Here is a 449,233-nt window from a genome sequence, read left to right as displayed (position 1 = left end):
TATCTCGACCGCGCCTATATGGGCGGCGGCACCTTCGGCGCGGCGGCGGCGGCGCAGTTCTACTTCGGCAAGAACGTCACGGAGGTGAACCTTGCCGAATCCGCCATGCTCGCCGGCCTCTTCAAGGCCCCCGCGCGCTATGCGCCGCACGTCAACCTGCCGGCCGCCCGCGCACGCGCCAACGAGGTGCTGACCAATCTCGTGCAGGGCGGACTGATGACCGAGGGGCAGGTGATCGCCGCGCGGCGCAACCCCGCCTCCGTCATCGACCGCAACGAGAAGACCGCACCCGACTTCTTCCTCGACTGGGCCTTCGACGAGGTGCAGCGCATCGCAAAGCCCTTCTCGCAGCATTCGCTCGTCGTGCGCACCACCATCGACATGGGCCTGCAGGCCGCCGCCGAGGAGGCGGTGGAGAGCGGTCTTCGCCAGTATGGCGAGAGCTACCGCGTCAAGCAGGGTGCGCTGGTGATGATGGAGAACGGCGGGGCCGTGCGCGCCATGGTCGGCGGGCGCGACTACGGCGAAAGCCAGTTCAACCGCGCCACGCGCGCGCTGCGCCAGCCGGGCTCTTCCTTCAAGGCCTATACCTATGCGGCCGCCATGGAAGCCGGCATGACGCCGGAGACGACCATCGTCGACGCGCCGATCAGCTGGGGCGGCTGGTCGCCGCAGAACTACGGCCGCAGCTATTCCGGCCGCATCACGCTGATGACGGCGATGGCGAAATCCATCAACACCGTGCCGGTGCGCCTTGCCAAGGACAAGCTCGGCACCAAGCGCATCGCCGAGCTTGCAAAGCTGATGGGCGTGGAAACGCCGCTGCGCACCGACAAGACCATGCCGCTCGGCACCTCCGAGCTGACCGTGCTCGACCAGGCGACGGGCTACGGCGTCTTCCCGGCCGGCGGCATGCAGTCGCGCCGCCACGGCATCAGCCAGATCATCAACTACGACGGTGATATCCTCTACGATTTCGGCCGCGACGAGCCGCCGGCGCGGCGCATCCTCTCGGAAGGGGCGAACGCCTCGATGAACCGGATCTTCGTCACCATTCCCGTCAGCGGCACCGCCCGGCGCGGCGCGCTCGACCGCGGCATTGTCTCGGGTGGCAAGACGGGCACGACGCAGGCCTATCGCGACGCCTGGTATGTCGGCTTCACCGGCAATTACACCGCCGCCGTCTGGTTCGGCAACGACGACTATACGTCGACCAACAACATGACCGGCGGCTCGCTGCCCGCCATGACCTTCAAGCGCCTGATGGACTATGCCCACCAGGGCATCGAGCTGCGCGCCATCCCCGGCATCGAAAACCCGCTGCCGGACGGCACGAAGGCGACGGAAGTCGCCGCCGCCGCACCGAGCGACGAGAACCCGCTGCCGGCGCTCGTGCGCCCGCGTTCGCTCTCCTCCGACGTCACGAAGCTCCTCAAGGATGTCGCCCGCCAGCTTCACGAGGCAACGCCGCTGAAGCCCGACGGCTGGGTGGCCACCCTCCACGGGACGCTTGACCTTGCTCCGGCGAAGCGGACAGAGTGACGCGAAGCTGATTCCAACGGTCGATCGTCTTGTTCCGCACACCCCTCCTCATCGCCACAGCGCTCGCCGTCGCCTTCGGCCTCGGCATCCTGAGTTCGGTCTATGCGCTGCGCGCGACGGTCGGCTTCGGCGCCATCGCGCTTGGGCCGTGGACGGCCTTTCCCGCCGCACAGACGGTCGACGCCGACCCGTATGCGAAAGCCCACCGGGCGCGCGACGGCCGGCTGCTGCTCGGCGGCGCGGAGGGCCTCACCTTCACCGCCGCCACCGACAGCGACAACCGCAGGCTGACCGCAAACTGCCGCTACGAGATCGCCGGCATAACGCCCCCTGCCCGCCTGTGGACGCTGCATGCGGCCGACCGCAACGGCAACCCGCTGCCGGGCGCGAACCCGGACGTGCCGACGGGCCTCAACGCCTGGTCGGCCCTGCGCGGCGCCGACGGCGATTTCTCCATCCGCATCGCCTCCTCCGCCATGCCGGGCAACTGGCTGGCGATCCCGGAAGGCCGGGCGCCCTTCCTCCTGGTCATGACGCTGCTCGACACGCCGACCGCCGGCAGCTCGGGCGTCATCGACCTTGCCATGCCCGGCATCACCCGGCTGGACTGCGCCGATGCGTAGCCTCTTCTATGCCATCGCCATCGGCCTCGTCGGCGCGGCGCTGCTGCACATCGTCATCATCCTCTCCCTGCCGAGTTTCACCGGCCGCGACGCCTATACGCGCGTGCAGGCCTTCGGCGAGGCGAACCGCTTCTTCCCGCTCGCCAGCGAGGGCAACACGCTTGCGCCGGTCAACGACGATCCGGCCATGAAGACGGCGGTCTGCACCTTCTCGGTGGAAAACGGCCCCATCCGGCTCTTTGCGGATGGCGAGGTGCCCTTCTGGTCGCTGGCGGTCTATGACGAGGCCTCCAACGAGGTCTTCAGCATGAACGACCGCACTTCGGTCTCCGGCGCGCTCGACACGCTGATCGCCACGCCCATCCAGCTCATCGCCATCCGCAAGGCGGTGCCGGCGGAACTGGAGCAGTCTATCCTCGTGGAGATGCGGGGCGAGGAAGGCTATGCGGTGCTGCGCACCTTCGTGCCCACGCAGAGCCGGCAGGAAGCCGCCAGCGCTTTCCTCGCGGATGCAAGCTGCGAGCCTTTGACGGCGGACCAGTAATCGACAGGGAAACATCCGGCGGCAGGCGCGAAGCGCGGCCACGCGGCATTGTGAAGGCACGCATCCATCGCCGGATCGCGCCCGACCGCCGCCACACGGCGGTCGCAAGGCTCTATTTGTGCCGGGCGCTATCCGAAACGCCGCGCTTGCCCGACTTGCCGCGCGGGGCAAGGGTCGCGGGCGTCAGGCGCTCGTAGCGCACGCCGGTAAAGAGCAATATCCGGGCCGAAGCCTCGGGGCGAACGGTCTCACGCTTCGGCATGCGAGCGCGCCATTCCGTCAATCGTACCACGTCTGCCATTCTCGCCTCCAAAAGAAGAATCGAGACGGATGAAGTACTCCTACAAATCTCACCCTGCCCGCTGAAACGGGCCGGTGCATCCGGTTCCGTCACCCGGACACGACATGAGAATGATGTCATCCCAGTCGCATACAGGTGGAAAACGGCGATGCGGTCCAGACGTTCCCCAATCACGAAACATTGTCTGGCGGCCGCCCGGTATCCGGAACATCGCACCTTTCCCTTTCGAAACGGCTGCGCCTGAAGGCAACCTCCGCTCCCATGGTCGAATCATAGCACGTTGAGTGCAATAGACGAGCCGATCCATGTCCCCAAAACTAGCGACTGTCTGGTTAACATGCTGTTAATCATGCACCGGGACGCCCCTTCCCGCTGTTCCGCACGGAACACGGCCTTGCCCGGCCCTCCGGCTCAGGCCATTCTGCGCCAACAATACAAGCAATATCTAATTTAGATATACACGCTTCACAAGTGACGGGATGGCACTTCCCGGCGTCGCGATTGCGGCGCTCCATCCGATTTCGATGCGCACATATATTATGTATTTCTAATTTAATATATCCAGTCTGAATACATGGAACAACGCGCGCGCTTCCCAAAAATAGACATAAATTCAAGACCTCTAATACTTAAATATAAAACGGCAATCTTCAAAATATTACACAGGTATTTCCAAATAAAAATCCATTTTCCTTTTTCCAAGCCATTGATTATGAAATTGAATTATCAATTAAGAATGGCTAATGTATCGTTAACGCCACACGGAAAAGAAGGTGACGTTCTATATTCTAGATCAACACTGAGAGGATCAATCATGTTTTCGCGTAGAATCCTGTTATCCGCAACTACAGTTGCGGCCTGCGTTGGCTTGTATACTACTCATGCCGACGCCCAGACGACGAGGCAAGGTCGCGCCGAAGCGGCCTGCGAAGCAGCGCTCGCATCCGGCGACATGGCAGCGCTTCGGGACGTACAACGGCGGTTCAGGAATGAAATGACGGCTTGCAGCGCTCTTGCCTCGAGTGCCGTTGTCCTCTCACCTGGCACCAACACCACCGCCGGCTTCACGCGCGTCGCGCAGACCGGCAACACGGGCAACACCAACGACGACAACGACCCTCCCGGCCGTGGTGACTACGACGGCTGGCACGGTCATGGTCATGGCCATGGGCACGGCCATGGCGGCCACGGCCACGGTGGCGGAGGCCACAATGATGGCGGCCATGACGGCGGTGGACACGGTGATCATCATGGCGGCGGCCGTGGCGACCACGATGGCGGCGGACGCGGTGATCATCATGGCGGCGGCCGTGGCGACCACGACGGCGGCGGACGCGGTGATCATCATGGCGGCGGCCGTGGCGACCACGACGGCGGCGGACGCGGTGATCATCATGGCGGCGGTCGTGGCGACCACGACGGCGGCGGACGCGGTGATCATCATGGCGGCGGTCGTGGCGACCACGATGGCGGCGGACGCGGTGATCATCATGGCGGCGGTCGTGGCGACCACGATGGCGGCAAGGGCGGCGGCCGTGGCGACCACGATGGCGGCAAGGGCGGCGGCCGTGGCGACCACGATGGCGGCAAGGGCGGCGGCCGTGGCGACCACGATGGCGGCAAGGGCGGCGGTCAGTTCGGCCAGGGTGGCCAGGGTGGCCAAGGCGGTCAGGGCTTTGGCAACGACTAGTCGCGATGCCGGCTACACCAGAAATCCTGGACAAAAAAGGCCAAGGGACGTTCGTCCCTTGGCCTCAGGTGTTCCCTGTTTCCGCGTTTGCACGCCGCGTGCGCCGGTGGTTCAAACCTCCGCAGATATTGCTATTTACCCTTACAGATCCGTGACCTGCGTGTCGCAGGGCCGGATATGCTGGCTGACATACTCGTAGGGCATGACCTTGAGATTGCGGTTCAGCCCGCCATTGTCCCTCAGCCAGCCGATAACCCAGCGGGGATACTTCTTCAGCAGATAGGTCGTGGCAAAGCGATTGCCCTGTGAGGAGCTGCCGAACGGCAGGTGGAAGCCGAAGCGCGCCGAGGGGGTCACGCAGAGCTGGTCCTCGCTGATGCCGAGATAGAGCGTGCAGGCCGAATCGCACCGGCCGGCGAACTTGACCGTTTGTCCTGTCTGTTCGAGTTGCGCCGCCTTGATGGCGTAATCGACGATAACGCCGCCGTGGTCGTTGCGGACCGTATAGAAGCTCGGCGCCTCCGATACGGCGCCGGCCGTGACGGCCGTGGTTGCGAGAGCCGCGAGGGCGATGGAAACAGTGCGAGCAATGCCGGCAGTCCGCTTCATGAGAGTGTCTCCGTTTACGAGACATCTATCAGTCATGTCTAAAATTCCCGTTAATGTATGGGGCACGATGCCCGCCCGTTGACATGGATCGGCAAAATCTTGCCGGTCTTCTCGCGTCGCTCCACAACCGCATGGCAAACAGCCGAGCGGCAGAACACAATACAAGGGCAGGTGCACGCGGGAATGGCAAAGAGTGGTCAAAGTTGGCATTAGTATGACCTAAATTATAAAGGCAAAATGAAACCGGTGCTTTTCCGCATAATCCACAGCCGGTGCCGCCCGCCCCTCCCAAACCCTTGCAAACATGCGCTGGTGCTGCGATGCCGCATGGTGGATTTCATTGTATTCATTGCCATTTCCGCGCGAGCAGGGTTAACGGCTCGCTAAGGTTTTTCCTCTAGTTTTCATGAATGACAGCAGGGGTCGGCAGGGGGCTGCCGGTCCGGGGATGACAGGTGTTTTGTGGCGGACAGGTTTCGCGAACTGGAGAGACCGCAGGCAGGGCGGCCGAAGGACATCGTTCTGATGGCCACGGTGTCCAGCTTCGAGAGCCTGCGCTTCCCCACGAAATCGGACCTCGCCCAGTTCGGTGAACTCTTCGAACAGCTCTATGCGGCCTCCACCGACGAGGCGCGCCGGCAGGCCGTCGCCGCGCTCTCGCGCTGCCCGCAGGTGCCGGAGGAAACCGCCCTCTTCATCGCCCGCCAGCCGATCAATACCGCCGCCATCTTCCTCATGGGGTCGAAGGCCCTCGGCGACGTCACGCTGATGCGCATCCTGCGCGCGACCGGCCCCGAGCACGCCCACGCCATCGGCCGGCGCGACGACCTGTCGCCCGTCGTCGTGGAGGCGCTGGTCGGCACCCATCAGGACCAGGCCAGCCGCCGCACCGGCGAGGATCGCACCGCCGCCCTGGCAGAAGCCGCCCGCCTGGAACGGGAAGAGCGCATCCGCGAGGAGCTGCGCGCCCTCGTGCGCGCCGCCACGCCGACGGTCGAGACGCCCGTCCGGCTGGAGCCGGCGAGCGCCATGCATCAGGTGCTGTTCGTGCGCTTCGCGCGCGAGGGGGAAGCCGGCATGATCGCCGTCACGCTCGCCGATGCACTTGCCTCAAGCCAATGGCTGTCTGAGCGCATCCTGCTCGACGTGTCGGGACGGCAGCTCGCCGAAACGCTGCTGGCGCTCGAGGTGCCGCAGGCCGACACGCTCTTCGTGCTGAAGGCGGTCTACCCGCATCTGGCCGAGGGAGGAGCCGAAACGCTGCTTGCCGCGCTGGACCCCGCCGAAGCGGCCCGCCGGGTGGAAAGCTGGCAGAGGGCGGACAGCTACACGACCGGCGACGGCCTGCCGAAGGCCGCCAATGCCGACGACGCACCGCGGGGCCGCCCTGGCGCCGACCACAAACGCGCCGCCGGCTGATTTTTCAGAAGACAGGCCGTCTTGCCGGCGTACGAACCGCCGCGTCGTCCTGACGCCCGGCCGAGAGCGCGGCCAGCGTCGTCGCCACGAACATTCCCGAAATCAACAGCGCAAGGGCAGGCAGCACGATAAACATGGGGTTCTCCCGGGTTTGCCGCACAGGTCGCCGCCTGTGCCGAAACCCTTTTCCCATGGCCGGCCCCATGCCGCTGTTCCCGGGGGAACCGGGGCCTGCGCGTCACCGCCTGAAAAAGCCGTCATCCTTCGGCTCCGCGCCGGCGAAGTCGAGAACATCCCCGAGATCGTCCGCCTCGATGGAAACCACCCAGAGGTCCCCGTCGAAGCGCCGCTCCCGGCCGATCGCCTCGGCCACCGCATCGCTCCCCACACGCTCCAGACGCGCTTCGAACAGCCGCCGTCCATCGTCACCCTCGTCGAAGAAACTCTGCGGTGCGGGCGCGAAAAGGCTTTCCGTGCCGTCGCGGAAGACCTGCCGCACGAACACGGCCCCCGCCTCCTCCGCGCCCTTGGCCTCCACGGCGGCGAAATCGCCGCGCGCGAAGACGCGGCGCATCAGGGCGGAAACGAAGATGTCGGTGCGAAGGCGCATGACGGCGGCATACACGGCGGGAAAGCGCGGGGCAATGGCCGGACCGGCCTTACAGCGCGCCGATATCCTTGAGCTTGGCGAGCACCTGCTCGTTCGGCTCGCCGGTCACCGGCAGGCGGTAATGCTTCTCGAAATGGCGGATGGCGGTGCGCGTCTTCTCGCCGATCAGCCCGTCGACCGCGATATCCGCATAGGCGATGTTGCTGAGACCCTTCTGGATCTTCATCACCATGTCGCTCGGCACAGGCCGCGCGACGGCGGAAGTGACACCCGGATCGGCTTCGGCCGCCATGATCGCGGCGGCGACCGGATCGGCCTCGCTCTCGGGCGTCGCCGCCGGTTGCTTTTCGATCACCCGGGCCACCTCGTCGAAGGGCCGCTCGCCCGGCGTCACATCTGTGACTTCCGGCATCGGCTCGCCCTCATCGAGGCGCTCGATGACGAAGGTCGTCTGGTCGTGCGGCTCGGGCTTGGTCGCGGTGAAGCCGAGGGAATTGTCCGCCGAGCGCATCTTCAGGAAGGGCGCGGGATGGCCGCCCGGCTGATACCAGAGCGCATTGGCCGCGACGAAGGAGAAGACGACGAGGAAGGCGCAGGTGCCGCCCACGACGCTTGGATGGCGCGCGGCAAGCCCGCCGAGCGCGACAAGCCCGGTTATCACGACGTTCGGCCGCCGCTGCGGCTGGCTGCGCGCGCCGGACCGCCCCTTGCGGGCCTGGCCCTGGGGCCGCCGCTCAGGCTGTCTTCTGACGTGCGCGTTCATCTTGCGTGTCCTTGCCATCGAGCGAGGGCTGGTAAACGGTCTTCATGTCCGCTGCAAGGCGCGGCGGGAATTCGACGGTGGATGGAGCCGCGACCCTGTGGTCGCCGTCATGCACCACGCCCGAGCCATCCGCCGGCACGCGCACGGCAATGACCGTGCCTTCGCCCGGCCGGCTCGTGATCGTGAAGCTGCCGCCGTGCAGCGCGACGAGGCCCTTGACCAGCGACAGGCCAAGGCCGGTGCCCTCGTATTTGCGGGTATACTCGTTCTGCACCTGCATGAAGGGCTGGCCGATCAGTTCCAGCTTGTCGGCCGGGATGCCGATGCCGGTGTCGCTGACGGTCAGGATCAGGTCCCTGCCCTCGCGCGCCGCATCGATGGTGACGATACCGCCGCGATCGGTGAACTTGATGGCGTTGCCGACGAGGTTGATGAGCACCTGCTGGATCGCCCGCTGGTCGGCCACCGCCTCGCCGAGGGCGCGCGGCACGCGGCTCGTCAGCTTGATACCCTTGTCCCGCGCCTGCAGGCCCAGCATCTGCTCGCAGGCCCGCACGCTGTCGGCGACGACGAACGGCTCCGGCAGAAGCTCGTAGCGGCCCGCCTCGATCTTCGACACGTCCAGCATGGTGTTGACCACCGACAGGAGGTGCGAGCCGGACTGGTGGATCAGCGCCACATATTCGCGCTGGCGGTCGTTCTCCAGCCGGCCGAAATATTCGCCGGCGAGGATATCGGAGAAGCCGAGGATGGCGTTCAGCGGCGTGCGCAGCTCATGGCTGACGGCGGCGAGGAACCGGGTCTTGGCGTCGTTGGCGGTTTCCGCCTCGGCGGCCTTCCGCGCGTTCTCGCCCTTCAGCCTCGCCTCCTCGGACATATCGCGCGACTGGGCGACGACGGCGGCAAGCGCGCCCTCCGCGTCGGCCATCGCCGTCATCTCCACGCGCATGTGCACGAACTGCTCGGCATCGCTCTCGAGGCGCGGGCGGTCGATGCGGATATCGACGGTCTCGCGAGCCGCGCCCTGGCGTAGCCGGTCGATGGCGGCGACGAAGCCGAGCCGGTCGGAAACGTGGATCTGGTCGAGATAGCCGCGGCCCATCGGGTCGCGCATCCAGGACAGCATGTCGGCGCGGTCGCGGCCGTGCACCGCCGTCACGAGGCCGCGCGCATCGTGCAGCGTCACGAGGCCGGCGAAGAGATCGTAGGGCGAGACCGGGCTGGGCGCGGCTTCCGCCAGCGCCTCGGCGAAGGTTTTCTGCGGGGCCGGCCTGTGCGGGCGGGCGGCGGTCACGGCGGCGGCGAGCAGCGCGCCCGCCCCGGCAAGCGCGACACCGGCCGGCAGGGCGGCGGAAGCGGGCATGACGGTGGAGAAGGCGAGCGGCAGGCCGGGAACGGCCGCCAGCAGCGCCAGCGTCGTCGCACGCAGCGGCGCGGACGGGCGTTCCTGCGCCGCGCCCATGCCAGCAACGCCAGCAACGGCGCCCAGGCGGGCCGCCATTCTGTCAGCGATGATGGTCAATTGGCGCAACGCAAAACCCTGCCGTTCATGTTCTTTTATGTGAGCCCAAAATCGCATCGGCGACTTAAGGAAAGAATAAACGGCAGGGGTTGGAAGGGGCCGAAAAAGGCCCAAAGGTCCCATTTCGGGGCAATCCAACGGCCATTCGCACGGCGTGGTTAACGGGGCGTAAGCGCCTCATTTTGCGGCATTTTTCTGTTCATATTAACTTGTGGGGCAGAAGCGCCGGAACGCGCCTGCCGGCATTCCGGGGCCTGCCGGCCCGCCGGCGCGCCATCATCCTTAACGGGGTTCGCTAAAATCTGCCTCAAATGCCGGTTAGCGGAAAATTAGATCGCATTTTAATCAAAACTGGGCAAAACCCGAGCGATTCCAGCAAAGGGGAATTTCCTTCCGGTCCCTATTCTCGCATCAACGGTTCGCCAAGGACCAAACAAGCCGAAGGCCGGAAAGAGCCGAGGCCCCATAACGAGGATGGCAAGCGATGTGGTTTCTGATCAAGGGAACGTTCTGGTTCTCACTGGTTCTCGTCCTGCTCCCCTTCCTGAACGCGGAATCCTCCGCGACGCTGGAAAAGGGGCCGACGGTCCAGCTCGGCGACACGTTCAGCGCCGCCAGCGAGGCGATCGGCTACGTGACCGCCCTCTGCCTCGAAAAGCCCGACGTCTGCGAGAAGGGGTCGGAAACCTTCGTGGCGCTCGGCCACCGCGCCCGTGAAGGCGCCAAAATCGCCTACCAGTTCCTCGATACCCAGTTCGCCGAAGACGGCGCGGATGTCGCCAAGGCCGAGCCTGCGAAGAAGGACGCGCTGAACCAGCCGCTCCCGGCCGTCGCAGAAGTGGATGCCGACGCCGAGGTCATCACCGGCACCATCGCCATCCCGACCCGCCGCCCCGCCCACAAGGGCTGAGCCGACCATCCATCCCGCAATCCCGCCTGCGGTATTGCTTTGAAGTTTACTGCCTGCCTGACTCGTTGCATTGCAACCGCCGTATGGATCCGCTCCATGCGGCGTTTCTTTTTGCGCATGGCGGTTTCCGGTTCAAATAACCGGCCGGCTCGCCTATATGATGGGCAAACCCCGAGACGGACAGACCATGACCACGCTGCAACAGATCATCGACGACTTCGCCTTCCTCGACGAGTGGGAGGACCGCTACCGCTATGTCATCGAACTCGGCAAGGCGCTGCCCGATCTTGCGGAGGACAAGCGCACGGCCGAAAACAAGGTACAGGGCTGCGCCAGCCAGGTCTGGCTCGTGAGCCATGCCGGAAGCGAGGCCGATCCGGTCATGACCTTCGAGGGCGACTCGGACGCCCATATCGTGCGCGGCCTCGTCGCCATCGTGCTCGCCATCTATTCCGGCAAGCACGCCTCCGAGGTCGCCGCCCTCGACGCCATCGACACCTTCAACGCCATCGGCCTTGTCGAGCACCTCTCCTCCCAGCGCGCCAACGGCCTGCGCTCGATGGTGCGGCGTATTCGCGAGGAAGCGGCGGGGAAGGTCGCGGCCTGACATTTAACGGGCATTCGCCCCTCATCCGGCCTGCCGGCCACCTTCTCCCCGCAAGCGGGGCGAAGGAACGCTGGGCGCACCGTAGCGGCCCCTTCACCGGCCACCGACATCGCGGGCTTCAAGTGGCGGGAAACCGGCGCGACATGCCCCTTCTCCCCGCTTGCGGGGAGAAGGTCGCGGCAGCGGGATGAGGGGCCGGCCCCACCTCACCCGCCCATCTCCGGCCGATACCCCTCCGCCCCCCAGGCATGCGACCGCCGCGCCGCTGCAGCCGGAGGCGCATAGTGCCGGGCGAGCGCCATCAGCGCCGCGCGCAGCATCAGCTTTGCCGAGCGTACCGGCCATTGCCGCTCGCGCTCCACCGTCTCCAGCCCCTTCATGAAGCAGCAGACGTCGAGCGCCACGCCCGACAGTTCCGGCCCGATCGCCTCGATGGCACGCGCGACGCGCAGGCGTGCGGCGAGCGCCGTGTCGGTCAGTTCGCGCGCCGCCCCCGCCTCGCCCTTCTGGCGGCTGGCGATGCGCGGCTCCCAGGACATGGTCATGCGCGGCTGGAGACCGCCACGGGTGAAATCGGCATGCAGCCGCTCGCCGGCCGCAAGCGCGCTTTCCGGCAGGAACGCCTCGCCCGTCTTCTCCTTCAGCCGGGCAAGGCCGGCGAGCGGCGATTCCAGCCGGTTGGCAAGCGCCCGCTCACGCGCGCCGTCGCGCACGACGACCACCTCTTCCAGCTCGCGGTGCTGGCCGGCAAAGGATGTCTCGGCATCGCAGAGCCGGCGCTTGAGAAAGGCCCGCGCCTCCGCCGTCGCCGCCAGCCGATCGCCATAGTATCGGACGAGGCCGAGCTGCACCGCTTCCGTCAGGGCCCCGCCGCAAACCGCCTGCCTACGGCCGCCGGCGACGAGGTTGCCGTCATCCAGGCTCGCCGCGCCGGCCGCCAGCAGGAAGCGCAGCAGCCGCGCCAGTTCCACATCCCTCTTCTTCGCCGCCCCCTCACTCATGGCTGCCGATCCCCGCCGGACCGAAGACGGAGAGGACGGCCCGCTCGATGGCCGAGACGAAGGCATCGAAGGAGGCGTCGTCGCGGCGGTCCTCCACCACGTTGCAGGCATGGCTGACCGTGGTGCGGTCGCGCCCGAAGGCCGCGCCGATATCCGACAGCGACAGCCGCAGGACGACATGACAGACATACATGGCGATCTGGCGCACATGGCAGGTGGAGCGGCGGCCGTCGCGCCGCCAGAGTGGCCGGTCGCTCGCCAGCGCCGTCATTTCCAGCGCGAGCTGGCGCACGATGCGGCAGGCGACGGGCGCCGGCACCGCGGGCGTCTGCGGCATGCCCATTACCCGGTAGCCAGGTCCCGGCCCCTCGCCTGACACTGCGCCCTTGATTTCCGGGGCTGCGGCCTCGGGCAAGGCCTGTCGCGGGGAAAGCGTGAGCTGCTGCATGACTGGTCACTCCGTTAATAGGAATTTATTCATACACCCTAGAGGAGGACCGAGGATGAATGAAGCGACCAGCCGCAACCCTTCCTTGAATTTCCAGCTTAATTTATAATTCTTATCCCCGAAATAGGGATTTATTCCTTATCATTGCGCAAGAAAAAGGCCGGAGCGCATGGCTCCGGCCTTTTTTCGCGTTCCCGGCGTGCGGGCTTACTTGCCCTTGCGACGCTGGCCGAGGCCCATTTCCTTGGCGAGGCGCGAACGCGCTTCGGCATAGGCGGGGGCGACCATCGGGTAATCGGCCGGCAGGTCCCACTTCTCGCGGTACTCTTCCGGGGTCATGCCGTAATGGGTCATGAGGTGGCGCTTCAGCGACTTGAACTTCTGGCCGTCCTCCAGGCAGATGATGTAGTCGCTCTGTACCGACTTCTTCACCGGCACCGGCGGCTTCGGCTTCTCGGCGACGACGGGCGCCTCGACGGCGGCGGCCGGCTGCGTGGTGTTGTTGAGCGCGGCGTGCACATCGGCGATCAGGCTCGGCAGCTCGGAAACCGGCACGACATGGTTGCCGACATAGGCGGCAACAATATCGGCCGTGAGCTCCACGAGCAGATTCGAGCTGGCGCCGAGGGTTGATTCAGACATTTCTTTCTCCTGTCGAGCAACGCGAAAGCCGATGGTGCTTTCCATCGGCCCTGTCCTTCAATTCCGGATAAAGCCTCCTCCCCCGGCATGCCTGCAGCAGAACGATGCTCGCCGGCAGCACGACTTCGGAAGTTCCGGTTCTTGTCGTCAATATAATTTTTCAGCGTAACGGAAGCCGCCCGGCCGAATCTCTTGCCGACATATTTACCGCCTTGAAGGCAGCGACGGCACGAATTCAACCTAGACAGGAAAACCGCACACAGGACAAATCAACCCGGATGCTTTACTTCATCTGAAATATCATTCCCCAATTCATTGTCCAGTATTATTTTGAACAATGCATGGAGATACCTTCGAGGAAAGTTATCCGCCCTTTTGAAAGCCGAAGGATATTATAAAGTTTAGGGGTTCTTAATTCAACGGTTTCTCAACGCTTCTTGGCGTCACGCCGCTCCGCTTCACGCATATCGTCGATGACGGTCAGCCGCGTCAGACGATAGCCGGCCCCGTGCGCGGCCTTGGCGACCAGATGCGCGGCGACCGGCGCCGTGAGCACGAAGAAGACGAAGCCGGCGAGCGCACGCGTGAAAATCGCCACATCCAGCGCGTGGATGCCCGCCGCGAAGAGCATGAGGCCCGAGCCGACCGTGCCCGCCTTGGAGGCCGCGTGCATGCGGGTATAGACATCCGGCAGGCGCACGAGGCCCAGCGCCGCAAGGAAGGTGAAGACGCCGCCGGCCACCAGCATGGCGCCCACCGCGAGGGCGAGAACGAGGTCCATCATCGGCGCACCCTCCGCTTGCCGCCGGTCCGGCCCTGCCGCGCCGCGGCCGGCGCAGGCTCCTCCTCGCCCGGCTCCATGCCCTGGCGCATGACGAAGCGCGCAAAGGCGACGGTCGCCAGGAACCCGACGAGGCCGAGCGCGATGGCGATATCGATATAGAGGTTGAAGCCCGTCTTGATGGCGAGGACGGCGATGAAGCCGATGGCGATGGCGACCAGCATGTCGAGCGCCACGATGCGGTCCGGTAGCGTCGGCCCCCGGATGACGCGGAAGGCTGTGAGGAAGAAGGCCGCGCACATCAGCAAGAGCGCGATGGCGGAAGCGGCGGAGATGATCGTTTCAGCGCCCATCAGCGGAAGGCCTCCAGTATCTTCTTCTCGAAGCCGTTCGCGATGTCGCGCCGGGTGCTGACGGGATCAGGGCAGTCGAGGGCGTGCACGTAGAGCACCTTGCGGTCCGGCGAGACGTCGACGGAGAGCGTGCCCGGCGTCAGCGTGATGAGGTTGGCGAGCAGCGTGATCTCGAAGTCACGGTCGACCGTCAGCGGGAAGGCGAAGATGCCCGGCTTCAGCGGCATTTTCGGGCTGGCCACCAGCACGGCGACCTTCCAGGCGGACAGGGCCAGCTCCTTGATGAACAGCACGACGAGCGACAGCAGCTTCAGCGGCCGCACGCGCCGGCCGTCGGGCTGGATATGGCCGCGGATGAGCGCAAGCGACAGCGCCCCGGCGACGAGGCCGAGCAGGAGGTTCGGCACGGTGAAGCTGCCGGAAACGGCGAGCCACACGAGAGCGAAGAGTGTGACGACGACGGCGGGCCGCATGGTCAGTTCCCCCCCGGGAAGACGGAGCCGACATAGGTCCGCGGATCGGAAAGCCCCTGCGCCGCCTGCTGGACGGCCGCAAGCAGCGTCTCGGGGAAGAGGCCGAAGAGGACGGTGAGCGCCGTCAGCGCGGCGAGCGGCAGCAGCGCGCTCGGTGGAATGGCGACGACGGGCAGCGCCTCGCCCACCGGACGCCAATAGGCGAGGAGGAAGACGCGGCCGACCGCGATCGTCGTCAGGAAGCCGGTGAGGAAGACCGCCGCCGTCAGCCACCATGCGCCGATATCCATGGCCGCCTTGGCCACCATGACCTTGGGCCAGAAGCCGGAGAACGGCGGCAGGCCGGAGACGGCGAAGAACAGCACCAGCGAGAGCGCCGAAAAGAGCGCCGAGCGGGCATAAAGGCCGCCCAGCCGGTTGAGATCGAACGAACCGGCGAGCCTTCCGGCAAGGCCGGCGGCCATGTAGAGCGCCGTCATGACCACCATGGAATGCAGCGCATAGAAGATCGCCCCGCCGATGCCGCCGGGGCTGCCGAGCGCAAGGCCCGCCAGCATGACGCCGATGCCGGAAATGACGAGATAGCCGAGCAGCCGGCGGATATCGCTCTGGCCGAGCGCGCCGAGCGCGCCGAGGAGCATGGTGGCCGCGCCGGCAAGCGCGATGACGAAGCTCAACTCCTCCCGCTCGACGGGAAAGAGCATGACCAGCGTACGCAGCAGCGCATAGATGCCGACCTTGGTGAGCAGGCCCGAAAACAGCGCCGAGACCACCACGCGCGGCGTGTGGTAGGAGGCCGGTAGCCAGAAGTTCACCGGGAAGGCCGCCGCCTTCATGCCGAAGGCGAGAAGGTAGAGCGTGGCGAGCGTCATCAGCGGCAGGTCCTCGCGCCCGGCCGCCGCCTTGGTGGCGATGTCGGCCATGTTGAGCGTGCCGAAGATGCCGTAGAGATAGCCGGTCGTGATGAGGAAGAGCGTCGTCGCGATGAGGTTGAGGAAGGCGTATTTGATCGCGCCGTCGATCTGGCGCGGCTCGGAGCCGAGCGTGATCAGGCCGAAGGACGAGATCAGCAGCACCTCGAACCAGACATAGAGGTTGAAGATGTCGCCGGTGAGGAAGGCGCCCGAGACGCCGGCCATCAGCAGCAGCAGGAACGGGTAGAAGCCGTAGCGCCGGCCGGTGCCGTCGACGTCGCCCAGGGCATGCACCGCCCCCGCCAGCGCCACGACCGCGCCGGCAAGCGCGAAGAGCACGCCCGTCAGGTCCGCCGTGAACGCGATGCCGAAGGGCGGAAGCCAGCGGCCCATGACCATGGTGACCGGGCCGTTGGCGAAGACATGCATCAGCAGCAGCGCATCCATGAGCACGAGCACGGCGAGCGCCGGCACGGCGAGGAGACCCTGCAGGCGCAGCGACTTGCGCAGCATCAGCAACACCGCGCCCGACAGCAGGCACCAGACGGGCGGCAGCACCACGAGCCAGTCGGCGGCCAGGACCGGCGTCATGACGAGGGCTGCGGAAAGATCGATGGGCGTTGCGGCCATTGGCGGGGCGGTTCCTGTCAGTAGCCGGTCGGCGGAAGGGAATCGTTCTCCGGCTCGGCCAGACGCATCTCGTTGCCGTTGTCGGTGCCGAGATCCTGGTAGGCGCGATAGACGAGGACGAGAAGGAAGGCGAAGAAGGAGAAGGAGATGACGATGGCCGTCAGGATCAGCGCCTGCGGCAGCGGATTGGCGGTGAGCGCCGCCGGCACGTCATGGCCCGCCGGGATGATCGGCGGCACCTCGCGCAGGATGCGGCCATTGGCAAAGAGCAGCAGGTTCACCGCATTGCCGAGCAGCACGACGCCGAGCAGTACGCGCACCAGGAACTTCGACAGCATCAGGTAGACGGCGGCGGCGAAGAACAGGCCGATGAGCAGGACGAAGGGCACTTCCATCAGATATCGTCCCCCGCCTCGAGCGCCAACGCGATAGAGGTGATCGACCCCACCACGACGAGATAGACGCCGGTATCGAACAGCATGACGCTGGAGAGCGGAATCTCGACGCCGAGCACCGACGGATAGATCCACAGCCCCGTCATGAAGGGTACGGCGGAAAAGACCGACAGAAGGCCCGCGACGGCGGCCATGGCCAGGCCGAAGGCGGAAATCGCCATCGGATGGAACCACAGCGCCCGGCGCACGGCCTCAACACCGTTGGCGATGCCGAAGATCGCGAGCGCCGATACGGCGATCAGCCCGCCGATGAAGCCCCCGCCCGGCTCGTTATGGCCACGCAGCAGGACGAAAAGGGAGAAGAGCACCATCAGCGCGGTGAGGAAGGGGGCGACGGTACGGAAGATCAGCGTGTTCATGGCTGCCCCCTCTCGCCGCCCTTGCGGATGCGGACGATCGACAGGATCGCCAGCCCCGTCACCATGACGACGGCGATCTCGCCCAGCGTATCCGTGCCGCGGAAATCGACGATGATGACATTCACCACATTGGCGCCGTGGGCGATCGTCTTCGAATAGAGGTTGAAGAAATCCGTGAGCGCCGTGTCGAAGCGGCCCTGCGTGACCTTCAGCAGATAGAGCGAGAAGCCGAGGCCGCAGGCGATGGCGATGGTGACATCCGGTATCTTTTCCCGCAGGGGGCGATGATCGCGCGGCGTCAGCTTCAGACGCGTCATGACGAGCGCCAGGATGACGACCGACAGCGTCTCGATCATGAACTGGGTGAAGGCGAGGTCCGGCGCGCCGAAAAGCAGGAAGAGCAGCGCAACGCAGAACCCCTGGATGCCGAGCGCGACGATGGCCGTCAGACGCGTGTTCGCCGTCAGCACCGCGCCGATGCCGATGACGGCGAGCACCATAACCGCCGTCTCATGGAAAGGCATACCGGCCGGCCAGACCGGCAGGCGCGGCCACTCGCCGTAGACGGCGGGCGGCGTCAGCAGCGCCAGCGCGATCACCGCAAAGGTCGCCGTCATGTAGAATTCCATGTGGCCCGGCTGCGTCAGGCGGCTGATGGACGTTGCGCCGCGCACCAGCCCGGCCATTGCCTGGTCGAAACCCCTGTCCGGTCCCCAGCCGATATCCTCGACCAGCCGGCCCGCCGCCGCGCGGATTTTGTCGAGGAAGACATAAGCGAGAATACCGAAGGCGACGGTGACGGCCGAAAGGACGAGCGCCGGGCCGGCATGGGGCACGGCGGAAATGGTGACGGTCTCGGGCTTGCCGGCAATGGCGGAAGCGAGCGGCGAGGTCAGCAGCGCATGCGCGGTCGCAGAGAACAGGCCGATGACCAGCCCCTTTGCCGCCAGCAGCATCGGCCCGATCCACAGCAGCACCGGCCCCTCATGCGCGTGCCTCGGGGTCTCGACCTTCGCCCCGAGGAAGGGTTTCAGCGCGACGGCGAAGGCGACGGCGAACATCAGGCCGTTGCCGATAATGGCGGCGAGCGTGAAGGCGATGGCGCGCAGGCTGCCGCCGGCGAGCGCCGCATAGACCTCCTCCTTGGCGAGGAAGCCGAAGAAGGGCGGCAGGCCCGCCATGGAGAGCGCCGCGAGCAGGGCGGCGAGGAAGGTAACGGGCATGGCGCGGCGAAGACCGCCGAGCCTTGTGATGTCGCGCGTTCCCGCCTCGTGGTCGATGAGGCCGGCGACCATGAAGAGCGCGCCCTTGAAGAGCGAATGAGCGACGAGATAGAGCGCCGCCGCCGCGACCGCATGCTGCGAGCCGAAGCCGGTCAGCATCACCAGAAGCCCGAGCGAGGCGACGGTCGTATAGGCGAGCATCAGCTTAAGATCGGTCTGGCGGACGGCGAGCACCGCGCCGAACAGCAGCGTCAGGCCGCCGAATGCAGGCAGGATCGTTTCCCAGGCCGGCGTGCCGCCCATCACCGGGTTGAGCCGCATCAGGAGATAGACGCCGGCCTTCACCATGGTCGCCGAATGGAGATAGGCGGATACCGGCGTCGGCGCTTCCATGGCGTTCGGCAGCCAGAAATGGAACGGGAACTGCGCCGACTTGGTGAAGGCGCCGCCGAGGACGAGGAAGAGCAGCGGCAGGTAGAAGGGGCTTGCCCGCACCTCCTCGCCCAGGGACATCAGGAGCGAGAGCTGCGTAACGTCGGTGACGTCCCACAGCAAGAGCAGCCCGGCGAGCAGGAACAACCCGCCCCCGCCCGTCACCACCAGCGCCTGCAGCGCCGCCCGGCGCGAGGCTTCGCGCGCATGGTCGAAGCCGATCAGCAGGAAGGAGGTGATCGAGGTCAGCTCCCAGAAGACGAAGAGCATCAGAAAACTGTCGGAGGCGACGAGACCGAGCATCGAGCCCATGAACATCAGGATGAAGGAGAAGAACCGCCCCTGATGCGGATGCCCCTTCAGGTAGCCGCCGGCATAGAGCACGATCAACGTGCCGATGCCGGAGATCAGGAGCAGGAAGGCGAGCGACAGGCCGTCGATCAGCCAGGAGAAGCTGACATTGTAGGACGGCACCCAGGCATAGCCGCCGGTGACGACGCCGCCCTGTGCGATCTGCGCATTAAAGCCGAGGAAATGGAGGAAGACGGCGAAGGGCACGAGCGCCAGCGGCCAGGCGGCGCGATGGCCGAGGAGCCGCGTGAGGACGGGCGCGACGAGCGCGCCGAGAAACGGCAGACAGAAGGCGAGAAAGGTCAGGCCCATCGTGTCCGGTGTCATCCCCTCTCCCCGTCTGCGGGCTTCGCCCGTCGTTGGCTTCGAAATGTCAGAGCGCTGTTTCTATGTCGGTTCGTGCGAAATCGCCACCCTTGAACAGCAAAGGCGCGGCGTTTTCACGCGCTAATGCATAGGAAAAACAGTCGCCATAGTTCAGGTGCGCTGCATGGCCGGTGCCGCGGCCGAAGTGCCGGAAGGCATCGAAGGCGATCTCGGCCTGTGCTGCCGTGACCGGCTCTATGCGGATATCGGCGCGCAGCAGAAAGGCATCGAGCGCATTGACACCCGAACCGCCATAGCGGGCAAATAGCACCATCTTCGTCTCGAGCAGGCTCGCGGCACTCATGACACGTCCGGCCGCCCGCGCGATGGCCTCATTGAAGACACGCCGCTCCGGCTCGTCCGTCAGGATGGCGACAAGCGCCGACGTATCAAGAACGATCATCGCGGCAGGCCGCTCTCGTCATAGCCCAGGATTTCATCGGCGCTACGGGGATCGTGCACCGGCAGGCTCGCGCAGTCGAGGGCGATGCGGTCGAGCTGGTCGGCGAGCCTCGGCACATGCGCCTGCCGCACCCGGACAAGGCGCTCCTCGATGGATATTTTTACGGCCCGAGTGAGGCTTTCGCCGGTCGTTTCAGCCAGCTCGCGCGCAAGGGCATATGCCTTCTCGTCCTTGATGTTCAAAGGCATGTTTTCCTCCATTACATCCTCCATGGAGGATAGAAGGAAGCGCCGCCTTTTACAAGAAGCGGTGCCGATTGTCTTGCCGCAATCCCCGTCCTATCTATAGCGCAACGGAAGAACGCGATGGGTGAGACGACGATGCTGAAGGTCAACAAAACGAAGGAAGAATGGCGGCAGGTTCTGACGCCGGAGCAGTTCCGCATCACGCGCGAACACGGCACGGAGCGGGCCTTTTCCAGCCCCGATTTCGACCTGTCCAAGAAGGGCACCTATCGCTGCATCTGCTGCGACAGGCCGCTCTACCGTTCCGAGGCGAAATACAATTCCGGCACCGGCTGGCCGAGCTTCTACCAGCCGATCGAGCCGGGCGCGGTGACGGACCATTCCGACCATTCCTACGGCATGACGCGCACGGAAATCCGCTGCGCGGATTGCGACGCCCATCTCGGCCATGTCTTCCCCGACGGCCCGCCGCCGACGGGCCTGCGCTATTGCATGAACGGCGTGGCGCTCAGCTTCGACGAGGACTGATCACCGCTTCGGGACCTTCAGCTCCATGCAGGTCAGGTCCAGCCAGCGGCCGAACTTGATGCCGACCTCGCTGAACCGGCCGACGACGCGGAAGCCGAGCGTTTCGTGCAGCCGGATCGACGCGGTGTTTTCCGCCTCGATGCCGGCGATCATGACATGGACGCCGTTGAAGCCCGCCCGGTCGATCAGCGCCTTCAGAAGACGCTTGCCCGTGCCGGTGCCGCGCGCGTCCTTGTGCACATAGACGGAATGCTCGACCGTGTGGCGGTAGCCGTCGAAGGCGCGCCAGTCGCCATAGGAGGCATAGCCGATCACCTGCCTGCCGCGCACCGCCACGAGGACGGGAAAACCGCGCTCACGGCGGGCAGCGAACCATGCCTTGCGGTTGTCGAGATCGACCACCGCCTCGTTCCAGATCGCGGTGGTATGGGCGACGGCATCGTTGTAGATGTCCATGACGCCGGGCAGGTCGGCCTCCGTGGCGTCGCGTATCGTGATGTCCATGGTTCCCCCCGGTTCTGCCCCATGGCATACAGGAGGAGCGGGAAAGCTGTCCAGCCCGCGATGAAACGCCCGGCACCGCCCGTTATCCGCAAAACGCCATCGAAGAGAATTTTCCGTGCACCGCTTTCTGCTGATCCTCCTGCTGCTCCTGCCCGCCGCCGCTTTCGCCCAATCTCCCGAGACCTATGTCAACGCCCGCATGGGCTTTGCGGTGGAGATTCCGCCGGGCTTCACGCTGATGCAGGAAGCCGACAGTGGCGACGGGCGGACCTATGCGAAGGGCGAGGCGCGGCTCCTAGTCTGGGGGAACCTCCTTGACGGCGGCCTCTTCGAGGACGAGGTGGCCACCCGGCGCATGGCCTATCTCCGGGAGGGCTGGGATATCGGCTACAACCGGGAGGAGGCAGGCTGGGCGAGCCTTTCCGGCACGCTGGCCGGCTCCATCCTCTATCACCGGATCATCGCGCTCTGCGACGATGCCGCCGCCTCCTTCGTGCTGGAATATCCGAAGTCGATGAAGAAGGAGATGGCGCCCTTCATCGGCAGGCTGGTGAAGTCGCTGCGGCCGGCGAGCGGCTGCACGCGCGCGCAGGACGCCGCGCCCGCGGCGCAATAATCGTCTAGACGCCCGAGACGACGCTTGAGACGACGGCCGAGTAGTGCACGGCCGCCGCCGCCACCACGAAGCCGTGCCAGATGGCGTTCTGGAAGCGCAGCGCCTCCCAGACATGGAAGATGACGCCGACCGAGTAGAGCACGCCGCCGACCACGATCAGCGTGAGCGTGGTGACCGAAAGATGCGCCAGCAGCGGCCCGGCGGCGAAGACGCCGACCCAGCCCATGGCGAGATAGATGAGGATCGCCAGCCTGTCGTAGCGGCCGGGGAAAAGGAACTTCAGCGCGATGCCGCCGGCCGCCATCGTCCAGATGAAGACCAGCATGCCGGCGAGGAACGGGTCCTCGATGCCGCGCTGCAGGAAGGGCGTGTAGGTGGCGGCGATCAGCACGAAGATCGCCGAATGGTCGAAGCGGCGCAGGTGCCACTTCACCATCGAGACGGGCCAGATATTGTAGGCGAAGGAAATCGCCAGCGCGAGCACGAGACCCGTGCCGTAGACCCAGGCCGCCGCCAGTTGCCCGCTCGTCGCGAAGACCGTGGCGTAGAAGATGAGCGCGGTGACGCCGACCAGCGCGAAGACCACGCCGACACCATGCACGATGCCGTCGGCGATGACCTCATACCGGTCGTAGTTCCACTTGACGCCCTTGATTTCCACGCTCGTCCACCCGCGATGACTGCAGCATCATCGTCGCGCGTTTGCGCTGTGGAGGCAAGGGGTTGCGCGATGCGCGGCCATCACGAATCTTTGCCGCGTGAGACACTATTGCCGCGCGATGCACTCTTCGCAAAGGGCCGCGTGCGGCACGGCGGCAAGGCGGGCGGGCGAGATCGGCTCGCCGCACTTGGCGCAGGTCCCGAAGGTGCCGGCGGCGATGCGGTCGAGCGCCGCGTCGATGGCTTCCAGCTCCTTGAGGCCCGTCACGCCGAATTCCTCCAGCACCTCGTCGTTCTCGCGCTCCACGGCGCGCTCGCCGCTATCGCCGCTCTTCAGCGTGTCGAGATCCTTCTCGATCTTGTGAAGCCGGCCGTAAAGCTCGCGCTTGCGGGTGAGAAGAATGTCCTTGTAATGCGCCACGTCCGTCACGATACGGGTCTCCTTCGTTTCGACATGCAGCGAAATTCGCACTCCCGGCCTGTAACGGCATTGATCGGAATCAAGTTCCCGCCGCCGGATCGTCAATGCTGCATTGACAGTCAATCACCGAAACGCCGCCTTTCTTGAACGATCCGGTTGCATCATATTCCCTGCGACAGAACGGTTCCCCGAAGGGAACCGGAACAGGGATCATACCATGACGGACCTCGACAGACGGACATTCCTCGGCGCAGCCGCCGCGGGCATCGCCGCCGGCAAGGCCGGCCCCATTCGCGCGGAGACCGCCCCCATGACCAGCACCGCCACCCATGCCGTCGACATGCCGGCCTTCGTCGACCACTCGCATCTGACCGTGATCGACCTGCCGATGGTGTCGGCCTTCTACCAGCAGGCGATGGGCCTCTCGGTGCTGGAAAAGGCGGCCTCCGGCGAGACGCTCGGCGTTGCCGGCCGGCCGCTCCTGACCCTGACGACCGGCGGCAATGCCGCCCGCGCGCCGCGCAACGCGCCCGGCCTCTTCCACACTGCGTTCCTCGTGCCGAACCGCAGGGAACTCGGCCGGTGGCTCGCCCACGCCGCGCACAACAACGTACCCCTTACCGGCGCCTCGGACCATCTCGTCAGCGAGGCGATCTACCTCGACGACCCGGAAGGCAACGGCATCGAGATCTACCGGGACCGCGACCGCGCCGAATGGACCTATGTGCCCGATGGCACGGTGAAGATGGCGACGCACCGGCTCGACCTGCAGGCACTCTACGACGAAGCGCCGAAGGACGGCTGGAACGGCCAGGAAAACGGCACGGCCATCGGCCATATCCATCTGCAGGTTTCCGACATCCCCGAGGCCGACGCCTTCTTCCACGACGTGCTCGGCCTCGACATCATGGCGCGCTATCCGGGCGCGAGCTTCTTCGCCACCGGCAAGTACCATCACCATGTCGCGGCCAATGTCTGGAACTCGCGCGGACAGCCGAAACGGCAGGGCGGCATGAGCGGCCTTGCGGACTACACGATCCGCTTCAACGACAGGGCAAAGCTGGATGCGGCCGTGAAGAAGCTCGACGAACTGTCGATCGCCACGACGCGCGCGGGCGACACGGTCTCGCTGGTTGATCCGTGGGGCATCGGGCTGAAGCTTACGGCCTGAGCCCGGTTGCGGCCCCTCTCCCGTCGCTCGCGACCTCAGTCGTAGAGATAATGCGCCGCCCACTCCTCATGCGGCACCTGCTCGCCGATCCTGTACTTGAAGCCGTTGACCTCCAGCCGGTCTTCGCTCGCCTCGCATTTATAGGACAGGCGATACCACTCGCCCTTGCTGCGGAAGACGGCGCCCTTCGTCTTGAAGGTCGTGCCGTCCAGCTTGGGATCACCGAACGCATAGGCGATCACCTTGTCCGGGCGGAAGCCGCCCTTGCCGCCGCCGATGCGGTCCATGGCCTCCATGTCGCAACGCTGCTCCAGCCGCTCTTCCGGCGTCAGCTTTTCCAGTTGTCCGCGAATGCGCGCGTCGAGCGCCAGGGCGGGCGATGCGCAAAACGGCGCAAGTGCCAGCGCGAACAGCGCGATACGGCGCGCGGTCCCTTGCCGATCCATCGTTCTGCCTCCTCTTCCTGCCATCGATTCCGACCCTGTTAATACCGGGTTAACGCGCACTATGTCGATTTGACGACAAGTCGCAAGCGACTCAAGGTTTCATGCCTGCTTTCGGGAACTTACCGCCACCCGGCGCGTTTCCGGCGCGAAATCTGGGGAAGCACCATGCACGATGTATCCGGAAAGCCCGCCGAACGCCGCCTCCTGCAGGCCGGTCCCGCCCCGACGGACGACCCTTCGCGGGAGATGCCGCGCCGCTCCGGACTGGACATCGCCGCCGCCTGGGCGGCCATCGGCATCTTCTCGATCATGGCCATGGGCGTCGTCTACCTGATGGCGCCGATCCTCATTCCGCTTTCCCTCGCCGTCGTCACCGGCCTCATCCTCGGCGTGGCGGCGGAGAAGCTGAATGCGCTCGGCATTCCTCCCCTGCCGACGGCCCTGCTGCTGGCCGGCCTCTTCGGCACCGGCCTGTTCTTCATCGCCGGCCTGCTGGCCGACCCGATCGCCCAACTCGCCGCAAACGCGCCGGACCTCGTGCGCGGCGCCTATGACCGGATAACCCCGCTCTTCTCCCGCTTCGGCTGGCTGAACCTCCATGCGCAGACCTTTGAGACGGGGCAGATGTCGGTGGAGAAGGTGCTGGAGAACACCGGCAGCATCCTCGGCATCCTTTCGGCAAGCCTCACCCCGGCGCTGCTGCAGGCCATGATCTTCTTCGCCGCGCTCGTGCTCTTCCTGTCCGCGCGGCTGAAGCTGCGCCAGATGCTCATCATGGCCTTTCCCCGCCGCGGCCAACGGCTGGCGGCCATCCGCATCATGAACGCCATCGACAGCGCGCTCGGCTACTATTTCGCCACCGCCGCGCTGGTCTATGGCGGACTGGGCCTTGCCGCCACCCTCATCGCCTGGGGCGGAGGGCTGGCCATGCCCGCGCTCTGGGGGCTTTTCGCCTTCCTGTCCAGCTTCGTGCCGTTCCTCGGCGTGACGCTGATGACCATAGCGCTCGCCGCCGCCGGTCTCCTGACGCACGAGACGCTGGCGATGGGTCTTCTGCCCGCGCTCGCCTTCTTCCTCGTGCATCTCGCGATGGAAAACCTCGTCATGCCGGCGGTGATGGGCAAGCGGCTGGAGGTCAACGCCTTCCTCATCTTCACCGCCATCATCTTCTGGACCTGGATGTGGGGCGCAGCCGGCGCGATGCTCGCCCTTCCCCTCTCCATCATCGGCATGACGATCGCCGATGAACTGCGCCCGGCAAAACGAAAGGCCCGGCGCAACCTGCCCGGCTGACCACTGGAAGATCGTTAAAAATCGCGTATAATATAAAATAGACTGCTAATGTATGGAGTATCCCGTGGTCATCATCCCATTCCGTGAGGCTATGCCGGCCTCCCGGGCTAGGGCCATTCGGGCGGCCAGGATTTCCGGTCTCCTGAAAACATTGGCCCACCCGGCGCGGCTTTTGCTTGTCTGTAAGCTCGCCGAAGGCGAGACTTCGGTCGGAGAGCTTGAAAACAAGCTTGCCGTCCACCAGCCGACCCTGTCCCAGCAGCTTAACGTGCTGCGTGAAGCCGGCATCGTCAGCGCGCGCCGTGAAGGCAAGCAGATCTTCTACAGGCTGACCGACGAGCGGGCATGCCAGCTCGTCGGCGCGCTCGGTGCGATCTTCTGCGGCGATACGCAGATCCTGTAGCGGCCGCCCCATCGGTCCTTCAACGGCGCTCCCGACGGGTCCGCCGCAATCTTCCGTCCCCTTCGACACCGCCTTCCCCACCGGCCGCTCAAACCTTCGGCCACGGCCTTGATGCGAAGGGCGGGTCTCTCTATCTCTTTGATCCCGCCTACCGATTTGCCGGAGTGAAATCTTGTCCGTCTTCAAAAACCTGCCCGCCGCCCCCCTCGCCGCGAAGAAGCCCGTCTCCGACACCCGCCACGGCATCACCCGCACCGACGACTATGCCTGGTTCCGCGACGAGAACTGGCAGGCGATGTTCAAGGATCCCTCCATCCTGCAACCGGAAATCCGCGCGCATCTGGAGGCGGAGAACGCCTATATGAACGCCGCCATGGCGGATACCGCGGCGCTGCAGAAAACGCTGTTTTCCGAGATGCGCGGCCGCATCAAGGAGGACGACAGCTCCGTGCCGGTCAAGGACGGCCCCTTCGCCTACGGCACCGCCTTTGTCACCGGCGGCGAGCAGCCGCGCTATTTCCGCGAGCCGCGCGACGGCGGCGAGCGCACCGTCCTGCTGGACGGCGACAGCGAGGCGGAAGGCAAGGACTATTTCCGTCTTTCCGGCATAGACCACTCCACCGATCATTCCGTCGGCATCTGGGGCTATGACGACAAGGGTTCGGAATATTTCACGCTGAAGGTGCGCGACCTTGCAACCGGCAAGGACCATGCCGACGAAATCGTCAATTCCGGCGGCGGCGGCGTGTGGGCGCCGGATGCGAAGAGCTTCTTCTACACCGCGCTCGACGAGAACCACCGCCCCTCGAAGATCTTCCACCATATCCTCGGCGAGCGGCAGGAAAACGACCGCCTCGTCTATGAGGAGAAGGACGCAGGCTTCTTCATGTCGGTCGGCGGCTCGCTGCTCGACGATTTCATCTATATCGACATCCACGACCACGAGACGAGCGAATACCGCCTGCTCTCCACCAAGGACCTGTTCGCCGCCCCGGCCCTCGTCGCGCCACGCCAGACGGGCCTCGAATATTCGATGACGGAGGGCGGCGACGTCTTCTACATCCTCACCAATGCCGACGGCGCGAAGGACTTCAAGATCTGCCAGACGCCGGTGATCGCCCCCGGCCGCGAGAACTGGACCGAGGTCGTGCCGCATCGCCCCGGCACGCTGATCCTCAACCACATGGCGTTTGCCCGCCACCTCGTCTGGCTGGAGCGTCACGAGGGCCTTCCCCGCATCGTGGTGCGCGACCGGATGAGCGGCGAGGAACACGCCATCGCCTTCGCCGAGGAAGCCTATTCGCTCGGCCTGTCGGGCGCGGCGGAGTACGACACCGACGTCATCCGCTTCTCCTACTCCTCGATGACCACGCCCTCGCAGCTCTTCGACTACAATATGGCGACGCGCGAGCGCCGGCTTCTCAAGACGCAGGAAGTGCCCTCCGGCCACAACCCGGACGACTACGTCACCCGCCGCGTCTTCGCCCCCGCATGGGACGGCGAAAAGGTGCCGGTCACCCTGCTCTACCGCAAGGACACGCCGCTCGACGGCTCGGCCCCGTGCCTGCTCTACGGCTACGGCGCCTACGGCATCACCATCCCGGCCTCCTTCAACACCAATTGCCTGTCGCTCGCCGACCGCGGCTTCGTCTATGCCATCGCCCATATCCGCGGCGGCAAGGACAAGGGCTTCGCCTGGTACGAAAACGGCAAGATGGACAAGAAGACCAATACCTTCAAGGACTTCATCGCGGCGGCCGACTATCTGAATCAAGAGAGGTTCACGTCCTACGCGAACATCGTCGCCGAAGGCGGCTCGGCCGGCGGCATGCTGATGGGCGCGGTCGCCAACATGGCGCCGGAGAAATTCGGCGGCATCATCGCGGCCGTTCCCTTCGTCGACGTGCTCAACACCATGCTGGACGACACCCTGCCGCTGACCCCGCCGGAATGGCCGGAATGGGGCAATCCCATCGAGAGCAAGGATTTCTACCAGCTCATGGCGAGCTACTCGCCCTATGACAATGTCGGGGCAAAGCCCTACCCTGCCATCCTCGCCCTTTCCGGTCTCACCGACCCGCGCGTGACCTACTGGGAGCCGACGAAGTGGGTGGCGCGGCTGCGCGAGAAGACCACCGGCAGCGAGCCGATCCTGCTCAAGACGAACATGGGCGCGGGCCATGGCGGCGCATCGGGCCGCTTCCAGCGGCTGGAGGAGATCGCCTTCGAATATGCCTTCGCGATCAAGGTGGCGGGGAAGATGTAGGACGGAGGGGCGGCGCCGAGAACCTTTCGCTCCGCCCTCCGACGCCCTATCTGATAGGCAAGGCGCAACGGACGGACGATCATGAGCGATACAACGACGGCAGCGGTGGACAAGACCCGCCCCATTCCCTTCGACAACAGCTATGCGCGCCTGCCGGACGCCTTCTTCTCGCCCGTCGATCCAACGCCGGTGGAAGCGCCCCGGCTGATCGCCTTCAACCGGCCGCTGGCTGCCGAGCTCGGCCTCGACGCCGATGCGCTGGAGCGGCACGGCGCGGCCTATTTTTCCGGCAACGCGCCGCTGCCCGGCGCGCTGCCGCTCGCCATGGCCTATGCCGGCCACCAGTTCGGCCAGTTCGTGCCGCAGCTCGGCGACGGGCGGGCGATCCTTCTGGGCGAGGTGATCGACCGCAGCGGCCGGCGCCGCGACATCCAGCTCAAGGGCGCGGGCCAGACGCCCTATTCGCGCCGCGGCGACGGGCGCGCCGCGCTCGGGCCGGTGCTGCGCGAATATATCGTCAGTGAGGCGATGCATGCGCTCGGCATTCCGACGACGCGAGCGCTCGCGGCGGTCGCCAGCGGCCAGCCGGTCTATCGCGACCGGGTGCTGCCCGGCGCGATCCTCACCCGCGTGGCGGCAAGCCATATCCGTGTCGGCACCTTCCAGTTCTTTGCCGCACGCGGCGATACGCAGAACGTGCGCGTGCTGGCGGACCATGTCATCGACCGGCACTATCCCGAACTGAAGGGCGCGGAAAAACCCTATCTCGCGCTGCTGGACGCCGTTGCCGGGCGGCAGGCCTCGCTGATCGCCAGATGGCTCGGCGTCGGCTTCATCCATGGGGTGATGAACACCGACAACATGACGATCTCCGGCGAGACGATCGATTTCGGCCCCTGCGCCTTCATGGACCACTACGACCCGCGCACCGTCTTCTCCTCCATCGACCATGGCGGGCGCTATGCCTTCGGCAACCAGCCGATGGTCGGCCAATGGAACATTGCCCGGTTGGCCGAGGCGCTGCTCGCCATTCTCGACGATGACCAGGACCGGGCGGTGGAAGCCGCGAACGCGGCCGTCACGCGCTTCATGGACAGGTTCCAGGCGCATTGGAAGACGACGATCCGCGCCAAGATCGGCCTTGGCGACGACGAGGAGGATGGCGACCAGACGCTCATCCGCGACCTGCTCGTCACGTTTTACGAAGAGAAGGCCGACTATACGCTGGCCTTCCGCCGGCTCGCCGACGCGGCGGAAAACGAGACGGCCGACAGCGCCCTCGCAAGCCTTCTGGCAGACCCCGCCGCGCTCGGACCATGGCTCGCCCTCTGGCGCGAGCGGCTGTCGCGGGAGACCGCACCGCCGCAGACCCGCGCCGCCGCGATGCGCCGGGTCAACCCCGCCTTCATCCCGCGCAACCACAAGGTAGAAGAAGCCCTGACGGAGGCGGTCGACCACGGCGATTTCTCGCTGTTCGAGGCGCTGAACGCCGTGCTGGCAAGGCCCTACGAGGACCAGCCCGCCTTTTCCGCCTTCGCCGGGCCGCCGAAGCCGGGCGAAGAGGTCACCGCCACGTTCTGCGGCACCTGACGGCAGCGCGGGAAAGCCGCCGGCGGGATCATGGCCCGGCGCAACCGCGATGCCCGGCATTGAAGCCTCACGCTTGCGCCCTAGTTTCTCCAGCGTCCCCCCTTGAGCCGGACGTCATGCCGACCGCCTCCCCGGGCCGGCATCGCAAACGGAGATACCCATGTTGCTCACGCTGACCGCCACCTTCATCGCCATCATCGGATTGGTGCTGACGGGTGGAGGCGGATGGCTGCTGTCGCTCGGCGGTAGCCCCTACTATCTCGTCACCGGCCTTGCCTTCCTCGCCACGGCCATCCTCCTCTTCCGCCGCTCGGCGGCGGCGCTCTGGCTCTATGCCCTCATCGTGCTCGGCTCGCTCGGCTGGGCGATCTGGGAAGTCGGCTTCGACTGGTGGCAGCTCGGTCCGCGCGGCGGCGTCATCGTGCTCATCGGCCTCTGGCTGATGCTGCCGGCGATCCGCCGTCCGCTCGGTTTTTCCAGCCCCACCGGCACAGCCTACCCCGCCTCGGCCCTGCCGCTCACCGTCGCCAGCCTCGTCGCCATCGCCGTTGCCGGCTATTCGATGACGCAAGATCCGCACGATCTGGCAGGCGACCTGCCGACCGACGTCGTGAACGCCACGCCCGCACTCGGCGGCAACGTGCCGGCCGGCGAATGGCACCAGTACGGCCGCACGCCCTACGGCCAGCGCTATTCGCCGCTCGACCAGATCAACACGGACAATGTCGGCACGCTCAAGGTCGCCTGGCAGTACCGGACGGGCGACGTGAAACTGCCCGACGACGTGGGCGAAACGACCTATCAGGTCACGCCGCTGAAGATCGGCGACACGCTCTACATGTGCACGCCGCACAACTGGGCGATCGCCCTTGACGCCGCCACCGGCAAGGAGAAATGGAAATACGATTCCAACTCCGGCATGAACCCGGACCGCCAGCACCAGACCTGCCGTGGCGTCACCTTCTATGCCGACCCGGCCGCAACCGCCGGCACGGCCTGCGCCACACGCGTCTATCTGCCGACCTCCGACGCCCGCCTGATCGCGCTCGACGCGGAGACCGGCGACGTCTGCACGAATTTCGCGGAAAACGGCGTGCTGCACCTCGAAAAGGGCATGCCCTACAATCCGGCCGGCTACTACTATTCCACCTCGCCGCCCGTCATCACCGACGGCAAGATCATCATCGGCGGGGCCGTCAACGACAACTATTCGACGCAGGAACAGTCCGGCGTCATCCGCGCCTTCGACGTCAATTCCGGCGCGCTCATCTGGAACTGGGATTCGGGCAATCCGGACGTCACGACGCCGCTGCCGGAAGGCCAAGTCTATACCGTCAACTCGCCGAATTCCTGGTCGGTGTTCAGCTATGACGACGCGCTCGGCCTCGTCTATATCCCGCTTGGCAACCAGGTGCCGGACCAGCTCGGCATGGGCCGCAGCGAGCATGTGGAGAAATATTCCTCTTCCATCGTCGCGCTCGACATCAAGACCGGCGCGGTGCGCTGGGTGCGCCAGACGGTGCATCACGACCTCTGGGACATGGACGTGCCGGCCCAGCCAGCGCTGATCGACATCACCCGCGACGGCGCGACCATCCCCGCCCTCGTCGGCCCGACCAAGCAGGGCGATATCTACGTGCTCGACCGGCGCACCGGCGAGCCGATCATCCCGGTCAAGGAGGTGCCCGCCCCGACCGGCACGATCCCGGAGGATTTCTCCGCGCCGACCCAGCCGCTCTCCGACCTCACCTTCTCGCCGCCGCCGCTGACGGAAAAGAACATGTGGGGCGTCACCATGTTCGACCAGCTCGCCTGCCGCATCGATTTCCTGTCGATGAAATACGAGGGCCGCTACACGCCGCCCTCGCTGGAGGGCACCATCGTCTATCCCGGCAATTTCGGCACGTTCAACTGGGGTTCGGTCGCAGTCGATCCGGAGCGGCAGGTCATGTTCGGCATGCCGACCTATCTCGCCTTCACCTCCCGCCTCGTGCCGCGTGACCAGGTGCCGCCGAAGGGGCAGGACGAGAAGGGTTCCGAACAGGGCCTCAACCGCAATGACGGCGCGCCCTACGGCGTCTTCATGGGGCCGTTCCTCGGCCCGCTCGGCATTCCCTGCCAGGCGCCGCCATGGGGCTATGTCGCGGGCGCCGACCTTGCCACCGGCAAGATCGCCTGGAAGCACAAGAACGGCACCGTCATGGACATGACGCCGCTGCCGCTGCCCTTCAAGGTGGGCGTGCCCGGCATCGGCGGCCCGATGATGACCAAGGGCGGCGTCGCCTTTCTCGGTGCGGCGGTGGACGACTATCTGCGCGCCTACGACGTGACCGACGGCCGCCAGCTCTGGGAAGCCCGCCTTCCCGCAGGCGGACAGGCGACGCCGATGACCTATACGGTCGGCGACAAGCAATATGTGCTGATCGTCGCCGGTGGGCACGGCTCGGTCGGAACGAAGCCGGGGGATTATGTGATCGCCTATACGCTGCCGTAAGAGGTGCAGGCCGCCCCGGCGGACGCACCCAGGCGAAAGCCTCGCGACAGCCGCAACCGCTAATGGTTCCCCGACATTCGAGGAGCCATTTTCATGAAGATCGACGGCAGCGCGCTTTCCGCCTATGCGTTCAATCGGCAGCGGCCGGCCAGCACCGACAACAGCCTTTCCGACGGCTCGGGCGGCGGGCTGTCCTCGGCGCGCAATATCCCGACCGTGGAAGCCGGCCCCGCCGCAATGCCGTCCCGCCTTGCCAATGCGCTCTGGGCCAACAAGGCGGAAAAGGCCGAGCGGGAAAGCGAGAGCCTGCTGTCCGAATTCATGGAGCTTTCGAAGATGAGCCCCATCGAGCGCCTGCGCAAGGAACTGCTCGAGGCGATGGGCCTCACCGAGGAGAGCCTCGCGCAACTGCCGCCGGACCAGCGCGAGGCCATCGAGGAAGAGCTTCGCCGCACCATCAAGGAACGGCTGGGCGTGGACGAAACCGGACAGGCGGATGGTCAAACCACCGCCGGCGCGCCGGAGGAAACCTGGACCTGACCCGCCGTCCCTCTTTCGCGCCGCCAAGAAAGTCGATTGACAAACGGCGCGAAAGGGAGAATATCGCGCCCATGATCAAGAGCACGCACATCGCCGCAACGTATTTTTGGCTGTTCCGATAGGGAGCGGCTGTTCGATCATGTCAACAAGCCGCCATCAGGCGGCTTTGTTGTTTTAGGGCACCTGATGGCAGAAAATCCAAGGAGCCCGAAATGCACAACACCGTCATCAAGCTCGATCCCCACGCCGTCGAACGCCCGCCGATGCTGACCATCCGCGCCGCGCGCCCGGGCGATCTCCAGCAAATGCTCGACATGATCGCGCTGCATGCCGAATGCCACGGCGACACAGCGAAGATATCCGCCGCCGATCTCGACCGCGACCTCTTCGGCGCCAGCCCCTGGGTCACCGCGCTCGTTGCGGAAGCCGGCGGTCGACTGATCGGCTACGCGCTGCTCGTTCCCCTCTACCGCGCGATGGAAGGCCTGCGCGGCATGGAGCTGCACCAGATCTTCGTGCGTGACGGCCATCGCGGCCACGGCATCGGCCGCCATCTCGTCTCCCGCGCCCGCGAGCATGCACGCATCGCCGGCTGCGGCTACCTCTCCGTCAGCGCGGCGACCGGCAATTTCGGCGCGCACCGTTTCTACGAGCAGATGAATTTCCGCGCCGGACCGGTGACGGGCATGCGCTATGTGCAGGCGCTCGGCTGAACCGCGCTGTTTCAGGCAAGGGAGATGACCATGACGAAGCGGCTGGCAATCGTTCTGACCGAAGGATATGCCGATTGGGAATGCGGCCTGCTGATGGCGACCGCGCGCCACGCGTGCCAGGCCACGACCGTGGTGCTGACGCCCGGCGGTGCGGATGTCACCTCGCTCGGCGGCATATCCGTCACCTCGGCCGGCAAGGCGGAAGATGCCCGGCCGGAGGACTTCGACGTGCTGGTGCTGTGCGGCGGCACGATCTGGCAGTCGGCCGCCCCGCCGGACCTTTCGGCTCCGGTCGAACGTTTCCTTGCGGCCGGAAAGCCGGTCGCCGGCATCTGCGACGCCACGCTGGCGCTCGGCCGCATGGGCGTGCTCGACACGCGGGCGCATACCGGCAACCATGCCGGCCAGTTGCCGGAAACAGTGCCCGCCTATCGCGGCCAGGCGCTATACCGCGATCAGCCCCAGGCCGTCACCGACCGCGGCGTCATCACCGCCTCGGGCGCGGCTCCCGTCACCTTCGCCCGCGAAGTCCTCACAGCCATCGGCCTCGGCTCCCCCGAGCTGCTGGACTATCTCGCCATGTACAGCAATGAGCACCGGCCGGCGCGGGACTGAGTCCCCTACCGCGCCGGGATGGCCTTCAGGTAGGCGGCAATCGCCTCGCGATCCTCCTTGGGTAGCCTCGCCATGTTCTTCTGCACGGAGACCATCGAGCCGCCGACGCTGTCGAAATCCGGGGTAAAGCCGGTTTCGAGATAGCTGACGATATCGCCCGCGCTCCAGCTCCCGAAGCCGCCCTCGGCCGGTGTGATATTGGGGATGCGCCCCTGGCCTTCCGGATTCGGCCCGCCGGCGAGCCATTCACCGGTCCGCAGCCCGCCCAGCATGTCGCGGGGCGTGTGGCACTCCCCGCAATGGCCCGGCCCCTCGACGAGATACTGGCCGTGCCGGACGACCGGGTCGGCATCGGCAAGCTCCACGCGAGGCGCTTCGTTGAGATAGAGGAACTTCCAGCCGCCGAGCGCGAGGCGGATGTTGAAGGGGAACGGCAGGTCATGGCCGGGCGCGACATTGGCGCTCTTCGGCAAGGTCTTGAGATAACCGTAGAGATCGGCGACGTCCTTGACCGTCATGCGCGCATAGGAGGCGTAGGGGAAGGACGGGTAGAGATGTTCGCCGTCGCGCCCGGTGCCGCGCCGCATCGCATCGCCGAATTCCGCCAGCGTCCACGCCCCGATGCCGGCCGTCTCGTCCGGCGAGATATTGGGCGCGTGGAAGGTGCCGAACGGACTTTTCAGCGCCAGCCCGCCTGCCAGCACGAGCCGCTGGTCATCCGGCGCGCCGGGTGCGGCATGACAGCTCACGCAGCCGCCGGCGTTGAAAATGCGCTCGCCATTGGCAAGGTCCGGCTCGCCCGCGGCGGCCCATTCGGCTGCCGGCAGCCGCTCCGGCGCGGTGATCAAGACGAAGGCGCCCACGCCGATCGCCCCGAGCACGACGACACCGCCGAGAATTTTCCTGAGTGCCATGAAGCATCCCTCTTGCCGGCCCCGCGCCGGCAGACCACGAAAGCGCTGCCCCGGTCCGCCCGGAACCGTCAGGGCGGCTGCTTGCCGCGTTCCTTCCCTTCGGCGGGAAGGATGCGGCAAGGCCAACCCTCACGGATCCATCAGCCGACGGACCGGGGTAACGCCATCTCTTTTCCGGTAAACGGCCTACCGCATCTATTTCTTGATGCGGTAGACCTCATGACAGGCCGCGCAATTGGGACCGATCGCGCCGAGCGCCGCTCCGACCGCCGCCTGATCGGCCGGCGGGCTGGCTAGCGCCGCATCGGCGGCCTCGACGAGCTTGGCGGATTTCGCCTTGAAGTCGTCCATCGCTTCCCAGATCTTGGGGCTGGCCTCTGTCTCGTGGCCCGTCTCGGAGCCGGCCGGGAACTGCTCGGGGAAGGCCTTCGCCACCTCGCTCATCGTCGCCAGCGATGCCTTGACGACCTCCGCATCGTAGGGCTTCTCGCCCTTGGCGATGCCGGAAAGCGCACCCATGGCGCCGCCCACCTTCTTCATCATTTCCTGACGGACGACCTGCGGCTCGTCCGCCGCCACGACAGCGCCTGCGCCAAGGGCCGCAAGCACGGCCGCAACCGCCAAAGTCCTGACCTTCATCGAGTTCTCCATTTTCTGGCGGCCGGTACGACGCGCCGCCGGTTCGCGATGCGCGGCCATGATTGCATTTTAGGAAGTCGAGGAAAGTAAAATCTTTTTGAAACCGGACCGATGGCTTCAAACCGTTCCCCAGCCCCGCCATACCGTGACCACGGCGATGGCGACGAGCAGGACGCCGGCCGCGCGACCGACGAAGCGGGTGGCGGCGGGGCTGCCGACGAGGGCGTCGCGGCTGTGGGCGGCGGCGAGCGCCAGCCCGCCGTAGACGGCAAGCTGCGTCGCCCAGATCATCAGCAGCATGACGAGCGCCTGACGCCAGAGCGGGCCGAATTCCGGACGCAGGAACTGCGGGAAGACCGCCAGCATGAAGAGATAGGCCTTGGGATTCATGAGGCTCGTCAGCGCGCCCTGGCGGAAGCGCGTGGCGAGGCCGCGCCGGTCGAGGCTTTCCACGTCGTCGATGACGATGGAGCTGCGGAAGAGCTGCCAGCCGATCCAGGCGACATAGGCCGCGCCGAGAACCAGCAGCGCATTGAACAGCTTCGGCGCGAAATGCAGCAGCATGCCGACGCCGAGGGCGGCATAGAGCGTATGCACCAGCCCGCCCGCCATGATGCCGAAAGTGGCCGACAGCCCCGCCCTGCGGCCGCCGGAAAGCGAGCTGGCCAGCACGAAGACCATGTCCATGCCCGGCACGACGATGATGCCGGAGACGAGCAGGAAGAAGAGCCAGAGGTTTTCGCTATAAGTCATGTCAGTTGGCCGTTGTCCCGTTTCGCGCCGCAGCCCCATGCTGCCCTTTTATTTCAAGCGCTTGATCCTATGCTATAATGGAAGTCAACTGACAGGGACGTGTCAGTTGTGACGAGGCAAACCATTGCGCAAGGCATCGCGGCTCTTCGAGATCATCCAGATTCTGCGCCTCGCCCGCCAGCCGGTGACGGCGGCCGAGATCGCCGGGCGGCTGGAGGTGACGGTGCGCTCGATCTACCGCGACATCGCCGCGCTGCAGGCGATGCGCGTGCCGGTCGAGGGCGAGCGCGGCATCGGCTATATCCTGCGCCCCGGCTTCGACCTGCCGCCGCTGATGTTCTCCATCGAGGAGACGGAGGCCGTGGTGCTGGCGCTGGCGCTGCTGGAGCGCACGGGCGATGCTGAATTGCAGGCGGCCGCGAAACGGGTGGGCGACAAGATCGCCGGCGCGGTGCCCCCGCCGCTGCGCCAGACGCTTTCCGCCCGCGCCCTGCACGCCTGGGGCACTGTCCCGCGCCAGCCCGAGGGCATCGACCTTGCCACCGTGCGCCGGGCGATCCGCGACGAGGAGACGCTGCTGATCGACTACCGCGACGAATATGCCCGCGCCACCGAGCGCACCATCCGCCCCATCGCCCTCATCTACTATTCGGAGACAGCGAACATCGTCGCCTGGTGCGAGCTGCGTCAGGCCATCCGCAACTTCCGCGCCGACCGCGTGGAAGCCTGCGCGGCGACGGGGAGATATTTTAGAGGCGAAGGCGATGGGCTGCGGCAGCTCTGGATCTCCGGCTGGGCGGAGAACCGGGCGGCGGGGTAGCGTTCCGTCAGGCGACAGCCCGCAAATCAAAATCGGCATGAATGACGTCGAACGGCACCTCGACCTTGCCACTATCGGTGCGGTCGACAATACCCCAGTCGAGAAGCGTAACGATATCCTCGTGAACGCGCTTCACATCACGGCCGAGGGAGCGTGCGAGCGCACGGATGCTGCTCGGGCCGACCTGCTGCAAATGCTCGATCAATTCCCAGCGCTTCGGGCTGATGACCGAGAACAATTGCGCGGGCGAACTGAAGGTGAAGGTCGCGACCGGATCGGAGGGGATGCCCGTGCGAGCCGCTTCCGCCGCACGCGCAAAAATGTCGGCGAGGAGGACCTCGGAATCGCTGCGGATCTGGATGTGGGCGCGTTTCATTCAGGGCCTCCTTTTCGCGACTTCGGCCTGAAAATCCTTAAGCAACACTGCAACGCTCGAGAATGCATAAGGATGCTCCCTATCGTCGAGATGGCAGTGGTCTCCCTTGCCGCGCTCATTGTCGAAACCGACGATACGCCGGCCATCCCGCCCGTAGAACAGACGGTATTTATAGCAGTGCGCGCTTCCGGCAATGGGGTGAGGAACCTGCCAGAGCACGATCTCGACAATCGCGCCGTCCGGCAGGATCGTCTTCGAGCGCAGGAGAAGCACCGCATCCATGTTGGCATTTATGCCATCAATCGGACCATTTGTCGACTAAACAAAAACCCCGGCCGTTTCCGGCCGGGGTTTCCAAAATCCGAGAAGCCGAGGCTTACTTCGTTGCGGCTTCGTAGCGCTCCAGGACGTAGTCCCAGTTGATCAGGCTGTCGACGAAGGCTTCGAGGTACTTCGGGCGGGCGTTGCGGTAGTCGATGTAGTAGGAGTGTTCCCATACGTCGACGCCGAGGATCGGTTCCGCGCCGTGGACCAGCGGGTTCTCGCCGTTCGGGGTCTTGGAGATGGCGAGCTTGCCGTCCTTGACGAAGAGCCAGGCCCAGCCGGAGCCGAACTGCGTGGTGCCGGCGGCAACGAAATCGGCCTTGAACTTGTCATAGCCGCCCAGATCGCTGTCGATGGCCTTCTGGAGCGCGCCCGGCAGGCTCTTGCCGCCGCCGCCCTTCTTCATCCACTTCCAGAAATGGACGTGGTTGTAGTGCTGGCCGGCATTGTTGAAGAGGCCCTGGTTGGTGCCGTAGGACTTCTTGACGATCTCCTCGAGGGAGAGGCCCGCGAGGCCCGCTTCCTCCGCCAGCTTGTTGCCGTTGTCGACATAGGCCTTGTGGTGCTTGTCGTGGTGATATTCGAGCGTCTCACGCGACATGAAGGGGGCGAGTGCGTCGTAATCGTAGGGAAGCGGCGGAAGTTCGAAAGCCATCGTGGTGTCTCCTCTTTGTTTGCCGCAATTCCGGAGGCCGAATGCTCTCGGCCGGTGCTGGAATTGCTCTGGCGACGGAATTTTGTGAAGGAAATCCGTGAGCGGAACATAGGAGCGGCAACCGGAAGAGGCAACCGCCCGCCTTCCAAATTTTCCTGCCATACGGCAAAATCCTTTCGATTTGCCGTGTCCGTTCAAGGGTGGACGAAACGCCGTTCCGGCGAGCGGCGTTTCGTCTTCCTCTTCACGCGTCGCCGTTCGAATGCGCCCAGTCGAAATAGAGATCGCGCGCCTTGGCCGTGACGGGACCATGCGCGAGTTCGCGATCCTCCAGGCGCGTGACCGGTACGACCTTGGAATAGTTGCCCGAAGTGAATATCTCGTCGGCGGCCGCGAAGTCGGCGGGGGTGAGCGTGGTCTCGATCACATCGAAGCCGGCTTCCCGCAGCAGGCCGATGACGCGCGAGCGCGTGATGCCGGCCAGGAAGGTGCGGTTGGCGGCGGGCGTGAAGACGACGCCGTCGCGCACCATGAAGATATTGGACGAGGCGGTCTCGGCGACGTTGCCCAGCATGTCGCGCACCAGCGCGTTGTCGAAGCCGCGCTTCCTGGCTTCCACCAGCATGCGGGCGTTGTTCGGATAGAGGCAGCCGGCCTTGGCGTCCGTCGGCATGCATTCCACCGTCGGGCGGCGGAAGGGCGAGACGGTCAGCGAGGAGGCGGCATTGGGATCGCCCATCGAGGCTTCGAAGAGGCAGAGCGCGAAGCGGGTGGAGCCGGCATCCGGCGCGACGACGCTGATCGGCGAGCCGTGTTCGGCCCAGTACATCGGCTTGATGTAGATCGCCGTCTTGCCGTCGAATTTCTTGACGCCTTCCCAGGCGAGCGCCTCGATCTCCTCAGCACCGACGGTCGCGGAAAGGCCGAGCGCTTCGGCCGAGCGGTTGATGCGCTGGCAATGCAGATCGAGGTCCGGCGCGATGCCGTCGAACCAGCGCGCACCGTCGAAGACGGTCGAGCCGAGCCACATGGCGTGCGAGGTGGGGCCGATGAGCGGCGGGTTGCCCGAAATCCATTCGCCATCCACGAAGGTCCAGGTGGCGGAGCGCGGTGAGGTATCGACTGGCATCTTTCTTCTCCTTTAGCCCATCAAGGCCCGACCGGGGTCAGCGGTCAAGTCCCGCCTGCCTTCCGCCAGCGCGCGCCGCTTGTCCATTCAAGATGTTGAATGGGTGCATCAGGCCTTGTCATGAATGGTGCGGTTGAGGGCTTTCCGGGCGCATGCGATACAGCAGGGAAAGGGAGAAACACGATGCGCGCGATGTATTACGAAGCCTTTCAGGCGACACCGGATATCCGGGTGCTGCCGGATCCGACGCCGACAGCCGGCGGGGTCGTCATAAAGGTGGAGGCGACGGGGCTTTGCCGCAGCGACTGGCATGGCTGGATGGGACACGATCCCGATATCAGGCTGCCGCATGTGCCGGGGCATGAGCTGGCGGGCAAGGTGGTGGCGGTGGGCAAGGCCGTGCGGCGTTTTCGCGAGGGCGAGCGGGTGACGGTGCCCTTCGTTTCCGGCTGCGGCCATTGCGGCGAGTGCCGCTCAGGCAACAGCCAAGTCTGCGAGGAGCAGTTCCAGCCCGGTTTCACCCATTGGGGGTCCTTCGCCGAATATGTCGCCATCGACCATGCCGACCACAATCTCGTGCACCTGCCCGACGCCATCGACTATGCCACGGCCGCCAGCCTCGGCTGCCGCTTCGCCACCTCCTTCCGCGCGGTGGTGGATCAGGCGCGGGTGACGGGCGGGGAATGGGTGGCGGTGCATGGCTGCGGGGGCGTCGGCCTTTCCGCCATCATGATCGCCGCCGCGCTCGGCGCGAACCCCATCGCCATCGACATCTCCCCCGAGAAACTGGACTTCGCGAAGAAGATGGGTGCGGTCGCGGCGATCAATGCCCGCGCGGTTTCCGATGTCGCCGAGGCGGTGCGGGAGATCACCGGCGGCGGGGCGCATGCCTCCGTGGATGCGCTGGGCTCGCCCGTCACCTGCTTCAATTCCATCAAGAATTTGCGCCGGCGCGGGCGGCATGTGCAGGTCGGGCTGATGCTGGCCGATCATGCGACGCCGCAGATCCCCATGGCGCAGGTCATCGGCCACGAGCTGGAGATCTACGGCAGCCACGGCATGCAGGCCTGGCGCTACGACGCCATGCTTTCGATGATCGAAAGCGGCAAGCTTGCGCCGCAGAAGCTGATCGGCCGGCATATCGGGCTGGAGGAAGCCGTGCCTGCTCTGACGGCGATGGACCGGGCGACGGAATTGGGTATCAGCGTGATCACGCGGTTCTGAGGGGTTGCGCGCAAGGCAATCGCCCCTCATCCCGCTGCCGCGACCTTCTCCCCGCAAACGGGGAGAAGGGGCAAGAGGCGGGGCTTTCCCATCGCGAAATGCCGGCGAAGGGAAAGAGGCCTTGCATCCTTCCCTTCGCCCCGCTTGCGGGGAGAAGGTGCCGGCAGGCGGATGAGGGGCACGACAGAGAATTGACATTCGCCGCCCGATACCCGCCAATCGCCATGAAAGCGCAGGAGAATCGCCGCCATGTCCCATGCCGCCTATGTGTTCGACGCCTATGGAACGCTGTTCGACGTGCACGCGGCGGTGCGGCGCCATGCGGGGGATGTGGGGCCGAACTACCAGATATTCTCCGAGATCTGGCGCGCCAAGCAGCTCGAATATTCCTGGACGCGGGCGCTGATGGGCGCTTACGCGGATTTCTGGCAGCTTACCGAACAGGCGCTCGACTACACCTTCCAGCGCATCGGCGGCGTCGATCCGGCGCTGCGGCAAAAGCTGCTCGACGCCTACTGGAAGCTCGACTGCTACCCGGAAGTGCCGGCCGTGCTGAAGGCGCTGAAGCAGCGCGGCGCGCATATCGCGATCCTCTCCAACGGCTCGCCCGCCATGCTGGCCTCGGCGGTGAAGAACGCCGCGCTCGATACCGTGATCGACGACATCTTCTCGGTGGACGCGCTGAAGACCTACAAGACCGCCCCCGCCGTCTACGATCTGGTGACGACGAACTACCGGCTCTACCCGAACGCCGTCTCCTTCCAGTCCTCCAACCGCTGGGACATCGCCGGGGCGACCAAATTCGGCTTCCGCACCGTCTGGATCAACCGCTCCGACATGCCGGACGAATATTTCGACCTCGGCCCCGCCCTCATCCTGCCGTCGCTGGAAAGCCTCTAGAATGGCCTGGTCCGCCGCGCAGTACCTGAAATTCGAGGACGAGCGCACGCGCCCGGCCGCCGACCTTCTCGCGCAGGTGCCGGCGGACCTTCGGGCCGGCACGGTCTACGACCTCGGCTGCGGCCCCGGAAACTCGACGGAACTGCTCGCAAGGCGCTTTCCCGGCCGGGGCGTGCGCGGCGTCGACAATGCGGCCGACATGCTGAAGGCAGCGCGCCAGCGCCTGCCGGGCGTGGATTTCGTCGAATGCGACCTTGCGACATGGCGCCCGCCCGATCCGGCCGCCCTGCTCTTCGCCAATGCCGTCTTCCAATGGCTGCCCGATCATCTGGCGCTGATGACGCGGCTGATGGACGGGCTTCGCCCCGGCGGCATGCTGGCCGTGCAGATGCCGGACAACCTGATGGAACCCTCCCATCTCCTGATGGAGGAAAGCGCGCTCGCCGGCCCATGGAAAAGCGCCTTCGCCGAAGGCACGCCGCGCCGCAAGCCCCTTCCCGCCCCCACCGCCTATTTCGACGCCCTCGGCCCCAAGGCGGCGCGCGTCGACGTCTGGCACACCGTCTACAATCACCCGATGGCGGATGCGGCCACCATCGTCGAATGGGTCAGGGGCACCGGCCTTCGCCCCTATCTCGACCGCATCCCGGCGGAAGAGCGCGACGGCTTCCTGGCGGACTACGAAGCGCGCATCGCTACGGCCTATGCCCCGATGGCGGACGGGCGGCGGCTGTTGCGCTTTCCCCGGCTGTTCGTCGTGGCGGTGAAGGCGTAGGCGGTTTCCTGCGGGCTTCGGCGTTGCCGCTCCTGCCTTCTCCCTTCGGGGAGAAGGTGGCCCGAAGGGTCGGATGAGGGGGTATCCTCATGAAACTCCTGCTTTTTCTGCCTCCGGCATCCCCCTCATCCGCCTGCCGGCACCTTCTCCCCGAGGGGAGAAGGGAATTTGCCGCGCCGCTTCGGCCGATCCCGATAGCGGGAAAGCCCGCCTTCCCAAAAACCGGCGGGCGGAGTATGGGAGGGGCTTGGCCGCGCCTGCGGCAGGGAGCCTCTCATGCAGTCCTCGTCTTCAACCGTCCTCTCGCCGGACTGGCCGGCCATTGCCGCCGTCGTTCTCGGCGCGACCGCCTTTTCGGTGGCGCAGGGGCTGACCTATCCGCTCGTCTCGCTGACGCTGGAATCGCGCGGCTTCTCGCCCTCGATGATCGGCGTCAACGCCATCGCCTATGCGGGCGGCATGGGGGCTTCCACGCTCTTGATCGGCAGCCTCACCTCGCGCTGGCGGGCGGACCGGCTGATCATCGCGAGCCTCGTCGTCTGCTCGATGTGCCTTGCCACCTTCGCCGCCTCCGCATCCTTCACGGTCTGGCTCGTCGCCCGCTTCCTGCTCGGCTTCTTCGCCAGCGTCATCTTCATGCTGGGTGAAGCCTGGCTCAACGCCGCCTGCCCGGACCGGCTGCGCGGGCGGGTTTCCGGCCTTTACGGCGCAGGCATCTGCGCGGGGTTCGCGGCCGGGCCGCTCGCCATTCCGCTGCTCGGCAGCGAAGGTGGCCTCGGCTTCGCGCTGACGGCCGTCTATCTCGCCATCGTGGCGTTCGCCACCGGCATGCTGATGTTCTCGACGAAGACGGTGCCGGAGCCGTCGTCCAAAGGCGATCTCCTGCGCTTCTTCAAGGCCGCGCCGCTTCTCGTCGGCATGGTCTTCGCCTTTGGTTTTGCAGATATCGCGGCGATCTCGGCCATGCCGGTCTATTTCGTGAAGATGGGCTACAGCCAGTCCTTCGCCGCCGTCAGCGTGACCGTGCTTGCCTTGCCGACGGCCATCGCCCAGCCCTTCATCGGCATGCTGCTCGACAAATTGCCGCGCGAACGCGTGGCGCTTACCGCGGTCAGCGTCGCGGCCGCGAGCTACTTCGTCCTGCCGGTGGTGAAATCCGAGATCGCGATCCTCACGGTCTTCGCCATCATGGGCGCGGCCGCCTTCTCGCTCTATACCTGCGCGCTCACCATGCTCGGCGAACGGCACAGCGGCTCCATGCTGGTGGCCGGCAGCGCGGCCTTCGCGCTCGCCTACTCGGTCGGCAGCGGCGCGGGATCGGGCCTGACGGGCGCGATCATGGATGCGGGCGGGCCGCAGGCCGGGCCGATCTCGGTCGGCCTCGGCCTCACCGCCTTCACCGCCGCGCTGTTTTTCGCGCGGCGGCGGTAAGCGAAGGTATCAGACGAACTGGCTGAGGCCCGGGACGGAGGCGACGACTTCGTCGACCACGTCGGCGCCGGCATGCTCGCGGGCGACCGCGATGGTTTCCTTGGCAAGGCCGGTGATCTCGCCCATGCCGAGGCCCTGGCTCATCAGCTGCTGGCCGAGGCCCATGACGCCGCCGCCGCCGATGGCGCTCATCAGGCTGCCGAGCAGGCCCTTGCCTTCGCCTTCGCCGTTGTACTTGGCCACGAGATCGGAGGCGCCCGGAATGGCTTCGATCATCTTGGCGACCGGGCCATCGGCCGCTTCGCGCTGCAGGAAGCCCAGCATCATGCCGATCGCCTTTTCGGCAAGGGCAGCATCGATGCCGACGGCATCGGCAACGCGGGTGACGAGATCGCTCATGGAAAATCCTCCAATGGAATTGACGTTGACGTCAAGGTAAATGAATTCCGCGACAAACTCAAGCGGCTCCGAAGCGCTTTCGTGTGGGTCGGCGCGCCCTCAAATCGTGTTGTTTGCCTGCCGGACTATCCTTATAAGCTGTGGAAGACGATTCAATGAAAACATGGCCGAAGCGATGCGCGGCCGGACGAATCGCAGGACCGGCAGCCAGGGAGTTTCAACGTGGCGGATTCCATTCTTCAGGACGGAAAACTCTATATCGGCACCAGCCGCAAGCCCGACGACACCAACAACAAGCCCGAATATCTGGAGCTGAAGTTCGGCAACCGTCACGGCCTCGTGACCGGCGCGACCGGCACCGGCAAGACGGTGACGCTGCAGATCCTCGCGGAAGGCTTTTCCAATGCGGGCGTGCCCGTTTTCTGCGCCGACGTGAAGGGCGACCTTTCGGGCATCGGCGCCATGGGCGAGCCGAAGGATTTTCTCCAGAAGCGCGCCGACCAGATCGGCTTGACGCCCTACGACTTCCAGGAATTCCCGGTCATCTTCTGGGATCTCTACGGCGAGAAGGGCCACCGCGTCCGCACCACCATCTCCGAAATGGGGCCGCTGCTGCTCTCGCGCCTGATGAACGCGACGGACGCGCAGGAAGGCGTCATCAACATCGCCTTCAAGATCGCCGACCAGGGCGGCCTGCCACTGCTCGACCTCAAGGACCTGCAGGCGCTGCTGAACTATATGGGCGAGAACGCCTCGGCGCTCTCCAACCAGTACGGCTTCATCTCCAAGGCCTCCGTCGGCTCGATCCAGCGCGAATTGCTGATCCTCGAACAGCAGGGCGCCGAGCAGTTCTTCGGCGAGCCGGCGCTGAAGATTTCCGACATCATGCGCACCACCAATGACGGACGCGGCGCGATCTCGGTGCTGGCCGCCGACAAGCTGATGATGAACCCGCGCCTCTACGGCACCTTCCTCCTGTGGATGCTCTCGGAACTCTTCGAAGTGCTGCCGGAAGTGGGCGACCCGGAAAAGCCCAAGCTCGTCTTCTTCTTCGACGAGGCGCACCTGCTCTTCAACGACGCGCCCAAGGTGCTGATCGAGCGTGTCGAACAGGTCGTGCGCCTCATCCGCTCCAAGGGCGTCGGCGTCTATTTCGTCACGCAGAACCCGCTCGACGTGCCGGAAACCGTGCTCGCCCAGCTCGGCAACCGCGTGCAGCACGCGCTGCGCGCCTATACGCCGCGCGAGCAGAAGGCCGTGAAGACCGCCGCCGACACCTTCCGCCCCAACCCGGACTTCAACTGCGCCGAGGTGATCACCCAGCTCGGCACCGGCGAGGCGCTGGTCTCGACGCTCGAAGGCAAGGGCGCCCCCTCCATGGTGGAACGCACCCTCGTGCGCCCGCCGGCCTCGCGCCTCGGCCCTGTCACCGATGCCGAGCGGCAGGCCATCATGAAGGTCAGCCCCGTCGCCGGCCTCTACGACGAGGACTTCGACCGCGAGTCGGCCTACGAGATCCTGATGGCCCGCGCCAAGAAGGCCGCCGATTCCGCCGCCGCGCAGGAACAGGCGCAGGCCGAGGAGGCCAGCCAGCCCTCCTCCGGCGGCAGCCGCTGGACCCTGCCCGGCTTCGGCGACGAAGAGCCGGCCGCACCCTCCGCACCCAAGCAGGCCAAGCCCCGCGCAGGCTATCAGCGCGAGACGGTGGCGGAAGCAGCGATGAAGTCGGTGGCCCGGACGGTGGCGTCATCGCTCGGGCGGGCGCTGGTGCGCGGGATTCTCGGGAGTTTGCGGCGGTAAGGGCTGCGACGGCCCCTCATCCGCCTGCCGGCACCTTCTCCCCGCAGGCGGGGAGAAGGGATATGTGGCAATGCCACATGCTTCCCTCGGCGATCCAGTTTGTAGAAAGCAGCCCGGCATTCCCCTTCTCCCGCCTGCGGGGAGAAGGTCGCGGCAGCGGGATGAGGGGCAGCCTCGATTGCCAACGCTCCTTTCCGATGCTACCCATATCCCCGTTCGCAACACGTAAGAGGGACTGTGCCGTGAAGTTCGGCTTCCTGCCACATCGCACACATGGCCCTGATCTTGCCCTGCAGATGCGTTTGCAGGGCTGATCGGAACGGACACATCTTCTCTTCTGGTCTGCCCTTTCAGGCGATGCGGCCTTGTGCCTGCATCAAACTCCCCGGCCCTTCGCGTGACTGACGGCTGACGCCGCGCCGCAGGGTTTTGAAGACCAGAGAATTTCCATGTCGCTCATCAATATCCGTGCGCTCGGCGTCACGCTGTCCACCGACCTCTTTTCCAATCTCAACCTCTCCATCGCCGCCGGCGACCGCATCGGTCTCGTCGCCGCCAACGGGCGCGGCAAGTCCACGCTGCTGAAATGCATTACCGGCGACGTCGAGCCGACGACGGGCGAGATCACCCGCGCGCGCGGCCTCACCGTGGGGCATATGGAGCAGAACCTTCCCGCGGGCCTCGAAAAGCTCACCTTCCGCGAGGCGGTGCTGAGCGCGCTTTCGCCCGAGCAGCAGGAGAGCGAAAGCTGGCGCGCCGATGTGACGCTGGAGGAGCTGGAAGTGCCGGAGGCGCTGCGCGAACGGCCGCTTTCGGCGCTCAGCGGCGGCTGGCAGCGCATCGCGCTCGTCGCCCGCGTGCGCGTCGGCGAACCGGACGTGCTGCTGCTGGACGAGCCAACCAACCATCTCGACCTTGAAAAGATCGCCCGGATGGAGAACTGGCTCGGCACGCTGCCGCGCGACATGCCGGTCGTCCTTTCCAGCCACGACCGCGCCTTCCTCGATGCCGTGACGAACCGCACGCTCTTCCTGCGGCCCGAGCGCTCGCAGATCTTCGCCTTGCCCTATTCCCGCGCCCGCGCGGCGCTGGACGAGGCGGATGCGGCGGAAGAACGGCGCTTCGAGAAGGAGATGAAGACCGCCCAGCAGCTTCGCCAGCAAGCGGCCAAGCTCAACAATATCGGCATCAACTCCGGCAGCGACCTTCTGGTGGTGAAGACCAAGCAGCTCAAGGCCCGGGCCGAGCGCATCGAGGAGGCGGCCAAGCCCGCGCATCTGGAGCGTTCGGCCGGTGCGATCCGACTCGCCAATCGCGGCACCCATGCCAAGGTGCTGATGACGCTGGAAGACACCGCGGTGGAGACGCCTGACGGCACGCCGCTCTTCCGCACCGGGCAGAAATTCATCTGCCAGGGCGACCGCATCGTGCTGCTCGGCCTCAACGGCACCGGCAAGACGCGGCTCGCGCGGCGGCTGCGGCAGGCGATCGAGAGGGCGAGCGAGCCGGGCATCAAGCCGACGCCCTCGCTGGTGCTCGGCTATGGCGACCAGGTGCTGTCCGACCTTTCGGACGCGGAGACGCCGCATGGCACGATCATCCACCGCTTCGATGTGGGCGACCAGCGCGCGCGCAGCCTGCTTGCCGGCGCGGGCTTTTCCGTGGAAATGCAGGGGCGGCCTGTCGGGCAGCTCTCCGGCGGGCAGAAGGCGCGGCTCGGCATGCTGGTGCTGCGCCTCACCAATCCGAACTTCTACCTGCTCGACGAGCCGACCAACCATCTCGACATCGAGGGGCAGGAGGCGCTGGAACGGGAACTGACGGCGCAGGAGGCAAGCTGCCTCTTCGTCTCCCACGACCGCGCCTTCGTGCGGGCGGTGGCGAACCGGTTCTGGCTGATCGAGAAGCGCAAGCTGATCGAGGTGGACGGACCGGAGGCGTTTTTCGAGGAGACGGCGCTGCTGGCGTGAGCGCAGCCGGTTTCGCGAAATTCACCCTTTCTTTCGTCATGCTCGGGCCTGTCCCGAGCATCTGCAACCGTCGCGGTTTCGATGCGTCGGCAGATCCTCGGCACAAGGCCGAGGATGACGCCGGTGGGCGGGGCAAGGGTTGTCGGCAGCCCGGGTGTGGCTTGGGCAGAGGGCGGAAAGGCCCCGCCTCACCCGATGCGCGGATCCCCTCGAAAATCCTCGCGGGAAAAGCCGATGCGCCTTGGCGGGTGGTCGCAGAGCGCCTGCACGCCGAGGGCAGAGAGCCGGATGCGCCAGGTCTGGCGCTCCACCGGTTTTGGCGCGGCAAAGCCGGTTGCCGTCAGCAGCGCCATGTTGGTGCCGGCAGCGGGATCGCGCACCGAGCGGTAGAGGATGGCGGCGATGCCGCCTTCCCGTGCGCCGTCGGCCAGCGACTGGCAGGCGGCGTAGTCGGTCGGGTGCGTCCAGTGCGGGGCGTCACGGTCGAGCGGCGGGCGCGTGAGGTCGATCGATTTTTCCGTCGCAACGGCGGCGGAGAAGGCGGTGTAGTCGGCGGCGTTGCCGGGCAGTGGCGTTGCCGGCGATTCGGAAAAGAACAGCAGGCGGTAGAAGCCCATTTCGGCCAGCGCCGTCTCCACCGTCAGCGCCGCGTAGTAGACGCCGAGCGTGCGCCCTGCCCTGCGGAAGCGCGAGCCATGCGGGTAGACCGCGCCATAGCGGAAGGGTGTGGCGAGCAGATAATCGAGGCCGGCGCATTCGGGCGGAAGGACCGGCTTGCTCTCCTCCAGGAGGTCTTCCAGCAAGGCCTGCTCGTCCAGCGTATCGACGAGCTTCAGGGTCGAGACGCGGTGCTGCGCCTCGACGAACCGCCAGACGGGACCCGCGAAGGGCCGCGCCTCAGACGAGAGCGCGGCGGGCGTCCAGATAGGCAAGGACATCGACAAGGCCGGTAACGGAGGTGATGCGGTCGACGGGGCGTGCGCCAAGCACCGTGTTCTCCGCCGTCATCCAGGCGCGCGAGACGCCCTCGTCGCCACCGGCGATGGCGTCGAGCGAGCGGAAGAGGCGCACAAGCAGGACGGCAAGCTCGAAGGGCTTGGTGCCGCGCTCCAGCAGTACATCCTGCCGTTTCAGCCGCGAGACCGTCGCCTCCGAAACGCCGATGACCGCCGAGAGAATGCGCGCCGTCAGGCCCAGCCTGTCCGCCGCGCGGACAGCCGCCTTGGTGAGCACGACGCCCTCGGCATTGGCCTGCTGTACGGGTTTGCGCTGCATGATGCCGGCTCCTTCATGAGAAACAATATAATCCTTATTTTTCTCATGACAAGGTTCTCATACATACGAAAAACCCGGATGCAGGGAACATCCGGGCTTTCGGGAGGCCAGTCGGCGGACTGATCAGTTGCAGACCGTGATCTTGCGGAAGACCACATTGCCATAATCGTCGTAGGTCTTCACCTTCTTGACGAAGCAATGGGGCGCTTCGTCGTAGCTGCTGTAGCAGCGGGCCTGCGAGGGGGCGGCGAAGGAGACGACCGCAACGACGGCGATGGCGGCGGAAACGATGATCTTGCGCATGGGTCTCTCCTGATCGGGGGGATGAGCCTGTCTCATCCAGTGACCGGAAGATCGCACACCGCCCCCTGCTCGGCTGTTCCCGGAGGAACACATGAAAAAGGCCGCCCGGAAAACCGGACGGCCTTTTCGCTGTGCGGCTGGAGGCCGATCAGGCGACGGTGGTCTTGACGTCGAGATTGCCGCGCGTGGCGTGGCTGTACGGGCAGACGACGTGAGCCTTCTTCACGAGATCCTCGACCACGGCCTTGTCGAGACCAGGAACGGAGACTTCCAGCGCCGCCTCGATGCCGAAGCCGCCGCCGTCTTCACGCGGGCCGACGCCGACGGTCGCCGTGACCTTGGCATCATCCGGAATCTTCACCTTTTCCTGGCCGGCGACGAACTTCAGCGCGCCGAGGAAGCAGGCGGAATAACCGATGGCGAAGAGCTTTTCCGGGTTGGCGCCGGGCGCGCCGTCGCCGCCGAGTTCCTTCGGCAGGGTCAGCGTGACATCGACGGTGCCGTCTTCCGTTGCGCCATGGCCTGCGCGGCCGCCGGTCGAGGAAGCCTTGGTCCTGTAGAGAATGGGCATGGGTGTCTCCTTCCTGGTTTCGTTGGTGATGGATAATTGGTAGCGTAAAATTAGATTGCGCGCAATATGATTTTGCAAATTGCAATTTTGGCCGTTTGTGCGACAATGGCAGCATGATCGACAAACGTGACGAAGCTGAGACAGGCGATATTCCGGCCGGCATGCTGGCGCTCGACGCGCAGCTCTGTTTCGCCGTCTATTCCGCCGCCCACGCGCTCAACCGCACCTACAAGCCCCTGCTCGATCCCTACGGCCTCACCTATCCGCAATATATCGCGCTGATGACGCTTTGGGAGGAGGACAGGCGCACGGTGAAGGCGCTGGGCGAGACGCTCGGCCTCGATTCCGGCACGCTCTCCCCTCTCCTCAAGCGGCTGGAGGCGGCCGGCTATATCCGTCGCGCGCGGGACAAAAGCGACGAGCGGCAGGTGCTGGTGACACTCACCGACAAAGGCCGCGCCATGCAGCGCGACGCCCTCGCCATCCGCATGGAGATCGGCAAGGCGACCGGCTGCTCGCTGGAGACCCTGCAGGCGCTGACCGCCGAGCTTCAGGCCCTGGCCGGCCGGCTCGAGGGCGAAGGCAAGCAGGGCGACGCCGCCTGACGGGCGTGACGCCCACGCCTATCCCCTTGGATTTACGCGTTTCACGACGCAAAACAGCTACGCACTCCGGTCGGAAATGCTCTAAGCTGCCCCGCGCGGCGGAACGGAACCGCCAGGGGGGCATGGGTGGATCGAGAACAGTCCTGGCGCAAGGCCAACGTCGCGGCGGGCCTCTGGTGCATCGCCGTGGGCATTGCGGTGATCGCGCTCTGGCTGAGCGAGCCGGCGCGCCTTGCCGCGCACTATCCCTTCCTGTTCGGCATGAAGTTCAATTCGGCGCTGGCCGTCATCGTCATCGGCGCGGCGCTGCTGGCGATGACGCGCGGCTTCCGGCACCTGCCCGCGCTGATGATGGTGCCGGTCTTCGCCTATGGCGCCGTCGCTCTGGCGCAGCATCTCTTCGGCATCGACGCCGGCATAGACACCGCGCTCCACACGCCCTTCACCGATATACGCACCAGCCTGCCGGGGCGGATCGCGCCCAATACCGCCGCCTGCTACATGATGGTGAGCGTCGCGCTGTTCCTGCGCGCCTACCGGCAGAAGAGCGATGCGGTGCAGATCGTGCTCGGCCTTGCGACCTTCATCATCGCGGCCGCCGCCTTCATCGGCTATGCCATCGCGCTCGATTTCGCGCATGACTGGGTGCGCCTCTCGCGCATGTCGTTCCAGAGCACCACCTGCTTCGTCGCGCTCGGCATCGTCATCGTCTTCACGGATACGGAAGCGAGCGGCTTCCACCGGGCGACGCTCGCCGGCATCCTGGGCCTTGCCACCTACCTGCTGCTGCTCGCCATGACCTACTATGAGCTGGGGCGCTACGAAACCTCCTTCGGCATCACCTTCACCAGCAGCGGCAACAACGCCCGCTCGACGCTCTCCTCCCTCGTGCTGATCTCCGGCGCGCTGTCCGGCGGCCTCCTCGTCCATCTCTACCTTTCCTCCCGCCGTGCGCGGCGCATGGCGGCCGACCTTGCCGAAAGCCAGGCGCGCCTCGCCGCCATCATCGACAACGCCGTGGACGGCATCGTCACCATCGACGAGCGCGGCATCATCCTCACCGTCAACGCGGCCTGCACGCGCATCTTCGGCTATGCGCCGCGCGAGATGATCGGCAACAACGTCAAGATGCTGATGCCGGAGCCGTATCACGGCGAGCACGACCGCTATCTTTCCAACTACCAGCGCGGCGGCGCGGCGAAGGTCATCGGCATCGGCCGCGAGGTAGAGGGCCGGCGCAAGGACGGCGTATCCTTCCCGCTCGACCTTGCCGTCGCCAAGGTGGAGGTGAACGGCGCCACCATCTATAGCGGCCTCGTGCGCGACATCTCCGAACGCAAGGCGAACGAGCAGGCGCTGATCGAGGCGAATGCGGAGCTGGAGGAATTCGCCTACCGCACCTCGCACGACCTTCGCTCGCCCATAGCCTCCTCCATGGGCCTGCTCGGCATTTCGCGCGAGATGCTGGCGGAAGGCGAGCACGCCGCGCTCGACCAGATGCTCCAGCGCATGGAGCAGAACTTCCGCCGTCTCGACCACCTGATCCAGAACATCATCACGCTGACGCGCAACCGGCTGATGGAGGAAGAGGAGCGGCCGGTCGCGCTGCGCGCGCTGGTGTCGGAGGCCATCGACGCCCTCTCCCATCTCGACGACGTCAAGCGGATCCGCATCGAAAATCATGTGCCGGCGGAATTGACAATCATCAGCAAGCCATCGAAATTCCAGGTCATCGTCGGCAACCTGCTGTCCAATGCGGTCAAGTATCACGACCCGAAGGAGGCAGAACCGGCGATCGATATCCGCGCCTTCCGCTATGGCGGCAAGCTGCGGCTGTCGGTGGAGGACAACGGCCTGGGCGTTCCGCCCGCGAGCCGCCATTTGTTGTTCAGAATGTTCAAACGGCTGCACCCGAATCGGTCCTTCGGCAGCGGGTTAGGCCTCTACATATTGAAAAAGAGCGCGGAATCCCTCGGGGGCGATGCGCTCTATGAAGCAAGAGATAAGGGCAGCCGGTTCATCATCGAACTGCCCGACAGGGACAAACATGAAGATCACCTCGATCCTGGTCGTCGATGACGACGAGAACGACCAGTTCATCTGCGACTACACGATCCGCAAATTCGATCCGTCGATCCGCGTGCTGAAGGCCCTCGACGGCGCCGAGGCGCTCGACATACTCCACCGCGAGACCCCCGACGCCATCATCCTCGACATCAACATGCCCGTGATGAACGGCTTCGAATTCCTCGACCGCTATGCGACGGAATTCGAAGTGCATGCGCCGATCGTCGCCCTGCTGACCAGCTCGCGCCTCGGCAAGGACCGGGAGCGGGCCATGCAGTACAGCTTCGTGAAGAGCTATTTCGAAAAGCCCTTGCAGGCCGATCATCTGCGGGTGATGGCGGAGCTTCTGAAGATGTAAGGGGCGGCATTCGCCTTGCCCCTCACCCTACCCCTCTCCCCGCAGGCGGGGAGAGGGAACATGCCTCACGCAGCGTCGGAGATTTGGGAAAACGGCTCGGCATCTCTCCTTCTCCCCGCCTGCGGAGACTAGGTGTCCGGCAGGCCGGATGAGGGCGGCCACACCCGCCGCCGCACACAATTTCACCGCCGCGCCGCCTCCCCCCTCCCTTTCCGCAAATCCTTCGCCATAGTGCCCGCATGTCCACGATTCGCCCCCTGATTCCCCTTCTCGTCACCGCCGGCATCCTGATCGGAGGGAACGGGCTGCAGGGCACCTTCATCGCGCTGCGCGCCTCGCAGGAAGGGTTCTCCACCTCGCTGATCGGCTTCGTGGGCGCGGGCTACAGCATCGGTTTCGCCATCGGCTGCATCTATGTGACGCGCGTGCTGCGCGCCATCGGCCATATCCGCACCTTCTCCGCCATGGCGGCCATCGCCTCGGCCTCGGCCATCGCCATGGTGCTGCTCATCGATCCCGTCTTCTGGTTCGCGATGCGCCTTGTCGCCGGCATCTGTTTCGCCAGCCTCTTCGCCACCGTCGAAAGCTGGCTGAACGCCTCCGTCACCAATGCCAACCGGGCGCGCACGCTCTCCATCTACCGCCTCGTCGACCTCGGCTCGGTGACGGCGGCGCAATATGTCATTCCCGGCGTCGGTATCGGCGGCTTCGAGATCTTCGCCTTCATCGCCATGGCGCTGTCGCTGTCGCTCGTGCCGATCTCGCTGGCCGACCGCTCCAGCCCCACCGTGCCGGAAGCGATCCGCTTCGATGTGAAGAAGCTCTGGAACATCTCGCCGCTCGCCACCGTCGGCTGCATCGTCGTCGGCCTCACCAATGCGGCCTTCCGCAATCTCGGGCCGATCTACGCGCACGATATCGGCCTGTCGGTGACGGCCATCGCCAGCTTCATGAGCGCGGGCATCGTCGGCGGGGTCGTGCTGCAATATCCGCTCGGCATCTATTCCGACCGGCTCGACCGCCGTCTCGTCATCCTCGTCGCCACGCTCGGCTCCACGCTCGCCGCGCTTTACCTCGCCTTCTTCGCGGGCGGCGACGAATGGCGCAACCTCGTCGGCATCTTCGTCTTCGGCGCCTTCGCCATGCCACTCTATTCGCTCTGCTCGGCCCATGCCAACGACCACGCCGGCGAGGGCGAACATGCGCTGGTCTCGGCGGGCATGCTGTTCTTCTGGTCCTGCGGGGCGATCATCGGGCCGCTCTTCGCCTCGGTGCTGCTGCAGTTCTTCGGGCCGCAGGCGCTGTTCATCTATACCGCCGTCGTCCTCGTCGCCTTCATGGCCTATACGGTGCTGCGCATGAGCGCCCGCCCCGCCGTGCCGGCGGGCGCGCGTCACAGCCGCTTCCGCAACCTGCTGCGCACCTCCTTCTTCTTCAACAAGCTCGCCGCCTCCGACAAGGACCGCGACGGCGGGCATTGAGGCTGCGGCAATCTGGTCTGTAGCGGCTTATTGATGAGCGTCCTTCTCAGGTTTAGAAAACGAGGAACGCCACCGGAGAAACCGCCATGCCGACACGCCGCACGCTGATGAAGGGGGCGCTTGCCGCCGGAGCCTATGCGGGAGGTCTCGGGCTTGCGGGCCGCTTCGGCGGCGTGGCGAGCGCCGGGGCCGCCATGCCCCTCGTCGCGCGCCGCACGGAGGCGCTCATCACCGACAAGGGACCGACAAAGGGCGCGATGACCTATGGCGAAGCGGAAATCCCGCCGGTGCTGCGCATGCGCCGGGGCACGCCCTTCGCGCTTCGCCTCGACAACCGGCTGGACGAGCCGACCACCATCCACTGGCACGGCCTGCGCATCGACAACAGGATGGACGGCGTTCCCTTCCTGACGCAGCCCTATGTCTATGGCGGCGACGGCTTCGACTATGCCTTCACCCCGCCGGATGCCGGCACCTTCTGGTATCATCCCCATTGCAACACGCTGGAGCAGATCGGCCGCGGCCTTGCCGGCCTCGTCGTGGTGGAGGATCCGGCTGATCCCGCCTTCGACGCGGAGATCGTGCTGAACCTGCGCGACTGGCGGCTCGGCGGCGACGGGCAGTTCATCGCCCAGTTCAAGCCCCGCGACGCCGCCCGCGCCGGCACCTTCGGCACCGTGCGCACCGCCAACTGGCGGCAGTCCCCGCAATATGACGCGCCGGTCGGCGGCCTCGTGCGCCTGCGCCTTGCCGCGACGGACGTCACCCGCATTCTCGCGCTCTCCGTGGAGGGCGCCGAGGCGCTGGTCATCGCCGCCGACGGCAACCCGGTGGCAGAGCGCTTTTCGCCGGACCACCTGATGATCGGTCCCGGCCAGCGGCTCGACCTCGTGCTGCGCATGCCCGACACGGAAGGCGCGGTCGCCGCCCTGAAGGACCTGCGCGGCACCAAGCCCGCCACGCTCGCCACGTTCCGCGCGACCGGCGCCTCCCTGAAGCGCAACGTCGCCGACCTGCCGGCGCTCGCCGCCAATCCCCTGCCCGAGCCGGATCTTTCCGCCGCCACCGAATTGCCCTTCATCCTCAGCGCCTCGGCGGAAGAGCGCCCGAAGGACGGCATCTGCGGCTCGCTCGGCTACAATTTCTGGGCCATCAACAAGGTGCCGTGGGCGGACGATACGGGCGACCCGACCGCGCCGCTCGCCGAGATGAAGGCCGGCAAGACCTATATCTTCAACGTCGAGAACCCGACGCCACAGGTGCACCCCCTTCACCTGCACGGCCTCGTCTTCCGTCCGATGAACTCCAACAAGCAGGCGATCCGCCCGCACTTCTCCGACACCTACCTCATCCTGCCCGACGAGAAGGTCCAGCTCGCCCTCGTCGCCGACAATCCCGGCGACTGGGTGTTCCATTGCCATATCATCGAGCACCAGAAGACCGGCATGACCAGCTATGTGCGGGTGACGTGAGGAGCGGGCGGCGCAAGTTTTCGATTGTGGCAAAACCGTGGACCGTCTAAAGCTGCCCGATCAAAAATCTCAAAGAAAAGCCCGCCCGAGCCATCATGCAGATCATCGAAACCACCGCAGCCCTTCGCGACGCCTGTGAGACGCTCGCCCGTTCCGAGTATCTGACGATCGACACGGAGTTCCTGCGGGAGACGACCTTCTGGCCGGAACTGTGCCTGATCCAGCTTGCCGGCCCGGAGATCGAGGTGATCGTCGATCCGCTCGCCAAGGGCCTCGACCTTGCCCCCTTCTTCGAGCTGATGGGCAATCCGGCGGTGCTGAAGGTGTTCCACGCCGCACGGCAGGACATCGAAATCATCGTCCACCGCGGCAATCTCATTCCGCATCCGATCTTCGACACGCAGGTCGCCGCCATGGTCTGCGGCTTCGGCGACAGCGTGTCCTACGACCAGCTCGTCCAGAAGATCAAGGGCGTGCATATCGACAAGTCCTCGCGCTTCACCGACTGGAGCCGCCGCCCGCTCACCGAAAAGCAGCTCGAATATGCGCTCGCCGACGTGACACACCTGCGCGACGTCTACCTGGCGCTGAAGGCCAAGCTCGACGAGGCCGGCCGCTCGCTGTGGCTGACCGAGGAAATGGCGGTCCTCGAATCCCGCGACACCTACGACCTGCATCCGGACGACGCCTGGAAGCGCCTGAAGATGCGCGTCAAGAAGCCGATGGAACTGGCCGTCCTGCAGAAGGTCGCCGCCTGGCGCGAACGCGAGGCGCGCGGCCGCAACGTGCCGCGCTCGCGCATCCTCAAGGACGACACGATCTACGAGATCGCCCAGCAGCAGCCCGTCGATGCCGAGGCGCTGGCGCGCCTGCGCACCATTCCCAAGGGCTGGGAGCGCTCGCAGTCCGGCACCGCGCTTCTCGAAGCGGTCAATGAGGCGCTGGCGATCCCGAAGAACGACCTGCCGCGCCTGCCGCGCCAGAACCATGTGCCGGAAGGCGCCGCCGCCGCCAGCGAGATGCTGAAGGTGCTCCTGAAGATCGTCGCGGAAAAGCAGGGCGTTGCCGCCAAAATCATCGCCAATTCCGACGATCTCGAAAAGATCGCCATCGAAGGTGAAGCCGCCAAAGTCCCCGCCCTCACCGGCTGGCGCCGCGACCTCTTCGGCGACACCGCCCTCAACCTCATCGGCGGCAAGGTGGCGCTGCGCTTCATCGACCGGAAGATCGAGGCGGTGGAGCTTTAAGCCGCTCCCTTGCCCTTATCGCGGATCGACCAGGTGCAGGATGAGCTGGTGGACGTTGCCGCCCTCGCTCATTTCGATCTGGTCGAAATCGCGGCTGCGGGCGCGCTGGGCGTCGGAAAGTTCGCCGAGGCGGGCCTGTAGCACGGGGCGGATCTTCCGGCAGTCCGGGTCGTTGTCGACCGTCAGGCCGACGCTCATCGCCTCGATTTCCTTCACCATGTCCTTGATGAAGTCGCCATGCACCTTCTCATGCCTGGTGACACCCGCAATGAAGGTTTCCCAGCGGCTCTTCAGCGGCTCGGAGAGCTTGGATTTCAGCTTCGGCAACGTGTAGGTGATGATGAGCTTCGGCTTGTTGACCGTAATGACGCAGGCATTGCCCCGGCGCTCGTATTTGCGCGTCCAGGTCAGCTTGAAACCGGTATGGGCGATGACGCGGGCCACGCCGAGCTTGGGGCCGCGCTCGCCGATCGACTGGTAGATTTCCATGCCCGTCGCGCCCTGCACGGCGTAAGGCTCCACGCGCTCGACCGCCTGCCAGTCCTGCGCAAAAGCGCTTGCGGCAAGTAGGAAACCGGTAAGGAAGGAAGCGATCCGCATGGCTGGCCTCACAGGAACCTGAAAGCGAGCTTCCGGCCCGTCAGCTTGGCGAGTTGCTGCAGGCGGCCGTCGAGCCGTTCGCCGGCAAGTTCGGCATAGTCCGCCGGCACGGCGAGTTCGAGGTCCGTATCGGGCTGCGACGACTTGCGGAAGGCGATGTGCGGCACGACGCCCGGCATGGAGGCCGAGAAGAGGTAGGCGACACGCAGCAGGCCACCGAGAAGCTTTGCCAGTTCGCGCATGCGCGGCGGGGCGATGCCGGCGAGTGAACTGCTGACGGCGTCGTCGCTAAGGCCCTCGAAACGGTAGTAATTGGCAAGCGCGATGAAGGCGCGGCCGGGATGGGTGATGCCGATGAAGGTCCCGTGGGCGATGAGATTCAGCGCCTGCAGGCCGCGGTAATCCGGGTGGGCACGCCAGCTTATGTCGGCCAGAAGGCAGGCGGTCTCGCGATAGCGCGCCTCTTCCGGCGTTTCGGTTACGCCGAAGAGCGGCATCATCCGGCCGGTCCATTCGGCAAGCTCGCGGGCGTGCTCGGGTGAGCGGGCGCGCAGGATGGCGAGTTCGCCGGCGGCCGAAAGCAGCGGATCTCGTGCCTTCTCCCGCTCGGGCAGCAGCGAATAGAGATAGCCTTCGCGCACGCCCTGCGCGGAGAAGAAGACCCGCGAGGGCCTCATGATGGCGATGGTCTCCTGCAGGGCGACCGCGCCGAAGGGCAGCAGGTTGCGCCGGCTCTTGGAGATCGCCGCATAGGCCGGATCCTTCTGGTCCTTGGCGGTGACCACGTCCGTCAGGAAGTCCATGGCGTCGGAAAAGCCGAGCTCGTAGCCCTGGATCATGTGCAGCGGATAGTTCTGCGCTTCCATGTGCAGCGCGCCGAGGGCGCGCCAGGTGCCGCCGACGGCGTAGAAGGCGCGGCCCTCCCCCTTCTTGAGGAGATTGGCGGTGCGCAGGTATTTGCGCGCGACGATGCGGGCCTGCGCGGGCGAGCCGCCCGAGGCTTCCGACAGGCGGATGCCGCCGAGCGGCAGCGTGATGCCCTTGCCGACATCGAGACGGGTCACGTCGATCAGTTCCAGCGAGCCGCCGCCGAGGTCGCCGACGATGCCGTCCGTATCGGCAAAGCCGCTGACGATGCCGAGCGCGGAGAAATAGGCTTCCTCCTCGCCGGTCAGCACGCGCACCTTCTGGCCGAGGATCATTTCCGCCTGGTGGATGAAATCGGGACCGTTCTCCGCCTCGCGCGCGGCGGCGGTCGCCAGCGCGAACATGGTGGAGGCGCGGGCCTGTTTCGACAGGGCCTTGAAGCGATGAAGCGCAGCCAGCGCGCGCTCGACGCTCGCCGGGTCCATGCGGCCGGTCTTCGCAAGCCCCTTGCCGAGGCCGCACATGACCTTCTCGTTGAAGAGCATGGCCGGCGAACGGCTCATGCCCTCATAGATCACGAGGCGAATCGAGTTGGACCCGATATCCACGACCGAGACCGGGGCAATTCCAGGCAAACGCCCCTGGGCTTCAGATTCGACCATGCATATCCAGTTATGTCTTCCGGCGGCCTTGCCAGCCCGCGATCGCCTTCGGTGTCGAGGACTTCAGAGCCTCGCCCCGGCCCGAGAGGCTGGGGTTGGTCATGAAGTAGTGCTGAGCGTTGAACGGCTCGGCCCCGGACTGCACTTCCATGCGCCGGGACGTTCCGTCCGCAAGAATCTCGTAGCTCTGCTGGTTATCGATGAGATTGCCCAGCATGATCTGCGAAAGTACCTGCTCATGCACCGTCCGGTTGATCAGAGGCACGAGTGTCTCGACCCGCCGGTCCAGGTTGCGCGGCATCATATCCGCGGAGCCTATATAGACCAGCGCCTTGTCCGATGGAAGCCCGTGGCCATTGCCGAAGCAGAAGATGCGGGAATGTTCGAGGAAGCGGCCGACGATGGATTTGACGCGGATATTGTCGGAAAGCCCCGGAACCTGCGGGCGCAGGCAGCAGATGCCGCGCACGACGAGATCGACGATCACGCCCGCCTGGCTGGCGCGGTAGAGGGCGTCGATGATGTCGGGATCGACCAGCGAATTCATCTTCATCCAGATCGCCGCCGGCGCGCCGTTCTTCGCATGCGCGATCTCCTCGTCGATGTGACGCAGGATGCGCGGGCGCAGCGTATAGGGCGAGAAGGCGAGCTTCATGCCGGCCTCCGGCTCGCCATAGCCGGTGATGAAATTGAAGATGTTCGCCATGTCGCTGGCAATCGTCGGGTTGCAGGTGAAGAAGGACAGGTCCGTGTAGATCTTCGCCGTGATCGGGTGATAGTTGCCCGTGCCGAGGTGGCAATAGGTGCGAAGCTTGCCCTCCTCGCGGCGCACGACCATCGACATCTTGGCGTGGGTTTTCAGTTCGATGAAGCCGAAGACGACCTGCACGCCGGCGCGCTCGAGGTCGCGCGCCCAGCGGATGTTGGCCTCTTCATCGAAGCGGGCTTTCAGTTCCACCAGCGCCGTCACCGACTTGCCGGCCTCGGCCGCGTCGATCAGCGCGCGCACGATGGGGCTGTCGTTGGAGGTGCGGTAGAGCGTCTGCTTTATCGCCAGGACGTCAGGATCGCGCGCAGCCTGGAGAAGGAACTGGACCACCACGTCGAAGCTTTCGTAGGGGTGGTGGACGACCATGTCCTTTTCCCGGATGGCGGCGAGGCAGTCTCCGGCGTGCTCGCGGACGCGTTCGGGAAATCGGGCATTGTAGGGCTCGAACCGCAGGTCGTCGCGCGGGGCCTTGGCGATTTCCGACAGCGTGTTGAGGGCGAGCAGGCCCGGCAGCACGGCGACGCGGTTATCCGGCACGCCGAGTTCGCCGACCACGAAGCGGCGCAGCGATTCGGGCATTTCCGAATCCGTCTCGATGCGGATCACCGAGCCGCGGCGGCGGCGCTTCAGCGCCGTCTCGAAGAAGCGCACCAGATCCTCTGCCTCTTCCTCCACCTCGATATCGCTGTCGCGGATGATGCGGAACGTGCCCGAGCCGCGCACGATATAGCCGGGGAAGAGTCTTCCGATGAAGAGGCCGACGGCATCCTCAAGCGTGATGTAGCGGATCGCGCCCTTGGCGTCCGGCAGGCGGATGAAGCGGTCGAGCGCGACGGGCAGGCGGAGCAGCGCCGTCATCGGCTCCTTGCCGGTCGTGCTTTCAAGCTGGAGGCCGATGGAGAAGCCGAGGTTCGGGATGAACGGGAACGGATGGGCCGGATCGATGGAGAGCGGCGTCAGCACCGGGAAGATCGACTGCATGAATTCCTGCTGGAGCCAGACCTTGTCGTCGCTGGAAAGCGCCGTGGGGCGGACGATCAGGATGTCTTCCTTGGCGAGATACTGCTGGAGCACGGCGAGCGAGGCCTGCTGCTCCATCTGGAGATTGTCGATCTCCTTCAGGATATCGTCGAGCTGCTCGGCAGAGGTCTTGCCGTCCGGGCTGCGGATGCCGACGCCCTGGCGCACCTGCCCTTCCAGGCCGGCGACGCGCACCATGAAGAACTCGTCGAGATTGGCCGCCGAGATCGACAGGAAGCGAATGCGCTCCAGCAGAGGATGGGCGGTGTTCAGCGTCTCCTCGAGGACGCGGCGATTGAACTGGAGCCAGGAGAACTCGCGGTTGATGAAGCGCTCGGGACTGGCCATCAGCGCCGCGACGTCGATGGGCGCATCGGCGGGCTTTTCCTGAGAGAGATCGGAAGTCGCTGTATCCATTGGAAGTTCCGCCCGGTTTGCCGTCAGCCTTGAACGCGAAAACTATTTCCGCTTTTCCGCGAAGCGTTTAGCGCAGTTTGACGACAGAACTGTGACAGTCAATCGGGGGCGGTGGGATTCAGGAGACAATCGTAGCCGGGGCTGCCCCTCACCCTAACCCTCTCCCCGCAAGCGGGGAGAGGGGACTTGCCCCGTGCAGCGTTGGAGATTTGGGAAACGGTGCGGCATATCCCCTTCTCCCCGCCTGCGGGGAGAAGGTGGCCGGCAGGCCGGATGAGGGGCGCAGCGTCCTCCCCTCAATCCTCTCCGCCCACCATCTCCCCCAGCACCTCCTGCGCCAGCGTGCGCGTGATACGGCTGCCGCGGGCGAGCGCCAGGCGGTCGAGGCGTTCCACCAGGGTTTGCGCCGCCTCCAGCGAGCGCTCCATGCGCGCCACGATATAGGCGACGAGCTTGTCGTCGACGAAGAGCTGGCGGTCGGCGAAGAGTTTTACGATGACCTGCGAGAGCAGTTCGTCATCCGGCTCGCCGATCTCCACCACCGTCGCCGCCTTGAGGCGCGAGCGCAGGTCCGGCAGCTCCACCGGCCAGGACATCGGCCAGAGCCGGCTGGTGATGAGCAGGGTATGGCCGTGCTGGCGCACGTTGTTGATAATGTGGAAGAGCGTGCGGTCTTCGAAGCCCGCGCGGTCGGCATCCTCGATGAGGACGGGGCCATGTTCGGCGGCCTCCTCCGCGCCCTGCCCCGCCTTCGCCTCGATGAGGCGTGCGCCGGCCTTCTCGCGCCAGATGGCGGCGAGGTGCGACTTTCCCGAGCCGACGGGTCCGGCGATGACGACAACGGGCGCCGGCCAGTGCGGCCAGGCGTCGATCATCGCCACGGCCGCGTCCACGGGTTCGGCGATCAGGAGGTCGTCGCGGCCCGTCGCGGGGTCGTGCCCGAAGGCCAGCGGCAACTGTTCGGCGGTCTTGCGCGACGTCATGGTGTTACTCGGCTACTCTCTGCCACCGTTAGTCTTTCGGTGTGCTCTCTTCGAGGAGAACGGACTTGCTCCTGCCGTAGTAGAGGTCGCTGTCAAGGTAGCGGTTGAGGCCGAAGCGGACAAGCACACCCACGGCGGCGGCGGCCGGCACGGCGATCATCAGCCCGACGAAGCCGAACAGCGCGCCGAAGGCGACCAGCGCGAACATCAGCCAGACCGGGTGCAGGCCGACGCGCGAGCCGACGAGCTTCGGCTGGAGGATGTTGCCCTCGATGAACTGGCCGGTGAAGAAGATGACGGCGATGAGCGCCACCATCCAGTAATCCGGCCAGAACTGCACCACGGCGACGCCGACGGCGAGCACGAGGCCAACCAGCGAGCCGACATAGGGAATGAAGCTGATGAGGCCGGCGAAAAGGCCGATCAGCAGGCCGAAATTGAGGCCGGCGAAAGAAAGGCCGACGCCGTAGAACAGGCCGAGGATGATGCAGATGGAGCCTTGCCCGCGCACGAAGCCGGCAATGGCCGCATCCATCTCGGAGGCGATCTGGCGCACATTGGCGACATGATCGCGCGGCACCCAGCTATCCACCTTGTCTATCATGCGGTCCCAGTCGAGCAGGAGATAGAAGGCGACGACGGGCGTGATGACCAGCAGCGAGAGGACGTTGACCAGCGCCATGCCGGAATTCCAGAGCTGCTTGAACACCGTGCCGAGGAAGCCGGCGGCCTCGGCGAGGATGGTGGAGAAGCTCTGCTTGATCGTGCCCATCTGGCTGCCGATCCAGCTCGGCAGGAGATCCGGATTGAAGCTCGCCACCAACTCCTGAAGCTGGGTGACGTAGCCCGGCAGCTTCTCCAGGAAATCGGCGGCCTGGGTTGCGAGCAGCGGGATGACGATCATCAGCGACAGCGCGAAGAGCACGACGAAGGTGACGAGGATCACCACCGTCGCCATGGTGCGGGAAAGGCCGATACGCTCCAGCCGGTCGGCGACCGGATCGAGGAAATAGGCGAGCGCCATGCCGGCGATGAACGGTAGAAGGATACCGGAGAAGACGAGCAGGAAGAGCGCGAAGCAGACGAAGGCGATGAGCCAGAAGATCACCTGCCGCTTCAATCCCGCGCCGCTGATATGGGCTGCCATCGTGCTTTTCCCGTGTTTCGTTCGCACTGGAGATAGGATGCGGGGGTGAGAAAGGTCAAGGCTCGGCGGGAAGAAGCCGTGACGCTCGTTTCGAGGCCCCGGCCCCTCATCCGGCTGCCGCCACCTTCTCCCCGCAGGCGTGGAGAAGGGATATGCCGCATCGTTTTCCCCGATTTCCCCGTTGCGCAGGGCACGTCCCCTCTCCCTGCCCGCGGGGAGAGGGTTAGGGCAAGGGGCGATTTCCGCGGCAAGACCATGCGGCAAACCAGTGAAAAAATCCCGGTACTCCCGGCATTCTTCTTGCACTTATCCCCCCATCATGCCAATCGGGCGCGATAAGCGCGCGAGCCGGAGACGAGAGCATGAGCCAGTCGGAAAAGAACGGTCTGACCTATAGCGACGCGGGCGTCGACATCGACGCAGGCAACCTGATGGTCGAGAAGATCAAGCCGGCGGTGCGCTCGACGCGCCGCCCGGGCGCGGACGGCGAGATCGGCGGCTTCGGCGGCCTCTTCGACCTGAAGGCGGCCGGCTTCAAGGACCCGGTGCTCGTCGCCGCCAATGACGGCGTCGGCACCAAGCTGAAGATCGCCATCGACGCGAACCGCCACGACACCGTCGGCATCGACCTCGTCGCCATGTGCGTCAACGACCTTGTGGTGCAGGGCGCCGAACCGCTCTTCTTCCTCGACTATTTCGCCACCGGCAAGCTCGACCCCGAACAGGGCGCAGCCATCGTCGAGGGTATCGCCGAGGGCTGCCGCCAGGCCGGCTGCGCGCTGATCGGCGGCGAGACGGCGGAAATGCCGGGCATGTACTCGCATGGCGACTACGATCTCGCCGGCTTCGCGGTCGGCGCGGCCGAACGCGGCCAGTTGCTCCCGGCGGGCGATATCGCCGAAGGCGACGTCATCCTGGGCCTCGCCTCCTCGGGCGTGCATTCCAACGGCTATTCGCTGGTGCGCAAGATCGTCACGCTCTCGGGCCTCGGCTGGGACGCCCCTGCCCCGTTCGATGGCGCAAAAAGCCTCGGCGAGGCGCTGCTGACACCGACGAAGATCTATGTGAAGCCGCTGCTGAAGGCGATCCGCGAGACGGGCGCGATCAAGGCGCTGGCGCATATCACCGGCGGCGGCTTCCCGGAGAACATTCCGCGCGTGCTGCCGAAGCACCTTGCCGCCGAGATCGACCTTGCTGCCGTCAAGGCCCCGGCGGTCTTCTCCTGGCTTGCAAAAACGGGCGGCGTGGAAGCGACGGAAATGCTCCGCACCTTCAATTGCGGTGTCGGCATGATCGCCGTCGTTCCGGCCGACAAGGCCGGTGCGGTCGTAGCCGCCCTTTCGGCCGAAGGCGAGAGCGTCTTCCGCCTCGGCCGCATGGTCGCACGTGACGAGGGCGCGGCCGGCACGATCTACAAGGGCACGCTCGCCCTATGACGGCGCCCAGAAAGCGCGTCGTCGCCTTCATCTCCGGCGGCGGCTCCAACATGCTGGCGCTGGCGAAGGCGGCGGAAGCGCCGGATTTCCCGGCCGAGATCGTCGCGGTCTTCTCCGACAAGGCGGAGGCCGGGGGGCTTGCGAAGGCCGAGGCGCTCGGCATTGCGACCCGCGTCTTCCTGCGCCGGGACTTTTCCAGCAAGGAAGCACACGAGGCGGCGATCCTCGACGCGCTCGACGCGCTCTCGCCCGATATCATCTGCCTTGCGGGCTATATGCGGCTGCTCTCCGGCGCGTTCATCAACCGCCACGAGGGCCGCATCCTCAATATCCATCCGTCCCTGCTGCCGCTCTTCCCCGGCCTGCACACGCACCAGCGCGCCATCGATGCGGGGCTGCGCATCGCCGGCTGCACGGTGCATTTCGTGACCGAGGGCATGGACGAGGGTCCGGTGATCGTGCAGGCCGCCGTGCCGGTGCTGCCGGCCGATACCGCCGATACGCTGGCCGCGCGCGTGCTGACGGTGGAGCACAGGAGCTATCCGCTGGCGCTGCGGCTCGTGGCGGAGGGCAAGGTGCGCATGGAGGACGGCAAGGCCGTTTCCTCCGCCGATCTCCAGCAGGTGGCCGGGGCGCATCTGATCTCGCCGGCCGGGAACTAGAGCATTTCCAGCCGAAGCGGGATCGCTTCGGCGTTGGATAATGCGATAAAAACAAAAACCTAGAGCATTTCCGGTGAACCGGAGTTCACCGGAAATGCTCTAGGCCGGTCAGATCACAAGGATCGGCGTCTTGTTGGGCACGCGGTCATAGAGATCCATCACATCCTGGTTGAGCATGCGCACGCAGCCGGAGGAGACGGCCTTGCCGATGGACTTCCATTCCGGTGAGCCGTGCAGGCGGTAGAGCGTGTCCTGGCCGTCCTTGAAGATGTAGAGCGCGCGGGCGCCGAGCGGGTTGTTGAGGCCGCCGGGCATGCCGCCGTTCGCGCCGGAATAGTTGGCGAGTTCCGGCTGGCGCTTGACCATCTCGTCCGGCGGCGTCCACTTCGGCCAGGCCTGCTTCCACTGGATGACGCCGCGGCCCGACCAGGCGAAACCCTGCCGGCCGATACCGACGCCGTAGCGCATGGCGCGGCCATCCTGCTCGATCAGGTAGAGAAAGCGGTTGCCGGTGTCCACGATGATCGTGCCCGGCTTCTCAGCGAAAGGGCTTTCCACCTCCTGACGGTAGAAGCGCGGGTCGATCTGCTGGTAGGGCACGGCCGGCACTTGGAAGCCGCCGTCGTTGACTGGGGCATACATGGTGGCGTAGCGCGAGGACTCGGGCAGAAGGCCGGATGGCGGCGTCTGGCCGTAGATGCTGATCGGCCCCCTTCTGTCGATCTGCTCCGGCCTGCCCTCCAGCGCCGTATTGCGGAAATAGGGCCGCGTCTGCTCACGGAAGACCTCCGTGTTCATGGAGGACGTGCAGCCGGCAAGGCCGCTTGCCATGGCAAGGCCGGAGAATTGGAGGAAACGGCGGCGGGAAAGCGCGGTGTCGGTCATGAAGAACTATGTATCCGTTTGGCGGCAGGCAGGATGAACGGGGCGGCTGAATCAGAAACGAACGAACGGCGATTTAGGTCCATGACCCTGCCGCAATTGTGGCAGAGGCGGCTGGTCTCAGGCTTGCGCGCATGATTTGACGCAAATTTCACCCGGACGACACGGCTTTGTGAACGCTGTGTCAATCCGCGCGGGAATTGCCGTCCGCGCGCGCAGGGGGTACGCCAGTTCCATCAACGGAAGCGGGGTGGCGCGATGCTCGTCAATGGCAAGTGGACGGAAGACTGGCAGCCGGTTCAGGCGACCGACGCCAAGGGCGGCTTCGTGCGGCAGGTCTCCAGCTTCCGCAACTGGGTAACACCGGACGGCGGTGCCGGCCCGACGGGCGAAGGCGGCTTTGCCGCCGAAAGCGGCCGCTACCACCTCTATGTCGCGCTCATCTGCCCGTGGGCTTCGCGCACGCTGATCGCCCGCAAGCTGAAGAAGCTCGACGGCGCGATCTCCCTTTCCGTCGTCGAGCCGGCGCTGTCCGATCAAGGCTGGCGCTTCGGCGACTATCCGGGCTCGAACCGCGACGACCTCAATGGCGCGACCTACCTGCACGAACTCTATTCCCGCGCCGAGCCGACCTTCACCGGCCGCGCGACCGTGCCCGTCCTGTGGGACAAGGCGCGCGGGACCATCGTCAACAACGAATCGGCCGATATCGTGCGCATGCTGAACAGCGGCTTCGGCGCGCTGGCGGACGAGAGCGTCGACCTCTACCCGCAGGCCCTCCGCTCCGAGATCGACGCGCTCAACGAGCGCATCTATCCCGCGCTCAACAATGGCGTCTACCGCGCCGGCTTCGCCACCACGCAGGCTGCCTACGAGGAAGCCTACCAGGGTGTCTTCGCCATGCTGGACGAGCTGGAGGCGCGTCTTGCCGACGGCCGCCCCTTCCTGACGGGCGACACTTTCTCCGAGGCGGACATCCGCCTCTTCGTTACGCTCATCCGCTTCGACGCGGCCTATTTCGGTCTGTTCAAATGCAACCGCCGGCGCCTTGCGGATCATGCGGCGCTTTCCGCCTATACCAAGCGCGTACTCGATCTTCCTGGCGTGCGCGAGACGGTCAATATCGACCACATCAAGCAGGGCTATTATTCGATCAAGTCGCTCAACCCGAACCGTATCGTGCCACTCGGGCCTGATCTTTCAGCGCTGGGGCTTTAGCTCTCCTTCGCCTCCACCATCGCCATCAGCGTCTCCAGCCGGTCGGCCTCGGCCGGCAGCTTGTCCTGGCGCAGCCGCGCGATGCGGGGAAAGCGCATGGCGACGCCGGATTTGTGGCGGGTGGAGCGGTTGATGCCCTCGAAAGCGACCTCCAGCACGAAGCCGTGGCCCGGCTCGGCCCGCACCGCGCGCACCGGACCGAAGCGGTCGGTCGTGTTGTTGCGCACGTAGCGGTCGAGCACGTCCAGCTCCGCGTCGGTGAAGCCGAAATAGGCCTTGCCGACCGGCACCAGCATGTCGCCCTCGGGCCCCGCGGTCCAGACACCGAAGGTGAAGTCGGAATAGTAGCTCGAGCGTTTGCCGTGGCCGCGCTGGGCATACATCATCACGGCGTCGATATTGTACGGATCGCGCTTCCACTTGAACCACGGCCCCTTCATGCGGCCGGCCTGGTAGGCGCTGTCGAGCCGCTTGATCATCACGCCCTCGATGACGGGATCGGGCGGCTCGCGGCGGATTTTCTCCAGTTCCTCCCAGGAGGCGAAGGGCACGAGCGGCGAAAGGTCGAAGCGGCCCGGCGGCGTGCCGGCGATGAGGTCGGCGAGCCGGGCGCGGCGAGTGGAGAAATTCTCCGGCCGCACGTCCTCCTCTCCATCGAAGAGCACATCATAGGCGCGCACGAAGGCCGGATAGTCCTCCAGCATGCGCGCGTTGACCGTCTTGCGGTTGAGGCGCTGCTGGAGGTCGGAGAAGGTGCGCGTCGGGCTGTTGGTGCGCGCGGTGCCGCCGACGAGCAGCTCGCCGTCCACGACGCCCTCGAAGTCGATGGCGTCCAGCACGTCCGGGAAGGCGGCGGAGATGTCGTCGCCGGAGCGGGAATAGAGGCGGCGCGTCGAGCCCGACGAAGACAATTGCACGCGGATGCCGTCCCATTTCCATTCGGCGGCGAAATCGGCGGGGTCGAGATTGTCGAGGTCGCCCTCGCCCACCGGATTTGCGAGCATGACGGAATGGAAGATGGCGGGCGTTACCGGAACGGGCCGCTCGGCCCTGCCCTCCAGCCAGGCGAAGAGCGCTTCATAGGGCGGCTGGAGACCGTGCCAGAGGGTTTCGATCTCGGCGACGTCCCTGCCGGAGAAATCGGCCAACGCCTGCTTGGCGAGCCGGGCGGAGACACCGATGCGCAAGCCCCCGGTCGCCAGCTTGATGAAGGCGAAGCGGGCGGAGGGATCGAGCCGGTCGAGAAGGTCGCGCACCGCGCCGCGCGCCTCCGTGCGGCCGAGCGCGTTCATGCGGGCGACGACCGCACCGAGCCGGGGCTGGGCGTCGTCGTCCGCCCGCTCCTTGCGCTCCTGGTCCCAGACGAGCGCGATGGTCTCGGCAAGGTCGCCGACATAGTCGTAGGAATAGCGGAACAGCACCTCATCCATGCGCTCCAGCACCAGCTCGCGCAGGAGCGCCGGCTTCACGCTCTTCAGGTCCAGCGTGCCGGCGATGGCGGCAAGGCCGTAGCCCCGGTCGGGATCGGGCGTGTCGCGGAAATAGTCGGCGAGCAGCTTCAGCTTGCCGTTACGCGACGGGGTGAGGACGAGGCGGTCGAGGAGGGTCGCGAAGGCTTTCATGGGCGGAAACCTTTCGCGGCCTTGCCCCTCACCCTGGCCCTCTCCCCGCAAGCGGGGAAAGGGGACGCGCCACATGCGAACGTAGAGATTACGGAAAGCGATGCGGCATGCCTCCGTCTTCCCGCCTGCGGGGAGACGGTGCCCGGCAGGGCGGATGAGGGGCAAACGATCTGCACCATTCAATCCCCCTCATCCTCATAGCCTACCAGATGCAGCGGGCGCGCCGGGATGCCGGCCAGTTCGCACCAGCGCACCAGCGCCTCCTCGCGGCCATGCGTCACCCAGACTTCACCCGGCGCAAGCTCGCGGATCGTCCCGGTCAGTTCCGGCCAGTCGCAATGATCGGAGATGACGAGCGGCAGCTCGACACCGCCCTGTTTCGCGCGCTGGCGCACCATCATCCAGCCGGAGGCGAAGGCGACGAGCGGCTCGTTGAAGCGCCGCGCCCAGCGATCGGCAAAGGCCGAGGGCGGGCCGACGACGACCGCGCCCCGAAAATCGGCGGGGCTGCTCCCCTCGGCCGTCGCCGGCCGCAGGTCGCCGAGGTCGATGCCGCGGCTGGCGTAGTAGTCGCAGAGCGTGGCGAGCGCGCCGTGGATATAGACCGGCGCATCGTGGCCGCAATCGCGCAGGAGGCGGATGACGCGCTGCGCCTTGCCGAGCGAATAGGCCCCGACAAGATGGCTGCGCTCGGGAAACTGCCGCAGCGAGGTCAGGAGCTTGCCCATCTCGGCCTTCGGCGCGGGATGGTGGAAGACCGGCAGGCCGAAGGTCGCCTCGGTGATGAAGACATCGCAGGGCACCGGCTCCCAGGGCGCGCAGGTCGGGTCGGCGCCGCGCTTGTAGTCGCCGGAGGCGACGATGCGCAGGCCGTCCTTCTCGACGGCGATCTGGGCGGAACCGAGCACATGGCCCGCCGGATGGAAGGAGACGGCAACGCCGCCGAGATCGATGCGCTCGCCATAGGCGGCGACCTGCCGGGAACCGCAGAAATCCGCGCCGTAGCGGATCTCCATGATATCCAGCGTTTCCCGCGTCGCCAGCACCGCGCCGTGGCCGGCGCGGGCATGGTCGGCATGGCCATGGGTGATCAGCGCCCGCGCCACCGGGCGGACGGGATCGATGTAGAAATCGCCGGCAGGACAATAGAGGCCGGCGGGCGCCGGATGGAGGAGCTGGTCAGGCTTCATGGCGGGAAAGATAGGCGTTTTCGCGCGATCTGCCAGTGGGGCGAAGGCCGCCTGCCCTATGCAAGCGCCAACATGCCGGCACGCAGCACGCCCATATCCACGGCGGAAAGCTGGGCATCGACCTTCGCATGCGTCTCCTTCCAGATGGGAAAGGCTTGCGACAGCAGGCGGCGCCCGTCCGGCGTCAGGCGCAGCAAGCGGCCGCGGCGGTCGCGCGGATCCGGCTCCACGGTGACGAGGCCGCGCCGCTCCAGGGGCTTGAGGGCGGCGGTCAGCGTCGTGCGGTCCATGGCGAGCAGGCTTGCGACGGGTCCCATCGGCGGCGGTTCGGGCCGGTTCAGCGCCATCAGCAGCGAGAACTGGCCGTTGGTGAGGCCGACCGGGCGCAGCGCATCGTCGAAGCGGCGGGCCAGCGCCCGCGCCGCGCGCTGCGCCTGCAGGCACAGGCAATGGTCGCGCACGAACAGCGTCGTCTCGTAGGGAATCGGAGTGTCATCGGACATGCCTCTTACTGTTGATATCAACATAACAAAGTCAAGAGCGGAAGCGTCCGGTGCGCAAGGAATATCAGAGATTGGGAATACAGAGGATCGCCTGAAGGGCGCGCGCGTCGATGGGGCGGGAGAGATAGAAGCCCTGGATCTCATCGCAGCCCGCCGCGCGCAGGAAATCGACCTGCTCGCGCGTCTCCACCCCTTCGGCGATGACGCGAAGCTGAAGCGAATGGGCGAGCGAGATGACGGCATGGGCGATGGCGGCATCGTCGTTGTCGGCCGGCAGATCCTGTACGAAGGACCGGTCGATCTTGAGGCGGCCGACGGGAAAGCGTTTCAGGGAGGCAAGGCTGGAATAGCCCGTGCCGAAATCGTCGATGGCGAGATGCACGCCGAGCTGTTCCAACCGGTGCATGGTCTCCACGGCCTGCTGCACGTCCTGCATGATCAGGCTCTCGGTCAGCTCCAGCTCCAGATAGCGCGCCTCCAGCCCGCTTTCCTCGAGCGCCGTCGCGACGCGCTCCACCCAGTCCTTCGCCTGGAACTGGCGCGCCGAGACATTGACGGAAACGACGATGGGCGGCAGGCCGGAAAGCTGCCAGGCCTTGTTCTGCCGGCAGGCGGCGCGCAACGTCCAGTCGCCGATGGGCACGATCAGGCCCGTCTCCTCGGCAAGCGGAATGAAATCACCGGGCGGCACGAGCCCGCGCTCGGGGTGGCGCCAGCGGATCAGCGCCTCGACGGCGAAGATGCGGCCGGTCGTAAGGTCCATCTGCGGCTGGTACTGCAGGAAAAGCTCGCCCTGCGCCAGCGCGCGGCGCAGCTCCTCCTGTCGTTCCAGCTTTTCATGGGCGCGGTTGGCAAGCTCGGCGGTGAAGACCTCCATGGCGTCGCGGCCGACCTCCTTGGCGCGGTACATGGCGGCGTCCGCCCGGGCGAGCAGTTCCGTCGCGTTGCGGCCGTGCGCGGGATAGGAGGCGACGCCCATGCTGCAGGTCACCTGGAAGGAGCGCCCCTCGATCTCCACCGGCGAGGCGACGGCATCACGCACGGCCTGCAGCCTCGCCTCCACCGTCTCGCCTTCCGGCAGCGCACCGTCGATCAGAACCACGAACTCGTCGCCGCCGAGCCGGACGATGCTGTCGCCGGCGCGCACGCAGCCCAGCATGCGGGCCGAGACGATCTTCAGCAGTTCGTCGCCGGCATGGTGCCCGAGGCTGTCGTTGACCAGCTTGAAATTGTCGAGGTCGATGAAGGCGAGCGTCACGGTTCCGCCGCTGTCGTCCGCCGCCTCGATGGCCGAGGCGACGCGCTCGTCCAGCATGCTGCGGTTCGGCAGGCCCGTCAGCGCATCGTGATGGGCCATGAACTGGATGCTGTCCTCCGCCTGCTTTCGCTCGATGGCGATGCCGGCGATATGGGTCGCCATGCCGACGAGCTTCATGCATTCGGCGGAAGGCTCGCCGGCAAGGCGCGAATAGAGCGCGAACGTGCCGAGCACCCTGCCCTGATAGGAGCGGATCGGCGAGGACCAGCAGGCACGGAAGCCGTAGGGCGTGACGAGCGCCTTGTAGTCGGTCCAGAGCGGATCGGTCTCGATATCGCAGACGACGACCGGTTCGCCGCGCCACATGGCCGTGCCGCAGGAGCCGACGGCAGGGCCGATCTCCGCCCCCTCGATCAGCTTGCAGAAGGCCGGATCGAGGTTCGGCGCCGCGCCGTTGAGGATGTGCCGCCCATCGGGCGCGAGCAGCAGGATCGAGCCGGCGACATCGGGCACATGGGCCTCGATCAGCAGGATGAGGGAGGAGAAGATCTCCGTCAGAGGCGCGCCGAGCGCGATCATCTTGAGAAGATGCGCCTGGCCGAGATGCAGGCTCTCGGAGCGCTTGCGCTCGGTGATGTCGCGGGCGACGCCGACAAGGCCGATCACCACGCCGGCCGCATCGCGCACCGGCAGCTTGGAGGTAAGCAGCCATTTGAGATTGCCGCGGGAATCGCGGATCAGCTCCTCCATGTCGAGCGCGGCCCTGCCGGTGCGGATGATCTCCTGCTCGACGTTGAAGAAACCGCGCGCGACATGCTCGGGATGAATGTCGAAATCGGTAAGGCCCTCGAGGCTGTCCAGCCCCTCGCGCCGGTTGTCGTTGACGATGGCGCGGTTGGCGACGACGAAGCGGCCGTTCCTGTCCTTGAAATAGAGGTAGTCCGGCACCTCGTCGATCATGGCCTCCAGCCAGATCGTGCGGTCGTTCTGCGCCGCCGCAAGCGGAAAGAGCCGCGCCGCCTCGTCGATGAGGCGGCGGCTGGCCGACATCAGGCGCGCCGTCTGATCGGCATCGTCATTGCCAAGGCGGGACAGTTTCATGGACATCGAACCCAGCAATTCCCCATGCAAGGAAGGACATCGCCGGCCGCCTCCTCTTTCCGGAACGGCCGAAGCTACACCCTGAGTCGTTATCCAAACCTAAAGGAAACCGGCGAAATGCCGACAATCCGGGTCCTCGCGCGCAAAATAACGCAACCCTGACGGGCGGCTCGGCACTGTGCCGTTCCGGTACAGAACCGTCTGGCACGCTTCCTGCTATGCCGCATGCAAGGAGCTTCCATGGTTAGCAGACGGTTATTTCTCTCAGGTCTCGGAACAGCAGGCATGGCCGGTGCGGCGGCAGCGCGGACGCAGCGGCTACCCGTCGTCGACGTCGACCTGCGCGGCAGCATCGACGCGGCGGCCCATGGCGTGCGCCCCGGCGCGGACGACCGCAAGAGCAGGGCGTTCGCGAAGCTGCTGAAGGACGCGGCGGCGAAGAACACGCCGGTCTTCCTTCCACCCGGCGACTACGACATCTCCAACATCACCCTGCCCGACAACACACGGCTGACCGGCGTTCCGGGCGCGACGCGCATTGTCTATGGCGGCGGCGGCCATCTCTTCGCCGCCGAGGGCGCGGGGCGGATCGAGCTTGCCAATCTCGTCATCGACGGGGCGAACCGCTGGCTGGACGACAGCGTGCGGGGCCTCGTGCACTTGCGCGACGTCGCGCATGTCACCATCGAGAACTGCGAGATCCACGGGGCTTCGAAATCCGCCGTGAGCCTGGAGCGCTGCGGCGGACGCATCGAGCGCAACCGGCTTTCGGGGGCCGGCGAGCATGCGCTCTATGCCGTCGAGAGCCGCGACCTCGCCGTCACCGGCAACCATGTCTTCGACTGCGGCAACGGCGGCATCCTCATCCATCGCTGGCAGAAGGGCCGCGACGGCACGATCGTTTCCGGCAACCGCATCGCCCGCATCAACGCCGCGCATGGCGGCACCGGGCAATACGGCAACGGCATCAACATCTTCCGCGCCGACGACGTGATGATATCGGGCAACCATATCTCCGGCTGCGCCTTCTCCGCCATTCGCGCCAATGCCGGCTCGAACGTGCAGATCGCGGGCAATACCTGCCTCGACAGCGGCGAGACGGCCATCTACTCCGAATTCGGCTTCACGGGCGCCATCGTCAACGGCAACCTGATCGACGGCGCGGCCAACGGTATCCTGATCGTCAACTTCAACGAGGGTGGCCGGCTGGCCAGCGTCACCGGCAATATCGTGCGCAACCTCAGTCTCGAAGGCCCCTATGTCCACGAGGGCGCAGGCTTCGGCTTCGGCATCGCGGTGGAGGCCGACGCGGTCGTTTCCGGCAACACGGTGGAGAATGCCCCGAAATGGGGGCTGGTCCTCGGCTGGGGACCCTATATGCGCGGTCTCGTCGTCAGCGGCAACCTGGTGCGGTCAAGCCCGGTCGGCTGCGCGGTGAGCGTGGTTGAGGACGCCGGCTCGGCCCTCATTTCCGGCAATATCTTCGAGGACACGCCGGAAGCGGCCATCGCCGGCTACCGCTGGAACGAGCGCGCGACCGGCGACCTCACCAGGGAGGCTGGCGACCATGCGCATCTGACGATCGAACGGAACCGGACGGGCTGACCTCGCCCGGCCCCGCCTCCCCGCCTGCCCGAACGGGGAGGCGTCATGGTGAATGAGGGGGCATTTTCCGCAGCCCCCTCATCCGCTCTTATCAGCCGCCGTGGGCCGAATGATCGCCGCTGGCGGCTTCGCCTTCCTTGGCGGCGGGCTTGGCGGCTTCGACCTTGAAGTCCACATCGATCTTGCCGGCCTTCTCGAAGTTCAGCGTCGCCTTGAACTTGTCGCCCTCCTTGAGCGGGTGCTTGATCTTCATGAACATGACGTGCAGGCCGCCGGGCTTCAGCTCGACCTTGGCGCCGGCCGGCAGTTCCACGCCGTCGGCAAGCTGGCGCATCTTCATCACATCGTTCTCCATGGCCATTTCATGGATCTGCACGTCGTCGGAGACATCCGGCGCGGCGATGGAGACGAGGCGGTCGGCGACGGCGGCGGTGTTGGTGATGGTCATGAAGCCGCCGGCGACCGGCTGGCCGGGCAGCGTGGCCTTGGAGGCCGGGTGATGGATCTTCAGGTCGCCGAGCGTGAAATCGTGGGCGAGGACGGCGGAGGCCGAGAGCGCGAGGACGGCGAGGGTTGCGAGGATGCGTTTCATGGAAAATATCCTTTCTGGTGTTTGGATCAGGAGAAGAAGCGCCGCAGCGGCGGCACGGTGCGGATGACGCATTGATCGAGGACGATCATGGCGAGGATGGTGATGCCCGTCAGCGGGAAGAGCACGCCGAAGACGGCGGCGATGCCCCAGAGACCGAGATAGAGGCGCGTTTCGCGCGGGGCCGGCGGCACGCCGATGCGCCCGTCGGGGCGGCGCTTCCACCACATGACGACGCCCGACACGCTCATGGCGATGACCACGAGGCAGGTCGAAAGCATCAGGAGCTGGTTGAACAGGCCCCATTGCTGTCCCTTGTGCAGATTGATGCTCCATTCGATGGCCTTGCCGGTCACCGGATAGTCGCCATAGGCAATATCGACCAGGCGCTCGCCGGAATACTGGTCGATATGGATGGTGCGCTCGTATTCGAGATCGGCCGGAAAGATCGACGCGGTGTAGACGCCGGTCTCGCCCGATGGCGGCGACACCTCATAGCCCGGCAGCATGCCGGCCGCGGCGGCAATCATGACCGCATTGTCGAGGCCGATCGGCGGCAGGGCCGCCTGACCGTCCGCGGGAAGCGCGGACTGCGGCACCGGGGCGTTCTCCATGAGCCAGGAGGGCTTCGAGACGACGTCCGTGGTGATCAGCATCGAATGCGGGACGCTGTCCCAGAGCTGGACCGGATAGCCCATGCCGTTCGCCGTCAGCGTCGCATTGAACTTCGCGCCCCAGAAGCCGCTCCACAAAAGGCCGCTGAAGGCGAGGAACAGGATGACGACGCTGGCGAAGATGCCGGTCACGGCATGCAGGTCCCGCCAGAAGACGCGCCTTGCCGGCGTGCCGCGCACGGTGAGGACACCGCCGGTCTGGCTGCGCGGCCACCACAGGTAGATGCCGGTGAGCACGAGCACGATGGCGAAGCCCGCGACGACCTCGATGATGCGCTCCCAGGAGGCGCCGAAATAATCGAGGCTGTGCAGGTCCTCGACGACCTGGTTGAACTCCTCCTTCGCCGCGACCGTGTCGAGCACGGCGCCGTCATGGGGATCGACGAAGACGAGCACGTTGCCGGCCCCGGTCGAGACCGTGACCCGCGCGGACCGGTCCGGGCCGGCGGGCGTGCGGTAGGAGGAAAGCGCCGAGCCGGGCACCGCCGCCACGGCCTTCTCCGCGATGGCGGAGGGGGCGAGTTCCGTGCCGCCGACCGCGACATAGTTGCGGTAGCGGAAGAGGCTGGCGTCGATCTCGTCGTTGAAGAGGTAGAGCCCGCCGGTGATGGCGAGGCTGATCATGAAGGGCACGGCGAGCAGGCCGGCGAAGAAGTGCCAGCGCCAGATGGCGCGGTAGAGGCGCTGCGCGAATGCGGAGGGTGGAGCGGCGGCAACGGCCGGCGCGTCGGATATCACGGACATGCGAAAGTCCTGTCAGGCTGAATTCCAGGCGCACGCCGTCAAAACGGCATGCGGGCGAAAGATCAGGCGGACAGGACGGGTGGCGCGCGGGGCGGCGCGCCGGGGCGCTCCCGCCGGGACGGCAGCGCCTCTTCGGCGCGCGGAAGGGGCGAGGCCGAGCGGAAGGCGAGCGGGACGCCGGCAAGATCGGCCGGCGACGGCATCAGGAGGCTGCCGGCGATGCGGCACGCCTCGCATTTGAGCGGCGCGGCATGCTTTTCCTTGCCATCGACCATGCCGTCGAGGCAGAGGTCCGGCATGGTGCCGTCCGGCAGGACATATTGGGCGAGTTCGACGGCGCTCGGCACATTGGCGGCCATGGCCGGTCGATGGGCGAAACCGACGGACAGCAGGGCGACCGCGCAGAGAATGCGCAGGCAGACGGCCCAGCGTGTCATGCGTCGTATCATCGTTCGTCCCCATCCGCGCATGCGGACATATCGCCCATTAGGGCGAGGCCGGCTTCAGGTCAATGCGGCATGGTGGCCGACCATCACCACAATTCATGGACAGATCAGGCGTGCACTCTACCACCGGGGCGGAACGCCGCCTATGGTGCCGCGAACTGCCTCCCTGGTCCTTCATAGCGGCAAAAGGGGCGCGACTGTTTGTTCTGAATCAAGCCGGGTCGAACCGGCAGGAGGATCCATGCTCACCATCTACGGCGTCTACCGCTCCCGCGCCTCGCGCAACTACTGGCTCGCCGACGAACTCGGCCTGCCCTACGTCTCCGTGCCGGTCATCCAGGCCTACCGGCTGGACGATCCCGCCGCGCCGGACGCGCCCCTCAACACGCAGTCGCCGGAATTTCTCTCCATCAACCCGACCGGCCTCATCCCCTGCATCGACGACAGCGGCTTCGTGATGACCGAATCGCTGGCGATCAATCTCTACCTCGCCCGCAAGCGCGGCGGGGCGCTGGCCGGCCAGACCATCGCCGAGGACGCCGAGATGATGCAGTGGACGATGTGGGCGGCGACGGAGGTGGAGCCGCACGCCGTCAAGATCATCATGCTGCGCGACAAGAAGGATATCGAAAGCGAGCAGGGCCGCCTCACCATCCGCGCCGCCAACAAGGCGCTGAAGCGGGGCTTCGCGCGGCTCGACGCCCAGCTTGCGGCCACCGGCTGGGTCGTCGGCAAACGCTTTACCGTCGCCGACCTCAACCTCGCGGAGATCTTCCGCTACGCGATGAGCCAGACGGAGCTTTTCGACGCAGCGCCGAATGTGAAGGCATGGCTGGAGCGCTGCCAGTCGCGCCCGGCCTTCAAGGCGATGATGGAGAAGCGGCAGCACGAGCCGGAATGACCGCGCCGGTGACGCGGTCGACATCCTCGGCGACCGCGGCCCGCAGCCATTGCTTGAACAGCGCGACCTTGCGCGGCTCCGGCACGCCCGGGGCCGTGACGAAATAATAGCCCATGCCCGTCTCCACATGGATGGGCAGCGGGGCGACGAGCCGGCCTTCCTTCAGCGCCCAGGAGGCGAGTACCGGATAGGCCAGCAGAACCCCCTGCCCCGCCAGCGCCGCATCGAGGCACAGCGAGGCATCGGAAAAGACATGGCGCGCCCTCGGCGGGGCGACGTCGAGGCCCGCCGCCTTCAGCCAGCGCTCCCATGTATAGACGTCGTTGCCGTCGACCACCGCCGGCTGCGCGGCAAGGTCTGCCGGCGTGCGGATCTTCTCGGCAAGCGACGGCGCGCAGACGGGGAAGACGACCTGCGGGATCAGGAATTCCGTCACCACATCCGGCCAGCCGCCGGGGCCGACGCGGATGGCGAGGTCCACGTCCGAGCGCGCAAGATCGACCAGCGTCGTCGTCGCCTCGATGCGCAGGCCGATATCCGGATGGGCGGCGGTAAAACGGTCGATACGGTGGATCAGCCAGCGCGAGGCGAAGATCGGCGCGACGGAGATCGTCAGGATCGCATCGTCGCGGCGGCGGGTGGTGGCGACCGCCTCGGAAAGCTGGCGGAAGGCGACGGAAAGCCGCGTGAGGAACGGGCCGCCGAAGGCCGTCTCGCGCAGGCCCCGCGCGGTGCGCTCGAAGATCGCCCGGCCAAGCTGCTCCTCCGCCTTGATCACCTGCTGGCTGACCGCACCGACCGTGACACCCAGCTCCTCCGCCGCCGCCTGCAACGAGCCGAGCCGCCCCACCGCCTCCAGCGCACGGAGTCCGTTGAGATGCACGCGGTTGAGGTTCTTCATATAGATTTTCTATATCTCCGTCTCGAACTACTCGATTGCCATGCGGCGCATACGGCGCGATTATCAGGCATCGACAACAATAAAGAAACGAGAGGAGAAGGCAATGTTCAAGATTTTCTCCAAACTTGCCCATGCCCTGACGACCGAGGCCAATGCCGCCGAAATGGCCATATGGGTCCGTGACCCGCTGTCCCATCCCGAGATCGAGGCGATGGATTCCCGCGCCCTGGGCGACCTGCCCTTCGGCCTCTTCCGCACCGCCGACGCCGGCCGGCGCATCTGCAGCCATCCGGCCTGATCCTCCCGCGACGGCCCGCCCTCCCCGGTGAAGGATCGCCGGGGAGGGCTTTATGTGATGGACAACGAGGCAACCGACCGCCCCTCACCCCGCTGCCGCGACCTTCTCCCCGCAAGCGGGGAGAAGGAGGGTGACGCCCCGTTTTCCGCCGCATCGAAGCGGTGTTTATTGGAATGAAAGCTCGCCACATCTTCCTTCTCCCCGCTTGCGGGGAGAAGGTGCCGGCAGGCGGATGAGGGGCAATCGTCAACGCATCGGCTGCATTCAGCCGCCCGACTGGCCCATGTGCATGAATTCCCAGACATTGCCGTTGATATCCTGGAAGGAGCAGCCGTACATGGGGCCGAATTCGATATTCGGCTTCCACTCGCGCCCGCCGGCGGCGAGCGCCCTGGCCTTGATATCGTCGACCTCCTGGCGGCTGGCGGCGGAAAAGCAGGTCAGCGCCTGGGTCTGCCGCTCCGGGTCGCCGACCGCGCCGTTGACGAATTGCGCGAACTTCGCCTCCGTCAGATGCATGACGAAGATGTTCTTCTCCACCACCATGCAGGCGGCGGTGTCGTCGCTGTAGTCCTCGTTGAAGGAAAAGCCGAGCGCGCCGAAAAAGCGGCGGGTGGCCGGCAGGTCCTTGACGGGCAGGTTGACGAAAATCATGCGCATGAGCGTCCTCCGGGTTCGGTTGGATGCGGGCTCCGCCGGCGGCGGATCGGCCCGTCATGCCACAAGGACGTAACGGGCCACCCCATGCCGACAAGGGGCAGCGAAAAATTATGCGGCCGCCGCGCAGCCCGGCACATCTTCCAATCGATACCAGACCGGAATGCCCCGTTCACGGGCGATGCGCACGTCGTTGTCCGCACCCTTCGATTCGCCCGGCAGGCGCAGCACGCCCTCGCAGAGCGCCAGCAGGCGATGGGCGACGGGATGGAAGATCTCCTCGTAGAGCGCATCGCCCACGGCCTTGCCGCCGGCGGCGTTCCAGACAGGCAGCGCCACCCATTCGCCGATCATCGGCACGTGGCCGGCCTTGAACAGCGCATGGGATGGCGCTTCCAGCCGCTTCAGGTTCTCCGCCATTTTCCGGGGATCATCCCCGGTGCCCGAGCGATAGGGACCGGCAATCAGGATCAGCATCGTTCAACTCCTTACAGTGGATGCATGAAATATCCGGAATATTCTGGATATCTCACGATAATTCGTGTAATTTCGTGCAGAGTCAAGGTGGAGCACGCATCATGCTGACAAGCCAGAGAAAGGCCCTGATCGCCCTGCGCCTCACGCGGGACGGCGAGATCGTCGCAAAGGCGCTGGCGGCGGAGCTGGAGCTTTCGGAAGACACGATCCGGCGGGACCTGCGGGAAATGGCGGCCGAGGGCCTCCTGAAGCGGGTGCATGGCGGCGCGCTGCCGCTTTCTCCGTCGCTGCCGGATTTCGCCGCACGCCGGTCGGTCGCAACGGACGAGAAGGCGGCGCTCGGCATGCGGGCGGCGGCAATGGTGAAGCCGGGACAGGTGATCTTCCTCGACGGCGGCACGACGACGGCGGCCCTCGCCCGGGCGCTGCCCCGCGACTTCGCCTTCACCGTGGTCACGCACAGTCCGACGACCGCCTGCGAGCTGGAACGCCACCCGACCGCCGAGGTCGTGCTGATCGGCGGCCGGCTCTTCAAGCATTCCATGGTGACAACGGGAGCGGCGGCGCTGGACGCCATCCGCGGCATGAGGGCCGATATCTACTTCATGGGTGTCACCGCCGCCCACCCGACGCATGGCCTCACCACCGGCGACATGGAGGAAGCCGCCACCAAGCGCACCATCGCGGAAAACGCGGCCGCGACCCATGTGCTGCTGACCCGCGAAAAGATCGGCAGCGCCTCCCCATGGAAGATCATGCCGCTTGCCGCCGCCGCCGGCCTCATCGTGCCGGGCGGCATGGAGCCGGAGGCGCTGGCGCCCTATCGGGAACTGGGCATGGAGATCGCTGAGGCCTGATCAGGCGGCAAAGGCATCCGTCACGCGGATATCGCCGACATGGATGCCGTTCCAGTTGGACATGGAGCGGTTGGCCATGGCCATCAGGGCGGCGTGGACGGCCGGCTCCTGCGTGAAGAAGCGGGCGAGCGTGGCGGCGACCATGCTTTCGGCGGCTCGGGTGGTGCCGTCCTCGCATTTCAGCGCGATGGCGATGCCCTGTTCGGGGATCGCCGCGCAGAAGACGCCCTCCGCGCCGGTCTTGGCGAAGATGCGGCCGGGGGCCGCTTCCATGAGGCGCGTGCAGGCACGGTTGGTGCCGGCGACGAAGAAGGGCTCGGCCATGCAGGCGTCGATCAGGCGGCGCGAGGCTTCGGCGCGCACGGGGGCGAGGCCAACGCCGGTCGCCATCTTCGCGAAACCGTGGGCGAGGCTCTTCAGCGGCACGGCATAGGTCGGGATCGAGCAGCCGTCGGTGCCGCAATTGTCGACGGCGAGCGCCGCGCCCGTCAGGCTTTCCATGATGCCGCGGATTTCGGCCTGCACCGGATGCTCGTAGCGCACATAGCCTTCGAGATCCTTGCCGGTATGGCAGGCGGCGCAGACGAAGCCGGCGTGCTTGCCCGAGCAATTGTTGTGAAGCGCGGTCGGGCGCTCGAGGACGCGAGCCTGGTTGATCAGCACGGGCTGCTCGAAGGACCAGTGGGCGCCGCATTCCAGCACGCTTTCATCGACACCGGCGGCGGCGAGCATGGTGCCGGCGAGGCGCGCATGGGCCGGCTCGCCGCTATGGGAGGAACAGGCGAGCGCCAGCTCGCGGTTGCCGAAGAGATGGGCGTCAGCCGCCCCGCTTTCGATGAGCGGCAAAGCCTGCATGGCCTTGCAGGCCGAACGGGGGAAGACGCCCGCATCGATATCGCCCTGCGAGAACACCACCTTGCCGTCGCCATCCACGACGACGACCATGCCGCGATGGCGGCTTTCGACGAGATTGCCGCGCGTGACTTCGACAAGGACCGGGTTTGCCATGATCATGCCCTCAAATATCCGATTTCCGCTGCGGTATTATCCGAAATCCACGTCGCTGCCCACTCGGTTTCGGAGCACTCCATGAAATTGCTGAGGAACGTCCTCGTCCTCTTTCTCGCGATCTACCTCATGCCGGCGCTCGCCTCGGCGGGCTACTGGTACATCAAGGACCGGCCGGCCAACTGGCGGGAGGCGGACTGGTCCTCCGCCGGCATCCTGCCGAAGCCGAAGGACGCCCCCGAAGCGACGATCCACATCTTCTCCGCCGCGACGGGCGGCATGAAGGGGGCGGTGGCAAGCCACGCCTGGATCGTCACCAAGGAAGCGAACGCCATGGCCTATAACCGCTACGACAAGGTAGGCTGGGGAAAGCCGGTGCGCCGGAACGCCTATCTGCCGGACGCCTACTGGTACTCCAACACGCCGCGCCTGGTGGCGAGCCTCAGCGGCGACGAGGCGGCCCGGCTGATCCCGAAGATCGAGACGGCGATCGCCGCCTATCCCTATTCGAAGCCCGGCGCCTACCGCATCTGGCCGGGGCCGAACTCCAACACCTTCGTCGCCCATGTGCTGCGCTCCGTGCCGGAACTCGGCGTCGTCCTGCCGCCGGATGCGGTGGGGCGTGACTACCTGCCGGACGGCCGGCTCTTCGCCATCGACGCCGACGGCCGGGACATGCATGCGACGCTCTACGGCCTCCTCGGCATCTCGGCGGGCGTTCGCTCGGGGCTGGAGCTGCACGTCATGGGGCTGGTCGCCGGCGTGGATTTCGCGCGGCCGGCGATCAAGATTCCGGCGATCGGGCGGGTCGGGATCTAAGCCCCCCCCTCAGAGATAGGTCACCTCCATGGCGGCGATCAGGGCCGGATCGGCGATGGAATCGATGGTGACGATCCGCTCGCCCTCCACCTCCATGAGCACCACCACTCTGAGCTGGCCGCCGAGAATGACGGCAAGGCCGGGAGTGCCGTCGATGAGTGCGAGCTTCGCGGCGGTCGCCTTGCCCTTGAAGCTGGTGGCGACAGCCTCGGCGCCGCTGATCTCGGCCAGCGAACCGAGCCGCACCGCATCGGCATCCGCATGGAAGACGACCTCGGGATCGAGCACGGCGAGCAGGCCTGAGAAATCGCCGTCGCGCGAGGCGGCGAGGAAGGCGGCGACTACGCCCTTGCGGCGCTCGTAGTCGGCCGACGGCGTTTCCGGCAGGCCCTGCACGCGGCGGCGGGCGCGGCTGGCGAGCTGCCGGGCGGCAACGGGCGAGCGATCCACGATGCGGCCGATCTCCTCGAAGGGCACGTCGAACATGTCGTGCAGCACGAAGGCAAGCCGCTCGGCGGGCGCAAGGCGCTCCAGCACGACGAGAAGGGCAAGGCCGACGCTATCGGCAAGGGCGGCCTGTTCGTCGGCGCGCACAGCCGGATCGGCATGCTGCATCTCCCCCTCGCCGCCGTCGATCGGATCCTCGCGGCGCCTGCCGCGAGCGCGCAACATGTCGAGGCAGATGCGGCCGACGACGGTGGTCAGCCAGCCGGCGGGATTGTCAATGCCCTCGCCCGCGCGCTGCAGGCGCAGCCAGGCCTCCTGCACGGCATCCTCGGCCTCCGCGCGCGAGCCCAGCATGCGGTAGGCGACGGCGCCAAGACGCCCCCGTTCGGCTTCGAAACGCTCGGCCCAGAAATTTTTCTCGCTCATCGGTCACACTCCTTCGTCCAGTGGCGTCATGGCCATGACGAACGAAGCCGCACCAGCGTGACAGGGTTCGCAGCCGTCGACGCGAAAATCATTGCAAGGAGCAACAAAATGCAATCCCGTATGAACAACATCGTCACCGTTCTTCCCCATGTCATGACCGCCATGCAGGCGCTGCAGGGCGCGGCCCAGACATCCGGCCTGCCGGAAAAGACCGCCCATCTCGTGCATCTGCGCGCCAGCCAGATCAACGGTTGCGGCTTCTGCGTCGACCTGCACCCGCGCATGATGAAGAAGGCCGGCGAGACGGATCGGCGCATCCTCTCCGTCGCCGCCTGGCGCGAAGCGCCGTTCTATACGGATGCCGAGCGCGCGGCGCTGGCGCTGACCGAGGCGCTGACGCGCATCGCCGACCGCGAGGAGCCGGTTCCCGACGCGATCTGGAACGAGGCCGCCCGCCACTATGACGAAACGGCCCTCGCCGCCCTCGTCGTGGAGATCGCCGCGATCAATGTGTGGAACCGCTTCAACGTGGCGACGCGGCAGATCGCGGGCGAGTGGAATCCGTAAGCCCCTCCCTTCGCCGCGCCATTCCGGCGAGAAGTCACGGCTTGAACTGCGGTTTGGGCCGTGCGACCTCTGCCCCAACGTCTTTTCGCATAGCAAGGCCATCCATGTCCGAGAACGTCGCAACCCCGAAGGACGCCGCGCCGCGGCTTTCCAGCCTGTTCTCGCGCGCCTACCTGTTCGGCACGCTGATGCTCGGCGGCGGCATCATGCTGCATGCGGTGGAGACCTATATCACCGCCACGCTGATGCCCTCCATCGTGCGCGATATCGGCGGCCTTCCGCTCTTCGCCTGGGCGACGACGATCTATGTCGCGGCCTCCGTGCTTGGCTCGACCTTCGTCGCCGTCAGGCCGGAAAGCGTGACGCTGAACCGCTGCTATGTGCTCGGGGCGGTGCTGTTCGGTGTCGGCAGCCTCGTCTGCGCCATCGCGCCGACCATGGAGACGGTGCTTCTCGGCCGGGCGGTGCAGGGCCTCGGCGCGGGCGTGCTCGCGGCGCTCGGCTATGCCTTCATCCGATTCGTCTATCCCGAGGCGCTGTGGAGCACGGCCTCCACGCTCTATGCCGCCGCCTGGGGCATCGCCACCTTCCTCGGCCCCACCATCGGCGGCGTCTTCGCCGCTGGCAGCGCCTGGCGCGAGGCCTTCGCGCTGCTCATCCCCCTTTCCGCACTCATGGCCTTCTGCGCCCCGAAGCTGCTGCCCTCGGGCAAGGGCGAGCGGGTGACGACGGGCACGCCCTTCCTGCAGATCCTGCTGCTGGTCGCCGCCGTGATCATGCTCTCCTTCGCAAGCTCGGTGGAAGCGCCCGCGCTGCGGGCCGCGCTGGCCGGCGCGGCGGTCGCCGGCGTCGTCGCCGCCATCGCCATAGAGCGGAAGGCCGGGGCGCGGCTGCTGCCGGCCGGCACGATCCGCCCCGCCTCCCCGCTCGCCCGTGTCTACCTCATCATGCTGATGCTGCTGGTGACGGTCTGCTCGGATGTCTACATCCCCTATTTCCTGCAGGTGCTGCATGGCGTGACGCCGCTCGTCTCCGGCTATCTGGTGGCGCTGCTGGCGCTCGGCTGGACGACGGCGGCCTTCGCCACCGCCGGTCTCAAGGGCCGCCGCGCCAACCGGGCGATCGTGGCGGGCGCGGCCATCGAGGCGCTGGCGACGGCGCTGCTCGTCTTCACTCTCGCCCGGCACAATCCCGAAAGCGGCATCCTGCTGCTGGCGACCGCCACCGTCTTCATCTTCCTCATGGGCTTCGGCATCGGCATGGGCTGGGCGCATCTCGTCACCCATGTGCTGCATCTCGCGCCCTCCGGCGAGACGGACAAGGCCTCGGCGGCGATCACCACCATGCAGGCGCTGGGCGCGGCCTTCGGCGCGGCGCTCGCCGGCATCATCGTCAATTCCACCGGCCTGGTCGATCCGGGCGGCGTCGCGGGCGCGCTGACGGCGGCGTACTGGCTCTACGGCCTGCTCGCGCTGCCGGCGGCGCTGGCGATCCTCCTCGCCGTCCGCCTGCCGCACGGCGAGGAGGCGGCGGCCGATTAACCCTCCGTTAACGCCGTCGCCCGGTCCCGATTGCGGCACCGCCACCTTCTGCCAAAAAGAGCGCCGACCACCGGGATGCAACCGGTGATTCTGTCTCGGGAGGGCCGAACGGTGACACGCAGCGAAGGGCATGGCTGGTCGAAGGAAAGCGGGGCGACCGCCGCCGACGCCATTCTGCCGCTTGCCCTGATCCGCGACCGGGCGACGACCGACCTCATCCTCTCCGCTCTCGACGCCTCGGGCGCCGCCTTCGCGCTGTTCTCGCCCGACGACGAGCTGTCCTACGGCTCGACGGCGTTCAAGGCGCTGTTCGGCGTACAGCCCGGCGCGCCCAGCTTCGCAGAGATCATCCGCAACTGCCACCTGAAGGGCATCGGCCCGAAGATGGCGGTGCCGGTCGAGGATTTCCTTGCGGCGGCGCGCGGCAAGCGGCGCAGCAAGCCGCAGCGCAGCTTCGAGATCGACACCAGCGACGACCGCTGGTTCCTCGTCAACGAGACGCTGCTGCCGGGCGGCTGGCTGTGGCATGTCTTCACCGACATCACCATGCTGAAATCCAACGAGCAGGTGCTGCTGCGCGCCCGCGACGCGGCGCGGCTTGCCGCCGACACCGACCCACTGACCGGCCTCGTCAACCGCCGCGCCGCCATGGAGCGGCTGGCCGCGGAAATGCAGGCCGCCTTCCGCAACTGCGGCCAGCTCTCGCTGGCGCTGATCGATCTCGATCACTTCAAGGCGATCAACGACCGCTACGGCCATGCGAGGGGCGACGACGTGCTCCGGCATTTCGCCGCATCCGGGCGGCAGCAGCTTCGCGGCGGGGATATCTTCGCGCGCATCGGCGGCGAGGAGTTCCTGGTGCTGATGCCGGGCGCGGGCCTGCGCGAGGCGACCGAGGCCATCGACCGGCTGCGCCACCACATCGCGCGGGACGAGAACCGTGCGGACCTCGGCTGCGTCTACACGCTTTCGGCGGGCGTCGCGGAATATTGCGGCAACGCGGCCGACGACCTTTTCGAGCGGGCCGACCGGGCACTCTACCGCGCCAAGCATCTCGGCCGCGACCGGACGGAACAGGCGGGCTGAGCCGCCACCGCCTCAATCGCCGGCAGCGCTCAATCGCTGCCCACACTCAATCGAATGTCAGCACGATCTTGCCGATATGGTCGCCCTCTTCCATCATGCGATGGGCGGCGGCGGCCTCGGCATAGGGCATGACGGCGTGGACGACCGGGGCGACGCGGCCCGCCTCCAGCAGCGGCCAGACCTTCGCCAGCAACTCCTCGCGGATCGCCTGCTTTTCCGCCGCCGTGCGCGGACGCATGGCCGAGCCGGTGACGCGCAGGCGCTTGAGCATGATGGGCGCAAGGTTCACCCGTTCCGCCACCGCGCCGCCGAGGAAGGCGATGATCGACAGGCGGCCGTCGCGGGCGAGCGACTTCAGGTTCCGCTCGAAATAGGCCGCGCCGATCATGTCGAGAATGACGTCGACGCCGGCCCGGCCCGTCTCCCCGGCGATCACGGCGGCGAAATCCTCGCTGCGATAGTTGATCGCACGGTTTGCGCCAAGGCCGAGGCAGGCTTCGCACTTTTCCGCCGAGCCGGCCGTGGCGAAGACGCGCGCGCCGAGGGCGGCGGCAAGCTGGATCGCGGTCGTGCCTATGCCGCTGGAGCCACCGTGGATGAGCACGCTTTCGCCCGCCTTGAGCTCCGCCATCATGAAGAGGTTCGCCCAGACGGTGAAGAAGGTCTCGGGCAGCGCCGCCGCCTTCACCGCATCGTAGCCCTTGGGGAAGGGCAGCGCCTGCGTGGCCGGCACCGCGCAATATTGCGCATAGCCGCCGCCATTGGCGAGCGCACAGACCCGATCGCCGACGGCATGGCCGGTAACGCCCTCGCCGAGCGCGACGATCTTACCGGCGATCTCAAGGCCGAGAATGGGGCTGGCGTCCGGCGGCGGCGGATATTCGCCCTTGCGCTGGAGGACGTCCGGCCGGTTGATGCCCGCCGCCTCGACACGCACGAGGATTTCGCCCGGCCGGACCGTGGGGACATCACCCTTCACGACCGTCAGGTTTTCCGGCCCGCCCGGCGCGCTCAGCCCGATATGGAACATGGTCGATGGAACCGGCATGGCTTTTCCTTCCCGCTTGAAGCTGAATGTGAAATCTAGCCCAAAGCCCGAGTCTTTTGAATCGCTTCCGGGCGAAAGCTGACGTTTCGCTAGAGCATTTCCGGTGAATTCCGGCTCGCCGGAAATACTCCAGCGTTTTGTTTTTACCGCATTATCCGACGCCGAAGCGATCCCGCTTCGGCTGGAAATGCTCTAGATCGGCAGCGCCAGCAGCAGGGCGCCCCCGCCGATCATGACGACGGCGACCCAATGGGCGGTGGAAAGCTGCTCGCCGAGGAACAGCACGGCGAAGACGGCGACGAGCACGACGCTCAGCTTGTCGACCGGCGCGACCTGCGCGGCCTTGCCGATCTGCAGCGCGCGGAAATAGCACAGCCACGACGCGCCCGTCGCCAGGCCCGAAAGCACGAGGAACACCCAGCTTCTCAGCGGCACCGTGCCGGGCGCCTGCCAGTTGCCGGCCAGCGTCAGCATGAGGGCGATGGCGAGGAGGATGACAACCGTGCGGATGAAGGTCGCGAAATCGGAATTGACCTCGGTTATGCCGATCTTGGCGAAGATGGCGGTGAGCGCGGCGAAGACGGCCGAGCCGAGCGCCCAGACCTGCCAGGACGTCAGAAGGCCCCTCATGCCGCTCCTCCCGCAAGCATCGCCCGCATCAACCCAAGCCCCGCCGCGACGGCGGCGAGCGACAGGATGACGGAGGCCCCGACATAGAGCGCGGCCAGCCCCGCCTCGCCGCGCTCCCACAAAAGCGCCGCATCGAGCGAGAAGGCGGAGAAGGTGGTGAAGCCGCCGAGCACGCCCGTCGCCAGGAACAGCCGGGCTTCCTGCGGCAGGTGTCCGCGAAAGGCGAAGAAGCCGGCGATCAGCCCCATCAGCAGGCAGCCCAGCACATTGATGACGAGCGTGCCGGCGGGAAAGGCCGTACCGACGAGCCGCGCTGCCAGCACGTTCACCCCATGCCGCCCGGCACCGCCGATGCCCGCGCCGAGAAAGACGATCAGATAGTTCATGTCCGTTGCCTCAAAGTCTGCGTTCGGTTTGCGGACAACAAAAAACCGCCCTCGGGCGGTCGCCAGAAACGCTCCCGCCGTCGACGGCCATCGCTGGCCGGTCTGGCAGGAGCTATCAGCCGGTGAACGGCAGTTGTCGGGGAGCTCCATCCCCATCCCACACCGGAATTTCTAGGCGCTGGCGGGGCGGCTGTCAAACCGCTCCGCCATCCGCGGGACGGGAATGCTACTTGCGCAGCGCAAGACCGAAGGCGATGAGCGCCCAGCCCTGCATGGCAAGGTCGAAGGCGAGGAAGAGGCCGAGCAGCCAGAGGCTGTTGACCGGCCAGCCGAGGATGAAGACGACACCGGCAAGCGTGGTGACGACGCCGCCCGCCATCAGCCAGCCCCAGCCGCTTTCCGGCCGCACGCGCCAGGCCGCGAAGATGCGGAAGACGCCGGCAACGAGGAGCGCCGCCGCCATCAGAAGGGTCAGCACGGCCGAGGTGAGCACCGGATTGACGAAGGCCAGCACGCCGGCGGCAAGGTAGAGAAGCGCGCTCAGCGCCCAGGAGATCGTCTCCCGCCAGGCCTTGACCTGGAAGGCATGGGCGAGATGCACGGCTCCGCCGACGATCATCAGCACGCCGACATAATAGACCGAGGCAACCGTCGCGATGAAGAGATTGACGGCGGCAATGCCGCCGAAGACGAGCAGGACGACGCCGAGGGCGACGAACCAGCCCCATTTCGCACGCACTTCCGAGAGAGGGTTCATTCCGGGAGACAGGACCATGATGCACCTCGAAAAATGAATGAAAACAAAGCCAGCCTAGCACAGAATGGCACGGCCAGGCGACAGCCGATTGCACCGCTTCGCGAACGCCAGATTTTTATTGATTGATCACTCAATTAAAAATATCCTTGACCAAAATCAGGGGAACGCCATGCCGAAGGTTGGAATGGAGCCGGTGCGCCGCAAGGCGCTGGTGGACGCGACGCTACGGGCGGTCGGCGACCATGGCTCGCTGACCGTGACCATGTCGGAGATCGCCCGCCATGCCGGCGTTTCCCCTGCCCTCGCGCATCACTATTTCGGCTCCAAGGAACAGCTCGTCATCGAAACGATCCGCAGCCTGCTGCGCACCCTGCGCGCGGATGCGGTGGCGGCTCTTAAGGCCGCGGCAACGCCCCGCGAGCGGCTTTCGGCGGTCATCCGCGTCAATTTCCAGGCACACCAGTTCGCGCCGGAGACGGTTGCCGCGTGGCTCGCCTTCTATTCGGAAGCCCAGCGTTCGGAAGCGGTCCGGCGGCTGCTCGTCGTTTATGCGCGGCGGCTGAATTCCAACCTGCTTGCCAGCCTGAAGCAGCTTTGCCCGGATGGGCGGGCCGGCGAGATCGCCGACGGGGCGGCGGCGATGATCGACGGGCTGTATCTTCGGCAGGGGCTGAAATCCGCACCGGTCAGCATCGAATCGTCCATCGCGCTGACGGAAGGCTATCTCAATGCACAGCTTGCCGCTGTCGCAGGCGCCGCTTCCGCCGCCGCGCCCCGACGATTGCCCGTCACACGGGAGGCGTAGATTTTTCGCATGCGTGTTTCATTCATTTCAAGGATCAGCCCGTGACCGCCAGCAAGCCGAACATCCTGATCGTCATGGTCGACCAGCTCAACGGGACCTTCTTCCCGGACGGGCCGGCGGAGTGGCTGCATGCGCCGCACATGAAGGCGCTCGCCGCGCGCTCGGCGCGGTTCCGCAACAACTACACGTCCTCGCCGCTCTGCGCCCCTGCCCGCGCCTCCTTCATGGCCGGCCAGCTGCCGAGCCGCACGCAGGTCTACGACAATGCGGCGGAATATATCTCCTCCATCCCCACCTTCGCGCATCACCTGCGCCGCGCCGGCTATTACACGGCGCTGTCGGGGAAAATGCATTTCGTCGGGCCGGACCAGCTTCACGGCTTCGAGGAGCGGCTGACGACGGACATCTACCCGGCCGATTTCGGCTGGACGCCGGACTACCGCAAGCCGGGCGAGCGCATCGACTGGTGGTATCACAATATGGGTTCGGTGACGGGCGCGGGCGTCGCCGAGATCACCAACCAGATGGAATATGACGACGAGGTCGCCTTCCTCGCGAACCAGAAGCTCTACCAGCTCTCCCGCGAGAACGACGACGAATACCGCCGTCCCTGGTGCCTCACCGTCTCCTTCACCCACCCGCACGACCCCTATGTGGCCCGGCGGAAGTTCTGGGACCTCTACGAGGACTGCGCGCACCTGATGCCCGTGGTGGACATGCTGGAGGAACCGGACCCGCATTCCGCCCGCATCCTGCATTCGTGCGACTATGCCAAGTTCGCCATCAGCGGTGAGGACGTGCGCCGCTCGCGGCAGGCCTATTTCGCCAACATCTCCTATCTCGACGAGAAGGTCGGTGAACTCATCGACACACTGACGCGCACACGCATGCTGGACGAGACGCTGATCCTGTTTTGCTCGGACCACGGCGACATGCTCGGCGAGCGCGGCCTGTGGTTCAAGATGAACTTCTTCGAGGGGTCGGCCCGCGTGCCGCTCATGATCGCCGGTCCCGGCGTGACGCCCGGCCTGCACCTTGCCCCCACCTCCAATCTCGACGTGACGCCGACGCTGTGCGACCTCGCCGGCATTTCCATGGACGCCGTGATGCCCTGGACGGACGGGGAAAGCCTGCTTCCCGTCATCAACGGCGCGGAGCGCACGACGCCAGTGCTGATGGAATATGCGGCGGAGGCTTCCTATGCGCCGCTCGTCGGCATCCGCGAGGGCAAGTGGAAATACATCCACTGCGAACTCGACCCGGAACAGCTTTACGACCTCGAAGCCGATCCGCACGAGCTGACCAATCTTGCGACCTCCGACAATCCGGTGATCCGGGCGACGCTGGACGCCTTCCGCCAGATGCGCGAGGCGCGCTGGGACATGGCGGCCTTCGATTCCGCCGTGCGCGAGAGCCAGGCGCGGCGCTGGGTGGTCTATGAGGCACTGAGGAACGGCGCCTATTACCCTTGGGACCACCAGCCGCTGCAGAAGGCATCCGAACGCTACATGCGCAACCACATGAACCTCGACAATCTCGAGGAATCCAAACGCTATCCGCGGGGAGAATGATATGAAAGCCCAACCGAAAGCCTCGCATTTCATCGACGGCGAGTATGTGGAAGACGTTGCCGGCACGCCCTTCGAGAGCGTCTATCCCGCCACCGGCGAGGTGATCGCGCGCCTGCACGCGGCAACGCCGGCCATCGTGGAAAAGGCCATCGCCTCCGCCAGGCGCGCGCAGAAGGAATGGGCGGACATGAGCCCCACCGCGCGTGGCCGCATCCTCAAGCGCGCCGCCGAGATCATGCGCGAGCGCAACCGCGAGCTTTCCGAGCTGGAAACGCTCGATACCGGCAAGCCGATCCAGGAGACCATCATCGCCGACCCGACCTCCGGGGCAGACGCCTTCGAGTTCTTCGGCGGTATCGCCGCGGCGGGTCTCAATGGCGACTATATCCCGCTCGGGCAGGACTTCGCCTTCACCAAGCGTGTGCCGCTCGGCGTTTGCGTCGGCATCGGCGCGTGGAACTATCCGCAGCAGATCGCTTGCTGGAAGGGCGCGCCGGCACTCGTCTGCGGCAATGCCATGGTCTTCAAGCCCTCGGAGAACACGCCGCTCGGCGCGCTGAAGATCGCGGAAATCCTCGTCGAGGCCGGCCTGCCGAAGGGCCTCTACAACGTCATCCAGGGGGATCGCTCGACGGGGCCGCTGCTCGTCAATCATCCTGACGTCGCCAAGGTCTCGCTGACCGGTTCCGTGCCGACGGGCAAGAAGGTGGCGGGTGCCGCCGCTTCCGACCTCAAGCATGTGACGATGGAACTCGGCGGCAAGTCGCCGCTCATCGTCTTCGACGATGCCGACCTCGAAAGCGCCATCGGCGGGGCGATGCTCGGCAACTTCTATTCGACGGGGCAGGTCTGCTCGAACGGCACGCGCGTCTTCGTGCAGAAGGGCATCAAACAGAAGTTCCTCGCCCGCCTCAAGGAACGCACGGAGAAAATCCTGATCGGCGATCCGATGGACGAGGCGACGCAGCTTGGGCCGATGGTCTCGAAGGCACAGCGCGACAAGGTTCTCGACTATATCGAGAAGGGCAAGGCCGAGGGCGCGACGCTGCTCACCGGTGGGGGCATTCCCAACGCCGTTTCGGGTGAAGGCTACTACATCCAGCCGACCGTCTTCGCCGATGTCACCGATGGCATGACCATCGCGCGGGAAGAGATCTTCGGCCCCGTCATGTGCGTGCTCGACTTCGACAACGAGGAAGAGGTCATCGAACGCGGCAACGCCACCGAATTCGGCCTTTCCGGCGGCGTCTTCACCACCGACATCACCCGCGCTCACCGTGTCGTCGACCAGCTCGAAGCCGGCACGCTCTGGATCAACACCTACAACCTCGCCCCCGTGGAAATCCCCTTCGGCGGCTCCAAGCAGTCGGGCTTCGGGCGGGAGAACTCTCTCGCCGCGCTGGAGCACTACAGCGAGCTGAAGACGGTCTATGTGTCCATGGGCAAGGTCGAGGCGCCTTACTGAAAGAGCAGGAAGTGGCAAATGTCAAAGGTCAACGTCTATGTGTTCTCTTCAAAATCGATAACGAACATCTGGGCTGGCTTTGGTGCCAGTACCTGGGCTGTGGCGATTGGGTCCGAGACAACAAATAAAGGCAAAACCACTAAGGCGCAAAAAATGCCTGTCGGATCCTTTGGTTTACTTTACTGCGAACCGTGGAAAGCCTTCACGCTGCCATTTGTGACTTGCTCCGTACCCGAATCTGGGAGCTTTGAAGAAGAAATCTGGGCGGAGCGCTGGATGCTTCCATTCAAGTTCAAAGCGCTCGGAACACCAAGAAAAACGATATCCGGTTCCGATATCCTAGACCTCCCCGGCGTTAGCGGGCGCGGTCTCACCAACTATGCCAATTATCTGACGGTGCAAGGAAACTTCGCATTCCAAGCATCTTCAATCGAAGCTGAAGATTGGCAAGCAATTCTATCGAGGCTGATCTGATCATGCAGAACGCAGACTACATCATCGTCGGCTCCGGCTCGGCCGGCTCGGCGCTCGCCTACCGGCTTTCGGAGGACGGCAAGCATACGGTCATGGTGCTGGAATATGGCGGCTCGGATATCGGGCCGTTCATCCAGATGCCGGCCGCGCTTGCCTGGCCGATGAGCATGAAGCGCTATAACTGGGGCTATCTCTCCGAGCCGGAACCGCATCTCAACAACCGCAGGATCACCGCGCCGCGCGGAAAGGTGCTCGGCGGCTCGTCCTCGATCAATGGTCTCGTCTATGTGCGCGGCCATGCGGAAGACTTCAACCGCTGGGAAGAGCTCGGCGCGCAGGGCTGGGCCTATGCGGACGTGCTGCCCTATTACAAGCGGCTGGAGACCTCGCTCGGCGGCGAGGCGGGCTGGCGCGGCACCAACGGGCCGCTGCATGTCCGGCGCGGGCCTGTGACGAACCCGCTCTTCCACGCCTTCATCCAGGCCGGCCGGGACGCCGGATTCGAGACGACGGAAGACTACAACGGCTCCAAGCAGGAAGGCTTCGGCCTGATGGAGCAGACGATCTACAACGGCCGGCGCTGGTCGGCGGCGAACGCCTATCTGCGCCCGGCGATGAAGCGGCAGAACGTTTCCCTCGTGCGCTGCTTCGCCCGGAAAATCGTCATCGAGAATGGCCGAGCCGTCGGCGTCGAAATCGAGCGCAACGGCAGGATCGAAGTAGTGAAGGCAAACAGGGAAGTCGTCGTCTCGGCCTCGTCCTTCAACTCGCCGAAGCTCCTGATGCTTTCGGGCATCGGCCCGGCGCAGCATCTGAAGGACATGGGCATCGAGGTGAAGGTCGACCGGCCGGGCGTCGGCGCGAACCTGCAGGACCATATGGAGTTCTATTTCCAGCAGGTTTCCACCAAGCCGGTCTCGCTCTATTCCTGGCTGCCGTGGTTCTGGCAGGGCGTGGCGGGCGCGCAGTGGCTGCTCTCCAAGGGCGGCCTCGGGGCCTCCAACCAGTTCGAGGCCTGCGCGTTCCTGCGCTCGGCGCCGGGGCTGAAGCAGCCGGATATCCAGTACCATTTCCTGCCCGTCGCCATTTCCTATGACGGCAAGGCGGCGGCCAAGAGCCACGGCTTCCAGGCGCATGTCGGCTTTAACCTGTCGAAATCGCGCGGCAACGTGACCCTGCGGTCGGCCGATCCGATGGCCGATCCGGTGATCCGCTTCAACTACATGAGCCACGAGGAGGACTGGATCAAGTTCCGCCATTGCGTGCGCCTCACCCGCGAGATTTTTGGCCAGAAGGCCTTCGACGAGTTCCGCGGCCCGGAAATCCAGCCTGGCGACAAGGTGCAGACGGACGAGGAAATCGACGCCTTCCTGCGCGAGCATCTGGAAAGCGCCTACCACCCCTGCGGCACCTGCCGCATGGGCGCCGCGGACGATCCGATGGCCGTGGTCGACCCGCAGACCCGCGTGATCGGCGTCGACGGGCTGCGCGTGGCGGATAGCTCCATCTTCCCGCACGTGACCTACGGCAACCTCAACGCGCCGTCGATCATGACGGGGGAGAAAGCGGCCGACCACATTCTCGGCAAACAACCGCTGGCGCGCTCCAACCAGGAGCCATGGGTGAACCCGCGGGCGGCGGTGAGCGATCGGTAGTCCCATTGCCATAAAGACATCGGGATTACTTCGGTGATCCCGGTGCTGCCTCACCTCGACGTTCCTCTGCTATCCGTTGGTGTAATTGCCAACAAGAGCGCTTGATGGTATAAACACCAACATGCAGGCGAGGCTGATCCTCAAGACCCGGCGACATATCGGCGAGGCCATGTTCGCCGACCTCGTGATATGGCGGGTGCCCGAGCCACTGCGCGGCAGCCGTCACCCCTTCAAGTATCGTCTGGCTTTCGTGGCCGATGGCATCTGCGTGATGCGCTACGACAACGAAGCCGGCAAAGGGGACCACAAGCATATCGGCGCCGAGGAGCAGCCGTATGCCTTTCAGTCTATCGAGAAACTGCTGCTGGACTTTGATGCGGACATGAAAGGATGGATCGATGGAAACGCTGACCGTGAAGATTGAAAGCATGAAGGACGTGATCGCCTCCGCGGTCGATGCCGCGAAGCGGGCAGAGGCTGGCGAGGCCGTCGAGGCTCGATCCGTCCTGTCGTTCGACTCCTGGGAGGCGATGCACCGGACGCTGGCGCCCAAGCGGACGGAGATCGTCATGGCGATGGCTGGCCGGGGTTCGCTCACCGTGCGCGAAGTGGCGAAGCTGGTGAACCGTGACATCAAGAACGTCCACGGGGATCTCGACATGCTGGCGAAGAGCGGCGTGATCGACAAGACCGAAAACGGCTTCTCCTTCCCCTACGACCGGATCCACTTCGAGTTCGACATGGAGGCTGCCGCCTGAGCGCCTATCTACAACCACTCTATTATCTACTAAATTTATAGAATAATATCAAAGCTTTCCCCGGCGGCAGGATTTCTGCCTTGGGGCTGAGATGGAGAGATATTTGCTCTTCGTCCTCACGCTTTGGAAATCCGTTTTGCTGTCTGCCCTCCCCCAAGCCTGCGATAATCCGGCAAATTCTCGCAAAGGCTTGGAAACGGAATGACTGCTCTTACCGGAAACGGGATCGCGGAAGCCCTGAACGACAAACTCGCCGGTCTCGACCTTGCCGGGCGCCTGGCGCTCGTGGCCGAACTTGGCGGGCGTGCCGTCTTCACCACCAGCCTCGGCATCGAGGACCAGGTGATCACCGCCGCCATCGGCACCGACCGGCTTGCCATCGACGTCGTGACGCTGGAGACGGGCCGGCTCTTCAAGGAGACCGTCGATCTCATCGACGAGACCGAGGGACAGTACGGCATCACCATCGCCCGCTACGTGCCCGTGCAGGACGATATCGACGCCTATGCGGCGCAGTACGGCCTCAACGGCTTCTATGAGAGCGTCGAGGCGCGGCATGCCTGTTGCAGCGTGCGCAAGCTGAAGCCGCTTGCGCGCGCGCTCGAAGGGGCATCCTTCTGGATCACCGGCCTTCGCCGCGGCCAGTCCGGCAACCGGGCGGATACGCCCTTTGCCGAATTCGACGCGGACCGCAACCTCGTCAAGATCAACCCGTTGGCCGACTGGGACATCGAGCGCATCAAGGCCTATGTGGCCGACAATGCCGTGCCGGTGAACCCGATGCACGGTCGCGGCTACCCCTCCATCGGCTGCGAGCCGTGTACGCGCGCCATCAAGCCGGGCGAGCCCGAGCGCGCCGGCCGCTGGTGGTGGGAGAACGACGAGAAGCGCGAATGCGGCCTGCACGTCGCCGAGGCTGCCGCCTCCACCATCCCGGCCCCCAGCGCGGCCTGACCCGAACAGCCCTCCCAAGGCATCCCTATCCGGAGTGAAGAGTTTAATGTCCGATATCCGTAACGAGGCGGAAGCCAAGCCGAACGCCACGCCGAAGCCACCGCTCGATCCGCATCTGAAGGCGCTGGAAAACGAGGCGATCCACATCTTCCGCGAAGTCGCCGCCGAATTCGAGCGTCCCGTCATGCTCTATTCGATCGGCAAAGACTCGTCCGTCCTGCTGCATCTCGCGCGAAAAGCCTTCTATCCGGGCCGCGTCCCCTTCCCGCTGCTGCATGTCAACACGGGCTGGAAATTCGCCGAGATGATCGAATTCCGCGACAATATCGTCAAGGAATACGATCTCGACCTGATCGAGCACGTCAACCCGCGCGGCGCGGCGGAGAATGTCACGCCGTTCTCGCACGGCTCGGCGCTCTACACCGACATCATGAAGACGGAATCGCTGCGCCAGGCGCTCGACGCCGGCAAGTATGACGCGGCCTTCGGCGGCGCGCGGCGCGACGAGGAGGCCTCGCGCGCCAAGGAGCGCATCTATTCCTTCCGCACGCCGGATCATCGCTGGGACCCGCGCAACCAGCGCCCGGAACTGTGGAACGTCTATAACGGCATGATCCGCCAGGGCGAGAGCGTGCGCGCCTTCCCGCTCTCCAACTGGACCGAGGTCGATATCTGGCGCTACATCCAGGCGGAGGATATCCCGATCGTGCCGCTCTATTTCGCGAAGAAGCGCCCCTATGTGGAGCGCGACGGCATGGTGATCATGGCCGAGGATCCGCGCCTGGAACTGCTTCCCGGCGAGGTGAAGCAGGAGGGCGTCATCCGTTTCCGCACGCTCGGCTGCTTCCCGCTGACCGGCGCCATCCGCTCCAATGCCGAAACGCTCGACGACATCATCGCCGAGCTGGAGACCGCCACCGTCTCCGAACGCCAGGGCCGCGCGATCGACCGCGACCAGTCCGGCTCCATGGAAAAGAAGAAACGCGAAGGGTATTTCTGAGATGACCGTTTCCGCCACTGCAACCGCCGAGGTTCTTCCGCTCGAAGAACCCGCCCTTGGTCAGGCCCGCGCGATCCGCGATTCCCGCCCGCTTCGCCTCATCACCTGCGGCTCGGTCGACGACGGCAAGTCGACGCTGATCGGCCGCCTGCTCTGGGATACCAAGGCCGTCAAGGAAGACCAGGCCGCCACGCTCCACCGCGACAGCGGCAAGCAGAACGATCTCGGCCTGCCCGATTTCGCGCTGCTGCTCGACGGCCTGCAGGCCGAGCGTGAACAGGGCATCACCATCGACGTCGCCTATCGCTACTTCTCGACGGACCGCCGCTCCTTCATCGTCGCCGACACGCCCGGCCATGAGCAGTATACCCGAAACATGGCGACCGGCGCCTCCACGGCGGACCTTGCCGTGCTGCTGGTCGATGCCCGCGCCGGCATCCTGGAGCAGACGCGCCGCCACGCGACCATCGCCTCGCTGATGGGCATCCGCCAGTTCGTTCTCGCGGTCAACAAGATAGACCTGACGAACTACGACCGCGCCCGCTTCATCGAGATCGTGCACGACTTCAAGGAATTCGCGCTCACGCTCGGCGTCAAGCAGATCACCGCCATCCCGATCTCGGCGCTGAAGGGCGAGAACGTCGTCTATGACGGCCGCGCCTCCATGCCCTGGTATGACGGGCCGACGCTGGTCGAGACCTTGGAAAAGGCCACCACCCGCTCCAACCAGACCGTCGGCTTCCGCCTGCCGGTACAGCGCGTCTCGCGCCCGGGCGAAAGTTTCCGCGGCTATCAGGGCACGGTGGCCGGCGGCTCGGTGAAGCCGGGTGATTCGGTCGTCGTCCTGCCCTCGGGCATGGTCGCGAACGTCACCAAGATCGTCACTTTCGACCTCGTGCGCAACGCGGCCGTGGCGGGCGATGCCATCACGCTCGTGCTGGACCGCCAGGTGGACGTTTCGCGCGGCGACATGATCGTCGCCATCGACAGCCAGCCGATGACCGGCCGCGGCTTCGACGCACAGCTCGTCGCCCTGCAGCCCGATGGCATCGAGCCCGGCAAGCGCTACTGGCTGAAGAGCGGCTCGCGCCGCCAGCGCGTCACCGTCGAGCCGGTGAGCCAGCTCGACCTGAAGTCCTCCAAATGGAACGCGGCGGACAAGCTCGGCATGAACGCCATCGGCAAGGTGCATCTCACCTTCGACGAACAGGCGATCTTCGACACCTACGAGCAGAACCGCACGACCGGCGCTTTCATCCTGATCGACCCCGACACCAACAACACGGTGGCCGGCGGCATGATCACGGGCCGCCGCTCGGAACTCGGCGGCATCCACAAGGACGACCAGCGCGTGCTGCTCTCGCTGCCCGCCGACCTTGCGGAGAAGATCATGGCGACCGAGCTTTTCGCGAATCGCCGGCAGGATGTGGACGTGCGCCACACGAACGCAGGACGGGCAGCGGAGATTCTTGCCGATCTCGACGAGTAAGCCGCTATCCTCATGACACGAAAAGGGGCCTTTCGGCCCCTTTTTTGTCTTTCTGGCTAGAAGAAGAAATACCAGATCAGCAGAACGAGGACGAGCGGAACGCCCATCAGCCAAAGGATAAAAGCCCGAGCCATCGAATTTTCCTTTCCGTCATTGTGTCGATCAGGAAACGCCTGTACCGCTTTCTTGTTCCATCGGCGTATCCGGATCGTTGACCCACCGCTTTCTACTCCTCTCCCACCCGTTTCGACTTTTCCGCGCCATAGCGTTGCTCGACCTTGCCGAGCATGAAGAGCACGATGAAACAGGCGAGCGTCGCGAAGAAGCCGACGAACCAGTAGCCGAGGCCGACCGAAAGGCCGACCGCGCCGGCAAGCCACATGCCCGCCCCGGTCGTCAGCCCCCTCACCTCGCCGCGCGAGAAGACGATCATGCCCGCCGCCAGGAACGCAACGCCCGACGTGACGGCCTCGATGACGCGCAGCGGATCGATACGCACCTGCTCGTCGGAAAAGCTGGCCATATGCACGCTTTCAAGCGCCAGCAACGCGAAGACCGACGCCGCAAGCGCGACGAGGATATGGGTGCGTAGCCCCGCCGCATGATCGCGATATTCCCGCTCGGCCCCGATGACCGCGCCGAACAGGATGGCGCCCACCATGCGGGCGAGGATGACCGGATAGGGCACTTCGGTCCTCGGAAAGAGGTCTGCAAGGATCTGTTCCATGGCGGTGGAAACGGCCAAACGCGCGGGCGGTTCCCGCCCTGTCCACGACAGAAAAGATTTTTTCCCCGGCACACCAGCCTTTTCCCCAAGTCGGCGAATTTTTTTGATATTTTGCGCTTGTCGAAACGAAAAGCCTGTTCTATAGGAAGCGCCGCTGGTCACGGAGTGTAGCGCAGTCTGGTAGCGCACCACGTTCGGGACGTGGGGGTCGAGTGTTCGAATCACTCCACTCCGACCAGCTAGAACCCCTGAAGAATGAGGCGGTTCAGACCTTTCCCGAAACAACGCCCAAGAATCACGGCAATGAATACGGCAATGAATGGCTACTTCATTCGCCCTGCCCTCCCTGTTGTAAATGCTTGACCGACACCCGCCTGATGATCCGGGTGGTGATGGCCGTATGTTTTCTCTAGCGTCTCCAAGGTCATCCCCAGATAGCCGGATGCCTCCCACTTGTCGGTGGCTGCCTGCATGAGCCATGTGGCCGCGGTGTGCCGCAATGTGTGTCGGACGACGCCGTCGGCGCCCTCACCCAACACCTCGTCGACCAAGTTGCGGAAAGCTCGCTTGGGGTCCGCAGGCTTGCCGTTGTACTCGACGACATACTTGGCGCCCTTAGCATGCCACCGCCTCATATGGGCGAGCAGACGAGCAGGAAGGCGGATCGGCGGCGCACGCTTATTCGAGGCCACCATCTCACCCTCCCACGCGCGATAGAATACGCCAGCCTCCAGATCGATGTACGGGCGCCACGGCTCCTTCACAAACGACGCCTGCCATATCCGCGATGAGCGACTGCCGGTGTACACCGCAGCCAAAGCAAACCGCGCGATGTGGACTGTAGGCTTCCGCTTGTTTGGGGCACCGCGGAATCTACCACGTTTGCGGTAGGCGGCCCAGATAAGCTTGGCGAGGGTCGGTCGGTCTAGATGCTTGACCCTCCCTTTGGCCTTTGGCGGCAGGGTAACGGTTACAGATTGGCGCGTGACATTATCGGCGATAGCCTGGCGACACGCGGCGCGCAGATCTTCCAGTTCGCGCCGCGAACCATTCTGATTTCCGCGGCGGCGCACGTACTCGGCACAGGTGCCGCTCGTAATGTCGTCGAGGGTTTTGTCACCCCAGAACGCCATAAGGTTCTCGGCACGCGCCGCAAGTTCCTTCGGCCGGGTCGCCGTGTCCTTCTTCAGCGAGAGATAGTGCGCTAGCACCTCGGCGATCGTCACTTCGGATGCTGACCGATTCCGCTTCGGAGCCTCGGCCAGGAACTGCCTGCCGATATGTTCCGCTAGCGCTTTCTCAGCTCCTGCACGATCATGCTGACTGCAGCCTGTGCGGAACTGCTTCCCTCCGTCGAGGATGAGCCAGACCGCTTCTCGGTCCTTGTCGGCCGGGCGGAGCCACAATCTGGCTGGTTTGCGGGCACGCGACATTGCTCCTTCATCTCCTCTATCGATCGCATCGTCGTGAAGTCCTTCCCTGCGATCCGCATGAGCAAGAGCCGACCGCGCGCGGCCTCCTTTCGGAGGCCGCTTACGGTCATTCCGCCGTGCGGAAACGCGACAGGGAGGATGTCAGCCAGCCTAACAGGGGCGTCTGGCTGGATGTTGTCATTGGCGGCGGCGGGGCGCATTAGGCGTTCTCGTTAATTACGAGAACCAAGCCCTCTTGGAGTCTGTTCAGGGCCTCCACCATAGTGGAGGCTTCCGCGGATGACATGACGATGTCACCGCCATTCGCCAAAACTATCCTGTCCAGCAGCCATGCCTCGGTATGCTGAGACCAAGCGCCGATCATTCCGAGCGCGGTGATTGAATCGTCGTCCATTGCCGCCTCCTCAGTGCATCAGGCCAGACGACGGCGCTGTGGCCGAACGCATCATCTGTGCGACCACCTGCCGCTGGCGGATATCTCGCTGCTCGGCCGCGCGCTTCTCTTCGGCCTTGGCGCGCCGCTTCTCTTGCGCGGCTTCCGCCTTCTGGCGCTTGTGGCGCTCGTGGAGCCGGTGCAGTTCGAGGACGGCCTTATCGTTGAAGACCTCCTGAAGCTCCTTCTGACCGGCGCGCTCCGCCCATGTCGGGGTGTCCACGTCGTTCCCTTCGGTCCAGCCGCTGTCATCCGGATACTGATAGTGCTCGTTCTCGCGGAAGATATCCGGACCGTGGTAGAAGTCGCGGTTTTCCTTCATCACCTGCGGCGTCTGCTGGATCCAGATGCCAACGCAGATCGTGGCCAGTTCGGCCATGTCCGGGACTGTCGCCAGGATATGTGCTGACAGCCGGCGGGCTGCATCGCGATCCTCTTCCGATCGCTGTTCATCCCATTTGCGGTTCGGGGGATTGTCCATGACCGTGAGGCCCAGGACGAGAGCGGTTGCGATTTCAATCTTCGATAATTCAGTCATGGTTTCTCCTTCACAATGAATGGCCGACGGATGACCGACGGCGCTGGATTCACGCGGGCTCAGGCGTCTTCGAGTTCCAAGTCGGTCGGGTCGTTCACCGGAAAAAGGAAGGCGATATACTCGTCGTCCATGGTCTTCATGCGGTCTTCGTCCTGCTCCCACACCTTCTCGACGCGGGCAGCCTCCCCTTTCGATGCCTTACGCAGGCAAAGCTCCTGCTGACCGTCCCAGAGCGGATTTCCTTCCTGGTCGGTCAGCACCGTCAGGTCTTCCCGGAAGTATGCCGCTTCAAGAATCTGCTCGGCGTCCTCCCGGTCTTCCGTCCGGAACGCGGCAACGGCCTTACCTGCGATCTCAACCGTAAAATACTTCATGATCATTCTCCTCTTCGGTGGTGACGCGCCCGTCGTTGGTTTGAATGCGTATCGACACTGTTAGTCTCGATTTAATCGATAGTCAAGATATCGAAACTAAAAATATCGATACCTAGACTGCCGATAAATTGACTCTGTTCCATGATGTCGCTATAGGGTCGGGGGGCACAACCAGCGGCGGAGACAGGGACTTGGCGAAACCGGGCGAACTAGCGGAATTGATTGCGCGGCGTTTCAGGCTCGAAGTAGCAACTGTTCGCCAGCAGGCCCGCGAGCTTCGCGATCATGGTCTGATGAGCAAGGAGAAGGCCGGCCGCGGTGCAGGATCGATGACCGCGCGAGATGCGGCGCATCTTTTAGTGGCAGCAGCAGTCACCACGTCGGTCAAAAAAAGCGTCGAATGCGTCCATCAGTATCAATCGTGCCGCGTGACGGACTGGCGCGGCCACAGAAAGAGGTGGGCATTAGGGTTCCTACCTTGCATAGAACTCAATATTTTGCCGGATGACCACAGCATCATCGACGTTATAGAAGCCGCGTTGATCTCCTTTTCGAAAGGGGATTGGGCCGACGAGCATAATCCGTTTACGATCGTGCAAGCTGGCTTGGGAAAGCCGGAGATGAGGATCTATCTTTCTGGCCCGATCGTTTCAGCATCCTCGAATATTATGCTCGTTTCTGATGAGAGCCGAATAAAAAGGCCTGAAAAACTCGATGCAGAGGCACACTACTATGGAGATCCGAATGCCGAGAAGATCGACTACACTTTTCAAGCGGTGTTTACGCATATTACATTGATTGAGATAGCAAATCTTCTCCGCACCTAGACTCAATATTCTTCTGACATGTCTGAAAAAGTCGCCGAGCGCGCCGCGAGTGTGGGTGCGGGGTAGATCGCGCTCAGGCCCTGGTAAAGGGTGGTGGCCCGCCGTGGATTCGAACCACGAACCTGCAGCTTAGAAGGCTGCTGCTCTTTCCTGTTGAGCTAACGGGCCGGGAGGTCAGACAGCCGGATATTTGATGCCGGTAACCACCTGCGGCACGAAGTCCGGCGCAATGGTCATGGCGCGATCGCCCGTCTTCAGGCAGTAGAGGTCCAAGCCAAGCCCGTGTTCATTATAGGTGGCGATATAGCGCTCGCGGCCGATGAAGACGGTAGAGCCTTCGGGGTACAGGTGGCGCCAGTTCATGCCGCTTCCCCCTCAATGTCCAGACCGACCAGACGGCGGTACATATCGACCCCCTCACACCCGAATTCCTCGATCTTGATGACGCGCAGCGCCTCGAGGTCAGACAGCTTCAAGCGGACAAAATGCGGGTTGCCGTCGTAACACATCGCGCCGACATCGTTGCCGCGGATATCGAGGATCAGAAGCGGCCAGTTCTGCCCGTCCATCTTGACGAATGTCACGCAGTCGCCGACGCGGAAGCGCGCCGGATTCGGGCCGCGAACGTGCGCCAGATAGCGGGCGATGGTCTTACGGTTGTTTCCGTTCTTTAACGGACTGTTAGGTACGTTCTGCGTCATGTTGGGTCGCTCCGTTGCGTCTTTCGTATCTAAGTGATACCTTTAGATCATGACGATCCCGATGTCAACACCAAAAGATCATAGTGATACCAATGGATCAGAATAACCTATCTGGCCGACAACTTGCGGCGGCAAGAACGCTCCTCGGAAAGACGCAGGCTGAGATTGCCTCGGCGGCGAAAATCAGTGTGCCCACTCTGAAGCGAATGGAGGCGAGTGAGGGAAGTGTGTCAGGCATGCCAAACAACGTAGCTGCTGTTGTGCAGGCGCTATTAGACTTCGGCATCCTCTTCATCCCGTCCAACGGCAACGGCCCTGGAGTGCGCCTGCGGGACCGGCAGGAGTGACCGATCCTCTCTCTGCGCTCCCCCTCTTCGCCACTGACCGTGAGATCGCCGTGGCGGTTGTCGGCAAGGAGCGCGCTGCAATGTACGCAAAGGCAGTCATACCTGTTCTTGAGCGCCACGGCTTTCCGAAGGTGGACCCATTGCACGATGGCCGCCCAGTCCTATTGGTGCGTCGATTTTATGAGGGCTATCTCGGTATAACCGCCGGGTTCAATGTAGCTGCACCGGACGGGAAAGAAGACTTATCCGTTTGGGACAGATCCAAGCGCCGGAAGAAGACGCCACCACCCGCATAGCCCTCGACATCCTCCCGCGCTCGCCGTAAAGTTGAGCAAACTCGGGAGGGGATGATGTTGGACTGGGTGGGTTGGATATTCGGGCTTGGCTCTTCGGCCTATGCGATTATCAACCACCGTGATGCGAGACGCTATCGGAAGCTCGACAGGCCTTGGGTGCGCTTAGGGTTAGGTGGAACTGCGAAAACGGATTACCGGACGCTGAGAGTGGAAATAGCGAACAACGAGAAGTTTCTATGGCAGATGCACTCAGTTATGGTCTACGCTCCAGCCCATGCGCGGATAGCTTTAACTGGCGAGACTCGTGATGACGGCTATGGCAATTCGGAACCGCTACCCGGGGAATGGCTGCGGGCGGTGGATTTAAGTCAAGCCCATGGCGTTGTTCACGTCAGACCATCGGGCGGAGCCACTGAGCTTGTTTTTACGTTACAGGGCAGCGCCGACCCGAAACAGACTATTGAATCACGACTTACACTTTAACTAAGGGCGCACCGAAGCCTCAGTCCATCTCCATCAGGCCACCATCCGCGGATCAATCTTCTCGCCTACCGTGTCAGGCCACGTGTGCAGTCGCTCAACCGTGCAGCCATCCGCCAGAACGGTCGTCAAATCGACGTGCCCGCCAATGCCATGAATCGGCGGCAAGTCCGGCTTAGCCGGGTTCGGCGCCGAAACCTGCCGCATTCGCTCGAACAACTCTGCGCCGCAGTCGCGCAGGCCGCAGCTGGCATCGATGTCGCCACAGTCGACCGCAGGCCCACCGCCCCACTCTTTACCCACGTCGTGAAGGCGCCAGGGCTCTAGACCGTAACCGTATAGGTCGGCGGTGGCGGCGTAGAGCAGCATCGGGCCGCGGGTCTCGGAAATAGAGGCAAGCAGCCATTCCGCTTCCTCCGGCGCACCCTGATCCGCTCGCCGCTGCAACATTGCGTCGATCTCCTGAAGGGCATGATCGACGTTTCCGCATCCTGACAGTGCGATCATGCCAGCGGCGAAGAGGTCTACAACAGCGCTGCTCCCGCGCCCAGTTATGACAAGCGGCACGTCCTCACTAAGATGCACCTTCATGCGGATATCGACGAGAGTGCCATCGTCCGAGTAGATAGCGCCGTCGGTAAGCAGTTCGATGCGGTCGCTGTAAGCCAATGCGTAAAATGCGCTCATCGGGCGCCTCCAATGTTGAGAGAAAAGGTAGCACCGAGAAGAGCGCCGCCACCGCCACTGCCAAAGAGCCCACCGCCACCGCCAAACAGTCCGGCCAGGGGGCCTTTGCCGAGCAGCAGCGCCTGAGCGGCTGCATCCGCCAGCGTATTGACGAACTTGTCGAGGGCTGTGTTGCCTGTCTCGATCTTCGGAATGAAATCCGAAACGGAATCGAAAAGAGTTTGGCCGAAGAATTCGGCGGCCTCGCGTGCCTGGCCCTGCTTTTCAGATAGTTGCTCGACTGCGGCACCGGCACGGGCGTAAGCTTCGGCTGCGGCGTCGATGTCCTGCTCAAGGGCCGTGGTGATTTCCTTGCCATCGCGTTGGGCGGCCGCGAGCAGTTCCTGCTTTGCGCGTGCCTTCTCAAGAGCGAAACCGTAATCATTGACCAACGGATTGAGCGCCGCTTGCGCCGCATACGATGCGGTCAATGCATCGGTGCGCTCGCGGATCTGCTTCAGTTCGCGGTCTAGGTCGTCTTTCGACGCGGAAGCCCGGCCACCTGACCGTCCTCCCGTTTTTGCGCCTGAGACCTTGTAGTCATCGATGCTAACAGTCTCGACCTTCGGGGTGGCCGGAAGACGACCGCTCTTCGGTGTGACGCCCGTACCCTCGAATGCTGCATCAATCCGGTTCTGGATGTTCTGCTCGTTCAGGGTGGAGCCGATTGGCTTGCCAGTGAGGATTTCCTGGTTCACCTGCGATAGCTTGGATACAATCCCCGGAATGCCGCCCATGACCTTTCGGAACTGGTCAGCCTTGTCGATGGCGTTATCAAACCAACCGAGCAGTTTGCCCAAATCACTGTCAGCGGTTTCCGCAATGATCTGACCGAAACCGCGCACAACATCCGCAAGGCTCTCAATGCCCTTGCCGAGCCGCCCGCTTGCATCAGTTGCCTTGTCGATTTTACCTGCGGTATCGACCAGAACGTTCTGCAACTGGACGAATTGTTGGGAGACGGTGAGGCCCGAACCCGCAACCTTCTGCTCCAGCGTTACGGCACCGGCTTCGAATGCGCGGAAAAATGCTTCCGAAGAGACCTTGCCGTCGACCACGAGCGTGCGCAGCTTCGCGACGGAGCCGCCGGCCTCCCGAAGACCTGCCGCAGCGGCTTGCGCGATAGTGGGGGCGCCTTCAAGCACGCTATTAAATTCCTCGGCACGGACCACGCCACCGCCTAGAGCCTGGCTAAGTTGCAGGAGCGCGCCGGACGCAGCAACGGCATCTGTACCGCCGACACGCAGGGCCAGCGCGATTTTGTCGGTGAAGCCAATCAACTCTTCGCCGGAAACTCCGAGCTCGTTCTGCACCAGTGCTAGCTTGGAATAGAGCGTGGTGAGGCTTTCAATCGGAGCAGCGTTCTTTTGCGCGGCGGCGAACAAGCTGTCATATACAGCGGTCAGCGCTTCACCCTCAAGGCCCGTCACCTTAAGCGCGTTCTCGATCTTCTTGGCGGCGTCCACCAATTGCACGGCCGCACCGATTGATGCCGCCGCCGCAAACGCCCCGGCTAGCCGAGAGGCCATGCCGCCCGCAGCGGCCCCTACCTTACCGGCCGCGCGCGACATGTTGGTTTCCATCTGCTTTGCAGCGCGATTGCTCGCGCTCGCCATACGGTTCGTCGAATTCTTGACGATGCCTTCGGCCTTATCGAAGTCCTTGCGGAGCTTCGTTACCTCGGCCTCCATTTGGAGGACGACGCGCGCCATGTCTTTGTTTGCCATTGCTATCCTAACACCAGGCTGCCTGGTTCGTAGTTGTCGAAGATCGACCCAGCCTCTATGGCGGCGTCTGCACGGCCGGCGGCCATGGTGGCTGCGATTGCGCCATCCACCTTTCGGGAACGGTCCCGGCCTTTCTGAAAGCGCTGATTACCCATGTCATCGGCGCGGAGATGCGCATTCGAGAAGTGGTTGCGGAGCACGGGATGACCCCCGTGGATTAGCCTGCCTTCCAGCACCAGCCGTTCCATCGCCTTGATGGGCGGACCCATGTGGCCGAAGGACTGGCCGTGCTCGAAGATCGGCAAGCCGTCTTCCTCAAGCCGTCGACGAATGCCATGAGCGCCGAAGCGGTCGATGGCGATTTCCTGGACGTCGTGATCCTCGCAAAGTTCGCGGATCTTCGCCTCTATGACCTCTAGATCGATAGACCGACCGGGAGTGGTGAGCAGATGCTCGTCGTGAAACCACTCCATCCACGGCTGGCCGTCTTGCTCCTGGCGCTGTGCGAGGGTGTCTTCGGCTGCATAGATGTACGGAACCAAGATCATGTTGCCGTCCGGCCGCGGGAATGCCGCAACGATCGCCGCCAGATCTTCTGTGAAGCCGAGGTCGACGCCAAGGAACGCTGGTGCGTCCTTCAGTTCGGCGTGATCGACGGGCTGGTCGCCCTCGTCATAGATCGCCATATCAAGCCAGGGCGACTCGTTCTGCTCCAGCCACACGCCGAGGTGCAGGCGCCGAAAAGCATCGCGTTGGCTAGGCCGGTGAGCGGCTTCACGCGCATAGACGCGCAAGCCCTCAAGATCGGGATATTCCGGAAGGCCGGGGTTCGTCTCGAACCATATCGATTCGTCCTGCCAGTCGTCATCCGGCGCGGCTTCGAACAACACCGGCAAGAAGGTCGGGTCGATCGACGGGTCAGCCGCTACGTCCTTCGCATAGCTGTAGAAGTCATAGGCCGGCGTGTCGCGGCCTGCTCCTGCCGTCGTGGCAATGAAAAGCAGGCTGTTGCGGGTCTTATTGTGTCCTGTACGGATGGCATCCAGCAGGTCGCCCGTCCGGAATTCATGCAGTTCGTCGATGAAGGTAAAGGCAGGCGTCAGGCCGTGCGCATTGCTGGCATCCGCTGACATCGCCTCGTAGGTCACGTCATGCTTGATGTAGCGAGCCCGCTTCAGCGTGTCCTGAATCTTGACCGCGCCCTTGAGCGTCGGCGTGTTCCGGATGATGCCTGCCATCTCGCGATGACAGAGCGCCGATTGCTTTTGAGAATTGGCGGCGCTGTAGATCTGCGATCCGGAGACGCGCTCCGGGCCGACCAGGTGCAGCATTTCCAGCCCTGCCGCCAAGGCGGTCTTTCGACCGCCGCGTCCCACCATCAGGAAGACGGTGCGATACTGGCGGGTGCCGTCGCCGCGGGTATTTCCATAGATCTTGCGGACCAGAGATTCCTGCCATGGGTCCATGTGGAAGTATCCGGAAAGGCTCTTGGGGTGCCGCATCCAGCGGAGAAAATCGACGGCTCTCTGGCCTTTGCCATGCGGGTCCAGGAGCGGCGTGCCGTCAGATATCCACGCCGGGCGGCGCGTCTTCACTTCTGTCATGGAAACCTTCGTTCTTGTTGCGGCTGGCCGGGCTGATCCCAAATTCGGTCGCAAGGCGCGCCTGGAGGGCAATGGCCTCCTTTTGAATCGTCGTCGCCGGATTGCGCTTGAGCTCGCCGGACGCGCCGACGATCAGCAGCCCATGCTTCAAGATTTCGGCCTGCGCCTCGTCGATGCGAGCCGTGGCGGAGCAGTAAGATTTGAATAGCGGCAGCTCGTGCGCCGCGATCTTCTCTGCCCTGACCAAAGGCGCTAGCTCACGCCGCCACACGGCCTGGGCGAGCGGCGACAGATCCTTCGGTGCGGGCGGCACCTTCTTGAGCGCGCCGTCCGTCACCGTAACAGCAGCTTTCCGGCCTTTCATTGTTCGACCACCACGAGGTTGAGATTGCTGCTCCATTCATCGGGGTTGGCAATCGCTTTGATGTCGAAGATTCGTGTCGGGTTGCGAGCGTCCACAGCTTGCCACGCTGGCGTAATCTGCCGCGTCCTGGTCGAACTGCGGATGGTCATGGTGTACGGCTGGGTGCCGGCCAGGCGGGCCGCTATAACGGTCTCGGATCCAAGGCCGGGCTTTAGGCGTGCCGGTTCTTCGAAGACAGTCTCAAACGGCCCGCTCGTCACGTTGCCGAAACCGTCATCAACCTCCGTGCGGGTCTGGAATGCGATACGCTCTCTCATTTTCCGAGTCCCGCTTCTTTGATTGCCGCCTTGATCGCGCGCCGGACACGCCCGCGGCTACGCTTCTTGTTCAACCTGTATGCCGGGTACAGGAACGGCTCCGCCTCCTGCTTTCGCGTGCCCCATTCGACGGGGCCGGCCGCCTCGTCCTTGGCTTCGACGGCGTAGCCGCCACTGACCTTCTCGCTGGCAATGCTGGCGATCAGGGCACCTGTCTGACGGGAGGATTCGGCCAGAGCCTTGGCCGCGCCGACAAGCTCGGTGGCGTTCTTCTCGAGGGCCTTGTCCACCTTCTCCGCGACGGTGGCCGGAGCCTGCCGGAGCGCTGCGGAAAGGCCCTTCACGTTTACGGTGATCTTAACCAACGAACGGAACCCTCCACTGCGTAAGGGCATCGTCGAAGCCGAAAGGCGCGTCGTGACCGACCAGATTGGAGTTGGCAGCCGTGCCGCGGTTCTCGTACCAATAGAACGCCAAGCCGAGGATTAGGTGCTTGATGGATGCCGGCACTGGGTCGTAACCGGCCTCGAATTCCACATCGACGGCGGCCCGGCAATGGTAGGTATGAGGCCATTGGCCGACCGGCTCGATGACGCCGTTTCCACCGATGCCAGAAACGCGGTAGGCGGCGGGGTCCAGCGTCTGTTCGCTGCCGACAATATCCTGATACTTGATGCTGGTGACGGCATGTAGCGGCGGGAGCGGCAGTTTCAGAACGCCGAACGGGAAGCAATCGAAAGCCGCCTTCCACTTCTGGCGGCCGATGCAGCGGCCGAGCATCCCATCCGCGCCGTCGAGTTTATCGGTGGCGGCGGCGATCAAGTTCGTGATCAGTGCGTCGTCGTCGGAGTGCCAGACGTGCAAAAAAGCCTTTGCATCGGCGAGCGTCACGGCCGGGGCCGGAGCCTCAGCCAAAGAAAGGGCGGTCATCATCGGTCGAAATTTCCAATTCTTGAAAAAGTTGTTTTGTGAGGGGGCGCGCGGTTGGCTCGGGCGGTCGGAAACCTCCGACTTCCCCCCTGGCCTTGGCGAACCACTCGCGGCAGCGCTCGACCATGCGGTCTCGATGCCCGATGCGGCGGTGATCAGCATTGATGCGAGTGACGCAGGTCGCCTCGTCGGTGTCCATGACATGGACCGTGCCGCCTAGCTCGCGCTGCCACCAATCGCGCTCGGCTGGCTCGGGTGCGGAGACGATGAACCATGCATGCGGCTCTGATGATGTGGCCAGCGACCGCAGCATACGATTGCGTTCTTCCAGTGCTGGGCCAGTCCATCGTGGCTCAGCGCTGTACAGTGATGAACCAGATAACTCAGCCTTGATGACATCCATGTCTATGATTGTGTCGTGCGGGCCTGCCTGCTCTGTTACGTAACGGCTCTTGCCACTACCAGGTGGACCGCAGACTATGGTGAGCGGTATCGCACTAGGCTGTAGGTCTATGGGCCATGTACGAGCACGGGCTTCTGCGGACATACCGAATGACTGGTCGCGGGCGGTGCGCTGGCTATGGTGGTGCTTGCAGAAGCCGCGCAGGTTGGACCATGAGAGCCGCAGGTCGGGCCGCGCCGTGACGGCCTGGATATGGTCGACTTCCGATGCAGGTGCCTGGCAGCCTTCATGCTGGCACTGAGGATGTGCAGCAAGGTATTGCCGGCGAACCGCTCGCCAATCCGCCGTATATCCACGCTCCCCACTGCGTGGGCGAGTGGCGTCATGGGCGGCCTTGCGCTTGCGCTCGGAGGCATTCCTGCATTCACAGGACTGGCCTGCGGGCACGGCTCGGCGGCAGTTCGCGCAGATCCGGTTACGTGACATCCACCAGCGCCTCGAACGTCATAGCCGCATGGTTCGTGCCGTCTGGATCGCGCAGCATGCGAGTTTGACGATGGAGCACTTCCACCTCATCGCCCGAGACCAAGTTGACGTATTTCGTGTGCAGAGCTTTCCGCACCGCAGATGCGATATGGCCGGCCTCCGCACGGCTGTAGGCTTCGCCGTTGCCCCACGACCAGACGTCTACCTGGAAACTGATGGACACGACATCAAAGCAATCACCAGTTTCGTCGGTCGTGGTGTCGTGCGGGCCAAGCGAGATATAGGGACTGGGCACGTCGGGCTCGCCGTCTTTGTGCGGCGGCCGATCGAAGACCTTAGAACCGACCAGGGCGGACACAGCGGCATCTGCCTTCATTACGGCGACGACGCGCTGGAGAATATCAAGTGCGGGATCCATTGGGGCTCCTGGGTAAGGAAAGGTCGCCACGAGGGCGACCTTTTTTGCGCATGGCGATTGGTTAGGCCTGGGCGATATGCGGTACGCCGAGCACTACGGAAGCGCCGAGCGCGATGCTGGTGCCGCCGGCCTTCGTCACTGCCAAGCGGACGTAGCGCTTTCGCTTCGAGCCGACGTAGCCGAGCTGATAGGTACTATCCGCGGCAAGCGTGGCCGGAACAGCGCCGAGACGGTCAGCAGCCGCAACGTCGGTGAAGTCGCCGGAGGTCGTGGTGTCGCTTTCCTGCAGCTTGACGCCAAAATCACCAGCAGAGGCAATAGCGCCGGAATTAATGACAAACAGTGCGCTGTCATAGCCAAGCAGGTCGATGGCGGGGCCGTTGATGGCAGCAGCCTGTACGGCAGGGGAAAGGGCCAGTTTGGCCTTGTTCGAAGTGTACGAGTCTTTCATGGAGAATCCTTCCTGGAAATGGGAAGGGCGCCACGATGGGCGCCCGAACAACTGGAGAGTTGCGGAGTTGATTAGTTGGCGGAAACCTTCAGGAACTTGATGGCGTTGAAGTCGCCCGCACCACCACCGACACGCTTGTAGGTGTCGAAGATAACGCGGCCCTTCTGGGTCAGCTCGTCGCGGTTGATGCGGATGCCCTGGCGATCGACGATGACGTACCCCTGGCGGAAATCGCCGAAGGCAATCGGGAGGGCATTCTCGCCGATGTCCGGCATGCTCTCGTCAATCTCGACCTGGTAGCCGAGGAGCGGGTGCTCGACTCCTTCTATCAGGTTGCCAGTCGGAGCCCATAGGAATCGGCCGTCCTCATCCTTGATGGTGCGGATTCTGACTGCAGTCGCACTGTTCATGATGAAGCGGGCATTGGGCTTGTAGGGCTTACGCAACGCTGCGATGAGCTTGATCAGGCCATCAGCCCACTGTTCAGCGAGCGGCGTCGTCGATCCGATGGCGACGTGCTGGTGCACGCCCCATGCACGGGTGAAGTCCTTCTCAGCGGTCGTGCCGTAGGTCAGGAGACCCTTGGGAGAATTGTCCACGCCGTCGCCGGTCCAGAAGGCTTCGCCCTCGGTTTCCGCGAAATCGTGGACCGCATTCTGGATGAGCCAGTTCGCAATGTCGATCGATGCGTCATCCAGCACATGGCGGGTTGCAGCCGGAGCGGCGTACAACTCTGCCACGCCATATGAGTGCTTCTTCAGTTCCGGGCGGGCCGTGTCCTGCGGCCGGTCGCCGCGTTCCGTCACCCACTGCGCGCCGCGCTTGCCGAAGCTGTAGAATCTTTCATATTTGTCGGTGCTGATCGTCACGACTTCTGCCAGGCCGCGCAGGCTGGAGATGTCCGTGAGCAGCGTGCGGATCGTGGTGTCTACCTGCGGGAGGACGAACCAGCCGCCATCCGGATTGTTGTCCGAAGCGGCAGCGCGGACTTCTGTGTCGTCGCCGGCACGGATCAGCGTGGCGAGGGCGCGGATTTCGACATCAGGATCGTCATTGCCACCCGTGCCGCCACGCTGGCCGCGGACCTCGAATTCGTCAAGGCGGTCCTGAAGGGCGCGAAGCTCCGTGGTCAGGCGCTCGTCGGTCGCGGTGCGGTGCTGCTCGACGGCGGAGCGCAGCTCCTCCACGGCGCGGGTCGCAGGGTCGTTGTCATTGACCGGAGCGTTGCGGGTCTGGATGGGGGCGAGTTTACGTGCAGTGTTCATTTAAGGTTCCTAATGAAAGAGGCCGCGGCAAGTGCGGCGCTGGTGAAAGCGGCGTTGCCGCGGGTGTCGGCGCGTACCGATTGGATGCGCGCACTGTCGGCCGATGGGAGAGCGACAAGGCTCACCTCGACCAAGTCGATGTCGGTCAAGAGAAGGACGCCGGCAGCGTCCACACGGGATCCGCGTTCGCGGAAGCCAATAGAGACACCAGTGAGGCCACCCATGCGGGCAAGTTCATGGGCAGCGGCGCCATCGGCCGTCTTCAGGGCAAGCTGGCCGCGGACGAAAAGCCCGCGTTCGTCTTCGCGCATCTCCACCCACACGCCACCGACCTTGCTGCGGTCATGGTGCAGGAGCAGCGGCGGTGCGATGCCACGGGCCTTGTGCTCGGCCAGGGTTCGCCTGAATGCGCCCCTCTGAACGATTTCGTTGTGCGCGTTGCGCTCGCCGAAGATCGCCGCATAACCTTCGATAATACCCTCGTCGGTCGGAGCGAAACGCGCTTCGTGATAGAGGCGATTATCCGACATCGGCTTCCTCGTCCTCATCGAAATGCGAGGCTGTTTCCGGAATGCCGTGGAGCGCAGCCGCAAGGGTGCCTTGAGCCAAGACAGCGTAACGCAATGGGGGGTTGCTCGTTAGAACGTCACTAACAAACGTCTTCGGCCTCTTTTTGTGAGTGTTGAAAGACCTTGCCAGCTCAATCGCCATGAGCTGGGCATGATCCGTCGGGATTTTTCGCCCATAACCAGGAGGCGCGGCGTATTCCAAAACCTCCCGAATATCCCGGATGGTCGCGCGGCCACTGGACAATCGATTCAATCGAATTTGCGCAGGTTCGCCTATCGCAACCTCAAAGCCCTGGAGCTCGGCTCGGTTGATGGCGAAAATAACGTCTTTGCCGCCGAACTTTGCCGTTACTCGGTCAACGGCCTTCAGCGGATTGGCTGGTGTTGCCATCATCGTCTCCTTGAGGTTGGTTGTTATTTGCCGGGGTCTGGCCGGCCTGTAGGACAAGCTTGTCGCCGCCCTCAATCGGGGGCAGATTATCCAGCTTTCGGATTTCGTCCGGCGTCATCCACGAACCGCCGCACGCCTGCCGGTATGCCGCGTAGCGTGCCGCCAGGTTCGCGCGGGCCAGAGCGTCCACCTTGAATTCAAGGAAATGCGTGGCGCGTTCTGCCGGGGTGAGCAAGCAGCGCGAGTATGCCGCCTGCCAGGTGTCGAGCCACGGCACCAGAGCAGTCTCGAGGAAGATCGCGGAAAGCTCTTCGACGTTTCGCCAGACGGCTCGATCGGTCACGCCGTTCAGCACTTCCGGCACTTTGAATGCGCGGTTGATTTCAGCAGCGGCGTGCTTCCGAAGCTGGAGGAAGTCCGCCTCGACCATGGTCATCGAGATGGCTTTCCAGTCCATCGAGTCGTCGATGATCGCCGTGCGTCCAACGTTCCCGCCGCCGTGGGCTTCTTCCCATGCCGCGTGGATTTCCTTGCGGCGCTCAGGCGGGGTTTTCGGCGGAACCTTGAGAAGGCCAGAAGGACGGCCACCCGCGGAGAAGGCCCGGCCTTCGTAGCGCTGCATGGCGATGTCGAGGCCGATGGCATCGCGAGCCAGATCGATCAGCTTCAGCGGCTTGTCGAGCAGGCTGCCCGGCGTCTGCACGTGGATCACGTCGCGCCACTTGAGGACGATTGGTGCACCGACCTTCTGCGCCACCTGATAGGACGGCTCGAGAGTGCGGTCATCGATCTTCACGGTGACGGCGGATGGGTCGAGCCGGTGGACCTCCTTCGGAACGCCGCGGGCACGCAGGACGCGCCCAAACGCTTCGCCGTGCAGCAGGCAATCGACCATCATTGTGATGCGCTGATCACTGCCGGCCGTCCATGGGTTCGGCTGAACGAGAATGGCCTGTGCGTCGTGGTTCTGGTCGCGGTCACGGGCACCATCCGGGCCACGCTTATACACATGCACGGGCAGCGAACCGACGATTTCGGAAAGGATGCGCACGCAACCGAGTACCGTAGGAGACCGCAGCGCCGTGCTGGCGTTGACCGCGATACCCGCCGAAGATGACGGGGCCATAAGGCCGGCGGGCAGGTCGTCGGCCGTCAGGGCTCGACGTTTGAAGGGCCATAGGTTCATGTGGACTCCTTCGCGTAGTACTCACGGCAGACCGCCACATGTTTTTCGAACAGATCCAGAAGCGGCAAGACAAGCGCTGGCCCATCCGCTTCCTTCGAATTGGAGGCGTTGAATTCGGTCTTGCCGGCTAACGTCCTCACCGTTAGGTATGCGTACGTTGGCGCACCGTACTCAGCGATGCTACCGGCCGTGTACATGGCCGTGCGCACAGGGACGCCAAACTGCGAAAGCACCTGGACAAGATGATAGAAGTAGCCATCGCGGCCGGTCAGCCAAATGCGGCCGTTCTTCTTTTCACCCGCGAATTCGTCGAGTGGGCAACGCGCCATCCAAGTCCGCAATGCGTCTTCGGATGAGCCAATCATTTCGGCGGTTTCGGCCACGCTGAAGCTCGGCCGCCGCCAGTACATGGGCGTGGTCATTTTTCCGTCCTTGCTAATTGGTGATTGCCGAATGCTTCGGCAGACAAAACGAAAGCCGCACCCCGCCCAAGAGGCCCAAGGAAGAGGCCCGTTTTCGGGGTGCGGCTCGATCAACCAGCATCACGCTGGGATAGGATGCCGGGGGCGTTGCGATGTCCGACGCAACGATTTCAGCTGGAGACGCTGCCGGCCAGCGCGCCGGGGCAACGGCGCGCATAGAAAAGCCGCCCTGGATGGGACGGCTGGAATTCTCTATGCCTATAGCTAAATTACGCTACGCAATTTGTAACATTGGCACGGAAGTTGCTTTCCGCCACCCGTTCTTTCGCCCAGGCCATGGCCTTCTGGAGAAGCGCTGCGCCCTTCTTATCCTGATATCGCCCGGTTGCACCGAACGCCTCGCCGATCTTGGAAACGTTGTCACCAGCCATTAGGAGCTCAATCACGTAGTCGATATCTGGCGGCGGCTCGCCAAAGTCTGGATCTTCGGCCCTGAGCGGCGATCCTTTCGACTTGCCGGGCCGCGGTGTTCCAAGCCCGCTTTCCGCACCGATGAAGAACGCGCATTCAGCCACCGCATCGGCACACGCCCCGAAGGATCGGAAGTCATCGGAAAGCGTGGAAACATTCCGCTGCGGAAGTATTTCCTGCCGCGTGTAGCCGCAGGGCGCGACAGGCCGGGGCTCCGGTCCTCCAAGCGGCGGTATGACTGCCGGCAGGTCAAGATGCTCGCCAAGGTTCGTCTTCGGCTTCACCTTGCCGCGAGCCGTGCCGTTCTTGCGGGTATCCAGTCCGCCTTCCTGCGGTTCGTTGTCATTGGCCACCACGACGGAATCCGGAAGCCGCTGCCGGGCGATCAACCACAAGCACGCCGCCCCGTACCGATCCTGCTTAGCCGCCCAGTTGAATGCTGGCCTGCCACCACGATAGACGGGAGCGCGGCCCGCAGGCGGCGTGTTGTCATTGTCGGCGATGTACTTATCGGCCAGCTTCTCGGCGGCTCTGCGCGCGGCAGGCGTGCGGAGATTCGTCGGTAGGGTCATGGTCATGCTGCTTTCTCCCTTTTCCACAGACTGCCTTCGGTCGTCGGTATCAGCTCGCCGTCTCCCACCTCCTTGATGACGACGAAGTCCAGGCAATCGCCGTCAGTGCTGACGACTACGCCAATTGCTCTGCACGGTTCGTCGTCGGCAGTCTCGGCCTCAAACGGCTCAATCCGCATAATTGCCCCTAATCGAGGCGATTGCTTTTGGCTGTGATCTTCCAATGCCGCGAGTACAGCGGCCCGCATGTCTTCGTATTCCATCAAGCGGCCTCGCTGATTTTTTCGTAGGTCAAGGTTTCGCCATCCGCCACCACGGTAAGAGGCTTGAACAGGAGATCGTCGGTGTCGTCCGTGTTAGACATTTCGAGGGCGCCAAGGATGTTCCTGATGATGGCCTGACCTTCGTCCTGATAGGATTTGATGAACGCCTCCGTCCAGAAGTGGTGAAGCAGGAGTGTCCCGTCATCTCTCCTGAATGTCATGCGAACTTCGGTGTCGACGCCATGTCTGACGACCTCGCCATCAATGAACTCGCCGTAGTGGCGGCCAATTGGCCATAACTTCGGGCTTCCGCGCATCCAGTCCGGAATGTCATCATTCGCCGGCTCGGGCGGCTCACTGGTGGCTGCCGGTTCGGGCTTGGCTGGCGCATTCGCTTTCGCTTTGGCTATGGCCGCCCCTTTCGCGTCAACGTGGATCAGCGGCAGGTCTTCATCCCACCTTTCGTCCTTCAACCAATTCGCGGGTTCCGGTATCCACTTCTTGTCGACGTCATGGGTTGCATAGTGCTCTGCCCACTTCCCCGCCGCAACAACGACGGCCCCGCGCAAGCTGGCATCTATCCGCTTCCATTCGGTTTCAGCCTTCTTCTTCCCATGCTTTCGCGGCCATGCGCTCCAGAACGCAGCGAACTCCTCTCCCTCTCCCGAAGCCGGGTCCGCGCCGGGCCGGCCGTCAAGGCCGGGACCGGGCGGCGCCGTAGGCGCGGCTTCGAACTCATTACCCACTACATGTAAGCCCGCCTGTAGGCGGCTTTCAGTAGGTGGGGACTCCGTGAAGTGCCCTTCACCACTACGGGGGTCTAGAGGTGCACTGGGGTTCACTACTGTGGTGAACTCCGCTTCACCACTAGCATTATCCTCCGCAGTGGTGATGACGTCTTCACCTCTAGCGAAATTTAGGCCATATCGAGTGCCGCGGGTGCCGGAGCCGAGTTCGATGACGGCAATGTATCCGGCGTCGATCAGACGGCGGGTTGAATCGATAGTGGCGCGGCGAGTGAGACCGGCCATGGCACCAAGCAGCGCGTGCCCGGCAAGGGCCGGGGCGTCTGGATCATACTTGCTACCATAGCGGTCGCAGAGAGCCATCAGTACGGCGATATCGCCCGTGCTCAGCCGCTTGTTGTCACGAGCGGCGGCTCGAACCAACTTCCACTTCTGGAGAAAGCGGGACTCCTTCCTCCCGTCGCTCATACGCGCGCCTCGCGGGCGGCCCGCCATTCTTTCCCGCGCTCAAGGCAAGGGACATACATTGCCTTGCCCTCGGCCGTGCGGCCCACCTCGCGGATGAACCCGGCGTCGACAACGCCCTTGATGGTCTTCCACATCGTCTTTCGCTGGACGCCGTAGTGCTTCGCCAGGGTGTTCGTCCTGAGAACTGCGAAACCCTGCCGGTGCCACTGGTCCATGACGACGGCGGGGATACGAAACCCGTGGCGGCCCCGGAGCTGGCCGTTTCCTGCCATCAGGTAGTCGGTGTAAAGCTGATAGTCTTCCTCGGTCATATCTCAATCCTTTCCTGGAGAGAATGCGCAAAAAGGCGCGCCCGCCGGCTCGAGGCCGGCAGGTGGTTGATTTAATGTAGGGGTCGCCTGTTCGTATCCACGGCAATGATTGGCAACGAATGGACGTTTTCAGGCGCGTTTTCGCACCACAAACGAACGCAAGGAATGCCGGTTTCTCAGGCTATTCAGGTGAATTCTTGTTGTTCGGGACGTGGGGGTCGAGTGTTCGAATCACTCCACTCCGACCAGCGGAAAGCCCTCCTTTCAGGCTTTCGCACTTTCCCGAAAACTCCCTTTAAAAAGCTGGTACGACTGTAGCGGATCGCTTGCGATCCATGCCCGCAACTGTTGCAAATCCGCACGGTCCGGAGCCGTTCGACGGGGACGGCGGCAAAGTTGCCGGGACGGTGATTCCCCTTTCGCGCGGGCTGCGCTATGGCGAAATTGAGGCACAAGCCCCGAGTCGCCGAAACCGGCCGCAGGAAGTCCGAGGAAATCGCACAGATGAAGTCCCGCATCGCAATTCTGGCAGGCCTCGCGCTTGCCCTCACCGCATGCACCACCGTCTCCGTCGCATCCAACCCGCTGCAGGCGCGCTGGAACGGCAAGACCGCCGGCAGCTTCTTCGCCGCCTACGGTCCGCCGCTGTCCGATACGGCCGGCTCCGGCGGTACGACGCTCTACAAGTGGCGCGGCGGCTTCGCTCGCGGCAAGTCCTGCACGGTGGAGCTAACCGTCAACGACGCCTATATCATCACCAATATCCGCGCCGTCGCCGACCGTCCCGATCCCAAGGGCGGCCCGAGCCACTGCGAGAAGGTTCTCGACGCCGCAGGCGCGGCGAAGTAACCGCGCCGGTCAAGGCCGGGCGCTCAAAAGCCGTGCGGCCAGGCACGGCTTTTTCTTTGGAGGAAAGATGGACGAAGACCGCCTCTATCATGATCCCGCGCTGGCCGATTTCTACGACCTTGAGAACGGCTGGGACCGCTCGCCGGATTTCGCCTTCTGCCGGGCACTCGCCGAGGGCGCCGCGAGCGTTCTCGATCTCGGCTGCGGCACCGGGGAGCTTGCCCTGGCGCTCGCCGCCGGCAGGCATGTCGCGGGCGTCGATCCGGCGCCGGCCATGCTGGAGATCGCGCGGGCGAAGCCCGGTGCAAGGGGCGTGGAGTTCATCGAGGGCGATGCCCGCACGCTACGGCTCGATTGCCGCTTCGATCTCGTCGTGCTGACCGGCCACGCCTTCCAGGTCTTCCTGACGGCCGAGGACCGCCGCGCGGCGCTCGCCACCATCGCCGCGCATCTTGCACCCGGCGGCCGCTTCGTCTTCGACAGCCGCAACCCGGCCTGCCGCGAATGGGAGGAATGGGGACCGGAAGCCTCCTTGCGCCGCCTCGACCACCCCCGCTTCGGCGCGGTCCGTGCCTGGAACGACGCAGCCCACGACCCCGCGACCGGCATCGTCACCTATGAAACGCACTACGAAATCCAGGCCACGGGCCGGCGTCTTTCCGCCGCCTCCCGCATCGCCTTTCCGGAAAAGGCGGAGCTGGAAGCGCCGATCGCCGACGCCGGCCTCAGGGTCGAGCGCTGGCTCGGCGACTGGCTGGGCGGCGACTTCCGGCCGGGCGCCCCGGAGATGATCCCCCTCGGCACCCTCGCCTGAGGGCGCTTGCGCCCTCAGGTCTTGCGGGATCGCGGACGCGAACCGCCGCGCGCTTTCGCTGGAATCGCCCTAGACGGAGCGCATCAGGCCGCCATCGACGCGCAGGCTCTGGCCGGTGATGTAGCCCGCTCCCTCGGAGGCGAGGAAGGCGATGGTGGCGGCGATCTCCTCCATGGTGCCGTAGCGCTTCATGGGCACGCTCTCACGCCGCTCCTCCGTGCCCGGCAGGCTGTCGATCCAGCCCGGCAGCACGTTGTTGATGCGCACGTTGTCGGCCGCGTAGGTGTCGGCGAAGAGCTTGGTATAGGCGGCAAGGCCGGCGCGGAAGACAGCCGAGGTCGGGAACATCGAGGACGGCTCGAAGACCCAGGCCGTGGAGATATTGACGATCGCGCCGGATTTCTGCGCCTTCATGATGGGCGCCACCAGCCGCACGGGGCGGATGACGTTCATGAGGTAGATGTCCATGCCCTTGTGCCAGTCCTCGTCGGTGATCGCGGTGATCTCGGCGCGCGGCCCGTGGCCGGCGCTGTTGACGAGCACGTCGATGCGACCCCAGGTCGCCATGGCAAGGTCGACAAGACCCTTGAGGTCGTCGTTCGACTGGTTGGAGCCGGTGACGCCGAGGCCGCCCAGTTCCTTCGCCAGCGCCTCGCCCTTGCCGGAGGAGGACAGGATCGCCACCTTGAACCCGTCCGCCGCAAGCCGCCGCGCCGCCGCCGCCCCCATCCCGCTGCCGCCGGCCGTGATGACGGCTACCTTGTTCGTGCTCATGGATTCGTCTCCCATACTTCGTTGAGAGACGGTGATAGCACTATCTGCCGACGCAGACGAAGGCCTTTGCGGAAGCCCGGCGGGCTTCCGGCGGGATCAATCCAGCAGGTCGGCGGGAACCTTGCCGCCATTCTCGGCCAGCGCCTTCATCAGCGCCTTGTGCAGCCAGACGTTCATCGTGGCCGAATCGCCCTTGTCGCCCGTGTAGCCAAGCTCGTCCGCCAGTTCCTTGCGGGCGGCAAGGCTCGAATCGAGGTCGAGCGCCTTCATCATGTCCACGATGGAACGGCGCCAATCGAGCTTCTGGCCGTTCTTCTTGACCGCGGCATCCATGATGGCGGCGACATCCACCGGCGCTGCCGGGGCCGCCTTGCTCTCCGCCGGCGTCGCAGCCGCCGCACCGCCCGCAGACGTCGCCGTCGCGGAAACATCGGCCGTCACCGGCTTCACGGCCTCGGCCGTGATCGTTTCGACCGCCGCGACTTCCGGCTCAGCCTTGCCGAACAGCTTTTCCTTGATGGAACTGAAGATTCCCATGTCTTACTCCCTGTTGTTTTCACCGGCCGGGACCGGCGTGTGGAGATAATAGAGGACATGGCGCTCATTTCAATGAAGGCTGCGGAGGAATGGGGACGACGCCCCGGATCGGCCTTGGCAGGAAAGCGAGGCGGCGGTAGGGTCTTGCCGCAAGCAGATTTCCCCAGGAGCCGTCATGTCGCAGTTTCGTGCCCGTCCGCCGGCCGTGCCCACCGTTCTTCTCGATGACGCCGTGGTGCGCGTCACCCGCTGGGATTTCGAGCCGGGAGCCGATACGGGGCATCATGTGCACGGCATGGGCTATGTCGTCGTGCCGATGACGGATTGCGACTTCCTGATCGAGGAAGAGACCGGAGAGCGGCGGGTGCACAGCAAGGCCGGGGCCGTCTACCGGCGGGAGGCCGGCGTGGCGCACAATGTCGTCAATGGCGGCGACAAGCCCATGAGCTTCATCGAGATCGAATACAAGTGACGCATCCGTGAGCCGCGACACCGACGAGAGCCCGCATTTCGACCTCGCCTTCCGGCCGGCCCATGGCGAGGCGGTGCCGGTCGGCCCGAGCGTCCAGCGCGTCACCGTCAACAATCCCGGCCCCTTCACCTTCCATGGCACGAACAGCTATATCGTCGGCGACCGCTCGGTCGCGGTGATCGATCCGGGACCGGAGGACGAGGCGCATTTCCGGGCGCTGATGCAGGCGCTTGCCGGGCGCGAGGTGACGCATATCGCCGTCAGCCACACGCATCGCGACCACTCGCCGCTGTCCCGCCGGCTGAAGGCGGAAACGGGGGCGCTCATCGTCGCCGAGGGCCCGCATCGCGCCGCGCGGCCGCTGCACGCGGGGGAAAGCAATCCCTTCGCGGAAAGCGCGGACATGGACTTCGCGCCGGATATCGCGCTTCGCCACGGCGAGACGGTGACGGGCGACGGCTGGGCGCTGACGGCGCTGCTGACGCCCGGCCATACCGCCAACCATGCCGCCTTCGCCCTTGACGGGCCGGAAGGCATCGTCTTTTCCGCCGACCATGTCATGGCCTGGGCGACGACCATCGTCGCCCCGCCGGACGGCGCGATGGCGGACTACATGGCCTCGCTCGAACGGTTGCTGGAGCGGGACGACCGCATCTACTTTCCCGGCCATGGCGGCCCGGTGACGGAGCCGGCCTCGTTCCTGCGCGGGCTTCGCACCCATCGGCGCATGCGCGAACGGGCGGTGCGCGAGCGCATCCGCGCGGGCGACCGGCTGATCGCCGACATGGTGAAGGTGATCTACCGCGAGACCGATCCGCGCCTGCATGGAGCGGCGGCGCTTTCGGTGCTGGCGCATCTGGAGGACCTGGTCGGGCGCGGCGAGGTCGTCACCGAGGGGCCGCCCTCGCTGAAGGGGCTGTATTTCCCCGCGCCGGGCCTTTGATCAGTCGCCGGCGATGCCGAGCAGTTCGGCGTCGAGCGCCTTCAGGTAGCCTTCCACCAGGTCCGCGCCCATGCCGAGGTCGTGCGGGCCGTAGCGGGTGGCCGCGCGCATGTCGACCAGCGTCGTTTCCGCCTCCTCGCGCAGGCGGATGACCACGTCGAAGCGGAAGCCGAAGACCGGCGAGCGCCATTCGCCCTGCAGCAGCACATCGCCCGCACCGCCGACATGCGGGGTCAGGGGCGTTTCCAGCGGGCGGGCCTCGGGGATCGGCACATCGCCCAGCGCCTCGGCGCTCTGCGCGACCTTGGCGGGATCGACGACGAGGTCCTCGAGGTCGGCGAGAATGTTGTCGAGGCCGTCCTCGGCGGTGATCGTGATGCCGGAGGCGGCGGCGACCTTGCGCACGCCCTGGTAGACGCGGTCGAGCGCGCCCTCGTAACGGCGGCCGGAAAGGCCGGGATAGGCTTCGATCTGCACGGCGCGATCCTCAGGCGTGACGATGCCGCCGCGCGGCAGCCAGTCCTGATCGACCGACGGCTCGGCAAGCCAGGGCGGGGCGGCGGCGGTGTCCGTCGTTACGTCGTGCAGCGCCGGCTTGTAGAAATAGGAATAGGCGGCCGCGCCGGCCACGCCGAGCGGCAGCAGCGCGAACAGCAGCGCCATGAAGGACGCCTTGCCGCCCCGCGCACCGACGAACCAGAGGCGCGCAAGGCCGATGGCCGCGAGCAGCACCGACACCCCCGCCAGAATGGCGGCGAAACCGGCAAGGGCAAGGAAATGCGGCGTCGTCAGCGGCCCGAAGCGATGCGACAGCACGACGGCGACGAACAGGACGCAGGAAAACAGCGCCAGACGGCGCGCCCAGTGCGCCGCATGGGAAACCGGCCGTTCGTACTGGATCGTGATTGCCATCGCCTCACCGGATGCTCGCGGCGTCACTGCCGCCCTTCCTCCCTAGCGCAGGGCGGGGCGTTTTTCCACTCCGGGATGGGGCGGCGGCCATTTCACGGCTCCTGCGACCGGAGGTCCTCGACCGCCGCGGCGGCCGCGGCATCTCCCTGCGCGGCGGCCTTGCGATACCACACCAGCGCCTCGGCAAGATCCTGCCCGACGCCCAATCCATGTTCGTAGAGTTCTCCAAGGCTGCGCTGGGCGTCGACCTCGCCGCCATCGGCGGCCTTGCGCAGCCAGATCGCGGCCTTGCCGAAATCCCGCTCGACGCCATTGCCGTCCCGATAGCTGAGGCCGACATCGTATTGCGCAAGCGTATCGTTCTTTTCCGCCGCCTGCATGAACAGCTTGAACGCCTTGTCGAAATCCTGCTCGACGCCCTCGCCGTTATAGTAGAGCACACCCAGATTGCGCTGCGAATCCGCGTCCCCCTGGGCGGCGCTTTTGCCATACCAGAAGACGGCCTGCTCGTAATCCTGCGCGACACCCTCGCCGTCCTGATAGGCCACGGCAAGGTTATACTGGGCCGCAGGGCTCCCGAGTTCGGCGCTTTTCAGGTACCACCGGTAGGACTCGGCCACATTCCTGCCCGCGTCGTAGGCGCGGCCGAGCTGGAACATCAGGCGTCGCGAATCGGGATAGCGCGCGAGCGCCTGTGTACAGGCCGCGACGGCTTCGGCGGATTTGATCTGCCCGAGCTCGACGTGATGGCCGCCGACATTGTCCGGATCGGTGGTCGTGGCCGCCAGACGGTCGCAATCCGTCACCGGCGCTGCCGCGCTTTCGGCATGGCCGATGCGGGGAACCGCAGCAAGCAATAGAGTGAAGGCCGCAACCGGAATGAATCGACGCATGGAAGTCTCTCTGCCTCGTGTGTTTTGGATGAATGGATGGCGGGCGGGCTGCCGCTCAGGAATACTGGGAATCCGGGGACGCCGCCGCGGCGCGGTTTCCGGTCGGAAACGCGACGGACGCCGGATGCGGTACGGTGATATTCACGATAAATGCCTTTATTTTCAAATACTGGAATGACGATTGAAGAACGGCCATGCCCACCGATAAATTCGCAATCCCCTTGCTTGCCGCCGTCCTCTGCCTTCTTCCGGGAACGCCCGGCCGGGCCGACGACGCCCCGCCGGTTCCCCCCGCCTGGGCGGACCACGCGCAGTCCCGCACGCTGGAGGAGTTGCTGTACCGGGCAAGCCAGGGCGGGGACAAGGGGGAGCTGTCCGCCGCCCGCGCCCGCATCGTCACGCAGGACCTTCCCGCCATCGAACATATCCAGGACCTGATCGCGCGAAACGATACGGCGGCCCTGCAGCGTCTCGGCCTCGGCATGACCGCCTGCCACTATGCCGGCATGACCATCCGGCTGCTGATCCTCGATGCCGACGAAACGGACGGGGTGCAGGAGGGGCACGCCGTCTCCGTTTCCGCCGAGGAGGCCGGGCGCTTTGCCGACCATATGAACCGTTGCGAACTGATCTCCCGCAAGCCCGCTATCCGGCGGCTCATCGGGGCCTCGTAGCGCGCCGCACCCATGCGCCAGCGCGGTACGGGCGGCCATCCCATCCTGTGGGAAAGGAATCGATCGCCCCGAATTTCCTTGCCTGCCGCAAATTTGCCACGCTCGTTAACGAGTTTTCACAAACGGGGGTTCAGCTTTCTTTCCGCGCGCTTGCACGCCTTCGCCGGAGCCGATCTAGGAGATGACGATGTTGCCGATGCAGACAACCGCCACCGTGCCGGTCACTACCCCCGCCGTCGACCCTGCCTTGCCGCTGGAACTTCTAGAACTCGAACTTTCGCTCGACGGTTTTTCGGGCGACGAGGCGAGCTTCGCCGAGGCGGTGCGTCAGGCGGCCGACCAGGTCGGCGGCGACTTCCTGTTCGATCTTCCCGCCTCCGGGCTTGCGGAGGACTGCCTGCGCATCGCGGCTTTGCGCGTGCCGAAGGGCGAGAACGGCGCGCTCGCGATCGTCTTCGCACTGCTGGACGCGGAAGACGCGACCATCCGCGTGGAAAATCCCGACGAGACGACGAAGGACCTGAAGCGCTTCGCCGATGCCTTCGTCGATGTGCTCCAGCGCATCTGAAGGCTTGCCGCGCCGGCGGGACGCGCCTATGTCCATGGCGTCACGGAGCGCCGGAGTAAGCATGCCCACGATGTTTTCCAGATTGGCCGTCCTGGCTATCGTCGCCCTCGCCGTCACCGGCTGCCAGACGGCGGAGGAAGTGCGCGCGGCAGACGAGAGCCGCTGCCTCTCCTACGGCTTTCGCCCGCGCACCGACGCCTTCGCCGAATGCCTGCAGCGCATCGATCTCGACCGGCGGGCATCGCTGCGGCAGACGAGCCGCGACGCGCTCTACATGCCGCCGCCCGTCATCATCGTGCGCGACCGGCGCTACTGATCGTCAAGCCTTGCTACCATTGAAGGCCGCCTGCGCCGCCGCGAGCCGGGCGATCGGCACGCGGAAGGGCGAGCAGGACACGTAATCCAGCCCCGCATCCTCGCAGAAATGGATAGAGGCCGGGTCGCCGCCATGCTCGCCGCAGATGCCGAGCTTCAGGTCACCCCGCGTCTGCCGGCCGCGCTCGGCGGCGATGCGGATGAGTTCGCCGACGCCGTCGAAATCGAGCTGGACGAACGGATCCTGCTCGACGATACCCTTCTGGATATAGGTCGAGAGGAACGCCGAGGCGTCATCGCGCGAGATGCCGAAGGTCGTCTGCGTCAGGTCGTTGGTGCCGAAGGAGAAGAACTCGGCCGATTCGGCGATGACATGGGCGCGAAGGGCCGCGCGCGGCAGCTCGATCATCGTGCCGGTGAGGTAGTTGATCGGCACGCCGCTCTCAGTGATCACCGCCTGCGCCACTGCCTCGATACGGGCCTTCACATAATCCAGCTCCGCCTTGAGGCCGACGAGCGGCACCATGATCTCCGGCTCCACGGCCGCGCCCGTCGCCTTGGCGGCTTCCACCGCGGCCTCGAAGATGGCGCGGGCCTGCATCTCGGCGATCTCGGGATAGGAGATGGCAAGGCGGCAACCGCGATGGCCGAGCATGGGGTTGAACTCGTGCAGCGTATCGACGCGGCGGCGCAGCACGGCCTCGTCGATGGCAAGGGCGGCGGCCACCTCGGCGATCTCCTCGTCGCTCTTCGGCAGGAATTCGTGCAGCGGCGGGTCGAGCAGGCGGATCGTCACCGGCAGGCCGTGCATGATCTCGAACAGCTCGGCGAAGTCCGAGCGCTGCATGGGCAGGAGTTTCGCCAGCGCCGCCCGGCGGCCAGCCTCGTCCTCGGCAAGGATCATCTCGCGCATCACATTGATGCGGCTGCCCTCGAAGAACATGTGCTCGGTGCGGCAGAGGCCGATGCCTTCCGCGCCGAAGGAGCGCGCCGCGCGGGCATCCGCCGGGGTCTCGGCATTGGTGCGTACCTTCATGCGGCGCGTGCGGTCCGCCCATTCCATGATGCGGCCGAAATCGCCCGAAAGCTCCGGCTGGAGCATGGGGATCTCGCCCTTCAGCACCTGGCCGGAAGAGCCGTCGATGGTGATGACGTCCCCCTTCCTCAGCGTCACGCCATGGGCGACCAGCAATTCGTTGCGCAGGTCGACGCGCAGCGTGCCGGCGCCCGAGACGCAAGGCGTGCCCATGCCGCGCGCCACGACGGCCGCGTGGCTCGTCATGCCGCCGCGCGTCGTCAGGATGCCTTCGGCGGCGTGCATGCCGTGAATGTCTTCCGGGCTGGTCTCGATGCGCACGAGAATGACTTTCCGCCCCTCCTCGTCCGCCTTCACCGCCTCTTCCGAGGCGAAGACGATCTCGCCCGTCGCCGCGCCCGGCGAGGCCGGCAGGCCGGAGCCGATGACGTCGCGGCGGGCGCGCGGATCGATGGTCGGATGCAGGAGCTGGTCGAGCGAGGCGGGATCGATGCGGGCGACGGCCTCACCCTCGCTGATCAGCCCTTCCGTCGCCATCTCGACGGCGATCTTCAGCGCGGCCTTGGCGGTGCGCTTGCCCGAGCGGGTCTGGAGCATCCAGAGCTTGCCGCGCTCGATGGTGAATTCGAGGTCCTGCATGTCGCGATAGTGCCGCTCCAGCCGCTCGCAGATGCCGCGGAACTCGGCGAAAGCTTCCGGCATCAGCTTTTCCAGCGACGGCCGGTCCGAGCCGGAGGCGATGCGCGCCTCCTCGGTAATGTTCTGCGGCGTGCGGATGCCGGCGACGACATCCTCGCCCTGCGCGTTGACGAGGAATTCGCCGTAGAGCTTGTTCTCGCCCGTCGAGGGATTGCGCGTGAAGGCGACGCCGGTAGCCGAGGAGTTGCCGAGATTGCCGAAGACCATGGCCTGCACGTTGACGGCCGTGCCCCAGACGGCTGGGATGTTGTGCAGCGTGCGGTAGGTGACGGCACGGGCGTTCATCCAGCTTGCGAAGACGGCGCCGATGGCGCCCCAGAGCTGGACTTCCGGGTCCTGCGGGAATTCCTCGTCCAGTTCCTCGCGGATGATCTCCTTGTAGCGGGCGATGACGTGCTGCCATTCGACGGCGGAAAGTTCCGTGTCCTGCTCGTGGCCGAGCCGACCCTTCTCGTCCTCGAGGATTTCCTCGAAGACCTCGTGATCGAGGCCCATGACCACATCGCCATACATCTGGATGAAGCGGCGGTAGCTGTCCCAGGCAAAGCGCGCGTCGCCGGCATCGTGGCCGAGCGCCTCGACCGTCCGGTCGTTGAGGCCGAGGTTCAGCACCGTGTCCATCATGCCCGGCATGGAGGCGCGCGCGCCGGAGCGGACGGAGAGCAGCAAGGGCTTTGCCGTATCGCCGAAGACGCGGCCGGTGACGGCCTCCATCTCGCGAAGCCCCGCGCGGACCTGATCCTTCAGACCAGCCGGCAGGGTACGGCCGTTCTCGTAATAGTGGTTGCAGGCCGAGGTGACGATGGTGATGCCGGGCGGCACCGGCAGGCCGAGATTGCACATCTCGGCAAGGTTCGCGCCCTTGCCGCCGAGCAGGTTGCGGTCGCCCGCGCTGCCTTCGGCGCGGCCTCCCCCGAAGGTATAGACCCACTTCTCCATCGACGCCTCCCCAATTGCGTTCGCGCAATCTACAGGAAGTGCATCCCTTTGAAAACGCGGTGCGACAGGAATTTTGCTGCGCTGCATCAAAATTACGACGGCAATGCAATATTACGTGAGAAAAATATAAGCCGTGCTCCATAGGGGAACACGGCTTTCGTCCGGGAGGTGAATTGTGACGGGTCAATTTTCCTGGATGGAAAGCCCCTGCTCATTCAACTGGATCTCGACCCCATCGGGCTTCTTCTCCTGCTGCCAGGCATAATAGGAGAACCCGGCCACGACGACGACGAGGGCGCCGATGATCATGTAAAGTGCGTCTCTGCTCACGTTTTGTCCCCGATTGCATATATCCGCCCACAGGAAACATGCGGGCGGTGACAAATGCATGGGGAGGGGTTTTGTTCCTCAGCCCAGCTTTTCGGCAATCCACATCTTGATGAGGGACTGGCGGGTTACGCCAAGCCGACTCGCCTGCCGATCCAGCCCCTCAACCACCCATGCCGGGAAATCGACATTGACCCTGCGCATCTCCAGGTTCGCACGGCGGGCTTTGCTCCAGTCGACATCGGCTGCGACGTCGTCACCGGCATCGAACTTGGCCTCGAATTCAGTCGCTTTCATAATATTCTATCTCCTGTTCGCGTGCCCGCCTGACGGAAATGATGCGCACGCTGTCGCCCCGGCGAACGCAAACGGCTGCCCAGTGCCGGCCATCGATCATGCCGACGGCAAGGTATCGCGGCTCATCGTCCGTGCGTGCCGGCGCCTCGATGAGGCGCTCATCTTGCCAGAGCGCCTGCACTTCATCGAAATCAATGCCGTGCTTGGCCTTGTTCGACCTGCTCTTTTCGGGATCGTATTCAAAGCTCATGGATAAGAATAGTATAATAATTATACCGTTTCAATCCATCGCTACGACGCCTCGCGCAACTGCTCCGCCGTCTGCAGGTCCACCGACACGAGCTGCGACACGCCCTGCTCGGCCATGGTGACGCCGAAGAGGCGGTTCATGCGGGCCATGGTGATGGGGTTGTGGGTGATGATGACGAAGCGGGTCTCCGTGGAGGCGGCCATCTCGTCCATCAGGTTGCAGTAGCGCTCGACATTGTGGTCGTCGAGCGGGGCGTCCACCTCGTCCAGCACGCAGATCGGCGCGGGATTGGTGAGGAAGACGGCGAAGATGAGGGCCATGGCCGTCAGCGCCTGCTCGCCGCCGGACAGCAGCGTCATGGTCTGCGGCTTCTTGCCGGGCGGGCGGGCGAGGATTTCGAGACCGGCGTCGAGCGGGTCGTCGCTCTCGATGAGCTGCAGTTCCGCCGTGCCGCCGCCGAAAAGGTGGGTGAAGAGGCGCTGGAACTGGACGTTGACCACGTCGAAGGCGGCGAGAAGGCGTTCGCGGCCCTCGCGGTTGAGGCTCTGGATGGCCGAGCGCAGCTTGCGGATCGCCTCGATGATATCCTCGCGCTCGGTGACGATGGCCTCGAGCTTTTCCGTGAGTTCCTTCTGCTCCTCCTCGGCGCGCAGGTTCACCGCGCCGAGCCGTTCGCGCTCCATCTTCAGCCGGTCGAGTTCCCGTTCGCGCTCGCGCGGATCGGGCAGCGGGGCATCGACGGGGTGGCCGGTGAGACGCAGCGCCTCGTGCGGCGGGCAGGACAGCGCTTCGCGGATGCGTGCCTCGCCCTCGACGCGGCGCTCGCGGGCCGAAACGAGGCGTTCTTCCGCACGGCCGCGCGTCTCGCGGGATTCGGCGAGCTGCGAAAGCGCCGTCGCGGCGATGCGGTCGGCCTCGCGCTGGCGGTTTTCCGCCTCCTGAAGGGCATCGGCCGCCTCGCGGCGGGCAGCTTCCGCATTGGTGAGGCCGGTCAGAAGCTCGCGGCGCTTTTCCTCGATCTCGTCGGGCGCCTCGATAAGCTCTTCCATCTCCTCGCGCGCCTCGCTTTCGCGCTCGCGCAGGGTGGCGATGTGGCCTTCGGCGCTGGCCGCGCGGCTCTTCCACGTCTCGCGCTCGGCCGAGATGGCCATGAGGCGGCGGCGGCGGTCGGCCATCTCGCGGGCAAGGCCGTCATGGGCGGCGCGGGCTTCGGCCAGCGTCGCGCGGTCGGTTGCGACATCCATGGTGTGGGTGCGAAGGCGCAGGTCGAGATCGGCAAGATCAGGCGCGTCCTCCAAGGTGGCGCGGGCATCCTCCAGCGCCTCGGCGGCCTCCTCCACCTGTGCCTCGATCTGGGCGCGGGTCTCGGAAAGCACGGCGCGGCGGCGGATGAGGTCGCCGGAGGCGCGCTCGGCGGCTTCCAGCGCCTCACGGGCCTCGGCCAGCGCGCGGGCGGCGTTTCGCTGTGCCTCGCGCGCCGCCTGCTGGCGCTGCGTCTCGGCGCGGATCGCCTCGCCGGCGCGGGCGAGATCAGCTTCGGCCTCGGCAAGCACGGCGCGGGCGTCTTCCGCCTCGATTTCGAGTTCGGAAAGGCGGTTCTTCTGTTCCAGGCGAAGGGCGGCGGCGCTCGGTGCGTCCGCACCAGTGACATGGCCGTCCCAGCGGAAAACGGCGCCTTCGCGGGTGACGAGCCGCTGGCCGGGCTTCAGTTTCGGCAGCAGGGACAGCGCTTCCTCGACGCTGCCGGCAATACCGATCTGTGCCAGACGGCGGTGCAGGACCTTTGGCGCGCGGACGTGGGTGATCAGGGCCGTCAAGCCATCCGGCAGGGCGGCATCGCCCGAGGCGTCGCCGGATTGCCGCCAGTGAACGGGCGCGTCGCTATCGGCAGGCGAATCGAGGTCGTCGCCGAGGGCGGCACCCAATGCGGTCTCGTAGCCGCGATCGACATCGACCTCTTCCACGACCGGCGCAAAGGAGCCGCCGGCGGCACCAGCTTCCAGCATGCGGCGGATGGTGCGGGCCTCCGTCTCGATGCCGGCAAGACGGGCGCGGGCTGCATCCACCGGGCCGCGCAGGGCGGATTCGTTGAAGCGGGCCTCTTCCAGCGCCTCCTCGACCGCGACGAGCATCTCGCCCGCCGCCTCCAGTGCCTCCTCGGCGGATTGCACGGCGGCGCGGCGCTCCTCCGGGTCGGGGAGCGCGTTTATGCGGGCATCCATCTCCTCCAGCTCGCGCGCCTGCGCATCGAGCTGCTGGCCGAGGCGCAGATGGCGTTCGGCAAGGTCGCGGATCGCCTTTTCGAGCTGGTTGCGCACCGCCTGCGCCTCCGCGCGCTCGGCGGTGACAGCGGCAAGGGCGGCTTCGCTTTCAGAGAGTTTGGCCGCAGCCTCGTCCATCGTCTCGCGGGCAGCCTCGGCGCGCTCATCGGCCTCGGCGAGGATTTCGCCGATCTCCTCCTCCTCCGACGTCAGCCGTTCCAGCACGGCAGCATTGTCGGCCACCATGCGTTCCTCGCGGGAAATGTCCTCGGCAAGCTGGGCAAGGCGGCGGGTGAGTTCGTCGCGGCGGCGGAGCAGCCGGGCGGAATCTTCCTCAAGCTGTGTGCGGGCGATCTGGAGGCGCTGGAGAACGGCCGCGAGCTTGGCCTCGTTCTCGCGCAGTTCCGGCAGTTTTAGGCTGGCGACAGCCTGATCCTTGGCCGCCTGCATCTGCGCATTGGCGCGCTCGGCAACGAGCGAGGTCGCCTGGTTGAGCTGGCTTTCCGCCTCGCCTTCCGCGTCCTTGGCCTGCGCCCAGCGGATATGCAGCAGCATCGCCTCATGGCGGCGGATATCGGCTGACAGAGCCTTGAAGCGATTTGCCTGCCGCGACTGGCGCTTCAGGCTCTCGATCTGGCTTTCGAGCTGCGAGGTGACGTCGTCGAGCCGTTCCAGATTGGTCTCGGCGGCGCGCAGGCGCAGCTCCGCCTCGTGGCGGCGGGAATGCAGGCCCGAAATGCCGGCGGCCTCTTCAAGAAGCTGGCGACGGGCCTGGGGCTTTGCCTGGATCAGCTCGCCGATGCGGCCCTGCCCCACCATGGAGGGCGAACGGGCACCGGTGGAAGCGTCGGCGAAGAGGAGCTGCACGTCCTTGGCGCGCGCCTCCTTGCCGTTGATGCGGTAGACCGAGCCGTTCTCGCGCTCGATGCGGCGCGTGACCTGGATCTCGTCCTCACCGTTGAAGGCTGCGGGGGCGGTGCGATCGGAATTGTCGAGATAGAGGCCGACTTCGGCGGTGTTCCTCGCCGGACGGTTGCCGGAGCCGGAGAAGATGACGTCGTCCATGCCGGACGCGCGCATGTTCTTGTAGGAGTTCTCCCCCATCACCCAGCGCAGCGCCTCGACGAGATTCGACTTGCCGCAGCCATTCGGCCCGACGACGCCGGTCAGGCCCCGCTCGATGACGAATTCGGTGGGCTCGACGAAGGACTTGAAGCCGAGAAGGCGGAGCTTGGTGAACTTCATGCGGCACCGGTGAGGGCGAGATACCCTTCCGCCCGGTGGTGCGGGATGCCCCTCATCTGCCTGCCGGCATCCTCTCCCCGTAAACGGGGCGAGGAACGATGGGCGCGCCGTTCTGCCCCTTCTCCCCGCCTGTGGAGAGAAGGTCCCGGCAAGGGGATGGGGGGCAGCACCGCTGCAAAATAAAAAGCGGGCGCACGGCTTCCGCCGTCGCCCGCCTGAAATCCGGTCGAAGGATCAGAGCATGCTGTCGATGAGGGCCGACATGGTGTCAACCGACATGTCCCCCGAATAGCGCTTGCCGTTGATCAGGAAGGTCGGGGTCGCCGCGACGCCGAATTCCTTGGCACCGCGTTCCCGTACCGCGTTCACATCATCCAGAAGCTTCTGGTTCGTCAAGCAGGCCTGGAAGCTCTCCTGTGTAAAACCGGCAAGCTTGGACATCTGCAGGAGCGCTTCGCGGCCGTCCTGCGCGGCGGCCCAGGTCTCCTGCTGCTTCATCAGCATGGAGATCATCGGGAAATACTGGGCGGCCTCGGTGAGCTTCGTCGTATCCTGCGGGTTGCAGCGCGCCAGCATGAAGGCGGCGGCAGCGCGCGGGTCGAACGGGAATTCGCGCAGGATGAAGCGGACCTTGCCGCTGTCGACATACTTTTCCTTGATGGCGTCGAAGGTGTTGTTGTGGAAGGCCGCGCAATGCGGGCAGGTCGTCGACATGTATTCGACGATGGTGACGGGGGCGTTCGCCTCGCCGAGCGCCATGTCCGGCAGCGCGCCGGGCTTCAGCACTTCGGCCATGTCCACGTCGCCCTCGGCAGCGGGAACCTCGGCTGCGGGCTTCTGCGCGGTCTCGGTCGCAGGCTTCTGCGCGGTTTCGGTTGCCGGCGTGGTGGTGGTCGTCGTCGTGGCCGTCTCGGTCGTGGTGCCGGAGGACGCAGCCGGCGTCGAGCTTGCGCTTTCGCTGGTGGTGGTCTGGCTGGTTTCGGGCGCCTTGGCGGTCTCCTCCTTCTTCTCGTCGGAGCAGGCGGCCAGCGTCACGGCGAGCGCGGCGACGGCGGCGCCGGTGAGAAGACGCTTCATGAGGCTCATTTCGGAAAGGGACATGGTCTCTCCTGTCGGAAGGGATAAGGAATTCTGTACTTGCGCAACTCCGGACGGAAAATCGCTTCGCGCTTTTCCTGAAATTGCCGTCGCAATCCCGTTATACCTGCTTTCGGGCGCGAACAAGCGGCGTGAAGGCCAGTAACTTCAAAGAATTGTGACCGTTCGATGATCAACGCCGCCGGCCGAGCACGGCCGTGCCGAGACGTTTCAGGGCCGCCTTCAGCGCCTCGCCCTCGATGCCGCCGACGAGGTCGTCGAGATGGCGGGCAGCATCCCCCGTCAACGGGCGTGGCCGCGCGCGATGGCGCGCCTGCGGCGTTACCGGCTTCTGCACGATCCGGACCTGGTTGATGGCCGGAAAGCCGAAGAAACCATTGATGCGCTGGATGATCTCGCCCTGCTGGTGGCTGAGGAAGAGCGCGCGCGCGCCCTCGCAGGCGATCGTCAGCACGCCCGGCTGGTAGCCGCCGCCCTCGCCCGCCATCTCGGAGGCGCGGCGCGGCCAGGCAATGCGCTCCGGCCGCGTGCATTCGGCAAATTCCGAACCGGCGATCTCGTCCCACGAACCGAGCAGCATCGTGTTGATACCCGCGCGCCTGGCCAGCACCGGATCGATGAGGTCGTTGGCCACTTCGCTGATCTGGACGGCACCGCGCCGCGACTGGGGCCTTCCGGTTTTCGCGTTCACATTCCACCCCTTACGGGAAAATAGTCCTGTCTTGTCCGCAAAGCACCTTGAAGATCGCGGATCGCTCGGCCAGTTATAGAACAATTCCAGGAGAAGTGTGCAGCGGTTTTGCGCGCGCCGCGTCCCGTCCCGAAAAGCGCCCCGACCCGTTCAGGCACACAATGACCCAATCCCCCCGGCCCGCCGCGCCTGCCGATCTCATCCTCGCCTGGTACGACCGGCATCACCGTGACCTGCCCTGGCGGGTCAGCCCGCCTATGGCGGCAGGCGGCATCCGGCCCGATCCCTATCGGGTCTGGCTTTCCGAGGTCATGCTGCAACAGACCACGGTGCAGGCGGTGAAGGCCTATTTCGCGCTGTTCACCACCCGCTGGCCGACCGTGACCGACCTTGCGAGGGCCGATACGGAAGACGTGATGAAATCCTGGGCGGGCCTCGGCTACTATGCCCGCGCCCGCAATCTCAAGAAATGCGCCGAGGCCGTCGCCTTCGAGCACGGTGGCGTCTTTCCCGATACGGAGGAAGGGCTGAAGGCGCTGCCGGGCATCGGCGATTATACGGCCGCCGCCATCGCCGCCATCGCCTTCGGCCGGCAAAGCGCCGTTCTCGACGGCAATGTCGAGCGCGTCGTCTCGCGCCTCCATGCCATCGAGACGCCCCTGCCCGCCGCAAAACCCGAAATGCGCGCGCTGGTGGCCGCCATGACGCCGGCGGGCCGGCCGGGCGACTTCGCGCAGGCGATGATGGACCTCGGCGCGACGATCTGCACGCCGCGCCGGCCGGCCTGCGCGCTCTGTCCCCTCAATGCGCAGTGCCGGGTGCTCGGCACGGCGGACCCGGAGCTTTATCCCCGCAAGGCGGCGAAGAAGGAAAAGCCGGTCCGGCTCGGCGCCGCCTTCGTCGCGGAGAACGCGGCGGGGGCGGTCCTTCTGCGCAAGCGCGGCGAAACCGGCCTTCTCGGCGGCATGACGGAGGTGCCGGGCAGCGACTGGACCGCCCGCATCGACGGCGCGAGCGACCTTTCCGCCGCCCCCTTCCCGGCCGACTGGGCGGCCTGCGGCACCGTCACCCATGTCTTCACGCATTTCGAATTGCGCCTCTCGGTCTACCGCTCCATGGTGGCGGGCAACGGGCAGGCCGGCAACGGCTGGTGGCAGCCGAAGGAGACGCTCGACGGCGAGGCCCTGCCGACCGTCATGAAGAAAGCCATAAAACAGGCCATACCGGACGCATTTCAAAAGACGAGGAAAGCATGAGCAGCATCGAAATCCGACACATCGTCTTCGACATCGGCAAGGTGCTGATCCACTACGACCCGCACATTCCCTATGCCCGCCTCATCCCGGACGACGCGGAACGCAACTGGTTCTTCGCCAATATCTGCACGCACGACTGGAACATCGAGCAGGACCGCGGCCGCGCATGGGAGGACGCCGAGGCGCTGCTGATCGCGACGCACCCCGACCGCACCGAGCATATCCGCGCCTTCCGCCGGCATTGGCACGAGATGGTCTCGCACGCCTATGTCGAGAGCGTCGCGATCATGGAGACGCTGATCGCCCAGCAGCGCGACGTGACCATGCTGACCAACTTCGCCGCAGACACCTTCAAGGAAGCGCGCAAGCTCTTCCCCTTCCTCGACATGCCGCGCGGCGTGACCGTCTCCGGCGAGGTCGGCCTCATCAAGCCGGATATCGCGATCTACGAGAAACATGGCCGCGACTTCGGCCTCTCGCCGGCCCACACGCTCTTCATCGACGATGCGCCGGCCAATGTGGAGGGCGCGCGGCTCGCCGGCTGGAATGCGGTTCTGTTCACCGACCCGGAGAAATTGAAAAGCGATCTTGCCGCACACGGCATCGCCCTTTGAACCGAAACGCCCGGAACCTTGCGGCTCCGGGCGTTTTCGCATTTCCGGGACTGAAGGCACAAAACCGGAAAGGCGATATCCTGCCTGCCGCGCCGGTTGATCGGCTACGGCTTTCCACAACGATTTCCGTTGCTTGGCCTGACGCATTTGCCGGAGCACAGTAAGCGGGCGATGGTTAACATCGCCTGAATCCCCGCCATGGAAGTTTGCGGGAAGCGATCCCCTGAAAGCCACAACCCCCGGTGCAGGGAACACCGGAGGCTGCGGCTGGAGAAACGGTATGAAGGGTATGCGGCGGGCCTATTCGAGACCGGCCATTCCCGCGCGCACGACAGCGCGCAGGGCATCGATCGGCTTGAGTTCCGCGCCGTCCGCATAGTGCCAGAAGGTCCAGCCGTTGCAGGCATCGAGACCCTGAACCTTCGCGCCGACACGGTGGATGGAGCCGGCATCGCTGCCCGAGGCGAGCGTGCCGTCGGCGCGCACGATGGCGCTGTGGCGGCGGCGGGCGTCCGTCAGCACCGTGCCGGGCTGGAGCAGGCCGCTTTCGAGGAGCGTGTTGAAGGCGACGCGCGGCTCGGCCTTCTTGCCGCTCATCACGGAAAGCGTGCCCGAGCCAAGCGGCTCGACCGCATCGATGCGTTCGCGGGCCGCGTCGATATAGCTCTGCTCACGCTCGATGCCGACGAAGTGACGGCCGAGGCGCTTTGCGACGGCGCCGGTCGTGCCGGAGCCGAAGAACGGATCGAGCACCACGTCGCCGGGCTTGGAGGAAGCCATGAGGATGCGGGCGAGCAGCGCTTCCGGCTTCTGCGTCGGATGCACCTTCTTGCCGTCCGCGTCCTTCAGGCGCTCGCCGCCGTTGCAGATCGGGAACAGCCAGTCGGAGCGCATCTGCACGTCGTCGTTGGCGGCCTTCATGGCGTCATAGTTGAAGGTGTAGCCCTTGGCCTTGGGATCGCGGGTCGCCCAGATCATCGTCTCGTGCGCGTTCTGGAAGCGGCGGCCCTTGAAGTTCGGCATCGGGTTGGTCTTGCGCCAGACGATGTCGTTGAGGATCCAGAAATTGAGGTCCTGCAAGGTCGCGCCGACGCGGAAGATATTGTGGTAGGAGCCGATGACCCAGATCGTGCCCGACGGCTTCAGCACGCGGCGGCAGGCGAGCAGCCAGGCGCGAGTGAAGGCATCATAAGCCTCGAAGGAGGCGAACTGGTCCCATTCGTCGTCGCAGGCGTCGACGAGGCTCTGGTCCGGCCGGTGCAGCGCACCGCCGAGCTGTAGGTTGTACGGCGGATCGGCGAAGATGACGTCGACGGACTGGTCGGGCAGCGCCTCGAGCGCGGCAACGCAGTCGCCCTTGATGATGGTGTCCAGCCAGCCGCTCTTGCGGGGCGAACGGGAGACGTCTGCAAGCGAAAGAACAGATGGCATTTTATACTCGCTGATACGCTTACTCGGAACGGAATGTGATGAGGCTTATGGTTACCGAAGATGGTTACCAAAGGCTGAAGGCTTTGGAGAAAAAGCCAAAACCGTCCCGCGAGGGGACTGCAACCGTGAATTCAAGCGACGTCGAATAGACGCGGCTTCCCGCACGTTTCATGATGGATACCGCCGCGCCGGGCCGAGGGGTCGGTCGGGTTTGCCGGAACGAGGAGGACAATCGTGCGATTGAAAGCCGTTTTCATGCTTCTGGCGGGGCTTCTTGCCGCCAGCACGGCGGGCGCCGCCGACAAGACGATGATCGTGCTGGACGCCTCCGGCTCCATGTGGGGCCAGATCGGCGGGCGCAGCAAGATCGAGATCGCCCGCGAGACGCTCGCCAGCGTGCTGAAGTCGGTTCCCACCGGCACCGAGCTGGGCCTGATGGTCTACGGCCATCGTGAGAAAGGCTCGTGCAGCGATATCGAGCTGGCCGTGCCGCCGGCCGCCGGCACCGGGGACGCGATCACCGCCTTCGTCAACGGCCTCAATCCGAAAGGCAAGACGCCGCTCACGCAATCCGTCGAGCAGGCCGCCGACATTCTCAAATATACCGAGGAGAAGGCGACCGTCGTGCTGGTGACGGACGGGCTGGAGACCTGCGAGGCAGACCCCTGCGCGCTCGCCTCGGCGCTCGAGCAGAAAGGCGTCGACTTCACCACCCATGTCGTCGGCTTCGGCCTGACGGAGGAGGAAGGCAAGCAGGTCGCCTGCCTTGCGGAAAACACCGGCGGCAAATATTTCCAGGCCTCGGATGCCGGCCAGCTCGTCGCCGCGCTGACCGAAACGGTGGCGGAAGCGCCGATGACCAAGCCGGCCGAGGAGGTCGCGGAAGCCGAGCCTGAGCCGGCACCGGCATTCAACGCCGAATTCGACAGCACGCTTTCCGAGGGCGGTCCGTCGCTCGGCGACGAAGACGACGTCTTCTGGCAGATCTACAAGGCGGACGTGGACGGCCGGCCGGCCGGCGACACCATCGAAACCCAGTACAAGGGCGCGTTCTCCGGCAGCTATCCGCCGGGCAAGTACGTCGCCGTCGCCACGCTGCAAAGCTCGATCAAGCGCGAGACGCCCTTCGAGGTGAAGGACGGCGCGGTGGCCAAGCCCTTCGTCAATTTCGACGCCGGCCACGTGACGATTACGCCGAAGCGCACGCCGCAGGATGCGGAGGCCGATTCCAACGCCGCCGTCGAAATCGCCTTCGGCGATTATTCCACCACCTATTATGGCACGGCGAAATTCTACGCCTCCGCCGGCGAGGTGACGGTCAACGGCACACTCGGTCCCGCCAAGGTGACGGAGACCTTCCCGGTGAAGGCGGGCGAGACGGTCGAGCGCGACCTCATCATCGGCTCGGGCATCGTGCTCAACAAGGCGATCTATGCGGAAGGCGGGCCGGCGGTCGATTCCAGCGAGGTGTTCTTCGAGGTGGTCGAGGCCAAGAAGACCCTCGACGGCAAACGCAAGAGCCTGACCTACAGCTACGGTACAGGCACCAAGCTTGACGTGCCGGCGGGCGACTTCGTGCTGACGGCCAGGCTCGGCTCGGCGACGAACGAGATCCCGTTCTCGGTGAAAGCCGGCGAGATGAAGGAGGTCGTCGTCAACCTGAATGCCGGCGTTCTGGCGGTCAAGGCGCCCGGCGCGGCCAGCGTGGAAATCCTCGTTGCCACGAAGGATATCCAGGGCGACCACCGCACCTCCATCGCCACTCTTTTCGGCCCCGAGGTGCAGGATACGCTTCCGGTTGGCGACTATGTGCTGCTCGTCAAATACGACGGCGACGTTGCGCCGAAGGAAGTGAATGCGACGGTAAAGGCCGGCGAGCGCTCGGAAGTCGCCGTGCAGTAAACCCGGAGGCGGCCTGCCAAGGCAGGCCGCCTCCGGTCAGGCCGCGTGAAACGCGCGGCTGTCCCCGGGCGCTTCATCACGGTCGTTGAGGCCGTAGTCCCTGACGATGCTGGCGATGCGCAGGCGATAGGCGTCGAAGACGCCGTTCCGGCCGAGGGACTGGGCGGCGCGGTGCTCCTCGGTGTTGCGCCAGGCCTTCACCGCTGCTTCATCGCGCCAGAAAGAGAGCGAAAGCAGCCGTGCCGGATCGGTGAGGCTGCGAAAGCGCTCGATGGAGATGAAGCCGTCTATGTCGTCGAGCAGCAGGCGCAGGTCGCGCGCCGTGTCGAGATAGAGATCCATGCGGCCGGTCGCCGGCACCACTTCGAAGATCACCGCAATCATGGCGTCACCTTCGGGGCATGAGGCAACGAGACGTTCCTGAGGAAGATGCGGTCCTCCTTCATGATGAAACGTTCCCTGCGGGAAAAATCGTAGTTCGCGCGGCCGAGCGGATCGGCGGTGAGCCGGGCGCGGTAGGCCTCGTAGGCCGCCAGGCTCTCGATGTTGTAGACGCCGTAGGCCGTGGTCGCCGAGCCTTCATGCGGGGCGAAGTAACCGAGGAGATCGGCCCCGCAGCGCGGGATCGCCTGGCCCCAGTTGCGGGCATATTCAGCGAAGGCGTCCTTTTTGAAAGGGTCTATCTCGTAGCGGATGAAACAGGTGATCATCGTCGTCTCCTTGTGTGCGATGGCCTCTTTTCCCACATTGCCCGACGCGAATGCTTCGACTATCATCGAAGTATGAAAGAAGGACCGGACATTTCCCAGATCGGCGCGCTCATCGGCGATCCCGCGCGCGCCAACATGCTGACCGCGCTGATGGGCGGGCAGGCCTTGACCGCAACCGAGCTTGCGGGCGCGGCGGGCGTCACGCTGCAAACGGCCAGCTCCCATCTTTCCAGGCTGGAGGCCGGCGGGCTGGTCGCCCAGCGCAAGCAGGGCCGGCATCGCTATTTCGCGCTTGCCGACGACGAGGTGGGCGCGTTGCTCGAAGGCATCATGGGCTTTGCCGCGAACCGCGGCCTGCTGCGCACCCGCCCCGGGCCGAAGGACCCGGCGCTGCGCAGGGCGCGCGTCTGCTACAACCACCTCGCCGGCGATTTCGGCGTGCGCATGCTGGACCGGATGGTGGCCGACGGCGATGTGACACTCGACGGCGACGACGCGGCGCTGACGGCGTCCGGCGAAGCACGCGTGACGGCGCTCGGCATCGACATATCCGCCCTGAAGGCCCAGCGCCGTCCCGTCTGCCGCACCTGCCTCGACTGGAGCGAACGGCGCTCGCATCTCGCCGGCTCGCTCGGCGAGGCCCTGCTGGCGCGCTTCATCGCGGACGGCTGGGCCAAACGGGAAAAGGACAGCCGCGCCATCCGTTTCACCGGCGAAGGCGAGCGGAAGTTTATGGCGCTGTTTCCGTGAGGGATGACGAACGCCCCTCATCCGCTGGCCGTCGCGCATGGCTCCCTCCCCGAATCGGCAATTGTCCGGCTGCCCTCTTTCGTGTAGGGAAACCGCGGCCTCACGGGTGCCCCGCACCCCATCGTTCTTCCGCAATTCCGGATGCAGCCTTCCCGGACTTGCCCCCTTTGAAAGACATGCGCTCATGAACGGTTTCGATCTCATCATCTTCGACTGCGACGGGGTTCTGGTCGATTCGGAAATCATCGCGGCGGAAGTCGAATCCGCGCTGCTGACCGATGCCGGCTATCCGATCGGCGTCGAGGAGATGGGCGAGCGCTTCGCCGGCATGACCTGGCACAACATCCTGCTGGCCGTCGAGCGCGAGGCCGCCATTCCGCTGTCCGCTACCCTGCTCGACAAATCGGAAAAGCTGCTGGACCTGCGCCTCGCCCAGGAAGTGAAGGTCATCGACGGCGTGAAGGCGATGCTCTCGCGCATCCGCAAGCCTTACTGCATCTGCTCGAATTCCTCCGCGCACCGCCTCGACATGATGCTCTCGAAGGTCGGCCTCAAGGAGGTCTTCGGTCCCTATGTCTATTCGGCGAAGGACCTCGGCCCGGACCGCGTGAAGCCGAAGCCGGACATCTTCCTGCATGGCGCAAAGCAGTTCGGCGCCAATCCGTCGCGCACGCTGGTCATCGAGGATTCCGTGCATGGCATCGCGGGCGCAAGCGCCGCCGGCATGCGCGTCGTCGGTTTCACCGGCGCCTCGCATACCTACCCTTCCCATGCCGACCGCCTGACGGAAGCCGGCGCGGAAACCGTCATCTCGCGTATGAGCGAGCTGCCGGAGGTCATCGCCGCGCTGGCCGAGTGGCAGGAAGCGATGTGAGGCTTTCGACTACCCGAATGAAAAGGCCGCGGAACACTGTTCCGCGGCCTTTTCATTTGAGACCTGTCGAAGCGGTTACTTCCGCCGCTTCTTCGCCGATCCCTCTTCAAAGCCGACATAGGCCTTGGTGAAGCCGCCGGAGCCGCCCGGGATCGAGACGTTGGACTGGGTGAAGATGAACTGGCCCGCGCTTCCGTCCGGCGGGATCGTGACCGGGAACTGCACGAGTTCGGAATAATGCGCGGTATCGCCGTCCATGACGGAAACGCGGATCGGCACCGTCACGGTGCCGCTGGCGCCGGCCGGGCCGACGACGACGCGGCCCTGCACGACGATGGTCATGACGAGCTGGTTCTCGTTCATCACGCACTGGCGGGTCGTGTCGGCGAGCGTCACCTGATAGGCGAGGTTCTGCGGATCGTCCTTGGCGCCCTTGCCGAAGCGCTGGAGGACGGCCGTGCCGTCGCGCAGGAAGACCTGCGGGCACGAACCCTGGATCACCGCGACCTGCGTCTGCTGCTGCGCGGCGGCCTGGACGCCCGACGGATCGCTCGTCACGCCGAGATCGGCGGGCTTGTCGGTCTGGTTGCAGCCGGCGACGACGGCGAGAAGGGAAATGCCGAGAAAACGGCCGATGGTCATTCCAAACACGATACGTTCTACCCCTGCGATCAGGCCCCGCCCCCGGCGCACAAGCCTTTCGGAACTCGTTTCACGGGCCTTTTCACGACCCTAGGCGATGGTCTATAGCAGCGGCGCGGCGAAAAATCGATTGTCGAATGAAAACGCCCTCAGAAATTCGGAGAGGTTCGCCTTCCTCGCGAAGACGGGCCGGACGCAACGGCATTTGCAAATCCAAGGACGCAGCAACGTGGATTATGTTTCGACCCGGGGCGAGGCCCCTTCCCTCGGTTTCTCCGATGCGCTCCTGGCGGGCCTTGCCCGTGACGGCGGCCTCTACGTGCCGCGCGAATGGCCGACCTTCTCCAAGAAGGAGATTCGGGCGCTGCGCGGAAAATCCTACCAGGAGATCGCCTTCACCGTGCTCTCTCCCTTCGTGGAAGGCGACATTCCGCTCGAAAAATTCCGGACGATGATCGACGAGGCCTACGCCACCTTCCGTCATCCCGCGATCGCCCCGCTCGTCCAGACCGGGCCGAACGCCTTCGTCATGGAGCTGTTCCACGGCACGACGCTCGCCTTCAAGGACGTGGCGATGCAGCTTCTCGCCCGCCTGATGGACCATGCGCTGGCCGCCCGCGGCGAGCGCGCCACCATCGTCGGCGCCACCTCGGGCGATACCGGGGGCGCGGCCATCGACGCCTTCGCCGGCCGTGAGCGCACCGATATCTTCATCCTCTTCCCCGAGGGCAAGGTCTCGCCGGTGCAGCAGCGCCAGATGACCACCTCGACGGACAAGAACGTCCACGCCCTCGCCATCAAGGGCAATTTCGACGATTGCCAGAGCCTCGTGAAGGCGATGTTCAACGACGCGAAGTTCCGCGACGGCGTAAAACTCTCCGGCGTCAACTCGATCAACTGGGCGCGCATCATGGCCCAGATCGTCTACTATTTCACGACGGCCGTCGCGCTCGGCGGACCGGACCGGAAAATCTCCTTCACCGTGCCGACCGGTAATTTTGGCGATATCTTCGCCGGCTACGGCGCCAAGCGCATGGGCCTGCCCATCGACAAGCTGGTGATCGCGACGAACGAGAACGACATCCTCGCCCGCACGCTGAAGACCGGCCGCTACGAGATGAAGGAGGCCAAGGCCACCACCTCGCCGTCGATGGACATCCAGATCTCGTCCAATTTCGAGCGACTGCTGTTCGAAGCCTATGGCCGCGATGCCGGCGCGGTGCGCCGCGCGATGGAGTGCCTGAAGCAGTCCAATGCCTTCGACATCGAGGACAGCGCGCTGAAGGCGATCCGCAAGGAATTCCGCGCCGGTCGCGCCTCGGAAAAGCAGGTCGCGCAGACGATCAGGGAGACGCTGGCCGCGACCGGCTACCTGCTCGACCCGCATTCGGCCATCGGCGTCTTCGTCGCGGCCAAGCACGAAAAGCCGAACGCGCCCATGGTGACGCTCGCCACCGCCCACCCGGCGAAATTCCCCGCCGCAGTAAAATCGGCCTGCGGTATTGACCCGGCGCTTCCGACGTGGCTTGCTGACCTCATGCAAAGGGAGGAGCGGTTCGACATCCTCGAAGCCAGGCTCGATGCGGTGGAAACCTTCATCGGGAAGCATACGCGGGTTCGGGGCTAGAATCGCAGAAAGTGCGTCTGATGAAAGTTGAGTGCACCCGGCTTCAATCCGGGTTGACCGTGGTGACCGAGAACATGCCGCATCTCGAGAGCGTCGCTCTCGGCGTGTGGATCAAGTCAGGATCACGCAACGAAACCACGGACGAGCACGGCATCGCCCACCTTCTGGAACACATGGCCTTCAAGGGGACGGAGCGCCGCTCCGCCCGCCAGATCGCCGAGGAAATCGAGAATGTCGGCGGCGAGGTCAACGCAGCCACCTCGACGGAAACCACCTCCTACTATGCCCGCGTGCTTAAGGACCACGTCCCGCTCGCGGTCGACATCCTCGCCGACATCCTGACGGAATCCGTCTTCGACGAGGAAGAGCTTCGCCGTGAGAAGCACGTCATCCTGCAGGAGATCGGCGCGGCGAACGACACGCCCGACGACGTGGTCTTCGACAAGTTCTCCGAGGTCGCCTATCGCGACCAGATCATCGGTCGCGCCATTCTCGGCACGCCGGATACCGTTCTTTCCTTTACCCCCGGCGAGATCCGCTCCTATCTCGACCGCAACTACACGACGGACCGCATGTTCGTCGTCGCGGCCGGCGCGGTGAACCATGACGAATTCGTGCGCCAGGTCGAGGACCGCTTCTCCTCGCTGCCGACCGCGCCGAAAATCTCCCCGGTCTTCGAGCCGGCCCGCTATACCGGCGGCGATGTCCGCGAGACGCGCGACCTGATGGACGCGCAGGTGCTGCTCGGTTTCGAGGGCAAGGCCTATCACGCCCGCGACTTCTACTGTTCGCAGATCCTCGCCAACATCCTCGGTGGCGGCATGTCCTCCCGCCTCTTCCAGGAAGTGCGCGAGCATCGCGGTCTCTGCTATTCGATCTACGCCTTCCACTGGGGCTTTTCCGATACCGGCATCTTCGGCATCCATGCCGCGACCGGCGGCGAGAACCTGCCCGAGCTGATGCCCGTCATCTTCGACGAGTTGAAGAAGTCGTCCGAGACGATCGAACAGCAGGAAATCGAGCGTGCCCGCGCGCAGATCCGCGCCCAGCTCCTGATGGGCCAGGAAAGCCCGGCCGCCCGCGCCGGCCAGATCGCCCGCCAGATGATGCTCTACGGCCGCCCGATCCCCAACGAGGAACTGATGGAGCGCCTTGCCGGCATCACCATCGAACGCCTGACGGACCTTGCCGGCCGGCTGTTCTTCGATACCGTGCCGACGATCTCGGCCATCGGCCCGCTGGAACACCTCGTCCCGGCCGGCGACATCACCCGCTCGCTCGCGCGCGGGACCATCGACCGCGCGGCGAGCTGAGGCCGCGCCCCGGCGGCCGGATGCGGCCGCCGGCTGAAAAACACCCTTCCCATGTCGGAACCCGCTCGGCTCGCCCGTCCTTGTGCCATGTCCACGGGAGAGGAAACCCATGCAGAAGCTCGCCGCCTTGCTCGACCGCACCGAATGGGCCGAAAGGCCGGATGCCTGGAAGGGCCGCTTCGAGGGAACCGTGTTCGGCACGAATGTCTCGGTGATCTTCTACACCACGGACGAGGTGGGGCGCGGCCCACGGCTCCACCGGCATGCCTATGACGAGGTCTTCATCGTCCGCGAGGGCCGTGCGCTCTTCACGGTCGGCGACCGGCAGATCGAGGCCGTTGCGGGGCAGATCGTGTTCGGACCGGCCAATGTGCCGCACAAATTCGTCAATCTCGGCCCCGGCCGGCTGGAGACGACCGATATCCACGTCACGGACACGATCGCGCAGGAAGACCTGGATTAGCGTTTCTGCCTCCACCTTGGGCAATCTGCCGGTCGCCATGCACCAAATGCATGCCTCTGCTGCAAGCTTATGCATTTTCACGGATCAGGCGATCGCATACATAGTGGCCAACCCAAAGGAGCTGACCATGAACATCATCGCAAAGATCAAGAAGAACGCCGCCGACCGCCGTGCCGTCCGTGAGCTGAACGCCCTCGACGACCGCGCCCTGCAGGACCTCGGCATCTCGCGCTCGCACATCCAGTCCGCCGTCAAGGGCTTCCTGGTATTCGGCTGATAGGATCGTCCCGGCACTCTTCACCCCTCCCGTGAATGGAGCGCCGCCATCCTGTACGACGTAACCCGCCGCAAGGCGGGTTTTGTCTTTTCGGGCCTGCCCATTTGACGCCGCGGAACGTGCTGGCATAGTCTTGCGGCAAGGTGCGCGGAGGATTGAATGGCACGGTCGGTTTTTCGGTTTCTGTCCCGGCAGTCCGACACGGTCGAACTGGCCGGCGACCGGCATCTCCTGCGCCTTCCCCGCTTCCAGGACTATCGCCAGTGGTATGCGCTGCGCTCCGAGAGCCGGCGTTTCCTTGAGCCATGGGAGCCGACCTGGCGGAACGACGAATTGACCGAGAGCGCCTTCCGCACCCGCGTCATCCGCAACGAACAGGAATTCTCCTCCGGTCAGGCCGTGCCGCTGCTCGTCTTCACGCGTGCGACAGGCACGGAAGCAACGCTGCTCGGCGGGTTGACCATCGGCTATATAAGGCGCGGGGCGGCGCAATGCTGCATGATCGGCTACTGGATGGGCGAGCGGCATGCCGGCCAGGGGCACATGTTCGGCGCCCTCAACCTTGCCATCCCCTATATCTTTTCCAGCCTTCAGTTGCACCGTATCGAGGCAGCCTGTATTCCAGACAATACAAGAAGCATCCGTCTCCTTGAAAAGGCCGGCTTTCGACAGGAAGGCTACCTTCGGGAGTATCTGAAGATAAACGGGGAGTGGCGCGACCACGTGATGTTCTCGCTTCTGGCGGCCGACAGGCAGCCGTGAGAGCGGCGCGATGGACGCGGCAGGACTGGGCAGTTACCTAAGGACAATGCACTTTCAATGACGTCTTCCTCCGTGCCGCAAGCGTACTCCGCCAGCCGGCTGTTCGCCCTCATTCTCCTGGCGACGATGCTGCTTGTCGGCCTCTTCGCCGGCCGGGCCTTCGCCGTCGAGCCGGTGAAGATCTCCCGTGACGACACGGCGCTCGACCTCACCGCCACCACGGAAATCTATACGGGCCGGGGCGAAGCCTTCCAGATATCCACCGCGCCCGGCACGGACGGCATCGTGCGCCGCATCGAGGTCCGCGCGACCTCCGAGACCCATCAGGGCGACTGGGCCGTCTTCGCGCTCGCCAACGTTTCGGAAGAGCAGATCGACCGCCTGATCGTCGCCCCGCATTTCCGCCTCGTGCAGTCTGGGCTGTTCTGGCCCGACCTCGGGGCAAAGCGCATCATCTCGATCACGCCGAGCGAGGGTTTTGCCCTCGACCGCCAGCCGAGCGAGGAGGCGGACGTCTTCCGCATCACGCTCAACCCCGGAACGGTCGTGACCTTCGTCGCGGAGCTGACGACCCCCGACCTGCCGCAGATCTACCTCTGGGCGCCGGACGCCTACAAGGACACGGTCAACGCCTTCACGCTCTATCGCGGCATCGTGCTCGGCATCGCCGGCCTTCTCGCCGTGTTCCTCACCATCCTCTTCGTGGTGAAGGGCACCTCCATGCTACCGGCGACGGCGGCGCTCGCCTGGGCGGTGCTCGGCTATATCTGCGTCGACTTCGGCTTCCTCTCCAAGCTCATCTCCATAACAGCGGGTGACGAGCGCATATGGCGGGCAGGAACCGAGGTGTTCCTGGCGGCGGGCCTCGTCGTCTTCCTCTTCACCTATCTCAACCTCAACCGCTGGCATGCGCACCTCTCCTACGCGACGCTCGCCTGGGTGCTCGGCCTCGCGCTCCTCTTCGGCGTGGCGATCTACGATCCGCCGATCGCGGCCGGCATCGCCCGCCTTTCCTTCGCGCTGACCGGCACGGTCGGCATCGTGCTCATCGCCTATCTCGGCTTCAATCGCTACGACCGCGCCATCCTGCTCGTGCCTGCCTGGGCGCTGATCCTCGTCTGGCTGTTCGGGGCGTGGCTGACGGTGACGGGCCAGCTCAACAACGACATCATCCAGCCGGCGCTCGGCGGCGGCCTCGTGCTCATCGTTCTCCTCATCGGCTTCACGGTGATGCAGCACGCCTTTGCCGGCGGGGCCTATAGCCAGGGCCTCTTCTCCGATCTCGAGCGCCAGTCGCTGGCACTGACCGGCTCGGGCGATACGGTCTGGGACTGGGACGTGGCGCGCGACCGCGTCGTCACCATTCCCGACATCTCCATCCAGCTCGGCCTTGCGCCCGGCGTCATGCACGGACCGGCGCGCAACTGGCTGCCGCGCCTGCATCCCGACGACCGCGACCGCTTCCGCGCCACGCTCGACGTGCTTCTGGAGCACCGCAAGGGCCGGCTCAACCATCAGTTCCGCGTGCGCGCCGAGGACGGCCACTATCATTGGCTGTCGATCCGCGCCCGGCCGGTGCTCGGCGCGAACGGCGAGATCATCCGCTGCGTCGGCACGATCATCGACATCACCGAGCAGCGCAATTCCGTCGACCGGCTGCTGCAGGACGCCCTGCACGACAACCTGACGGGCCTGCCGAACCGCCAGGTCTTCCTCGACCGCCTGCAATCGATCCTCTCGCTCACCGCCAGTTCCGACACGGTGCGCCCGACGGTGCTGACCATCGATATCGACCGCTACAAGCAGGTCAACGACGCGCTCGGCATCGCCGCCGGCGATAATATCCTCATCGCGCTGACCCGGCGCCTGCGCCGCCTGCTGAAGCCGCAGGACACGCTGGCGCGGCTTTCCGGCGACCAGTTCGGCCTCATCCTCGTTTCCGAGCGGGACCCCGCCAAGGTGGCGGATTTCGCCGATGCCGTCAGCAAGGCGATCATGGTGCCGATCAATTTTGGCGGGCGCGAGATCATCCTGACCGCCTCCATCGGCCTCGTCTCCTGGGTGGACCAGCAGGAGGATGCGGCGGGCCTGCTCAATGACGCGGAGCTTGCCATGTATCGGGCCAAGAAGGCCGGCGGCAACCGCGTGGAACCCTTCCGTCCCGCCTTCCGCACCTTCGGCGCAGACCGGCTGCAGATCGAGACCGACCTTCGCCGCGCCATCGAGCGCAAGGAACTCTCCCTCGTCTACCAGCCGATCGTGCGCCTGGAGGATGCCGAGATCGCCGGCTTCGAGGCGCTGATGCGGTGGGACCACCCCAAGCGCGGCAACATCTCGCCGGCCGAATTCATCCCCATCGCTGAGGCCTCCGACCTCATCAACCAGCTCGGCCTCTTCGCCTTCGACAAGGCGGCGAGCGACCTGATGGACTGGCAGATGCAGACCGGCGACCTGCCCGTCTTCGTCTCGGTCAACCTGTCGAGCGCACAGCTTCTCAACAACGAGCTTTACAACGACGTGCGCGCGGCGCTGGCCCGCACCCGCTGCGAGCCGCGCAAGCTGAAGCTGGAGCTCACCGAATCCGTCGTGATGGAGAACCCGGAACAGGCTCGCCTCATCCTCTCGAAACTGAAGGATGTCGGCCTCGGCCTGGCGCTCGACGATTTCGGCACGGGCCATTCCTCGCTGTCCTACCTCACCCGCTTCCCCTTCGACACGATCAAGATCGACAAGGCGCTGGTCTGCGACGGCTCGGACAAGCGCACCGTCCTCCTGCGCTCGGTCATCTCGATGGCCCGCGAACTGGACATGCAGGTGGTGGCCGAAGGCATCGAATCGGAAGAGGATGCCGTGGAACTCGGCAAGATGGGCTGCGAATTCGGCCAGAGCTACCTCTTCGGCCCGCCCATCGGCTACGATTCGGTGCTGCGCCTGCTGAAGGAACGCTTCCCGCTGATGAAGCGGGCGTGAGGCCCCGCTAGCCGCCTGCCCCGAGCACTAGCCGGTTGATGAAGTCCAGCTTCTCCACCACCGGCGGCGGCAGGAGGAAGGGGTAGCTGTCGGGCTGGCCCATGGAGCGCTGGATAGCGTTCATGGCGACGCTGAGGGGGATCCACGCCTCGACGAGACGGCCGGCATTCGGGGCACGGTAGGGATCGAAGGTGACTTCGGCTTCCAGCTCCTCATGACCCTTCGGATCGGTGTTGAGGCCGAAAGCGCGGGCGGTTTCCAACGTGTCGACGATATGGAGGTAGTGCGCCCAGCATTCGGCGAAATCCTCGGCGGGATGGCAGCTCGCATAGGTGCTGATGAAACGGTCCTGCCAGTCCGGCGGCGGGCCTTGCTCGTAGTTACGCCGGAGGGCGGCAGCGTAGTCCTCGCGCTCGTCGCCGAAGAGACGGCGGGCTTCCTCCAGCGTGGCCGTGTCGCGAACCAGCTCCTTCCAGTAGAAATGCCCGATCTCGTGGCGGAAATGGCCGAGCAGCGTGCGGTATGGTTCCCCCATGGAGACACGCACGCTTTCGCGCACCGCATCGTCGGCTTCGGCTGCGCGAAGGCTGATCAGGCCGTCCTCGTGCCCGGTCATCGCCGCGGTGACGACATTGCCTCCCGCATCCAGTTCGTCCGCCAGGAAATCAAAGACGAGGCCGCCCGACGGGTCTTCCTCGCGGGTCGGGTGCGGCAGGCGCCAGCGCAGGATCGAATAGAAGAGATGCCGCTGGGCGGCGCTTATACGCCGCCAGCGCTCCAGTCCCTTCGGGTCGGTGGTCGGCACGATGCGGTTATGGCGGCAGGCCGCGCAGAAGGCCTGCGGGTCGTCGGCGGGCAGAATCCAGTTGCAGATATCGTGCGCCGCGTTGGCGCAGAAGCGATAGAGGCCGTCCCGCGGCACGATGCTCCAGAGCCCCTCGCCTTCCGGCGTCAGCGCGTGCAGGGTCCCGTCTTCAGCCCGAAAACCGAGGACCGCGCCGCAACGTATGCAGAGGCGATTGTCGAAATGGGTCGTCTGGCCGCAGACGGCGCAGGTGAAGAGCTTCATGTCATCCCCGGATGATGCGACCTTCGGCAAGATATCCGCGTCGCCACCGGCGACACGGATATCCGCTTTTCACGATGACGGGATGACGAACAGCCACCCCGGAGAGGCTCAGAGCCGGTCGACCGCGTTCTTTACCGCATCCTTGGCCTTGCCGACGGCCTTCTGGGTCTTGCCCTTGGCCTCCTGAGCCGCGCCCTCGGCGCGAAGCTTCGGGCTGTCGGCAGCCTTGCCGGCGGCCTGCTTTGCCTTGCCGGCCAGTTCGTTGGCCGTGCCCTTGATCTTGTCGCTCGTGCTACCCACGGTCATGCTCCTTGTTAAGGCGCCGTCGTTGACGCCCCCGCACAACGGCGCGCGGGGCCACAAGTTCCAGCCTGCGGGGAGAAAATCGGCGGGGCGAGGCTCAGGCGTGCCCGGCCTCGGTGGACAGCATGGCGGGCGTGATGCCCATCAGGCCGAGGGCGCGCTCGTACTTGCTGTCGAGGTTCGTATCGAAGATCAGCTCTTCCTGTGCCGGGCAGCTCAGCCAGCCGTTAGCGCCGATCTCGTTCTCGATCTGCCCCGCGCCCCAGCCGGCATAGCCGAGCATCATCAGGCCGCGCTGCGGGCCGCGCCCGCGGGAAATGGCCCGCACGATATCGAGGGTCGCCGTCAGGCAGATGTCGTCGCTGACGGGAATGCTCGATTCCGAAAGGTAATCGTCCGAATGCAGGACGAAGCCGCGCCCGCTCTCCACCGGCCCGCCGCAGCGGATGGGGAAATCGAGCGTCGCACCCGGCAGGCGGATCACCTCTTCCTCGCCAAGAAGATCGAGATGCAGCAGCACGTCGGAGAAGCTCAATTGCTGCGGCCGGTTGATGACGAAGCCCATGGCCCCGTCTTCCGAATGGGCGCAGATATAGACGACGGTGCGGGCGAAATTGGCGTCGGCCATGCCCGGCATGGCGATCAGGAATTGACCGTCAAGGAAGCCGCGTTCTCGTTTGTTTTTCAGAACCGACATAGCCATAGTGCGGATAGCCTACCAATTCGCCGCCAAATGAAAAGCGTTCTTTTCGCGGAGCAAGGCAGGCCCGCCTTGCGAAACGGCCATGGCGCAAAGGCCCACGATCAAGCTTTTATGATCGGCGCGTGCGCTCTTGCCGCTGGAAAGCGGCGGCGCGCGGCGATAGACATGATGCCATGAAACGTCTGCAAACCGCTGCCCTGGCATTGCTTTTCATCAATTCCACAGCCGCCGCCGCGACCTCTTCCTGGGTCGAGACGCCGGGCGGGGATGTGCGTCTCGTCGCGCTGCCGGCCGACGCGGACGGCTCCGTGCGCGCCATGCTGGATATCCGCCTGCATGACGGCTGGAAGACCTATTGGCGCGATCCGGGCGGCAGCGGCATCCCGCCATCCATCGCCGTCAGCGGAGCGGAGCTTGTGTCCACCGGCTTTCCCGCCCCCAAGCGCCTCGGGGACGAGGCCACGCACTATATCGGCTACGACAAGCCGGTGCGCCTGCCCCTGACGCTCGGCAAGGCGACGGGCGAGGCGATCTCCGCAAGCGTCTTTATCGGCGTGTGCAAGGATATCTGCATTCCCGTGCAGGCGGAGCTGACGGTGAACGTCTCCGGGGAGAGCTTCGCCAATCCGCTAGAGGAGGCGGCGATCGCCGAAGCCGAGGCCTCGCTGCCGCAGGGGGCGAGCGACGGCTTCAAGCCGCTCGACGGCCGCTGGGCGGCGGATGGCAAGAGCGTGACCGTGCGCTTTGCGGCTCCGTCGGACGGGGCGATGCCGGATGTCTTCCTCTCCGGCACATCGGGTTTCGAATTCGGCGCGGCCGCGCCTGCGCGCCGCGAGGGCGACGCCTTCGTCGCCGAGGTGCCGGTGCTGCACAGGCCGAAGGTCTTCGACCTTGCCAAGGCCCCGATCCTCCTGACGGTGCGCGCCGGGGCGAAGACGATGGAAAGCCCGCTTGCCATCGACTAACCCTCCCCTATAGTGCCGCGGCAAGCCATTCCGCTGAAACAGGAGAGACGCCGTGACCATAGCCGTTGGAGACAAGCTGCCCGACCTCAAGCTGAAGGAGCGCACGCCGGACGGTCCCGTCGACATCTCGACGGACGATCTCTTCAAGGGCAGGCGCGTCGTGCTCTTCGCCGTTCCGGGCGCCTTCACGCCCACCTGCTCGCTGAACCACCTGCCGGGTTATCTGGAGAACCGCGACGCGATCCTCGCGCGGGGCGTGGACGACATCGCCGTCGTCGCGGTCAACGATCACCATGTCATGGGCGCCTGGGCGGTCTCGACGGGCGGCGCGGGCAAGCTGCGCTTCCTCGCCGACTGGGACGCCGCCTTCACCAAGGCGCTCGGCATGGAGATCGACCTTTCCGCCGGCACACTCGGCCTGCGCTCCAAGCGCTATTCCATGCTGGTCGAGGACGGCGTGGTGAAGACGCTGAACATCGAGGAAAGCCCGGGCCAGGCGACCGTTTCGGGCGCAGCGGCGATGATCGGGCAGCTTTGATCCGAACCGGGGCCATGGCGGAAACGCCGTGGCCCGCTTCCCGCCGTGGAGAGCGCCGTGCCGCCGATCTATGTCGCCATTCTCACCTATGTCCGACCGCTCGAAGAGATCGACCGCCATGTCGAGGCGCACATCGAATGGCTGCGGCGGCACTATGCGGACGGCACGTTTCTCCTCTCGGGCCGGCGCGTGCCGCGAACCGGCGGCGTCATCGTGACGCGCGGCGAGAGCCTCGAAGCGGTCGAGGCGCTGCTGAAGACCGATCCCTTCCAGCAGCACGGGCTTGCCACGGTCGATATCATCCCCCTGCAGGTCGCGATGGCGGCCGACGGGCTGAAGGAGCTGTTGCTGGGCGCGTGAGAAAGGCCGTCAGCCCTTCTTGAACGGCGCCATGCCCTTGCGCGCCAGTTCGTCGGCGCGTTCGTTCTCCGGGTGGCCGGCATGGCCCTTGACCCAGTGCCATTCGACCTTGTGGCGCAGGCGCGCCGCATCGAGCGCCTGCCAGAGGTCGCCGTTCTTCACCGGCTTCTTGTCCGCCGTCTTCCAGCCGTTCTTCTTCCAGCCGAAGATCCATTTCGAAATGCCGTCCATGACGTATTTCGAATCCGTGTAGAGATCGACCTCGCAGGGCGTCTTGAGCGCGGTCAGCGCGCTCATAGCCGCCGTCAGCTCCATGCGGTTGTTGGTGGTCTCGGCCTCGCCGCCGGACATTTCCTTCTCGACCTCGCCATAGCGCAGCACCGCGCCCCAGCCGCCGGGACCGGGATTGCCCGAGCAGGCGCCGTCCGTGAAAATATCGACATGCTTCATCGGGAAAGACCGTATTCCGCGGGGTTGGCAACCTGGCGGTGGAAGCGCAGCTTGCGCAGGTATTCCAGCGGGTCCTTCTTGACGACCAGTGCGCCGGGCGGGGTCATCAGCCAGTCGTAGAGCCGCGTCAGGAAGAAGCGGATCGCCGAGCCGCGGCAAAGCAGCGGCAGCGCGGCGGCCTCCTCCGGCGTGAGCGGGCGAACGCTCTCGTAGCCTTCCAGCAGCGCCATGCCCTTGGTCAGGTTGAACGCGCCGTCCTTTTCGAAGCACCAGGCATTGAGGCAGGTGGCAACGTCGTAGGCGAGGATGTCGTTGCAGGCGAAGTAGAAGTCGATCAGGCCGGACAGTTCGTCGCCGATGAAGAAGACGTTGTCCTGAAAGAGATCGGCATGGATGACGCCTGTCGGCAGGTCCCTCGGCCAATGGGCCTCGAGGAAGGAAAGCTCGCCGGCGATCTCGTCCTGAAGTCCCTCTTCCACTTCGTCGGCGCGGTCGGCGGACTTGTCCCAGAGCGGCCGCCAGCCATCGACGGTGAGCGCATTCCTCCGGGTGATCTCGAAACCTTCACCGGCAAGATGCATCTCGGCCAGCGCGCGGCCGACCTCGCGGCAATGCTTCGCCGCGGGCTTGCGCAGCCACATGCCCTCGAGGAACGTGATCATCGCGGCCGGACGGCCGGAGAGTTCGCCGAGCAGCGCGCCGTCGTTGCGCGGCAGCGGCAGCGGGCAGGAAAGGCCCCGCTCCGCCAGATGGTGCATCAGGCCGAGGAAGAACGGCAGATCGCCGGGATCGACGCGCTTTTCGTAGAGCGTCAGGATGAAGGCGCCCTTGGTGGTGTGCAGCAGGAAATTGGAATTCTCCACGCCCTCGGCGATACCCTTGTAGGAGAGCAGCGTGCCCGCGTCATAGGCGGTGAGGAAACGGGAAAGATCGTCTTCGGTGATATCGGTATAGACGGCCACGGCGGGTCTCAGGCTTGATGGGTTGGATCGGTCGGTCGGATCGGTGTGGCGCGTCGCCCCTCACCTGCCTGCCGGCATACTCTCCCCGTAAACGGGGCGAGGAGCGATGGGCGCGCCGTTCTGCCCTTTCGCCCCGCCTGCGGGAAGAAGGTCGCGGCAGCGGGATAAGAAGCGGCCCCGCAGATAACGCGGTTCACGGCCCTATTCCCCATTGACGAAAGCCATGTCGGCGGAGGTCAGTTCTATGTTGCGCAGTTCGCGGTTGACGAGGAAGTGCTCGTTCTCCTCGACCGTATCGGCCAGTTCCACCACCGCGTTGTAACGCGCGCGGAACGCCTCGATGATCTCGTTGACAATGACCTCGGGCGCGGAGGCCCCGGCCGACAGGCCGACGGTGCGGATGTCGCCGATGGTCTCCCAGTCGATCTCGGCGGCGCGCTGGACGAGCACGGATTTCCCCGCCCCGGCCCGCAACGCCACTTCGACGAGGCGCTTGGAGTTGGACGAATTGGGCGCGCCGACGATGAGGAAGAGATCGCAGCCGGATGCGGCCTGCTTGACGGCCTCCTGCCGGTTGGTCGTGGCGTAGCAGATGGAATCGGCGGCGGGGGCCGTGAGGTTCGGGAAGCGCTCGTGCAGGCGCTTGATGACGCCGGCCGTGTCGTCCACGGAAAGCGTCGTCTGGGTGACGAAGCCGAGATTGTCCGGGTCCGGCGGGGTGTACCGGTCGGCGTCCTCGACGGTCTCGATCAGGTCGACGGAGCCTTCCGGCAACTGGCCCATCGTGCCGATGACCTCCGGGTGGCCGGCATGGCCGATCAAGACGACATGGCGGCCGAGGCGCTGGTGGCGCATGGCCTGCTTGTGGACCTTGGAGACGAGCGGGCAGGTCGCGTCGAGATAGAACAGGTTGCGCGCCTCGGCATCCTCGGGGACCGACTTCGGCACGCCATGGGCGGAGAAGACGACGGGCTGCTGGCGGTGTTCCTCGGGAATCTCATTCAGCTCCTCGACGAAGATCGCCCCCTTGGCCTCCAGCCCCTCCACGACATAACGGTTGTGCACGATCTCGTGGCGCACATAGACCGGCGCGCCATAGGCCTTCAGCGCCAGCACGACGATCTGGATGGCGCGGTCGACGCCGGCGCAGAAGCCGCGCGGGCCGCACAGCCTGATGGTCAAATCCGGTCGGGTTTCAGTCATGCGCATCGGTTATCCGGCAAAGAGGACGGCGACAAGGGCGACGGCCGCGGGAAGCGCCTGGATGACGAAAATCTTCCGCGAGGCCGTTGCGCCCCCATATAGGCCGGCGACCACGACCGCGCCAAGGAAAAACAATTTGATCTGCCAGGCGAAGGCCGGATCCGGATGGACGAGCGACCAGAAGAGGCCGGCGGCGAGGAAGCCGTTATAGAGACCCTGATTGACGGCGAGCACCTTCGTCGCCTCGGCCTGCGCGGGCGTCATGCCGAAGGCCTTCAGGCCCTTCGGCGTCGTCCAGAGGAACATTTCGAGGATGAGGATATAGACGTGTTCGAGCGCGACCAGCGCGACGAGTATGGTTGCCAGTATCTGCATGCCGATCTCCCCGGAGCCTTCTTCTTCCTACGGCATTTCAGGGCGCCGGGCGATTGCCTTTTCGCCGGAAGAGCGCGTAGAGGCCGACGCCCACCAGCGCGGCGGCAAGGCCGTACCAGGTGACGGCGTATTGCAGGTGATTGTTCGGCAGGTCGAACTGCGTGACGGCGCCGATCGGCAGGCCCTTGGGGTTCGGCGCATCGCCCGCATCGACGAAGAAGGGCACCAGCCGGTCGGCCGGGATGCCGGTGCTGGAGGCCATCGCGTCGAGGTCCTTCCAGTAGAAGATGTTCTTGGAAAGGTCGTTCTCCGGCACGATGGAGGACGGCTTTTCAGCAAGGCGGGCGCGGGCAAGGCCGGTGACGGTCTGCTCGCCGGTGAGCTGGCCCTGCTTGCGCATTTCCGGCTCCTTCGCCTCGTAGGGCGTAAAGCCCCGGTTGACGAAGAGGAAGCGGCCGTCGGCAAGCTGCAGCGGCGTATAGACGTGATAGCCGGTCTGGCCGCGCCAGGTGGCGAAGAAGTGGCGCTCCTTGTTGTTGACGAAGACGCCGGAGACGGTGACGGGGCGGTATTCGATATCCTCGCCCTTCTTCGCCATCGCCTCGATATCGGCAAGGGCGACCGGGGCCGCGGTTCGCCGCGCGGCCATGTCGGCCAGCAGTTGCTCCTTCCAGTGAAGGCGTTGCACCTGCCAGGTGCCGAGCGAAAGCAGAATGGCAAGCGCAAGGACGAAGGCGACCGCGGCCGCGACCACCCTGCCCCCGCGCGCGCGCGGGCGCTCGCCGGCCGGCGCCTCAGCCACGGTCGATTTCGCCCGGCCGGGCATTGTTGCGGTATTGCAGGGCGATCAGCAGGCCCTTGAGGACGCGCGTCAGCCCGAGGCCGAAGACGATCACCGCCGGTATCCACAGAAGGAAATGCAGCCAGAGCGGCGGGCTGAAATTCACCTCCAGCCACAGCGCCGCGCCGACGACAACGAAGCCGACGATCAGCAGCACGAAGACGACCGGGCCGTCCCCCGAATCGGCGAAGGAATAGTCCAGACCGCAGTTCGCGCAGCCCGGCTTCACCTTCAGCATGCCGTCGAACAGCTTGCCCTGGCCGCAGCGCGGGCAGCAGCCCCGCGCGCCGGCGCTGAAGGGATCGACGGGAGGAAAGAGGGCCTTGTCGTCATCCATGATGTTCGTTCCGTGAAGGGTATCGGTGCAGCTATACATCTCCGCCTCGCCCCTCGTCCAATCGAAAGGCCGCGACAAAGACGCCTAAAGAAAAACGGCCGCATCGCTGCGGCCGTCTCGAAATCGTGTCCTGACGGATCAGCCGTGGACCGGCGCGCCCCAGCCACCCCAGATGTAAATGGAGAAGAAGAGGAAGAGCCAGACGACGTCGACGAAATGCCAGTACCAGGCGGCGGCCTCGAAGCCGAAGTGCTGCTTCGGGGTGAAGTCGCCGCGCGCGGCGCGCACGAGGCAGACGATCAGGAAGATCGTGCCGACCAGAACGTGGAAGCCGTGGAAACCGGTCGCCATGAAGAAGGTCGCGCCGTAGATCGAGTCCTTGAAGGCGAACGGTGCGTGCGCATATTCGTAGGCCTGGACGAAGGAGAACAGGACGCCGAGAGCGACCGTCAGCGCAAGACCGTTGATCAGGCCCTTGCGGTCGTTGTGCAGCAGGGCATGGTGCGCCCAGGTCACGCAGGTGCCCGAGAGCAGCAGGATGACGGTGTTGTACAGCGGCAGGTGCCAGGGATCGAGAACCTCGATGCCCTTCGGCGGCCAGACGCCGCCGGTATGCGCCACGCGGGCGGCCTGGATGGCCTCGCCCGGGAACAGGCTGGCGTCGAAGAAGGCCCAGAACCAGGCAACGAAGAACATCACTTCCGAAGCGATGAACATGATCATGCCGTAGCGCAGGTGCAGCGAGACGACGCGCGTATGGTGGCCCTCATGGGCTTCCTTCACGGTATCGGCCCACCAAGCGTACATGGTGTAGAGCGTGATCACGAGACCGATGAAGAAAATCCACGGATTGGCGACGTTGAGGCCGAACAGGTGGAACGCACCGCCCGACAGCCAGCGCATGTAGCCGATGCCGCCGAATGCCAGGACGAAGGCGCCGATGGAGGCGAGCAACGGCCACGGGCTGGGGTCGATGATGTGGTAATCGTGTTTCTTCTGGTGCGCATCGGCCATGTGACTTATCCCCAATGTATCGCGTTCAGCTCCCGGCATAGCCGGAAACGCATGTCTTTCAAAGTTTGTTCGCGTCGTCCGTCTTCCCATCCGCAGCCGAAGCCACCGGCTTCGACGCCTCATGCGGATAGAAGGTGTAGGACAGCGTGATCGTGTGGATGCCCTTCGTCTCGACCGGCTCGACGATCTCGGGATCGACGAAGAAGACGACGGGCATTTCCATTTCCTCGCCCGGCTTCAGCGTCGTTTCGGTGAAGCAGAAGCACTGGACCTTGTTGAAATAGGCGCCGGCGGCCTGCGGCGTGACGTTGAACGTCGCCTGGCCGGTCGTCGCCTTCGAGGCGTTGTTGCGCGCCTTGTAGTAGACCTGCACGGTCTCGCCGATCCTGATCTCGACCTCGCGCTGCACCGGCTCGAAGGTCCAGGGCAGGCCCGGGCCGACATTGGCGTCGAAGCGCACCTTGATCTTGCGGTCGAGGATGACGTCGGAGGCCTGCTCGACGCGCTGCGTCGTGCCGCCATAGCCGGTGACCTTGCAGAACATCTCATAGAGCGGCACGGCGGCATAGGCCATGCCGACCATGCCGATGACGAAGGCGCAGCAGATGGCGACGATGGCGCCGTTGCCAAGCCTGCTCTTCTCGGTCTTTCCGGTTCCGCTCATGCTCAGCCCGCCATTCCGCTGGAGAACTTGACGAGCGTGACGACGTAGAAGAGCACGACGAGACCGAGCAGCACCGCGCCGAGCGCGATGTTGCGGCCGCGGCGGGCCTTCTTCTGGCTGTCCGTGAGATTTACCGTTTCCATTACAGTACCCATCCGAATGATGCGATCAGGTGGTCGAGCATCAGCCCGGAGAAGATCGCGAACAGATAGACGATGGAGAAGGCGAAGAGCTTCTTGGCCGGCACCATCGCGCGGTCGCCCTCCGGCATGCGCAGCACACCGATGGAGTACCACACGAAGCCGAGGCCGAGCGCTGCGGCAAAGAGACCGTAACCGAGGCTCGCAAAGCCGAGGAAAGTCGGCACGACGGCGATGGCGGCGGTCAGCACAGCGTAAATGAGAATCTGCACCTTGGTGGTGGCTTCGCCGGAGACATTCGGCAGCATCGGCACGCCGACGGCGTCGTAGTCGCGCATCTTGAAGAGCGCGAGCGCCCAGAAATGCGCCGGGGTCCACAGGAAGGTGATGAGGAAGAGCACGACGCTCTCGATGGAGACGCCGCCGGTGACGCAGGCCCAGCCGATCATGGGCGGAAAAGCGCCGGCCGCGCCGCCGATGACGATGTTCTGCGGCGTCGAGCGCTTCAGCCACATCGTATAGACGACAGCGTAGAAGAAGATGGTGAAGGCGAGCAGGCCGGCGGCGAGCCAGTTGACCGCAAGGCCGAGGATCGCGACCGAGAAGGCGGAGAGCGTCAGGCCGAAGGCGAGCGCTTCTTCCGGGCGGATGCGGCCGGAGGGAATGGGACGCTTGGCGGTGCGGGTCATGACCGCATCGATATCGGCGTCGTACCACATGTTGAGGGCACCGGACGCGCCGGCGCCCACGGCGATACAGAGGATCGCGATGGCGCCGATGAACGGGTTGATCGTTCCGGGCGCGACGACGAGGCCGGCAAAAGCCGTGAAGACGACGAGCGACATGACGCGCGGCTTCAGAAGCTCGAAGAAATCACGCGGCGACGCTTCGGAGAGGTAGACCTCGCCGCCGCCCGGGATCGTTTCGTGATGCTCGATGACCGCCATGTTGTTTCCGTCGCGTTTGGCCGGGTTCGCCAGCCTTCCTAGAGTTCTATCCGGTTCAAATCGAACCGGATAGAACTCTGGATTTCTTTGTTTTCGTTTGCCTTTTCGGGAAAACCGATTCCCACTTTTCCCTGACAAACTCTAGAAGTGGAGCCGCCGTCGCCGGCGGCCCCGTATTCGATGATCTTACTTGATCTTCGGGAGCTGTTCCCACTGGTGGAACGGCGGCGGCGAAGAAAGCTGCCATTCCAGCGTGTTCGCACCCTCGCCCCACGGATTGTCGCCGGCGACGCGCTTCTTGGCGAAGGCTTCGAAGACGCCGAAGAGGAAGATCAGCACGCCAGCGGCCGAGATGTAGGAGCCGTAGGACGAAACCGCGTTCCAGCCGGCGAATGCATCCGGATAGTCGATGTAGCGGCGCGGCATGCCGGCGAGGCCCAGGAAGTGCTGCGGGAAGAAGATCAGGTTCACGCCGACGAACATGACCCAGAAGTGCAGCTTTCCGAGGAACTCGGAGTACATGTAGCCGGTCATCTTCGGGAACCAGTAGTACCAGGCAGCGAAGATGGCGAAGACGGCGCCAAGCGACAGAACGTAGTGGAAGTGGGCAACCACATAGTAGGTGTCATGCAGGGCGCGGTCGAGGCCGGCATTGGCGAGCTGAACGCCCGTGACGCCACCGACCGTGAACAGGAAGATGAAGCCGATCGCCCAGACCATCGGGGTCGTGAAGCGAATGGAGCCGCCCCACATCGTCGCGATCCACGAGAAGATCTTGATGCCCGTCGGGATGGCGATGACCATCGTGGCGAACACGAAGTAGCGCTGCGTGTCGAGCGACATGCCGACCGTGTACATGTGGTGCGCCCACACGACGAAGCCGACGGCGCCGATGGCGACCATGGCGTAGGCCATGCCGAGGTAGCCGAAGATCGGCTTCTTCGAGAAGGTGGACACGATGTGGCTGATGATGCCGAAGCCGGGCAGGATCAGGATGTACACTTCCGGGTGACCGAAGAACCAGAACAGGTGCTGGAAGAGGATCGGGTCACCGCCGTTTTCCGGCGCGAAGAAGGCCGTGCCGAAGTTGCGGTCGGTCAGCAGCATGGTGATGCCGCCAGCCAGAACCGGCAGCGAGAGCAGCAGAAGGAAGGCGGTGATCAGAACCGACCAGGCGAAGAGCGGCATCTTGTGCAGCGTCATGCCCGGAGCGCGCATGTTCAGGATCGTGGTGATGAAGTTGATCGCGCCGAGGATCGAGGATGCGCCGGCGATATGCAGGCCGAGGATCACGAAGTCCATGGCGGGGCCGGGCTGGCCCGAGGTCGAGAACGGCGGATAGACCGTCCAGCCACCGCCCGCGCCATAGGCGCCTGCCGGGCCTTCGACGAACATCGAAAGGAGCACGAGCAGGAAGGCCGGGATGATCAGCCAGAACGAGATGTTGTTCATGCGCGGGAACGCCATGTCCGGCGCGCCGATCATGATCGGAACCATCCAGTTGGCGAAGCCGCCGATGAGGGCCGGCATGACCATGAAGAAGATCATGATGAGCGCATGCGCCGTCGTGAAGACGTTGAACATGTGCTTGCCGCCGTCGATGGCGGCATCGCCCTCGAAGCCGTAGACCATCTGGGCGAGACCGTGGAAGATCTGGATGCCCGGCTCCTGCAGCTCCATGCGCATCACCACCGACAGCGTACCGCCGATGATGCCCGCACAGATCGCGAAGATGAGGTAGAGGGTGCCGATGTCCTTGTGGTTGGTCGACAGGAACCAACGCTGGAAGAAGGTGAGCGGCTTGTGTTCGTGGTGATCGTGGTGATCGCCGTGGGCAGCGGATGTTCCGGCCATGGTCTGACTCCCTAGGTATTACTGCGCGGCGTTCTGGGCGACGTCTACGGACTTAACCGCACCGTCGACCGACGCCATCAGGGCCTTGTTTGCATCGCCGAGATTGGTCGCGGCGGCGGCAAGCCAGGTATCGTACTTTTCCTGCGAGACAACGCGGATGGCGATCGGCATGAACGCATGGTCCTTGCCGCACAGCTCGGAACACTGACCGTAGAACAGGCCTTCGCGGTCGGCGCGGAACCAGGTCTCGTTCAGACGACCCGGAACGGCGTCGATCTTGATGCCGAAGGACGGCATGGCGAAAGCGTGGATCACGTCGGCGGCAGTGACGAGGAGGCGGACATGCTTGCCGACCGGCACGACGAGTTCGTTGTCGACGGTCAGGAGGCGCGGATAGACCGCCTTGTCTTCCTTGCCGGCGGCGGCGCGGTCAGCATCCTGCAGAAGCAGGCTGTCGAAGGAGAGCGGTGCCTCGCCGACCTGGTACTCATAGCCCCAGTACCACTGGAAGCCGGTGGCCTTGATCGTCAGTTCCGGCTCTTCGGTCGGCGCAAGCTGCTTGGTCAGAAGCTGGAAGGACGGGATGGCGAGAGCAAGGAGAATCAGGACCGGACCGAGCGTCCAGATGATTTCGATGAGGGTGTTGTGGCTGGTCTTGGACGGAACCGGGTTCGCGCGCTCGCGGAACCGCACGACGACGACGATCAGCAGGACGAGAACGAACAGGGTGACCGGTACGATGAACCAGAGTGTGTATTGCTCGAACCACCGGATTTCTTCCATGATCGAAGTCGCAGCGGGCTGGAGGCCCCTCTGCCACTCGACCGGCTGGTCGGCGAAGGCGGCCGAAGCAAAGAGCAGACAGCCGATGGCGGCCAGAACTGCAAAAGCTTTGTTTTTCACAACATGTCTCCCCAAGGCGTTTGATCGGGATCAAACAGATGCGCAGAATCCCTGCTATACTGAGTGCTTAAAATCATAGTTTCATGCTCGCCGCAACCGCCATGGGCCGCGCCCCGTGCGGCATTTTTGCGCAAACGCAAAGGCTGGGCGCGACTCCCCACAGTTTCTTCATAATTGCCTATAGCATGAAAGGTTTGGCCGCGGCGAGCCTCGCCGCCCCTGCCCTGCCGCCCGCATATGCCGCACGGTCCGCCGGCGCTTGCCACCGGCCCCTATTTATAATGTATCGCCGCATTCGGCCGGCGGTCCAATTTCCGCCTTCAATCAATCGGAAATGAGCGCCCGGGGCTTTTCATTTAGCCCCCGCCTATTCAAAGATATCGCGACTGATTCGAGATTCCGAGGTTTTCATGGGTTTTGCTTCCCTTTCCCGGCTGTCCCGGGCGGCACTCGGCGCCGCCGTTCTGGGACTCGGCGCCGCAGCGCTTCCGTCCCTCGCGGCGGCACAGCAGCCCGGCACGGTGAAATCCAACCACGGTGCATGGTCCATCGTCTGCGACCAGCCGGCTGGCGCGTCCGGCGAACAATGCGCCCTGATGCAGAACGTGCTCGCCGAGGACCGGCCGGAGCTGGGCCTTTCCGTCGTGGTGCTGAAGACCGCCGACCGCAAGGCCAAGATCCTGCGCGTGCTCGCCCCCCTCGGCGTGCTGCTGCCGAACGGCCTCGGCCTCAATGTCGACGGCAAGGATATCGGCCGCGCCTATTTCGTGCGCTGCTTCTCCGACGGCTGCTATGCCGAGGTCGTGCTCGAGGAAGAGCTTTTGAAGACCTTCCGCTCCGGCGCGACGGCCACCTTCATCGTCTTCCAGTCGCCCGAGGAAGGCATCGGCATCCCCGTCGATCTCAAGGGCTTCGGCGAAGGCTACGACGCGCTGCCGTAGGCGGATGCCCGGCGGGCTTGCCGCCCGCCGCCGGGGAACCTACATGTGCCCCGTAATCGAAACCCGCGGAGCCTGCCATGAACACCGACCTCCTCTCCCTCTTCGACGCCGACGAGGCGTCCGTTCAGGCTGTGCTGCGGGAGACGCTCAAGGGTGCGGATGACGGCGAGTTGTTCTTGGAACATGCGCAGGCCGAATCGCTTTCCTTCGACAACGGCCGCCTCAAGGGCGGCAGCTTCAACACCGACCAGGGCTTCGGCCTTCGCGCCGTGGCCGGAGAGGCCGTGGGCTACGCCCATTCCGGCGAGATGACGCTTGCGGCGCTGAAGCGCGCGGCGGATGCGGCAGGCGCGGTGACGCGTGGCCATGCCGGCGACTATGCCGACGCCCCCGTCGGCACCAACCGGCGGCTCTATGCCGAGGACAATCCGATCGGCGCGCCGACCTTCGAGGAGAAGGTGGCGCTCCTGACCGAGATCGACGCCTATCTGCGCGACAAGGACCCGAAGGTGCGTCAGGTGACGGCGTCCATCGCCGCGAGCTGGCAGGTCGTCAACATCCTGCGCGCCGACGGCCACCGCGTCACGGACGTGCGGCCGATGACGCGCGTCAACATCTCCGTCGTGGCCGGTGAAGGCGACCGGCAGGAGACCGGCAGCTACGGCGTCGGCGGACGCACCACCTTCGATGCCTTTCTGACCGGGGAAAGCTGGCGGGCGGGCGCCGACGAGGCGCTGCGCCAAGCGCTCGTCAATCTGGAAGCCGTCGAGGCGCCGGCGGGCACGCTGGACATCGTGCTCTCCAACGGCTGGCCCGGCGTCATGCTGCACGAGGCCGTCGGCCATGGCCTCGAAGGCGACTTCAACCGCAAGAAGACCTCGGCCTTCGCCGGCCTGATGGGCGAGCAGGTGGCGGCCAGGGGCGTCACCGTGGTCGACGACGGCACGATCGACAACCGCCGCGGCTCCATCACTGTCGATGACGAGGGCACGCCCTCGGCCTACAACGTGCTGATCGAGGACGGCCGGCTGGTCGGCTACATGCAGGATCGCCAGAACGCCCGCCTGATGGGCATGAAGGCGACCGGCAACGGCCGCCGCCAGGGCTACGCCCATCGCCCGATGCCGCGCATGACCAACACCTACATGCTCTCCGGCGACAGGACGCCGGAAGAAATCATCGCCTCGGTGAAGAACGGCCTCTATGCCGTCTCCTTCGGCGGCGGGCAGGTGGACATCACCTCCGGCAAGTTCGTCTTCGGCTGCACGGAAGCCTATCTCATCGAGAACGGCAAGGTCACGGCGCCGGTCAAGGGCGCCATGCTGATCGGCAACGGGCCGGACGCCATGCGCCGCGTCTCGATGATCGGCAACGACACGAAGCTCGACACGGGCATCGGCAATTGCGGCAAGGCCGGCCAGTGGGTGCCGGTCGGCGTCGGCCAGCCGCACCTGCGCATGGACCAGATCACCGTCGGCGGCACCAAGACCTGACCGCCCTTTCCACCTGCCACAGGAAAGCCGTCGTTAACGCCTCGGATACCATCCGGGTGCGATAACGCCGCAGGTAGAAATGCAGGAAGACGAAGACGACATGCCGATCCGCAGTGTCATGCGACAGGGGCTGAAGCGCGCTGTGATCACCGGCGGGCTGGAGTTCGCGCATCTGGCCGGGCGGGCCGGGCTGATGGCCTCGGCGCGCGGCATGGGCGCGATCTTCACGCTGCACCATGTACGGCCAAGGACGCCGCAGGCCTTCGATCCCAACGCACATCTGGAGATCACGCCGGAATTCCTGGAAGCGGCGATCGAACATCTGAAGGACGAGGGCTACCAGTTCGTGGCGCTGGCCGACATGCCGGCCCGCCTCGCCATCGCCCGCGCCGGCGAACGCTTCGCCGCCTTCACCCTCGACGACGGCTACCGCAACAACGCGGTGCATGCCCAGCCGGTCTTCACCCGCCATAAAGTGCCGTTCACCGTCTTCGTCGCGCCCGGCCTTGCCGGCAAGACGCACGGCATCTGGTGGGAGACGCTGACGGACCTCCTGCGCGCCGTCCCGCATCTTGAATTCGACTTCGGCTCCGGGCCGGTCATCCTGCCGCTCGCCACGCCCTTCCAGAAGCAGGCGGCCTATAACCGTTTCGCCCGCTTCATCCAGTCGGACATGGACGAGGCGACCGCCATCGAGCGCCTCGAAGCGGCGGCGAAGGCGCATGGCATCGATCCGCTGACGATCACCGAACGGCTCGTCATGCGCGAGCCGGAGCTGAAGAGCCTCGTGCTCAACCCCCTCGCCTCCATCGGCGGCCATACGGTGAGCCACCGCGCGCTCGCCCGCCTTTCCGACGAGGAGGCCCGCAGGGAGATGGATCAGTCGGCCGAGCGCATCGCCACCATTACCGGCCAGCGCCCGGAAACCTTCGCCTATCCCTACGGCGACACCGCCGCCGTCTCGCAGCGCGAACACCGACTCGCGAAAGAGCTGGGCTTCCGCGTCGCCGTGACCACGGAGCCGGGCACGATCCTGCCCCGCTCCTTCGACACCCCGACCGCCCTGCCCCGCATCTCGCTGAACGGGCTGTACCAGAAGCCGAAATATGTCGGCGCGCTCGCCTCGGGCATCCCCTTCCGGCTGATGCGGCGCTAGACGCTCACGGATACATCCGCACCTTCGTCCAGCCCCTGCCGTCTTCCGTGCGGCGGAATTCCACGCGGTCGTGCAGGCGGAAGGGGCGGTCGTGCCAGAATTCGATGGAGACGGGTTTCAGGCGGAAGCCGGACCAGTGGGCAGGGCGGGGGATCTCGCCGATGGCGTAGCGGGCCGTGTATTCGGCGACCGCCTTTTCCAGCGCGAAGCGGCTTTCCAGCGGCCGCGACTGTTTCGACGCCCAGGCGCCGATGCGGCTGCCGCGGGGACGCGAGGCGTAATATTCGTCGGCCTCCGCATCCGTGACGATCTCGATATCGCCGCGAATGCGCACCTGCCGGCGGAGCGACTTCCAGTGGAAGCACATCGCCGCCTTGCGGGCGCCAAGGATTTCCACGCCCTTGCGGCTCTCGAAATTCGTGTAGAACACGAAGCCCCGCTCGTCGAAACCCTTCAGGAGAACCATGCGCACATTGGGCAGCCCCGTCTCGTCGACGGTGGCGAGCGCCAGCGCGTTGGCGTCGTTCGGCTCGGACTTGCCGGCCTCCCCGAGCCAGGCGCCGAACAGGGCATAGGGTTCGTTTTCCTCGGTGAAGTCACCGCTTGTTAACGCATTCTCGCTCATATTTGAATCAATGCCGATCTATCTAGCTGTATGAGGCAGTCTGGGTGAAAGACATAACAAAGACGCGACCGGAGACAAAGCCAAACTGGACACGCGGCCTTGGGTTCCTCGCCGTCATGATGTCCGGCGTCGCGCTTTCCGGCTGCATGAGCGGTCTTGACCTGTTCTCCTCCGACAGCAACGTCGACACGACGGTGCGCACCAATACCGTGCCGAACGGCAATGCGGACCGCCTGACCGACGAGATCACGGTGCGCAACGCCGTGTCCTCGGCCGATCTCGTGCGGGCGGGGGGCAACCCCATTCCCTGGGCGAACTCCGCCTCGGGCAGCGCCGGCGTGATCAGCAGCATCGCGGAAAACCAGGACGCCGCAGGCCGCACCTGCCGGGATTTCGTGACCACGAAGCATTCCTACCAGGGCATCGCCAGCTTCACCGGACGCACCTGCATGGGCAATACCGGCGAATGGCTGCTGCTCGCCTTCGACCGACAGGGATGACCGTTTTTCGGGCGCGTTTGCACTTTCTCAACCCTGACCCGTAACCGCCGGTTAGGACGTTCATCGATACCATGGCCGGCGAAACGGAAACGGGTGGAAGTTATGCGTGATCCCTATGCGGTTCTCGGCGTGAAGAAAAGTGCAGGGCAGGAGGAGATCAAGGCCGCCTGGCGCTCGCTGGCGAAAGCCGTGCATCCTGACCAGAATCACGACGATCCGCTCGCGACCGTGCGCTTCACCGAGGCCGGCCGCGCCTACGATCTCCTGCGCGACCCGGACAAACGCAGCCGCTACGACCGCCAGCAGCGCGAGGCCGAGCTTCGCCGCATGGAGCAGATGCGCCGCCAGCAGGCCGAGCGCAAGGCAAGGACCGAGGCCCCGCGCATGTCCGGCGAGGACGCCGAGGACATGATCGCCCGCATCTTCGGCGTCGATTCGCGCGGCCAGCAGGCCGATGCAAAGCCGCAGGTCCGCCCCCAGCCTCAGGCTCAAGCTCAGGCCCAGGCGGGTGCCGCCGCCGCGCCCGCCCAGGATGCCCGCAAGGCCATCGAGGAACCGGCAGCCGACGAGACCGCGCCGGCCCGGGCCAGCGCGCCGGCCTCCGCGCTCATCTCCGCCATCATCCGCCGCATCCGCGGCGGCCGCGCCAGGGTCGAGAAGGCCCCGGACCTTGCGACCGAGATCACGGTGACGGTCGAGGACATCCTGAACCGGGTGCGGCCGACCATCGAAACGCCCGAGGGCCAGACGATCCGCGTGCCGATCGGCGCGGGCACGACCGACGGCCAGGTCATCCGCCTCAAGGAGGCGGGCTACCGCATCGAGAATCTCAAACGCGGCGACGCCGTCGTTACCGTGCGCGTCGCGCCCGGCCGCTTCCGCGTCGACGGCTTCGACCTCAAGGTCGATCTGCCGGTGACGATCGAGAATGCCGTGCTCGGCTGCGAGATGACGATCGAGGGACCGACCGGTCCCCTCCCCGTCACCGTCCCGGCCTGGTCCGGCTCGGACCAGACGATCCGCATCGAGGGTGAGGGCCTGACGAAGGAGACCGGCGAGCGCGGCGACCTGATCGCCGAAATCCGCCTTCTCCTGTGGGAAAAGCCGGACGCCAAGATGATCGACCTGATGCGCTCCCTGCGCGAAGGGCTTTATCTCTAATCGATTTTATGACGCCCGGGTGAAACATGCACCCATTGTTACGAATGCTAACAGTTCCTGAAGCTGCGCGCGCTTGAACCGCATTGCCGGCTATGCCATAGGCAATTCCGACTTGTTTCATGCAGTTCCGATTGCGGGGCCGTTTCCGGCCTTTGCGGAAGTGCTCTAGGTATCAGGGGGCAAACCATGGTTCAGGCATCCGGTCTGATGAAGGGCAAGCGCGGCGTCATCATGGGCGTCGCAAACAATCGTTCCATCGCCTGGGGCATTGCGAAAGCCATCCACGCGCAGGGCGGCGAGATCGCCTTCACCTATCAGGGCGAAGCGCTGAAGAAGCGCGTGGAGCCGCTGGCCGCCGAGATCGGCGCCGTGCTGGCCGGCGACTGCGACGTCTCCGACGAGGCTTCCATCGACGCGGTCTTCGACAATGTCGAGAAGATGTGGGGCAAGATCGACTTCATCGTGCACGCCATCGGCTTCTCCGACAAGGACGAGCTGACCGGCCGCTATGTCGACACCACGCCGGGCAACTTCGCCAAGACGATGCAGATTTCGGTCTATTCCTTCACGTCGGTCGCCCGGCGCGCGGAAAAGCTGATGACCGACGGCGGCGCCATGCTGACGCTGACCTATTACGGCGCGGAAAAGGTCATGCCGAACTACAACGTCATGGGCGTCGCCAAGGCCGCGCTCGAGGCGAGCGTGAAATACCTCGCCGTCGACCTCGGCCCGAAGAACATCCGCGTCAACGCCATCTCGGCCGGCCCGATCAAGACGCTCGCGGCCTCCGGCATCGGCGACTTCCGCTATATCCTCAAGTGGAACGAGTACAACGCGCCGCTGCGCCGTACCGTCACCATCGAGGAAGTGGGCGATGTCGGCCTCTACCTGCTGTCCGACCTGTCGCGCTCCGTCACCGGCGAGACGCACCATGCCGACAGCGGCTACCATGTCATCGGCATGAAGGCCGTCGACGCGCCGGACATCTCCGTCATCAAGGACTGACGAACTTCAGGGACCCGCCTTGCTCATCTACATGATCCGACACGGCCAGACCGCGTGGAATGCAGAGGGCAGGCTGCAGGGCCAGAAGGATATCCCGCTGAACGACACCGGCCGCCGCCAGGCGGCCGGCAACGGCCACGCCCTCAAGGGCGTGCTCGGCGACACGGTTTCCGGCTTCGATTTCGTGGCAAGCCCGCTCGGGCGCACGCGCGAGACGATGGAAATCCTGCGCCGCGCCATGGGCCTTCCTCCCCTTGCCTACCGCACCGACCCACGCCTCGTCGAAGTCTCCTTCGGCGACTGGGAAGGCCATACGCTCGCGGAACTCAAGGCGGAGACGCCCGAACGCGTGGAAGAGCGCGCCCAGGCCAAGTGGAACTTCATCCCGCCGGGCGAGGCCGCCGAAAGCTACGAGATTCTCTGCTGGCGTATCGGCTCGTTCCTTCGCGACACGACGCGCCCGACGGTCTGCGTCAGCCATGGCGGCGTGTTCCGCGCGGCCTTCCGGCTGAATGGCATGGACGAGGAAGAGGCGGCCAACACGCCGATCCACCAGGATCGTATCCTGCGGCTGGACGGAACCGGCATGCACTGGCTCTGAGAGATTTCTACTGGAGAACTTCGAGGTCGTTGATGACGCGCTTGCCATCGACTTCGGTATAGAAGACCAGCACCTTCACGCCCGGCTCCAGGCCTTCGAAGTTGAATTCCTCCGGCGCCTGATACTTTTTGCCGTCATCGAGCGAGAGGCTGAGATTGGTCGTGTCGACATTGGTGATCACGGCCTCGACATCCGCGCTTTCGGCGGAGGCGGCGAGCGGCGAAAGGAAGACAGCCGTGGCCATCAGTGCAGCGATGAGCAACCGCATCTTGCGAACCCCTGGGAATGAATCAGTCTTTTTGCTGGCCATGTCAGATGCCCCCCAAATATGGCGAAATTCGCCCGTCGCGCGATGAAGAGTGGAATGGATGGACGCAAAGCCCCCCTGAATCAAGGCATGGGCCGACATCATCCCCCGGATTGTCGCGCGCATGGCGGGGATCGGCGCCATAAGCACAAGTATTTCAGTCGCTTATAAATGCAATTTTAAGGAAGCACCCCGTACCGTTCCGCTACAACCGGGGACCTTCCTTCTTGTCCGTGCAAGCCGCAATACGCCGCCGTCTGGCGTCCTTCGCAGAATGGGCGCGACCGTCGCTGCTTCCAGCGACGATTGCCGGCTGCGTCATCCTCGCGGCCGGCGTGCTCTACGAGCGGCAGAACGAGAGCCTCTACCGCACGGAGCTGCAGGGCCACGTCTCGGGAGACCTCACGCTGGCCGCGGCCCGGCTGCAGAACGAGGTCAACGGCAATGTGGCGGCCCTGCGGAGCGTCGCCAACATGTTCGCGATGGCCCCGGACCAGGCCGCGCGGCAATTCGACACCTTCGCCCGCAAGCTCCTGTTGCAGAACGCCCATTTCCGCCGCATCGGCGTGGCGCCCGGCGGCAAGGTGAGCCAGGCCTTCCCCCGCAACGGCGACCGCCACATCGGCACCGATTTCAACCGCTTCCCTTCCTTCAAGCGCGCCGCACAGACCGACCGCTCGCGCGGGCGTCCCCTGATGTTCGGCCCGATCGAATTCGCCAAGGGCGGGCGCGGCTTCAACCTGTTCATGCCGGTCTTCACCAATGTCGACGCACGGCACTATTTCTGGGGCTATGTCGACGGGCTGATCGATGAGCGCAGGCTGTTCACCGATGCCGGCCTGATCGACCCCGACCACCGGCCCCAACACGGCACGCCGCAGCACATCGCCGATATCGAGATCGCCATCCGCGACGTCTCCGTACCGGACAATGTCGTCGACCCGTTCTTCGGCGAGGCGGCGGTTTTCGAGAACGAGCCGGTGATCCAGCTCCTCGATTTTCCCGGCGGGCGCTGGGAGATGGCCGCGGTGCCCACCCGGGGCTGGTATCATCCGCCTGAAAACCGCACGCAGATCCGCCTGATCGTGCTCGCCGCCGCGCTCGTCATCATCGTGCCCATCTTCCTGACCGGCGGTCTCGTCAACGAGCGCCAGCGCAACATCGCCCGCCTGCGCGCCCGCGAACGGCAGGTCCAGTCCCTGTCGCAGCGCCTCGACATCGCGCTCGACGCCTCCAAGATCGGCATCTGGGAGGTCGAGCTTGCGACCGGCACGCGCAACTGGGACAGCCAGATGCATCGCCTGCACGGCTTCCCGGAGGGCCAGACGCCGAACGACCAGCAATGGCGCTCCGTGCTGCATCCGGACGACGTCGCGGTCGCCAAGGCCGAGATGGACGTGATCCGCGCGGGCGGCAGCGATTACAAGTCGCAATATCGCATCCTCATGCCCGACGGGAGCTGGCACTATATCCGCAATGTCGGCTCGCGCCTGACCGGCCCGAACGGCGAGGAAAAGCTGACCGGCATAAGCTGGGACGTGACCGAGGACGTGATGCTCAACCAGGCGCTGACCAGCGCCAAGGAACATGCCGAGATACAGAACGCCGAGCTTGCCACGCTGACCCGGCGCCTCGACCTCGCGCTCGATTCCTACCAGTGCGGCCTCTGGGAGGCCGATCTCATCACCGGGGTGACGCTCTGGGACGAGCGCATGCACCAGCTCTACGGTCTTGCCTATTCGGACGGAATCGTCACGCGGGAGCGGTGGCTCGGGGCTATCCATCCGGAAGACCGGCCGACCATCATCGAGAATGTCGGACACTGCATAGAGCAGGACCTGCCCTATGTGCACGAGGCGCGGATCCTGCTGCCAACCGGAGAGGCCCGCCATGTGCGCTCCGTCGGCAAGATCCAGCACAGCCCGGACGGCGGCCGCAAGCTCATCGGCCTCGCCTTCGACGTGACCGGCGACGTGCTGCTCAAGGAACACCTGAAGACGGCGAAGGAGCAGGCGGACGCCAAGAATGCCGAGCTGGAGCAGGCCAAGGACCGCATCGAGCACAACGCGCTGCACGATCCGCTGACCGGGCTGGGCAACCGCCGCAAGCTCGACGACGAGCTGACGGGCATTGCCGAACGCAGCACCAGAACGCCGGCGCGGGTCGCCATCCTCCATATCGACCTCGACCGCTTCAAGCAGATCAACGACACGCTCGGCCACGCCGCCGGCGACGCGCTGCTGGTGCACGCCTCGCAGGTGCTGCGCGCCTCCACGCGCAAGGGCGACCTCGTGGCCCGCATCGGCGGCGACGAATTCGTCATCGTGGTGACGGACACCGCCGACCAGACCTATCTCGCGACCCTCGCCCGCCGTATCATCACGCAGATGCAGCAGCCCATCGAATATGAGGGGCACCTGTGCCGCTTCGGCGTCAGCATCGGCGTCGCGCTCGCCGAGGGCCTGTCGGTCGATACCGCGCGGCTACTCGTCAACGCCGACATCGCGCTCTACCGCGCCAAGGCGCAGGGGCGGAATCGGCACGAATTCTTCACCGAGGCGCTGCAGGCCGAGATCATCTCGAACAAGCGCATTGCCGACGACATCCTGGCCGGCATCGAGAACAACGAGTTCGTGCCTTACTACCAGCCGCAGGTCGAGGCCGGCACGCTGAGGCTCGCCGGCGCGGAGGCGCTGATCCGCTGGAACCATCCGCGCGACGGGCTGCTGACGCCCGACCGTTTCCTCAAGATCGCCGAAGACCTCAACGTCATGGCGACGCTCGACCGCATCGTGCTCGAAAAGGCGCTCATCGACTGCGCGCGCTGGGCGGCGCAAGGCCTGATCATGCCGAAGATCTCGGTCAACGTCTCCGCGCGGCGCCTTCGCGACGAGAGCCTGATCGACAGCCTCACCGGCCTTTCCATCCAGCCGGGCCAGGTGGCCTTCGAGCTGGTGGAATCGATCTTCCTCGACGAGAGCGACGACGTGGTTCTGGCCAATCTGGAGCACATCAAGGCGCTCGGCATCGATATCGAGATCGACGATTTCGGCACCGGCCACACCTCCATCGTCAGCCTGCTGAAGCTCAAGCCCAAGCGGCTGAAGATCGACCGCCAGCTCGTCGCGCCCATCCTCTCCTCGCACAACGAGCAGGCGCTGGTGCGCTCGATCATCGAGATCGGCCGCTCGCTCGGCATCGAGATCGTGGCGGAGGGCGTGGAGACGATGGAGCATGCCGACATGCTGCACCGGCTCGGCTGCGATCTCCTGCAAGGCTATGCCTTCGCCAGGCCGCTCTCGCGGGAGGCGTTCCTCGCCTTCGGGCGGGAGATGCGGTGGCAGATCGCTTCATAGCCGTCGAGCCTGCCCCTCATCCCCTGCCGGATAAGGGGCGATCTGCCGCATCGCGATATCGCAAGCGCGAATCCCTTGTCCCTTCCCGCATTTTTCCACTAATAGGGGACAAACTTTCCACCGGGTCCGGTTCCGCTCATGTCGCACAACACTTTCGGTCATCTTTTCCGCGTCACCACCTGGGGCGAAAGCCATGGGCCGGCGCTCGGCTGCGTGGTGGACGGCTGCCCGCCCGGCATCCGCTTCACGCTGCCCGAAATCCAGGCCTGGCTCGACAAGCGCAAGCCCGGCCAGTCGCGTTTCGTCACCCAGCGGCGCGAGGACGACCTTGTGAAAGTGCTCTCCGGCGTGATGCTGGACGAGGACGGCGAGACGATGATCACCACCGGCACGCCCGTCTCCATGCTGATCGAGAACACCGACCAGCGCTCCAAGGACTATGGCGAGATCGCCCGCCGCTATCGCCCGGGCCATGCCGACTATACCTATGACGTCAAATACGGCATCCGCGACTATCGCGGCGGCGGACGCTCCTCCGCCCGCGAGACGGCCGCGCGCGTCGCCGCCGGCGGGCTTGCCCGCAAGGTCGTGCCGGGGCTGACCGTCCGCGCCGCGCTGGTGCAGATCGGCAAGCACAAGATCGACCGCCGCAACTGGGACTGGGATACGGTGACCGACAATCCGTTCTTCGCGCCCGATCCCGCCATCGTGCCGGTCTGGGAAGAGTATCTCGACGGTATCCGCAAGGCCGGCTCCTCCATCGGCGCGGTCGTCGAGGTCGTCGCCGAGGGCGTGCCCGCCGGCATCGGCGCGCCGATCTACGGCAAGCTCGACCAGGACATCGCCTCGCTCCTCATGTCGATCAACGCCGTCAAGGGCGTGGAGATCGGCGAGGGCTTCGCCTCGGCCGAACTCACCGGCGAAGAGAACGCCGACGAGATGCGCATGGGCAACGACGGCAACCCGATCTTCCTGTCCAACCATGCGGGCGGCATCCTCGGCGGCATCTCCACCGGCCAGCCGGTGGTCGCGCGCTTCGCCATCAAGCCGACCTCCTCGATCCTCACCGAGCGCCGCTCCATCGATGCCGACGGCAACAATGTCGACGTGCGCACCAAGGGCCGGCACGATCCGTGCGTGGGCATCCGCGCCGTGCCGATCGGCGAGGCGATGGTCGCCTGCGCCATTGCCGACCACTATCTGCGAGATCGCGGCCAGACCGGCCGCTTGAAATAATTGGCCGCCTGAAAGAGGACCTTGCGATGAGCTATGACCAGAAACGCGTCGTTGACGCCATCCGCGCCTTCGAGGCCGGCGAGATCGTCGTCGTCATGGATGACGACGGCCGCGAGAACGAAGGGGACCTCATCGTCGCCGCCGTGCACTGCACGCCGGAAAAGATGGCCTTCATCGTGCGTCACACCTCCGGCATCGTCTGCACGCCCATGCCGCGCGAGGAAGCCAAGCGCCTCAACCTCAACGCCATGGTTGCGGAGAACGATTCGGCGCACACCACCGCCTTCACCGTCTCCGTCGACTTCAAGCACGGCACGACGACGGGCATTTCCGCCGACGACCGCACGCTGACGGTGCGCAACCTTGCGAACCCCAATGTCGGCCCGACGGATTTCGTCCGTCCCGGCCATATCTTCCCGCTCGTCGCCCGCGAGGGCGGGGTGCTGATGCGCTCCGGCCATACGGAAGCGGCCGTCGATCTCTGCAAGCTCGCCAGCCTGCCGCCGATCGGCGTGATCAGCGAGCTCGTCAACGACGACGGCACCGTGATGCGCGGCCCGCAGGTCGCCGCCTTCGCGGAAAAGAACGGCCTCAAGCAGGTCTCCGTCGCCGATCTCATCGCCTATCGCCAGCGCAAGGAAACGCTGATCGAGCAGGTCGGCAGCTTCGACATCGACACGCCCTACGGCAAGGCGAAGGCCCTCACCTACACGCTCCCCTGGGATCCGATGCAGCATCTCGCCGTCGTCTTCGGCGACATCCGCGACGGCGTCGACATTCCGGTGCGCCTGCATCTCGAAAATGTCGGCGGCGACGTCTTCGGCGCGGGCCGGCAGATCGACGGCATCATGAAGCGCATCGCCGAGCAAGGCCGCGGCGTTATCGTCTATCTGCGCGAGGGTTCGGTCGGCGTCGGCCAGTCCTCCACCGCCCGCAAGGCCATGCACGACCGCGAGGGTCACGACGAGGCGCAGGCGCGCGAAAGCGAATGGCTGGAAATCGGCCTCGGCGCACAGATCCTGAAGGACCTCGGCATCGCCTCGATCCGCCTGATGGCCTCGCGCGAGCGCCACTATGTCGGCCTCGAAGGCTTCGGCATCGAGATCAGCGCCACCGACCTCTGCTGAATTCCGGCCGCGCCGAATATCCCGCATCCGTGAAACGTCTCGCGGTTGCGGGATTTTTCTATCATGCTTTTTGGGGGGCGTGACGGCATGTGGGATTTCAGCATCGGCAGAACCATCGGCATCCTCGCACGGACGATGCCGTTCATCCTGACGCGCATGGCGATCTATTTCGTCATCACGCTCGCCTTCATCCTCGCCTCCGGCACCGGGGCCGGCATCGGCTACGGCGTCGGCTCGCTCAGCGACAGCCCGGAATCCTTCGCCATCTGGGGCGGCATCTTCGGCATGGGCTTCGTCGGCGTCGCGGTCTACTGGGCGCGCGAATGGCTGCTCTACATGGTCAAGGCCGCGCATATCGCCGTCATCGTCAAGCTGATCGACGGCGAGGCCCTGCCGGACGGGAAGGGACAGGTCGCCTATGGCCGCGAGGTCGTCGCCGCGCGCTTCGGCGAGGCGAATGCGCTCTTCGCGCTCGACCAGCTCATCAAGGGCGTGGTCGCCGTCATCACGGGGCTTATCGGCGGCATCGCCGCCTTCCTGCCGATCCCCGGCCTCGACGGCATCGCGCGCTTCGCCAACACCGTCATCCGCCTGTCGCTGACCTATGTCGACGAGATCATCCTCGGCTACAACATCCGCACGAACAGCGACAATGCCTGGGAAAGCGCGCGGCGCGGCCTCGTGCTCTACGCACAGAACGGCATGAAGATGGTGAAGAACGCCGTCTGGCTCTCCGTCTTCCTGTGGATCCTCTCCATCCTCGTCTTCGTGCTGGCGCTGGCGCCCGCCGCCGCGATCCTCTACGCCTTCCCCGGCGAGATCGCCGGCCTCAGCTTCGTCGTCGCCATCGTGTTCGCCTTGGCCTTCAAGGCCGCCGTGCTGGAGCCTTTCGCCATCGCTGCGCTGATGGCCGTCTATTTCGACACGATCCGCGGCCAGGTGCCGGACCCGGACTGGGACGCCAAGCTGACCGGGGCTTCGGACACATTCCGGTCGCTGACGGAAAATGCGCGCGGGGCTTTTGGCGGGCGGCCGGTGACGGCATAGCCGCCCCTCATCCCGCTGCCGCGACCTTCTCCCCGCAAGCGGGGAGAAGGGATTTGTGGCACTGTCCCATTCTAAAGCGCCGGCGCATTGTTTGGAAACCGGTTCGGCATATCCCTTCGCCCCGCTTGCGGGGAGAAGGTGCCGGCAGGCGGATGAGGGGCGCCTACGCCCCTTCCCCGCGCCACCCATCCAGATACCGCACCTCGTCCACCCCGGAAAACTTCGCCAGCCGCGAAAGTTCCGCCTCCAGCTTCTCCAGCCGTCCCGATGCAGCCCGCACCTTCGGCTCCCACCAGAGGCGCTTGACGTCGAGCGTGCCGTCCTTGCGGTCGGCCTTCATGTCGATGCGGCCGACGAGGCGGTCACCCTCCAGCAGCGGGAAGACGTAGTAGCCATATTGCCGCTTCGGTTCCGGCACGAAGACCTCGATGCGGTAGAAGTAGCCGAAGAGCCGTTCGGTGCGGTTGCGATCGCGGATCAGCGGATCGAAGGGCGAGAGCACCCGCAGCCGGTTCGGCGGCTCGGGCACATCGCCGAGGCAGGCCGGGAAATCGGCAAAGGCATGGGAGGCGCGCGGCTTGCCGCCGTCCGCAGGCTCGATCAGGACGGGGCGCAGTTCATCGCGATGGGCCTCCACCCAGGCTTTGGCCTCATCGGGCGAGACGAGAGCCCAGAAGGCGGCGATCTCGCCGTGAGTGGCGAAGCCGAGGCGCTCCAGCGCGCTGCGGCAGGCCCAGTCGACGAAGGCGTCGTGCTCCACCTCCTCCGCGTGATGGTGCGGCGGCAGCACGCGCTCCACGAGATCGTAGACCTTCTGGAAATTCTCCCGCCGGGCGATGGCGACCTTGCCGGTGCGCCAGAGATATTCCAGCGCCGTCTTGTTCGGGTGCCAGTTCCACCAGCCGCCGGACTTGTGGTCATCCGCCTTGAGATCGCGCGAGAGCACCGCGCCGCCCGAGACGATGCGCTGGTAGGTCTCCTCGAAGGCCGCCTCGAAGCCCGGCTCGCGCCATTTGCGCCAGCGCTCGATGATCGTCTCGTCCTCGCGGCGGAAGCGGTGCTTCCAGTAACGGAAGAAGGTGCTCGGGATGATCGAGGCGTCATGCGTCCAGTTCTCGAAAAGCTCCCCGTCCTTTTCCAGAAGGTCCGTCAGGTGCTCGCGCCGGTAAGTCTGGTTGCGCGAAAAGAGGATCTGGTGATGCGCCCGCTCGACGGTGGCGATGCTATCCACCTGCACGAAGCCGATATCGTGGATGAGCCGCAGCAGCCCTTCCTTGCCGAGGAGGCGGTCCGGGCGCGCGCCGAGGCCCTGCCGGGCGAGGAAGATACGCCGGGCCTCGGCGTTGGAGAGAAGAATCGTCATGGGGGATGATAGGCATACATTCTCGGTTTGTTCCATTCATTTTCTGCACCGGCCAAATGCAACCACCCCACGGTTCCCTTTGAGCCGCGCCGTGCTATAGCTCCCCCCGATTTTCTTCGAACCGGGATCCCGCTCTTGGATATCGTCTTTACCGCCGCCACGGTGAGCTATGCCGGACGCGTGGCCCTTCACCCGCTCGACCTGACGCTCGGTGAACGGCGCATCGGCGTCGTGGGTCTCAACGGCTCGGGCAAGACCACCATGGCGCGGCTTGTCAACGGCCTCGTCAAGCCGACCGCGGGCACGGTGACGGTCGGCGGCCTCGACACGGTGAAGGACGCGGAAGCCGCGCGAGGCCGGACAGGCTTCATCTTCCAGAACCCGCAGCACCAGATGATCCTGCCGATCCTTGCCGAGGACATCGCCTTCGGCCTGAAGAACCGTGGCCTTGATAAGGCGGAGATCGCCGGGCGCACCGAGGCCATCCTCGCACGCTTCGGCATATCCCACCTTGCGCGGCGGCGCGTGCACGAGCTTTCCGGCGGCGAAACGCAACTCGGCGCCATCGCCAGCGTGCTCGTCACGGGCCCGGACCTCCTGATTCTCGACGAGCCGACCAACCAGCTCGACCTGAAGAACCGCGCGCTCATCGAGCGCACCGTCGCCGGCCTGCCGGAACAGGTGCTCGTCATCACCCACGACCTCGCCCTGCTCGACACCTTCGACCGGGTGCTCGTCTTCCACGAGGGACGGCTTGCGGCGGACGACCGGCCGGCGGAGGCGATCCGCGCCTACCGGGAGATCGCGGCATGCTGAACGGGCTGGATATCGAAGGTTCCTCGCCGCTGCACCGCATGCCGGTGCGCAGCAAGCTCCTCCTGCTCTTCGTGGCGGCGATCGGGCTTTTCCTCATTTCCAACCTGCGGCTTCTCGCACCGGCGCTCCTCCTTGCCGCGCTCGTCTATCTTTCGACCGGCATCGGCCTTGCCGAGGCGTTCCGCCGCACACGGTTCGTGCTTTTCACGGTGCTGCTCGTGGCGGCGATGAACTGGCTCGTCCATTCGCCGCTCGAGGCGCTCGCCGTCTTCTGCCGGCTGTCCGCGCTCGTCCTCCTCGCCGCCGCCGTTACCGCGACGACGGGCATCTCCGCCTTCATGGACGAGATCGCCCGGCTCATCGCGCCGCTGGAGCGCTTCGGCTTCGTGCGGGCGGCGGATGTGAGCCTTGCCGTCGGCCTCGTCATCCGCTTCGTGCCGGAGATTTTCGCGCGCTACCAGGACATTGCCGACGCGCACAGGGCGCGGGGCCTGCCGGTGCGCCCGCTCACCACGCTCGCGCCGCTTATCATCCTGACGCTGAAGGATGCGGACACCATCGCCATGGCGATTGACGCCCGCGGCTTTCGGCGGCACTAAACGCCAACCCATCGTCCATCCGGGGAACCCGACATGACCACCAGAGACATCGTCCTCATCGCCCTCTTCACCGCCATCACGGTGGTGCTCGGCCTGCTGCCGCCCATCCCGCTCGGCTTCATTCCCGTGCCGATCACCGCGCAGTCGCTCGGGCCGATGCTGGCGGGCTGCATCCTCGGCGCGCGGCGCGGGGCGCTCGCCATGCTGCTCATGGTCCTGCTCGTCGCCATCGGCCTGCCGGTGCTTTCCGGCGGGCGCGGCGGCCTTGCCATCCTGGCAGGTCCCGGCGCGGGCTATATCGCCGGCTGGATCGCCGGGGCCTTCGTTTGCGGCCTCGTCGCCGAGCGCTTCGTGCGCGAGAGCCAGGCGGAACGCGCGCAGTTCGTCGCCTTCTTCGCGGCGGCCGTCATCGGCGGCGTCGGCGTCGTCCACCTTCTCGGCGTTCCGTGGCTCGCCCATGCCGGCGGCCTGACGCTGGTCGATGCGACCAAGGCTTCCGCCGCCTTCCTGCCCGGCGACCTCATCAAGGCCTTCGTCGCCATGCTGGCCGGCCGTGCCGTACTGGCCGGCTACCCGCTGCTGCCGCAGCGCGCCTGATGCCGCTTTCCGGCGCCATCGAACGGCACGCCGCCGCCAACCCATCCCGCCCGGCCTTCCAACTGGAGGGCCGGGTTCTTTCCTACGCAGAACTTGCGGCAACCGCGCGCCGGCTGCATGCGGCCTTCGCCACGCTGGCGCCGGAAGGCCGCAGCGTCATCGGCGCGCGGCACCGCCTCGTCGCCATAGCCACGGGCAACCATGCGCTCTTTCCCGCCGCCTTTCTTGCGGCGACGGCCGGCAACGCCTGCGCCGCGCTGATCGACCCGCATCTGCCGGAGACCGCGCGGCGGCGCATGATCGACCGTCTCGATCCCGATATCGTCGTCACCGCCGAGGACGATGACCTCATCCTTGCAAATCCCCGCACCGGAGCGGCGATCGCCGCAACCGGGGACGACAGCCCCGACGCCCCGCCCCTTCCGGAAGGCGACGATGCCGATCCATTCCTGATTGTCTTCACCTCCGGCACCACCGCCGATCCCAAACCGATCATCCGCGACCGGCGCTCCTGGCGCATCAGCCTTGCAGCCGGCGCGCCCTTCTTCGGCATTGGCGTCGCCACGAGCACCTATGCCCCCGGCCCCCTCGCCCACGGCCTTGCGCTCTACGCGATGACCGAAACCCTGCTGGCCGGCAGCCTCTTCCATTCGGCCCGGCATTTCGACGCGGCCGAGGCGCGCAAGACGATCCAAACCGGAAACATCCGCCGCCTCGTCCTGGTGCCGACCATGCTGCGCCGGCTCTGCGAGGGCGCGCCGATGACGCATGTCGAGGCGATCACCGTGGCCGGCGCGAAGCTGACGGCGGCGGACCACGCGCTCTGCGCCGAACATTTCCCCGGGGCTGCGCTACGCGAATATTACGGTGCGTCCGAACTCGGCTTCATCACCGTCACCACGCCGGGCGACGCCGCCTCCTCTACCGCCGTCGGCAGAGCCTTTCCGGGCGTGCGGCTCGCCATTCTCGACGACGCCGGCAAGGCTGTGGCGACGGGCGAAACGGGCACGATCCTCGTCGAAAGCCCGCTCGTCGCCACCGGCTATCTCGGCGCGGGCGACGGGGCGGGGCTTGCCCGCTTCGGCAGCCTTGCGACGGTCGGCGACCTCGGCTTCCTCGAGGCGGACGGAACATTGCATCTCCTCGGCCGCGCCGGCGGCATGGTGCTGTCCGGCGGCAACAACATCTATCCTTCCGAGGTGGAGGCGGTGCTTCTCGGCCTTGCCGGCGTGCGCGCGGCCCATGTCTTCGGCGTCGAGCATGCCGATCTCGGCAGCGAACTGGTGGCCGTGATCGAGCCGGCCGGGCCGGGCCTGACGGCCGAAACACTACAGGCCGCCATGAATGGAGTTCTGCCGCGCTACAAGCAGCCGCGGCGCATCTGGCGCTGCCGCGCCATGCCGGTGACACCCTCCGGCAAGGTGGAGGCGAAGACGGTGCGGCAATGGGTGGCGGAGGAAAACGATGCGCTCGAACGGTTCGCCTGATCCCGCCCGCATTCCCGTCGTCGCGGCGGCCTTGCGCACGCCTATCGGCCGTATCGGCGGCTCTCTCGCCGCCATCGAGCCGGCGGGCCTTGCCGCGCCGCTCATCCGCCGCATCCTCGCGGAAACCGGGCTTGCTCCCGAGGCGGTGAACGACGTGATCCTCGGCAATGCCGCCAACAGCGCGGGGAACCTTGCGCGGCTCGCCGCGCTGGAGGCCGGGCTGCCGGTCTGCGTGCCCGGCATGACGGTGGACCGGCAATGCGGCTCCGGGCTGGAGGCGATCACGCTTGCGGCCCGGCTGGTGCAGGCGGGCGCGGGCCGGTTCTATCTGGCCGGCGGCGTGGAAAGCACCAGCCGGGCGCATCTGCGCTTGCGCCCGCCCGCCGAACCCGGCGGCGCGCCGGAGCCGGTGCGCCGCGCCCGCATGGCCCCGGACGCCATCGGCGACCCGGACATGGGGATCGCCGCGGAAAACGTCGCCGCCCATGCCGGCATCAGTCGCGAGCGGCAGGACGCCTTCGCGCTCGAAAGCCACCGCCGCGCCCTGGCCGCCCGAAGGGCCGGCCGATTCGATCGCGAGATCGTTCCCGTCGAAACACCCGCCGGCCTCGTCTCCCACGATGAATGCCCGCGTGAAAACACCTCGCTGGAAAAGCTCGCGGCGCTGAAGCCCGCCTTCCGGCCGGACGGCACCGTAACGGCGGGCAATGCCTGCCCGGTCAATGACGGGGCTTCGGTCGTGCTCGTCACCTCGCTGGCCGAGGCGAAGCGGCTGGGCCTGACCATGTGCATGGAAGTGGTGGACAGCGCGGTGGCGGGAGTCGATCCGAACCTGCTCGGCCTCGGCCCGGTTCCCGCCATGGAGCGGCTCGCCGCGCGCAATCCCGGTCTCGCTGCGGCGGAAATACCCTTCATTGAATTCAACGAGGCTTTCGCCGCGCAGGTGCTCGCCAGCCTCGATGCGCTCGGCGTCGATGCCGCCGCCGTCAACCGCGACGGCGGGGCGCTGGCGCTCGGCCATCCCTACGGCGCGTCCGGCGCGATCCTCGTCACGCGGCTCTTCGCGCAGATGCGCGAGGCCGCCGCCGGCACCGAGGCGCTGGCGACGATGGGAATCGGCGGCGGCATGGGCATCGCCGCCCTGTTTCGGAAAGTGTGAGGAGCGCCATGGCCGGCAATATCCATTCCGGCGGCTGCCTGTGCGGAGCCGTGCGTTTCGAGGCGACGGGACCGGCGGAGAAGCCGCATACCTGCTCCTGCCGCTTCTGCCAGCGGCATACCGGCGCGCCGACCGCCGCCTGGGTGGAGTTTCCCGCCGGGCGCATCGCCTGGACGGGCGCGGCCGGCAGACCATCGACATGGCGCTCGTCCGATTATTCCAGCCGCGCCTTCTGCCCGGCCTGCGGCTCCTCCATGGGGGCCATCGACGATGAGCCGGTCGTCGCCCTCCTCGTCGGCAGTTTCGACGACCCGACCGATCCGGCCTTCATGCCGGAATATCATTCCTTCGAGGATTGCCGGCCGGGCTGGATCAAGGTCGAGACCGCCTCAGTCGAGGAATGACTTCAGCCAGTCGCGCACCGCCTGCGGCACGTTGACGGGCTGGCGGCTTGCCGGATCGACGGCGACCCAGACGATCTCGACATCCGCGACGGGCGCCCCCTCCATCGAAATCGCCACCGCGAAGGTGAGCGAGGTCGCGCCGATGCGCGTCACCGCCACCTTGAACCGGGCGAGATCATCGAGCTTCAGGCCGCGATGGAAGGTGCAGCCGGACTTGCGGACGAAATAGACGGGGTCGTTCGCGCCTACCGGTCGATGACGCCAGAGGCTGGCGACGGCGGCTTCGGCATGGGCGTAGTAGGCGGCATTGTGCATGTGGCCGTGCATGTCTATATCGCGGAACGGTATCCGGACCTCGCTGACCGTGATGTCTGCCGCCTGTTCCACGTCCTGCCCCGAGGTAAACCATGCTTCGTGCCGTTGTTAGAGCGTTCGGCGATCCCCGGCAAGTGATCGACCTCGAAGAGGCGGAGCGCACGGCCCCCGGCCCCGGCGAGGTGGAAATCCGCATCCGCCGCGCCGCGATCAATCCCTCCGACCTCATCCCCGTCACCGGCGCCTATCGCAGCCGCACCGCCCTGCCCTTCGTGCCGGGCTTCGAGGGCGTCGGGGAAATCGCGCGGCTCGGAGCCGGTGTGAGCGGCCTTGCAGTCGGCCAGCGCGTGCTGCCCATCGGCGCGAGCGGCCTCTGGCAGGAATACCTCGTCCGCCCCGCCGAATGGTGTTTTGCCGTGCCGGACGACCTTTCCGACGACCGGGCGGCCATGGCCTATGTCAACCCGCTCACCGCCTTCCGGCTGATCGATGCCGTGGAAGCGCATTTCGGCAAGGCGGGCGGCCAGCGGATCGGCGTCACCGCCGGCGCTTCCGCCATCGGCCGAATGCTGTTGATGCTGCTCGCGGACGCCGGATTCCGGCCTGTCGCGCTGGTACGCAGCACTGCGACGGCAGCGCGGCTCGGCGAGAGTTTTCACGGCGAGATCGCCGTCCAGCCGGCATCGCCGCTCGACGGCGTGCTCGATGCGGTCGGCGGCGAGCCGGGCAATGCGCTGTTCCGGCAGATCCGCTCCGGCGGGGCCTTCATCCAGTACGGCGCGCTTTCGGGTGCGCAGCTCGACCCGGCGCTGGTGGCGGCGCGGCGGGACGAGGTCGCCTTCTCCTTCCTCTGGCTGCGCAACTGGGTACATTCCGCCCCCCGCGCCGCCATCGAGGCCACCTTCGCGCAGAGCTTCGCCGGCATCCGCGCAGGCGTTCTCGGCTCGGATGTCGACGGTGTTTTCGCCCTGCGGGACCTGCCGGCAGCCCTCGCCCGGCAGGACGACCCGGCGCGCAGCGGAAAGCTCCTCATCGCGCCGTGACGGTTGAAAAGGGTGGACACTGGCCCATTTCCCGTGGACCTCGCCAACCGCAATGGGTAGCTTCCGGCCATGACGACGTTTCTCTTCGAGAACCCGATCTTCCTTGAGCACCACACGCCTGAGGGCCATCCGGAGCGGTCCGACCGCATCCGGGCGCTGAATCTCGCGCTGGAGCACGAGCGCTTTTCGCCGCTGGTGCGCGAGAAGGCCCCGCAGGCCAACGAGGATTTCGTGCTGCTCGCCCATCCGGAAAGCCATTTGCGCGCCGTGATGTCGGAAATGCCCGAGGAGGGCATCAACCAGGTCGAGGCCGACACTTATGCGAGCCCTGCGAGCCTGCAGGCGGCGCTGACCGGCATCGGCGGGGCCATCGCGGCGGTCGACGCCGTCTTTTCCGGCAAGGCCGACAATGCCTTCGTCGCCGCCCGCCCGCCCGGCCACCATGCCGAGCGCGAGAAGGCGATGGGCTTCTGCTTCTTCAACAACGCCGCCATCGCCGCCCGCCACGCGCAGAAGGCTTACGGCGCCGAGCGTATCGCCATCGTCGACTGGGATGTGCATCACGGCAACGGCACGCAGGATATCTTCGAGGACGACCCGTCCGTGCTGTTCTGCTCGACGCACCAGATGCCGCTCTACCCCGGCACCGGCGCCAAGGACGAGACAGGCGCGGGCAATATCGTCAATGCACCGCTTTCGGCCAATGACGGCAGCGACCATTTCCGCGAGGCCTTCAAGTCGCGCGTCCTGCCGCGTGTCGCAGACTTCAAGCCGGACCTGATCGTCATCTCCGCCGGTTTCGATGCGCATCACCGCGATCCGCTCGCCCAGATCAACCTCGTCGCCGACGATTTCGACTGGGCGACGGGAAGGCTGATGGAGCTTTCCGAAAAATCGGCGAACAACCGGGTGGTCAGCCTGCTGGAAGGCGGCTACGACCTGCAGGGCCTCGCCGAATCCGCCGCCACCCATATCTACCGCCTGATGAGAGGCTGACCATGACCGCTACCGCCCCTGATGTTTCCGCCCTCTCCTTCGAGCAGGCCGTCGAAGAACTGGAAAAGATCGTCGCCGCCCTCGAACGCGGCGACGTGCCGCTCGACCGCTCGATCGAGATCTATGAGCGCGGCGAAGCGCTGAAGAAGCACTGCGAGACCCTGCTTTCGGCCGCCGAGAACCGCATCGAGAAGATCCGCCTCGACCGCGCCGGCAAGCCGCAAGGCACCGAGCCGCTCGACGGGGCGTGAGCTTCGTTCCGGCGACACATCGTCAACAGCCGCCGCCCTATCCACACCCCTCCTTGCCCGCTAGCATGCCGGCACGAACCAACCACAGGAGGGTGTGATGAGCTTCTTTCCGGGACAGGACCCCGAGGCGGGGGATGCGGCGGCGTGCGATGCGCTGGAAAACCTGATCATTCCGCGCACCAGCGATATCGGCGGGCTGGAGGTGCGGCGGGCGCTGCCGACGGCCAAGCGCCGACTGGTCGGGCCGTTCATCTTCTTCGACCGCATGGGGCCGGCGTTGCTGCGCGCGGGCGAGGCGATCGACGTCAAGCCGCACCCGCATATCGGGCTCTCCACCGTCACCTATCTCTTCGACGGCGAGATCAAGCATCGCGACAGCCTCGGCACCGAGATGGTGATCGCCCCCGGCGACCTGAACCTGATGACGGCCGGGCGCGGCATCGTGCATTCCGAGCGCTCGCCGGAGAACCTGCGTGGCAAGCCGCAATCGATCTCCGGCCTCCAGACCTGGCTGGCCCTGCCCGACCATCTCGAGGAATCGGCCCCGGTCTTCTCCCACACGACGAAGGCCGAGCTTCCCGCCTTCTCCGCCGACGGCATCACCGGGCGCACGATCATCGGCAAATACGAGGGCCATGCCTCACCTGTCAGCGTGCCGACCGATACGCTCTATACGGACCTGATGCTCGCCCCCGGCGCCTCCGCACCACTGGCGGCGGACTGGGAAGAACGCGCGGTCTACATTCTCTCCGGCACGCTGGATGTCGCCGGCGACGTCTTCGAGGCCGACCGACTGCTCGTCTTCCGCGCGGGTGACCACATCACGCTGAAGGCGGGGCCGGAGGGCTGTCACATCATGCTCTTCGGGGGCGCGGCGCTCGGCTCCAAGCGATACATCTGGTGGAACTTCGTCTCCTCCTCCAAGGAGCGGATCGAGCAGGCCAAGGAAGAGTGGCGTACCGGCCGCTTCGACATAGTGCCGGGCGACGAGGAAGAGTTCGTGCCGCTGCCGGCGGGATGATGCATAGGTATCGAGCTATTTATTTTTCTCTCCTCTCTGTTGTCGTGCTCGGGCTTGGTCCGAGCATCCACCTCCTCCGCGGAGGCTCCAAATCCCCGGCTCAAGGTCGGGGATGACGCATAAGAAGTTTTGCCATTGACCAACCCATAGCTATCGAGCTATATAAAAATCCATAGCCATCTAGGTATGTATTTTGACCGAACCGCACGACATCCTCTTCCGCACATTGGCCGACCCCACGCGTCGGGCGCTTTTCGAGCGGCTGTGCCGCGAGGGCGAGAAGACCGTGGGCGCGCTGACGGCGCAGGCCGGGGTTTCACAGCCGGTCGTCTCCAAACATCTCGGCCTTCTCAAACAGGCCGGCCTCGTGCGCGACCGCCACGAGGGGCGGCAGACCCATTACAGCGCGCAGCTCGGCGCGCTTGCGCCGCTGGTCGACTGGACCAGCCAGATGGCCCGGTTCTGGGAGGCGCGGTTCGACGATCTCGAAAATCTGCTCAGGAGAATGGACCAATGAACACGGAGATCCGCTCTGTCGTCGTCGAGCGCGAGATCGCGCATCCGCCGGAAAAACTCTGGCGCGCGCTGACGCAGCCGCACCTCATCGCCGAATGGCTGATGCGCAACGATTTTGCGCCTGTTGTCGGCCACAAGTTCACGCTCAGCGGAGACTGGGGCAGCGTCGAATGCGACGTGCTGACGGTGGAGCCCGGAAAAAGCCTCACCTACACCTGGAATCACGCGCATGCTGACCCAGCTTTCGATCTGAGGAGCGTGGTGAGCTTCACGCTGACGCCGACAGGTTCGGGCACGCTGCTGCGCATGGAGCAGACCGGTTTCCGGCCGGAGCAGAAGCAGGCCTTCGGCGGCGCGCGCTACGGCTGGGAGCAGCACTTCACGAATCTCGAACGGGTCCTGGCAGGGCTGCAACAGGGAGGCGCGCAATGAACTGGACCCTGAAAATCCGCCAGGTTCATCGCTGGCTTTCGATCCTCTTCACGCTCGCCGTGCTCATCAACATCGCGGCGATGACGCAGGGGCAGCCGCCCTTCTGGGTCGGCCTTCTCGCCCTCTTCCCGCTCATCCTGCTTCTCGCAAGCGGGCTCTATCTCTTCGCGCTGCCCTATGCCACCCGGTGGCGGCACGGCTAGGAGGGTGTGATGGCAGGCGAGAAGACCGACAAACCCGTCCTGCTTTCGGGCGGCAACCCGCAGATCGCCAAGGGTTACGGCGACGGGCCGGTCCAAGCCTATATCGCGGCGATGCCGGGCTGGAAGAGCGGTATCGGACGGCGGCTGGACGCGCTGATCGAGAAGACGGTGCCCGATGTCCACAAGGCGGTGAAGTGGAACTCGCCGTTCTACGGCATCGAGGGAGACGGCTGGTTTCTCGGCTATCATTGCTTTGCGAAATACATAAAGCTGACCTTCTTTCGCGGCACCTCGCTCGACCCGGCGCCGCCGGTCGCCTCCAAGACACCGGAAACCCGCTATTTCCATATCAACGAAGGCGATGATCTGGATGAAGCCCTGCTTGCCGAGTGGATACGGCAGGCAAGCAGGCTTCCCGGCGAGCGCCTGTAACGAACGGAGACGACCATGGCTGCGATGCAAAGCGATGCACAATCCCCTTCCGACCTGATCGACGGGCGGATCGTCGAGCTTGCCGACTGGCGCGGCGAGACGCTGGCGCGTGTGCGCGCCCTGATCAAGGAAGCCGATCCCGATGTCGTCGAGGAATGGAAGTGGCGCGGCGTTCCCGTCTGGGAGCATGACGGCATCCTCTGCACCGGCGAGACCTACAAGGCCGTGGTGAAGATGACCTTCGCCAAGGGCGCTTCACTGGAGGATCCGGCCGGGCTCTTCAACTCCAGCCTCGACGGCAGTACGCGCCGCGCCATCGATTTTCGCGAGGGCGAGGTCATCAGGGAGGAGGCGCTGAAGGCGTTGATCCGCGCCGCCGTCGCGCTCAACCAATCCTCCCGCGCGAAAAAGAAGGCGTAGGGCTGCCGGGAGGCATGCCCCGCCGGTCACGATACCGTGTCCGCAAAATGCCCCATTTTCCCAACAAGACTCGGTGCATGCGTCGGTTTGCAAGGTATCAATCCGGCGAAATACGCTCTAGACTTGTCGAAACGGTTGAAATCGCGCGCCGCATTCTGCATGTGACAGGCTAGCGCGGTACAAGTACCGAATGCCCGGGCACGTCTCCGCGAGGAGCCATCGCCGATGGGCCCGACAACGAGGCACAAGAGTGACACAAACGCCAGCCACGCCCCTGCTCGACAAGGTTCACATCCCGGCGGACCTGAAGGCCGTCGAAGACCGTGACCTGCCGCAACTTGCAGCGGAACTGCGCGCCGAAATGGTCGACGCCGTCTCGCGCACCGGCGGGCATCTGGGCGCGGGCCTCGGCGTGGTGGAACTGACCATCGCCATCCACAAGGTCTTCGACACGCCGAAGGACCGGCTGATTTTCGACGTCGGCCACCAGTGCTATCCGCACAAGATCCTCACCGGCCGTCGCGACCGCATCCGCACGCTGCGCCAGGAAGACGGCCTTTCCGGCTTCACCCGCCGGGCCGAGAGCGAATACGATCCCTTCGGCGCCGCCCATTCCTCGACCTCGATTTCCGCCGGCCTCGGCATGGCGGTCGCCGCCGACCTTTCGGGCGAGCACCGCAACGTCATCGCCGTCATCGGCGACGGCGCGCTGTCGGCCGGCATGGCCTATGAGGCGCTGAACAATGCCGGCGCGCTCGACGCGCGCCTCATTGTCATCCTCAACGACAACGACATGTCCATCGCCCCGCCTACGGGCGCGATGAGCGCCTATCTCGCGCGCCTCGCCTCCGGCCGCACCTATATGGGCTTCCGCGAACTCGGCAAGAAGCTGACGGCCTATCTCGGCAAGAAGGTCGACCGGGCGATCACCCGCGCCGTCGAGCATGCGCGCGGCTACGTCACCGGCGGCACGCTGTTCGAGGAGATGGGCTTCTACCATATCGGCCCGATCGACGGCCATTCCTTCGAGCACCTGTTGCCCGTGCTGCGCAATGTGCGCGATAATTCCAGGGGTCCGGTGCTGATCCACGTCGTCACCCAGAAGGGCAAGGGCTATCCGCCGGCGGAAGCGGCCGCCGACAAGTATCACGGCGTCAACAAGTTCGACGTCATCACCGGCGCGCAGGCCAAGGCCAAGCCGAACGCCCCCGCCTATACCGCCGTCTTCGCCGATGCGCTGGTGCAGGAAGCAGGCTTCGACGACAGGATCGTCGGCGTCACCGCCGCCATGCCGAACGGCACCGGCCTCGACAAGCTCGCAAACGCTTATCCCTCCCGCACCTTCGACGTCGGCATCGCCGAGCAGCATGCCGTGACCTTCGCCGCCGGCCTTGCCGCCGAGGGCTACAAGCCGTTCTGCGCGCTCTATTCCACCTTCCTGCAGCGCGGCTACGACCAGGTGGTGCACGATGTCGCCATCCAGGGCCTGCCGGTGCGCTTCCCCATCGACCGCGCCGGTTTCGTCGGCGCAGACGGGCCGACCCATGCCGGCTCCTTCGACACGACCTATCTCGCCACCCTGCCCGGCTTCGTGGTGATGGCCGCCGCCGACGAGGCGGAACTGAAGCATATGGTGCGCACCGCCGCCGCCTATGACGACGGCCCGATCTCCTTCCGCTATCCGCGCGGCGAAGGCGTCGGCGTGGACCTGCCAGCGCGCGGTGAAATCCTTCAGATCGGCAAGGGCCGCGTGATCAAGGAAGGCAGCAAGGTCGCCCTTCTCTCCTTCGGCACCCGCCTTGCCGACTGTCTGCTGGCAGCCGAAGACCTCGACGCATCCGGCCTCTCCACGACGGTCGCCGACGCACGCTTCGCCAAGCCGCTCGACCACGACCTCATCCGCCAGCTTGCCCGCAACCACGAAGTCCTCATCACCATCGAGGAAGGCGCCGTGGGCGGCTTCGGCAGCCATGTGCTGCAGTTCCTGGCGCTGGAAGGCCTGCTCGACAGCGGCCTGAAGGTGCGCCCCATGGTGCTGCCGGACGAGTGGATGGAGCAGGCCAAGCCGGAGGCCATGTATGCCAAGGCCGGCCTCGACCGCGCCGGCATCGTCTCCACCGTCTTCCAGGCGCTCGGCCAGAAGGCCGTCGGGGTTGGCGCGGCGGGCTGAGCCACCATCAAATGAAGCTATCGCCTCTCCTTCTTCCTGCCCGGGAGAAGGGGCGATGCGTCGTTTCCCTCCGCAAGCAGGCATCGTCCGGAATTCCCCGACGAGACACCGACCGGCCGGTTTCCTACCGTATCCTTGCTTCCAAACGTTGACGTTTACGTAAAAATCAATAATCTGTCCGCCAGCAAGCCGCGCCCATGTCCGGGGCGCGATGGAGGAGGATGAAATGTACAAGGCGCCGGTCGAGGAGATTGCGTTCACGCTGAAGCATGTGGCGGGGCTTGCCCCCGCGCTGGAAGGCGGCCATCTCGGCGACCTGACGGACGACCTTGTCGACGCTATCCTCTCCGAGGCTGGGCGCTTCGCCAGCGAGGAGGTCGCTCCGCTCGGCGCGATCGGCGACACGCAGGGTGCGCGCCTCGTCGACGGCGCGGTGAAGATGCCCGACGGCTGGCCCACGCTCTACAAGGCCTGGGCGGAAGGCGGCTGGAACTCGCTGACGGCCTCGCCCGATTTCGGCGGACAGGGGCTTCCGCACATGCTGCATGTCGCGGCACTCGAAATGTGGAACAGCGGCTCCATGGCCTTCGCCATCGGCCCGACGCTGACCATCGGTGCCATCGAGGCCCTGACGGCGCACGGCTCCGACCATCTCAAGAGCACCTATCTGCCGAAGATGGTCTCGGGCGAGTGGATGGGGTCCATGAACCTCACCGAGCCGCATGCCGGCTCCGACCTCGGCGTGATGAAGACCCGCGCCGAGCGGCGCGGCGACGGCACCTACCGCCTCTTCGGCCAGAAGATCTTCATCACCTATGGCGAGCACGACTTCACCGACAACATCGTGCACCTCGTCCTCGCCCGCCTGCCGGATGCGCCGGCCGGAACGCGCGGCATTTCGCTCTTCCTCGTGCCGAAGTTCCTCGTCAATGCGGACGGCTCGCTCGGCCCGCGCAACGACGCCCATTGCCATTCCATCGAGCACAAGCTCGGCATCCACGGTTCACCGACCTGCACCATGATCTACGGCGACGGCCGCTTCGGCGACGAGCCGGGCGCCATCGGCTGGCTGATCGGCGAGGAGAACCGCGGCCTTGCCTGCATGTTCACCATGATGAACAACGCGCGCCTCGCCGTCGGCATGCAGGGCGTCGCCATCGCCGAGGCCGCGACGCAGAAGGCCGTCGCCTATGCGAAGGAACGCACGCAGGGCAAGGCGCCCGGCTGGCAGGGTTCGGGCATGAGCCCGATCATCGAGCACCCGGACGTCGCGCGCATGCTGCTGACCATGAAGGTGCTGACCCAGGGCGCGCGCGCCATCACCTATGCCTGCGCCCACGCCGTCGACCTGTCGCATGGCGAGGAGGCGCGGCACTGGGCCGAGCGCGCGAGCCTCCTCACCCCCGTCGCCAAGAGCTTCGCCACCGATGCCGGCGTCGATGTCTCCTCGCTCGGCGTGCAGGTGCACGGCGGCATGGGCTTCATCGAGGAGACGGGCGCGGCCCGGCTCTACCGCGACGCCCGCATCGCGCCGATCTACGAGGGCACCAACGGCATTCAGGCCATCGACCTCGTGACGCGCAAGCTGCCGCTCTCCGACGGAAACCACATCCGCGGCTTCATCGCCGAACTGCGCGAAATCGCCGCCAAGGCGCAGGCCGCCAACGCCCCTGCCCTCGGCGAGACCGGCGACCGCCTGGAAGCCAGCATCGCCGACCTTGAAACGGCCACCGAATGGCTGCTCGCAACGCTTGCCGAAGGCAGGCAGGCCGAGGCGCTGGCCGGCGCGACGCCTTACCAGCGCCTTTTCGGCCTCGTGCTGACGGGCGCCTATCTCGCCAAGGGCGCGCTCGCCGACGGCGGCGACGGCCGCAACGCCGAACGCGCCGCCCTCTGCCGCTTCGCCGCCGAGAACGTCATCGGCGAAACGGCGGCATTGCGCGAGCGTGTCATCGGCGGCGCGGCGAGCCTTGAAGCGGCGCGCGTGGTGCTGGGCTGAGAGCAACATGCCCCTCTCCCCGCAAGCGGAGAGGGGGCGCGCCAAACGTGGCGTCGATACCCTGGAAAACATTGCGGCATAGTCCTTCGTCCCGCTTGCGGGAAGAAGGCGCCGGCAGGCGGATGAGGGGCTTGGCCCCGGGAGAGAACATGACCGACCATATCCTGATCGAGCGCCCGGAAAGCGCCCCCGGCGTGCAGGTGATCCGCCTCAACCGGGCGGAGAAGAAGAACGCCATCACCCGCGCCATGTACCAGGCGATGACCGACGCGCTGAAGGCAGGCGATGCGGACGAGAGCGTCAGGGCGACGCTCATCCTCGGCTCGGCAGGCTGCTTTTCCGCCGGCAACGACATGAACGACTTCCTCGCCTTCGCCATGGGCGGCACGATGGGCCGGGAGGTGATCGACTTCCTCCATGCGCTCGCGACCCATGCGAAGCCGCTCGTCTCCGGCGTCGACGGCCTCGCCATCGGCATCGGCACGACCATCCAACTGCATTGCGACCTCACCTACGCCTCCACCCGCACGGAATTCCGCACACCCTTCGTGGACCTCGCGCTGGTGCCGGAAGCGGCCTCCAGCCTGCTGGCCCCGCGCCTGATGGGCCACCAGCGCGCCTTCGCGCTGCTCGCCGCCGGCGAGGGCTTTTCGGCAGAGGCCGCGCGGGATGCCGGCCTCGTCTACGCCGTCGTGGAGCCGGCCGCCGTGGAGGACGAGGCGCTTGCCGCCGCGCGGCGCCTCGCCGCCAAGCCGCCGCAGGCGCTTTCCATCGCCCGCAGCCTCATTCGCGGCACGCGCGCCGACGTTTCAGCACGGATCGACGAGGAAGCGGCCCACTTCTCGGCGCAGTTGAAAAGCCCGGAAGCGCGCGCGGCCTTCGAGGCCTTCATGGCGCGCGGAAAAAGCTGACACCGTACAAGTTGTGGTCCATCAATTTTAAGAGGACCTTAAACACGCTTTCCTATGGTGCGACCATTCTCCGGCAGTCTTGCCGGCGGTCGCATGATGCGTCCGACCTTCGCCCTCCGGCATGCCGTTCAGCATCGCACCCCCGCTTTTGGCGGGCGTGCCTGAAGGAATATCGCGCCCCATGTCCAAGCGCTCCAACCTCATGACGCGCATTCTCGTCGTCGCGTCCCTCGTCGTCGTCGCCGCCTTCACCGGCTTCTCCGTCTACATCGACAGCCTGCAGCGCAGCGTGCTGACCAACTCCATCGAGGAAAGCATCGACAGCTCCGGCAAGCAGGCCGCCCAGAGCATCTCCAACTGGCTGAACGCCCGCGTCGCCCTGACGGAAATGGCCGCCAACGCCGCCGCCAAGACCCCGGACCCGGCCGGCATCGAGGCCGTGCTGCAGAACGACGTGCTGGTCGGCCAGTTCATGACGACCTATGTCGGCGACGAGGCGGGCGTCTTCACGCAGTGGCCGAAGTCGGAAATGCCGGAAGGCTACGACCCGCGCCAGCGCCCCTGGTATCAGGATGCCATCAAGGCGGGCGGCCCCGTCCTGACCGAACCCTATATCGACGCTTCCACCAACGACCTGATCATCAGCGCCGCCACGCCCGTCAAGCATGACGGCAAGCTGCTCGGCGTCGCCGGCAGCGACTTCTCGCTGAAGTCCCTCGTCGACATGGTCAACTCGGTCGACCTCGGCGGCATGGGCTTCGCCTTCCTCGTCAGCAAGGACGGCCAGATCCTCGTGCATCAGGACAAGGCGCTCGTCACCAAGGCGCTCGCCGACGCCTTCCCGGACGGCACGCCCGCCATCGGCGGCGGTATCGCCCACACGACCTATGCCGGCAAGCCGGTGCTCGTCTCCTTCGTGCCGGTCACGGGCCTGCCGTCGGTGGAATGGTATCTCGGCTTCACCATCGACAGGGGCATGGCCTTCGCCGCCATCGACCAGTTCCGCATCGCTGCGACGATCGCCACGGTTCTCGCCGTCATCGTCATGATGGGCTTCCTCGCAACCGTGCTGTCGCGTCTCGTCGTACGCCCGGTCAAGGACATGACGGCCGCCATGGCCAAGCTCGCCTCGGGCGACGTGACCGCAGAAATCCCCGGACAGGAACGCACCGACGAGATCGGCCAGATGGCCGCCGCCGTTGCCGTGTTCCGCGACAACGCCATCGAGCGCAGCCGTCTCGAAAATGCCGCCGAGGAGGGCCGCGTGCTCTCCGAAAGCGAGCGCCGCGAGCGCGAGGCCGTCAAGGCTCGCGAGGCCGCCGAGATCCAGCACGCCGTCGAGGCGCTGGCGGACGGCCTCGGCCGCCTCGCCGAGGGCGACCTCGCCCACCGCATCGACGCGCCCTTCGCCGGCCATCTCGACCGCCTGCGCAGCGACTTCAACCATTCGCTGACCAAGCTGCACACCGCGATGGCGACCGTCGGCCAGAATGCCCGCGCCATCGACGCCGGCGCGACGGAAATCCGCTCGGCCGCCGACGATCTCGCACGCCGCACCGAACAGCAGGCCGCCTCCGTCGAGGAGACCGCCGCCGCGCTTGAGGAGATCACCACGACGGTCAAGGACTCCACCCGCCGCGCCGAGGAGGTCGGCTCGCTCGTCTCGCGCACCCGCACCGGGGCCGAGAAGTCGGGCGAGGTCGTCCGCCGCGCCGTCACGGCCATGCAGGGCATCGAGAAGTCCTCGCACGAGATTTCCAACATCATCGGCGTCATCGACGACATCGCCTTCCAGACCAACCTGCTGGCGCTGAACGCCGGCGTGGAAGCGGCACGCGCAGGGGAAGCCGGCAAGGGCTTCGCCGTCGTGGCGCAGGAAGTGCGCGAGCTTGCCCAGCGCTCGGCCAATGCCGCCAAGGAGATCAAGGCGCTGATCACCACCTCCGGCGATCAGGTCCGCTCGGGCGTGGCGCTGGTCGACGAGACGGGCGCGGCCCTCGAGGCCATCGTGCGCGAGGTGCAGGAGATCAACGGCCATGTGAACGCCATCGTGCTCGCCGCCCGCGAACAGTCGACCGGCCTCCAGGAGATCAACACCGCCGTCAACACGATGGACCAGGGCACGCAGCAGAACGCCGCCATGGTGGAGGAACAGACCGCCGCCAGCCACGGCCTCGCCTCCGAAGCCGCCGCCCTCAACGCCCTGCTGGCGCAGTTCAGGCTGGAGGCAGGCGCGGCGGCATACAATGCCGCCCCTTCCCGCCGGGCGGCCTGACGGACCGCTTCCTGAAAAAGAAAGGCCCGGAGCGATCCGGGCCTTTTTTCATGCGGCCTTCTCCAGAACCGCCACCGCCTCCACATGGGCCGACCAGAGGAACTGGTCGATCGGCGTGACGAGGCGGACGCGGTAGCCGGCGGCGGTGAGGATGGAAAGGTCGCGAGCGAGGCTCACCGGGTTGCAGGAGACGGCAACGATGGTCCTGACGCCGGAACGGGCGAGTTCCTTGCACTGGTCCTCCGCGCCGGCGCGTGGCGGGTCGAAGACCACGGCGTCGTAGACCTTCAGCTCGGAGGCCATCAGCGGGCGGCGGAAAAGGTCGCGCCGCTCCGCCGTCACGGGCTTGAGGCCCTGCGTGTTGCGCGCGGCGTGGTCCAGCGCCTTGATCGCCTTTTCGTCGCCCTCCACCGCATGAACCTTGGCCTTGCGCGCGAGGCGCAGCGCGAAGGTGCCGGAGCCGGCGAAGAGGTCGGCAACACGCTTGGCCCTGCCGATCGCCTCCAGAACAAGGTCCGCCATCGCCTCTTCCGCCGGCTTCGTCGCCTGCGTGAAACCGCCGGCCGGCGGGAAGACGCGCACGCCCGCGAAATCGATCTCCGGCTTGACCGGCTCGATGAGGATTTCCCCATCGTTGGAAACGCGGGCGATGCCGCGCAGCGAGAGGATGCAGGCGGTGACGGCCTGCCGCTCCCGGTCACCCACCTTCTTCACGCCCTCGAAGGCGAGGTCGAGACCGGTCGCGGTTTCCAGCACCGTCAGGCGGAAGGCTTCGCTCGACGTGGCGATGGCCGAGGCGACGCGGCGGATATCCTCCAGCCGGGAGACGATGCCGTCGCTGGCGATGGGACAGTGATCAACGGAGACGATGTGGTGGCTGCCGGCCTGGTTGAAGCCGAGCAGCATGCCCTTTTCCGTCCTGCGCGCGGTGAAGGCGACGCGGCGGCGCTCGCCGGGGCGGGCGATGACCAGCGGGGCGACATCCGGCGTCAGGCCCTTGCTTTTCAGGGCATTGACGACGAGGCCGCGCTTGAAGTCGTGATAGAGCGCATCGCTCGCATGCTGCAGCGTGCAGCCGCCGCAGGTGCCGTTGCGGCCGTCGGGACCGAAATGCGCGCAGGGCGGCTCCACCCGCTCGGGCGAGGCGACCGACATGGACATGACCGTGCCATGGTTGTTCACCCGCGCCACGGCAACCGTTTCGCCGGGCAGCGTGAAGGGCACGTAGACCGGACCGCCCGGCGCTTCGGCGATGCCGTCGCCGCCGCTGCCGAGCCGCGCGATGGTGAGGGTTTCGGTCGTCATGGCTTTCGCCCTCCAAGAAGAAATTCATGATTGCCGTCGCCGCCGGTGATGGGCGAAGGCACAAGCCCGAGGCTCCGCCAGCCCATTTCCTCGACGAGCCAGCGTTCCAGCTCCGCCGCGACGGCGGGCGCGCTGTCCGGGTCCTTCAGAAGCCCCGCCTTGCTGATCGCCTCGCGGCCCGCCTCGAACTGCGGCTTGACCAGCAGGACGCAGAAGGCGCCGGGTTCCGCAAGCGTCAGCGCCGGGGGCAGGGCGAGCTTCAGCGAGATGAAGGAGACGTCGGAGACCACCGCGCCAATGGCGCGGCCGTCGAGATTGGCCCGGCTCATCGCCCGCGCATTCAGCCCTTCGAGATTGGTGACGCGCGGATCGGCGCGAAGGCGCGGATGCATCTGGTCATGGCCGACATCGACCGAAACGACATGGGCCGCGCCGCGCTCCAGCAGCACCTGCGTGAAGCCGCCGGTGGACGCGCCGATATCGAGACAGTCGAGACCCGCGGGGTCGAGCTGGAACCGGTCGAGCGCCGCCGTCAGCTTCAGCGCCGCGCGCGAGACATAGGCCTGCGCCGGGTCGTCGATGGCGAGGACGGCCGAGGCGGGAAAGCTCGCGCTCGGCTTGGTGACGACGCGGCCGTTCACCGTGACCGTGCCGCGCGCGATCGCATCGCGCGCCCGCGACCGGCTGGCGACGAGGCCGGCATTCAGCAGGAGCTGGTCGAGGCGGATGGTTTCTGTGGAATGGGACATGCGCCTCTCATGCCGCTTCGGGCGCAAAGAGGCAAGCCCCGCCGGCCGCGCGGGCGCATTAGCCGGCCGTTAACCATGCCGGGCGCACCATCGCCGCTTGCGGAGGAGCAGCGATTCGCGAAGGAGCGTCCATGAAACTGAAGCAGCTTTCCGGGCTTGCCGCGGCGCTCGCCCTGTCCGCGGCCTTCTTCCTGCCCGCCCGGGCGGCCGATGTGGAGCCGTGGAAGAAGCCGGGAAACGCCATCGTCATCGACGCCTACGAACTGAACGAGATCGACTGGTCGGACATGCTCTCCGACAGGCGCATCGCCGGCTTCATCTCCAAGGCTTCCGACGGGCTGCCGGAAAGCTTTAGCTGCAAGGGCGACCACAACGGCGACACGGTCGAGCACTGCAAGACGATGTGGCGTAAATATGCGGTGAGCCGCGAGCTTTACGAGACACGCCGGCTGCTTGCCCGCTCCAGGGGCCTCCTGTGGGGCGCCTACCATCTCGCCCGCCCCGGAAACCCGGTCGACCAGGCCAACCATTTCCTCGACTACGCCAAGCCGCAGGACGACGAGATGATGGTGCTGGATATCGAGGGCATCGACCCGGGCAAATACATGTCGCTGGCCGATGCGCAGGTCTTCGCCGGCCACCTCAAGACGCGCACGGGCCGCTACCCGGTGCTCTACACCAACCACGCGACCGCCCGGCATATCGCCGCCAACCGTGATACATACCGCATCCTCTCGCGCCTGCCGCTCTGGTATGCCCGCTACAGGCCGGGCATCAAGGGCAGTTTCCCGATGGGCAACTGGGACAATTACGCGCTCTGGCAGTTCTCCGCCGCCGCCAACTGCTCGAAACGGCGCTGCCCCTACCGGGTGAAGGGCGCGGAGAACGACATCGACGTCAATGTCGCGCCGATGACGAAGGCGGAGCTGCGCAAGGTCTGGGCCTTCGGCACCCTCCTGCCGGAAAAGCCCCTGGAGCCGGTGGACGAAATCCTCACTGCCTCCATTCCCGCCTCCAGCGCGCTGAAGGCCACCGTGGAGGCCAGCGTTTCCACGGGCACGGAGGCGCAGACGACGGGCGCGATCACGCTTGCCTCCGGCGCCGTCGCCGCCTTCCCGGTCCGTATCGCGGCCGAGGCACAGGCCGGCGTGGCCGCCATCGGCAACGTGACGGTCACGCCCGGCAACCATGTCGTCGAGGTCACGCCGCTGAACTACCAGGACTTCTGAGCGGCCTACCAGCCGCCCCCGCCACCGCCGCCGCCACCCCCGCCGGAGAAGCCGCCGCCGGACGAGAAGCCGGAGGAGGAGCTTTTCGGCGGGTCGGGCAGCGCGGCAGTCATGGAGCGGGCCATCGAGCCGGCAAAGCCGCCCATACGGTCACCGAAACGGCCGGAGGAGAAGCTGTCGCCATGATACCAGCCGGGCTGGTAGGCGGCGGCCGCGCCCGCCGCCGCGGCGGTCAGCAGCCAGCGGTCGAAGGTTTCCGACCAGGGCTTTTCCACGCCGAGCGCCACGGCATAGGGCAGCAGCGTCTCGAAGTGACGCGGTGACATTTCCGGCGCGCCGGCCATATTCATCCGGTCCCTCTCGGCGAGCGTCAGATATTGGCGCAGGCCCGCGATGCCGTCCATCATCCGGCGGCCGAGCGGCGTCGGCGCGCCCATCAGGAAGAAGAAGACGAGGTTCGTCACCACGATGCCACCGACGGCGGCGAACAGCGGCAGGTGTCCCGTCGCAGCGCCCTCGGTCACGATGGCGGTGGCGATCCCGCCGAAGACGGTGACGAAGACGGAGCCGACGAAAGCCATGATGACGACGGCCATGATGCGCGCGCCGAGCGTTTTCGCCTGCCGGAAATTGCGGCCGAGCGCGAGGGCGAAAATCGATACGAAGACCGAGGCGAAGACCGGAAGGATGACGAGCACGAGGCCCTCCTCCGGCAGGGAGCCGAAGATCGCCAGCGCCGCGAGGCAGGCAAGCGACAGCAGGATACCGCCCGTCACCTGCGGCCAGTTCGCGAGATAGTATTTCCGCCGATGCTCCCTTTCCATGGCATCACGGAATTCGGCGCCCAGCCTTTGCACGCGCTTGCCGTTGGATTTATGGATGGTGAACTGGCTGCCTTCGGTGGGCACGGCGGACAGCAGGGTCGCCTCCCCCGTCGGCAAGGCGCCTTCGACCCGCTTGCCGGTGCGCGTGACGGTTATGGACGTCTCAAGGTTCGAAAGCTCGACAAGGCCCTTGACCGCGAGGCTGAGGAAGGCGGCAGAGACCGCCGTCCAGCCCTGCCCGCCGAACCCCTTCTCGTCGATGTAGTTGACGAGCGCCGGCGAGATGCCCTCCGGCGCATCCCAGCGCGGCACGACCACGCCGCCCGGCGGATCGCGCCCCACCGCAAGCCAGGCCCAGACATAATAGCCGAGAACGAGCGCCAGCCCGCCGAAGGCAAGGAAGAGGTTGCGGTTGTCCTTGAGGAAATAGGCGCGCTCCTCGGCCGCAGTCGGCCTATCGATGCTGCCGGCCGGCATCTTCACGCCGATTGTCAGGCCCTCGTGCGGGCCAAGACCGCGCGTCGTCTCGAAGGTGGCCGTATTGCCCCGGCTCTCGGCGCGCGCGTTCCGCTCGGTCGCGCCCGCGGGGCCGGTGAAATAGGTGAGCGCCTCGGCGCGGATGCCCGGCGGCAGGCTCACCGTCGCGCTCGCCTGCCGGATGGGGAAGGCCCATTGCGTGCCGGTGACGTTCCAGAACAGCTCGTCATGGGTGTCGAAGAAGCGGATCTGCCGCGTCGTCTCGTAGGTCAGGCGATAGTCGTGGAAGCCCGGCGTCAGCAGCACATCGGAGGAACCGAAATAGATGCGCACGCCACGGCGGATGGTCTCGGTACGGTAGGGTTCCGGCCGGCCGTCACGCTCGATGCCGACGATCCTGAAGCCGACCTCCTTCTCCCGTCCCTCGGCGTCGGTGAAGGTGAGCGGGAAGTCGCGGTAGATGCCGCGCCTTATGGCGTTGCCCTCCGCATGGACGCGGATCGTTTCCGTCACCGTCATCGCGCCGTTCTTCGCCAGCGCAATGTCGGAATGGTAGCGGTCGAAATACTCCTCGGCCCGCGCCGCACTCCCGATCAGAAGGCAGAGCCAGAACGTCAGGAGGGCGGCGATCCGCGGCATCGGGACCTCCCGGATCAGAACTTCACGGTCGGCACGGCCCGGTCGGCCGGATTGTCGATCTCGAAATAGGGCGCCTTGGCAAATTTGAAGACCGAGGCGACGAGGTTCGACGGGAAGCTCTCGACCTTGACGTTGAGATCGCGGGCCGCGCCGTTGTAGTAGCGCCGCGACATCTGGATCTCGCCTTCGATGGTCTCGAGCGTCTGCTGCAATTCGGCGAAGTTCTGGTTGGCCTTGAGGTCCGGATAGGCTTCGGCGAGCGCGAAGAGCTTGCCGAGCGCCTGGCTCAGCATGCCCTCGGCCGCCGCGCGCCCGGCGACATCGCCCGCCGGCACCGCCTGCGCCCGGTTGCGCAGCTCCACGACCTTCTCCAGCGTCTCGCGCTCATGCGCGGCATAACCCTTCACGGTTTCGAGCAGGTTGGGAATGAGGTCGGCGCGACGCTTGAGCTGCACGTCGATGCCGGACCACGCCTCCTCCTTCACCTGCCGCGCCCGCACGAGGCCGTTGTAGATGACGATGGCGTAGATGACGACGACTGCCGCGATTGCAAGACCGATCATGGCGTACTGCGCTCCCTGTTCGCGTTCGCCGGAAGCTTAGCATCCGCCGCGCCGCTGGAAAGCCCCCGGCGGGCGCTTTCCCCTGTCACCCCCCATTGCCCCCCATTGTCACCGGGGGAACCGCGCCGCCGCGCGCCTTGGCCGATAGTCGCTTCATCGACAACGCGAACCCGAAGCAACCGCCATGAAAGCCTTCGCCCTCACCATCAACGTCATCGGCTTTTCCGCCCTCTTCCTCGCCTACACGATGGGCGCGGCGGTCGACCGTCCGTCGGGTGTGCGCCGGGCGCTCCAGACCTATGCCGGCCAGCTTCCGACCGGCGCCATGCCGACGCTGAAGCCCGTGTGGGAACTCGGCGTGAAGGCTTCGGCGCTGGCCTGAACCTCTCCCCCCCCCTGAACCTCCCAAAGAAAAAGCCATCCGGATGACCGGATGGCTTTCGTTCGCTACAGGCAGGCCCGATCGTTCAGGCCGCGTCCCTGTTCCAGTTCACCCCGCCGGCATCCGTCAGCAGGAAGGCCTCGCCGCAGGCCTTGGCCAGCGTGCGCACGCGCAGGATATAGCTCTGGCGCTCGGTGACGGAGATCACGCCGCGAGCGTCGAGCAGGTTGAAGACGTGGGACGCCTTGATGCACTGGTCGTAGGCCGGCAGCACGCATTTGTGCAGGCGCCGGTTTTCCGCATCGCCGGGCGCGCCGGCGGCGAGCAGCGCCTGGCATTCCTTCTCGGCATCGATGAAGTGGCGGTGCAGCATGGCCGTGTCGGCATATTCGAAATTATGGCGGGAATATTCCTGCTCGGCCTGCAGGAACACGTCGCCATAGGTGATCTTTTCCGCACCCTCGCGGCCGTTGAAGTTTAGGTCGTAGACGTTGTCGACGCCCTGAACGTACATGGCGAGACGTTCCAGACCATAGGTCAGCTCGCCCGCGACAGGGGAGCATTCGATGCCGCAGACCTGCTGGAAATAGGTGAACTGCGAGACTTCCATGCCGTCGCACCAGCATTCCCAGCCAAGGCCCCAGGCACCGAGCGTCGGGCTTTCCCAGTCGTCCTCCACGAAGCGCACGTCATGCAGCAGCGGATCGAGGCCGATGGCGGCGAGCGAGCCGAGATAGAGTTCCTGCAGGTTCGACGGGTTCGGCTTCAGGATGACCTGGTACTGGTAATAGTGCTGCAGGCGGTTCGGGTTCTCGCCGTAGCGGCCGTCCGACGGGCGACGCGAGGGCTGCACATAGGCGGCACGCCACGGACGTGGGCCGAGCGCGCGCAGCGTCGTCGCCGGATGGAACGTGCCGGCGCCCACTTCCATGTCGTAGGGCTGCAGCACCGCGCAGCCCTTGTCCGCCCAGTAATTGTGCAGCGTCAGGATCAGCCCCTGGAAGGAGCGGGTCGGGTTCATATGGTCAGGCAGGGCGGCGGAGGTCATCGGGTCTATCCGGCATTCTTTGAAAGCTGGCGGACTGGTGCCACGATGCGCCCGAGGGGTCAAGGGTTTCGGGCGGCGGCGCGCCCTCAATGCCGCTCGAGCGAGCGGAAGAGGCCGGAGCCGGCAGCCTGCGTGACGGCCTGCATGCGCTGCGGCGCAAGCTCCGGCACCTGCAGCAGGCGGCGGCGCGCGCTATCGGGCACGCGTGCGCCATACCAGGCGGCAAGGCCCGGCAACGCGCGGCGCAAGGTCCCCGTCGCACGCCAGCCGAGCGCTTGCAGCGCACCGGTATCGAGCGGCGAGCGGCTGGCGTCGTCCGGCCGCCCGGCGACGAAGCCGATGCCGGAAACGGGACCCTGCACGGCCTCCAGCACCATGCGGGCGACGGAGAGGACATCGTGCACGTCCTCGCCCGCCACATTATAGGTGGCGTTCTCGGCCCCGCGCGTCACGACCGTGCGCAGCGCCGCGCAGAAATCGGCGACCGTGACGAAGGCGCGGACCTGCGTGCCCTCGCCATGCACCGGCAGGGGCTGGCCAATGGCGGCCATCTCCAGGAAGCGCGGCAGCAGCTTTTCCGTGTTCTGGCGCGTGCCGACGATGTTGACCGGCCGCAGCACCCGGATATCGAGGCCATAGGCGCGCACGAGACCGGAGAGCAGCATTTCGGCGGCCGCCTTGGAGGCGCCGTAGGGATTGTCGGGCAGGAGCGGTGCAAGCTCGCCGATCGGCTCGCCGTTGCCGGCGCCGTAGACCTCGGCGGAGCTGACATGGATCATCAGCGGCACGCGGCGACGGCCCATCGCTTCCACCAGCACCTGCGTGCCGAGCGCATTGGCCACCGTGAAGCGCTCCGGCACGGCGAAGGCGCGCTCGACATGGCTTTCGCCGGCCGCATGGACGACGAGGTCGGCGTCCTTCAGCATCTCGGTCACGAGGTCGAGGTTGCCGACATCGCCCTCCTGGATCGTCACGCGCCCCGTGCGGAATGCCGCGTCGAGATGGGACATGTCGGCCGCATAGGTGAAGGCGTCCAGCACGCGGATGCGGGCATTCGGGCAATGGGCCAGGAGATCGTCGACGATATGCGAGCCGACGAAACCCGCGCCGCCGGTCACGACGATGGTGCGGATCCGGTCGAGGTCGAGCGAGGCCATGGTCTACTCCGTTCTTCGCGGCCGCATCATGCGACCCATGCCTCACAGATCGGACCTCCCGCGCGCGGGTGCAACCGCGCCGCCGGCAAGCGCACGGATAAATATGGCGTTAACCTTACGGGGCGTGGTTAACGTGCCGGAACGGCACGAAACGGGTTTTGCGCCGGTCCCGCGAAGGCGCGGAACCGTTTTGCAACGTTACTCGTCGTCGCGGCGCACACGGTATTCGCCGGTCTCGGGATCCTTCACCAGCGTGCCTGTCGCGCCGGTGCGGCGCTCCTCCTCGGAGCGCTTGCGCAGCCTGCTCAGCCGCTCGGCGTCGGCCACGAACTTGCGGTAGCCCCACCAGGCGACGCCGACGACCAGCAGCAGAAAGATGATCTGGGCCATCGCCCTCCCCCTTGTTTCCCTGTTCTTCCTACCCTGAAAGACCGAAGCGGCCCCAGAGCGCCTTTTCCTCCGCAAGGCCGGCCACGGCCGCGACGCCTGCCGAGCCTATACGCTCCGCCATGTCGCCGGAAAGCCCCCCGACGCCCGGAGTCTTGCGGCCGAAAAGCCCCTTCGGCGCAGAGACGAGTTCGAGCCGCGTCGTCGGCCCGTAGCGCCGCTTCAATTCCGAGCGCATGCCGGAAAGCCCATCGACGAGACCGAGCGCGCGGCCGCGGGTTCCAGTCCAGAACAGGCCCGAGAAAAGATCGGGATCGTCCGCCAGCCGCGCCCCACGACGCGCCTTGACCATGTCGATGAAGACCTCGTGGATTTCGAGCTGGAGGGATTTCAGGTATTCGATCTCGTTTTCCCGTTCCGGCTGGAACGGATCGAGGATCGCCTTGTTGGTGCCGGCCGTATAGACGCGCCGCTCGACACCGATCTTCTTGAGCATTTCGGGAAAACCGAAGCCGCCCGAGACAACGCCGATGGAGCCGACGATGGAGGTGGGATCGGCGAATATCTCGTCACCGGCCAGCGCGATCATGTAGCCGCCCGAAGCCGCGACATCCTCGACGAAGACCAGCACATGCTTGTTCTTCTCGACGGCCAGATCACGGATGCGCTGGAAGATCAGCCGCGACTGCACCGGCGAGCCGCCGGGCGAATTGACCGAAATCGCGACGGCGGGCGCTGCCTTATAGGAAAACGCCTTTTCCAGCGCGGAAGCGACGGCCGAGAGATTGAGCGCAGGCCGGAACTGGCTGCCCCCCGCCATGATCGCCCCGTGCAGCCGGACGACCGGAACGACGACGCCTTCCTTGCGGAACCTCTTCGGTACCAGCCTCTTCAAAAATCCGGCCATCGCGCGATCCTGTCTCCTGTTCGGTTGCCCGGCTGATGTATGCATGGCGGGCGAAAACGCAATGGCAACGCTGAAAAATCAGGTTCTCGGCAGGCGTGGATAGGCGGAAAGGCCGTTGTTGAGAGCGTCGACAAAGGGGGTGAAGTCGTGCTGGCCGGCCTCGTGCATGACGAGCGGCATGCGCAGCGACAGCTTCGCGCGCGAGCCCTTGATGGCGGTGACGAGGATGCGCAGGGCGTTTTCGCCGACGCGGGCGTGCAGCGCGGTGATCTCGATGCCGCCGAAGCGGCGGCCGCAGGCGGCGATGATCTCGGCGATGGATTGCGGGCGGGCGATAAGCGAAAGCTGGCCGCCCGGCTTCATGATCGCACCGGCCGTCTTGATCCAGCGCTCGAAGAGGTCATGCTCCATGGCGTGCGCCTCGGCCTTCAGGGCGTCGGGCGTGCGGCTGTCGATGCGGTCGTTGAAGGGCGGGTTCATGATGACGTGGTCGAAAACGTCATCGGCAAGGCCGGCCTCGATGCGCATCTTGCCCGAGAGGGAAACATCCGCCTCCAGGACCGATACACGACCGGCAAGAGCGGCGTTGGCCGGCAGCGCCAGCGTCTTGCGGGCAAAGCCCGCCATCAGCGGCGAGCGCTCGACCAGCAGCACCTCGGCCTTCTCGATGCGCGCGGCGACGGCAAGGCCGGCGGCCCCGGCCCCTGCTCCGAGGTCCGCGACGCGCATCGCCCCCTCGCCCGCCACCAGCGCGGCAAGCAGCATCGCGTCCATGCCGGAGCGATGGCCGACGCCCTTCGGCTGGACGAGGTGGAAGCGGCCGTAATGGAAGGCGTCGACGGTTTCGGTGACCGGCTTTTCCGGCGCGGGAGCGGCGTCGTTCACGGCCTGAGTTCCGCTTCCAGCCCGGCGTCCTTGAGGATCCGCCGCGCCTCGGCCTCCCTGTCGCCTTCCACCAGGAAACGGCGCGGCAGCATGCCGAGAGAACCTTCGAGGATGCTCATGCCCTGGTCGGCGATGAGGCAATGGATGCCGGCCTCCTTCATCAGACTTTCCGCGAAGGAGAGCAGGACAGCGTCGTTGGTGCGGATCAGTTCGATCATTCCGGTCTTTTCCAGCCTTAATTCCGAGGGAGGACAATTCGCCTCTTGCCGCAGAAGGCCCCGCTTTCTATTGTCTTTCAACAAAAATGAACAGGAGTCCGGGCATTTGGGCGTCGTGATACCGCTTGAAGAAGGCAAAAACAAACAGGCATCGGTGAAGCCGCTCGTCGACCTTACGAAAGCCGACATGGAGCGGGTGAACCAGCTCATCCTGTCGAAAGCCGGTTCGGACGTGCAGATGATCCCGGAGGTCGCCAACCATCTGATCTCCTCCGGCGGCAAGCGCCTGCGTCCCATGCTGACCCTCGCGGCTGCCTCGATGTTCGGCTACGACGGCGACCATCACGTCAAGCTCGCCACCAGCGTCGAGTTCATGCACACGGCGACGCTACTGCACGACGACGTGGTGGACGAGAGCGACCTGCGCCGCGGCAAGTCCACGGCCCGCATGATCTGGGGCAACCAGGCAAGCGTGCTCGTCGGTGACTTCCTGCTCGGCCAGGCCTTCAAGATGATGGTCGAGGTCGGCTCGCTGGAAGCGCTCGACGTGCTCTCCACCGCCGCCACCGTGATCGCGGAAGGCGAGGTTCTCCAGCTCTCCGTCGCCAAGAACATGGAAACGACCGAGGACGACTATCTCGAAGTCATCCGCGCCAAGACGGCCGCGCTCTTCGCCGCCGCCGCCGAAGTCGGCCCCATCGTCGCCAATACCGGCAAGGCGGAGCGCAACGCGCTGAAATCCTACGGCATGAATCTGGGTCTTGCCTTCCAGCTCGTCGACGACGCGCTGGACTATGGCGGCAAGGCGGCCGATCTCGGCAAGAACACCGGCGACGATTTCCGCGAGGGCAAGATCACGCTGCCCGTCATCCTCGCCTGGCGGCGCGGCACGGCGGAAGACCGCGCCTTCTGGCGCGAGGCCATCGAGGGCGGCAAGAGCGACGACGCCAATCTCGACCACGCGCTCGGCCTCATCACCCGCTATGGCGGCCTGACGGACACCATCGCCCGCGCCCAGCACTATGGCATGATCGCCCGCGACGCGCTGGCGCCGCTGCCGGCAACGCCGTGGAAGGATGCGCTGCTGGAAGTCATCGACTTCTGCATCTCCCGCGTGAGCTGATCCCGCAAGGACGGCCCGTTTCGGTCCGGCAGGATTTTCTTGCCGCACCGCGCCAAAAAAGCCATTCTCTGCCGTCATGAGTCCTGACTGATTTGGGCGCGGTCGTGGCACGATCCGTCACGCGCGGTTCCGGGGCGGACTCCCTATTTGCGGCGAAAGGCATTTTGATGCGGCATTCCCTTCTCCTTCGGCTTCTCTCCGGCGTGGCGATTGCAGCCAGCATCGCGCTCGCCAGCCCGCTTGCGGCCTATGCGGAGGATAAGCCCGCAGCGGCCGCCGCCGAGGAAACGCCATTCGACCCGCTGGACGTCAACACCTTCTCGGGCGCATTCCTCGCCGCCCGCACCGCCGATTTCGACAAGGACTACGAGACCGCCGTCGCGCTCTACAGGATCGCTCTGCAGTTCGACCCGACCAATGCGGACGTCAAGCAGCGCCTGATGGTGACGCTCCTGATGAACGGCGAGTTCGAGGACGGCGTCAAGCTCGCCGATACGCTCAAGAACGACCCGGCCGTCGAGCGCATCACCTCCACCGTTCGCGGCATGGAGGCGATCCGCAAGCGTGAATACAAGAGCGCGGAAAAGATCCTCACCTACAAGGGTCCGAACGATCTCGACCGCATGATGAACGACCTGCTGCTCGCCTGGGCGCGCTACGGCGACGGCAAGCCGAAGGAGGCGATCAAGCTCATAACCGGCATGCAGGGTCCGGAATGGCTCGCCATCTTCAAGAACTATCATGCCGGGGCGCTCGCCGCCGCGGCGGGCGACAAGGCGACGGCCCGCGCGCGCCTCAACGACGCGATCCTCGACCGCAACGGCGCGAGCGCCGCGCCGGACACGTTCCTGCGCGCCGTGATGGCGCTGGCACGCCTGGAAGCGCGCGAAGGCAACAAGCAGAAGGCGCTGGATGCGGTTTCCGTCGGCGACGGCTTCATCACCAGCTATGCGCCGCTCAAGGCGCTGCGCCAGAGCATTGAGGCCGGCGAGAAGCAGGAGCAGCAGGTTCGCACCGCCGCACAGGGCGCGGCCGCCGTGCTCTTTTCCATCGGCGGCGCGCTGAACCGTGAAGGCGCTGAGGATATCGTCTCGCTCTATCTCCAGGCCGCGCGCGCGCTCGACCCGGACAGCGACGACGTTCTGGTGCTGCTCGGCGGCCTTGCCGAGAACCAGAAGAAGCCCGAGCGCGCCATCGAATATTACCGCGCCGTGCCGGAAAAGTCGCCGATGCGGCGCATTTCGGAGCTGCAGCTCGGCCTCAACCTCAACGATACGGGCAAGATCGAGGAAGCCAAGAAGCACCTCCAGGAACTGATCGACGCGGATCCTTCGGACCTTCGCACCTATCTCGCGCTCGGCAGCGTGCTTTCCGACGCCAAGGACTACAAGGCCATGGCGGCGCTCTACGACAGGGCGGCCGGCGTCATCGGCGCGGTTCCGACCCGCAACCACTGGAGCATCTTCTTCCAGCGCGGCATCGCCCATGAGCGGCTGAAGGAATGGGACAAGGCCGAGCCGAACTTCCGCAAGGCGCTGGAGCTGAACCCGGACCAGCCGCAGGTGTTGAACTATCTCGGCTATTCCTGGGTGGACATGAACCAGAACCTCGACGAGGGGCTGGACATGATCCGCAAGGCCGTGAGCCTCAAGCCGGATGACGGCTATATCGTCGATTCGCTCGGCTGGGCCTATTACCGCATGGGCCGCTATGACGACGCCGTGGCGGAACTTGAGCGCGCGGCGGAACTGCGCGCCGGCGACCCGACGATCAACGACCATCTCGGCGACGCCTACTGGCGCGTCGGCCGCAAGCTGGAAGCGACCTTCCAGTGGAACCGCGCGCTCGGCCTGAAGCCGGAAGAGGCGGAAATCCCGAAGATCAAGCTGAAGATCGAAAACGGCCTGCCCGAACTGGAAAAGACCGAGCCGGCCTCGGCGCAAGCCAAGGAAGACAAGCCGGCGGAAAACGTCTCGCCGGAAGCCAAGGCCGCCGACCGCAAGTCCTGACCGGATGCCGACGAACAGCTTTTCGGGCTTTGCCGTCCTCGCGCCGGCACCCGCCAAGATCAACCTCGCGCTCGCCGTCACCGGCCGGCGCGAGGACGGTTACCACCTCCTCGACAGCCTCGTGACCTTCACCGCCTTCGGCGACCGCATCGGCCTGTCGCCGGCGCAGGAGGACCGTTTCACCCTTTCCGGCCGCTTCTCCGAAACGCTTGCCGCCGAGGGCGACAACCTCGTCACTCGCGCCCGCGACCGGCTGCGGGCCGCGCTCGAGGCCATCGGCGAGGCCGCACCGCCCGTCCATATCCATCTCGAAAAGAACCTGCCCATCGCTTCCGGCATCGGCGGCGGCTCGGCGGATGCGGCCGCGACGCTGCGCGGCCTTCTCTCCCTCTGGCAGGCCGGCGTGCCGAAGTCCACGCTCGACGCCATCGCCATCGGCCTCGGCGCGGACGTGCCCATGTGCCTTGCCGGCCGGCCGCTGATTGCGCGCGGCATCGGAGAGGAGATCACACCGCTCGCCATGCCTGCGCTGCCAATGGTGCTCGCCAATCCCCTCGCCGGCGTCTCGACGCCCGCCGTCTTCAAGGCGCTTGCCTCCCGGCACAATCCGCCGCTCGCCCTCGCCGCCGCCCCGGCCGACTGGCTGGACGCCATCGGACGCCTGCGCAACGATCTCGAGCCGCCGGCCCGCGTGCTCTGCCCGGACATAGCCGTGCTTACGGAAAAACTGGCCGCGACCGATGCGCGCGTCGTGCGCATGTCCGGTTCCGGCGCCACCTGCTTCGCGCTATACAGGAGCGACGAGGCGGCGGAAGCGGCGGCGGCGATGCTCTCGGAGCAGCATCCGCACTGGTTCTTCACCGCCACCCGGACGCTGGGAGCTGACGATGGCACGCATTGACGAGACGAGACCTTTCATTCCGGTCGGCATCGCCGTGCTCACCGTCTCGGACACGCGCACGCCCGAAACGGACCGCTCCGGCGACACGCTCGCCGCCCGCATCGAGGAAGCCGGCCACCGCCTCGCCGCCCGCGCCATCGCCAGGGACGACATCCCCGCGATCCGCGCACAGGTGGAAGCCTGGACGCGCGACGACGCCATCGACGTCGTCATCACCACCGGCGGCACGGGCTTCACCGGCCGCGACGTGACGCCGGAAGCGCTGGAGCCGATCTTCGAAAAGCGCATGGACGGTTTTTCCGAAGTCTTCCACCGCATCTCCTACGACAAGATCGGCACCTCGACGATCCAGTCGCGCGCGACCGGCGGCGTGCTCAACGCCACCTATATCTTCGTGCTGCCCGGCTCGCCCGGCGCCTGCAAGGACGCCTGGGACGGCATCCTGAAGGCCCAGCTCGACTATCGCCACATGCCCTGCAATTTCGTGGAAATCATGCCGCGCCTCGACGAGCACCTGAAGCGCTCGACCGGCTAACGCCCCGCCTCGGCGCGCATGGCCCTGACGGCCCAGGCCGGCACGATCTCCGCGCCGAGATCGCGCGCCTTCCCGCCCTTCGCGATATCCGCAAGCGCCATGCCCGGCCGGGCCGCCGCTACCGCCTGCCGCTTGCTGACGAGATAACCCCGCTCCAACGGCGGCGTGCCGCGCCCGAGGCGCTGGAGGAACGGCCGCCGATAGCCGCGCGCGTCACGAAAGCGCGCCGGGCCGGGATCGACGGCCACATGATCGACGATCGCATCCACCCAACCCGTCATCGGCCGCGCGCCGGGTTGCAGCAGCAGCAGCCAGTCGCCCCGGGCGGAGCGAAGCACCTCCGGCATGTCCCACGTCGCCAGGAAACGGCAGCCGGCGGCGTCGGCCACCGTGGAGGATCCGTCGCGCGAGCCGCGGTCGAGCACGATCACGTCACGCACGATGCCCTCGACAGCGCCCGGAACGAGCGCCGACAGCGTCTGCGCCAGCTCGGCTTCGTTGTCCCGGCATTCCATGATGATCGTCAGCATCCCTCTTCATACCGCATTGCAGCATGGATTGCCACGGCGGATCGGCGGCATGGTGAAGGACGACGCTGAATTTGTTCTTGCATTGTTCTCATTCCAGCGATAGGAATATAGTCATTGGAATCGGGGCGAAACGGCCCCGCCGGAGACAGCCATGAACGATATTGCCAGCCTCAGGCAGGGCGCGCTCGCGCCCGGCCATACGAAGGACGTTGCCGACGCCCTGATGGCGCAGTCGGGCATGCGCATCGAGGTGGACCGGCGGCGCGGACGCGGCGCGGGACTGAATTTCACCGGCCGCTTCGAGCCGCAGACGCGGGAGGAGTTCGACGACGGCTGGCAGACTTTGGAAGAGCTGCCGCCCTTCCGCACCGAGGTGCAGGTCGAAAAGCCGCGCACCATCATCACCCGCAACGAATCGCCCGATATCCCCTTCGACCGCTCGATCAATCCCTATCGCGGCTGCGAGCATGGCTGCATCTATTGCTTCGCCCGGCCAACCCATGCCTTCATGGGCCTTTCCGCCGGTCTCGACTTCGAGGCGAAGCTCTTCGCCAAGCCCGACGCGCCGCGACTTCTGGAGCGCGAGCTTTCAAGGCCCGGCTACAAGCCGCGCGTCATCGCCATCGGTACCAACACCGACCCCTACCAGCCGATCGAGAAGGAATGGCGCATCATGCGGCAGATCCTCGAGGTTCTGGACAAGGCCAGCCATCCAGTCTCCATCGTCACCAAGTCGGCGCTGGTCATGCGCGACATCGACATCCTCTCCCGCATGGCCGCGCGGGGCCTTGCCTGGGTCGGCATGTCCGTCACCACGCTCGACCGCAAGCTGGCCCGCACCATGGAACCGCGCGCCGCGACCCCGCCGCGCCGGCTGGAGGCGATCCGCGCCCTTTCCGACGCCGGCATCCCGACCGCCGTCATGGTGGCCCCGATCATTCCCGGCCTCAACGACCACGAGATCGAGCGCGTGCTGGATTCGGGCAAGGCGGCCGGCGCGCTGGAGGCGAGCTACGTGCTGCTGCGCCTGCCGCTGGAGGTAAGCCCCCTCTTCCGCGACTGGCTGTTGCGCAACTACCCGGACCGCTACCGCCACGTCATGTCGCTGGTGCGCTCCATGCGGGGCGGCAAGGATTACGACGCGGAGTTCGGCAAGCGCATGAAGGGCGCAGGCCCTTATGCCTGGCAGATCGCCCGCCGCTTCGAGATGGCGACGAAACGGCTGGAACTGACCCGCACCCGCCGCACGCTCGCCCTCGACCAGTTTGTCCCACCGTCCGGCAGCGGAGTGCAGCTCTCGCTGCTGTGAGGTAGCACCGGCGCCCCACAGGCATGCCCTCGCGCACGCCGCCCTCCTCTCCGGGGCAAGGGAAAGGCTCTGGGATGAGGGAGCCGGGACGGCGCGCCGATATTCGAACCATGCCGCCCCGGCCGACGCCGGGCCTGGCGAAACCGCTTTCCGGCCCGCGCCATCCCCTGGGCGCTCCGGACGCTCCTCCGACCCGCCGCATGCGTCGGAGGACTTGCAGGGAATCGGACGGATGTGCATGGTCGCCGCCATGGCCAAGCGCACATCCTCCGATTCCCGCCTTCTTTTCGATATGCCCGAGGGGCCGGATTTCTCGATGGAAACCGCCGCCCGCGGCAAGGGTCTCTGGCCGGTCGCCGGCACGGACGAGGCGGGGCGCGGGCCGCTCGCCGGCCCCGTCGTCGCCGCGGCTGTGGTGCTCGACCCGGACAACATTCCCCCGGGCCTGCACGATTCCAAGCAGTTGAGCGCCGCAAAGCGCGAGGCGCTGTTCACGCTGATCCTTGAGAGGGCCTTCGTCTCCGTCGCCTCCAGCTCCGCGCGCCGCATCGATGCCATAGATATCCGCAAGGCCAGCCTCGACGCCATGCGCCGGGCCGTCGCCGGTCTGGAGATGGCGCCGAAACTCGTGCTCACGGACGGCCGCGACGTGCCGCCGGGGCTTGCCTGCGAGGGCCGCGCCGTCGTCAAGGGCGACGCCCGCTCCCTCTCCATCGCCGCCGCCTCCATCGTCGCCAAGGTCACGCGCGACCGCATGATGGCGCGTGCGGACGTCGACTTCCCCGGCTACGGCTTCGCCATCCATGCCGGCTACGCCACGGAAGTCCACCGCAAGGCCATCACGTCCCTCGGCCCCTGCCCCCTGCACCGCATGAGCTTCCGGCCGCTGCGGCAGGATTGACGCCCCGGATGGCGGTTTCGTCCCCCCTTCCCGCGCGACATATTTCCCGACTAGGCTTGACCTGAAAAGCACTTCGGAGGGGCTATATGGAAACGGCTGTCAGAAAATTCTTCGAGCGGTACGAACGCTTCTTCAACCGATCCCTTGCCGGCAAGGTCGATGCGGATGAATTCGCATCCCTATATGCGCCGGAATTCATAGGCGCCGGCCCGGCCGGCGTGAGAAGCGGGAAGAATGACGACGGGTTCCGGCAGGCCATGGTGCAAGGCTATGAGCACTACCGCACCATCGGCACGAAGGAAATGCACCTGCGCGGCATCCACCTTACCCTGATAGACGCGCTTCATTGCATGGCCCATGTCTCCTGGGCCGCCACCTATGCGCGGGCGGATCGACCGGACGTGACGGTCGACTTCGAGGTTCATTACCTTGTTCAAATGCTGGCCGGGGAGCCACGGGTGTTCGGCTGGATATCGGGTGATGAGCAGGCGCTGCTGAAAGAACACGGCATCATCTAGTCGCGGAACGGCCGGCCAGAAACGGCGTATCGTCCCAATGCAAAAAGGCCGCCCAAGGGCGGCCTTTTCAAATTCGTCCATGAAGGTGCCTCAGTTGAGGCGGGCCTTCACTTCGCTGATCGCGTTGTCGAACAGTGCCTTGCCGGTGGCGGCATCGGCCTTGGAAGCGATGACCTTTTCGGCGGCGGCAACGGCGAGGTCGACGGCGGCGGCGCGCACGGCATTGATCGCATCGGCTTCCGCCTGCTTGATCTTCTGCTCGGAAAGCGCCGTGCGACGGGCGACGTATTCTTCCGTCTTCTGCTTGGCTTCAGCGGTCAGGGCGCTCGCCTCGCGTTCAGCGGAAGCGACGATGCTTGCGGCTTCCGCCTCGGCATCCTTGCGCTTGCGCTGGTATTCGGCCAGCAGGTGCTGGGCTTCCTCGCGAAGGCGCTTGGCTTCGGCCAGCTCGTTCTGGATCTTCTCGGCGCGGGCGTCGAGACCCTTTGCCATCATGCCCGGAACCTTGAGGTAGGCAATGAGGGCAAGGAACAGGATGAGGCCGACAAAGGCGTAGAATGTTGCGTCGAAATGCATCGAACCCTCTCCTTACTCGCCTGCGGCCGACTTAACGGCGGAAGCGATCTCGGCCTTGGTGACCTTGGCGCCGACGAGCTGTTCGACGACGGCCGCCGTGGTTTCCTCGGCGATCGAGCCGACATCGGCAAGGGCCTTGGCCTTGATCTCGGCGATGCGCGTTTCAGCGCCGGCGATCTTGTCCTGCAGCGAGGCTTCGATCTTGGCGCGTTCGGCGTCGGCCTTGGCCTTGGCTTCTTCGCGGGCGGTCGAGGCGATCGCATTGCCCTTGGCGCGGGCGCTTGCGAGATCCTGCTCGTAGGACGCGATCGCGGCGTCGGCTTCCGCCTTCAGGCGGGAAGCTTCGTCGAGATCCTGCGCGATACGGTCATGGCGCGTCTCGAGGATGCCGCCGATACGCGGAATGACGACCTTCGACATGAGAAGGTAGAAAAGACCGAAGGTGATCGCGAGCCACAGGAGCTGCGATGCGAACGTGGTCTGATCGAAAGGCGGGAACACGCCGGAACCGGCTTCCTCGCCATGGGCGACACCCGTCTCGGTGTGCACTTCGCCTGCGCCTGCCGGCTGGGCCGCATGCGCATCCGCAGGGGTCTCGTGCGAGGTTGCAGGAGTTTCCGCCTGGGCGACTTCAAAAGGGGTGGACTCGGCAGATGCCGCGGTCACAGACATGCTCACCTCCAGGGGGCACTCTCAGATCATGTACGGAACGTACGGTGGACCACGGCCCGCAAGGGCCATGGTCCGATCCTCAAGCCGATATCAGACGGCGAAGAGGAGAAGGAGAGCGATGAGCAGCGAGAAGATGCCCAGAGCTTCCGTAACGGCGAAGCCGAATACGAGACGGCCGAACTGGCTGTCAGCAGCAGACGGATTGCGAAGAGCGCCGGCCAGGTAGTTGCCGAAGATGTTGCCGAGGCCGAGAGCCGTGCCGGCGAGACCGAACGTGGCAAGACCTGCGCCGATGAACTTTGCTGCTTCCGCTTCCATGTTGAACTCCTTGAATGGGTTGTTGCGGCTATGAGCGACGCCCGAAGGCGCCGGCGACTTTTTCCTTAGTGACCACCCGGATGCACGGCATCGTTGAGGTACATGCATGTCAGAACTGCGAAGACATAGGCCTGCAGGAACGACACGAGGAATTCGAGACCGGTCAGGGCGACGGTCATGAGAAGGGGCAGGATCGAACCGGCGACACCGACGGCGCCAAGCGCGCTCAGCGAGGTGACGAAGCCTGCGAAGACCTTCAGCGTGATGTGACCCGCCAGCATGTTGGCGAAGAGACGGATCGAGAGGCTGATCGGACGCGAGAGGAACGAGATGACCTCGATCGAGACGACCAGCGGCAGCAGCGCGCCGGGAACGCCCGACGGTACGAAGAGCTTCAGGAAGCCGAAACCGTGCTTGTAGAAGCCATAGAAGACGACCGTGCCGATGACGAGAAGCGCCAGGGCGAAGGTGACGATGATCTGGCTGGTGACCGTGAAGAAATAGGGAACCATGCCGAGCAGGTTCGCCGTCAGCACGAACATGAAGAGCGAGAAGACGAACGGGAAGAACTTCATCCCGTGACTGCCCGCCCCTTCCCGGAGCATCGAGGCGATGAACTCGTAGGACATTTCCGAGACCGACTGCATGCGGCTCGGCACGAGGCCGCGCTGGCCCGTGGTGAAGTAGAGGAAGCCGACTGCGGCCGCGACGGTGGCGACCATGAACAGGGAGGCATTGGTGAACGAGAAATCGATGCCGCCGATTTCGATCGGAACAATCTTGTTGACCAGGAACTGATGGGTCGGATCGTTTGACACCGTTTATCTCTCTCGCTTGCCCGCCTTACGGCGGAAGTCACCCATATTCGAACAGCGCCGTCAGGCGTCGTCCGTCGTCTTGCTCTCATCCCGTCCGCCGCCGGCCTTGCCGGGCTCTCGCCCCGCCAGCCTGTCGACCGGATGGGGCGATGCCACCATGCCAGCCGCGCGCATGACGTTCAGAACGCCGGCACTGAAGCCGAGAAGAAGGAGAATGATCATTCCCCAAGGCCCTGTACCCGCAAAATGGTCCAAAAGATAGCCCAGAAGCGCCCCCACGATGACGGCCGCGACGAACTCGCTCGAGAGCTTCATGGCGACGGCGTAGCCCTTGCGGCTTTCCGATGCCCGTGCCTCGGCGGCGGCTTCCGCCCCGTCATCCTTGCGCCGTTCCGCGAGTTCCGCGTCCAGGCGTTTCAGTCGGTCTTCCAGACTTGCCTTTTGATCGTCGGCCATGGCGCTTTCCCCGTTCTCTTTCCGCGGTGCTTTCGCCCCATTGCGGACATATTGAAGGCTAGGATTCAAGCCATATCCGACCCCTTTCGAAGTCGGCCGCAACATAGTTTTAGGTGCCAGCATAGTCAAGGCATGGCGAAGCTTTGCGCAACACCAAAAATAGGCAACAAAATCAATAGATTACCGGAAATCAACAATGGAATGCGACTCTCCGCCCCGGGAATCGCACGGCCTCGGGCGCGGACTCACCGCGCCCCGGAAGTCCCCGGCGGAAGCCCTCAGCTCCAGCCGCCGCCATAGGTGCGGTAGAAGATGTGCTTGCCGATCTTGGCAACACGTTTCATCGTCCGGCCCCATGGCGGGTTCACGTAGGTGGCGTGATAGTGGGTGGAAGAGCCGACGTCGTCGATCCAGATCTTACCGGCCGTGACGGCCATGGCGATCTCCTTGGCGGTCTTCCAGTGCCAGGGCGAGAGGATCAGGTCGGGAATGCGGTCGCAGGCGAAGGAGAACTGGCAGCGTCCGCGCCAGTTTTCGTTCTGGTAGACGACGCCGCAGATGGTTTTCGGATAGGCGGGATTGCGCACGCGGTTGAGGATGACCTGCGCGACGGCGGCCTGCCCCTTCACCTCTTCGCCACGCGCCTCGAAATAGATGCCTTCGGCAAGGCATTTCTGTTCCTTGGCGGTGAAGACCCCGGCCGGCAGCGCAGTCGCGGCCCAGGCGTGGTCCTCCGGCGAGATGTCAGGAATGAAACGGCCGGTCTCTTCCTTCGGCTTGAGAATCGAATCGAAGGGCGATTCCCGGGCGTAGTCCGGCTCGACGCGCGCATAGGCGGTCGCAAGGATATCGGCCTTCTCATTGGTAACGAGGCTGGCGATCATCGGCGAGACGCCGGGATTCTTGTGGACCGGCTTCTTCTTGTAGAAGGCCGTGGCGATGGCGATCTCCTTGCCTTTGATATCGGGCTTGGCGAAGGCCATGCGCTCGCCGCTGTCGAAGGCAGGCGAGAGGAGCGAGCTGGTGCGCTCCAGGATCGAGCCGGCGGCAAAGCCCTTGGGCGGCGTGACGGGCAGGACGGCGACGATGCGGCCCTTCTTGTCGCGGCGGTTGATGCGGTCCTCGTCGGGAATCGCGCCCTCGCCCTTGTGCTCGCTGCGCAGCGCCGCCTTGATGCCGCCCGGAAGCTCCACCCCTGCCCCGTTCTCCACGCCGCCGGTCGTCATGGCGTCGGCAAAGGCGATCTCGACCTCGTGCACGGAACCGGCCGGCGAGCGGGTCAGCACCATGGTCTGGTTGCCGCCCTTGCGGTTGAGGCCGGCGAGATAGGTGGCAAGGTCCGTATGGGCGGCCTGCGTCGGAAAGCCCGCGACGAGGCCGAGACCGATGGCGAGGGGTATTTTCCATTCCCGGGACGTTTCAAGCACGCCCGGCGGCAAGGCTGCGGCACACATTTGCCGGAACTGCCGGAGAGACGCGAAAAAGCGGCCTGCACCTGCATGACGACTGCTACGCTTACGCAACTGACTACTCCGCACCCTGATGCGCGCACAGGCCCTTCCGCCGAAAAACACTCGGCGGGCCTTCCTGCCCGGATATGTTCGTAGGGAGCCGGCCGCGCCGAAGCACGGGCCTGAAGCGGCTCGTTCGCAGGGTAAAATGAAGCATTAACCTTGATGCTTGGTTAATGCTGACAAACCGGATCGGGGGAGGCTCCCGCCTCCCCTTCACGTTTTCGTCAGATGACGACATGCGAGCCGAGCTCGACCACGCGGTTGGTCGGCAGGCGGAAGTAGTCGGAGGGGTCGGTGGCGAGGTTGGCCAGCGCGATGAACAGGCGGTCTTGCCACATCGGCATGCCGGACTGTGCATCGGGCACCAGCTTGCGCCGGCCGAGATAGAACGAGGTCGACATGATGTCGAACTTGTGCCCCGCCTTACGCATGAGGCCGAGCGCCTGCGACACGTTCTGCGTCTCCATGAAGCCGAAGCGCAGCTCGATGCGCGAGAAGCGGTCCGAAATGCGCTCCACCGTGAAGCGCTCGGCCGGGATGACGCGCGGCGTGTTGGCGGTCTTGACGGTCAGGATGAAGTTCTGCTCGTGCAGAACATGGTTGTGCTTGATGTTGTGCAGCAGCGCGGCCGGGGCGAAATCCGGATCGCTGGTCAGGAAGATGGCGGTGCCCGTGACCTGGACGGGCGCATGGGCGCTCTGCTTTTCCACCGATTTGACGAAGGCCGGCAGCGGCACCTCGATGCGGCGGGTCTTGTCGCGCAGGATGCGCGTGCCGCGCGTCCAGGTCCACATCAGCACGACGACGGCGGCGGCGATGGTGACGGGCACGTAGCCGCCGTCGTGAACCTTCAGAAGGTTCGCGCCGAGGAAGGTGAGTTCCAGCAGGAAGAGCGGCGCAAGAACGGCGGCGGCGGCGAGCGGCGTCCAGCGCCAGCGGGCGCGCAGGAATTCGAAGGCGAGCACGGTCGTCACCACCATCGCGCCGGTGACGGAGATGCCGTAGGCCGTCGCCAGGGCCTCGGAGGAGCCGAAGATGAAGACGAGCAGCATGACGCCGAGCAGCAGCACCGTGTTCACGCCCGGCAGGTAGATCTGGCCGGTCTGGGTCTCCGAGGTATGGAAGATCTCCATGCGCGGCAGGAAGCCGAGATGGATCGCCTGGCGCGTCAGCGAGAAGGCGCCGGTGATCACTGCCTGGCTGGCGATGATGGTGGCGGCCGTGGCGAGAATGACGACCGGCAGCAGCGCCCATTTCGGGAACATCAGGAAGAAGGGATTGTCGATGGTCTCCGGGTGGGCGAGCACCAGCGCGCCCTGGCCGAGATAGTTGAGCGTCAGCGCCGGAAACACCAGGCAGAACCACGCCCACTGGATCGGCCGGCGGCCGAAATGGCCGAGGTCCGCATAGAGCGCTTCCGCCCCGGTCACGGTGAGGAAGACCGCGCCGAGCACGACGAGGCCGACATAGCCTTCGGTCAGCATGAAATGGGCGGCGTAATAGGGATTGAAGGCCGAGAGGATGCCGAGATCGTCACTGATATGGCTGATGCCGCCAAGCCCCATGACGATGAACCAGACGGCCGTGATCGGCCCGAAGAACTTCGACACCGCCGCCGTGCCGAGCGACTGCACGGCAAAGAGCATGACGAGAATGACGACGGAAATCGGTACCACATAGTCGCCGAGCGTCGGCGTCACCAGCTTCAGGCCTTCCACCGCCGACAGGACCGACAGCGCCGGCGTGATCATGGCGTCGCCGATGAAGAGCGCGCCGCCGATGGCCCCGAGGAAAAACAGGATGGCCGCATGCCGGCCGGCGGTCTTGGAGAGCAGCGCCAGCAGGGACAGCGTGCCGCCCTCGCCGTGGTTGTCGGCGCGCAGCAGGAAGAGCACGTACTTGATCGTGACGATGATCGTCAGCGTCCAGATCATCAGCGAGATGAGGCCGATGATCTCGCCCCGCTCGACGCCGTCACGGGCGACGGGCCGCAGTGCCTCGCGAAAGGCATAGAGCGGGCTGGTGCCGATGTCGCCGTAGACGACGCCGACAGAGCCGAGGGCGAGGAGGAACAGCGCGCGCGGCCGGCTGTGGGAATTCGGTGCGCTACCAGCGTGTGACTGCATCGGGCGATCCGGCTCTAGAGCCAGCCTTTCCAGCGGAAGAAGAAGAACGGGAGGATGGCCGACAGCACCATGGCCGCAAGCGTCAGCGGATAGGCGTAGTCGACATGCAGTTCCGGCATGAATTCGAAGTTCATGCCGTAGATCGAGGCGATCAGCGTCGGCGGAAGCAGCACGACGGAGGCGATCGAGAAGATCTTGATGATGGCGTTCTGCTCGAGATTGATGAGGCCGAGCGAGGCGTCGAGCAGGAAGGTGATGTTGCCGGCGACGAAGCCGGCGTGTTCGGACAGCGACTGCACGTCACGCGTCACCGTGCGGCAGAGTTCGAGGCTGTCGCGGTCGGATTGCAGCGCCGGAAGCGCATGCAGGAAGGTCAGCACGCGCGACAGCGACATCAGGCTGTCCCGTGTCTTGGCGACGAGGCGGTGCAGCGCCGAGACCTGCACCACCCGGTCCTCCAGATAGCGCGGCGGGCGGCGCGACAGGTGCCTGTTGTCGCCGAACACCTCCAGGGACAGCCTGTCGGCGCGGGCGACGGCGATCTCCAGAATCTCCGCCGTGCGGTCGGCGACCGTCTCCAGCAGCCGGGTGATCATGACGGTCGGCGAGGAACAGCCGCCGGGAATGCGGGGCATGCCGCTCCTGAAGAGCGCGAAGGAGCGCGGCTCGGCATAGCGCACTGTGAGCAGCTTGCCGGCGGTCAGGATGAAGGCGACGTCCGTCAGGTGCGGCAGGTCGCTTTCCGCCTTCACCATCAGGGAGGCGGTCATGTAGGCGGCGTTGCCGTCGGTATAGAGGCGGCTCGACGGCTCGATGTCCTTGAGTTCGTCGCGCGTGGGCACCTCGATGCCGAGGACCCGCTCGATCAGCGCCTCCTCGTCGCGGCCCGGCTCGACGAGATCGATCCAGACGGCGGCGGCAAGGGCCTCGACGGCGGCCGAATCGGCTTCTGCCGGCAGGGTGCGCGCCTCGCCATTGGAACGGAAAACCGTGATCACCGGCGAGTGGCTCCGGAACGGACCATCGCTCACACTCCTGATTGGACGCCGCCGTCAACGGTCGGCCGCGCATATTGCGCGGCGCAACATAAAAATCAAGCGCGCGCCGCAGGCCGCCTCCCGCCGGCCGACGCCCCGGCCGCTCGACATGTTTAATCAGGCTTTAATCAAATGCTGCGAACGTGCCCTAGCGCTTGTATGAGCACAAGCCTACCGGTCCCTCCGGTGGACGATTTCAGCGTCGCTGGCCGCTGTCATTCCCGTGTCCCAAGGCGCGTTCCGTGCCGATCAGCATGTTTTCGGAATGCCAGACACAGGCGAGGACTGCCATAATGAATGATGTAGCGTCGTCAGACGCGCACATCCGGCTGGGAATGTTCGAGGCGGCGTGCGACATCCTCGCCGCGGCCGTGATCGTCTATGACAAGGACGACCGCCTCGTCTTCGCCAGCCGCCAGGTCCCGCGCTACTTCCCCCTCGCCCCCGAGATGCTGCAACCCGGAACGCGGCTGCGCGACGTGCTGGGCGCGATCTTCGACAGCGGCGTGCGCTACGGCATCACGCCCGAACAACGCGGCAAGGCCGCCAACCGCGAGGAGTGGATCTCCACCCGCATTTCAGCCCATTGGCGCGAGCTGCACGACGCCGTCGAGCGGCTCGGGCGCGACCGCTGGGTCCATTTCCGCAAGCGCCGCCTGCCGAATGGCTACAATATCACCACCCTCGTCGACGTCTCCGAGCAGAAGAAGCAGGAAGAACAGTGGCGTTCGGACCTCGAGCGCATCGCGCTGACCGAGGAAATCCTCGAGACCCTGCCCTCGCCCATGGTCATCAAGGACCGCAACCTCACCTATATCGCCGTCAACAAGGCGTTCTGCGCGATCTACGACGCGGCCGCCGACGGCATCCTCGGCCGCTCGGTCTGGGCGCTGGCGGATGCCGAGAGCGCCGGGCGCATCGAGGCGAGCGACCGCAGGGTGCTGGAGACGGGCGAACCCTTCACGCTCGCCGAGCATATCGTACGCGCCGACGGTTCCGATCTCTACGTCGTCACCCGCAAATACCGGATCGGCGCGCCGGGGCACCACGCCGTCGTGACCATCATGGAGGACATGACGGCCTTCGCCGCCGGCGAACAGGCCATGGCGGACGCGGGCGACGCGCTGCTGCGCGTGCCGGGCGGCTTCGTGCCGGCGCAGAACTGCTTCGATCCGGTGCGCGACGCCGAGCGCCACCTGCTGCTGGACCAGATTCCGCCGGAAGAGCTTCGGGCCGCCCAGGGCAGGCGCGTCCTCGTCGTCTCGCCCAATCCGCGGATCGCGGATATCCTCGTCAGCGAGTTCAAGGTGCGCGGCGCCGACTGCTGCGCGGCGCGCGACATGCCCGAGCACGACGCCTTTCTCACACTCGCGCAAGCACGCGGCCTTGCGGTCGATCTCGTCGTCATTGACGACAACCTGCCCGGCCATGGCGGTGCCGGGGAAAACCGCTTCGGCATCACCACCTGCCTGATTGCGCCCGACGGCATCGGGCCGGACTTCATGCGCGCGCTCGAGGAGGAGCACGAATTGCTGTCCGACGACGAATCGCCGCTCGGCGGCATCCTCACCTCCACCACGCTTTCCGACGACTGGTACATCGCGACCGACATCACCAGCATGCCGCCGACCGCCCTTGGCGACGTCGAGGTGCTGGTCGCCGAGGACAACCAGATCAACCAGTTCGTCTTCTCGCAGATCTTGGAAGGCATGGGCATCTCGCACCGCATCGCCGAGAACGGCGAAGAGGCCGTCACGCTCTGGCGCAAGCACCAGCCGCGCCTCGTCCTGATGGACATCTCCATGCCCGTCATGAACGGCATCGACGCGACGCTGGAAATCCGCGCGGCGGAGAAGCTGACGGGAACCCACACGCCCATCGTCGCCGTCACCGCCCAGGCGCTCAACGCCGACATGCAGAACTGCCTGGACGCGGGCATGGACGACTACATCACAAAGCCGGTCAGCCCCGACATGATCGAGGTGATCTACCGCCGCTATGCCGGTGCACGGCTGGAGAAAATCGTCGCCTGACCGGAAACGGACGGTCAATCCCCTAGAAATGGGGAGGCGGAGGGCAGGTCTGGGGATCGCCCGCTATGCATTTGTTAACGGTCATGTCGCATCTTGGGCTGTCGTCTAAAGCAGGGCAAGTACGGGAAATCATTGATGAAGTCTGCTGATCATGCGGCGCTGGATGTTTCCCAGACTGACCTTCATGCCATGGCCTACACCGACCCGCTCACCGGGCTTGGCAATCTCTACCGGCTGCGCGACAAGGTGCGCCAGATCGCCAAGGAGCGCGAGGAAGACCCCGCGCCGTTTGCCATCGGCATCGCCAATCTCGACGGCTTCAAACCCATCAACGACCTATTCGGCCCGCGCGCGGGCGACGAGATCCTCTGCCAGGTGGCCCATCGCCTGAAGGCCTGCATTCCCGACGGCGCGACCGTCACCCGTCATGGCGGCGACGAGTTCGCCTTCGTGCTGCCGCTCGTCTTCGAGCGCAAGGGCGCGGAGAAGATCGGCCAGATGCTGCGCGAGGTGCTGTCCGCGCCCTTCGACCTCGGCGACCGCAACGTGCGGCTTTCCGCCTCCTTCGGCTTCGCCATCTATCCGTTTGCCGGCGAAGACTTCACCGAACTGCTGAAGAGCGCCGATACCGCGCTCTACCGCTCGAAACGCCGGGGCCGCGGCCAGATCACCGTCTATTCCCAGGAAATCGCCCTGGAGATGAAGCGGGCGACGCAGCTCGAGCAGGCGCTGCGCAACGCCATCATCGCTAACGAGGTGGACGTGCACTTCCAGCCGATCGTCAGCCTGCGCGACGACACGGTGGTGGGCTTCGAGGCACTGGCGCGCTGGTGCGACGCCGATCTCGGCTATGTCTCGCCAGCCGTCTTCGTGCCGCTCGCCGAGGAGCGCGGCTTCATCGACGCGCTTTCCGATACACTGCTGCGCAAGGCGGCGGAAGCGGCCCTGTCCTGGCCGAAAGAGCTTTTCCTCTCCTTCAACCTCTCCTCCGCCCAGTTGATGGATCCCAAGACGGCGTTCAACACGCTGGCGATCCTCAACCGCGTCGGCCTGGACCCGCGCCGGCTGGAGCTGGAGATCACCGAAACGGCCGTGATGACCGACGCCGACACCGCGCAGAAGATCGTGGGCGAACTGCGGGCGGCGGGCGTGCGCATCTCGCTCGACGATTTCGGCACCGGCCAGTCGAGCCTCGGGCGCCTGCGCGATTTCACCTTCGACAAGGTGAAGATCGACCGCGCCTTCGTCTCGCGCATCTCCAACGACAAGGCCTCCGAGCACATCATCAAGGCCATCGTCGCCATGTGCGAGGGCCTCGATCTGGCTGTCGTCGCCGAGGGCATCGAGGATTTCTCCGAGGCGCTGAAATTGAAGGCGCTCGGCTGCGGCATGGGGCAAGGCTATTTCTACGGCAAGCCGGCCGACGCGGTCGCCACCCTGCGCTTCCTTGCCGACCGCTATGTCAGCGTCGAAGGCCGCGCCGCTTCCTGACGCCTGTGCCTTAATATGCCAGTTCACTAAATTTGCACCGATCCATTTAGCTGTCCGGCAAAGAGTTCCCGCTATCGTCCATCCCATGGCATTGTTTTGAGGGATGGAGCCAGGAATGCAGACCATCAAGGATATGCCCGTCCGAGGGAACGACCGCTCCAGGGTCCGTATCTTCGCAACGGTGAAGGTGATGCACCAGTCGACGCGCGCCCGCGTCGTCGATCTCTCCCCAACGGGAATGGCCTTCGACATCGAGACGCCGATCCATATATCGCCCGGCCAGATCGTGACGGTGGAGAGCGAGGAGCTGGGCCGCCTCAGCGGCACCGTTCGCTGGTACTCCAATGGCCGCCTCGGCATCCAGTACAAGCTGTCCACCAACGCGCTGGCGCAGATTTCCTCCTACTTCCGCTTCTTCCATGAAGAGGTTCGGCCGGTCCTGCGCCGCTAGCGAAAGAAAAAACCCGGCGGCGCAGAGATCGCCACCGGGCTGGAGGTCAGGATGACCGCCGGGCTTATTCGGCCGGCGGGGTCGTGGCCGGGGCCGTGCCCGTATCGGTCGTCGACGAGGTCGTCGAGGTATCGACCGGGGTGTTGGCCTGGCGTTCGGCAACCTGCTGCGCCTTGGTCTTGAATTCCGGCGCGGCCTGCAGGCTTTCCGCCGTCTCGGTGGTCGTCAGCTTGACGTCGTCCGAATCCGGGACCTGCGTGATCGCGATCTTCTCGAACGGCACCGCGAGCCACTTCTCGCCGATACCCAGGAAACCGCCGACGCCGATGACGGCCGCGTCGATGCCGCCGCTCTTTGCCATGATGAGGTCGGAGATCTTGCCGATGCTCTCATCGGCGCTGTTGTAGACCGCCTGGCCAATATAGGTGTTGGCGCTGATCTGCTCGTCCGACTGGGCCGTCAGATAGGTGCCGTCACCGGCCGGAGCCTGCGCGGTGTCCTCAGCGGGCGTCACCGGCGTCTGGGCCGTGTCCTCGGCGGGTGTGGTCGCGGGGGCCTGCGCCGTGTCGTCCGGGGTCGTGCCCTTGGCGGCCTCGCCCGTCATGCCGGGCTGTTCCATGGTCTGGCCGGCGGCCGGCTGGCTGGCGTCCTGCGCATGAACCGCCGGCGCCATGGCGGCGCCGAGGAAGAGTGCACCAGCGGCAACGGAAGTAAGAAATGTCTTGGTCATTTTGAACCTGCCTTTCGTCTCGTTGGCATCAAGGCGCGGCGGCTTCGAAAGCGCCCGTCCGCACCGGCTGATGGACAAGGAACGACGACATCCGGCTTTGGTTCCGATGAAAATTGCCCTGTTTTTGATCGCAGTCATGCAAAAGGCGCGGCCCTTCCCGGGAAAACCGGAACGCCGCGCCTTTCAACCATGCAGGAATATCAGAGCTTGAAGGCCGGCTCGAAGCGTCCCTTGACCGCAACGCCCAGCTCGAAGGTCTGGCCGGCATGGGGATCGGCAAGGCGCGCCGCAGCGTCCATGCCCGCCCAGGCGGAGGTCACCAGCAGCCGGTCGGCCTTTTCGCCGATGAAGGCCGGGCAGCTCGACTGCGAGGCGGGAACGAGATGGCGCGCCACCTTCGTGCCGTCCGGCTTGTAAACCTCGACCGCGCCCGCGCCCCAGCGGGCGTTCCAGATCAGCCCGTCCGCATCGCAGACCGACCCGTCGACATCGCCCGGCGTTCCGCTCTCATCGCTGAGGATGGAAAGTTCTCCCGAGGGCAGGCCCGTCTTCGGATCGAGCGCCACCTTCATCAGCCGGTTGACATCGGAATCGATGAAATAGCCGGTCGCGCCATCGGGCGAGAAGCAGATGCTGTTCGGGATGGTGATGTTGGAGAAGAGCCTGGTCACCCGGTCTCCGGCGACATGGTAGATCGCGCCCGAATGCTTTTCCGCATTGCGCCCCATCGTGCTCGCCCAGAGCGCGCCGGAGGGGTGCACGCGCCCATCGTTGGAGCGGTTCGCCGCGTTGTCCTCCAGCGTGACGAAGGGCGCGAGCGCGCCATCGGCGACGGTGCGGATGAAGAGGCCCTTGTCGGAAACGACAAGCTGGCGCCCGGCATCGACGACGGCCAGCACGCTGCCGAGGAACGGCAGGTCGTGCACGACCTTCGCCATCGTCGCGAGGTGGAGTTCGTGCAGCTTCTGGCCCTTGATATCGAACCAGAAGGCCTTCCCGCTCGCCGGGTCGTAGGTCGGGCCTTCCCCGAGCTGGCAGTCCACGTCGCAGAGCGTGCGGCCGGAGAAGGAATGAGTCGCGGTCATCGGCCCGCTCCGTAGACGGCGTCATAGGCTTCGAGCGTGGCTCGGGCGCGGACGCGCACGTCGGCGGCGCTCATGCCCGGCTTGTAGAGGCTGGAGCCGAGGCCGAAGCTGCGGATGCCGATGGCGGCATAGTCGCCGAAATTCCTTTCCGACACGCCGCCGACGGCGGCGATCTCCAACTCGGCCGGCAGCACCGCGCGGATCGCCTGGATGCCGGCGGGGCCGAGCACGCTGGCGGGGAAGAATTTCAGGCCCGTCGCGCCGGCGCGCGCGGCGGCAAGCGCCTCCGTCGGGGTGAAGACGCCGGGCATCGTCACCATGCCCTTGGCGGCAGCAGTGGAGATGACGTCAGGCTCGACATTCGGGCTGACCATCAGCCGGCCGCCGACCTCGTCGAGGCGGTTGACATCGGCGACCGTCAGCACTGTGCCAGCGCCGATCAGGCAGCCTTCGGGTGCGAGCTTCGCGGCGATCCCGATCGACTGGAACGGCTCGGGCGAATTCAGCGGGATCTCGATGGCGGTGAAGCCGGTTTCGATCAGCGCGCCGACGACCGCCTCCGTTTCCGCGGGCTTCAGGCCGCGCAGGATGGCGATCAGGGGATATTTCATGGGGGGGAAGGGAATGCGGCTCATTGTTCTCGCTTTCTCAGAGGGACCAGAGCGCCCTGGCGCCCGCGGCAAGGCCGTTTCGCACGGCGGTATCGGCATCGATGACAGAGGGGGAGAGGCCGGCGGCGGCAAGCGCCTGCCTGTAGAGCGCGCCAAGCCCGCCCGAGACGACGAGCGCCACCGGCGTGCCCTCGGCGACCATCGACAGCGCACCGGCGATCTCCAGCCCGATGAGCGTGCCCGACAGCCGCGCCCGGGCGTCTTCCGGCGAAAGGCCCGCGATCAGCGAACCGGCGCGCACGGAGAAGAGCTGGCTCGTCGCCAGCGCCGGGTTTTCCACCATGCGCTTCACGGCGGTGCGGAAGGCGGCGCTGTCGCCGGGGACCGCGCCGGCCTCGGCGATGGCGTGGCTGAGGATGGTGTGCTTCGCGACGGCCTCGAAAAGCTCGCCGGTCATGAAGGTGGAGAAGCCCTCGACCTTGCCGCCGGATAGTCGCACCCACTTGCTGTGCGTGCCGGGCATGCAGACGAGGTGGTTGCCGCCGCCGAGTTCGCCGGCCGCGCCGAGCAGTTGCGTCTCCTCGCCGCGCATGACGTCCGGGGCTGCCGCATCGCGCTGGGCAAGACCGGGCAGGATGCGGATATCCGCCTCGACCCCGGGAATGCGCACGGCAGCGGCCGGAATGGCGGATAGCGCGGCGGGCGTATCGAGGTAGCCGGCCTCGACCCAGCCCTGTTTCGCACCGGCCATGCCGCAGATCAGCACAGGCAGGCCCTCGGGCGCGGAAACGGCGGCGAGATGGCTCGCCAGCACCTCGGCAAAGCCGGTGCGCGCGGCGACCGTCATGCCCTCGGCACTACGGCGCTCGGCGAGCACGCCGCCGTCCTTGCCGATCAGCCAGAGACGGAAGCTGGAAGTGCCCCAGTCCACCGCGACATAGGCGGGTTGGGGAGCGGACCTTGTCATCAGAGCATGCCTCCATCGACGATGAGCGTTTGCGCGGTGATGGCGGCGGACACATCCGACGCCAGGAAAAGGCAGGGGCCGACCATGTCTTCGGCCAGCAACGAGCGCTTCAGGCATTGCCGGGCGATACCCTCGGCGGCGGCGTCCCCATCGACCCAAAGGCGCTTCTGCCGCTCCGTCAGCACCATGCCGGGCAGGATGGCGTTGACGCGGATATTGTCCGGGCCGAGACGGCCGGCGAGCGACTTGGTGAGGCCGATGATGCCGGCCTTGGCGGTGGCATAGGCCGGCAGCTCACCCATGTTGAGCAGGAAGGCGATGGAGGAGAAGCCGACGATCGCACCGCCGCCGCCCGCGCGCATATGCGGCGCGGCGGCCTGCGCGGCGAAGAAATGATGGCGCAGGTTCACCGCCTGGTTCTCGTCCCAATAATCCGGCTCGACGTTTTCGAGATCGTGCCGGTCGTCACGCGCCGCGTTGTTGACCAGCACGCGGATGCCGCCGAGCGCCGCGGCCGCCTGTGCGACGGCCGCGCGCAGGGCGTCGATATCGCGCAGGTCCACCTTCCTGTAGAGCGGCGTATGCTCGGCCTTGCCATCGAGCGAGGCGACCAGTTCGCGACTCTCCGTCTCCGCGATATCGAGGAAGGCGACACGCGCGCCCTCGGCCGCAAATCCCGCGACAAGCGCAGCGCCGATCCCCGAGCCGCCGCCGGTGATGAGCACGCCTTTTCCCGCGAGGTCCGGATAGCGGCCCGCCATCGCCTGTCTCCCGACAATAGTTCCAATATTTAGAGTTCCAATATTTGGAACACAGTTTGATTATTCGGAATTATTTCGCTAGGATACGTCCCTGTCAAGAGAGCGGCGGAGCGATGCCATGCGCAAGGGAACGGAAGAGGACGGCGGCACCGGCACGCTCGGCAAGGCCATCGCCGTACTGGAAACGGTGGCGCTTTCCGACCGGCCGATGCGCTTTACCGATGTGCTCGCCGTCAGCGGCCAGCCGCGCGGCACGCTGCACCGCCAGCTCTCCCATCTCGTGCAGGAGGGACTGCTGGACCTGCGCCCCGACCACGCCTATGTGCCGGGCCTGCGCCTCCTCAAGCTCGCCTCGGCGAGCTGGGCGCGCAACGAGTTCCGCGCCGTCGCCGCGCCCTATCTCGACAGGCTGCACCGGGAGACCGGCGAGACCGTGCATCTCGGCGTGCTGCGCGGGCGCGAGATCATCTATCTCGACAAGGTGGAAAGCCGACAGGCCGTGCGCATGAACTCGCAGATCGGCAACGCCTCGCCGGCCTATTGCACCGGCGTCGGCAAGGCCGCGCTTTCGGCGCTCCCTCCCGCCGCGCTCGACGCGCTGCTGGACGGATTGGAATTTCGCCGCTTCACGCCGCAGACAATTGCCGACCGCGTGTCCCTTCTTGCGGAACTGGCCGATATCCGCGCCTGTGGCGTCGCCTACGACAGGGAAGAGCACGAGCCGGGCATCCGCTGTGTCGCCGCGCCGATCGTCGATCCGGGCCGCGCGCTTGCCGCCGGCGTGTCGGTGACCGGGCCGGCCTACCGGGTGGGACCGGAGCAGCTTGCGGCATGGGCGCCCCATGTGCGCCTCGCCGCGGAGGCGATAACCGGCGAACTGTCGGCAAGGCTCGGCCCGCAACGCTAGGATGCCCCGGGGAGCGGACATTCTGCCGTGAAGTTGTCTTCTCTTGCGATTTTACGGTAAATTAGAAAATCACACTGGACGTGGGATGGGGCCACCATTAGCTTTCTGCGTGACCGGCCTGCGGGCTGCGTCGCACTGCGCGTACTTGAGGCGCGGTTTTCGAAAAGACTTGCATTGGGATACGGGGGTTCCTGAGGCGGGCAAGTGCATTGTGCGGGCAGATTCTGCCGCACGGGCGCGTGCATTGCTGAAGGAAGTTGAATATGGCGGATCGATTCCACACGACATCGGCGCGATTCCCGAATGCCTGGGGGGCGGACACCTCCGGCTCGCAGGACGACATTGTCGAGGCCCTTGACGGTATCGTCCGGCGCCACGGGTTCCGCGGCTATCTCCTGATCAACGTCCCCTCCGAAACCTCGACGGATTTCTCCTCCAACGTGCTGCTGACGTCCTGGCCGGACGAGATGCTCAGGACCTACGATCATGCCGGCCTCATCTTCGGCAGCCCGGTCATCGAGCACCTGCGCCAGAGCACCAATCCCTTCACCTACGACGCGGACGGCACCAACCGCCGCCGCGCAGACGGCAAGGCGGCCATCGCCGCCGATCTCTTCCAGCGGCATGGCCTGTCGCGCGGCGCCTATTTCCCGGCGCACAATTCGGCGGGCCTTCGCGGCGCACTGGCCTTCGGCGGCACGCGCGAGGCGCTGACCCCGCGCGAGATGGCCGAGCTCAATGCACTGGCCAACACCGTCTTCACCCAGGTCCTCGAACTGCGCGCCGGCGACCGGCAGGCCGTCTCGCTCTCACGCCGCGAGATCGAGTGCCTGTCCTGGGCCTCGGCCGGCAAGACCAGCATGGAAATGTCCGAAATCCTCGGCCTCTCCGAATATACCGTCAATCACTACCTGAACCGCGCGACGCGCAAGCTCGACGCGGTCAACCGGGTTCAGGCGGTCGCCAAGGCGATCCGCGCCGGACTTTTGAACTGATGCATAATCACAAGCCAAGCAATTTTCTGGAATGCGTGCGGTCCCGCTCCATTTGCTTGAAGACGAGGAACAACCGATGCGGGGCACCATGACGGCCGACGAGACCAGCAGGAGCGAGAACCAGCTTCAGGACGAAGGCGCGGAAATCGCCGCCCTCGAGACGCAGTTCGACATCGTGCGCTACATGCGGCGCAAGTGCGAGGAATACGGCCTCAAGTACTTCGTCGTCTTCACCCTGCCCGGCTTCGAGGCGGAAAAGCTGTCCGCCTATTCCATCGTCAGCAACTGGCCGCAGGAAGTCCTCGCCAAATACGACGCGCTGCGCATGGTCCGCCACAGCGCCGGCATCCGCAAGCTGCGGCTGACCACTGTTCCCTTTTCCTACGACATGCGGGAATGGATCGGCGAATCCTCCGAGCAGGCCGATTTCAGCGAGCTGCTCGCCCTCATGACCAACCACGGCATGCTGGTCGGCCACTTCTTCCCGGTACACGACGCGCTCGGCAACCGCGGCGCCGTCGTCTGGGGCGGGGACAGCGCCTCGCTCGGCCGCGACGAACGCCTGATGCTGCAAATGATCTCCGTCCATCTCTTCAACCGGCTGGCCGAGATCGGCTCGGCCTGGAAATCCGGCCAGGTGGTGCTCACCGACCGCGAGATCCAGTGCCTTTCCTGGACGGCGGCGGGCAAGACGAGCCTGGAGATCGCCGAGATCCTCGGCCTTTCCGAGCATACGGTGAACCACTACCTCAACCAGGTCACGCGCAAGCTGGAGGCGGTCAACCGCACCCAGGCCGTGGTGAAGGCCATCCGCCGCGGGCTGATCGCCTAGCCGCAAGGCTGCTGCTTCCCGTCGCAGGTAAATTCGTTTGGCGGCGGCCTTTCCGTACACTATCTACGGAAGAGGCAGCGGCCGTGCCGCGACGGGATTGATCGAGGGTTTCATGACGGATGTAAGCAAGGAACAGGTGCTGGAACGATTGCGCACGGTGCGCGGGCCGGAGATGGACGGCAATATCGTCGATCTCGGCCTCGTCTCGGATGTCTTCATCTCCGACGGCAAGGCCTATTTCTCCATCACGGTGCCGGCCGAGCGCGCCCGCGAACTCGACCCGATGCGCGCCGCCGCCGAGCGCGTCGTCAAGGAAATCCCCGGCATCAAGGCCGCCATGGTGGCGCTGACGGCGGACAAGCGCGCCGCTTCCGGCCCCGCCGCCGCCCGCGCGCCCTCCCCGCCGCCGCCCGGCCGCGGCACCGCGCATGACCATGCGGGCCACAATCACGCGGGCCACGCGCATGCCGCACCCGGCCAGCCGCAGCAGCGGGCGAAATCCGGCATTCCCGGCGTTAACGCCATCATCGCCGTCGCCTCGGGCAAGGGCGGCGTCGGAAAGTCGACGACCTCGGTGAACCTTGCTCTGGCGCTGAAGGCGAACGGCCTTCGCGTCGGCATTCTCGATGCCGACATCTACGGCCCCTCGATGCCGCGCCTCCTCAAGATTTCCGGCCGGCCGCAGCAGCTCGAAGGCCGCATGATCAAGCCGATGGAGAATTACGGCATCAAGGTCATGTCCATGGGCTTCCTCGTTGACGAGGAAGTGGCGATGATCTGGCGCGGGCCGATGATCCAGTCGGCGCTGATGCAGATGCTGCGCGAGGTCGCCTGGGGCGATCTCGACGTGCTCGTGGTCGACATGCCGCCGGGCACGGGCGATGCGCAGCTCACCATGGCCCAGCAGGTGCCGCTCGCCGGCGCCGTCATCGTCTCCACCCCGCAGGACCTTGCCCTCATCGACGCGCGCAAGGGCCTCAACATGTTCAGCAAAGTCGAGGTGCCGGTGCTCGGCATCGTCGAGAACATGAGCTATTTCATCGCCCCCGACACCGGCAACCGCTACGACATCTTCGGCCATGGCGGCGCGCGCAAGGAGGCCGAGCGCATCGGCGTGCCCTTCCTCGGCGAGATGCCGTTGACCATGGATATCCGCGAGACCTCCGATGCCGGCACGCCGGTCGTCGTCTCCAACCCGGACGGCGCGGCGGCGAAGATCTACCGCGCCATCGCCACGCGCGTCTGGCAGGAGCTTGAGGCGGTGCAGGGCAAGGGCACGCGCGGCGCGCCGGCCATCGTGTTCGAGTGAGAACCCTCACGCTTCCCTTCCGTCATCCTCGGGCTTGTCCCGAGGATCTGCTGACGCATCGAAAACAGAAACGCCGTAGATCCCCGGGACAAGCCCGGGGATGACGGAAGAGAGGTTGCAGGATTGCCCCTGCATAAGCTGCCGCCCCCACTGGCGGGCGGCGGGCGAATCCGCGAAAATGACGCCATGACCATCAGGCAGCTTTCCGAAACCCTCATCAACCAGATCGCGGCCGGCGAAGTGATCGAACGGCCGGCCAGCGCCGCCAAGGAGCTGATCGAGAACGCGTTGGACGCGGGCGCGACGCGCATCGAGATCGCGACGGCCGGCGGCGGCAAGACCCTGCTGCGCGTCACCGACAATGGCGGCGGCATGGCTCCCGTCGATCTGGAAATGGCGATCCGCCGGCACTGCACCTCCAAGCTCGACACCGACCTCCTCGACATCCGCACGCTGGGCTTTCGCGGCGAGGCCCTGCCCTCCATCGGTTCGGTGGCGAAGCTCTCGCTGCTAAGCCGCACGGCGGAAGCCGGCGAAGGGGCGGAGATCAGCGTGACGGGCGGCAAGGTGGCGCCGGTGCGCCCCGCCGCGGCCAATCGCGGCACCGTGGTCGAGGTGCGCGACCTCTTCTTCGCCACCCCCGCCCGCCTCAAGTTCCTCAAGAGCGAGAAGGCCGAGGCTTCGGCGATCTCGGACGTGGTGCGGCGCATGGCGATCGCCTTCCCGCATGTGCGCTTCGTACTGTCAGGCTCCGACCGCACGACGCTGGAATTTCCCGCGACCGGCGAGGACCGGCTTGCCCGTATCGCGCAGGTGCTCGGCCGTGATTTCCGCGACAACGCCATCGAGATCGATGCCGAACGGGAGGGCGTGCGGCTGACCGGCTTTGCCGGCGTGCCGACTTTCAACCGCGGCAACAGCCTCAATCAGTTCGCCTTCGTCAACGGGCGGCCGGTGCAGGACAAGCTGATCTGGTCCGCGCTGCGCGCCGCCTATGCCGAGACCATCCCGCATGGGCGCTACCCCGTCGCGGTGCTTTCCATCGACATCGACCCGGCGCTGGTCGACGTCAACGTGCATCCGGCGAAATCGGATGTGCGCTTCCGCGACCCGGGTCTCGTGCGCGGTCTCATCATCGGCGCGATCCGCGAGGCGCTGGCCCGCGAAGGCGACCGCGCCGCGACGACGGGCGCCAGCGGCCTGATGCGCGCCTTCCGGCCGGAAGCGCAGCGCCCCGCCGCGCCCTGGACGCCTTCCGCCTCCCCCTACCGCCCCTTCGAGGCCGCCTCCCCGGCGGCATCCTTCCGCGAAACGCAGGCGGGCTTTGCCGAATTCGCCACGCCCTCGGCGCGCAGCGAGCCGGTCTTCACCCCCTCCGTCCGCGAGGAAGAGCCGCCGCAGCGCCACCCGCTCGGCGCGGCGCGCGCGCAGCTTCACGAGAACTACATCGTCGCACAGACGGAAGACGGGCTGGTCATCGTCGACCAGCATGCCGCGCATGAACGCCTGGTCTTCGAGGCGATGCGCAACGCGCTGCATTCGCGCGCCGTGCCGGCGCAGGCGCTGCTCATCCCCGAGATCATCGACCTGCCGGAAGACGATTGCGACCGGCTGGTCGCCCATGCCGAGGAATTCGCGACGCTCGGCCTCGGCATCGAGCGTTTCGGTCCCGGCGCTGTCGCCGTGCGCGAGACGCCGGCCATGCTGGGCGAGATGGATGCGGCCGGCCTCATCCGCCAGCTTGCCGACGAGCTTGCCGAATGGGACACGGCGAGCGGCCTGAAAGCCAAGCTCGAATATCTCGCCGCCACCATGGCCTGCCACGGCTCGGTGCGCTCGGGCCGGCGCATGCGGCCGGAGGAAATGAACGCGCTGCTGCGCCAGATGGAGGCGACGCCCGGCTCCGGCCAGTGCAACCATGGGCGCCCGACCTATATCGAGCTGAAGCTTTCCGATATCGAGCGGCTGTTCGGCCGGAGCTGAAAAGGCTGGAAATTTAGGCCTTACCGCGATATTGCAGGGCGAGACGTTTTTGAGGCGGATACTGAGATCGATGATGAACCGTTTGGAAGGCCGCGGCGGCAGCCGTGAAGCGAAGATCCGCTATCTCGACGGCGATTTCCAGATCCTGATGCCCGGCACCCATGTCATCTGCGCGATGACCGGCGAAACGGTGCCGGTGGACGAGCTGCGCTACTGGAGCGTCGCCCGGCAGGAAGCCTATGTGAGCTGTGCTGCATCGCTCGACGCGGAAAAGCGCGCGGGTGTGTTGCCGAACCAGAAGAAATAAGCCTGCCTTATTTCTCCGCCAGCCGGCGCAGCTTGCGCCGCCGTGCATTGTCGATCGCCGCATCGATGATCGCATCCGGCCCCTTCGGGTCGTCAAAGCGGATTTCCACTTCGATCACCCTGCTCTTCTCCTTCAGTTCCTCCGACCGGCCGTGGCCGCCGCCGAGCCGCACGCTGTCCTTCGCCGTGGTCAGCAGCTGGTAGCCGAGCGCTTCGGCATGGTCGAGGATCTCCTCCACCTCGTCGTCGCTGAGATAATGGTGATCGGGGAAGCTGCGCGTGACGTAGAGATGTGCGCCGGTCTCGTTGACCGTGCGGAAGAACTTCTCGTTGTCGGCGATGCCCGACCAGGCCATGACGACCTGGTCCTTCAGGTCTTCCGCCCCGACGGTGACGAGCGTTGCAGGGTGGATCGCCTTGCCGGCGCGTGCCGCCTGACGGATCAGCCGGTCCGCCGCGTCGCCGTCGCCGATGGCCAGCAGGGCGCTCGCCTGCCGCATCTGCTCGCCGAGCGGCGCGCGGACCGGGCCGCTCGGCACCAGATGGCCGTTGCCGATGCCGCGGCGCGTGTCGATGACGAGCAGCGCATAATCGAAGGTGAGCTGCGCGCTCTGGAAGCCGTCGTCCATGATGATGAGGTCGGCGCCCTCCTCCACCAGCTTCATCGCGCCCTTGGCGCGCTTGCGCGAAATGACGGTCAGCGCTTCGCGGGCGAGCAGCAGCGGCTCGTCGCCGACAGCGCGGGCGCGATGGTGGTGCGGGTCGACGACGGTGGTCACGTCAAGTGCGCCGCCGTAACCGCGCGAGAGGAAACCGGGTTTCAGACCCCGCGCCTTGGCGGCACGGGCGATGGCGATGGCGGTCGGCGTCTTGCCGGCCCCGCCCACCGTGAAATTGCCGACGCAGATGACCGGCACCGGCACGTCGACGCGGCGGGCCTTGCGCATGCGCCGGCCGGCCACGAGGCCGTAAAGCCGCGAGACGGGCCAGAGCGCATAGGCCCGCCAATCCGGCTTCGTCCACCAGAAGGGTGGCGCTTCACTTACCATTCGATCCCCCGCGGGCGTCCCTGCCCGGTCCGTTGCGACCCAAGAAACGCGAGAACTTGAGGAAAATCAACTGCAGGAACTTGCCTGTGGAGTGTCGCCCCTCATCCCGCTGCCGCGACCTTCTCCCCGCAGGCGGGGAGAAGGAGGCCGAGGCACGGTTTTCACCAGAAACAAAAGACTGAAAGGAAGCCAGGGCAGCTTGTCCCTTCTCCCCGCTTGCGGGGAGAAGGTGCCGGCAGGCGGATGAGGGGCGAGGCAGCCTGTTCACGCCGCCGGGCGCGCCACCGCCGCGGCCGGAAGGAGCGGCAGAAGCTCGGTGATGTCGTTGAGGCAATGGTCGGAGGCGTCCGACAGGGAGGCGCGCGAGCCGGTTCCCGTCAGCACCGCGACGGTGAGGCCAGCGCCGGCATTGCGGCCCATATGAAGGTCGTGGTTGTTGTCGCCGACGACGGCGACCTGATGCGGCTCGAGGCCCGTCGCGGCGCAGAAGCCGAGGACCATGCCCGGCTCCGGCTTGGTGCCGAAACCGCTGTCATAGCCGGCGACATAGTGCAGGTAGCCATCGAAGCCGAAGCGCTTCGCGGTCGCGCGGATCGAGGCCTCGTTGTCGCTGGAGGCAACGCCGAGCCAGTAGCCGCGCTCGTGCATGGTGGCGAAGAAGCGGGCAAGGTCCGTGACGGCGACGGCGAGCTGGGCGGAATTGGCAAAGAGCCCGTCGAAGCGCTCGGCCAGCGCCGCGACCGTGAAGGGCGCACCGGCGGCGACGAGGCCTTCGGCGATCTCCACGGTGTTGCCGGCGGCAAGCAGACTGTCCGGGGTGACGTAGCCGGTATCCGGGTCCATGCCGCCCGCGACCAGCAGCTTGCGGGCAAGGGCCTCGTCTCCCGCGGCAGCGATGCGGGCAAGCTCGTAGTTCACCGGCACCCAGCTTTTGGCATAGTCGAGCAGCGTACCGTCCTTGTCGAAGAGGATGCCGGAGATCGTCGCTGCCTTGGTCATACCCTGTCCTTTCGGGAAGTCTCTTCAGGAGGTCTGGCGCGGATGGAGCCGCGCCTTCACGGTGAGCGGATTGATGTATGGTTCCAGCCCCTTGATCGTGGCGCGCAGGGCGCCGCGCATCTCCTGCACGGTCTCCTGCCCCGCATCGATCATCTGCCGGCGCATCTCATCATTCGCGAGCAGATAATGCACGCCCTTGGCCAGCATTTCCACATCGCGCACCATCTTGGCGCTGCCGTTGCGGGCGAGCTGCTGATAGGCCTCGCGGAAATTCTGCACATTGCCGCCGGAAAGCACCGCACAGCCGAGCATGGCTGGCTCCAGCGGGTTCTGCCCGCCCTCGGCGAAGAGAGAGCGGCCGACGAAGGCGATCTCCGTCATGCGCAGGTAAAGCCCCATCTCGCCGATCGTGTCGCCAAGGAAGATATCGGTATCAGGCGTCAGCGGCTCGCCGGAGGTGCGGCGCACCACCTTGAGGCCCCGCGCCGTCAGCATGTCGGCGACGGCATCGCCGCGCTCGGGATGGCGCGGCACGATGATGGTGAGAAGGCCCGGCGTGCGCTCCTTGAGGGCGCGGTGCACGTTGCCGGCGGCTGCCTCTTCCCCCTCGAAGGTGGAGATGGCCGCCCACGTGCGGCGGCCCGGGATCTGATCGAGATAGGTCTTCAGCACGGCCGGGTCGACCGGCGGCGCGTCGGTATCGACCTTCAGGTTGCCCGAGACCATGACAGGCAGCGCCCCCAGCGCGCTGAACCGTTCGGCATCCGTCTCCGACTGGGCGATGACGAGGGCGAAGTTCTCGAAGAGCGCATCGGCGATGGCGTGGCGGCGCTTCCAGCGCGGGAAGGAACGGTCCGAGATGCGGCCGTTCACCAGCACCTGCGGGATATGGCGCTTGCCGAGTTCGAGGATGGTCATCGGCCAGATCTCCGACTCCGCCATGATGGCGAGGTCGGGATGCCAGTATTCGAGGAAACGGCTGATGGCCGGCTTCAGGTCGAGTGGCACATATTGGTGGATGACGTCGGAGCCGAGCCGGTCCTGCACCACCTTGGCGGAGGTGATGGTGCCGGTCGTCAGGAGCACGGCGATGCCGCGCCGGCGCACCTCCTTGATCAGCGGCACGATGGCGTTGGTCTCGCCGACGCTGGCCGCATGGAACCAGACGAGAGGTCCGGCGGGCCGCTCGACGCTGGCGATGCCGTAGCGCTCGCGGCGGCGCGACCGCTCCTCCTTGCCCTTCGCAACTCGCAGCGCGAGATAGGAGCCGATGGCCGGATAAAGCGCCAGGCCGCCCCAGCGATAGAGCGAAAGCGCGGCGCGGGCGAGCCGTCTGCTCATGGGCGAACCGCCTGCATTCGTCTTCCCGCGCTGTTCCGGCTGTTCACCATCATGGAGATCCGTCCTTATGCCCGACGCGGCCTTGCCGCGCGGGGCGTTTCCGGTAGAGGCGATCAGCCGTTCTGCGGGTCCAGGAGACGGTGCATGTGCACGATGAAATAGCGCATATGCGCATTGTCCACGGTCTGCTGGGCCTTCGACTTCCAGGCCGTCAGCGCGCTCGCATAATCGGGGAAGATTCCGACGATATCGAGATTGTTGAGGTCGCGGAACTGCAGGTCCGCGAGCGTCTTCAGTTCGCCGCCAAAGACGAGGTGAAGAAGCTGCTTGGGTTCGTTCGAGTCGGTCATGATGCTCTCTTCTTGTTCTTTCGCAATTCCATCCGGAGTTGCTTCAGCGTGCCGATTTCGGCAGACGGTTTGCGGTATTCCGCGGGAAAGGTCAATGGCCGGAAAGGTGCCGCGCGGCCTCGACAAGCCCGGAAAGCCGGGAGGAACCCGCCGCCGCCAGCGTCTCGTGGCTGACGGTCGGGCGGTTGTAGGAAAGCGGCTCGCCATCGAGCGTTACCAGCGCGCCGCCGGCGCGCGAAAGGATGAGATCGGCCGCGGCCAGGTCCCAGTCGTGCGCGTTGCGTTTGACCAGCGTCGCATCGATGCGCCCGTCCGCCACCATGGCGAGGCGGTAGGCGAGCGAGGGCACATGAGAGATGCGGTGCACGCCGCCGGGCATATGCCGGTCGATGCCGTGCGCCATGTCCTCCGGGGCCGCGATGCGTGTCAGGCGCGCGGCGTCCGCATCGGTCGCCGCGATGGGCGTGCCGTTCTTCAGCGCCGACCCCTCGGCCGAGGCGGTGAACAGCTCGTCCAGCGACGGAGCGAAAAGGACGCCCGCGACGGGCCTTCCGTGATGGACGACGGCGGCGCTGACGCACCAGATGTCCTTGCCGGCGATGAAGGCGCGCGTGCCGTCGATCGGATCGATGACGAAGACCGTCTCGCAATCGAGCCGGCCGGCGTCGTCATCCGTCTCCTCCGACAGCCAGCCATAGTTCGGCCTTGCGGAGAGCAGTTCCTTCTTGAGGATGTCGTTAGCGGCGAAATCGGCCGCGCTCACCGGCGAGCGGCCCTCGTTCTTCCACCAGACCTCCGGCTCCTTGCGGAAGAAATCCAGCGCCCTTGCGCCCGCGAGCCGCGCGGCCCCGACCAGAAGATCGAGGTCGGCGGTCCAGGCGGCGGCGTGGCTGGGCATGGTCTCACTTCCCGGCAAGCGTCATGCCTTCGATGGCGAGCGTCGGCGCTGCGACGCCGAAGCTGCGGTCGATGTCGTTGGCCGGCGTGATGCGCAGGAACATGTCGGTGAGATTGGAGGCGATGGTAACCTCCGAGACCGGGAAGGTCAGCTCGCCATTCTCGATCCAGTAGCCGGATGCGCCGCGGCTGTATTCGCCCGTCACCATGTTGACGCCCTGGCCGATCAGCTCGGTGACGTAGAGGCCCGTTCCGATGGAGCGGATCAGCTCTTCCGGCGAGATGTCGCCCGGCTCCAGCGCGAGGTTGGTCGAGGCTGGATTGACGGAGGTGCCGCCGCGCACGCCGCGACCGTTGGTCTTGAGGCCGAGTTCGTTGGCGGTGGAGGTGGAAAGGAACCAGTGCTGGAGCACGCCGTCCTCGATCATGGCGAGACGTTTTCCCGTGATGCCCTCACCGTCGAAGGGGCGCGAGGACGGGCCGCGCACGATCAGGGGATCGTCGGTGACGGAAAGCCCGGCTTTCAATACCTGCTTGCCCATGCGGTCGCGCAGGAAGCTGGTCTTGCGGGCGACGGAGGCGCCGTTGATGGCGCCCGCGATATGGCCGGCGATGCCGCGCGCCACACGCGGATCGTAGATGACGGCAACGTTCTTCGCCGTCGGCACCTGTCGCGGGCCCAGCCGGCGCACGGCGCGCGCGGCCGCCTCGCGGCCGATCTCGGCGGCGTCGCGCAGATCGGCGAAATAGAGGGCCGAATCGAAGTCGTAGTCGCGCTCCATCTTCGTGCCCTCGCCCGCGATCACGCTGACGGAACGGCCGAAGCGGCTGGCGCTGTAGGCGCCGGAGAAGCCGTGCGAGGTGGCGAGCACCAGCCCGCCCATGCCGGCGGACGCGCCCGCGCCGCCCGAATTGGTGACGCCGGAAACGGCAAGCGCGGCGGCTTCGGCGGCAAGCGCCGCTTCGGTGAGCTGGTCGGCGGAGACTTCCGTCGGGTCGTAGAGGTCGAGGTCCGGCCAGTCCTTCGCAAGATCGGCTTCGGCCGCGAGCGTCGCATAGGGGTCTTCCGGCGACGCCTTCGCCATGGCGACGGCGCGTTCGGCGAGCACCTTGAGGTCGAAGCCGGGATTGGCCGAGACGCTGGCGACGCGCCGGCCGACGAAGACGCGGAGCGAGAAGTCGTCGCTCTCCGAGGCCTCGGTGCCCTCGACCTTGCCGAGCCGCACGCTGACCGAGGAGGAGCGCCCGCGCACCACGACGGCATCGGCCGCATCCGCCCCCGCCTGAATGGCGCGGTCGATGAGTTCGCCGGCGCGCGCGAGAAGGCTTGCGGTTTCGATCGTCTCTGACATGACATGGCCTTTCTTTGATGCCCCATTTATTGTGCGCCGGCGCGGGCATCAAGGGAGACCGCTCCTTTTTTGCCGCGCAGCCGGCGCCATCCAGCAGAAAGCCTTCCGCATGCCCTATACCCACAGCCCGTATAACGAGGTCCTGATGATGCTCGGCGGCGCACTGCTCGCCGCGCCGATCTTCAAGCGGCTGGGGCTGGGCACCATTCTCGGCTATCTCGCGGCGGGCATCGTCATCGGTCCGATCCTGCACCAGATCCGCGACGGCGAGGAACTGCTGGGCGTTGCCGAACTCGGCGTCGTCTTCCTGCTCTTCCTCATCGGGCTGGAGCTGAAGCCCTCACGCCTGTGGACCATGCGGCACGACATCTTCGGCCTTGGCATCGCGCAGGTCGCCGTCACCGGCCTGACGCTGGCGGGCCTCACCTTCGCCTTCGGACTGGAGGAATGGGACGGGGCGCTGATCATCGGCTTCGGCCTCGCCCTTTCCTCCACCGCCTTCGCCATGCAGATTCTCGACGAGCGGGGCGACACGAACACGCGCCACGGCCAGCGCGCCTTCTCCATGCTGCTCCTTCAGGACCTTGCCATCGTGCCGCTGCTGGCGCTGATCCCGCTGCTCGCCGAACAGGCGCCGGAGGACACGACGAGCGCCTTCGAGGACTTCCTGATCGCGCTCTCGGCCATCGCCGCGCTTCTGGCGGCCGGCCGCTACCTGCTCAATCCGCTGTTCCAGGTGATCGCCCGCACGGGCGCGCGGGAGGCGATGATCGCGGCAGCGCTCTTCGTCGTGCTCGCCGCCGCCATGCTGCTCCAGATGGCCGGCCTTTCCATGGCCATGGGCGCGTTCCTCGCCGGCGTGCTTCTGGCCGATTCCTCCTACCGCCATGAATTGCAGGCCGATGTCGAACCCTTCCGCGGTATCCTGCTCGGCCTGTTCTTCATGGCCGTCGGCCTTTCCCTGCATCTCGACGTGATCTTTTCGAGCTGGCTGACGATCCTCATCGCCACCCCCGCCGTGATGCTGGTGAAGAGCCTCGTCATCTACGGCCTCTGCCGCTTCACCGGCTCGCCGCACAACGATGCGGTGCGCATCGCGCTCGTGCTGCCGCAGGGCGGCGAATTCGGCTTCGTGCTGTTCACCGCCGCCTCGGCCGCCGGCATCTTCTCCGGCGGCCTCGCCTCGCTGCTGATCGCCATCGTCACGATTTCCATGGCGCTGACGCCGATTGCCGCCGCGCTGTCGCGCTTCCTGCTGGTCGAGGACCCGGAGGAGGAGATGGAGGAGGATTTCGAGGGCGCGGGGGCGGACGTGCTGATGATCGGCTTTTCGCGCTTCGGCCAGATCGCCGCGCAGATCCTGCTTGCCGGCGGGCGCGAGGTGACGGTCATCGACCATTCGACGGACCGCGTGCGGCAGGCGGCAAATTTCGGCTTCCGCATCTATTTCGGCGACGGCACGCGCAAGGATGTGTTGCGCGCCGCCGGCATCGAGCGCGCCAAGATCGTCGCCATCTGCACGCAGGGCAAGGCGAGCACGGACCGCATCGTCGATCTCATACAGTCGGAATATCCCAACGCTACGCTCTTCGTGCGCTCCTACGACCGGGTGCACACACTGTCGCTGCGGGCCCGCGGCGTGCAGCACGACGTTCGCGAGACCTTCGAATCCGCCCTCGTCTTCGGCCGGGAGACGCTGGAGGAACTTGGCGTGGAGAGCGACGACGCGCTGGCGATCAGCGACGATATCCGCCGCCGCGACGTGGCGCGACTGGAGCTTCAGGCAGTCGAGGGGATCACGGCGGGGCGGCACATGCTGCATTCCGCCCCGGTCAGGCCAGAGCCGCTGATCAAGCCGAAGAAGATGACGCAGGCGGACGAAGAGGAAAGCGTCTAGCGGAGCGCCGAAAGCTTTTCGTCGAGCGCCCGTTTCAGCTCGTCGCGGATGCCGGCGGAGGCGGCAAGCACCTCTTCGGCCTTGAGGAAATCGAGCACGCGGAAGCGGCCGACCTCCGGCCGCAGGAAGATATCCGGCGCGCCCTTTTCCAGCTTCAGCGTGACGATGGAGCGCATGGTAAGCTGGGTTGCGCCGTAGAGGCTGTCCATGCTGTTCGGCACGCCGGCCGCCCCCGCGGGCGGCTGGCCGACGACATCGACGCCGATGGTGATATCCGCCTTGCCGGCAAGATGGTCGAAGGGCACCGGGTTCCACAGGCCGCCGTCGATCATCACGCGGCCGTTCAGCTCCACCGGGCGGAAGATCGCAGGCAGCGCGGCGGAGGCGGCGATGGCCGGCAGCAGCGGACCGCTGTCGCAGACGCATTCGCACTGGGCGTAATAGTCCGACGTGACGGCCTTCAGCGGGATGAAAAGCTCCTCGAAGGTCTCCGGCAGGCGATCCGGCAGGAAGGCCTTCAGCACGCGCTCCAGATTGAACTGGCTAACCTTGAAACCGCCGGAGACCATCTCGGAAAGGCCGGTGGGGCGCAGGCTCCAGAGCCGGTTCATGATCTGGCCGGGGCGGCCGACGGTGGCGAGCGTATGCTCGCGGATTTCCCGGCCCGTCATGCCCGCCGCCATGGCTGCGCCCATGATGGTGCCGATGGAGGCGCCAGCGATCAGCACCGGGCGGATGCCAAGTTCGTCCAGAACCTCGATAACATGGATATGGGCAAGGCCCCGCGCGCCGCCACCGCCGAGCGCGATGGCGACGGTCGGGCCATTCGCCTGCGAGGTGGATGCGGAAACGAGGGCACCGGACATAGCTCTGGTCTCCTGCGGCGGCCGATGTCAGCCGGAGCGATAGCGGTAGAAATGCATGCGCGTGTCGCCGAAGGTGCGCACGTCGAGAAGCTCGTAGCCATCGACGGCGGCAGGCTGAATATCGGCCCGCTCCTCGAGGATCGCAAGGGCGCCATCGACGAGCCAGCCGCCGCGATGGGCGGCGTCGAGCGCGCGTTCGCCAAGGCCCTTGGCATAGGGCGGGTCGGCGAAGAGGAAATGGAACGGCTCCATCGTGCCGATGCCGCCAAGCGCGGTCGCATCACGCCGGAAGATCTTGGCGCGGCCGATCACCCCGAGCGCCTCGATATTGGAATGGAGAAGCCCCCTGCCCTCGACGCCCTGCTCGACGAAGAGCGCCGCGCGCGCGCCGCGCGACAGGGCTTCGAGGCCGACGGCGCCGGTGCCCGCGAAAAGGTCGAGCACCCGCGTGCCGTCAAGCGCCTCGGGATAGGAATGGGACAGGATGTTGAACAGGCTTTCGCGCGTGCGGTCCGTCGTCGGGCGGATATCGTCCGACTTCGGCGTCACCAGCGAACGACCGCGAAACTCTCCGCCAACGATGCGCACCTGGCCTTACTTCCCCTTGCCGCGCGGACGGCTGCCGCCCGCGGGACGGCCGCCACCGGGCTTGCCACCGGACGGGCGTCCACCCGGCTTGCCGCCGAAGGACTTGCCGCCGGGCTTTCCACCGAAGGACTTGCCGCCATCACGACGCGGCGGACGATCCCCGAAGGAACGCTCACCCTCTGCGCGGGGCTTGCGATCCCCGAAGGAGCGTTCACCCTCTGCGCGAGGCTTACGATCACCAAAGGAGCGGTCGCCACGGGCCGGACGGTCGCCGAACGAGCGCTCGCCTTCCGCACGGGGCTTGCGATCACCAAAGGGACGATCTCCACGCGGCGGGCGGTCGCCAAAGGAACGGTCACCGTCCGAGCGCGGCTTGCGATCGCCGAAAGAGCGGTCACCGCGCGGCGGACGATCACCGAAACCGCGCGGGGCGCGGTCGTCGCCGGCACCGGAACGGTTACGGCCGAAGCCGCCGCGACCTTCGTCGCGGGCTTCCGGCTCGGAGGCGCGAATCCATTCGCCGTCCTCGTCGCGCGTCTTCAGGATACGCGGCTTGTCGGCCCGGTCGTCGCCGGGGCGGCCGCGTGCGGCGCCCTTGCGGTCCGGATCGAATTTCTTCGCCGAGCGGGTCAGCGCGCCGTCAGCCGTGCGGCCATAACGCTTGGACTTCGGCGCGCCTTCGGGGCGTTCGCGCTGCTCGCGCTTCACGCTCTCCGCGCCTTCCGCCTTCTTCTCGGCGACCGGACGGGCACCGGGCGCCATCCAGACATTGGACTTGCGGGCACGGGTCGCCGGCTCGCGCTTCGGCTTGCTGTCGAAACGGTCGTCGTCGCGGTCGCGATCACGCGGCCCCCCGCGCGGCTTGTCGCCGAAGCGGTCGTCACGCCTGGTATCGAGGCGGGCGCGGGCATTCTCGCGGCGATCGCCGGGCTTCTCGCGGCGGTCGGCGGGCTTTTCACCCCATTCGGGCGCTTCGCTGCGCGCCTTCTTCGCGGGCTTCTCGTCCTCGTCGACCGCGTGGTCGAAGAGCGGAGCGTCGAAGTTGGCCTTGGATTCTTCGATCAGGCGCGGGCCGAGCTGATCGCGAAGCGTGCGGCCACGGATTTCCTGGGCGTGGCCTTCCGGCAGCTCGCCGAGCTGGAACGGACCGTAGGAGATACGGATCAGGCGGTTCACGTCGAGGCCGAGCGCGCCGAGCACGTTCTTGACCTCGCGGTTCTTGCCTTCGCGCAGGCCCAGCGTCAGCCAGACGTTGGAGCCCTGCGTCTTGTCGAGCGTCGCGTCGATCGCGCCGTAGAGCACGCCGTCGACGGCGATGCCTTCCTTCAGCTTGTCGAGATCGGCCTGCTCGATCTTGCCATGGGCGCGCACGCGGTAGCGACGCAGCCAGCCGGTGGTCGGCAGTTCCAGCATGCGGGCAAGGCCGCCGTCATTGGTCAGCAGCAGCAGGCCTTCTGTGTTGATGTCGAGGCGGCCGATGGACATGACGCGCGGCAGGTCTTCGGGAAGGTTCTCGAAGACGGTCGGGCGACCTTCCGGGTCGGCATTCGTCGTCACGAGGCCGGCCGGCTTGTGGTAGAGCCAGAGGCGCGTGCGCTCGATGCCGCGCACCGGCATGCCGTCGACCTCTATGCGGTCAGCAAAGGTGGCGTTGACGACCGGCGTCTCCAACACCTTGCCGTTCACGCTGATCCGGCCTTCCATGATCATGCGTTCGATGTCGCGGCGCGAGGCGACGCCCGCGCGGGCGAGCAGCTTGGAGATGCGCTCGGGCGCAAGCTCCGCACCGGAGCTCGCGGCAGGCGCGGGCTTTGCCGCGCGGGCCGGCCGGTCGTCGCGCGGGGCGGACTTTCCGGCGAATGGCTTGCCGCCCGGCTTCTTGCCATCGGGCTTGCCGGAGGCGAAGGATTTCTTGCCCGCGGCCGCCGATGCGGCGCCACGCGGCTTGGTATCGCGGCCCGAGGGCTTGCCGCCCGGCCGTTTCGGCTTGTCTTTGGATGTCATTTGTGCTGCCTGCGTTTTGCCGTGTCCTATCAGGTCAGGCGTCCGGGGTTAAGAGGAATTCGTGCCGCGCATGACAAATCGCTTCATGGAGATCGCACTTGCCGAGGCAAGGACCGCCGGAGAGCGGGGCGAAGTGCCCGTCGGCGCGGTCCTCGTGCTCGACGGAACTGTCGTCGCGCGGTCGGGAAACCGCACGCGGGCGGAGAACGACGTGACCGCCCATGCCGAGGTCGCCGTCATTCGCGAGGCCTCCCGCGCACTCGGGCAGGAGCGGCTGACGGGCGCGGACCTCTACGTGACGCTGGAGCCCTGCACGCTCTGTGCCGCCGCCATCTCCTTCGCCCGCATCCGCCGGCTCTACTATGGCGCGGAAGACCCCAAAGGCGGCGCGGTGGACAATGGCGTGCGCTTCTTCGACCAGCCCACCTGCCACCATGCGCCCGACGTCTATTCCGGCATCGGCGGCACGGAGGCGGCGGATATGCTCAAGGATTTCTTCAGGGAAAGGCGCCAGACATGACGGGACCACTCCTCGTTTGCGCCACCCTTGCCGTCATGGTCCTCATGTCGGCTTTCGCCGCGCGGCGCATCGCGCCGGGCAAGGCGCGGCTGACAATGCAATGGGGACTGGATGGAAAACCGAACTGGAGCCTGCCGCGAGGATGGGCGCTTGCCTGCATGCCCGCCATCGCGACGATCCTGCTGGCGGCCCTCGCGCTCGGCGGGCAGCCCTTCGCGGCCCTTCTGATCGTCGCGGCCGCCTTTATCGGCGCGCATGCGCTGCATCTCTTGCTGCTGGCGAAACGCGGCGGATGAACGCCTTTCAGCCCTCGGCGAAGCGCTTCAGCTTCTCGCCGGTCAGGCGATAGCGGATCCACTCGTTCTGCGGCTCAGCGCCGATGGCGTCGTAGACGCGGATCGCCGGCTCGTTCCAGTCGAGCACGCTCCATTCGAAACGGGCGCAGCCTTCCTCGATAGCGACACGTGCGAGATGGCGCAGCAGTTTCTTGCCGACACCGCCGCCGCGATGTTTCGGCGTCACATAGAGGTCTTCGAGATAGAGGCCGTTCTTCGCGAGCCACGTGGAATAGCTCTTGAACCACACGGCAAAGCCTGCCGGCTCGCCATCGACGGTCTCGCAGATCACGGCGCGCGTCACCGATCCTTCGCCGAAGATCGAAGCGGCGACGGTGTCTTCCGTCGCGGCGACTTCGTGCAGCGCCTTCTCGTATTCCGCCAGTTCGCGGATGAAGCGCAGGATGACGGCGGCATCGGCCGCGGTCGCGGGGCGGATGCGGTAGGCCGTCATGGGATCAGAAGGGCCACCAGCCGGACTTGCCCTGCTTGGCTGCCTTCGCTTCCTTCTTGCGACGGCGTTCCTTCTGCTTTTCCGGCTCGCCGAGGTCGGCCTGCGCCTCTTCCGGCATGCGGCGATAATCGACCGGCGGATCGCTCAGGTAGCGGCGCTTGTCGGAATAGGCGCCCATCTGCAGGCGGCGGGCTTCGCGGTAGGCCTGCGTCTGCGAGGCGGAGCCGAGTTGCTGAGCGTTCGAATTCTGGCTGACGAGCGGCGAGCGGTAACCCGGATTGTTGAGGTTGGCATCCGCCTCCTCACGCAGGCGCTCGCGCATGTCCTCGGGATTTTCCAGCCATTCCGGATTGTCCTTGGAGGCGACGGACTGCTGCGGATTGACCAGGGCGGCCCGGTCCTTCGGCACGACGAGGCTGCCGCGCGGCTGGTAGCGGATCTTCTTGGCGGCCTTGTTGTCCGGCTGGATCATGACGGCATTGCCGAGGTCGTCGATCAACTGTTCGCCGGCGGTCTTGTCTGTGCCGTAGGTCGGGCCCATGCAGCCGGTGAGAAGGAGGCTGCCGCCGAGGAGGCCGAGAAGGCCGGTACGCACCCGAATATTTCGCGTCATTCCCATGAATACCCTTCCAGCAGAGCCGGTACGCCGAAAACCTGTCGCGCGGCAAAAGTCCGCCGTGCCATGGCGGAACAATCCGACCATTTTCAGGCAGCATTACCGGATGATGTCTTGAAGCGCAATTCATCCGGGCAAATCGACGGCCGGAAAGCACCGGCCGTCAACAGGCAGCCGCTCAGGCCGCGCGGCGGAAGCCGATCTCGCGCAGCGCTGCGGCATCGCGCGCCGAGACGTCCGGGTAGTCCGCATCCGAGCCGACATCGGTCGTGATGCGCCAGGAACGGGCGCACTTGGCGCCTTCGGCAAGCTTCGGCTCGACGGAAACCTTGGCGACTTCCGGCAGGCGGAAGGCATCGGCCGAACCTTCGCCGGCAACGACCGTGATGGCCGAGGTGATGCAGATCTCCGCAAAATCCTGACCTTCCAGCGCCTTCAGAAGCTCCGCATCGCCGACATGGACGACGGGAGCGGCTTCGAGAGACGCACCGATGCGCTTCTCGCGGCGCTCGATCTCCAGCGCGCCGGTGACGACCGAGCGCACATCGCGGATCTTCTCCCACTTGGCCTCGAGCGCGTCGTTGCGCCATTCGGCCGGCACCGCCGGGAACTGCTCGAGATGGATCGAGACGGCATCCGGCTTGCGGGAAAGCCATGCCTCTTCCATCGTGAAGGGCAGCATGGGCGCGAGCCAGGAGACGAGGCACTCGAACAGCTTGCGGATGACGCACAGGCTGGCGCGGCGCTTCAGCGACGACGGGGCGTCGCAGTAGAGCGCATCCTTGCGAACGTCGAAGTAGAAGGCCGACAACTCGACATTGGAGAAGTCGATGAGCGCACGGGCGATCTTCTTGAAGTCGAAGGCGTCGTAGCCCTCACGCACCAGCGCATCGAGCTGCGAGAGACGGTGCAGCATGAGCTGCTCCAGCTCCGGCATGTCGGCATGGGCGATCTCCTCGCCCGTGTCGTGCGCCAGCGTACCCAGCATCCAGCGCACCGTGTTGCGCAGCTTGCGGTAAGCGTCGATGTTCGTCTGGATGATGGTCTTGCCGAGGCGCTGGTCTTCCCAGTAGTCCGTCGTCATGACCCAGAGGCGCAGGATATCGGCGCCCGATTCCTTCATCACGTCCTGCGGCGAGACGACGTTGCCCTTGGACTTCGACATCTTCTCGCCCTTCTCGTCCATGGTGAAGCCATGGGTGACGACGGCGTTGTAGGGCGCACGGCCGCGCGTCGCGCAGCTTTCCAGCAGCGAGGAATGGAACCAGCCGCGATGCTGGTCCGAGCCTTCGAGATAGACGTCGGCCGGCCATTTCAGGTCCGGGCGGTCTTCCAGGGTGAAGGTGTGGGTAGAACCCGAATCGAACCAGACGTCGAGGATGTCCATGACCTGCGTCCAGCGGGCCGCGTCATGCTCCTTGCCGAGGAAACGCTCCTTGGCGCCTTCGGCGAACCAGGCGTCCGCACCTTCCTTCTCGAAGGCTTCGAGGATGCGGGCATTGACCGCGTCGTCGACCAGAACCTCGCCGTTCTCGTCGGCGAAGATGGCGATCGGCACGCCCCAGGCGCGCTGGCGCGACAGCACCCAGTCCGGGCGGCCCTCGATCATGGCGCGCAGGCGGTTCTGGCCGGCGGCAGGCACGAAGCGGGTGTCGTCGATGGCGGAAAGCGAGCGCGAGCGCAGCGTGGTGCCGTCGCCAAGCTCCTTGTCCATGTAGACGAACCATTGCGGCGTGTTGCGGAAGATGACCGGCTTCTTGGAGCGCCAGGAATGCGGGTAGGAGTGCTTCAGGCGGCCGCGGGCGAACAGCGTGTTCACCGCGATCAGCGCCTTGATGACGCGCTCGTTGGCATCGCCCTTCTTGCCGTTGTCGTCCATGACGCGCGCGCCCTCGAAGCCGGGAGCGTCGGCGGTGTAGAAGCCGGCGTCGTCGACCGGGAACGGGATCTTCGAGGAGATGCCGCGCGCTTCCAGTTCGCGGGCCTTCGCCGTCCAGGCGTCAAAGTCCTCGCGGCCGTGGCTCGGCGCGGTGTGCACGAAGCCCGTGCCGGCATCGTCAGTGACATGGTCGCCGTCGAGCAGCGGGACGGGGAAGGTGTAGCCGAGGCCCTTCAGCGGATGGGCGCAGGTGATGGCGGCCAGTTCTTCCGGCGCGACGTCGCGCACGAATTTGAAGGTGAGCTTCGCCTTGGCGGCGGCCTCGTCGGCAAGGCGCGTCGCGAAGATCAGCTTCTCGCCGGGCTGCGGGCCGAAATCGTTCTGGGCGCTCTCGACCTCATAGAGACCGTAGGGATAGCGCGAGGAGAAGGCGATGGCGCGGTTGCCGGGGATCGTCCAGGGCGTGGTCGTCCAGATGACGACGAAGTTGTCCTTGAGATCGGCCGGGCCTTCGACGATCGGGAACTTCACCCAGATCATGTCGCTCTCGACATCGGCATATTCGACCTCGGCCTCGGCCAGCGCCGTGCGCTCGACGACCGACCACATGACCGGCTTGGAGCCGCGATAGAGCTGGCCGCTTTTCGCGATCTTCAGCAGTTCGCCGGCGATGCGGGCTTCCGCATGGAAGTTCATCGTCGTGTAGGGGTTCTCGAAGTCGCCCTCGATGCCGAGGCGCTTGAACTCCTCGGTCTGAACCTTGATCCAGCCGGAAGCGAAGTCACGGCATTCCTGGCGGAACTCGTTGACCGGAACCTCATCCTTGTTCCTGCCCTTCTCGCGATACTTCTCTTCGATCTTCCATTCGATCGGAAGGCCGTGGCAGTCCCAGCCGGGCACGTAATTGGCGTCGTAGCCGCGCATCTGGAAGGAGCGGTTGATGACGTCCTTCAGGATCTTGTTCAGCGCGTGGCCGATATGGATGTTGCCGTTGGCATAGGGCGGGCCGTCGTGCAGCACGAACTTTTCGCGGCCGGCGGCGGAGGCGCGCAGCTTCTTGTAAAGCTCCATCTTCTGCCAGCGGGCAACCGTTTCCGGCTCCTTCTGCGGCAGGCCGGCGCGCATCGGGAAATCCGTCTGCGGCAGGTAGAGCGTGGAGGAATAATCGACTTTTTCAGCTGTATCGGTCATGGGTATGGCTATCGTCTCGTCGCGCGGTCTTTCGCGCATGCGGGGAAATATCTGTCATCTGCACCGGCAATGACGGCGGGGACGTTCTGGAAACGCCCGAAATCCCGGACCTTCCGGCCTCGCTCAGAGCGCGCGGAAGGCCGGGCCACTAATTCGCAGAGCGATGGTCGGCCGGTGGAGCATCATGCGCGCGGTCTTACGGCCTTTTGGGCGTTTTGAAAAGACGGCAAGCGCCGCAATCGACCGCCTGGCCTCGTGAGCGCCTGCTAGCTGCCGGCAAGCGGCGGCCTTGCGGGGCGCTTGCCTTCCGCGCTGCGAACGACCAGCCGCACATCCGGCATCTCATGGCGAAGGATGACAGGCATGCGCTCGCGCATCTCGCGCCGGAAGCGAGACGCGTTGCGCGTGCCCCAGACACCGGCGAAGAGCGCGCCCGTCGCCTCGTCCCTGAAGATCACCGCCCCGCCGAAAGCTGCGGAAAGCCCGTCCGCATCGAAAGCCCCGCCGCCGCCATAGACGGTAACGACCTTTTCCAGCGGTGCGATGCTGACCACGGTGCCACCCGCCGGAGCGAAACCTGCGGAACGGAAAAGATAGAGAGCGCAGGGCTCGCTGTTCATTCTAGAAACAGAGCCGCTGGTCGATGTCCCCAAGCGGGCGGACGCCGGAAAGCAAGGCCCTTGCCTCCTCCTCGTCGCGCTTCATCTGTACGACGAGCGCGTCGAGGCCGTCGAATTTCAGCTCGTCGCGCAGGTGGCCGAAGAAGGAGACGGCGGAGACTTCGCCGTAGAGATCGCCGGAGAAGTCGAAGAGGAAGGTTTCCAGCAGCGGCGCACCGTCCGCATCGACCGTCGGGCGGCGGCCGTAGCTCGCGACGCCGTCATGCAGGCTGCCGTCGGGGCGGCGGAAGCGGACGGCGTAGATGCCGTTGCGCAATTCGGCTTCCGGCGGAAGCTGCATGTTTGCGGTGGGATAGCCGAGCGTGCGGCCGAGCTGCTTGCCGCCGATCACCTCGGCCTCGACCGTATAGCGGTAGCCGAGCTGGCCCGCCGCTTCCGCGACCTCGCCCTCGTGGAGCAGCGAGCGGATGAAGCTGGAGGAGATGACCGAGGCGTTCTCGTCGCGGAAGGCGTCGACCAGCGTGACGCCGAAGCCGTTCTCCTGGCCGGCCGCCATCAGGAAGGCCGGACCGCCTTCCCTGCCCTTGCCGAAATGGAAATCGAAGCCGGTGACGACTTCGGAGGCGTGCAACCAGTCGAGGAGGATGGCGCGGATGAAATCATGGGCGGAGATTTCGGAAAAACCGCGGTCGAACGGGTATTCGATGACGGCGGAAAAACCCATGCCCTCAAGGATGCGGGCTTTCAGCGGGGCCGGCGTGATGCGGAAGACGGGGCGCTCCGGGCGGAAGACGGTGCGCGGATGCGGCTCGAAGGTGAGGACGAGCGCCGGAATGCCGCGCTCAGTCGCGATGTCGAGGGCACGCTGCAGCACCGCCTGGTGGCCGCGATGCACGCCGTCGAAATTGCCGATGGCGATGACGCCGCCGCGCAGATGCTCCGGCAGCGGCTGCTTGGTCTCGTTCCTGTGAAATACCGTCATGCCGACCGTCTCCGTCCCGTCACTGAAGCCGGGGTATCCACCATTTCGGATGGGCGTTCTCTTCCGCGAGGAAGGCGGCCAGCTTGCCCTCGTCGGTGCGGCCACCCTCGACATAGTGCTGCGCATGAATGCCGCCGGAAATGTAGAGCACGTCGAGACCGAAGGCTTCGGCGCCGCGCACGTCCGTCGGCATGCCGTCGCCGACGGCGATGACGCGCGAAAGGTCGAAATCGCCGCGCACCGCGCGCGCCTCGGCCAACGACTTCTCGTAGATCGGCCGATACGGCTTTCCGGCGATGCGGGTCGCACCGCCGAGGTCTTCATAAAGCTGCGCGAGCGCGCCGGCGCAGGGGATGAGCTTGTGGCCGCGCTCGACGATGAGGTCGGGATTGGCGCAGATGAAGGGCAGTTTGCGGGCGGCAAGCGCCGTCAGTTCCGCGCGGTAGTCCTCGATGGTCTCCACCTCGTCGTCGCGCAGGCCCGCGCAGACCACGACATCCGCCTCGTCCAGGCCCACCTGTTCGGTGCCGAGATCGTCGAGCAAGGGATGATCCTTGTCCGCGCCGATGAACCAGATCTTCTTCGGAGCCTCCTCGATCAGCGCGCGGGTGACGTCGCCGGAGGTGACGATACGGTCATAGGCCTCGTCCAGCACGCCGAGGCCGCGGATCTGCACCTTGACGCCCGGATGGGGACGCGGGGAATTGGTGATGAGCACGACCGTCAGGCCGGCGGCGCGGGCTTCGGCCAAGGCCTCGGAGGCGTAGGCGAAGGCCTCGACGCCGTTGTGCAGGACGCCCCAGACGTCGCAGAGCACCACGTCGTATTGCGAGGCGATGTCGCGGAAGGATTGGATGCGTTGAGCCATCAGGGGGTTCCGTATCGAATTCAGCCCGGCTGACATTGCAAAGCAAAGCCAAGAAAACAAGCCTCTTCCCGCAAATTTGCCCCATCCACAGGCAAACGGACAAATTTTCATACCCCTGCCTTGATGACGTGCGATGGCGCTCCCATCTGCCGGCTGCGGTAACCATTCCGGCCGAAATAAATTCGCGGCGTCGTTCTTGACTCCAAACCCGCCGCCGCCTATCTCGGCATCGCTAGCACTCCTGAACGGTGAGTGCTAACATCAATCCATCGGGTCCATCCATTTCGGGACCCGCAATGTCATTCGATCGAGGGATAAGACAATGGCAAGCACCACCTTCCGCCCGCTTCACGATCGCGTCGTCGTTCGTCGCGTCGAGTCCGAAGCAAAGACCAAGGGCGGGATCATCATTCCGGACACCGCCAAGGAAAAGCCGCAGGAAGGCGAAGTCGTCGCCGTCGGCGCCGGCGCCCGTGATGAATCCGGCAAGGTCATCGCGCTCGACGTCAAGGCTGGCGACCGCGTTCTGTTCGGCAAGTGGTCGGGCACCGAAGTCAAGCTCGACGGCGAAGACCTTCTGATCATGAAGGAAGCCGACATCATGGGCATCATCGGCTGATCTGCCGGTAATCCCTTTCCAATCTAGCTGATATCTCTTCAGGAGTTCTCACAATGGCAGCCAAAGAAGTAAAGTTCGGCCGCACCGCGCGCGAAAAGATGCTGCGTGGCGTCGACGTCCTCGCAGACGCCGTGAAGGTAACGCTCGGCCCGAAGGGTCGTAACGTCGTCATCGACAAGTCCTTCGGCGCTCCGCGCATCACCAAGGACGGCGTTTCCGTCGCCAAGGAAATCGAACTGGAAGACAAGTTCGAGAACATGGGCGCCCAGCTCGTTCGCGAAGTCGCTTCCAAGACCAACGACATCGCCGGTGACGGCACGACGACCGCAACGGTTCTCGCCCAGGCCATCGTCCGCGAAGGCGCCAAGGCTGTTGCCGCCGGCATGAACCCGATGGACCTGAAGCGCGGCATCGATCTCGCCGTCGCCGAAGTCGTCAAGGATCTCCAGGCCAAGGCCAAGAAGATCAACACGTCGGAAGAAGTCGCACAGGTCGGCACGATCTCGGCCAACGGCGAGCGCCAGATCGGCCTCGACATTGCCGAAGCCATGCAGAAGGTCGGCAACGAAGGCGTCATCACGGTTGAAGAAGCCAAGACCGCCGAAACCGAACTCGAAGTCGTCGAAGGCATGCAGTTCGACCGCGGCTACCTGTCGCCCTACTTCGTGACCAACCCGGAAAAGATGGTCGCCGATCTCGAAGACGCTTACATTCTCCTGCACGAGAAGAAGCTCTCGAACCTCCAGGCCATGCTCCCGGTTCTCGAAGCCGTCGTCCAGACCGGCAAGCCGCTGGTCATCGTCGCTGAAGACGTCGAAGGCGAAGCCCTCGCCACGCTCGTCGTCAACAAGCTGCGTGGCGGCCTCAAGATCGCTGCCGTCAAGGCTCCGGGCTTCGGCGACCGCCGCAAGGCCATGCTGGAAGACATCGCCATCCTGACGGGCGGCACGGTCATCTCCGAAGACCTCGGCATCAAGCTCGAAAGCGTCACGCTCGAGATGCTCGGCCGCGCCAAGAAGGTTTCGATCTCCAAGGAAAACACGACGATCGTCGACGGTGCCGGCCAGAAGGCTGAAATCGAAGGCCGCGTCGCGCAGATCAAGGCCCAGATCGAAGAAACCACCTCCGACTACGACCGCGAGAAGCTGCAGGAACGCCTTGCCAAGCTCGCTGGCGGCGTTGCCGTCATCCGCGTCGGCGGCTCGACGGAAGTCGAAGTGAAGGAAAAGAAGGACCGCATCGACGACGCCCTCAACGCGACGCGCGCTGCCGTTCAGGAAGGCATCGTACCGGGCGGCGGCGTAGCCCTGCTCCGCTCTTCCACGAAGATCACCGCCAAGGGTGAAAACGACGACCAGGAAGCCGGCATCAACATCATCCGCCGCGCCCTCCAGGCCCTCGTTCGCCAGATCGCGGAAAACGCAGGCGACGAAGCATCCATCGTCGTCGGCAAGATCCTCGACAAGAACGAAGACAACTACGGCTACAACGCCCAGACCGGCGAATACGGCGACCTGATCTCGCTCGGCATCGTCGACCCGGTCAAGGTTGTCCGCACCGCCCTGCAGAACGCCGCTTCGGTTGCTTCGCTGCTGATCACGACGGAAGCCATGATCGCCGAACTGCCCAAGAAGGACGCTCCGGCCATGCCGGGCGGCATGGGCGGAATGGGCGGCATGGACATGATGTGATAGGCGAAAGCCTTCACATCTGAGCCATCCGGTTCAGTCATGAAAGGGCGGTCTTCGGACCGCCCTTTTTCTTTGCGCGAGGACGGTGACCTGCATCGTTGCCGTGAAAAGAATTTTTCCAATTGTACAATAATTATCAAAAAGCCGTTGATGGCCTAAAAAAACCAATTATAAAGCGCCGCAAGGGAACTTTATGTTTCTTCAGGAGTTCACGGGCCGGTTCTTGGCGCAGCACTCGGCTGTGCCGCCGGAATTTCCGAGTTCATGAGACCGGCGGCCAATCCGAGGGTTTCAGCGCGTACGTCCGATCCACTACGTTATCGTAGGCGCCGGACGCAGTTCAGTACAACGGAAAGCGGTTCGGCGGGCTTCGAGGGATGTCAGCCAGTTCCGTTTTTTTGCATGTCACGGCCCGCAAGGGCGCGACGTGCCGAGCAAATTCGAGCAACTGCCCTGGGGTCGTAGGTGTTCAAGATAATCAAGACGGATCTCTCGTCGCCTTTCCTGCCCGGCTCGACGAATTTCGACGAGACGGACAACGAACTGCTGACGCAATATTGCGTGACCGAGCGCTGGACCGGCGATCTTTCCAGCGGCCTCTTCACGCTCGGTGAGAAGGCGGCGCAGGCGCACGGCCTGGCGCAGCGCAATTGCGGCCTGCTCAATCTCATCCGCTGCTATGAGCCGCTCGACCGCACCCGCGTGCTGGAACTCTTCGAGCAGGCCGCGGCCTCCTCCTCGTCCTTCTGCTTCTCCACGACGATCCACCTCGACGGCGCGCCGCGCCAGCCGGTGTTCTGCGTCGGCGAATCGACCGGGCTGGAGGAACGGTTCTCCGGCACGATCATCGGCGTCTTCATCTTCCCGCGCTTCCAGATCGACCTCACGGGCCGCCGCTTCAAGCGGCAGTAGGCCGCCCTCAGGCGGCCCGGCCCATGTCCGGCTCGATGCGAATGCGCTCGATCGGCGCCGGGCGTCCGAGGAAATAGCCCTGCGCCTCGTCGCACCCTTCTTCCAGCAATATGGCAAGCTGGCTGCTGGTCTCCACGCCTTCGGCCAGCACAGGCACGCGCAGCGTCTGGCCGAGCGCCAGGATGGCGCGGATGATGGCCTTCGCCTCCGGGCTTGCCTCGACCTCGTTCATGAAGCTGCGATCCAGCTTGATCTTGTCGAAGGGGAAGGCGCGGAGCGTTTCGAGCGACGAGTAACCCGTGCCGAAATCATCGATGGCGATGGTCACGCCGAGGGCCTTGATGCGGCGGAGCGTGTTGAGGGCGCGCTCCTTGTCACCGATGATGGTCGATTCGGTGATCTCCAGTTCGAGGCGGCGCGGATTGAGGCCGGTTTCGAGGAGAACCCGGTGCACGAGATCGGCGACGTCGGCGTTGCCGAGCTGGACCGGCGAAAGGTTGACGGCGATCTTGTGGTCGTTGTCCCAGGCCGCCGCCTCGCGGCAGGCCTCGCGCAGCACCCATTCGCCGATCGGCAGGATGGCGCCGCATTCCTCCGCGATCGGGATGAACTCGCCGGGCGGGATCGTGCCACGGACGGGATGGTGCCAGCGCAGCAGCACTTCGTAACCGGTCGTCTCGCCGGAGCTGACCGACTTCTGGACCTGATAGTGGAGCTGCAATTCCTCGCGGCTCACGACCTGCCAGAGGTCGCTGGCGATGAGACGGCGGCCGCGCGCGGCCTCGTCCATGGAGACTTCGTAGAAGCAGACCGTCTCCGTCAGCGCATCCTTGGCGCGGTACATGGCAAGGTCGGCATTGTTGAGCAGCGCCTCGACAGTGTCGGCGTCCTGCGGATAGATCGCGACGCCGAGGCTGGCGCCGGGCTTGATGTCGTAGCCGTCGATACGGATCTCCTCGTTGAGGCAGGCTTCGAGACGCTGGATGAAGTCGGTGAGATCCGACATGTCCTCGAAACGCTTGGCGGCCGCGAACTCGTCGCCGCCGAAGCGGGCGACCGTTTCATCAGCCTGCAGACAGGCTTCCATGCGGCGCGAAAGCGTGACAAGCACTTCGTCTCCGGCCGCATGGCCGCGCGTGTCGTTGATTTCCTTGAACTTGTCCAGGTCGATGCCGATGGCCGCCACCTTGCCGCCGGAGCGTAGCGCCGATCCCAGATCGGCCTCGAGCCTGTTGTTGAAGCTGGCGCGGTTCGGCAGGCCCGTCAGGGCGTCGTGGCGGGCCAGGAAGGAGATCTGCTCCTCCGAGCGGAGGCGATCCGAAATGTCTTCGTAGGTCACGACCCAGCCGCCGTCCGGCAGCGTACGGTAGCGGATTTGCACGGACGCGCCGGTCGACAGCTTCTCGACGAGGCAGCCTCCCCCATCGGTATGGATCACGGCGCGATGGCGCGTATAGATGTCCCGCGCCTTCGGCCGCCATATCTTCGGGTCGCCATAGACATCGGCAAGGCCGCGCTCGATGATAGAGCGGAAGGTCACGCCGGGGCGGACGCGATCGTCCGGGATGCGGAACACCTCGCTGTAGCGCTTGTTGGCGAGCAGCAGGCGCTCGTCCTTGTCGAACAGGCACAGGCCCTGCGACATGTTCTCCAGCGCGAGATCAAGGTTCTTCGTCACTTCCGCCAACCGGTCGGCATTGGCCTTTTCCGCGGTGATGTCCTTGGTGATCTTGGCATAGCCGACCAGCACGCCGCTCGTGTCGTGGATGGGATCGAGCACCACATTGGCCCAGAAGCGCGAGCCATCCTTGCGGTAGCGCCAGCCCTCCCCCTCGTAGTTTCCAGATTCCCGGGCGGTCGCGAGCGCCGCCTCGGGCAGGCCGGCCGCCCGGCTCTCGGCGCTGTAGAACTCGGAAAAGTGCCGGCCGACGATCTCGTGCGCCTTGTAGCCCTTGTGGCGCTCGGCGCCCTCGTTCCAGTTGGTCACATAGCCGTCCGGGTCGAGCATGCAAATGGCATAGTCCTTGACGCCCTGAACGAGCATTGCGAACTGGCGCGTGCTCTCGCTTGCGGCAAGCTCGGCCTGGCGCGCGAAGATCGCGGCGGCAAGGCCGGTGAAGAGCAGCGAGAAGGCGACAGCCGTGATCAGCGGCACCATCAGGGCCGTGGGGATCAGCGCATCATTGTCCACCGACAGCGGACCGGCCTCGACCGCCACCGCGGCCATCGCCGTGAAATGCAGCGACACGACGCCGAGCGCCATCAGCGCGGTGGCGAGCGCCCTTTCGCGCATGCCGTGCTGTGGACGCATGCAGACGACGAGCGCCAGCGCGCCGAAAAGACCGGCGCAGACGATCGAGCCCACGACATAGGCGGCGTCCCAGTGGATGGTGCCGGGCAATTCCACCGCCGACATGCCGATATAGTGCATGGAGGCGATGCCGGCGCCGAGCAGCAGGCCGCCCGCGACCACGGCGCCACGGCCGGCGACATAGGTGGCAAGGGCAAGGCCGCCCGTCGTCATCACGATGGCGACGGCGAGCGAGACCAGCGTCAGCTTCATGTCGTAGCCCACGACCACGCCGGGATCGTAGGCGAGCATGGCGATGAAGTGCGTCGCCCAGATGCCGAAACCACTCGACGCGCCGGCCGCACCGAGCCACAGGGCGCGCGCCATTCCCTCCGCCACCCGCGCCCTCTGCGCCAGCGTCACCGCGACGTAGCAGGACAGGAAGCAGATGAGCGCCGCAAGCAGGACGAGACGAAGATCGTGCTCGACGACGATGCAGGTAAGGACACGGAGCATGAAGGATCACCGGATGGGAGGCAGGAAGGCCCCAAACAACCGGCGAACGTTAAAAAATCGGTGAACCGGCCTGCCGGAAGCGGACGCACCGGTTCGTTGCATTCGATTACATTTAACAAATGCCAAATATACAGCCGTGCCGGCCAGGACAGCCTTTCTGCGGCCGGCGCATGGCCGTGGCCTCAGAGCGTCAGCGCCTTGAGGTCCGCCGCCGGGTCTTCGAGGCTCGCCCGGTCGGGCGTGCGGCCCATCTCGATGAGCTTCTTGCCGACCACGTAGGCCTTGGCGTCGTTGACGGCGTCCACGGCGATCAGCCTGCCCTCACGGAAATACCAGACGGAGACCGCGCCCTCGCGCTGGCCGGGGCGCACGAAGGTATCGTCGAAGCCCATGCAAAAGCCGGCGATCTGGAGCTTGACGTCGTACTGGTCGGACCAGAACCACGGCTTCGGCTCGTAGGGCGCGTCGCCGCCGGCGATGACGGCCGCCGCCGCTTCGGCCTGGTCGACCGCGTTCTGCACGGATTCGAGTCGCACGCGATTGCCCTCGAAGGGCAGCACCGCGCAGTCGCCCATGGCGAAGATCGATGGATCGGAGGTGCGGGCATGCGCATCGACCACGATGCCGTTCGCGACCTCCAGCCCAGCCTCGCGGGCAAGCTGGTCGTTGGCCGTCACGCCGATGCCGGCGATCACCAGATCGACCGGCAGCACGAAGCCGTCCGAAAGCTCCGCGCCCGTCACGCGGCCGTTTTCGCCGAGAAGACGCACGAGGCCGGTCTTCTCACGCACATCGACGCCGCGCGCATTGTGGATCGCCTTCAGGATCGTCGCGGTCGCAGGCGAAGCGACGCGGGCGAGGATGCGGTCGGCCATCTCGATGACCGTCACGTCGAGGCCCCTGCCTCGCGCGACGGCCGCCGCTTCGAGGCCGATATAACCGCCGCCGACGACCAGCGCCCGGCGGCCTTCCTGCATTTCGAGGCCGAGGCGGTCGGCATCGCGATAGTCGCGCACCGTGAAGACGCCGTCGAGGTCGCCGCCGATCTCGGCCGGCAGGCGGCGCGGCGTCGAGCCGGTAGCAAAAGCGAGGACACCGTAATGCAGCGTGGAACCGTCACTGAGCGTGACCGTCTTTGCGGCCCGGTCGATGGCGATGACCTGGGTCGACAGACGGATATCGACGGCATTCTCCGGATACCAGTTCTCCGGCCGGAACATCAGGCGGGAAAGGTCGGCCTCGCCGAGCAGGTATTTCTTGGAGAGCGGCGGGCGCTGGTAGGGGTGGCTCGCCTCGGCCGCGACGATGGTGATCGGCCGTTCGTCCTTCAGCGCGCGCAATTTGGCAACGAGGGCGAATGCGGCCTGACCGCCGCCCACAACAACCAGTCTTCCCGTCACGATAGCTCCGTCCCGTCTCTGTTTCGTAAAAGAGGTAGCGCGCTCCGGCGCACGGCGTCAACGCATGGCCGCGCCGCCGGGGCCTTCGTTTGCGTCCCTCAAAGCGCGGCGCGCACGGCCTCGGCGATCTCCGCCACCACGGCATTGCCCGCATGCTCCGGCTTGCGGGCGCGCACGAGGCAGGCTTCCGACTTCAGGATCACGCCATCGGAGAGGATCTTCAGGTGGTTGGCTACGAGGGTCGAGCCGGTCGAGGTGATGTCCACGATGATATCGGCCGAGCCGGAGGCCGGCGCGCCTTCGGTCGCGCCAAGGCTTTCGACGATGCGGTAGAGCTGGATGCCGTGGTTGCCGGAGAAGAACTGCTGCGTCAGCCGCCAGTATTTGGTCGCGATGGTGAGGCGTCGGCCATGGCGGGCGCGGAAGTCCGCGGCGACGTCGCCAAGGTCGGCCATGGTGTCGACGTCGAGCCAGATTTCCGGCACGGCGACGACGACATCCGCATGGCCGAAGCCGAGGCGGGCGCAGAACTCGACGCGGGCGTCGGCTTCCGCCAGCCCTTCGCGCACGAGGTCCTCGCCGGTCACGCCGAAATCGACGGTGCCGTTGGCGATCTCGCGGGAGATTTCGGACGCCGAGAGGAAGGCGATCTCGATATCGTCGCGCCCCTCGACACGGCCGCGGTAGGAGCGGTCGTTGCCGACGGCGGTGACGGGGAAGCCGGCGCGGGCGAGGATGGCGGAGCTATCCTCCTTCATGCGCCCCTTGGAGGGAAGGCCGATGGTGATGGTCATGCCGCGGCTCCCTTCACGCTTTCGATACGGTCGAGCCAGAGCGAGAAGCCGACGGCGGGGATGCGTTCCTTCGCGCCGAGCAGCGTCAGCAGCCGGTCGAAGCGGCCGCCGCCGGCCAGCACGAGGTCGCCGCCCGCCGGCGCGATCTCAAAGACGAGGCCGGTATAATAATCGAGCGGGCGGCCGAAGGCGGCGCGGTAGGTGACGCCCGCCGGATCGACACCGATCTCACGCAGCGCCGAAACGCGGCTTTCGAACCGCGCCAGCGCCGCGCCGAGCGAAAGGCCGGCCTTGTCCGCGAAGGCGGCGAGCGCCATGGGTGCCTCGGCAAGGCTCAGTTCCAGCGCCAGGAATTCCTTGAGCAGGGCGAGCGTGCGGCTGTCGAGACGGGTATTGGCAAGCTCCATCTTCTCGCGCAGGCGGCGTGCGATATCGGCGGGGCTGCGGCTGGCATTGGTGGAATAGCCGGTCGCCTCCATGGTCGCGTCGATATGGGCGACCAGCTTCGCCTCGTCCTCGAGCGTGCCGAGGATGGCGAGACGATCGACCTCCGGGCCGAAGACGCCCGAGGGCGCGGGATCGGAAAGATCGGCCATCAGCTTTTGCAGGCGCTCCTGGTTGCCGAAGGCGTGGACCAGCCGCTTCTGCCAGCCGGCCGGCAGGCCGCAGGCCGCGACCACCGCTTCGAAGACCGACTGGTCGCCGAGCACGATCGAAAGATCGACGCCCGGCAGGCCGTTCGCAAGGACGGTGCGTGCATCGCGGACGGCGCGCGCGTCGGCACGGGCGACATCCGGCTCGCCGAGATCCTCGATGCCGGCCTGGTAGAATTCGTTCGGCCCCTCGCGGCGCTGGCGGAAGACCTCGCCGAGATAGGCGTAGCGCTTCGGCGTGCCGGTTGCCGTCTCGATATGGCGCAGGCAGACGGGGATGGTGAATTCGGGCCGGAGGCACAGGCTCTTGCCGGTCTCGCTCTCCGTCATGAAGATGCGCCGGCGCAGGTCCTCGCCCGCCATGTCGAGGAAGGGTTCGGCCGGCTGGATCACCGGCGTGTCGACGCGCTCCGTGCCGAGCGCTTCCAGCGCGGCGATCAGGTCGGAGGCGAAGGCGGGGAGGTTTGCGAGCGGCATGGCGTCAGACGGCCCGCGCCCGGTCTTCGGCCTGCGCCTCTAGGATTTCGCGGACCCTGGTGACGAGTTCGGCTTCCGGCACGGAAACCTGCGCCACGCGCGCCTCGCGCCAGGACGTGTTGTCCTCGATCTCGCCGGAAAGGCGCTTGCCCTCGATCAGGTCCTTGATCTGCACCACGCCCTCGGCCCGCTCGTCGCCGCCCTGGATGATGGCGATGGGGGCGTTGCGGCGGTCGGCATATTTGAGCTGGTTGCCGAACTTCTTCCAGTTGCCCTGGTACATCTCCGCGCGGATGCCGGCAGCGCGCAGTTCCTGCGTGAAGTGCTGGTAGCGGCCCATGCTCTCGATGTCGCCGTCCATGACGGTGACGAGAACGGGCGCGACCACCTCGGACTGGCCGAGCTTGCCGAGGTTCTTCAGCGCCGTCATCAGGCGCGAGACGCCGATGGAGAAGCCCGTGGCCGGCACCGGCTGGCCCATGAAGCGCGAGACGAGGCCGTCATAGCGCCCGCCGCCGCCGACCGAGCCGAAGACGACCTTTTCGCCCTTCTCGTTGGTGACGGCGAATTGCAGCTCGGCCTCGAAGACGGGACCGGTGTAATATTCAAGGCCGCGCACGACGGAGGGGTCGATCTTGATGCGGTCCGGCTGGTAGCCGGCGGACGTGACGAGATGGCCGATCTGGTTCAGTTCCTCGACGCCCTCGCTGCCGCGCGCGCTGCCCTCGACGAGCTTGGCGAGGTCGGCGGCGCTTTCCGCATAGTCCTTGATACCGACGAAGAAGAGCACCTTCTCGATCTGGTCGGCGGCAAGGCGTGCGCCCTTGGTGAAGTCGCCGGATTCATCCTTGCGGCCTTCGCCGAGCAGCAGCCGGACACCCTCGGGACCGAACTTGTCGAGCTTGTCGATGGCGCGCAGCACGGTGAGGCGCGCGCCGGCATTATCTTCACCGCCGAGGCCGATGGCCTCCAGCACGCCATCGAGAACCTTGCGGTTGTTGACGCGGATCACGTAGTCGCCACGCTTGATGCCGAGCGCTTCCATCGTGTCGGCGAACATCATGCACATTTCGGCATCCGCCTGCACGCCGGCCGCGCCGACCGTGTCGGCATCGAACTGCATGAACTGGCGGAAGCGGCCCGGGCCGGGCTTCTCGTTGCGGAAGACGTAGCCGGCGCGATAGGTGCGGTAGGGAAGCTGGATCTCGTTGAAATTCTCGGCGACATGACGGGCGAGCGGCGCCGTCAGGTCGTAGCGCAGGCTCATCCACTGGTCGTCGTCGTCCTGCAGCGAGAACACGCCCTCGTTCGGGCGGTCGCTGTCCGGCAGGAACTTGCCGAGCGCATCGGTATATTCCATCAGCGGGGTTTCGACCGGGTCGAAGCCGTAGCGCTCGTAGACCTCGCGGATGCGCGCCGTCATCTCATTGACCGCGCGGATGTCCGCGGCGTCACGGTCGACAAAGCCGCGCGGCAGGCGGGCTTTCAGCTTCTGCGGTTTTTTCTGCTTTTCGCTCATCGGGATACCCGAAATTCCTGTATTTCCGTTGTGGTTTCCCTAGCGGATTGAACGGGCAGCGGCAAGGGCGCAGGCATCTTCGCAGACAGCCCCTTTTCTTTCGCGCGGCGTGCACCTATCTCTTCCGCCATGAGACAGATTCTCTTCGTCCTCGCCCTTCTGGGCGCCGTGCTTGCCGGATGGATTCCGGCGATGGCGGCGACGATGACGGTCGCCCAGCCGGCTAGCATGCATGCCATGCACGCAATGGCCGGGGAAACCGGCGACGAGGCGGAGGGCAAGGGCACAGCCAAACCCATGGCACATCCCGTGGCCTGTGCCGCCTGTTTCGCGATCGAGGCCGAGCGGCTGGAAGCGCCGGGCCGCCTCTCCAGCCTTTCAAGCCGGCTGCCGGCCGTCACGCCGCAGCTTGCCGGCCTTGCGCTGCGCCCGCTCAATCCCCCTCCCCGGTTCTGAACGCGTCGAACGAACGCCCCGGGGCATTTGCCCCGGCTCTCGAACACGTTTCAGAACTGGAAAAGACAATGAACGCAAAGACCATGCTTCTCGGCGCAGCCCTTTCGCTCGCCCTCGCCCTGCCGGCCTTCGCCCAGGAGGCCGATCATTCCGCCCATCAGGGCATGACCGCCAGCGAGCCGGCTGCCGATGAGAGCGCCTCCACCAAGGCCTTCATCGCCGCCAATGACAAGATGCATGCCGGAATGGCGCTCGACTTCACCGGCGATGCCGATGTCGACTTCGTGCGCGGCATGATCGCCCACCACCAGGGCGCCATCGACATGGCAAGGGTCGAGCTGGAACACGGCAAGGACCCGGCGCTGCGCAAGCTCGCCGAAGACGTCATCAGCGCCCAGGAGGGCGAGATCAGGATGATGGAAGACTGGCTGTCGAAGAACGCCAAGTAAGCCCGCATGACGAGGCCCGCCGGTCTCCCGGCGGGTCTTGGTCCCGGCCTATTCCCCCGCCGGTCGTCCCGCGGACGAGGCCTCGACAAGCGAGGCCGCGATGACGCGGGCCATGATCAGGCTCGTCTCACGGATTTCGATATTGCTGCCGGTACGGGCGGACCGGATCAGACGGAAGCCTTCCCGCAGCATGATCTCCTGCGCCTTGTCACAGGCCCAGGACTTGAGACGGGTTTCTTCGATGGTAGATGTATTTGGCGTCATGTTCCCCTCATGCCAAATCATTCAGCACAAAGCGGCACATCGTGACTGCGCCTGCGCGCGTCGACCCCAGAACTATACCGATGTATGAATTTGCCGCTCAACCTTAAGCTACATGATTCGTTGTAGAATCAAACAACTATTTGTCGCAGCGAGAGACAAATCATGGCCGCTGGAGCAGATTTCTCTTCGTTTCGACTTCCGCGCGGCAGAAACAACCTTCCACATGGTCGTTGACGAGGCCCATGGCCTGCATGAAGGCATAGACCGTGGTGGGGCCGACGAAAGTCCAGCCACGCTTCTTCAGGTCCTTCGACAGGCGCACGGAGGTGGGCGTCGTCGGGTTGGCGCGGATCGTCTCCCAGTCCACCCGCGCCGGCCGTTCGTCCGGCTTCGGCTCGAAGCTCCAGAAGTAGCGCGCCAGCGTGCCGAACTCGTCGCGCAATATCTGCGCCCTGCGGGCATTGTTGATGGTCGAGACGATCTTGCCGCGATGACGCACGATGCCGGCATCGGCAAGGCAGCGCGCGATATCGGCGTCACCGAAGTCGGCGACCTTGTCGAAGTCGAAGCCGGCGAAGGCCGCGCGGAACCCCTCGCGCTTGCGCAGGATGGTGAGCCAGGACAGGCCCGACTGGAACCCTTCGAGGCAGATCTTCTCGAACAGGCGGTGATCGCCGGTGACGGGATGGCCCCATTCCTCGTCGTGGTAGCGCCGATAGTCGTCGAGGCCCCCATGCCATGCGCAACGCGTGCGCCCGTCCTCGCCCACCACAAGTCCCAGTTCCGTCATCGCCGTCTCCGTTTTCCTTTTGTTCCGATTTACCACTCATCAACCACTTTTGGAAAGCCGGCAATAACCCTACTCAAAGCTTTCCCGTCATCGTGCATATCGAATGAACGCGCGTTTACCTTTCGCTTCATCGAAGGGTGCAAGCATCTCACCCGAACCGGCGCCGCATCTCCCGAATCCGGCGGCGCATCCCGGCGACGATCAGTAGCGAGTACGTCCGATGTTGATACGCACCCTTCTAGCAGCAACCCTTCTGGCCACCACCACCGCCGCCCATGCGGGCGAGCGCTATCAGAGCCGGCCGCCCGTCATCGTCAGTCCCGACCTCACCGCGCCGTGGCTGATGCAGCTCACCGGCGAGGGCGTGCAGCCCGCCGTCAACACGCGCCGCATCGTCCAGCGCCAGCGCGTCGAGCAGCGCCGCGTCATCCGCCAGGACGGCGTCGCACGCGTGGAGCAGGTCTCGGCAACCGGCCGGGCGCAGAAGCCGGTCCGCACCCAGTTCAACCCGATGTATCTGCCGCAGCTCGTCTCCTACGAAACGCAGCACAAGGCCGGCACGATCGTCATCGACACCAACAACCGCTTCCTCTACCTCGTGCTCGGCGACGGCAAGGCGCGGCGCTACGGCGTCGGCGTCGGCAAGCCGGGCTTCGAATGGGCCGGCGCGCACAAGATCACCCGCAAGGCGGAATGGCCGGGCTGGACGCCGCCGCAGGAGATGATCAGCCGCGAGGCGGCCAAGGGCCATTACCTGCCGGCCTATATGGAAGGCGGCCCAGGCAATCCGCTCGGCTCGCGCGCCATGTATCTCGGCTCGACCCTCTACCGCATCCACGGCACCAACGCGCCCTGGACGATCGGCTATGCGGTCTCCTCCGGCTGCATCCGCATGCGCAACGAGGACGTGGTCGATCTCTACGACCGCGTGAAGGTCGGCACCAGGGTCATCGTGATCTGACGCAGCCGATCCCGAATCTGTGACATTTCCGGTCCGATGGGCCGGAAATGCGCGTTTTCCGGCACCATCCCGCGAAGAAATCCGCCCTCCCGCCCGTCTTGTCGCTGGCAAGGCTTGAAATCGGTCGAGACTCGGCTAGCCTCGCGGAATTGAGGATTGAGAGGGAAATAACCATGCGCAAACACGCATCGCTCCTGCTGGCGGCCACCTTCGCCGTCACGGCGATCATGCCGGTCACATCGGCGAACGCCTTCCCCGGCGCCCCGAAGGGCAGCCAGGTCGAGACCACGTCGAATGTCACGCTCGTCGCCCAGCCGCAGAGCAAGAAACAGGTCGCCCAGAAATACAAGCGCAGCAAGGTGCGCTTCGTGACCGACCAGGCGCCGGGCACCGTGATCGTCGATACGAACAACAAGTATCTCTACTATGTCGAGGGCAACAACCGGGCGACGCGCTACGGCATCGGCGTCGGCCGCGACGGCTTCGGCTGGTCGGGCGTGGTGAAGGTCGGCCGCAAGGCGGAATGGCCGAGCTGGACCCCACCGGCCGAGATGCGCCGCCGCGAGGCCAAGAAGGGCCGCATCCTGCCGGTCGTCCAGGAAGGCGGCGAGGACAATCCGCTCGGCGCGCGCGCGCTCTACCTCTACAAGGGCGGCCAGGACACAATCTTCCGCATCCACGGCACGAACCAGCCCTGGACGATCGGCCAGAACATGTCGTCCGGCTGTATCCGCATGATGAACAAGGACGTGGAGCATCTCTACGCCCGCGCCGATGTCGGCACCAAGGTCATCGTGGTCGGCCCCGGCAACAAGCAGGGTGCGATCAGCTACAACGACCGGGGCGTGGATTTCCTCGGCACGCTCTTCGGCTTCGGCGGCTGAGCCAGGATCACTTCCATCCGCTTCCAGATGCCGGCCTTGCGCCGGCATCTTCGTTTCAGCCGGCGGCGCGCCGCGAAATCAGGAAAGCGCGGCCGGCTTCGTGCCGCCATAGGCCCAGTCGAGCAGTTCGACCGTATGCAGGATCGGGACCTGCGTGCCCGTCGCGATCTGGGTGATGCAGCCGATATTGCCGGTGGCGATGACGTCCGGCTTCAGTGCCTCGATGTTCCTGACCTTGCGCACTTTGAGCTTTGCCGAAATCTCCGGCTGGAGGATGTTGTAGGTGCCCGCCGAGCCGCAGCACAGGTGCCCCTCGGCCGGATCGCGCACCGCAAAGCCCGCCTTCTTCAGAAGCGTCTTGGGGGCCATGGTGATCTTCTGGCCGTGCTGCATGGAGCAGGCCGAGTGATAGGCGACCGTCAGCCCCTTCGCCTCCTGCTGCGGCAGGTCGAGGGTCGCGAGATATTCCGTCACGTCCTTTGCAAGAGCCGAGACGCGCGCCGCCTTGCCGGCATAGGCGGCGTCGAGGCGCAGCATGAAGCCGTAATCCTTGATCGTGGTGCCGCAGCCGGACGCGGTGACGATGATCGCATCCAGCCCGTCCCTCTCGACTTCCTCAAGCCAGACGTCGACATTGCGCCGCGCCGCCTCCAGCGCCTGCTCCTCCCGACCCATGTGATGAACGAGCGAGCCGCAGCACACTTCCCCCGCCGGGGCCACGACCTCCACGCCGAGGCGGGTCAGGAGGCGGATCGTCGCCGCGTTGATCTCCGGCTTCAGCACCGGCTGGGCACAGCCCGAGAGGATCGCCACCCGCCCGCGCCGCGGCCCGGCGGCGGGATGCGTGCCGGGCCCGGCGTTTCCTGCGGCCTTCGGCAGACTGCGCGGCGCAAGGTCGAGCATGGCGGCAAAGGGTTCCAGCGGCTTGAAACGCCTGAAGAGGCCGGCGAAGGGACGGCCAAGCGCCGCCAGCTTCAGCGCGAGGCGGAAGCGGCCCGGGTGGGGCAGCACGGCAGCGAGCACGTTGCGTACCATGCGATCCCGGAAGGGCCGCTTGTAGGTCGCCTCGATATGCATGCGCGCATGATCCACGAGGTGCATGTAGTCGACGCCGGAGGGACAGGTGGTCACGCAGGAAAGGCAGGAGAGGCAGCGGTCGATATGGGTCACGACCTCGGCATCGGCCGGACGGCCGTTCTCCAGCATGTCCTTGATGAGGTAGATACGGCCGCGCGGGCTGTCCAGCTCGTTACCGAGCGTCACATAGGTTGGACAGGTGGCGGTGCAGAAGCCGCAATGCACGCATTTGCGCAGGATTTTCTCCGAGGACGCGACATGGGGATCGGCGAGCTGTTCGGGGGTAAAGTTGGTCTGCATCAGCGGGCGTCCTTTTCATGCCGGCCTTGGCGCCGCTGCCCCTCACCTGCCTGCCGGCATCCTCTCCCCGTAAACGGGGCGAGGAGCGCTGGGCGCGCCGTTTTCCTCCTTCTCCCCGCTTGCGGGGAGAAGGTCCCGGCAGGGGGATGAGGGGCAGTCACGCAAGCGATCATTGTTGGCCACCCACCATCCGCGACCGGAACAACCCATCCGGATCGAAACTCGCCTTCACCCGCGCCTGCAGCAGCGCCACGGCCTCCGGCTGCGGCTGGTGCGTTTGCGCCGCGGCCAGCACCTCCGGCCGCGCGCGCAGCAGGGTCGCATGCCCGCCGCCGACGGCCTTGACGTAGCGGCGCAGCAGCGCGGCCTCGGGATCGGCCTCCATGCGCAGCCAGACGAGGCCGCCCTGCCAGTCGTAAAAGGCGTCGACGCCGGCTTCGAGGCGGAGCGCCGCGACGAGCTGCTGGCCGGCGGTCGGGGCCACGGAGACACGCCAGAGCGGGCGGGGCGTGCCATCCGCATAGGGCGCGCCGTCGCGGATCTCGCGCCAGAGGCGGAGCGTCGTTTCCGCGTCGAAGCGGGAGACGGCGCCGAAGCGGGCCATGGCGGCAACCAGCTTTTCCGCACGGACGGCGACGGAGGCGGCAAGCCCTTCGAGGCGCAGCACCGTTGCCGCGCCATCGGGCAGCGCGCCGCCGGCGAAACGGCCGCGCACGCTTTCGGGAAGATGCGCCGCACCGGAGACCTCCACGGACATCGACATGGCCGTCGCCATGGCGGCAGCGGCCTCCGCGTCGTTGAGACCGGAGACGACGATGGTCACGGCGGTTTCGGGCATCGGCAGCAGACGGAAGGTGGCTTCGGTCAGCAGCGCCAGCGAGCCGTGCGAGCCGGCGAGAAGCTTGACCAGATCGAGACCGGTGACGTTCTTCATCACGCGCCCGCCGGCCTTCACCACCTCGCCCCTGCCGTTGACGAAGCGCACGCCGAGCAGGCTGTCGCGCGCCGCGCCTGCCGTGAAGCGGCGCGGGCCGGAGGCATTGGTGGCGAAGACGCCGCCGATGGTGGGGATGCCCGAGGTGCCGAGCACGCCGCGCAGGTCGTTCGGCTCGAAGGCGAGCATCTGGCGCTTTTCGGCAAGCGCGGCCTCCACCGCCTCCAGCGGCGTGCCGGCGCGGGCTGTCATGGTCATTTCAGCCGGATTGTAGGCGAGGATGCCGGACAGGCCGCGCGAGGAGAGCTGCTCTGCGCCTTCCGGCGCGGCATGCAGGCTACGCGTGCCGCCACCCCGGATGGCGAGGGGCGTTTTCGACAGCGCGGCGGCCTGGACGAGCCGGGCGGCGGCCTCTTCGGAAAGCGGTTGATGGATCGGCGTCATGCGGCGGGGCGCCCTTCGAGCGGGAAGACCTTGGAGGGATTAAGCAGCCATTGCGGATCGAATGCGGCGCGCACCGCCATTTGCTGTGCAAGATCCACATCCGAATACTGGTGGCGCATCAGGTCGCGCTTCTCGATGCCGACGCCGTGCTCGCCGGTGAGGCATCCGCCGGCATCGACGCAGAGTTTCAGGATGTCGTTGCCGGCCGCCTCCGCCTTGGCCGCCTCTTCCGGGTCGTTGGCGTTGAAGAGGATGAGCGGATGCATGTTGCCGTCGCCGGCATGGAAGACGTTGGCGACGCGCAGGCCGTATTTCGCGACGATCTCCGCCGTGCCGCGCAGCACGTGCGAAAGCTGGCCGAGCGGCACCGTTCCGTCCATGCAGATATAGTCGGCGATGCGGCCGGTCGCGCCGAAGGCGGATTTACGGCCCTTCCAGATCAGCGCCGCTTCCGTCGCGGACTGGCTTTCCTTCACGACCTTCACGCCATGGCCTCCGGCGATCTCGATGATGCTGGCCAGCATCGCCTCCATCTCGGCTTCCGAACCCTCGACTTCGACGATCAGCAGCGCCTCGACATCCATCGGATAGCCGGCCTGCGCGAAGGCCTCGCAGATTTCGATGGCGGGCTTGTCCATGAACTCGATGGCGACGGGAATGATGCCCGCGCCGATGACATCGGCGACGCAGGCCCCCGCCTCTTCCGAACTGTCGAAGCCGAAAAGCACCGGGCGCGCGCCCTCGGGTTTGGCGATGAGGCGCACCGTCGCCTCCGTGACGATGCCGAGCTGGCCCTCGCCGCCGCAAACCACGCCGAGCAGGTCCAGCCCCCCGGCATCGAGCGCCTTGCCGCCAAGCTCGATGATCGTGCCGTCGATGAGCACCAGCTTGACGCCGAGCAGGTTGTTGGTCGTCACGCCGTATTTCAGGCAGTGCGCGCCGCCGGAATTCATACCGATATTGCCGCCGATGGTGCAGGCGAGTTGGGAACTCGGGTCCGGCGCGTAGAAATAGCCGTCGGCGGACACGGCATCGGAAATCGCAAGATTGGTGACGCCGGCCTGGACGGTCGCCGAGCGGTTGGCATAATCGACCTCCAGGATGCGCGACATCTTGGAAAGGCCGACGACGACCGCGTCCTCCTGCGGGATCGTGCCGCCGGAAAGCGAGGTGCCCGCCCCGCGCGGCACGACGGGCACGCCATAGCGATGACAGTATTTCAGCACCGCCGCGACCTGTTCCGTCGTCTCCGGCAGGGCGACGGCGAGCGGCAGGCGGCGATAGGAGACGAAGGCGTCGGTCTCGAAGGGCACCAGCTCGCGCGGCTCGTGGACGAGGCAACCTTCCGGCAGAAGGTCGAGGAGATCGACGACGATTTCCCGGCGGCGGGCAAGCACCGCGGCGCGCGGCTCCAGGAACCCGATCTGATCCATATCCTTGCCTCCCCCGCCTTTTCCACGCACAACACCGGATGCAAAAGCACTATGCCCTTTTTCGGGCACATGCAAAGTGGTCCATTTTTCTTACCACTTCCTATTACCGCCCGCAAATGCTAAGCATTTTGTCCGCTTCGGAAACAATGGACGCGACTGCATGACAAATCTCGGCGACCTCGAAATCTTCTCCCGCGTCATCGCCATGGGCAGCATGTCCGCCGCAGGCCGCGCGCTCGGACTTTCCCCGGCCGTCGTCTCCAAGCGCGTGAAAAGACTTGAGGAACGCCTCGGCACCCGCCTCTTCCAGCGCACGACGCGGCAAATCTCGCTGACCGAGGCCGGACAGGGCTTCTACGAGCGCATCGTCGGCATCCTCGCCGGCATCGAGGAGGCGGAAGCCTTCGTGTCCGGCCGGTCCGGCGCGGTGCGCGGCTCGCTCAGGATTTCCGCGCCCACCTCCTTCGGCCGCATGCATATCGCGCCCCATCTCAAGGGCTTCATGGACCAGTATCCCGAGCTGGTCGTCAACCTCATCCTGACCGACGACTTCTCCGATATCGTCGGCGGCGGCTTCGATCTTGCCATCCGAATCGGCGAACTGTCCGACTCGTCCCTCGTCGCCCGCAGGCTCGCCCCGGTGCGCCGCGTGCTCTGCGCCTCACCCGGCTATCTCGCCCGCCGCGGCGTGCCGGCCACGCTCGAGGACCTTGCCCAGCATGTCTGCTTGCCGCCGCACACGCAGGACGTCTGGCGGCTGGAAGGGCCGGAGGGCAGCGTCACCTATCGCCCGCAAGGACCGCTCTACACCAATTCCTCGGAAGTGGTGAGCGAGGCGGTGACCTCCGGCATGGGCATCGCGCTGCGCTCGACCTGGGATATCGGCCCGGCGCTGAAGAACGGCGAGCTGGTGCAGGTGCTGCCCGACTACGAAAGCTCGCGCAACGTGGTGCTGTCGGCGGTCTATCCCAGCCGGCAGTTCCTGCCCGTCAAGGTGCGGCTGTTCATCGATTATCTCGCCGAACTGTTCGGCCCCCTGCCCTACTGGGAGCGCTGAGGCCTTCAGCCGGTCAGTGCCGGTCCTCTTCCGCGTGCCGGTGACGGATCGCGCGGACGAGCAGCCACATGCCGAGGATGACGAAGGGCACGGCGACGCCGGTCAGCGTTTCCGGCTTGATCGGCAGACCGAGGCCGTGTGCGGCCTTGGCCACATAGCCGAAGAGGCCGACGACATAGTAGGAAATCGCCGCCACCGACAGGCCTTCGACGGTCTGCTGCAGGCGGAGCTGCAATTTCGCGCGCCGGTCCATGGAATTGAGCAGCGTCGAATTGAGCTGCTCCAGTTCCACGTCGATCCAGCTTCTCAGCAACGCCGTGGCGCGGGCGAGCTTGCGCGACAGGTTCGCCTGCCGCTCCTCGACGGACTGGCAGGTGCGCATGGCGGGCGCCAGCCGGCGTTCCAGGAAGAAGCCCAGCGTCTCGTAGCCCGGCACCGCGGTCTCGGCCAGCGTTCGGATGCGCTCCTGCACGATGCCGTAATAGGCGCGGCTCGCGCCGAAGCGATAGAGGCTGAGCGCGGCATTGGCCTCCAGCTCGGCGGCAAGGCGGGTGATCTCCGTCAGAAGCGCGTCGGCCCTGTCGCGGGCATGCTGCTTCATGGCGTTGGTGATGCCGGTCAGCCCATCCTCGATGCGGCGGATTTCCGGCGACAGCGACTGGGCGAGCGGCAGCCCCATCATGGCGAGCGTGCGGTAGGTCTCGATGTCGAGCAGGCGCTGGACGAGCGCACCCCTCCCCGCCTCGGTCATGCCGCGATCAATGACGAGGATCTGCGTCAGCCCGTCGCCGTTCTGTCGGAAGTCGGTGAGGACGACGCCCTGGCCGTTCTTGATCTCGCTGTAACAGAGGCTCGTCGGATCGAAGGTAGCGATCGCCTCGCGCGTTTCCGGCGAATCGGGGCGGATTTCCAGACGGATGCCCGAGATCAGCGTGCCGGGCGGCGAGAAGCTGTCGCCGAACGGATGGACCGCGACCTCGCCGCCGAATTTCTCCGGCACCGGCGCATCCCAGAAATAGGTCGAGAATTCGGTGTGCCGCTCCCAGCGCAGCGTGCCCTGCCCCCAGCTCAGCGCGTGGTGGCTGGAATCGCGGCCGGGCGGCGAGATGCCGCGCGAGCGCGACAGTTCCGCCATCACGGCATGATCGACGGCCGAGCCGCCCTCCGTCAGGAAGGCGAGCTGGAAGATGACGCGCGGCGACGGCACCAGCGCATACGGTCTTGCATGAATTTCCCCGAGCGCCTGCGCACGCGCGGTCGCCTGCGGAAAGGCGAAGCTGCCCTTTGCCATGTCTGCACGTTCCCCCTCATGCGCAACGGCATAGTCTTAACAAATGTCAGGCATGCGCCGATAGGGCGCATTGACGCAGGCCGAAAGGCGAGGACTGGACAAGATTGTTGACCAGTTTCCGCCCGCTTGGGTAGTATCGGCGGTGTGAGCGACACCGACTTCGACCTTTTCTCCCGCATCAGCCATAGCCGGACCTCGGACGAGGTCGTGCGGCAGATCGAGCTTTTGCTGCTTGAAGGGGTGCTGCGCGACGGCGACAAGCTGCCGGGCGAGCGCGAGCTTTCCAGGCGCCTCGACGTTTCCCGCCCCATCCTGCGCGAGGCGCTGAAGGAACTGGAGAGCCGGGGGCTGCTCATCAGCCAGCACGGCGACGGCACCTATGTCGCCGATATCATTGGCCAGGTCTTTTCCCGCCCCGTGGTCGATCTCATCGCCCGCCACCAGCGCGCGACGGAGGACTATATCGAATACCGCCGCGAACTGGAGGGCATCACGGCGGACCTCGCCGCCCGCCGCGCAACGGACTACGACCGGCAGGCGCTGACGCGCATCATGCAGGCGATGCGCACGGCCCATGCCGAAGGCTCCTTCGACGCCGAACTGCAGGCCGACGTCGACCTGCACAACGCCATCGGCGAGGCGGCGCACAACATCGTGCTGCTGCACACGCTGCGCGCCTGCTACCGGCTGCTCACGCAGGGCATCTTCTTCCATCGCCACCTCGTCTTTTCCTCGCCGGCGGCGCGCGCGGACCTCCTCGCCCAGCACGAGGCCATCCATGCCGCCATCATGGTGGGCGACGGCAATGCGGCGCGGAACGCCGCGCAGGCGCATATGGATTATATCGCCGTCGCGATCCGCGAGGCGGCACGCAGCGGGGAATGGCAGAGAATTTCCCAGTTGCGCCTGCAAAAGCGCCGCCTGCCCCCACAAGCCTGACTTGCGCCGCAAATCTCGCGCAAGCAAGATGTCCGATAACGACTCAACGAGCACTTCCCGACAAGAGGAATGAAAAAGACCTTGAACATTCTCAACCGTATCGTCAGCGACGTCCATCTCATGTTCCGCCGGCCCGTGCGCGAACAGTACGGCGCGCTGTGCTATCGGGTGAAGAAGAAGCACGCGGCGGTCGAGGTCCTCATCATCACCAGCCGCGACACCGGCCGCTGGGTCATTCCCAAGGGCTGGCCGATGGACGGCAAGAGCGCATCGGCCGCCGCCGCGCGCGAAGCCTGGGAAGAGGCCGGCGTGAAGGGCACGGTCGGCGCGGAGCCTGTCGGCAGCTACCACTACATGAAGGGCCTGCCGCACGGCCTCAAGGTCGACTGCCGGGTGCGCGTCTTCCCGCTCGCCGTCGACGACGTCTGCAAGAACTTTCCAGAAAAGGGCGAGCGCCGCGCCGAATGGGTCGACTGCGCCGAGGCCGCCAGCCGCGTGCAGGAGCCGGGCCTGAAGACGCTCCTCATCGCCTTCGAGCGGAAAATCCTCGGCGAGGCCGTTCCCGGCGCCAAAAACGGCGCGGCCGGCGCCTGACGGGCCTTTCTCATATTGCCGCCTGTGCCATGAGGCGATAGTGCCTTGCGGCGAAACGGAGCAGCAGGAATGGCGAATTCTCAGGTCCGGCTCGGCAAGCCGACGCTGGACAAGGATCTGGAAAAACTGACCTTCACCGAACAGGCCACGCATTTCGTGCTGCGGTCGTGGACGGGTGTCGGGATATCGCTCGTCTTCCTGCTCATCACCATGGCCGTCGCCGGATCCTTCGCAACCGGCGCGCCGGGCGTGCTCGTCATCGCCGTCACGGCGGCGCTCGCCGCCTACATGGCCATGAACATCGGCGCGAACGACGTGACGAACAATGTGGGCGCGGCCGTCGGCGCGCGCGCCATGAGCATGGGCGTCGCCCTCATCATCGCGGCGATCTTCGAGATCGCCGGGGCCTTGCTCGCCGGCCAGGGCGTTGCCCAGACGGTCGCCTCCGGCATCGTCGACCGGGCGATCTTCCCAAGCCCCGACGCCTATGCCTGGGCGATGATGGCGGCCCTCGTCTCGGCCGCGATCTGGATCAACATCGCAACGCTCGCCAATGCGCCCATCTCCACCACCCACGCCATCATCGGCGGCGTCATCGGGGCGGGCGCGGCGGCGAGCGGCTTCAAGAGCGTGCAATGGGATTCGATCGCCGTCATCGTGGTGAGCTGGACCGCCTCGCCGATCCTCGGCGGCGTGATCGCGGCGGGGTTCCTCTATTTCATCAAGGAATTCATCATCTACCGCGAGGACAAGATCGACGCGGCCAAGACCTGGGTGCCGGTCCTTGTCGCGCTCATGGCCGGCTCCTTCGCGGCCTTCCTCGCCAATGGCGGCACGAACGGTTTCTATGACCTTTCCCTCGGCAAGGCGCTGCTGGTGGGCCTCGGCTTCGGCATTGCGACCTATGTCATCACGCGGCCGATCATCCGCCGCCACGCGGAAGGCCTCGACAACCGCAACCAGTCGCTGCGTACGCTCTTCCGCCTGCCGCTGATCTGTTCGGCGGCGCTGCTCTCCTTCGCCCATGGCGCGAACGACGTGTCGAACGCCGTCGGGCCGCTCTACGGCGTGGTCTCGGCGCTGAGGACGGGCGCAGCCGGCGGCGGAACGGCGATCCCGCTCTGGGTGATGGTCATCGGCGCCTTCGGCATCTCGCTCGGCCTTCTGCTCTTCGGCCCGCGCCTCATCCGCATCGTCGGCAACGAGATCACCAAGCTCAACCCGATGCGCGCCTTCTGCGTGGCGCTCTCCTCCGCCGTCGCCGTGCTGACGGCCTCGGCGCTCGCCATTCCCGTCTCCTCCACGCATATCGCGGTCGGCGCTGTGTTCGGCGTCGGCCTGTTCCGCGAGTGGTACACCCGCAATTCCCGCCGCCGCATCGACTATATCCGCAGCCGCGGCAACCGCGTCGCATCGGAAGAGCCGGCGGCGAACCCGGACGAGACCCGCCGGCGTTATCTCGTGCGCCGCTCGCATTTCATGACGATCGTCTCGGCCTGGATCGTGACGCTGCCCGTCTCGGCAGCCCTTGCGGCCCTCGTCTTCCTCGCCCTCAACGCACTCTTCACCTGAGAGGCAGACCATGCGCGCCAATTACCGGATGCAGCGCCTCTTCGTGGCGGACGCCCTCGCGGCGGGCGTGGCCTTCGAGGCCGCCAAGGAGCATTTCCATTACCTGACGAACGTGCTGCGCATGGCGGAAGGCGACGCGGTGCTGCTGTTCAACGGGCGTGATGGAGAATGGCGGGCCGAGCTTTCCTTCCCGACGCGCAAGCGCCTGCTGCTGACGCCCGTGGAACAGACCCGGCCGCAACCGGAACCCTCCGACCTACATTATCTCTTCGCACCGCTGAAGGTCGGCCGGCTCGACTATCTCGTGCAGAAGGCCGTGGAGATGGGGGCCGGCATCCTCCAGCCGGTCATGACGCAGCATGTGCAGGGCAAGATCACCAGCCTCGAGCGGCTGGAGGCCAATGCCGTCGAGGCCGCGGAGCAGTGCGGCATCCTCGCCATTCCGCGCGTCGCCTCGCCGCGCAAGCTGGAGGACCTGCTTGCAGACTGGCCGCGCGAGCGCCGCATCGTCTTCTGCGACGAGGGCCATGGCAGCCAGAATCCACTTCCGGCGCTGCAAGGGATAACGGAACGCAAGCTGGCCTTGCTGGTCGGCCCGGAAGGCGGCTTTTCCGACGAGGAGCGGGCGCTGCTGCGCGGTCTCGACTTCGTGACGCCCATTCCGCTCGGCCCGCGCATCCTGCGCGCCGACACGGCGGCGGTGGCGGCAATGGCGGTCATCCAGGCGGCCATAGGCGACTGGACCTGACAACGCGCAAAGCTCGGTTGGATTTTTTTGAATCTGCCTTGAAAGGAATTCGCTTGCACCGCATCTAATTCCGGTTCAAGCACCCTCCCATGCCCGGCGCTCGCCGGGCGCCATCCGTTCAGAAGAAGACGCCCATGGCCCGTGACACCACCGACCAGACGCCCATCCGCTCCGTCGCGGACATGGCGGAATACCTCGCCGACGGCAACAAGCCGAAGGAGAAGTTCCGCATCGGCACCGAGCACGAGAAATTCGTCTTCTTTACGGCGGACAACAGCCCCGTCCCCTATTTCGGGGAAGCCAGCATCTCCGCGCTACTGAACGGCATGCAGGCGAAGACCGGCTGGGAGCCGATCATGGATGCCGGCAACATCATCGGCCTTGCCGAGCCGACCGGCATGGGCGCCATCTCGCTGGAACCGGGCGGCCAGTTCGAGCTTTCCGGCGCACCGCTGGAAAACCTGCACCAGACCTGCAAGGAATCCAACCAGCATCTCGCCACGCTCCGCGAGATCGCCGAACCGCTCGGCATCCGCTTCCTCGGCATGGGCGGCAGCCCGAAATGGTCCTTCGCCGAAACCCCGCGCATGCCGAAGAGTCGCTACGACATCATGACCCGCTACATGCCGAAGGTCGGCAGCCAGGGCCTCGACATGATGTACCGCACCTGCACGATCCAGGTGAACCTCGACTTCTCCAGCGAAGCCGACATGCGCCGCAAGATGCAGGTGTCGCTGAAGCTGCAATCCATGGCGACCGCGCTCTTCGCCTCCTCGCCCTTCACCGAGGGCAAGCCGAACGGCCTTCTCTCCTGGCGCGGCGACATCTGGCGCGACACGGACAACAATCGCGCCGGCCTCATCCCCTTCGCCTTCAAGCCGGATTTCGGCTTCGAGAACTATGTCGAATGGGCGCTCGACGTGCCGATGTACTTCATCGTGCGCGACGGCAAGTACCATGACTGCACGCATGTCACGTTCCGCCAGTTCATGGCCGGCGCGCTGAAGGGCGAGGTCGCCGATTACGAACCGAATCTCGGCGACTGGACGAACCACCTCTCCACCCTCTTCCCCGATGTGCGCCTGAAGCGCTTCCTCGAGATGCGCGGCGCCGACGGCGGCCCGTGGCGGCGCATCTGCGCGCTGCCCGCTTTCTGGGTGGGGCTGCTCTATGACGACGGCGCGCTCGACGCCGCCGAGGCGCTGACGCGCGACTGGACGGTCGAGGAAGTCACCGCGCTGCGCAACGCCGTGCCGGCCGAGGGCCTCAAGGCCGATTTCCGCGGCAAGCCGCTGCTCGACGTCGCCCGCGAAGTCGTCTCGATCTCCCGCCAGGGCCTTGCCGCCCGGGCGCGCGTCAATGGCGACGGTGTCGACGAAACGGTCTTCCTTGCCCCGCTCGACGAGGTGCTGGCCAAGAAGGCGACGCTGGCCGAGGACATGCTGGCGCTCTACAACGGCCGCTGGAACGGCTCTGTCGAGCCGGTCTTCGCCGAGTACCAGTACTGAGCCTGCCCCAAGAAAGCGGTTTGCGCGGCTGAGATTCCCGTTATAGTGCAGGCACATGCATGTGCCTGCCAGGGAAGGGGTTTGCGATGGTTTCGCTTTACGACATGATGATGCAGGCACAGAACGGCAATGCCGTCGAGGTGATGGCGCGGCAGTTCGGCCTGGCGCAGGAACAGGCGACCAAGGCCGTCGCGGCGCTGATGCCAGCCTTTTCCGAGGGCTTCAAGCGCAATGCCGCCAATCCCTACGACATGGCCGCCTTCATGAAGGCGCTGACCACCGGCGACCATGCGAAATATTTCGAGGACATGGGCAAGGCCTTCACGCCGCAGGGAATGGCGGAAGGCAACGGCATCCTCGGCCATCTCTTCGGCAACAAGGACGTCTCGCGCGCCATCGCCGCGCAAGCGGCGCAGATGACCGGCATCGGCCAGGAAATCTACAAGCAGATGCTGCCGGCCATGGCGAGCGCGCTGATGGGCGGAATCTTCAAGCAGTCCCTCGCGCCGTTCTTCCCCGGCGCAGGCACGGGCGGCACGGCGCAGGCCAATCCCCTCGCCGACATGATGCAGCAATGGGCCGAGGCGACCGGTTTCGCCAAGAAGCCGGAACCGGCCAACCCCTTCACCGACAATCCCTTCACGCAGGCCGCGCAGGAATTCTTCGGCACGAAGAAGGACGCGCCGTCCAATCCCTTTACCGACAATCCCTTCGCCAAGGCCTTCCAGGACATGATGGCCGGCATGGGCGGCCAGCCGGCGAGCGGGAAACCGAGCGCGCCGGAAGAAGGGTCTGCGGCGGACTCGCTGAAGAGCCTCGTCAACACGATGTTCGATACGGGCCTGGAAATGCAGAAGGATTACCAGCGCAACATCGAGTCGATCTTCGAGACCATGCGCAACGGCATGGAGGCCGGCGGCGGCAAGAAGGCCTGAGCAATCGGGCAGCCTGCTGGAAGACGCCCGCACCGCCAAGAAAAAGCCCGGCGCGGACCTTGGGGATCGCACGCCGGGCAAGCGGCAGGGTTATTGGCTCTCACCCTGCGGGGAAGTCTCCTGTCGTCCCGTCCGCCGGGACGACACAATCAATCCGTTCGGCCGCTGCGCAGATGGCGACGGGCGCGCTCGCGCGCCGCGATCGTCAGATGCAGGCCCGCATCGGAGAAGTAGGATGCGGCGCGCACATCCTTCACATCGTTGCGGCACAGCCCCATGTCGAAGAGCTGGTAATCCTCCAGCTCGCTCAGCCGTTCGATCAGCCGGCGATTCTGCCATGCACGGATAAATCTGGAAGCGGCGCTGCGGGCGCGGGCAAAGAGGCCCGGCGTCGGCCGGCGCGTCGCGAGAATATCGATTTCCATCTTACGGTCGATCATGCGCATGGCATTTTCTCCTTTCCGGTCCCGCGCACCATCGTCCCGATGGGGTTCACGCGATACCTGTGATCGTTGCCGCCCACGCAAACGGGCGGCGGTTCAGAGCTGATTTCAAGTGGGGGCCACTCACCGGGAGGCCTGCGGCGAAGCGGCATTCTCCGAAGAACGTTGACCGTTGGACAGGTCATCGTTCAACAATTGCTTTTTCGCAGAATCTCATTGATCAGTCCAACGAATGTTTCTAATAGTATCAATCAAACAATCTTATGGGTATCGTTATGTCCGCTCCGTTAGACATAGATCAGCTTCAGACCTTCGTCGCGATCGCCGATACCGGGAGCTTCACGCGGGCGGCGGAGCGGGTGTTCAAGACCCAGTCGGCCGTTTCCATGCAGATGCGGCGCCTTGAGGAACGCATCGGCAAGCAGCTCTTCATGAAGGACGGCCGCGGCAACCGGCTGACGGCGGAGGGCGAGCGCCTGCTCAACTACGCCCGCCGCATGCTGCGCCTCACCAACGAGGCCATCGCCGCCTTCGACGACAACCGCCTCGAAGGCATGCTGCGCATCGGCACGCCGGACGACTATGCCGACCGCTACATGCCCGAGATCATCATGCGCTTTGCCAAGACGCATCCGAATGTCGAGCTGTATATCGTGTGCGAACCCTCCGTGGACCTCGCCGAGAAGATGGCGAAGGGCGAGCTGGACATCGCGCTCGTCACGCACAATCCGCGCCAGCGCCAGTCGGACGTGGTACGGACCGAACCGCTGTGCTGGGTCATGTCCGCCAACCATCCGCTGCCGGAAAACGCGCCGGTGCCGCTCGCCGTCGGCCGGCGGGACTGTCAGTGGCGGCAGATCGCCTGCGCGGCGCTCGATTCGGTCGGGCGTGACTATCAGGTCCTGTTCACGAGCTGGTCCTCCACCGTCGTCGCCGCCGCCGTCATGGCGGGCATGGCCGTGTCGGTGCTGCCGGAATCGGCGCTTCGGCCGGGCATGAAGGTGCTGACGCAGGCGGACGGCTTCCCGCCGCTCGCTCCCGTGCAGATCGGTATCATGCGCCGGCCGGGCCTTTCGCCCTCGCTGTCCAACGCCATCACCAGCCACATCACCGCCTGCCTCGACAACATCACGCCGCTGACGGCGGCCGATGACCTGCCCGAGGCAGAGGTGAAGGTCTTCCCGCGCATGCCGCGGCTGAGGCCCGGGCAGATCCTCCCCGGATGGTGACCCTCATTCCCGTGGATGGCGCGCCCCTCGGCAGGCCCGGCCCATCCACGGTGGCGATCAGGCCCGCCCGCAAGGACGAAGTCGAGCCGTTGCAGCGGATCGAACGATCCGCCGCGCAGGCCTTCCGTCTGATCGAGGCGCTTTCCTGGATCGCCACCGGCGACGTGCAGGACGCCGGGCGGCATCTGGACCTCATCGCCAAGGGCACGAACTGGGTGGCGACCGCCGACGGCGACAGCCCTGTCGGCTTCCTCAGCGCCGAGATCGCCGGACCGGAGCTGCACATCTGGGAGATTTCGGTGGATCATCTCCACCAGGGGTTCGGTATCGGCCGGAAGCTGATCCGCCATGCGGTCGAGGCGGCGGCGGCGCGCGGCCTAGCAGCCGTCACGCTCACCACCTTCCGCACCATTCCGTGGAACTGCCCGTTCTACGAACGGCTCGGCTTCAGCCTGCTCGACGAGGCCGGGCTTTCCCCGCGCCTTGCCGGCGTGCTCGACATGGAAGCCGAACATGGCTTGCCGCGCGACACGCGCTGCGCCATGCGGCTCACGCTGCCGGCGGCGTGAGTGCCGCCGGCCGTCAGGTCATGGCAAGCCAGACGCCGAGCCATATCCACAGCAGCATGACGACCAGAAGGCCGGCGATGAAGAGCGGGCGGCGATAGCGCAGGCGATTGCTGGTGACATGCACATAGGCATGGACATAGCGCAGCGCCACGAACAGCCAGCCGCCGGCCACCGTGACCGTGTTGTCGGCATCCACGAGATAGAGAAGGATGCTCACCGCATAGAAGAGCACCGGCAACTCGAACTGGTTGGCGATGGCATTCTTGACGACGAGGCTTTCGGCCGGCTCCTCGCGGTTCTCGCGGAACTGGTCGGGCTGCGCCCGCCCTTCCCTGACCGCGCCCATGCGGCGCGAGGAGAGCAACAGGTAGAGGCAGAAGACGAGTGCGACATGCGCGATCATCGGCCAGATCGTGGCTTCCGGGGGAGACATGGTAATCCTTCGGCTTGCGGCTCAGCCTTTTGAATAGGTGTTTACGGCGGAAGCCTCAACCGGAAACCGCCGCCCGGCAAGCCGAAGGCTCTATCTCATTGCGGCGTCAACACTTCCGTGCCGGAGCCGTCCTTGCCGCTGATCGTCCAGGCCCCGTGCAGCGAACCGTCGCTCTGCACTTCGTAGACGATGAGGCCGACCGCATCGCCCAGCACATAGGCGGCCGCAAAGGCGTTGTCGTAGAGCATGCAGATGCCGTTGGACGTGGTTCCGCCGGTATTCCACTCGATGGCGCAGGTCGTCTCGCTGGTCAGCTCGATCGTCGCCGTGCCGTTGTAGGACGAGCCGTCGAGATTCGTGCCCTCCACGGTATAGGTTCCGGCATTGACGGTTTGCGCCTGCGCAGGCGCGATCAGTCCCAGGCCCAGCAGGGCGCCAGCCAGTATCTTCCTCATGATATCCCCCGGATGAACCGGCGAGATTGCCGGTCCCGCACATCCTATGCACAGGAGCGGGAAAACGGAACGGGAATCACCGGCCTTTGAAAACGAAAATGCCCGGCGGAGCCGGGCATCTCGAAGCGGTGCAGGCGATCAGATGGCGCCCGGATAGTTCGGGCTTTCGCGGGTGATCGTCACGTCATGGGCGTGGCTTTCGCGCAGGCCCGCGCCGGAGATGCGCACGAAGGTCGCCTTCTCCTGATAATCCCTGATGTCCTTGCCGCCGACATAGCCCATCGAGGCCCGAAGACCGCCGGCGAGCTGGTGCAGCACGCCCGAGACCGGTCCCTTGTACGGCACCTGGCCCTCGATGCCTTCCGGCACCAGCTTCAGCGTGTCGCGCACTTCCGCCTGGAAGTAGCGGTCGGCCGAGCCGCGCGCCATGGCCCCGACGGACCCCATGCCGCGATAGGCCTTGAAGGAACGGCCCTGGTAGAGGAAGACCTCGCCCGGGCTTTCATCCGTGCCGGCAAGCAGCGAGCCGACCATGACGGCCGACGCGCCGGCGGCGATCGCCTTGGCAAGGTCGCCCGAGAACTTGATGCCGCCATCGGCGATGACCGGGATATCCGCGGCCTGAGCGGCCTCCACCGAGGCCATGACGGCCGCGAGCTGCGGCACGCCGACGCCGGCGACGATGCGGGTCGTGCAGATCGAGCCGGGGCCGATGCCGACCTTGACGGCATCCGCGCCGACATCGATCAGCGCCTTGGTGCCGTCGGTCGTCGCGACGTTGCCGGCCATGATGCGGACCGAGTTCGACAGCTTCTTCACGCGGGCGACGGCATCGAGAACGCGCTGCGAATGGCCGTGCGCGGTGTCGACGACGATGAGGTCGACGCCGGCGTCGATGAGGCGTTCGGCGCGCTCGAAGCCGTCGTCGCCGACGGAGATGGCGGCGGCGGCGCGAAGACGGCCCTGCGCGTCCTTCGAGGCGTTCGGGTTGAGCTGCGACTTCTCGATATCCTTGACCGTAATGAGGCCGACGCAGCGACCGTCGCCATCGACCACCAGCAGCTTCTCGATGCGGTGGCGGTGCAGGAGGCGCTTGGCTTCCTGCTGGTCGACGGTCTCCTTCACCGTGATGAGGTTCTCACGGGTCATCAGCTCGTAGATCTTCTGGGCCGGATCGGAGGCGAAGCGCACGTCGCGGTTCGTCAGGATGCCGACGAGGCGGCCGGCCTTGGCGTTGCCGCCGTTCTCGACGACCGGGATGCCGGAAATGCCGTGCGACTTCATCAGCGACAGCGCGTCGGCGAGCGTGGCGTCCGGGCCGATGGTCACCGGATTGACGACCATGCCGCTTTCGAATTTCTTGACCTGGCGGACTTCCTCAGCCTGCTCGGCGGGCGTCAGGTTGCGGTGGATGACGCCGAGGCCGCCGGCCTGCGCCATGGCGATGGCGAGGCGGCTTTCCGTGACGGTGTCCATCGCGGAGGAGAGGATCGGCAGGTTGAGTTCGAAATCGTGGGCGATGCGGGTCGCGATATTCGTCTGGCCCGGCATGACCTCGGAGTGGCCGGGCTGGAGAAGAACGTCGTCGAAGGTCAGGGCTTCGAGACCTGTCGGAGTTTCAATGATGCGCGCCATGGGCCAAGTTCCTCTAGGGTAAAGCTCACGCACCAAGGGGGACTTTGGGAGCTGTCCGCCGCGGTCGCTTGCAAGAAATTCTTGGAAGTTGGCGAGGGCTGGTAACACGTTCATGACGGGTTGGGAATAGCAAAAAGGCCGCAATCGCTTGCCGGCCGCACTTGTCGACAGCGCAAGAGGAAGCGGCAGCGGGATGAGGGGCCACCGCCTCCGACCGCTGCCAGCCTCTCACAAATCGAACTGATAGCTCACGGGAACGAAGCGATAGCCCGGCCCGGCCTTTTCCACGAAGCCCACGGCGGGGAACGGCATGTGGTAACCGATGAAGGCGAGCCTGTCGGTGGCGATCATGTCGAACACCTTCCTGCGCGTCGCGGCCGCCTGCGCCTTGTCCATATCGAAGCGCACCTCCCAGTCGGGCTGCTGGAGCGAGAGGACGAAATGGTTGGCGGTATCGGCCGTCAGCATCATCGCTTTGCCCTCCGATTCGATACGGAAGATCATGTGGCCGGGCGAATGACCGAAAGCATCGAGACCGGTGATGCCGGGCACGACCTCGCCATCGTTCTCGATGAAGGTGAGCTTTTCGGCGAGCGGCTGCACCTTGGCGAGCACGCCCTGATGCCCCTGCTCGGCCGGCGTTCCCATACGCGCGGGATTGACCCAGAAATCGTATTCCGTGCGGCCGGTGACATAGCGTGCGTTCGGGAAGGTCGGCTTGCCGCCTTCCATCAGCCCGCCGATATGGTCGCCGTGCATGTGGGTGATGACGACGACGGAGATCTGGTCCGGCGTGTAGCCGGCATATTTCAGGCCCTCGACGAGCCGGCCCATGCCGGCGTCGCGCCCACCCTCGCCCATCCCCGTATCGAACAGCACGACCTCGGACCCGGTATCCACCAGCGCCGGGGTGAAGCTGTTGACGAAGGAATCGGCCGGCAGGAAATTCTCCTTGAGCAGCGCGCCGACCGCATCGGCGGACTGGTCGGTGCCGAAGGTCTCGTTCGGCGCGCCGGAAGGGCGCATGCCGTCGCGCACCGTCAGGATGCGGAAGCTGCCGAGCTTGAGGCTGCGGGTCTCCAGCGGTCTTACGCGCATGTCCGTGGCGTCGCTTTCCGTTTGCGCTAGGGCGGCCGCGCGGTTCAGCACCAGCGGCGCGGCCATAGTGGCGACGCCCGCGGCCAGGAACAAGGAGCGGCGCGAGATTGTGGAATGGTCTCCCATGGGCTGATCCTCTTTCTCGAATGACTGCATCGGCAACAGGATGACACGGCCCGATCCGGGACGCTGTCACGATCTCGTCCCGCCGCATCACGGGCTTGTGATCTTCAAAGCGCCCCCTGCCGATTTGACAGATGCCAGAGAGGGGCGCAGAAAACGGCCGGCCCCGCGCAGGAGCGTTTCCGTTTTCCGCAATCCCGCGTCGCTCGCCCCCCGGAATTGCTACACCGATGTGCCGATGAACCGTATCGTCCCCCTCATCCTCGCCGTCGCGCTCTTCATGGAGCAGATGGATTCCACCGTCATCTCCACCTCGCTGCCGGCCATCGCGGCCGATCTCGGGGTCGGGCCAATCACGCTGAAGCTGGCGCTGACCGCCTACATGGTGTCGCTCGCCACCTTCATTCCGCTGAGCGGCTGGATGGCGGACCGCTTCGGGGCCAAGCGCATCTTCCGCCTCGCCATCCTCGTCTTCGTCGCCGGCTCCATCCTCTGCGCCATCTCCGGCAGCCTTCTCGCCTTCGTCGTCTCGCGCTTCCTGCAAGGCATGGGCGGGGCGATGATGACACCCGTCGCACGCCTCGTGCTGGTGCGCAGCACCTCGCGTTCCGAACTCGTCTCGGCCATGGCGCTGCTGACCATCCCCGCGCTCGTCGGCCCGCTCGCCGGCCCGCCGCTCGGCGGCTTCATCACCACCTATTTCTCCTGGCACTGGATCTTCCTGATCAACGTGCCGGTCGGCATCCTCGGCTATGTGCTTTCCGGCATCTACCTGCCGGAGATCCAGGCCGCCGCGCCACCGCCGCTCGACGGCAAGGGTTTCCTCCTCAGCGCCGTCGCCGCCTCCGGCACGATGTTCGGCCTGTCCGTCGTCAGCCTGCCCGCGCTGCCGCCGATCATCGGCATCGCCGCGACCGTCGTCGGCCTCATTTGCGCCGTGCTCTATGTCCGCCACGCCCGGCGCCATCCGGCCCCGCTGCTCGATCTGAAGCTCTTCCACGACAGCGCCTTCCGCGCCGCCGCCATCGGCGGCACGCTGTTCCGCATCTCCGTCGGGGCGGTGCCCTTCCTGATGCCGCTGATGCTGCAGGTCGGCTTCGGCCTGTCGCCGTTCCAGTCCGGCCTCGTCACCTTCACGGGCGCCATCGGCGCGATCACCACCAAGGTCATCGCCAAGCGCGTGCTGACCTTCGCCGGCTTCCGCAGCACGCTGATCGCCGCCAGCATCTTCGGCGCGGCGCTGACCTTCGTGAACGGCCTCTTCACACCAGCCACACCCTTCTGGTTCATGGCCGGCGTGCTGCTGGTCGCCGGCTTCGTGCGGTCCTTCTTCTTCACCAGCGTGAACGCCCTCTCCTTCGCCGACATCGCGGACGCGGACGCCAGCAAGGCGACGTCGATGAGCGCCGTGCTTCAGCAGATGAGCCTTGCCATGGGCGTGGCAGTGGCCGGCGCCATCCTCGAAATCGAGACATTATTGAGCGGCACGCATCTGGAACTGCGGGATTTCCAGACCGCGTTCATGATCATCTCCGCCCTCACGCTGACCGCCGCCATCCCCTTCCTCGCCATGGCGAAGAACACGGGCGCAACGGTTTCCGGCCACCGCATGGCGGCACCGGAAGCGGAAACGACGGCGGTGAAGTAGAAAGGCTATTCAGGCTTTTCGCAGACGGCGGCGATCTTGTTGCCGTCATGGTCGCGGACGAAGGCGGCGTAGAAGCTGGCATGGAACGGGCGCAGGCCCGGTGCGCCCTCGTCCGTGCCGCCGGCGGCAAGCGCCGCGGCGTGGAAGGCGTCTACGGCCGCGCGGTTCGGCGCGACGAGCGCGATGGTGACGCCATTGCCGAAGGTAGCCGGTTCGCGATTGAACGGCTCGACCACCCAGAAGCGACAGCGCACGTCCCCGTCCGCCGCATAGCCGATCTCGCCCGGGGCTTGCCTCTGCCGGATATAGCCGAGGGGCGACAGGGCCGCGTCGTAGAAGCGGCCGGCGCGGGGAAGGTCATTGGTGCCGACGGTCGTATAGAGAAGCATCAGGCTTCCTCGGTTTCTTCCGCCGCGTCGTCTTTCGCCTTGCGGCCCTTGAAGCCCTTGGCGAGCAGGAACATTTCCACCGATTCGGCGCGCGAGGCACCGGGCTTCACATGGATGACCTGCTTGAAATTCTGCTTGAGCATGTTCAGCAGGTCGCGTTCCGTGCCGCCCTGGAAGGTTTTTGCGAGGAAATGCCCGCCCTCGGCCAGAACCTCGACGGCGAAATGCGCGGCGACCTCGCACAGGTGCATGGTGCGCAGGTGGTCCGTCTGGCGGTGGCCGGTGGTGGGCGCGGCCATGTCGGAGATCACGAGGTTCGGCGTGCCGCCGACGGCCTCGATGAGCTTTTGCGGCGCATCGGGATCGAGGAAGTCCATCTGGAGGATGTGCACGCCCGGCAGCGGATCCATCTCCAGGAAGTCGATGGCGGCGACGCGCGGGTCCGTATCCGTCGAGCCCGTCACCTTGGCGGCGATCTGCGACCAGCTCCCGGGCGCCGCGCCAAGGTCGATGATGCGCCGGGCGCCGCCGAGGATGTTATGCTTCTCGTCGATCTCCAGCAGCTTGAAGGCCGCGCGGGCGCGATAGCCCTCCAGCTTGGCGCGCTGCACATAGGGATCGTTGATATGGCGCTCCAGCCAGCGGCGGGAAGAGGCCTTGAGCTTGCCCTTCTTGACCTTCTGGCCGAGCTTGCGGCCGATGGGGGTCTTGGTCATGACGCCTGTCCTTCGGGCTTTGCCGGATTGCGATGGCCGCCGCGATGGTTGCGGCGATGGCGGCCACGGCGCCAGACGCCGTCATCGGCCATCATGTCGGTGAGCAGGCCCTCGCGCAAGCCGCGGTCGGCGACGCGCATGCGGCGCGAGGGCCAGCGCTTGCGGATCGCCTCGAGGATGGCGCAGCCGGCGAGAACGAGGTCCGCCCGGTCCGGTCCGATGCAGGGATTGGCCGCGCGGGCGGAGAAATCCCAGGAGAGCAGCCGAGCCTGCATGGCCGTGACCTCGTCGTCCGAGAGCCATACGCCGTCGACGCGGCGGCGGTCGTAACGCGGCAGGTCGAGATGCACGCCCGCCAGCGTCGTCACCGTGCCGGACGTGCCGATGAGGTGGAAATCCTCCGGCGCATGGGCGCTTTCGCCCGGGCAGTCGAAATTCGCGAGCATGCCCTCGACTTCGGAGACCATGCCGGCAAAGCTTTCCGGCGTCACGTCGCGCCCGCCATGGCGTTCGGAGAGCGTGACGACGCCCACCGGCAGCGAGGTCCAGTGCGTGATGTGGTTGGCAAGGCGGCTGGAGCGGTTGTCGCCGATGCGGATGACCGCGATTTCCGAGGAGCCGCCGCCGATATCGAAGAGCACGACGGATTTCGCCTCGCGGCCGACCAGCGACGAGCAGCCGGAGACCGCAAGCCGCGCCTCGGTTTCGCGATTGATGATTTCGAGTTCCAGCCCGGTCTCTTCGCGCACGCGCTCAAGAAAGACCTCGCCGTTGTCCGCCGCGCGGCAGGCTTCCGTCGCGATGAGGCGGCTGCGGCGGATGTTGCGGTTCTTCAGCTTGGCGGCGCAGATTTTCAGCGCCTCGACGGAGCGGTCCATCGCCTCGTCGGAAAGCCGGCCGCGCGCCGCAAGCCCCTCGCCGAGGCGCACGATGCGCGAGAAGGCATCGACGACGCGGAACTGGCCCGGCCGGGTCGGCTGGGCGATGAGCAGGCGGCAATTGTTGGTGCCGAGGTCGAGCGCGGCATAAAGCGGCGCTTCGTAATGCTCGCGATCGGCCATGCGCTGGGCAGGCGCGAATTCGCGCCGCGGCTCGGCCGCCGGCGCGGGTCGCTGTTCCGCAATCAGGTCGATCGTCGGCAGAAGGCCGGCAGCCTCCGCCACGGTCGGCACGGCGCGTGCCGCCGACTTCTTGCCGCGATGCTTGCGGCGGGCCTTGTGGCCATCCGCCTGACGCTGCTCGTGGGGGGCCTCGCGCTGGCCGACGGGCGCGAGCGGGCGCACGTTCTCGCCGCCCGGACTCTTGCCGTGCCTGCGTCGCTTGTTCCGGCGCGCATTGATGCCGCTGTTTGCGGCCTGGGGGCGCTCGGCGGGCTCGGACGAACCGGCCGCCTGGCCTGCGGGCACGGAAACGGCAGAGGGACTGGTCGCGCCCTTCTGCTTTCCCTTGCGACGGCGCGACCGCTTCGGCCGCCCCGTATTGCCCGCATCTCGCGCCCCGGAAACGGACGGCTTTTCGCCGCTGTCGGGGTCGTTCACGTTACTGCCTATGGCGCCGCGCAAAGCCTGAAGCTGCAAGCAGGCGCTCTCTCGATCTTCGTTGGCGCGACATTACCAGCGCCCGGCCCGTTCGCCAAATTCTTTTTGTGACGGAGCCACGACGGCGCGCCCGCAAACAGGCCGGCGTGATTTTTTCCAAAAAAACCATTTGCAACGCGCCGCCTTTTGTTTATAAGCCCGCCTCACAGGCCCCGGCCACGCCGGAACCAGCCATGCTGGGGAATAGTTCAACGGTAGAACGACGGACTCTGACTCCGTTAATCTTGGTTCGAATCCAGGTTCCCCAGCCAAACTTTCTCCTTGAAAACAGATATTTGCGCCTTGCCAGAGATTTACGCTGCTGGCACGTTGCGCCTGTCTGATTCACACCCTCGTGGAGGAAAGCCCATGGCGCACAAGTTCGAGATCTACAAGGACAAGGCTGGCGAATTCCGTGTTCGCTTCAAGTACAACAGCGAGATCATGTTCTCCACGGAAGGCTATACCAGCAAGGCCAGCGCGCAGAACGCCATCGACTCCATCAAGAAGAACGGCCCCGACGCGCCTGTCGAGGACAATACGCAGGCCTGATCCGCCGCATTTCCCGAAAGCCCGCCCCTCGGCGGGCTTTTCTGTTTCAGAAGGTCGGCGGGGTGCAGGCGCTGATCACCTCGCAGGGCACCGGGCCGACGCAGCGGAAGCGATGCGGGCGGCGGCTTTCGAAATAGTAGGCGTCGCCGGGGCCAAGGATGCGGCGCTCGTCGTCGACCGTCACTTCGAGGCGGCCCGAGAGGACGATGCCCCCCTCCTCGCCATCGTGGACCAACGGCACCTTGCCCGTGTCGGCGCCGGGCTGGTAGCATTCCTTGAGGATTTGCAGACTGCGGCCAAACGTGTTGTCGCCGATCTGGCGGAAGGAGATGGGACCCTTGCCGATCTCCACCAGTTCGTCCGCCCGGTAGAACGCCTTTTTCGGCCGGTCCGGCTCGTAGGCGAAGAATTCGGCAAGGCCGATGGGGATGCCGTCGAGGATGCGCTTCAGCGCGCCGACCGAAGGGTTGGAGGCGTTCGATTCGATCAGCGAGATCGTCGAATTGGTGACGCCGGCGCGCTTGGCCAGTTCCCGCTGGGAGAGATTATGGGCCATGCGCAGATGGCGCAGCCTGCCTCCGATATCGACCGACATGGCATTTCCTGTTTCACATGTTCGAAATAGCGAAAACCGCCCTTCCTACATCTTTTATTTTCAATTGCTTGACGTCAACCAGAAAAGGACTTGTTCAGTCCGGCAAATCATGACGTCTATCCCCTCAACAGAGGAGATATCTGCCATGAACGCCCATAACAAACCCAACGCACCGGTGCTCGACAGCTACTGGATGCCCTTCACCGCCAACCGCCAGTTCAAGGCCGCGCCGCGCCTGCTCGCGAGCGCCGAGGGCATGTATTACACCAGCACCGACGGCCGCACGGTTCTCGACGGCACCGCGGGCCTGTGGTGCGTGAATGCCGGCCACGGCCGCCGCCAGATCGCTTCCGCCGTCGAGCGCCAGCTCACGCAGATGGATTTCGCCCCCTCCTTCCAGATGGGCCACCCGATCGCCTTCGACTTTGCCGAGCGCCTTGCCGAAATCGCCCCCGGTCCCGAGGGCGCCAAGCTTGACCGCGTATTCTACACCGGCTCCGGCTCCGAATCGGTCGATACCGCACTGAAGATCGCCATCGCCTACCAGCGCGCCATCGGCCAGGGCACGCGCACGCGCCTCATCGGCCGCGAGCGCGGCTATCATGGCGTCGGCTTCGGCGGCATCTCGGTCGGCGGCATCCTCAACAACCGCCGCGTCTTCCCGCAGCTCAACGGCTCGGACCACCTGCGCCACACGCATGACCTTGCGAAGAACGCCTATGTGAAGGGCCAGCCGGAGCATGGCGCGGACCTTGCTGATGACCTGGAACGCCTGGTCGCCCTGCATGGCGCGGAAACCATCGCGGCCTGCATCGTGGAACCGGTCGCCGGCTCCACCGGCGTGCTCATTCCGCCGAAGGGCTATCTCGAAAAGCTGCGCGCGATCTGCGACAAGCACGGCATCCTGCTGATCTTCGACGAAGTCATCACCGGCTTCGGCCGCCTCGGCGCCGCCTTCGCCACCGACTATTTCGGCGTGACGCCGGATCTCGTGACGACGGCCAAGGGCCTGACCAACGGCGCGATCCCGATGGGCGCGGTGTTCTCCAGCCGCAAGGTGCACGATGCGCTGATGCACGGGCCGGAAAACGCCATCGAGCTTTTCCACGGCTACACCTATTCCGGCCATCCGGTGGCCTGCGCCGCCGGTATCGCGACGCTCGACATCTACAAGGAAGAAGGCCTGCTGACCCGCGCCGCCGAACTGCAGGACGACTGGTACGACGCGATGCACTCGCTGAAGGGCCTGCCGCATGTCATCGACATCCGCACCATCGGCCTCATCGCCGGCATCGAGCTGTCATCGCGCGACGGCGCGCCGGGCGCACGCGCCTATGACGTCTTCGTCGATTGCTTCGAGAAGGGCCTGCTCATCCGCGTTACCGGCGACATCATCGCCTTCTCGCCGCCGCTGATCGCCGAGAAGAAGCACTTCGAGGATATCGTCTCGATCCTCGGCGATGCGCTGAAGCGCGCCGCCTAATCTTCCCTCCGCGGGAAACGCTGTTATATCTGGGCCCGTATCACTACGGGCCCATTTTCATGTCAGCATCCAGCAAGACCGCGCCGAAGCTCATCTTCCGCCTCCAGTTCGACCAGGACAACCGGATCGGGCGGGGGAAGATCCAGCTTCTCTCGCATATCAAGGAAACCGGCTCGATCTCGGCGGGCGGCCGGGCGATGGACATGTCCTATCGGCGGGCCTGGCTGCTGGTCGACGAGATGAACCGGCTGTTCAAGCAGCCCGTCGTGGAATCACAGCGCGGCGGCAAGCAGGGCGGTGGGGCCGTCGTAACGCCATTCGGCGAAGCCCTGATCGCGCATTACCAGGCAATGGAAGACAAGGCCCGCGCGGCGCTCTCCAACGATATCGGCTGGATCGTCGCGAATCTGGCGGACTGACTCTATTCCAGCGCCACCGTCTTGATGACCGCATGAACCGGCAGGCCCGGCGCAAGGCCGAGGCGTTCGACCGATAGAGCCGTGATGCGGGCGTGGACATGGTCGCCGCCGCAGGCGATGCGCAGGTTCGCCATGCCCTCCCCGTCCGGCTCCACCGCCTCCACCAAGCCTTCGAGAATGTTGAGCGCGCTGATGCCTTCGGGGCGCACCGTCGCCACCAGCACGTCGCGGGCGGGAATGCGCAGGCGCACCGCCTCCCCCGGCGAGACGGCAGCGCCCGGCACGAGGACGGCCGTGCCGCCATCCAGGCGAATGGTGGCAAGGCCATGGGCGGCGTCACGCGCTTCCACCCGACCCGAGAGCACGCTGCCCGCCTCGCGGCGGTCGATGGCGGAAGAGAGGCGAGCCCCGCCAAGCACGTCCGACGCGGGGCCGGCGGCGGCAATACGGCCATCGGCCATCAGCACCACCTTGTCGGCAAGGCGCGCCACCTCGGCGACGGAATGGCTGACATAGACGATGGGAATGCCGACCTCGTCGCGCAGGCGCTCCAGATAGGGCAGGATTTCCGCCTTGCGCTCCTCGTCGAGCGCGGCGAGCGGTTCGTCCATCAGCAGCAGGCGCGGGGAAGCGAGCAGCGCGCGCCCAATGGCGACACGCTGCTTCTCCCCCCCGGAAAGATTGGCCGGCTGGCGGTCGAGCAGGTCGGAGATGCCGAGGAGGTCGATGATCCGGTCGGGATTTTCCGCGCGTGCGCCCTTCGGGGAGAACCAGCGGCCGTAATTGAGGTTCTGGCGGACCGTCAGGTGCGGGAAGAGCCTGGCTTCCTGGAAGACATAGCCGAAGCGGCGGCGGTGGGGCGGCAGGAAGACGCGGCGGGCCGTATCGGCCAGCACGTCACCATCCAGCACGACGCGGCCCTCCGTCGGGCGCGTCAGGCCGGCGATGATGCGGATGAGCGAGGTCTTGCCCGAGCCGGAGCGGCCGAACAGCGCCGTCACCCCTCCCTCGGAGGTGAAGGCGGCTTCCAGCGAGAAATTGCCGAGCCGGTGTTTTGCTTCGACGACGAGGCTCATTCGAGATGCACCTTGCGGCCGAGACGCTGGGCGAGGATTTCCGAGGCGATCAGCGCCGCCATGGAGATGACGATGGCGACGAGGGTGAGGCGCATGGCCCCGGCATCGCCACCCGGCACCTGGGTGAAGGTATAGATGGCGGCGGACAGCGTCTGCGTTTCGCCGGGAATATTGGAGACGAAGGTGATCGTCGCGCCGAATTCGCCCATGGCCTTTGCGAAGGCGAGGATCATGCCGGCGAGAACGCCGGGAACGATGAGCGGCAGGGTGACGGTGAGGAAGACCCAGAGCGGGCTTGCGCCGAGCGTGCCGGCGGCCTCCTCCAGCTTGCGGTCCACCGCCTCGATGGACAGGCGAATGGAGCGCACCATCAGCGGAAAACCCATGACGCCGCAGGCGAGCGCCGCGCCGGTCCAGCGGAAGGAAAGCACGATGCCGAACCATTCGTCGAGCAGCGCGCCGACGGGACCGCGCCGGCCGAAAAGGATGAGCAGCAGGAAACCGGTGACGACCGGCGGGAGGATGAGCGGCAGATGGACGAGGCCGTTCAGCAGCGACTTGCCCCAGAAGCGGCCGCGCGCCAGCGCCAGCGCCACGAGGATGCCGAGCGGCAGGCTGAAGAGGACGGCAACGGAGGCCACCCGAAGGCTGAGCCGGATCGCCGTCCATTCCTCATCGCTCAAGGCAAGCCAGTCCACGCCGTCTCCTTATTTTGCCGCTATCCGGGTGGGACGCCCCTCATCCGGCCTGCCGGCCACCTTCTCCCCGCAAGCGGGGCGAAGGGATATGCCGCACTGGTTTCCCAAACGTCCACCCTTGTGTCGGGCAAGTCCCCTCTCCCCGCTTGCGGGGAGAGGGCTAGGGTGAGGGGCAACCTCGCAGGGGGCATTTCCGACCACCAGAAACGATAGGCCGGCAATATCATCCCAGCCTGTCGCGAGGCTCTTCCCTTACTTCAGGATGGTGAAGCCCTGTTCGGTGAAGAAAGGCGCGGCCTTGTCGGACTTCAGGAAGTCGAGATAGGCGGCAGAAACTGCGCTCTTGGATTCCGACAGGATCGCGACCGGATAGATGATCGGCGGGTGGCTGTCTTCCGGGAAGGTTCCGACGACGGCGACACCCGGATCGGCGGCGGCGTCCGTCTGGTAGACAATGCCGTAGGGCGCTTCTCCGCGCGAAACGAGAGCGAGCGCCGCGCGCACGCTTTCCGCACCGGCGACCTTGCCTTCCACGGAGGACCAGACGCCGAGCTTTTCGAGCGCGGCCTTGCCGTATTTGCCGGCCGGCACGCTATCCACTGCGCCCATGGCGAGCTTGCCGTCACCGACGAGACCGGCGAGATCGAAGCCTTCCTTGATCTCGACCGTCGAAGCCTTGTCCTTCGGCGCGACGAGAACGATGCGGTTGCCGAGGAGGTTCGAGCGGGTGTCGTCCTTGATCAGCTTCTTCTCGGCGACGTAATCCATCCAGGCAAGGTCGGCCGAGATGAAGAGATCGGCGGGTGCGGCCGCCTCGATCTGCTTGGCGAGCGCCGAGCTTGCGGCATAGGAGACCGCCGTCTCGTTGCCGGTTTCCTTCTGCCAGGCGGCATTCGCTGCATCGAGCGCGTTCTTGAGGCTGGCGGCGGCAAAGACGGTGACCTTCTCCGCGGCTGCGACCGGCAGGGCGAGCGGCAGGGCCGCGAACGCGGCGACGACGAGTTTCAGAAGCAGGCGACGGTTCATGGCGTTTCTCCCTTTTCCTGCCTTGCCGGCAGCGTGATATCCATTTGAATATAGCGGCGCATACGCCTTTGCCAGCGCTATATTTTCAAAAACACAATGAAACTGCCTAAGCGGATCGGCCGGTTTTGGTATCGTCGAGCGGGAAGAGAGGTCCAGAAATGGAAAAGCCTGCCGCGGGAGGAGGTGCGGCAGGCTTTCCGATAGAACCGAATGGCGACTGGGAGGAGGAGTGCCGCCATTCCAGCAGTCGGCCCTGGGAGGAGGAGTGGGCCTTCTGCATCCATCGAAGCTTCGTGGGAGGAGGTACGTTGCTTCGATAAATATGACTATATCCGATTCCTGATTATTCGATAGGCATCGTTTTGCAAGGCAGCTATGCGTTATGCGCGTGGCGTATATCTCAATTCCGTTGAATTAAGGCAGATACGGACGATTCGTTCGCACATGCAAAAACGCCCGCCGGAGGGCGGGCGTCTTCGAATTCTGCCGTTTCCGGCGCGTCGGTCAGAAGCCGACGGCGGCGCGGGCGACGGACTTGATTTCCGAGCGCTCGATACCGAGGTCGCGCAGTTCACGCGCGCTCATGCGGTCGAGTTCGTTGACGGTCTGACGGTACTTGCGCCAATTGTTGAAGGAACGTGCCATGTTCATGATGATCCCCTTTCCTAGGGCTCTCTGTTCGGCACCGGTCCGTGGCGCCGCGTCTTTCGATGGCTTCCTTATAGGCTTATGCTGCAATGCAGTACAGCGCCAAGCGAGCACGCCACCCATGCGATTGGCGCATGGGTCCGGTAAGCTCCCGTTAACAAACGCCTCAGGCAGCCCGCACCGCCTGCTCCTCCCGCAGGAAGACGGAGAGGCGTTTCAGTCCCTCGCGCAGGATCGCCTCGCCATTCGCATAGCCGATGCGCAGATAGCCTTCCATGTCCATGGCGCTGCCCGGCGTCAGCATGACGCCGGTGCGCTCCAGCAGCCGCGTACAGAAGGCTTCGGAGGTGAGCGGCAGGTCGTACTTCAGCAGCGCGGTCGTGCCGGACCTGGGCTGCACCCAGGAGACCAGCGGCTCGCCCTCCACCCATTCGGCGAGGACGGCAAGGTTGCGGCGGGTGATCGCGTGGCTGCGCGCGAGGATCCTGTCGCGGTTCTCCAGCGCGATGGCGGCAAAGTGGTCGTCCAGCATGCCGACGCTGATCGTGTTGTAATCGCGGTGGATGGAGACGGCGCGCAGCAGCGCCTTCGGCCCGGCGATCCAGCCGAGGCGCAGGCCGGCAAGCGACCAGGTCTTGGACATGCTGCCGGTGCTGATGCCCTTTTCATAGAGGTCGGCAATGGAGGCCGTCATGCCGTCGCCCTGCTGGTCCGTGCCGCGATAGACCTCATCGCAGAGGACCCACGCGCCGCAGCCCCTTGCGATCTCCACGACCTTCGAGAGGAAGTCCCGGTCCATCAGCGAGCCGGTCGGGTTGTTTGGATTATTGAGGCAGATGAGTCTGGTGCCCGGCGTCGCGAGACGGCGCAGCTCCTCGAGGTCCGGCAGGAAGCCGTGCTCCTCCGTCAGTTTCAATATGCGAACATCCGCACCAAAACTTTCCGGTATGGAATAGTGCTGCTGGTAGGTGGGAAGGACCGAGATAACCCTGTCGCCCGGCTCCACCAGCGTCTCGTGCACCAGCGCATTGGCGCCGATCGCGCCGTGGGTGACGACGACATTCTCCGCCGCCTGCCGTTCGTAAAGGCCGGCGATCAGGCCGCGCAGCCGGTCGCTGCCCTCGATGGCGCCATAGGTAAGCTTCATCGGCAGCAGTTCGGCGAGGATATCCTCGCGCTTGCCGGCCATGTCGAGAAGCTCGGCGACCGTCAGCGATTCCACGCAGGTTTCCGCAAGGTTCAGCTCGCACTCGTTCTCGTAGCGGTTCATCCATATCTCGACGCCGAAATCGCGTATCTTCATGACTGGCTCCTTTCGCGCTAGAAGACGGGATGCGGCGTGGCCGCATCGCGATAACAAAACGGTATGAGCAATATATTGCACAGTCAAGAACGCGGCGACGTGCTCGCCCATGTCTCCGGCAACCTGCGGCGCTTCCGGCTGGCCGCCGGCCTCAGCCAAGTGGCACTGGCGGAGGCTTCCGGAATCAGCCGGCGCATGATCGTGGCGCTGGAAGGAGGCGATGCGAATATCAGCCTGTCGAGCCTCGACAAGCTGGCGGCCGCCATGGGCGTCGGCTTCGTCGATCTGGTGCGCGACCCGGCCCGCACGCCTTCGGCGGAGATCAACGAGGTGACGTGGCGCGGAGCAGGCCCCGAGAGCGCCGCCGTTCTGCTCGGCTCGGCCCCGGCGGCGACGGAGGCGCAGATGTGGCTCTGGTCGCTCGGCCCCGGCGAACGCTACGAGGCCGAGCCGGATCCCGCCGGCTGGCACGAGATGGTCTTCGTGACCGAGGGCACGCTGCGGCTGGAGCTTTCCGGCATCGCGAAGGATTATCCGGCCGGCGACTTTGCCGTCTACGCCACCGATCGGGCCTATGCCTATGCCAATCCCGGTGAGGCAACGGTTCGCTTCGTGCGCAACGTGATCGCCTGAACCGGCCGCCTGTCGCCGCGAAAGGCGTTGCGCGCGCCGCGCGATCCGCTAGGGTCGCGCCACCGGCTGAGGGCGCCGCTTCCGGGGACTGTCGGAACTGGTCGCGGACGAGTCGCAGACAGGCTGCACTGACACCGGCCGAGGCCCTAAAATCGGGCGTAATTTCTCATCGGGGTCTATGAGCATGGCAGAGTTTCCGCAAAAGGCGAAGGTCGTCATCATCGGTTTGGGTGGCATTGTGGGCGCGTCCATCGCCCACCATCTCATCGAGCGCGGCTGGGACGATATCGTGGGCATCGACAAGTCGGGCATCCCGACCGATATCGGTTCGACGGCGCATGCCTCGGACTTCTGCTACACGACCAGCCACGACTATCTCTCGGTCTGGACGACCCAGTATTCCATCGATTTCTACGAGAAGATGGGCCACTACGCCCGCATCGGCGGCCTCGAAGTCGCCCGTACCGGCGACGATAGCTGGATGGAAGAGATCAAGCGCAAGCTTTCCTCCGCCCGCGCCTTCGGCACCCGCGCACACTATGTCTCACCGTCCGAAATCAAGCAGATGTTCCCGCTGATCGAGGAAGACCAGGTCATGGGCGGCCTGTTCGATCCGGACGCCGGCCTCGTCGTGCCGCGCTCGCAGACCGTCGCGGGCAAGCTGGTCGACGCGGCCGAGAAATCCGGCAAGCTGCAGGTCTATGGCAATACGCCGGCGACCGCGCTCATCGTCGAGAAGGGCCGCATCAAGGGTGTCGTCACCCATCGCGGCACGATCATGGCCGACCATGTCATCGTCTGCGCCGGCATCTGGGGCCGCCTGATCGCCGAGATGGTCGGCGAGGACCTGCCCGTCATGCCGGTCGACCATCCGCTCACCTTCTTCGGCCCGTACAACGAATTCGAAGGCACCGGCAAGGAGATCGGCTTCCCGCTGCTGCGCGACCAGGGCAACTCCGCCTATATGCGTGACACAGGCGACCCGAAGACCACCGAGGGCGGCCAGATCGAGTGGGGCTATTACGAGCAGACCAATCCGCGTCTCTGCCACCCGCGCGATATCCTCGAAAAGCACGAGGCGCGCCTTTCGCCCTCGCAGCGCGACCTCGACATGGAGCAGATCCTCGAGCCGCTCGAAAAGGCCATGGAACTGACGCCGATCCTCGGCGAACTCGGCTATAACGAGGGCCATTCCTTCAACGGCCTCCTGCAGGTTTCCGCAGCCGGCGGCCCTTCCTGCGGCGAGAGCCAGAAGGTCCGCGGACTGTGGTACTGCGTCGCCATCTGGGTCAAGGATGGCCCCGGCTACGGCAAGCTCATCGCCGACTGGATGACGGACGGCCGCACCGAGATCGACCACAACTCCATCGACTATTCCCGCTTCTATCCGCACCAGCTCGAAGAAAAGTTCATCGAGGGCCGCTGCTACGAGGCCGCCCAGAAAATCTACTTCCCGGCCGTGCACAACCGCGAACCCTATGCCTCGGGCCGCGGCGCCAAGCGCTCGCCCTTCCATGAGCGCGAGAAGGAACTCGGCGGCTACTTCATGGAACTGGGCGGCTGGGAGCGCGCGCATGGCTACAAGGCCAACGAGCACCTGCTGGAAAAGTACGGCGACCGCGTTCCGGTACGCGAGAACGAATGGGACAGCCGCCACTTCTGGCGCGTCTCCAATGCCGAGCATCTGGCGCTGAGCGAGGATTGCGGCATCATCAACCTCTCGCACTTCCACATGGTCGACATCGAGGGTCCCGACCATGTCGAACTCTTGGAATGGCTCTGCGCGGCAAAAATCGGCGGCGACGGCAATATCGGCAAGGGCATCTATACCCACTTCCTCGACGACGAGGGCATGGTGCGCGCCGACTTCACCGTCTTCCGCATGGCCGACCGCTGCCGCCTTGTGAACGGCGCCGACGCCGGCCCGCGCGACTTCCACTACATGAAGCGCGTCGCCGAGGATCGCGGCCTCGACGTTACCATCACCGACACGTCGGAGAAGTTCATCACCATCGGCATCTGGGGTCCGAACGCCCGCGAAAACCTGAAGAAGGTGGTCGCGGACCCGGCCGGCCTCGACATCGAGAACTTCCCCTTCGCCGCGATCAGGCAAATCGAGATCGCCGGCAAGAACGTGACCGCCTTCCGCATCTCCTATGTCGGCGAGCAGGGCTGGGAACTGCACATGAAATACGAGGACGGCCTTGCCGTCTGGGACGCGCTGCGCTCCACCGGCGTCATGGCTGTCGGCGTCGAGACCTATGCCAACTCGCGCCGCATGGAAAAGAGCCTGCGTCTCCAGAACGCCGACCTTCTCACCCAGTACAACCTCATCGAGGCGGACCTTGCCCGCCCGAAGGTGAAGGAAGCCGATTTCCGCGGCAAGGCGAAGCATCTGGAATACAAGGCGCGCGACCACCAGCCCGCCATGCTCTGCACGCTCGTCATGACGGAGAACACGGACAGGAACGGCGTCAAGCGCTACCCGCTCGGCAACCTGCCGGTCGTGGACCCGGCCACCGGCGAAATCCTGATCGACGATCTCGGCCGCCGCTCCTACACGACCTCCATCGCCTTCGGCCCGACCATCGGCAAGAACATCGCCCTTGCCTATCTGCCGCACGCCTATTGCCAGGAAGGCCGCAAGCTCAACATCGAATATTTCGACGAGAGCTACCCGGTCGAGGTGGTCAGCATCGGCTACAAGCCACTGTACGACCCCGAGAACCTGAAGCCGCGCACGTAAGCGGCTTTCAAGCAATCAAATGAAAGGGCGTGCCGGTATTCGGCACGCCCTTTTCCTTTCAGCGGACCATCGCCCCGTTCTCCGCCACGAGCCGGCCCGCCTTGAACACACGACGCCCCTTCGGCACCGCCACCACCGCCTCCGGCACATGCGCGGCGACAAGCGTCACGAAATCGGCCTTCGCGCCGACCGCGATGCCATAGCCTTCCAGACCAAGCGCCTTCGCCCCGGCGGCGGTGACGACGTCGAAGGCAGCGGACAGTTCGTCGTCGGTATAGAAGCCGGAACGGTAGCCGATCATCATGGCGCGGCCGAGCATGTCGCCATCACCGTAGGGCCACCAGGAATCGCGGATATTGTCGCTGCCGGCGAAGACATTGACGCCCTCCCCGCGCAGGAGCGCGACGGGCGGGAAGGCGTGGTCGCCGGGGGCGTTGGTCATGATCGAGACGCCGGCGGCGGCGATCCTGCCGCCGATGCGGCGGGCGGCGTCCGGATCGAGATTGCCGAGGCCGTAGGCGTGGCTGATCGCCACCTTGCCCTGCATACCGAGCGCCACGGTGCGCGCGCAGATCTCCTCCACGGTAAAGGCGCCGAGCGTGCCGAAATCGTGCAGGTGGATATCCACGCCGACACCGCGCCTGCCGGCAACGCCGAAGACGACGTCGAGATGGCCCTTCACATCGCGGTCGAAGCTCGCCGGGTCGAGACCGCCGACAAGGTCCGCGCCCATGGCGACGGCCTCATCCAGCAGTTCGGGCGTGCCGGGGCTTTTCAGGATGCCGCTCTGCGGGAAGGCGACGAGCTGGATGTCGATGATGCCGCGATACGCCTCGCGGACGGCCAGGATCGTCTCCAGCGACTTCAGCCCCACGGAGCCGTCGACCATGACATGGCTTCGCATCTGGAGGGAGCCGTTGGAGACGCACAGTTCAAGCTGGTTGCGGGCGCGCTCGGCCATCGGCGCGGCCCCGGCCATGTTCTCCGCCTGGAAGGCGACCCGCTCATGCACGTCGAAGCCGTTGGTGCAGGGCTTGTGCGGGATCCACGTGTCACCGTAGAAGCTCGTGTCGAGATGGATATGCCCCTCGATAAAGGCCGGCACCAGCAGCGCGCCGGCAATGTCGATCTTCGAGGCCGCATCCGATGCCGCACCGGCCGGCGCGATGGAAACGATGCGGCCGCCGGCCACGCCGATATCCCGGAGCGAACCGTCCGCCAGCTTCGCATTGGTGAAGAGAGTTTCCGTCATTCGCGCCTCCATATGCCCATGGATCGATCCACCTGCGGGCGGATCAGATTGCGCGCAATAATGTGCTAAAATCGTATACAGTCAATAGGCGGCCGCGATGGGCCGCCTTTTGGCGTCAATCGTCGTAGGGGTCGGCAAGCGCCGCCTCGGGCCGGCTGACGGGGTATTTCGTGCGCGAGATGCGCGCGGCCATGCCCTTTGCGCCCTCCTGCTTGAGCAGCGAGCGGAAGCTCGGATGCATGCCGCCGTCCGAATAGGAGAAGCTGGAAACCGGCGCGGCGCCAGCGAAGGCCGCATCGAGCTTCTTCTGCTCTGCGCCGATCTTCGCCATCAGCTCGGCATCGGTCCCGTCGACGGTGGCCGGGCACTGGGCGAGCGGATCGTCCGGCTCGCCATCCATGAACTCCTTGTTGAAGACGTAGCGGCCGCCGCAGACGGAAACCTTCGGCTGGCGCTTGGTGAAGGCGAAGGCGTCGTAACCCTCCTTCAGGGTGCGCCAGAAGGACATGTTCGGGTCGTCCTTGTGCTTGGCCATGTTCTCCGTGGTCATGCGGAACGGATAGGCCTGGACCTGGAACCGCTCCTGCCCGCCTTCCAGCGCCTTCTGCACGATGGCGTAGATCTCGCCGACGCCCTGGTCGGTCATGGCGTAGCAGCCCGAGGAGGAGCAGGCGCCGTGCACCATCAGCGCCTCGCCCGTATAGCCAAGCGCCGATTCCAGCCTGTTCGGATAGCCGAGGTTGAAGGAGACGTAATATTGCGAGTTCGGGTTCAGCATGCCGGCCGAGACATGGTAGAAGCCCTCCGGCGCCTGACGGTCGCCGCTCTTCGTCTTGGGGCCGAGCTTGCCGGACCAGCGGCACATCGGATAGGTCTTGAAGAGCGCATATCTGCCGCTCGCATCGACCTTCCAGACCTCCAGCTCGCTTTCCTGCTTGAAGATGCGCACGAGCACGGGGCTTTCCGGCCGCATCTTCTTCTTCGACATCTCGGCCTTCACCTTGCTGGAAAGCTTCGGTGTCTCGGCCAGCGAGGCGACGTCCATGGCCATGCAGCCGGCAAGCAGGCTTCCCGCGACCGCCGCGGCGGCAAGGCGCGCGAAAAGCGAAAGACGCGGGCGGGCGGGTTCAGAAGAAAGGCGATGACGAAGCGCAAACATGGGTCGTTTTCGTTTTTCCGGGTCCGTGGAGCGCCGCAGTCCCCGCGACGCATCTGAGCTTCAGAGTCCAAGCGATTGCTTAGAACTTCGTTAATCTTGTGGCCTTCATCGGCCCGGCGCGGCGTCATGCCTCGTTTCTCGCCCCGAATCCGGGACATTCGATCCAGCCCGGGCTTAAATCCTCAAGCGTCCTGCGCTTCAAGACCAGCTTTGCGGCTTTCTTTCGTCAGCGATCACGACCCGGACAAAATATCGTCAGACGCTTGCGCCGGGCCGACCCCGAAAGAAGGCTTGATTTGCGGCGACGCACGGCACATCTCTTGGGCCGGTTCATTGATGAGGCGAGGCGATGCTGACGATCGGCGATCTTTCCAGGGAAACGGGCGTCAAGGTTCCGACGATACGCTATTACGAGCAGATGGGGCTGCTTTCCCATGCCGAGCGCTCGGAAGGCAACCAGCGGCGCTACTCCCACGAGGAGCGCGATCGCCTCGCCTTCATCCGCCACGCCCGCGACCTCGGCCTCACCATCGACGCGATCCGCGAACTGATCGACCTCAGCCAGCACCCAGAACGCCCCTGCCACGACGCCGACCGCATCGCCGCCGAGCAGCTTGCCACCGTGCGGCGCAAGATCGCCCGGCTTCGCAAGCTGGAAGCCGAGCTGGAGCGCATCACCAGCCATTGCCACTCCGACCAGATCAGCGACTGCTACGTCATCCGGGCGCTCGCCAACCACGACCTCTGCGCCGACGAGCACGACTGAGCGGCTTGCGCATTTCGGTGGACTCCGGTTCTCCAGAATGCGCAACGCCGAAGCGATTCCGCTTCGGCTGCAAATGCTCTAGCGGATCGGCCGCAGCAGGCGCAGGGCGTTCATCGTGACGAGCACGGTCGCGCCGGTATCGGCGAGGATCGCCGGCCAGAGGCCGGTGATGCCGGCGACGGTCGTCACCAGGAAGACGCCCTTGAGGCCGAGCGCGATGACGATGTTCTGGACGATATTGCGCATGGTCCGCTTCGACAGGTCCGTCATCAGCGCGACGTCGCCGACGCGGCCATGCAGGATGGCGGCGTCGGCCGTTTCCAGCGCCACGTCCGTCCCGCCGCCCATGGCGATGCCGATATCGGCGGCGGCGAGCGCCGGGGCATCGTTGATGCCGTCGCCGATCTTGCCGACGACGAAGCCTTCGCGCTGGAGTTCGCCGACAATGCGCTGCTTGTCCTCCGGCATCAGCTCGGCGCGCACCTCGATGCCGAGTTCGGCGCCGACGGCCTTTGCCGTGCGGGCATTGTCGCCGGTCAGCATGATCGTCTTGATGCCGGCGTCACGCAGGGTCTTCAGGCCGCTGGCGGCATCGGCGCGCGGCTCGTCGCGCATGGCGATGGCCCCGGCGAGAACGCCGTCGACGATCAGCATGGAGACGGTCTTGCCGTCGTCGTTGAGCGCCGTGGTGACGGCCTGCACCTCATCGGCAAGCGCGACCCGCTCGGCGGCGGCCTTCGGCGAACCGAGGAAGACGTCCCTGCCCTCGACGGTGGCCGTGACACCCTTGCCGCCCAGCGCCCGGGAGCCGGTGGCAACCGGGGGAACGATGCCATCCTCCGCGGCCTTGCCGAGAATGGCGAGTGCCAGCGGATGGCTGGAGCCGGCCTCCAGCGCGGCGGCGAGGCGCAGCACCTCGGCCGCCGGCTGGGAGAAGGCGACGACGTCGGTGACCTTCGGCCTGCCCTCGGTGAGCGTGCCGGTCTTGTCGAAGGCGATGGCGGTGAGCTTGCCAACGCCCTCCAGCACCGCGCCGCCCTTCATGAGCAGGCCGCGGCGCGCGCCGGACGACAGCGCGGCGGCGATGGCGGCGGGCGTGGAGATGACGAGGGCGCAGGGGCAGCCGATCAGGAGCACGGCGAGGCCCTTGTAGATCCACGCGCTCCAGTCGCCGCCGAAGAACAGCGGCGGAATGACCGCGACGAGCGCGGCGACGACGACCACGCCGGGCGTATAGTATTTCGAGAAGCGGTCGATGAAGCGCTCGGTCGGGGCCTTCGATTCCTGCGCCTCCTCGACCAGCTTGATGACGCGGGCGATGGTGTTGTCGGCGGCGGCGGCGGTGACGCGGATGCGCAGGGCCGCATCGCCGTTGACCGTGCCGGCGAAGACCGTGTCGCCGGCCTCCTTGCGCACCGGCGTGCTTTCGCCGGTGACCGGGGCTTCATCGATGGCGCTGTCGCCCTCGACGATCGTGCCGTCGGCGGAGATGCGGTCGCCCGGGCGCACGAGGATGACGGCGCCGACGGCAAGCGATTCGGCCGGCACTTCCTTCATGCGGCCATCCCCGTCTTCCAGAAGCGCGGTCTTCGGCACGAGGGCGGAGAGCGAACGGATGCTGTCGCGCGCCTTGCCGGCCGCGACGCCCTCCAGCAGTTCACCGACGAGGAAGAGGAAGACAACGGCGGCTGCCTCTTCCGCGGCGTTGATGACGACAGCGCCGACGGCCGCGATGGTCATCAGCATCTCGATGGAAAAGGGCGTGCCGGCGAGCGCGGCCATGATGGCGCGGCGGGCGATCGGCACGAGGCCGACAGCCATGGCGACGACGAAGGCATAGGCGGCGATGGACGGGAAGAGATGGCCGACGCCATAGGCGACAACCAGCGCCGCACCGGCTAGAATGGTGAGGCGGCCCTTTTTGCCTTTCCACCATGGGCCTTCGGAGGGACCGTGGTCGTGACCGTGCAACCCTTCGACGGCGGTGGCTTTCGGCGCATGATCGTGGCCGTGGTCATGACCGGCATGATCGTGATGATCGTGATGATCGTGATCATGGCCGTGGCAGCCGGGGCCGTGCTCGTGCCTGGTGGCCGGCTTTTCCACCGCGAGCGCCGCACCCGGGGTGACGGTATAGCCGAGGCCGGAGACCTTGCGGCGGATCGCCTCCAGGTCGCTCGTCGTATCGTGCTGCACGCGCATGGTGCCGGCCGTCACGGAAACGGAAACATCCGCAACCCCGGGCATGCGGCGCACGGCCGTGTCGATCTTGCTGGCGCAGGAGGCGCAATCCATGCCCTCCACCCGGAACCGCGTCTCTTTCACATCGGACATCGCATCATCCTCTTCAGTCTGTCGCGGATGTTCTACGACCTCTAGCCACTAGAGGTGCAAGAGCCGATCCCGGAAAAATTCAGCCAAAGTACCGCATTGAATTCTGCGGCCGGCCTGTGCTAGAGAGCGCCGCATTATTGCAGGTTTCATCTGCTGGTTGGGGAGGACGCCATGTCTTGCGACGCCCTCTTCCAATCGGGGATGGGCTCGGTAGACGCCCCCCGAACGGAAGAACGCTTTACGATACGTGCCATCGCGGCACGATCTGGCCTTGACGTTACGACCGCCGCCGCCATGCGGCCGGTGAAGACACCGCGCTTGCCCGTCCTTCATTTCACCAGATACGCCGACCGGGCGAACAGCGCCAAGGCGCTGTCACATCGCCGTGTCCGCACGACAATACCGTAACAGCCGGTTCATTCCCTCGAATTCCAGCGGAGCGGGAGGCCGATGCCTCCGCGAACCGCTGTTCCATTGCGTTCCGGCACCGGCCGGCTCGCGATCCACAGCAAGAAGACAGGTCCTCCATGTCCCTCAACACGCCCTACTACCTGATCGACAAGTCGAAGCTTCTCGCCAACATGGAGAAGATCGCGCTGCTGCGCGAGATTTCCGGCGCCAAGGCGCTTTTGGCGCTGAAGTGCTTCGCCACCTGGTCGGTCTTCGATTTCATGCGGGACTACATGGACGGCACCACCTCCTCGTCGCTGAACGAGGTACGCCTCGGCCACGAGCGCTTCGGCAAGGAGACGCACGCCTATTCCGTCGCCTATGCCGATTACGAGATCGACGAGGTCATCAGCCACGCCGACAAGATCATCTTCAATTCTGTCAGCCAGCTCGACCGCTTCTCCGACAAGGCCGCCGGCATCGTCAGGGGGCTGCGTCTCAATCCCGGCATCTCCTCGTCGAGCTTCGACCTCGCCGATCCCGCCCGTCCCTTCTCGCGCCTCGGCGAATGGGATGTGAAAAAGGTCGAGCCGGTCATGGACCGCGTTTCTGGCTTCATGATCCACAACAACTGCGAGAACGGCGATTTCGACCTCTTCGACCGCATGCTCGGCACCATCGAGGAAAAGTTCGCGCCGCTCCTGAAGAAGGCGGAATGGGTGAGCCTCGGCGGCGGCATCCACTTCACCGGCGCGGATTATCCGCTGGAAAAGTTCGCCGAGCGGCTGAAACGCTTTGCCGGCGAATACGGCGTGCAGATCTATCTGGAGCCGGGCGAAGCCTCGATCACCAAGTCCACGTCCTTGGAAGTGACCGTGCTCGACACGCTCAACAACGGCAAGGACCTCGCCATCGTGGATAGTTCCATCGAGGCGCACATGCTGGACCTCCTGATCTACCGCGAGAGCGCCAAGCTTTCCCCGAACACCGGGCCGCACCGCTACATGGTGTGCGGCAAGTCCTGCCTTGCCGGTGACATCTTCGGCGAGTTCAACTTCGAGCAGGAACTGAAGGTCGGCGACCGCATTTCGGTCCAGGACGCCGCCGGCTACACCATGGTCAAGAAGAACTGGTTCAACGGCGTGAAAATGCCGGCGATCGCCATCCGTGAACTCGATGGCAGCATCCGCACCGTCCGCGAATTCGACTACGCGGACTACGAAGCAAGCCTTTCCTAATCCCCCTCATCAACCCCAGAAGGAGCTATTCCGGGACATGAAGAAGAACGTGCTCATCATCGGCGCCGGCGGCGTTGCACAGGTCGTTGCGCATAAGTGCGCCCAGAACAACGACGTGCTCGGCGACATCCACATCGCTTCGCGCACCAAGGCGAAGTGCGACAAGATCATCGCGTCCGTTCATGAGAAGAAGGCGATGAAGCAGCCGGGCGTACTCGAAGGCCATGCCCTCGACGCGCTCGACATCGAGGCCACGAAGGCGCTCATCACGTCGACGAAATCCGAGATCGTCATCAATGTCGGCACCGCCTTCCTCAACATGTCGGTGCTGCGCGCCTGCATGGATACGGGCGTCGCCTATATCGACACGGCGATCCACGAAGAACCGGGCAAGATCTGCGAGACCCCGCCGTGGTACGGTAACTACGAGTGGAAGCGCGCCGCCGAATGCGCGGAGAAGGGCATCACAGCCATTCTCGGCGCCGGCTTCGACCCGGGCGTCGTCAACGCCTATGCCAAGCTCGCCAAGGACGAATATCTCGACAAGGTGACGGATGTCGACATCGTCGACATCAATGCCGGCAGCCACGGCAAATACTTCGCCACGAACTTCGACCCGGAAATCAACTTCCGCGAATTCACCGGCGTCGTCTATTCCTGGCAGAACGGTCAGTGGCAGACCAACAAGATGTTCGAGATCGGCAAGGACTACGACCTGCCGGTCGTCGGCACGCGCCGCGCCTATCTGTGCGGCCATGACGAGGTGCATTCGCTCGCCAAGAACATGGACGGCGCGAATGTGCGCTTCTGGATGGGCTTCGGCGATCACTACATCAACGTCTTCACCGTGCTGAAGAACCTCGGCCTGCTCTCCGAGCAGCCGGTCAAGACGGCCGAAGGCCAGGAAGTCGTGCCGCTCAAGGTCGTCAAGGCCGTGCTGCCGGATCCGGCATCGCTCGCCCCCGGCTACGAGGGCAAGACCTGCATCGGCGACTACGTGAAGGGCCTGAAGGACGGCAAGGAAAAGACCGTCTTCATCTACAACGTGGCCGACCACAAGGAAGCCTATGAGGAAGTCGGCTCGCAGGGCATCTCCTACACCGCCGGCGTCCCGCCGGTCGCCGCCGCGATGCTCGTCGCAACGGGCGAATGGGATGTGAAGAAGATGGCAAACGTGGAAGAACTGCCGCCGAAGCCCTTCATCAACCTCCTGAACCGGATCGGCCTGCCGACCCGCATCCAGGACGAGGACGGCGACCGCGCCGTCAGCTTCTAATACCGAAACCGCCGGCCGCGCCCCGCGCGCGGCCGGTTGCCAATCGAATGCAAGGGACATCGCCGTGACGCCTTTCCAGAACAGCCACTACCTCATCGCCGACGTCAGGCTGGAGGAGGGCTTCGAGAAGGACGGCGACGTCATCGTCGCCACCCGCACGGCGCTCCATACGCTGGAAATCCGGGACGGCCGGATCGCCGCGCTGCATGCCGCGAGCGCTGCCCTTCCGACCGGCCTGCCCACGTACCGGGCGAACGGCCAGCTCGCGCTGCCTACCATGCGCGACATGCACATCCACCTCGACAAGACCTTCTACGGCGGCCCCTGGCAGGCCCCGCGTCCGCGCAAGGGAAAGACGATCATGGACATGATCGCGCTGGAGGAGAAGCTTCTGCCGCAGCTCCTGCCGACCTCCGTCGCGCGCGCCGAGGGCCTGATCGCCCTCCTGCAATCCAAGGGCAGCACCGTCGCGCGCAGCCATTGCAACATCGATCCTGTCAGCGGCCTGAAAAGCCTGGAACACCTGAAGCGCGCGCTGGAAAAGCATGACGCCGACTTCACCTGCGAGATCGTCGCCTTCCCGCAGCACGGCCTGCTGCACTCCAGGGTCGACGGGCTGATGCGCGAGGCAATGACGATGGGCGTCGACTTCGTCGGCGGTCTCGACCCGACCAATATCGATGGCGCGATGGAAAAATCGCTCGACGCCATGTTCCAGATCGCGCTCGACACCGGCAAGGGCGTCGATATCCACCTGCACGAGGGCAATCCGGCGGGTATCGCCGCCATCGACTACATGCTCGACACGGTGGAAAAGACGCCCGCCCTGAAGAACAGGCTGACGATCAGCCATGCCTTCGCGCTGGCGGACCTTGGGCCGGAGCAGCTTGCGCAGACCGCCGCGCGCCTTGCCGAAAACGGCGTCGCCATCGCCTCGACCGTTCCGATCGGCAGGCTGGTCATGCCGCTGGCGCAGCTTTGCGAGGCGGGCGTTGCCGTCATGACCGGCACGGACAGCGTTATCGACCACTGGTCGCCCTTCGGCAGCGGCGACATGCTGGAAAAGGCCAATCTCTACGCCCAGCTTTACCGCGGCTCGGACGAATACAGCCTCTCCCGTTCGCTGGCCATCGCCACCGGCGGCGTTCTACCGCTCGATGACACGGGCAACCGCGCCTGGCCGAAGCACGGCGACGAAGCCGGCTTCTCGCTTGCCCCGGCAAGCTGTACCGCCGAAGCCGTCGCCCGCCTGCCGGCCCGCACCGCCACCTTCCACAAGGGCCGCCTCGTTTCCGGCAGCGTGGAGAAGGCGACGCCCTAAGAATGGCCGAGGACGGGCGCAAACCTTTCCTTCGTCATGCTCGGGCCTGTCCCGAGCATCTGCAACGTCTCATTTTCCGATATGTCGGCAGATCCTCGGGACAAGCCCGAGGATGACGGCAGGGGGAGCGGCCGGGCCAATTAGCCCTGTCAAACGATCTTCTCGATCTCCAGTTCCTGCCCGCCGACCGTCACCACATCCCCGACGCCCTTGCCCATCAGCAGCCGGGCGACCGGCGAAACGTAGGAGATCGACCCTGCCTTCGGGTCGGCCTCGTCCTCGCCGACGATACGGTAGGTCTGTACGCGCCCGTCGTCCCGGTTGAACGTTACGGTGCTGCCGAAGGCGACGACGTCGTTCGAGGCCGGCGGGGCGATGAGCTGGGCGGTTCGCAAGCGCTCGACGAGATAGCGGATATCGCGCGCCGGGCCTGCCGTCTGGCGGCGGCGCTCGTTGATGTCCTCGACGCCGTTGCCGGCCTCGAAGGCCGCGCGCGCCTCCTGAAGCTGACGCTCCAGGGCTTTCAGGCCCGCCTCTGTCACCAGGTTGGGATGAGGCGAGACGGGACGGTCTGGAAGCTGGGTTTCCGCTGCCGTTTCCGCGCTTTCTTCCTTGACGAATGCGACGCTCACACGCGAACTCCGTTTTCATGTCCGAGGTCGATATCTAGGAAAATTCGCAGGCGATTGCTACCGCAGCCAGACGGCAATATCCGCAGGCCTGCGCCCGCCCCGCTTCCGCGCGCCGAGCTTCTCCCAGGCGAATTTCTTGGCAGCCGCCTCCGCGGCCTCGCGGGTCGGATAGGTATCCGGCAGGACATAGTCCTTGCCCTCGCAGCACAACAGCGCGCGGCAACTCAGAACATCGAAATGCAGTTGGATGTCGGATATCTCGTTCATGTCATCCTCCCTTCAAGGCAAAGGGGGAAACCGGTTCAGCCGGCGGAAGTTCCAGCCGGCCGATTTTTATCGGCGCGCCTTCTGCTCGGTGCGCATTTCGGCAAGCGCCCGGATGGCGTCCTGCCGGCCTGTCTCGCCGAGCGCCTCGAAAAGGCGCAGGGCATCGGCGCGCAGGCCGAGATTCTTGTAGGAATAGGCGCGCAGAACCATCAGGTCGGCCGGCTCGGCGTGGAACTGGCGTCGCTGGTCGAGGAAACCGATGGTCTCGCGGTAGCGCCGTGCGCGGAAGCTGGCGACGGCGCGGTCAGTCAGGATCGCCGTCTGCAATTCGGCGGTGCGGTTTCCGTCAAGCTCAGCCCGCGTGGCGGCCACGGCCGCATCGGCGGTCAGCCCGGCACGCAGATAGGCGAGGCTCTGGCCATAGGCCGCATCGCTACGGGTGTGCCCGCTGCCGGCCAGCGCGGCCTCGAAGGCCCGCGCGGCCTCCATCGGCCGATTGATCTCCATCAGGCACCAGCCCAGCGACAGCGCGCCGGCCGGCGACAGGCCCGACGGATCCTGCGTGGTGCGGCAGTTGACGACGGCATCCTGCCCGCGCCGCGCCGCACGGGCGGCCCTGCGCGGCTTGGCGGCAACTTCCCCGGCGACCGATGCGTGCTTGGACACGATAGTCTCGCGGACGGGCAATTCATGCTCTACCTCGACGACCTTCGGCTGGCGCACGCGGCGCAGCGGTGCGGCGTCCTCGCTCGTATCCACCTCGCCGAGCCGCGCGATGCGATCCGAACGGCCGGCCCAGGCCTGCTTGACGGCGGCAAGGCCGGCAAGGTCCTCCAGCCGCAGCCGCGCGACGCCGAGACCATAGGCGGCAGGCTCGTAATCCGCCTTCCATTGCAGCACCAGCGAGAACCATTCGCTCGCCGTCCGCGGCTGGTCCATGGCCAGCGCGTACCAGCCGAACTGCTCGCCGGTCTCCGGGTGCTTCTCCTCCAGCGTGACCGCGGCGATGCGGTTCAGCACCTTCGGCTCGATCCGCACCAGCGGGTCGAGCGCCAGGAGGTTGGCGGTCGCCGCCAGATAGGTCTCCATCGCCTGATCGGAACTCGTGCGCCAGGCATACATCACGTCCTCGGCCTCGGCCGGCATCTTGCGGGCGAGCAGGATGAGGGCGAGGCCCTGCGAGGCGGAAGCCGAATCCTCGATGGCACGCGCCTTGCGGAAGAAGGGCTCGGCGGCAGCGTTCTGGTCGCGCCGCAGGTGATACCAGCCAAGCAGCAGCGCATCGGAGGCCAGCCCCTCGTCCGTCGCCAGCTTCTCGACGATCCTCAGATAGGCGGGATCGACGGTGAGCGTCGGATCGGAATCCCCCTCGCCGACAAAGCGGCGGGCAAGGTCGCCCCGGATCGCCTCGAATTCCTTCACACCGTCCGCGCCGGTGCGCTCGCGGGCGAGAAGCCCCTGCATGTCGGCATAGCCGAGCATGGTGGACGCCTTCTGCACGGTCGCCACGCGCACGGGAGCATCGGTGCAATTGTCCAGCATGTAGCCGAAGGCATCCTTGGCGCGCTGCACGCGCTCGGTCTTGACGAAGGCCTCGGCCACGCGCCACAGCACGTCCGGATCGCTGCAGGTCAGCAGGCTCGGCGTTTCCGCGCCGATGCGCACGACCTCCTCGCTCTTACCGGTGTTCGAGGCGGCGACAAGCGCCGCGCGCTTTTCCGCCACATCGAGCCGCTCGATGAGATCGGCGGGCGGGGTCCATTGCGGATCGTCCTTCTGGCGCCTGGCGATCGCCGCGCGCACGTCGGCGTAGCGCGACTGGCTGTAGAGCGCCCACATCTCCTCCAATTGCCGGTCCTCATTGACGGGGACGGCGAGCGGGTTTTCCGGCGGGGTCCATGTCGGGTACAGCGCGCGCAGGCGGGCGATCTCGGCATTGAGGCGGGCGGTATCCCCGCGGGCCGCGAAATAGCGCAGCGCGCTTTCATCGACCGCCGGCGCGATACCGTCCTTAACGGTTCCCCCTGCCGCCTGGCCCGACGCCGCATCCTTTCCACCTGCCTGAAGCTGCGCGAATTCGAGGCGGGCGCTCTTGCCCGCCGGCGCCGCGTCCTGCGCCTCGTCCGATCCGGCGTCGACCAGCCCCGCCATCGGATTGCGAGCAACGCCGAGGGAAAGACCGGCGACACCCGCTGCCCCGGCTGAGGCGAGGACGACCGCGACAAGGATCGACTTCATCCCGAACTTCCCTCGGTGCTCGTTCATCACATACGGCTCCGGCCTGGACCGCGACGCCCACATGCGCCATCAACGCCGGAACATGTCGCCATGTCCCCCAGGAAGAGCCAACCAGCGCCGATAAAAGCGCGATAGGGTTAACGGACGGTAAACGGCCGCTCAACTCTCCCGCCCGAAGCGGCGCAGCAGGCCCGACGTCGCTATGCCGAGCAGGATCGACAGCACGCAGAACACTACCGCATAGGCAAGGATGTTGGACGAGAGCCAGTTGGCCGCCACGAGGCGCAGATTGGCGAAGCTGAGGGGCTGCGTGGCGACGAAACGGGCGCTGCTCACCGGCCGCGTGTCCAGTTCCTCCATGCCCTTGCCCTCGAGACTCGCATAGCCGGCGACCTGCCGCCAGCGCTCTTCCTGCGCCACGGCGTTCATGCCGGCCCGCAGGTCCGCTCCGGTCGGGGCGGACAGCACCGTCCAGGTTCCGGCCCGCTCCGGGCTGTCGCCCTGCGCAATGAGGAAGCGCGCGTCGTCGCCGGGCGTGACCGCCTGCTCCGCGCCGGGCAGCAGGCGCAGCGAGGAGAGCGAGATGTCGAACGTGCGCTGGAGCCATGCCTCGAAGGCGGAAATCTGCCCACGCCAGGAGCCGCCCCTGACGCGCGACTGCCATTCGCCGAAAGCCTCCTCCGTTGCGCCGCCCTGCACGTCACCGGCCGTCGCGCCCCAGGAAGAGGCACTTTCGACGGCGATATGCGTCTGTTCGAGCACCAGCGGCGGCAATTGCGAGATCGTGCCGACGAGGACGGCGTTGCGCTCGCCGATCGCCAGCGCCGAGGCCTCCGGCCGGAGCTGAAGGACGCGGCCGCTCGCCACCGCCGTCTTGCCGAGGAAGGTGGCGCTCGCCGAGAGCGTGTCGGCATCCAGCCGGTCGAGATAGAGCGCCGCCGGCTCGGTCTGGCCGTTATAGGGGAAACCGGTGCCGGACAGGGCATCCAGATTCGGGAGCTGCGCCATGCGGGCAAAGCGCGGCACGCGTAGCTCGGAAGAATCGAAGAGGGCGAAGCGCGGCTCGTGCGAGGCGCTGGCTCCGGGAGCGCAGATCTTGTCCGCCTGCGTCAGGAGCACCGCCTCGATATCGATGCGGTTCGGGCCAGGGCGGAAATGCCGCATGGTCACGCGGATCGGCAGATGGCGGAAGATGCCGCCGTTCCGGCTGGTGACCGGCACGGTGGAGGCGATATTTCCGTTGACGTAGATATCGATATGGCTACCCGGCAGCACCTCGGGCGAATAGGCCGCGTCCAGCAGCAGCGTCGCCTCGCCATAGGCGTCGGCATAGAAGTCCGAGGGGATGCCGATGTCGAAGCCGGTGCGGAAGCGCCGGCCGCTGAACTCGCCGGTGCGCACGCCGAGCGAGGCGAAGGTCAATGAGGTCGCACCCGTCACCAGCGGCGTGTCCGCCGCATTGCGCTGGCGCACGCTGAGCGCCTCGCGGGTGATGCCGGGCGGCCGGTCGACCGGCGCGACAAGCCCCTCGACCGCCTCCTCGACGGAACGCCAGTCCGGCCCGCTGACCACGAAGACCTTGTGATCGCCGGCCGGCGCATCGGCGAAGGCGGCCACCGCCGAACTGTGCGCCGACGCCGGCAGGGACGGCAGCAGCGGCGCGAGGTCACCCGCCGTGCCGACCAGCACCGCCAGCTCGCCCGGCCCTGTCTTCGCTGGCAGGGAATCGACCACGTCGAATATCTGGTTCGGCATCTTCGCCATCAGCGCAAGGCCCTGGCTCAACCGCATGAGGGCATTGGTGGCAGCCGGCTGGCCCATTTCCGGCACGACCATGGTGAAGGTCGTCTGGCCGGTCGGCCCGAGGCCGATGGCCGGAATGTCGTCGACCGTCGCAAGCCGCCCATCGGCCTCGGCCGGGATCGTCAGAAAGGTGCGCGCGGGGTCGATGGCGGTCCACAGGTCGTAGGTCGAGCGGATGGTGCAATCGGTGCGGTGGCGCTGGGCGACCTGGAAGGTCACGCGGTTTCCGCCGGGCCTGAGCAGGCCGGCCGGCAGGTCGAAGCGCATGTCCTTGACGCCCTCCGCCGACTGTACGGGTACGTCTCCCACCTTCACGTCGTTGACGATGACGGTGAGGCGGGAGGATTCCGGCGCGACCACGACGGCGTTGGAATAGCCGAGGCTGATCGAGGCGATGCTGCCCGCCTGCTGCTTGGTGAGGAAGATCGGGAAGGACCGGCTGTCGATCTCGCCCTCGAGCAGGAGGGAGGACGCCGGGACGATATAGCGCCGCGCCGCCGGATCGGGCGTCGCCGCCTTCCGGTCCGGCTGCCGGGTCTCGACCGTCGCGGGCTTGCCGTCGCCTTCCGCCGGCTTCGTCTCGACGGCCGGGCCGCGCTCGCCGGACATGTCGAAGGGCACGGCCTGCGCCAGGGCGCTCGATGCGGACAGGACAAGAGAGAGGCCGAGGATCGCGGCTTTTTTGGAAAGGAGCCTCACGATGCGGTCTCCTTCCTGTTTCCGCCGAGGCTGCGCAGGAAATAGAGCAGTCCGCGGCCCGTCTGGTGCACGGCGACACCGAGGAACCACAGCGTTCCGCGCAGGAGGCCGGGATTGTAGCGCCGCGAGACCTGGAAATCGCTCCACTGGTTGGAATTGGCGAAGATGAGATCGGCGACGAGCGCGTGATGGCGCGCCACCTCGGGCATGAAACGGCAGCCGACCGCGACGACGCTGCCGAGATGTTCGGTGTTGCGGACCTCGACCGGCAGGACTTCCTCGTGCTCGGAGCCATAGGGCATGAAGCGCAGCTCTCCCGGCGTGCTTTCCGAAAGGCTTCCTTCCAGGCCGAAGACCTGCACGCGCGCACCATTGGCCGACACGTTCTCCAGCGTGGCGGGATATTCCCGCCCCTCTGCGATGAAGGTGCAACGGCGCTTGACCGTGACGCGGCGGCTCGCCGCCCGTTCGCTGCGCTCGGAGACGACGCCGAGGGCGCAGCCGGCGATGATGAGGTTGAGCAGGTTCCAGCCGCCGACGACGAAGGTGACATCCGCCTTGTACGGCTCGGCGTAGAAGCGGTAGATGCTCATCAGCAGGGCGGCGAAGAGCACGGCGAAGATGACGAAGAACGGTCGGCTGATTTCGGAAAGCCGCGCGACCGTGATCGATTCGTCCTTTGCCGTGACCTTGAAGGTCGGCTTGGTCGGGTTGAGCATGACCGAGATGACGGCCGGCAGCAGATGCACGCTCTGCACATATTCGTACAGTTCGGAAATCCACGGCCAGCGGAACGAGCCGTAGAGATAGTTCTGCATCATCAGGTTCACCAGCATGTAGGCGAGCGTGTAGCCGAGGAACTCGCCGCCCGAGGCGGTGAAGATTTCGAGGTCGAAGAAGAGGTAGAAGAGCGGCGCGAAGAGGAAGATCGTGCGCGGGAACGGGAACAGCCAGAACAGCGTGGACGACATGTAGCAGAGGCGCTGCGGCAGGGAGAGGCCGCGTTTGAGGAGCGGGAAGCGGAAGCGCAGGATCTGCATCATGCCCTGCGCCCAGCGGCTGCGCTGGCCGATGAAGCTGGCGAAGGTGGCGGGCTGCAGGCCGGCGATCAGCGGCTTGTCGACATAGACGCTGTTCCAGCCGCGCGAATGCAGCGCCAGCGCCGTCTCGCAGTCTTCGGTGATCGACAGGCCGCTGAAGCCGCCCGCCTCGTTGAGCGCGGCGCGGCGCAGCACGGCCGCCGAGCCGCAGAAGAAGGCGGCGTTCCACTTGTCGAGGCCGCGCTGGATGATGCCGTAGAACATTTCGTTCTCGCTCGGCATCGTCTCGAAGGTGCGCAGGTTGCGCTCCAGCGGGTCGGGGTTGAGGAAGAAGTGCGGCGTCTGGACGAGGAAGAGCTTCGGGTCGTCGGAGAAATAGCCGACGGTCTCGCGCAGGAAATCGCGCGCCGGCGCATGGTCCGCGTCGAAGACGGCGATGAGGTCGCCGGTCGAGTGCTGCATGCCGTTGTTGAGGTTGCCGGCCTTGGCGTGCTCGTTGCGGGCGCGGGTGAGGTAGTTGACGCCGAGATCGCGGCAGAGCGCCTGCAATTCACGGTGCCGCGCCTCGGCGGTCTGGGCCTCGATCACGGCCGCCGCGTTGCGCTTCTGCTCCGTGCCGCCGTCGTCGAGCAGCCAGACGGTGAAGCGGTCGGCCGGATAATCCATGGCCTTGGCGGCGGCGAGCGTGTTGGCGAGAAGCGCCGTGTCCTCGTTATAGGTCGGGACGAAGACGTCCACGGAGGGCAGCCTGCCCTCCGGCGCGGCGCGGCTCTTGCGCGGCGGCAAAGGCATGGCGACGACAAAGAGGCTGAGCGCCAGCATCATCACGCTGTACATTTCGGCAAGGTAGAGCAGGAAGCCCGGAATGAAGTTCTCGAGCTGGTTCAGCGGTGGCAGCGTGCTCGTCGAGCGCCAGTAGACATAGCGCAGCACGACCGCCGTGCCGAAGGCGAGCGCGATGAGGCGCCAGATGCCCTCCGCGCGCAGCACCTTGATCACCGCCATGAAGGTCACCACCGCGATACTGGCGATAAGCTGCGTCTGGAGATTGATGGGCAGGGTGATCACGAGGATCACGAGGGCAGACACGAAGGCCCACAGAATGATCGTGCCGGTATGTTTCATACGCCGTCCTTCGCCGTCATAGCGCGTTGGACACCGACATTACGCGCCTACCCTTAAGGAAAAATTAGGTCTCTTGCCGACCGCTCAATCGCACGTCGCGGAGCCGGAAGGGGACGTCACGCAGACGGGCGACGGCACGACGACCGCCTCCCCTTCGGAGGCCGCCGAACCGCCCGTCGGCGAAGGTACGACAACCACATCGCCGGTCGCCTCCACCGCGGGAACAACCTTCTTTTCCGGCGCGCGGCGGGCCACCGGAACCGTCCGCGCCTTTTCCGCCGGCACGACGGCCGGAACCCTGCGTGCCTCCACCGGCACCCGCAGCGGCTCGCCGCCGCCGATCTGGCCGTCCACGGGGGCCGGCGCGCCATAGGGGTTCCAGGTCTCGCCGGAGAAGCCGCCGACGATGGTGTAGCCGTACATCAGCTCGACAAGCTCGGCCTCGGACGCGCCCACCTGGCAGACGCGCAGGCGGATCTGCAGCATGCCGAGATCGCGCATCCTGTCGCGATCGGCCACGTCGGAGCGGATCTGCTGCCAGCCGTAGAGGCAGCCGTCGTCGCCCGCGCCGCGCCCGTAAGCATAGCCAAAGGGGCCGTAGGTGTTGCGCACGAAATTGCTGGAGATCGCAAGCGTCCGGCCAGGGAAATGGGTACGGATCTCCGAGCGGATCACCCGGTGCTGCACCGGCCGGAAGGCCAGCGCACCGGCCGGCATGGCGACCGTCTCGGCCGGGCCGAAGGCCTGTATGCTGATGAAATTCTGCCCGGGGGTGGCCGCCGAGGTCGAGAGCGCGATCTGCTGCTCTATCGCATTGGTGTATTGCCGCTGGATCACGCTGACGATCGACTGTCCGCCGGGCGCGGGCAGCACGAGCGCGCTCGAAGCCGGAACGGTGGTCGACAGGGTGGCGACGCCGACGCCGGGACGCGCAGCGCAGCCGGCAAGCGCCGTCGCCGCGATCGCCGTCAGCAGCGATGCCCTACGGAGCACCGGGCCGCCGCGGCGGAAAAAACGAATCACCGCCGAATCATCCATGCCCCAGTCATATTTCGCGCCGGTGCAAATAGGAATCCCAAGATATGGCCACCCGAATTTGAGCCGCATCCGTCAATCCGCGCCGAGCGCCACGGCCGGTTGCAGGTGCGATGCATTGCGCGCCGGCAGGTAGCCGAAGACGAGGCCGGTCAGGAACGAGCAGGCGAAGGCGAGCGCGACGGGGCCGGCGGTGAAGCTGACCGGCATGCCGAACGCCTGGGCGAGCGCGCCGACGGACAGGCCCAGCACCACGCCGATCGCCCCGCCGATCGCCGACACGACGAGCGCCTCGATAAGGAACTGCAACAGGATATCGCGCCGCCTTGCGCCGGTCGCCATGCGCACGCCGATCTCGCGGGTGCGCTCGCGCACGCTCACCAGCATGATATTCATCACCCCGATGCCGCCCACGAGCAGCGAGATGGCGGCGACCGAGCCGAGGAACAGCTTCATCGTGTTCGACGTCTCGGTGAAGGCCTCGCGCACCGAGGACATGTTGGTGATCTGCGTGTCCTCGGCCTTGTGCCGCTCGTCGAGCAGGGCCTGGATGGCGTCCTGCGTCAGGTCGATGGCCGAGGCGTCCTCGACCTGCACGGTGATGGTGCGCACGTTGCGCTGGCCGAAGAGCCGCATGCTGCCGGTGGAAAGCGGCACCAGCATCACGTCATCCTGGTCGTTGCCGCCGGCGCTCGCGCCCATCTCTGCCATCACGCCGATGACCTGGAAGGGAATCTTGTTGACCAGCACATATTGGCCGAGCGGATTGCCGCCATCGGGAAACAGCGTCTTGGCCACCGTCTGGCCGAGCACGACGACCGGCGCATAGGTGTCCATGTCGTCCTTGTTGATGAACTCGCCAGAGGCGATGCCCCAGGATTTCGCGCGCGGGAAGGCCGGCACCGTGCCGTTGGCGGTCGTCTGGTAATCGATATTGCCGTAGCGCACGGTGACGGAACTCGTCATTTCCGGCACAGCGAAGGCGACATTCGGCACGTCGAGGATTGCATCCGCATCCGATGGCACGAGGGTTACCGGGAAACTGCCGCTGCCGCCCCGGAAGCTCGCCATGCTGGGGCGCACCAGCAGGAGGTCCGACCCCATCGCGGAAATCCGGTCGAGGACGGAATTCTGCGCCCCCGTTCCGATGGCGAGCATCGCCACCACCGAACCGACGCCGATGACGATGCCGAGCAGCGTCAGCACCGTGCGGAAGAGATTGGCGTGCAGCGCGCGGAAGGCCATCTTGACGGCCTCGGACACGTCCGCGATGGCGGCCGAGCCTTCCTTGACGGCCTTCTTCAGGCCGGCGGCGGCATCCAGGGACGGACGGGCCTTGCGGGCATGGTCGGAGACGATGCGGCCGTCGCGGATCTCGATCAGCCGGTCGGCGGCTTCCGCCACCTCGCGCGAATGGGTGATGAGGATGATCGTGTGGCCGTCGCCGTGCATGCGGCGAAGCAGCGCCATGACCTCCTCGCCGCTCTGGCTGTCGAGCGCGCCGGTCGGCTCGTCGGCCAGGATGACGCGGCCGCCGTTCATAAGGGCGCGGGCGATGGAGACGCGCTGCTGCTGGCCGCCGGAAAGCTGGTTCGGGCGATGGTCGAGCCGGTCGCCGAGCTTCAGCGAGCCGAGCAGCGCTTCCGCCCGCTCCTGCCGGTCGCGCGCCGGAAGGCCCGCATAGATCGCCGGCACCTCGACATTCTCGCGGGCGCTGGCCGTGGGAATGAGATTGTAGCTCTGGAAGACGAAGCCGAAGGTGCGGCGGCGCAGCGCCGCAAGCTCGTCGCTCTCGAAACCGGCGACCGGTTCGCCGTCGATCAGATAGTCGCCGGAGGTCGGCTGGTCGAGGCAGCCGAGGATGTTCATCAGCGTCGACTTGCCCGAGCCGGACTGGCCGATGATCGCCACGAACTCCCCCGCCTCGATATCGAGCGAGATGCCGTGCAGGACCTCCACCGCGAAATCGCCGTTGTGGAAGGTTTTCGTGACGTCGCGGAGCGAGATGAGCGCGGTCATGGCCGGCTCCTCAGAACATCGGCGGCATGCGCATGCCGCGTCCCGAATTGCGCCCGCCGCTGCCGGAGGCCTTGCCGTCGCCCGCGCTGACGACGACCTTGTCGCCCTCGGCAAGGCCGCTCTTCACCTCGACGCTCACCCGGTTGCGGATGCCGGTCTCGACCTGCCGCACCTCCTGTGCGCCGGAGGCCGTGACCACCGTCACCTCCGCCTTGCCGCCCTCGCCGCGCTTTGCCGAGACCGCGCCGGCCGGCACGACCAGCACGTCGCGCGCCGCCGCCTGCACGAAGAAGACCTGCGCGCTCATCGACATCATCAGCTCGCCCTCCGGGTTGGGCACATCGAACAGCGCGTTGTAGAGCACGACATTGTTCTCGACGGTCGGCGACGGCTCGATCTGGCGGAGCGTGCCGGCAAAGCGCTTGCCCGGCTGGCCGAGCAGCGTGAAATAGGCTTCCATGCCCACCTTGAGGCGGCCGACATCGGCCTCGGAAACCTCGGCGCGCACGGTCATGGTGGAAAGGTCGGCGATGGTGACGATGGTGGGCGCGCTCTGGACGGCGTTCAGCGTCTGGCCTTCCTTCACCGGATTGGCGGTGACGGTGCCGGCCATAGGCGCATAGATCTTGGTATAGCCGAGGTCGACCTCGTCGCCAGCCAGCGTCGCCTGCTGCTTGCGGATCTGTGCCTCGGTGGCGTTGACGTCGGCCTCCGCCGCGGCAAGGTCGGCCACGGCCTGGTCGAGGGCCTGCCTGGCCGCCGCGTTACCAGCCACAAGATTGCGCTGGCGGGTGATATTGGCCTGCTTGAAATCGAGCTGGGCTTTCTTGGAGACGAACTGGGCCTGAAGATTGGCGAGTTCGGCACGGTTGATCTCCATGCGGTTCTCGATGGTCGCCGGGTCGATCTCGGCCAGAAGCTGGCCCTTCGTCACCGTATCGCCGATGGCGACGTGCAGCGCCTTGAGCTGGCCGGAAACCTGTGCGCCGGCATCGACGGAATTCAAAGCTTCGAGCGTGCCGACGGCCGTCACCGCGTTCTCGATATCACCGCGCGTGACGGACTGGGTGATGATCGCGGTCGTCGTTTCGGCGGGCGCATAGGCGCGCCAGCCATAGTAGCCGGCCCCCGCAAGGATGGCGACGACCGGCAGCCAGACCCAGGCGCGCGAGCGGCGCTTGCGGCGCGCGGGCGGGTTCGCGCCCGGCATGAAGGTGACATTCGTGCGGCCGCCTTCGTCAGCGGCCTTCTCGTCCGTTTTCGGTCGTGCGGTCTTGGTCATCGGCATTCCCATATGTCGAGGCCATGCCTCCTATGTCCCTTTCATCGACATGTGGCACCGGAAGGCCCAGAGGAGAAGCCCTTGGGATCATTATATTTCCGTAATGTTTGCCGGAAAACTCGACTTATCCGGCCCGTCGCGCGGCGATGCGGCGGCGAAGGCCGGCGACCTCCTCGTCCGTCAGGGCGCGCACGGCGCCCTTCTCCAGATCGCCAAGCACGACATCGCCGATGGAGACGCGCACAAGGCGCAGGCACGCGATGCCCTGCGCCTCCAGCATGCGCCGGATCTGCCGGTTCCTACCCTCGTCCAGCACCACCTCCACCCAGGAATTCCTGTCGCCCTCGCGCACGGCGCGCACCTGCGTCGCCCGCAACAGCTCCCCATCGTGCTCCACGCCGCGCACCATGGCGTCGAGCATGTCCGGGGTGGCCTTGTGATCCATCTGGACGTGATAGGTCTTGGCGACATGGGTCTCGGGGTCGAGCAGCGCCTGGGCGAATTCCGTGTCGTTGGTGAAGAGCAGCAGCCCCTCGCTCGCCTTGTCGAGGCGGCCGACCGGGGAAAGATGGGCGTGGTCGAGATGCTTCAGGCAATCGAAGACCGTCGGCCTTCCCTCCGGGTCGTGCCGGGTGGTGACGAGGCCGCGCGGCTTGTTGAGCATCAGGTAGACACGCTCCTGCGCCGCGACGCGCTTGCCGTCCACCGCGATCGCCGCGGCGGAAATATCCACCCAGGCCTCGGTATCGGTGACGATGCGCCCGCCCACCGTCACGCGCCCCTCGCGCACCAGCGCCTCGGCCTGCGTGCGCGAGCAGAAGCCGAGCTTGGAGAGCGCGCGCGCCAACGTCGCCCGCTTGCCGCCGGCGGGCGGCGCGGGCTTGCGGCCCGTTTTCGGTGTCTGCGGTTTGCGGGTACCCTTCATCTCGCCGTCCTTGGTTGACCCACAGGCCCTTGCCATTCTAAAGCCGGGGTCGTCCAGCCAAATCCGCAAAGCCCGAAGTGAGACGCCGTTGACCAGGGAAGACATTACCAACGAACTCGTGACGCTGCGCGATTACTGGCGCTATGCGATCTCCCGTTTCAACGCGGCCGATCTCAGCTACGGCCACGGCACGACGACGGCCGGCGACGACGCGGCCTTCCTGCTGCTCGATTCGCTCGACCTGCCGATCGACGCGCTCGATCCCTTCCTCGACGCCCGCCTGCTGCCGGCCGAACGCCGGCTGCTCGTCGAGCGCATCGAGGCGCGCGTTGCCACCCGCAAGCCCTCCTCCTATCTCACGGGCCGGGCCTATATCCAGGGCGTGCGGTTCCATGTGGACGAGCGGGTGATCGTGCCGCGCTCGCATATCGGCGAAATCCTGTTCAGCGAATATCTCGGCGAGAACGGCTCGTCCTTCCTGCCCGATCCGATGTCCGTCGAAAGCGCCGTGGATATCTGCACCGGCTCGGGCTGCCTTGCCGTGCTCGCCGCGAAATTCTTCCCCGCCGCCACGGTCGATGCCGTGGACCTTTCGGCCGATGCGCTGGAAGTCGCCGCATTGAACATCGCCGAGCACGATGTCGCCGGGCAGGTGAACCTTTTCGAGGGCGACCTTTTCGCCCCGCTTGCCGGCCGGACATACGACCTCATCATCACCAACCCGCCCTATGTCGACCACGAGGCGCTGGACGGCTACCCGCCGGAATTCCGCGCCGAGCCGGAGATGGCCCATGACGGCGGCGAGGACGGGCTTGATCTCGTGCGTCGCATTCTCATGGACGCACCCAGCTTCCTCAATCCCGAGGGCGGCATGATCTGCGAGATCGGCTCGGGCCGGGAAATCCTCGAGGAGGAATTCCCGCATCTCGATTTCGTCTGGCTGGAGACAGCCGAATCCCAGGATGCCGTGTTCTGGATTTCCGCCGAAGCGCTCGGCGTGAAATAGGGGACGGCCTCGATCTTGGGCGACGAAACGCAAGAGACAAGACAAAAGCCGCCGCGCGCGACGCGCCTCACGCTGCTATGCCGGGGCGCCACCGCCTCCAACCGGCTGTCCCGCCTTGCCTCCGACGAACCGCTTCTGGAAAGGGAATGGGAACGGGCCGAGCGGCTTGCCCCTCTCCTGCCGGCCTGTGACGCGGTGTTTTGCGCGCCGGAAGCCAGCGCGCGGGAAACCGCCGCCCTGTTCGGCCTGCATCCGGCGATAGCCGTGCCGCTGCGGGACGTGGACTACGGCCGGTGGAACGGCCTTGCCCTGGAGGATATCGCCGCGCAAGGCCCGGCCGACCTCCAGCGCTGGCTGTCGGACCCCGCCGCCGCGCCGCATGGCGGGGAAAGCTTCGCGGCAGCGCGGACGCGCTGCATATCCTGGCTCGACGACCAGCACGCGGTGGGCGGCCACCTTCTGGCGATCACCCATGCCATCGTGCTGAAGCTCGTTCTCGCCCATGTTCTCGACGCACCGCTTCAGGCTATCTGGCGCACCGATGTCGAACCGTTCGGCGCGCTGACCCTGACCAGCGACGGCCGGCGCTGGGCGCTGCGTTTCTTCGGATCGCCGCTGGCCTTCGCATAGCCGGAAGACGGGTTTTCAGTTCAGGCGCTGCTCGGTCTCGGCATCGAAGACATGGATGGCGGCGGGCTGGACGCGCAGGGAAATCTCCTCGCCCGCCTTGATGCCGGCCGCCGCCGGCAGGGCCGCGACGAGGCGCTGGCCGCCGACCGAGGCCGTGACGACCAGTTCCGGCCCCGTCAGCTCCGCCACCTCGCAGCGCGCATCGAGAGACACGCCTTTGCCGGAGGGGCCGAGCGCTTCCGGACGGATGCCGAGGACGAGCCTGCGCCCCTCGGTCATCGTCTCCAGTCCCGGCACGGCAAGCGCGATGCCGCTCCCCTCGATCACGGCCCGGCCCGCATTCACCGTCGCCGCAAGCAGGTTCATCGGTGGCGCGCCGACGAAGGTCGCGACATAGAGCGTCGCCGGGCGATTGTAGATGTTCTCCGGCGTATCGAGCTGCTCGATGCGGCCGCCCCGCATGACGGCGATGCGGGTGGCGAGCGTCATCGCCTCGATCTGGTCATGCGTGACATAGACGACGGTCGTCCTCGTCATCTGGTGCAGGCGTTTCAGCTCGGTGCGCATCTCCATGCGCAGCTTGGCGTCGAGGTTGGACAGCGGCTCGTCGAAGAGGAAGATCTTCGGATTGCGCACCAGCGCCCGGCCGATGGCGACACGCTGGCGCTGGCCGCCCGAAAGCTGGCCGGGCTTGCGCTCCAGCAGGTTCTCGATCTGCAGGAGTTTTGCCGTCTCCTGCACGGCCCGGTCGCGCTCGGCCTTGTCGACCTTGCGCATTTCGAGGCCGAAGCCGATGTTCCGGTGCACCGTGAGATTGGGATAAAGCGCATAGGACTGGAAGACCATGGCGATGTCCCGGTCCTTCGGATGCACGCCGACGATGGACCGCCCGTCGATGCGGATATCGCCGCTCGTCGGCTCGCCAAGACCGGCGATGATGTTGAGCAGCGTGGACTTGCCGCAGCCCGACGCGCCGAGAAGCACGAGGAATTCGCCGCTTTCCAGCGCGATGTCGATGCCCTTCAAGGTCTCGACGGCACCGTAGTTCTTGCGGATGGCTTCGATGGTCAGCGTGCTCATGCCGGGATTTCCTGAGGGATGGGGGCGTAGCGTCTCGGATGGGTGGAGATGGCGCGGGAGGCGACCGCCGTGCCGGCGGCAAGGCTCGCCGCAAGCCCCCTGCCCTCGGCATAGGCGGAGAGGAAAGCAGCGTTGAAGACGTCGCCCGCGCCGATGGTGTCGACGACGGCGACCGACGGGGCCTCGGCCCGGAACAGCGTGCCGTCCGCATCGATAGCGATGGCGCCCTTCGGCCCGCATTTCACGACGACGACGGCGCCTTGCGGCATGCCCCGTTGCAGCAGGCGGCCGGCCTCCTCGGGATCCGTGACGCCGGCAAGGTTCGTCGTCTCGACCTCGTTGAAGAGCGCGATGCGGCAGCGCGACAGCCAGTCTTTCGCCGCCGCCCGGTTCTCTTCCGTCCAGCCGTGCAGCGGCCAGCCCGTATCGAGCGCGACGGCGATGCCGTGCCGGTCCGCCCAGTCGAAGAAGCCGTCATATTCCTCCACCAGCCGGTCGGTGAGGAAGGAGCCGCAGAGAAGCGCGATGCCGTCGGCAAGGCGCGGGCCGTCGAGCACGGCGAAGACGTCTTCCAGGCTGAAAAGCGGCAGGTGACCGCGGGTGGTGAAGAAGGTGCGCTCGCCATCGGGATGGGTGATGCCGACGGAAAGGGTCGTGCTGTCGCCATGTACCGGCCAGTGCCGGGCGCGCTCGCCGAAACTTTCCGCAAGCCACGCGCCGAAGCGGTCGCTGCCGATGCTGGCGGCGATCTCGAAGGGCGTGCCGAGCGCCATCCAGGCGAGCGCCGCGTTGCCGGCGGAGCCGCCGACGCGCAACTCGTCATGGTCGACGATGATCTCGGTGCCGGGCTGCGGCCAGGGCGCGGCCGGCCCCATGATCAGGTCAACATTGACGTTTCCGATGACGGCAAGCGGTCTCACTCATTCGCTCCGGGTAATCTTGGTCGAGCGCACCGGCGTGCCGGCATCGGGGACGCGGGCGGCGGCAAAGGCGATCATCAGGCGCTGCGCGGTCGGCAGCATGGAGAAGACGGCGGCAAGGCCCGTCGACGGCGGGAAGGCGACGGTCGCCGCGCCTTCGACCGGCGGGCAGCCGGAAGCGTCGAAGACGACGAGTTTCGCGCCGGCCTCGACCACGGAGACGGCCATGGCCGTCACGAGGTCCGTCGTCGCATCGTCGCTGCGGAAGAGCACGACGCCCACCTCCGGCGACAGCATCTCCATCGGGCCGTGGCGAAGCTGCCCACCTTCCAGCGAGAAGCACGGTGCGCGGGAGAGTTCCGTGAAGCCGAGCGCTATGGCTTCGGCAAGCCCCTGCAGGCGCCGGCTGGAGGTCACGACGGAGCGGACATTCGAAAGCGCGGCGAGCGCCGCCTCGATGGAGGGTTCCAGCGGGGTTTCCAGTGCGTCGACGGCGGGAGAGACGTCCTCGCCCATCGCGCCGAGGATCGCGAGGTGCAGGGCGAAGCTCACCGTGAGGCTGCGCGTCGCGGCAAAGGCCTGCTCGGTGCCACCGTGGCCGACGAGGCAAGGCGCGGTGCGGGCGAGGAAGGAGCCGCCCTCCAGCGTGAAGCCGAAGGTTTCCGCGTTGCCACCCGTCTCCTCAAACCAGCGCAGGACTTCCGCGCTTTCGCCGGACTGCGAGGTGATGAAGACGGTGCGGCCGTCGAGCAGCAGCGGTGCGCCGAGTTGCTCGGAGAGCGGCAGGGCGATGGCGTCGATGCCGAGGGCGCGGTACAGCGGCTCGACGGCGCGGCCGACGGCGTGCGAGCCGCCCATGCCGAGGAGGAGGAGCTTGCCCGTGCGCTTCAGGCTGGCGGCGGCCCTTGCCGCCATGTCCGCATTGCTGCGGAAGGAGGCCAATGCATCGGCGTGCTGGCGGGCCATTTCCCGGTCGATGGCCTGAAGCCCGGCCGGGCGTGTTGCGTTCGTCGTCATGGTCATCCTTTCACACCGCCGCTGGTGAGGCCCGAGATCAAGGCCCGTTGCATGAGAAGACCGACCAGCACCGGCGGCAGCGCGGCAAGCACGCCAGCGGTCGCGATCAGCCCGTAGTCGGAAACGCGCCCGCCGGCGAGATCGGCGATGGCGACGGTCAGCGTGCGCGCCCGCTGGTCGGAGGTGAAGAGCAGCGCATAGAAGAACTCATCCCAGCCGAGCAGGAAGGCGAAGAGCGCCGAGGTCGCGACGATGGGCATGGCGAGCGGTAGGGTGACGATGCGCAGCATCGCAAAGAGACTCGCCCCGTCCATCATCGCCGCCTGCTCGATCTCCCGCGGAATGCCGTCGAAGCCGGACTTCATCAGCCATGTGGTGAAGGGCGCAAGGATGCTGAGATAGACCAGCGCGAGGCCGAAGACGGAATTGAGCAGGCCGAGGGCGGCAAGCAGCATGTAGAGCGGCACCGCGAGCGCGACCGGTGGCAGCATGTAGGTGGCGATGACCAGCGACAGCGACCAGCCGACCGAAGGCGTGCGCGAAACCGCCCAGCCGGCGGGAATGGCAAGCGCGATGGCGGCGAGCGTCGCCATGCCCGCGACGAGGATGCTGTTGACGAGCGAGGCGACGAAAGTGGCCCCGGCGCTGTTGGGGATCGTCGATAGCAGCATGGCGTAGCGGGAGAAATCGACCGTGCTCGGCCACCAGCGGAGCGGCCGCGTAACGAGGTCGGCGGCCGGCGAAATGCTCATCACGAAGAGCCAGAGGATCGGCGCGAGGATGACGGCGGCGAGCAGCAGCGCGGCGGCGTGAATGAGGATCGAGGCAAGAAGGCTGCGGCGCTCCATCAGGCGGCACTCCCCGCGGCGCGGCGCACCAGCATGCCGTAGCCGATCGCCAGCACCGTCACGATGAGCGTGACGACGAGGGCGAGCGAGGCCCCGGAGCCGGCGCGCTGGAAGGAGAAGGCCTCCTGATAGACGAGGATCGAGAGGGTGCGCGTGGAATTGGCCGGCCCGCCGCGCGTCATGACCCAGATGATATCGAACACCTTGAAGGCCTCGATGGTGCGCAGCACCAGCGCCACCATCAGCGGCCCGGCGAGATAGGGCAGGATGACGAAGCGGAAACGGGCGAAGGGACCCGCGCCGTCGACCAGCGATGCGGCGGTGATGTCGCGCGGCACCGCCTGCAGCGCGGCGAGCGCGATAAGGGCGACGAGCGGGAAATTCTTCCAGCAGTCGGCGACGATCAGCGCGGTCATGGCGGTAGCCGGCTCGCCGAGCCAGGAGCGGTAGGCATCGAGCAGGCCGATCTGCGTCAGCGCCGAATTCAGCGCGCCGTATTCCGGATTGTAGATGAGACGCCAGAGGGTCGCGTTGACGACCGTCGGCAGCGCCCAGGGCAGGATGAGCAGGGCGCGCAGCACCGTGCGGCCATGGAATTTCTGGTTCAAAAGCAGGGCGGCGAGCACGCCCAGCACCATTTCGGCCGTTACCGAGGCGACGGCGAACCAGGTGGTCGCGTAGAGCGCCCGCAGGAAATTGCTGCTCGTCAGCATCTTCGCGTAATTGTCGAAGCCGACGAAAGTGCCGCCGAGGCCCACCAGCTTGGCATCGGTGAAGGAAAGCCGCACCGTATCGACCATCGGCCAGCCGATCACGGCGACCATGATCACCAGTAGCGGCAGCATGAGAAGCCATGCCCGGGTGGTCATCCAGGTGCTGGACATAGCGTCCTCTTGTCTGTTTTCGGGAAGGAGAGTGTGCGGGCGACCGGGGCCGCCCGCAAGGCATGAATGTCAGAGGCCGCTATTGTCGGCGGCGGACTTCAATGCGTCTTCCGGCGATGCCTGATCGAGCAGGGCTTCCTGAATGGCCTGCTGGAGCGCCGTGGAGAGTTCCTGATACTTCGGCGTGGTCGGACGCGGATACATGGCGGCCAGACCGAGCTTGGCGGCGGCGATCATCTCTTCCTGGCCGGCGGTTACGGCCGGGTCGTCATAGGAGGACGCCCAGATCGGCAGGCTGAGCTTCGCATAGGCGTTCTGCGTTTCCTGCGAGGTCATGTGCACGATGTACTTCCACGCCTCGTCGGGATGCTTGCTCGTCGAGGTGATGCCGAGGCCCATCGAGCCGTTGACGGCGGAAACCTCGCTCTTGCCCTCGACACCCGGGGCCGGCACAACGCCCACCTTGCCGGCGACCTTGCTGTCCGTGCCGGCGTTGGCCATGTTGTACATATAGGTCCAGTTCAGCGCGAAAGCCGCCTCGCCGTTCTGGAAGACGTTGCGCACGTCCTCTTCGAGAAACTCCTTGGAGTTCGGGTTGGTGACGCCCGACTTGTAGCTGTCCACCATGTATTTCAGCGCGTCGAGACCGCCGCCCTCGGTGAAGGCCGGCTTGCCGTCAATCTTCATATTCGCCGCCGCCTCTCTGGAGGTCGGCAGGTCCTGACCATCACCCTGATCAACAAAGCGCAGCCGACAGAAGATCGTCTTAGGGACGAATTCTGCCTTCTGCAGGCTGGCCTCAAGATTCAATCGATTACGCGCGATGGTATAGGGGCAATCCGCCCGCGGCAGACTTCGGTGCCGGCCGGCGCGGACGATGACGCCCGTTCTGCCGCGCTTCTCTACCGCGATGTTCTTGAATACGCGGTTGGACACGGTGTGGCGGTGATCTGGGAGCCGAATTCCGATCAGCGGACAGGCTGGCTGGAAACGGCATGGATGCCGGTCGCAACGGTGAAAGGAATGAACGCATCTGGCCATGGAATGCTGAGAGAATTTCTTAGCCGAAACCCGCAGGCGCTATCTGCTCAGTGGCTAGCCCAATGCGCGGACCGTAGCGAGGTCCTAGACGCTCTTCGCGGTATTGCAGGCGTGTACGAAGAATGGATCCGCGAGGAGTTGGCTTCCCGAGTCGACAGCTTCTCTGGCGATCTCCGGATCGCGGCTGAGCGGAACGTGGATCTCTGCAGGGCGGCACTGAGGCGCATAGAAGCGGGTGTCGATATGCTTGCCCGTGACATCCACGCCTGGAAGGCCTTCACGTTAGCTAACGCGGCAATGGACAGGCAGTCTCGTTTCCCCGCCAAGGGCGAACGCGCCGGGCCGCTTACCTGGAGGCCATTCCAGCTCGCATACATCCTTATGGTCTTACCGGGCCTGGTTGATCCGAGGGATCCAGACCGCGATCACGTCGATCTGCTCTGGTTTCCAACCGGCGGCGGGAAAACCGAAGCCTATCTGGGTTTGACGGCCTTCCAAATCCTTCACCGCCGCCTCACTGACGCAGATCGACGCTCCGAAGGCGGCGTAGATGTGCTGATGCGGTATACCCTCCGACTCCTGACCGTGCAGCAGTTCCAGCGCGCGGCGGCATTAATTTGCGCATGCGAGGCCATCCGGATTGGGCGCGAAGATCTCGGCGATGCGCCGATCTCCCTCGGTCTCTATGTTGGTGGGGATGCCACTCCAAACAGGGGTAGCGCAGCAATGGAAGCGCTCGATCTTGAACACGACGGTCAGAAGCCGAAGTCGACCCCCCGACAACTGTTAGAGTGCCCGGTCTGCGGCAACAGGCTTGGCGCCGATTGTTACCAGCGGGCTCCAGCCGACGCTGGCATAGATATCCGCTGCTCCAACGAAGACTGTGTGACCTACGGCGCGCCGCTGCCAGTGATAACTGTGGACGACTTCATCTACGACGCGCCGCCGAGCCTCTTGATAGGCACAATCGACAAGTTTGCTCAGCTTCCCCGACGAAGCGACCTGCGGGTACTTTTTGGTCTTGATGGAGGACTCCGTCCTGGGCTGATTATTCAAGACGAATTGCATTTGATTTCTGGGCCGCTCGGCTCGATGGCTGGTCTGTATGAGACCGTCGTGGACCTGCTCTGCACTAATGATGGCGCCCGCCCCAAGGTGATTGGTTCAACGGCCACGATCGGACAGGCCGGACGCCAGGTCCGGGCGTTATTCGATCGTCCGGTGCTGCAGTTCCCACCGTCCGGCTTTGAGGCATCGGACTCTTTCTTCGCAGTCCGGGATGACCACGGACCAGACCGGCTATATGTTGGCTTGTGCTCTGCCGGCCGAAGCCCGAAGTTTGCCCTTCAAGCAGCAGCCGCGGCGCTTCTTCAGGGCATCGGTCATCTGGTCAATACTGGAACTGATCCTGCGCTCGCTGATCCCTACTGGACAGCGGTCCTTTACTTCAACAGCCTTCGTGAACTAGGCGGCGCACACGTGCTTTTGCAGGATGACATTCCGCGCCAGATTTCTTTTCTCGCGAGCCGCCTCGGAGGCGGTAGGCGCGTCCTGGAGACAGATGCAATCGAGCTGAGCAGCCGGGTATCATCCCGCGATCTTCCGGATTTCCTCGCGCAACTTGGGAATCCGCTGTACGCATCCGAGGTGGGCCGCCTTGTAGGAATTGCCGGATCTGGCACTGACTGTCCTTATTGACGTCAAAAAGGACAGTGCGGCTATGGATCGAGTTGAGATTGTCGACACGGGTCGGCGTCGTCGATTTAGCAAAGAGATGAAGCTCCAGATTGTCGCCGAGAGCTATTCGGAACCTGGCTTGTGTGCGACGACGGCGCGGCGACATGGAATATCGCGTTCTCAGTTATATGAATGGCGCCGGCTCGCACGAGTGTGGCAACTGGATGTTGGGTCTCCTGTCGGTGGCTTTGTCCCGGCGCTACTTGTGCCAGAGGTAGAGCCAGCAGCAGGGTCATTGCCGAACGCCAGCCGGATGGAGGTTGTCAGCGCGAATGGTCGCCGTGTGATTGTGGACCGCGATGTCGACGTTGAAGCGCTGCTCCGGATCCTGCGCGGACTGGAGGCGCTGCGGTGAATCCGTTTCCGATGGGAACAGGGGTCAAGGTCTGGCTTTCGACGGGGTATACGGACATGCGCTGTGGCTTTCCCTCCCTGGCGCTTCGGGTGCAGGAGGTGCTGAAGCATGATCCGTTGTCAGGGCATCTCTTCGTCTTCAGGGGGCGCAGATCGGATATATTGAAGATCATCTGGCATGATGGTCTGGGCGCCTGCCTTTTTACGCGGCGCCTGGAGAAGGGCCGGTTTATCTGGCCGAATATGGAGGGCGGCGCGGTAGCGATCTCACCGGCGCAATTATCTTATTTGTTGTCCGGGATCGACTGGCGCAATCCGCAGGAAACCTGGCGTCCGACACGGGTCGGATAGCATTATTGCATTGAAAATATTGAGTGAATCTGATCGAATGGCTTCATGACTTCGAAGCCTGTGGATCTTCCTGCGGACCTTGCGAACGCCTATCTGGCGCTGCTTTCCGAGCGCGAGATGTTACAGGCTGAACGCGACGTCGTTGTCGCCGAGCGCGATACCGTCGTCGCCGAGCGGGACATGGCAGTGGCGCAAGCCGCCAATGCGCAGGCCATGCTGTCGGACAGTGAGGCCTTGATTGCCAGTCTGGAACTGGCGATCGAAAAGCTGAAGCGGGAACTGCGCGGCCGGCGATCCGAGCGCACGGCGCGCCTGATCGACCAGATGGAATTGCAGCTCGAAGAACTGGTGATGGCGGCGACGGAAGATGAAGCCGCAGCGCAGGCGGCTGCCGCCAAGACCTCGAGCGTGCGGTCGTTCACGCGCAAACGGCCGGTCCGAAAGCCGTGGCCGGAGGATATCGAGCGTGAGCGCGTGGTGATCGATCCCCCAGTCACCTGTGCATGCTGCGGCGGGTCGCGCCTGTCGAAACTGGGCGAGGACGTCACTGAGACGCTCGAGGAGGTTCCGCGCCGGTTCAAAGTGATCGAGACGGTGCGGGAGAAATTTACCTGCCGAGACTGCGAGGCGATCAGCCAGCCGCCGGCGCCGTTCCATGCCACGCCACGCGGCTTCATCGGTCCTCATCTGCTGGCGACGATCCTCTTTGACAAGTTTGGTATGCATAGCCCCCTCAACCGCCAGAGCACCCGGTTCAAATGTGAGGGCATCGAGCTTTCGACCTCGACGCTGGCCGACCAGGTCGGGTATGGCACAGCCGCGCTCCTGCCGATCTTTGATCTGATCGAGGCGCATGTCTTCGCGGCCGAGCGCCTTTTTGGCGACGACACCACCATTCCCATCCAGGCCAAAGACAAATGCACGACCGGGCGAATATGGACGTACGTGTGCGATGATCGACCCTACGGCGGCGCGGCAGCGCCGGCGGCCATATACTATGCGTCGAGCGACCGCCGCGGCGAGCACCCGCAGAAGCACCTGGCCGAGTATGGCGGTATTCTGCAGAGTGATTGTTACAATGGCTTCGAGCCGCTCAGTGTCGCCGAAAAGAAAGCGGTACCGATCACCTTCGCCTTTTGTCATGCGCACGCGCGGCGCAAATTCTTTGAACTGGCCGACATCCAGAAAAGTGCCCGTAACCGCAAACGCAAAGGAAAGCCGATCTCGCCGATCGCATTGGAGGCCGTCCAACGCTACGACGCGCTGTTCGAGATCGAGCGCCAGATCAATGGATTGAGCGCCGAAGAACGACTGGCCGCGCGGCAGGAAAAGAGCAAGCCGCTGTTCGATGACATGCACGAGTGGCTGAAACGGGAGCGCGCCACGCTCAGCAAATCGTCCGAGGTGATCGAGCCGATCGATTACATGCTGAAGCGCTGGGATGGGTTTGCCCGTTTCCTGGAAGATGGCCGGATTTGTCTCACGAACAATGCCGCCGAGCGCGCGCTGAGAGGAATTGCGCTCGGGCGCCGCAACTGGACCTTCGCCGGTTCCCAGCGTGGGGCCGATCGAGCCGCCATCATGCTCTCCGTGATCACGACTTGTGAACCGCGCCGAGTTTACCGGAGACCGTTTGGTTTAAGTTATGCGGCCATGGCTGGCGCGTCCAGCATGGCATGGTATCGTTCTTCTGCCTCGGCTGGCGGTATGTTGCCGATGGGCTCCAGAAGGCGTCGGTTGTTGAACCAGTCCACCCATTCGAGTGTGGCGAACTCCACGGCTTCGAAGTTGCGCCATGGTCCCCGGCGATGGATGACCTCGGCTTTGTAAAGGCCGTTGATCGTTTCGGCGAGAGCGTTGTCATAGGAATCACCGACGCTCCCGACAGACGGCTCGATGCCCGCCTCCGCCAGCCGCTCAGAATAGCGAATCGACACGTATTGCGAGCCGCGGTCGGAATGATGAACCAGCCCGCCCCGTTTGACGGGCCGCCGATCATGAAGTGCCTGCTCCAGAGCATCGAGGACAAAGCCCGCATGGGCAGTCCGGCTTGCCCGCCAACCGACGATACGTCGGGCAAAGGCATCGATCACGAAGGCCACGTAAACGAAGCCCTGCCAGGTCGCGACATAGGTGAAATCGGATAACCACAGCATGTTCGGCGCGGGAGCCTTGAAGTGGCGATTGACGCGGTCGAGCGGACACGGGGCAGACTTGTCCGATACAGTGGTTTTGATCGGCTTGCCACGAATGATGCCTTGAAGACCCATCATTCTCATGAGCCTTGCGACGGTGCAGCGAGCGATATCGAAGCCTTCTCGCTGCAACTGTCGCCACACTTTCCGCACGCCATAGACCTGGAAGTTCTCGTTGAACACCCGGCGTATCTCGACTTTCATAGCCATATCGCGCCGGGCGCGGGCCGATAGGCGACCCACGTCCGTGCGCTTGGCGACGACTTCATAATAGGTGGACGGGGCAATCGGCAGCAGCCTGCAGATCGGCTCGACCCCGAGCACCGAGCGGTGTTCGTCGATGAAGGAAATCATCGCTTCATTGGGCGGTCGAGCTCCGCCATCGCAAAATACGCAGAGGCTTTGCGCAAAATCTCGTTGGCCTGACGAAGCTCGCGGTTCTCCCGCTCCAGAGCCTTCATCTTCTCGGCGACGTCACTCGGCAGGCCAGCTCGCTTGCCGCTGTCCACCTCAGCCTTCTTCACCCATTCATTGAGCGTATGCGCCGAGCAGCCGATCTTGGCAGCTATGGAAGACACGGCCGCCCACCGCGAAGGATGCTCTGCTTCATGCTCGACAACCATTCGAACGGCGCGGGCGCGCACTTCGGGAGAAAACTTGTTCGTCGTCTTGCTTGTCATAGACCCTACTTCTCACAAGTTGGGGTCTCCGGCAAACCCGGTGCGGTTCACTTGCCGTCTCAACGACGTCGACCCAAAAGCGTGGCTCGCCGATGTGTTCGCTCGCATCGCCGATCTTCCCGTCTCCCGCCTGCACGAACTGCTGCCTTGGCAATGGAAGACACACAAAGGGACGGCTATTGCGGCGGCCGCGTAAACAGCTCCCGGAACAACGCTTCCGAACGCTCCAAGCCTTCATCGGTCAGGATCAATGACTTCGACTTGTTGACAGGGTCGCCGATCAAGCCCTTCTTGTGAAGCCGATCCGTCGTTGCCCAGTCGAAGCCCTTCCAGGCACAACGCTCGTTATGCAGCGTCAGCCATAACAGCGCCAAGACGGCATCGTCGATCTTGTCCTCATCGATCTCCATGAACCGACGTTACCACGCGCGGCGCCCAAAATCCCGCGGCCCTCCTCGGATGGATACAATCCGCTTACAGATGGCAGCGATCCGTTCGAACCCCAGCCGCGTGATTCGGTCCTGGCATCAAATATGATTTCCGTAGGGGTCGATGTTTCTCGGCTCGGTCTGATGCTGGTGAACGGACAGCCAAAATCGACCGCAGAATACATTCAAGCGAGCAGCCGAGTGGGCCGGGGCCTCGACGGTCTTGTAATGACTCTCTACAATTTCGGCCGTCCCCGGGACGTCTCTCACTTTGAGCACTTCCTCACCTATCACAGCGCACTATACCGAAGCGTCGAGGCGACGAGTGTCACACCTTGGGCTCCCCGGGCGCGAGACAAAGCGCTTCATGCTGTAATCGCGGCCGCAGTCCGGCACCTCACCGATGGTATGGAGGACGACCAGGACGCCATAGCTTTCGACCCCCAGGACAAAGAAGTCAGACGGCTTATTGACGCCATCCGACAACGTGCGGTTTCAGCTTCGGACGGAATTGAGGGAGAAGATGCCGCTGAGGACATTGATGCCATCGTCGAAGAATGGGCGTCGAGAAGCCAAAGCGCTCAAGCTGCCGGAACCGACCTGCTCTATTGGAAACGGTCCGCGCCATTCGGGAAGACCAAGCCACATCTGATGCTGTCGGCTGAGGAGGGAGGACAACCGGGTTCGCTGGCCTGGGCAACCCCGAATTCTATGCGTGAGGTCGAACCCTCAACAGCCTTTGCCTTGAAATCGATCAGCAGGAGGAACTGAATATGGCAAGACGTCCCCGGAACGCCCCCGCGTCCGAACCTACTGATGCGGTGGAACCGATCGGGACGGTTCGCCGATCCCAGCTTGTCTCTTCTTTCGGCATTGGGGCGATCATCGACCTCGAGAAGGGCTCGTTCATGCCGATGGGATTGGAGGACTGGGAGCGGATCAACTCGCTTCCGTCGCTTAGGATCGGCGAGGAGCGCCTGCAGTCGATGCTTGGCGTCAGCCACTTCCGCCTGGGTCCTGTGAAGGAGCAAATTGCCGGAACAACACAGATCCGCGCTCGCAGCGCAGCACCTGCCGTCAGGTTCCCCGAGTGGCATGAATGCCCGAAGTGCCATATCATAGGACGGGAGGGCACTCCCTTCGAACTGGCTGACGATGGGTCTCGGCTTCGCTGCACGGCCCATGGTGGCAAAGTCTTCACGAACCCCGTCCGCTTTGTCGTAGCCTGTCGTCGGGGTCACCTCAGCGACTTCCCTTGGGAATGGTGGGCGCATCGTGGTTGTGAAGGGGGCATTTGCCAGCGTCCCCTGCTGCGGCTGGGCTCGCGCGGTGAGTCCGCATCGCTCGCAGACCTCTTTGTGGTCTGCGAGGCTTGCAGCACCCCGGAACGGAGAACCATGCAATCGCTCGGAACAGCCTTTGGTGCTGATGCGCTGACCGGTTGGACGTGCGATGGCTTCAGGCCATGGTTACATGACCGTCAGGCTGACTGCCGGGAGCAGGTCCGCGCTTTGCAGCGCGGTGCCTCTAACGTGCACTTCGGTGTAGTTGGCTCAGCATTGTCTATACCTCCTGCATCAGAGGCGTTGACGCAGATCGTCGAGCAATCCCGAATGTATCTGGATGGAGTGCCTGAGGCGGCGCTTCCCTCCGTGCTGACGGGTGTGTCGCAAACCTACGGCGTCCCGGTTGACCAGTTGCTGGCCGCATACCTACGGCTGCGATCGATTGAAGTAGGCGGCCCTTGTTTGACCGAAAAGATCGCGCGTGAGCAAGAGTATGACGCCCTGTCGCAGGACCGCGACGACCCCATTGTCGGCGGGGTTGTGCCGCAGTTCCAGAACGAGGTGTTCGCCCCACCCCAAGCGCTCTCACACTGGTTCGATCTGGTCGGAGCTACCTCGCGACTTCGCGAGGTGCGTGCCTTAGCAGGGTTCTCCCGAATTGAACCGCATCCAGTCAGTCCGGAGCGCGTTCGACAAGCGATCGCGGAAGGAAAGGTTTCCCCGCTCTCGAAGACTGAAAGGACTTGGCTGCCCGGTGCCGAAATCAGAGGTGAAGGCATCTTTCTGCGCTTCAGGACGGAAAACGTCGATAAGTGGATCGACGACAATCCTAGTTTGGCCGCGCGCGTCGCCATCCTTGAAACTCGGAGCAGGCAGATTGCCGAAGAGCGTGGCTACGAGCGAGACTACACAATCACCCCGCGTCTATTGCTGGTACACTCCTTCGCTCACGCTTTCATTCGACAGATTTCGGTCGAGTGCGGCTACTCGGCCTCTGCATTGCGCGAACGGCTATTTGTTTCCGACACTGGGAGAACCATGAATGGCGTCCTGATCTACACCGGCTCGCCAGACTCCGAAGGCAGTCTTGGAGGGCTTGTCCGCCTGAGCGCCCCCGACCTGCTTCAACCGATCGTACTTCGAACGCTTGCTAATGCCGGATGGTGTGGCAGCGATCCGGTGTGCCTGGAGACGGATCCCAAGCAGTCAGGCGACCGGATTAGCGGTGCGGCCTGTCACTGCTGCCTTCTTCTTCCCGAAACCGCCTGTGAGCGCTTCAACCGCGAACTCGATCGCGCTGTTCTGGTTGGTGACGCAGATCAGTCGTTTTCTGGCTTTTTTGGCAATCTGATGCCGGAGGCAGAATGGCAGTCTTGATCCCCGATGTTCCTGAGCGTTGTCCTAACAGCGAGCGGCTCGTCTATGAGCGGCTGGGTCGCGAATTGCCGGACGACTGGGTTGTGCTCCATTCGCTGGGATTGCCGGGTCACGAGAAAAAGATCTGGGGCGAAGCGGACATGATAATCCTGTCGCACCTCGGCGTGTTTGCGATCGAGGTGAAGGGAGGAAAGGTATCCTGTACCGACGGCGTATGGACTTTCTCGGGCGACTTCAAGAGCTACACAAAGAAGGAGAGCCCGTGGTCACAGGCGTCGGGCGCCATGAACGCAGTGAGAGACCGTCTTCATGCTGCAGCCGGGTCGTTCAAGGATGTACTTTTTGGCTTTGGTGTAGTGATGCCCTACACGACCTTCACTACGACAGGCGCGGAAATCATACCGGAGGTTCTACTCGACAAGCGGAAATTCCGCGATACCCTTGCCCACTTCATCTCCGCAATCCAGCGATACTGGCATGATGTCTATCTCGAAAAGCGTGGTAGAACCTATCGCGGCCTCAGACCGAACGAGATTCTTCTCGCGAGGCAGATATTAAGGCCGGATCTTGAAACGGCACTAAGCCTGGGCGGGTATCTCACCGGTGTCGATGCGCGGCTGATCTACCTGTCTAATGAGCAGATACGAGCGTCGCGCCGCCTCGCGGCCAATCCGCGGACGGTCGTGCGTGGAGCGGCCGGTACGGGCAAGTCGGTTATCGCGTTGGAACGAGCGCGACAGCTCGCCGCTAATGGCAAGCGCGTATTAATGCTCTGCTTCAATCAGCTATTGGCCGCCCATGTGCGTGAGGGACTAGCAACCGATGACAGTGGCGCGAAGCTAGAGGTCCGCCATATACACGCTCTTTACCGCGAACTTATCGCAACCGCCGGCCTCCTACCACAACTTGAGAAGGAGGACTTTGACCACCACGAGTTCTTCCCGAAGCGATTTCCCGAACTGGCGGCGGAAGCGCTTTGCGAACACGCTCCTGATCTATGGGACGTGCTGATTGTTGACGAGGCTCAGGACCTTCTTACCCCGGAGCATCTTGACGTTATGGATCTGCTGGTTCGTGACGGGTTGAGGCGAGGCCAGTGGCACCTTTTCCTGGACCCGCTTCAGAACATTTACAGCGTCGAGACTCAGGAAATGGTAGAGCAGAGGCTGAGCGAAGGAGCGCCCGCTTTTGATGATCTGTTCGAGAATTGCCGGAACACTCGCCAGGTAGCCGTGCAGGCTTCGATCATTTCAGGGATTGACTTGGCCGTAGTTGGGGCGCCGGACGGGCCACAGTGCCAAGTCCACTACCATGCCGATACGAAAGATGGAATCGCGCAATTAGAAGCGATAATTCGCGATCTCATCGCCCGGGATGTCCCAGCCAGCGACATCGTTATCCTCTCGACCCGCCGCCATGAGAACTCACTCCTCGCGGGGCAGCGCGAACTAGCGGGCCGTCGACTTGTCGATCCCGCGGACAAAACTGCACTGCGAGCTGGGTCTCTGCTATTTACGACGATGCACTCATTCAAGGGATTGGAACGGCAGGTCGTGATTGCGATCGACATGGCAGAGACAGGTGACGAAAGATGGGCCATGCTCCACTATGCCGGACTTTCGCGTGCAAGGGGACTGCTCCACGTGCTTTTGCCCGGATCTGCCCGCCGGGCGTACGACACACAGGGAGAGGCATTTGGTAGGCGACTAGAATCTCGTCGAACCTGACTCCCGCAGGTTCTGATCTTGAGGATTATCCAAGGATTCGGAATGCTAAGGGCGTTGTTGGTTTCCACGCGGAACTGAGCCGCCGGATCGTAAGCGGTCAGCCGATGGCGTCAGGCTTGAAGTTCCATGGCATAAGCGCCTCGATATCCGCTACCGGCCAGCCTTGAGCGATGCGGGTCAAGGTCTGGGATAGCCAGTTCAGCGGATCGACGCTGTTCATTCTGCAGGTCTGCAGCAAGGTGGCCAGCGTGGCCCATGTCCGTCCACCGCCCTCACTTCCGGCGAACAGACTGTTCTTTCTCGTAATTGTTTGGGGCCTGATCGCGCGTTCGACTATGTTGGAGTCGATTTCGATACGGCCGTCCATCAGGAAGCGTTCGAGGGCCTCACGCCGCGTGAGCGCGTAGCGGATCGCCTCAGCAGTTTTGGATTTTCCCGAGACCTTACCCAGCTCCTTTTCCCACAGCTCGAAGAGGCTGGTGACGATGACCGAGGACGTTTCCTGACGGCGGCGGGCTCGGGTGCCGGCGTCCTTGCCGCGAACCTCGTCCTCGACCTTCCACAGTTCGGTCATGGCGACGATGGTGTCTGTCGCCGTCTGCGAGACCCCGCTGATGTGCAGGTCGTAAAACTTGCGCCGAAGATGAGCCCAACAGCCCGCCAGCTGGATCGTCTCGTTGCTCCCGGTCTTGGCCCGCGCCTTGGCCAGGTTGCTATAGGCCGAGTAACCGTCGACCTGCAGGATGCCGCTAAAGCCGGAGAGATGCCGCGCCACGCACTCGGCGCCTCGGCTGTCTTCAAACCGATAAGCAACCATCGGCGGGCTGGTTCCGCCGTAGGGTCGATCATCGCGCGCGTAAGCCCAAAGCCAGGCTTTCGTCGTTTTCCCTGAGCCGGGCGCCAAGGTGGGCAAGGTCGTTTCGTCGGCAAAGACCCTTTCGCCCTCTTTGACCCGCTCGAGGATATAATCGGCGCAGATCTGAAGCTCGAAGCCCAGATGCCCCATCCATTGGGCCATCAAATTCCGGCTGATCTCGACGCCGTCGCGCAAATAGATCGCCTCCTGGCGGTAAAGTGGAAGACCGTCGGCGTATTTGGAGACGGCGATATAGGCGAGCAGCCGCTCCGTCGGCAGGCCGCTTTCGATGATGTGTGCCGGCGCCAGGGCCTGGATCACGCCGTCGCGTGCCCGGAAAGCGTATTTGGGGCGGCGCGTCACGATGACCCGGAACTTCGGCGGCACGACATCCAGCCGTTCTGAGCGGTCTTCCCCGATCAGAACCTTCTCCAGCCCCGCGCACTCGGCGGGGACGTCCGGTTCGATCACCTCCTCGATGCGTTCGAGATGAGCGGCAAAGCCCTTGCGCGGACGCGGGGCGCGTTTCGGCTTGTCACCGGAAGCGCGATCAAGTTCGCTCTGGATCGCCGAAAGGCCGGTCTCGATCTCCTCGAAGGCAAAGGACACTTGCTCGTCGTTGACGGCCAGGCGCAGCCGCTCGGAACGCGTGCCATGTTGGGTGCGCTGCAGAACCTTCAGGATCGATGTGAGGTTGGCAATCCGCTCGTTGGCGCTTTTCTCGACCGCTTCCAGTCGGGTGATCTCGGCTTGTGCCGCGACAAGCCGAGCCTCGTTCGCAGCCCGTTCCTCGGCCATCGCTGATATCATCGCTTTCAGCGCATCGACGTCGTCCGGCAGGTCGGGAATGGGCAAAACCATGGGAGGCAATAGAGCACAAAAGCAGCCGTTTTCCCAACCATTACAGCGACATGATTCATCTTGCCGCAGGCCGATATCAGCCCGTCAGCAGCGGTCGCCGAACCTTGGCCGGACGGATCTTCTTCCAATCCATTCCAGCCAGCAGCGCCATTAGTTGCGAATGGTCGAGACGCACCCGCGCCGCCGATATGCCCGGCCAGCAGAAGCTGTTCTCTTCCAGGGTTTTCGAATAGAGACAGACCCCGCTGCCGTCCCACCAGACGATCCGGACACGGTCCGCCCGTTTCGATCTGAACACGTAAAGCGCGCCATTGAACGGGTCGAGGCCGCCTTCCCGCACCAGCGCCATCAAGGATGCGGCCCCCTTGCGGAAGTCGACCGGCTGGCACGACACGTAAACCACAACGCCGGAAGCGATCATGCCTTGCGCACCGCGCCGATAATTCCCGCCAACTGATCCGGATCAATATCCCCGCGCACCCGAACAACGACATCACCCAGAACGATCTCTACGGTCGCGCTGCCGCCCGTCTCAAAGCGCGCGAACTTCACCGGCTCGCTTTCCGACATGGTTCGATCGCCCAATGGCGCCGTCAATGGCGCCAGCGCCCCCGAGGAAAGTGCCTTCCTGCGCCATGCGTAGAGTTGCGACACGTCCAGTTCATAGGCGCGTGCAACCTCCGCCACCGTCCCTCCCGGCGAAAACGCTTCCGCCACAAGCCGCGCCTTCTCGTCATCAGACCAATGCCGCGGCGAACGTCGCGACGGCGTCGCCGTCAAAACTTCGAAGGTCCGAACCTGATTCACCTTGTCGCTCATATGACTCTCCGCATGACTCATGCAGAAAATGAGCTTCCACCGACAAACGCGCTACGTGGGTTTGCCTAACCGCTTACGCCGGATCGGCTCTTAGTGGAAATTGACATTCACAATGAACACAATGAGGCAAAGGGGACGGAGGGGCTATGAAGAAAGCGAAGGGGAAACCTCGCTTTAGAGGAGGCATGCCTCGGCGGGACAATGTAAGATACGACCGGCAGCTGATCGCCCGCTCGGCCCGCGGAGCTCTCCCAGCGGAACTCCCCCTGGTGCACGTGACTGCCGCGTGGCTAGCTAAGGAGATAGTGCGCGACCGAGCCTTCACCCCCAAGTGGTGCGACGTCTTCGAGAAGGATCTCTTATACTTTTTCGTATTGCGACCTGCATACAGGTCGAAACACGGAAACGAGGAATCTCATCAGCTTTCGCGATTTCCCGTAGTGTTCATCGTGAAACCATCAGCCATTCCAGCTCCGGCGCACGTCTATCCCTTTGATACCGGTGGTGCCGCGAAGGGCGCCTTTGCGAAGCAGGCCGATCCCCTCGTCTATCTTGAGGACTACGCAGTCGAAGCGAGTCACAATGGAGCAGTTGGCCATATCGGCTGGGCTTTCTCTTCGCTCGACGGCTACTACAGGGGCGATCTGAAGCAGGACATCCAGGCCGACATACCGTTGAGCGAGAGCGTGACCCTAGGATACATCGACGTGGCGCGCATGGGCATTGAAGGCAGCAACCAGCACGACAAACGAGCATCGACAGTCGAGATCGCTTCCAGCCACAATGTAGCGCTTCAGGATAATATTGACTTGGTCGTCTTTCCAAAACAGTACGTTGAAGGCAATCCTCTCTATGACGAAGTGATTGCGCTCGGTGCAGAGGTGGAACTTTACGACTGGCAGCCAAACAGGGCGCCAGACGAGTTCCAGGAAGAAATCATGACTATTGCAAAAGCATGGTACGTTCGGATGGGGATTCTCTGATGTCATCCGGTTTGCCGGAAAGACTTCACCTCTCGGGTTTCGTGCGGCTTATCGACCATGGCTTCGCGCTTCCAGCCTACCAGATCAAGCCGGGGGCTAACGCATGGTATTACGCCGTTCCCGAGGTGAGCGGCGATCATGCTTCCTTGATCAAGGGTTTTGAACTCCTGGAGGATGAGGCCGTGGAACAGTTCGAGAGCGGCATTCTTGCCGGTCCGGGCGAGGCTTGGAGAGACGTATTTCTTTGGCGAGGGTGCGTCCATGCCGGCCGGCCGGCGGAAATTTACGCGGCGCTTGAAGAGTTCTGGAGTGACCTCTTGAAGTTCGCACCTCTTTCGTTTTTTGATCTTGCACTTCCGTCCGAGGCAGCCGAGACCGGAAAGATAGCCGAGGTCGCCAGAAATTTTCTGGTGCAAAAACTCGGTGGCGACCGGGGTGAGGCAAAGTACATCAGTCTCGTTCTGCGGCCCAATATTCTGATCGAACTCCGCAAAGCTATTTCTACCAATCCGCTGGCTGACACGCAGCTCGCGTCACATGACTTCAGCATCGAACCGCTCGGGCATAAACGGTACGGAGTTGGGCTGGTCCCAGCAGTGTCAGGATGGTTGGACGAAGCGGTGGCCAACAGACTGAGGACGGCCGTCGGGCGTTTTGCTGAACGGCTCGGAGTCACTCTTTACGTCGGCGGACTGAAGGGTGAGGCTGCTGCCGGCCGCGTGGAACCTGAGCGTCCAATCGAACAACGGGCCATCCGACGAACACGCCGGCCGGTTCGCAGTGAGGCACCGAACATCCTGATCATTGCGGCAGACACGCGCTCCCAGGCGATCTGTCGTCATCTGGAGCTACCGTCAAGCATCACATTCGACTCCGATTCAATCCGGGAAGGCGATTACCGGATAGAACGCAGGAGTGATCTTACAGTTCTTCCCACTTCGCGCGATGGCGTCATCCTCATCGTCGCCGATGTTGCCGCTATGGATACGCAGAAGGTTCTTTCGGTCTTCGATGCTTTCGTCTGGCTCGCAGGGAACGATGCACTCACGGAGGATCGGACCAGCCCTATCCATGAGCTCGTGCGTGGCCGGGACAGTCAGAAACCGTTTTTGATCGCTCCCGCGCCCCCGGCAGATGGTCCATCTTTCTTGATAGAGAGGCGAAAAGTCGTGGAAGCGGTTCTAGGCCAAGCCAATGCAATTATTGATACGACTCTCGCCCGGTCACCCTTCTGGAAGGGTCGGGCTAGGCGTTCCGTAGATCGTCGGATGGCGGACATGGTTGTAACGGTCAGTCTATTGGCCGCTGCTGCCAGAGACGTTCGACAGGATCTGACAACGCGGCGCGGCTCAAAACAGCCTTATTCTGTGTCCCTTTCCATTGGTGACCGCCAGTTCGGGCACGGGGTAGGGTCCGAGCTCAATGCGACAGGCCTCCGTGGTCCCGAGAGCGGCAGGCGGTCTATCAGCCGACACGGGTTCGAAATGGCAGATAAGGGAAGCCAAGTCGTCCAAAATGCGGCGGCTGAAATTAGCCCATTGTGGACTGATTTCGAGCATTTCGGTGAAGCGGCGTTCCTTGAGGCGGTCGGACGGAAGGACCCTTGGCTTAACCGGTCGCTGATAACTGACGTGCCTGACAGTGTGCGGATTAGCCTGGACGCGCCGGATCTGTCAGTTGCGCTGAAGGACAGAGACGGTCGAACATCGATGGTGATTACAGCGGAAGCGCCGCGCCTTGCCACGATACGTGAAGGCTACAAATTTGACCTTGCAGTCATCCGATACACTGACACCGCTACGATGCGCACGGCAGCTCTGCACGAAAAAGTTCACGGCCTGCCAAATGAAATGCGTCTCGGTAAGCTCTCCCGCTTGGCACAGAATCAAGGACTGGTCACACGTGGCCTGGACGCGCGCGACGTAGTGCGGGTGCAAGAAATCGATTGGGTGAAAATTCAGGCGCACGGGAGCTCCAGCCTCCAGTCTCAGGCTCGAATGTATCGGCCCAGTGCTGGAGAGCTGGACGAGAGCCGCGAGATCGCAATTCCAGTTGCCGCCGTGTGGGATGGAATCCGCAGTCGCGATGCCACTGCACTGGAACTGGTAAGGCGGTTCCCTGACCTGCGGGAGCGCGGTAAACGAAGTGGAAAGCGGCCATCTGACCTTGAGGCGGCATGGACGATACCTCCCAGCGATGTCCAGCGATGGGTAATCGAAGATGGACGGGTTCCCGTCCAACTGGGGCAGCTTCAGCCGAGAGAAGTTCCTGCACAGCGGCTGTTCTTCATCGACGGAGATGAGGCGGTTCCTTGTTTCGTCTTTTCCCGACTTTTCGGAGTATGGGCCAAGTCGCTGCTCCCAGCATCTACAAGCTGGGCATCAAGGTTTCAGGTCAGTAGGACATTTGACGCCTTTCCATTCCCTCTGTGCTTCCGGATCGCGCGACCGCCGGAAGGCCAGCCACAGCTTCGCTTCGCCAAAGGAACGCGGCGGCTGGAGGAGCTGGGCCATCGACTTAGATACGAATTAATGGATGATGGCCGACGGCGTGCTTCTCGCGGCACCGAGGATGAACGTTTAGGTCAGCAGATCGAATTGATTGAAGAACTCGACGGAATACTTCTTAGAGAGATGAAGATACCGCTGCATGCCAATGATCTCGAAATTCTCGAAGCGCTCGTCCAGCATAACCGAAGCCGCTCATAGAATACCCATGCCTATCATCTCTCCAAAACCGAGCACCGAAATGCCCCAAAACACCTGTTGTAGAAGACGAGGAATGTAGACCGAGTTGATCGACCAGGGCTTCGATTTATTGCCGCCGGCCTCATTCGGTGTCGTTGGTCAACATCACGGTCGATCCTTGGTGGCACTCGCTCACTTTCATCACTCGTTAATCACGATCTCTTCGTTAAAGGGATTTCAATATCCAAAGAACGGTCTTCCCGTCCAACGCCTGCGCATCAAATAGCGCTTTGGTGAGCGCATCGAGCTTATCGCGGTTCTCATTGACAATCTCGACCGCCCTCGCAAATGCCATTTCCAACCGCGCATGGATGCGGGCGGCGAGATCGGGATTGCCGTCGAGCACGGCGGTCGGATCCTTGTCATCGCGGTAGAGCAACGGCTGGACCGCCCCGAAGCCGAGGGACCGCTCCATGGCGAGCGCCATCTTCGTGGCCCGCGCAAGGTCGCTTTCGTCGGAACCACCCGATCCGGCGGACATCTTGCCGACGACGATCTGCTCGGCGGCCCTGCCCGCCATAAGCATGGCAAGCATGTCTTCGCGATAACCGAGCGTGTCGCTCCCCGATGCGGTGAATCCAAGCTGGCTGTAGCCGCCGCCTCCGGGCGCATCGATGTTGAGCCCATGGATCGGCCCCAACCTCAAGGCATGATGTACGACTGCGTGACCGGACTCATGGATGGCGAAGCGCCAGCGCAAATCATACGGCACCTGCGGCCGGTCCATCCGGATGCCGTCCTCGAGATCTTCATACCGGATCGACCGCTTTTCGCGGCGGGCCTTCAGCCGCGCCTGGCGAACGATGCGTTCGATATCGGCGCCGGTCAGCCCCATCGCCCTCGTTGCCAGCCGCTTCAGAAGTGACACGGCCGCTTCAGGCGCACCCGGTTCAATGTGCTTCGATGTCGTTGTCATGTCGCGGCTCCTTCCCGAGCGTCCCTCAAGGTATGTTCGTCGCTGTCCCGATCGGCATGGATGTCGGATGGTGCTGCCTCGTCGGCATTTGTGCTCGCGACCTCGGAACCCGGCTCATCGGCCTTGGTCTCATCCGACGCCTTTCCATCGACCAGCGATGCGAGATCATCGCCGAGATGGTGGACGAAGATTTCGGCAAGGGTTGCGATATCCGGCATGGGGATTTCGATATGCGTCTCCAGCCGCCCGGAGCGTTTCAGCGCATCATCGATCTCCTGGGGCCTGTTCGTCGCGCCGACGATGATCACTCCCTCGCTCTTGACCGCCCCGTCCAACAGCTCGAGCGCCTTGTTGACGACCGTGTTCCAATAGTCGGCATATTCCCGCTCGGCCGGTTGCCTTTTGCCGATGCCATCGATCTCATCGATGAACAGGATGGCGGGCGCTAGCGCGCGGGCCTCTACGAAGGTTTTGGCCATCTTGGCGATGACGTCATTCAAATGCCCGCCCTGTAGCCAGGTCGAGACTGACGTGACGACCAGCGGGATCTGCAGCGAATTGCACAGCGCCCGAGCAAAGGTCGTCTTGCCGGTCCCGGGCGGCCCATGGAGCAGAAGCTTGGTGCTCATGTCCGACCAAGCGAGATCGCCCGCCCTGTGATCGGCCAGATCAGCCTTCAGATCCAGCGCCCAGGTCTTGGCCTTGCCGTAACCGGAGAGCGTCTCGACCGCGAGCGACGGACGATCGTTTTCTCCCGGTCCCCATGGCTCCGGCTGGATGACCTCGGCGCCTGAGGGCTTGTCCCGCTTCCATCCACCGCCGCTGTCTTTCCCGGATGAGGATTTCTCCGACGATTTCGCATCCTGTTTCGGCTTCGACGATTTGCCCGTGCCTCTGGATACCGGTTCGTCGTCATCATCACGAGCGGCAACACGATTGCGCTCGGTGAGGGACGCCAGCACGGCGATAACCTGGGATGCGCTGCGCCCCGGCCGGAAGGCCAATACGACGTCATCGATCGTCAGGTAATGCGCGTCGTAGGCCGTCGACCATTGCTCCAGTGCCGCCAGACCGCTGGCGCCGTGCATCGCCTCCACCATGGCAATGAGGAAGGGATAGTCCAGCCAACCTGCCGCAAGACCGATGTCGGCGGCAATGGCGATGTCGGACGGGATGGCCTCCGCCTTCTCGCTGATCGCAACGACAGGATAGTCACGCGTCGTCGCATTCACCAGCCGGCGCCGAAGCGTGGCACCGGTGATGCGCGCGATGCTATGTCCGAGGAACTGAATGTAGGCGCGGCCTGCCCCGTCGGATCCGGCAAAGGTGCCGTCATCATAGACGTATTCACCATCGATACCGCTCAAGGCGCCACCCGGCACGAAGCCCGGTGTCTCGATGAGGCGGCGCATGGCCTGCTCGAAGCCGGCGATCGGCCCATGCAACGCGACGACAGGCGCTGACATGGCGGCAGCACGGACGATCCTAGCAAGCGGCACACGGCCGTTCTCTATCGCGCGGGCCAGCACGAGGGCCGCGACGATGTTGCTGACCAGCGGTGCCCTGCCCGCCCTGCCGACAAGACCGACGGCATAGGCGCGCCGTTTGTGATCGATTGCCGCGACATGATCGTTGGCTGTCGCCTGACCGAGCCGGTAGAGAGACGGCAGGAACGATGTCGGCGACTTACCTTCAGTCGTTACAATGTCAGCCTGCTGAGGCGGCGGCAGAAGGTAGCCGCCGAAGTTCCGACGAACCCACGCCACGTCGCGGTCGTGGTCTCCGGAAAGAGACGCGGTTTCGAAGGCTGGCGAGTAGCGCCGCAGGACGTGCCCGCCCACTTCGACGATTTTCAACGACAAGAGGCCATTGAGATGGGCGTTGCGCTGGGCTTCACGCCGGGCGATGCGCTCAAGGCGACGGAGGAACAGGCGGGACAGCTTATTCATCGATCCGGCCCTCCGTCATCGCGGCAATAATTGCCGTTTTGCCGCGGGGCGGTTGCGCCTTCGTCGGCCAGCGCTTCTTCAGACTGCCCGGTCTTGCCTGGCGCCGCTCCCGGATCAGGCGGCGAAGAGGACGGGGCTCGGCCGAACCCGGACTGCCCGCATCCGGCTGAGCTGAGACCGCCAGATCGCGATTACGGCGGGAAAGCCAGTCGAGCAGCAGGCGGCAGGCCGGGTTGCCTGTATCGGCATGGGTCTGCAATCGGCCGATGACCGTGTCCGGTACGAGGCCGGTCAAGCCCGTACCCTGCCGGACATGGCCGAGCGCCAAGCCGATCAGATGCGCGGGATCTTCGCCGGTTGGGTGGCCAGCACCGGATCGAGGATAGCGCAAGACGGTGCCATGCACACGATGGCAGACGAGGTTCTGGTACGTCGAGGACGGTGGGATCGCCTCGCAACGGATGCGTGGCGGCACATCCGGATTGATGTCGGAAGACATGGGAACTCCTTGGCCGGACCGCGTTCGGTCCAGCGCTTATGAGAACAACGGGATGGGAAAGCCGCGGCCTTGAAGCCAGCGATCGCCACGCGACACCTGACGGCAAGCGTCAGGGCGCGCTGGTCAGGCCATCAAGGCGGCAGCGAGCAATGCGCGGCCGGGCTCAGTGCTTGGCAGGGCGGCGGGCAAAGCCGATCCGGATGAAGGCTGGTGTCGGCTCGTCCTCATCGGACCCATCATCGAAGCCCGGTTCGTCGCGACCGTGATCATCATCGTGCGAACGCGCCGCCTGGTCTTCTTCAAAAGTCCGGCTCGGCCCGTTGAGATTGATCTGCGAGCACGTGGGTGCAGGCGCGACGACCGTATTGGGCGCGAAGACAGGCTGCTCCATGCCGCCGAGCGCCTTGCGCGCCTCGGCTTCGAGAAGCTGCTGCACCCGGATGCCGAAGCGCAGGCGCAGTTCGGCCATGCAGGCGGCAACACCATCGATCTCCAAGAGGTCGTCGAGTTCGGACAGCGCCCAGACGCCGTTGGCATGGTCGCTCGGACGGCTGGCGCCGTCGACGATGGCCACTTCGACCGCATCGACCATCATCCGCTTCTGGTTCTTGTAGAGCCAGTCCGGCAGGACCATGGCCGACGCCATCATTTTGAGCTTCAGTTCCTCAAGACGGCTCGTGTCGCCATAGGACGCGAGCGACCGTTTGACGTCGAGGATATAGGCCGTGTGCCGGGCGCGGTTCACGACGATCAGGTCCGGCGTGTAGCTACCCTTGGCCGGTGCCTCGCAATCGAGCTTGATGCCGTCGAGGCTGGACCAGTTGTTTCCAGCAACGGCTTCCATGGCGGCCTTGACCAGCGGCAGCTTCAGGGACTGGGTCAGGACGATGATGTTCGGGTTGGCCTTGGCGAGCCGCTCGACCGCCTGCTCCAGCAGCTTGCCTTCGCGGAAGGATACTGCCCGGACGAGCGAAGCGATGTTGACGTAGTGACCGAGGATCTCGTCCTCGGCCGGTTCGCCGTCCATGATGGCGTTGATGGCTCGGTCGACCAGCAGATCGAGATCGACTTCGACATCGGCAAAGCGGACGAGATGCGGATGACGGCGCAGCACCGCCGGTTCGCGAACCGGAGCCCGAACCGCATTGCGGCCAAAGCCGAAGGGGCGCAGGCGGGACCCGCAAGCTGCGGCAGCCTCGGCCGCGTCGATCATGGAACGGAGAACTTCCCCATAAGGGACAGAAACGGTATTCGTGCTCATAGCCCGATTCCTTCTAACCAAGGTTGACGGTCAGGCCCTTGTCGATGTTACCAGCATCGGCAGGGGCCGCTTTGTTCCGGCCATCCGGAACAGCCGCAACTTGGCAGGACCGGCGCTCGGGCTCAAGGACCCCTGGGCCAAAAAATGAGAACGGGACCGGAACAAGGTTAATGCCGGGCTCACGATGGCTTCGGTCTGGCCATCCACTGAGGTTCGGAAGCCCGCCCGCGGCCAAAACATCTCGAGGCCGAAGCCGGGCAAGACAAAGGGCCGACAAGCGGCCTTGAAGGTTTAGCTGGAAGGCCGACCAATCGGCCTTCCAGCATGTCCGAAGCTTTACGCGGTCACCGCCGGTGCGGATGCGCCTTCATCCTGGAGCGTTTCGTTCAAACCATCCGCCGCCTCGTCGGCTGCCAGCGGCGGAACCGCCACGACCTGCTTGCGGAGCTTGGGTGTTTCGCGGCTGACGACCATCAGCCCGCCTGTCGCCCGCTCAAGCGCTTCGCCGAACCGCTCCGTGAAGCGATCCAGATCGGTCGCGACCGAGACTTCGGCCTGATCCTTGTCCTGCTCTGCCTCCGCTTCAGGGGTCAGCTCGACCATATCGTCGACGGCGACCATCTTTTCTACCGACTGGGCCAGCGGCCATTTCGGCTTGCGCTCCTTCGAGATCGCCCATTCGAGGACCGGCAAGACCTCATCACGAAGCCAACCGGGCAATTCCTTGGACTTCGGCCAGATATCGAAGAGCCCAAGCTTCTGCAGCGTTTCGTTCACCACCGCCCACTCGGTCTTGTTCGGGAACTGGGTCGAGCGCGGATGGCGGCGCAGGTCGCTGTCCGGTTCCACGAACTGCGCCAGGCTTTCCAGTTCCATGCGCGCGACACGGGCGAGATCTTCAACCTCCCTGGCCAGCGCCTCCTTGATCACCCGCTTCTGGTCCAGCGCCGACTTGATGGCCTGCACAATGACCTCGATATGCATCACGAACATCTTCAGGCCATCGCGGGTCTTGACCGCGATCAGCGCCTTCAGGCCGGTCACACCCCCTGCTCCATGGAGGTCACCCCGGGCAGTCTTGTCCTTGGCCTCATCGCCATCGCCCAGGATGGTTTTCACATCGAGCACACGGAGACGGCCATGCTCCTCGCCGTGGGCGATCGCATCGCGGATCTTGTCATGCGGCGCGTGCGCCAGATGGAACATGACAGTCGGGCTGGCCGACAGGTCGACCAGATCATCCCGGTATTCGCCGAGATTGCGCGCGACGGACATATAGGCCCTCGCAGTGCGGGCGGCCAAGCTGCACCGCCTCTTGACCCACTTGTCGAAGAGACCGTCGGCGAGCAGTTCAGAAGCGGCAACAAGATGCTCCCCGAGCAGGAAGCTCTGCTCGGTCGTGCGGCGGCCGAGATCAGAGATATTCCCGGCAGTGATTTCGAGCTGGTCACGAAGAGCCGCATCTGCGATCCCAAGCTTTTCATAGTAATGGGCGAAGGCGGCAGGCAGGACAAACTTGGATGCACTCACGATAAAACCTCACTGTTTACTGATGCTATACGTTCGACACAAACGCCGAACACACATATGGTCACCGCACTATCAGTAATTGTCAAATTGGCCATCAAGCGAAACTCAAGTAAAGCCTCATTATTTACTTCCATATATACAATTAATATTTCTAATATCGCCCAAATTAACCATATTCCAGCGTCAAAGAATTATTTTCTACTTTTATTTATACTTAATCACCTTTTCTCCCGGCTTCAGACCGCAATCAGTCGCTTCAGGCCCTCGGAACAAACACTCCCGGTAACAGGGCGTGGCAGGACCGGCCGCCTAGCGCGGAAAGCACGATACGGCGCGCAGTTGAGCGATATCCGGCGAAGCAGACAATCTGGCAGGCATCGTCTCAATGTGCCGGTATGTCATCTCAACGTGCCCGCACATCGAGACAAATTGCGCATTTTTGATTCCGGCTTCCGGATTTCCGATTCAGAGCCGTGAAGCTTTGATTCCGCAAACGCCGTTTAGTCTCCGCACGTCGTCTCGATCTACCTCAATGTCCCCGCAGGTCATCTCAAGTTGCGCATCCGCGATTCCGAACCGTGGATTTCCGATTCACGAGCCGGGATTTCTGATTCCAGCACAAGCGGCGTTGCCGGTAAGGCGCAGGTCTGGCAAGGAGGCCGCGGGGCGTATGGGAGTGGTATCATGGCCAGAAAGTCAGAAGAGGTCCGCAATCGCGAGCAGCGCGAGCGTCAACAAAAGCTGCGTGACGCCGATCGCAAGGCAAGGCGTCCGAACCGGGACGATATTGCCCGCACGGCGCTCTTCATGACGATTTCCAGCATGGCGGCCAGGGACGCGAAAGAGGTGCTGGAGGATTTCCAAGACCGGGTGGTCAGGATGCTCGTGGAGCAGGGATTTGACGAACGGGAGTCCGACATCCTCTTCGAGGAACTCGTCGCCAAGTACCGCACAGGCGACTGGCCGTTTCGTCGCAAGGCCCACCTTCTCCATCCCGAGGATCCCGATCGAGACGCTTGAGGCGGCGTCCGCCTGCTCTGCGCCGATCTCGCCCTTTCCAGCAGTAGGTGCCGGTCAACGCCTGACGGCGTTTGCAAGTTCTGACACGTTTCCCCCCGTTACTTCTTAAAACGCCGTTCGATTCTGAATCGGATTTCCAGAGCTGCGGTAACGCCATTGGGTCACGCCAAGCCCGCTCTCAATAGCTCCAGCTCAAGCCGGGGACCGAAGGCTTCGGCGCAGAATATTCAGTAAAATTCGAGCCAATAAGCGCATTGATTGTTCAGCCTGAGTGGAAAGAATTGAACCTCATCGGTCACGCTAAAATTGACCCAGACGCTCCTCCGGTTCATACGAGCCCGTAGCTGAGGCAATCGCCAACGCTGGAATGCGCATCCAATGGACCTGCTTGCGAGGATAAGTTGGGAGTGAACCTTCGGCAAAAACGACATCCTGGGACGGACAAAGCAAGAACCACTCCCGGCGCCACTCCTCGTACCGATGGAGGTAGTGGTGGTATACAGCTTAGATGTGCTCTGCCGCGGTATCGGGAAACGACCGGCAGTACGATGAACAGAGATATCGACGCAGCCTGCAGCACCTTATTCCGTGTGGTGCGCTTTAAGCAGGCATAAGATGATCGGATCGAGGGCGAGCGGACGCCTGAGGGATCCATAGTGGCGAGCGCATTCCTTCAAAATCCACTCTGGACCCGAAGGAACTACAAGTGCCTAAAGTCATCGATCATGCTCCCACCGTCGGAGCAATCAAACCCCGCTACCTTCACGACGTCGTCAAGGATACCAGGTCCCGCCTGTATGGCGGGTTGTGCGTCATCGCGTCCATCGCCGGCGCGACCGTGTCGCAGGCCGCCGATGCCATCCGCCAGGCGCGGTACGGCGCGCGCTGGCTCGACTTCTCATACACACCGCCTGTCAAATGGGTGAGTGCTCACGAGATCGAGCAGGCATTGCACCTGCTCGGATTTGTCGGACACTGGCGCCGGCTTCCCGACCGGCCGACGCTTGCTGCCTATCTGAATGGTCGCACCGGAATGGAGCGCGATCACCCTTGCGTCGTGTCTCTCAGCACGCACTGCGTTGCCGTGAGTGGCGGTGTCTTCTGTGATGTCTTCAGCGGCGGAGTCGTCGTCGACATCGATGACGCCGAGGGTCGCCGCAAGAGGGTCAGCCGCGTTCTGGTGCTGACCGAGCGGATTGCGCCCTCGGCGATCGCCACCAGGGCCCCGGCGCCGAAGAAGGCGGGTGAGAACGGCAAGGCGATCCGCCTTTTCCGCGAGGCGATCAAGGCCGAGACGGGAGCAACCCGTATCAGGCTCACCCCGCACGAGGTCTTCGTGACCCGCCCGGCCGAAGCCGGCTGGCACTGGCTGGGCAATCGCGACAGCATCGAGGACCAGATCCTCATGCCGCGTCCGAACAACCGTCTTTCCGGCAATACCGGCGCCGCCGCGGCCTACCGCGCCGTGATGGGTTACTAGCCGCGTCCGTGCGACCCGGCGTGCCGCGGCAATTATTGCCGCGCAATCACCCGAGGCGCCGCCCCATCACGCACAACCGCTAGACCATGAAGGACTGGCGGCTGGCGCGGGCTCCCAAGCGATCCGCGCCAGGCTAACATGTCTCCCAAGTCATTTCTGAAGCTCCAGGAGCCCCCCATGACAAAGAAAGTCCTGCTCTACCTCCGCAATTCGAGCGATACGCTGCGCACCGCCTGCGCCGATTCGCAGCGTTATTACGCCGAGACCTTCATCCGGAAGAACGGCTGGAAACTGGAACTGACCTGCCGTGACGAAGACATCGGCGAAGTCGTGTTCACCGCACAGCCCGGCATCCACAAGCTCCTCGAAGAGGTCGATATCAGATCGATCGATATCGTCCTGTGCCATACGCTGGACCGCTTGTGCTCGCGCTTTGCCGTCGCTGAACGGCTGTTGCATGAACTCGAAGCGAAAGGCATCGAGGTCTGGGCTGCCGATCCCGGTGTCCGGATCAAGGCCGCCGATCTCATCGACTACTACTACAACAGCCCCGATGGAGCGATCGGGCGCGGGCGCCGTCGGGCGCCGATGCCGGATGACCTCTACGAGGTCGAGCATCTTGTGCCCCTGCCCTACGGCTATCGCTACACCGGAGCCTACAATGCCGATGGGACGTACATTTTCGGGTTCAGGGTTCTCGAACACGAGACCGCCGAAGTCGTCCTGCGGATTTTCCAGATGTATGCCGACGGAATGTCGCCGGCAAAAATCGCCGACGCCCTGAACGCTCAAGGCATTCCCGGCCCCCACGGCAGGATGTGGCGTGACGCCACCATCCGCGGCGGCCGCAATCGGCGAACCGGCATCCTCAATGACGAGATCTATGTCGGCCGGTCCTGGGTACCGGGCCGTGAGTACGATTTCGCGCCTGCCTTGCGGATCGTCAGCGACGAACTGTGGAGGCGCGTGAAGCTGCGCCAGGATTTCGCCTGCCGAGGTGCTGCGGCATCGCCGTAACGCCCTCGCCAAGAGATCAGAATGGCCGGCGCCGCCGGCCAGCGTTCCCTATAATATTGCTTGAGATGGAATTCAGACCATGACCAAGAACGTCCTGTTTTATGCCCGCTACTCCACCGACCGCCAGCACGAGGTCTCGATCGAAACGCAGATCGAGCTGGGCGGAGCCTTCGTCAAGGAGCGTGGTTGGAAGCTGGTCGCAACCTATTCCGACGCTGCTATCAGCGGCACGAGCTACCAACTCCGCCCCGGGATCCAGAGCCTTATGGGCCATATCCGGCGCGAACAGATCGACATTGTCCTTTGTGTCACCGTCGATCGACTGTCGCGCGACCTCGAGCATGCCTTCAAGATGCTGAAGGAGTGGCAGTATCGCGACATCGACCTGTGGACCGTCCATGGCGCCCAGGCGGTCACCAATCTCGAGATGGCGTTGCGAACCGCCCTCAGCCACGAACTGGTCGAGCAGATCCGTTACCGCACCCGCGAAGGCATGAAGACGGCGGTGAAGAAGGGCAAGGCCTCGACCTGCCTCGCTTACGGCTACAAGCTATCGCAGCAGCGCGATGCCAATGGGGACCGCATCCGGGGTCTGCGGGATGTCGATCCGGTCAAGGCGGAGATTGTTCGTCGCATCTATCAGCTCTATGCCGACGGGATGTCTCCGCGCGACATCGCGCACCTCCTCAACAATGAAGGCGTCCCCGGCCCGCGCGGCCGCAAGTGGCGCGATACGGCGATCCGCGGACATGTCCGCCGTGGCAGCGGCATTCTCAACAACGAGAGCTATATCGGGCGCATCGTCTGGAACAGGCGCCAGTACCGCAAGAATCCGGAGACCGAACGACGAACCGCCCGTGCCAACGACGCCACCGAGTGGGTATTCAAGGACGTCCCGGAGATGCGCATCGTATCGGATGAGCTGTGGCAGCGCGTCAAGGAGCGGCAGAGGCAAGTGGGCGAACTGTTCGATTTCGGGCAGAGCAACCGGCTCAATGCGACGCATCGGCCGGAATATCTTTTGAGCGGCATGCTGGAATGCGCGGAATGCGGCGGTCCCTACGCCATTTCGGGCAAGGATCGTTATAGCTGTACGAACCGGAAGAAGCGCCTGCCGATCGACGAGCTCGGCGGCGCCTGCTGCGGCAACAGCAAGACGATCACCCGCCACGAACTGGAAGAGCGCGTCCTCAACTGCATCCCTGCCGCCTTCTACTCACTCGACATTTTTGACCGGATTTCGCAGAAGATGGTCGCACACGAGGTGAGCAAGCTGGAGAGCGTCCCCTCCCGGAAGAACCAGTTGGCCATCGAGCTTGCGACGATCAAGTCGAAGCAGGCAAGCCTGATGCAGCAGATCCAGGTCCGGCATGCCGAAGGCCGGCCGCGTCTTGCGATCCTCGACGACCATCTCGATGAGCTGGAAGTCAACCGTGAGAAGCTGGTCACGGAACTGGCCGCTGCCGAAGAGCCCGCCGCGGAGGATTTTCAGGAGAAGATCGCCAGGCTGAAGGCGCAGTTCAATGCAGCCAATACCGAGATCGCCATTCGCAAACTTCTCTTCCTTGCCCGCAACAATGCCGACGAGCAGGCCAAGCGCCGGCTGATGCCGATCGTGCTGGACCTCATCCAGACGGTCGTGATCGGCAAGACACCGGGCCACCAGCCGGCAAGCCTGCAGGTGCATGGCGACATTGCCAACATCATGGCCTCGATGGACGTGATCGACATCATGCAGCAGCAGTTCGTCGCCGCCGCCCAGAACGATCTGCTGACCCGGATTGCGTCGGGTGAGATCGACACGGAGCACAAAAAGAAAAAGCTCCTCGAGGCTTACGCCGAGGAGCTTTTGCGCAAATATCCCGAATGGGAGAATTTGCAAGTCTCATACGCCACCTCGCTGACCTCGACTCTTTGGCCTTCCCAAAGTGCGGTGAATCTGAATCTCTGGTGCAAACCGGAGGTCTGCGATGCGATCAGGGATTTCATTACGGGTGGATTTTGATGGAGACAGTCTGCGGCGGCTGGCGCGGCAGACGAAAGATGCCGCTCAAGCGCGCCGTCTGTTGGCACTCGCCTCAATCTACGATGGAGGCTCGCGTTCCGATGCCGCCCGCCTCGGCAGCGTCACGCTCCAAATTGTCCGGGACTGGGTCATGCGGTTCAACGAACACGGTCCCCAAGGCCTGATCAATGGCAAGGCTCCCGGTCCGCAGTCGCGGTTGAACGATCAGCAGCGTGCGGCCTTGGCGCAAGCAATCGAGCGTGGGCCGACACCCTATCTCGACGGCGTTGTTCGTTGGCGTCTGTGCGATCTGGCGCAATGGCTTTGGGAAGAGTTTCGCGTTTCCGTGAGCGAGCAAACGCTGAGCCGGGAGGTGCGGGCCATGGGCTATCGCAAGCTGGCTGTCCGGCCCAAACATCACGCGCAAGACCCTCAAGCCATTGAGGGTTTTAAAAAAGCTTCCCTGCCGCAGTGGCAGAGATTGCCGCTGGAGCGGCCCGAGGAAAACGCATAGAGATTTGGTTTCAGGATGAGGCCCGTATCGGGCAAAAGAACAAGATCACCCGCCGATGGGCCAGGCGAGGAACACGGCCTTCAGCACCGCACGATCAGCGCACAAGGTCGGCCTACATCTTCGGCGCAATCTGCCCGAAGCTCGGCAAGGCGGCGGCGCTGGTCATGCCATGGTGCGACACCTACGCCATGACCCAGCATCTGGCCGAAATCGCCCGACACGTCGATGCCGACGCGCACGCTATCCTCATCATGGATCAGGCAGGCTGGCACATGTCCAACAATCTCGTCGTGCCCGAAAACATCACCATTCTGCCACTCCCACCGAAATCGCCGGAGCTGAACCCGGTCGAAAACCTCTGGCATTTCATGCGCGACAACTGGTTATCAAACCGCGTCTTCAAATCATACGACGACATCGTCGATCATTGCTGCGATGCCTGGCGGAAGCTCGAAAGCCAGCCCTGGCGCATCATGTCGATCGGGCGCAGAGAATGGGCCTATGGGTTTTGATCAGTGAGGGGCCGTATCAGTGGTTGCGGGGGCAAGATCTAATCTTCACTTGCTGCCCAAGCAAGTAAAGATGGTTGCGGGGACCGGCGTCGATCATAACTTGCAATCGACGCCGGTAAAGATGGTTGCGGGAGCATGCACCCATCTTCACTTGCTGTTCAGGACCGCGGCATAAGTGCCGATCCTTGCCAAGGTTGGGGTCGAGCGTTCGAATCGCTTCACCCGATCCAGTTTTCACCAAGAAACTCAAATACTTAAGAAGTGCCCTACGGGACGCTTCTTGCTGACAGCTTCGATGACGGCGCGTTGTCAGCAGATCGTAAGCGCTGACCTGCCACTAAGCTGTCATCCAGCGGCGATTAGAGCCTCGGCCGTTTCGCGAGGAAGGAATTTTCGGATATTGTGGCGTAATGCTTCTGCCCCACGATCTGGATGGGGACATAAGCCAGTGTCGCCACGACGCAATTTTTGCTGACATCTATAAAAATTGGCGTTGCAATCTCGGGACAAGCCGAAGGTCAGAATTTGGACCGACTGCAAGGCCAATAGAGCGTACTGGAAAGATGAAATGGAAGCTGACAATGAAGCCCAATTGAATTCTTACCGACAGCCGGGCATCAAACATCGCGCTTCTCTTTCCATCGAGGGACGCACGGATGCCGGGCAAGCAGTGGACTTCCAATATCTCATCATAGGGCCTCTGTCCGCTCAGGGCTCGAGATCAGATCGGAATGCCAAGGTCCTGAACGTTATCGTTCGTTCCCGAACTGCTGCGAACGGACAGCCATACCACCGTCAGGCGATCGCTATTTATCTGTTTATCAAATTGTGTAATTGTGTAATCGTATTGCATCAACCCGACGGGCGTGTGACAAACTCCGTCATGACGCTTTCGAGACCATGACTTCAATGAACGACGTATCGACCAGTATTTCCTCTCCCACTTTGCGAATGGGCGACGCCGCCCCGGATTTTGAAGCCCGATCCACCCAGGGCCCGGTTCGGCTTTCCGACTTCAAGGGCCGGTGGCTGGTCTTCTTCTCGCACCCGGCCGATTTCACGCCCGTCTGCACGACGGAGTTCGTTGCACTCGCTAAGGCGCATGACCGGTTCGCGGCTCTCGACTGTGCGCTGTTGGGACTATCGGTCGACAGTCTCTATGCGCATCTCGCCTGGAGCCGCGCCATCCGCGAGCTGTTCTCGGTCGACATTCCCTTCCCAGTCATCGAAGATCCCTCGATGCTCGTAGGCCGAGCCTACGGCATGATCGACGAAGCGTCTGAAGACAGCGCTGGCGTTCGGGCGAGCTATTTCATCAACCCAGAAGGCGTGATCCGGGCGATCACCCATTACCCTCTGACGATCGGGCGTTCGGTCGACGAGATGGTGCGGATGGTGGCGGCCTTGCAAGCCACCTATTCGGGCGAGAAGCTGGCGCCGGCCGACTGGCAGCCGGGCCAGCCACTGCTTCATCCCGGCGACGAAAAGGCTCAGGATGAAGCCGACTGGTTCTGTCGGAGGGATGGATGAAGACGCTCTGGCAATCGCGGGCGCAAGCGGATATCGCGGCCGACAAGCTTCGCAGGTTCGCTCAGCCGCAAAGATTGATGATCTTGTCCCTTCTGCTCGAAGGTGAAAAATCGGTCACCGAAATCGACATGGCGAGCGGGATCGGCCAGCCAGCACTCAGCCAGCAGCTCGCCGAACTCCGCAAGGCAGAACTCGTGACAACGCGCCGGCAGGCGAAGCAGGTTTATTACAGCCTCGCCGATGACACCGTCGTCTTGTGTGTGCGCAGCATCGAGGCGGTGTTCGGCGCCGGCGATCCTGAACAGGCGCTCTTGAGCATGGTCAAACCGGACGTCCGGCCGGAGCGAAGCGGGATCGTGCGGGGCGCGGCCAACTTCGTGCGAATACGTTGACCGGAAGGCATGCCTTAAACCACTCTTAAGTGTGCAGGCGGGGCACTCTCTCCGAGCATTGAATTGCCGCAGGAGCGCGTCACAACGGCAGAAAGGATACGCTACGATATCGCGCTTCTACAGGTCAATGAGATGCACAGCTACCCCGTGAGTTGATCGCAGGCTTCAAGAGCCTGGGCCGCGTACATGACCGACGGCCCCGCGCCCATATAGACGGCCATGGCCAAGGTCTCGCTGATCTGCTCACGGCTCGCGCCGGCTTTGACGGCACCTTCGGCATGATAGGCTATACAAGGCTGACACCGCGTCGCGACGCCAATGGCGAGTGCAATCAACTCCTTCGTCGTCTGGTCGAGCGCTTCGCCGCCATGGGCGGCCCGTGACATGTCGCTGAAGGCTTTCATAACATTGGGCGCATCCTGCCGGAGGGACTTTACGCCGCCATTCATATTCTCGATGAGTTTTTTCCAGTCTTCGATCATGGTCATCTCCTGTGTTCAAGCATATTGCTGCGCGGCTCCAAACCGTTGGAAGCCGCGAAAGTACGAAATGGACTCAAGTCGTGAAGGCGCCAGCGCTGCGATAGAGCACGTAGGCCGCGACGACAAAGATCAGGCCCGCAAAGATACGATTCAGCGTGTTCTTGCCCGTCGACAGGCGATTGGCGATCATCATGCCAGCAACGCCGCCGGCGAGCCCTCCTGCGATGAACTCGAAGGCAACGGGCCAATCGACGAGGCCGGAAGCGGCATAGTTGAGCGCCGTGGCGAGCCCGAAGCTACCGACCGCCAAAAGTGAAGAGCCGATCGCATTGATTATCGGCATGCCGGTTGCCAGAATGAGCGCGGGTACGATCAGGAAGCCGCCGCCGATCCCGAAGAAGCCAGATGCCGATCCGGCGACAAATGCGACGGCGGCCGTGGCGAGGCAGGTGCGCAGATCCGCAGGACGTTCCGGAGCGCTTCCTGGCTCACGCGGACGCAGCATGAGGATGCCGACGAGGACCATCAGCAGGCCAAACAAGAAAAGCAGCCGCTGACCGTCGACGAGTTTGCCGAGGGTCGAGCCGGCGAGCGCGCCGAGCGTACCGATGCCTGCGAAGATGATCGCACAGCGCCAGCGGACATTGCCGCTCTTCGCATGGCCGATGAGATTGGCGAAGGCGTTGACGGATACGGCGAGCGCGCTGGTTCCTATGGCAATATGCGGTTGGGTTACTCCGACCACGTAGAGCAGCAAAGGCGTCGCCAGGATCGAGCCACCACCCCCGACGAGACCGAGGGAGAAGCCGACGAGGCCGCCCGAAGCGAATGCCGGGCCGAGATTGGCAAGCATCGCTCACACCTTCCCGGCCAGAAATCGATCATGGGTGACCATTCCGATGAACATGGCGACGGCGAAGATCACTGCGGGCAGCAGACCAAGCGAGAGGGATGCGATTGCAGGACCGGGGCAGAAGCCGGCCAACCCCCAGCCGACGCCGAAGATCGATGAACCGATGATGAGCGGGCGGTCGATGCGGGTCTTGGTCGGCAGATGAAGCTGATCGTCGAACAGAGGCTTTTTGATCGCGAAGGCCATCCTGTAGCCGATGAAGGCGACGACGACGCCGGCGCCGAGAACGAAGATCAGGCTCGGGTCCCATGCACCGGTGACGTCGAGGAAAGCTTTCACCTTTGCGGGATTGAGGAGGCCGGAGATCGCGAGGCCGAGGCCGAACAGAAGACCGGCGGCAAGGCTCATCAGGATGCGCATGGCCGCTGTCATAGCCAGCCTCCGAGCCACATGACGAGCACGGTCAGGATCGCGGTCGCAAGGAAGGTCAGCACCGCCGTGAAGGACCGGGGAGACAGTCGTGCCAGTCCCGAGATGCCATGTCCGGAGGTGCAGCCGGAACCCATGCGCGTGCCGACGCCGACAAGCAGGCCGGCGACGATCAGCAACGGCCAGGACGCTGTCACGACCACCTGTGGCGCAGTGCCGAAGATGACGAGATAGGTCAGCGGACCGAGAAGAAGGCCGGCGACGAAGGCGATGTCATGACCCAAGCGCTCGCCACGATGGCCGAACAACCCGGCGACGATGCCGCTGATTCCGGCGATGCGGCCGTTGAGCAGCATGAGAAGACTGGCCGACAAGCCGATCAGCACGCCGCCGGCCAGGGGAGCGAAATAGGCGTCCATCACCAGACTGCCCCCTCGAGCACGTCCAGCGGGATCTTCAGGTAGCGCTTGCCGTTACCCTCTGGCTCGGGAAGCCGGCCGCCGTTGATGTTCACCTGCAGCGCATGCAGGATGAGCTTGGGCATCGGCAGGGTCGCGTCGCGCTCCTCGCGTAATTTGACGAAGCTTTCCTCCGTCTGGCCGGCGATATGCGGATTGGAGCGCTTCTGCTTGCCAATGGTGCTTTGCCACAACGGCTCGCGCCCACCGGGCTGATAGTCGTGGCCGGTGAAGACGCGGGTTTCGTCAGGAAGGGCGAGTATGTCCTGAATCGACTTCCAGAGCACTTTTGCGCTGCCGCCCGGGAAATCGGCGCGTGCAGTTCCGGAGTCCGGCATGAACAGCGTGTCATGGACGAAAGCGGCGTCGCCGATGACATAGGTGACCGAAGCAAGCGTGTGCCCTGGCGAGAACATCACTCTCGCCTCGGTCGTGCCGACCTTGAATGTGTCGCCTTCGGTGAAGAGCCGATCCCATTGGCTGCCGTCAGCCGGGAAGTCAGGCCAGTTGTAGAACGCCTTCCAGAGCTTCTGCACATCGACGACGTGCGCGCCGATCGCTGTCGGAGCGCCGGTCTTGTCCTTGAGGTAGCGGGCCGCGGAAAAGTGGTCGGCGTGCGGATGGGTGTCGAGGACCCACTCGACGGTAAGGCCCTTCTCCGCAATGTAGGCGAGAATCGTATCGGCCTGCTCGGTGCTGGTCGATCCTGACTTCTCGTCATAATCGAGCACCGGATCGATGATGGCGCATTTCTTCGTCGCGGGATCGTTGACGACATATTGAATGCTGCCGGTGCGCTTCTCGTAGAAGCCCTTGATCTCTGGCTTGCCGGTGTGTCGATGCGCGGCCAGCCAGTCGCGGGCACTGTCGGGCGCAATGCCGATCTCGCTGGCGACGGCAATCAATTCGTCGTCGCTGAGGCCCACGACGTCGGCGTCACCGGCCAGAACCCACATGTAGAAGGACCGGGCCCCGGATCGGCAGTGCGCAAGCACCGGACCGGCCGACACAACGATCGCCTCTGCGAAGCGTCGGACGTCTTCGGGCCGCATGTTGCTGCTCGTCACCGGGATGAAGACATAGTCGAGACCTGCCGCTCTCGCGGCGGCTTCCTCTGCCGCTGTCCCCGGCTGCGAAGCCTCTTCACCATCCGGCCGGTTGTTGATGATCGTCTTGAAACCGCGCCGGGCGAGCTCAACGAACTCTTCGGGTTGAAGCTGCCCTATGACGGAAACCTTCTCTGTGACCGGTATCGGTTTCATCGGGCGGCTCCTTGACACCTGCAAATACGAATTACACACTTACATAAAACCAGATATGTAATTCTGCAAGTGGGAGGAGCGCCTTGAATGGCCGTTCAGGATGTCCGAGCAGTTCAGGTGTCGGAGTTGAGGCGCGGGATCATTATCGTTGGTGAAGGGGCAGCAGCCGTCACGGCTGGGGCCGCGCTAAAACGACACGATGGAAGTCGATATCGACGCCAACGTAGTTGCCGGCATATCTGTGGCCGAACCTTTTTCGCGAGCTAAGTATCACTCCGCCTCTTCCGGCATCGCCCAGGAGCGGAACACCGATGCGTCCCTCACATCCGCCTTCGCGGCGCTTCTGTCTTGCCGGCGCTGGATGGTTTGCGAGGATGCATCATTTGGACGCACGAGCCTCTTTTTCGGCTTCCTGACTTCAACAATGAACTGGCCGGATTTGTCACTCTTCTTCGAAGATTTGGAACTGAACATCATCACATCTCCTCTTTTTGCGTCACTTGTTCGATATTTGCGTTGTCTTACGTGCGTATCGCGCCCATTGCCGACCCTTCCCTATCGCTGCCAGGCGATCCTTGTATCTTCCAGAGGCAGGAGGGCGAGCGGGTGGTGGGGGACGATGCGCGGCGTGAAGTCGGAGACCGGTCGGTTCGGGGGAATGGAGGCGCGGTATCGATAAGAGCCCTGACCCGAATCCTGTCCCGTCATCACCGCGGCGAACGCCTTTTCTCCCGCCGCCGGTTCGGCGTAGAGTTCCACTCTGACCATCTCCGGCGGCAGTTCGCCGAGATACACTTCAACGGAGAAAAAGCGGCTGTCTTCAGCCTCTTGCGTATTCACGGCACCGAAGCGCACATGCGGCCAGAGCCTGTTGAGGTCCTGTTTCCATCGCGCCAGTTCGCGCGCGACCTTGTCGCCTTCCGCCGTGCGCGCCTCATAGGCCACGGCGGCCGGAAGATAGAATTTCTCCGCATATTCCCGGACCGTGCGATTTGTCGAAAACCGTGGCGCGAGGCGGGCCATGCTTTCACGGATACGCTCGATCCAGCGAGTGGGAATGCCATCCTGATTGCGGTCGTAGAATTCGGGAACGATGACGTCCTCCAGGAGCGAATAGAGTGCATCCGCTTCCGCCTCGTCAACAGCCGGATCGTCTCCGTGCTCTTCGCCGTCGCCTATGGCCCACCCAACCTCGGGTTCATAGGCCTCCGCCCACCAGCCATCGAGTTCCGACAGATTGAGCCCGCCGTTGGCAAGGATTTTCATGCCGCTGGTGCCGCTGGCTTCCCAGGGCCGGCGCGGTGTGTTGATCCACACATCGACCCCTTGAACGAGCCATTCGGCCTGGCGCATGTTGTAGTCGCGCAGGAAGATGAGCCGGGATGCCAGCTCCGGCCGCTTGGCGAATTCGTTCCAGGCCTTGATCAACGCCTGGCCTTCGGCATCCTGGGGATGCGCCTTGCCGGCCAGCACGAGCTGGACCGGGTGCCGGGCATCGGTCAGGATGCGGGCCAGCCTGTCGGGATCGCGCAGCAGAAGAGCAGGACGTTTGTAGGTTGCGAAGCGGCGCGCAAATCCGAGGGTAAGAGCATGCGGATCGAAGATCCCACGGGCGGCGTCGAGCCCACCGCCGATCTCCGCGTCTTCCACGCGCTGGCGCAGATATTGCTTGCGAACCTGATCGCAAAGGTTTTGCCTCGATTCATTGCGCATTCGCCAGATTTGCTGGACGTCGAGCTTGAGGATGCCGGTTTCCAGCCCGGTCAGATCGCCACGCCAGCGATCCTTGCCGGCGGCTTCGGTCCACAGGGCGTCGGACTGAACCGAGTCCCATGTCGGAACATGTATGCCGTTCGTTACATGCCCGATGGGCACGTCGTCGGTCGGCCAACCAGGGAAGAGAGGTTGAAACAGCGACCGGCTGACCTTTCCGTGGAGCGCACTGACGGCGTTCACTGCGCCGCTCGCACGGATCGCGAGGTAAGCCATGTTGAACGGCTCAAGATCATCGTTGCGATCCCTCCTGCCGAGGGCCAGAAAGTCGGCGATGGCGATGCCGAGATGATTTTCGGCATAGGACCGGAAGTATTTTGTGATCAGTTCAGGAGCGAAGCGGTCGAAACCGGCTGCAACGGCGGTATGAGTGGTGAAAATATTGCCGACCCGTGTTGCTGCCAGAGCCTCGGCAAAAGATACGTCATGGTCGACCCGGAAGCAGCGGATGCGCTCCAGAGCAGCGAAGGCCGCATGCCCTTCATTCAAATGGCAGACCTGCGGTTCGAGCCCGAGTGTGCGGAGAAGCTGCCAACCGGCCATTCCCAATATCATTTCCTGCATCAGGCGTGTCTCGGGGCCGCCGCCATAAAGCTCGCTGGTGATGCATCGATACGTCGCGGGATTTGCGGGATCGTTCATGTCCAGCAGGTAAAGCTTCAGCCGTCCGATCTGGACTTCCCAGGTTCTGATCCAGAGCTTGCATCCGGGAAGGTCGATTTGCAGTCGCAACCATTCGCCATCGGCGGAACGCAACGGCTGGATTGGGAGCTGATCCGGCTCGTTGACCGGGTAGAGGGCTTCCTGGCTACCGTCCCGCCCTATCGATTGGCGGAAGTAGCCTTGTGAATAAAGCAAGCCCACCCCGACGACCGGCACGCCGAGATCGCTGGCGGTTTTCAGCTGATCTCCCGCCACGTTGCCCAGCCCGCCCGAATAGATCGGCAGGGCTTCGGTCAGCATGAACTCCAGGCTGAAATAGGCTGCGGTTTTCAGCGGCGAGGCTGGGTGTGCTTGTTGGAACCATCTCGATTCGTTTGCAGCCTCCCGCTTCTCCTTCAGCAATGCTTCGATAGTTTGCCTGAAATCGGACTGAGCAAGAAGAGCCCTTGTTTTGGAGCGCGAGACGGTGTGGAGAACACCCCATGGATTGCCCGTGGTTTCCCACGTTTCGGCATCGAGCTCCCTCCACAGCCGGTCGGAGGCGCGGTTCCAGGACCAATGCAGGTCGAGCGCCAGCTCCCGAAGGGCGAGCAACCCGCTTGTCTCTTCCGGCTGCCCGTCCATGCACTCCTCCGAAACTAGAAAAACTGAAAGCGAACTCTTCTGCGGATCTCAATATCCGTCCGTCTTAAAGCACCTTGAACTCTATAGATGGCTTTGTCATCAGTCGTTGACTAAAATCAATCAGAAAGCGCGGAGGGGATCGCGAGGGTAGCCACATGACGGCAGTCGCGTCCGTGGAAGGCCGAAATGTTCGGCGATCGTCGCTCATCTACGCGCTCATGGGCGAAGACATCCTCGAACAGTGATTCTTCCTATCACTGGGCACGAAATCCTTGTTCCGCTCCCACTGGTCGCCGCCAAGCGCATCACCACTGACAAAGATTCATATCGTTGGGCGCTTGGGGCCAAGGCTCCGCGACAGAAGTTATCATCGGCCGATGATTCCTGTTGTCATCGAGTGATGATTAATCTAAATTGCCGTCAAATAAGGATGTTGGCAATTTCCTGTGAAGACCTTTCCAACACCAGCTTGGCGGGGTTCCGATTTAGATTCTGTCACATCGATGACTTGCTCGAAGGGGCAGGCTAGCTCCCTTTTCCAATCGACCGGTGGGCGGTGGCGCAGATATTCCGAGAAAGTGGAGGCGCATGACCGGATATTGGCCTGCCTGATCCGTTACAACCGCAGTAACAATCCAAACACTTGAGGAAGAAGATCAGATGTCGGACATTGATGAGAACTGGATTCGCAATCGCGCACATGAGCTATGGGAAGCGGAAGGGTGCCCGAACGGAAAAGAACTCGACCACTGGTTTCAAGCCATGGATGAATATCTGTCTTTGGTCAAAACAGATGGAGAGAGCTCGCCCAGTGCCCCTGTCCCGGTTCAGGATACCGGTAGTGGGGAGGCGGCCGTCAAGAGACAGTCCAGATCGCCAGGAAAAACGCCGGAATAGGAAAACGGCTTCTTGAGGCGTGCACGCAGGCAGTCGGCGAACGGAGCCGCCCTTTCATCCAGACAGGTGATCGTGAGGTCTGCGCCGACAGCACGGACTGCCGTCGCGCAGCCGACAGCAATGGGCATCTCATTTGCTGGCAGACGACGAGCCCACGTTTCCCGCACAAATCGAAGACCGCCTCCATATCTCACCTACTCAGGAAGCGCATAGCATCGGTGGCTCTGCTCCTCGTTCGTCGCAATGATGATCACCGGGATCTGGCTCGCGGCGCTTGTTACAATCGACTATTGATGGCGTTCGCGGCGGGATCGGCACCCGAACCTGGCAAGCTTTCCGACAGCGCGATTTTCAGTTTCTCCTCCTGTTCTGGCGAAAGGGAGGTCTTGAGCACCCGGCCCCGCAAACCTTCAAACTCGGCCAGGACCTTCTCAGGCTGAACCTTCCGTACAAGAACGAACAGCGCAGAGGAATTGTTTGGAATGGTCTCACCCAGCGACCTGATGAAGGCATCATCGATCCCGTAGTCGGCAAGCGACCCGGACAGGGCGCCGAGACCGGCCCCGGTCAGGCCGCCGATTGCGATGCCGGCAAGAGGATTGAGGAACAGCAGGCCGACCAGGCCGCCCCACAGCGTACCCGACAGGAGACCTGATGTAGCGCCGAGAGCTGTCAGGTTGATGCTCTGCTTGAGATGGACCTTCCCGTCGCCGTCACGAACGACGATCACGGCGTCTTCCAGATCGACCAGATATTCCTTCTTCAGCGCAACGAGTTTGAGAAGCACCTTGTCGGCTTCATCAACCGTGTCAAAACCGATGACAACGAGATCGGACATTATTTTCTACTCCTCTGGTATAGTCTGTTTTTTTGAATACCGCCTTGAGCTCGAGTATCGGGCGAACTCGATCATGCCTGGTGGCAAGACTTATCGTGAAAGGAAGATCGGAACCTTCGGACTGGCTAACAGCGTGCGTGTAGCACTGCCGAAGACGAACTCGGTGATCCGCGATTGCCCATAGGCGCCCATCACAACCATCTCCGCCCTGAGGTCTTCCGCGTGGGCCAGAATAAGCTCGCCGGCATTGCCGCCTTCCAGGTGGTCGAGCGTCACTTTTATGCCGTGGCACGCAAGATGAAGAGAGATATCGCTGCCGGGGTCTTCTCCCAAAAGCCGCGCGACCTTGGGCTCGGGAACAACGACGACGTGCACGGCTCGAGCGGCAGCAAGGAAAGGCATGGAATCGGCGACGGCGCGGGCCGCTTCCCGGCTGGCATTCCAGCCAATGACGATGGTTTCGGGCAAACCGGTCTTTTGCCACGAAGGAGGCAGAAGGATCGACGGACGCCCGGATGCGAAGATGATATCTTCCGAAACCGTGAGAGCCGTTTCCGCGCGAGCGGGTTCCCGTCCGGTTCCGACTATCGCCAGAGAGGCATGACGAGCATGCAGCATCAGCGCCTCACCCGTTTCGCCGGAACATATCCTCAGTTCACACTGGACACCGGTTGCAGCCGTCACCTCCGCCAGGAGTGCGCGCAGCCGCTCGTTGGCCTCGTGCCTGCGTGCTTCGTAGGCGGCGAGCATGCTTTCAATCGCAGCCCCTCGGGCAAAGCCATGCGAGGGATTGGAGATTAAATCTTCTGGTACGAAAGCAACGATCACGTGCGCGTCCCATGAGCGCGCGAGATCTACAGCATAGTCGATATGGATCCGGCAGATCGAAACATCCGCCGTATCGATATAAACCACAATATCTTTTGGCCTATTCATTCCATCCTCATGCCGCCGGAAACAGAGCTAAACTAACGATCATCCCCCATGAGTCAACAACTGATGATCAATGGCGCTGTGAAAGCCGCCTGCATGGCGCTCAGATGCTGCTGAAGGCGGTCCATCGCAGACCCTTTGCCGATATCAGTCTCGAACCATCGTCAACCCGCCGTGCGTTTATAAGGCCACTTCCAGTCACGGATTTCCGGCATGTCCTCGCCGTGTTCATGCACATAGGCTTTATGTGCGGCGAGCCGCTCCCTCAGGCTTGCCACGAGGTCCGCAGCCTTGTCTTTCAGCGCCGGCAGGCGTTCGATTGCCTCTATCGCCAGATGGAAGCGATCGAGTTCGTTCATGACAGCCATATCGAAGGGCGTCGTCGTCGTGCCTTCCTCGATGAATCCCCGCACATGGACGTTGGGGTGATTGGTGCGTTTGTAGACCAGCCTGTGAATGAGATACGGGTAGCCGTGATAGGCGAACACCACCGGCCGGTCGCGTGTGAATATGCTATCGAACGCGTCGTCCGAGAAGCCGTGCGGGTGGTGCCGGGGCGATTGCAGCGCCATCAGATCGACGACGTTGACCACGCGGATGCGCAGGTGCGGCAGGAGCTGGCGCAATATGTCGACGGCGGCGAGCGTCTCCATCGTCGGAACGTCACCGGCGCAGGCCATCACGATATCCGGGTCGAGCCCCTCTTCCGTGCCGGCCCAGTCCCATATGCCGAGCCCTGCCTCGCAATGTTGCTCTGCCTCCTCCATGGTCAGCCATTGCGGCGCAGGCTGCTTGCCCGCCACGATGACGTTCACGCGATCCCAGGTCTTCAGGCAATGGTCTCCGACCCACAGGAGCGTATTGGCGTCGGGCGGCAGATAGATGCGGACGATTTCGGCGCTCTTGTTGGCGACCAGATCGACAAATCCGGGATCCTGATGGGAAAAGCCATTGTGATCCTGACGCCAGACGTGGGAGGTAAGCAGGTAAGTGAGCGACGAGATCGGCTTGCGCCATTCGAGATCGCGCGAAACCTTCAGCCATTTGGCGTGCTGACTGAACATCGAATCGACGATGTGAATGAAGGCTTCGTAGCAGGAAAAGAAGCCGTGCCTGCCGGTGAGCAGGTAGCCTTCGAGCCACCCCTGGCAGAGATGCTCGCTCAGCACCTCCATCACCCGACCGTCGGGTGACAGATGATCGTCGCTCTCCAATGTTTCGGCCATCCAGACCCTGTCGGTGGCTTCGAACACACTCTGAAGCCGGTTCGAAGCGGTCTCATCCGGCCCGAAGACACGAAAATTCCGCTCACTCTCGTTGAGACGCAGAACGTCCCTCAAATAGTCGCCGAGAACCTTGGTCGCCTGTGCTTCAGCAGCACCCGGGCTCGATACCGGCACCGCATATTGCCGAAAGTCTGGTGTATGCAGTTCCTTACGCAGCAAGCCGCCATTCGCATGCGGATTTGCGCCCATGCGGCGCGCACCCCGTGGCGCGAGGGCTTTCAGGTCCGGCTTGAGCGCTCCGTTCTCGTCGAAGAGATCAGCCGGATCATAGCTTCTGAGCCAGTCTTCGAGAATTGTGCGGTGGCCCTCGTCCTCACGGCAATTTGCGACCGGGACCTGGTGGGACCGCCAATGATTTTCGACCATCTTGCCGTCGACGACTTTCGGCCCGGTCCAGCCCTTCGGGCTGCGCAGGATGATCATCGGCCAGCGCGGCCGCGCTGCTGACACCAGGGCCTGCTTGCGGATTTCAGTCAGCCGGTCGAAGACGGTGTCGAGTGCGTCCGCCATCTGGCGGTGCATCTCGGCAGGCTCGCTGCCCTCGACGAAAAGCGGCTCATAACCGTAACCGATGAAGAGGTGCTCGAGTTCGGCATCGGACAGCCGGGCAAGCACGGTTGGATTGGCGATCTTGTAGCCGTTGAGGTGCAGGATCGGCAGCACCGCGCCATCGCGCGCCGGATTGATGAATTTGTTCGAATGCCACGCCGCCGCGATCGGACCGGTTTCGGCCTCGCCATCGCCCACCACGCAAGCTACGACCAGATCGGGGTTGTCCAGCGCCGCCCCATAGGCATGCGCGACGGCGTATCCGAGTTCGCCACCTTCATGGATGGAACCCGGCGTTTCAGGTGCGACATGGCTTGGAATGCCGCCCGGAAACGAGAACTGCCGAAACAACCGTTTCATGCCCGTCCCGTCCTGGCCGACCTCCGGATAAATCTCGGAATAGGTGCCTTCCAGCCATGTATTGGCCACCATGCCCGGGCCGCCATGGCCAGGCCCGCAGATGTAGAGGATATTCTCGTCGCGCTCGGTGATGATCCTGTTGAGATGCGCGTAGATGAAGTTCAGGCCCGGTGTCGTGCCCCAGTGACCGAGAAGCCTGGGTTTGACGTGTTCTGGCTTTAGAGGCTCTTTCAGCAACGGATTGTCGAGGAGATAAATCTGGCCGACGGACAGGTAGTTGGCCGCTCGCCAATACCGGTCGATCAGTGAAAGATGTCCGGTATCAAGCGCCATATTTGCCTCCTGGTGTGAACTTTTTCTCCGTGCATTCTTCCTTTAACGGCGGCAAAGTTGCGGGTCAACACTTGATGACTAAAGCGATATGGCTGCTGGTCCAGTTTCTAGTTTGAAGATCGCAAACGGGTTCGGCTAATCACGTCAAAACCTCAGTAGGCGATCTGGCCGTCAATAAGTGCAGCCGGTTTTCCATAAAATTCCTGCCGCAACATCTTGCGTGCCTCGGGGCTGACCACCGACATTGGCGCCGCGACGACGGTCCTGGCTGCGGATCCGGCCAGATTGACCGTGCCGATTGCGGCAAGACCGACATGATCGGCCAGCGTCACCTGACCACCCTCCAGGGACTGGCCGGCGAGACGTTTGCCGAGGAGCGATATGATCTCAGGGCTGTCGGCAAAGGCGTTGTGACCGAGCGCGTCGTTGGACCCGGCGGCGCTCGTGTCGATCACCGTGATCCCGAGTTGCTTGAGCATGCCGGCATAAGGGGTGGTGTCGACGCTGCCGACCCGGCTGACACCCCCTGAGATCCGCTGCGACACCTGCAAGGCCCGGTCGCGGGTTGAGGCGAAGATCGTGAACTGCGGTCGCTTAGGTCCCATCTCGATCAACTGCCGTCGGAACACATCGACATCGATATCCGGCGATGCCAGAACCACATTGCGGACTTTTACCGGTATCGCTTGTTCGCGCATGGCGACCCCGCGCAGAGCCTCCGTCGTCAACCAGCTTCCCATGGAATGGGCAAGGATGGTGATGTCGCCGACGTCAGGGCTTGAAGACGCCTGAATAATCAGATCCTCGAGCGCCCTGCGCGAATAATTGGTGCTTTCCTTGTCGTAGATATAGCCGAAGACGCTGGCGCGGGAGGGCCAGGTGAACAGGATGGGGGCAGCGTCCGTTCCCGCGTCATGGGCGATTTGCGCGAAACGAAAGACCGCATCGGCATAGGTGTTGTTGAAACCGTGCACGAAGATAATCACCTGCCGCTTCGCGTTCCGGTTCTTGCGAAACCAGCCGAGCGCTTGCTGTTCGGAGGCGACTTTCTCGACCTTCAGCACGGCAAACTCTTTCTCGGGATCCGCAGGCACGCGCTTTGGCCATTGGACCTCGCCAACCTTCCTCCTTGCGTCCGGCGGTATGGAAACGGTGAGGTTGTTGAGCGAGATCGCCGTGCCGCGCTCGCCGGAATAGAGCCGGCCGGGATCGTCGGCGGGCTTTCGGGTGGTCGCGACCAGCATGTCGACACGGCTTGTATCGTTGCTCGTAAGGGCAACGGGCTGAAGGACATTTTCAGGGCGTCCCGCGCAGCCCGCGAGCAATGACAGTACAAGCGGGAGCGCCAGGACGCGCCGCCAGGCAAAGGCGTTGAGGGGGCGGGCTTGCCGCACATCAAGGATATCCAGCTGCAGAGGTCGCCGCGGCGGCGCGAGTTCACTTGCTTTCGACATCGCGCGGGATCCTGAACCAGGTCACATAGAGGGCGGGAAGGAACAGCAGGGTCAGGACGGTTCCTACGACGATGCCGCCCATCATGGCGTAGGCCATCGGCCCCCAGAACACCTCATGCGAGATCGGGATCAGCGCCAGGGTTGCCGCCGCAGCCGTTAGCATGATCGGTCGCATGCGGTGTTCGGTTGCCTCCACGACGGCTTTCCAGGGCGGCGTTCCGGCCTTGCGCAGGTCTTCTATCTGGACGATCAGGATCACCGAGTTGCGGATCAGGATGCCGATCAGGGCGAGAACGCCGAGGATCGCGACGAAGCCAAGCGGCGCACGGCTCAGCACCAGAGCGCCGACAACCCCGATCAAGGCAAGCGGCGCGACCGAGAACACCAGGAACAATCGGTGGAAGCTTTGAAGCTGGGTCATCAGGAGCGTCGTCATGACGAAGATCATGACCGGGACCACCTTGATAATCGGCGCCTGCGATTTGGCGCTTTCTTCCACCGTCCCGCCGACCGCGACATCGTATCCCGGCGGAAGCGACGCTTTCAGTTCGTCGATCTTCGATCCAAGTTGCCCGACGACCGTCGCAGGCTGGGTGCTGTCGTTGATGCCGGCCTTGATCGTGATCGTGGGGATGCGGTTGCGCCGCCAGATCGTCGGTTGTTCGAGATCGTAGTCGAAGCGGGCGACGGACGAGAGCGGGATGGCCTTGCCGCTGCTTGTCGGAAGCTGCAGGTCGACGAGGCCGTCGATCGAGGCCCGCTCGGCCGCCTGGGCACGCCCGACGACATTGATCAGGTAGATCGCGTCGCGCACCTGGGTTACGGTCGCGCCCTGGACGACGCCGTTGAGAGCGGTCGCGATGTCTTCAGACGAGACGCCGAGTTGGCGCGCCTTGTCCTGGAGAACATCGACCTTGACGACGCGCGCCGGCTCGTTCCAGTCGAAGACGAGCCCGGTCAATGACGGGTGCGACATGACGATGCCCGCCGTTTTCTGCGCGAGTTCGCGGACTTTCTGGATGTCTGGACCGGAGATGCGGTACTGGACGGGTCGTCCGACCGGCGGTCCGATATCCAGGACCTTCACGAAAGCGTCGGTGCCTGGAAAGGTCTTATGAAGATAGGCCTGCAGGTCGGTTTTCAGACGGTCGCGAGCCTCAAGCCCCTTTGTGACGATGACCATCTGGCCGAAGGTCGGATCGTCAGGCTGGACATCGAACGTCAGAACGAAGCGCGGCGCTCCGCGACCGACAAAGCTCGACCAGTGATCGATGTCGGTGTTCCCGACAAGCTTTTCACGCTCGAAGACGGCCATCTGCCGATTTGTTTCAGCAATGGAGCTGTTCTGCGGCAGGTTCCAGTCGACGATCAGTTCCGGACGATCCGACGTGGGAAAGAACTGCTGCTGGACAAGCGACATGCCGGCGACGGACAGGCCGAACGCGGCGATCGTCACGATGATGGTGGTCCTGCGGAAACGCAGGCAGAGTTGAAGCAGCCAGGAGAAGACGGCGCCGAAGCGGCTCTTGTGCTCGGCGTGTTTCTTCATCGTCTTCGGCAGGATCGTCACGCCGAGTAGCGGCGTGAACAGGACGGCGACGATCCAGGACACGGTCAGCGAGACCGCGAGCACGACGAAGAGCGTGAACGTGAACTCGCCGGCATTGCTGTTGTTGAAGCCGATCGGCAGAAAGCCCGCGACGGTGACAAGCGTGCCGGTGAGCATCGGGAAGGCGGTCGAAGTGTAGACGTAGGTTGCGGCTTTTCGCAATGTGTCGCCCGCCTCGAGCCGGGCAACCATCATCTCGACGGCGATCATCGCGTCGTCGACCAGAAGGCCGAGAGCGATGATGAGGGCGCCGAGCGAGATGCGTTGCAGGGAAATGCCTGAATACTGCATCACCATGAAGGTGATGGCGAGCACGAGCGGAATGGAGATCGCGACGACCAACCCGGCGCGTAGGCCAAGACTGATGAAGCTGATGGCGAGCACGATTGCGACGGCCTCGAACAGCGCCTTGGTGAAACCTGAAACGGCCTGGTCGACCACCGCGGGCTGATCGGACACATGATCGACGGACACTCCAAGAGGGAGGTCCTGGACAATACGGGTCATCATCGTGTCGAGCGCGGCGCCGAACTCCAGCAGATTGCCGCCGGTCTTCATGCCGATCGCCAGCCCGATCGCCGGCTTGCCGTTGAAGCGGAACAGTGAGGATGGAGGATCGACATACCCGCGCGTCACGGTTGCGACGTCGGTCAGCGGAAAGAAGCGGTCGTTGATGCGCAGATTGATGGCGCGCAGGCTCTCTTCGGAGATGAAACGTCCGCCGACGCGCAATGCAACCCGTTCCGGCCCCGCCTGGACGATACCGGACTGTGTGACGGCGTTTTGTTCCCTGAGTGTCTCGACGATGTCGGATTGATTGATGCCGAGGGCTGCGATCTTGCGCGGGGAGAATTCGAGATAGATCACTTCGTCCTGCGCACCGATGATGTCGACCTTGCCGACATTGGGCACGGCCAGCACGCTTTTGCGGGCGTCCTCGACCAGATCGCGCAATTGTCTCTGGTTGAGGTTTTCAGCGGTGAAGGCGAAGATGTTTCCATAGACGTCGCCGAACTGGTCGTTGAAAAACGGTCCGACGACACCGGCGGGAAATTGCTGCTGGATATCGCCGATCATGTTGCGAACGCGCTGCCAGGTGGGCTGAATTTCCCTCGCTTTTGTGGTCGGAAGCAAGTCGACGAATATCGTCGTTCTGCCGGCCGTCGTGAGACTGCGCGTCCGGTCCAGGCTGTCGAGTTCCTGGAGCTTCTTTTCGATGCGGTCGCTGATCTGCTCTGCGACCTCTTCAGCCGACGCGCCGGGCCATTGCGCCTGGATCACCATCGTCTTGATGGTGAAGGAGGGATCCTCCTCCCGTCCCAGGCTGAGATAGGCGTACATTCCGGCGATCGAAAAGGCGATCATGAAGTACCAGACGAAGGAGCGGTGTTCGAGCGCCCAGTCGGAAAGATTAAAGTTTTTCACCGGTGCATCTCCTGTCCAAGTCTGGTTTTCTGTCCCTCCTGAAGTTGGTCGCCACCGGCAACAACGACCTTTTCGCCAGTGTCGAGTCCCCTGTTAACCCTGACCTGGGAGCTGCCCGCTTCGCTTGCCTCGAGCCCGACCGGTCGACGTGAGACGGTGAGCGTCGCCTCATCGATGACCCACACGTCCGCGGCGCCATCCCTGAAGGTGATCGCGGAGCGGGGAAGGACGATGGCGCTGTCGCCGGCCCCGTTGGAGAAGGCGGCGGTCACCACCGAGCCGAAGCGGAAGACGGCGGGAGCCTCGTCCACGGCAATCTTCACCCTGTGGGTGCGGGTTTCGGCATCGGCTTGCGGGGCGATCTCGCGGATCGATCCGGAGGTACGCAGCCGCCCGTCGAGCTGGAGCGCCACATCGACGCGGTTTGCCGAGCGGATCTGCGCGAGCTGCCCCTCGGACACGTCGATCACGACATCGCGCTGATCGAGACGCGCAAGCTTCAGGACTGCCTGGCCGGCCGTCGTCGTCTGTCCGACTTCCACGGAGGTCGAGGTAATGACGCCGTCGAACTCGGCCTTCAGCTCCGCGTAGCCAAGTTGTTCCCTCGCCTTGGCGAGATTCGCCTCGGCTTTCGTCATGTTTGCCTGCGCTGATTTGAGGCCCTGCTCGGCAAGTTCGAGATCGGCGGAGCTTGCACTGTTGGTGGAGACGAGCACGCGCTTGCGCCGCTCGGTGATCGTCGCGTTCTCGAGTTGCGCGCTGGCGTTGCGCAGCTCGGCCTGGGCGCCGGTGACGGCAAGCTGCAGCGCAAGCGGATCGATCAGTGCGAGCACGTCTCCCTTTTTGACGACGTCGCCTGCCTCGACCTTTCTCGCAATGACGCGGCCCAGCGTGCGGAAAGCGAGTTCGGTCTCGACGCGCGGCTGTATGACGCCGGCGAAGCTCAAGGTGCCGGCCCGTTCCGGCGTGGCCGTCATCCAGATCACCGGTCTTGGCACAACATCCTGTGGGGCATCAGAACGGGATACTGAGGGCGACAGGATCGCCGCTGCGCCAAGAAGCACAATAGCTGGAAGGAGCCGCCTCATCGACTAGCCTCCCAGGCGACTGTCTGGCCCGGCCGCAGGAACTTTCCGCCTTCGGCGACGACGAGCTCGCTCGCAGAAACACCTTCGGCGATCGAGAATTCACCGGTCCGGTAGTCCGCAACGGTGACCGGCCGCAACTCGACGGCGCGGGTCTGTGCATTGACGATCCAGACGGCAGGCTTGCCATCGGTGGACGTCATCGCGCTCCAGGGCAAGGTGATGGCTGCGACAGACGGCGTTCGGAAGCGGCCGACGACGGGCGTTCCCAGCGACCAGGCAACATCGGGCGCAAGCGCCATCTTGACCCGGATCGTTCCGGTGGTGGTGTCGATGACGGGGGCGATCTCGCGAAGTGCTGCGGTGACGCCGCCGTCGGGATCGGAAACTGGCGCGATCGTCGCCTTGTCGGCTGGCTGGCCGGACAGGAAAAAGGCCTCGAAGACATCGAACCACGCCTCGCGCGGCCCGTCATGGGCGAGCGTGAAGGCAGGCTGTGCGGCGGACACGACCTGGCCGACTTCGATGTTACGGGCGATGATGATCCCGTCCGCGTCGGCCTTGAGCTCAGTGTGGGAGAGTGCGTCCTGCACGATCGCCAGCGATGCCTGGGCAGATTCCAATGTGCCCTGCGCCGTCGCCAGTTCTTCCTTCGCCTGATCGTAGGTCGCCTGGGCGATTGCGCGCGATTCCACGAGCGCTGCATAACGCTGGTAGGCGAGCGTCTTTTGATTGAGTGTCGCCTGTGCCGCCACGAGGCCGGCTTGCGCCGATAAAACGTCAGCGCGTTGCTCCGTGTCGTCGATGCGCGCCAGCACATCTCCGGCACTGACACGGGAGCCGACATCTGCCCGCCTGTCCACCACCTTCCCGGCTGCCCTGAAGGCAAGATCCGTCTGGATACGGGCGCGCACCTCACCGGTGACGTCAGCGCCGCGCTGCTGCTCACGCACGGCGGCTTTAATCACCCGGATCGATTGGGGGGAAGGCTCTGCCGTCCTGGCACCATCGTCGCATGCGACGAGCAACATGCCGGTCAGGCAGATACCGAACAGTCGGGTCAGGCCGATCAATCGGCGCCAGGTTTCAGGGCAGATTGCAACTGGGCGTTCCTGCGTCTTCGAATAAGCTCCGGTCAGAACGTGGTCTCCTGTCAAAGGCTTGGATGCGCCGGATCGGCGTGGAACGGCAGAAGCCGATCCGCCAGGCCGATCGTGGCGCGTTTTGCGCGTGTTCGCGGCCATCCGGCGAAGCGGATCGGGCGCCCATTGTCGTTATCGCGTTGCGCCGGCGAGCTCCTTGTCCAGCTTGTCGGCTGCCGAGCGCACGCCCGCCTTTGCCGCGTCGAGCGGCCCGAAATTGGCGGTGATGTCGAGCGCGTTGGCGCTCCTGTTGGCGACATGGGCATAGAGCAGAGTGCCGGTATGGGCGTCCTCGATCTCGACGGCGTAGGAGACCCAGCCTGAGAATGTGCCGCGCCCGCCGGTCGCCTGCGCGCCCGCATTGACGACAAGGCCGACTGGCAGAACATGCGAGACGGTGGACAGAACCGGCGTGCTTGCTTCCGCTCCGGTCAAGGTCAGCCTTGCGCGCAACGTGCCCGGGCCCGGCTGCCCGGCGATTTGAAGCCGACGACCGAGCACCCTGGAAAACTCCTGATGCATGTAGACGGCGAGCGCTTGACGATCGGCAGCCGACATCTTGCCGAACTGCGCATCCGGACCGGCGTAAATCTCTGTGGGCGGAACGAGGACGCGACCATAGGCTGCAAAATTCACATCCGCCCGGCGATAGGCGTAGGGCTTGCTCTTGTCCGAGGTCGGACGCAAAAGTGCAGAGGAGGACAACGCAACCGAGGGCGGCGGCGTGGTTGCGCAGCCAGAGATGACGGCGATGGCCGCGAAAGCCACCAGGCCGCGCATCCGGAAAGTCGGACCCGTTGGCCGGCCGCCGCAGGCGCGTCTGATGGAATGGTCGGTTCCTGTCATCGGCAATCTCTTCTTTCGGTTCAGTTGTTGCCCGACGGCACGACGTGCCGTTTCAATGGTCGGCCCTGGCCGAGCGCAAAGGTTTGCCCCAATGGCCCGGCTTGATGGCTGGGTTGCATGCGAGCTGAGACCTAACGCGGAGAGGCGCAGTTTTGGCGAGCCCTCCGGCCACGCCTCAATCATTCAACGGTCGATGATGCCGCGACGGACTTCGAAGCCGCCGCCCGGATAGCGGCCGATGGCGCCCCCGGCGCAACGGTCCGGACCGCAGATTCCACGTGCGGCCGCGCCTCCGCCGTAAGGGCCGCGAACGACGGCCGAACCGCCGCATGCGGCTCCAACGCAGCCACCTCGGCCAGCACCACCATAACCGGGGCCACCATAAGCAGCGCCGCGTCGATAATAGGTGTTCCAGTTTCCATGCCACGGCTGGCTGGCGTAGTGGTTGTTCCAGTAGGCTTGGTTGAAGGCGACAACGGTCAGGCCGATCATCGGAATGATCGCTGGCGACAGTGTCACGTCCTGCCCCTGGTAACGGATGCCGATATAGTTCGAGGAAACCCATCCACGTGCGCCCGCCCAGGAGACATCGCACCAGGGACCTGAATCGATGCATCCGTAGATGGTCAGAGCCGCGCTTGGCGGCATGGTGATGACCACCGGATACCACGTGCCAGGCCCGGCCCGCAGATTGACGTTTGCGATCGTCGCGCCACGTGTTGCCGCATGAGCCGTAACAGGAGCCAGGGCGAGCGGAACCGCCGAAAGCAACATCAGAAGAAGGGTGCGGAGCGACAAGGCCCGGCGCAAGGCAGTAAAAGCATTGGAATTGAACATCGATAGACCTCCCGATGTGCGGCCTGAAGCCGGACCTCAGATAAAAGAATTGTCATCAGTTGATGACCAATCTAGCGGAAGATCATTGCAATGATTGTACCGATCGGGACAATCTCGTCGAGATTTATGCGCCAGTCGCGGTCATCTCACCGCCACCGCCGCGACCCGACAGCTGCGGCATTGCATCCGCAGAGCATATCAGGGCTTCGAGCGCCCGCGGTCGAAGGATCCTGATCTCGCGATAGCCGCGCTGGATGACGCCGTCTGCCTCGAGCCTTGCCAGATGGGCATTGACGATTTTCCGGGCAAGACCGCAAAGCTCGGCAAGATCGGACTGGCTCACCGATGCGACGCCGTTAGAGGCGACCTGATCGAGACGATAGGCAATGCGGCCGAGCGGTGGCGAGACCAGAAGATGCGCCGCCAGTCGCACGAGCATGCCCAGTTGCTGCCCTTGCAGGTCATTGAGCGCCTGCGTGGTTTGAGGAAACCGTGCCGCCAATTGCTCAAGCGCGCTGTTGGAAAACAGGAGGACCGTGGTCTGCCGTGCGGCGCGCGCCGTTGCCAGGCGCGAGGTTAATCCGCTGTTTGTCGTGAGGCCGAATATTGCCGGCGGCGAAAGGATCGCCAGAAGAGCATCATGACCGCACGCAAGAGGCGCCTCGAGCCTCAAGGCCCCTTCGAGCACGGCGCAAAGTCCGTTGGTTTCGTCGCCCTGGCCATAGATCCATTGGCCGGGCGCCAGTGCGACCCGCCGTCCGGCGCGGCAGAGTTCGCGCTGCCATTCGAGAGGCTTCGATGCGAACCAGCCATTTGCGGAGAGAATGCCGACTGCATGTTGCGTGCGATGGCAGTGCGACAGGGGCTGCTCACCGCCAAAGTCTGGTTTTTGCATCGAAGGGGGCATCGCCAAAGGCCTCAATCTCTAGCGCAGGAACTGTCTGAACCGGTGCAGCGAGAAGGCGAACAGCACGACCCCGATGATCAGCAACGCCAGGAACTGCGGCCAGACGACATCGAGGCCGGCTCCACGAAACAGGATCGCCTGCGCAAGGATGACGAAGTGGGTGTCGGGTGCGGCGAGCATGATGTCCTGGATGATCTGCGGCATGCTCTCCCGCGGCGTGACACCGCCCGACAGGACGCGCAACGGAAGAAGGGTCAGCATCAGCAGAAGACCGAACTGCGGCATGGATCCGGCAATGGTGGCCAGGAAGATTCCCAGTGACGTTGTGGCCAAGAGCTGCAGCACCGTGCCCGCGAAAAACAGGATAAGCGACCCTTGAATGGGCACCTTGAGCAGGCCCTGTACGATGAAGACGAGCGAAACTGTCGAGGCGACCAGCACCACCAGGCCCATCGACCAGATCTTGCTGATCATGATCTCTGTCGGGGTGATCGGCATGACGAGCAGGTGCTCGATCGTGCCGTGCTCGCGCTCGCGGATCAACGCCGCACCGGTCAATACGATCGACAGCATGGTGATCGAGGAGATCACGTTGTTGATCGCCCCGAACCAGCCCTTGTCGAGCGAGGGATTGAAGCGGGAGCGCAGCGCCAGATCGACCGGAACGGTCGTGTTTCCCCGGTAGCGGTTCAGGTACTCGCTCACTTCGCCAGAAACAATCGACTGGACGTAGCCGCCGCCGCTGAAGGCCTGGGTCATGCGAGTGGCATCGACGTTGAGCTGGATCGTCGGCGCCTTGCCGGCGAGCAGGTCGCGCTGGAAGTTCGGCGGGATGTCGAGGGCGAAGGTGTCGAGGCCGCTGTCCATCCGGCGGTCCATCTCATGCTGCGAGATGATCTTCGGAATCGAGAAATAAGGCGGATAGAATGCCGTGAGGATGCGCGAGGAGACCGGCGACTGGTCCTCGTCGACCACGGCGATGGCCGCGTTGTTGAGCGTCTCCGGCATCGCTGTCGATGCCGTATAGATCGACAGCGTGAAGGCGTAGACGATCAGGACGGCAAGCATCGGATCGCGGGCAAGTCCGCGCAGTTCCTTGACGCCGAGCTGGATGATGTTGGCAAGACGCATCGATCAGGCCGCCTGTTTCTTGAGGAAGGCCACGGTCATCCCGGTCAGGACCGGAATGGCGATCAGGAGAGGAATGAAGGAGGCGGCAAGATCGTTGAATCCGAGCGCTTTGGAAAACGTGCCGCGGGCGATCGTCACGAAATAGGTCGCGGGATAAATCTGGCCGATATAGGCGCCCATGCCCTGGAGCGAGGAAACCGGATCGATGATGCCCGAATACTGGACCGCCGGGATGAGCGTGATGAGGGCCGTCCCGAAGATCGCGGCGATCTGGCTGCTGATGAAGCTTGAAATCAGCAGTCCTATGCCCGTGGCGGTGACGACGTAAAGCAGGGCCGCCAACGCGAGGGTCAGGAAACTTCCCGTTAGCGGAACCCCGAACACGATCACCGCGAATGCCGTCAGCATGACGAAGTTCAGCATCGCAAGGGCGACGTAAGGGAGTTGCTTGCCGAGGATGAACTCGAAGCGCGTTACCGGCGTCACGTAGAAATTGACGATGGATCCGAGCTCCTTCTCGCGCACGACGCTCAAAACGGCGAGCATGGACGGGATCAGCATCAGAAGCAGCGGGATGACGGCGGGCACCATGGCGATCAGACTGTCGACGCCTGGATTGTACCGGTATCTGAGCGCGATCTGGAACTGGCCGACCGTCGCCGCGCCGCCATAGAGTTCACGCGCCTTCTGGGTCAGCCAGGTCTGGTGCATGCCCTGCACGTAGCCGCGGACGGTCTCGGCGCGCGACGGTGAGGCGCCATCGATCCAGGCACCGATCTCGACACTCTTGCCGCGCGAGACATCGCGTCCGAAGCCGGGCGGGATCTCCAGCGCCAGGCTGAGTTCGCCATTGCTCATGCGCCGGTCGAGGTCATTGTAGTCGGTGATCGGCGCCTTTTCTGTGAAATAGCGGGAGCCGGCGATCTGAAGCGTGTAGTCGCGGCTGATCGTCGTATCGTCGCGGTCGAGCACGGCGAAGGACAGGTTCTCGACATCCATGTTGATGCCATAGCCGATGACGAACATCAGGATGACACTGCCGAGAATGGCAAGCGTCGCGCGGATCGGATCGCGGCGCAGTTCCAGGGCTTCGCGCTGGGTGTAGGCGAGCATGCGGCGCGGATCGAAGGCGCGGCGGGTGGCGGATGGAGCTGTGGGGGGCGCCACTGCTCCATCCGCCTCTTCACGCTGCGTGGGTCGGGGGGACGCAGGTGGAGACTGTTTTCCGATCGCTTCCTCCAGATAGGTGATGAAGGCTTCTTCGAGACTGGCTGCGGATTTCTGCTCGACGATCCCTTTCGGCGTATCGCTGACCAGCACCTTGCCGGCATGCATGAGCGAAATGCGGTCGCAAAGCTCGGCCTCGTTCATGAAGTGGGTGGAGACGAAGATGGTGACGCCGTCATTGCGCGACAGGTCGGACAGGATCTGCCAAAAGCCGTCGCGCGCGACCGGATCGACACCGGAGGTCGGCTCGTCAAGGATCAGGATGTCGGGGGCGTGGATCATCGCCACGGCGAGCGACAATCTCTGCCGGATACCCAGTGGCAGCGCGTCAGGCAATGCGTCCATGATCGCCTTGAGATCGAACCGCGCCGCCATGTCGGCGATGCGCGCCGGGATCGTGTCCGGCGGCAGGTTGAACAGGCGGGCATGCAGGTCGAGGTTCTGGCGAACCGTTAGCTCGGAGTAGAGCGAGAAGGCCTGGCTCATATAGCCGACCTTTCGCCGCACCTCGATATCGTTCGGATCGACCTCATGTCCGAACAGCTTCGCCGTTCCTTCACTTGCCGCTAGGAGACCGGTCAGCATTTTCATGGTGGTGGTCTTGCCGCAGCCATTCGAGCCGAGGAACCCAAAAATCTCGCCGCGCGGAATCTGGAAGCTGACATTGTCGACAGCCGTGAAGTCGCCGAAGCGCATGGTCAGATGCTCGGCCTCGATCGCAAACTCGGTCTCGCCCTTATCGGGCCTCGGCGGTATGACGACCTCGTGATGACCCTGCCGCCTTTCTTCTGGCAGAAGAGCGACAAAGGCGGCGTCGAGATTGGCGGCTCCGGTTCGCGACAGCAGTTCGGCCGGCGTTCCTGTCGCAAGCACGCGCCCGGCATCCATCGCGACGAGCCAGTCGAAGCGTTCGGCTTCTTCCATGTAGGCGGTCGCGACGATCACGCTCATTCCCGGGCGTTCGCCCCTTATATCGTCGATCAGTTCCCAGAACTGCCGGCGCGACAGAGGATCGACGCCCGTCGTCGGTTCGTCGAGGATGAGAAGATCGGGATCGTGGATCAGCGCGCAGCACAGACCGACCTTCTGTTTCATGCCGCCCGAAAGTTTCCCCGCGGGGCGATCCGGAAAAGGGGCAAGGCCCGTGCGCTCGAGCAGATCGTCGATGCGGCGCTGCCGCTCCTGCCTGTCCTGGCCGAACAGGCGGCCGAAGAAATCGATGTTTTCGAATACCGAAAGCGTTGGATAGAGGTTCTTGCCAAGCCCCTGCGGCATGTAGGCGATCCGCGGGCAGGTCAGATTGCGGTGCTTCGTGTCGGCAATGTCGCCGCCCAGCACCTCGACCCGCCCCTGCTGGACCGCGCGGGCGCCGGCGATCAGGCTAAGGAGGCTCGACTTGCCAACGCCATCGGGACCGATCAGGCCGACCATGATGCCGGGCGGAATATCGAGGCTCACATCGTCGAGCGCTCTCGTCTTGCCATAGGACAATCCGACACGCGCCAGGCTCGCGACCGGTGCGGCCCGTGTGTTGTCGTTCGAGCCATCGGGCGCTTTCGTCATTGCACAAGCGCCCTCGTCAGGTGTTCCGGCCACTCGGCAGCGGGATCGACGCGAACATAAGCCATGCCCGGAAGTCCGGTCTTGACCTGCTGGATGTATTTGCGAAGCAGGTCCGGGGAGACTTTCGCCTTGATCCTGAACATCAGCTTCTGCCGCTCTTCCTCCGTTTCCACGGTCTTCGGCGTGAACTGGGCGACATCGGCAACGAAACTGACGCTTGCCGGAATAACGACCTGCGGCGCCGCGTCGAGAACGAGCCGCACCTCGGAGCCGATCGCAATGCGCCCGGCCTGGGCGGTCGGAAGAAAGAAGGTCATGTAGACGTCGCTGAGGTCGACGAGGTTGAGGACACGGCCGCCGGAGGACAGGACCTCGCCGGGCTGCGCGACGCGATATTGCACGCGTCCCTCACGCGGCGACCGGAGCGTGCTGTCGTTGATATCGGCAGATATGCTTTCGATTGCCGCCTTTGCCGCGACGACCGCTGCCTCGGCATCGATGATTTGCGCTTTTGCCGCGCCGATCGCCGCGTCCGACGCGGAATGCGATGCCTTCGCAGCAGCGACGGCTGCCCGTGCCCGTTGTGCGGCGGCCCGATCGTCGTCGAGTATCTGCTGGGAGGTGGTATTGGTCTTGATCAACTGTTCCGTTCGGGCCAGCTTTCGTTCCGCTGCGTCCAGCTCGGCCTCGCGTTGCCCGATTACGGCGGCGGCGGCTTCTTTTTCCGCCTCGCGCTGGGCAAGCAGGCTCCTGGCCGTATCGATGCTGATGACCGCGCGCTGCAGCGACGCTTCGGCCTGCCGGCGTTGCGCCACAAGCTGGTCGGTGTCCATCTGCGCCAGAACCTGTCCTGCCGTCACGAGGACGCCTTCGTCGGCGAAGATGTCCTTGATCCGACCGGCCGTCCTTGCGGAGATATCGATTTCCGTCGCCTCGATCCGGCCGTTGCCGGCGACGATCCCGGCCGGCAGCCCCGAACCGTCATACATCCGCCAACCATAATAGCCGCCGGCGATCGCGCCGGCTGCAAGAACCGCCAGGATCCATTTTCTCGCTGACTTCACCATTGCGTCCACCCCGCGGTTTTTCGGTTGCAAAAAAGTATCTGAAGTTGGGTGAGCGCCGATTTGCGACGTCGCGAGACGTTGTCCGCCATGAAGTCCTGCCGTGCGTTTAAAGCGGGGCGCGGCCGATCGCGGACTGCCCCTCGTTGAAAGAAGTTATGCTGCGGGCGATCTGCAATCAGGGCCTATATCCCCTCCTGCCCCTTCATCCCCCGCGCCAGTGTCCGGCCCCCTCGCACCGCGCAACGACCTCGCGTTCGGATCATGCGTCAGGTTTGAGATCGGCCATGCCCCGTTCGAAGATGTGCCTGCCCTCATCCGCCCATCCGGCCAGGACCTTGCGGACGTGATCGCCGTGAGCGGCCATCATCTCGGCGGGCTGGTCGATGGTCGATAACTGGTGCAGATAATCTGCCTGCTGCTGGAGCAGTCGTGCCGTGGCATCGAGGCCTGCGCGATACAGCCCGGAATAGAATTTGACGGGCACCGACGAGACCGCCTTCATGAAATCGAATGAATTCATTCCAAAACCAGACCCGGTTGAATTGGAAGAAGACGTCTCCTTGCCAGCATCCATAGCCACGTGCTCCGATGATTTCTTTGCCAGATGCAACAAAAGGGCTGCGTGCCGAAGCACAAGCGTTGCGCGCGCATATCATCAAACGATGACCTTTTTGTCAACAAGTGATGATGCAGTTAGTCATCGATTGATGATTAACTCGAAAAGCCGACCCAACTGGCCCCTTCAACATTGCCAGACAGGTCAACGAACGCAGGTTGCGACGACAAGCGATCGAGGGCCGTCGCATGCGGTCTGCCGGCGCGGCACCCCAACAGTCCTGTTCAGCCGACAAAGGCGGAAATGATCAACGCGTTGACGATATCGATGAAGAAGCCGCAAACGAGTGGAACGATGATGAACGCCCGGTGGGCGGCCCCGTGCTGCTGCGTGACAGCCGTCATGTTGGCGATCGCGGTGGCCGTCGATCCAAGCGTGATGCCGCCGAAACCGGCCGATATGACGGCCGCTTCGTAGTCCCGGCCCATGAGGCGAAACACGACGGTGATGGTGAACAGCACGGTCAGGGCGATCTGGATCGCAAGCGCTGCGGTGATGAAGACAAGGACGCCGTCGAGCTGCCACAGTTGCAGTCCCATCAGCGCCATCGTCAGGAACAGGCCGAGCGCCAGATCGGACACCAGCGCCAGCCCATCCTCGACGCCTGGCCAGATCCGCCGCACCGCTGCACCGACAGCGAGCGGCATGAGATTGCGAATCAGGATGCCCGCGGCCAGGCAACTGACGAAGGTCGGGACGGTCAAGCCGGTCAGTGCGATCAGCTTTTCGATACCGAATCCGAGCATGAGCGCGACGTTCAGCGCCAGGATGGCCCAAAGGACGCAGAAATAATCCAGCCTGGTCTGCGCCTGCTCGAACGGCGCGCCGATGTCGAGGTCGCCATCCTGGTTGCCGGCGATCCGGTGGCGCTTCATCAGGTAGGCGGCGATCGGTCCGCCGATAATGCAGGCGGCGATGAGCCCGACGGTGTTGGCGGCAATCCCGAGCTCCAGCGCATTCTCGATCCCGAGCCGCTGCGTGAAAATCGGCGCCCAGGCGAGCGTGGTTCCGACGCCTCCCGTCAGCGAGATCGATCCGACCATCAGACCGGCTTTCGGCTCGAGCCCGAACAGGGACGCAAGCGACAGGCCCGCGAAATTCTGCAACAGCATGAAGACGATGGCGAGCGCAAGCAGGACCGCCAGCGGCTTGCCTCCGGCCAGAAGGCTCCGCACATCAGCCTTGAGGCCAATGCCGGCAAAGAACAGCAGCAGCAGAAAGTCGCGCATGCCCAGTTCGAAGACGATCTTCTCGCCGGTAAAGGCAAAAACAAGTGCGACGGCTGCCGTGCAAAGCAGGCCGCCGACAACCGGCTCCGGGATCGCATAGCGGCGCAGGACCACGGCGTTCATGGTGACGATTTTGCCGGCGAGAAGCAGGATCACTGCGATCGTGAAGGACAAAAAGGCATCGACCTGCATCGATCACCATCCGGCTCGCCGCGAAAGATCGAGGCCCGCGCCGCCCCTGTCGGTCATGCCTCGCAAATGGCTAGCCCTCGAAATCGAGCACGACACGGCCCTGGATGTCGCCCTTGTGCATTCGGGCGAACACGTCATTGATATTGTCGAGCGTTTCTGTCTCGACCGTCGCCTTGACCTTGCCTTGGCCGGCAAAATCGAGCGCCTCCTGCAGGTCGAGCCGGGTGCCGACGATGGAGCCGCGGATCGTGACGCCGTTGAGCACCGTTTCGAAGATCGACAGCGGAAATTCGCCGGGCGGAAGGCCGTTGAGCGACAAGGTGCCTCCGCGCCCGACCATGCCGAGCGCCTGCTCGAATGCCTTGGGCGACACGGCGGTGACGAGGACGCCCTGGGCCCCGCCGATTTCCTTGCGAACGAAAGCGACAGGGTCTTCGCTGCGTGCATTGACGGCAAGCGATGCCCCCAGGCGCTTGGCCAGATCGAGCTTGGCGTCATCGATATCGACCGCCAGCACATTGAGACCCATGGCCCTGGCATACTGGACGGCGAGGTGTCCAAGCCCGCCAATACCGGAGATGACGACCCAGTCACCCGGTTTCGTGTCGGTCACCTTCAGACCCTTGTAGACAGTGACGCCGGCGCAGAGGATCGGCGCGATATCGACGAAGGAGACATTGTCCGGCAGGTGGCCGACATAGTCAGGGTCGGCGATGACATAGTCCGCGAAGCTTCCATTCACCGAATAGCCCGTGTTTTGCTGCTCCTCGCAGAGCGACTCCCACCCGCCCAGGCAATGCCGGCAATGGCCGCAGGCGCTGTAGAGCCATGGCACGCCGACCCGGTCACCTTCCCTGACATGCTTTACGCCTGACCCGACCGCAACGACGTGGCCCACGCCCTCGTGTCCGGGGATGAAAGGCGGCTTCGGCTTGACCGGCCAATCCCCTTCGGCCGCATGCAGGTCGGTGTGGCAGACGCCGGCGGCGGCGACCTTGACGAGAATCTGGCCGGCTCCAGGTGTCGGCACCGCCGCTTCCTCGATGACGAGCGGTTTTCCAAACTCCCGGACCACCGCAGCCTTCATTGTCCTGGTCATGCTGTTCTCCTTCACCATGGATACGCCGGGCGCCGTAAATCGAGTGCAGCGCTGTCGAAATTCGTATGGCGCCGGGCACTCGACCTGCGATCGTGACGGAAAGACGATCGAACCGCGCGGCATCCTTGTTTTGTCGTTACCGCCCCTATACAGCCTGGCCGCCTGGCCTGAGTGACGATACCTTCAACAATTCTTTGCCTAAGGGTTGGACAGGAGAGAATTCGCCATCCTTCCCGAAGGAACAACCTTAGTCATCAATCGTTGACTGATGTATTCTATGAAGCTAAACCTGACAGCCGGTCAAGAGGCCGCGAGGAGAAAAAATACCCAACCGAGTGATCAGCCCGGACGCCAGCGACACGACGCGCGACCGCATCCTGAAGGCCGCCATCCTTCGCTTCTCGGCCCATTCCTATGACGATACCGGCCTTCGCGACATCGCCGCCGATGTCGGGGTGGACATGGCCTATGTCCATCGCTCCTTCGGATCCAAGGAGAAGCTGTTCTACGAGGCCGTCAAGGCGAGCGGCCGGCCCGAGCAGCTGTTCGCCGAAGACGATGGCTGCCTGCCCTCCACCCTGGCGAACCAGATCCTGTCACGCAAAGGCGCCAACGAGATCGGTGCGCTCGACATCGTGGTGCAGTCCTTCGCCAGTCCAGCAGCCTCGCGGGTGCTCAACGAATTCCTGGAGGAGGATTTCGTTGCTCCGCTCGTCAGGAAGCTGTCGACGGTATCGAGAAGGCGTGCCGCGCTGGTCGCAGCATTTCTGGCGGGTGTCGGTATTCTCAAGGACGTGATCAAGGCCGAGCCCCTGCTGGAAGGCGAGCGCAGTGCTCTGGAAGAGGATGTCAAGCAGGTGATCGCCACGCTGCTCGAGGTCGAAGTAAGGGACTGCGACTCTCCTCGCGAACATGTCCCGCACGAGACGCGCCGCTGATGGCGGGAACGGTGCAGAGCGGGCTTAGCGCGGCCACTTCCCCACCTGGCGGCTATGATCACGATGCCCGCATGGAAGCATATCGTGCCCTGGACCGGTTGCGCGAGGCCTGTACAGCCCGATTGACGGCCGGACTGTCGCCGGCGGCGCTCACGCTCGCCTTGTTCGACTGGTCGCTGCATATGTGGTCCGCCCCCGGAAAACGCCTGGAGCTGGCCGACACGGCCATTCGCCAGGGAGCGCGCCTTTCGGCCTATGTCGGCGCCGTCGGTCTTCACGGCCAAGCACCGGCGTGCATCGAGCCGCTCGCCTCGGACTATCGCTTCAAGGCCGAGGGCTGGGACAAGCAGCCGTTTGCCGCATATGTGCAGACCTTTCTTCTCGCGCAGCAATGGTGGTCCGATGCAACGCGCGCCGTGCCGGGGGTAACACCCCATCACGAGGAGGTCGTTTCTTTTGTGGCCCGCCAACTGCTTGACGTGGCGTCGCCCTCGAACAGCCCGTTCACCAATCCCGAGGTGATCGAGCGGACGATCCAGAGCGCAGGCTCGAATTTCGTCTCGGGCTTCCAGAACTGGATGGAGGATGCCACCCGGCTCGCCAACGCTCAGCCCCCGATTGGCGCCGACGCCTTTCTTCCCGGCCGCGACGTCGCCCTCACACCTGGAAAGGTGGTCTATCGCAATCACCTGATCGAGCTGCTTCAATATTCTCCTGCGACCGGGACGGTGTTCGCCGAGCCGGTGCTGATCGTGCCTGCCTGGATCATGAAATTCTACATTCTCGATCTTTCGGCCCACAACTCGCTCGTCCGCTATCTCGTAGAGCGGGGACACACGGTCTTCTATGTCTCCTGGCGCAATCCGACGGACGCCGACCGCGACCTTTCGCTCGACGACTACCGGCGACTGGGCGTGATGGCGGCACTGGATGCGATCGCAGCGATCGTGCCCGGCCGCAAGGTGAATGCGGCCGGCTATTGTCTGGGAGGCACGCTGCTTTCCATCGCCGCCGCCGCAATGGCCCGTGTGGGCGACGACCGCCTTTCGACCGTCACCCTCCTGGCAGCCCAGACGGATTTCAGCGAGCCCGGAGAACTGGCGCTCTTCATCGATCCCAGCCAGATGCACTTCCTCGAGAGCATGATGTGGAACCGGGGCTATCTGTCGTCAGACCAGATGTCCGGAGCCTTCCAGATCCTGCGCAGCAACGATCTCGTCTGGTCGCGTCTCGTGCGCGACTATCTCATGGGCGAGCGCACTCCGATGACCGATCTCATGGCGTGGAACGCGGATTCAACCCGCATGCCCTACCGCATGCATACGCAATACCTTCAACGGCTCTATCTCGATAACGAACTCGCCACCGGCCGCTTCATGGTCGATGGCCGCCCGGCAGCACTCCAGAACATCCGCGTGCCCCTGTTCGTTGTCGGCACCGAGCGCGATCATGTCGCTCCGTGGCGATCGGTCCACAAGATCCACCAGATCACCGATACCGACGTCACATTCGTATTGACCAGCGGCGGACACAATGCCGGCATCGTCAGCGAACCCGGTCATCGCGGCCGACGCTACAGCGTCGCCTTAAAGCGGACAGCCGATCTCTGCCTCAGCCCGGACGAATGGGTTGGCGCCGCCACCCAAAAGGACGGGTCGTGGTGGGAGCAATGGCAAGGTTGGCTCGAGGCGCATTCGTTGTCTGAACGCATTGCCGCGCCTGGGATGGGCGCTCCCGACGCAGGATTTCCACCCATCTGCGATGCTCCCGGCACCTATGTTTTTCAGAAGTGAGGCCACCCGTGGTTCCCAGCACGCTCAGGAATCGAACATTTGACGAATTGCAGCTCGGCGACACGGCCTCTCTGGTCAGGGTCGCAAGCGGCGACAAAAGCGAGAGTGACACGCCGGTGGCAACGGGTGATGGCGATCTGCCGCCCGACAACGCTGCCGAAGCGACGAGCATGTTCAATCGCGCCGTCATGAATGGTGCATGGGCCGGAACCCTGATTTCCGAAGTGCTGGGTTCGCAACTGCCCGGGCCCGGGACAAGCTATCTGGCACAGGAGTTCCGCTTTCTGAAGCCGGTCCTGTCAGGTGACACTATCACCGCGACGGTTCGCGTCACCGAAAAATCGCCGGCAAGCCGGGTTGTCGTTCTCGACACGACATGCTCGAACCAAAAAGGCGAGCAAGTCCTCACCGGCACCGCGACCGTGATCGCGCCGGCACGATCCATTGAATGGCCGGCCACGCCCCCGTCCACGCCTCCAACCGCACACCACGATCGATACGACGCCTTCGTCCGGCAGGCCCGTGAACTGCCGATGGTACGCGCGGCGATCGTGCATCCATGCTCACCCGAGGCAATCCTTGCCGCCGTCGAAGTGCGTGAAAAAGGATTGTTCGAACCGGTTCTTGTCGGGCCCGAGGCGAGGATCCGGGCAGCGGCGGACGCCGCCGAGGTCGACCTCGATGGGATCGCAATCGAACAGGCGCTCCATAGCCATGCGGCGGCAGCGCGTGCCGTGGAACTGGTAGTTTCAGGCGAAGTGGCCGTCCTTGTCAAAGGCAGCCTGCACACCGACGAGTTGCTGGGCGCCATCGTCGCGCCTGGATCCTTGCTAAAGACCGAGCGCCGCATCAGCCATGTCTTCGCACTGGACGTACCAGCCTACGGGAAACCATTGATCGTTACCGACGCGGCGATCAACATCCAGCCGACGCTCGACCACAAGCGTGACATCTGCCAGAACGCGGTCGATCTGCTGCGAACACTCGGCGTCGACAAACCACGCGTCGCAGTGCTTGCCGCCGTCGAAACCGTCAACGCCAAGATGCCGGCAACCCTCGATGCGGCCGCCCTGACCGTGATGGCGGCGCGCGGTCAGATTGCCGGCGCCCTTGTCGACGGGCCGCTCGCATTCGACAACGCGATCAGCATCGCTGCCGCGCGCACCAAAGGCATCGTCTCCGATGTAGCCGGCGAGGCCGACATCCTGCTTGTCCCGGACCTTGAGGCAGGCAACATGCTTGCCAAGCAGCTTATCTATTTTGCCGGAGCAACGGCGGCCGGGATCGTGCTGGGGGCGCGCGTGCCAATCGTACTCACCAGTCGCTCCGACCCTTTATCCGCGCGGATCGCTTCGGCAGCCCTCGCAAAACTTCTCGTGTGCCGCGGCAAACAATCCATGCCGGGGGCGGCAGCATGAGCGATCGACTTCTGATCACTTTCAACGCCGGCTCGTCGACCGTCAAGATCGGCCTGTTCGCCGTGGAAGGCCGGCATCCCAAGCGTCTCGGCAAGGGTATCATCGACTTTCGCACCACGCCGCTACGTTTCCGGCTTCTGGAAGGAGAGCGACAAGTCGATATGGAACTCAAGGCACAGCCGGGCGAGGAACTGGACGAGGTGCTCGGCGAAGCGTTCACGCATTTGGCACGCATCTACAGGCTCGACGACCTGGCCGGGATCGGCCACCGCGTGGTGCATGGCGGCGACGTGTTCTCGGGCCCGGTGCTCATCGATGACCGTTCGCTACGTCAGATGGAGGCGCTCGTTGCGTTGGCCCCGCTGCATCAGCCGCAAGCTCTTCGTTTGATCCGCGCCATCGCAAGGCTGCGGCCGGACCTTCGCCAGACAGCCTCCTTCGACACGAGCTTTCATCGCACCAATGACGATCTGGTGCGCCGCTTCGCCTTGCCCCGTGCACTCCACGAGCGCGGGATCAAGCGCTACGGGTTTCACGGGCTGTCTTACGCATACATCGCCAGCGAACTCGCCCGCAACTGGCCGCAACTGGCCGGCGGCAAGATCGTCGCTGCCCATCTCGGCTCGGGCGCCAGTCTTTGCGCCATGCAAGGCGGCCAAAGCGTCGATACCAGCATGGGGTTTTCGACGCTGGACGGCGTGCCGATGGCGACACGGTGCGGCGCGCTGGATGCGGGCGTGCTTCTGCATTTGCTATCGCAGGAAAGGATGCCGGTCGCCGATCTGGAGGACATGCTCTACCACCGCTCCGGACTGCTCGGCGTTTCGGGCATCAGCCCCGACAGCCGCGACCTTCTCGCCAGCGAGGCGCCAGAGGCAAAGGAGGCGCTGGAGCTCTTCACACTGCGCATAGCCGGAGAAGCTGCGCGTCTGGCCGCGACGATGGGGGGTCTCGACGCGATGGTGTTCACGGCCGGCGTCGGCGAACATCAGCCAGCGATCAGGGCCGACATCTGCAGCCGGCTGATGTGGCTGGGCATCGATCTCGATCCCGCCGCGAACGCCACCAATCATGCGATCATAACAAGCGCCGCGAGCCGGATCCCTGTGATCATCATTCCGACGGACGAGGAGCAGGTGATTGCTTCCGAGGCTTTGCCCGGCTTGATGCCGTAGACAGGCGGAAGTCTGCGATTTCTGGACTGGGTTGCCGTCGGCGATGCACGTGACGCGCCCACGACAGCCGTTGCGCGATGACGTCCGTGCTGCCGGCGAGAGCCTCGTGATCATCCATCTGGCTGACTGGGTCGCGCCGCTCGTCCGGCCGACTGCCCCGGGGCGTCACAGCCCACAGCGGACCAGATGAAGGCGTCGCGTTGGTTTCCCGCTGAACAACACTTGATCAAGTAATGGCCTTGGTTTCGTAGGGGGTCGATATCTCAAGCTTGCCCACCGAGGATCTCCGGGCCACCACGCCTGACGCTTGGGCAGCCCCTGACGTGCCGCTTATGAAGCGTGCTGGCTTGGCGCCGCCGTAAAGACGTTAGTTGCTATTGACAAACTCCTGCATGCCCACTTAATTTCAGGATCAGTCATCATATGATGACATAGATGTCAACCAAAGATTACAAAGAGTATAATGGGCCGTAGCTAAACACGATTTCACATATATTGAAATCAACGGAGGTAAGCGCTTTGTAAAATGAAATGAAGCCGGATGTGATCTGTTACTTCGATCTAATAATACTGAATATAACTAAATTTTGAGGGCATCTAGGGGCGCTCGTGAAGGCACGGCTAGCTTGCTCGACCACTCACCGCAGCAACTTTCGCTCGGCTTTTGCAGCGGCCCAGTTACGCCCGTAGGGGTCATTCACGAAGTAAAGGAAAGTGAAAATGAATACCGATGCTGTGCCCTTGAAACTCTATAAGGCCAACGCCGAACTGCAAATCCAGATCGGTCGCCTCCTGCAGGAGGGTGGCCATCGCTGGCTTGATGTCGCCTCCCAAGCGAGTGATGAAGCCATCGCGGAATCCAGGTCGGAGATCGAAAGCCTGCGCAAGGCCGAAAACTGGCAAAACCTTGCCACCCTTCCAGGTGAAACTTTCTGGCGCGCACTCCAGCAACGGGCCGGCGACACGCAAGAGTTGACGAAGATCGCCATCAAAAACCAGACGGAGTTCACGAACGGTCTGCGTGAAGCCATTGAGGGCTGGCAGAGGGCGGTCAGCGAAGCCGTCGGCGGCGCAACGTCAGGGCAGCCGATCCAGGACATCTTCAAGCAATGGGGCGCCTTGTTCCCGATCCCCGGCGGGAAAGATGCGCCAAAGGGCGGAAAGGCGGCCTGATTCATGATGCCTGAACAAAAGACCGCCCTGGTTACGGGCGGGATGGGAGGCTTGGGCGAGGCGATCGCCCGGGCGTTCCATGATGCCGGAATCAGGGTGCTGGTGACGCACGCCCGCGATGAGGGTCCGGCCAAGGAGTGGCTCGCAGCGGAGCGGGACAAGGGTTACGGTTTCACCTCCTATGACGTCAACGTGGCCGACTTCAAATCCTGCCAGCGCATGGCCGAGCGTCTTCACGCCGATGGTCATCAGGTCGATATCCTCGTCAACAATGCCGGCGTCACCCGCGACGCCACTCTGGGCAAGCTCGACAAGGAGAACTGGGACGCTGTCCTTCGCGTCAATCTCGATTCCGTTTTCAATGTGACCAAACACTTGATCGATGGCATGACGGATCGCGGCTGGGGCCGGATCATCAACATCGCGTCGATCAACGGCATCAAAGGGCAGTTCGGGCAGACCAATTACTCGGCGGCCAAGGCCGGCATGCACGGCTTCACCAAGGCGCTGGCGCAGGAAGTTGCGAAAAAGGGCGTGACCGTGAATACGGTGTCGCCCGGCTATCTCGCGACCACCATGGTGACTGTGGTTCCCGAAGATACCCTTGCCAGGATCGTCGCCGGCATTCCCGTCGGACGCCTCGGGCAGCCGGACGAGATCGCCGCTCTCGTCGCTTTCATCGCCAGTGACGCCGCGGCGTTCATGACCGGCAGCAACATATCGATGAATGGCGGTCAGCATATGTACTGACACGCTCGGCGCGCGCGGGACATCATCAGGTTCTGCGTCGTCTCTCGCGTGCCATCGCCAAGGAAAATTTGATGACAAGAGACATTGCCATATTGGCCGCGACCCGAACCGCGATCGGAAGTTTCCAGGGTGGGCTGTCAGGCCTTCCAGCCTCCGCTCTCGGCGCAATCCTGATCAGGAAGGTCCTCGAAACCACGGGCATCTCGCCCGAAGAGATCGATGAGGTTGTCCTCGGTCAGGTCATCACCGCCGGAAGCGGACAGAATCCGGCACGTCAGGCGGCGATCGGGGGCGGCATACCGCATGCCGTGCCGGCTCTCACCGTCAACAAGGTATGCGGCTCGGGTCTCAAGGCAGTGCACCTTGCTGCACAGGCGATTACCTGCGGCGATGCCGATCTGGTGCTGGCCGGTGGACAGGAGAACATGTCGCTCGCCCCTTACATCCTTGCGAAGGCGCGCACGGGCCTGCGTCTCGGCCACGCCCAGCTCGAGGACAGCCTGATCCGCGATGGTCTCTGGGACGCGTTCAACGACTATCACATGGGCATCACGGCCGAGAACCTGGCGGAACGCTATGGGCTGACACGCGAGGAACAGGACGCTTTCGCCGCCACCTCACAGAAGAAGGCCGCCGATGCTGTCGCTTTCGGCCGCTTTCGTGACGAGATAACACCCGTCGATGTTCCGCAGCGCAAAGGCGGTTCTGTCAGTTTCGACACCGACGAGCAGCCGCGCGCCGACACGACCTGCGAGGCGCTCGCAAAGCTGAAGCCGGCCTTCAAGAAGGACGGGACCGTCACGGCCGGCAACGCGTCGACGATCAACGACGGAGCCGCCCTGCTTCTGCTTTCAAGCGCGGACAAGGCAAAGAGCCTGGGTTTGCCCGTACTCGCATGGATCAAGGCCTACGCCAGCGCCGGCGTCGATCCAGCCTTCATGGGCATCGGCCCGGTCGGCGCGACCCAGCGTACCCTTCGACGGGCCGGCTGGAACCTCACCGATCTCGATCTCATCGAGGCCAACGAAGCGTTCGCGGCCCAGGCACTCGCAGTCGACCGCGAACTCGGTTGGGACACGTCGAAAGTCAACGTCAACGGCGGCGCCATCGCACTCGGTCATCCGATCGGAGCGTCGGGCGCACGAATTCTCGTGACCCTCATTCACGAAATGCGACGCCGCCATGCGCGGAAAGGTTTGGCCACGCTGTGCATCGGAGGCGGTCAGGGCGTCGCGCTGGCGCTTGAAGCAGACTGAGGGCCAACGGCAGCTCTCATACATGACGGGTAACTGCGTCAGGAGGACACCATGACCCAAACCACGACCAAAATACGGCAATGGTCCGAACTCCTCGCGGACCCGTGGGCGCTGGCCGAAGCCGGGATGGCCTACGGTGCCGACGCCTGGCAGCGTACTATCCTTTTTGCCGACATCGAGCGTGAAGTCGGTGATCAATATCGCCAGAAGCTGCGCGAGGGCAGCCCTGGTGTCCTCAACTTCACCAGTGAGCCGATTCTGTCAGGCCTCGATCTGCCGCGGCCGACCAACTACCGGCTGGTTCGCATCACACCACCGGACGGAAACGTGGTCGACGAAACCAGGCGCCCGTTCGTCGTGATCGATCCCAGAGCCGGCCATGGGCCGGGCATCGGCGGCTTCAAGCCGGACAGCGAGATCGGTGCCGCGCTGAAGGCGGGACACCCTTGCTATTTTGTGGGCTTCCTCCCGGATCCGGTCCCTGGACAAACCGTCGAAGACGTCATGCGGTGTTTCGCGGCCTTCGTCGAGCATGTCGCGCAGCTCCATCCTGGCAGTGAGGGCAAGCCTGCGGTGATCGGGAACTGCCAGGCAGGTTGGCAATTGCTGATGGCCGCCTCCGTCTGGCCGGAGCTGTTCGGTCCACTCATCGTCGCGGGCACACCGCTGTCCTACTGGGCCGGTGACAACCCGATGCGATACGCCGGAGGGCTACTCGGTGGCAGCTGGCTGACGGCCCTGACCAGTGACATGGGAGCAGGCCGCTTCGACGGCGCGTGGCTCGTTCAGAACTTCGAAAATCTCGATCCGGCTAATACGTTATGGGTAAAGCAGTACAACGTTTATGCGAAGGTGGACACCGAGCGGGAACGCTATGTCGGCTTCGAGAAATACTGGGGCGGGTACGTTTTCCTGAATGACGTCGAGATGCAATACATCGTCGACAATCTGTTTATCGGAAACAAGCTCTCCACCGCGCAGTTGCTGACATCCGATGGGCTTCGAGTGGACTTGCGTAACATCCGCTCGCCGATCATCGTGTTCTGCTCCTATGGCGACAACATCTCACCGCCACCGCAGGCGCTCGGATGGATCACGGACCTTTACGACAGTGACGAGGATGTTCTCAGCAACGATCAGACGATCGTGTACACCACACACGACAGTATTGGCCATCTCGGCATCTTCGTCTCCAGCAGCGTCGGCCAAAAGGAGCACCGCAAGTTTGCCAGCTTGATCGATCAGATCGATCTCTTTCCGGCAGGCATCTATCGTGCGACCGTCAGCGCTACGCCCGAGAACGCCCCCGACGTCACGGATCCTTATCTGATGTCGGTCAGGCGCAGCAGTGTCGAGGAGGTTCGTGAGATCGTTCGCCCGGATCCTGAATCGGATCGCCGCTTCGCTGCCGCCGCTCGCGTTTCGGAAATCAATCTCGCTCTCTACCGCAATACCCTCCAGCCTTGGGTACGCGCGTTTGCGACATCGTATTCCGCACGGTGGCTGCAGGCGTTGCATCCCTTGCGAATGTCGTTCGAATCCTGGTCCAGCGATCACCCCCTCGGCGCGGAAGTGCGTGAGCTTGCCGCCGAAATCGGAGACAAGAGACAGCCAGTTCCGTCCGACAATCCGTTCTTGCAGATGCAGAAGGACTTCTCCGATGCACTTGTGCATTTTCTGGATCGCTATCGCGACCACAGGGACGAAATTTACGCGCTTTCATTCGGCCTCATGTTCGGCTCTCCCTGGCTAAAAGCGCTCGCAGGACAACCACTTGCAGATGATCGCCCCGCGAGGTCGCACCCCGGGGGAACACCCGAACACCGCAGGACGGTCCAGGCGTCGATGGCTGGGCTGGAGGCGAAGGTCGAGCAGGGAGAGTTGCTGGAGGCATCGCTGCGCGCGCTTTTCCATGTGCTGAAACATCGTGGTGGCGTCGATGAACGTCTCTACCATCGTGCCGCCCGCCTTTGGGACGATCCGGAGATGCCAGGACCCAGGCAAGCTGACTTTCGCGTGCTTGTCCGCGAACAGGCGCTTTTGCTCTCCCATATGGGAGATGAAGCGATCAAGGCGATCCCAGCTTTGCTTGAAGGATCTGATGCCGAGCATATCGAAAAGGCGGCCCTCGCCATAGGCGAACTTGTCCGCCTGGATGATGAAGCCCTGCCTGAAGCCGCCGCAAACGCGCTGGCCTATGTCACAGGCTTCTTCGAGCAGGCCGCTTTGCACGCGAAAACGACGGCGCAACGCGAGGCGTCACCGGATTCCACCCCGACCGAAGAACCGAGCGCGCCGCCCCAAAATCAAACAGACGGTTCTGAGCCTGGTTCTGACAATTCGGCAGCGCGCAGGACGCCAAATCCTCGGGGTCGTGCACGCAAGCGCCAAAACTGAAGCGGGTTGCCGCTTCGTTTGAAATAATGCCGTTTTCCCTATGCGCCACCCGGACACCGTGGCGTCGATAAAGTGATCGTCATGAAAGAACAAGAAGAATCGCAGAGCCGCAACAAAGATGAGGACGTTCATGCGGCATGGTCGCAGATATGGTCGTCGATCTCGCCCGAATCTCCCTTGCTGGCGTGGATGGACTGGGCAAGCCATCTCGCGACAAGTCCTGGCAAGCGGGCCGATCTGTCTCGCCTGGCTTTCGAGCAAATGGAGCAGATCCATGCGCTGCTGAACGCGGGACTGTCGTCGGAACACAACGCTGGCCTTGCCTCGAAGATGCCGCCGCTTACCGATCGCCGCTTCAGCGATCCAGCCTGGACGCAGTGGCCGTTTAACGTCCTCGGGCAATCGTTTCAGATGCAGACGAGATGGTGGGAGGAAGCCACCCGCGACGTCTGGGGTGTCGATTCTCATCATCAACGCCTCGTCGCTTTCGGCGCCAAACAGTGGATCGAAATGCTGTCGCCGACCAATCTCGCGACGCTCAATCCAGAGGTGATCAAAAAAAGCATCGACGAGGAGGGAGCGAACCTTGCTCGCGGGCTGTCGCATTTTTTTGACGACGTTGCCCGGCGCATGTCCAACCTGCCCCCGGCCGGTGCTAAGAATTTCGTCGTCGGAGAACAGGTCGCCACCACTCCTGGCAAAGTCGTGTTTAGGAACCGGCTGATCGAACTGATCCAGTATGCGCCGACCACTGACCAGGTCCATCCTGAACCGATCCTGATCGTTCCGGCCTGGATCATGAAATACTACATCCTCGATCTATCGCCCCACAATTCCCTGATCCGTTATCTCGTCGATCAAGGGTTCACCGTGTTCTGTATTTCCTGGAAGAACCCGGACGCCGATGATCGCGACATGGGGATGGCGGAGTATATCGAGCTCGGGTTTCAGGCCGCGTTTAATACCGTCACGGCGATCACGGCGGCGAGGAAGGTTCACGCCGCAGGCTATTGCCTCGGTGGCACTCTGCTTTCGATCGTCGCTGCGGCCATGGCGCGAGACAACGACGATCGTCTTGCCTCCGTCACGCTGCTTGCCGCCCAGACGGATTTTACCGAACCTGGCGAGCTGGGCTTGTTCATCAACGAAAGTCAGATCGCTCTGCTGGAAGCGCAGATGGCCGAAGTCGGCTACCTGCATGCCGAGCAGATGAACGCGGCTTTCCAGATGCTGCGCTCATACGACCTGTTCTGGTCACGCATCATAAACGAGTATTTCCTCGGCGAACGACGGCCGATGAACGACCTGATGGCCTGGAATGCGGATGGAACACGGCTCCCGGCAAAGATGCATTCGGAATATCTGCGACGGCTCTATCTTCAGAATGATCTCTCTTCCGGTCGCTATCAGGTTGGAGAGCACCCGGTTTCGCTCGGCGATGTGCGTGTCCCGATCTTCTGCGTGGGAACGACGACGGACCATGTCGCTCCCTGGCGTTCAGTCTACAAACTGCATCTCCTCATCCCCACCGAGATCACCTTTGCACTGACAAACGGCGGCCACAATGCCGGTATCGTCAGCGAGCCTGGGCGTCCGCGCCGCCACTATCAGATCATGAAACGCGTGCCGGGCGACGCCTATGTCTCGCCGGACGAATGGGTCCGGCTTGCACCAACCCGCCAAGGCTCCTGGTGGCCGGAATGGACGGCATGGCTTGCGAGCTATTCGGGCGACCGGGTGATGCCCCCTCGGCTCGGCGGGACAAGCAACATCGAGACGCCGGCCGCTGACGCTCCTGGAGAGTATGTGAAAGCATCCTGATCGTTTCCTTCGATCAGAGAAGCGAAGAACAGATGAGGCGTTCGGTAGCTCGGAAGCCTGGAACTAGCACTACTTTGGAAGATTTTTAGGCGATGCGGGTTTTGGGATTCCCGCGATGCGATCTGCGTGATTCATGGGTTTAACAGGAGTTATGTTTGCAAAGTATGCAGGCTGCCGATTTTGGCGCGCGAAGATCCTTCAAGGATAAACTGGTCGTTTGCCTGCGGCTGGCATATGGCATGCATGTTTTCATCTTAAACTATGCACTCATCTCGAAGGAGGTAGGAAAGCCTTCTGCCCGACCGCTAGAACGCTGGGAGTCGCGGTGAGTGCTCGGTCTTGATCGCCATTCCGAAATCCAGCTTCGTCAGCTTCATTATGTGATCGCGGCAGCCGAACACGGCAGCTTCCGGCAGGCGGCGATAGCGGTTGGTGTGCAGGAATCGGCAATCAGCCGACGCATCCGCGATCTGGAAGACGAGGCTGGCGCGGCGCTGTTCATCCGCTATCAGCGTGGTGTCTTGTTAACCGAAGCCGGTAGAAATTTCGTGAAACGAGCGCGACGGGTCATCAATGAACTCGATCTAGCCGTAAAAGAGGTTCGGGCAGCAGGCAGGGTTGAGGTGGGCGTGCTGCGGATTGGGATATTCACGTCGCTCGCGTCAGGATTCATCGCCGAACTTCTCGAGCGATATCGCGCACAGCATGCTGGCGTCCGCACAAAGTTTGTCGAGGGCGCACCCGCTGTTCACATCGCCGCCGTCCGGCTGCACGAGATCGATATCGCCTTCCTTACCGGCTATCCAAGAGCGATGGGATGTGAAGTGACGAGGCTCTGGTACGAGCATGTCTTTGTAGTCTTGCCGGAGACACACGAGCTGGCCGCGAAGCAGCAGATCGAATGGGCCGACTTGCGCGGCCAACACTTCATCGTGAGCGAGGCGGATCCAGGCCCAGAAATTTATGACTATCTCTTTAAGCACCTATCGGAGCTAGGTCATGCTCCAAGCGTCGAGCGCTGCCCCGTCTACAACAGGGATACACTGATCCGAATGGTGGCTTTGGGCGCGGGCATCACGCTGACCAGCGAGGCGACGACGGGGGCGAAGTTTCCCGGCGTAACCTATCGGCTGCTGGTGACAGAGGATTTGCCCTTCAGTGCCGTCTGGTCTCCGCGCAATGATAATCCGGCACTGAGAAGGATGCTGAGCCTCGCCAGAAGCCTGTCGGTGAAGAGCACCGGAAAGCCCGGTCAGAACCGATGATCGGGCGAGAGGGTGCGCCGAGCTTTGGCGAAGCCTCGATCCGTAGCGATGAACCGTTTCAGCATCGGCACAATTAGCTTGACTGGATCGGTGGCGGGTTGCCCCGTCTCACGTGCAATCACGTTGGCATAAGCAATTAAATCGCTATGCAGTGACGCAGGCAGCGCAAGCGATACCTTTACTGGCCTATCGTCGGCAATTGGGCCAAGTTTCAGCTTTGTCATGGTCAGCCTCTGTAGGGTTCGAGGACGAGATCGCGCGTGACGATAACGCGAACGGGGAAGCCTGGCCGGATGGTCAACGTCGGTGCGACCTGCAATTGGCGCCGGACGATCTGCTGCCCGGCGTCGTTGATGGTGTCCTGTGCGCCGTCGCGGATAGCACGGACCAAGCGGTCCTCATCGCTGACCGCTAGTTCCGTGCCGACCGCGAGCAGCGTGGAGAGACCGGCCGCTTTGGCGAGATCCCACCAGTGATAATCGACCCCATCCTCAAGACCAGCGTATCCTTGCGTGTCGGCGCCCGGCTGGCGTTCGAGGACGATGGAGCGGCCGTTCGGGAAGATCAGCCGGTTCCAGACCAGCAGCGCCCGTCTTTGGCCGAACTGGACGTTGTTGTCGTACTGGCCGACAATCCGCGTGCCTTGCGGAACGAGAAGGCTGCGACCGGTCGGGCTATCGTAGATATTTTCCGTCACCTGGGCCGTGATTTGGCCTGGAAGATCGGAGCGTATCCCGGTGATGAGCGCAGCCGGGATAACCGCGCCGGCCTGGAGCACGAAGGGCGAAGCGGGTGCCAGGACGCGATCCGACGAGGTTGTGCGGCGGTCGGCCGGCCCATTGAGGAAAGCGTTCTGTCGATCCTGGGCGGTTTGCCGGCCTACTTGACCCGCAAGGCCGGCGAGATCGACATCGGGAATGCCAGGTGTGGCCAGACCTACCCGCGCCGCCGCGGTCGTGCCCGGCTGGGTCTGGAAGAAGACTCGCGACGTGCGCGCGGCCTCTTCCTCCTCAATTCGCCGTTGTTCGGCTTCGTCGACACCCGACGTCGCGATCGTCGGAGGAACGACGGGCTGGCCTCGGTTCTGTGCATCCAGAATAGGTCGTCCGAGATCGCCCGGTAAGGGCGGGCCGAGAACAGGGCCGGTGTAGTCTCGCGGCAATCCGGCGAGACCATCCGCGGTCTGGCGATTAGCGGTCGAGTAAAGCTCCTCTCCGTCGCGGCCGGCGTTCCGGGTTTGGAGTGCGTAAATCAGAGCGCCGCCTATGCCGACCAGAGCGACGGCAGTGACGCTCGCAAGCACCTTGCGCGACAGCCGGGTGACGCGCGGCGGCTCGGCCCGCAGACGCATCGGAGCGCTCGTATTGCTGTTTTCCTCGCTCATGACGCGGGCCTCCCGTCGGTACGGACAATCCTCACCGTTTGCTGCTTATCACCGCTGCCGAGGCGCAATTCGGCCGCGCCGAACAGACGATCGACAATCAGGATGTGTCGGTGGACGCGGGTGTTGGCGATCTGGGCTTCGCCCTCTGGACCGATGACGAAGATCGGCGGCATTTCGCCCTGGACGATCCCGCGAGGAAACTCGACGTAAACCCTGCGGCCGTCGTCATAGACGGAGACTGGTTTCCAGGGCGGATTCCCACCAGTCAAACCGTATCGGTAGTTGCGCGCCGCAACGGCCGCGATGACCGGGGTCGCCGGGATGCTCTGGCTTTGTCCGGCGCGCGTCCGCGGATAGGACCATGCGACGGAGGGCATATAAGGCTTCGTTCCGGAAAGCAGCTCAATCATGTAGACACGTCGGTCAGTGGTAACGACGAGATTGGTCGTGATGTCCGGACGGGAGGGCTTCACGAGGATATGCACGCGGCGGGTCGTGCCGCTGCCGCTCTCGGTATCTCCGATAATCCAGCGGGCGGTATCGCCGGCTGCAATCGGCCCGGCGCCCGTCAGCGACTCGCCGGGTTCCAGCGCGATGTCGGTGATCTGCCCAGGAGCTGCATAGACCTGATAGAGCGCGCCGTCTGACCAGGGATATATCTGGATTGCATTGAAGTAGCCCTCCCGGCGCGGCTGCACGCGAGCGGCTGCATTGGCGTTTTCGACGCGAGCGACTGGTGTACTGGCCGCCGTGCCGCCCTTTGCCGGCGTCCAGGCCGGAGGAATGTGGATCGGACGCGGCCGATCGTCAGTTACGGACACCGGAACGGCTGGCAAAGCCGGAACATCCCGATCGTAGCTGATCTCCGGCGGCTTCTGCGGCGTCGCGCAGCCGGCCAACGTAGTGGCGGAAAGCAGCAGAACCGGAAGCACGGATTTACGGAAAGCCGGAATGGCGTGGTTGCGGAAAGCCGGCTTCATTGGCTCATCTCCCGCGACCAGTTGATGGCGTTGACGTAGATCCCCAGCGGATTGACCTTTATCCGCTCAGCATCCCGCGGTGGCTGGATCACGATGGTCAGGATCGCAGTCCATCGCTGGGTGGAGGAGAGCTGGCCATTCTCGAAATGCCGCTCCGTCCAAGCGACACGGAAGCTGTCGGGCGACGCCCGAATGACGCTGGAGACCTCGACTGCGATCTGCTGCTTGCCGACTTTGGTGAACGGGTCGTTGGCGCGGGCGTAGTCATTTAGTGCCGCGGCGCCGCGATCCGTCGTCCATTCGTAAGCTCGGAGCCAGTTCTGCCGGACGATGATCGGGTCGGCCGGAATGCTCCGCGTCTGTTCGATGAAACGCGCGAGGTGCCAGGCGACTTGCGGATCGGTCGGGCGGAAATCGGCGGTGGCGGGCTCGACCGCCTGCGCCTGGCCGAGATTGTCCACCTGAACAACCCATGGCACGACGGTTCCTCGCGCCGACTGATAGACCAGGGCGGCGGCAAAACCGGCCGACAGGATCAGGGAGCCGAACGCCATGTAGCGCCAGTTCTTCGCCTGCACGCGAGCCGAGCCGATACGCTCGTCCCAGACTTGGCTTGCCCTCTGGTACGGCGTTTCGGGTTGGGGCGTCTTGCCGTAATGAACGGCGGGCCTTTTGAAGAGATTCATGAGCGGTCACTTTCAGAGAGATTGACGGATGCGCCGGACCCGTGGCTGTCGCCGGAACGGACGGCATGCGCGGCGGCGCTGACGCCGTGGGAGACATGGCGGCCGCGCTTCATGCGCTGAGCCCATGCGGGGGGCTGGTCAGTCGTCGTCGCGGGCGCGACGGAAGAAGGCTCCGCCTCGCCGCCGACCGACCCCATGGTGGATGTGCCGCCGGTGGCGCCGAAGCCGGCGCGGGCGCCGTCGGAGAAGCTGGATTTCATGCTCTCCGACGCGCGCGACGCAGCTCGACGTAAAGGCGACGTGGCGGCCGATCCGGCAGCGCGCGCGACACCGCCGACGCCGGACGCCACACCCGAAGCGCCGGACTGTCCCATGGAGCCGAGCGTGTAAGCCGACGATGCCGCTCCGGCCGCCGCAGCTCCGCCACGGGCGACCGCGGCTCCCCCGGAGAGAAGCGCTGCGCCGCCTCTCGCGGCAAGCATAGCGCCGCCGCCGGCGGCCAGTGCCGCGCCGCCCACGGCGAGACCGGTGCCGACCGCGGCGCCAGCGCCAAGCTGCGGACCGCCGCTAACGAGACCCGATGCGATGCCGGGTCCAAAGATTCCGAGGCCGACGAGCGAAAGGGCAGCGAGCACGACCGCCATGGCGTCGTCGATGCTCGGGGTCTGGCCACCGAAGCCTTGGGTGAACTGGCTGAAGAGCGTCGAACCGATGCCTACGATGACGGCGAGAACCAGGACTTTGATGCCGCTGGAGATCACGTTGCCAAGCACACGCTCGGCCATGAACGCGGTCTTCCCGAAGAGGCCGAACGGAATCAGCACGAAGCCCGCCAACGTGCTCAATTTGAACTCGATCAGCGTCACGAACAGTTGGACGCTGAGAATGAAAAACGCGAGGATGACGAGCGCCCAGGCAAAGAGCAGGCAAGCGATCTGGATGAAATTCTCGAAGAACGCGATCCAGCCCATCAGATCGGAAATGGATTCGAGCAGCGGCCGTGCCGCGTCGAGGCCGGTCTGCGCCACCTTGCCAGGGCGGAGGAGATCCTGTGCGGTGAAGCCGGTCCCGGAGGCTTTCAGGCCGAGACCCGAAAAGCTGTCGAAGACGATCTTCGCGAGATTGTTCCAGTTGGAAATCAAATAGGCGAAGACGCCGACGAACAGCGTCTTCTTGACGAGGCGTGCGATGATGTCGTCATCGGCGCCCCAGCTCCAGAACAGCGCCGCGAGCGTCACGTCGATCACGATGAGCGTGCTCGCGATAAACGCCACCTCGCCGCTGAGAAGGCCGAAGCCGCTGTCGATGTATTGGGTGAATGTCCCAAGAAAGCTGTCGATTACCCCCGAGCCGCCCATGGATCACCGCCTGTCGCTTGAGGACGGCGATGCCGGAGCAATCGGACGGCCGAGGAATCGATTGCGGGTCTCGGCCCAGACGCGCAGGCATTCGGCGTCGCTCGCGGCCTGCTGACCAAGCTGCTGGCACCGGCGCTGGCCCTCGCGCAGCGGATCGCGCGCGGGCTCGACGATGCGCGCCGGCGCTCCCGCCGGCGCCTCGTCCTTGCGAGTCATCTCCACAACCGCCGCCGTGATGGCGACGGCGACGAATACGACAGCGCCCAGCCGGGCCAGCATCTTGCTGTCCATGACAGTGCTCCTTTCTGGCCCTCAGTTGCCGTTGAACATCCGCGCGCTGCCGGGGTGATAGCCGGAGCCGGGCGTCAGAAAGCGGCGGCGCTGTTCGCGCCCCTGCTCGGCCGCGGCGGTGCGCTCGGCTTCGGTCAGCGCGCCCGATCGACCATTGGCGGCGAGCAGCGCGACCAGATCGGAAAGCTGCTGCGACTGGAGGGCGAGGAGCTGGTTGCCGGCCTGCGTGGCCTGAAGCGCGCCGGTCGCGCCCTGGCTCTGGCTCACCAGTTCGCTCATCTGCGTACGGTTGGTGTCGATGTTACCAACGACGCCGGCCTGCACGCGCATCGCGTCCTGCAAGCTGCCGACGGTGTTCTGCCAGCGGCTACGCGCAGCGGTGACGAGCTGCTGCTCGCTCGCCGACATCGAGACGCTGCCGTATTGCTGCTGGAACACCTGATCGATGTTCTGCACGTCGAAGGCAATGTTCTGCGCCTGCTTCAGGAGCTGCTGGGTTTTTTGAACATTCTGCTGAAGGGTCTGGAGCGAGGAGAACGGCAGGTTTGCCAGATTCCTCGCCTGGTTGATGAGCATGGTCGCTTCGTTCTGAAGCGAGGTGATCTGGTGGTTGATCTGCTCCAGCGTACGCGCGGCTGTTAGGACATTTTGCGCGTAGTTGCTGGGGTCATAGACAATTTTCCACGCATAAGCGGGCACGGTCGCCAACGGCGAAACTGCGATCGGGACGGCCAGCATGGCGGCAGCAAGAACGGCGGAGGATTTGCGAAGTCGATGGATGCTCATGGCTGAAGATCCTTTTCGGGCTGGGGGGTGAGCGTTGGGAAATTCGGGAGCAGGTCGATCGCCCAGCCGAGTTCGCGGGCTTCGAGCCAAGCGGCGAGGAAGCCCTCGCGGCCGTGCTCGGCGACGAGGTTGGCGATCAGGGTCTGGTCGGATTTCGACGATGCGGCGCAGAGCGCCAGGCCGAGTTCTGAGAGGCCCAGCTCGAAAAGGCGATTTCCGCGGCGAGACTGGCAGTAGTAGTCGCGCTTGGGCGTCGCTCGCGCGAGGATCTCGATCTGACGGTCATTGAGACCGAAGCGGCGATAGATGGCTGTGATCTGCGGTTCGACTGCCCGTTCGTTCGGGAGGAGCAGTCGCGTCGGGCAACTTTCGATGATGGCCGGGGCAATGTCCGAATTATCGATGTCGCTGAGCGACTGGGTGGCGAAGATGACCGAGGCGTTTTTCTTGCGCAGCGTCTTCAGCCATTCGCGGAGCTGGCCGGCGAAGCCTTCGTCGTCTAGCGCCAGCCAGCCTTCGTCGATGATGAGCAGCGTCGGCCGCCCGTCCAGCCTGTCGCCAATGCGGTGGAAGAGATAGGCGAGCACAGCAGGCGCAGCGCCCGTTCCGACCAGCCCCTCGATCTCGAATGCCTGCACGTCGGCCGAGCCGAGATGCTCGGCTTCGGCATCGAGCAAGCGGCCATAGGGACCGCCGACGCAGTACGGGCGGAGTGCCTGCTTGAGTTCGTTGGACTGGAGAAGGACGCTGAGGCCAGTGATCGTGCGCTCACCGACCGGCGCCGATGCGAGGGAGGTGAGCGCCGTCCAGATGTGCTCCTTTGCCTCCGGGGTGATTTTAATCCCTTCCCGCAGGAGGATCGCGACGGTCCAGTCGGCGGCCCAGGCACGCTCATAGGTGTCGTGAATGCGGGCCAGCGGCTGGAGCGATACCGAGGATTCCGATCCTTCGGTCAGGCCGCCGCCGAGATCGTGCCAGTCGCCGCCCATGGCGAGCGATGCTGCGCGGATCGAACCGCCGAAATCGAAAGCGAAGACCTGGCTGCGGAGGTAACGGCGGAACTGCAACGCCATGAGGGCGAGAAGCACGGATTTGCCCGCCCCTGTTGGGCCGACGACGAGCGTGTGGCCGACATCACCGACATGCAAAGACAACCGGAACGGGGTCGAACCTTCGGTTCTGCCGTAAAGCAGCGGGGGCGCATCGAAGTGATCGTCCCGTTCCGGCCCCGCCCACACGGCGGAGAGGGGAATCATGTGGGCGAGATTGAGCGTCGAGATCGGCGGCTGACGCACGTTTGCATAGACATGGCCGGGCAGACTGCCGAGCCAGGCGTCCACCGCGTTCACCGTCTCGATCATCGCCGTGAAGTCGCGGCCCTGGATGACCTTCTCGACCAGCCGCAGTTTTTCGTCGGCAAGACGCGGGTCGGCGTCCCAGACCGTGATCGTGGCGGTGACATAGGCCATGCCGGCGACGTCGGCGCCGAGCTCCTGCAAGGCCATGTCCGCGTCGGCGGCCTTGTTGGCGGCGTCGGTGTCCACCAGCACCGACTGTTCGTTGGTCATCACCTCCTTGAGGATCGCGGCAATCGACTTGCGCTTGGCGAACCACTGCCGCCTAATTTTGGTCAGCAGCTTGGTCGCGTCGGTCTTGTCGAGGAGGATCGCACGCGTTGACCAGCGATACGGGAAGGCCAGCCGGTTCAGATCGTCGAGCAGGCCCGGCGTTGTCGCGGTCGGGAAGCCGACGACGGTCAGCACACGCAGGTTCTGATCGCCAAGACGTGGCTCCAGACCGCCGGTGAGCGGCTGATCGGCGAGCAGCGCGTCGAGATAGATCGGCGTTTCCGGTACGCGGACACGATGGCGTTTCGTCGACACGCTGGAATGCAGGTAGGTCAGCGTCTCGCTGTCATCGAGCCAGCCGCAGGACGGCATGAAACCGTCGAGCAGCGCCAGCACGCGATCGGTGCGGTCGGTGAAGGCACGCAGAATCTCGTACGGGTCGACGCCCGAGCGCTCACGCCCTTCATAAAGCCAGGACTCGGTGCGCGCTGCTTCCTCGGCCGGTGGAAGAAACAGGAATGTGAGAAAATAGCTCGATACGAAATGTGCGCCGGCTTCTTCGAAGTCGGCCTTGCGCTCGGCATCGACCAAAGCCGACGCGGGATCGGGAAAGATGTTGTCGGGATAGGTGGCAGCCTCGTACCGTTGCGCCTCGACGAAAATGCTCCAGCCCAGGCCAAGGCGGCGGAAAGCGTTGTTGATGCGGCTCGCAACGGCAATCAGCTCGGCCGCGACGGAGGAATCCAGATCCGGACCCCGAAAGCGGGCCGTGCGCTGAAACGAGCCATCCTTGTTCAGCACGACGCCGGGAGCGACCAGAGCGACCCATGGCAAATAGTCGGCGAGGCGAGCGGCAGTGCGACGATATTCGGCGAGATTCATCATGGCCGCCTCCTCACACCGCGAGGAAAGCCGGAATGCGCAGATGCCTGCGCCCGACCTCGACAAAGAGCGGATCGCGACGGGCCGCCCAGACGGCCACGAAATGACCGATTGCCCAGATGGTGAGGCCGACGAGCCAGAGGCGCAGGCCGAGGCCCACGGCCCCGGCCAGCGTGCCGTTCATGATCGCGATGGAGCGCGGCGCACCGCCCAGCAGGATGTGCTCGGTCAAGGCGCGATGGACGGGCACCGAAAAGCCCGGCACCGCGTCGAGTTGTTCGAGGACCGCCGCCATCAGACAAGTACCCCGCCGCCGAAGCTGAAGAAGCTGAGGAAGAACGAGCTGGCCGCGAAGGCGATCGACAGACCGAATACGATCTGGATCAGGCGGCGGAAGCCGCCGCTGGTGTCGCCGAAGGCGAGCGCCAGGCCGGTGGCGATGATGATGATCACCGCCACGATCTTGGCGACCGGCCCCTCGATCGACTGGAGGATCTGTTGAAGCGGCTGTTCCCACGGCATGGAGGAGCCGGAGGCATGGGCCGGCGGCGTGGCGGCCAGTATCATGATGGTGAAGAGCGCGGTCGAACTGGCGAGACGCCGGTAGCTGCCGCGCATGATCGAGTCGGCGGGCAGATCTGGACCGATGGGCACGGACGACAGGACGGGTGGATTGGTCACATTCGGAACGACGGGCGAATTCATTCAGCTTCTCCATTCGAGGTGGTTGCGGGGGTGATGCGGTAGTCGCCGGTGGCGGGATCGATGCCGTCGACACGCGCGAGCTCGGCGAGCCGGCGCGACGAGCCGCGGCCGGAGAGGACGGCGACGAGATCGATGGTCTCGGCGATCAGCGCGCGCGGAACGGTGACGACGGCTTCCTGGATGAGTTGCTCGAGGCGACGCAGCGCGCCGATGCCGGAGCCAGCGTGGATGGTGCCTATGCCGCCGGGGTGGCCGGTGCCCCAGGCTTTGAGCAGGTCGAGCGCTTCTGAACCGCGGACCTCGCCGATGGGAATGCGGTCGGGCCGGAGGCGAAGCGAGGAGCGGACGAGATCGGAAAGCGTGGCAACGCCATCCTTGGTCCGCATCGCGACCAGGTTCGGCGCTGCGCATTGCAGCTCGCGGGTATCCTCGATGATGACGACGCGATCTGCTGTCTTCGCCACTTCGGCGAGCAGCGCGTTGGTCAGCGTTGTCTTGCCGGTAGAAGTGCCCCCAGCGACGAGTATGTTGGCGCGGGACTGGACCGCCGTGCGCAGCTTCACCGCCTGGTCGGCCGTCATGATGCCGGCGGCCACATAATCGTCGAGCGTGAAGACCGCGACAGCCGGCTTGCGAATAGCGAAGGCGGGTGATGCTACGACTGGCGGAAGCAGCCCCTCAAAACGCTCACCCGATTCCGGCAACTCGGCCGAGACGCGCGGCGAGCGGGCGTGGACCTCCGCACCGACATGGTGCGCGACCAGACGCACGATGCGCTCGCCATCGGCGGCCGTCATCGTCTCGCCGGTGTCGGCCAGCCCTTCGGAAAGCCGATCCACCCAGATGCGCCCATCGGGATTCAGCATCACCTCGACCACGGCCGGGTCTTCCAGAAATCGCGCGATGGCGCTGCCGAGCGCGGTGCGCAGCATGCGCGCGCCACGCTGGCTCGCTTCCTGCCTGTGGTGGATAGATGCCATTTCGTCCCCGTTTCTCGTGGGGACGCAACAGATGATCCCCGGATCGGGGATGATTAAAAGAGCCCGGAGTCAGGCCGATTCAACAAGTTTCGGTCGTAGTAGTAGCGTGGCGTGCAAATACAGATTCCATGGGGAAAATGTCGTGCGCTGGAAGCCACGGCGTTCTTTTGCAAACTCTGGCGAAGAAGATGCAGCAATAGGAGCCGTACCATGGAGAAGACTGTCGATTTCATCATCCCCAAGAGCGTTCCGGAAGCCGTTCTGGTCTCGCTGGAACTGTCGCGAACCAAATGGCTGGTGACAGTGATTCGCCCCACCAACCATGTCCGAATGTCACGCTATCTGGTTGCTGGTGGAGATCTTGAGGATCTGTTGGCGAAGCTCTCGGAATTCCGTATGAGGGCCAGCCGGGAGCTGGGGCACGATGTCCCGGTCATTTCCATTCAGGAAGCTGGATATGAAGGATTCTGGCTCCGCCGGGCATTGGAAGCCGCCGGTGTGCAAAGCCACATCGTCGATCCGGCCTCGATTGCCCAGCCCAGACGGGCGCGAAACGCCAAGACCGATAGGATCGACGGCGAGATGTTGCTCAGAACGCTGATGGCTTGGCTCCGTGGCGACCCGCGCGTCTGCTCGATGGTCAGGCCGATCAATCCCGAAGATGAGGATCGTCGCCGCCTGACTCGCGAACGCCGCGAACTGATCGGCGAGCGCGTACGGCTTGTGAATCGAATGAAGGGCCTTCTGCTATCGCAGGGAATCCGTGACTATGAACCCATGCGACCGAACAGACGTCCGCGACTCACCGAACTGCGGACGGGAGACGGCCGTGCCCTTGGGCACAACATGAAGCATCAACTCGAACGCATGCTGGATCGTTTGGAACTGCTCCTCGTCCAGATGAAGGCGATCGAGGAAGCCCGGCTCGAGCTGGCCAAACAGTGTATCGCGCCGGCCGATGTCGAGGATGCGGCAGTCAGCGACATAAGTGCGGGTTCACTGCTCATGAAGATCAGAGGCATTGGGCCCGAATTTGCCTCGGTCATGGTGACCGAAGGCCTTTTCCGCAGATATGAGAACCGGCGGCAGATTGCGTCCTATGCGGGGCTGGCCCCGACTCCGTGGCGAAGTGGATCGATCAATCGCGAACAAGGCATCTCGCAGGCGGGCAACCCACGCCTGCGCACGGCCATGATCGAATTGGCCTGGCTTTGGCTGCGGCATCAGCCTGATAGCCGCCTTGCACGATGGTTCCATGAACGAACCGGTCCGCAAGGAGGTAGGATGAAGAAGATCATGATCGCCGCGCTGGCGCGAAAACTCCTCGTGGCGCTGTGGAAATATGTCACCCAGGGTGTGTTGCCCGACGGGGTCGCAATGAAAGCCGCGTGATGTTCCCTTTCTTCGTGGCCTGATCAGCGACGAAGAAATCGGGCTGACGGACCGTCCGTTCTCCTGGCCTGTATGCCGCAATACAGAATGGTTCCGTCTCCCGAGCCCTGCCGCCGAAAGCGGAATGTTGGTGCAGCCGTCGAGGACGGCGACCGGATGTGAGGTTTGCGCGTGGAGCAACGCGCATGACGATAAAGGCTCGCCCGAAATCCCGATGATCAGAGACCAGGAATGATAACCATGAAACAACGATCACCGCCTTGACCAACCTCTCCCCATGTGAGGAGAACGGCGGTGCGCCTCTGTTCTTGAACTGGTCGTATCGATTCCCAGATGCCGCGCGCGAGGTGTTCAGGCGTCCGATTCGGGCACATCTTCTGAAATCTCCTGACGGAGCTTCGGCCCCTGCGCCAGACGCCGGCCCAGCGCGGTGATGAACGCTTCATATCGCTCGCTGGATTTGGCACGCGCTGCCTGCGCCGCCGGCTCCGGCAAGGCGGGCGTCGTGGTGATCCAGAAGCGGATGAACACCGCAAGGGTCTCGACGGCGATGCCAACGTCCCGTTCCAGGCGCGTCATGCGGCGGTCGATCTGGTCGAGGCGCTTGGCGACGATCGCCTCCCGTCGCTCGGCATCGTCCGGCGAGAGGAACGACGCGATAGCCGCCTCTGCTATCATGGACTGCGATTGATCGCGGCGGGCGGCGAAATCCGCCAGCGTCTTCTCGACATCGGGGTCCAGATAGACCGTGGTCTTTATCTTCTTCCGGTGACTGGTCATGGCGCCTACAGTTCCATGCCGTCATTCGGATCGAGCGAGACCTGCCGTGCGACGCCCTGCATCTGGCGGATCATGCGCTGGTTGCGCACGGCATCCTCATCGACGTCGTCAGGCGGCTCGATCTCGAACTCGTTCTCGATCGGCGCTTTCTTTTCTACCGGCTTTACCCGGTGGAGCTCGTGCTGCAGCCGCCGTTCGGATTCGGTCGGGTCCTCGTCGTCGGATCGACCTGCGGGTTGCGCATTGAGCGCTTCCGGCCGCGCCGGGATCGGCAGGCTGGTCCAGTCGTCCGGACGAATATGTTCCGGGCGGTTCAGGGCGGGCGGCGACATTAGGCGTTCGCGGAAACGGGCATCCTCATAGTAGCGAGCCTTTTTCGCCCGGATCGGCGGAATGCCGGCGACCATGACGATCTCGTCGGCCGGCGGAAGCTGCATGATCTCGCCCGGCGTGAGCAACTGGCGGGCGGTTTCCGAGCGGGACACCATCAGGTGGCCGAGCCAGGGCGACAGACGGTGCCCGGCATAGTTTTTCATGGCCTTCATCTCGGTGGCCGTCCCGAGCGCGTCCGAGACGCGCTTGGCCGTCCGCTCGTCGTTCGTCGCGAAGCTCACGCGAACATGGCAGTTGTCGAGGATCGAATTGTTCGGCCCATAGGCTTTCTCGATCTGGTTCAGCGATTGCGCGATCAGGAAGCTCTTCAACCCATACCCCGCCATGAAGGCCAGCGCGGTCTCGAAGAAGTCGAGGCGGCCGAGCGCGGGAAACTCGTCGAGCATGAGGAGGAGACGATGGCGCCCGGTCTTCGCCTGGAGCTCTTCGGTCAGGCGACGGCCGATCTGATTGAACAGCAGGCGGATCAGCGGCTTGGTCCGGTTGATGTCGCTGGGCGGCACGACGAGGTAGAGCGTCGTCGGATGCTCGCCGCCGACGATGTCGCTGATCCGCCAGTCGCAGCGCCGCGTGACCTCGGCAACGACAGGATCGCGGTACAATCCGAGAAACGACATGGCGGTTGATAGAACGCCGGAGCGCTCATTGTCGGATTTGTTGAGGAGCTCGCGCGCCGCGCTGGCCACGACAGGGTGTGGGCCGGCCTCGCCCAGATGCGCTGTCTTCATCATGGCGCGCAGCGTCGACTCAACCGGGCGCTTCGGATCGGAGAGGAAGTTGGCGACGCCGGCCAGAGTCTTTTCCGGCTCGGCATAGAGGACATGCAGGATTGCACCGACCAGAAGTGAATGGCTGGTCTTTTCCCAGTGATTCCTTTTGTCCAGGCTCCCCTCGGGATCAACGAGAATGTCGGCGATGTTCTGGACGTCGCGAACCTCCCATTCGCCCCGGCGGACCTCGAGCAGCGGATTGCAGGCGGAGGATTTGGGATTGGTCGGATCGAACAGCAACACACGGCCATGGAGTGACCGGAAGCCCGCGGTCAGCGTCCAGTTCTCACCCTTGATATCATGGACGATCGCCGAGCCCGGCCAGGTGAGGAGCGAAGGCACGACGAGACCGACACCCTTGCCGGATCGGGTAGGCGCAAAGCACAGCACATGCTCCGGCCCATCATGGCGCAGATACTCGCGATCGTATCGGCCGAGTACCACGCCGTCGGGATCGAGCAGACCCGCAGCCTCGATCTCGGGCTTCTCTGCCCAGCGGGCCGAGCCATAGGTGGCGACATTCTTCTGTTCGCGCGCTCGCCAGACCGACATGCCGATGGCGACCGCGATCGCGATGAAACCGCCCGACGCAGCGATCATGCCGCCGGTCGCGAATATGCCCGGCGCGTAGGCGTCGTAAAAGTACCACCACCACATGATAGCGGCCGGAAAATAGATCGGAACGCCGAAGAGCCTGAACCACGGCTCGCCGAGCTGCGCCTGATAGCCGAGGCTCCACGCAACATACTGCGTCGCGCCCCAGGTGGTAACGAGCACGATCAGGAAGACGATCGTGATCTGTCCCCAGAGGATCTTGGTGCCGGACATGGCGAGGCTCCTTTCTGACGGGTGTTAGAGGCCGATCCCCCGCTTGCGGCCGAAGTCCCAGTCGACGCCGCCATCGTCGCGGGCGACGCCGGAGACGTGGCGGCCGATCTGCTTTTCGAGAGAGGGAGACCAGGGTACGAGCTGGAAGCCGAGGCCGTCGTCGATCATGGCGAAGCGGCCGGAGGCGAGCGTGAAGCGCTGGCGATAGGAGCCGGCGACATACTCGCCGCCGTCGGCATAGTTGAATGGCCGGCCGGTCTCGGCGGCGAGCTTTTCGCCCAGCGCACTGACCTCGCGATCGCATAGCGTGTTGAGCAGTCGCCGCGCGAAGACGACGCGCCCGCCCTGCCGTTCGGCGAGACCTTCGCCGATCAGGTGCTCGGCGCGTTGCTCGAGGGCCCGCTGTACCTCGGCGCCGAAGCCACCCTCCGAGAGCTCGATGGGCTCGCGGGCAACCGCCTGCCGATCGAGCCAGGTAGCACCCGCTGCGTTGACCTGAGAGTGGATATCCAGATCGGAGCGGACGGCGAGCGCGACGCGGCGCTGACCTTGCGCATCCTCGTAAGCGCGCAGCTCGACGATCGATCCGGGTGGGCTGTCGCCAGCGGCATCGAGATGCGGCAGCTTGATATGATGGGTGCGACCGTCGACACCGTCGACCACGGCATAGGCCGTCCCCTTCAGCTCGTCATCCAGACCGCGTTCGAGCAGGCGACCGACAACGGGCACGTCGAGGCTTTCCCCGGCGAGCACATAGCTTGCCGAGCCGCGCTCGATGCCGCGCTCGGTGAGAGCGCGGTGCATGCGCTTGATGATGTCGCCGCGCTCGCCGAGCTCGCGCAGGACGCTCTCCGCCTCGGGCCTGATGAACCATTGCGAATGGCCGACCTGTCCCGCGACACCGAGAATTTCCAGCGTCCGCAGCCGGCCGACCTTCAGCGCGTGGAACTCGTCCGGCTGGCGGTCGGCGCGCGGCGCGAGATCGATGATGCCGGACTTGCCGGCGTCGCGGACAAGCTGGCGGTCGAGCTGCGTCCAGCGTTCGGTCTCGATCTGGCTTTCGAGAGTACGGCGGATATCGAGATCGGTGCGCGGTCCCAACTCCTGGGTGATGAGCTCGCGCGCCCGGTCGCGCATGCCCTCCTTGATGTAGTCGCGCGAGATCACGAGGTCCTGGCCATCGTCCCGCACGCCGCGCACGATCAGGTGGACATGCGGATGCTCGGTGTTCCAGTGATCGACGGCGACCCAGTCGAGCTTCGTGCCGAGATCTTTTTCCATCTGGCCGACGAGATCGCGGGTGAAGGATCTAAGGTCCGCCATGTCGGGGGCGTCGTCGGGCGAGACGATGAAGCGGAAATGATGCCGGTCATCGCCACAGCGCTCTGCGAAGGCGCGGGCGTCGGCATTCTCCGTTCCCGGCCCGAACAGCCGCGCCTTCTCCCCGTCACGGGTCACGCCGTCGCGGCGCAAATAGTCGAGATGCGTTCCGAGCGGCGCGGATCGAGCGGTGTGACGGACCACACGCGCCTTGACGACGGCGCCACGCGTGCGCGACGTGATGAGGCGATTAGCCTGAATGCTGGCGCGCTGGCCACGCCCGAAGCGTGAGCGATTGCCGGAGGTGACGCGGCCGGATCGCGAGACGCCGCCGCCTGCCTTCTTCGCTGCAGCGAGCGCCTGCGCAACAAAAGGCCGGGTCTGTTGCGCGCGGGTCGATCGGATGCGGCCCGGACGTATGCGGAACTCGAGGTCATCGAACATGACGCGACTCCGCACGGTGCAAAAAGGACCGAAAAATCAGGAACATGGGCGCGGAGCGCACGGTGCGCGAAGGCGCTACACGGTGCGGAACGCGCCAAAAACATGAACAAAAACAACCGCCCGACCGAAGCGCACCGTGCGCCCTTTTATCCTGCCATCGTCCGGTCGCTGCGCCTGCCCCCACCCCCGGCGTTCTCCACGACACGCCAGAGCCCGAGGGGATGCACCTTGATGGAGGGCCGCTCATGGCCGGCCTCCCGCTGCATTGCCCGCGACAAACAGCTCTTGGCGTTGCAAGGCGGTGATCGAATCCGGGGTCGCCGTGAGGGATGGGAGCGCGTGGTCTGACGCGCGGCCCGCCTGCGCTGGACTGGCGGCGGAAGTGCCACCCTCGCGCACGACGAAGATCCCCGCCTCGCGCCAGTCGGGCGGTCGCACGATAATGGAGCCGCCGTTCAAGGGCCGCTCGCCGCGCAGCGCGGGCGCAAGCGAAGCGACGTAGGCCCGCGTCTCGGCAGGCAGCGGGCGACCTTTCGAGCGATGCTCGTCGTAGCGCGCCGGGCCGGCATTGTAGGAGGCGAGCATGGCTGCGACGTCGCCGTAGCGGTCCCACATTTCACGGAGGTACGCGGTGCCGGCAAGGATGTTGTCGCGAGGATCGTAGGGATCGCGACCAAGGCCGTGGCGGGTGCGGAGCTCGGCCCATGTGTCGGGCATGACCTGCATAAGGCCCATCGCGCCCGCCGACGATACGGCGCGCACATCGCCCGCGCTTTCTGCAGCCATCACGGCGACGATCCAGGCTGCCGGGACGCCGAAGCGTCGCGACGCCTCGGTGATGTTCGCGGCGTGCGGATGCGCCGACGCGGCTCCGACGGTGGACGGAACCTGCGCCAGAACAGCGGGCGTTTCAGCCGCGGCGAACGTCAGGCCGGAAAGAAGAAGGAGGAGCGCTGAGCGCCGGACAGCAGTCAAGCCGCCGGCGCTGGCGCGGTGCTGAACCGCCGCCATTCAGTCCTCCTTCCGCTTCTTGGAAGTGAGGTTGGTGTGCAGGCCCCAGGCGGAGCCGTCGTCACCGGCGCGGAAGAGGTTGGCGCGCAGAGTGCCGCCGAACAACGGGCTGTAGATCTCGACGGAGAAGAATTCGCCGGCCCGATCTCCGACGGCCGCCCAGGCGGCGCCGATCGGTAGCCCGTCCTCGTCGCCGAGCAGGACGCGATAGGCTGGAGCGTTCTTGGCCTCCGAGGGCTCGGCGGCGACGAAGGTGATTTCCTCGTCGATGCCAAGCGCCCTGAACCGCCCTTCGAAGCCGGATTCCGTGCGTGTGAAAAGTCCGATGTTGGCCATGATCTTGGTCTCCTGTTGTGCGGCGGGATTGCATTGGTCGCGCTGTCACCGCGTCGGCGCGCGCCAGACGAAGCGGCCCTCGCCGTCGTCGTCGGTGAAAAGCGGTGTCGCCCGACCGATCACCGCGGTGGCGGGAAGCGGGCCGAAGTAGCGGCCGTCGAGGCTGTCTGGGACCTCGTGGTTCATGAGGAACAGCTCTCCGTCGCCGATGCGGCGGCAGCCCTGCCAGACCGGCAGGTCACGGCCCTGGCTGTCGCGGTCGAGCGCATCGCCAAGCGGAACGTCGTCGACGCTGATTGCATGCCCGGAGCGGCAGACACGTTGTCCCGGCAGGCCGAGCACCCGCTTCAGAAGCGGCACGCCGCGAGCGACGTAGCCGCGCTCCACGATGAACGAGGCGACGGGCTCGGGCGGCATCACGACGACAAGGTCGGGCACCTCGAGACGACCAACGGGATCGATGGTGTAGAAGCCGACGGGCTCGCTCGCGGTCGCGTTCCAGACGAGCTTCATCGGCAAGGGCGTGGCGCTGGCGAGGGCGATGCCAAGAACGCCGAAGGCGGTCAGCGCAAGGTAATCGAGCCGCGTCATCGCACGATCTCCCGGCGCCGGAGCCATGCCTGATGGCGATCGAACGTGTAGGGACGCGGCGCTTCGCCGGCGTTCATCCAGTGGGCGACGTGCCGCCAGTGGTCGGGGTCGACATCGGCCGGATCGATGCCGAGCGCGTCGATGCCATCGACGTGACGCAGCACGCTCTCGACCTTCGGCCAGCCTTCGATCTTCAGGAGAATTTCGCCGCCGGGCCGCACGAAAGGCAGCGTCTGGTAGGGCGCGCCCGGTGCGACCGAACGCACGATATCGATGCGCGAGATGACCGTGCCGTAGTCGTTCGCGGCCCAGCGAACGAAGGCGAAGACGGTGTTCGGGCGAAAGCAGACGACACGGCGGCGGCGATCGAGGATCTGCTCGTGAGCCTCGCGGCCGAACCTGATCCAGTATTCGATCTTCTTCTCGACCCACGTGAGTTCCACGCGGGTCAGATCATCCGTTGGATTGGCGGACGGCAGCGGGCCGCCGCGCATGCGGGTAGCCGCGATGCCGGTCATTTTGGGTCTCCTTCGGTCGGGGGGAATTCGCGGGCGAGCAGATCGCGCACCATGTCGGCGACGGTCATTCCGCGGCTGAAGGCGGCGACCTTGATGCGGCCGCGCATGGCGGGGGTGACGTCGATGGTCAGTCGGGCGGAATAGACGGCGGCGGCGCCACAAGCGGGCGCGGTGTCGCCGGCCTTGATCCAGCCGCCCGGATCGGCCGGCCGTGTTGCAAAGCCGCGTTTTTCGGTACGCGCTGTCATGACGCGCCTCCGCCGTCGAACGGCAGCACGGATGCGAGGCGCGCGCGGGCTTTCGCAGCCATGTCCGGGTCAATCTCGCAGCCGAGATGGCGCCGGCCGGACAGCCTGCAGGCTTCCCCGGCCGCACCCGACCCCGCGAAAAAATCGCCGAAGAGGTCGCCTTCGGGGCAACTCGTGCGGATCAGGATTTCGGGAAGCGCCGACGGTGTTTCGGTTGGATGGATTGCGCGGCCATGAGCGTTGCGCATGTAGATGACCGAGCGCATCAGGCGCGGCCCGCCGTCATGACTGACGTAGTGACCAGCGTCGATGTGGCCGGTATGGGGAGGACGTTGCTTGCGGTGCACCGTTCGCGCCGCAGCGTCCGGCGTAGTCTGGACATCGTTGTAGATGTCGCGCCAGGCCGCTTCGCCGGGATAGCACTGGACGGCCAGTTCGTGCACCCGCGTGAAGCGATCTGCGTGAAAGCAGGTGCCGTTCTGCTTCTCCCAGACAATTTCCTGTGCCAGGCGAAGCTTGACGTCAGCGAACCGCTCGGCGGTCGCCATGAAGCTGTGCAGCGAGCCAAAGACCCAGATCGAGCCGGTCGGCTTGAGGGCGGCACGCGCGAGCGCCAGCCAGCCCTCGAGGCGCCGATCCCAGGCGAGCGACGTCTCGCCGTACGGCGGATCGGCGAGGATTATGTCGAATGGCCCATGCGACGGCATGTGTTCGCGGCAGTCGCCGGTAAGGACGATCATGACGCCGCCCTCCCGATGCGCAGCCGCTCGATCTCGGTGACGAGGGCCGCAATTTCACGGGCGGCGGGCGATCGCGCATCGATGTCCGACGCAAGCCGCCCGGTCTGTGCGGCGTCGGCGAAGACGACGCGCTGGCCGATGGTGCTGGCGAGCACCGGCGGATCGTGATCGGCGAGCGTTTCAGCCGTCTCGCGGGCGATGACGGTGCGCGCGCCGCAGCGATTGAGCGCAAAACGGGCGACGAGCTCGGGGCGATAGATGCGTGCTTCGCCAAGGAGCGACAGCATCTCGGCCGAGGCCCAGCCGTCGAGTGGCGACGGCTGTACGGGGATGACCACGAGGTCGGCCGCGAGCAGCGCGGAGCGCATGAGGCCTGCGACGCGCGGCGGGCCGTCTATGACGATGTGATCGACGTCACGGGCGAGCTCGGGCGCTTCGCGATGCAACGTGTCGCGCGCCAGGCCGACGACGCCGAACAGGCGCGGCAGGCCTTCCCGCGAGCGTTGCTGCGACCAGTCGAGCGCGGAGCCCTGCGGGTCGGCGTCGATAAGAGTGACGCGCCTGCCTCGGCGTGCCAGCTCGCCGGCGAGATGCAGCGCGAGTGTGGTCTTGCCGACCCCACCCTTCTGATTGAGGAGCGCGATGATCATCGGCGTCCTCCCGGCGGATCGAGAGGGAGACGCGGCGCTCGGGCGTCGTCTGATGTCAGCGAAGCGGAACGGTCGCGGGCTGGGCCCGGTGGCGTCGGCAGGCTCTTCCTGGCGGCGACGCTGAGGTTTCTGGCGGCGTCGCGAATGAGGTTATCCACCTCGCGCGCGCGATCTACAGAGTTAGATTCCTGGTTAGACTCTAAGTTAAGGGCGCGATTTCTTGTTTCTGCGCTGAGACTTAGGTCTGGTTTGGGTTCCCGATAGCACGAGCCCCCGGTTCCCGATAGCACGATACTTCGGGTTCCTGATAGCACGAGGCCGTCCACAGGTTGTCCACAGGCCTGCGCGGGCTCGAAGGCAAGCAGCGTGCGCCCGCCGGGTTCCGTTTCGAGGAACAGCGTGTAGCCGGGAAGCGGCTGTCGCCGGACGATGTCGCGCAGTTCGAAGGCGAAGCGCTTGAACGGCGACAGGCTCCCCGATTTCTGGTGGAGGTGGCGGAAGTCGAAGCGCCAGCCGTGTCGCTGGCGGCCGCCGTGCTTGCGCACGAGGCGATAGAGCCAGCGGTCAAGGCCGCCCGTCAGGTCGAAATAGGCCCGGTCGATCGTGAGCACGAGGGCATCGTCGAGAACGGCCTTGTAGAACCAGTCCGGTACGATCAGCTCGATGCCTTCGGGACGGCCGTCGCGCCCGGTGCGCTCCTGCCACTCGTTGATCCAGGAAAAGCGATGCCGACGGCCTTCGGCCGGCTGGCGGATCGAGGTGGACACCGTTGTCGATTGCAGGCGGTCGAGCGCCGCCTTCAGCCGCTGATAATCGCGCGCGCTCGTGCCGCGACCGACATAGGAGAGAATTTCGTAAGGGGTGGCGGCCATCAGCCGCGACGTGCGAAGCCCGGCGTCGCGCGCTTCAACGATCTGGCTCGCGGCCCAGATCAGGATATCGGCGTCCCAGATGGTCGCCATGCCGTGGTCGTGAACGGCCTCGACCCTGATCGTTACTTTGCCGGCGACGAAATCGATCGGCGCGGTGCGATGGGTCTTGGAGAGGGAGAAAAAGGGATAGGCCATGAGATCCTGTGCGTCTCTTGGCGCGAAGTCGCCGGGGAGCGCGCGAAACAGGTCGAGCTGCCCGCGCTCCGAGAGGGATCGACGTCGCACCGCCATGAACGGAACCGGCCGCGATCAGCGTGCGTAGCGGCCGGCGTGGACCGGCCGGACGGGCGCCTGGCGCTTTGCTGGCAGGATCGAGCCGCGCGGATCCGAGGTGGAGGTCACTGCGCCGCGGGCGGCCCAGCTTTCGAGCTCGTCGATCGCATAGACGACGCGGCCGCCGAGCTTGTGATACGACGGACCGGTGCCATAGGTGCGGTGCTTTTCGAGCGTGCGTGCGGAGAGGCTGAGGAATTCCGCCGCTTCCTTGGTGCGCAGGAAGCGCGGCGGGAGAAAGACGGGTTCGTGTGGCATGGTCGGGCCTCCGTGGTGTTGGGGACGGCCGCTGCGAGAAAGCGGCGGACGGCGACCACGGTGGCGGAGAGAAGGCGGCGAGTTGCAGGGCGAAGTTGGGGGGTATCGAAATCGCCCACCGTCCGCGGCGGGGCGACGCGTCAGGATTGGCGGCGGTGACGGAGAAGCTTTCGATAGCCGCCGGCGATCATGTTGCGGGCATCGCGTAGCAGCGCCTTGATCGCATGGCGGGCAGAAGACGCCTGCCAGTCATCCCGATCGAGACGCTCCTGGTTGAGGACGACGTGCGCGATTTCCTGCTGTGTCGCGCCAGCGCGATGTCCGTCGAACGCGCGGAGCATTCTGCGCTGGCGGGTCCGCTGCTGGGGCGTCAAACGCGTGTCGGGCGGGATGGCGCGCCCGTGCAGGGCCGAAAGGAGGCGGTAAACCGCTTCTATCCGATCGAAGCCGTCGATGCCGAGCGGTATGGCGGCTACCGATGCGGTGCGGCCCTCGACGACGTAGTTGATAATCTGGACGCGCTCATCGTTCGGCAAAGGAAGACGGAAAAAGTCGCGACCGTCGCCGATCGGCGCCGTGCCGCTCCATGGGAGGAGAAGCGGGTAATCTTCAGTGTCACGGAAGTCGCGTGGCGCTTCGATCAGTACGACAACGCTCGTGTCATGGAGCGGGAGCCAGAAAACCGGAGCTTCAGGAGGCGGCGTCAGAGGGTCTACAGGGAAATCGCAGTCCCCAGCGCCGCTGGATCTGCTCGTTCACGGAGGTCGGAGCTCCGCGTTCAGTCACGGATGCTTCGCAGTCCGCATCGTAAGCATCGTTGCGGCGCAGCCATTCCCAGGCCAGATCGGATGGCGTCAGTGTGTCCAGATGGTCGTATTCAGCCGACGAGCGCCATGTAGATGCGTCAGGCGTCATGATGATCCTCCTGCGACTATTGCGACTTGGAGGTTGTAGAATTCCCGTTCGGGTTGGATTTTGGAAGTCACGTTGAAATCAACAGGTGATGCCTTCAGCGCATCACGATCCAGACTTCCGCTGACTTTCACGAACCAGTTCGCGATAACCGTGTTCGGTCATCCAGTGCGCGCGTGCGAGGTGGGAATTGTGGATCAGTCGACAGCGCATCGGATCGTCATGAGGATCGAGGCCGAAGAGGATGTGAATAGCCTCACGCCAGTCGGCCCCCTCCCGCTCGGCGTCGAGCAGCCGCAGATAGAGCTTCATGTGCTCGCGGTCGTAAGTCGTAAGCGTGTCGCTGGACGGTGGCGCGTCCAGGAACGCCGGTATCGCCTGTCCCATCAGAGTACCATAGTCACGTGCACGACGTTCGTTAACTGTCCCCAAGAGCAATACAGTGCTTTTATGTCAGCAAACCGTCTGTTGATGGCGCAAAGCGCTAACCAGGCTGGTCAGCTTGATGCAGCAACAGGACCCCTTCTCCTTTTTCTGTCGCCAGAAGAACGATCCCGGCCGATTCGAGCGCGCGCCGTACGCCATCTCGCGTGGTTTCGAAAACGTCGAATCCGTTCTCGGATTCGAGGCGTTTGAGCGCGGTCAGCGATACTCGGGCCTTGTCAGCGAGCGTCTCCTGTGTCCAACCCAGCAGCGCGCGTGCGGCCCGTGATTGTCGGGCGGTGATCATACATGATCACCTCCCACTTCGACCCGCATGCACTCCAGAACTACGACTATTTTAGTCGCCCTACGGCAGAAATCCACCCCATTTTTGAGCCCAAGCCACTAATAGCTGCGTTTCTCGACCCAGCTCGGCAACTGATTCGGTTTTCCTAGAATGGCCGGAGAAATCGAGGCCGGTCGCACAGGCTGGAGATCTGGCCCACACGGCTTCCGGCCTCGGGCGGGGCGGCTCTGGCGAGCGTGGCCCCAAGCCATAGCCTCGGCCCGGGAGAGGAGGATGGGTTTGGGAAGGAGGGCGAGGGAACCGTCGCCTCCTTCCCATGGGAGGGTTCGAGGGAGGGGTCTCCCTTCCCTCGGGAGGATGTTTGAAGGAGGGGCGCCAGCCCTTCCTTCATGGGAGAGCTGGAGAGGGGCTCACCCCTTTCCAATAGCCGGGAAGGCCGGTCGATCCGGCCGCGCCGGCTCCGCTGACGGTGTGAAGGCGGCAGGCGGCCGAGGCCGCCTGCCGCCCGATCGCTGTCACCAGACGAGACCGTCAATCGCTTCGTAGCGCTCGCGTTCATCGTCCGGCTCTTCGCCCTCGATGGAGAGGTCTGTGGTGAAAGTGTTGAAGTATATGCCCGTCTCGGCGGCGATCTGGCGGGTGATTGCGCACAGGCCGTGCAGGCGGTCGTCGCCTACTTCCTCGCGGGGCGCAGGGAAGTCAGCGAGGAAATGCCACCTTCCGGCGCGGCTGTCGTACCATTCGTTGGTAGACCAGTCGACGTGGACGTCGTTGAGCAAAAGGTCGATGCCATCGGGTTCGCCCCAGTAGTGCGTGAGCTCCTGTCCGGCGCACCAGATCCGCTCGCCCAGATCATCTGCCTCGGGGCCGCTCGGTGCCAGTGCGAGTTCGCGTTCCGCGGCAAGCGCGCCGCGCACAAGATCGACGAGCTGGTCGAGCCGCTCCACGAGCCTGTCGTGTGCTCCGCGGCTGAATTCGTCGTCGCAGCCAAGGCGATTGGCCATCGCCATGAGGCGGAATCCTGCGAACTTCGCGTAAAGTTCGACATAGTGGAAATCAGACATTGTAAGTCTCCTTTCGTTTCTGAGTGCGACCTGGAAAGTCGCGTAAGCCTCTGTTCTAAAAGGAGTATGAGAATATGACTTGATAGAACCGGTTGTTCCATCAACCGTTCCCTACCCGGACGTGCGGAGTTGGCAACGACTCGGTTCGAAGCTCCGGGGACAATGTAGCCACCGGGTCACCGGTACACTGAGCCGTGAGGCGAAGTGGAATCTGCCAGCACAAGGGCGGTGAGGCGCTAGGGATGAGCGGATACGATCAACGTAGGTGAACCTCCGATAAACGTCGTGACGAAAAGCAAGCCAAATGTGCTGAAAGGCTTGGACCAAAAGGTACGCAGCAAGGTGTGGTTCTTTTCAGAGTGAATCACCATGGACATAACGCTGCCGGCGAAGAGGAAGGATCCGACCCGCTCAGAGTGTCAACGGCGGAGTAAAAACCGGCCACGGGGCGGAGCAAAAGTCGGCCACCTTGGCGCGCGCCTGAGACCGCCGGGAGGGCGTAGCCCGAGCGGGGGTCTCGGGCGCGCGCGGCGATTTTCAGAGAAGGCTTCAGCCGGCCTTTCGGGCGCGGCTTTGGGCGAGACGGTAGCTGTCGCCGTTCATCTCGAGGATGTTGACGTGGTGGGTGATGCGATCGAGCAGGGCGCCGGTCAGACGCTCGGACCCCAGAGTTTCTGTCCATTCGTCAAACGGAAGATTGCTGGTGATCATGGTCGCACCGCGCTCGTAACGCTGGGAGATCAACTCGAACAACAATTCCGCGCCGGTCTTGGACAGCGGCACGAAGCCCAGCTCATCGATGATCAGCAGCTTGTAGGCTGCCATCTGCTTTTGGAAACGGAGCAGACGCCGCTCGTCACGCGCCTCCATCATCTCACTGACCAGGGCGGCGGCCGTGGTGAAGCCGACGGACAGCCCCTTCTGGCAGGCAGCCAGTCCGAGGCCGAGTGCGACATGCGTCTTGCCCGTGCCGCTGGGTCCGAGAGCGATCACGTTCTCGCGGCGGTCGATCCACTCGCAACGTGCCAGCTCCAGCACTTGCATCTTGTTCAGCTTGGGGATGGCTGTGAAGTCGAAGCTGTCGAGGCTTTTGACGACCGGGAATTTGGCCGCCTTGATCCGGCGTTCGACCTTGCGGCGATCGCGTTCGATCATCTCCCGTTCGGCAAGCCGGAACAGGTAGTCGATGTGGTCGATGCCCTCGGTGGCGCATAACCGGGCCAGCTTCTGGTGCTCGCGCTGGAAGGTCGGCAGCTTCAGGGCTTTGAGATAATGGGCGAGTAGGATGTCGGGTGCTTCGGTGCTCATGCCGCTTCTCCCGCATCAGACGACAGAAGGCGCATATATGCCTTCGCCGAGGTCTTCTCGACCGTCGTTCTCGGCAGGTAGGGATAGATCGCCAGGTCCAGCCGCGGCGGCCGGCGCTCGACCCGGCACAGGATCAGATGCTTGACGGCATCGAATCCGATTGCGCCGAGCTGGATTGCCTGCTTCACCGCCGCATGCAGGTCGGCGAGCTCGAAGCTCTCCATCAGGCGCAGAACCTGAACGTATTCCCGCCGACCATGCCTGGCCATGCGGCCTTCCATCAGCCGGCGCAGCGTAGCGAACTCTTCCGGCAGGTCCCAGCCTTGCAGAGGGGCGGCCTGATCCAGGGAATTGATCTTCTGCTCGATCAGCGGCAGGTAGTGGATAGGGTCGAAGACGACGTCTTCCCGATCCCAGCACCGCGGATGGCGAGCAATGATCTCGCCACGGCAGCCGATCACCACCTCGTCGACATAGCCCCGCACCCAGACGTCCTGATGACCGTAGGCGACCGGCACGGAATAGTCGTTGGTCTTGTATCGCACCAGGGACTGGGCCGTTACGCTGGTGCTGGCCTGATCGCAGGCATCGAAGGGTGATGTCGGCAATGGACGCATGGCCGCCAGATCCCGCTGCAGGCGCTCGCCGATCGTCTCGCTCTCGCCGCGCAGCCTGTCGCGCTGGCGTTTGCGGCACTGCTCCTCCAGAAAGGCGTTGAACGCATCCCATGTCGCAAACTGCGGGATCGGCACCATGAAGTTGCGCCGGGCGTAGCCCACAAGGCCCTCGACATTCCCTTTGTCATTGCCCTTTCCGGGACGGCCATATCGATCGCGGATCAGGTAGTGGGACAGGAAGCCGCTGAACAACGCCGCCCGCTTGCGGGTGCCGTCGGGCAGGATCTTGGCAACAAGGCAGCGATCGTTGTCATAGACGATCGATTGCGGCACGCCCCCGAAGAAGGCGAATGCATGGATGTGACCGTCCACCCAGGCCTCGGCCACCGCCGCCGGATAGGCCCGAACATAGCAGCCATCACTATGCGGAAGATCCAGCACGAAGAAGCGGGCCTTCTGCTCTATACCACCGATCACCACCATCGCCTCGCCGAAATCGGCCTGCGCGTGGCCCGGCGGATGGGCAAGTGGCACGAACACTTCCTGCCGGCGCTGATCCCGCTCGCGCATGTAGTCCTTGATGATCGTGTAGCCGCCGGTGAACCCGCACTCGTCGCGCAGGCGGTCAAATACCCGCCTGGCCGTATGCCGCTGCTTGCGCGGCACCTTCAGGTCCTCGTCGAGCCAATGCTCGATCGTCGAAACAAACGCATCCAGCTTCGGGCGCCGGATCGGTGATCGCCGCTGGTAACCGGGTGGCGTCGAATACGACACCATCTTCGCCACGCTGTCGCGCGATATGTTGAAATGCTTCGCCGCCTGACGCTGCGTCATCCCTTCCGAAACAGCCAGACGAACCTTCAGATATAGTTCCACGGTGTAGATCCCCTGTCCCTCCTGCGATCATTGCAGAAGGAAGATAGGTGGCCGGTTTTTACTCCGCCCGCAGCAGCATTATGCCGCCGCTACCGTGGCCGACTTTTGCACCGCCGCTCTCAAGTCGCCGTCGGCGAGATTTCTGAGGATGTCGGCGTCTCGCCGCTATTCCACATCTCCACGATCCATAGCTTCCTGTGGTCGGTGATCCGACCGTTCCAAAGCGACATAGCAACCTGGGTTGGCGTCAGGATCGAGGAGAAGATCGCCGAGCGGCGAGCGCATCACGAAAAGCCCCGCACGCAGGCACGAACCAAGGCGCGGTTAGAGATCGAGATCGCCGAACTCGAGGCTCAGTTGGGCGCGATTGCGTCGGTGGATAGATTCACCTACGGCACTGGCAGCAGCTATGCCGAAGGTATTCTGGGTCATGATGACGTCCTCAAACTGACGCCCTATTGTGTGGGCGCGCATCCGCTGTTGCGCAGAGTGATCGCCAGCCGTTTCCCATTTATCTTTGTCGACGAAAGCCAGGACACCAACCCGGAAGTTGTCGAGGCATTGCGCTCGATCGCAGCCGAGCAGCCTAGTTTGTGTGTCGGCTTTTTCGGCGATCCGATGCAGAAGATCTATATGAGCGGCAGCGGCGCTGTTCCGCTTGACGAAGGCTGGGCAAACATCAGCAAGCCGGAGAATTTTCGTTGCCCGACGTCAGTTCTCGCGGTCGTCAACGCCATCCGCGCCGGCGGCGACGGTCTCGTCCAGACACGTGGACGCCGGATCAAGGTCGGCGAAGTAGAACAGCCCGTGGTTGGCACGGCCAACCTGTTCGTTCTGCCGGCCGACCATCAGCGAAGCGCTCGCCTCGCCGCGGTCCGTGCATGGCTCGCAGCGCATACCGAAGACGAGCTTTGGCTGAGCGATGTCTCCGAGGGCGATGTCAGGCTGCTGGTCTTGGTTCACCGGATGGCCGCCGTCCGGCTCGGCTTTCCGAGCCTCTACTCTGCGCTCAACGATCACGCCCCGACCAGCTTTGCCGAAGGAATCGCTGACGGCTCCGCCTGGCCGCTTCGACCTATAGCGCAGCAGATCCTGCCGATCGTCTCGGCAGTTCGGCAAGGCGACCGCTTTACGGTCATGTCGATCCTGCGTCTTGCCAGCCCCAAGCTCCAGCCCGATCGCCTGCGTGGCCAGCCAGCGTCGGCTGTGCTGACAGGACTGCAGCAGGCGGTCGATCACCTCGTAACGATGCTTGCTGACGGTTCGCAAGCGACAGTCGGCGCGGTGATGCGGCACGTCCAGGATACGGACCTGCTTCGACTGGATGACCGCTTCGGACCGCATCTCGTTGACGAGCCGGTGGACGACGGGAGCAGCGGCTTCGCAAATGTTCAGGCTTTGCTCGCCTGTAGCGTCAACGAGCTCTGGGCGTACCGCCGCTACTTCACCGAGGAGTCGCCGTTCGCGACGCACCACGGTGTGAAGGGAGCGCAGTTCGAGCGGGTCCTCGTCGTGGTGGATGACGAGGAGGCGGCGTTCCACCAATACTCTTACGGGAAATACTTCGGCTACGTACCGCTTTCTGACAATGACCAAGCCCGGATTGAGGCTGGCGAAGAGACGGTCCTCGATCGCACGCGGCGTCTTTTCTACGTATGCTGCTCACGCGCCATGACGGATCTTGCCGTGGTGCTCTTCGTGCCGGACGTGCCGACGGCGCTCGCCGCAATCGCAGAAAAAGGGTTGTTCCCGGGCACCTCGGTTTGGGGCGTTGAGGCGCTCGCCTGATCAACGGGAGCGAACGGCACCATCGTGGTATCCGTTTCGGTGTCATGCGAAACAGCGACTGCCTCAGGCCGAAGGCTTCAAGAGGTGAACGCGGGGATATCCCAACCGGGAGGATCATAGATCTTCGAACGCTTGATCTGGCCCGAGAAGCCCGTCGCTTTCGCGATTGCCGCCCTGTCAGCCTTCCCGCCCCGTCGATCCCGGTTCGGATCGGCCATGATCTGCGTGATCATATCGTGAGGATCGACTGGATAACGATAAAGACCGCGGGTATCGCAGTTGCCCGCATCGCCGAAGTGGAGCAAGCGTATTTCGGCCTCGTGCTTGAAGGCGCGGCGCTTGAGAAGAAGCGATCGGGCGAGCCCTCGTGCCGAGATTTCCAGGCGTCCGTTGTTGGCCAGATATGCCTTCAGGGCCGGCTCGGTTTCATAGCTCACGGCGCCTACAAAACAGGTGTCTTGAGGCATGCGAGGGTGAGCTGCGGCAAGCGATGTCAGCAGTTTGCGTGGCGTCGAACGGATACGCAGATACCTCTTACTCGGATCGTTCGCATAAATTCCCCACATCGCTTCCGAGAGGCTGTGCCGCGTCCAGCACTGGCCGACGAAATCATCCTTGAAACCGTAATCGAACCGTTCTCCATCCAACGTTCCGCCGAGGTTGAGCTGGAAATTCTCAAACTTATCCTTCCAATTGCTGATCTTGCTCAGGACGTTCTGGCTGTCGCTGAACAGCGTGAAAACGTACTCCTGCGGCATGATGCGATAGATGTGTTGATCGAGTTCCTTGTCGTCCAGATTCAGGAAATTCATTCTTGTTGTTCCCCCCATTATGACACTCGTAGTTCGAACACGCTATCTGGCCTGACGCGCCGCTTCGTCTCGTCGCCGTTGAACGATGCTTTCCATCAGACGCGGCTGCGGCGTCCTGCCGAAGCGGTTCTGAATGAAGCGCGCCTGATTCTGATCCATGCCGTAGACGAACCGCGATGCGCCTTCGACGACCTGCCGATTGCATTCTTTCACGAGAGCGATCTGGTTTGTGCGCAGGACTCCATCGAGAAAGCCGCGATCATGGGAGGCGATGAAGAGAAGGCGCGGACCAATCGGCAGCGCGATATGGTCACCCTCCTGATCGAGGCCATTCGTCCTGATTATCGGGCGGTCGGAGGTCAGGAATGCGGGGGCGGCTGGCGGTGATTGCAGCACGCGCCAGTCCATTTCGTTGATTTTGCCGCCAACGCTGTCGTGGTCGACCAGGGAATAGAAGACCTGGAACTGATGGCGTTCCTTGATGCCTAGCGGTTGGCCGGCGAGGAACTCGGCAAAGGTCTCTGGATCTTCAGCGCCGCGCGCAGCCTGATAGCGCGCTTCAGCGTCAGCGTCGGTGCGGCTGAAATCCTCGTGCCACCATTCCCTGAAAGCCTCGATATCCTCGGGGCAACGCAGCAGCAGCGACAGGAGAAACCTCGTCCACGCCGAGCGGCTATGGCTGTCCCAAGACGCCTGGTGGCCGTGTCGTTCGAGCATGGTGAGCGCGTTGGACGCCCAGGTATCGAGCGGCTTAAAAAACTTTTCTTCAACCTGCTGTGCAAGGCTCGGCTCAAAGCCCTTCAGTTCATACAGGCGCTCCTGATACCCGGTGCGATCAGGCATGATCTTTCTCGCAACGATTTCATGACGCGGTTTGGTGAACTCCGTGACCTTGCCGTCGGCAGCCGCCCATTTTTTCAGGTAAAACGCTGGAATATAGTGATGCTTTGTTGGAGGGTTTGACGTCATTTACTGTATTAAGCCGTTTTCGTGATATTCCCTCAAACGATAACAAGTACAGAATGTAATTTCACCGGAAATTCCTACCTTTCACCGTTATCAGGCCGATGTGGGCGTGACCGTCCGACAAGGTTCGGCCCCCGAACGGGCTCGGCGGCAGGACGAGCGGACCTGGCGTCGAAGTACCGTGATGAAGCTCGTCCCCGCATCCGCTAAATGCTGGCTCGGGCGTCAGCGAGTGATGCTGCTATCGCGGCCACCGAGCGGAAAAGGACGAGCGGATCATCCCGCGTGGGAAGGAAACCACGCCGTTGCCAGAACTGCGCGGCTTCATTGTCCACGGCGTTGACCATCAGCGCTCGCCCGCCGACCAGACTTGCGGCCTGAACGCAACGCTGAAGCGCATGCTTCACCAAGCCCGTGCCAACGCCGCGTCCCGACCATTCCGTATCGGCGGCAAGCTGGCCGAGAAGAAGGCAGGGGACCGGATCAGGCGGCTGACCAGTGCGGATCGAGCGCGGCAGCACTCCCGGGACAACGGCGGTCGGCGCAAGACCGTAGTAGCCAACGACACGTCCGGCCTCGTGAACGACGAGAACTGCCGTGAAGCCCTTCTGCTGATTGGAGAGAGCGCGTGTCTTCAGCCAGTGATCAAGCGTCGGGTTCCCACAGGAGAACTCGGACACGTCATGCGTGGCGGTGAGCGGTTCGGGAGCCGATAGCGCCACGATTTACCGCTTCGCCTCATAACCGGCTTCCCAGGGTGCCGGCCGCCTGGACAGTTCGACCATTTCCGGAACCGGAGCTGCCGGGGCGGAGAGAACCTCCATGAACCCGGCGAACCCTTCCGGGCTCATACGGATCAAGCTTTGCTCCATGACGACTTCTTCGGCCGCACGCACCGCAGCGTCACGCACGAAGTCGGTGCGCGAGCGCCCACGCAGCGTTGCCGCACGATCGATCATTGCGACATCCGCTTCCGGCAGTCGCATCGAGATCGGATATTCCTTGCGTTCGGCATTGGCGACCATAACTTTTCTCCTTAGCCGCATGATAAGAGATTGTATCGTAAAACGCAATACGCTACGATGGCGTTTATGTTGAGCGATCTGAAAAATGCCATCTCGGTACGACCGGTGGTCCGTTCGGAGACAAAAGCGAACAGGTTATTTCGCTATGCCAGTGCGCGCGGGCACACGCCACGCCACGCCTGCATACGCCGGAACACGGCAATAGTCGCCAAACATTCTATCGTGTTTTCAGTTGCTTATACTTCATATCCGGCAAACTCTACCGGGTATGAGCGTGCGATCAACCCATACTCCGCCGAAAATGAAAAGAAGCGAGCGCGAAGAGCTGCTCGAATCTCTTCTGCTCCACGAGCCGGAACTTACCTTTACTCCTCGTGGCGAGCCCGATCCACGGCTCTTGCGCTTGGTGGCATTTCTGGCGCGGCAAGCTGCTCGGGAATGCTACGCGGAGGAAGTGAAGGCGACGAGGCGACGGGGGAAGCGCGCCTCTTGATGCACCGAGGAGACGCGCATTGAAAGTTGCGATCTATGCCCGCTATTCGTCCGACAGTCAACGTGACGCGTCCATCGCCGACCAGTTTCGGATGTGCCGCCTTCATGCCGAGAAGCAGGGTTGGACCATTGTCGAGGAATACTCTGACCACGCCATTTCCGGCTCCAGCATGATCCAGCGCGCTGGCATCCAGGCGCTGATCATGGATTCCAGCCGCGGCCGTTTCGACCTGATCATGGCCGAGGCGCTGGATCGGATCAGCCGGGATCAGGAAGACATCGCCGGCATCTACAAGCGCATGCGCTATGCCGACGTGAAGATGCTCACCCTGTCTGAGGGCGAGATCAGCGAGTTGCATGTCGGGCTCAAGGGTACGATGAACGCGCTCTTCCTGAAGGATCTGGCCGACAAGACCCGACGCGGGCAGCGTGGCCGTGTTGAGGCGGGAAAATCGGGTGGAGGCAATTCCTACGGCTACGACGTGGTGAAGAGGTTCGACGCCAACGGCGAACCGATCCGCGGCGACCGCACGATCAACGAGGCTCAAGCCGAAGTCGTCCGCCGCATCTTCCGCGACTATGCCGCCGGCAAGTCGGCCAAGACCATAGCCTTCGCGTTGAACAAGGCGGGTATCGCCGCCCCGTCCGGCGGAGAATGGGGCTTCAGCACTATCAACGGCAACCCCAAGCGCGGGAACGGCATCCTCAACAACGAGATGTATGTCGGCAAGATCGTCTGGAACCGTCAGCGCTTCGTGAAGGACCCCGATACAGGCAAGCGCCAGGCTCGCCCCAATCCCGAATCCGAATGGGTCGTTCAGGAGGCACCGGAGCTGCGCATCCTTGACGACGATCTCTGGAATGCCGTGAAGGCGCGGCAGGGCGAAAACCGGACCGAGCGGGACGAGGCCGGTGTCGCCGACATCCGCAAGATGAACTATCGCCGCCGACCCAGGTATCTCTTCTCCGGTCTCACGCGTTGCGCTTGCTGCGGGGGCGGTTACTCGGCGATCTCAGCCACGCTGATTGGTTGCTCGACGGCACGCAACAAGGGAACCTGCGACAACCGCGTCAACATTCGGCGCGAGGAACTCGAAGCGCGGGTACTGAACGCCCTCCGCACCCGCCTTGTTGATCCCGAACTGTTCGCCCGGTTCTGCGAGGTGTTCACCCAGGAAATGAACCGGCTGCGCATGGAAGGCCGCGCGGGGATCGCTGCGGCCGAGGCGGAGGTGGCCAGGATCGACCGGGAGCTCGATACACTGCTCAACCTGATCCTCAAGGGCGGCGCGGCGGATGCCATCAACGCGAAGATGGTCCTGCTGGAAGCCCGGAAGAAGGAACTGGCGCTGTTCCTGGCCGAGGCCGAAGAGCCGCCGCCGCTTCTCCATCCCGCCATGGCGCTGCAATACCGCAACCGCGTCCAGCAACTCTACGAAGCCTTGCAGGATGAAGAGGAAGAGAAGCGGACCGAGGCAGCGGACATCCTGCGCTCTCTCGTGGACAGGATCGTGCTGACCCCCGTCGAAGGCAAGGTGGAGATCGACGTTCAGGGCGATCTCGCTGGAATCCTTATGATTTCCGCTCAAAAGAAAAACCCCGCCTGGGGGCGGGGTGGATCGCAAGTAAAGATGGTTGCGGGGGCAGGATTTGAACCTGCGGCCTTCAGGTTATGAGCCTGACGAGCTACCGGGCTGCTCCACCCCGCGTTATTCGTTTTGTTTTGCATGCAAAAGGGCCGCTTTGAGGGCGGCCCGTTATCGGCTTGGGCCGAGGATTGTTTTGAGAAGACTGATTGATTGCCTTTAGCAGACCTGGCAGCGACCTACTCTCCCGCGTCTTAAGACGAAGTACCATTGGCGCTGGGGCGTTTCACGGCCGTGTTCGGAATGGGAACGGGTGCGGCCACCCCGCCATAACCACCAGGTCGGCTAAGGGCAATCAATTGAGAAGCTGGTAGAAGGGGTTACCTTCGTTTGTCTTTGTTTGTGAACACGCCTGGCATCACCGCCTCTTCTTGAGGCTGGTGAGCATGAACAATGAGAACGATCAAGCCAATCGAGCTATTAGTACCGGTAAGCTTCACACATTGCTGCGCTTCCACACCCGGCCTATCAACGTGGTCGTCTTCCACGGCTCTCAAGGGAATACTCGTTTTCAGGTTGGTTTCCCGCTTAGATGCCTTCAGCGGTTATCCATTCCATATATAGCTACCCTGCTATGCCCTTGGCAGGACAACAGGTCCACCAGAGATATGTCCATCCCGGTCCTCTCGTACTAGGGACAGATCCTGTCAATATTCCTACACCCACGGCAGATAGGGACCGAACTGTCTCACGACGTTCTGAACCCAGCTCACGTACCGCTTTAATTGGCGAACAGCCAAACCCTTGGGACCTGCTCCAGCCCCAGGATGCGATGAGCCGACATCGAGGTGCCAAACAACCCCGTCGATATGGACTCTTGGGGGTCATCAGCCTGTTATCCCCGGCGTACCTTTTATCCGTTGAGCGATGGCCCTTCCACGCGGGACCACCGGATCACTATGACCGACTTTCGTCTCTGCTCGACTTGTCAGTCTCGCAGTCAGGCGGGCTTATGCCATTGCACTCGACGACCGATTTCCGACCGGTCTGAGCCCACCATCGCGCGCCTCCGTTACTCTTTCGGAGGCGACCGCCCCAGTCAAACTACCCACCATACACGGTCCCGGATCCGGATAACGGACCGCGGTTAGACATCCATGACGATAAGGGTGGTATTTCAAGGATGGCTCCACAGAAACTGGCGTCCCTGCTTCAAAGCCTACCACCTATCCTACACATGCCGACACGAATGCCAGTGTAAAGCTATAGTAAAGGTGCACGGGGTCTTTCCGTCTAACCGCAGGAACCCCGCATCTTCACGGGGAATTCAATTTCACTGAGTCTGCGTTGGAGACAGCGGGGAAGTCGTTACGCCATTCGTGCAGGTCGGAACTTACCCGACAAGGAATTTCGCTACCTTAGGACCGTTATAGTTACGGCCGCCGTTTACTGGGGCTTCGATTCAAAGCTTGCACCTCTCCTCTTAACCTTCCAGCACCGGGCAGGCGTCAGACCCTATACGTCGTCTTGCGACTTCGCAGAGCCCTGTGTTTTTGATAAACAGTCGCTACCCCCTGGTCTGTGCCACCCCAAAACACTTGCGTGCCTTGGGGTCACGCTTCTTCCGAAGTTACGCGTGCAATTTGCCGAGTTCCTTCAACGCAGTTCTCTCAAGCGCCTTGGTATGCTCTACCTGACCACCTGTGTCGGTTTCGGGTACGGTCTATACGGTGGAGCTATTTCCTGGAACCGCTTCCCTGCCCACCCAATCCAATAAGGATGAACAAGTTACGCAATCCGTCA

The 449,233-nt window shown here is 64.7% G+C and carries 450 protein-coding genes, 4 tRNA genes, 2 rRNA genes, 2 pseudogenes, 1 riboswitch and 1 other annotated feature (2 of these 460 only partly in view); of the genes and pseudogenes, 188 read left to right on the top strand and 270 right to left on the bottom strand.

Annotation, left to right across the window (positions count from 1 at the left end):
• The 3 genes in view from MOE34_RS04515 to MOE34_RS04505 are tightly spaced (at most 29 nt apart) and all read left to right on the top strand, a layout consistent with a single transcriptional unit that may run on beyond the window.
• Positions 1-1,542: the 3' portion of a transglycosylase domain-containing protein gene (locus tag MOE34_RS04515; protein ID WP_242221416.1), read on the top strand. The gene continues 645 nt to the left of window position 1, outside the view; the window shows 1,542 of its 2,187 coding nt (coding positions 646-2,187); the start codon falls outside the window, past its left edge; the stop codon is at positions 1,540-1,542.
• Positions 1,543-1,571: 29 nt separating this feature from the next.
• A complete protein-coding gene (locus MOE34_RS04510; RefSeq protein WP_242221414.1) occupies positions 1,572-2,165 on the top strand; it encodes a DUF1214 domain-containing protein in 594 nt (197 codons plus the stop codon).
• A complete protein-coding gene (locus MOE34_RS04505) occupies positions 2,158-2,709 on the top strand; it encodes a DUF1254 domain-containing protein (protein WP_242221412.1) in 552 nt (183 codons plus the stop codon). The genes MOE34_RS04510 and MOE34_RS04505 overlap by 8 nt, the downstream gene beginning before the upstream one ends.
• A 112-nt stretch (positions 2,710-2,821) precedes the next feature.
• Here MOE34_RS04505 and MOE34_RS04500 read toward each other — a convergent pair whose 3' ends face one another.
• From MOE34_RS04500 to MOE34_RS04490, 3 genes are all read right to left on the bottom strand, one after another.
• The gene (locus MOE34_RS04500; protein WP_242221411.1) at positions 2,822-3,010 is read right to left on the bottom strand and encodes a hypothetical protein; all 189 of its coding nucleotides are present in this window, start codon (positions 3,008-3,010) and stop codon (positions 2,822-2,824) included.
• Positions 3,011-4,046: 1,036 nt separating this feature from the next.
• Complete coding sequence (locus MOE34_RS04495) at positions 4,047-4,673, bottom strand: hypothetical protein (RefSeq protein ID WP_242221408.1); 627 nt, start codon at positions 4,671-4,673, stop codon at positions 4,047-4,049.
• 168 nt (positions 4,674-4,841) lie between these two features.
• Complete coding sequence (locus MOE34_RS04490; RefSeq protein ID WP_160785607.1) at positions 4,842-5,309, bottom strand: hypothetical protein; 468 nt, start codon at positions 5,307-5,309, stop codon at positions 4,842-4,844.
• Positions 5,310-5,834: 525 nt separating this feature from the next.
• Here MOE34_RS04490 and MOE34_RS04485 point away from each other — a divergent pair.
• Complete coding sequence (locus MOE34_RS04485) at positions 5,835-6,728, top strand: DUF2336 domain-containing protein (RefSeq protein WP_242221406.1); 894 nt, start codon at positions 5,835-5,837, stop codon at positions 6,726-6,728.
• Positions 6,729-6,732: 4 nt separating this feature from the next.
• On the opposite strand, the gene MOE34_RS25405 is transcribed toward MOE34_RS04485, so the two are convergent.
• From MOE34_RS25405 to MOE34_RS04470, 4 genes are all read right to left on the bottom strand, one after another.
• Positions 6,733-6,864, bottom strand: coding sequence for a hypothetical protein (locus MOE34_RS25405; protein WP_277955658.1), 132 nt, complete (start codon positions 6,862-6,864; stop codon positions 6,733-6,735).
• A gap of 102 nt (positions 6,865-6,966) precedes the next feature.
• Positions 6,967-7,338, bottom strand: a complete 372-nt coding sequence (locus MOE34_RS04480; RefSeq protein WP_242221404.1) for a DUF1491 family protein — start codon at positions 7,336-7,338, stop codon at positions 6,967-6,969.
• Between the two features lie 49 nt (positions 7,339-7,387).
• Entirely contained in the window at positions 7,388-8,101 is a 714-nt protein-coding gene (locus MOE34_RS04475; RefSeq protein ID WP_242221402.1) for a peptidoglycan-binding domain-containing protein, read from the bottom strand.
• Complete coding sequence (locus MOE34_RS04470; RefSeq protein ID WP_431522412.1) at positions 8,073-9,602, bottom strand: sensor histidine kinase; 1,530 nt, start codon at positions 9,600-9,602, stop codon at positions 8,073-8,075. The genes MOE34_RS04475 and MOE34_RS04470 overlap by 29 nt, the downstream gene beginning before the upstream one ends.
• Positions 9,603-10,107: 505 nt before the next feature.
• Between MOE34_RS04470 and MOE34_RS04465 the strand changes: the two genes are divergently transcribed.
• Together MOE34_RS04465 and MOE34_RS04460 are read left to right on the top strand one after the other, a co-directional pair.
• Entirely contained in the window at positions 10,108-10,533 is a 426-nt protein-coding gene (locus tag MOE34_RS04465; protein WP_242221400.1) for a DUF5330 domain-containing protein, read from the top strand.
• 187 nt (positions 10,534-10,720) lie between these two features.
• On the top strand, positions 10,721-11,140 hold the full coding sequence (locus MOE34_RS04460; RefSeq protein WP_242221398.1) for a SufE family protein: 420 nt from the start codon (positions 10,721-10,723) through the stop codon (positions 11,138-11,140).
• A gap of 206 nt (positions 11,141-11,346) precedes the next feature.
• Here the strand turns inward: MOE34_RS04460 and MOE34_RS04455 are convergent, their stop codons facing one another.
• From MOE34_RS04455 to MOE34_RS04400, 12 genes are all read right to left on the bottom strand, one after another.
• Positions 11,347-12,141 carry a DUF6456 domain-containing protein gene (locus MOE34_RS04455; RefSeq protein WP_242221396.1) on the bottom strand — a complete coding sequence of 265 codons (795 nt, stop codon included), beginning with the start codon at positions 12,139-12,141 and terminating at the stop codon, positions 11,347-11,349.
• Positions 12,134-12,589 (bottom strand): helix-turn-helix domain-containing protein, encoded by a 456-nt coding sequence (locus MOE34_RS04450; protein WP_347342749.1) that lies wholly within the window; start codon positions 12,587-12,589, stop codon positions 12,134-12,136. The genes MOE34_RS04455 and MOE34_RS04450 overlap by 8 nt, the downstream gene beginning before the upstream one ends.
• A gap of 207 nt (positions 12,590-12,796) precedes the next feature.
• Positions 12,797-13,231 carry a MucR family transcriptional regulator gene (locus MOE34_RS04445; RefSeq protein ID WP_242221394.1) on the bottom strand — a complete coding sequence of 145 codons (435 nt, stop codon included), beginning with the start codon at positions 13,229-13,231 and terminating at the stop codon, positions 12,797-12,799.
• Positions 13,232-13,658: 427 nt separating this feature from the next.
• Positions 13,659-14,015: a monovalent cation/H(+) antiporter subunit G gene (gene mnhG / locus MOE34_RS04440; RefSeq protein ID WP_242221392.1), complete on the bottom strand. Its 357-nt coding sequence runs from the start codon at positions 14,013-14,015 to the stop codon at positions 13,659-13,661.
• On the bottom strand, positions 14,012-14,365 hold the full coding sequence (locus tag MOE34_RS04435; protein ID WP_242221390.1) for a cation:proton antiporter: 354 nt from the start codon (positions 14,363-14,365) through the stop codon (positions 14,012-14,014). The genes mnhG and MOE34_RS04435 overlap by 4 nt, the downstream gene beginning before the upstream one ends.
• Positions 14,365-14,838 carry a Na+/H+ antiporter subunit E gene (locus tag MOE34_RS04430; RefSeq protein ID WP_242221387.1) on the bottom strand — a complete coding sequence of 158 codons (474 nt, stop codon included), beginning with the start codon at positions 14,836-14,838 and terminating at the stop codon, positions 14,365-14,367. Before MOE34_RS04430 ends, MOE34_RS04435 begins: the two co-directional genes overlap by 1 nt.
• Before the next feature lie 2 nt (positions 14,839-14,840).
• A complete protein-coding gene (locus MOE34_RS04425) occupies positions 14,841-16,382 on the bottom strand; it encodes a Na+/H+ antiporter subunit D (protein ID WP_242221386.1) in 1,542 nt (513 codons plus the stop codon).
• Positions 16,383-16,399: 17 nt separating this feature from the next.
• Complete coding sequence (locus MOE34_RS04420) at positions 16,400-16,777, bottom strand: Na+/H+ antiporter subunit C (RefSeq protein ID WP_242221384.1); 378 nt, start codon at positions 16,775-16,777, stop codon at positions 16,400-16,402.
• Positions 16,777-17,196: a Na(+)/H(+) antiporter subunit B gene (locus tag MOE34_RS04415; protein ID WP_242221382.1), complete on the bottom strand. Its 420-nt coding sequence runs from the start codon at positions 17,194-17,196 to the stop codon at positions 16,777-16,779. Before MOE34_RS04415 ends, MOE34_RS04420 begins: the two co-directional genes overlap by 1 nt.
• Entirely contained in the window at positions 17,193-19,529 is a 2,337-nt protein-coding gene (locus MOE34_RS04410; protein WP_242221380.1) for a putative monovalent cation/H+ antiporter subunit A, read from the bottom strand. Before MOE34_RS04410 ends, MOE34_RS04415 begins: the two co-directional genes overlap by 4 nt.
• 46 nt (positions 19,530-19,575) lie before the next feature.
• Positions 19,576-19,971: a type II toxin-antitoxin system VapC family toxin gene (locus tag MOE34_RS04405; protein ID WP_242221378.1), complete on the bottom strand. Its 396-nt coding sequence runs from the start codon at positions 19,969-19,971 to the stop codon at positions 19,576-19,578.
• A complete protein-coding gene (locus tag MOE34_RS04400) occupies positions 19,968-20,219 on the bottom strand; it encodes a type II toxin-antitoxin system VapB family antitoxin (protein WP_242221376.1) in 252 nt (83 codons plus the stop codon). Before MOE34_RS04400 ends, MOE34_RS04405 begins: the two co-directional genes overlap by 4 nt.
• Positions 20,220-20,336: 117 nt before the next feature.
• On the opposite strand from MOE34_RS04400, the gene msrB reads away from it, so the two are divergent.
• On the top strand, positions 20,337-20,744 hold the full coding sequence (gene msrB / locus MOE34_RS04395; RefSeq protein WP_242221374.1) for a peptide-methionine (R)-S-oxide reductase MsrB: 408 nt from the start codon (positions 20,337-20,339) through the stop codon (positions 20,742-20,744).
• Here msrB and MOE34_RS04390 read toward each other — a convergent pair whose 3' ends face one another.
• A complete protein-coding gene (locus MOE34_RS04390) occupies positions 20,745-21,248 on the bottom strand; it encodes a GNAT family N-acetyltransferase (RefSeq protein ID WP_242221372.1) in 504 nt (167 codons plus the stop codon).
• Positions 21,249-21,363: 115 nt separating this feature from the next.
• On the opposite strand from MOE34_RS04390, the gene MOE34_RS04385 reads away from it, so the two are divergent.
• On the top strand, positions 21,364-21,864 hold the full coding sequence (locus tag MOE34_RS04385) for a hypothetical protein (protein ID WP_242221370.1): 501 nt from the start codon (positions 21,364-21,366) through the stop codon (positions 21,862-21,864).
• 4 nt (positions 21,865-21,868) lie between these two features.
• On the opposite strand, the gene trhA is transcribed toward MOE34_RS04385, so the two are convergent.
• On the bottom strand, positions 21,869-22,525 hold the full coding sequence (gene trhA, locus MOE34_RS04380; protein ID WP_242221368.1) for a PAQR family membrane homeostasis protein TrhA: 657 nt from the start codon (positions 22,523-22,525) through the stop codon (positions 21,869-21,871).
• A 105-nt stretch (positions 22,526-22,630) separates the two neighbouring features.
• On the bottom strand, positions 22,631-22,954 hold the full coding sequence (locus tag MOE34_RS04375; RefSeq protein WP_242221366.1) for a TraR/DksA family transcriptional regulator: 324 nt from the start codon (positions 22,952-22,954) through the stop codon (positions 22,631-22,633).
• A gap of 301 nt (positions 22,955-23,255) precedes the next feature.
• Here MOE34_RS04375 and MOE34_RS04370 point away from each other — a divergent pair, with 301 nt between their 5' ends.
• On the top strand, positions 23,256-24,116 hold the full coding sequence (locus MOE34_RS04370; protein ID WP_242223750.1) for a VOC family protein: 861 nt from the start codon (positions 23,256-23,258) through the stop codon (positions 24,114-24,116).
• 35 nt (positions 24,117-24,151) lie between these two features.
• On the opposite strand, the gene MOE34_RS04365 is transcribed toward MOE34_RS04370, so the two are convergent.
• Positions 24,152-24,562 carry a DUF930 domain-containing protein gene (locus tag MOE34_RS04365; protein ID WP_242221364.1) on the bottom strand — a complete coding sequence of 137 codons (411 nt, stop codon included), beginning with the start codon at positions 24,560-24,562 and terminating at the stop codon, positions 24,152-24,154.
• A 165-nt stretch (positions 24,563-24,727) separates the two neighbouring features.
• On the opposite strand from MOE34_RS04365, the gene MOE34_RS04360 reads away from it, so the two are divergent.
• The 8 genes from MOE34_RS04360 to MOE34_RS04325 all read left to right on the top strand — a co-directional run bounded on the left by MOE34_RS04360 (position 24,728) and on the right by MOE34_RS04325 (position 34,476).
• A complete protein-coding gene (locus MOE34_RS04360) occupies positions 24,728-25,855 on the top strand; it encodes an AI-2E family transporter (RefSeq protein ID WP_242221362.1) in 1,128 nt (375 codons plus the stop codon).
• 91 nt (positions 25,856-25,946) lie between these two features.
• Positions 25,947-26,258, top strand: a complete 312-nt coding sequence (locus tag MOE34_RS04355) for an ArsR/SmtB family transcription factor (RefSeq protein ID WP_242223749.1) — start codon at positions 25,947-25,949, stop codon at positions 26,256-26,258.
• 172 nt (positions 26,259-26,430) lie between these two features.
• Complete coding sequence (locus MOE34_RS04350; protein ID WP_242221361.1) at positions 26,431-28,524, top strand: S9 family peptidase; 2,094 nt, start codon at positions 26,431-26,433, stop codon at positions 28,522-28,524.
• An 81-nt stretch (positions 28,525-28,605) separates the two neighbouring features.
• The gene (locus MOE34_RS04345) at positions 28,606-30,114 is read left to right on the top strand and encodes a protein adenylyltransferase SelO (RefSeq protein WP_242221360.1); all 1,509 of its coding nucleotides are present in this window, start codon (positions 28,606-28,608) and stop codon (positions 30,112-30,114) included.
• Positions 30,115-30,274: 160 nt separating this feature from the next.
• A complete protein-coding gene (locus MOE34_RS04340; protein ID WP_242221358.1) occupies positions 30,275-32,608 on the top strand; it encodes a glucose/quinate/shikimate family membrane-bound PQQ-dependent dehydrogenase in 2,334 nt (777 codons plus the stop codon).
• 93 nt (positions 32,609-32,701) lie between these two features.
• The gene (locus MOE34_RS04335; protein WP_242221357.1) at positions 32,702-33,148 is read left to right on the top strand and encodes a hypothetical protein; all 447 of its coding nucleotides are present in this window, start codon (positions 32,702-32,704) and stop codon (positions 33,146-33,148) included.
• Positions 33,149-33,360: 212 nt separating this feature from the next.
• Entirely contained in the window at positions 33,361-33,861 is a 501-nt protein-coding gene (locus MOE34_RS04330; RefSeq protein ID WP_242221355.1) for a GNAT family N-acetyltransferase, read from the top strand.
• A 30-nt stretch (positions 33,862-33,891) separates the two neighbouring features.
• Positions 33,892-34,476, top strand: a complete 585-nt coding sequence (locus MOE34_RS04325; RefSeq protein WP_242221354.1) for a DJ-1/PfpI family protein — start codon at positions 33,892-33,894, stop codon at positions 34,474-34,476.
• A 5-nt stretch (positions 34,477-34,481) separates the two neighbouring features.
• On the opposite strand, the gene MOE34_RS04320 is transcribed toward MOE34_RS04325, so the two are convergent.
• From MOE34_RS04320 to MOE34_RS04310, 3 genes are all read right to left on the bottom strand, one after another.
• Entirely contained in the window at positions 34,482-35,390 is a 909-nt protein-coding gene (locus MOE34_RS04320; protein WP_242221353.1) for a cytochrome c, read from the bottom strand.
• 195 nt (positions 35,391-35,585) lie between these two features.
• Positions 35,586-36,029 (bottom strand): c-type cytochrome, encoded by a 444-nt coding sequence (locus MOE34_RS04315; protein WP_242221351.1) that lies wholly within the window; start codon positions 36,027-36,029, stop codon positions 35,586-35,588.
• A gap of 117 nt (positions 36,030-36,146) precedes the next feature.
• Positions 36,147-36,782, bottom strand: a complete 636-nt coding sequence (locus tag MOE34_RS04310) for a LysE family translocator (RefSeq protein WP_242221349.1) — start codon at positions 36,780-36,782, stop codon at positions 36,147-36,149.
• Between the two features lie 124 nt (positions 36,783-36,906).
• On the opposite strand from MOE34_RS04310, the gene MOE34_RS04305 reads away from it, so the two are divergent.
• A complete protein-coding gene (locus MOE34_RS04305; RefSeq protein WP_242221347.1) occupies positions 36,907-37,602 on the top strand; it encodes a helix-turn-helix transcriptional regulator in 696 nt (231 codons plus the stop codon).
• A gap of 7 nt (positions 37,603-37,609) precedes the next feature.
• Here the strand turns inward: MOE34_RS04305 and MOE34_RS04300 are convergent, their stop codons facing one another.
• The 4 genes from MOE34_RS04300 to MOE34_RS04285 form a co-directional block, all read right to left on the bottom strand.
• Entirely contained in the window at positions 37,610-37,978 is a 369-nt protein-coding gene (locus MOE34_RS04300; RefSeq protein ID WP_242221345.1) for a transcriptional regulator, read from the bottom strand.
• Positions 37,979-38,260: a toxin-antitoxin system TumE family protein gene (locus MOE34_RS04295; RefSeq protein WP_242221343.1), complete on the bottom strand. Its 282-nt coding sequence runs from the start codon at positions 38,258-38,260 to the stop codon at positions 37,979-37,981.
• Between the two features lie 94 nt (positions 38,261-38,354).
• Positions 38,355-38,957 (bottom strand): superoxide dismutase, encoded by a 603-nt coding sequence (locus tag MOE34_RS04290; protein WP_242221341.1) that lies wholly within the window; start codon positions 38,955-38,957, stop codon positions 38,355-38,357.
• A 244-nt stretch (positions 38,958-39,201) separates the two neighbouring features.
• A complete protein-coding gene (locus tag MOE34_RS04285; protein WP_242221339.1) occupies positions 39,202-40,086 on the bottom strand; it encodes a branched-chain amino acid aminotransferase in 885 nt (294 codons plus the stop codon).
• 183 nt (positions 40,087-40,269) lie between these two features.
• Here MOE34_RS04285 and MOE34_RS04280 point away from each other — a divergent pair, with 183 nt between their 5' ends.
• The 4 genes from MOE34_RS04280 (at position 40,270) to MOE34_RS04265 (ending at position 44,416) form a co-directional block, all read left to right on the top strand.
• Positions 40,270-41,310 (top strand): zinc-dependent alcohol dehydrogenase family protein, encoded by a 1,041-nt coding sequence (locus tag MOE34_RS04280; RefSeq protein ID WP_242221337.1) that lies wholly within the window; start codon positions 40,270-40,272, stop codon positions 41,308-41,310.
• 249 nt (positions 41,311-41,559) lie between these two features.
• A complete protein-coding gene (locus MOE34_RS04275) occupies positions 41,560-42,210 on the top strand; it encodes a haloacid dehalogenase type II (RefSeq protein WP_242221335.1) in 651 nt (216 codons plus the stop codon).
• 1 nt (position 42,211) lies between these two features.
• On the top strand, positions 42,212-42,985 hold the full coding sequence (gene tam, locus MOE34_RS04270) for a trans-aconitate 2-methyltransferase (RefSeq protein WP_242221333.1): 774 nt from the start codon (positions 42,212-42,214) through the stop codon (positions 42,983-42,985).
• A gap of 276 nt (positions 42,986-43,261) precedes the next feature.
• On the top strand, positions 43,262-44,416 hold the full coding sequence (locus MOE34_RS04265; RefSeq protein WP_242221331.1) for an MFS transporter: 1,155 nt from the start codon (positions 43,262-43,264) through the stop codon (positions 44,414-44,416).
• A 9-nt stretch (positions 44,417-44,425) separates the two neighbouring features.
• Here MOE34_RS04265 and MOE34_RS04260 read toward each other — a convergent pair whose 3' ends face one another.
• A complete protein-coding gene (locus MOE34_RS04260) occupies positions 44,426-44,815 on the bottom strand; it encodes a hypothetical protein (RefSeq protein ID WP_242221329.1) in 390 nt (129 codons plus the stop codon).
• 234 nt (positions 44,816-45,049) lie between these two features.
• Here MOE34_RS04260 and MOE34_RS04255 point away from each other — a divergent pair, with 234 nt between their 5' ends.
• Together MOE34_RS04255 and MOE34_RS04250 are read left to right on the top strand one after the other, a co-directional pair.
• Positions 45,050-46,615, top strand: a complete 1,566-nt coding sequence (locus MOE34_RS04255; RefSeq protein WP_242223748.1) for a helicase HerA-like C-terminal domain-containing protein — start codon at positions 45,050-45,052, stop codon at positions 46,613-46,615.
• A gap of 449 nt (positions 46,616-47,064) precedes the next feature.
• Positions 47,065-48,585, top strand: a complete 1,521-nt coding sequence (locus MOE34_RS04250; protein ID WP_242221327.1) for an ABC-F family ATP-binding cassette domain-containing protein — start codon at positions 47,065-47,067, stop codon at positions 48,583-48,585.
• Between the two features lie 188 nt (positions 48,586-48,773).
• Here MOE34_RS04250 and MOE34_RS04245 read toward each other — a convergent pair whose 3' ends face one another.
• From MOE34_RS04245 to MOE34_RS04230, 4 genes are all read right to left on the bottom strand, one after another.
• Complete coding sequence (locus MOE34_RS04245; RefSeq protein ID WP_242221324.1) at positions 48,774-49,523, bottom strand: RES family NAD+ phosphorylase; 750 nt, start codon at positions 49,521-49,523, stop codon at positions 48,774-48,776.
• Positions 49,483-49,860 (bottom strand): MbcA/ParS/Xre antitoxin family protein, encoded by a 378-nt coding sequence (locus tag MOE34_RS04240; RefSeq protein ID WP_242221322.1) that lies wholly within the window; start codon positions 49,858-49,860, stop codon positions 49,483-49,485. The genes MOE34_RS04245 and MOE34_RS04240 overlap by 41 nt, the downstream gene beginning before the upstream one ends.
• A gap of 123 nt (positions 49,861-49,983) precedes the next feature.
• Positions 49,984-50,163: a hypothetical protein gene (locus MOE34_RS04235; protein ID WP_242221320.1), complete on the bottom strand. Its 180-nt coding sequence runs from the start codon at positions 50,161-50,163 to the stop codon at positions 49,984-49,986.
• 148 nt (positions 50,164-50,311) lie between these two features.
• Positions 50,312-50,734, bottom strand: coding sequence for an organic hydroperoxide resistance protein (locus MOE34_RS04230; RefSeq protein ID WP_160785559.1), 423 nt, complete (start codon positions 50,732-50,734; stop codon positions 50,312-50,314).
• Positions 50,735-50,847: 113 nt separating this feature from the next.
• On the opposite strand from MOE34_RS04230, the gene MOE34_RS04225 reads away from it, so the two are divergent.
• From MOE34_RS04225 to rnd, 6 genes are all read left to right on the top strand, one after another.
• Entirely contained in the window at positions 50,848-51,339 is a 492-nt protein-coding gene (locus MOE34_RS04225) for a MarR family winged helix-turn-helix transcriptional regulator (RefSeq protein ID WP_160785558.1), read from the top strand.
• A gap of 126 nt (positions 51,340-51,465) precedes the next feature.
• Complete coding sequence (locus MOE34_RS04220; RefSeq protein WP_242221318.1) at positions 51,466-53,418, top strand: sensor histidine kinase; 1,953 nt, start codon at positions 51,466-51,468, stop codon at positions 53,416-53,418.
• A complete protein-coding gene (locus MOE34_RS04215) occupies positions 53,387-53,764 on the top strand; it encodes a response regulator (protein WP_242221316.1) in 378 nt (125 codons plus the stop codon). The genes MOE34_RS04220 and MOE34_RS04215 overlap by 32 nt, the downstream gene beginning before the upstream one ends.
• A gap of 239 nt (positions 53,765-54,003) precedes the next feature.
• Complete coding sequence (locus MOE34_RS04210; protein WP_242221314.1) at positions 54,004-55,245, top strand: MFS transporter; 1,242 nt, start codon at positions 54,004-54,006, stop codon at positions 55,243-55,245.
• Between the two features lie 86 nt (positions 55,246-55,331).
• A complete protein-coding gene (locus MOE34_RS04205) occupies positions 55,332-56,717 on the top strand; it encodes a multicopper oxidase family protein (protein ID WP_242221312.1) in 1,386 nt (461 codons plus the stop codon).
• A gap of 101 nt (positions 56,718-56,818) precedes the next feature.
• A complete protein-coding gene (gene rnd, locus MOE34_RS04200; protein ID WP_242223746.1) occupies positions 56,819-57,964 on the top strand; it encodes a ribonuclease D in 1,146 nt (381 codons plus the stop codon).
• Positions 57,965-57,979: 15 nt separating this feature from the next.
• Here rnd and MOE34_RS04195 read toward each other — a convergent pair whose 3' ends face one another.
• The 5 genes from MOE34_RS04195 to MOE34_RS04175 form a co-directional block, all read right to left on the bottom strand.
• Positions 57,980-58,564: a DUF922 domain-containing Zn-dependent protease gene (locus MOE34_RS04195; protein WP_242221310.1), complete on the bottom strand. Its 585-nt coding sequence runs from the start codon at positions 58,562-58,564 to the stop codon at positions 57,980-57,982.
• Positions 58,565-58,572: 8 nt separating this feature from the next.
• Positions 58,573-60,093, bottom strand: a complete 1,521-nt coding sequence (locus tag MOE34_RS04190) for a Ppx/GppA family phosphatase (protein ID WP_242221307.1) — start codon at positions 60,091-60,093, stop codon at positions 58,573-58,575.
• Between the two features lie 10 nt (positions 60,094-60,103).
• Positions 60,104-62,299, bottom strand: coding sequence for an RNA degradosome polyphosphate kinase (locus MOE34_RS04185; RefSeq protein WP_242221305.1), 2,196 nt, complete (start codon positions 62,297-62,299; stop codon positions 60,104-60,106).
• A 296-nt stretch (positions 62,300-62,595) separates the two neighbouring features.
• On the bottom strand, positions 62,596-63,282 hold the full coding sequence (gene hdaA, locus MOE34_RS04180; protein WP_242221303.1) for a DnaA regulatory inactivator HdaA: 687 nt from the start codon (positions 63,280-63,282) through the stop codon (positions 62,596-62,598).
• 28 nt (positions 63,283-63,310) lie between these two features.
• Positions 63,311-64,429 carry an AI-2E family transporter gene (locus MOE34_RS04175; protein ID WP_242221301.1) on the bottom strand — a complete coding sequence of 373 codons (1,119 nt, stop codon included), beginning with the start codon at positions 64,427-64,429 and terminating at the stop codon, positions 63,311-63,313.
• A 362-nt stretch (positions 64,430-64,791) separates the two neighbouring features.
• Between MOE34_RS04175 and purM the strand changes: the two genes are divergently transcribed.
• Both purM and purN read left to right on the top strand, forming a co-directional pair.
• Positions 64,792-65,865: a phosphoribosylformylglycinamidine cyclo-ligase gene (gene purM / locus MOE34_RS04170; protein WP_242221298.1), complete on the top strand. Its 1,074-nt coding sequence runs from the start codon at positions 64,792-64,794 to the stop codon at positions 65,863-65,865.
• Complete coding sequence (purN, locus tag MOE34_RS04165; RefSeq protein WP_242221296.1) at positions 65,862-66,527, top strand: phosphoribosylglycinamide formyltransferase; 666 nt, start codon at positions 65,862-65,864, stop codon at positions 66,525-66,527. Before purM ends, purN begins: the two co-directional genes overlap by 4 nt.
• A gap of 108 nt (positions 66,528-66,635) precedes the next feature.
• Here purN and MOE34_RS04160 read toward each other — a convergent pair whose 3' ends face one another.
• Positions 66,636-67,412 (bottom strand): L,D-transpeptidase, encoded by a 777-nt coding sequence (locus tag MOE34_RS04160; protein ID WP_242221294.1) that lies wholly within the window; start codon positions 67,410-67,412, stop codon positions 66,636-66,638.
• A 255-nt stretch (positions 67,413-67,667) separates the two neighbouring features.
• Between MOE34_RS04160 and MOE34_RS04155 the strand changes: the two genes are divergently transcribed.
• A complete protein-coding gene (locus tag MOE34_RS04155; protein ID WP_242221293.1) occupies positions 67,668-68,627 on the top strand; it encodes a glutathione S-transferase family protein in 960 nt (319 codons plus the stop codon).
• On the opposite strand, the gene MOE34_RS04150 is transcribed toward MOE34_RS04155, so the two are convergent.
• The 4 genes from MOE34_RS04150 to MOE34_RS04135 form a co-directional block, all read right to left on the bottom strand.
• Positions 68,624-70,249 (bottom strand): cisplatin damage response ATP-dependent DNA ligase, encoded by a 1,626-nt coding sequence (locus MOE34_RS04150; protein ID WP_242221292.1) that lies wholly within the window; start codon positions 70,247-70,249, stop codon positions 68,624-68,626. The genes MOE34_RS04155 and MOE34_RS04150 overlap by 4 nt on opposite strands.
• Positions 70,250-70,428: 179 nt before the next feature.
• Complete coding sequence (locus tag MOE34_RS04145; RefSeq protein ID WP_242221290.1) at positions 70,429-71,439, bottom strand: ligase-associated DNA damage response exonuclease; 1,011 nt, start codon at positions 71,437-71,439, stop codon at positions 70,429-70,431.
• 56 nt (positions 71,440-71,495) lie between these two features.
• Positions 71,496-71,942 carry a MarR family winged helix-turn-helix transcriptional regulator gene (locus tag MOE34_RS04140; RefSeq protein WP_242221288.1) on the bottom strand — a complete coding sequence of 149 codons (447 nt, stop codon included), beginning with the start codon at positions 71,940-71,942 and terminating at the stop codon, positions 71,496-71,498.
• Positions 71,943-72,006: 64 nt separating this feature from the next.
• Complete coding sequence (locus tag MOE34_RS04135; RefSeq protein ID WP_242221286.1) at positions 72,007-74,301, bottom strand: putative bifunctional diguanylate cyclase/phosphodiesterase; 2,295 nt, start codon at positions 74,299-74,301, stop codon at positions 72,007-72,009.
• 240 nt (positions 74,302-74,541) lie between these two features.
• Between MOE34_RS04135 and MOE34_RS04130 the strand changes: the two genes are divergently transcribed.
• Positions 74,542-75,906 carry a TIGR03808 family TAT-translocated repetitive protein gene (locus MOE34_RS04130; RefSeq protein ID WP_242221284.1) on the top strand — a complete coding sequence of 455 codons (1,365 nt, stop codon included), beginning with the start codon at positions 74,542-74,544 and terminating at the stop codon, positions 75,904-75,906.
• A gap of 91 nt (positions 75,907-75,997) precedes the next feature.
• Here the strand turns inward: MOE34_RS04130 and MOE34_RS04125 are convergent, their stop codons facing one another.
• The 3 genes from MOE34_RS04125 to MOE34_RS04115 form a co-directional block, all read right to left on the bottom strand.
• On the bottom strand, positions 75,998-76,498 hold the full coding sequence (locus MOE34_RS04125; protein ID WP_242221282.1) for a copper chaperone PCu(A)C: 501 nt from the start codon (positions 76,496-76,498) through the stop codon (positions 75,998-76,000).
• A gap of 26 nt (positions 76,499-76,524) precedes the next feature.
• Complete coding sequence (locus MOE34_RS04120; protein ID WP_431522429.1) at positions 76,525-77,904, bottom strand: PepSY-associated TM helix domain-containing protein; 1,380 nt, start codon at positions 77,902-77,904, stop codon at positions 76,525-76,527.
• Between the two features lie 71 nt (positions 77,905-77,975).
• Positions 77,976-78,350: a hypothetical protein gene (locus MOE34_RS04115; protein ID WP_242221278.1), complete on the bottom strand. Its 375-nt coding sequence runs from the start codon at positions 78,348-78,350 to the stop codon at positions 77,976-77,978.
• Positions 78,351-78,600: 250 nt separating this feature from the next.
• Here MOE34_RS04115 and MOE34_RS04110 point away from each other — a divergent pair, with 250 nt between their 5' ends.
• Complete coding sequence (locus tag MOE34_RS04110; RefSeq protein WP_242221275.1) at positions 78,601-79,260, top strand: glutathione S-transferase family protein; 660 nt, start codon at positions 78,601-78,603, stop codon at positions 79,258-79,260.
• Here the strand turns inward: MOE34_RS04110 and MOE34_RS04105 are convergent.
• Positions 79,220-80,161: a LysR substrate-binding domain-containing protein gene (locus MOE34_RS04105; protein ID WP_242221273.1), complete on the bottom strand. Its 942-nt coding sequence runs from the start codon at positions 80,159-80,161 to the stop codon at positions 79,220-79,222. The two genes, MOE34_RS04110 and MOE34_RS04105, sit on opposite strands and share 41 nt — an antisense overlap.
• A gap of 103 nt (positions 80,162-80,264) precedes the next feature.
• Here MOE34_RS04105 and MOE34_RS04100 point away from each other — a divergent pair, with 103 nt between their 5' ends.
• Positions 80,265-80,459 carry a hypothetical protein gene (locus MOE34_RS04100; RefSeq protein ID WP_242221271.1) on the top strand — a complete coding sequence of 65 codons (195 nt, stop codon included), beginning with the start codon at positions 80,265-80,267 and terminating at the stop codon, positions 80,457-80,459.
• Between the two features lie 264 nt (positions 80,460-80,723).
• On the opposite strand, the gene MOE34_RS04095 is transcribed toward MOE34_RS04100, so the two are convergent.
• Positions 80,724-81,119, bottom strand: a complete 396-nt coding sequence (locus tag MOE34_RS04095; RefSeq protein WP_242221269.1) for a VOC family protein — start codon at positions 81,117-81,119, stop codon at positions 80,724-80,726.
• Between the two features lie 108 nt (positions 81,120-81,227).
• Positions 81,228-81,593 (bottom strand): DUF4406 domain-containing protein, encoded by a 366-nt coding sequence (locus tag MOE34_RS04090; RefSeq protein ID WP_242221267.1) that lies wholly within the window; start codon positions 81,591-81,593, stop codon positions 81,228-81,230.
• A gap of 101 nt (positions 81,594-81,694) precedes the next feature.
• Here MOE34_RS04090 and MOE34_RS04085 point away from each other — a divergent pair, with 101 nt between their 5' ends.
• The gene (locus MOE34_RS04085) at positions 81,695-82,450 is read left to right on the top strand and encodes a DeoR/GlpR family DNA-binding transcription regulator (protein ID WP_242221265.1); all 756 of its coding nucleotides are present in this window, start codon (positions 81,695-81,697) and stop codon (positions 82,448-82,450) included.
• On the opposite strand, the gene MOE34_RS04080 is transcribed toward MOE34_RS04085, so the two are convergent.
• Positions 82,451-83,458: an asparaginase gene (locus MOE34_RS04080; RefSeq protein WP_242221263.1), complete on the bottom strand. Its 1,008-nt coding sequence runs from the start codon at positions 83,456-83,458 to the stop codon at positions 82,451-82,453. It abuts the gene before it with no gap.
• Between the two features lie 81 nt (positions 83,459-83,539).
• Between MOE34_RS04080 and MOE34_RS04075 the strand changes: the two genes are divergently transcribed.
• Complete coding sequence (locus MOE34_RS04075) at positions 83,540-84,277, top strand: DUF3750 domain-containing protein (RefSeq protein ID WP_242221262.1); 738 nt, start codon at positions 83,540-83,542, stop codon at positions 84,275-84,277.
• Positions 84,278-84,286: 9 nt separating this feature from the next.
• Here the strand turns inward: MOE34_RS04075 and MOE34_RS04070 are convergent, their stop codons facing one another.
• Positions 84,287-85,150, bottom strand: a complete 864-nt coding sequence (locus MOE34_RS04070) for a sigma-70 family RNA polymerase sigma factor (protein ID WP_242221260.1) — start codon at positions 85,148-85,150, stop codon at positions 84,287-84,289.
• Positions 85,151-85,258: 108 nt separating this feature from the next.
• On the opposite strand from MOE34_RS04070, the gene MOE34_RS04065 reads away from it, so the two are divergent.
• The 3 genes from MOE34_RS04065 to MOE34_RS04055 all read left to right on the top strand — a co-directional run bounded on the left by MOE34_RS04065 (position 85,259) and on the right by MOE34_RS04055 (position 88,344).
• Positions 85,259-85,717, top strand: coding sequence for a carboxymuconolactone decarboxylase family protein (locus tag MOE34_RS04065; protein ID WP_242221258.1), 459 nt, complete (start codon positions 85,259-85,261; stop codon positions 85,715-85,717).
• A gap of 104 nt (positions 85,718-85,821) precedes the next feature.
• Entirely contained in the window at positions 85,822-87,258 is a 1,437-nt protein-coding gene (locus MOE34_RS04060) for an MFS transporter (protein ID WP_242221257.1), read from the top strand.
• A gap of 111 nt (positions 87,259-87,369) precedes the next feature.
• The gene (locus MOE34_RS04055; protein ID WP_242221255.1) at positions 87,370-88,344 is read left to right on the top strand and encodes a sensor domain-containing diguanylate cyclase; all 975 of its coding nucleotides are present in this window, start codon (positions 87,370-87,372) and stop codon (positions 88,342-88,344) included.
• Positions 88,345-88,390: 46 nt separating this feature from the next.
• On the opposite strand, the gene MOE34_RS04050 is transcribed toward MOE34_RS04055, so the two are convergent.
• The 4 genes from MOE34_RS04050 to MOE34_RS04035 form a co-directional block, all read right to left on the bottom strand.
• The gene (locus MOE34_RS04050; protein ID WP_242221254.1) at positions 88,391-89,392 is read right to left on the bottom strand and encodes an NAD(P)H-quinone oxidoreductase; all 1,002 of its coding nucleotides are present in this window, start codon (positions 89,390-89,392) and stop codon (positions 88,391-88,393) included.
• Positions 89,393-89,584: 192 nt separating this feature from the next.
• The gene (locus MOE34_RS04045) at positions 89,585-90,022 is read right to left on the bottom strand and encodes an EamA family transporter (protein ID WP_242221252.1); all 438 of its coding nucleotides are present in this window, start codon (positions 90,020-90,022) and stop codon (positions 89,585-89,587) included.
• Positions 90,019-90,408, bottom strand: coding sequence for a fluoride efflux transporter CrcB (crcB, locus tag MOE34_RS04040; protein WP_242221250.1), 390 nt, complete (start codon positions 90,406-90,408; stop codon positions 90,019-90,021). The genes MOE34_RS04045 and crcB overlap by 4 nt, the downstream gene beginning before the upstream one ends.
• 99 nt (positions 90,409-90,507) lie before the next feature.
• A riboswitch (Fluoride riboswitch) is annotated at positions 90,508-90,571 on the bottom strand.
• Between the two features lie 63 nt (positions 90,572-90,634).
• Entirely contained in the window at positions 90,635-91,183 is a 549-nt protein-coding gene (locus tag MOE34_RS04035; RefSeq protein WP_242221248.1) for an HdeD family acid-resistance protein, read from the bottom strand.
• Between the two features lie 151 nt (positions 91,184-91,334).
• On the opposite strand from MOE34_RS04035, the gene betI reads away from it, so the two are divergent.
• The 10 genes from betI to cysN all read left to right on the top strand — a co-directional run bounded on the left by betI (position 91,335) and on the right by cysN (position 101,336).
• Positions 91,335-91,970: a transcriptional regulator BetI gene (betI, locus tag MOE34_RS04030; protein WP_242221246.1), complete on the top strand. Its 636-nt coding sequence runs from the start codon at positions 91,335-91,337 to the stop codon at positions 91,968-91,970.
• A gap of 41 nt (positions 91,971-92,011) precedes the next feature.
• Entirely contained in the window at positions 92,012-93,541 is a 1,530-nt protein-coding gene (betC, locus tag MOE34_RS04025) for a choline-sulfatase (RefSeq protein ID WP_242221245.1), read from the top strand.
• Between the two features lies 1 nt (position 93,542).
• Positions 93,543-95,006, top strand: coding sequence for a betaine-aldehyde dehydrogenase (gene betB / locus MOE34_RS04020; RefSeq protein WP_242221243.1), 1,464 nt, complete (start codon positions 93,543-93,545; stop codon positions 95,004-95,006).
• Positions 95,007-95,024: 18 nt separating this feature from the next.
• On the top strand, positions 95,025-95,480 hold the full coding sequence (locus MOE34_RS04015; RefSeq protein ID WP_242221241.1) for a hypothetical protein: 456 nt from the start codon (positions 95,025-95,027) through the stop codon (positions 95,478-95,480).
• A gap of 2 nt (positions 95,481-95,482) precedes the next feature.
• On the top strand, positions 95,483-97,135 hold the full coding sequence (gene betA / locus MOE34_RS04010) for a choline dehydrogenase (RefSeq protein ID WP_242221238.1): 1,653 nt from the start codon (positions 95,483-95,485) through the stop codon (positions 97,133-97,135).
• Positions 97,136-97,256: 121 nt separating this feature from the next.
• Positions 97,257-97,559 (top strand): toxin-antitoxin system TumE family protein, encoded by a 303-nt coding sequence (locus MOE34_RS04005; protein ID WP_242221236.1) that lies wholly within the window; start codon positions 97,257-97,259, stop codon positions 97,557-97,559.
• On the top strand, positions 97,534-97,893 hold the full coding sequence (locus MOE34_RS04000; RefSeq protein WP_242221234.1) for a transcriptional regulator: 360 nt from the start codon (positions 97,534-97,536) through the stop codon (positions 97,891-97,893). Before MOE34_RS04005 ends, MOE34_RS04000 begins: the two co-directional genes overlap by 26 nt.
• A gap of 201 nt (positions 97,894-98,094) precedes the next feature.
• Positions 98,095-98,847, top strand: a complete 753-nt coding sequence (locus MOE34_RS03995) for a phosphoadenylyl-sulfate reductase (RefSeq protein WP_242221232.1) — start codon at positions 98,095-98,097, stop codon at positions 98,845-98,847.
• Positions 98,848-98,893: 46 nt separating this feature from the next.
• On the top strand, positions 98,894-99,847 hold the full coding sequence (gene cysD, locus MOE34_RS03990) for a sulfate adenylyltransferase subunit CysD (protein WP_242221230.1): 954 nt from the start codon (positions 98,894-98,896) through the stop codon (positions 99,845-99,847).
• Position 99,848: 1 nt separating this feature from the next.
• Positions 99,849-101,336: a sulfate adenylyltransferase subunit CysN gene (cysN, locus tag MOE34_RS03985; RefSeq protein ID WP_242221228.1), complete on the top strand. Its 1,488-nt coding sequence runs from the start codon at positions 99,849-99,851 to the stop codon at positions 101,334-101,336.
• A gap of 226 nt (positions 101,337-101,562) precedes the next feature.
• Here cysN and MOE34_RS03980 read toward each other — a convergent pair whose 3' ends face one another.
• The gene (locus MOE34_RS03980) at positions 101,563-102,063 is read right to left on the bottom strand and encodes an MgtC/SapB family protein (protein ID WP_242223744.1); all 501 of its coding nucleotides are present in this window, start codon (positions 102,061-102,063) and stop codon (positions 101,563-101,565) included.
• Between the two features lie 161 nt (positions 102,064-102,224).
• Between MOE34_RS03980 and MOE34_RS03975 the strand changes: the two genes are divergently transcribed.
• Positions 102,225-102,301, top strand: a tRNA-Pro gene (locus tag MOE34_RS03975).
• Positions 102,302-102,386: 85 nt separating this feature from the next.
• On the opposite strand, the gene MOE34_RS03970 is transcribed toward MOE34_RS03975, so the two are convergent.
• The 4 genes from MOE34_RS03970 to MOE34_RS03955 all read right to left on the bottom strand — a co-directional run bounded on the left by MOE34_RS03970 (position 102,387) and on the right by MOE34_RS03955 (position 104,847).
• Positions 102,387-103,496: an integrase gene (locus MOE34_RS03970; RefSeq protein WP_242221226.1), complete on the bottom strand. Its 1,110-nt coding sequence runs from the start codon at positions 103,494-103,496 to the stop codon at positions 102,387-102,389.
• 199 nt (positions 103,497-103,695) lie between these two features.
• Positions 103,696-103,890 (bottom strand): hypothetical protein, encoded by a 195-nt coding sequence (locus tag MOE34_RS03965; RefSeq protein WP_242221223.1) that lies wholly within the window; start codon positions 103,888-103,890, stop codon positions 103,696-103,698.
• A 10-nt stretch (positions 103,891-103,900) separates the two neighbouring features.
• Positions 103,901-104,467, bottom strand: coding sequence for a hypothetical protein (locus MOE34_RS03960; protein WP_242221220.1), 567 nt, complete (start codon positions 104,465-104,467; stop codon positions 103,901-103,903).
• A gap of 59 nt (positions 104,468-104,526) precedes the next feature.
• Positions 104,527-104,847 carry a hypothetical protein gene (locus tag MOE34_RS03955; RefSeq protein ID WP_431522411.1) on the bottom strand — a complete coding sequence of 107 codons (321 nt, stop codon included), beginning with the start codon at positions 104,845-104,847 and terminating at the stop codon, positions 104,527-104,529.
• 185 nt (positions 104,848-105,032) lie between these two features.
• Here MOE34_RS03955 and MOE34_RS03950 point away from each other — a divergent pair, with 185 nt between their 5' ends.
• Entirely contained in the window at positions 105,033-105,668 is a 636-nt protein-coding gene (locus MOE34_RS03950) for a hypothetical protein (RefSeq protein ID WP_242221219.1), read from the top strand.
• Positions 105,669-105,759: 91 nt separating this feature from the next.
• On the opposite strand, the gene MOE34_RS03945 is transcribed toward MOE34_RS03950, so the two are convergent.
• From MOE34_RS03945 to MOE34_RS03935, 3 genes are all read right to left on the bottom strand, one after another.
• A tRNA-Arg gene (locus MOE34_RS03945) sits at positions 105,760-105,836 on the bottom strand.
• Between the two features lie 6 nt (positions 105,837-105,842).
• A complete protein-coding gene (locus tag MOE34_RS03940) occupies positions 105,843-106,031 on the bottom strand; it encodes a hypothetical protein (RefSeq protein ID WP_242221217.1) in 189 nt (62 codons plus the stop codon).
• Positions 106,028-106,369 (bottom strand): hypothetical protein, encoded by a 342-nt coding sequence (locus tag MOE34_RS03935; protein ID WP_242221214.1) that lies wholly within the window; start codon positions 106,367-106,369, stop codon positions 106,028-106,030. The genes MOE34_RS03940 and MOE34_RS03935 overlap by 4 nt, the downstream gene beginning before the upstream one ends.
• A 92-nt stretch (positions 106,370-106,461) precedes the next feature.
• Here MOE34_RS03935 and MOE34_RS03930 point away from each other — a divergent pair, with 92 nt between their 5' ends.
• Complete coding sequence (locus MOE34_RS03930) at positions 106,462-106,716, top strand: helix-turn-helix domain-containing protein (protein ID WP_242221212.1); 255 nt, start codon at positions 106,462-106,464, stop codon at positions 106,714-106,716.
• An 812-nt stretch (positions 106,717-107,528) separates the two neighbouring features.
• Here the strand turns inward: MOE34_RS03930 and MOE34_RS03925 are convergent.
• The 19 genes from MOE34_RS03925 to MOE34_RS03835 form a co-directional block, all read right to left on the bottom strand.
• Complete coding sequence (locus tag MOE34_RS03925; RefSeq protein ID WP_242221210.1) at positions 107,529-108,179, bottom strand: hypothetical protein; 651 nt, start codon at positions 108,177-108,179, stop codon at positions 107,529-107,531.
• Positions 108,176-109,945: a tape measure protein gene (locus tag MOE34_RS03920; RefSeq protein ID WP_242221208.1), complete on the bottom strand. Its 1,770-nt coding sequence runs from the start codon at positions 109,943-109,945 to the stop codon at positions 108,176-108,178. The genes MOE34_RS03925 and MOE34_RS03920 overlap by 4 nt, the downstream gene beginning before the upstream one ends.
• Before the next feature lie 2 nt (positions 109,946-109,947).
• Positions 109,948-111,549, bottom strand: coding sequence for a terminase large subunit (locus tag MOE34_RS03915; protein ID WP_242221206.1), 1,602 nt, complete (start codon positions 111,547-111,549; stop codon positions 109,948-109,950).
• The gene (locus tag MOE34_RS03910; protein ID WP_242221204.1) at positions 111,509-111,913 is read right to left on the bottom strand and encodes a phage terminase small subunit P27 family; all 405 of its coding nucleotides are present in this window, start codon (positions 111,911-111,913) and stop codon (positions 111,509-111,511) included. The genes MOE34_RS03915 and MOE34_RS03910 overlap by 41 nt, the downstream gene beginning before the upstream one ends.
• Positions 111,910-112,230: a head-tail adaptor protein gene (locus tag MOE34_RS03905; RefSeq protein ID WP_242221202.1), complete on the bottom strand. Its 321-nt coding sequence runs from the start codon at positions 112,228-112,230 to the stop codon at positions 111,910-111,912. The genes MOE34_RS03910 and MOE34_RS03905 overlap by 4 nt, the downstream gene beginning before the upstream one ends.
• Positions 112,227-112,595: an HK97-gp10 family putative phage morphogenesis protein gene (locus tag MOE34_RS03900; RefSeq protein ID WP_242221201.1), complete on the bottom strand. Its 369-nt coding sequence runs from the start codon at positions 112,593-112,595 to the stop codon at positions 112,227-112,229. The genes MOE34_RS03905 and MOE34_RS03900 overlap by 4 nt, the downstream gene beginning before the upstream one ends.
• Positions 112,588-113,163, bottom strand: a complete 576-nt coding sequence (locus MOE34_RS03895; RefSeq protein ID WP_242221199.1) for a head-tail connector protein — start codon at positions 113,161-113,163, stop codon at positions 112,588-112,590. The genes MOE34_RS03900 and MOE34_RS03895 overlap by 8 nt, the downstream gene beginning before the upstream one ends.
• On the bottom strand, positions 113,138-113,563 hold the full coding sequence (locus tag MOE34_RS03890) for a hypothetical protein (protein WP_242221197.1): 426 nt from the start codon (positions 113,561-113,563) through the stop codon (positions 113,138-113,140). The genes MOE34_RS03895 and MOE34_RS03890 overlap by 26 nt, the downstream gene beginning before the upstream one ends.
• Before the next feature lie 475 nt (positions 113,564-114,038).
• Positions 114,039-114,467 (bottom strand): DUF3168 domain-containing protein, encoded by a 429-nt coding sequence (locus MOE34_RS03885; protein ID WP_242221195.1) that lies wholly within the window; start codon positions 114,465-114,467, stop codon positions 114,039-114,041.
• Positions 114,468-114,528: 61 nt separating this feature from the next.
• A complete protein-coding gene (locus tag MOE34_RS03880) occupies positions 114,529-114,918 on the bottom strand; it encodes a hypothetical protein (protein WP_242221193.1) in 390 nt (129 codons plus the stop codon).
• A gap of 71 nt (positions 114,919-114,989) precedes the next feature.
• Positions 114,990-116,183, bottom strand: coding sequence for a phage major capsid protein (locus MOE34_RS03875; RefSeq protein WP_242221191.1), 1,194 nt, complete (start codon positions 116,181-116,183; stop codon positions 114,990-114,992).
• A complete protein-coding gene (locus MOE34_RS03870; RefSeq protein WP_242221189.1) occupies positions 116,180-116,713 on the bottom strand; it encodes an HK97 family phage prohead protease in 534 nt (177 codons plus the stop codon). The genes MOE34_RS03875 and MOE34_RS03870 overlap by 4 nt, the downstream gene beginning before the upstream one ends.
• A complete protein-coding gene (locus MOE34_RS03865) occupies positions 116,703-117,146 on the bottom strand; it encodes a hypothetical protein (RefSeq protein ID WP_242221187.1) in 444 nt (147 codons plus the stop codon). The genes MOE34_RS03870 and MOE34_RS03865 overlap by 11 nt, the downstream gene beginning before the upstream one ends.
• On the bottom strand, positions 117,109-118,329 hold the full coding sequence (locus MOE34_RS03860) for a phage portal protein (protein WP_242221183.1): 1,221 nt from the start codon (positions 118,327-118,329) through the stop codon (positions 117,109-117,111). The genes MOE34_RS03865 and MOE34_RS03860 overlap by 38 nt, the downstream gene beginning before the upstream one ends.
• Positions 118,326-118,751, bottom strand: a complete 426-nt coding sequence (locus MOE34_RS03855; RefSeq protein WP_242221181.1) for a hypothetical protein — start codon at positions 118,749-118,751, stop codon at positions 118,326-118,328. The genes MOE34_RS03860 and MOE34_RS03855 overlap by 4 nt, the downstream gene beginning before the upstream one ends.
• A 269-nt stretch (positions 118,752-119,020) precedes the next feature.
• Complete coding sequence (locus tag MOE34_RS03850) at positions 119,021-119,800, bottom strand: hypothetical protein (protein ID WP_242221179.1); 780 nt, start codon at positions 119,798-119,800, stop codon at positions 119,021-119,023.
• Positions 119,797-120,057, bottom strand: coding sequence for a hypothetical protein (locus MOE34_RS03845; protein ID WP_242221177.1), 261 nt, complete (start codon positions 120,055-120,057; stop codon positions 119,797-119,799). Before MOE34_RS03845 ends, MOE34_RS03850 begins: the two co-directional genes overlap by 4 nt.
• On the bottom strand, positions 120,057-121,271 hold the full coding sequence (locus MOE34_RS03840) for a hypothetical protein (protein WP_242221174.1): 1,215 nt from the start codon (positions 121,269-121,271) through the stop codon (positions 120,057-120,059). The genes MOE34_RS03845 and MOE34_RS03840 overlap by 1 nt, the downstream gene beginning before the upstream one ends.
• Positions 121,268-121,582, bottom strand: a complete 315-nt coding sequence (locus tag MOE34_RS03835) for a hypothetical protein (RefSeq protein ID WP_242221173.1) — start codon at positions 121,580-121,582, stop codon at positions 121,268-121,270. The genes MOE34_RS03840 and MOE34_RS03835 overlap by 4 nt, the downstream gene beginning before the upstream one ends.
• Positions 121,583-122,086: 504 nt before the next feature.
• On the opposite strand from MOE34_RS03835, the gene MOE34_RS03830 reads away from it, so the two are divergent.
• Complete coding sequence (locus tag MOE34_RS03830) at positions 122,087-122,431, top strand: hypothetical protein (RefSeq protein ID WP_242221171.1); 345 nt, start codon at positions 122,087-122,089, stop codon at positions 122,429-122,431.
• 67 nt (positions 122,432-122,498) lie between these two features.
• Positions 122,499-123,245 (top strand): class I SAM-dependent methyltransferase, encoded by a 747-nt coding sequence (locus MOE34_RS03825; protein ID WP_242221169.1) that lies wholly within the window; start codon positions 122,499-122,501, stop codon positions 123,243-123,245.
• Between the two features lie 69 nt (positions 123,246-123,314).
• Here MOE34_RS03825 and MOE34_RS03820 read toward each other — a convergent pair whose 3' ends face one another.
• Together MOE34_RS03820 and MOE34_RS03815 are read right to left on the bottom strand one after the other, a co-directional pair.
• The gene (locus MOE34_RS03820) at positions 123,315-124,019 is read right to left on the bottom strand and encodes an SDR family oxidoreductase (RefSeq protein WP_242221167.1); all 705 of its coding nucleotides are present in this window, start codon (positions 124,017-124,019) and stop codon (positions 123,315-123,317) included.
• 96 nt (positions 124,020-124,115) lie between these two features.
• Positions 124,116-124,556: a DUF3597 domain-containing protein gene (locus MOE34_RS03815; protein WP_242221165.1), complete on the bottom strand. Its 441-nt coding sequence runs from the start codon at positions 124,554-124,556 to the stop codon at positions 124,116-124,118.
• A gap of 175 nt (positions 124,557-124,731) precedes the next feature.
• Between MOE34_RS03815 and MOE34_RS03810 the strand changes: the two genes are divergently transcribed.
• A complete protein-coding gene (locus MOE34_RS03810; protein ID WP_242221163.1) occupies positions 124,732-125,028 on the top strand; it encodes a cupin domain-containing protein in 297 nt (98 codons plus the stop codon).
• A gap of 7 nt (positions 125,029-125,035) precedes the next feature.
• Positions 125,036-125,971 carry an MBL fold metallo-hydrolase gene (locus tag MOE34_RS03805; protein WP_242221161.1) on the top strand — a complete coding sequence of 312 codons (936 nt, stop codon included), beginning with the start codon at positions 125,036-125,038 and terminating at the stop codon, positions 125,969-125,971.
• Here the strand turns inward: MOE34_RS03805 and MOE34_RS03800 are convergent, their stop codons facing one another.
• Positions 125,972-126,877: a DUF1499 domain-containing protein gene (locus MOE34_RS03800; protein WP_242223741.1), complete on the bottom strand. Its 906-nt coding sequence runs from the start codon at positions 126,875-126,877 to the stop codon at positions 125,972-125,974. It abuts the gene before it with no gap.
• A gap of 98 nt (positions 126,878-126,975) precedes the next feature.
• A complete protein-coding gene (locus tag MOE34_RS03795; RefSeq protein ID WP_242221157.1) occupies positions 126,976-127,776 on the bottom strand; it encodes a tetratricopeptide repeat protein in 801 nt (266 codons plus the stop codon).
• Between the two features lie 194 nt (positions 127,777-127,970).
• Here MOE34_RS03795 and MOE34_RS03790 point away from each other — a divergent pair, with 194 nt between their 5' ends.
• From MOE34_RS03790 to MOE34_RS03780, 3 genes are all read left to right on the top strand, one after another.
• On the top strand, positions 127,971-128,450 hold the full coding sequence (locus MOE34_RS03790) for a hypothetical protein (protein WP_242221155.1): 480 nt from the start codon (positions 127,971-127,973) through the stop codon (positions 128,448-128,450).
• Between the two features lie 196 nt (positions 128,451-128,646).
• Entirely contained in the window at positions 128,647-129,018 is a 372-nt protein-coding gene (locus tag MOE34_RS03785) for a hypothetical protein (RefSeq protein WP_242221153.1), read from the top strand.
• A 61-nt stretch (positions 129,019-129,079) separates the two neighbouring features.
• Complete coding sequence (locus MOE34_RS03780; protein WP_431522410.1) at positions 129,080-129,334, top strand: hypothetical protein; 255 nt, start codon at positions 129,080-129,082, stop codon at positions 129,332-129,334.
• A gap of 3 nt (positions 129,335-129,337) precedes the next feature.
• Here MOE34_RS03780 and ppdK read toward each other — a convergent pair whose 3' ends face one another.
• The 7 genes from ppdK to MOE34_RS03745 all read right to left on the bottom strand — a co-directional run bounded on the left by ppdK (position 129,338) and on the right by MOE34_RS03745 (position 138,176).
• A complete protein-coding gene (gene ppdK / locus MOE34_RS03775; RefSeq protein WP_242221150.1) occupies positions 129,338-132,007 on the bottom strand; it encodes a pyruvate, phosphate dikinase in 2,670 nt (889 codons plus the stop codon).
• 183 nt (positions 132,008-132,190) lie between these two features.
• Positions 132,191-132,337, bottom strand: coding sequence for a hypothetical protein (locus MOE34_RS03770; RefSeq protein WP_242221148.1), 147 nt, complete (start codon positions 132,335-132,337; stop codon positions 132,191-132,193).
• 78 nt (positions 132,338-132,415) lie between these two features.
• Positions 132,416-132,631, bottom strand: a complete 216-nt coding sequence (brnA, locus tag MOE34_RS03765) for a type II toxin-antitoxin system BrnA family antitoxin (RefSeq protein ID WP_242221146.1) — start codon at positions 132,629-132,631, stop codon at positions 132,416-132,418.
• On the bottom strand, positions 132,618-132,881 hold the full coding sequence (locus MOE34_RS03760) for a BrnT family toxin (RefSeq protein WP_242221144.1): 264 nt from the start codon (positions 132,879-132,881) through the stop codon (positions 132,618-132,620). The genes brnA and MOE34_RS03760 overlap by 14 nt, the downstream gene beginning before the upstream one ends.
• 41 nt (positions 132,882-132,922) lie before the next feature.
• Entirely contained in the window at positions 132,923-136,387 is a 3,465-nt protein-coding gene (gene smc, locus MOE34_RS03755) for a chromosome segregation protein SMC (RefSeq protein WP_242221143.1), read from the bottom strand.
• 234 nt (positions 136,388-136,621) lie between these two features.
• Positions 136,622-137,488 (bottom strand): DsbA family protein, encoded by an 867-nt coding sequence (locus MOE34_RS03750; RefSeq protein ID WP_242221140.1) that lies wholly within the window; start codon positions 137,486-137,488, stop codon positions 136,622-136,624.
• A 169-nt stretch (positions 137,489-137,657) separates the two neighbouring features.
• On the bottom strand, positions 137,658-138,176 hold the full coding sequence (locus MOE34_RS03745) for a DUF721 domain-containing protein (protein ID WP_242221138.1): 519 nt from the start codon (positions 138,174-138,176) through the stop codon (positions 137,658-137,660).
• Between the two features lie 161 nt (positions 138,177-138,337).
• On the opposite strand from MOE34_RS03745, the gene mutY reads away from it, so the two are divergent.
• Both mutY and MOE34_RS03735 read left to right on the top strand, forming a co-directional pair.
• Positions 138,338-139,432, top strand: coding sequence for an A/G-specific adenine glycosylase (mutY, locus tag MOE34_RS03740; RefSeq protein ID WP_242221128.1), 1,095 nt, complete (start codon positions 138,338-138,340; stop codon positions 139,430-139,432).
• Positions 139,429-140,046: an HAD family hydrolase gene (locus tag MOE34_RS03735; protein ID WP_242221126.1), complete on the top strand. Its 618-nt coding sequence runs from the start codon at positions 139,429-139,431 to the stop codon at positions 140,044-140,046. The genes mutY and MOE34_RS03735 overlap by 4 nt, the downstream gene beginning before the upstream one ends.
• A gap of 300 nt (positions 140,047-140,346) precedes the next feature.
• On the opposite strand, the gene MOE34_RS03730 is transcribed toward MOE34_RS03735, so the two are convergent.
• A complete protein-coding gene (locus tag MOE34_RS03730) occupies positions 140,347-141,477 on the bottom strand; it encodes a site-specific DNA-methyltransferase (protein WP_242221124.1) in 1,131 nt (376 codons plus the stop codon).
• 234 nt (positions 141,478-141,711) lie between these two features.
• On the opposite strand from MOE34_RS03730, the gene MOE34_RS03725 reads away from it, so the two are divergent.
• A complete protein-coding gene (locus tag MOE34_RS03725) occupies positions 141,712-143,379 on the top strand; it encodes a vWA domain-containing protein (protein WP_347342748.1) in 1,668 nt (555 codons plus the stop codon).
• A gap of 36 nt (positions 143,380-143,415) precedes the next feature.
• On the opposite strand, the gene MOE34_RS03720 is transcribed toward MOE34_RS03725, so the two are convergent.
• Positions 143,416-143,763, bottom strand: a complete 348-nt coding sequence (locus MOE34_RS03720) for an antibiotic biosynthesis monooxygenase family protein (protein WP_242221122.1) — start codon at positions 143,761-143,763, stop codon at positions 143,416-143,418.
• Positions 143,760-144,089 (bottom strand): NIPSNAP family protein, encoded by a 330-nt coding sequence (locus MOE34_RS03715; protein WP_242221121.1) that lies wholly within the window; start codon positions 144,087-144,089, stop codon positions 143,760-143,762. Before MOE34_RS03715 ends, MOE34_RS03720 begins: the two co-directional genes overlap by 4 nt.
• Before the next feature lie 72 nt (positions 144,090-144,161).
• On the opposite strand from MOE34_RS03715, the gene MOE34_RS03710 reads away from it, so the two are divergent.
• Both MOE34_RS03710 and MOE34_RS03705 read left to right on the top strand, forming a co-directional pair.
• Complete coding sequence (locus tag MOE34_RS03710) at positions 144,162-144,839, top strand: ArsR/SmtB family transcription factor (RefSeq protein ID WP_242221119.1); 678 nt, start codon at positions 144,162-144,164, stop codon at positions 144,837-144,839.
• A gap of 184 nt (positions 144,840-145,023) precedes the next feature.
• The gene (locus MOE34_RS03705) at positions 145,024-145,713 is read left to right on the top strand and encodes an HAD family hydrolase (protein ID WP_242221117.1); all 690 of its coding nucleotides are present in this window, start codon (positions 145,024-145,026) and stop codon (positions 145,711-145,713) included.
• Positions 145,714-145,788: 75 nt separating this feature from the next.
• Here MOE34_RS03705 and MOE34_RS03700 read toward each other — a convergent pair whose 3' ends face one another.
• Positions 145,789-146,355, bottom strand: a complete 567-nt coding sequence (locus MOE34_RS03700) for a hypothetical protein (RefSeq protein ID WP_242221115.1) — start codon at positions 146,353-146,355, stop codon at positions 145,789-145,791.
• Positions 146,356-146,584: 229 nt separating this feature from the next.
• On the opposite strand from MOE34_RS03700, the gene thrC reads away from it, so the two are divergent.
• The 6 genes from thrC to MOE34_RS03670 all read left to right on the top strand — a co-directional run bounded on the left by thrC (position 146,585) and on the right by MOE34_RS03670 (position 153,767).
• Positions 146,585-147,982: a threonine synthase gene (thrC, locus tag MOE34_RS03695; RefSeq protein WP_242221113.1), complete on the top strand. Its 1,398-nt coding sequence runs from the start codon at positions 146,585-146,587 to the stop codon at positions 147,980-147,982.
• 17 nt (positions 147,983-147,999) lie between these two features.
• Positions 148,000-149,295 (top strand): M16 family metallopeptidase, encoded by a 1,296-nt coding sequence (locus MOE34_RS03690; RefSeq protein WP_242223736.1) that lies wholly within the window; start codon positions 148,000-148,002, stop codon positions 149,293-149,295.
• Between the two features lie 109 nt (positions 149,296-149,404).
• Positions 149,405-149,758 (top strand): cupin domain-containing protein, encoded by a 354-nt coding sequence (locus tag MOE34_RS03685; RefSeq protein ID WP_242221111.1) that lies wholly within the window; start codon positions 149,405-149,407, stop codon positions 149,756-149,758.
• 127 nt (positions 149,759-149,885) lie between these two features.
• Positions 149,886-150,035, top strand: a complete 150-nt coding sequence (locus MOE34_RS03680; protein ID WP_160785490.1) for a DUF1127 domain-containing protein — start codon at positions 149,886-149,888, stop codon at positions 150,033-150,035.
• Between the two features lie 159 nt (positions 150,036-150,194).
• Positions 150,195-150,797, top strand: coding sequence for a GNAT family N-acetyltransferase (locus MOE34_RS03675; protein WP_242221109.1), 603 nt, complete (start codon positions 150,195-150,197; stop codon positions 150,795-150,797).
• 126 nt (positions 150,798-150,923) lie between these two features.
• Positions 150,924-153,767, top strand: coding sequence for an EAL domain-containing protein (locus tag MOE34_RS03670; protein WP_242223734.1), 2,844 nt, complete (start codon positions 150,924-150,926; stop codon positions 153,765-153,767).
• Between the two features lie 7 nt (positions 153,768-153,774).
• Here the strand turns inward: MOE34_RS03670 and MOE34_RS03665 are convergent, their stop codons facing one another.
• The 3 genes from MOE34_RS03665 to MOE34_RS03655 all read right to left on the bottom strand — a co-directional run bounded on the left by MOE34_RS03665 (position 153,775) and on the right by MOE34_RS03655 (position 155,842).
• The gene (locus MOE34_RS03665) at positions 153,775-154,836 is read right to left on the bottom strand and encodes a zinc-binding metallopeptidase family protein (RefSeq protein ID WP_242221107.1); all 1,062 of its coding nucleotides are present in this window, start codon (positions 154,834-154,836) and stop codon (positions 153,775-153,777) included.
• Positions 154,837-154,944: 108 nt separating this feature from the next.
• On the bottom strand, positions 154,945-155,136 hold the full coding sequence (locus tag MOE34_RS03660; protein WP_242221105.1) for a CsbD family protein: 192 nt from the start codon (positions 155,134-155,136) through the stop codon (positions 154,945-154,947).
• A gap of 100 nt (positions 155,137-155,236) precedes the next feature.
• Positions 155,237-155,842: a YqgE/AlgH family protein gene (locus MOE34_RS03655; protein ID WP_242221103.1), complete on the bottom strand. Its 606-nt coding sequence runs from the start codon at positions 155,840-155,842 to the stop codon at positions 155,237-155,239.
• Positions 155,843-156,015: 173 nt separating this feature from the next.
• Between MOE34_RS03655 and MOE34_RS03650 the strand changes: the two genes are divergently transcribed.
• Genes MOE34_RS03650 through MOE34_RS03640 form a run of 3 tightly spaced genes read left to right on the top strand, consistent with a single transcriptional unit; the run spans position 156,016 to position 157,705 of the window.
• Positions 156,016-156,807, top strand: coding sequence for a protein-disulfide reductase DsbD domain-containing protein (locus MOE34_RS03650; RefSeq protein ID WP_242221101.1), 792 nt, complete (start codon positions 156,016-156,018; stop codon positions 156,805-156,807).
• A 52-nt stretch (positions 156,808-156,859) separates the two neighbouring features.
• Positions 156,860-157,345 (top strand): peroxiredoxin, encoded by a 486-nt coding sequence (locus tag MOE34_RS03645; RefSeq protein WP_242221098.1) that lies wholly within the window; start codon positions 156,860-156,862, stop codon positions 157,343-157,345.
• A 57-nt stretch (positions 157,346-157,402) separates the two neighbouring features.
• The gene (locus MOE34_RS03640) at positions 157,403-157,705 is read left to right on the top strand and encodes a YciI family protein (RefSeq protein ID WP_431522409.1); all 303 of its coding nucleotides are present in this window, start codon (positions 157,403-157,405) and stop codon (positions 157,703-157,705) included.
• 9 nt (positions 157,706-157,714) lie between these two features.
• On the opposite strand, the gene rnhA is transcribed toward MOE34_RS03640, so the two are convergent.
• The 12 genes from rnhA to coxB all read right to left on the bottom strand — a co-directional run bounded on the left by rnhA (position 157,715) and on the right by coxB (position 167,395).
• Entirely contained in the window at positions 157,715-158,155 is a 441-nt protein-coding gene (rnhA, locus tag MOE34_RS03635) for a ribonuclease HI (protein WP_160785481.1), read from the bottom strand.
• Positions 158,152-159,117 (bottom strand): homoserine kinase, encoded by a 966-nt coding sequence (locus MOE34_RS03630; protein WP_242221096.1) that lies wholly within the window; start codon positions 159,115-159,117, stop codon positions 158,152-158,154. Before MOE34_RS03630 ends, rnhA begins: the two co-directional genes overlap by 4 nt.
• Before the next feature lie 201 nt (positions 159,118-159,318).
• Complete coding sequence (ispH, locus tag MOE34_RS03625; protein ID WP_431522408.1) at positions 159,319-160,320, bottom strand: 4-hydroxy-3-methylbut-2-enyl diphosphate reductase; 1,002 nt, start codon at positions 160,318-160,320, stop codon at positions 159,319-159,321.
• A gap of 9 nt (positions 160,321-160,329) precedes the next feature.
• Complete coding sequence (locus MOE34_RS03620; protein WP_242221092.1) at positions 160,330-160,695, bottom strand: DUF1304 domain-containing protein; 366 nt, start codon at positions 160,693-160,695, stop codon at positions 160,330-160,332.
• A 37-nt stretch (positions 160,696-160,732) separates the two neighbouring features.
• Positions 160,733-161,521 (bottom strand): SURF1 family protein, encoded by a 789-nt coding sequence (locus MOE34_RS03615; RefSeq protein WP_242221090.1) that lies wholly within the window; start codon positions 161,519-161,521, stop codon positions 160,733-160,735.
• Entirely contained in the window at positions 161,490-161,873 is a 384-nt protein-coding gene (locus MOE34_RS03610) for a DUF983 domain-containing protein (protein ID WP_242221088.1), read from the bottom strand. Before MOE34_RS03610 ends, MOE34_RS03615 begins: the two co-directional genes overlap by 32 nt.
• Before the next feature lie 138 nt (positions 161,874-162,011).
• Positions 162,012-162,887 carry a cytochrome c oxidase subunit 3 gene (locus MOE34_RS03605; RefSeq protein ID WP_242221085.1) on the bottom strand — a complete coding sequence of 292 codons (876 nt, stop codon included), beginning with the start codon at positions 162,885-162,887 and terminating at the stop codon, positions 162,012-162,014.
• Between the two features lie 58 nt (positions 162,888-162,945).
• Entirely contained in the window at positions 162,946-163,551 is a 606-nt protein-coding gene (locus MOE34_RS03600; RefSeq protein WP_242221083.1) for a cytochrome c oxidase assembly protein, read from the bottom strand.
• Positions 163,552-163,553: 2 nt separating this feature from the next.
• Positions 163,554-163,694: a hypothetical protein gene (locus tag MOE34_RS03595; protein WP_242221081.1), complete on the bottom strand. Its 141-nt coding sequence runs from the start codon at positions 163,692-163,694 to the stop codon at positions 163,554-163,556.
• The gene (locus tag MOE34_RS03590; RefSeq protein WP_242221077.1) at positions 163,694-164,638 is read right to left on the bottom strand and encodes a heme o synthase; all 945 of its coding nucleotides are present in this window, start codon (positions 164,636-164,638) and stop codon (positions 163,694-163,696) included. Before MOE34_RS03590 ends, MOE34_RS03595 begins: the two co-directional genes overlap by 1 nt.
• A gap of 186 nt (positions 164,639-164,824) precedes the next feature.
• Positions 164,825-166,492 carry a cytochrome c oxidase subunit I gene (gene ctaD, locus MOE34_RS03585; RefSeq protein WP_242221075.1) on the bottom strand — a complete coding sequence of 556 codons (1,668 nt, stop codon included), beginning with the start codon at positions 166,490-166,492 and terminating at the stop codon, positions 164,825-164,827.
• Between the two features lie 18 nt (positions 166,493-166,510).
• A complete protein-coding gene (gene coxB, locus MOE34_RS03580; protein ID WP_242221074.1) occupies positions 166,511-167,395 on the bottom strand; it encodes a cytochrome c oxidase subunit II in 885 nt (294 codons plus the stop codon).
• 410 nt (positions 167,396-167,805) lie between these two features.
• On the opposite strand from coxB, the gene MOE34_RS03575 reads away from it, so the two are divergent.
• The 3 genes from MOE34_RS03575 to MOE34_RS03565 all read left to right on the top strand — a co-directional run bounded on the left by MOE34_RS03575 (position 167,806) and on the right by MOE34_RS03565 (position 170,985).
• Positions 167,806-168,336 carry an invasion associated locus B family protein gene (locus MOE34_RS03575; protein WP_242221071.1) on the top strand — a complete coding sequence of 177 codons (531 nt, stop codon included), beginning with the start codon at positions 167,806-167,808 and terminating at the stop codon, positions 168,334-168,336.
• A 77-nt stretch (positions 168,337-168,413) separates the two neighbouring features.
• Positions 168,414-169,829 carry a metalloprotease TldD gene (tldD, locus tag MOE34_RS03570; RefSeq protein ID WP_242221069.1) on the top strand — a complete coding sequence of 472 codons (1,416 nt, stop codon included), beginning with the start codon at positions 168,414-168,416 and terminating at the stop codon, positions 169,827-169,829.
• A gap of 79 nt (positions 169,830-169,908) precedes the next feature.
• A complete protein-coding gene (locus tag MOE34_RS03565; RefSeq protein WP_242221067.1) occupies positions 169,909-170,985 on the top strand; it encodes a polysaccharide deacetylase family protein in 1,077 nt (358 codons plus the stop codon).
• Positions 170,986-170,989: 4 nt separating this feature from the next.
• Here MOE34_RS03565 and pdxH read toward each other — a convergent pair whose 3' ends face one another.
• Positions 170,990-171,610 (bottom strand): pyridoxamine 5'-phosphate oxidase, encoded by a 621-nt coding sequence (gene pdxH / locus MOE34_RS03560; RefSeq protein WP_242221065.1) that lies wholly within the window; start codon positions 171,608-171,610, stop codon positions 170,990-170,992.
• A gap of 44 nt (positions 171,611-171,654) precedes the next feature.
• On the opposite strand from pdxH, the gene MOE34_RS03555 reads away from it, so the two are divergent.
• The 4 genes from MOE34_RS03555 (at position 171,655) to MOE34_RS03540 (ending at position 174,877) form a co-directional block, all read left to right on the top strand.
• A complete protein-coding gene (locus MOE34_RS03555) occupies positions 171,655-172,110 on the top strand; it encodes an RT0821/Lpp0805 family surface protein (RefSeq protein WP_242221064.1) in 456 nt (151 codons plus the stop codon).
• Between the two features lie 102 nt (positions 172,111-172,212).
• Entirely contained in the window at positions 172,213-173,271 is a 1,059-nt protein-coding gene (locus MOE34_RS03550) for a DnaJ C-terminal domain-containing protein (RefSeq protein WP_242221063.1), read from the top strand.
• A 186-nt stretch (positions 173,272-173,457) separates the two neighbouring features.
• Positions 173,458-174,276: an enoyl-ACP reductase FabI gene (fabI, locus tag MOE34_RS03545; RefSeq protein ID WP_160785467.1), complete on the top strand. Its 819-nt coding sequence runs from the start codon at positions 173,458-173,460 to the stop codon at positions 174,274-174,276.
• Positions 174,277-174,295: 19 nt separating this feature from the next.
• Positions 174,296-174,877 (top strand): histidine phosphatase family protein, encoded by a 582-nt coding sequence (locus tag MOE34_RS03540; RefSeq protein WP_242221061.1) that lies wholly within the window; start codon positions 174,296-174,298, stop codon positions 174,875-174,877.
• A gap of 7 nt (positions 174,878-174,884) precedes the next feature.
• Here the strand turns inward: MOE34_RS03540 and MOE34_RS03535 are convergent, their stop codons facing one another.
• A complete protein-coding gene (locus MOE34_RS03535; RefSeq protein ID WP_160785465.1) occupies positions 174,885-175,145 on the bottom strand; it encodes a DUF1344 domain-containing protein in 261 nt (86 codons plus the stop codon).
• 272 nt (positions 175,146-175,417) lie between these two features.
• Here MOE34_RS03535 and MOE34_RS03530 point away from each other — a divergent pair, with 272 nt between their 5' ends.
• From MOE34_RS03530 to MOE34_RS03515, 4 genes are all read left to right on the top strand, one after another.
• Positions 175,418-178,540, top strand: a complete 3,123-nt coding sequence (locus MOE34_RS03530; RefSeq protein ID WP_242223731.1) for a bifunctional diguanylate cyclase/phosphodiesterase — start codon at positions 175,418-175,420, stop codon at positions 178,538-178,540.
• Positions 178,541-178,678: 138 nt separating this feature from the next.
• Entirely contained in the window at positions 178,679-179,776 is a 1,098-nt protein-coding gene (aroC, locus tag MOE34_RS03525) for a chorismate synthase (RefSeq protein ID WP_242221060.1), read from the top strand.
• 26 nt (positions 179,777-179,802) lie between these two features.
• A complete protein-coding gene (gene ribB, locus MOE34_RS03520; protein ID WP_242221058.1) occupies positions 179,803-180,903 on the top strand; it encodes a 3,4-dihydroxy-2-butanone-4-phosphate synthase in 1,101 nt (366 codons plus the stop codon).
• 87 nt (positions 180,904-180,990) lie between these two features.
• Positions 180,991-181,950, top strand: a complete 960-nt coding sequence (locus MOE34_RS03515; protein WP_242223730.1) for a hypothetical protein — start codon at positions 180,991-180,993, stop codon at positions 181,948-181,950.
• 163 nt (positions 181,951-182,113) lie between these two features.
• Here MOE34_RS03515 and MOE34_RS03510 read toward each other — a convergent pair whose 3' ends face one another.
• The gene (locus MOE34_RS03510) at positions 182,114-183,313 is read right to left on the bottom strand and encodes a winged helix-turn-helix domain-containing protein (RefSeq protein ID WP_242221056.1); all 1,200 of its coding nucleotides are present in this window, start codon (positions 183,311-183,313) and stop codon (positions 182,114-182,116) included.
• Between the two features lie 135 nt (positions 183,314-183,448).
• Between MOE34_RS03510 and MOE34_RS03505 the strand changes: the two genes are divergently transcribed.
• Genes MOE34_RS03505 through MOE34_RS03480 form a run of 6 tightly spaced genes read left to right on the top strand, consistent with a single transcriptional unit; the run spans position 183,449 to position 188,375 of the window.
• The gene (locus MOE34_RS03505; RefSeq protein WP_242221054.1) at positions 183,449-184,129 is read left to right on the top strand and encodes an energy-coupling factor ABC transporter ATP-binding protein; all 681 of its coding nucleotides are present in this window, start codon (positions 183,449-183,451) and stop codon (positions 184,127-184,129) included.
• A complete protein-coding gene (locus tag MOE34_RS03500; RefSeq protein ID WP_242221052.1) occupies positions 184,123-184,728 on the top strand; it encodes an energy-coupling factor transporter transmembrane component T family protein in 606 nt (201 codons plus the stop codon). Before MOE34_RS03505 ends, MOE34_RS03500 begins: the two co-directional genes overlap by 7 nt.
• A gap of 33 nt (positions 184,729-184,761) precedes the next feature.
• A complete protein-coding gene (locus tag MOE34_RS03495; RefSeq protein WP_242221051.1) occupies positions 184,762-185,325 on the top strand; it encodes a biotin transporter BioY in 564 nt (187 codons plus the stop codon).
• The gene (locus MOE34_RS03490) at positions 185,325-186,812 is read left to right on the top strand and encodes a class I adenylate-forming enzyme family protein (protein ID WP_242221049.1); all 1,488 of its coding nucleotides are present in this window, start codon (positions 185,325-185,327) and stop codon (positions 186,810-186,812) included. The genes MOE34_RS03495 and MOE34_RS03490 overlap by 1 nt, the downstream gene beginning before the upstream one ends.
• Entirely contained in the window at positions 186,790-187,971 is a 1,182-nt protein-coding gene (locus MOE34_RS03485) for a thiolase family protein (RefSeq protein WP_242221047.1), read from the top strand. The genes MOE34_RS03490 and MOE34_RS03485 overlap by 23 nt, the downstream gene beginning before the upstream one ends.
• 8 nt (positions 187,972-187,979) lie before the next feature.
• Positions 187,980-188,375 (top strand): GFA family protein, encoded by a 396-nt coding sequence (locus tag MOE34_RS03480; RefSeq protein ID WP_242221044.1) that lies wholly within the window; start codon positions 187,980-187,982, stop codon positions 188,373-188,375.
• Here MOE34_RS03480 and MOE34_RS03475 read toward each other — a convergent pair.
• Complete coding sequence (locus MOE34_RS03475) at positions 188,361-188,702, bottom strand: acyl-CoA thioesterase (protein ID WP_242223727.1); 342 nt, start codon at positions 188,700-188,702, stop codon at positions 188,361-188,363. The genes MOE34_RS03480 and MOE34_RS03475 overlap by 15 nt on opposite strands.
• An 80-nt stretch (positions 188,703-188,782) precedes the next feature.
• On the opposite strand from MOE34_RS03475, the gene MOE34_RS03470 reads away from it, so the two are divergent.
• The 13 genes from MOE34_RS03470 to MOE34_RS03410 all read left to right on the top strand — a co-directional run bounded on the left by MOE34_RS03470 (position 188,783) and on the right by MOE34_RS03410 (position 201,359).
• Complete coding sequence (locus tag MOE34_RS03470; protein WP_242221042.1) at positions 188,783-189,733, top strand: zinc-dependent alcohol dehydrogenase family protein; 951 nt, start codon at positions 188,783-188,785, stop codon at positions 189,731-189,733.
• 69 nt (positions 189,734-189,802) lie between these two features.
• Positions 189,803-190,729 carry a histone deacetylase family protein gene (locus MOE34_RS03465; protein WP_242221040.1) on the top strand — a complete coding sequence of 309 codons (927 nt, stop codon included), beginning with the start codon at positions 189,803-189,805 and terminating at the stop codon, positions 190,727-190,729.
• 2 nt (positions 190,730-190,731) lie between these two features.
• A complete protein-coding gene (locus tag MOE34_RS03460) occupies positions 190,732-190,980 on the top strand; it encodes an exodeoxyribonuclease VII small subunit (RefSeq protein ID WP_119254494.1) in 249 nt (82 codons plus the stop codon).
• 97 nt (positions 190,981-191,077) lie between these two features.
• Positions 191,078-192,001 (top strand): pirin family protein, encoded by a 924-nt coding sequence (locus MOE34_RS03455; RefSeq protein WP_242221038.1) that lies wholly within the window; start codon positions 191,078-191,080, stop codon positions 191,999-192,001.
• 193 nt (positions 192,002-192,194) lie between these two features.
• A complete protein-coding gene (locus MOE34_RS03450) occupies positions 192,195-192,518 on the top strand; it encodes an ArsR/SmtB family transcription factor (protein ID WP_119254492.1) in 324 nt (107 codons plus the stop codon).
• Positions 192,515-192,949 (top strand): SRPBCC family protein, encoded by a 435-nt coding sequence (locus MOE34_RS03445; RefSeq protein WP_242221036.1) that lies wholly within the window; start codon positions 192,515-192,517, stop codon positions 192,947-192,949. Before MOE34_RS03450 ends, MOE34_RS03445 begins: the two co-directional genes overlap by 4 nt.
• On the top strand, positions 192,946-193,152 hold the full coding sequence (locus MOE34_RS03440; protein WP_242221034.1) for a hypothetical protein: 207 nt from the start codon (positions 192,946-192,948) through the stop codon (positions 193,150-193,152). The genes MOE34_RS03445 and MOE34_RS03440 overlap by 4 nt, the downstream gene beginning before the upstream one ends.
• A 9-nt stretch (positions 193,153-193,161) precedes the next feature.
• A complete protein-coding gene (locus tag MOE34_RS03435; RefSeq protein WP_242221032.1) occupies positions 193,162-193,584 on the top strand; it encodes a DUF1801 domain-containing protein in 423 nt (140 codons plus the stop codon).
• A gap of 15 nt (positions 193,585-193,599) precedes the next feature.
• A complete protein-coding gene (locus MOE34_RS03430) occupies positions 193,600-194,004 on the top strand; it encodes a DUF1801 domain-containing protein (RefSeq protein WP_242221030.1) in 405 nt (134 codons plus the stop codon).
• 250 nt (positions 194,005-194,254) lie between these two features.
• Positions 194,255-196,174: a 1-deoxy-D-xylulose-5-phosphate synthase gene (gene dxs / locus MOE34_RS03425; RefSeq protein WP_242221029.1), complete on the top strand. Its 1,920-nt coding sequence runs from the start codon at positions 194,255-194,257 to the stop codon at positions 196,172-196,174.
• Between the two features lie 226 nt (positions 196,175-196,400).
• Positions 196,401-198,173, top strand: coding sequence for an acyl-CoA dehydrogenase (locus tag MOE34_RS03420; protein WP_242221027.1), 1,773 nt, complete (start codon positions 196,401-196,403; stop codon positions 198,171-198,173).
• A gap of 149 nt (positions 198,174-198,322) precedes the next feature.
• The gene (locus tag MOE34_RS03415) at positions 198,323-199,084 is read left to right on the top strand and encodes a crotonase/enoyl-CoA hydratase family protein (protein WP_242221026.1); all 762 of its coding nucleotides are present in this window, start codon (positions 198,323-198,325) and stop codon (positions 199,082-199,084) included.
• A gap of 181 nt (positions 199,085-199,265) precedes the next feature.
• Complete coding sequence (locus tag MOE34_RS03410; protein ID WP_242221023.1) at positions 199,266-201,359, top strand: methyl-accepting chemotaxis protein; 2,094 nt, start codon at positions 199,266-199,268, stop codon at positions 201,357-201,359.
• A 48-nt stretch (positions 201,360-201,407) separates the two neighbouring features.
• Here the strand turns inward: MOE34_RS03410 and MOE34_RS03405 are convergent, their stop codons facing one another.
• A complete protein-coding gene (locus tag MOE34_RS03405; RefSeq protein WP_242221021.1) occupies positions 201,408-202,664 on the bottom strand; it encodes a class I SAM-dependent RNA methyltransferase in 1,257 nt (418 codons plus the stop codon).
• Positions 202,661-203,413 (bottom strand): TlyA family RNA methyltransferase, encoded by a 753-nt coding sequence (locus tag MOE34_RS03400; protein ID WP_242221019.1) that lies wholly within the window; start codon positions 203,411-203,413, stop codon positions 202,661-202,663. Before MOE34_RS03400 ends, MOE34_RS03405 begins: the two co-directional genes overlap by 4 nt.
• Positions 203,414-203,544: 131 nt before the next feature.
• Between MOE34_RS03400 and MOE34_RS03395 the strand changes: the two genes are divergently transcribed.
• Positions 203,545-204,642, top strand: a complete 1,098-nt coding sequence (locus tag MOE34_RS03395) for a glycoside hydrolase family 25 protein (protein ID WP_242221017.1) — start codon at positions 203,545-203,547, stop codon at positions 204,640-204,642.
• 5 nt (positions 204,643-204,647) lie between these two features.
• Here the strand turns inward: MOE34_RS03395 and MOE34_RS03390 are convergent, their stop codons facing one another.
• Positions 204,648-206,582, bottom strand: a complete 1,935-nt coding sequence (locus MOE34_RS03390; RefSeq protein WP_242221015.1) for a DUF2207 domain-containing protein — start codon at positions 206,580-206,582, stop codon at positions 204,648-204,650.
• Between the two features lie 14 nt (positions 206,583-206,596).
• Positions 206,597-207,145: a LemA family protein gene (locus MOE34_RS03385; RefSeq protein WP_242221013.1), complete on the bottom strand. Its 549-nt coding sequence runs from the start codon at positions 207,143-207,145 to the stop codon at positions 206,597-206,599.
• Positions 207,146-207,329: 184 nt separating this feature from the next.
• Here MOE34_RS03385 and MOE34_RS03380 point away from each other — a divergent pair, with 184 nt between their 5' ends.
• Entirely contained in the window at positions 207,330-207,527 is a 198-nt protein-coding gene (locus tag MOE34_RS03380; RefSeq protein WP_242221011.1) for a hypothetical protein, read from the top strand.
• A gap of 85 nt (positions 207,528-207,612) precedes the next feature.
• Here MOE34_RS03380 and MOE34_RS03375 read toward each other — a convergent pair whose 3' ends face one another.
• The 6 genes from MOE34_RS03375 to MOE34_RS03350 form a co-directional block, all read right to left on the bottom strand.
• Positions 207,613-208,575, bottom strand: a complete 963-nt coding sequence (locus tag MOE34_RS03375) for a glycine--tRNA ligase subunit alpha (RefSeq protein ID WP_242221007.1) — start codon at positions 208,573-208,575, stop codon at positions 207,613-207,615.
• Between the two features lie 86 nt (positions 208,576-208,661).
• Positions 208,662-209,732 (bottom strand): dTDP-glucose 4,6-dehydratase, encoded by a 1,071-nt coding sequence (locus MOE34_RS03370; RefSeq protein WP_242221005.1) that lies wholly within the window; start codon positions 209,730-209,732, stop codon positions 208,662-208,664.
• Positions 209,733-209,930: 198 nt separating this feature from the next.
• Positions 209,931-210,122 carry a hypothetical protein gene (locus MOE34_RS03365; RefSeq protein WP_160785431.1) on the bottom strand — a complete coding sequence of 64 codons (192 nt, stop codon included), beginning with the start codon at positions 210,120-210,122 and terminating at the stop codon, positions 209,931-209,933.
• 28 nt (positions 210,123-210,150) lie between these two features.
• Positions 210,151-211,026, bottom strand: coding sequence for a S49 family peptidase (locus MOE34_RS03360; RefSeq protein ID WP_242221003.1), 876 nt, complete (start codon positions 211,024-211,026; stop codon positions 210,151-210,153).
• A gap of 78 nt (positions 211,027-211,104) precedes the next feature.
• Entirely contained in the window at positions 211,105-211,911 is an 807-nt protein-coding gene (locus MOE34_RS03355) for a tRNA1(Val) (adenine(37)-N6)-methyltransferase (protein WP_242221000.1), read from the bottom strand.
• Positions 211,908-212,129: a DUF2007 domain-containing protein gene (locus MOE34_RS03350; RefSeq protein ID WP_242220998.1), complete on the bottom strand. Its 222-nt coding sequence runs from the start codon at positions 212,127-212,129 to the stop codon at positions 211,908-211,910. Before MOE34_RS03350 ends, MOE34_RS03355 begins: the two co-directional genes overlap by 4 nt.
• A gap of 106 nt (positions 212,130-212,235) precedes the next feature.
• Here MOE34_RS03350 and MOE34_RS03345 point away from each other — a divergent pair, with 106 nt between their 5' ends.
• The 4 genes from MOE34_RS03345 to moaB all read left to right on the top strand — a co-directional run bounded on the left by MOE34_RS03345 (position 212,236) and on the right by moaB (position 216,697).
• The gene (locus MOE34_RS03345) at positions 212,236-213,252 is read left to right on the top strand and encodes a polyprenyl synthetase family protein (protein ID WP_160785428.1); all 1,017 of its coding nucleotides are present in this window, start codon (positions 212,236-212,238) and stop codon (positions 213,250-213,252) included.
• 167 nt (positions 213,253-213,419) lie between these two features.
• Positions 213,420-215,261 carry a tetratricopeptide repeat protein gene (locus MOE34_RS03340; RefSeq protein WP_242220996.1) on the top strand — a complete coding sequence of 614 codons (1,842 nt, stop codon included), beginning with the start codon at positions 213,420-213,422 and terminating at the stop codon, positions 215,259-215,261.
• 4 nt (positions 215,262-215,265) lie between these two features.
• The gene (locus MOE34_RS03335; RefSeq protein WP_242220993.1) at positions 215,266-216,162 is read left to right on the top strand and encodes a 4-(cytidine 5'-diphospho)-2-C-methyl-D-erythritol kinase; all 897 of its coding nucleotides are present in this window, start codon (positions 215,266-215,268) and stop codon (positions 216,160-216,162) included.
• Positions 216,149-216,697: a molybdenum cofactor biosynthesis protein B gene (gene moaB / locus MOE34_RS03330; protein ID WP_242220991.1), complete on the top strand. Its 549-nt coding sequence runs from the start codon at positions 216,149-216,151 to the stop codon at positions 216,695-216,697. The genes MOE34_RS03335 and moaB overlap by 14 nt, the downstream gene beginning before the upstream one ends.
• On the opposite strand, the gene MOE34_RS03325 is transcribed toward moaB, so the two are convergent.
• The gene (locus tag MOE34_RS03325; protein ID WP_242220989.1) at positions 216,694-217,227 is read right to left on the bottom strand and encodes a glycosyl transferase; all 534 of its coding nucleotides are present in this window, start codon (positions 217,225-217,227) and stop codon (positions 216,694-216,696) included. The genes moaB and MOE34_RS03325 overlap by 4 nt on opposite strands.
• 151 nt (positions 217,228-217,378) lie before the next feature.
• Between MOE34_RS03325 and MOE34_RS03320 the strand changes: the two genes are divergently transcribed.
• From MOE34_RS03320 to MOE34_RS03310, 3 genes are all read left to right on the top strand, one after another.
• Positions 217,379-218,536, top strand: a complete 1,158-nt coding sequence (locus tag MOE34_RS03320; RefSeq protein ID WP_242220987.1) for a PA0069 family radical SAM protein — start codon at positions 217,379-217,381, stop codon at positions 218,534-218,536.
• A 232-nt stretch (positions 218,537-218,768) separates the two neighbouring features.
• Positions 218,769-219,437: a ribonuclease HII gene (locus MOE34_RS03315; protein WP_242220985.1), complete on the top strand. Its 669-nt coding sequence runs from the start codon at positions 218,769-218,771 to the stop codon at positions 219,435-219,437.
• A gap of 86 nt (positions 219,438-219,523) precedes the next feature.
• Positions 219,524-219,955 carry a nuclear transport factor 2 family protein gene (locus MOE34_RS03310; protein WP_242220983.1) on the top strand — a complete coding sequence of 144 codons (432 nt, stop codon included), beginning with the start codon at positions 219,524-219,526 and terminating at the stop codon, positions 219,953-219,955.
• A 90-nt stretch (positions 219,956-220,045) separates the two neighbouring features.
• Here the strand turns inward: MOE34_RS03310 and MOE34_RS03305 are convergent, their stop codons facing one another.
• From MOE34_RS03305 to MOE34_RS03270, 8 genes are all read right to left on the bottom strand, one after another.
• Positions 220,046-220,531 (bottom strand): F0F1 ATP synthase subunit B, encoded by a 486-nt coding sequence (locus MOE34_RS03305; RefSeq protein ID WP_160785421.1) that lies wholly within the window; start codon positions 220,529-220,531, stop codon positions 220,046-220,048.
• Positions 220,532-220,543: 12 nt separating this feature from the next.
• Positions 220,544-221,203: a F0F1 ATP synthase subunit B gene (locus MOE34_RS03300; RefSeq protein WP_242220981.1), complete on the bottom strand. Its 660-nt coding sequence runs from the start codon at positions 221,201-221,203 to the stop codon at positions 220,544-220,546.
• 90 nt (positions 221,204-221,293) lie between these two features.
• Complete coding sequence (locus tag MOE34_RS03295) at positions 221,294-221,521, bottom strand: F0F1 ATP synthase subunit C (protein ID WP_024270186.1); 228 nt, start codon at positions 221,519-221,521, stop codon at positions 221,294-221,296.
• Between the two features lie 65 nt (positions 221,522-221,586).
• Positions 221,587-222,339, bottom strand: coding sequence for a F0F1 ATP synthase subunit A (locus MOE34_RS03290; RefSeq protein WP_242220979.1), 753 nt, complete (start codon positions 222,337-222,339; stop codon positions 221,587-221,589).
• 60 nt (positions 222,340-222,399) lie between these two features.
• Positions 222,400-222,795, bottom strand: coding sequence for an AtpZ/AtpI family protein (locus MOE34_RS03285; RefSeq protein ID WP_242220977.1), 396 nt, complete (start codon positions 222,793-222,795; stop codon positions 222,400-222,402).
• 278 nt (positions 222,796-223,073) lie between these two features.
• Complete coding sequence (locus MOE34_RS03280; RefSeq protein ID WP_242220975.1) at positions 223,074-224,222, bottom strand: cell wall hydrolase; 1,149 nt, start codon at positions 224,220-224,222, stop codon at positions 223,074-223,076.
• 311 nt (positions 224,223-224,533) lie between these two features.
• The gene (locus MOE34_RS03275) at positions 224,534-226,435 is read right to left on the bottom strand and encodes a potassium transporter Kup (RefSeq protein WP_242220974.1); all 1,902 of its coding nucleotides are present in this window, start codon (positions 226,433-226,435) and stop codon (positions 224,534-224,536) included.
• Positions 226,436-226,449: 14 nt separating this feature from the next.
• Positions 226,450-227,433, bottom strand: a complete 984-nt coding sequence (locus MOE34_RS03270; protein WP_431522407.1) for a magnesium transporter CorA family protein — start codon at positions 227,431-227,433, stop codon at positions 226,450-226,452.
• A gap of 332 nt (positions 227,434-227,765) precedes the next feature.
• Between MOE34_RS03270 and MOE34_RS03265 the strand changes: the two genes are divergently transcribed.
• The 3 genes from MOE34_RS03265 to MOE34_RS03255 all read left to right on the top strand — a co-directional run bounded on the left by MOE34_RS03265 (position 227,766) and on the right by MOE34_RS03255 (position 231,447).
• A complete protein-coding gene (locus MOE34_RS03265) occupies positions 227,766-229,505 on the top strand; it encodes a response regulator (protein ID WP_242220972.1) in 1,740 nt (579 codons plus the stop codon).
• 135 nt (positions 229,506-229,640) lie between these two features.
• Positions 229,641-230,996: a putative bifunctional diguanylate cyclase/phosphodiesterase gene (locus MOE34_RS03260; protein WP_242220966.1), complete on the top strand. Its 1,356-nt coding sequence runs from the start codon at positions 229,641-229,643 to the stop codon at positions 230,994-230,996.
• Between the two features lie 115 nt (positions 230,997-231,111).
• Complete coding sequence (locus MOE34_RS03255) at positions 231,112-231,447, top strand: PilZ domain-containing protein (protein ID WP_242220964.1); 336 nt, start codon at positions 231,112-231,114, stop codon at positions 231,445-231,447.
• Between the two features lie 64 nt (positions 231,448-231,511).
• Here MOE34_RS03255 and MOE34_RS03250 read toward each other — a convergent pair whose 3' ends face one another.
• A complete protein-coding gene (locus tag MOE34_RS03250; RefSeq protein ID WP_242220962.1) occupies positions 231,512-232,177 on the bottom strand; it encodes a PRC-barrel domain-containing protein in 666 nt (221 codons plus the stop codon).
• Between MOE34_RS03250 and MOE34_RS03245 the strand changes: the two genes are divergently transcribed.
• Entirely contained in the window at positions 232,170-232,388 is a 219-nt protein-coding gene (locus MOE34_RS03245; RefSeq protein ID WP_242220961.1) for a hypothetical protein, read from the top strand. The two genes, MOE34_RS03250 and MOE34_RS03245, sit on opposite strands and share 8 nt — an antisense overlap.
• Here MOE34_RS03245 and MOE34_RS03240 read toward each other — a convergent pair.
• The 4 genes from MOE34_RS03240 to MOE34_RS03225 are packed head-to-tail and all read right to left on the bottom strand — an operon-like array spanning position 232,378 to position 235,601.
• On the bottom strand, positions 232,378-233,262 hold the full coding sequence (locus tag MOE34_RS03240) for an SMP-30/gluconolactonase/LRE family protein (RefSeq protein ID WP_242220959.1): 885 nt from the start codon (positions 233,260-233,262) through the stop codon (positions 232,378-232,380). The two genes, MOE34_RS03245 and MOE34_RS03240, sit on opposite strands and share 11 nt — an antisense overlap.
• The gene (locus MOE34_RS03235) at positions 233,259-233,897 is read right to left on the bottom strand and encodes a 2-dehydro-3-deoxy-6-phosphogalactonate aldolase (RefSeq protein ID WP_242220957.1); all 639 of its coding nucleotides are present in this window, start codon (positions 233,895-233,897) and stop codon (positions 233,259-233,261) included. Before MOE34_RS03235 ends, MOE34_RS03240 begins: the two co-directional genes overlap by 4 nt.
• Before the next feature lie 13 nt (positions 233,898-233,910).
• Entirely contained in the window at positions 233,911-234,840 is a 930-nt protein-coding gene (locus MOE34_RS03230; RefSeq protein ID WP_242220955.1) for a 2-dehydro-3-deoxygalactonokinase, read from the bottom strand.
• Positions 234,840-235,601: an SDR family NAD(P)-dependent oxidoreductase gene (locus MOE34_RS03225; protein WP_242220953.1), complete on the bottom strand. Its 762-nt coding sequence runs from the start codon at positions 235,599-235,601 to the stop codon at positions 234,840-234,842. Before MOE34_RS03225 ends, MOE34_RS03230 begins: the two co-directional genes overlap by 1 nt.
• A 118-nt stretch (positions 235,602-235,719) precedes the next feature.
• On the opposite strand from MOE34_RS03225, the gene MOE34_RS03220 reads away from it, so the two are divergent.
• From MOE34_RS03220 to MOE34_RS03195, 6 genes are all read left to right on the top strand, one after another.
• Positions 235,720-236,508, top strand: a complete 789-nt coding sequence (locus MOE34_RS03220) for an IclR family transcriptional regulator (RefSeq protein WP_242220951.1) — start codon at positions 235,720-235,722, stop codon at positions 236,506-236,508.
• Positions 236,509-236,771: 263 nt separating this feature from the next.
• Positions 236,772-237,503 (top strand): helix-turn-helix transcriptional regulator, encoded by a 732-nt coding sequence (locus MOE34_RS03215; protein ID WP_242220949.1) that lies wholly within the window; start codon positions 236,772-236,774, stop codon positions 237,501-237,503.
• 76 nt (positions 237,504-237,579) lie between these two features.
• Positions 237,580-238,335 (top strand): helix-turn-helix transcriptional regulator, encoded by a 756-nt coding sequence (locus MOE34_RS03210; protein ID WP_242220947.1) that lies wholly within the window; start codon positions 237,580-237,582, stop codon positions 238,333-238,335.
• Positions 238,336-238,447: 112 nt separating this feature from the next.
• Positions 238,448-239,644 carry an iron-sulfur cluster carrier protein ApbC gene (apbC, locus tag MOE34_RS03205; RefSeq protein ID WP_242220946.1) on the top strand — a complete coding sequence of 399 codons (1,197 nt, stop codon included), beginning with the start codon at positions 238,448-238,450 and terminating at the stop codon, positions 239,642-239,644.
• Between the two features lie 186 nt (positions 239,645-239,830).
• Positions 239,831-241,627: a DNA mismatch repair endonuclease MutL gene (gene mutL, locus MOE34_RS03200; protein WP_242220944.1), complete on the top strand. Its 1,797-nt coding sequence runs from the start codon at positions 239,831-239,833 to the stop codon at positions 241,625-241,627.
• Positions 241,628-241,697: 70 nt separating this feature from the next.
• Entirely contained in the window at positions 241,698-241,934 is a 237-nt protein-coding gene (locus MOE34_RS03195) for a DUF2093 domain-containing protein (RefSeq protein WP_160785405.1), read from the top strand.
• A 7-nt stretch (positions 241,935-241,941) separates the two neighbouring features.
• Here the strand turns inward: MOE34_RS03195 and lpxK are convergent, their stop codons facing one another.
• The 6 genes from lpxK to MOE34_RS03165 form a co-directional block, all read right to left on the bottom strand.
• Positions 241,942-242,982, bottom strand: coding sequence for a tetraacyldisaccharide 4'-kinase (gene lpxK / locus MOE34_RS03190; protein WP_242220941.1), 1,041 nt, complete (start codon positions 242,980-242,982; stop codon positions 241,942-241,944).
• Positions 242,983-243,246: 264 nt separating this feature from the next.
• Complete coding sequence (locus MOE34_RS03185; protein WP_242220939.1) at positions 243,247-243,981, bottom strand: HAD family hydrolase; 735 nt, start codon at positions 243,979-243,981, stop codon at positions 243,247-243,249.
• 24 nt (positions 243,982-244,005) lie between these two features.
• Positions 244,006-245,322: a lipid IV(A) 3-deoxy-D-manno-octulosonic acid transferase gene (gene waaA, locus MOE34_RS03180; protein ID WP_242220936.1), complete on the bottom strand. Its 1,317-nt coding sequence runs from the start codon at positions 245,320-245,322 to the stop codon at positions 244,006-244,008.
• 113 nt (positions 245,323-245,435) lie between these two features.
• Positions 245,436-245,672: a DUF4170 domain-containing protein gene (locus tag MOE34_RS03175; protein WP_242220934.1), complete on the bottom strand. Its 237-nt coding sequence runs from the start codon at positions 245,670-245,672 to the stop codon at positions 245,436-245,438.
• A 91-nt stretch (positions 245,673-245,763) separates the two neighbouring features.
• Entirely contained in the window at positions 245,764-246,570 is an 807-nt protein-coding gene (locus MOE34_RS03170; protein ID WP_242220932.1) for a 3'(2'),5'-bisphosphate nucleotidase CysQ, read from the bottom strand.
• Between the two features lie 4 nt (positions 246,571-246,574).
• A complete protein-coding gene (locus MOE34_RS03165) occupies positions 246,575-247,921 on the bottom strand; it encodes a TldD/PmbA family protein (RefSeq protein ID WP_242220930.1) in 1,347 nt (448 codons plus the stop codon).
• A gap of 109 nt (positions 247,922-248,030) precedes the next feature.
• Here MOE34_RS03165 and MOE34_RS03160 point away from each other — a divergent pair, with 109 nt between their 5' ends.
• Entirely contained in the window at positions 248,031-249,818 is a 1,788-nt protein-coding gene (locus tag MOE34_RS03160) for a monovalent cation:proton antiporter-2 (CPA2) family protein (RefSeq protein WP_242220928.1), read from the top strand.
• On the opposite strand, the gene MOE34_RS03155 is transcribed toward MOE34_RS03160, so the two are convergent.
• The 3 genes from MOE34_RS03155 to MOE34_RS03145 are packed head-to-tail and all read right to left on the bottom strand — an operon-like array spanning position 249,815 to position 253,276.
• Complete coding sequence (locus tag MOE34_RS03155; protein WP_242220926.1) at positions 249,815-250,684, bottom strand: patatin-like phospholipase family protein; 870 nt, start codon at positions 250,682-250,684, stop codon at positions 249,815-249,817. The genes MOE34_RS03160 and MOE34_RS03155 overlap by 4 nt on opposite strands.
• Positions 250,685-250,711: 27 nt before the next feature.
• Complete coding sequence (rsmD, locus tag MOE34_RS03150; RefSeq protein ID WP_242220924.1) at positions 250,712-251,272, bottom strand: 16S rRNA (guanine(966)-N(2))-methyltransferase RsmD; 561 nt, start codon at positions 251,270-251,272, stop codon at positions 250,712-250,714.
• A 6-nt stretch (positions 251,273-251,278) separates the two neighbouring features.
• The gene (locus tag MOE34_RS03145) at positions 251,279-253,276 is read right to left on the bottom strand and encodes a pseudouridine synthase (RefSeq protein WP_242220922.1); all 1,998 of its coding nucleotides are present in this window, start codon (positions 253,274-253,276) and stop codon (positions 251,279-251,281) included.
• A 70-nt stretch (positions 253,277-253,346) separates the two neighbouring features.
• Between MOE34_RS03145 and MOE34_RS03140 the strand changes: the two genes are divergently transcribed.
• Positions 253,347-253,796 (top strand): nucleoside deaminase, encoded by a 450-nt coding sequence (locus tag MOE34_RS03140; protein ID WP_242220920.1) that lies wholly within the window; start codon positions 253,347-253,349, stop codon positions 253,794-253,796.
• Complete coding sequence (locus MOE34_RS03135) at positions 253,793-254,092, top strand: hypothetical protein (protein WP_242220918.1); 300 nt, start codon at positions 253,793-253,795, stop codon at positions 254,090-254,092. The genes MOE34_RS03140 and MOE34_RS03135 overlap by 4 nt, the downstream gene beginning before the upstream one ends.
• Positions 254,093-254,099: 7 nt before the next feature.
• Here the strand turns inward: MOE34_RS03135 and MOE34_RS03130 are convergent, their stop codons facing one another.
• The 6 genes from MOE34_RS03130 to MOE34_RS03105 form a co-directional block, all read right to left on the bottom strand.
• On the bottom strand, positions 254,100-254,585 hold the full coding sequence (locus MOE34_RS03130; RefSeq protein WP_242220917.1) for a GNAT family N-acetyltransferase: 486 nt from the start codon (positions 254,583-254,585) through the stop codon (positions 254,100-254,102).
• A gap of 4 nt (positions 254,586-254,589) precedes the next feature.
• Positions 254,590-255,204, bottom strand: a complete 615-nt coding sequence (locus tag MOE34_RS03125) for a hypothetical protein (RefSeq protein ID WP_242220915.1) — start codon at positions 255,202-255,204, stop codon at positions 254,590-254,592.
• 175 nt (positions 255,205-255,379) lie between these two features.
• The gene (ileS, locus tag MOE34_RS03120) at positions 255,380-258,271 is read right to left on the bottom strand and encodes an isoleucine--tRNA ligase (RefSeq protein ID WP_242220913.1); all 2,892 of its coding nucleotides are present in this window, start codon (positions 258,269-258,271) and stop codon (positions 255,380-255,382) included.
• A gap of 266 nt (positions 258,272-258,537) precedes the next feature.
• Positions 258,538-258,825 carry a hypothetical protein gene (locus MOE34_RS03115; protein WP_242220911.1) on the bottom strand — a complete coding sequence of 96 codons (288 nt, stop codon included), beginning with the start codon at positions 258,823-258,825 and terminating at the stop codon, positions 258,538-258,540.
• 67 nt (positions 258,826-258,892) lie between these two features.
• Positions 258,893-259,873 carry a bifunctional riboflavin kinase/FAD synthetase gene (locus tag MOE34_RS03110; protein ID WP_242220910.1) on the bottom strand — a complete coding sequence of 327 codons (981 nt, stop codon included), beginning with the start codon at positions 259,871-259,873 and terminating at the stop codon, positions 258,893-258,895.
• A gap of 19 nt (positions 259,874-259,892) precedes the next feature.
• Positions 259,893-260,741 carry a TIGR01459 family HAD-type hydrolase gene (locus tag MOE34_RS03105; protein ID WP_242220908.1) on the bottom strand — a complete coding sequence of 283 codons (849 nt, stop codon included), beginning with the start codon at positions 260,739-260,741 and terminating at the stop codon, positions 259,893-259,895.
• A gap of 322 nt (positions 260,742-261,063) precedes the next feature.
• Between MOE34_RS03105 and groES the strand changes: the two genes are divergently transcribed.
• The 3 genes from groES (at position 261,064) to MOE34_RS03090 (ending at position 263,963) form a co-directional block, all read left to right on the top strand.
• Complete coding sequence (gene groES, locus MOE34_RS03100; protein WP_242220906.1) at positions 261,064-261,360, top strand: co-chaperone GroES; 297 nt, start codon at positions 261,064-261,066, stop codon at positions 261,358-261,360.
• 53 nt (positions 261,361-261,413) lie between these two features.
• Positions 261,414-263,051, top strand: coding sequence for a chaperonin GroEL (groL, locus tag MOE34_RS03095; protein ID WP_242220904.1), 1,638 nt, complete (start codon positions 261,414-261,416; stop codon positions 263,049-263,051).
• 465 nt (positions 263,052-263,516) lie between these two features.
• Positions 263,517-263,963 carry a hypothetical protein gene (locus MOE34_RS03090; protein ID WP_242220902.1) on the top strand — a complete coding sequence of 149 codons (447 nt, stop codon included), beginning with the start codon at positions 263,517-263,519 and terminating at the stop codon, positions 263,961-263,963.
• Between the two features lie 7 nt (positions 263,964-263,970).
• On the opposite strand, the gene MOE34_RS03085 is transcribed toward MOE34_RS03090, so the two are convergent.
• The 5 genes from MOE34_RS03085 to hisS all read right to left on the bottom strand — a co-directional run bounded on the left by MOE34_RS03085 (position 263,971) and on the right by hisS (position 271,612).
• Positions 263,971-266,769, bottom strand: coding sequence for a bifunctional diguanylate cyclase/phosphodiesterase (locus tag MOE34_RS03085; RefSeq protein ID WP_242220900.1), 2,799 nt, complete (start codon positions 266,767-266,769; stop codon positions 263,971-263,973).
• A 182-nt stretch (positions 266,770-266,951) separates the two neighbouring features.
• The gene (locus MOE34_RS03080) at positions 266,952-268,169 is read right to left on the bottom strand and encodes an NAD(P)/FAD-dependent oxidoreductase (protein ID WP_242220898.1); all 1,218 of its coding nucleotides are present in this window, start codon (positions 268,167-268,169) and stop codon (positions 266,952-266,954) included.
• 98 nt (positions 268,170-268,267) lie between these two features.
• Positions 268,268-268,963: an ATP phosphoribosyltransferase gene (gene hisG / locus MOE34_RS03075; protein WP_242220896.1), complete on the bottom strand. Its 696-nt coding sequence runs from the start codon at positions 268,961-268,963 to the stop codon at positions 268,268-268,270.
• Positions 268,960-270,093, bottom strand: a complete 1,134-nt coding sequence (locus MOE34_RS03070) for an ATP phosphoribosyltransferase regulatory subunit (protein WP_242220894.1) — start codon at positions 270,091-270,093, stop codon at positions 268,960-268,962. The genes hisG and MOE34_RS03070 overlap by 4 nt, the downstream gene beginning before the upstream one ends.
• A gap of 4 nt (positions 270,094-270,097) precedes the next feature.
• Entirely contained in the window at positions 270,098-271,612 is a 1,515-nt protein-coding gene (gene hisS / locus MOE34_RS03065) for a histidine--tRNA ligase (protein WP_242220892.1), read from the bottom strand.
• 129 nt (positions 271,613-271,741) lie between these two features.
• On the opposite strand from hisS, the gene MOE34_RS03060 reads away from it, so the two are divergent.
• Positions 271,742-272,068 (top strand): hypothetical protein, encoded by a 327-nt coding sequence (locus MOE34_RS03060; protein ID WP_242220890.1) that lies wholly within the window; start codon positions 271,742-271,744, stop codon positions 272,066-272,068.
• Between the two features lie 68 nt (positions 272,069-272,136).
• On the top strand, positions 272,137-272,517 hold the full coding sequence (gene copM, locus MOE34_RS03055) for a CopM family metallochaperone (RefSeq protein ID WP_242220888.1): 381 nt from the start codon (positions 272,137-272,139) through the stop codon (positions 272,515-272,517).
• A 48-nt stretch (positions 272,518-272,565) separates the two neighbouring features.
• Here the strand turns inward: copM and MOE34_RS03050 are convergent, their stop codons facing one another.
• Positions 272,566-272,781 carry a hypothetical protein gene (locus MOE34_RS03050; protein WP_242220886.1) on the bottom strand — a complete coding sequence of 72 codons (216 nt, stop codon included), beginning with the start codon at positions 272,779-272,781 and terminating at the stop codon, positions 272,566-272,568.
• Between the two features lie 160 nt (positions 272,782-272,941).
• The gene (locus MOE34_RS03045; protein ID WP_242220884.1) at positions 272,942-273,571 is read right to left on the bottom strand and encodes a DNA-3-methyladenine glycosylase I; all 630 of its coding nucleotides are present in this window, start codon (positions 273,569-273,571) and stop codon (positions 272,942-272,944) included.
• Positions 273,572-273,791: 220 nt separating this feature from the next.
• On the opposite strand from MOE34_RS03045, the gene MOE34_RS03040 reads away from it, so the two are divergent.
• On the top strand, positions 273,792-274,532 hold the full coding sequence (locus tag MOE34_RS03040) for a L,D-transpeptidase (RefSeq protein WP_242220882.1): 741 nt from the start codon (positions 273,792-273,794) through the stop codon (positions 274,530-274,532).
• A 173-nt stretch (positions 274,533-274,705) separates the two neighbouring features.
• Positions 274,706-275,416: a L,D-transpeptidase gene (locus MOE34_RS03035; protein WP_242220880.1), complete on the top strand. Its 711-nt coding sequence runs from the start codon at positions 274,706-274,708 to the stop codon at positions 275,414-275,416.
• A 78-nt stretch (positions 275,417-275,494) separates the two neighbouring features.
• Here MOE34_RS03035 and glcF read toward each other — a convergent pair whose 3' ends face one another.
• The 3 genes from glcF to MOE34_RS03020 all read right to left on the bottom strand — a co-directional run bounded on the left by glcF (position 275,495) and on the right by MOE34_RS03020 (position 279,604).
• Positions 275,495-276,793, bottom strand: a complete 1,299-nt coding sequence (gene glcF, locus MOE34_RS03030; protein WP_242220878.1) for a glycolate oxidase subunit GlcF — start codon at positions 276,791-276,793, stop codon at positions 275,495-275,497.
• Positions 276,794-276,962: 169 nt separating this feature from the next.
• Positions 276,963-278,171, bottom strand: coding sequence for an FAD-binding protein (locus MOE34_RS03025; protein ID WP_242220875.1), 1,209 nt, complete (start codon positions 278,169-278,171; stop codon positions 276,963-276,965).
• Positions 278,168-279,604 carry an FAD-linked oxidase C-terminal domain-containing protein gene (locus tag MOE34_RS03020; protein WP_242220872.1) on the bottom strand — a complete coding sequence of 479 codons (1,437 nt, stop codon included), beginning with the start codon at positions 279,602-279,604 and terminating at the stop codon, positions 278,168-278,170. Before MOE34_RS03020 ends, MOE34_RS03025 begins: the two co-directional genes overlap by 4 nt.
• 160 nt (positions 279,605-279,764) lie before the next feature.
• On the opposite strand from MOE34_RS03020, the gene MOE34_RS03015 reads away from it, so the two are divergent.
• Positions 279,765-280,661 carry a LysR family transcriptional regulator gene (locus MOE34_RS03015; protein WP_242220870.1) on the top strand — a complete coding sequence of 299 codons (897 nt, stop codon included), beginning with the start codon at positions 279,765-279,767 and terminating at the stop codon, positions 280,659-280,661.
• 13 nt (positions 280,662-280,674) lie between these two features.
• On the opposite strand, the gene MOE34_RS03010 is transcribed toward MOE34_RS03015, so the two are convergent.
• The gene (locus tag MOE34_RS03010; protein ID WP_242220868.1) at positions 280,675-281,952 is read right to left on the bottom strand and encodes a DUF3422 family protein; all 1,278 of its coding nucleotides are present in this window, start codon (positions 281,950-281,952) and stop codon (positions 280,675-280,677) included.
• Between the two features lie 144 nt (positions 281,953-282,096).
• Here MOE34_RS03010 and MOE34_RS03005 point away from each other — a divergent pair, with 144 nt between their 5' ends.
• The 6 genes from MOE34_RS03005 (at position 282,097) to MOE34_RS02980 (ending at position 288,248) form a co-directional block, all read left to right on the top strand.
• A complete protein-coding gene (locus MOE34_RS03005) occupies positions 282,097-282,891 on the top strand; it encodes a FadR/GntR family transcriptional regulator (RefSeq protein WP_242220866.1) in 795 nt (264 codons plus the stop codon).
• 81 nt (positions 282,892-282,972) lie between these two features.
• On the top strand, positions 282,973-283,485 hold the full coding sequence (locus MOE34_RS03000; RefSeq protein WP_242223721.1) for an NUDIX hydrolase: 513 nt from the start codon (positions 282,973-282,975) through the stop codon (positions 283,483-283,485).
• A gap of 69 nt (positions 283,486-283,554) precedes the next feature.
• Complete coding sequence (locus MOE34_RS02995) at positions 283,555-285,057, top strand: inorganic phosphate transporter (RefSeq protein WP_242220864.1); 1,503 nt, start codon at positions 283,555-283,557, stop codon at positions 285,055-285,057.
• Between the two features lie 10 nt (positions 285,058-285,067).
• Positions 285,068-285,805 (top strand): 16S rRNA (uracil(1498)-N(3))-methyltransferase, encoded by a 738-nt coding sequence (locus MOE34_RS02990; protein WP_242220862.1) that lies wholly within the window; start codon positions 285,068-285,070, stop codon positions 285,803-285,805.
• A 134-nt stretch (positions 285,806-285,939) separates the two neighbouring features.
• Positions 285,940-287,313, top strand: a complete 1,374-nt coding sequence (locus MOE34_RS02985) for a glutamate--cysteine ligase (protein WP_242220860.1) — start codon at positions 285,940-285,942, stop codon at positions 287,311-287,313.
• A gap of 86 nt (positions 287,314-287,399) precedes the next feature.
• Positions 287,400-288,248, top strand: a complete 849-nt coding sequence (locus MOE34_RS02980) for a DUF937 domain-containing protein (RefSeq protein ID WP_242220858.1) — start codon at positions 287,400-287,402, stop codon at positions 288,246-288,248.
• Positions 288,249-288,397: 149 nt separating this feature from the next.
• Here the strand turns inward: MOE34_RS02980 and MOE34_RS02975 are convergent, their stop codons facing one another.
• Complete coding sequence (locus tag MOE34_RS02975) at positions 288,398-288,694, bottom strand: DUF1127 domain-containing protein (RefSeq protein ID WP_242220856.1); 297 nt, start codon at positions 288,692-288,694, stop codon at positions 288,398-288,400.
• 272 nt (positions 288,695-288,966) lie between these two features.
• Between MOE34_RS02975 and MOE34_RS02970 the strand changes: the two genes are divergently transcribed.
• A complete protein-coding gene (locus MOE34_RS02970; RefSeq protein WP_242220854.1) occupies positions 288,967-289,920 on the top strand; it encodes a LysR substrate-binding domain-containing protein in 954 nt (317 codons plus the stop codon).
• On the top strand, positions 289,914-290,489 hold the full coding sequence (locus MOE34_RS02965) for a GNAT family N-acetyltransferase (protein WP_242220851.1): 576 nt from the start codon (positions 289,914-289,916) through the stop codon (positions 290,487-290,489). Before MOE34_RS02970 ends, MOE34_RS02965 begins: the two co-directional genes overlap by 7 nt.
• Positions 290,490-290,502: 13 nt before the next feature.
• Here the strand turns inward: MOE34_RS02965 and MOE34_RS02960 are convergent, their stop codons facing one another.
• The 4 genes from MOE34_RS02960 to MOE34_RS02945 form a co-directional block, all read right to left on the bottom strand.
• Positions 290,503-290,922: an MAPEG family protein gene (locus MOE34_RS02960; protein WP_242220849.1), complete on the bottom strand. Its 420-nt coding sequence runs from the start codon at positions 290,920-290,922 to the stop codon at positions 290,503-290,505.
• A 95-nt stretch (positions 290,923-291,017) separates the two neighbouring features.
• Positions 291,018-291,377: a hypothetical protein gene (locus tag MOE34_RS02955; protein ID WP_242220847.1), complete on the bottom strand. Its 360-nt coding sequence runs from the start codon at positions 291,375-291,377 to the stop codon at positions 291,018-291,020.
• Positions 291,378-291,515: 138 nt separating this feature from the next.
• Positions 291,516-293,012, bottom strand: coding sequence for an IMP dehydrogenase (gene guaB, locus MOE34_RS02950; protein ID WP_242220843.1), 1,497 nt, complete (start codon positions 293,010-293,012; stop codon positions 291,516-291,518).
• A 228-nt stretch (positions 293,013-293,240) separates the two neighbouring features.
• Complete coding sequence (locus MOE34_RS02945; protein WP_242220841.1) at positions 293,241-294,236, bottom strand: MBL fold metallo-hydrolase; 996 nt, start codon at positions 294,234-294,236, stop codon at positions 293,241-293,243.
• Between the two features lie 235 nt (positions 294,237-294,471).
• Between MOE34_RS02945 and MOE34_RS02940 the strand changes: the two genes are divergently transcribed.
• A complete protein-coding gene (locus tag MOE34_RS02940) occupies positions 294,472-295,881 on the top strand; it encodes a DHA2 family efflux MFS transporter permease subunit (protein ID WP_242220838.1) in 1,410 nt (469 codons plus the stop codon).
• Positions 295,882-295,886: 5 nt separating this feature from the next.
• Here the strand turns inward: MOE34_RS02940 and MOE34_RS02935 are convergent, their stop codons facing one another.
• Genes MOE34_RS02935 through MOE34_RS02925 form a run of 3 tightly spaced genes read right to left on the bottom strand, consistent with a single transcriptional unit; the run spans position 295,887 to position 298,524 of the window.
• Positions 295,887-296,270: a VOC family protein gene (locus MOE34_RS02935; RefSeq protein WP_242220836.1), complete on the bottom strand. Its 384-nt coding sequence runs from the start codon at positions 296,268-296,270 to the stop codon at positions 295,887-295,889.
• The gene (locus MOE34_RS02930) at positions 296,270-296,986 is read right to left on the bottom strand and encodes an RlmE family RNA methyltransferase (RefSeq protein ID WP_242220834.1); all 717 of its coding nucleotides are present in this window, start codon (positions 296,984-296,986) and stop codon (positions 296,270-296,272) included. Before MOE34_RS02930 ends, MOE34_RS02935 begins: the two co-directional genes overlap by 1 nt.
• Positions 296,983-298,524, bottom strand: a complete 1,542-nt coding sequence (locus MOE34_RS02925) for a Ppx/GppA phosphatase family protein (protein WP_242220831.1) — start codon at positions 298,522-298,524, stop codon at positions 296,983-296,985. The genes MOE34_RS02930 and MOE34_RS02925 overlap by 4 nt, the downstream gene beginning before the upstream one ends.
• Positions 298,525-298,761: 237 nt before the next feature.
• Between MOE34_RS02925 and MOE34_RS02920 the strand changes: the two genes are divergently transcribed.
• Together MOE34_RS02920 and MOE34_RS02915 are read left to right on the top strand one after the other, a co-directional pair.
• Positions 298,762-298,835 (top strand) — tRNA-Gln (locus MOE34_RS02920).
• 97 nt (positions 298,836-298,932) lie between these two features.
• Positions 298,933-299,115: a YegP family protein gene (locus tag MOE34_RS02915; protein ID WP_160787825.1), complete on the top strand. Its 183-nt coding sequence runs from the start codon at positions 298,933-298,935 to the stop codon at positions 299,113-299,115.
• 46 nt (positions 299,116-299,161) lie between these two features.
• Here MOE34_RS02915 and MOE34_RS02910 read toward each other — a convergent pair whose 3' ends face one another.
• A complete protein-coding gene (locus tag MOE34_RS02910) occupies positions 299,162-299,710 on the bottom strand; it encodes a cupin domain-containing protein (RefSeq protein ID WP_242220830.1) in 549 nt (182 codons plus the stop codon).
• A 145-nt stretch (positions 299,711-299,855) separates the two neighbouring features.
• Between MOE34_RS02910 and MOE34_RS02905 the strand changes: the two genes are divergently transcribed.
• The gene (locus tag MOE34_RS02905) at positions 299,856-301,193 is read left to right on the top strand and encodes an aspartate aminotransferase family protein (RefSeq protein ID WP_242220828.1); all 1,338 of its coding nucleotides are present in this window, start codon (positions 299,856-299,858) and stop codon (positions 301,191-301,193) included.
• 59 nt (positions 301,194-301,252) lie between these two features.
• Positions 301,253-301,612 (top strand): winged helix-turn-helix domain-containing protein, encoded by a 360-nt coding sequence (locus MOE34_RS02900; RefSeq protein WP_242220826.1) that lies wholly within the window; start codon positions 301,253-301,255, stop codon positions 301,610-301,612.
• Positions 301,613-301,614: 2 nt separating this feature from the next.
• Here the strand turns inward: MOE34_RS02900 and modC are convergent, their stop codons facing one another.
• The 5 genes from modC to MOE34_RS02875 all read right to left on the bottom strand — a co-directional run bounded on the left by modC (position 301,615) and on the right by MOE34_RS02875 (position 306,363).
• Positions 301,615-302,688, bottom strand: coding sequence for a molybdenum ABC transporter ATP-binding protein (gene modC / locus MOE34_RS02895; protein ID WP_242220824.1), 1,074 nt, complete (start codon positions 302,686-302,688; stop codon positions 301,615-301,617).
• The gene (gene modB, locus MOE34_RS02890) at positions 302,685-303,386 is read right to left on the bottom strand and encodes a molybdate ABC transporter permease subunit (protein ID WP_242220823.1); all 702 of its coding nucleotides are present in this window, start codon (positions 303,384-303,386) and stop codon (positions 302,685-302,687) included. Before modB ends, modC begins: the two co-directional genes overlap by 4 nt.
• 252 nt (positions 303,387-303,638) lie before the next feature.
• On the bottom strand, positions 303,639-304,412 hold the full coding sequence (gene modA, locus MOE34_RS02885) for a molybdate ABC transporter substrate-binding protein (protein WP_242220821.1): 774 nt from the start codon (positions 304,410-304,412) through the stop codon (positions 303,639-303,641).
• A gap of 504 nt (positions 304,413-304,916) precedes the next feature.
• Complete coding sequence (locus tag MOE34_RS02880) at positions 304,917-305,063, bottom strand: DUF1127 domain-containing protein (protein ID WP_242220819.1); 147 nt, start codon at positions 305,061-305,063, stop codon at positions 304,917-304,919.
• A gap of 163 nt (positions 305,064-305,226) precedes the next feature.
• A complete protein-coding gene (locus MOE34_RS02875; protein WP_242220817.1) occupies positions 305,227-306,363 on the bottom strand; it encodes an aminotransferase in 1,137 nt (378 codons plus the stop codon).
• Between the two features lie 75 nt (positions 306,364-306,438).
• On the opposite strand from MOE34_RS02875, the gene MOE34_RS02870 reads away from it, so the two are divergent.
• Positions 306,439-306,996 (top strand): helix-turn-helix domain-containing protein, encoded by a 558-nt coding sequence (locus tag MOE34_RS02870; RefSeq protein ID WP_242220816.1) that lies wholly within the window; start codon positions 306,439-306,441, stop codon positions 306,994-306,996.
• 184 nt (positions 306,997-307,180) lie between these two features.
• Positions 307,181-309,742, top strand: coding sequence for a GcvT family protein (locus MOE34_RS02865; protein ID WP_242220815.1), 2,562 nt, complete (start codon positions 307,181-307,183; stop codon positions 309,740-309,742).
• Between the two features lie 58 nt (positions 309,743-309,800).
• On the opposite strand, the gene MOE34_RS02860 is transcribed toward MOE34_RS02865, so the two are convergent.
• Entirely contained in the window at positions 309,801-310,994 is a 1,194-nt protein-coding gene (locus MOE34_RS02860; RefSeq protein WP_242220813.1) for an amidohydrolase family protein, read from the bottom strand.
• Between the two features lie 115 nt (positions 310,995-311,109).
• Complete coding sequence (locus MOE34_RS02855) at positions 311,110-312,153, bottom strand: hypothetical protein (RefSeq protein WP_431522406.1); 1,044 nt, start codon at positions 312,151-312,153, stop codon at positions 311,110-311,112.
• Between the two features lie 349 nt (positions 312,154-312,502).
• Here MOE34_RS02855 and MOE34_RS02850 point away from each other — a divergent pair, with 349 nt between their 5' ends.
• Entirely contained in the window at positions 312,503-312,919 is a 417-nt protein-coding gene (locus MOE34_RS02850; protein WP_242220811.1) for a MerR family transcriptional regulator, read from the top strand.
• 78 nt (positions 312,920-312,997) lie between these two features.
• On the opposite strand, the gene MOE34_RS02845 is transcribed toward MOE34_RS02850, so the two are convergent.
• Entirely contained in the window at positions 312,998-315,253 is a 2,256-nt protein-coding gene (locus MOE34_RS02845; RefSeq protein ID WP_242220810.1) for a heavy metal translocating P-type ATPase, read from the bottom strand.
• 527 nt (positions 315,254-315,780) lie between these two features.
• Between MOE34_RS02845 and MOE34_RS02840 the strand changes: the two genes are divergently transcribed.
• The 3 genes from MOE34_RS02840 (at position 315,781) to MOE34_RS02830 (ending at position 319,478) form a co-directional block, all read left to right on the top strand.
• Complete coding sequence (locus MOE34_RS02840; protein WP_242220808.1) at positions 315,781-316,881, top strand: carboxynorspermidine decarboxylase; 1,101 nt, start codon at positions 315,781-315,783, stop codon at positions 316,879-316,881.
• Positions 316,882-316,918: 37 nt separating this feature from the next.
• Positions 316,919-318,157, top strand: coding sequence for a saccharopine dehydrogenase family protein (locus MOE34_RS02835; protein WP_242220806.1), 1,239 nt, complete (start codon positions 316,919-316,921; stop codon positions 318,155-318,157).
• A 64-nt stretch (positions 318,158-318,221) separates the two neighbouring features.
• A complete protein-coding gene (locus MOE34_RS02830; protein ID WP_242220804.1) occupies positions 318,222-319,478 on the top strand; it encodes an amidohydrolase family protein in 1,257 nt (418 codons plus the stop codon).
• 149 nt (positions 319,479-319,627) lie between these two features.
• On the opposite strand, the gene greA is transcribed toward MOE34_RS02830, so the two are convergent.
• From greA to MOE34_RS02785, 9 genes are all read right to left on the bottom strand, one after another.
• Entirely contained in the window at positions 319,628-320,110 is a 483-nt protein-coding gene (gene greA, locus MOE34_RS02825) for a transcription elongation factor GreA (RefSeq protein WP_242220802.1), read from the bottom strand.
• Between the two features lie 57 nt (positions 320,111-320,167).
• Positions 320,168-320,377 carry a hypothetical protein gene (locus MOE34_RS02820; RefSeq protein WP_242220801.1) on the bottom strand — a complete coding sequence of 70 codons (210 nt, stop codon included), beginning with the start codon at positions 320,375-320,377 and terminating at the stop codon, positions 320,168-320,170.
• Between the two features lie 66 nt (positions 320,378-320,443).
• Entirely contained in the window at positions 320,444-322,615 is a 2,172-nt protein-coding gene (locus MOE34_RS02815) for a cellulose synthase (RefSeq protein ID WP_242220799.1), read from the bottom strand.
• Between the two features lie 159 nt (positions 322,616-322,774).
• Positions 322,775-325,117, bottom strand: coding sequence for a cellulose biosynthesis cyclic di-GMP-binding regulatory protein BcsB (locus tag MOE34_RS02810; RefSeq protein ID WP_242220797.1), 2,343 nt, complete (start codon positions 325,115-325,117; stop codon positions 322,775-322,777).
• A complete protein-coding gene (gene bcsA / locus MOE34_RS02805) occupies positions 325,114-327,282 on the bottom strand; it encodes a UDP-forming cellulose synthase catalytic subunit (RefSeq protein WP_242220796.1) in 2,169 nt (722 codons plus the stop codon). Before bcsA ends, MOE34_RS02810 begins: the two co-directional genes overlap by 4 nt.
• Before the next feature lie 84 nt (positions 327,283-327,366).
• Entirely contained in the window at positions 327,367-328,305 is a 939-nt protein-coding gene (gene bcsN, locus MOE34_RS02800) for a cellulose biosynthesis protein BcsN (RefSeq protein WP_242220794.1), read from the bottom strand.
• Between the two features lie 87 nt (positions 328,306-328,392).
• The gene (locus tag MOE34_RS02795) at positions 328,393-330,336 is read right to left on the bottom strand and encodes a MacB family efflux pump subunit (RefSeq protein WP_242220792.1); all 1,944 of its coding nucleotides are present in this window, start codon (positions 330,334-330,336) and stop codon (positions 328,393-328,395) included.
• A 10-nt stretch (positions 330,337-330,346) separates the two neighbouring features.
• The gene (locus tag MOE34_RS02790; RefSeq protein WP_242220790.1) at positions 330,347-331,618 is read right to left on the bottom strand and encodes an efflux RND transporter periplasmic adaptor subunit; all 1,272 of its coding nucleotides are present in this window, start codon (positions 331,616-331,618) and stop codon (positions 330,347-330,349) included.
• Positions 331,619-331,742: 124 nt separating this feature from the next.
• On the bottom strand, positions 331,743-332,543 hold the full coding sequence (locus tag MOE34_RS02785) for a pseudouridine synthase (RefSeq protein WP_242220788.1): 801 nt from the start codon (positions 332,541-332,543) through the stop codon (positions 331,743-331,745).
• 88 nt (positions 332,544-332,631) lie between these two features.
• Between MOE34_RS02785 and prmB the strand changes: the two genes are divergently transcribed.
• Positions 332,632-333,549 carry a 50S ribosomal protein L3 N(5)-glutamine methyltransferase gene (gene prmB, locus MOE34_RS02780; protein WP_242220786.1) on the top strand — a complete coding sequence of 306 codons (918 nt, stop codon included), beginning with the start codon at positions 332,632-332,634 and terminating at the stop codon, positions 333,547-333,549.
• Between the two features lie 15 nt (positions 333,550-333,564).
• Entirely contained in the window at positions 333,565-334,179 is a 615-nt protein-coding gene (locus MOE34_RS02775; protein WP_242220784.1) for a histidine phosphatase family protein, read from the top strand.
• Positions 334,180-334,194: 15 nt separating this feature from the next.
• On the opposite strand, the gene MOE34_RS02770 is transcribed toward MOE34_RS02775, so the two are convergent.
• From MOE34_RS02770 to MOE34_RS02745, 6 genes are all read right to left on the bottom strand, one after another.
• Complete coding sequence (locus tag MOE34_RS02770; RefSeq protein ID WP_242220782.1) at positions 334,195-335,259, bottom strand: ABC transporter ATP-binding protein; 1,065 nt, start codon at positions 335,257-335,259, stop codon at positions 334,195-334,197.
• A complete protein-coding gene (locus MOE34_RS02765) occupies positions 335,256-336,179 on the bottom strand; it encodes a PfkB family carbohydrate kinase (protein WP_242220780.1) in 924 nt (307 codons plus the stop codon). The genes MOE34_RS02770 and MOE34_RS02765 overlap by 4 nt, the downstream gene beginning before the upstream one ends.
• Positions 336,180-337,202 carry an SIS domain-containing protein gene (locus MOE34_RS02760; RefSeq protein ID WP_431522405.1) on the bottom strand — a complete coding sequence of 341 codons (1,023 nt, stop codon included), beginning with the start codon at positions 337,200-337,202 and terminating at the stop codon, positions 336,180-336,182.
• Positions 337,199-338,044, bottom strand: coding sequence for a carbohydrate ABC transporter permease (locus MOE34_RS02755; protein WP_242220776.1), 846 nt, complete (start codon positions 338,042-338,044; stop codon positions 337,199-337,201). The genes MOE34_RS02760 and MOE34_RS02755 overlap by 4 nt, the downstream gene beginning before the upstream one ends.
• The gene (locus MOE34_RS02750; RefSeq protein ID WP_242220775.1) at positions 338,044-338,928 is read right to left on the bottom strand and encodes a carbohydrate ABC transporter permease; all 885 of its coding nucleotides are present in this window, start codon (positions 338,926-338,928) and stop codon (positions 338,044-338,046) included. Before MOE34_RS02750 ends, MOE34_RS02755 begins: the two co-directional genes overlap by 1 nt.
• A gap of 69 nt (positions 338,929-338,997) precedes the next feature.
• Positions 338,998-339,864, bottom strand: coding sequence for an extracellular solute-binding protein (locus MOE34_RS02745; RefSeq protein WP_347342747.1), 867 nt, complete (start codon positions 339,862-339,864; stop codon positions 338,998-339,000).
• On the opposite strand from MOE34_RS02745, the gene MOE34_RS02740 reads away from it, so the two are divergent.
• The 4 genes and pseudogenes from MOE34_RS02740 to tnpC (MOE34_RS02725) form a co-directional block, all read left to right on the top strand.
• Positions 339,787-341,667 (top strand): hypothetical protein, encoded by a 1,881-nt coding sequence (locus MOE34_RS02740; protein ID WP_242220773.1) that lies wholly within the window; start codon positions 339,787-339,789, stop codon positions 341,665-341,667. The genes MOE34_RS02745 and MOE34_RS02740 overlap by 78 nt on opposite strands.
• A gap of 22 nt (positions 341,668-341,689) precedes the next feature.
• Positions 341,690-342,061: an IS66-like element accessory protein TnpA gene (gene tnpA, locus MOE34_RS02735; protein WP_242220772.1), complete on the top strand. Its 372-nt coding sequence runs from the start codon at positions 341,690-341,692 to the stop codon at positions 342,059-342,061.
• Positions 342,058-342,411: an IS66 family insertion sequence element accessory protein TnpB gene (tnpB, locus tag MOE34_RS02730; RefSeq protein WP_037436657.1), complete on the top strand. Its 354-nt coding sequence runs from the start codon at positions 342,058-342,060 to the stop codon at positions 342,409-342,411. Before tnpA ends, tnpB (MOE34_RS02730) begins: the two co-directional genes overlap by 4 nt.
• Positions 342,412-342,456: 45 nt before the next feature.
• Positions 342,457-344,016, top strand: a pseudogene (gene tnpC, locus MOE34_RS02725) (IS66 family transposase); the annotation flags it as partial.
• 38 nt (positions 344,017-344,054) lie between these two features.
• Here tnpC (MOE34_RS02725) and MOE34_RS02720 read toward each other — a convergent pair.
• A protein-coding gene (locus MOE34_RS02720; protein WP_129567183.1) for an IS3 family transposase occupies positions 344,055-345,286 on the bottom strand; the annotation gives its coding sequence in 2 pieces (ribosomal slippage) (positions 344,055-344,995 and positions 344,995-345,286; 1,233 coding nt in all).
• Positions 344,886-345,002 (bottom strand) — a sequence feature (AL1L pseudoknot). Its footprint overlaps the gene before it by 117 nt.
• Before the next feature lie 49 nt (positions 345,287-345,335).
• On the opposite strand from MOE34_RS02720, the pseudogene MOE34_RS02715 reads away from it, so the two are divergent.
• Positions 345,336-345,482 (top strand): annotated as a pseudogene (locus MOE34_RS02715) (transposase domain-containing protein); the annotation flags it as partial.
• Here MOE34_RS02715 and MOE34_RS02710 read toward each other — a convergent pair.
• Positions 345,463-345,696 carry a DUF6429 family protein gene (locus tag MOE34_RS02710; protein ID WP_108523402.1) on the bottom strand — a complete coding sequence of 78 codons (234 nt, stop codon included), beginning with the start codon at positions 345,694-345,696 and terminating at the stop codon, positions 345,463-345,465. The pseudogene MOE34_RS02715 and the gene MOE34_RS02710 overlap by 20 nt on opposite strands.
• A 123-nt stretch (positions 345,697-345,819) precedes the next feature.
• Here MOE34_RS02710 and MOE34_RS02705 point away from each other — a divergent pair, with 123 nt between their 5' ends.
• Genes MOE34_RS02705 through MOE34_RS02695 form a run of 3 tightly spaced genes read left to right on the top strand, consistent with a single transcriptional unit; the run spans position 345,820 to position 350,104 of the window.
• Complete coding sequence (locus tag MOE34_RS02705; protein WP_242220770.1) at positions 345,820-346,485, top strand: hypothetical protein; 666 nt, start codon at positions 345,820-345,822, stop codon at positions 346,483-346,485.
• A 2-nt stretch (positions 346,486-346,487) separates the two neighbouring features.
• On the top strand, positions 346,488-348,377 hold the full coding sequence (drmB, locus tag MOE34_RS02700) for a DUF1998 domain-containing protein (RefSeq protein ID WP_242220768.1): 1,890 nt from the start codon (positions 346,488-346,490) through the stop codon (positions 348,375-348,377).
• Positions 348,365-350,104 carry a nuclease-related domain-containing DEAD/DEAH box helicase gene (locus MOE34_RS02695; RefSeq protein WP_242220765.1) on the top strand — a complete coding sequence of 580 codons (1,740 nt, stop codon included), beginning with the start codon at positions 348,365-348,367 and terminating at the stop codon, positions 350,102-350,104. Before drmB ends, MOE34_RS02695 begins: the two co-directional genes overlap by 13 nt.
• A 97-nt stretch (positions 350,105-350,201) precedes the next feature.
• On the opposite strand, the gene tnpC (MOE34_RS02690) is transcribed toward MOE34_RS02695, so the two are convergent.
• From tnpC (MOE34_RS02690) to MOE34_RS02680, 3 genes are all read right to left on the bottom strand, one after another.
• Positions 350,202-351,821 carry an IS66 family transposase gene (tnpC, locus tag MOE34_RS02690; RefSeq protein WP_242220763.1) on the bottom strand — a complete coding sequence of 540 codons (1,620 nt, stop codon included), beginning with the start codon at positions 351,819-351,821 and terminating at the stop codon, positions 350,202-350,204.
• Positions 351,822-351,897: 76 nt separating this feature from the next.
• Positions 351,898-352,242 carry an IS66 family insertion sequence element accessory protein TnpB gene (gene tnpB, locus MOE34_RS02685; protein WP_112700979.1) on the bottom strand — a complete coding sequence of 115 codons (345 nt, stop codon included), beginning with the start codon at positions 352,240-352,242 and terminating at the stop codon, positions 351,898-351,900.
• The gene (locus tag MOE34_RS02680) at positions 352,239-352,640 is read right to left on the bottom strand and encodes a transposase (RefSeq protein WP_242220761.1); all 402 of its coding nucleotides are present in this window, start codon (positions 352,638-352,640) and stop codon (positions 352,239-352,241) included. The genes tnpB (MOE34_RS02685) and MOE34_RS02680 overlap by 4 nt, the downstream gene beginning before the upstream one ends.
• 146 nt (positions 352,641-352,786) lie before the next feature.
• Here MOE34_RS02680 and MOE34_RS02675 point away from each other — a divergent pair, with 146 nt between their 5' ends.
• Complete coding sequence (locus MOE34_RS02675) at positions 352,787-353,623, top strand: hypothetical protein (RefSeq protein WP_242220759.1); 837 nt, start codon at positions 352,787-352,789, stop codon at positions 353,621-353,623.
• Positions 353,596-356,331 carry a hypothetical protein gene (locus MOE34_RS02670; protein WP_242220757.1) on the top strand — a complete coding sequence of 912 codons (2,736 nt, stop codon included), beginning with the start codon at positions 353,596-353,598 and terminating at the stop codon, positions 356,329-356,331. The genes MOE34_RS02675 and MOE34_RS02670 overlap by 28 nt, the downstream gene beginning before the upstream one ends.
• A gap of 205 nt (positions 356,332-356,536) precedes the next feature.
• On the opposite strand, the gene MOE34_RS02665 is transcribed toward MOE34_RS02670, so the two are convergent.
• The 5 genes from MOE34_RS02665 to MOE34_RS02645 form a co-directional block, all read right to left on the bottom strand.
• On the bottom strand, positions 356,537-357,286 hold the full coding sequence (locus MOE34_RS02665; RefSeq protein ID WP_242220755.1) for an ATP-dependent Zn protease: 750 nt from the start codon (positions 357,284-357,286) through the stop codon (positions 356,537-356,539).
• Positions 357,283-359,235, bottom strand: a complete 1,953-nt coding sequence (locus MOE34_RS02660) for an ATP-binding protein (protein WP_242220753.1) — start codon at positions 359,233-359,235, stop codon at positions 357,283-357,285. The genes MOE34_RS02665 and MOE34_RS02660 overlap by 4 nt, the downstream gene beginning before the upstream one ends.
• Positions 359,228-359,734, bottom strand: a complete 507-nt coding sequence (locus MOE34_RS02655; protein ID WP_242220751.1) for a hypothetical protein — start codon at positions 359,732-359,734, stop codon at positions 359,228-359,230. The genes MOE34_RS02660 and MOE34_RS02655 overlap by 8 nt, the downstream gene beginning before the upstream one ends.
• Positions 359,735-359,897: 163 nt before the next feature.
• Positions 359,898-360,995, bottom strand: a complete 1,098-nt coding sequence (locus MOE34_RS02650; RefSeq protein WP_242220749.1) for a hypothetical protein — start codon at positions 360,993-360,995, stop codon at positions 359,898-359,900.
• 336 nt (positions 360,996-361,331) lie between these two features.
• Positions 361,332-362,270 (bottom strand): hypothetical protein, encoded by a 939-nt coding sequence (locus tag MOE34_RS02645; protein ID WP_242220747.1) that lies wholly within the window; start codon positions 362,268-362,270, stop codon positions 361,332-361,334.
• Between the two features lie 93 nt (positions 362,271-362,363).
• Between MOE34_RS02645 and MOE34_RS02640 the strand changes: the two genes are divergently transcribed.
• The 8 genes from MOE34_RS02640 to MOE34_RS02605 all read left to right on the top strand — a co-directional run bounded on the left by MOE34_RS02640 (position 362,364) and on the right by MOE34_RS02605 (position 370,995).
• The gene (locus tag MOE34_RS02640) at positions 362,364-363,002 is read left to right on the top strand and encodes a hypothetical protein (RefSeq protein WP_242220745.1); all 639 of its coding nucleotides are present in this window, start codon (positions 362,364-362,366) and stop codon (positions 363,000-363,002) included.
• A 207-nt stretch (positions 363,003-363,209) separates the two neighbouring features.
• Complete coding sequence (locus tag MOE34_RS02635; RefSeq protein WP_242220743.1) at positions 363,210-363,545, top strand: hypothetical protein; 336 nt, start codon at positions 363,210-363,212, stop codon at positions 363,543-363,545.
• A gap of 706 nt (positions 363,546-364,251) precedes the next feature.
• Positions 364,252-365,025, top strand: coding sequence for a hypothetical protein (locus MOE34_RS02630; protein ID WP_242220741.1), 774 nt, complete (start codon positions 364,252-364,254; stop codon positions 365,023-365,025).
• A 177-nt stretch (positions 365,026-365,202) separates the two neighbouring features.
• Complete coding sequence (locus MOE34_RS02625) at positions 365,203-366,042, top strand: recombinase family protein (protein WP_242220738.1); 840 nt, start codon at positions 365,203-365,205, stop codon at positions 366,040-366,042.
• Positions 366,043-366,121: 79 nt separating this feature from the next.
• Positions 366,122-368,047, top strand: coding sequence for a recombinase family protein (locus tag MOE34_RS02620; protein WP_242220736.1), 1,926 nt, complete (start codon positions 366,122-366,124; stop codon positions 368,045-368,047).
• A protein-coding gene (locus MOE34_RS02615) for an IS630 family transposase (protein ID WP_242220734.1) occupies positions 368,013-369,073 on the top strand; the annotation gives its coding sequence in 2 pieces (ribosomal slippage) (positions 368,013-368,505 and positions 368,505-369,073; 1,062 coding nt in all). Before MOE34_RS02620 ends, MOE34_RS02615 begins: the two co-directional genes overlap by 35 nt.
• Before the next feature lie 909 nt (positions 369,074-369,982).
• Positions 369,983-370,603 carry a peroxiredoxin gene (locus MOE34_RS02610; RefSeq protein ID WP_242220731.1) on the top strand — a complete coding sequence of 207 codons (621 nt, stop codon included), beginning with the start codon at positions 369,983-369,985 and terminating at the stop codon, positions 370,601-370,603.
• Positions 370,600-370,995: an ArsR/SmtB family transcription factor gene (locus MOE34_RS02605; RefSeq protein ID WP_050746378.1), complete on the top strand. Its 396-nt coding sequence runs from the start codon at positions 370,600-370,602 to the stop codon at positions 370,993-370,995. The genes MOE34_RS02610 and MOE34_RS02605 overlap by 4 nt, the downstream gene beginning before the upstream one ends.
• A 140-nt stretch (positions 370,996-371,135) precedes the next feature.
• Here the strand turns inward: MOE34_RS02605 and MOE34_RS02600 are convergent, their stop codons facing one another.
• The 7 genes from MOE34_RS02600 to glgP all read right to left on the bottom strand — a co-directional run bounded on the left by MOE34_RS02600 (position 371,136) and on the right by glgP (position 377,539).
• Positions 371,136-371,477 carry a carboxymuconolactone decarboxylase family protein gene (locus MOE34_RS02600; protein ID WP_050746407.1) on the bottom strand — a complete coding sequence of 114 codons (342 nt, stop codon included), beginning with the start codon at positions 371,475-371,477 and terminating at the stop codon, positions 371,136-371,138.
• A gap of 73 nt (positions 371,478-371,550) precedes the next feature.
• A complete protein-coding gene (locus MOE34_RS02595; RefSeq protein WP_242220729.1) occupies positions 371,551-372,330 on the bottom strand; it encodes a sulfite exporter TauE/SafE family protein in 780 nt (259 codons plus the stop codon).
• 3 nt (positions 372,331-372,333) lie between these two features.
• The gene (locus MOE34_RS02590; protein ID WP_050746380.1) at positions 372,334-372,762 is read right to left on the bottom strand and encodes a YeeE/YedE family protein; all 429 of its coding nucleotides are present in this window, start codon (positions 372,760-372,762) and stop codon (positions 372,334-372,336) included.
• The gene (locus tag MOE34_RS02585) at positions 372,759-373,178 is read right to left on the bottom strand and encodes a YeeE/YedE family protein (protein WP_242223715.1); all 420 of its coding nucleotides are present in this window, start codon (positions 373,176-373,178) and stop codon (positions 372,759-372,761) included. The genes MOE34_RS02590 and MOE34_RS02585 overlap by 4 nt, the downstream gene beginning before the upstream one ends.
• On the bottom strand, positions 373,178-374,479 hold the full coding sequence (blh, locus tag MOE34_RS02580) for a bifunctional sulfur transferase/dioxygenase Blh (protein ID WP_242220727.1): 1,302 nt from the start codon (positions 374,477-374,479) through the stop codon (positions 373,178-373,180). The genes MOE34_RS02585 and blh overlap by 1 nt, the downstream gene beginning before the upstream one ends.
• Before the next feature lie 270 nt (positions 374,480-374,749).
• Positions 374,750-374,956: a hypothetical protein gene (locus tag MOE34_RS02575; protein ID WP_050746383.1), complete on the bottom strand. Its 207-nt coding sequence runs from the start codon at positions 374,954-374,956 to the stop codon at positions 374,750-374,752.
• A gap of 78 nt (positions 374,957-375,034) precedes the next feature.
• The gene (gene glgP, locus MOE34_RS02570; protein WP_242220725.1) at positions 375,035-377,539 is read right to left on the bottom strand and encodes an alpha-glucan family phosphorylase; all 2,505 of its coding nucleotides are present in this window, start codon (positions 377,537-377,539) and stop codon (positions 375,035-375,037) included.
• 660 nt (positions 377,540-378,199) lie between these two features.
• Here glgP and MOE34_RS02565 point away from each other — a divergent pair.
• A complete protein-coding gene (locus tag MOE34_RS02565) occupies positions 378,200-378,436 on the top strand; it encodes a DUF2934 domain-containing protein (protein ID WP_082342741.1) in 237 nt (78 codons plus the stop codon).
• A 277-nt stretch (positions 378,437-378,713) separates the two neighbouring features.
• On the opposite strand, the gene MOE34_RS02560 is transcribed toward MOE34_RS02565, so the two are convergent.
• The 16 genes from MOE34_RS02560 to adhP form a co-directional block, all read right to left on the bottom strand.
• Positions 378,714-379,274 (bottom strand): DUF1269 domain-containing protein, encoded by a 561-nt coding sequence (locus tag MOE34_RS02560; RefSeq protein ID WP_050746385.1) that lies wholly within the window; start codon positions 379,272-379,274, stop codon positions 378,714-378,716.
• 90 nt (positions 379,275-379,364) lie between these two features.
• Positions 379,365-380,210 (bottom strand): universal stress protein, encoded by an 846-nt coding sequence (locus MOE34_RS02555; protein WP_242220723.1) that lies wholly within the window; start codon positions 380,208-380,210, stop codon positions 379,365-379,367.
• A 161-nt stretch (positions 380,211-380,371) separates the two neighbouring features.
• Complete coding sequence (locus MOE34_RS02550; protein WP_242220720.1) at positions 380,372-382,735, bottom strand: phosphoketolase family protein; 2,364 nt, start codon at positions 382,733-382,735, stop codon at positions 380,372-380,374.
• A gap of 152 nt (positions 382,736-382,887) precedes the next feature.
• Positions 382,888-384,189, bottom strand: coding sequence for an alpha/beta hydrolase (locus tag MOE34_RS02545; protein ID WP_242220718.1), 1,302 nt, complete (start codon positions 384,187-384,189; stop codon positions 382,888-382,890).
• Positions 384,173-387,223 carry an efflux RND transporter permease subunit gene (locus MOE34_RS02540; RefSeq protein ID WP_242220716.1) on the bottom strand — a complete coding sequence of 1,017 codons (3,051 nt, stop codon included), beginning with the start codon at positions 387,221-387,223 and terminating at the stop codon, positions 384,173-384,175. Before MOE34_RS02540 ends, MOE34_RS02545 begins: the two co-directional genes overlap by 17 nt.
• Positions 387,220-388,200 (bottom strand): efflux RND transporter periplasmic adaptor subunit, encoded by a 981-nt coding sequence (locus MOE34_RS02535; RefSeq protein ID WP_242220714.1) that lies wholly within the window; start codon positions 388,198-388,200, stop codon positions 387,220-387,222. The genes MOE34_RS02540 and MOE34_RS02535 overlap by 4 nt, the downstream gene beginning before the upstream one ends.
• Before the next feature lie 107 nt (positions 388,201-388,307).
• On the bottom strand, positions 388,308-389,381 hold the full coding sequence (locus tag MOE34_RS02530) for an efflux RND transporter periplasmic adaptor subunit (RefSeq protein ID WP_242220712.1): 1,074 nt from the start codon (positions 389,379-389,381) through the stop codon (positions 388,308-388,310).
• Positions 389,382-389,582: 201 nt separating this feature from the next.
• Complete coding sequence (locus tag MOE34_RS02525; RefSeq protein ID WP_242220710.1) at positions 389,583-390,296, bottom strand: DUF3313 domain-containing protein; 714 nt, start codon at positions 390,294-390,296, stop codon at positions 389,583-389,585.
• 183 nt (positions 390,297-390,479) lie between these two features.
• Positions 390,480-391,133, bottom strand: coding sequence for an SH3 domain-containing protein (locus tag MOE34_RS02520; protein WP_242220709.1), 654 nt, complete (start codon positions 391,131-391,133; stop codon positions 390,480-390,482).
• A gap of 124 nt (positions 391,134-391,257) precedes the next feature.
• Entirely contained in the window at positions 391,258-392,028 is a 771-nt protein-coding gene (locus tag MOE34_RS02515) for a Crp/Fnr family transcriptional regulator (RefSeq protein WP_242220707.1), read from the bottom strand.
• 30 nt (positions 392,029-392,058) lie between these two features.
• A complete protein-coding gene (locus MOE34_RS02510) occupies positions 392,059-393,171 on the bottom strand; it encodes an ABC transporter permease (protein ID WP_242220705.1) in 1,113 nt (370 codons plus the stop codon).
• 3 nt (positions 393,172-393,174) lie between these two features.
• The gene (gene rbbA, locus MOE34_RS02505; RefSeq protein ID WP_242220703.1) at positions 393,175-395,961 is read right to left on the bottom strand and encodes a ribosome-associated ATPase/putative transporter RbbA; all 2,787 of its coding nucleotides are present in this window, start codon (positions 395,959-395,961) and stop codon (positions 393,175-393,177) included.
• Positions 395,958-397,028 carry an HlyD family secretion protein gene (locus MOE34_RS02500; RefSeq protein WP_242220701.1) on the bottom strand — a complete coding sequence of 357 codons (1,071 nt, stop codon included), beginning with the start codon at positions 397,026-397,028 and terminating at the stop codon, positions 395,958-395,960. Before MOE34_RS02500 ends, rbbA begins: the two co-directional genes overlap by 4 nt.
• A gap of 259 nt (positions 397,029-397,287) precedes the next feature.
• Entirely contained in the window at positions 397,288-397,602 is a 315-nt protein-coding gene (locus MOE34_RS02495) for a phasin family protein (protein WP_242220699.1), read from the bottom strand.
• Positions 397,603-397,868: 266 nt separating this feature from the next.
• Positions 397,869-399,065, bottom strand: a complete 1,197-nt coding sequence (gltS, locus tag MOE34_RS02490) for a sodium/glutamate symporter (protein ID WP_242220697.1) — start codon at positions 399,063-399,065, stop codon at positions 397,869-397,871.
• A 70-nt stretch (positions 399,066-399,135) separates the two neighbouring features.
• On the bottom strand, positions 399,136-400,164 hold the full coding sequence (adhP, locus tag MOE34_RS02485; RefSeq protein WP_242220609.1) for an alcohol dehydrogenase AdhP: 1,029 nt from the start codon (positions 400,162-400,164) through the stop codon (positions 399,136-399,138).
• Positions 400,165-400,499: 335 nt separating this feature from the next.
• Between adhP and MOE34_RS02480 the strand changes: the two genes are divergently transcribed.
• From MOE34_RS02480 to MOE34_RS02435, 10 genes are all read left to right on the top strand, one after another.
• Positions 400,500-401,102, top strand: coding sequence for a TetR/AcrR family transcriptional regulator (locus tag MOE34_RS02480; RefSeq protein ID WP_242220607.1), 603 nt, complete (start codon positions 400,500-400,502; stop codon positions 401,100-401,102).
• A gap of 71 nt (positions 401,103-401,173) precedes the next feature.
• Positions 401,174-402,895, top strand: coding sequence for a PHA/PHB synthase family protein (locus MOE34_RS02475; protein WP_242220605.1), 1,722 nt, complete (start codon positions 401,174-401,176; stop codon positions 402,893-402,895).
• Between the two features lie 8 nt (positions 402,896-402,903).
• Positions 402,904-404,313 (top strand): bifunctional enoyl-CoA hydratase/phosphate acetyltransferase, encoded by a 1,410-nt coding sequence (locus MOE34_RS02470; protein WP_242220603.1) that lies wholly within the window; start codon positions 402,904-402,906, stop codon positions 404,311-404,313.
• A complete protein-coding gene (locus MOE34_RS02465; RefSeq protein ID WP_242220600.1) occupies positions 404,310-405,488 on the top strand; it encodes an acetate/propionate family kinase in 1,179 nt (392 codons plus the stop codon). Before MOE34_RS02470 ends, MOE34_RS02465 begins: the two co-directional genes overlap by 4 nt.
• Positions 405,489-406,208: 720 nt before the next feature.
• Entirely contained in the window at positions 406,209-406,661 is a 453-nt protein-coding gene (locus tag MOE34_RS02460; RefSeq protein ID WP_242220598.1) for a phasin family protein, read from the top strand.
• A gap of 3 nt (positions 406,662-406,664) precedes the next feature.
• On the top strand, positions 406,665-407,411 hold the full coding sequence (gene phbB, locus MOE34_RS02455; protein ID WP_242220596.1) for an acetoacetyl-CoA reductase: 747 nt from the start codon (positions 406,665-406,667) through the stop codon (positions 407,409-407,411).
• Between the two features lie 71 nt (positions 407,412-407,482).
• The gene (locus tag MOE34_RS02450) at positions 407,483-408,667 is read left to right on the top strand and encodes an acetyl-CoA C-acetyltransferase (RefSeq protein ID WP_242220594.1); all 1,185 of its coding nucleotides are present in this window, start codon (positions 407,483-407,485) and stop codon (positions 408,665-408,667) included.
• A gap of 51 nt (positions 408,668-408,718) precedes the next feature.
• Complete coding sequence (locus MOE34_RS02445) at positions 408,719-411,064, top strand: DUF3141 domain-containing protein (RefSeq protein ID WP_242220592.1); 2,346 nt, start codon at positions 408,719-408,721, stop codon at positions 411,062-411,064.
• An 81-nt stretch (positions 411,065-411,145) separates the two neighbouring features.
• On the top strand, positions 411,146-412,885 hold the full coding sequence (locus tag MOE34_RS02440) for a PHA/PHB synthase family protein (RefSeq protein ID WP_242220590.1): 1,740 nt from the start codon (positions 411,146-411,148) through the stop codon (positions 412,883-412,885).
• A 329-nt stretch (positions 412,886-413,214) separates the two neighbouring features.
• The gene (locus tag MOE34_RS02435) at positions 413,215-414,150 is read left to right on the top strand and encodes a LysR family transcriptional regulator (protein ID WP_242220588.1); all 936 of its coding nucleotides are present in this window, start codon (positions 413,215-413,217) and stop codon (positions 414,148-414,150) included.
• Here MOE34_RS02435 and MOE34_RS02430 read toward each other — a convergent pair.
• From MOE34_RS02430 to trbB, 11 genes are all read right to left on the bottom strand, one after another.
• The gene (locus tag MOE34_RS02430) at positions 414,138-414,374 is read right to left on the bottom strand and encodes a DUF2274 domain-containing protein (RefSeq protein WP_242220586.1); all 237 of its coding nucleotides are present in this window, start codon (positions 414,372-414,374) and stop codon (positions 414,138-414,140) included. The genes MOE34_RS02435 and MOE34_RS02430 overlap by 13 nt on opposite strands.
• A gap of 2 nt (positions 414,375-414,376) precedes the next feature.
• Positions 414,377-415,534 (bottom strand): TrbI/VirB10 family protein, encoded by a 1,158-nt coding sequence (locus tag MOE34_RS02425; RefSeq protein ID WP_242220584.1) that lies wholly within the window; start codon positions 415,532-415,534, stop codon positions 414,377-414,379.
• A complete protein-coding gene (trbG, locus tag MOE34_RS02420) occupies positions 415,531-416,514 on the bottom strand; it encodes a P-type conjugative transfer protein TrbG (RefSeq protein WP_242220582.1) in 984 nt (327 codons plus the stop codon). The genes MOE34_RS02425 and trbG overlap by 4 nt, the downstream gene beginning before the upstream one ends.
• The gene (gene trbF, locus MOE34_RS02415) at positions 416,511-417,200 is read right to left on the bottom strand and encodes a conjugal transfer protein TrbF (RefSeq protein WP_242220580.1); all 690 of its coding nucleotides are present in this window, start codon (positions 417,198-417,200) and stop codon (positions 416,511-416,513) included. The genes trbG and trbF overlap by 4 nt, the downstream gene beginning before the upstream one ends.
• On the bottom strand, positions 417,197-418,558 hold the full coding sequence (gene trbL / locus MOE34_RS02410) for a P-type conjugative transfer protein TrbL (RefSeq protein WP_242220578.1): 1,362 nt from the start codon (positions 418,556-418,558) through the stop codon (positions 417,197-417,199). Before trbL ends, trbF begins: the two co-directional genes overlap by 4 nt.
• Positions 418,559-418,561: 3 nt before the next feature.
• The gene (gene trbK-alt / locus MOE34_RS02405) at positions 418,562-418,849 is read right to left on the bottom strand and encodes a putative entry exclusion protein TrbK-alt (protein ID WP_242220571.1); all 288 of its coding nucleotides are present in this window, start codon (positions 418,847-418,849) and stop codon (positions 418,562-418,564) included.
• A gap of 21 nt (positions 418,850-418,870) precedes the next feature.
• Positions 418,871-419,635 carry a P-type conjugative transfer protein TrbJ gene (trbJ, locus tag MOE34_RS02400; protein ID WP_242220569.1) on the bottom strand — a complete coding sequence of 255 codons (765 nt, stop codon included), beginning with the start codon at positions 419,633-419,635 and terminating at the stop codon, positions 418,871-418,873.
• Complete coding sequence (gene trbE, locus MOE34_RS02395) at positions 419,632-422,088, bottom strand: conjugal transfer protein TrbE (protein ID WP_242220567.1); 2,457 nt, start codon at positions 422,086-422,088, stop codon at positions 419,632-419,634. The genes trbJ and trbE overlap by 4 nt, the downstream gene beginning before the upstream one ends.
• A 10-nt stretch (positions 422,089-422,098) precedes the next feature.
• Positions 422,099-422,380 carry a VirB3 family type IV secretion system protein gene (locus tag MOE34_RS02390; RefSeq protein ID WP_242220565.1) on the bottom strand — a complete coding sequence of 94 codons (282 nt, stop codon included), beginning with the start codon at positions 422,378-422,380 and terminating at the stop codon, positions 422,099-422,101.
• A complete protein-coding gene (locus MOE34_RS02385) occupies positions 422,380-422,703 on the bottom strand; it encodes a TrbC/VirB2 family protein (protein WP_394013052.1) in 324 nt (107 codons plus the stop codon). The genes MOE34_RS02390 and MOE34_RS02385 overlap by 1 nt, the downstream gene beginning before the upstream one ends.
• Positions 422,704-422,786: 83 nt before the next feature.
• Positions 422,787-423,770: a P-type conjugative transfer ATPase TrbB gene (gene trbB, locus MOE34_RS02380; RefSeq protein WP_242220564.1), complete on the bottom strand. Its 984-nt coding sequence runs from the start codon at positions 423,768-423,770 to the stop codon at positions 422,787-422,789.
• A gap of 210 nt (positions 423,771-423,980) precedes the next feature.
• Between trbB and MOE34_RS02375 the strand changes: the two genes are divergently transcribed.
• Positions 423,981-425,162 (top strand): IS110 family transposase, encoded by a 1,182-nt coding sequence (locus MOE34_RS02375; protein ID WP_242220563.1) that lies wholly within the window; start codon positions 423,981-423,983, stop codon positions 425,160-425,162.
• Between the two features lie 351 nt (positions 425,163-425,513).
• Here the strand turns inward: MOE34_RS02375 and MOE34_RS02370 are convergent, their stop codons facing one another.
• The 19 genes from MOE34_RS02370 to istA all read right to left on the bottom strand — a co-directional run bounded on the left by MOE34_RS02370 (position 425,514) and on the right by istA (position 440,761).
• Entirely contained in the window at positions 425,514-425,942 is a 429-nt protein-coding gene (locus MOE34_RS02370) for a CopG family transcriptional regulator (protein ID WP_133036410.1), read from the bottom strand.
• Positions 425,943-425,947: 5 nt separating this feature from the next.
• Entirely contained in the window at positions 425,948-427,933 is a 1,986-nt protein-coding gene (locus MOE34_RS02365) for a conjugal transfer protein TraG (protein ID WP_242220562.1), read from the bottom strand.
• A gap of 24 nt (positions 427,934-427,957) precedes the next feature.
• On the bottom strand, positions 427,958-429,697 hold the full coding sequence (locus MOE34_RS02360) for a relaxase/mobilization nuclease domain-containing protein (RefSeq protein WP_242220561.1): 1,740 nt from the start codon (positions 429,695-429,697) through the stop codon (positions 427,958-427,960).
• A 243-nt stretch (positions 429,698-429,940) separates the two neighbouring features.
• Positions 429,941-430,708 carry a lytic transglycosylase domain-containing protein gene (locus MOE34_RS02355; RefSeq protein ID WP_242220559.1) on the bottom strand — a complete coding sequence of 256 codons (768 nt, stop codon included), beginning with the start codon at positions 430,706-430,708 and terminating at the stop codon, positions 429,941-429,943.
• Entirely contained in the window at positions 430,709-431,044 is a 336-nt protein-coding gene (locus tag MOE34_RS02350; protein WP_094543428.1) for a DUF736 domain-containing protein, read from the bottom strand.
• Positions 431,045-431,089: 45 nt separating this feature from the next.
• The gene (locus MOE34_RS02345) at positions 431,090-431,635 is read right to left on the bottom strand and encodes a S26 family signal peptidase (RefSeq protein ID WP_242220557.1); all 546 of its coding nucleotides are present in this window, start codon (positions 431,633-431,635) and stop codon (positions 431,090-431,092) included.
• Entirely contained in the window at positions 431,632-432,153 is a 522-nt protein-coding gene (locus MOE34_RS02340; RefSeq protein ID WP_242220556.1) for a DUF2840 domain-containing protein, read from the bottom strand. The genes MOE34_RS02345 and MOE34_RS02340 overlap by 4 nt, the downstream gene beginning before the upstream one ends.
• Complete coding sequence (locus tag MOE34_RS02335; protein WP_242220554.1) at positions 432,150-432,401, bottom strand: hypothetical protein; 252 nt, start codon at positions 432,399-432,401, stop codon at positions 432,150-432,152. Before MOE34_RS02335 ends, MOE34_RS02340 begins: the two co-directional genes overlap by 4 nt.
• Positions 432,398-433,141, bottom strand: coding sequence for a DNA-methyltransferase (locus MOE34_RS02330; RefSeq protein WP_242220551.1), 744 nt, complete (start codon positions 433,139-433,141; stop codon positions 432,398-432,400). The genes MOE34_RS02335 and MOE34_RS02330 overlap by 4 nt, the downstream gene beginning before the upstream one ends.
• Complete coding sequence (gene parA / locus MOE34_RS02325; protein ID WP_242220550.1) at positions 433,138-433,791, bottom strand: ParA family partition ATPase; 654 nt, start codon at positions 433,789-433,791, stop codon at positions 433,138-433,140. Before parA ends, MOE34_RS02330 begins: the two co-directional genes overlap by 4 nt.
• Positions 433,788-434,954 (bottom strand): replication initiator protein A, encoded by a 1,167-nt coding sequence (locus MOE34_RS02320; protein ID WP_242220548.1) that lies wholly within the window; start codon positions 434,952-434,954, stop codon positions 433,788-433,790. The genes parA and MOE34_RS02320 overlap by 4 nt, the downstream gene beginning before the upstream one ends.
• 18 nt (positions 434,955-434,972) lie before the next feature.
• Positions 434,973-435,254, bottom strand: a complete 282-nt coding sequence (locus MOE34_RS02315) for a helix-turn-helix transcriptional regulator (protein ID WP_094543441.1) — start codon at positions 435,252-435,254, stop codon at positions 434,973-434,975.
• A 140-nt stretch (positions 435,255-435,394) separates the two neighbouring features.
• Positions 435,395-435,790, bottom strand: coding sequence for a DUF2285 domain-containing protein (locus MOE34_RS02310; protein WP_242220546.1), 396 nt, complete (start codon positions 435,788-435,790; stop codon positions 435,395-435,397).
• 154 nt (positions 435,791-435,944) lie between these two features.
• Positions 435,945-436,169, bottom strand: coding sequence for a transcriptional regulator domain-containing protein (locus tag MOE34_RS02305; RefSeq protein WP_242220543.1), 225 nt, complete (start codon positions 436,167-436,169; stop codon positions 435,945-435,947).
• A 102-nt stretch (positions 436,170-436,271) separates the two neighbouring features.
• On the bottom strand, positions 436,272-436,553 hold the full coding sequence (locus tag MOE34_RS02300; RefSeq protein ID WP_094543449.1) for a DNA -binding domain-containing protein: 282 nt from the start codon (positions 436,551-436,553) through the stop codon (positions 436,272-436,274).
• A gap of 97 nt (positions 436,554-436,650) precedes the next feature.
• Positions 436,651-436,896 (bottom strand): helix-turn-helix domain-containing protein, encoded by a 246-nt coding sequence (locus MOE34_RS02295; protein WP_242220541.1) that lies wholly within the window; start codon positions 436,894-436,896, stop codon positions 436,651-436,653.
• 515 nt (positions 436,897-437,411) lie between these two features.
• Entirely contained in the window at positions 437,412-437,960 is a 549-nt protein-coding gene (locus MOE34_RS02290; RefSeq protein ID WP_242220539.1) for a hypothetical protein, read from the bottom strand.
• A 549-nt stretch (positions 437,961-438,509) separates the two neighbouring features.
• A complete protein-coding gene (gene istB / locus MOE34_RS02285; protein WP_242220538.1) occupies positions 438,510-439,268 on the bottom strand; it encodes an IS21-like element helper ATPase IstB in 759 nt (252 codons plus the stop codon).
• A complete protein-coding gene (gene istA / locus MOE34_RS02280) occupies positions 439,265-440,761 on the bottom strand; it encodes an IS21 family transposase (RefSeq protein ID WP_431522404.1) in 1,497 nt (498 codons plus the stop codon). The genes istB and istA overlap by 4 nt, the downstream gene beginning before the upstream one ends.
• Before the next feature lie 105 nt (positions 440,762-440,866).
• Here istA and MOE34_RS02275 point away from each other — a divergent pair, with 105 nt between their 5' ends.
• The gene (locus MOE34_RS02275) at positions 440,867-442,549 is read left to right on the top strand and encodes a UvrD-helicase domain-containing protein (RefSeq protein ID WP_242220536.1); all 1,683 of its coding nucleotides are present in this window, start codon (positions 440,867-440,869) and stop codon (positions 442,547-442,549) included.
• 77 nt (positions 442,550-442,626) lie between these two features.
• Here MOE34_RS02275 and MOE34_RS02270 read toward each other — a convergent pair whose 3' ends face one another.
• The 4 genes from MOE34_RS02270 to MOE34_RS02255 all read right to left on the bottom strand — a co-directional run bounded on the left by MOE34_RS02270 (position 442,627) and on the right by MOE34_RS02255 (position 445,352).
• Positions 442,627-443,361 (bottom strand): hypothetical protein, encoded by a 735-nt coding sequence (locus MOE34_RS02270; protein ID WP_242220534.1) that lies wholly within the window; start codon positions 443,359-443,361, stop codon positions 442,627-442,629.
• A 42-nt stretch (positions 443,362-443,403) separates the two neighbouring features.
• Positions 443,404-444,330 carry a DUF4238 domain-containing protein gene (locus MOE34_RS02265; protein ID WP_242220532.1) on the bottom strand — a complete coding sequence of 309 codons (927 nt, stop codon included), beginning with the start codon at positions 444,328-444,330 and terminating at the stop codon, positions 443,404-443,406.
• A gap of 203 nt (positions 444,331-444,533) precedes the next feature.
• Positions 444,534-445,049, bottom strand: coding sequence for a GNAT family N-acetyltransferase (locus MOE34_RS02260; RefSeq protein WP_242220530.1), 516 nt, complete (start codon positions 445,047-445,049; stop codon positions 444,534-444,536).
• A 3-nt stretch (positions 445,050-445,052) separates the two neighbouring features.
• On the bottom strand, positions 445,053-445,352 hold the full coding sequence (locus tag MOE34_RS02255) for a DUF1778 domain-containing protein (RefSeq protein ID WP_242220529.1): 300 nt from the start codon (positions 445,350-445,352) through the stop codon (positions 445,053-445,055).
• A gap of 512 nt (positions 445,353-445,864) precedes the next feature.
• Here MOE34_RS02255 and MOE34_RS02250 point away from each other — a divergent pair.
• Complete coding sequence (locus MOE34_RS02250) at positions 445,865-447,520, top strand: recombinase family protein (protein WP_242223704.1); 1,656 nt, start codon at positions 445,865-445,867, stop codon at positions 447,518-447,520.
• On the opposite strand, the gene MOE34_RS02245 is transcribed toward MOE34_RS02250, so the two are convergent.
• From MOE34_RS02245 to MOE34_RS02235, 3 genes are all read right to left on the bottom strand, one after another.
• Positions 447,477-447,553: transfer RNA gene (locus MOE34_RS02245), tRNA-Met, on the bottom strand. The genes MOE34_RS02250 and MOE34_RS02245 overlap by 44 nt on opposite strands.
• 103 nt (positions 447,554-447,656) lie before the next feature.
• A 5S ribosomal RNA gene (gene rrf / locus MOE34_RS02240) occupies positions 447,657-447,771 on the bottom strand.
• A 118-nt stretch (positions 447,772-447,889) separates the two neighbouring features.
• Positions 447,890-449,233, bottom strand: a 23S ribosomal RNA gene (locus tag MOE34_RS02235) (it continues 1,540 nt past the right edge of the window).

It is taken from the genome of Shinella zoogloeoides, assembly GCF_022682305.1.
GTDB lineage: Bacteria > Pseudomonadota > Alphaproteobacteria > Rhizobiales > Rhizobiaceae > Shinella > Shinella zoogloeoides_B.
The sequence above is the reverse complement of the archived record's forward strand: the minus strand, read 5'-3'. Positions and strand labels throughout refer to the sequence as shown.

Coding starts and splice junctions, on each gene's coding strand:
- betB (WP_242221243.1), top strand. CDS start 93,543: ATGAAAGCCCAACCGAAAGCCTCGCATTTCATCGACGGCGAGTATGTG.
- MOE34_RS04370 (WP_242223750.1), top strand. CDS start 23,256: ATGACCAGCACCGCCACCCATGCCGTCGACATGCCGGCCTTCGTCGAC.
- MOE34_RS03590 (WP_242221077.1), bottom strand. CDS start 164,638: ATGGCGGTCATCGAGCATCACGAAACGATCCCGGGCGGCGGCGAGGTC.
- MOE34_RS03275 (WP_242220974.1), bottom strand. CDS start 226,435: ATGCAGTCACACGCTGGTAGCGCACCGAATTCCCACAGCCGGCCGCGC.
- waaA (WP_242220936.1), bottom strand. CDS start 245,322: ATGAGCAGACGGCTCGCCCGCGCCGCGCTTTCGCTCTATCGCTGGGGC.
- MOE34_RS03510 (WP_242221056.1), bottom strand. CDS start 183,313: ATGACGATTCTTCTCTCCAACGCCGAGGCCCGGCGTATCTTCCTCGCC.
- MOE34_RS04475 (WP_242221402.1), bottom strand. CDS start 8,101: ATGAACGCGCACGTCAGAAGACAGCCTGAGCGGCGGCCCCAGGGCCAG.
- MOE34_RS02520 (WP_242220709.1), bottom strand. CDS start 391,133: ATGTTCAATTCCAATGCTTTTACTGCCTTGCGCCGGGCCTTGTCGCTC.
- MOE34_RS04075 (WP_242221262.1), top strand. CDS start 83,540: ATGAAATTGCTGAGGAACGTCCTCGTCCTCTTTCTCGCGATCTACCTC.
- MOE34_RS02255 (WP_242220529.1), bottom strand. CDS start 445,352: ATGGTCGCCAATGCCGAACGCAAGGAATATCCGATCTCGATGCGACTG.
- MOE34_RS03165 (WP_242220930.1), bottom strand. CDS start 247,921: ATGTCAGAGACGATCGAAACCGCAAGCCTTCTCGCGCGCGCCGGCGAA.
- MOE34_RS03390 (WP_242221015.1), bottom strand. CDS start 206,582: ATGCCGCGGATCGCCGCCCTCCTGACGTTCTGGCTCTGCCTTCTGATC.
- MOE34_RS04460 (WP_242221398.1), top strand. CDS start 10,721: ATGACCACGCTGCAACAGATCATCGACGACTTCGCCTTCCTCGACGAG.
- MOE34_RS03920 (WP_242221208.1), bottom strand. CDS start 109,945: ATGGCAAACAAAGACATGGCGCGCGTCGTCCTCCAAATGGAGGCCGAG.
- MOE34_RS02320 (WP_242220548.1), bottom strand. CDS start 434,954: ATGGCGGTGCGACGTCGATCCCTCTCGGAGCGCGGGCAGCTCGACCTG.
- MOE34_RS04330 (WP_242221355.1), top strand. CDS start 33,361: ATGCACAACACCGTCATCAAGCTCGATCCCCACGCCGTCGAACGCCCG.
- MOE34_RS03550 (WP_242221063.1), top strand. CDS start 172,213: ATGCGTGATCCCTATGCGGTTCTCGGCGTGAAGAAAAGTGCAGGGCAG.
- MOE34_RS03845 (WP_242221177.1), bottom strand. CDS start 120,057: ATGGAATACGAAGACATGCGGGCCGCTGTACTCGCGGCATTGGAAGAT.
- MOE34_RS04480 (WP_242221404.1), bottom strand. CDS start 7,338: ATGCGCCTTCGCACCGACATCTTCGTTTCCGCCCTGATGCGCCGCGTC.
- MOE34_RS03470 (WP_242221042.1), top strand. CDS start 188,783: ATGCTTCGTGCCGTTGTTAGAGCGTTCGGCGATCCCCGGCAAGTGATC.
- MOE34_RS02305 (WP_242220543.1), bottom strand. CDS start 436,169: ATGACGCCTGACGCATCTACATGGCGCTCGTCGGCTGAATACGACCAT.
- MOE34_RS03050 (WP_242220886.1), bottom strand. CDS start 272,781: ATGACGCCAAATACATCTACCATCGAAGAAACCCGTCTCAAGTCCTGG.
- MOE34_RS02535 (WP_242220714.1), bottom strand. CDS start 388,200: ATGACGGCCACGCCGGAACGGGCCGGCACCTTGAGCTTCGCCGGCGTC.
- MOE34_RS04230 (WP_160785559.1), bottom strand. CDS start 50,734: ATGCCCATTCTCTACAGGACCAAGGCTTCCTCGACCGGCGGCCGCGCA.
- MOE34_RS02650 (WP_242220749.1), bottom strand. CDS start 360,995: ATGAGCACGAATACCGTTTCTGTCCCTTATGGGGAAGTTCTCCGTTCC.
- MOE34_RS03750 (WP_242221140.1), bottom strand. CDS start 137,488: ATGTCCCTTTCCGAAATGAGCCTCATGAAGCGTCTTCTCACCGGCGCC.
- MOE34_RS03610 (WP_242221088.1), bottom strand. CDS start 161,873: ATGGATGACGACAAGGCCCTCTTTCCTCCCGTCGATCCCTTCAGCGCC.
- MOE34_RS03475 (WP_242223727.1), bottom strand. CDS start 188,702: ATGCACGGCCACATGCACAATGCCGCCTACTACGCCCATGCCGAAGCC.
- MOE34_RS02375 (WP_242220563.1), top strand. CDS start 423,981: ATGGAGAAGACTGTCGATTTCATCATCCCCAAGAGCGTTCCGGAAGCC.
- MOE34_RS04275 (WP_242221335.1), top strand. CDS start 41,560: ATGTCCCATGCCGCCTATGTGTTCGACGCCTATGGAACGCTGTTCGAC.
- MOE34_RS03810 (WP_242221163.1), top strand. CDS start 124,732: ATGTCGCAGTTTCGTGCCCGTCCGCCGGCCGTGCCCACCGTTCTTCTC.
- MOE34_RS25405 (WP_277955658.1), bottom strand. CDS start 6,864: ATGTTTATCGTGCTGCCTGCCCTTGCGCTGTTGATTTCGGGAATGTTC.
- MOE34_RS03575 (WP_242221071.1), top strand. CDS start 167,806: ATGGGTTTTGCTTCCCTTTCCCGGCTGTCCCGGGCGGCACTCGGCGCC.
- MOE34_RS03710 (WP_242221119.1), top strand. CDS start 144,162: ATGAAAGAAGGACCGGACATTTCCCAGATCGGCGCGCTCATCGGCGAT.
- MOE34_RS03490 (WP_242221049.1), top strand. CDS start 185,325: ATGCCGCTTTCCGGCGCCATCGAACGGCACGCCGCCGCCAACCCATCC.
- MOE34_RS02660 (WP_242220753.1), bottom strand. CDS start 359,235: ATGAATAAGCTGTCCCGCCTGTTCCTCCGTCGCCTTGAGCGCATCGCC.
- MOE34_RS02760 (WP_431522405.1), bottom strand. CDS start 337,202: ATGACCATGACGACGAACGCAACACGCCCGGCCGGGCTTCAGGCCATC.
- MOE34_RS04130 (WP_242221284.1), top strand. CDS start 74,542: ATGGTTAGCAGACGGTTATTTCTCTCAGGTCTCGGAACAGCAGGCATG.
- MOE34_RS04100 (WP_242221271.1), top strand. CDS start 80,265: ATGTTCAAGATTTTCTCCAAACTTGCCCATGCCCTGACGACCGAGGCC.
- MOE34_RS04035 (WP_242221248.1), bottom strand. CDS start 91,183: ATGGTCCTGTCTCCCGGAATGAACCCTCTCTCGGAAGTGCGTGCGAAA.
- MOE34_RS04420 (WP_242221384.1), bottom strand. CDS start 16,777: ATGGAAGTGCCCTTCGTCCTGCTCATCGGCCTGTTCTTCGCCGCCGCC.
- MOE34_RS03310 (WP_242220983.1), top strand. CDS start 219,524: ATGGAAACGGCTGTCAGAAAATTCTTCGAGCGGTACGAACGCTTCTTC.
- MOE34_RS04005 (WP_242221236.1), top strand. CDS start 97,257: ATGCAGGCGAGGCTGATCCTCAAGACCCGGCGACATATCGGCGAGGCC.
- trbG (WP_242220582.1), bottom strand. CDS start 416,514: ATGAAGCCGGCTTTCCGCAACCACGCCATTCCGGCTTTCCGTAAATCC.
- hisG (WP_242220896.1), bottom strand. CDS start 268,963: ATGACCATCACCATCGGCCTTCCCTCCAAGGGGCGCATGAAGGAGGAT.
- MOE34_RS04435 (WP_242221390.1), bottom strand. CDS start 14,365: ATGGGCGCTGAAACGATCATCTCCGCCGCTTCCGCCATCGCGCTCTTG.
- tldD (WP_242221069.1), top strand. CDS start 168,414: ATGAACACCGACCTCCTCTCCCTCTTCGACGCCGACGAGGCGTCCGTT.
- MOE34_RS03940 (WP_242221217.1), bottom strand. CDS start 106,031: ATGAACTGGCGCCACCTGTACCCCGAAGGCTCTACCGTCTTCATCGGC.
- MOE34_RS02385 (WP_394013052.1), bottom strand. CDS start 422,703: ATGCGCGGCAGCTACCGGCGTCTCGCCAGTTCGACCGCGCTCTTCACC.
- ispH (WP_431522408.1), bottom strand. CDS start 160,320: ATGACTGAAACCCGACCGGATTTGACCATCAGGCTGTGCGGCCCGCGC.
- MOE34_RS04150 (WP_242221292.1), bottom strand. CDS start 70,249: ATGAAAGCCTTCGCGACCCTCCTCGACCGCCTCGTCCTCACCCCGTCG.
- MOE34_RS02345 (WP_242220557.1), bottom strand. CDS start 431,635: ATGACGCGGCTCGATTACCTTGCGCTGACCGCCTTCGGCGTTCTTGGC.
- purM (WP_242221298.1), top strand. CDS start 64,792: ATGAGCCAGTCGGAAAAGAACGGTCTGACCTATAGCGACGCGGGCGTC.
- MOE34_RS04400 (WP_242221376.1), bottom strand. CDS start 20,219: ATGCCTTTGAACATCAAGGACGAGAAGGCATATGCCCTTGCGCGCGAG.
- MOE34_RS02880 (WP_242220819.1), bottom strand. CDS start 305,063: ATGAACATGGCACGTTCCTTCAACAATTGGCGCAAGTACCGTCAGACC.
- MOE34_RS03720 (WP_242221122.1), bottom strand. CDS start 143,763: ATGATTGCGGTGATCTTCGAAGTGGTGCCGGCGACCGGCCGCATGGAT.
- MOE34_RS03380 (WP_242221011.1), top strand. CDS start 207,330: ATGAAAGCCTTCGCCCTCACCATCAACGTCATCGGCTTTTCCGCCCTC.
- MOE34_RS03795 (WP_242221157.1), bottom strand. CDS start 127,776: ATGCGTCGATTCATTCCGGTTGCGGCCTTCACTCTATTGCTTGCTGCG.
- groL (WP_242220904.1), top strand. CDS start 261,414: ATGGCAGCCAAAGAAGTAAAGTTCGGCCGCACCGCGCGCGAAAAGATG.
- MOE34_RS04000 (WP_242221234.1), top strand. CDS start 97,534: ATGGAAACGCTGACCGTGAAGATTGAAAGCATGAAGGACGTGATCGCC.
- MOE34_RS03870 (WP_242221189.1), bottom strand. CDS start 116,713: ATGTCGGATAATCGCCTCTATCACGAAGCGCGTTTCGCTCCGACCGAC.
- MOE34_RS03875 (WP_242221191.1), bottom strand. CDS start 116,183: ATGAACACTGCACGTAAACTCGCCCCCATCCAGACCCGCAACGCTCCG.
- MOE34_RS03315 (WP_242220985.1), top strand. CDS start 218,769: ATGTGCATGGTCGCCGCCATGGCCAAGCGCACATCCTCCGATTCCCGC.
- MOE34_RS04210 (WP_242221314.1), top strand. CDS start 54,004: ATGTCCACGATTCGCCCCCTGATTCCCCTTCTCGTCACCGCCGGCATC.
- MOE34_RS02855 (WP_431522406.1), bottom strand. CDS start 312,153: ATGTTTGCGCTTCGTCATCGCCTTTCTTCTGAACCCGCCCGCCCGCGT.
- MOE34_RS02815 (WP_242220799.1), bottom strand. CDS start 322,615: ATGAAGTCGATCCTTGTCGCGGTCGTCCTCGCCTCAGCCGGGGCAGCG.
- MOE34_RS03905 (WP_242221202.1), bottom strand. CDS start 112,230: ATGAGAGAGCGTATCGCATTCCAGACCCGCACGGAGGTTGATGACGGT.
- bcsA (WP_242220796.1), bottom strand. CDS start 327,282: ATGAAACATACCGGCACGATCATTCTGTGGGCCTTCGTGTCTGCCCTC.
- MOE34_RS03025 (WP_242220875.1), bottom strand. CDS start 278,171: ATGACGCCGATCCATCAACCGCTTTCCGAAGAGGCCGCCGCCCGGCTC.
- MOE34_RS03715 (WP_242221121.1), bottom strand. CDS start 144,089: ATGATCACCTGTTTCATCCGCTACGAGATAGACCCTTTCAAAAAGGAC.
- MOE34_RS03615 (WP_242221090.1), bottom strand. CDS start 161,521: ATGCCCGGCCGGGCGAAATCGACCGTGGCTGAGGCGCCGGCCGGCGAG.
- MOE34_RS02425 (WP_242220584.1), bottom strand. CDS start 415,534: ATGAGCGAGGAAAACAGCAATACGAGCGCTCCGATGCGTCTGCGGGCC.
- MOE34_RS03140 (WP_242220920.1), top strand. CDS start 253,347: ATGACAAATCGCTTCATGGAGATCGCACTTGCCGAGGCAAGGACCGCC.
- MOE34_RS04485 (WP_242221406.1), top strand. CDS start 5,835: ATGGCCACGGTGTCCAGCTTCGAGAGCCTGCGCTTCCCCACGAAATCG.
- MOE34_RS04190 (WP_242221307.1), bottom strand. CDS start 60,093: ATGGTCGAATCTGAAGCCCAGGGGCGTTTGCCTGGAATTGCCCCGGTC.
- MOE34_RS04500 (WP_242221411.1), bottom strand. CDS start 3,010: ATGGCAGACGTGGTACGATTGACGGAATGGCGCGCTCGCATGCCGAAG.
- MOE34_RS02990 (WP_242220862.1), top strand. CDS start 285,068: ATGCGCGCCAATTACCGGATGCAGCGCCTCTTCGTGGCGGACGCCCTC.
- MOE34_RS04245 (WP_242221324.1), bottom strand. CDS start 49,523: ATGTCCTTGCCTATCTGGACGCCCGCCGCGCTCTCGTCTGAGGCGCGG.
- MOE34_RS03965 (WP_242221223.1), bottom strand. CDS start 103,890: ATGGACGACGATTCAATCACCGCGCTCGGAATGATCGGCGCTTGGTCT.
- MOE34_RS03085 (WP_242220900.1), bottom strand. CDS start 266,769: ATGCTCCGTGTCCTTACCTGCATCGTCGTCGAGCACGATCTTCGTCTC.
- MOE34_RS04015 (WP_242221241.1), top strand. CDS start 95,025: ATGTCAAAGGTCAACGTCTATGTGTTCTCTTCAAAATCGATAACGAAC.
- MOE34_RS03700 (WP_242221115.1), bottom strand. CDS start 146,355: ATGACCATCGGCCGTTTTCTCGGCATTTCCCTTCTCGCCGTCGTCGCC.
- phbB (WP_242220596.1), top strand. CDS start 406,665: ATGATGCCTGAACAAAAGACCGCCCTGGTTACGGGCGGGATGGGAGGC.
- MOE34_RS02655 (WP_242220751.1), bottom strand. CDS start 359,734: ATGTCTTCCGACATCAATCCGGATGTGCCGCCACGCATCCGTTGCGAG.
- MOE34_RS03405 (WP_242221021.1), bottom strand. CDS start 202,664: ATGACGACCGAAACCCTCACCATCGCGCGGCTCGGCAGCGGCGGCGAC.
- MOE34_RS04430 (WP_242221387.1), bottom strand. CDS start 14,838: ATGCGGCCCGCCGTCGTCGTCACACTCTTCGCTCTCGTGTGGCTCGCC.
- trbL (WP_242220578.1), bottom strand. CDS start 418,558: ATGGGCGGCTCGGGGGTAATCGACAGCTTTCTTGGGACATTCACCCAA.
- MOE34_RS02750 (WP_242220775.1), bottom strand. CDS start 338,928: ATGTCCAGCACCTGGATGACCACCCGGGCATGGCTTCTCATGCTGCCG.
- MOE34_RS03565 (WP_242221067.1), top strand. CDS start 169,909: ATGCAGGAAGACGAAGACGACATGCCGATCCGCAGTGTCATGCGACAG.
- MOE34_RS03305 (WP_160785421.1), bottom strand. CDS start 220,531: ATGCATTTCGACGCAACATTCTACGCCTTTGTCGGCCTCATCCTGTTC.
- MOE34_RS04335 (WP_242221357.1), top strand. CDS start 32,702: ATGAAGATCGACGGCAGCGCGCTTTCCGCCTATGCGTTCAATCGGCAG.
- MOE34_RS03285 (WP_242220977.1), bottom strand. CDS start 222,795: ATGGCCGACGATCAAAAGGCAAGTCTGGAAGACCGACTGAAACGCCTG.
- MOE34_RS02270 (WP_242220534.1), bottom strand. CDS start 443,361: ATGAATTTCCTGAATCTGGACGACAAGGAACTCGATCAACACATCTAT.
- MOE34_RS03780 (WP_431522410.1), top strand. CDS start 129,080: ATGCCCACGATGTTTTCCAGATTGGCCGTCCTGGCTATCGTCGCCCTC.
- MOE34_RS02980 (WP_242220858.1), top strand. CDS start 287,400: ATGGTTTCGCTTTACGACATGATGATGCAGGCACAGAACGGCAATGCC.
- MOE34_RS03105 (WP_242220908.1), bottom strand. CDS start 260,741: ATGGCTCAACGCATCCAATCCTTCCGCGACATCGCCTCGCAATACGAC.
- MOE34_RS03225 (WP_242220953.1), bottom strand. CDS start 235,601: ATGGCGGGCCGCTATCCGGACCTCGCGGGAAAAGGCGTGCTCATCACC.
- MOE34_RS03480 (WP_242221044.1), top strand. CDS start 187,980: ATGGCCGGCAATATCCATTCCGGCGGCTGCCTGTGCGGAGCCGTGCGT.
- MOE34_RS04085 (WP_242221265.1), top strand. CDS start 81,695: ATGCTGACAAGCCAGAGAAAGGCCCTGATCGCCCTGCGCCTCACGCGG.
- MOE34_RS03440 (WP_242221034.1), top strand. CDS start 192,946: ATGAACTGGACCCTGAAAATCCGCCAGGTTCATCGCTGGCTTTCGATC.
- MOE34_RS02785 (WP_242220788.1), bottom strand. CDS start 332,543: ATGAAGGGTACCCGCAAACCGCAGACACCGAAAACGGGCCGCAAGCCC.
- MOE34_RS03910 (WP_242221204.1), bottom strand. CDS start 111,913: ATGAAAGGCCGGAAAGCTGCTGTTACGGTGACGGACGGCGCGCTCAAG.
- MOE34_RS04410 (WP_242221380.1), bottom strand. CDS start 19,529: ATGACACCGGACACGATGGGCCTGACCTTTCTCGCCTTCTGTCTGCCG.
- MOE34_RS04445 (WP_242221394.1), bottom strand. CDS start 13,231: ATGTCTGAATCAACCCTCGGCGCCAGCTCGAATCTGCTCGTGGAGCTC.
- ctaD (WP_242221075.1), bottom strand. CDS start 166,492: ATGGCCGGAACATCCGCTGCCCACGGCGATCACCACGATCACCACGAA.
- MOE34_RS04265 (WP_242221331.1), top strand. CDS start 43,262: ATGCAGTCCTCGTCTTCAACCGTCCTCTCGCCGGACTGGCCGGCCATT.
- MOE34_RS03860 (WP_242221183.1), bottom strand. CDS start 118,329: ATGAACCTATGGCCCTTCAAACGTCGAGCCCTGACGGCCGACGACCTG.
- MOE34_RS04465 (WP_242221400.1), top strand. CDS start 10,108: ATGTGGTTTCTGATCAAGGGAACGTTCTGGTTCTCACTGGTTCTCGTC.
- istB (WP_242220538.1), bottom strand. CDS start 439,268: ATGAGCACCGAAGCACCCGACATCCTACTCGCCCATTATCTCAAAGCC.
- MOE34_RS04325 (WP_242221354.1), top strand. CDS start 33,892: ATGACGAAGCGGCTGGCAATCGTTCTGACCGAAGGATATGCCGATTGG.
- MOE34_RS04365 (WP_242221364.1), bottom strand. CDS start 24,562: ATGGATCGGCAAGGGACCGCGCGCCGTATCGCGCTGTTCGCGCTGGCA.
- lpxK (WP_242220941.1), bottom strand. CDS start 242,982: ATGGTAAGTGAAGCGCCACCCTTCTGGTGGACGAAGCCGGATTGGCGG.
- MOE34_RS04110 (WP_242221275.1), top strand. CDS start 78,601: ATGCTCACCATCTACGGCGTCTACCGCTCCCGCGCCTCGCGCAACTAC.
- MOE34_RS03415 (WP_242221026.1), top strand. CDS start 198,323: ATGACCGACCATATCCTGATCGAGCGCCCGGAAAGCGCCCCCGGCGTG.
- MOE34_RS03655 (WP_242221103.1), bottom strand. CDS start 155,842: ATGGCTATGTCGGTTCTGAAAAACAAACGAGAACGCGGCTTCCTTGAC.
- MOE34_RS04360 (WP_242221362.1), top strand. CDS start 24,728: ATGCACGATGTATCCGGAAAGCCCGCCGAACGCCGCCTCCTGCAGGCC.
- MOE34_RS03825 (WP_242221169.1), top strand. CDS start 122,499: ATGGACGAAGACCGCCTCTATCATGATCCCGCGCTGGCCGATTTCTAC.
- modA (WP_242220821.1), bottom strand. CDS start 304,412: ATGAACCGTCGCCTGCTTCTGAAACTCGTCGTCGCCGCGTTCGCGGCC.
- tam (WP_242221333.1), top strand. CDS start 42,212: ATGGCCTGGTCCGCCGCGCAGTACCTGAAATTCGAGGACGAGCGCACG.
- MOE34_RS03365 (WP_160785431.1), bottom strand. CDS start 210,122: ATGGCCCAGATCATCTTTCTGCTGCTGGTCGTCGGCGTCGCCTGGTGG.
- ileS (WP_242220913.1), bottom strand. CDS start 258,271: ATGACCGATACAGCTGAAAAAGTCGATTATTCCTCCACGCTCTACCTG.
- MOE34_RS03685 (WP_242221111.1), top strand. CDS start 149,405: ATGCAGAAGCTCGCCGCCTTGCTCGACCGCACCGAATGGGCCGAAAGG.
- MOE34_RS02635 (WP_242220743.1), top strand. CDS start 363,210: ATGGCCAGAAAGTCAGAAGAGGTCCGCAATCGCGAGCAGCGCGAGCGT.
- MOE34_RS03255 (WP_242220964.1), top strand. CDS start 231,112: ATGCAGACCATCAAGGATATGCCCGTCCGAGGGAACGACCGCTCCAGG.
- MOE34_RS02545 (WP_242220718.1), bottom strand. CDS start 384,189: ATGTCGAAAGCAAGTGAACTCGCGCCGCCGCGGCGACCTCTGCAGCTG.
- MOE34_RS04155 (WP_242221293.1), top strand. CDS start 67,668: ATGCTCGTCAATGGCAAGTGGACGGAAGACTGGCAGCCGGTTCAGGCG.
- pdxH (WP_242221065.1), bottom strand. CDS start 171,610: ATGAGCGAGAATGCGTTAACAAGCGGTGACTTCACCGAGGAAAACGAA.
- MOE34_RS03020 (WP_242220872.1), bottom strand. CDS start 279,604: ATGGATCAGATCGGGTTCCTGGAGCCGCGCGCCGCGGTGCTTGCCCGC.
- MOE34_RS02860 (WP_242220813.1), bottom strand. CDS start 310,994: ATGACGGAAACTCTCTTCACCAATGCGAAGCTGGCGGACGGTTCGCTC.
- MOE34_RS03430 (WP_242221030.1), top strand. CDS start 193,600: ATGGCTGCGATGCAAAGCGATGCACAATCCCCTTCCGACCTGATCGAC.
- MOE34_RS04315 (WP_242221351.1), bottom strand. CDS start 36,029: ATGAAGGTCAGGACTTTGGCGGTTGCGGCCGTGCTTGCGGCCCTTGGC.
- MOE34_RS03820 (WP_242221167.1), bottom strand. CDS start 124,019: ATGAGCACGAACAAGGTAGCCGTCATCACGGCCGGCGGCAGCGGGATG.
- MOE34_RS02590 (WP_050746380.1), bottom strand. CDS start 372,762: ATGACAGCGGCCATGCGCATCCTGATGAGCCTTGCCGCCGGTCTTCTG.
- MOE34_RS02970 (WP_242220854.1), top strand. CDS start 288,967: ATGTCCGCTCCGTTAGACATAGATCAGCTTCAGACCTTCGTCGCGATC.
- MOE34_RS03230 (WP_242220955.1), bottom strand. CDS start 234,840: ATGACAAGGTCCGCTCCCCAACCCGCCTATGTCGCGGTGGACTGGGGC.
- betA (WP_242221238.1), top strand. CDS start 95,483: ATGCAGAACGCAGACTACATCATCGTCGGCTCCGGCTCGGCCGGCTCG.
- MOE34_RS02340 (WP_242220556.1), bottom strand. CDS start 432,153: ATGACCGGCATCGCGGCTACCCGCATGCGCGGCGGCCCGCTGCCGTCC.
- MOE34_RS02600 (WP_050746407.1), bottom strand. CDS start 371,477: ATGATCGAAGACTGGAAAAAACTCATCGAGAATATGAATGGCGGCGTA.
- MOE34_RS04205 (WP_242221312.1), top strand. CDS start 55,332: ATGCCGACACGCCGCACGCTGATGAAGGGGGCGCTTGCCGCCGGAGCC.
- MOE34_RS04355 (WP_242223749.1), top strand. CDS start 25,947: ATGCCGGCCTCCCGGGCTAGGGCCATTCGGGCGGCCAGGATTTCCGGT.
- MOE34_RS04065 (WP_242221258.1), top strand. CDS start 85,259: ATGCAATCCCGTATGAACAACATCGTCACCGTTCTTCCCCATGTCATG.
- adhP (WP_242220609.1), bottom strand. CDS start 400,164: ATGACCAGGACAATGAAGGCTGCGGTGGTCCGGGAGTTTGGAAAACCG.
- MOE34_RS02665 (WP_242220755.1), bottom strand. CDS start 357,286: ATGACAACGACATCGAAGCACATTGAACCGGGTGCGCCTGAAGCGGCC.
- MOE34_RS03410 (WP_242221023.1), top strand. CDS start 199,266: ATGTCCAAGCGCTCCAACCTCATGACGCGCATTCTCGTCGTCGCGTCC.
- MOE34_RS02555 (WP_242220723.1), bottom strand. CDS start 380,210: ATGAATAGGCCAAAAGATATTGTGGTTTATATCGATACGGCGGATGTT.
- MOE34_RS02645 (WP_242220747.1), bottom strand. CDS start 362,270: ATGTCCGTCGCGCGCAATCTCGGCGAATACCGGGATGATCTGGTCGAC.
- MOE34_RS03175 (WP_242220934.1), bottom strand. CDS start 245,672: ATGACCGACTCGAACGAACCCAAGCAGCTTCTTCACCTCGTCTTTGGC.
- MOE34_RS02940 (WP_242220838.1), top strand. CDS start 294,472: ATGAACCGTATCGTCCCCCTCATCCTCGCCGTCGCGCTCTTCATGGAG.
- MOE34_RS04240 (WP_242221322.1), bottom strand. CDS start 49,860: ATGCAGCGCAAACCCGTACAGCAGGCCAATGCCGAGGGCGTCGTGCTC.
- MOE34_RS03890 (WP_242221197.1), bottom strand. CDS start 113,563: ATGGATGTCATCAAGGCTGAGTTATCTGGTTCATCACTGTACAGCGCT.
- MOE34_RS03885 (WP_242221195.1), bottom strand. CDS start 114,467: ATGGATCCCGCACTTGATATTCTCCAGCGCGTCGTCGCCGTAATGAAG.
- MOE34_RS03485 (WP_242221047.1), top strand. CDS start 186,790: ATGCGCTCGAACGGTTCGCCTGATCCCGCCCGCATTCCCGTCGTCGCG.
- MOE34_RS03395 (WP_242221017.1), top strand. CDS start 203,545: ATGAAACTGAAGCAGCTTTCCGGGCTTGCCGCGGCGCTCGCCCTGTCC.
- trbK-alt (WP_242220571.1), bottom strand. CDS start 418,849: ATGGACAGCAAGATGCTGGCCCGGCTGGGCGCTGTCGTATTCGTCGCC.
- MOE34_RS03930 (WP_242221212.1), top strand. CDS start 106,462: ATGGATCAGAATAACCTATCTGGCCGACAACTTGCGGCGGCAAGAACG.
- MOE34_RS03295 (WP_024270186.1), bottom strand. CDS start 221,521: ATGGAAGCGGAAGCAGCAAAGTTCATCGGCGCAGGTCTTGCCACGTTC.
- MOE34_RS03445 (WP_242221036.1), top strand. CDS start 192,515: ATGAACACGGAGATCCGCTCTGTCGTCGTCGAGCGCGAGATCGCGCAT.
- MOE34_RS03460 (WP_119254494.1), top strand. CDS start 190,732: ATGACCGCTACCGCCCCTGATGTTTCCGCCCTCTCCTTCGAGCAGGCC.
- MOE34_RS03130 (WP_242220917.1), bottom strand. CDS start 254,585: ATGACGGCCTACCGCATCCGCCCCGCGACCGCGGCCGATGCCGCCGTC.
- MOE34_RS04415 (WP_242221382.1), bottom strand. CDS start 17,196: ATGAACACGCTGATCTTCCGTACCGTCGCCCCCTTCCTCACCGCGCTG.
- trbF (WP_242220580.1), bottom strand. CDS start 417,200: ATGAATCTCTTCAAAAGGCCCGCCGTTCATTACGGCAAGACGCCCCAA.
- MOE34_RS02315 (WP_094543441.1), bottom strand. CDS start 435,254: ATGCCACACGAACCCGTCTTTCTCCCGCCGCGCTTCCTGCGCACCAAG.
- MOE34_RS04050 (WP_242221254.1), bottom strand. CDS start 89,392: ATGCCGGTTCCATCGACCATGTTCCATATCGGGCTGAGCGCGCCGGGC.
- MOE34_RS04225 (WP_160785558.1), top strand. CDS start 50,848: ATGATCGACAAACGTGACGAAGCTGAGACAGGCGATATTCCGGCCGGC.
- MOE34_RS03970 (WP_242221226.1), bottom strand. CDS start 103,496: ATGTCGCGTGCCCGCAAACCAGCCAGATTGTGGCTCCGCCCGGCCGAC.
- MOE34_RS03915 (WP_242221206.1), bottom strand. CDS start 111,549: ATGACAGAAGTGAAGACGCGCCGCCCGGCGTGGATATCTGACGGCACG.
- aroC (WP_242221060.1), top strand. CDS start 178,679: ATGTCGCACAACACTTTCGGTCATCTTTTCCGCGTCACCACCTGGGGC.
- MOE34_RS02430 (WP_242220586.1), bottom strand. CDS start 414,374: ATGACAAAGCTGAAACTTGGCCCAATTGCCGACGATAGGCCAGTAAAG.
- brnA (WP_242221146.1), bottom strand. CDS start 132,631: ATGAAAGCGACTGAATTCGAGGCCAAGTTCGATGCCGGTGACGACGTC.
- MOE34_RS03830 (WP_242221171.1), top strand. CDS start 122,087: ATGAAGTCCCGCATCGCAATTCTGGCAGGCCTCGCGCTTGCCCTCACC.
- MOE34_RS02945 (WP_242220841.1), bottom strand. CDS start 294,236: ATGGGAGACCATTCCACAATCTCGCGCCGCTCCTTGTTCCTGGCCGCG.
- MOE34_RS02575 (WP_050746383.1), bottom strand. CDS start 374,956: ATGATGTTCAGTTCCAAATCTTCGAAGAAGAGTGACAAATCCGGCCAG.
- MOE34_RS04090 (WP_242221267.1), bottom strand. CDS start 81,593: ATGCTGATCCTGATTGCCGGTCCCTATCGCTCGGGCACCGGGGATGAT.
- MOE34_RS02770 (WP_242220782.1), bottom strand. CDS start 335,259: ATGAGCACGCTGACCATCGAAGCCATCCGCAAGAACTACGGTGCCGTC.
- gltS (WP_242220697.1), bottom strand. CDS start 399,065: ATGCAGGTCGATGCCTTTTTGTCCTTCACGATCGCAGTGATCCTGCTT.
- MOE34_RS03195 (WP_160785405.1), top strand. CDS start 241,698: ATGATGAACCGTTTGGAAGGCCGCGGCGGCAGCCGTGAAGCGAAGATC.
- MOE34_RS04340 (WP_242221358.1), top strand. CDS start 30,275: ATGTTGCTCACGCTGACCGCCACCTTCATCGCCATCATCGGATTGGTG.
- MOE34_RS04215 (WP_242221316.1), top strand. CDS start 53,387: ATGAAGATCACCTCGATCCTGGTCGTCGATGACGACGAGAACGACCAG.
- hdaA (WP_242221303.1), bottom strand. CDS start 63,282: ATGACGTCGCGCAAGACCGCCGAACAGTTGCCGCTGGCCTTCGGGCAC.
- MOE34_RS04185 (WP_242221305.1), bottom strand. CDS start 62,299: ATGGATACAGCGACTTCCGATCTCTCTCAGGAAAAGCCCGCCGATGCG.
- MOE34_RS02705 (WP_242220770.1), top strand. CDS start 345,820: ATGATTTCCGTAGGGGTCGATGTTTCTCGGCTCGGTCTGATGCTGGTG.
- MOE34_RS03465 (WP_242221040.1), top strand. CDS start 189,803: ATGACGACGTTTCTCTTCGAGAACCCGATCTTCCTTGAGCACCACACG.
- MOE34_RS03035 (WP_242220880.1), top strand. CDS start 274,706: ATGCGCAAACACGCATCGCTCCTGCTGGCGGCCACCTTCGCCGTCACG.
- MOE34_RS03865 (WP_242221187.1), bottom strand. CDS start 117,146: ATGATGGCAACACCAGCCAATCCGCTGAAGGCCGTTGACCGAGTAACG.
- MOE34_RS02625 (WP_242220738.1), top strand. CDS start 365,203: ATGACAAAGAAAGTCCTGCTCTACCTCCGCAATTCGAGCGATACGCTG.
- MOE34_RS03705 (WP_242221117.1), top strand. CDS start 145,024: ATGAACGGTTTCGATCTCATCATCTTCGACTGCGACGGGGTTCTGGTC.
- MOE34_RS03260 (WP_242220966.1), top strand. CDS start 229,641: ATGAAGTCTGCTGATCATGCGGCGCTGGATGTTTCCCAGACTGACCTT.
- MOE34_RS02525 (WP_242220710.1), bottom strand. CDS start 390,296: ATGACAGGAACCGACCATTCCATCAGACGCGCCTGCGGCGGCCGGCCA.
- MOE34_RS03500 (WP_242221052.1), top strand. CDS start 184,123: ATGCTGAACGGGCTGGATATCGAAGGTTCCTCGCCGCTGCACCGCATG.
- MOE34_RS03960 (WP_242221220.1), bottom strand. CDS start 104,467: ATGACTGAATTATCGAAGATTGAAATCGCAACCGCTCTCGTCCTGGGC.
- MOE34_RS03250 (WP_242220962.1), bottom strand. CDS start 232,177: ATGACCAAGACATTTCTTACTTCCGTTGCCGCTGGTGCACTCTTCCTC.
- tnpC (WP_242220763.1), bottom strand. CDS start 351,821: ATGGTTTTGCCCATTCCCGACCTGCCGGACGACGTCGATGCGCTGAAA.
- MOE34_RS02440 (WP_242220590.1), top strand. CDS start 411,146: ATGAAAGAACAAGAAGAATCGCAGAGCCGCAACAAAGATGAGGACGTT.
- MOE34_RS03220 (WP_242220951.1), top strand. CDS start 235,720: ATGCGCAAGGGAACGGAAGAGGACGGCGGCACCGGCACGCTCGGCAAG.
- MOE34_RS04145 (WP_242221290.1), bottom strand. CDS start 71,439: ATGAAGCCTGACCAGCTCCTCCATCCGGCGCCCGCCGGCCTCTATTGT.
- ppdK (WP_242221150.1), bottom strand. CDS start 132,007: ATGGAGAAGTGGGTCTATACCTTCGGGGGAGGCCGCGCCGAAGGCAGC.
- fabI (WP_160785467.1), top strand. CDS start 173,458: ATGGTTCAGGCATCCGGTCTGATGAAGGGCAAGCGCGGCGTCATCATG.
- MOE34_RS03335 (WP_242220993.1), top strand. CDS start 215,266: ATGCCGACGAACAGCTTTTCGGGCTTTGCCGTCCTCGCGCCGGCACCC.
- MOE34_RS03455 (WP_242221038.1), top strand. CDS start 191,078: ATGAGCTTCTTTCCGGGACAGGACCCCGAGGCGGGGGATGCGGCGGCG.
- MOE34_RS02985 (WP_242220860.1), top strand. CDS start 285,940: ATGGCCCGTGACACCACCGACCAGACGCCCATCCGCTCCGTCGCGGAC.
- MOE34_RS02355 (WP_242220559.1), bottom strand. CDS start 430,708: ATGGCGGCGGTTCAGCACCGCGCCAGCGCCGGCGGCTTGACTGCTGTC.
- MOE34_RS02390 (WP_242220565.1), bottom strand. CDS start 422,380: ATGGCGGCGGTCCTCGAACAACTCGACGCGGTGCCGGGCTTTTCGGTG.
- MOE34_RS04135 (WP_242221286.1), bottom strand. CDS start 74,301: ATGAAACTGTCCCGCCTTGGCAATGACGATGCCGATCAGACGGCGCGC.
- MOE34_RS04320 (WP_242221353.1), bottom strand. CDS start 35,390: ATGGCACTCAGGAAAATTCTCGGCGGTGTCGTCGTGCTCGGGGCGATC.
- MOE34_RS03835 (WP_242221173.1), bottom strand. CDS start 121,582: ATGACCGAGGAAGACTATCAGCTTTACACCGACTACCTGATGGCAGGA.
- MOE34_RS04295 (WP_242221343.1), bottom strand. CDS start 38,260: ATGGATGCGGTGCTTCTCCTGCGCTCGAAGACGATCCTGCCGGACGGC.
- MOE34_RS03650 (WP_242221101.1), top strand. CDS start 156,016: ATGAAACGTCTGCAAACCGCTGCCCTGGCATTGCTTTTCATCAATTCC.
- MOE34_RS02620 (WP_242220736.1), top strand. CDS start 366,122: ATGACCAAGAACGTCCTGTTTTATGCCCGCTACTCCACCGACCGCCAG.
- MOE34_RS03925 (WP_242221210.1), bottom strand. CDS start 108,179: ATGAGCGCATTTTACGCATTGGCTTACAGCGACCGCATCGAACTGCTT.
- MOE34_RS02835 (WP_242220806.1), top strand. CDS start 316,919: ATGAAGAAGAACGTGCTCATCATCGGCGCCGGCGGCGTTGCACAGGTC.
- MOE34_RS03370 (WP_242221005.1), bottom strand. CDS start 209,732: ATGGCCTCGCTCGACCTCGACCGGATCCGCACCATCGTCGTGACCGGC.
- MOE34_RS02360 (WP_242220561.1), bottom strand. CDS start 429,697: ATGTTCGATGACCTCGAGTTCCGCATACGTCCGGGCCGCATCCGATCG.
- MOE34_RS04455 (WP_242221396.1), bottom strand. CDS start 12,141: ATGAGTGAGGGGGCGGCGAAGAAGAGGGATGTGGAACTGGCGCGGCTG.
- MOE34_RS02930 (WP_242220834.1), bottom strand. CDS start 296,986: ATGACCAAGACCCCCATCGGCCGCAAGCTCGGCCAGAAGGTCAAGAAG.
- MOE34_RS03045 (WP_242220884.1), bottom strand. CDS start 273,571: ATGACGGAACTGGGACTTGTGGTGGGCGAGGACGGGCGCACGCGTTGC.
- cysD (WP_242221230.1), top strand. CDS start 98,894: ATGTCCGATATCCGTAACGAGGCGGAAGCCAAGCCGAACGCCACGCCG.
- MOE34_RS02850 (WP_242220811.1), top strand. CDS start 312,503: ATGCTGACGATCGGCGATCTTTCCAGGGAAACGGGCGTCAAGGTTCCG.
- MOE34_RS02820 (WP_242220801.1), bottom strand. CDS start 320,377: ATGAACGAGATATCCGACATCCAACTGCATTTCGATGTTCTGAGTTGC.
- trbE (WP_242220567.1), bottom strand. CDS start 422,088: ATGATGAATCTCGCCGAATATCGTCGCACTGCCGCTCGCCTCGCCGAC.
- rnhA (WP_160785481.1), bottom strand. CDS start 158,155: ATGAAGCATGTCGATATTTTCACGGACGGCGCCTGCTCGGGCAATCCC.
- MOE34_RS02905 (WP_242220828.1), top strand. CDS start 299,856: ATGAACGCCCATAACAAACCCAACGCACCGGTGCTCGACAGCTACTGG.
- apbC (WP_242220946.1), top strand. CDS start 238,448: ATGACGGATGTAAGCAAGGAACAGGTGCTGGAACGATTGCGCACGGTG.
- MOE34_RS02560 (WP_050746385.1), bottom strand. CDS start 379,274: ATGTCCGATCTCGTTGTCATCGGTTTTGACACGGTTGATGAAGCCGAC.
- MOE34_RS02460 (WP_242220598.1), top strand. CDS start 406,209: ATGAATACCGATGCTGTGCCCTTGAAACTCTATAAGGCCAACGCCGAA.
- mutL (WP_242220944.1), top strand. CDS start 239,831: ATGACCATCAGGCAGCTTTCCGAAACCCTCATCAACCAGATCGCGGCC.
- MOE34_RS02370 (WP_133036410.1), bottom strand. CDS start 425,942: ATGACCAGTCACCGGAAGAAGATAAAGACCACGGTCTATCTGGACCCC.
- parA (WP_242220550.1), bottom strand. CDS start 433,791: ATGATCATCGCGCTCCTCAATCAGAAGGGTGGGGTCGGCAAGACCACA.
- MOE34_RS02610 (WP_242220731.1), top strand. CDS start 369,983: ATGAACGACGTATCGACCAGTATTTCCTCTCCCACTTTGCGAATGGGC.
- tnpB (WP_112700979.1), bottom strand. CDS start 352,242: ATGATCGCTTCCGGCGTTGTGGTTTACGTGTCGTGCCAGCCGGTCGAC.
- MOE34_RS03730 (WP_242221124.1), bottom strand. CDS start 141,477: ATGCCATCTGTTCTTTCGCTTGCAGACGTCTCCCGTTCGCCCCGCAAG.
- blh (WP_242220727.1), bottom strand. CDS start 374,479: ATGAAACCGATACCGGTCACAGAGAAGGTTTCCGTCATAGGGCAGCTT.
- MOE34_RS02515 (WP_242220707.1), bottom strand. CDS start 392,028: ATGCAAAAACCAGACTTTGGCGGTGAGCAGCCCCTGTCGCACTGCCAT.
- MOE34_RS02465 (WP_242220600.1), top strand. CDS start 404,310: ATGAGCGATCGACTTCTGATCACTTTCAACGCCGGCTCGTCGACCGTC.
- MOE34_RS03265 (WP_242220972.1), top strand. CDS start 227,766: ATGAATGATGTAGCGTCGTCAGACGCGCACATCCGGCTGGGAATGTTC.
- MOE34_RS03385 (WP_242221013.1), bottom strand. CDS start 207,145: ATGATCGGTCTTGCAATCGCGGCAGTCGTCGTCATCTACGCCATCGTC.
- glcF (WP_242220878.1), bottom strand. CDS start 276,793: ATGCAGACCAACTTTACCCCCGAACAGCTCGCCGATCCCCATGTCGCG.
- MOE34_RS03420 (WP_242221027.1), top strand. CDS start 196,401: ATGTACAAGGCGCCGGTCGAGGAGATTGCGTTCACGCTGAAGCATGTG.
- guaB (WP_242220843.1), bottom strand. CDS start 293,012: ATGGCGCGCATCATTGAAACTCCGACAGGTCTCGAAGCCCTGACCTTC.
- trbJ (WP_242220569.1), bottom strand. CDS start 419,635: ATGAGCATCCATCGACTTCGCAAATCCTCCGCCGTTCTTGCTGCCGCC.
- MOE34_RS03125 (WP_242220915.1), bottom strand. CDS start 255,204: ATGGGAATGACGCGAAATATTCGGGTGCGTACCGGCCTTCTCGGCCTC.
- MOE34_RS03735 (WP_242221126.1), top strand. CDS start 139,429: ATGAGCAGCATCGAAATCCGACACATCGTCTTCGACATCGGCAAGGTG.
- MOE34_RS02295 (WP_242220541.1), bottom strand. CDS start 436,896: ATGATCACCGCCCGACAATCACGGGCCGCACGCGCGCTGCTGGGTTGG.
- MOE34_RS03790 (WP_242221155.1), top strand. CDS start 127,971: ATGCCCACCGATAAATTCGCAATCCCCTTGCTTGCCGCCGTCCTCTGC.
- MOE34_RS03680 (WP_160785490.1), top strand. CDS start 149,886: ATGAACATCATCGCAAAGATCAAGAAGAACGCCGCCGACCGCCGTGCC.
- MOE34_RS03600 (WP_242221083.1), bottom strand. CDS start 163,551: ATGAGCGGAACCGGAAAGACCGAGAAGAGCAGGCTTGGCAACGGCGCC.
- MOE34_RS03620 (WP_242221092.1), bottom strand. CDS start 160,695: ATGCAGATACTGGCAACCATACTCGTCGCGCTGGTCGCGCTCGAACAC.
- MOE34_RS02265 (WP_242220532.1), bottom strand. CDS start 444,330: ATGACGTCAAACCCTCCAACAAAGCATCACTATATTCCAGCGTTTTAC.
- MOE34_RS04425 (WP_242221386.1), bottom strand. CDS start 16,382: ATGGCCGCAACGCCCATCGATCTTTCCGCAGCCCTCGTCATGACGCCG.
- groES (WP_242220906.1), top strand. CDS start 261,064: ATGGCAAGCACCACCTTCCGCCCGCTTCACGATCGCGTCGTCGTTCGT.
- MOE34_RS02910 (WP_242220830.1), bottom strand. CDS start 299,710: ATGTCGGTCGATATCGGAGGCAGGCTGCGCCATCTGCGCATGGCCCAT.
- mnhG (WP_242221392.1), bottom strand. CDS start 14,015: ATGATGGACCTCGTTCTCGCCCTCGCGGTGGGCGCCATGCTGGTGGCC.
- MOE34_RS04450 (WP_347342749.1), bottom strand. CDS start 12,589: ATGCAGCAGCTCACGCTTTCCCCGCGACAGGCCTTGCCCGAGGCCGCA.
- MOE34_RS02995 (WP_242220864.1), top strand. CDS start 283,555: ATGGCGAATTCTCAGGTCCGGCTCGGCAAGCCGACGCTGGACAAGGAT.
- MOE34_RS03400 (WP_242221019.1), bottom strand. CDS start 203,413: ATGTCCCATTCCACAGAAACCATCCGCCTCGACCAGCTCCTGCTGAAT.
- MOE34_RS03010 (WP_242220868.1), bottom strand. CDS start 281,952: ATGGCAAAGGGCAGCTTCGCCTTTCCGCAGGCGACCGCGCGTGCGCAG.
- MOE34_RS02475 (WP_242220605.1), top strand. CDS start 401,174: ATGGAAGCATATCGTGCCCTGGACCGGTTGCGCGAGGCCTGTACAGCC.
- MOE34_RS03815 (WP_242221165.1), bottom strand. CDS start 124,556: ATGGGAATCTTCAGTTCCATCAAGGAAAAGCTGTTCGGCAAGGCTGAG.
- MOE34_RS04490 (WP_160785607.1), bottom strand. CDS start 5,309: ATGAAGCGGACTGCCGGCATTGCTCGCACTGTTTCCATCGCCCTCGCG.
- MOE34_RS02675 (WP_242220759.1), top strand. CDS start 352,787: ATGAAGAAAGCGAAGGGGAAACCTCGCTTTAGAGGAGGCATGCCTCGG.
- MOE34_RS02510 (WP_242220705.1), bottom strand. CDS start 393,171: ATGCGTCTTGCCAACATCATCCAGCTCGGCGTCAAGGAACTGCGCGGA.
- MOE34_RS04300 (WP_242221345.1), bottom strand. CDS start 37,978: ATGAAACGCGCCCACATCCAGATCCGCAGCGATTCCGAGGTCCTCCTC.
- MOE34_RS03785 (WP_242221153.1), top strand. CDS start 128,647: ATGCAGACAACCGCCACCGTGCCGGTCACTACCCCCGCCGTCGACCCT.
- MOE34_RS02495 (WP_242220699.1), bottom strand. CDS start 397,602: ATGGATGCTGGCAAGGAGACGTCTTCTTCCAATTCAACCGGGTCTGGT.
- MOE34_RS03495 (WP_242221051.1), top strand. CDS start 184,762: ATGACCACCAGAGACATCGTCCTCATCGCCCTCTTCACCGCCATCACG.
- MOE34_RS03980 (WP_242223744.1), bottom strand. CDS start 102,063: ATGGAACAGATCCTTGCAGACCTCTTTCCGAGGACCGAAGTGCCCTAT.
- MOE34_RS03880 (WP_242221193.1), bottom strand. CDS start 114,918: ATGAAAGACTCGTACACTTCGAACAAGGCCAAACTGGCCCTTTCCCCT.
- MOE34_RS04160 (WP_242221294.1), bottom strand. CDS start 67,412: ATGACCGACACCGCGCTTTCCCGCCGCCGTTTCCTCCAATTCTCCGGC.
- copM (WP_242220888.1), top strand. CDS start 272,137: ATGAACGCAAAGACCATGCTTCTCGGCGCAGCCCTTTCGCTCGCCCTC.
- trbB (WP_242220564.1), bottom strand. CDS start 423,770: ATGGCATCTATCCACCACAGGCAGGAAGCGAGCCAGCGTGGCGCGCGC.
- MOE34_RS04235 (WP_242221320.1), bottom strand. CDS start 50,163: ATGCGCAAGATCATCGTTTCCGCCGCCATCGCCGTCGTTGCGGTCGTC.
- MOE34_RS04505 (WP_242221412.1), top strand. CDS start 2,158: ATGCGTAGCCTCTTCTATGCCATCGCCATCGGCCTCGTCGGCGCGGCG.
- MOE34_RS03760 (WP_242221144.1), bottom strand. CDS start 132,881: ATGAGCTTTGAATACGATCCCGAAAAGAGCAGGTCGAACAAGGCCAAG.
- MOE34_RS03110 (WP_242220910.1), bottom strand. CDS start 259,873: ATGACGGTATTTCACAGGAACGAGACCAAGCAGCCGCTGCCGGAGCAT.
- MOE34_RS03340 (WP_242220996.1), top strand. CDS start 213,420: ATGCGGCATTCCCTTCTCCTTCGGCTTCTCTCCGGCGTGGCGATTGCA.
- purN (WP_242221296.1), top strand. CDS start 65,862: ATGACGGCGCCCAGAAAGCGCGTCGTCGCCTTCATCTCCGGCGGCGGC.
- MOE34_RS04140 (WP_242221288.1), bottom strand. CDS start 71,942: ATGTCCGATGACACTCCGATTCCCTACGAGACGACGCTGTTCGTGCGC.
- cysN (WP_242221228.1), top strand. CDS start 99,849: ATGACCGTTTCCGCCACTGCAACCGCCGAGGTTCTTCCGCTCGAAGAA.
- MOE34_RS03300 (WP_242220981.1), bottom strand. CDS start 221,203: ATGTCTGTGACCGCGGCATCTGCCGAGTCCACCCCTTTTGAAGTCGCC.
- MOE34_RS03235 (WP_242220957.1), bottom strand. CDS start 233,897: ATGAGCCGCATTCCCTTCCCCCCCATGAAATATCCCCTGATCGCCATC.
- MOE34_RS02935 (WP_242220836.1), bottom strand. CDS start 296,270: ATGCTTCTCTATACGACCGTCGGCACCAATGACCTTCCCCGCGCCGGC.
- MOE34_RS03665 (WP_242221107.1), bottom strand. CDS start 154,836: ATGAAGCTCTTCACCTGCGCCGTCTGCGGCCAGACGACCCATTTCGAC.
- MOE34_RS02680 (WP_242220761.1), bottom strand. CDS start 352,640: ATGAGCGACAAGGTGAATCAGGTTCGGACCTTCGAAGTTTTGACGGCG.
- MOE34_RS04345 (WP_242221360.1), top strand. CDS start 28,606: ATGAGCGATACAACGACGGCAGCGGTGGACAAGACCCGCCCCATTCCC.
- MOE34_RS03670 (WP_242223734.1), top strand. CDS start 150,924: ATGCTGCTTGTCGGCCTCTTCGCCGGCCGGGCCTTCGCCGTCGAGCCG.
- MOE34_RS03185 (WP_242220939.1), bottom strand. CDS start 243,981: ATGACCAAGGCAGCGACGATCTCCGGCATCCTCTTCGACAAGGACGGT.
- MOE34_RS02330 (WP_242220551.1), bottom strand. CDS start 433,141: ATGATCGTCCTTACCGGCGACTGCCGCGAACACATGCCGTCGCATGGG.
- MOE34_RS04280 (WP_242221337.1), top strand. CDS start 40,270: ATGCGCGCGATGTATTACGAAGCCTTTCAGGCGACACCGGATATCCGG.
- MOE34_RS02450 (WP_242220594.1), top strand. CDS start 407,483: ATGACAAGAGACATTGCCATATTGGCCGCGACCCGAACCGCGATCGGA.
- MOE34_RS03215 (WP_242220949.1), top strand. CDS start 236,772: ATGGCGGATCGATTCCACACGACATCGGCGCGATTCCCGAATGCCTGG.
- MOE34_RS02445 (WP_242220592.1), top strand. CDS start 408,719: ATGACCCAAACCACGACCAAAATACGGCAATGGTCCGAACTCCTCGCG.
- MOE34_RS04070 (WP_242221260.1), bottom strand. CDS start 85,150: ATGAGCGAGAAAAATTTCTGGGCCGAGCGTTTCGAAGCCGAACGGGGG.
- MOE34_RS02960 (WP_242220849.1), bottom strand. CDS start 290,922: ATGTCTCCCCCGGAAGCCACGATCTGGCCGATGATCGCGCATGTCGCA.
- MOE34_RS03605 (WP_242221085.1), bottom strand. CDS start 162,887: ATGGCCGATGCGCACCAGAAGAAACACGATTACCACATCATCGACCCC.
- MOE34_RS04175 (WP_242221301.1), bottom strand. CDS start 64,429: ATGGCAGCCCATATCAGCGGCGCGGGATTGAAGCGGCAGGTGATCTTC.
- MOE34_RS02710 (WP_108523402.1), bottom strand. CDS start 345,696: ATGGAGATCGATGAGGACAAGATCGACGATGCCGTCTTGGCGCTGTTA.
- ribB (WP_242221058.1), top strand. CDS start 179,803: ATGAGCTATGACCAGAAACGCGTCGTTGACGCCATCCGCGCCTTCGAG.
- MOE34_RS03070 (WP_242220894.1), bottom strand. CDS start 270,093: ATGCCGCTCGCAAACCTCCCCGCCTTCGCCTCCGACCTGATCGCCGCG.
- MOE34_RS03155 (WP_242220926.1), bottom strand. CDS start 250,684: ATGTCCGGTGCCCTCGTTTCCGCATCCACCTCGCAGGCGAATGGCCCG.
- MOE34_RS04195 (WP_242221310.1), bottom strand. CDS start 58,564: ATGCGGATCGCTTCCTTCCTTACCGGTTTCCTACTTGCCGCAAGCGCT.
- MOE34_RS03145 (WP_242220922.1), bottom strand. CDS start 253,276: ATGACATCCAAAGACAAGCCGAAACGGCCGGGCGGCAAGCCCTCGGGC.
- MOE34_RS02365 (WP_242220562.1), bottom strand. CDS start 427,933: ATGTCCGGCACCAAGATCCTCTGGGGACAGATCACGATCGTCTTCCTG.
- MOE34_RS04285 (WP_242221339.1), bottom strand. CDS start 40,086: ATGCCAGTCGATACCTCACCGCGCTCCGCCACCTGGACCTTCGTGGAT.
- MOE34_RS03535 (WP_160785465.1), bottom strand. CDS start 175,145: ATGCGGTTGCTCATCGCTGCACTGATGGCCACGGCTGTCTTCCTTTCG.
- MOE34_RS02350 (WP_094543428.1), bottom strand. CDS start 431,044: ATGGCCAACATCGGACTTTTCACACGCACGGAATCCGGCTTCGAAGGG.
- MOE34_RS03855 (WP_242221181.1), bottom strand. CDS start 118,751: ATGACCACGCCCATGTACTGGCGGCGGCCGAGCTTCAGCGTGGCCGAA.
- MOE34_RS04105 (WP_242221273.1), bottom strand. CDS start 80,161: ATGAAGAACCTCAACCGCGTGCATCTCAACGGACTCCGTGCGCTGGAG.
- MOE34_RS03375 (WP_242221007.1), bottom strand. CDS start 208,575: ATGACCTCCGCCGCCCTGCCTGACCATATGAACCCGACCCGCTCCTTC.
- MOE34_RS03435 (WP_242221032.1), top strand. CDS start 193,162: ATGGCAGGCGAGAAGACCGACAAACCCGTCCTGCTTTCGGGCGGCAAC.
- glgP (WP_242220725.1), bottom strand. CDS start 377,539: ATGGACGGGCAGCCGGAAGAGACAAGCGGGTTGCTCGCCCTTCGGGAG.
- MOE34_RS02755 (WP_242220776.1), bottom strand. CDS start 338,044: ATGGAGCGCCGCAGCCTTCTTGCCTCGATCCTCATTCACGCCGCCGCG.
- mutY (WP_242221128.1), top strand. CDS start 138,338: ATGACCCAATCCCCCCGGCCCGCCGCGCCTGCCGATCTCATCCTCGCC.
- MOE34_RS04290 (WP_242221341.1), bottom strand. CDS start 38,957: ATGGCTTTCGAACTTCCGCCGCTTCCCTACGATTACGACGCACTCGCC.
- drmB (WP_242220768.1), top strand. CDS start 346,488: ATGGCAAGACGTCCCCGGAACGCCCCCGCGTCCGAACCTACTGATGCG.
- MOE34_RS03595 (WP_242221081.1), bottom strand. CDS start 163,694: ATGGAAACGGTAAATCTCACGGACAGCCAGAAGAAGGCCCGCCGCGGC.
- MOE34_RS02965 (WP_242220851.1), top strand. CDS start 289,914: ATGGTGACCCTCATTCCCGTGGATGGCGCGCCCCTCGGCAGGCCCGGC.
- tnpA (WP_242220772.1), top strand. CDS start 341,690: ATGGATCGAGTTGAGATTGTCGACACGGGTCGGCGTCGTCGATTTAGC.
- MOE34_RS03040 (WP_242220882.1), top strand. CDS start 273,792: ATGTTGATACGCACCCTTCTAGCAGCAACCCTTCTGGCCACCACCACC.
- MOE34_RS03995 (WP_242221232.1), top strand. CDS start 98,095: ATGACTGCTCTTACCGGAAACGGGATCGCGGAAGCCCTGAACGACAAA.
- MOE34_RS04095 (WP_242221269.1), bottom strand. CDS start 81,119: ATGCGCATGATTTTCGTCAACCTGCCCGTCAAGGACCTGCCGGCCACC.
- MOE34_RS03935 (WP_242221214.1), bottom strand. CDS start 106,369: ATGACGCAGAACGTACCTAACAGTCCGTTAAAGAACGGAAACAACCGT.
- MOE34_RS03015 (WP_242220870.1), top strand. CDS start 279,765: ATGACAAATCTCGGCGACCTCGAAATCTTCTCCCGCGTCATCGCCATG.
- MOE34_RS03320 (WP_242220987.1), top strand. CDS start 217,379: ATGAACGATATTGCCAGCCTCAGGCAGGGCGCGCTCGCGCCCGGCCAT.
- hisS (WP_242220892.1), bottom strand. CDS start 271,612: ATGAGCGAAAAGCAGAAAAAACCGCAGAAGCTGAAAGCCCGCCTGCCG.
- MOE34_RS03160 (WP_242220928.1), top strand. CDS start 248,031: ATGCCCTATACCCACAGCCCGTATAACGAGGTCCTGATGATGCTCGGC.
- MOE34_RS02640 (WP_242220745.1), top strand. CDS start 362,364: ATGCTCCCCGAGCAGGAAGCTCTGCTCGGTCGTGCGGCGGCCGAGATC.
- rbbA (WP_242220703.1), bottom strand. CDS start 395,961: ATGACGAAAGCGCCCGATGGCTCGAACGACAACACACGGGCCGCACCG.
- MOE34_RS04115 (WP_242221278.1), bottom strand. CDS start 78,350: ATGACACGCTGGGCCGTCTGCCTGCGCATTCTCTGCGCGGTCGCCCTG.
- MOE34_RS03325 (WP_242220989.1), bottom strand. CDS start 217,227: ATGCTGACGATCATCATGGAATGCCGGGACAACGAAGCCGAGCTGGCG.
- MOE34_RS02500 (WP_242220701.1), bottom strand. CDS start 397,028: ATGGTGAAGTCAGCGAGAAAATGGATCCTGGCGGTTCTTGCAGCCGGC.
- MOE34_RS03210 (WP_242220947.1), top strand. CDS start 237,580: ATGCGGGGCACCATGACGGCCGACGAGACCAGCAGGAGCGAGAACCAG.
- MOE34_RS02565 (WP_082342741.1), top strand. CDS start 378,200: ATGTCGGACATTGATGAGAACTGGATTCGCAATCGCGCACATGAGCTA.
- MOE34_RS04310 (WP_242221349.1), bottom strand. CDS start 36,782: ATGACTTATAGCGAAAACCTCTGGCTCTTCTTCCTGCTCGTCTCCGGC.
- MOE34_RS04045 (WP_242221252.1), bottom strand. CDS start 90,022: ATGAGGGGCCTTCTGACGTCCTGGCAGGTCTGGGCGCTCGGCTCGGCC.
- MOE34_RS02595 (WP_242220729.1), bottom strand. CDS start 372,330: ATGCTTGCCAATCTCGGCCCGGCATTCGCTTCGGGCGGCCTCGTCGGC.
- MOE34_RS04080 (WP_242221263.1), bottom strand. CDS start 83,458: ATGGCAAACCCGGTCCTTGTCGAAGTCACGCGCGGCAATCTCGTCGAA.
- MOE34_RS03515 (WP_242223730.1), top strand. CDS start 180,991: ATGTGGGATTTCAGCATCGGCAGAACCATCGGCATCCTCGCACGGACG.
- MOE34_RS04260 (WP_242221329.1), bottom strand. CDS start 44,815: ATGAGCGATCTCGTCACCCGCGTTGCCGATGCCGTCGGCATCGATGCT.
- MOE34_RS02670 (WP_242220757.1), top strand. CDS start 353,596: ATGGTACGTTCGGATGGGGATTCTCTGATGTCATCCGGTTTGCCGGAA.
- MOE34_RS04405 (WP_242221378.1), bottom strand. CDS start 19,971: ATGATCGTTCTTGATACGTCGGCGCTTGTCGCCATCCTGACGGACGAG.
- MOE34_RS02845 (WP_242220810.1), bottom strand. CDS start 315,253: ATGTCCGATGTGAAAGAGACGCGGTTCCGGGTGGAGGGCATGGATTGC.
- msrB (WP_242221374.1), top strand. CDS start 20,337: ATGGGTGAGACGACGATGCTGAAGGTCAACAAAACGAAGGAAGAATGG.
- crcB (WP_242221250.1), bottom strand. CDS start 90,408: ATGAACTATCTGATCGTCTTTCTCGGCGCGGGCATCGGCGGTGCCGGG.
- betI (WP_242221246.1), top strand. CDS start 91,335: ATGCCGAAGGTTGGAATGGAGCCGGTGCGCCGCAAGGCGCTGGTGGAC.
- MOE34_RS03135 (WP_242220918.1), top strand. CDS start 253,793: ATGACGGGACCACTCCTCGTTTGCGCCACCCTTGCCGTCATGGTCCTC.
- smc (WP_242221143.1), bottom strand. CDS start 136,387: ATGAAGTTCACCAAGCTCCGCCTTCTCGGCTTCAAGTCCTTCGTCGAG.
- MOE34_RS03850 (WP_242221179.1), bottom strand. CDS start 119,800: ATGACCATGACCCTACCGACGAATCTCCGCACGCCTGCCGCGCGCAGA.
- MOE34_RS03955 (WP_431522411.1), bottom strand. CDS start 104,847: ATGATCATGAAGTATTTTACGGTTGAGATCGCAGGTAAGGCCGTTGCC.
- MOE34_RS04390 (WP_242221372.1), bottom strand. CDS start 21,248: ATGGACATCACGATACGCGACGCCACGGAGGCCGACCTGCCCGGCGTC.
- MOE34_RS02975 (WP_242220856.1), bottom strand. CDS start 288,694: ATGCGCATGATCGACCGTAAGATGGAAATCGATATTCTCGCGACGCGC.
- MOE34_RS02915 (WP_160787825.1), top strand. CDS start 298,933: ATGGCGCACAAGTTCGAGATCTACAAGGACAAGGCTGGCGAATTCCGT.
- MOE34_RS02790 (WP_242220790.1), bottom strand. CDS start 331,618: ATGACCAAGACCGCACGACCGAAAACGGACGAGAAGGCCGCTGACGAA.
- MOE34_RS02900 (WP_242220826.1), top strand. CDS start 301,253: ATGTCAGCATCCAGCAAGACCGCGCCGAAGCTCATCTTCCGCCTCCAG.
- MOE34_RS02865 (WP_242220815.1), top strand. CDS start 307,181: ATGGCAGAGTTTCCGCAAAAGGCGAAGGTCGTCATCATCGGTTTGGGT.
- MOE34_RS02335 (WP_242220554.1), bottom strand. CDS start 432,401: ATGACAGCGCGTACCGAAAAACGCGGCTTTGCAACACGGCCGGCCGAT.
- MOE34_RS02955 (WP_242220847.1), bottom strand. CDS start 291,377: ATGAGGAAGATACTGGCTGGCGCCCTGCTGGGCCTGGGACTGATCGCG.
- MOE34_RS03360 (WP_242221003.1), bottom strand. CDS start 211,026: ATGGCCGGATTTTTGAAGAGGCTGGTACCGAAGAGGTTCCGCAAGGAA.
- moaB (WP_242220991.1), top strand. CDS start 216,149: ATGGCACGCATTGACGAGACGAGACCTTTCATTCCGGTCGGCATCGCC.
- MOE34_RS04060 (WP_242221257.1), top strand. CDS start 85,822: ATGTCCGAGAACGTCGCAACCCCGAAGGACGCCGCGCCGCGGCTTTCC.
- MOE34_RS03060 (WP_242220890.1), top strand. CDS start 271,742: ATGAGACAGATTCTCTTCGTCCTCGCCCTTCTGGGCGCCGTGCTTGCC.
- MOE34_RS02795 (WP_242220792.1), bottom strand. CDS start 330,336: ATGACCGCGCTCATCTCGCTCCGCGACGTCACGAAAACCTTCCACAAC.
- MOE34_RS03675 (WP_242221109.1), top strand. CDS start 150,195: ATGGCACGGTCGGTTTTTCGGTTTCTGTCCCGGCAGTCCGACACGGTC.
- MOE34_RS02695 (WP_242220765.1), top strand. CDS start 348,365: ATGGCAGTCTTGATCCCCGATGTTCCTGAGCGTTGTCCTAACAGCGAG.
- MOE34_RS02605 (WP_050746378.1), top strand. CDS start 370,600: ATGAAGACGCTCTGGCAATCGCGGGCGCAAGCGGATATCGCGGCCGAC.
- MOE34_RS04470 (WP_431522412.1), bottom strand. CDS start 9,602: ATGGCGGCCCGCCTGGGCGCCGTTGCTGGCGTTGCTGGCATGGGCGCG.
- MOE34_RS02840 (WP_242220808.1), top strand. CDS start 315,781: ATGTCCCTCAACACGCCCTACTACCTGATCGACAAGTCGAAGCTTCTC.
- MOE34_RS03240 (WP_242220959.1), bottom strand. CDS start 233,262: ATGACCGCGACTCATTCCTTCTCCGGCCGCACGCTCTGCGACGTGGAC.
- MOE34_RS02550 (WP_242220720.1), bottom strand. CDS start 382,735: ATGGCGCTTGATACCGGACATCTTTCACTGATCGACCGGTATTGGCGA.
- MOE34_RS04250 (WP_242221327.1), top strand. CDS start 47,065: ATGTCGCTCATCAATATCCGTGCGCTCGGCGTCACGCTGTCCACCGAC.
- MOE34_RS02290 (WP_242220539.1), bottom strand. CDS start 437,960: ATGTCTGATTTCCACTATGTCGAACTTTACGCGAAGTTCGCAGGATTC.
- modC (WP_242220824.1), bottom strand. CDS start 302,688: ATGAGCCTCGTCGTCGAAGCAAAACACCGGCTCGGCAATTTCTCGCTG.
- MOE34_RS02585 (WP_242223715.1), bottom strand. CDS start 373,178: ATGGACGCCTATTTCGCTCCCCTGGCCGGCGGCGTGCTGATCGGCTTG.
- MOE34_RS04125 (WP_242221282.1), bottom strand. CDS start 76,498: ATGAAACGCATCCTCGCAACCCTCGCCGTCCTCGCGCTCTCGGCCTCC.
- MOE34_RS03170 (WP_242220932.1), bottom strand. CDS start 246,570: ATGCCCAGCCACGCCGCCGCCTGGACCGCCGACCTCGATCTTCTGGTC.
- MOE34_RS03895 (WP_242221199.1), bottom strand. CDS start 113,163: ATGATGACCGCCCTTTCTTTGGCTGAGGCTCCGGCCCCGGCCGTGACG.
- MOE34_RS03350 (WP_242220998.1), bottom strand. CDS start 212,129: ATGATCGAACTGATCCGCACCAACGACGCTGTCCTGCTCTCCTTCGCG.
- MOE34_RS03840 (WP_242221174.1), bottom strand. CDS start 121,271: ATGAGCGACGGGAGGAAGGAGTCCCGCTTTCTCCAGAAGTGGAAGTTG.
- MOE34_RS02875 (WP_242220817.1), bottom strand. CDS start 306,363: ATGAAGATACGCGATTTCGGCGTCGAGATATGGATGAACCGCTACGAG.
- MOE34_RS02300 (WP_094543449.1), bottom strand. CDS start 436,553: ATGGGACAGGCGATACCGGCGTTCCTGGACGCGCCACCGTCCAGCGAC.